The following is a 459,390-nucleotide window of genomic DNA, read 5'->3' as shown; positions in this document are numbered from 1 at the left end:
CCGAGGGAGGGCGTCGTCCAGCCGCTCGGGGTCGAGGAGAGCGGCTGTCGTCGCCGCATCCAGATCCAGCGCCCGGGCGTAGTCGCGCCACTGCGGCGTGATGACGGCGGGTGAGCGATGCCGGGCCAGACGCGTGACGGCCTCCGCCGCGATCACCGCGGCGTTGCGGGCTCCCCAGGGTGCCGAGCCGTGGCCCGGGGATCCCGTGACGCGCAGCAGTCGTCCGGCGCCGCCCTTCTCCCCGACCATCACCGTGATCCCCGGCGCCTTTCCCGCGTGCGCGCCGCCCGACTCCGTCAGCACGTAGTCGGCGTCGATGAGGTCGAGCCGATGTTCGGTCAGCCACTCGACCCCGAACCGACTGCCGTTCTCCTCGTCCGCCACGGCCGCGAAGACGAGATCGCCGCGCGGACGGAAGCCCTCGACGGCGAGGTTGCGCGTCACGACGGCGTAGGCCGCTGTCAGGTTGAGCATGTCGATGGCGCCCCGTCCCCACAGCACGCCGTCGACGATGTCGGCCGCGAACGGGTCGCGCGACCATCCCGCCGCCTCCACCGGGACGACGTCGGTGTGCCCGACGAGGGCGAGGGAAGGGGCGGCGGGGTCGGTGCCCTCGATGCGGATGACGAGTGAGGTCCTGCCCGGGTGGGGCTCGACCGTGACGCCTTCCAGGCCCGACCCCTCGAAGAAGCGCGAGAGGGTCTCCACCTGTCGGTGCTCGCCGCCGCCGTCGGGCGTGCCGTCGTTGACGGCCGCGCCGCGGATGAGATGCTGCAGCAGATCGACGGTCTGACGTCCGAGGGCGCTCATGCGGCGTCCTCGCGTCGGAGTCGGCCGCCGGGCACCGCGTCGAGCAGGCGGCGCGTGTACTCCTCGCGGGGCGCCGTGAGCACCCGCGCGGTCGGACCCTCCTCGACGACGCGGCCCCCGCTCATCACGACGACCCGGTCGGAGATCTCGCGGACGACCGACAGGTCGTGGCTGATGAAGAGGTAGGCCACCCCCGACTCGGCCTGGATGTCGGCCAGCAGCGCGAGGATCTGCGCCTGCACGGAGACGTCCAGCGCCGAGACCGCCTCGTCGAGCACGACCAGGTCGGGGCGCAGCGCGAGGGCCCGGGCGATCGCCACCCGCTGACGTTGGCCGCCGGACAGCTCGGCGGGTCGGCGGTGTGCGAACGCGGCCGGCAGCGCGACCTGATCGATCAGCGCCGCGACGCGCGCCGCACGGGTCGCCCGGTCGACGCCGTACGCCCGCAGCGGCTCGTCGACGATGTCGGCGACGCTGAAGCGCGGGTCGAGGGAGGCGTAGGGGCTCTGATGCACGAGCTGGAACCGGCGGCGCAGCGCCCGCAGCTCCTCGCGCCCGGCGTGCACCAGATCGATGCCGTCGAAGAGGATCTCCCCCGCGCTCGGGCGCTCCAGCCGCAGGGCCAGTCGCGCCGTGGTCGTCTTGCCCGACCCGGACTCGCCGACCACGGCGACGGTCTCGGCGCGACCGACGGTGAGCGACACGTCGTCGACGGCGACGAGCGATCGACGTCCGGGGAGGGCGAACTCCTTCCGCACGCGCGCGAGTTCGAGCAGCGGTGGGGCGGTCGATGCCTCCGCGGTCTGCGGCGCGCGCTCCCGCCGCGTCGCGCCGGCGGCGGGCGCGCGCAGGGCGGGCGCGCGCAAGCCGGGGGCGGCGGCGAGGAGCGCGCGGGTGTACGGATGCTGCGGCGCGGTCAGGATCTCGCGCGCGTCCCCCTCCTCGACGATGCGCCCGTGCTGCATCACGATGATGCGGTCGGCGCGGTCGGCGGCGACCCCCAGATCGTGAGTGATCAGGAGCACGGCGGTGCCGAGGTCGCGGGCGAGGAGGTCGAGGTGGTCGAGGATCTGCTTCTGCACCGTCACGTCGAGGGCGCTCGTCGGCTCGTCCGCGATGATGAGCTCGGGGTCGGCGGAGAGGGCGGCCGCGATGAGGGCGCGCTGTTTCATCCCTCCGGAGAGCTGATGGGGGAACTGCCGTGCCCGCGCCTCGGGTTCGGGGATCCCGGCGAGGCGCAGCAGCTCCACGGCGCGCGCATCGGCGCCGCGCGCGTCCGCCAGTCCGTGGATGACCAGGGGCTCGCCCACCTGGCGCCCGACGCGCTTGACGGGATTGAGGCTCGTCGTGGGGTCCTGCGGGATGAGCGCGATCCGACGGCCGCGCACGTCGCGCCAGGACCGAGGCGACAGCGCCGAGATGTCGTCGCCGGCCAGTCGGAGGGTCCCGGCATCCACCGTGGCGTTGGCGGCGAGCAGACGGATGATCGCGTGGGCCGTCGTGCTCTTGCCCGATCCCGACTCGCCGACGATCGCGACGATCTCGCCGCGACCGACGGTGAACCCGACACCGTCGACGGCGGTGCGCGAGCGCCCGTCGACCGTGTAGGACACGGACAGGTCCTCGATCTCGAGCACGGCGCTCATCGACGTCCCCCGTCGCGCTCGAGGGCGCGGGCGACGCGGTTGGCCGACAGGACGACCGCGACGATGACGAGCCCGGGAAGCGTCGTCAGCCACCACGCAACCGCGAGGTAGTCGCGACCGCCCGACACGAGCGAGCCCCACTCGGGCGCCGGCGGCGGCGCCCCGAAACCGAGGAAGGACAGCGAGGAGATCGCGAGCACCATGACGCCGAACTCGAGCGCGGCCAGCGCGACGACGGGCCCGGCCGCGTTCGGGAGCACGTGGCGGCGGAGGATCGTGTACCAGCGCACCCCCGACACGCGGGCGGCCTCGACGTACACGGCCGTGGCGATCGAGAGCACCTCGGCGCGCATCACCCGCGAGAAGGAGGCGATGCTCGCCAGGCCCACGGCGACGGCGACGTTCAGTGTGCCGAAGCCAAGGGCGGTGATGAGGGCGAGGGAGAGCAGCAGGCTGGGGATCGCGAGGAGGACGTCCATGATGCGCATGATCGCGTCGTCCACGATGCCCCGGAGGAAGCCGGCGAGCAGCCCGAACAGCGACCCGACCGTGAGCCCGACGACGACCGCGACGCTCGTGGCGGCCAGCGAGGTCGCCGAGCCGTGGACGACCCGCGAGAACAGGTCGCGCCCGAGGTTGTCCGTCCCGAACCAGTGCGCGGGGCCGGGAGGCTGCAGCCGATCGGCGGGGACGCCCTCGATCGGGTCCCACGCCGTGAACCAGGTCGGGAAGAGGGCCCACAGCGTCACCAGCACGAGGACGAGCACCGCCAGCGCGAGCGAGGGCGCCACGCGCCGCGACCGGGGCCGCGCCGCGGCGGTCGCCGCCGCGGGGATGCCCGCCGCCGGCGGGACGGTCGGGACGTCCGGCTCCGCCGCGGGGATGCCGGGGGCGGGCGAGCGGTCGGTGACCGAGATCACGGTGTCGACGGTCATGGTGCTCCTTGTCGGAGGGTCGGGCCCGGGGTCAGGCGACGGCGAAGGCGCTGCGGGCGAGGGTGATGCGGCGATCGACGAGGGGATAGATCAGGTCGACGACGAGGTTCGCGACGACGAACACGAGCGCGGCGAACACGACGACGATCTGCACCACGGGCACGTCGCGGTTGTTGACCGCCGTGACGACGAGGCGCCCGACGCCGAGGCGCGAGTACACGGTCTCGGTGACCACGGCGCCCGACAGCAGGCCTCCGATCAGCACACCGAGCATCGTGAGGCTCGGGATCGCGGCGTTGCGGAAGGCGTGTCCGAGCTGCACCCGCGCTTCCCCCGCACCCTTGGCCCGCACGACCTCGACGTAGGGCTGGGCGAGGGTCGCCCGGAGGCTGCGCGCGAGCAGCTGTGCGACGAAGGCGCCCGAGGGGATCGCGATCGTGAGCGCGGGCAGGACGAGACTGACGAACCCGGCGTCTGCGACGGACGGGAACAGGCGCAGGCGGAACGATAACGCCTGCAGCAGGAGCAGCCCGATCCAGAACACGGGGATCGAGACCCCGATCGGCGGCAGCGCGGAGAGGAGGTTACGCAGCCATGCGGGTCGCGCGAGCGACGCGGCCAGGGCGAGGCCCACCCCGAGCGCGATCGACAGGAGGAACGCGAACGAGGTGAGGGCCAGCGTCGGCGGCAGCGCCTCCGCGAGGAGGGCGGATGCGGGGCGTCCGGTCTGCGTCGAGACGCCGAAGTCACCGGCCAGCGCTCGGCCCAGCGCCGCGAGGTACTGCTCCCAGAGCGGCCGGTCGAGGCCGAGCTGGGTGCGCAGCTTCGCGACGAGCTCCGGGTCGACGGCATCCTGATCGCCTCCCCCGGCGAACAGCGTCGCCGCATCGCCCGGCAGGAGGTAGAGGATGAGGAACGAGACCGTGTAGGCCGCCCACAGCACGAGCAGCCCCTGCCCGGCTCTCCGTCCGACGTAACGCAACCACACGATCTCGCTCCTCATCGTCGTCACCTCCTCGCTGCCGCTGCGCGCCTCACGGGGTGACCCAGGCGTCGTAGAAGTCGAGGCGGCTCGACGCCTCGAACGTCAGGTCGTGCACCTTCGCGGATGCCGTGATGGTCGTCGACAGCTGGTAGATCGGGATGGAGGAGGCGTCCGTGACGAGCAGGGTCGCGGCCTCGTCCACGAGCTTCTGCCGCTGGGCGCGGTCGGTGGTCGCCGCCTGCTGGGCCAGCAGCTCGTCGATCGGCTCGACGGCCGTCCGCTTGGTCGCGTTGTTGGTCCCCTGCGAGGAGAAGACGGTCCGCAGCACGTCGGGGTCGGCGCGCGTCAGGTTCCCGTAGCTGAAGTCGTAGTCGCCGTCCGCCTGGGCCGCCTGCACGTCGGCGATGGAGGCGAACTTCAGCTGGAGGTCGACACCGATCTGCCGAAGCTGCTGCTGCACGAGCTCGAGGACCTCCTTCGGCGACTGCCAGTACGTCACGAGGAAGCTCAGCTTCTCGCCGTTCTTCTCCCGGATGCCGTCGGAACCGACGGTCCAGCCGTCCGCGTCGAGGAGCTTCTTCGCGGCATCCGGGTCGTACACGAGCTCGGCGCTCAGGTCGGTGAAGTACGGCGTGGACGAGGACAGCGGCGACACCGCGGGCTTGTCGTCGGGTCCGAGCAGCGACGACGTGATCTGCTCGCGGTCGATCCCCTTCTGGATCGCCTGCCGCACGGAGACGTCCGCGAGCTTCGGGGTCGACTGGTTCGCGTACAGGTTGTAGACCACTCCGGGGTTGGCGCGGTTGTGGGACCAGAAGTCGGCGGTCTGGAAGAGGGGCGCGTCCGTCGTCGCGATGCCCGTGGTCGCGTCGATCTGACCGGACTGCAGGCTGCCGGTACGGTTGCCCGACTCGGGGATCACGACGTAGGTGATGGTGTCCAGGTACGCGTCTCCGCTGTGCGCGGCGGTGGGCGGCGCCCAGTCGTAGCCCGCCCGGCGCTCGAGCACGGCGCCCTGGTTGGGGGTGTAGCTCTTGACCGAGAACGGTCCCGAGCCGACGTACTTCCCGAGGCAGCGGTCCGCCTGGCTGACGGACGCGGTCGCGGGCGAGAGCAGCCCGAGCGTGAAGGTCGACGTCGCCTGCAGGAACTGCGCGCTGGGCGCGGAGAAGTCGATGACGACGGTGCTCGCGTCGGGTACCTCGATGCTCTTCAGCCCGGCGAGGTAGGAGGACCCGAGGGTCGCTTTGGCGCCGAGGGCCTGGATGGCCTCGAAGTTGGTCTTGACGGATGCCGCGTCGATGGGGGCGCCGTCGGCGTAGGTGGCGCCGCCACGCAGCGTGAAGGTGAAGCTCGTCGCGTCGTCGTTGACCTTCCACGACTGCGCGATCCACGGGAGGATGTCGCCGGTCTGCGGGTCCTGGGTCGTGAGGGAGGCGACGGTCTGGCGCGCGATGGCGATCGCGTCGTTGTTGCCGACCTGCTGCGGGTCGATGCACTGGCTGTCGACGGAGATCGCGAACGTGAGGTTTCCGCCGGGCACGGCGCTGGCCGATGACGCGGTGGGATCGGCCGCCGGGGTGCCGCCGGCGCACGCGGTGAGCGCGAGGGCGAGTGCTCCGCCGGCGACGCCGATCGACGCTGCGCGTGATCTGGTGAGGGACATGTCTGGACTCCAAGCTGTGTGAGGGCGGGATGCGGTGCTCCCGCACTCCAGGTTCGTCAGGGCCCGGTCGCGACGCGAAGGGCGTCGTCATCCGGGTCAATGTGTCGACATAGAGCTCAATGAGGCGTCTTCCGGCGTCATGTTCGGCGCGTGCCACGACCCTCCCGCGGCGCCCTCAGGTGCCGCAGAACGTCCGATGCGGAGGGTGGTCCGCCGGGGCGGGCGCGGCGTAACGGCGGTACGTGGGCTCGCTGCGGACCGTGTACGGGGCGCGGACGAGGGACAGGAGGACCCGAAAGGGATCGAGGTCTCCGGCGACCGCCGCGTCGAGCGCCTCGTCCACGAGGTGGTTGCGGGGGATGTAGACGGGGTTCGCCGTCCGCAGCCGCTCGGCGACGGGCGCGAGACGGCGCCATCGGCCGAGCCAGTCGTCCAGCCCGCCGACGGCGCCGAGGAAGCGCGCGCGCACGGGACGCTCGTCGCCGTCGGCCGCCGCGGCCAGATCACGCCAGAACCCGGTGACGTCGACGCCGTGGTCGTGGAGCAGGAGGTGCGCGTCCGTGGTGAGCTCGTCGACGTCCGCGGTGGCGACCCGCACGTCCAGGCCGAGCTTGTCACGGAAGAAGGCGGTCCGGTGGGCGCGGTGGCGCTCGTCGAACGCGCCGACGATCTCCCGCGCGGCCGCCGCGCCCCGGGCGGGCTGGTCGTCCAGCAGCGGCGCCAGGGCCTCGCCGAGGCGTTCCAGGTTCCACGCCATGATCTCCGGCTGACGCGCGTAGGCGTAGCGCCCCGAGGTGTCCAGGCTGCTGTAGACCGTGTCCGGGTCGTACGCGTCGAGGAACGCGCAGGGTCCGTAGTCGATGGTCTCCGCCGACACGAGCACGTTGTCGGTGCTGAGCACGCCGTGGACGAAGCCCAGCCGCATCCAGTGCGCGGTGGTCGCGGCGGTGGCGTCGACGATGGCCGCCAGCAACGCGCGATACGGCTGTGGTGCCGACGCGGCGCCGGGATGGTGCCGGCCGATGACGTGATCGGCGACGCGGCGCAGGAGCCCCGGGTCGTCGTGACGCGCCGCGTACTCGAACGTGCCGATGCGCACGTGACTGGATGCCGTGCGGGCGAGCACCGCACCCGGACTCCCCCGGCCGTCGCGCACGCGTGTGGCGCCCGTCGACACGACGGCCAGCGCGCGGGTCGTCGGCACCCCGAGGGCGTGCATCGCCTCGCCCAGGAGGAACTCCCGCAGCATGGGCCCGAGCGTGGCGAACCCGTCGACGCGTGACATCGGCGTGGGACCGATGCCCTTCAGGTGCAGATCCCGCAGCCAGCCGTCGGCATCCCGCAGCTCGCCCAGCAGTGCCGCGCGGCCGTCTCCGAGGATCGGACGATACCGCCCCCACTGATGACCCGCGTACACCTGGGAGACCGCGCCCTCGGCCGCCGCGCCCGTGAGCAGCTGCACGCCGTCGGGCGAGGACGGCCACGCGGCGTCGAGTCCGAGCGACGCCGCGACGCCCTCGTTGAGCACCACCAGCTCCGGGGCGGGCGGAGCGACCGCACGCACCGGGACCGACAGCTCGGGCAGCTCGTCCGCCCACACCCGCTCGAGTGCGACCGCGGCACCGGATCGCTCCGTCACGGCCTGCTCCTCACGAGCGGCTCAGCTCCGGGATCCCCGCATCGGCGGCCTCCCGCGGGCCTCCGCGCGATCCGGCGAGGCGAGCGAGCAGCGCCCCGGCGACACGATCGGTCTGCCGGAACGACAGCGCGTCACTGCGCGGGCGGGTGAACGCGCCGCCCTCGGGATGCGAGGTGAACGGGCCGATCGCGAACAGGGCGTCGTAGACCGCGCCGTCGGCGCGACGCACCCGACCGTCCGCGTCGACGACGACGCGCCCGATGGTGAGCGTGCGCTCGCCGTCGGCGACCCGGAGGACGGTGCCGTGCACGGTGGCCAGCTGGCGCAGAGCGGCGCTGTCGCTGGTGGCCGCGTCGCTCGGCGGAAGCCAGGCGTCGACGAGGGTCCGCGCCCGCGTCGCACCCGGCCGAGACGGGCTGGATGCCGCGAACGACGCCCCGGAGGGGCCGCCCGCGTCGATCGCGATCTCGAGGTCGGGGCCGAGGAAGCGGACGATGCCGGCGTCGGCGAGCGCGAGCAGCTCCTCGAGACGGTGCGCGGGCGGGCCGCTCGCGACGTAGCTGAAGAAGGTGTGCCAGCGCACGGGCAGCAGGTCGGCGCGCGAGCGGGCGTTCCACCGTTCCGCGGGGATCTCGCTGAGCGCCAGGAAGGAGAGCAGGATCGCGAAGAAGAGCCCCTGCGCGGGGCTGCGCTCGGGCGCGGTGCGCAGGTGGAGGTCGCCGCGGATGTGGGCGACGACCGCATCGTGCGCGTCGTCGCCGTCGCGGAAGACCGCGCCCGCGAAAGGGCGATCGAGGGCGGCGATGTCGAGCCGGTCCAGCGGGTCGGTGACGAGCGCGGCCAGCGCCGCGTGCAGCGCGGGGTCGTCCCAGGCGTGCGTCGACAGCAGCGCCCGCGCGTGCTCCCACGTGCCCGCGACCCGGTCGGGGTACCCCGTGAACAGCTCGCGATAGTGACCGTGGAGGAGCTCGCGGGCGATCAGCGGCCAGGCGTCGCGCTCGAAGTCGAGGAGGCGCCCGTCGTCGCCGGGTGCCGCGAGGGCCGCGATCGCGGTCGGTGTGAGCACCTCGCGGCGGGGAGCCTCGCCCCGCAGCTGCGACGAGACCTTGGACCGGTAGGGGACGCCCCGTCGGGAGCCGAGATGCAGTCGGGGCTCGCGGCCGGAGGGGACGTAGCGCAGACCGTCCGCCGCGCGCTCGAACCGCCCCCCGCGCCCCTGCGTCAGCAGGACGACGAGATCGACCGCGGCGAGCCCGAGCCCCCGCACGATGACGTCGGCGGCCGCGGGGACCCCGTCGAGGTCGAGGTCTGCGGTGAACGCCGGCGGGATGTAGTCCAGGCCCGCACGTCGCGCGGCGTCCGCGAGGACCGCGGTCGGGCTGCCCGCGGCGGGGGCCGAGGCGACGTGGCCGATCGCGTAGACCACGGCATCCGCGGGCAGTGTCCCGCCCGAGGCGAGGGCGACCTCCCACTCCGCGCCGACGGCACGCACCTCGGTCACCTCGTCGACGTGCGTGCGGATGACGACGCCCTCGGGCGCCGCCGCGACCACCCGGCGCGCGAACCACTCCAGGTAGAAGCTCTGCAGCCGCCGGGTGGGGAACGCGTCGCCGGTCAGGGCCCGGGCCTCGGCGGCCACGACCTCGTCGTCGATCTCGACGTCGGCGAGGAGACCCTCCCGCCAGGACTGCGCCCACTCGATCAGCGAGGGCCCCGCGACGACCGGCCCCTCGATGGAACAGGTCTCGTCGGTGAACACCGTGACGTCCTGTGCCATCGAGTTGAGCTTCAGCAGCGGCGACTGCGCGCGCCGCCAGATGCGCCCCGCCCCGAGCGGATGGGGGTCGACGAGATCGATCCTCAGATCGGAGGCGGCGTCGGAGCGCGCGACGATCCGCTCCAGCAGCATGATCGCCCGGGGACCGCCCCCGACGATGACCAGGCGCGAGGTCATCGAACGGCGACGCTCGCGTCGAGGGGACGCACGGCCGGAAGCCCCAGCAGGTCGCGGAGGGTCGCGCCGTCCTCGTACGCCTGACGGTAGGAGCCGCGCTCCTGCAGCAGGGGCACCACCCGGTCGGCGAACTCGTCGAGACCGTGCGGGGTGAGGTGACCGACGATCGTGAAGCCGTCGGTCGCGCGCCCCTGCACGTAGCGGTCGATCTCGGCGGCGATGTGCGCCGGCGTCCCGACGAAGGTGTGCCGCGCGGTGAGGCGGATGACGACCTCGCGGATGCTGAGGTTCTCGCTCTCGCTGAGTTCGCGCAGCGAGGCGATGCGCCGCCGCACCGCGGCGTGACGGTTCGCCCACCCGTGGTCCGACTCGGCGCCCGTGTCCGGATCGATCTCGGGGAGCGGACCGTCCGGGTCGTAGCCGCTGAGGTCGCGCCCCCACACCTGTTCGACGTAGGTCAGGGCGACCTCGGGGCGCACCTGCTGGCGGGCGATCTCCCGCGAGCGCTCCTCGGCCTCCTCGGCGGTGTCGCCGATCACGAAGCTGGCGGCGGGGAGGATCTTCAGCGACTCCTCGTCGCGGCCCCCGGCGGCCAGGCGGCCCTTGACGTCGTCGTAGAAGGTCCGCGCGTCGTCGAACTCGGTGTGCAGCGAGAAGATCACCTCGGCGTGGGCGGCCCCGAAGTCGCGGCCGTCGGCGGAGTCGCCCGCCTGCACGATCACCGGCCGCCCCTGCGGGGAGCGCGGCACGTCGAAGACCGCGTCGACGTCGAACTGGGCGCCGCTGTGGCGCACTCGTGCGGGTGCGCCCGCACGCAGGTACTCCCCCGCGGCGGCATCCGCGACGACGTCCCCCTCCGCCCACGAGTCCCAGAGCTTCTTCGCGAGCTCCGCGAACTCGGCGGCGCGCGTGTAGCGATCGGCGTGGTCGAGGAAGCCGCCGCGGCGGAAGTTCGCGCCGTGGAACGCATCCGAGCTCGTCACGGCGTTCCACCCGGCTCGTCCGGCGGAGAGCCAGTCGAGGGTGGCGAGCTCCCGCGCCAGCTCGTACGGCTCGTTGAACGTGGTGTTGAGCGTGCCGACGAGCCCGACGTGATCCGTGACGGCGGCGAGCGCCGCGAGCACCGACAGGGTGTTGGGCCGGCCGACGACGTCGCGTCCGTGGATGCGACCGCGATGCTCGCGCAGGCGCAGCCCCTCCGCGAGGAAGACGTAGTCGAACAGCCCCTTCTCGGCCGTGCGACCGAAGTACTCGAAGGAGGAGAAGTCGATCTGGCTGCCCGAATGCGGGTCGTTCCACACCGTCGTGTTGTTGACGCCCGGGAAGTGGGCGGCGAGATGGATCTGACGACGGCTCATGCGAAGGCCTTCTCTCGGGTGGGGGTGGTGGTCGGTCGTGCCAGACCGAGACGGCCGCGCAGGCTGACGCGGTCGTCGCGGACGAGGCCGCCGAACGCGTCGAGCAACGGGACCACGCGCTCCGCGACGGCGACGACGTCGCGCGGCTGACGAGCGGGTCGCAGGCGCACGCCGTCGACCCCGGTCGCCGCCAGCGCGCGGATCTCGTCCACGACCTCGAGCGGGGTGCCGATGACGATGCGCGCATCGGAGGCGAACGCGGAGCCGGCGAGATCGTCCAGACGCGCGGCGGCGGCGCGCGCCGCGGCCGGGGTCTCCTCGATCAGCACGACCAGATCGGCGAACACCCGGAGGCGCTCCCGCCCGCGTCGGTGCGCGGCGACGGCCTGATCGAGCTCGGCCAGGATCCCCGTGGCCGACGCCTCGTCGTGCGGTGTGACGAAGACGACGTCGGCCTGCTCGGCGGCCAGTCGGAACGGCACCGTCTGGTGCGCGAGCACCGTGATCAGCGGACGCCCCTGCGGCGAGCGCGGCACGATCGAGGCCCCCTCGACGGAGAAGAACTCGCCCTCGAACCGCGCGGGGTGCACACGATCGGGGTCGAGGAAGAGGCCCGCGGCCGTGTCGCGGACGATGGCGTCGTCGTCCCACGAGTCCCACAGTCGTGTCAGCACCTCGGCGAACTCGCCCGCCTCGCGGAAGGCGGCCACCAGCTCGGGCGCGTCTTCGACCCGTCCGGATGCCGGCAGCCGTCCCGGCCCGTCCGGACGACGTCCGAAGTTCGCGCGCTCGGCGGGCGACGCGCCCGCGACGAGGCGGACGCCCGCGCGGCCACGGCTCGCGAAATCCAGCGTCTGGATGCCGGTGGCGACGTGGAACGGCTCGGGGTGGGCGGTCGTGACCGTCGGCACGAGCCCGATCCGCTGCGTGAGCGGAGCGACGTACGACGCGACGAGGACGGCGTCGAGGCGGCCGCGGACCCGATCCGATGCCGGGTGCTGCGCGTCCTCGAAGCGGTCGGTGAAGCTGAGGGCGTCTTCGATCGTGGCGAGCACGAGACCCGCGCGGTCGGCGCTCGCCACGAGGCGCCGCCAGTAGTGCGGGCTCTGCAGGTCGTGTGGGGCGGCGGAGGCGTCGCGCCAGGCGGCGGGATGCCACCCGGCCCGGTCGAGGGCGAGGGCGAGATGAACCGGGGCTGTCATGTCGGCCACTGTGCGTCGGCCCCGCACGATCTCTCAACCGGCGACGACACAGGACGACGCACCTCGACACGCGGCGTCATCTTCCCCGTGGGTTCGTCGTGAGACGGGTGCGGTCACCGGCCTAGGCTCGGGGCATGACCCGTCCCGATCGGCACGACGCCCCCACGACCCATCTCGACACGCGGGCGGTGCACGCCGGCAACCGGGTCGACCCGGCTTCCGGCGCGATCCGGACGCCGGTGGTGATGGCCAACTCCTACGCGCTGCCCGAGGACCCGTCCGCCCTCGACTGGTCGGGCACCGACGTGCCGCTGTACACCCGGAACTCGGGCGTCAACCAGCTCGCGCTCCAGGAGAAGCTCGCGGCACTGGAAGAGGGCGAGGATGCCGTGGCCCTGGCATCCGGCGTCGCGGCGCTGCACGCGGTCTTCTTCACGTTCCTGCGCACCGGCGACCATGTCGTCGTCGCCGACGTCACCTACGAGGCCAGCTGGCGGCTGTTCGCGCAGCTCCTCCCGGAGAAGTACGGCATCGACGCGACGTTCGTGGATGCCGCCGATCCCGCCGCCGTGGAGAACGCCATCCGCCCCGAGACGCGGCTGATCCACGTCGAGACGATCGGCAACCCCACGACGAAGGTGACCGACATCGCCGCCGTCGCGCGCATCGCGCACGCCGCGGGCGCGTTGCTGTCGGTCGACTCCACCTTCACGCCGCCGCCCCTCTACCGGCCGCTCGCCGACGGGGCCGATCTGGTCGTCCACTCGCTGACGAAGTTCATCAACGGTCACGGCGATGCGATGGGCGGTGCGGTCATCGGCCGTCGGGAGCTCATCCAGCGGATCAAGGCGGACGCGATGGTCGACGTCGGCGGCGTCATCTCGCCCTTCAACGCGTGGCTCATCCAGCGCGGGTCGGTGACGCTGCCGCTGCGTCTGCCCCGTCACCTGGAGACGGCGCAGCGGCTCGCCCGCGTGCTGGACGCCGATCCGCGCATCGCCTTCGTCGCCTATCCGGGGCTGGAGAGCCACCCGCAGCACGAGATCGCGCGACGTCAGTTCGGCGGGCGCGGGTTCGGCGCCGTCATGGCGTTCGCCGTCGACGGGGGTCCCGAGGTGCAGAACCGGTTCGTCTCCCACCTGCGCGTCATCACCTCGGCCGTCTCCCTCGGGCACGACGAATCCCTCATCGTCCACATCGGCACGGGCGGCCCACGGACCCTCGCGTACCCGGAACCGTTCCGCCGCTACGGTCATCTGCGTTTCTCGGTGGGGCTCGAGGACGCCCGCGACCTGGAGGCCGACCTCCTCGCCGCGCTCGACGACACGTTCGCATGAGGCCCTCCGACGCGCGCGTGTTGCCCGACGTGTCGGACGCGTTTGCGTGTCGCGTCGCGGACGCCGACAGTGGACGGATGACCGCATCGCCCGCCACGGCCGCCAGCGAGATCGCGCTGGACAACGCCGCCTGGTCCTCCCTCGCCGGCCCCCATGCGACGTTCGCGATCGGCGACGACCTCGCCCGCCGGTATCCGGAGGACGTCGCGCCGTTCGTGGCGGTGCGATCGTGGGACGAGCCGGGCGTCTGGGACGCGTTGCGCGGCATCCTCTCGCCGGGTGAGGCGTTCGGGCTGTCCGGCTTCGACGGCGAGCTCCCGCCCGGATGGGCGCTGCTCGGCGGCGGCGACGGGGTGCAGCTGGTCGAGACGGCGGCGCTGTCGCCGCGCCCCGACGACGAGGCGGTGCTCCTGGGCGCCGACGACGTGCCCGAGATGCTCGCGCTCGTGGAGCGCAATCAGCCCGGTCCGTTCCGCCCCCGCACCCACGAGCTCGGTCGCTACATCGGCATCCGCCGCGGCGACCGCCTGGTCGCGATGGCCGGCGAGCGCCTGCACCCGCAGGGGTGGACGGAGATCAGCGCCGTCGCCGTCGACGACGACCATCGCCGACAGGGGTTGGCGTCCCGTCTCGTGCTCGACGTCGCGTTCCACATCCAGCAGCGCGGCGACCGCGCCCTCCTGCACGCCGCGGCGTCGAACACGGGTGCCATCGCCGCGTACGAGAGGCTCGGCTTCGCGCTGCGGCGACGCACGCGGTTCAGCTCCGTGCGCGCACCCCTCTGACCGCCGCGCCGCGTGACGCCGCGTGACACGAGCCGGGCGATCCGACGCGGCGGCGCGCCTAGCGTGGAGGCGTGACCCGTCCCCTTCGTGCGCTCGGCTTCCTCACCATCGGCCTCTTCGACCGGGCCGACCCTCGACCCGGGCATGAGGCGACCCTCGCGATCATCGAGCGGGCCGAGCGACTCGGCTTCGACAGCGCCTGGCTGCGCGATCGCCACCTCCAGTACGGCATCTCGTCGCCGGTCGCCGTCCTGGCGGCCGCGTCGCAGCGCACCCGCCGCATCCGCCTCGGCACCGCCGTCATCCCGCTCGGGTTCGAGAACCCCTTCCGTCTGGCCGAGGACCTGGCGACCGTCGACGTCCTCTCCGGCGGCCGGCTGGAGCCCGGATTCTCGGTCGGTCCGCCGCGCCGCTTCGATGAGATCGCCGAGGCGCTCTACCCCGACACCGCCGCCCACGAGCGGTTCGGCTACGAGAGGCTGGCGCGCCTGCGGCGGTACCTCGCCGGCGACGCGGTGAGCGCCTTCGCCGGCGTGGAAGGCATCGAGGAGTACTCGGAGCGCATCGAACCGCACTCCGCGACGCTCGCGCAGCGCCTCTGGTACGGCGCGGGCAGTCCCGAGTCCACACGGTGGGCGGCCGAGAACGGGTTCCATCTGCTCACCAGCAGCGTGATCCAGTCGCGGGAGACCACCGACTTCGACCGCGAGCAGCACGCCCAGATCCGCCTCTTCCGCGAGCATCATCCCGACGGCGAGCGCGCCCGCGTCTCGCAGGGTCTGGTCGTCATCCCCACCGACACCGCGACGGCGGATCAGCGCGAGCGGTACCGCGCGTACGCGGCGTCGCGCGCGCACCGCGTGGGCGTGCCGCACGGCCCCAAGCGGATGCTGTTCGCGGCCGACATCGTCGGCACCTCGGAGGAGATCGCCCAGACGCTGACGCAGAGCCGGGCCTTCGCCGAGGTCGACGAGGTGGCCTTCGCACTGCCGTTCAGCTTCCGCGAGGCGGACTACGTCCAGATCCTCGAGGACATCGCCGGCGTGCTCGCCCCGCTCCTGGGCTGGGAGCCGGCGGCGGACGCCACGGTGTGATCGCCGCCGTCACCAGCCGCGGAAGGCGTCTCCGGGCGTCGGTCCGACGGCGACGGGCCGGCGCCGATCACGCGCCCACTGGCTCCACGAGCCGGCGTAGACGGCGGCGTCGATGCCCGCCGTCGCCAGCGCGAGCGCGGAGTGGGCCGAGGCGACGCCCGTCCCGCAGTACAGCACGACCTCGCCGTCCGGATCGATGCCATGCGCCCACAGGATCGACCGCACCTCGGCGGCGTCGTGCAGCGCTCCGCCGTCGCGGATGAACGTCGTGGTGGGCAGGTTGACGGCGCCGGGGATGTGGCCCGCCGCCGGATCGGCCCCCGCCGCGGTGCCGCGATAGTGCGCCGGCGCCCGCACATCGATCAGGACGCCGTCCACGGGCGCGCGCGCCGCATCGTCGATGCCGACGACGCGGGGGCCGCGCCCCGTCAGGGTGACGCCGCCGGGCTCGGCCACGTGGTCGCCCGCGCTGACCGGCAGGCCCCGGGCGACCCAGGCGCGGATCCCTCCGTCGAGAACGCGGATGTCGATGCCCCGGTTGCGCAGCAGCCACCACGCGCGCGCCGCCGCCACGGAGTCGTTGTCGTCGTACGCGACCACGAGGTCGCCGTCGTCGATCCCCCACCGGCGGGCCGCGCGCTCGATGTCCTCCGCGTGCGGAAGCGGCAGGCGTCCCTCCTCCGGGTGGCCGCGTCGGGCGAGATCGCGCTCGAGGTCGACGTACACGGCATCCGGCAGGTGAGCCGCGAGGTAGGCGGGCCGGCCCTCCGGCACGTCCAGTCGCCAGCGCACGTCGAGCAGCCTCACGGGTCTCGCGTCGGCGAGCGCCGCGCTCAGTCCGTCGACGTCGATGAGATGCGGCATCTCCCCAGGCTCTCCCCGCGAGCCGTCGAGCGGAAACGAGGTCGAAACCAATCGCAACAGGACGAAAGACGGCGTCGCATTGACGCCCGCGGTGTCACACCAGGCTGGCGATGAGCCCCTCGACGCGCGCCCTGATGTCGTCGCGGATGCCGCGCACCACCTCGACCGGCTGACCGGCCGGGTCGGTGAGCTCCCAGTCCTCGTAGCGCTTGCCCGGGAAGATGGGGCACGCGTCGCCGCAACCCATCGTGATGACGACGTCGGCCTGCCGCACGGCATCCGTCGTGAGGATCTGCGGCGTCGCGGTCGACAGGTCGATCCCCTCCTCGGCCATGACGGCGACGGCTGCCGGGTTGACGGCGTCGCCGGGTTCGCTCCCGGCGGAGAAGACGTCGATGCGATCCCCGGCGAGGGCGCGGAGGTAGCCGGCGGCCATCTGTGAACGACCGGCGTTGTGCACGCAGACGAAGAGCACGGCGGGAGCGGTGGCGGACATGGTTCCTCCGTGTCGGGCGACGGTGTGGGACGCGGGCGGTGCGACGGTGCTCGCCGCCCGCCGCCGAATGGTCCGCACCAGAGGATCCCCGATGCGTCGACGGATGTCAACACGGGCGTCGCCGGCTCGTGCGGGCGCCGTGCCCCGATCGGCCGGCGAAGATCATCCTCCCGGCGGATGCCGGTGCATCCGCCGTCCGATGTGCGGCTCCCGCGCCGTCCGTAGCGTCGAGACCATGACCACCTCGACCCTCGTCCTCGCTCCGGCCTCCCCTCCCGCGACGTCGTCGTCGCGGACCGCGCGCGTGCCGCGGAACACGCGGATCGCGCTGTCCGACCGCGGGGCGGCGACGTCCGTCGGCGCCGCCGTACTGTCGATCCTCGGCAGCATGATCGCGATCGGCGTGGCCGCGATGGGCGTGCTCGTGGTGCCCGTGGCGGCGCTCGTGGTCTTCGGCCCGGCGCTGCTGGCCCGCTTTTGAGGGCGACCGCCCCGGTGCGCGATGCGTCGACGTGGGTTCACGGCGGCGTGGGGCAGCTCCCGGTACGGTGAAGGCATGACGGAGACAGCCCCCGCCGCCTCCCCCGCTCCGGCGGCCGCCGCGGCATCCGCGCGCACGCACGCCGTCGTCCGGCTCATGCGTCATCTGCCCGCCACCCTGCTCACGGTCGTGGCGATCCTCATCGTGGGTGTGCTGTCGCAGGGCCTCTGGGAGCCCTTCGACGAGAGCGCCGGCATGGACGTGTGGGCCTACGGGCTGCCCGCCCTGCAGGCCGGTCGCTGGTGGACGCCGCTGACGGGCACCTTCTTCGTCGCCGAGCCGTGGCTCTTCGTCCCGACCATCCTCGGCTTCATCGGAATGGGCGTCCTCGAATACGCCCGCGGCACGCGCGTCGCCCTCGCCTACTTCTGGATCGGTCAGATCGTCGCCGTCCTCGCCACGGCGCTGCTCTTGGCCGCGCTCAGCGTCTTCTCCGGGTGGGAGTGGGTGCAGGAGACCGCGACCACGCTCGACGTCGGCGCCAGCGGCGGCACGTTCGCCTGCATCGCCGCGGTCATGGGCCTCCTGGCGTCGCCCTGGCGCCTGCGCGGCTGGCTCGTGCTCATCGCCATCGTGATCGTCGGCGTGCTCGTGCTCGGAACCGTGGCGGACCTCTCACACCTCCTCGCGGTCGTGGCCGTCCTCCTCTTCGACCGCACGCTGCGGCCCCGCCGTGCGACGCTGCGGGAGCAGCGGCTCATCGCGTTCATCGGCATGGTGTCGTTCGTGGGCATCGAGGTGATCCTGACGATCATCCCGACCTACGGCCCGTTCGGCAGCACCGATCCGCTCTCCAGCTCGTGGATCACGACGGTCATCGACGTCGTCGTCGTCCTCGTGATCGCGCAGGGCCTGCACCGCGCGCGTCGCTGGGCGTGGATCTGCGCACTCGTGCTGCTGTCGCTCAACATCCTCTCGGCGACGCTCCTCGCCGCCGTCGTCACCCTCGACGTCCACTTCGACCTGGGCGTGCCCATCGACGGCGAGACGGCCATCGAGATCGGGAGCGGACTCATCGCCCTCGTGCTGCTGGTCTACCTCGTGCTCGTGCGCGGCGCGTTCGCCGGCGCTCCCCGCACGGCGCTCGGGGCACGAGGGGCGGAGCCGACCGCCCGCGATGCCGCCGACCTCATCCGCACCCACGGCGGCGGGACGCTCTCGTGGATGACGACCTGGGAGGGCAACAGCTACCTCCGTACCAGCACCGGCATCGTGACCTATCAGATCCGGGCGGGCGCGGCCATCGCGCTGGCCGATCCGCTCGGTCCGGAGGAGGGGCGCGCCTCTTCGGTCGCGGAGTTCATCGCGGCGGCCGAGCAGGCGGGCCTGGCACCGTGCTTCTTCAGCGCCGGCGCATCGACGCTCGAGGCCGTGCCCCCGACGTGGCGCTCGCTCGTCGTCGCCGACGACACCATCGTCGATCTCCCGGGCCTGGCCTACACCGGAAAGCGGTGGAACTCCGTCCGCACGACGCTCAACCGGGCCGGTCGCGAGGACATGACCTTCCGCCTCACGCGCCTCCGCGACGAGTCGTGGGGTGTGCGCACGCAGCTGCAGGCGATCTCGAACCAGTGGGTCGGCGAGAAGCAGCTCCCGGAGATGCGCTTCACGCTCGGCACGCTCGCCGAGGCCGACGACCCCGAGGTGCGCATCGCCCTCGCACTGGACCCGCGCGGGGACGTGCACGGGTTCCTGTCGTGGATGCCGGTGTACGGCGAGAGCGGCATCCGGGGATGGACGCTCGATCTGATGCGTCGCCGGGAGCACGGGTTCGGCCCCGTCATGGAGTACCTGATCGGCAGCTCCGCCGCGGCGTTCCGCGACGAGGGCGCCGAGATCATGTCCCTGTCCGGCGCCCCCCTCGCGCACGAGTACCCGCCCGAGGCGCAGGGGCTGTCGGCGCTGAGCACGCGCCTGTCGGACGCGCTGGAGCCCGTCTACGGCTTCCAGTCGCTCCACCGCTTCAAGCAGAAGTTCCACCCGCGGTACGAGACGATGTACCTGCTGTTCCGCGACGAGGCCGACCTGCCGCGGATCGGCGCCGGACTGACCCGGGCCTTCCTGCCGTCCGCGACGACGCGCCAGTTCGCCAGCGCCGGTCTGGAGCTGCTGCGCGGGGAGCGCTGAGCGCGCGGCGGTCAGTCGTGGCCGACGAGTTTCAGGCCGACGACGCATCCGACCAGTCCCACGATGAGCAGCATCCGTACGAGCGAGAACTGCTCGTCGCCGGTGATCATCGCGTACGCGACGGTGAGCGCGGCGCCGATGCCGACCCACACGGCGTAGGCCGTGCCGGTGGAGATGTCGCGCATCGCCCACGCGAGTCCGCCCATGCTGGCGACGAGCGCCACGGCGAAGACGATCGTGGGAGCGGGCCGGCTGAAGCCCTCCGATTTGCCGAGGGCGGTGGCCCAGACGGCTTCGAGGATGCCGGAGACGATGAGGACGAGCCAGGACATGACGAGACCTTTCGGCCAGTCTTGTCGCTCACCGGGTACTGGGATCCCTCGTCCGGAGACCCTGTCTGGGCCCGGGTACGAGGATAGCGTCGCCGGCTGATCAGGAGCCGGGCACGAGCAGGAAGATCCCGTCGAGCAGTCCGGGGTTGTGGGCGTGCACCAGGACGGCGAAGACGACGGCGTCGAACAGCAGGTGCACCGTCACGACGTAGCCGAGTGAGCGCGTCTTGAGGAAGATCACCGCCTGCAGCAGAGCGAACGGGATCGTGAGCACGGGACCCCATGCCCGGTAGCCGAGCTCCCAGAGGAAGGAGACGAAGACGACGGCCTGCAGGAGGTTCGCGGCGACGTCGGGCAGGTGGCGGCGCAACAGCACGAACACGGTGCAGATGAAGAACAACTCGTCCCAGATGCCGACCGCGCCGACCCCGACGAACAGCCGGGCGATGAGCTCCGGCGAGTCGACCACGGGCCAATTGCGGTACACGCCGGAGCTGATGAAGTAGAACGGCAGGAGGGCCCATCCGAGCACGAGCACGGCGACGAGCCAGGCCCACTGCCAGCTCTTCCAACGCCCGCCGCCGCGCCAGGGGAACCGGATGGCCCGGTCGCGGTACACCCACCGTGAGACGGCGTACGGCACCGCGACGGCGCCGCCGAGCGCGAGGGTGAAGCGGATCATGGAGAGGTCGTCGAGCTTCGCCTCGAGCGAGATCGCGCTCACGACGAGCATGCCCAGCGCGATGAGCGAGAGGTCGCGGGCGAGCGAGGGTGCGGATGCGGCGACCCGGCCCCGTTCCCGCGCGATCGCGGCGCCCACCCCGAGGGCGAGGAGCCCCACGCCGATCAGGGGCTGCAGCAGCACGAAGAACGCGGGCGCGGCCAGGCAGACGATCAGGGCGGGGCCGACGGCCGTACCCCACCGGCGGGAGGACGCGTCCGAGGCCGCCGTCGAGATCATGCCGCGCCGGAGGGGCCGCGCGCCGCGCGACGGTAGGCGAGGTCGCGGATCTCGCGCCCCTTGGCGAGCCCCTTGCGCTCGAAGGCGGTCATGACCCGTCCGTCGAAGCGCGGTGCCCACGCCCCCTCGAACGCCGCGGCGAACTCCGACGCAGAGCCCAGCACGGCGCGCATCTGCAGGGCGTAGTCCTCCCAGTCGGTCGCCAGCCGCAGCATCCCGCCGTCGCGCAGCGCCCGCGCCGCGAGCGGCGGGAAGGCGGGGGCGACGAGCCTGCGCTTGTTGTGCTTCGCCTTGTGCCACGGGTCGGGGAAGAAGATCCAGAGCTCGTCGACGCCCGCCTCGGGCAGGAGGTGCTCGAGGACCTCGGGCGCGTTCGCCTCGACCAACCGCAGATTGCGCACACCGTCGCGGTCGGCGTCGAGCATCGTCCGAGCCAGGCCCGCGCGGAACACCTCGACCGCCAGGAAGTCGGTGTCCGGCGTCTGCGCCGCGGCGTGCACGATCGCGTGGCCCTGGCCGGAGCCGATCTCGACGATCAGCGGCGCGGTGCGCCCGTAGACCTCGGCGGGCGCGATGGTCGTCCCCGGCAGGATGCTGGTGGCCGCGGCATCCCGCTGCACCTCGATCACGTACCGCGGCGACAGCTCCGCCCACGCCCGCTCCTGCGCGTCGCTCATCCGGCCGCTGCGCCGCACGAACGAGACGGGCTTGTCGCGGTAGCGCGGGGCGGGTTCGGTCTCGTGCGGCATCCGACCAGGGTACCGGCGGACGCCGCGCCGTCAGGTGGTGACGAAGTCGATGAGCTCCTCGACGCGCCCGAGCAGGGCCGGGTCGAGGTCGCGGTAGGTGTGCACGGAGCCGAGGATGCGCTGCCACGTCCGCGCGATGTCGGCCTGGTCGTGCGCGGGCCAGCCGAGCGCCCGGCTCACGCCGACCTTCCACTCGATGCCGCGCGGCACCTCCGGCCAGGACGCGATGCCGAGCGCACGCGGCAGGACGCACTGCCACACGTCGATGTGGGGGTGCCCGACGATGCGCACGTGCGCGCCGTGGGGCCCGCGCGCGACCGCGTCGGCGATGCGCGACTCCTTCGAGCCCGGCACGAGGTGGTCGACGAGCACGCCGTAGCGCCGTCCCGGCCCGGGCGGCTCGTCGCGCAGCACGGATTCGAGGAGGTCGACGCCCTGGAGGTACTCGACGACCACGCCCTCCACGCGCAGGTCGTCGCCCCACACCTTCTCGACCAGCTCGGCGTCGTGGCGGCCCTCGACGAGGATGCGGGAGGCGCGCGCGACCCGCGCCCGCGCGGTGTCGGCGGCGAAGGAGCCCGACGCCGTGCGCCGCGGCCCGGTCGCCGCGCGTCGCGGGGGCTCGAGCACGACGGCGGCGCCGTCGATCAGGAAGCCCCCGCCGAGCGGGAACAGTCGGCGCCGTCCGCGCCGGTCCTCCAGCTCGACGTGGCCGGACTGGATGCCGGTGACGGCTCCGCAGAACCCGTCGCCGGCCACCTCCACCACCAGGTCCGCGGTGGCCTCGACGCGCGGGACGATGGCGCGACCGGCGTCGCGCCATCCCGCGGCGAGCACGTCCGCTCCGTACCGGTCGGGGCCGAATCCGTCGTCGATCATGGTTCCTCCGAAGCCGACACCCTACCGGGCCGACTCCCGCCGGGCGGGACGACGGGCCGCGTCCGCGCAGACCCGCAGCATCCCGTCGGCCCGCCTATCGTGCCATGCCGCGCGGGGCATAGGATCGAAGGGAGCGAGCGAGGGACCCGCGCCTCGCGCAGGGAGGATCACTCATGCGTGCGCGTCTGTGGCTGGCTCTGACGGCGGCAGCGGCGATCGTCCTCGGCGGTGCGGCGGCAGCGGTGGCGACGAGCCCCGTCGCCCTGAGCTCCTCGCGCGTCGTCGACCAGTCGGGGGTGCTCTCCGGGGCCCAGGTGTCGGAGGTCGACACGCGCTTGCGCGCCCTGACGGCCAGCTCGGGAGTCGACCTGTGGGTCGCCTACGTCCCGCAGTTCACCGACCCGTCCTCCCCCGAGGAGTGGGCGAACCAGACGGCTCAGAACAACGGTCTCGGCCCGCACCAGTACCTGCTCGCGATCTCCACCGACGGCCGGCAGTACTACCTGTCGGGGTATTCCGCGGGGCCGGTCACCGGCGACGAGCTCACCACGATCGAGCAGCAGCGGGTGCAGCCCGCGCTCAGCTCCGGCGACTGGGTCGGCGCCGCGACCGCCGCCGCCGACGGGCTGGCCGACGCGATCGCGGGGGGCTCGGGAGGAACCTCGGCGGGAGGTGCCGGCGGCATCGTGCCGATCCTGCTCATCGTGGTCCTGCTGGCCCTCGCCGTGCTCGTCGTGTGGATCGTCGTCCGGTCGCGGCGCCGCGGTCCGCAGGGCGCGACGCCCGGGGCGCCGCCGCCGGTCAGCCTCGAAGACCTCGCCCGCCGCGCGTCGTCGGCTCTCGTGCAGACCGACGATGCGGTCAAGACGAGCGAGCAGGAGCTCGGCTTCGCCCGCGCGCAGTTCGGCGACGACGCCGCCCGCGAGTTCGCCGCCGCACTCGCCGACGCGAAGTCGAAGCTGGACGAGGCGTTCTCGCTCAAGCAGAGGCTGGACGACGCGACGCCCGACAGCGAGTCCGACGCGCGGGCGTGGAACGCGCGCATCGTCGAGCTGTGCGACGCCGCGAACGCCCAGCTCGACGAGAAGGCCGCCGCCTTCGACGAGCTGCGCAAGCTCGAGCAGAACGCGCCCGAGGCGCTGGCCCGCCTCCAGCAGCTGCGCGCCACGGTGGGCGGCGCGCACGAGGCCGCCGCCTCGGCCCTCGCCGCCCTCCGCACGACCTACGACCCGCTCGCCCTCGCCCCGATCGCGGACAATCCCGAGCAGGCGCAGCAGCGGCTCGCGTTCGCCGACACCCAGCTGACCACCGCTCAGCAGCAGATCGGCGCCGGCAACGGCGGCGCCGCGGCCGTGAGCATCCGGGCGGCCGAGGACGCGGTCTCGCAGGCGCAGGTGCTGCAGGACGCGGTCGGTCGCCTCGGCGCCGACCTCGCGCAGGCCGAGACGGACGCCGCCGCCCTCATCGCCGACCTCGAGACCGACATCGCCGCGGCGAGCGCCCTGCCCGATCCGGACGGCCGGATCGCACCGGTCATCGCGGCGACACGCGCCCAGGTGCATGCCGCCCGCGCCCTGATCACGGGCACGGCGAAGCGACCCCTGTTCGCGCGCGACGAGCTCGATCGGGCGAACGCGCAGATCGACGCCCTGCTGGCGGGCGTCCGTGACGCACAGCAGCAGGCCGCGCGCGCCGCCCAGCAGCTCGGCGGCCTCCTGGCCCAGGCGCAGGGCGAGATCTCCGCCGCCGAGGACTTCATCGGCTCGCGCCGCGGGGCCGTGGGCGCCGAGGCGCGCACGCGACTCGCCGAGGCCGGCGCCTCCCTCGTCCAGGCGCGCCAGTTGCAGCAGTCCGACCCCGCCCAGGCCCTCGCCGCCGCGCAGCGCGCCCACGACCTCGCGACGCAGGCGCTGCGCGCCGCGCAGAACGACGTGGGCGTGTTCCAGGGTGGCATGTTCGGCGGCACGGCCCCCGCGGCGCGCGGCAACGGATCGGGCGACATGATGGGCGCGATCCTCGGCGGGATCGTCATCAACTCGCTCCTCGGCGGCGGCGGTCGCCGAGGCGGTTTCGGAGGCTCGTCCGGCAGCCGCGGCGGCAGCATCTCCCCCGGCGGCTTCGGCGGGGCCGGAAGCCGGTCCCGACGCGGAGGGGGCCGTTTCTGAGCCGGCATCCCGCCCTTCTCCCGCCCACCACCACTGACCTCGCAGTCCCCGCAGTTTCCCGCTAGGAAAGGAAAACCGATGGCAAAGCAGTCCATCTTCGGCCGCATCTCGACTCTCGTGAAGGCGAACATCAACGCGATGCTCGATTCCGCCGAAGACCCGCAGAAGATGCTCGACCAGCTGGTGCGCGACTACACCAACTCGATCGCCGACGCCGAGTCCGCCATCGCTGAGACCATCGGAAATCTGCGCCTGCTCGAGCGCGACCACGAGGAGGACGTCCGTGCCGCCGCGGAATGGGGCAACAAGGCCCTCGCCGCCAGCCGCAAGGCCGACGAGCTGCGCGCGGCCGGCAACGCCGCGGATGCCGACAAGTTCGACAACCTCGCCAAGATCGCCCTGCAGCGCCAGATCAGCGAGGAGAACGAGGCCAAGGCCGTCCAGCCGACGATCGCCTCCCAGACGGAGGTCGTGGACAAGCTCAAGGACGGCCTCAACGGCATGAAGCAGAAGCTCGAGCAGCTCAAGGCGAAGCGCAGCGAGCTGCTGGCGCGCGCGAAGACCGCCGAGGCGCAGAACAAGGTGCACGACGCCGTCAAGTCGATCGACGTGCTCGACCCCACGAGCGAGCTCGGACGCTTCGAAGACAAGGTCCGTCGCCAGGAGGCCCTCGCCGCCGGCAAGGCGGAGCTGGCGGCATCCAGCCTCGACGCCCAGTTCAACGAGCTCGAGGACGTCGGCGAGCTCACCGAAGTCGAGGCGCGGCTGGCCGCGCTCAAGAGCGGCGGCAGCCCCACGGCGGCGCTCGAGCAGTAGGAACGGCGCGCACGTTCCGGGGCCCCGCCCGACGCGGGAGCCCCGGGACGGCCCGCGGCGACGGAAGGATGACCGCATGACACGCTTCCTGGTGGTGCCGCAGTGGCAGGGCTCGCCCGCCCCGCGGGCGATGCTGCTCGTCGACGGTGCCGAGGCGATCGCGGGCGACCTCCCGCGCGCCGCGACGACGCGCGTCGAGGTCCCGGCGGAGGCCGGCGAAGAGCTCGAGACGGGCATCCGCCGTTTCAGCGCCCTGAACCGCGTCGCGGAGGCCGTCGGCGCCGCCCTGGTGACCGGCGACGAGCCCGCCCTCGTCATCGGCGGCGACTGCGGCGTGGCCCTTCCCGCGATCGCGCACGCCGCCCGGACGCACACCGACCTCGCCGTCGTGTGGTTCGACGCGCACGGCGACCTCCACACCCCGACCACCTCGCCCTCCGGCGCGTTCGCCGGGATGGCGCTCCGTGCGGTCGTGGCGACCTCCGCGCTCCCGGGCGGCGGCGCCGTCGCGGAGGATCGCACCGTGCTGGTCGGCACCCGCGAGCTCGACGAGCCGGAACGCGCGTTCCTGGACACCAGCGCGGTGCGCGTCGTCGACGCGGATGCCGCCGCCGAGGCGAACGCGCTCGTGGACGCGGTGGCGGCCACCGGCGCGCAGGCCGTGTACATCCACGTCGATCTCGACGTGCTCGACCCGGCGGTGCTCGCGGGTGTCTCCCGTCCGGTCCCCTTCGGGCTCACGCTCGCGCAGCTGACCGCCGCGATCGGCGCGGTGCGCTCGCGCTTCCCCCTCGCGGGCGCGTCCCTCTCCGGGTTCGCACCGGCCTCGCCCGCGGCGGCCGTCGACGACCTCGGGACGATCCTCCGCGTGGTCGGCGCGCTCGCGTGATCGCCACTCCGCCTCCCGGCTGGCAGGCCCGTGCCGCCCGGGCCGTGGCGCGCGGGCGGCGCCTGGACGCGCTGATCCCCGGCTTCCTCCTCGACTCGCCGGTGAGCCACGCCGGCTACTGGTGGGGCACGGCCGTGGGCTGGGTCTGGGGGACGCTGTGGTCGACGGGACGCATCGAGCGCCGGGGCGGGCTCTGGGTCTTCACCGGGATGCCCTCCTGGACGTTCGGTCGCGGCGGCGTGTGCGTGGGCGGGTGCTTCCTCACCGACTCGCCGCACATCGGCGACGCGGTGCTGCGGCACGAGGCCGTGCACGCGCGCCAGTGGCGCCGCTACGGCTTCCTCATGCCGCTGCTGTACGCCGTGGCCGGTCGGGATCCGCTGACGAACCGCTTTGAGATCCTCGCCGGGCTGGAGGAGGGCAACTACGTGCCACGCGGCTCGTCGTCGACGAAGGGCGCGCGGGTCAGCGGGAGCTGACGAGCCCGAAGCGGGCGGGCGTGTGCACCGCCGCGGCGGCGATGCCCAGACGCTCGGTGAGGTGGTCGAAGATGTCGGCGGTGCCGAGGAAGCCCCCGAGCAGGTGGATGCGCGTGCCGTCGACGCACGCGGCATCCGACGCGGGCCGAAGCCCGTCGGTGTCGTCCGCCGCGGCCTCGTCGGAGACGGCGTCGTCGCAGAGCATCTCGTCGGCCCAGGCGGTGACGGCGCGGCTCAGCGCCTGCCCCGGGGCGCATGCCCGGCCCGTGCCCGGCTCGCCGCTGCGCGCCGATCGATCGAGCCACGTGAGCACCATCCGGGCAGGAACGGTGATCGGAGCGATCCACGATGCGTCGGGAACCTCGACGAAGACGCGGCCGGTCGAGCAGATCGGCAGGGTCGCGATGAGCGCCTCCAGCTCGGCGAGCGCGTTCTCGTCGGCCGTGATGAGGTGCTGCACGCGCGCGTGACGCGACGCCTTGCAGGCGGTCGAGTCGTGCACGGCACGTGTCGCGAGGGAAGTCATGATGACCCCCATCATACGCCCTGTTAAGGGGAGCCTTACCTCATTCTTCGATGAGGTGCGTGCGCAGGGCCGCCACCTCGCCCTCCGCCAGTCCGTGGGCGCGCAGGTAGTCGGCGGCGCCGCCGTAGCGGCCGCGCACATCGGCGAGGAGATCCCGCATGACCGCGGCCGGCGAACGCGTCACGAGGTCGTCGAGATGGCGCGCGTCGGGATGCAGGGTGCGCAGATACGCCAGCACGCGCCCGTTCCGCTCCGGCGGCAGCAGCGCCTCCGTCCGGGCGTAGTCGGCGACGATCGCGTCCTCGTCGACGCCCGCCGCCGCCAGCAGCAACGCGATCGTCACGCCCGTGCGGTCCTTGCCCACCGTGCAGTGCACGAGCACGGGCTGCGCGCCCAGGACCGCGCGCGCGGCCTCCACGAGCTGCGGCGCCGAGCCGTCGACCAGCTCGCGGTACATCTGCGCGAGCGACCTGTCCTCCGCGAAGAAGGATCCGACCGATCCGACGAACAGCGGGATGCGGACCGTCTCGAGGTCGAGGCCGTCGACGCGACTCGGCTCGGTGGCGACCTCGTCGTCGGCGCGCAGATCCACGATCCGGCGCACGCCGAGATCCGCGAGCGCGCGGCATCCCTCGCCGGTCAGCCGAGCGAGGTTGCCGGAGCGGAAGAGCACCCGCGGCCTCGTCGCACCCGAGCCCGCCGGCAGCCCGCCGACGTCGCGGAAGTTGAGCGCTCCGGGCACCAGCGTCATGCGGTGCCGCTCCCCGCTGCTGCGGCCGCCGCCTCGCCCCCGCGCGGCGGGACGGGGTACGCCCCGGCGATCGTGATGCGGTTGAACGCGTTGATCGAGACGAGGAGCCAGCTGATCGCGACGTACTCCGGCTCGGAGAGGATGCCGCCCACGCGGTCGTAGACCTCGTCCGGCACGCCTTCCTCGTGGATGAAGACGTAGCACTCGGCGAGCTCGAGAGCGGCGCGTTCGCGCGCCGAGAAGACCCCCGACTCGCGCCACGTCGCCAACTGCGCGATGTCGTCGGCGGTCAGTCCCGCCGCCACGCCGCGGTCGACGTGCACCCGCACGCAGTAGGCGCAGCCGTTGAGCTGCGAGGCATGGATGAGCACGAGCTCCCGCAGCCGCGCGTCGATCCCCGCGTCGGCCGCGATGGTGCCGACCGTCTGGGAGAAGGCCTCCAGCGCGTCGTAGGCGGGACGGGCGGACCGGGACAGGTGGACGCGACGCTCGCTGCTCATGCGCCCAGCCTAGGACGCCCCCTCACCCGCGAACCGCTATCCCGCGTGCGAGCCGCCATCGCGCGCACCGCCCAGGCCCTAGCGGCTCGTCCGTGCCGTAGCGGCTCGCGGGGTGGGGTGGGAGGGAGAGGGGGAGGGAGAGGGGGGAGAATGGCGGGATGGATGAGTTCTCCTTCCTCGCGGCCCAGGCCGCGGAGCTCGGCATCGACGCCCCGCCTCCGGTCCGCCGGCTGACCCACACGCTGCCGGACGGTCGCACGGTGAGCGCGCTCCACTACGGCGATCCGACCACCGGAGCCTTCGCTCCCCCGCAGGTCACCCTCCTGCACGGCGCGGGCCTGAACGCCCACACGTGGGACACGACGGTGCTCGCCCTCGGGCTCCCGGCGCTGGCCGTGGACCTGCCCGGCCACGGCGACTCGTCGTGGCGGGCGGACGCGACGTACGCGGGCGGCGTGCTGGCCGCCGACATCGCCCCCGCGATCGCCGCCTGGGCACCGGCCGCGCAGGTGCTGGTCGGGCAGTCGCTCGGCGGCCTCACCGGCGCGGCCCTCGCCGCGGCGCACCCCGACCTCGTGCGCGAGCTGATCGTCGTCGACATCACTCCCGGCATCGACCCCAACGGCGACGCCGCCCAGATCGCGGCCTTCTTCGCGGGGCCCACCGACTGGGCGAGCCGAGAGGAGCTCGTCGAACGCGCCCTCGCCTTCGGCCTCGGCGGGTCGCGCGAGGCCGCGACGCGCGGCGTCACGCTGAACTCGCGCATCCGCGCGGACGGCCGCATCGAGTGGAAGCATCACTTCGCCCACCTCGCGAACGCGCTCGCCGGCGACCCGGATGCCGCCGCGAGCGCCGCCGCCCAGCAGGCCGCTCTGCGCGGCGCGCTGACGGCGAGCGGCTGGGACGATCTCGCGGCCGTCGCCGCGCCGATCACGCTCGTACGCGGCACCCGCGGGTTCGTGACGCCGGCGGATGCCGACGAGTTCCGGCGCCGCCTGCCCGCGGCATCCGTCGTCGACATCGTCTCGGGCCACAACGTCCAGGAGGAGCAGCCGGTCGAGCTGGCGCGACTGATCGCACAGGTCGCCCGCGGCTGAGGCGGGGCCGGCCCGACGCGCTGCATGACGCGCCGTGTCGGGGCTGCGACGATCGATGACCGCGACGGGCCCGGCAAAGCCTAGGCTGTAACGCGCACAAGAGTCCGCGGGCCGCTGCGCACAGCACCGGCGCATGCCCGCGCCCCCGAAAGGACACCTCTCACATGCTTCGCCGCACCTCCGTCGCCGCGGCCGCGCTCATCGCGGCCGGCGCCCTGCTGCTCAGCGCCTGCTCCGGCGGCGCCGCCCCCGACACCTCGGCCTCCGCGGTCACGCCCGACCCCGACGCCGTCGTGACGGTGCGTTTGGTCTCCGAGCCGAGCAACCTCGACATCCGTGAGACGGCCGGCGCCGCGCTCGACCAGATCCTCATCGACAACGTGTACCAGGGGCTCGTCTCCCGCACGCCCGACCAGCAGATCGAGCCGGCGTTGGCCAGCAGCTACGACGTCTCCGGCGACGGCCTCACCTACACGTTCACCCTCCGCGAGGGGGTGAGCTTCCACGACGGCTCGCCCCTCACGCCCGAGGACGTCGTCTGGTCGCTCCAGCAGGTGAAGGACAACGCCGCCTACCGCGACTCCGAGCGCCTCGCACGCGTGCAGACGATGGCCGCGAACGGCCAGGACATCGTCCTCACCCTCAGCGAGCCCGACTCGAGCCTGCTGTGGAACCTCACCGGCCGCGCCGGCCTCGTCCTGAAGAAGGACGACACCACCGACCGCAAGACGAAGGCCAACGGCACCGGTCCGTTCACCCTCGCGAACTGGAAGCAGGGCGATTCGATCACCTTCGACCGCAACGACGCCTACTGGGGCGACAAGGCCAAGGCGAAGGAGGTCGTCTTCGACTACATCCCCGACAACCAGGCGGCCCTCAACGGCGCTCTCGCCCACGAGCTCGACGTCGTCACCGGCTTCGACGCGAACCTCAAGGACCAGGTCGAGGCGAACGGCGACTTCGCGCTCGTGCTCGGCAAGTCCACCGACAAGGGCACGCTCGCGATGAATGCGACGAAGGCCCCGCTGTCCGACAAGCGCGTGCGCCAGGCCATCCGCCAGGCCATCGACCACGACGCCATCGTGAAGGCGCTGGGTGCGGGCCAGACCCTCTACGGCCCCATCCCCGAGCTCGACCCCGGCTACGAGGACCTCTCGTCGACGGCGCCGTTCGATCCGGATGCCGCGAAGAAGCTGCTCGCGGAGGCGGGCGTGAGCGATCTCACGCTGACCCTCACGATCCCCTCGTTCTACGGGACGACGGTGTCGCAGATCCTCGTGTCGAACCTCAACGACGTGGGCATCACGCTCAAGGTGAAGGCCGTCGAGTTCCCGACGTGGCTCAACGACGTCTACATCAACAAGAACTACGACCTCAGCTTCGTCCTGCACACCGAGGCGCGTGACTTCGAGAACTGGGCGAACCCGGACTACTACTTCACCTACGACAACGCCGAGGTGCAGAAGCTCTACCAGCAGTCGCTCAGCGCGACCGACGAGCAGACCTCCGCCGACCTGCTGAAGAAGGCCGCGAAGATCGTCGCCGACGACCAGGCCGCCGACTGGCTGTACAACGGCGCCTCGGTCGTCGCGGTCGCCACCAACGTGAGCGGCTTCCCCTCGGTCAACGTCAACGAGCGCATCGACCTCGCCGAACTGGCCAAGAGCAAGGGGTGATCCGCTACGTACTGACGCGACTGGCCCTGCTCCTGCTGGGCCTGTTCGTCGCCAGTGCGCTGATCTTCCTCACGCTGCGGGTCCTTCCCGGCGATGTGGCGCAGCTCATCGCCGGGATCGACTCGAGTCCGGAGCAGGTCGCCGCGATCCGCGAGCGCCTCGGCCTCGGCCAGCCGCTGCCCGTGCAGTACCTCGCCTGGATCGGCGGGGTGCTGCGCGGCGACCTCGGGCAGTCGCTGCTGACCGGGGCGCCGGTCGGGGCGCAGCTGGCCGAGAAGGCCCAGGTCACCATCCCGCTGGGGCTGATGGCCATGACGGTGGCGCTCGTGATCGCCCTCCCCTTCGGCGTCGTGTCGGCGATGCGCCGCGGACGCCCCGACGGCACGGCGCTGTCGGTGGGCGCCCAGGCCGTCGCGGCGGTGCCGGTCGTGTGGGCGGGCATGATGCTCGTCCTCGTCTTCGCGGTCTGGCTCGGCTGGCTGCCCGCGCAGGGGTTCCCCCGGGCAGGCTGGAGCGACCCGGCATCCGCCGTCCGCGCCCTGCTGCTGCCGGCGATCACGATCGGCGTGGTCGAGGGTGCGATGCTGATGCGCTTCGTCCGCTCGGCCACCCTGCAGGCCACGGGGCAGGACTTCGTCCGCACCGCGGCCGCGAAGGGCCTCACCCGCACCCAGGCGCTCCTGCGCCACGGCCTGCCCACGGTCGGGCTGTCCATCATCACGGTGCTCGGGCTGCAGGTCGCGGGCATCATCGTCGGAGCCGTCGTCATCGAGCAGCTGTTCAGCCTCCCCGGCATCGGACGGATGCTGGTGGAGGACGTCGGCAAGCGCGACCTCCTGAAGGTGCAGGGCGAACTGCTCGTGCTGACCGGGTTCGTCCTCGTGGTCGGGTTCGCCGTCGACCTCGCCCACCGTGTCATCGACCCCCGGCAGCGGGAGGCGGAATGAGAAGGCTCGAGTGGCTGCGGCGGCTCTGGTCGCTGTCGACGGGACGCTTCGGTCTCGTGGTGGTCCTCGCGATCGGGGTCGTGGCGCTCGTCGCGCGGTTCTGGCTGCCCTTCGATCCGCAGACCGTCGACGTCGACGGACGGTGGGCTCCCCCGGGCTGGCCGCATCTGCTCGGCACGGACGGCTCGGGCCGCGACATCCTGAGCCTGCTGATGGCCGGGGCGCGCACGACCGTCTGGGTCGCGCTGGGCGCCGGGCTCGTCGCGACGGTGATCGGCGTCGCCCTCGCGGCGCTGGGCTCGCTGACCGCCCGCTGGCTGCGGGAGACGGTGGCCGTGCTCGTGGACATCCTGATCGCCTTCCCGGTCCTGCTGATCGCCATGATGATCTCGTCGGTGTGGGGCGGCTCGCTCTGGGTGGTGATCGTGTCGGTCGGCATCGGTTTCGGCGTCAACATCGCGCGCGTCACACGCCCGGAGCTGCGGCGTGTGCTGCACAGCGACTTCGTCCTCGCCGGTCGCGCGGCCGGACTCACCCCGTTCCAGAACCTGTACCGGCACCTGCTGCCCAACGTCGCGCCCGTGTTCATCGTGCAGCTGTCGTGGGGCATGGCGGTCGCCGTCCTCGCCGAGGCCGGACTCAGCTACCTCGGCTTCGGCGCGCCGCTCACCGAGCCGAGCTGGGGCCTGCTGCTCAAGGACCTCCAGCAGTACATCTCGGTGCATCCGCTCAGCGTGGTCTGGCCGGGTCTGGCGATCACCATCACCGTCCTCGGACTCAACCTGCTCGGCGACGCCCTGCGCGAGGCGACCGACCCCACCCTGTCGCGGCGTCGCACGGCCGCGCAGACGCATACCCCGGCGGTGATCGCATGAGCCTCGTGGTGCGCGACCTCGTGATCGAGATCGACGGCCGTCGTGTCGTCGACGGCGTCTCCTTCGACGTGCCCGACGGCGCTCGCGTGGGACTGATCGGCGAGTCCGGCTCCGGCAAGTCGCTCACCGCCCTCGCGGTGCTCGGCCTCCTGCCGGACGCCGCGACGGCGTCGGGCAGCATCCGCTGGGACGACCGCGAGCTGATCGGCCTCCCCGACCGCGAGCTCGCGCGGCTGCGCGGCGACGAGATCGGCATCGTGTTCCAGGAACCGCGCACCGCCCTCAACCCCATCCGCACGGTCGGGCGTCAGATCGCCGAGTCGGTGCGCATCCACGAGGGCCTCGGACGCCGGGATGCCGCGGTGCGCGCGATCGCGGAGGCGGAGCGGGTGCGCCTGCCCGAGCCGGCGCAGATCGTGCGGCGCTATCCGCACCAGCTCTCCGGCGGTCAGCGACAGCGCGTCGCCATCGCGATGGCCCTGGCCTGCCGCCCCCGGCTGCTCATCGCGGACGAGCCCACCACGGCGCTGGACGTGACGATCCAGGCGGAGGTGCTCGACCTGCTGGCGGGTCTCGTCACCCGCGACGGGATGTCGCTCGTGTTCATCACCCACGACCTCGCGGTGCTCTCGCAGATCGCCACCCACGCGGTCGTGCTCGACGAGGGACGGGTCATCGAACACGGACCGCTCTCCCGGCTGCTCACCGCACCGGCATCCCCCGTCACTCAGGGACTCCTGCGCGACGCGACCGCCACCCTGTGGCGCCCGGGAGGAATCTCGTGAGCGACGCCTCGCCCCTGCTCAGCGGACGCGGGCTGAGCCGCCGCTTCCGCCAGCGCGGCACCCGACTGCTCGAGCCGGCGCGGTGGACGACCGCGCTCGACGACGCCGACATCGACGTCTTCGAGGGATCGGCCGTGGGCATCATCGGCGAGTCCGGCTCCGGCAAGTCGACCCTCGTGCGCATCCTGCTCGGACTCGACCGCCCCTCGACGGGCACCGTCACGGTCGCCGGTCGCCGCGTCGGCGCCGGCGCATCCGCCCGCTCGCTGCATTGGTTGCGCCGCGAGACGGGGATCGTCTTCCAGGACCCCTACGCGTCGCTCGACCCGCGCATGAGCGTCGGCCGGATCGTGGGCGAGCCCCTGTGGGCGCTCGGCATCCCGGGCGACCGGCGCGCCCGGGTGCGGGAGGTGCTGGAGGCGGTCGGGCTGGACGCGGAGATGGCCGACCGCTACCCGCACGAGTTCTCCGGCGGCCAGCGTCAGCGCGTCGCCCTCGCCCGCGCGATCGTGCACCGGCCGCGCATCCTCGTCGGCGACGAGCCGCTGTCGGCCCTCGACGTCACCGTGCGTGCGCAGATCCTCGAGCTGCTGCGCGCGCTGCGCGAGAGCGAGCGGCTCACCCTCGTGATGGTCTCGCACGACATCGGCGTGGTGCAGAACCTGTGCGACGAGGTCGTCGTCATGAAGGACGGGCGGATCGTCGAGGAGGGCCCGACGGAGAAGGTGCTCCTCGCCCCTCAGGTCGCCTACACGCGGCGTCTGCTCGCATCGATCCCGGTGATCGACCCGCCGCGCGACGCAGACGGGCGTCGGTAGCCGGGCGTAGGGTGACGCCATGCCGGCCATCGTCCCCCCGTACCTGCTGTCCCGCCTCGCCGCCGCGCAGGCTCCTCACCTCGAGGCCGCGGCGGAGGCCGCCCGGGCGACGCTCGCGATCGTGCGCACCTACCATCCGTCGCGTCCCGATCGCGCCCGGCTCGACCTCTCGGTCGACGGTGATGCGCTCGTCGTGAGCGGCGAGCCCGCCCCCGACCGTGTGATCTCCGACGCGCAGCACCGCGAGCAGCTACCCGGCGTGCGCGTGCGCGGCGAGGACGACCCGGCCTCGGGCGACCCGGCGGTCGACGAGGCGTTCGACGGGCTCGGGGCGAGCTTCGAGCTGTTCTGGGGTGCGTTCTCCCGGCGGTCGATCGACGGCGCGGGCGGCACCCTCGAGGCGACCGTGCACTACGGCGATCGCTACGACAACGCGTTCTGGAACGGCGAGCGGATGGTCTTCGGCGACGGTGACGGCGAGGTGTTCCGCGGCTTCACCGGGTCGATCAGCGTCATCGGGCACGAGCTGGGCCACGGCGTGATCGAGCACGGCGGCGGTCTCGACTACCGCGGACAGTCCGGCGCGCTCAACGAATCGGTGGCCGACGTCTTCGGCGCCCTCACCGAGCAGCACCTCCGCCGCCAGAGCGCCGCCGACGCGACGTGGCTGATCGGCGCCGGGATCTTCACGGACGCCGTCCAGGGCGTCGCCCTGCGCTCGCTGAGCGCACCGGGCACGGCGTACGACGACGACGTGATCGGCCGCGACCCGCAGCCCGCCCACATGCGCGACTACGTCGACACCGCCGAGGACAACGGCGGCGTCCACATCAACTCGGGCATCCCCAACAAGGCGTTCCACCTCGTCGCCACCGCCCTCGGCGGCTTCGCGTGGGAGCGCGCCGGACGCATCTGGTACACGACCGTCACCTCGGGCTCGCTGTCGCGCACGGCCGACTTCGCGACCTTCGCGGCGGCCACGACGGCGACCGCCGAGCGGGAGTACGGTGAGGACTCGGAGGAAGCCGAGGCCGTCCGCACCGCGTGGAACGCCGTCGGCGTGACCGCCCGTGACGAATCACCCCGATCCAGGCCCCACGTCTGACCCTGCCGAGCAGGGCGAGCCGGAGGTGTTCCTGAGCGTCACCCGCTCCGGCGGGTTCGCGGGGCTCACCCGCCGCTGGAGCGTGAGCGCTCCCCCGCACGAGTCCGCGACCTGGATCGCGCTCGTCGGGCGCTGCCCGTGGGAGGCCACGGCATCCGATCCCCCACCGGCCGACGGCGCCGATCGCTTCACCTGGACGATCGACGCCGACCTGCGCGGTCGACGTCACCGCGCCGTCATCGGCGAGGACCAGGCGCGCGGCGCGTGGCGCGAGCTGCTCGACGCCGTCCGCGCGCGCGGATCCGCGGGCTGAGCCCGACCCCGCCCGGCTCGGCCTGCCTCGCCGGGCTGTGCCCCCGTGACGAGCGTCGGACAATCCGCGCGTCGGCCGGGGAGGACGCCCGGATACCGCGGGGACCCCTCGGGGGCGGCCGAGAAGTCCGGCGTTCGTCACGGCGCCTCCGCGAGCGCGGCCGGGGTGGCGCCTCCGCGGGCGACGGGCCGGCGGGCGACGGCGGCCGGTCAGCGCTCGGATCGCGAGAACAGCGAGCGCTTCTTCTTGACGGGAGACAGCTGCTTCTGCAGGTAGATGGTGCCCAGCCAGCGACCGAACTTGAAGCCGACCCGGCCCATCCGCCCGACCTCGACGAAGCCGAGCTTCTCGTGGAGGGCGATCGACGACTCGGCACCCTTGTCGCTGATGACGGCGACCATCTGGTGGATGCCGGCGGCCTCGCTCGCCGCGATGAGCGCTTCGAGCAGCGCACGCCCCAGCCCCTTCCCGGTGGCCGCCTGCCCCAGGTAGATGGAGTTCTCGACGCTGTAGCGATACGCGGACTTGGCGGACATGGGCTGTACGAGCGCGTAGCCGAGGATCTGCCCGCTCGGCGACTGCGCGACCAGGAACGGCATGCCCAGCCGCGACAGGTGCGCGACCTTCTCGCGCCACTGCGCGAGCGTCCACTTCTTCTCGTCGAAGGTCACGACGGAGTTCGTCACGTAGTGGTTGTAGATCTCGCGGATGTCGGGGATGTCGGCATCGCGCACGGGACGGATCTCGTACGCGAACGGTCGTTCCTGCTCGGCGCGCCGCAGATGCGCCGGCAGCCGCCGTCGCGTCTTCTCGTACTCCTCCTCCAGCATGACGCTCAGCCTAGGCGCCAGTCCACGGCGGACGCACCCTGCTGCGCCAGCAGCTCGTTGACGCGCGAGAACGGCCGTGAGCCGAAGAAGCCCCGGCTGGCCGACAGCGGTGAGGGATGAGCCGATTCGACGATCGGGGTCGCCCCGAGCAGCGGCCGCAGGTTCGCGGCATCCCGCCCCCACAGCACCGCCACGAGCGGGCGTTCGCGGGCCACCAGCGTGCGGATGGCGTGCTCGGTCACCTTCTCCCACCCCCACCCGCGATGCGACGCGGGAGCTCCGGGCGCCACCGTCAGCACGCGGTTGAGCAGCATGACGCCCTGGTCACTCCAGGCGGAGAGGTCGCCGTGCGGCGCTCTCGGGATGCCGAGGTCGGCTTCGAGCTCCTGGTAGATGTTCGCGAGGCTCCGCGGCAGGGGCCGCACGTGCGCGTCGACGGCGAACGACAGTCCGATCGGGTGACCGGGCGTCGGGTACGGGTCCTGGCCCACGATGAGGACCTTCACCGCGGACAGGGGGCGCGCGAACGCGCGGAGCACCTTGTCGCCCGCGGGCAGGTAGGGGCGACCGGCGGCCGTCTCGGCGCGCAGCCGCTCGCCGAGGGCGGCGATATCCGGGGCGACCGGCGCGAGCGCGGACGCCCAGTCCGCGTCGATGAGCCCGGCACCGGCCAGCTCATCGAGCGTCATCGCCATCAGGCGCTCGCCTCCGCGCCGGCATCCTCCTCGATGACGGAGCCGGCGGCCGACCACGGGAAGTCGATCCAGCGGTCGGTCTCACGCCAGGAGTAGTCGGGCCGGGCGATGCTGCCGGGCTTCGTGTAGATGCAGACCGAGCGCACGTCGGCATCCGCGTCGCGCAGCATCTTCACGGCGAGCGCCAGCGTGCGTCCGCTGTCGGCGACGTCGTCGACGAGCAGCACGCGCTTGCCCGGCAGGTAGCCGAGGTCGAGGTCGGGCGGCAGCAGCGCCGGCGCCTCGAGCACCGTGCCGATGCCCGTGTAGAACTCCACGTTCAGCGCGCCGCAGCTCTTCACGCCGAGGCCGTACGCGATGGCGCCGCCGGGCAGCAGCCCGCCGCGTGCGATCGCCACCACGACGTCGGGCACGAACCCGTCCGCCACGATCGATCGGGACAGCGCCCGGGTCGCCTCGCCGAAACCGTCCCATGTCAACACTTCGCGCTCGCTGGTCACGGCATTCAGCCTAGGCGTCGGTGCCGCCGCCCGCCGTCACGCGTGGCTAGAGTGAACGCCGTGACCTCCCCCACTGCAGGCTCTTCGACGGCGAAGACCTCCCGCGCCCGCTCCGCCCGGCTCCCCGCCGGCTTCGGCATCACCGCCGGCCTGATCGGCTGGTTCATCCTGGTGGAGATCGTCAGCGGCATCCTGCAGGGCTACTACGTGCCGCTCTTCAGCGACATCGTCGTCTCCCTCGGCATCCACGATTCGGACGTCAACTGGTTCGAGGCGGCGCAGCTGCTGTTGTCGGCACTGGTCGTCCCGGTGCTCGCCAAGCTCGGCGACATGTACGGGCACAAGCGCATCCTGCTGATCGCCGCGATCCTCACTGCCGGGGCGACATGGTGGCTCGTGTTCGCGACCTCGTTCTGGAGTTTCCTGATCGCCTGGGCGCTGCAGGGCTTCTACGTCGTCTGGCTGCCGCTGGAGATCGCGCTCATCTTCGAGCGCGGACGCGTCCAGCAGCGGGGTGTGTCCACGACCCGCCGCGCCGCGGGCCTGCTCGTCGTCGGGCTGCAGGCCGGAGCGATCATCGGCGCCCTCGCCGCGGGGCGCATCTTCGCGGCGACCGGGCAGAACCTCACCGCCACGCTGGTCGTGCCGGCGATCGCCGTGACGGTCGTCGCCCTCGTCATCTGGGTCGGCGTCCCCGAGTCCGTCCCCGAGGGCGGACGACACCTCGACACCTGGGGGTTCGTGCTGCTCGCCTGGGCGCTCCTGCTGATCACGGGCGGGCTCGCCTGGATGCGCATGATCGGCGAGCTCGCACTCGGCTCCGGCGCCTGGTTCTGGGTCGTGGCGCTGCTGGTCGCGGGCGCGGGCGTGCTCGTCTGGTTCGTGCGCTACGAACTGCGCCAGGACGACCCCGCCGTCGACATCCGCGTGCTGCGGCGACCGGAGATGTGGCCCGTGCAGGCCACCGCGTTCCTCATCGGGATCAGCCTCCTCGGCGCCCAGGGACCGCTGTCGACGTATGCCGGCACCGATCCCTCGATCGGCTACGGCCTCGGCCTGGATGCCACGGAGCGCTCGAACATCATCGGCGTGTACCTGGTGTCGCTGATCGTGGGAGCCGTGCTGTTCGCGATCACGTCGCGGCGGGCGAGCCCGCGGGTCGTGCTGATCGGGGCCTCCCTGCTGGTGGGCGTGGGGTATCTCCTCTTCCTGCCGTTCCACCTCGAGCTGTGGCAGGTGCTGCTGAACCTCTCGATCGCCGGTCTCGGCTGCGGTGCGCTCGTCGGGGCGCTCCCGGCGGCCGCGGCCGCCGCCGCCCCGCGCGGGCAGACGGGCATCGCGACGGCGTTGACCAACACGACCAAGACCATCGGCGGCTCGTTCTCGTCGGCCGTGTTCGGTGTGGTGCTCGCCGCCGGCGCCGGCGCCGTGGCCAGCCAGACCGCGGCCTCCCTCGGCGGCTACCTCACGGTGTGGGCGATCTGCGCCGGCGGCGGCTTCCTCGCGGCCGTGCTGCTCGTGTTCGTCCCGAAGGTGGCCTTCTCCGACGCTCCCGCCTCCTGACGCGTCGCCGCGGCGGGCGCGCCGCGGGGTCAGCCGCGCGGGCGCAGGCGCCCGCGCGCGAGCAGGTGCTGCGCGGACTGGGCGACGGGCCGCATCGTCACGAGGTCGAGGTTGACGTGTCCCGGCGCGTTCAGCGCGTAGGCGATCACGTCGGCGACGTCGTCCGCGACGAGCGGATTCTCGACGCCCTCGTAGACCTTCTCGGCGGTGGCTCGGTCGCCGCCGAGCCGGTTGAGCGTGAACTCCTCGGTGTAGACCATCCCCGGCGCGATCTCCGTCACCCGGATCGGCTCGCCGTTGAGCTCGAGGCGGAGGGCGTGCACGAGCATCGCCTCGCCCGCCTTCGCCGCGTTGTAGCCGGCGCCGCCGGGATACGCCGTCTGGGCGGCTGTCGAGGTCACGTACAGGGTATCGGCGTGGCCGCCGGCGCCGATCGCCGCACGCAGCAGCGGCAGCACCGCGGCGGTCACCAGCTGGGCCGACAGCACGTTGGCCTCGAACATCCACCGCCAGTCGGCGGGATCGCCGTCCTCGACCCGATCGGTGCCGCGCGCGCCGCCCGCGACGTGGACGAGCGCGTGCAGCGGGCCGGTGGCGGCCAGGTGCTCGACGAGCGCGGCGACGTCCGCCGCGTTCGAGAGGTCCGCCGCGAACGACGCGGAGCCGACCTCGGCGTCGAGGGCGGCAAGGCGGTCGGCGCGGCGCGCGACGCCCACGACCTCCCACCCGCTCGCCCGGAGGGCCCGCACCGTGGCGGCTCCGATCCCCGAGCTCGCACCCGTCACCACGGCTCGTCTGGTCCCCTGCTGCGAAGTCATGCCCCCACGCTACGTCACGGTGCCGGATGCCGTCGGGAGCCGAATTCGTTACGTCACATTTCCCACCCGTTGTTGACAACGACGCCGATCCCTACTCTCGGTGGTGGCCGCGGCGTCCGTCCCGGCACCCCTCCACTTCCCGATACCCCGATGGAGCCCGACATGTCCGCATCCGAGAACTGGCGCTTCGAGACCACGCAGATCCACGCGGGCGCCCAGCCCGATCCGGTCACGAAGGCGCGCGCCACCCCGATCTACCAGACCACCTCCTACGTGTTCGACAACGCCGACCACGCCGCGAACCTCTTCGCTCTGGCCGAGTTCGGCAACATCTACACCCGCATCCAGAACCCCACGCAGGATGTCGTCGAGCAGCGCATCGCCGCGCTCGAGGGCGGCACCGGCGCCCTCCTCGTCGCATCGGGTCAGGCCGCGGAGACCTTCGCGGTGCTCAACATCGCCGAGGCGGGCGACCACATCGTTTCGTCGAGCTCGATCTACGGCGGCACCTACAACCTGTTCAAGTACACGCTGGGCAAGCTCGGCATCGAGGTCACGTTCGTCGAGAACCAGGACGACCCCGAGGAGTGGCGCCGCGCCGTCCGCCCGAACACGAAGCTGTTCTTCGCGGAGACGATCGGCAACCCGCAGATCAACGTCCTCGACATCCGCACCGTCGCCGACGTCGCGCACGAGGCCGGGGTGCCGCTCATCGTCGACAACACGATCGCGACCCCGTACCTCATCCGCCCGTTCGAGCACGGCGCCGACATCGTCGTGCACTCGGCCACCAAGTTCCTCGGCGGTCACGGCACCGTCATCGGCGGCGCGATCGTCGACGGCGGCACCTTCCCGTGGTCGGAGCACGCCGACCGCTTCCCGGGCCTGACCACCCCCGACCCCTCCTACCACGGCGCGGTCTACACGCAGGCGGTCGGCGACGGCCTCGCCTACGTCATCAAGGCCCGCGTGCAGCTGCTGCGCGACCTGGGTGCCGCCATCTCGCCGCAGAGCGCGTGGCTGCTCATCCAGGGCATCGAGACCCTGTCGCTGCGCATCGAGCGTCACGTGCAGAACGCGCAGGAGATCGCGGAGTGGCTGGAGAACCACGACGACATCGCGTCGGTGAACTACTCGGGCCTGCCCACCTCGCCCTGGTACGCCGCCGCGAACCGCTACGCCCCGAAGGGTGTCGGCGCGGTGCTCTCGTTCGAGCTGAAGGGGGGCGTGGAGGCCGGCCGTGAGTTCGTCAACGCGCTCGAGCTGTTCAGCCACCTCGCGAACATCGGCGACGTGCGCTCGCTCGTCATCCACCCGGCATCCACGACGCACTCGCAGCTCACGCCCGAGCAGCAGCTCACGACGGGCGTGACCCCCGGCCTCGTGCGCCTGTCGGTGGGTCTGGAGAACGTCGAGGACCTCAAGGCCGACCTCGCGCAGGCCCTCGCCGCCGCGCGCAAGGTCTCCGAGGCCGCCCGCGCCTGAGCCCACTCCCCTCCCGCGGTGCACGAGCACCGCAGGATGCCGCGAACTCCGCAGCCGATCACGCGATCGACTGCGGAGTTCGTGCGTGTGGGCCCCGCCCGGCGTAACAGTCGGTTCGCGCGCCGGGCGAGCCGGGAGAATGGAGCGTATGGACTGGCAGACCTCCGAGGACACGGTGCCGAGCGCGCCGATCACGGAGGCCGACGCGCGTCTCCTGCGCGGACGTCCCCCGGCGACGGGTGCCTGGCGCGACGGCGATCCGGCCGGCGAGCGCCGGTTCGCCGCGTTCGGCGCGTTCACGACGGAAGGCGGTCGGGAACTGCCCGGCATCCGACTCGCCTACGAGACCTGGGGCGAGCTGTCCCTCGACCGCGACAACGCCGTGCTCGTGCTGCACGCGCTGACCGGCGACAGCCATGTGCGCGGCGCGGCCGGCCCCGGACACCCCACCGCGGGCTGGTGGGACGACATCGTCGGTCCCGGCGCTGCCATCGACACCGACCGCTGGTTCGTCGTGGCGCCCAACATGCTCGGCGGATGCCAGGGCTCGACGGGCCCGTCCTCGATCGCACCCGACGGCTACGAGTGGGCGGGACGCTTCCCGTACCTCACGATCCGCGACCAGGTCGCCGCGCAGGTTCTCCTCGCCGACAGCCTGGGAATCCAGGTGTGGGCAGCGGTGATCGGCGGCTCGATGGGCGGGATGCATGCCCTGGAGTGGGGTGTCGGCCTCCCCGAGCGGGTGCGCCGACTGGCGGTCCTCTCCTCGCCGCCGACGACCACGGCCGACCAGATCGCCCTCAACGGCGTGCAGCTGGAGGCCATCCAGATGGACCCCCGCTTCGCGGACGGCGAGTACTACGACGCGCCCGACGGCGACGGCCCGCACCGCGGTCTCGCCCTGGCCCGCCGCATGGCACTGCTGAACTACCGCAGCCCCACCGAGCTGAACCAGCGCTTCCAGCGCTCGTGGCAGTCGGGAAAGAGTCCGCTCGGGCACGGCGGCCGGTTCGCCGTGGAGAGCTATCTCGACTTCCACGGCAACAAGTTCACGCGCCGCTTCGACGCGAACACCTACATCACGCTCGTCGAGGCGATGAACTCGCACGACGTCGGTCGTGATCGCGGCGGTGTCGAGGACGCCCTCGCCCGGGTCACCGCCCGCACCCTCGTGCTCGGCATCGACAGCGACCGGCTGTTCCCGATCGACGGTCAGCACCGGATCGCACGAGGCATCCGCACGACGATCGACGACGGCGCGATCGTGCTGTCGAGCGACTTCGGCCACGACGGCTTCCTCATCGAGACGCCCGCGGTGGGAGCACATCTGCGGCGACTGCTGCAGGACTGAGCTCGCGCCGACACCGCCGCCGCATGCCGGAGGGTGGGGCCCCTTCCCGACCCCACCCCTCCGGGATCAGGCGCACCCGCGGCGGAGGACCCTTACGCCGACACCCGCGGTCAACAGCAGCGCGGCCAGGAGCGCCCACGCCCACGGAACCTGCGCACCCGAGACCGCCAACTGCCCTGCGGGAAGCACCGTCACCGGCACCTGAGCGATCAGCAGCCCCGCGCCGTCCCACACGAACACCGTGTGCACGCCGACGGCCAGCGATGCGGGGATCGCGACGTCGAACGCCGTCCGGCCCGAGGCGTCCGCCCGCGCGATCCCGCCGATCCTGATCGGATCGCTGTGCAGCTCGGCCGTCACCTGCTCGTCCGGGTGCAGACCCGACACGCTCACGCGCACCGTCCCGCCGCGCTCCACGGAGGTCGCCGACGCCGACGCCACCGCAGGCGGACGCGGAGACGAGGTCCCCGGCACCGTTCCGCTCGGTCGCGGGATCGGCGTCACCGTCGCCGTCGGCGCCGGGTCGAGAGGCGTCGGGGACCCCGTCGGCGTCGGCGCGGGCGTCCCCGTCGGCGTCGCGGTCGGCGTCGGCGTCGGCGTCGGCGTCGGCGTCGCGGTCGCGTGGACGAGGGAGACGTCGTAGTCGACGAACGTGACATGGTCCTGCGCGTACGCGCGGAGCCGGACGGTCGTGGGCGCGCCGGCGTCCGCGAGGGCGACGGTCCGCGGCTGAGTGTCGTCCACCAGGATGTCGCCGACGTACACGAGCCCGCTCGGGGATGCCGGGGCGATCGTGAGGGTCGCCGTCGTCGCATCGCGGGGCACGGTGGCCGTGTAGGCGTAGGTGCCGCGTGCCAGGGCGGGGGCGAGCGTGCCCCCGTCCACAGCGAGCGCGGCGAGGTCGGCGTCGGTGTCGTACTGGGTGCTCAGGGTCGTGTACACGCCGTAGACGCCCCCGACGTAGCCACGGCCGTTGTTCTGGAACCGCACGGTCACAACGGGGATCTTCTCCCCCTGCGCATCGAGGACGTAGGCGCCCGACTGGTCGCGCAGATAGCTGTCGCGCGCTGCGATCGCATCGAGCACCGCCTGCGGGATCCGGTCGTACTGGATGTACCACGTGTCCGTGCCGTGGGCACCCGTGACGGTCTCGGTCTTCAGCTTGGTGTCGTTGAGGTAGACGTCGAAGCTGCGCCCCTGGTCTCCCCCGTAGTACCGCACGCCCAGGTAGTTGACACCCGCGGCGGGATCCACCTTCATGTCGTACTGGAACCAGGCATCCGACGCGTTCTGAGCGTCGCGGTAGGGCTGGCCCCGCCAGACGCCGACGCCCGACTTGTTGAAGGCGTAGTTCTTGCCCGCCTCGCTGTTGTTCGCGTCGAAGGAGGTGAGGGCGTCGATGGTCGTCTCGTCGGTCCGGAGCTTCTCCTTGTCGGCCTTGATCAACGCCTGCGCGGCCGCGGAATCGGGTTCGATGAGATTCATGTACAGCGCGTACCGAGCGTTGTACAGGCTGTAGTACGGCTCGAACACGAGGGCGCCGGAGGCGGCATCCGTGTTGCGCAACGCGAACCGCAGGGTCGTGCGGCCGTCCTTGTTCGGGCCGTCCGGCAGCCGGACGAGGTTGTCGACGATGTCGCGCTTGAAGGCCGCCACGTCGGAGACGAGCACGTCGTTGTTGACCGACTTGTCCGCCTGGCTCATGCGCACGAGGATGCCCGCCTGGTAGTCGGCGGTGACGTTGGTGCGATTGAGCTCGGTCGCCAGGACGAGCGGGCCGTACTGGAACGCGACCCAGTCCTTGTTCTCGGTCTGGTCGCTGACGGTCACCTTGGCGGGGATCGTGTACGCGACGACGTCCCCCGCGGCGACCGGGAGGGCGATGTACCCGTCCTCACCCTGCGCCGCGACCGCGGCGACGCCGTTGATGGTCACCGCGGGCCCGCCCGCGATCCACCCCGGCACGCGCAGCTTCAGCGTCGTGCCCGCCGCGACCGCGCCGCCATCGGCGGCGGCCACCTCGAACGAGACGGTGTCGCGCGCGGGCACGTCGGCGGTCTGCGTCAGGGTCAGGTTCAGGTCCGCGGCCGTGTACACCGAGGAGCGGAACATGTTGACGTAGACGGTCGCATCCTTGCGGAAATACACGGAGTCGCCGAGCTTCGTGAAGCTCTCGGTCGCGGTCCCCTGGTCGCACCAGAACTCGTCCTCGGGCTTGCCGAACACCTTCGCGTACCCGGCGGTCATCGGCTGGAAGTACGTGACCATGCCGGTGTCGGGGTTCTGCGAGGCCAGGATCGTGTTGATGTAAGTCAACTCGTAGTAGTCGGCGTACGCGCTGTCGGGAGTGACCCGGAACAGCGCACGGGTCAGTTTGAGCATGTTGTACTCGTTGCAGCCCTCGACGGTGGAGTTCTCGCCGTAGCCGCTGGTCACCCCGCTCGTGGCGAACTCGTAGAGCGTGCCCGGATCGTGGAAGTGCTCCGAGTAGCTGTTGCCGCCGTTGACGTAGGAGTGATCCTTCGTCACCATCGTCCAGAAGTTCTCCGCCGCCTGACGGTACATGTCGAGGTCGGCCTTCTCACCGTCGGTGAGAGTCGCGTACAGCCTCGGGTTGTCGGTGAACAGCGTGTAGCGCTTCAGCGCGCCGATGACCTTCGGGATCGTCGTGTTGGCGTGCTTGCCCGCCAGCACGTCGCGGTTCGCGGCGAGGTCGCGGAACAGCGACACCTCGTCGAAGTACTCCGCGGCCCGCTTGTGCGCCGGGTTCTCGGTGATCGCGTACAGGTTGTACAGCGCTTCGTTCATTCCGCCGTACTCGGTGTTCAGCATGGACGACGGATCGGACTGGCGCGAGGCCCAGTCACGCAGCCACGTGCCGAACCCGCTCGCGACGGTGAGCGCGTCGGTCCCGAGCGCGGACGGTGCATAGGCGTGTGCGTCGAGCAGACCCGCGAGCACCTTGTGCAGGTTGTAGAACGGCACGATGAGGCCGTCCGCTCCGCCCGGCAGGTAGCCGACCGGGAACGGGGCGACGTAGCCGGCATTGGACGGGTCCTTGGCCGCGTACGCCTCCTGCGCCGCCTTGAGACCCTCGACCGAGGTCGTCAGCTTGTCGAGCAGACGCTGCTTGGTCTCGGCATCCGTTGCCGAGGCGTACGCCTGCGAGAGCGCGGAGATGTAATGCCCGAAGAAGTGCCCCTGGAAGCGCGCGCCGTTCGCCCGCTCCCAGCCGCCGTAGGGCTGCACGCCGCCGGTCGGCAGCCCCGCGAGCTCGTTGAACGAGTACAGGAACCGCAGGGGGTCGAGCGTCAGCAGGTAGTCGACCATCTTCTGGCCGCTGTTCTGGAGGTAGGGGTCCTCGAGCTGCACTTCGCTCAAGGCGGTGTCGGTCACGTAGATCGAGGTCGCGGCCCCCTGGGCGGGCACGGTGATCGCGAAGTCGCGCGCGCGAGCCGTGCTGCCGGCGTAGGTGCCGGTGGCCGTGAGCGTGACCGTGCCGTCCGCGCCGGAGGGGCGCGAGACGGTCGCCTGCTCGCCGTCGACCGCGATCAGCGTCGGCGTCGACGAGGTCCACGTGAGGGCGGTGCCGTTGCTCGTCGTCGTCGGCAGCGTGAAGTCGACGACCGCGCTCGCGGGCATCGTGAGGCCGTCGAGTCCGCGCTGCGCCGTGGTGGCGGGATCGTACGCAGGCGCGTTCTCGCGGTAAAGGGCGACGGCGTCGACATCGTCCGCCGCGGCACGGTAGATCGCATAGTCGTCGAGGGCACCGACGAGGTAGGAGCCGCGGTACACGGTGCCGTTGTAACCGACCGTCTTGGTGACGTCGGTGGCCCCGATCACACCGGTGGCGTCACCGCCGACAGCGACGGCGACGGTCGACACCTGGCGCTCGCCGTTGCGGTAGAAGGTGACCGCCTTCGTGTCTCGGTCGTAGGCGACCACGACGTGCGTCCACGTGTCGGCGGGGAAGAACGCGCTGCGCGAGCCCGTCACCGAGACCTTGTACGGCTGGCCGCCGTTCAGCCCCGGCCCCACGGACAAGGCGAGCGGCGTGTTGTCGTTCTCGGAGCTGAGATACCAGCCGTCGGAGTTGTACACCCCTTTGTTCCACGCGAACACCTGCTCGCCGCCCATCGTGCCCGTGGGCTTCCACCAGAACGAGAAGGTCAGATCGGCGGGCTGCAGCGCCGCGGAAGTCCCCAGGGAGAGTGCCTGGCGACCGTTCATCGCGATGGCCTGCCCGGAGATGCCCGCCGTGTAGGTGACGGGCTCGCCGGTGATGCTCGAGACCGAGTGGGGCGTCGGACTCGTGTCGCCGAGGGTGCCGTCGAAGGGCAGCTGCAGCACGGCCGCACCGTCGAGGGGGGATGCGGCGGCGGCGCCGAAGGTCGGAACGGCCACGACGGCGCCGGCCGCCATGACGGCGGTGACGACGCCCAGCGACATCGCCTTGCGAATACGAGACATGGGGTCCTCTCTGCGACAGTGCAGAACTCGTGTCCTCGCGGCGCGTCATCGCTGAGGCCGCCGCGGATAATGGCAGGCCCTACAGTAACGACTCTGTTAGCCCTAACAGAAGAGGGTCGTCGAAAATTTTCGATACGGCTCAGCCGGCCGGGTGCACGGCACGGCGCGTCGCGCGCGCCTCGATCCCGAAGCTGACCAGGGCGAGCACGAGCCCGGATGCCGCGAGCAGCGCGCCCACCCAGACCGGCGCGACGAAGCCGAACCCCGCGGCGATCACGACGCCGCCGAGGAACGCCCCGCTCGCGTTACCGATGTTCAGCGCCGAGTGGTTCAGCGCCGCGGCGATCGACTGGTTGTCGCCGGCGACGTCCATGAGCCGCGTCTGGATCGACGGGCTGAGCACCGACGACACGAAGCCGACGAGGAAGATGAACACCCTGAGGGTGAGCAGCAGCCCCGCGCTCAGCGCGAGGAGCACCTGCACCACGACCAGGGCGGCGAGGCCGCCCTGCATCGTGCGCTTCAGATCGCGATCGGCGAGGTGGCCGCCGACCAGGTTGCCGATCGTCATCCCGAGGCCCATGACGATGAGGATGACGGGGACCACGGCGCTCGGCGCGCCGGCGACCTCGGTCACGATCGAGGCGACATAGCTGTAGGCCGCGAAGAAGCCGCCGAAGCCGATCGCGCCGACCCCGAGGGTCAGCCACACCTGGCCGATGCGCAGCGCGCCCAGCTCGGCGCGGAGCGTGCGGCCGGGATCCCCCGCGTGGGCGGGCACGGTCAGGGCGATCATCACGGCGGCGAGCGCGAAGATGAGTGCGACGACGAGGAAGGCGACGCGCCAGCCGAAGCTCTGCCCGAGGAAGGTCCCGAGCGGCACACCGACGACGTTCGCGACCGTGAGCCCGGTGAGCACGAACGCGACGCCCTTCGCGCGGTTGCCCGGCCCCATGACGTCGGCGGCGACGAGCGCGCCGATGCCGAAGTACGCGCCGTGCGGCAGCCCGGCCAGCACGCGGGATGCCGCGACCAGCTCGAACGTCGGGGCCACCAGGGTCAGCGCGTTGCCGACCGTCAGCGCGGCGGCGAGCGCCAGCATGACGCGGTGTCGCGGGTACTTCGCGACGGCGCCGGCGATCGTCGGCGCGCCGATGACCACCCCGAGCGCGTACAGCGTGATGAGCCAGCCGGCGTGCGCGACGGCATCCTCCGGCGAGGCCGCCCACGTGGCGGGCAGCAGGTCGGCGGCGATGTCGGGAAGCAGGCCCATGACGACGAACTCGGTCATGCCGATGCCGAACGAGCCGACGGCGAGAGAGAGGAGCGCCCACATCGCCGCACCCCTCGACGGTGTCGAGGAGATCACCCGGTCATGCTACCGGTTGCCGACAGCGTCAAGGCCGGCCTAGGACGGGTCGTCGAGCGCCGCGATGGCCGTCTCGAGCCGCTCGATCTTCCCGTCGATCTCACCGGTGCGTCCGGGCCGGATGTCGGCCTTGAGCACCAGCGAGACGCGCGAGCCGAACGGCATCACGGCATCCGTCGCCGCCTTCACGACCGCGAACACCTCGTCCCACTCCCCCTCGATCTCCGTGAACATCGAGGTCGTCCGGTGCGGCAGGCCGGACTCCCGCACCACCTTCACCGCCGCGGCGACGGCGTCGTGGACCGAGCCGTCCGCGGACGCGGTCGGCTGCGAGGATGCGCCGCTGGGGGCGACGGAGAACGCGACGAGCATGGGGACTCCTTCGATCGGGGTGAGCGGTCAGGGCAGGCTGCGCACGGTGGGCGTCTCGAGGGCGGCGGCTCGGGCAGCCCGTGCCGGCCCGGTGGGCGCCCGCACGACCGCGACGAGCCGGACCAGCATCCAGACGAACATCGCGACGAGCACGAGGTTGCGCAGGGTCAGCAGGCTCACCGGCACCACCTGCGGATACAGGATGCCGTTGTAGGTCAGCGGGTAGACGAGCTGCGTCAGCAGCGCGGCGAAGAGGGCCACGGATGCCGGGGCCGACCATCGCCGGCGATCGATGACCAGACCGACGACCAGCGAGGGCACGAGCCAGCACAGGTACTGCGGCGAGCCGACCTTGTTGAAGACGATGAAACCCAGCACCAGCGCGAGCGACAGCGTCGGGAACAGCGTCGCGTAGCGGGCGCCGCGCATGACCGCGGCCGCCCCCAGGCCCACGACGGCGAGCATCGCGATCATGAGCGCGGGCGTCATCGCCGCGATGACGGGATCGATCTCGGTGCCCGTGACCTGGAAGGTCAGCAGGTCCTGGGCGTAGTACACCGAGAAGCCGGGGATGCCGAGGAGCGCGCCCCAGAGGTAGGGCATGCTGATGGGCGCCTCGACCTGCAGGCCCCGCGTCGTCTGATCGCCGATGAACCCGAACGCGTGCGCCGCGCCCCCGAGGGCGACGACGACGAGGAGGGTCGCCGCGCTCACCAGCAGCGCCCCGCCGATCAGGGCGATCCGCCGACGCAGCACCACGACCGCGGCGGCGAGCAGAGCGGCGGGCCACACCTTCATCCACGTGGCGACCGCCAGCAGCACGGAGGCCAGCCACGGCCGCCCGAGCAGCCACAGGCAGCCCAGCACCGCCAGCGCCACGGTGAACCCGTCCAGACGGTAGAGGCCGACCGGGCCCAGCAGTGCGATGTAGCAGAGCCAGAACCAGCCCGCCGTCCGGCGTCCCGCCGATCCGGCGCGACCGATGAGCACCGCGAAGGCGACGGCATCCGCGGCGATCACCACGAGCGCCCACGCGACGGTGTAGCCGGCGATCCAGGCGAAGGCGTGGGCGAGCAGCATGGGCAGCAGGGCCAGCTGGGGGTACACCCAGGACTGGTCGATGCCGACGATGCCGTATCCCTGCAGGGCGCCGAGCGACCAGGGCTCGTACACCCGGTAGACGTCGCCCATCGGCTCGTTCGGCAGGAGGAAGCCGAGCCAGGCCACGGCGACGTGCACGATCACGAAGGCGGCCCACAGTGCGCTCCGCCTCGTCATCCCCCCATCCTAAGGAGACGCGCTCAACGGTCCGAGACCAGCTGCCCGACGACGGATGCCACGGCGTGCGCGACGTCGAGGGCGACGATCGGTCCGCCGCCGTGCCGCTCGGACGCGAGCGCGCCGGCGCGCCCGTGCAGCCAGGCGGCGGTGGCCGCGGCATCCGCGGGTCGGTCGGGGTAGGCGGACAGCAGCGCGCCCAGCACGCCGGCGAGCACGTCGCCCGTCCCGGCGGTGGCGAGCCAGCCGACGCCGGACGTGACCGAGCGCAGGGTGGGGGCGCCCGTGCCAGGAGCGGCGATCAGGGTCGTGCCGCCTTTCAGGAGGACGACCGCGCCCGTCGCCGTCGCGGTGTCGGCGGCGGCCGCCTCGCGATCGGGCTGCTCGTCGCGCCCGAGGCGGCGGCGCAGGGCGGTGTGCTCGCGATCGTGCGGAGTGAGCACCAGGCGGGCGGATGCGCCGGCCGGCGCGGACGGCACGAGATCGAGGGCGCCGGCGTCGACGACGACCGGCACCTCTCCGGCGAGGAGCGTCCGGACGGCGGAGGTCTCCGCGGCGGTCCGCGTCTGCGCGGACGTGCCAGAGCCGACGACCCACGCCTGCACCCGGCCGTCGGCGGTGACCGTCTCGGGTCGGCGGTGCAGCACGAGGTCCGCGGCGCGGCGGGGTCCGAGGTAGCGCACCATGCCCACACCCGCGCGCCACGCCGCCTCGACGCCCAGCACGGCCGCCCCCGGGTACTCCTCGGATCCGGTGCGCAGCCCCACGACGCCGCGGGAATACTTGTCGTCGTCGGCGGTTGGCACCCTGAGGAGGGCGGCGGATTCCGCCGCCGACCACGGCCGGGCAGCGCTCATGCCCGCCACTGTACCCCGGCCCCACCCCCGGTCGTCGAGCGAGGCCGCCAGGCCGAGTCGAAACGCCCACCCCACCCCCGGTCGTTGAGCGAGGCCGCCAGGCCGAGTCGAAACGCCCACCCCACGACCCCTCCGGAGAGTCACGATGAGCCTGCTGTTCACCCCCTACGATCTGGCCGGACGCACGGTGCGCAACCGCCTGTGGGTCGCGCCCATGTGCCAGTACTCGGCCACCGACGGCGTGCCGAACGACTGGCACCACGTGCACCTCGCCCAGTTCGCCTCGGGCGGTGCCGGCGTCGTGATCGCCGAGGCGACCGCCGTCGTCCCCGAGGGCCGGATCTCACCGGAGGACGTCGGCCTGTGGAACGACGAGCAGCGCGACGCCTGGGCCCCCATCGCCGCCGCGATCCGCTCCCGCGGCGCTCTGCCCGGCGTGCAGCTCGCCCACGCCGGCCGCAAGGCGTCGACGTGGTCGCCCTTCTCGGGCCGCCGCGGCACCGTCCCCCTGAGCGAGGGCGGCTGGAGCACCGTCGCGCCGTCCGCCGTCGCCTACGACGGGTTCGAGGCGCCCGAAGCGCTGGACGCCGCCGGCATCGACCGCGTCGTCGAGGCGTTCGCGGATGCCGCGGCGCGCGCCGTCGCCGCCGGCTTCGAGGTGCTCGAGATCCACGCCGCGCACGGCTACCTCCTGCACCAGTTCCTCTCGCCGCTGTCCAACCTCCGCACCGACGAGTACGGCGGCTCCCTCGAGAACCGCGCCCGCCTGCTGCTGCGCGTCGTGGACGCCGTGCACGCGGCGGCCCCCGACGCCGCGCTGCTCGTGCGGTTCTCGGCATCCGACTGGGCCGAAGGCGGGTGGGATGCCGCGCAGACGGCGATCGTGGCCGCCTGGGCGGCCGCGCGCGGCGCCCACTTCTTCGACATCTCCAGCGGCGGGCTCGTCGCCCATCAGCGCATCACCACCGGTCCCGGCTACCAGGTGCCGCTGGCCGCCGAGGTGCGCCGCGAGGGCAGCGTGGCGGTGAGCGCGGTCGGCGAGATCTCGGCGGGCGCTCAGGCCGAGGAGATCCTCGCCTCCGGCGCCGCCGACGTCATCCTCGCCGGGCGCGAGTGGCTGCGCGACCCGCACTTCGCGCTGCGCGCGCAGGTCGAGCTCGGTGAGCCCGACGCGGGCCTCTGGCCGCCGCAGTACCTGCGCGCCCGCCCCGTCGCCCGCTGATCGGGCGGCGCGCGGGCGTGTCGACGCGCTCCGCTCGCTCGACGACCGGGGGATCATCCCTCCCGGTCGTCGAGCGAGGCCCGCAGGGCCGCGTCGAAACGCCGCCTCTGCTCAGTAGCCGCGACGCGTCGCGTCGTGCACCTCGCCGACGAGCTCCTCGATGATGTCCTCGAGGAACAGCACGGCCGTCGTCTCCCCCGCCGCGTTGCGCACCTGGGCCAGGTGACGGCTCGTGCGCCGCATGAGCGCCAGCGCGTCCTCGAGGTCGGTCGTCTCGGCGACGGGCACCATGTGGTGGATGCGCTTGGGCTTGATCGGAGCGACGATCTTCTCCTCGGCCCCGGCGCCCTCGGCGGCGCGCAGCACGTCCTTCAGGTGCACGTAGCCGATCGGGGCACCCTCGGCATCCACGATCACGTACCGCGAGAACCCGTGCTTGGCGACGGCGCGCTCGATCTCGTCGGGCGTCGTCGTCTCGGGCAGCGTCACCAGCTCGGACAGCGGCACGGCGACGTCGCGCGCCTTCTTGTCGGTGAACTCCACCGCGGCCGTCACCGCGCCCGACGCATCGTCGAGCACACCCTCGATGCGCGACTGGTTCACGATCGTGGCGACCTCGTCGAGCGTGAACGTCGACGCCGCCTCATCCTTCGGCTCGACGCGGAACAGGCGCACGATGTGGTTCGCGATCCAGTTGAGCGCGACGATGATCGGGTAGAAGAGCTTCGACGTCCACACCAGCGGGGTGGCGAGCAGGAGCACGGCCCGGTCGGGCAGCGAGAACGCGAGGTTCTTCGGCACCATCTCGCCGAACACGACGTGCAGGTACGACACGAGGATCAGGGCGATCGCGAACGCGACGCCGCCGATGACGGCCTCGCTCCACCCCGTGAGTCCGAGCGGCACCTCCAGGAGGTGGTGGATCGCCGGCTCGGAGACGTTCAGGATCAGGAGCGAGCAGATCGTGATGCCGAGCTGGCTCGTGGCCAGCATCAGGGTGGCGTGCTCCATCGCGTACAACGCGGTGACCGCCGTCTTCGACCCCTTCTCGGCGAGCGGCTCGATCTGGGAGCGGCGTGCGGAGATCACGGCGAACTCGGCGCCGACGAAGAACGCGTTGAACGCCAGCAGGACGACCAGCCAGGCGATTCCGGCCCAATCGCTCATCGTCGCTCACCTCCCTCGCGTGCCGCGTCGGGCACGTCGGCACCGTCCGGCAGCGGGTGCGGCGTGAACCGGACGCGGTCGACGCGCCGGCCGTCCATCCGCTGCACCTCCAGCGTCCCGTCCTCGAGATCGATGCGGTCCCCGACGACGGGGATGCGCTCGAGGGTCGACATGAAGAATCCGCCGACGGTGTCGTACACGTCGCCCTCGGGCACGCGGATGCCGGTGCGGTCGAGCACCTCATCCGGACGCAGCTCGGCGGGGAACGTGACCGCTCCGGCCATCCGCACGACGCCGGCCCGGCTGCGGTCGTGCTCGTCGAGCACTTCGCCCACGATCTCCTCCACGAGGTCTTCGAGGGTCACGACCCCGGCGGTCCCGCCGTACTCGTCGACGACGATCGCCATCTGGTAGCCGCGGGAGCGCAGCTCCGACATGACGGCGTCCAGGTGGACGGCCTCGGGCACTCGCAGCGGCTCCTGAGCGATCGCGGCGGCCGGCACGTCGCCGCGACGCTCGCGCGGCACGCTGACGGCCTGCTTGAGGTGGACGATGCCGGTGATGTCGTCCATCGACTCGTCGTAGACGGGGAAGCGGCTGTGGCCCGTGCGCCGGGCGAGCTGGATGACGTCCTCGACGCTGTCACCGGCGGCGACGGCGTGGATGCTGGGCCGCGGGGTCATCACGTCGGCGGTGGTGAGCCGCGCGAAGGTGAGGGTGCGATCCAGCAGGGATGCCGTGTCCTCCTCGAGGAGGCCGGCGCTCGCGGAGCGGCGCACGAGGCTGGACAGCTCCTCGGCCGTGCGGGCGCCCGACAGCTCCTCCTTGGGCTCGATGCCCATGCCGCGCAGCACACCGTTCGCGCTCCCGTTGAGCACGGTGATCGCGGGGCGGAAGACGGTCGTGAAGGCGACCTGGAACGGGATGACGAGCTTGGCGGTCTGACGCGGGATGGCGAGGGCGAAGTTCTTCGGCACCAGCTCGCCGAGGATCATCGAGAACGTCGTGGCGATGACGATGGCCAGGGTGGTGGCGATGACGCGCACGAGCGTGTCGGGCACGCCCCACCCCGCGAGCACGGGACTGAGCAGGCTCGTCAGCGCGGGCTCCATCGTGTAACCGGTGAGCAGCGTCGTGAGCGTGATGCCCAGCTGCGCGCTCGACAGGTGCGTGGAGGTGATGCGCAGCGCGCTGATGGTCAGCGACAGCCGCGACTCGCCGGCGGCCTGGCGGGCCTCGAGGTCGGCGCGATCGAGGTTGACCAGCGCGAACTCGCTCGCGACGAACAGTCCCGTTCCGATGGTGAGCAGAAGCCCCACGCCCAACATGACGAATTCCATCACGCGTCACCCCCGATCATGCTCGGGGAGGGTCGGTGGGGCGATCGTCTACAACTGGGAGGGTCGTCCATGGTGCAGAAGAGTTTACGGCACCCGGCCCGCGTCTGGGCTGGATGCCGCGGGCACAATGTAAGGGTGGAGCGGATCGAGCACGCAGAAGTCATCGGCGAGCGCGGCGGCATCCGCGTCCGGGCGTTCACCGCGACCGACATCGCCACCTACCGGCGGTGGCTGCAGCCCGATCAGGAGTGGCACCGCTGGGACGGCCCCTACTTTCCGAAGCTCGACAGCACGCAGATCGACGCGGCCTGCGCCCGTCTGGCCGCAGCGGTCGACGACGGCAGCTATGCCGCGCAGTCCCCGCTGCCGCGCGCGGTGATCGCGACCGTCACGGAGCCCGCGACGATGATCGGCAGCGTCTCGTGGTACTGGGAGTCGGAGGAATCGGACTGGCGGCGCATGGGGCTCACCGTGTACGACCCGTCGATCCGCGGCCGCGGGATCGGAACGAATGCGCTGGCCGTCTGGACCGACTACCTCTTCCGCACCACGGCGGCCGTGCGACTCGACTACTCGACGTGGTCCGGCAATGAGCGCATGCTCGCCGTCGGCCGCCGCCTGGGTTTCACGGAGGAAGCCCGCTTCCGCGACGCCCGCGAGGTGCGCGGCACGCATTACGACTCGGTGGTCATGGGAGTGCTGCGGCGCGAGTGGGAAGGGCGCGGAGCCGAAGAGGTCACCAGCTGACCGGCAGGGCTCTGGTCAACTGGTGACAGCGGGCAGCTGCCGACAGATTGGCGGCCTACCCACTCATGACTACACTCACCTCCTCGAACACCGCAGTTCTCTACCTGCGCCTGTCCTCCAGCGACGACGCCTCGACCTCCATTGACCGTCAGCGGCAAGACCTTCTAGACCTCGCCGAACGCGAGGGGCTCGCCGTCGTCGCTGAGCTCGCGGACGATGGGGTCTCGGGGCGAAAGACTCGTGCGAACGCACAGGAGGCACTTCGCATGATCCGCGACGGCGAAGCGTCGCATCTCCTCGTGTGGAAGCTCGACCGCTGGAGCCGGCAGGGTATCGCCGCCCTTGGTGACCTCGTCGACACTCTCGACGCACGACCCGACGCCACCTTCATCGCTCTCCGCGACGGTCTCCGCTCGGACATGGCGGCATGGCGGATCATCGCCGCAGTGCTCGCAGAGGTCGCGCGCATCGAGGCCGAGAACACCTCCACCCGCGTCAAGTCATCGCAGGCGCACCTCCTCAAGGTCGGACGCTTCCGCGGCTTTGTCCCGCCGTTCGGCTATCGGTCAGCGCCGAACCCCGACGGGCCCGGCCGCATCCTCGTCCAAGACCCCGTCGAGGCTGCCATCGTGCGCGAGCTCACCGCTAGCCTCCTCTCCGGCGCATCGATGACAGAGCTGACCGTGCGGCTCCAGCGTGAAGGCGTGCCGACTACGAAAAGCCCTGCACGCAAGGCTCGGCAGCACCACCTCCCCACGGAGGGCTTGGATTCAGGCCTATGGCACCTCACGGTGCTTCGCGGCATCCTGCGCTCGGACACACTCCTCGGCCGGACGACGCACGAGGTGAACGGGAGACGAGTTCCCGTCACAGACGACGACGGGGTGCCGATCACTTTCTGGGAGCCGATCATCGAACCGGCGACCCTCGCGCTTCTCCGCGAGCGGTTGCCAGTCGACAGCGGAAAGCTCGCCCGCCGCACCCGCGCCGCGCGTGTCCTTTCGGGCGTCGCCTTTTGCGCGGTGTGCGACTCGAAGCTGTATGTCGTGCGCTCGGGGGCTCACGTCTTCTACCGCTGTGCAGCGAAGAAGCCCGACCTCGTCCCGCCATGTCCTTGCCCGCAACTGCGCGCCGACGCACTGGAGAAGTTCGTCGAGGAGCGCCTTCTCCGTCTCATCGGCGCGCAGCCCGAGGTGGAGGAGGTCCGCGTCGTCGAGAACCCCGAAGCGGCTGCCGACCTCGCCGACATCGACCGTGCACTCCACGATGCAACCGCGGCGCTCATGAGCGACGGTGTCGATGCTAGCGCCGTCATGGGGCGTATTGAGGCGCTCAAGGCGCGTCGCGCCGCGTTGAGGGAACAGCCGGCAGCCGTGCACACGACCCTCGTCCCCACGGGACGCACACTCGCCGACGCTTGGCACGCGGCCGACCCAGCGACCCCCGAGGGCGTCCGCGCCCGGCGCACGCTCCTTCTCCGCGAGGTGGACCACCTGACGCTTGCCCCAGGCTCCTCCCGGGCCGACCCCGTCGCCGAGCGCGTTACCGTCCTGCTATCTCGTGAGGACGAGTACGCCGCGCTGTCGGCCTTTGAGGTCGCCGGGTAGGGCGCCGGGGGAGCCCGAGCGGGCCGCAGTCCGTCGCCGAGGGACGAAAGGGCAGAAGTAACCCTCCCTTCTCTATTCCTCTTACTAGACGACTCTCTCTCATAGCCGGAATAAGGAAGGGAGGGTTACTTCCTCCCTTCCGTCCCTCAAGCGTCCCCGGCGCCCCTCCCTGGGCAACTCCCCCGCGCCTGGCGGCCTCCCCATGTGGCACTCATCGTGCCCGCCGCGCCCCGCCATCCGCGAGTCACGGCTATCGGGCAGGCTGGCGGCCTCTCTTAGTGACCCCACCTGACTAGTGGGCGCTTCTTTTTGCCTCTCACTCGTGACTCACGCGCCCGGAAGGAGCCGCATGTCCACCACCGTCCATTGCGACCAATGCGCACGGCCGTTCACTGCCACGCGTGCCGACGCGCTCACGTGCGGAGCTGCCTGCCGCCAACGCCGCCGCCGTGAGCGCTTGGCCCATCGCGCGACCGTTGCCGCAGAACTCCTCCAGCGCCAGGTAGCCCTTCACTCCCGCGCCCTCGCGGAGGGCTACGACGTCGTCGCCTCCGACCTGGCCGCGCTCCAGCGAGACGCACGGCGGGCACTGGCCGCGTGATGGGTCTCGCGCCCACCGCAACCTAAGCCCCCTCCCCCAAGCGCCACCCAGCGCTCACCCACACTGACCGGGCGACGCCCGCGATGCGGCCCTTGCGCAAGCGCGCAGGGGCTCACGAAACCGATTGGACCCCCGCATGGCCGGCAGCACAGACTTCCCTCCCGACTACATCATCGACGCTATCCCCGGTGCCCGTGAGCTGGCTTCTGCACACTTTGACGCGCGCGTCGAGCTTGCTAAGGCAGCAGAGGCACTCACGACCGCTCGCGAGGAAGCAGCCGAGCTGTCACTCAGCGGCAATCTGGTGTCACCCTCGCGCGCGCCTGGCGTCCCTCGGGCTGACTGGCAAGCCGCAGTCGACCGCTACCACGACCGCTCCGATGACGTCCGCATGGCTGAGCACGCCCTCACCGCTGCGCGCGAACGATTGCAATCGCACGTCGACGCGGGTATGGCGACGGAGGAGTTCGCGGCCCAGCACGAGAAGCTCCTCGCGGACGCTCATCGCGCCGCTAACCGCGCCCTCGCAACTCTTCGCACGCAGCTCACTCAGCGTGACAAGTTGCTCGCCGCCGTCGGCCGCCGCGCCCGCCTGCGCACGGAATGGTACGGCATCGACAACGCTCTCCACGATGTCACCGAGTACGTCACGGCGGGCTACGAAGTTCTCGACAACTTCGAGGCACGCGCGGTGCGGATGCTTGACAACACCATCATGCTCCCGGAGGACAAGGGTCGATTCGTCGCGAGGGTGCGAGCGCTCGACGTTGCTGACATCGCTACCGATGAGAAGCTCGCGACTCTCAAGCGAGAGTTCAACCTGTGACCCACGACGCGGCGCTTGCACCACGCGAACCACCTGACCCGCTGACAGCGGCGCGCACTCAGCTCGTGGCGTTGACAACCGAACTTGACACCGCGCGCCGCGAGCTCTGGATCGAGCGAGCGCGCCGCACCTTCCCAGCGCTCCGAGACGAAGCCGTCGAGCTCATCACCGCCGCCGACGAGGCAGGGGTGCTACGCCAGGCGTCGCTCCTGGTCGTTCTGTAGCCGGGAGTCATACGTCTTGCGCATGTCCGCTAGCCTCCTCAGCGCGGCCTCCGCCTCGATGAAGACCTGCGCGACCGGCTGTCCAGCCACGAGCGTCCGGTAGTGCGTGTCGCGACCGTGTGCGTCGGGCCTCGCCGTCGGGTGCAGGGGCGGAAACACCCGTGCAGGTGTGTAGGGGATCGCGGGCACCCACTCGCCGCCTTGACCCGCGAACACCTGCCCCCGGACATACTTCCCGTCGCGAGCCACCCACACCTCCGCTACCGCGTAGCCGGGCACGTACAGCTCCTCCGCGTGGGCGTGCTCAGTCTCGCCACGGAAGTAGACGAGTCCGCCGAGCGCAGCGCCATACGGGTCCGCGTCCCTGGCTGAGTAGTAATCGGGGTACCCGACTCGCACCTTCTCCGCTGTACGGAAGACGCTGGACAGCGCTCGTACAAGAGCGGCCCACACAGCGACCTCGTCGTCAGAGTCCAGCACAGCGCCTAGCTCAGCTCTCGACTGGGCGAGCTCTGTGAAATGGAAGTGGATAGCTGGCACAGCCCCAGTGTGCCCGCGCCGTGCCTCTGTCCGGGCCGCGACAGGCCGCGCGCCGCTCAACCCCCTCCCCAGGGTCTCCCCCTCCCCCGGGTCGCTCCCTCCCGGGAGCGCATAGCGTCTGCCTGCGCGCGCGGGTTCCAGGGTTTCGGCGCAGGTTCCTACCTTTCACGAAAGACCCTCCATGCAACGATGCTCCGGCCCCTGCGGGCGCCTCCTCTTAGTCGCCGACTTACCGCCGCACTCCGAGCGCGCCTTCGGCAACTGCTGGGACTGCCACCTCGACAGACAGGCAGAGCACGAGGGACTCGACACCCCGACCGTCACCGCGTCGACCCGGCGCCTCAAGAGCCGCGTCCGCGGCTTCTAGCCCGAGGAGGCGCCATGTCTGGCCCGCTCCCCAAAGAACAGCGCCAGCGCGAGCGCGACACGCGCCGCCGAGGCGCCGAGTTCGCGACCGTCGAGGACGACGCCGTCGTCCGCGGCCCCGAGCTCGACGGCGACTACTCGCCCGCCACCCTCGCCTGGTACGACGTCTGGCGGCGCTCGCCGCAGGCCGCGCTCTTCGAGTCGACCGACTGGCTCCGCCTCGCGCTCCTGGCGCCGATGGTCGAGAAGCACCTCGAAAGCCCGTCAGCCGCCGCCATGTCGGAAATCCGTATGAACGAAGAGCGACTCGGCGCGACCTACGCCGACCGCCTCCGTGCCCGCATCAAGATCGAGCGCCCCGACCCCGGCGCCAAGCTCGCGCCCGTGACTGAGCTAAAGCCGCGCGACCTCGCCGCCCGCCTCGCCGCGGCGCGAGCCGCCCAGCAGACCCCCGCCGAGGAGGACGAGGCCAGCGAGCCCGCGCCCTTCTAGGGCGAGCCCGAGGAGGGCGCCATGACCAAAGCCCGCGCCGCTCGCGCCCGCCGCAAGGCAGTTCTCACGGTTGACGACTTCCCCCTCGACGGTTCTGTCCTCACTCTCGGCTTCGACATTGCCGCGTGGATCGAGGAGTACCTCCTCCAGCCCGACGGCGACGCAGCCGGCGAGTTCTTTGTGCTCGCCCCCGAGCAGCTCAACTTCCTTCTCTGGTTCTACGCGGTCGACGAGCTTGGCCGCTTCGTCTATCGCCGCGGCGTCCTCCGTCGCGCGAAGGGCTGGGGCAAGTCGCCCTTCCTCGGCGCCATCGCACTCGCTGAGCTCGGCGGCCCCGTGCGCTTCTCTCACCTCGACGACGAGGCAGTGGGGGGATGCCGCGGCGCCCGACACCCGATGCCGTGGGTCGTCATCGCCGGCGTCTCCGAAGCGCAGACCGAAAACACGATGTCCGCGATTCGCTCTATGGCCGAAGGCCAGGAGCTCGCCGAGCTCCTGGGATTCGAGGCCAACAGCATCGGCAAGACCCGCATCTTCCTGCCCGACGGCGGCAAGATCGTCCCCGTCACGGCCAACGCCGCAACCCAGGAGGGCGCGCGCCCGACGTTCACGATCATGGACGAGACGCACCACTGGACCGAGTCCAACGGGGGTGCCAAGCTCGCGCGCGTCCTCCGGCGCAACCTCGCCAAGGTCAACGGCCGCGCCATCGAGACGACCAATGCCCACGCCCCCGGCCAGGAGTCGATCGCCGAGCGCTCCTACCTCGCCCACCTCGCGATCCGCGAGGGCCGCGCTCTGACCACCGACGGCGCCTCAATCCTCTACGACTCGCGCGAAGCTCCCCTAGACGTCGACCTCGCCGACCCCGACGACGTCCGCGAGGGCCTCCGCGCCGCCTACGGTGACGCCACGTGGGTCGACCTCGACCGCATCCTCGCCGAGGTCTACGACCCCGACACGCCTCCCGAGGAGGCGCGCCGCTTCTACCTCAACCAGATCGTCGCGGCAGCCGACTCCTGGGTCTCCCCCGCTGAGTGGCACGCGAACCGCGACGACGACATTGCCCCGCTCAGCCTGGGCGAGTGGAATGGTCGCCGCTCGACCGGTGACACGGTCGCGCTCGGCTTCGACGGCTCGCTGACCGACGACTCGACGGCGCTCGTCGCTGTGCGGATCGAGGACGGCGCGCCCTTCCTTCTCGCCATCTGGGAGAAGCCGGAGGGGCCGGCCGGCGCGGGTTGGGCTGTCCCGAAGGCCGATGTCCGCGATGCTGTCGACTTCGCGTTTACACACCTAGACGTCGTCGCGTTCTTCTCCGACGTCGCCTACTGGGAGACGGATATCGACGCCTGGCGCGACGAATACGCCGAGCGCCTCCTCGTGAAGGCCACGACTCGCCACGCTATCGGCTGGGACATGCGCGGTCACCAGATGGACACGACGCGCGCAGCCGAGGCGCTGCACCGTGCGCTGACCGACCATGAGGTGCCCTGGCGCGATCACGAGCTCCTCGCTGGAGCGTCGGCCGGACTCAATGGCGCGGAGATTCTGACCCGCCACGTCCTCAACGGGCGCCGCCGTATCAACCGCTGGGGCATCAGCTTCGGCAAGGAGAGCCGCGAGTCGCCCAAGAAGGTCGACGCTCTCGCCGCGCTCATGCTCGCCCGAATGGCGCGCACCCGTCTTCTCGCCGATGGTGCCTACGCCAAACGCCGCAAGGGCCCCGGCCGCGTCGTCGGCTTCTAACAAATCACAACCGCTGGAGACACCCATGTTGATCACGCTGGAGCCCATTTGCGGTCACCCGATGACGGCAGACATCCCACCCGACGGGCTCGACGACGCCGAGCGCGTCGCTCTGGCGCGCCAGTACGCGTCCGGCGCGCCAGCGCCCTACCCGCGCGCTTTCGCGGCTGCCTGCGCGGCCACAGCGCCGCTAGCGCAGCGAGCTGTGCGATGACCTGGGCGCGTGTGATCGGTCTCCCGCCGACGCAGCGGGCGTCGGACCTCATCACCGTGTCAGCCGAAGGCGCCATCACAATTCGTGCGGTCGGACACGACCCCGACGCGTGGCCGGACGTCGACCCGACCCGTTCCACCGCGCCCCCGTACCGCGGCGGCGCCCGCTCCTAACCAAGAGGAACCTCTCATGCCAAGTCTCACCGCTCGCGAGCGTCGCGCGTTCTTCACCGCAGTGACCGGCGCCGCCGCGCCGAAGCCGTCACTTCCCGCTCGCATCATCGGCGGCGCCATCACGGTCGGCATCGTCGCGCTCGCCGCCGCCCTCCTTGTGTGGGGTCTCGCCGCCGTCATTGTCGGCATCGCGCGCACGTTGGGCGCCCCATGAAACGCGGACGCCGCGCACGGCGGCAGTTGCGGGCGGCCAAGCCGATCCCGCTCGTCATTCGCTGGCGTGACGGCGATCTGACGCTCGACGCTCGGCGCGTCTACTCGCCAGCCGTTCGCAGCCTCGCCGACGCCGGCCGGTACGTCGACCTGGCCAAGCGCGTCGCTGACCTCGATCTCGACGAGGCAGAAGCGCGACGTTTCGGCGCGATGCTCGCGCTCGCGATGCTCGGACGTGCTCTGCCGCGCCGATGAGCGCGACCAAACTTCGACTCGACCGCGCCGGCATCATCGAGCTCCTCAAAGGCCCAGTCGGCCGCGGTGCGGTGACTGCGGCAGCCGACGCCGTCAAACGCAACGTCGGCACCCCGACCGCCTCCGGCAAGCCGGTCGACGTACGTGTCGGAGCGTTCGAGACACGCATCACAGCGGCAGCGAGCGTGACCCTCGCACACCCCGCGGGCATCGCCATGGAAGCCAAGCACGGCTACCTGGGCAAGGCCGCGACCGCTGCCGGCCTATCCGTCAGGCGCCGCTAGACCCCCACCCTCGACCTCACGCGCACAGGCCCCCGCTCCAGCCCTGGAGACGGGGGCCTTGTCGTTCCATCTGGAGCCCCTCATGACAAACGTCGGTTACGCCACCGTCTCCGTCCTTCCCACGACGAAGGGCTTCGGCCAGGCGCTTTCGGGAGACCTGAACCCGCTCGGCGCCGACGCCGGCCGGTCGCTGGGCGGTTCGATCATGGGCTCCTTGAAGTCCGTGGTCGGCCCGGCGATGCTAGCGGCCGGTGCGCTCGCTCTCGGGAACTTCGTCGGCGGCGCGATCACCTCGGCCGGCGCTCTGGAGCAGTCCATGGGCGCTATCGATGCGGTCTTCAAGGGCTCATCTGCTGGGATGCACGCCTTCGCGGCATCCGCGTCATCCGCATTCGGTTTGACCCGCAACGAGGCGAATGAGCTCGCCACTGTCCTCGGTACGCAGCTCAAGAACGGCGGCACCGCCATCGGCGACCTCGGCGGCAAGACGCAGGAGCTCATCGCGCTCGGCGGCGACATGGCGGCGATGTTTGGCGGCTCGACTGCCGACGCTGTAGGCGCGCTGTCCTCCGCCCTCAAGGGTGAGCGCGATCCCATCGAGCGCTACGGCGTCTCCCTGACGCAAGCAGCCATCGACGCGGAGGCGGCATCACTCGGCTTCGCCAAGGTCGGCGGCTCGCTCTCCACCGAGGCGAGCCAAGCCGCGACCTTGTCGCTGATCATGAAGCAGACCGCCGACGCGCACGGCGCTCTCGCGCGCGAGAGCGGCTCTCTCCAGGCACAGCAGGCCCGCTTGTCGTCGGGCTGGGAGAACCTCCAGGCCAGCATCGGCCAGGCGTTCCTACCGGCCGCGTCGTCCGCCGTCGGCCTGCTCGCCGACCTCGTCGCGGGGGCGATGCCGCTCATCGGCGACGTCGGCCCGGCATTGGCGAGCATCTTTGGCAACCCTGCCTTCTCCCAGCTCGGCGCCGCGCTCGCCGCGCTCCTTCCCAACATCTCCCCCGTCGGCATTGCCTTCCAAGCGCTTGCGCCTGTGCTGCCACTCATCGGCGAGACGCTTGGCCGCATCGCCGGGGTGCTCGCCGGGGCGCTGACCACGGCCGCCACAGCGCTCACACCCGTCATCCAAACCCTCACGGGCATCCTCTCCGGCGTTCTCGCCGCCGTGCTGCCTGTCATCGCGACGCTCTTCGAGGCCCTCGCGCCAGTCCTCACCACCGCAGCTGACCTGATCAGTGTGCTCGCCGAAGCAGTCATGCCGCTCGTCTCGACGCTGGCGGACATTCTCATGCCGGCCGTAGAGGCGCTGCTGCCCGTCGTTCAGGTCGTCTTCGGGGCCGTCGCGGACATCATCCGCGGCGCCATGAATGTCGTGCAGGGCATCATCGCCACCGTTACGGCAGTGATCAAGGGCGACTGGTCCGGCGCGTGGGACGGCATCAAGCAAATCCTCTCGGGCGCCTGGGAGATGATCGTCGGCGCAGTTCGCGGCGCAATCAATCTCGTCGTCGAGGTGTTCCGGGGGCTCCTCCCCGCCATCGGCACCGCACTCGCTGGCATCGGAACATGGCTATTTGAGACCGGCCGCGACCTCATCCAAGGGCTCATCAATGGCGTCGGGGCAATGGCAGGAGCCCTATGGGATGGCATCGTCGGCATCGTCCGCGATGCCGTGGGCGGAGTGCTCGACTTCCTCGGCATCCACTCCCCCAGCCGCCTCTTCATGGGCATCGGCCGCAACGTCGGTCTCGGCCTCATCGGCGGTATGGACCGCATGCAAGGAGCCGTCGCCGACTCCGCTCTCGGCCTCGCGGATGCCGCCACCTCGTCGCTGTCCGGCTTCACGGTCTCGCCGTCTCTTGACGTGCCTGACGTGGCGCCGGCAAACGGCCGCCGCCCTGGCGACTTCCCCGGTGACGACCCGGGTGCCCGAGGCGACTCCTACCCGATCCACTACTACGACTACTCGTCCTCCACGGAGGACAAGGCGGCCAAGCTCGCCCGCGCCCGTGCTCAGCAGAAGGCGGCGACGGCAGCGGGCGCCTGGAGGTAACTGAATGGCTGACGTCGACCTGTCCCTCATCGCCCCATCGGGGAGCGAGCTCAGCCTCGCGTCGTCCATCTGGGATGCCGGGGCCTTTCGTGTCATGGACGGCACGTCTGGCCTCGGCCTCCCGGTCCAGCTCGCCGCGCGCCTCCGCGCCGCCCTACCCGAACGCCGCCTCACCGCGACATGGCGCGGGCGCCGACTCGACTTGAGCTACGCCCACGCATTCGGCCGCGAGCGCATTCGCGCGCTCCGTGAGGGAGGCATCCAGGTCTGGGCGGCGCTCGTCGTCCGCGAGCTCGACGTCGAGGCCGACGAAGCCGAAGAGCTCGCCTGCGAACTCATCGACCAAGTCAGTCGCCGCGAACCGCCCCTCTTCGTCGACTTCGACGACGCTACGGTGCGTGTAAACGTGGCCGCCCTCCGGCACCCTCCCCGCCTCGCCGCGCTCGCCGAGGGTCGAGTCGTCGACTGGGCGCGCGCGGTCGCCTACCCCGTCCCGCGCCGCATCCCCAAGCGCGACGCCACGCGCCTCGCCGAGGCCATCGTCTTAGCAGCGGAGCGCGCCCGCCGAGACGACGACGACCTCGCCACCACCTAACTCGAAGGGCCCCTCGTGACCGCTCACCTCATCGCCGCAGGCCCCGCACAGCTCTCTGGCCTCGCCGCCCAAGCCGATACGCAGACTCTGATCACCGTCCACGACTCCGCCAACGTCGACGACCCTGGGCCGCTCATGCTTGTAGCCCATGTCCCCGCTGGGGAGTCGAGCGTCAGCATCTACTCCACGCCAACCCAGCTCACGCGGGGCGCCGTAGTCGTCTGTTCCTCGCCCGTTCGCGTCTCGGCCACGCTGACTTACGACCTCGCGTGACCCCGTACCCTCCCACCGGCCGCTTCGCCGGGCGCCTATTCTTCGCCGAACCTGGCGACCCGCCCGCCGTCGGCGACATCGTCTTCCGTCCGCAGTCTTTCGACGTGCCGGAAGGTGCGCCTTACACGGTCATCGCCTTCGTCATCCGCGAAACACTCGACTCGGACGGCCGCTACGACCGGCAGCTCGTCACCGGCACCTACGACATCGAGTTTCGCCTTCGCGGAGTCGGCGTACCCGCCCTCCGCGGAGTCCGATTGCGCGAGGGCGAGACCGTCGACCTCGCCACTCTCCGCCGCCTCACTCGCCGCTGACTCCAGGCCCCCGTCTCACTCCCGAGGCGGGGCCTTTCGTCGTTTCTACGCGGAAGCAAAATCGGCCAATCGCGTCTCTAGACTGCGCCGCCGTGATGGACTCCCCCGACTCCCCGATGCCCTGCCCCAATGACGAGACCCACATGTCGATATTCGGAGCGCGTTGCCCTGTTTGCGGGACGTGGACATGAGCCAAACTGGCTCACATGGATACCCCTCGGACCGTAGCCTACTTCCGCGCCGGCCACTCCGTGAACGGACGACCCGCCTCACTCGAAGAGTGGCGCGTCACGACCGGCGACCCGGAGGTCGCGGCCAAGATCCACGAACTCCTGGGCGGAGACGCGCCGCAGAAGTTCGAGACCAAGGGCGAAGACGACATCGAGGTCTTCACGGCATCCGCCGAGGTCGACATCGTCATCGTCAAGCCGATCCGTCAGCGCATGGTCTTCTGGTCGCGCGCCAACAAGCTCGTCTACGCGACAGACGGCGAGTGGAAGCTCGACGACTCCGGCAACCCGACGGACGAGCCGGACCCGGACGCCTCGCTGAGCTTCGCCGAGCGCAAGCAGAAGGGGCAGGACGGACTCGGCCCGGTGCCCGACACGGAGCTCTACTTCCGCCTCGCCGCCGACCCCGACCTGGGCATCTTCAAGTTCCAGACCGGCTCCTGGGGCCTCGTGCGCGACCTCGCCTACGACGGCACCGAGGACATCCTCGCTGACGCTCTCGCCGATGGCGATGGCAAGGCGTCCGCTTTCCTTAAGCTCGTCCCCACGAGCTTCGTCGCCAAGAACGGCCCGCGCGCCGGCCAGCGGATCGAGTTCTCCCACCCATCCATCACGCTCGTCCCAACCTTGTGAAGCACAAGGAGCCCTCCGCACGACGACGTGTGAAGGGCTCCTTGCTCTAGGCTCACCGACAGGCGAGTCCCGAGATAATTGGTGTATCTCGGGACTCGTCCTACGCAGCGATCAGAGCCGTGCGATGCATCGCAACCCGCCCCTCGGCGCGCTCAAGCATCCAAGCGAACTCCTCGCCTGTCACTCCGAGGAGGTCGAGGTCTCCGACCCAATCGGCCCAATCGACGATTGCATCGACGATGTGGTCGGCAATGGCCATCGCATCCACATCTCCCGTCGCGTGGGCAGCTCCCCACCTTCGCGCGGCGAGTTCGAGAGCGACCTCGTCAACCTCGCGCGAGTAGCCCGTATCCGCAAGCCTCGCCAGCCCAGCAATTGCACCTTCATGACTCTGCATAGTTGCCTCTCCGGCGCTCCGACTCTCGGAGCCGCCAAGTGGACCGTAGCGACAAGAAGGTCGAGCATGCAAATTGCCTTCTGACCACGAAAAAAGACGCGCGTGAGTCGTCTTACGCGACATACAGAGTGGAGCCGACCCTGTTATAAATTAGGTGATGACGGGCAGGGCCTTGCCCTCCTCGTAACCGGCGGCGGACTGCAGCCCGACCGTCGCACGCTCGTGGAACGCGGGCACCGTCGCAGCCCCCGCGTAGGTGAACGAGGACCGCACGCCCGACGTGATCATGTCGACGAGGTCCTCCACGGACGGCCGCAGCGGGTCGAGGTAGATCTTCGACGACGAGATGCCCTCCGCGAACAGCTCCTTGCGGGCGCGCTCGTAGGGGTCGAGGCGCCCGAAGCGGCCCTGGACCGCCTTCGTCGAGGCCATCCCCCACGACTCCTTGAAGACGCGGCCGGCCTCGTCGACCTGCAGCTGGCCCGGAGCCTCGATCGTCCCGGCGAACCACGAGCCGATCATGACGGATGCCGCGCCCGCGGCCAGGGCCAGCGCCACGTCGCGCGGGTAGCGCACGCCACCGTCCGCCCAGACGTGCGCGCCGAGCTCGGCGGCGGCCTGCGCCGTCTCGAGCACGGCGGAGAACTGCGGGCGGCCCACCGCGGTCATCATGCGGGTCGTGCACATCGCGCCCGGTCCGACGCCCACCTTGAGGATGGTCGCCCCCGCACCGACGAGATCGCGCACGCCCTCGGCCGTGACGATGTTGCCGGCCGCGATCGGGATGCCCAGGCCCAGCTCCGACACCGTGTGCAGCGCGCGCAGCATCCCCTCCTGGTGGCCGTGCGCGGTGTCGACGACGAGCACGTCGACGCCGGCCGCGACGAGCGCGCGGGCCTTGGCGGCGACGTCGCCGTTGATGCCCACGGCCGCCGCGACGATCAGTCGACCGTCCGCGTCGACGGCGGGGCGGTACAGCGTCGAGCGCAGCGCCGTGCGCTGCGAGAGCGTGCCGACGAGGTAGCCGTGGTGCAGGACGCAGACGGTCTCGGCGCCCGCGGCGACGATCAGGTCGAAGGCGTGGCGGGCGTCGGTGACGTCGTCAGCGTCGATCGAGGCCCCGCGCCCGCGGGCGAGATCGCCCAGCCGCGCGTCGGGAAGCGCCGTTCCGAGGCGCGTGGCCGGCACGACCCCGAGGATGTCGTCGACGTGGACGCGGGCGGTGTCGCCGGACACCACGACGATGCCGTGGCCCTCCGTCGCGGGAAGCAGCGCCGCGGCCTCGGCGACGGTCGCATCGGCGCCCAGCACGAGGGGCGTGTCCCACGGCACGGGCTGGTCCTTGACCCAGCGGATCGCCGCGTCGATGTCCTGCAGCGGCATGTCCTGCGGCAGCACGCCCAGCCCGCCGCGGCGGGCGAGGGCAGCGGCGAGGCGGGGACCGGTGACCGAGTTCATGTTCGACGCGACCAGTGGGATGGTCGCGGAGGTGCCGTCGCGCGGCGACAGGTCGACGTCCAGCCGGCTCGTCACGCCCGAGCGACGGGGCACGAGGAACACGTCGGAGTAGGTGAGATCGACGGTGGGCTGGGCGCCGGAGAACTGCATGGTTCCCACGGTACCGACAGAAAACCTGGGATACCCTTGATGAACGTGTGCGTGTGGGCCGCGCCATACACAGCAGCGGGCCTCGCACGATCTGAAGTTCATCGATGAAAGCAGGCGCAACCGTGTCCAGTCAGGTGACCGGCGTGGGAACTTCGAGCGACGGCGAGTTCGGGGCCAACGAATGGCTCGTCGCCGAGATGTACGACCAGTTCGCGAAGGATCGCGACTCGGTCGACCGGGCCTGGTGGCCCGTGCTGGAGGCGTACGAGAAGACCCAGACGGATGCCGGGACGCCCGCGCCCGCGACGACGGCCCCCGCCGCCGCATCCGCTCCGGCGCCGACCGCCCCGGCGGCGACCGACGCCCGCCCGATGACCGCGCCGATCCCCGTCGTCGGCGCGCAGCCGGTCGCGCGCACCACCGCGCGGCCCGCCTCGCCGCAGCCCGTGCCGGCCCAGGCGCCGAACACCGACCCGACGCCGACCCCGGCCGCCCGCGAGGACGTCGTCACGCCGCTGCGCGGCATGCCGAAGACCCTCGCCGCGAACATGGACGAGTCCCTCACCGTGCCGACCGCGACGAGCGTGCGCACCGTGCCGGCGAAGCTCATGATCGACAACCGCATCGTGATCAACAACCACATGTCGCGCACGCGCGGCGGCAAGGTCAGCTTCACGCACCTCATCGGCTGGGCGCTCATCCAGGCGCTCAAGGCCTTCCCCAGCCAGAACGTGTCCTACGCCGAGATCGACGGCAAGCCGTCGGTCGTCGCCCCCGCGCACATCAACCTCGGCATCGCGATCGACCTGCCCAAGCCCGACGGCACGCGCGCGCTCATGGTGCCCTCCATCAAGCAGGCGGAGTCGCTGACGTTCGGCGAGTACCTCTCGGCCTACGAGGACCTCGTCAAGCGCGCCCGCGGGGGCAAGCTCACCGCCGCTGACTTCCAGGGCACCACGATCTCGCTGACCAACCCCGGCGGCATCGGCACGGTCCACTCCGTGCCGCGCCTCATGAAGGGCCAGGGCTGCATCGTCGGCGCCGGCGCCCTCGAGTACCCCGCCGAGTTCCAGGGCTCGAGCGAGAAGACCCTGGTCGAGCTCGGCATCGGCAAGACGATCACCCTGACCAGCACGTACGACCACCGCGTGATCCAGGGCGCGGGCTCCGGCGAGTTCCTGAAGATCGTCCACGAGCTGCTCACCGGTCAGCGCGGTTTCTACGAGGGCGTCTTCGCGGCCCTGCGCATCCCCTACGCGCCCATCCACTGGGCCGGCGACATCAACGTCGACATCGCCGAGCGCGTCGACAAGACCGCCCGCGTGCAGGAGCTCATCAACTCCTACCGCGTCCGCGGCCACCTCATGGCCGACACGGACCCGCTCGAGTACGTGCAGCGCACGCACCCCGACCTCGAGATCGAGAACCACGGCCTCACCTTCTGGGACCTCGACCGCGAGTTCGTCACGGGAGGTTTCGGCGGCAAGCGGCTCATGAAGCTGCGCGACATCCTGGGCGTCCTCCGCGACTCGTACTGCCGCACGGTCGGCGTCGAGTACATGCACATCCAGGACCCGGCCCAGCGCAAGTGGTTCCAGGACAACGTCGAGGTCAAGTACCAGAAGCCGAGCCACGACGAGCAGCTGCGCATCCTCGACAAGCTCAACCAGGCCGAGGCCTTCGAGACCTTCCTGCAGACGAAGTACGTCGGCCAGAAGCGCTTCAGCCTCGAGGGCGGCGAGTCCCTCATCCCGCTGCTCGACCAGATCCTGCAGGGCGCCGCCGGTGCCGGCCTCGACGGCGCCGCCATCGGCATGGCGCACCGCGGCCGCCTCAACGTGCTGACGAACATCGCCGGCAAGACCTACAGCCAGATCTTCCGCGAGTTCGAGGGCTCCGTCGCGATCGGCTCCAAGAGCGGCTCGGGCGACGTGAAGTACCACCTCGGCACGCAGGGCACGTTCGTGTCGGATGCCGGCGAGGAGCTGCCCGTCTACCTCGCCGCCAACCCCTCGCACCTCGAGACGGTCGACGGGGTGCTGGAGGGCGTCGTCCGCGCCAAGCAGGACCGGATGCCGATCGGCTCCTTCTCCTGGCTGCCCATCCTCGTGCACGGCGACGCGGCCTTCGCCGGCCAGGGCGTCGTCGTCGAGACCCTGCAGATGTCGCAGCTGCGCGGCTACCGCACGGGCGGAACGGTGCACGTCGTCGTCAACAACCAGGTCGGCTTCACGACCCTCCCCCAGGACGGGCGCACCTCGGTGTACGCCACGGATGTCGCCAAGACGATCCAGGCGCCCATCTTCCACGTGAACGGCGACGACCCCGAGGCCGTCGTGCGTGTCGCCGAGCTCGCCGTGGCCTACCGCCAGGAGTTCAACCGCGACGTCGTGATCGACCTCGTCTGCTACCGCCGCCGCGGTCACAACGAGGGCGACGACCCGTCGATGACGCAGCCGCTGATGACGAACCTCATCGAGGCCAAGCGCTCCGTGCGCCGCCTCTACACGGAGTCGCTCGTCGGTCGCGGCGACATCACCGAGGAGGAGTACGAGAAGGCCAAGCAGGACTTCCAGAACCGCCTCGAGATCGCCTTCGCCGAGACGCACGCCGCCGAGACCGGCGCCACGGGCATCGTCTCGCCCTCGACGACCGGACCGGTCGACCAGGCCGTCGGCGAGCCGGAGACCACCGGCGTGTCCGTCGAGGTCGTCAACCAGATCGGCGACGCCTTCGTCAATAAGCCCGACGGCTTCACGGTGCACAACAAGCTGCAGCAGCTGCTCGACAAGCGCCTCGACATGAGCCGCAACGGGCAGATCGACTGGGGCTTCGGCGAGCTGCTCGCCTTCGGCTCGGTGCTGATGGAGGGCACGAACGTGCGCCTCGCGGGTCAGGACGCCCGCCGCGGCACGTTCGTCCAGCGTCACGCGGTGCTGCACGACCGGGCGAACGGTCAGGAGTGGCTGCCGCTGGCGAACCTGTCCGAGAGCCAGGGCCGCTTCTACGTCTACGACTCGCTGCTGAGCGAGTACGCGGCGATGGCCTTCGAGTACGGCTACTCGGTCGAGCGGCCCGACACGCTGACGCTGTGGGAGGCGCAGTTCGGCGACTTCGCCAACGGCGCCCAGTCGGTCATCGACGAGTACATCTCCGCGGCCGACCAGAAGTGGGGTCAGCAGTCGAGCGTCGTGCTGCTGCTCCCCCACGGCTACGAGGGCCAGGGGCCCGACCACTCCTCGGCGCGCATCGAGCGCTACCTGCAGATGTGCGCGCAGGACAACATGACCGTCGCGCGCCCCTCCACGCCCGCGTCGTACTTCCACCTGCTGCGCCGTCAGGCCTACGCCCGGCCGCGTCGCCCGCTGATCGTCTTCACCCCGAAGGCGATGCTGCGTCTTCGGGGAGCCACGAGCCCCGTCGACGCGTTCACCAGCGGACGCTTCGAGCCGGTGCTGGACGACGACCGGAACATCGACCCGTCGGGCGTGACGCGCGTGCTGCTGCACTCCGGGAAGATCCACTGGGATCTGAAGGCCGAGCTCGACAAGAAGCCCAACCCGCAGGTCGCGCTCGTGCGCCTCGAGCAGCTCTACCCCGCGCCGATCGACCAGCTCAACGCCGTGATCGAGCGGTACCCGAACGCGCAGCTCGTGTGGGTGCAGGACGAGCCCGAGAACCAGGGCGCGTGGCCGTTCATCGCGCTCGAGGTCGTCAAGCACCTGCACGGTCGCACGATCCGACGCGTGTCCCGCGCCGCCGCCGCCTCGACGGCGACGGGCTCGCCGAAGGTGCACGCGCGCGAGCAGGCCGCGATCCTCGAGAAGGCGCTGACCGTCTGACGCGGCGAGACGAGGGGCCCGACACACCCGACTGGACGACATGGACGTCGCGCTCCTCGTCAACCCGACCGCTCGCGCCTCCGCGCGCACGCACGCCGCGGAGGACGTCGCCGCGCTCCTGCGCGCCCACGGCATCCGCACGACGCTGATCGCGGGCGGGAGCGCCGCCGAATCGACGCGCCTGCTGCGCCTCGCCCTCGACGCGGGCGCCGACGCCGTGCTCGTCGCGGGCGGCGACGGCACCGTCAATCTCGCCGTGCAGGAGCTCGCGGGCACCGGCATCCCGCTCGGCATCGTGCCGACGGGGACCGGCAACGACGTGGCCACGGCCCTCAGGCTGCGCGAGCGCGATGCGCGCGGCGCCGCCGAGGCCGTCGTGGCGGGATCCACGCGCACGATCGATCTCGCGCGCGTGCATCGCGCCGACGGCTCGACGACGTCGTACGCGACCGTGCTGGCGAGCGGGTTCGACTCGCGGGTGAACGACCGTGCCAACCGCATGCGCTGGCCCCGCGGACACGTCCGCTACGACCTCGCGATCCTCATCGAGTTCCTGCGGCTGCGCTGCGTCGCCTTCGAGGTGGAGCTCGAGCACGACGACGGCACGATCGAGCGCCGCAGCGAGGAGCTGCTCATGGCGACGGTGGGCAACGGCCCCACCTACGGCGGCGGCATCCCCATCTGCCCGGATGCCGACCTCGCCGACGGCCTCCTCGACGTCACGCTCGTGCGCCCGCTCGGCCGCGCCCGCCTGCTGCGACTGCTGCCCCGCGTCTATCGCGGCACGCACACCGGCCTCGACGAGGTCGTCACCGCACGCGTGCGGCGGGTGCGGCTGTCCGCCCCCGCGACGACCGCCTACGCCGACGGCGACGCGGTGGGGATGCTGCCGCTGGAGGTCGACGTCCTTCCCGGTGCGCTCCGCGTCTTCGCGCCGCCGGCGCGCTGACCCCGTTTCAGGGCCGGGTCACGGACCGCTCCCGCAGGGGTGCGGTCAGTGGTGCGTGGCCTGCTCGGCGCGCAGACGCGCGAGAACCTGGTCGCGCAGCTGCTCGGGCGCCGTCTCCTTGCAGGCACGCGCGACGACCGCGGTGAGCGTCGTCGCGACCAGTGCCTCGTCGCGGCAGGAGGGGCAGGTCTCCAGATGGGCACGGATGTCCGCGTGCTCCGTCTTGCAGACTTCGTTGCGGAGGTACTCCTCCAGATCCTTGCGCGCTTTGTCGCAGCCGCAGTCGCTCATTTCCTGCTCCCTGATGAAGAAGTGGCGGGCGCCGGCACATCGATGCCGCGCTCGCGTGCGTAGTCGGCGAGGAGGTCGCGCAGCATCCGTCTGCCACGGTGCAGACGGCTCATGACCGTGCCGATGGGTGTTTTCATGATGTCCGCGATCTCCTGATACGCGAAGCCTTCGACGTCCGCGAGGTAGACCGCCAGCCGGAAGTCCTCGGGGATCGACTGCAGCGCGTCCTTGACCACCGACGCGGGCATGTGGTCGATGGCCTCCGCCTCGGCGGAGCGGCTGCTCGTGGCCGTGGTCGACTCGGCACCGCCGAGCTGCCAGTCCTCGAGGTCGTCGATCGTGCCCTGATAGGGCTCGCGCTGCTTCTTGCGATACGTGTTGATGTACGTGTTGGTGAGGATGCGGTACAGCCACGCCTTGAGGTTGGTCCCCTGCGTGAAGGAGGACCACGACGCGAACGCCTTGACGAAGGTCTCCTGGACGAGGTCCGCGGCATCCGCCGGGTTCCGCGTCATCCGCATGCCCGCCGCGTACAGCTGGTCCATGAACGGCAGGGCCTGCTCCTCGAACTGCGCGCGGACGTCGATCGCCGTCGACGCGTCCTCCGACGGCGGCTCGGGGTACTCGGACGCTGGGTTCTGGGACACCGTGTCGTCGGGCGCTGAGGCCGCCTGCTCTTCCATCAGCGCCCAGTCTACGTCGGCGATGTCCGCCCGCACGGGTGCGAGTGTCGCGGTCACGGGGCTCCTCTCCCGGTCTGGCTCGGACGGCCCGCCGCGGTGGGCGGCGGCGGTGTCCGATGGGTTCGTTAGGGTAGAACCCGATGACAGTGACCGGGTATTCCCTCCCCCAACCGGCCGCGGATCCCGTCTGGCGGGCGCCGCGTGCGGATGACGCCGTCCAGGCGACGGTATCCGTGCCCGGATCCAAGTCTCTGACGAACCGCAAGCTGGTCCTGGCCGCCCTCGCCGACGGCCCCAGCACGCTGACGTCGCCGCTGCACTCCGAGGACTCGGAGCGTATGATCGCCGCGCTGCGCGCTCTGGGGGTGGAGATCACCGAGGTGCCCGGAGCGGGCGCCTTCGGGCCCGACCTGCTCGTCACTCCCCCCGCCACGTTCCGCGGCGACGTCGAGATCGACTGCGGTCAGGCCGGCACCGTCATGCGCTTCGTCGCCCCCCTCGCGGGTCTCGCCGACGGCGACGTCACCCTGACCGCCCATGCCAGCGCGCTGCACCGCCCGATGGGCGAGATGATCAAGGCGCTGCGCGAGATCGGTGCGGACGTCGACGACGGCGGCACCTGGTCGCTGCCGTTCACCGTCCGCGGGCGCGGCCACATCCGCGGCGGAGAGGTCACGATCGACGCGAGCGGCTCCAGCCAGTTCGTCTCCGGCCTCCTGCTCGCCGCCCCCCGCTTCGACGTCGGGCTGCACCTCGTGCACTCCGGGGAGCGTCTGCCCAGCGCGCCCCACATCGAGATGACGATCGAGACGCTCGCCCGCCGCGGCATCCAGGTGGAGCACCCCACCCCCCACGAGTGGGTCGTCCCCGCGGGCACGCTGCGCGGACGGGATGCCGCGATCGAGCCCGACCTGTCCAACGCGGCGCCGTTCCTCGCGGCCGCGATGCTGACGGAGGGCTCCGTCACGATCCCCGGCTGGCCGGCGAGCTCGACGCAGCCCGGCGCACTGCTGCCCGAGATCCTCACCGTGCTAGGCGGACGCGCGTCGCGGCGAGGAGGGGCGCTGACGGTCACCGGAGGCCCCCGGATCGCCGGTGTCGACCTCGACCTCAGTGCGGCGAGCGAGCTCGCGCCGACGCTGTTCGCGCTCGCGGCGTTCGCCGACGCCCCGACCACGCTCCACGGCATCGGTCACATCCGCGGCCACGAGACGAACCGCATCGACGCCCTCATCGGCAACCTCCGCAACATCGGCGGGCGCGCCGAAGAGCTGCCCGACGGCATCCGGATCATCCCCGCGCCCCTGCACGGCGGACTGTGGCGTGCGCACCACGATCACCGCATCGCCACGGCCGGTGCGCTGATCGGTCTTCGCGTTCCCGGCATCGAGGTCGATCACATCGAGACGACCGCCAAGACGATGCCCGAGTTCCCCCAGCTCTGGGCGCGCATGCTGGGCGCCGAGACCGACGACGGAACCGGCGTGCGGCGGCCGTGAGATGAGCTGGCTGGACCTCGACGACGACGACGAACCCGAGTTCGACGAGGCCGACATCCGTGTCCGCCCGAACCCGAAGGCCAACCGGCCCCGAACGAAGCGGCGACCGGCGCACGCCGACGCGCGCATCGCGCGCGTGCTGGGCGTCGATCGGGGCCGGTACACGGTGCTCATCGACGAGGACGGACCCGAGGAGCATACGGCGCTCGCGACGCGCGCGCGCGAGCTGCGCAAGCAGCCCATCGTCACGGGAGACCGCGCCCGCGTCGTGGGCGACACCACGGGCGACGACGGGACGCTGTCGCGGATCGTGGGGATCGAGGACCGCTCGTCGCTGCTGCGCCGCAGCGCCGACGACACCGACCAGGTCGAACGCGTCGTCGTCGCCAACGCCGATCAGATGCTCATCGTGGTGGCGGCGGCCGACCCCGAGCCGCGTCCGCGCCTCGTCGACCGGTACCTCATCGCCGCGCTGGATGCCGGCATCCACCCGCTCCTGGTGGTCACCAAGACCGACCTCGCCGACCCCTCCGGCTTCCTGGCGCACTTCGAGGGGCTGGACGACCTGGAGATCTTCACGAGCGGGCGCAGCAGCATGCCGGTCGATGAGATCGGCACCCGAGTCGTGGGCCACTCGACCGTGTTCGTGGGCCACTCCGGCGTGGGCAAGTCGACCCTCGTGAACGCGCTCGTCCCGAGCGCCGACCGGGCCACCGGCCACGTGAACGAGGTCACCGGACGCGGCCGTCACACCTCGAGCTCGACCGTCTCGCTGCGGTATCTCGGCGACGGCGGCCGCGGGTGGGTGATCGACACCCCGGGGGTCCGTTCGTTCGGGCTGGGCCACGTCGACCCCGCGAACATCCTCAAGGCGTTCACCGACCTCGCCGCGATCGCGCAGGAGTGCCCGCGCGGCTGCACGCACCTGCCGGACGCACCCGACTGCGCGATCGTCGAGGCGGTCGCGGAGGGCCGTCTCGGAGAACGCGGCGCCGCCCGCCTCGATTCGCTGCAGCGGCTCCTGTCGACCTTCGCCTGATCGTAGGCTGGTGGCATGGCCCGCCTCGAACCCGGTACCCCCGCTCCCGACTTCACGCTCGTCGACCAGGACGACGCCCCGGTCAGCCTGCACGATCTGCGCGGCGCCCCCGTCGTGCTCTTCTTCTACCCGGCCGCGATGACCCCGGGGTGCACCACCGAGGCGTGCGACTTCCGCGACAGCCTCGGCCCGCTGCAGGCCGCCGGGTACACCGTCGTCGGCATCTCGCGCGACGACCCCGCGACGCTGCGTCGCTTCCGGGAGCGCGACGCCCTCACCTACCCGCTCCTGAGCGACCCCGACCACGCGGTCCACGACGCCTACGGCGCCTGGGGCGAGAAGATGAACTACGGCAAGCTCGTCGAGGGCGTCATCCGCTCGACGGTGATCCTGGATGCCGAGGGCGTCGTCACCCACGCGCTGTACAACGTCAAGGCGACCGGGCACGTCGCGCGCGTGCGGTCGCTGCTCGGCGTCGGCTGACGACGCGCCGCGACGAGGATCACCCGCGGTCCGGGGCGTCCCGACGCCCCGCCGCGGCACGCACGGCGGCGAACAGGGCGACGAGCCCCACGACCGCGGGCAGGGCCGTCCAGAGCGCCGTCTGCGGCGACGGGGTCGGACCGGTGATCGCCCCCAGCGCCACGGCGAGGATGAGCAGCTGCGCCACGATGCCTCCGGAGCGCCCCCACGACTGGCCGCGGAAGACGGCGACGGCGAAACCGACCAGCGCGACGGCGCCGATCGCCGTGAGGACGATGAGCGCGACGGAGCTGACGGCGTCATCCGTGTCGCCGGAGACGAGGGCGACGATCTCCCACCCCGCGAGAACGAAGACGGCGACCGCCTCCAGCGCCAGGACGGCGGCGGCGATACGCTCCGAACTCGTTGTCGTCATGGGCGCAGGTCCTCTCGTGCAGCCGATCCACAGCACACGCCGGGGGAAATGCCGAGTTCACCCTTGATTCATCTGAATGACCATGGGAGCATTGAACTATCCGTGTGCTCCCACAGTGGCGTGGGGCGAGCGTCTGCTCGCACACCATCAGGGTAATCGACGCCCGACGTCACACCCACCCGAACTTCTCATCCCGCATCAAGGAGCACCCCCTATGGATTGGCGCGACAAAGCCGCCTGCCTGACCGTCGACCCCGAGCTGTTCTTCCCCGTGGGGAACACCGGACCCGCTGTCGATCAGATCGAGAAAGCCAAGTCCGTGTGCGCGCGCTGCACCGTCACGGAGGTCTGCCTGCAGTACGCCCTCGAGACCGGTCAGGACTCGGGCGTCTGGGGAGGCCTCTCCGAGGACGAGCGCCGCGCCCTCAAGCGCCGCGCCGCGCGCGCCCGCCGCGCCAGCTGAGCCGCGCCTTCGCGTCTCAGCTCTGCGCGCGCCCGAGGTAGCGCATCGGGATCTCGATGGTCACCTCGGTGCCGGACCCGACGAGGGTGTGCCAGTCGATGGTTCCGCTGAGCTCACCCTGGATCAGCGTGCGCACGATCTGCGTCCCGAGCCCGCGCCCGACCTGACCCTCGGGAAGCCCGACCCCCGTGTCGCGCACCTTCACGCCGAGCTGCTCCTCGGTGCGTTCGGCGATGATCTCGACCTCTCCCTCCTGATCGACCAGGCCGTGCTCGACGGCGTTGGTCACGAGCTCGGTGAGCGCGAGGGCGAGGGGCGTCGCGTACTCGCTCGGCAGCGTGCCGAAGGTGCCGGTCTTGCGCGTGCGCGCGCGGGTGTTCGGCGACGCGGCCACCTCGGCCACGAGCTTGAGGACGCGGTCGAACACGTCGTCGAAGTCGACGTTCTGGGCGAGCCCCTCCGAGAGCGTGTCGTGCACGACCGCGATCGCCGACACGCGCCGCATGGCGTGGGTGAGTGCGTCGCGCGCCTCGTCGGAGTGCGTGCGACGCGACTGGATGCGCAGCAGTGACGCGACCGTCTGCAGGTTGTTCTTCACCCGGTGGTGGATCTCCCGGATCGTCGCATCCTTGGTGATCAGCTCCTGCTCCTGGTGGCGGATCTCGGTGACGTCGCGGCAGAGCACGATGGCCCCGATCCGGGTTCCGTGATCCTTGAGCGGGATTGTGCGCAGCGAGACCGTGACCCCGCGCGCCTCGATGTCGGCGCGCCACGGGGCGCGTCCGGCCATCACGATGGGAAGGGACTCGTCGAAGTCGCGCCCCTTCGGCAGGATGCCGGTCGCCACCTCGAGCAGCGACTCGCCCTCGAGCTCGTCGTCGAATCCCAGCCGGTTGAACGCCGAGAGGGCGTTCGGGCTCGCGAAGGTGGTCACGCCGTCGACGTCCATGCGGATCAGACCGTCGGAGGCGCGGGGAGCGCCCCGGCGGGGAGAGGTCGGCGCGGCGAGGTCGGGGAAGTCGGCGCTGGCGATCATGCCGAACAGATCGTCCGCGCAGTCGTTGAAGGTGATCTGCTGTCGCGACGGTGTGCGGGCCTCGCCCAGGTTGGTGTGCCGGGTGAGCACGCCGACGACGGTCGGCGGGTTTCCGCCGCCCCCGACCGTGCGCACGATGGGGACGGCGCGCACGCGCGTGGGCGTCTCCTCGAACCAGTCCGGGGATGCCGAGTCGACGATCTCGACGCGGGTGAAGGCGTCGCGCACCTGGGTGCGCCACTGCGGCCGGACCAGGTCGCCGACGATGTCGCGGTAGAACAGCGTCGCCGCTCCGCTCGGACGGGTGTGGGCGACGGCGATGAAGGAGTCGTCGGCCGTCGGCACCCAGATCACGATGTCGGCGAAAGCGAGGTCCGCGAGCAGCTGGCCGTCACCGGCGAGCCGGTGCAGCCACTCGATGTCCGCGCCCGTCGAGCGGCCCTGGGCATAGACGAGATCGCTGAGCGTCGACACGCACCCAGCCTAAGCGACAACGACGTGCCGACCACGCGGCGCCGGCCGTGCCTCAGGCCGCGCCGCGGACGGCCCGTCGCGTCCGCGTGCGACCGCCGCTGTCGTCGACGGCGACGTCCGCACGCGCGTTCGCGCGGGTTCGCGCGGCGGCGGGGCGGGCGGAGGGAGGGGGTTCGATCGCCTCCCCGACGAATCGCCGTACGGCGGAGCAGAGCGCCGAGCGCGGAGCGACGCGACCGACCGGTTGCGCCTGCAGCACCGCGGCATCCGCTGCCTTCGGATCCCAGGGGATGAACCAGCACTCCGCGACGCCGGTGTACCGCGCCAGCGTCCGGCGCATCTGCGTCCGGGCGTCGATGCCGAGGGTCGAGGAGCGCGTCTTGTTCACGACGACATGGATCGGCGCGGCGCCGGCCGTCGCGCGCAGGTCCGGGTAGGCCCGCACGAATCGCGCCACCCCGACCGGATCGGCCGCCACCACGGCGATCACGACGTCGGCCGCGGCCAGCGCGGCGAGCGTCGCCGCGTTTCGCCGGGGTCCGTCCAGGTCGCTGACGATCTCCTCGTCGCGCTCGAGCGGCGCCGCGAGGTCGACGACGAGATCGTCCACCCACGCCCGGCCGCGGCGGAGCGCCTCGTCGACCCTCGTGGCGGTCAGCTCGGGCCAGCGTCCGGGCCGGTTGATGCCGGTGAGCACGCAGACGTCTCCGAGCGGCAGGGAGATGCGTTCGAGTTCGGCGACCGTGAGCGCCCCGCGCTCGGCCGCGCGGCACGCGGCGGCGAACCCCGGCCCCTCGTCGGGCAGGCCCGCGAGCATCGCCAGCGACGGCGCGTGGGTGTCCGCGTCGACGAGGCCGACGCGACGCCCATCGCGGGCGAGCTCCCCCGCGACCTCGATCGCCATCGTCGTGCGCCCCGGCGCGCCGTGCGGCCCCCAGACGGCGATGACACGCCCCCGCGGCGGCACGGGCACGGTGCGGGCGCGCGGGGCCAGGATCTCGTGCACGGCATCTGCCGCGTCGACCGCGGTGACGCCGAACATCTCGGCGAGGCGCCTGTCGGCGACGCCGTCGCAGAGCGCGACGATGCGCACGCCGAATCGGTCGCACGCGGCCACCACGCCGGGGGTGAGCGTGCGGCGCCCGGCATCCACCGCCAGCACGTCCGCCCCGGCGAGGGCGCCCCGCACCTCGGCGGGCTCCACCCGGCGCACCTCGGCATCCGCCTCCCGGAGCCGGTCGGCGAGCGCCGCCGCGTCGGCACCGCCGGATGCCAGCACGACGTGGAGCGTCATGAGCGCGGCCCGCCGATCGGGACGATGGCAAGACTCGACCCGTCGGCGATCGCCGCGAGCGCGGCGGCGACGTCGGCGCGCTCGATCACGATCTCCACCGCGGCGCCGGCGGAGCCCATCATCGATCTCTCGCGATCGACCGAGGCCACCGTCGCCGCACCGACGAGGATGCGGGGCGTGTCGAACGTCCCGCGCTCGAGCGGAGACGCGGCCCACACCTCCACGGCCGAGCCGGTCACCACCGCCGCGGGCACCTCGCTCGCGGTGCGGACCACGATCGTCGTCGTCCGGGCGCGCGAGGGCTCCCCCACGGCGTCGCGCGGGACGAGCTCGCCCGCCGCCACCGTCCGCGTGACGACCGCGCCGGGCTGCAGCGTCGCCGGCGACGCGTACGAGTCCTGCACCGCGCCGAGGGCGACCTCCACGACCCGCAGATCGCCGGCGTCGACGTCCTGGCCGGGCACGAGCGTGCTCGCCGCGGCGAAGACCGGCACCGTCTGACGCGCCGCCGCCACGACGAACCACACGCCCGCGACGGAGACGACGATCAGCGCGATGCCGAGCAGGAATCTCAGGTCGGCCCAGAACGCCCGCGGACGGGGTCGGGCGGTGACGAACTCGCTCATCCGGACATGGTGTCCGAACGCTCCGCGGCCCCGCGCGGGTTATCCACAGCCCGGCGTGGGCCGGTGAGTCGCCCACGAACGGAACGCATAATGTCCTCATGCCCGAATCGCCCCTCGACGGCGCACGCCTGCTCGCCCCCGCGCAGGTGGCGGAGATGCTGCAGCTCGCCGTCGACGAGGTCATCGCGCTCGTCATCGACGGGCGGCTGCGCGGGGTCAGGGCGGGCGCGCCCCCGCGCTGGCGCGTCGACGCCGACAGCGTGGCGGAGTATCTCGACGACCAAGCCGAGGACGCCCGCCGGATGGCGCTGTGGCGGGAGTCGAACGCCGCGAGCTTCCCCGAGCTGTGGGGACGGGGAACGGTCCGAAACCCCGACTGACCGCGGCCGTCCGCGCTCAGATCAGGTCGGCGACGGCATCCAGCCGCACCGCGGCGACCGCCGCGAACGGCACGAGCCGGAAGCCGCGCACCTGGTCGGCCCGCCGCGGCGCGCCGAGGTTGTGCACGGCGAGGTCGAGGTGGTCGGCCCCGGCTCGGTCCGCCGTTCCCGACAGCGCCTGACCCGACACGAGCCGCACCGTGACCGGCACCCGGCGACGCACGAGATCGCGCAGCAGGAAGCCGAGCGACATCCGCTGACCGAGCGCGCCGCCCGGACCCGCGTCGCGCACGGTGGACAGCACCTCCTCCGCGTCGAGGACGATCATCGCCACCGCGGGCAGCGGGACGATCCACACGGTCGGGCCCTCACCGGCATCCGTGCGCAACGCCGCCCAGTCGGCGCCCACCCGTCCGACGGCCCCGACGAGCACGGTCCCCTCGACGAGGTGGACGGCGCACCGCGCAGCGTCCGCGTCGGCGAGGGCGACGAGGCGGTCGCGCAACGGCACCCGCGACAGGCGCAGTCGCTCCGCCTCGGTGTCCAGGGCCGCGCGCTCGGCCTCCCATTCGGAGTCGAGTTGGTCTTCCAGATCCTCGAAGAAGCGGTCCCAGCGCACGCCGCGACCCTAGGAGAGGGATGCCGCGACGCGCGGGATCTGTCCACAGGCGACCTGTCCACACGTTGGAGGATTCTCATCCACGCCTCGTGACCGCTGTGCTGTACTCGTCAGACGCCCGCCCGGGCCGACGCCGCCAGAGGAGGTACAGCATGGTCCCCACCTCCGCCGACGCTCCCCGGCCGGCGTCACGGCTCGGCTCGGCGCTCGAGGTCGCCGACTACTTCGCCCCGCAGCGCACCGGCACCGAGGCGCTGCCCGAACCGGAACCGCTGCTGAAGAACCTGACGATCGGCGTCCTCGAGGTGCTCGCGGGGGTCCGCGAAGTGGACCAGCTGGCCCGGTGGTTCGGCGAAGACGCCTTCCGTGCCCTGCTCACCCGCTCCAACCTGTCCGCCCGCGCCCGCAGCGCCCGCGGGGTGCCTCCGGCCCGGCCGGTGCACCGCATCCTGTCCACCCGGTACTCCTCCCCCGCCGACGGCGTGGTCGAAGGCGTCGTCGTGGTCGCAGGACCCGCCCGCACGCGCGCCGTCGCGATGCGTCTCGAGGGCTGGGACGGACGCTGGCGCGCGACCTCGCTGGGACTGCTCTGACCGCGGCGACGGCGCCGGCCGGGGCATCCCTGCCCTACCGTTACTGGCGGTAGGAGGACAGGAAGTTGCCGAGCCGCTCGATGGCCTCGGTCAGCACACGCGCCTCGGGCAGCGTCACGATGCGGAAGTGGTCGGGCGTGGGCCAGTTGAAGCCCGTCCCCTGCACCAGCAGCACGTGCTCGGCCACGAGGAAGTCGTAGACGAACTTGGCGTCGTCGTGGATCTCGTACACCTCGGGATCCAGCCGCGGGAACGCGTACAGCGCGCCGCGCGGCTTGTGGCACTGCACACCGGGAATGGCGGTCAGGGCGTCGAAGGCGGCATCCCGCTGCTCGTGCAGGCGACCGGTGGGGGCGATCAACGCGTCGATCGACTGCACCCCGGACAGCGCCGCCTGCACGGCGTGCTGGGCCGGGACGTTGGGGCACAGTCGCGTCGAGGCCAGCAGCTGGATGCCCTCGAGGAAGCCGGCGGCGTGCTTCTTCGGACCGGTGATGACCATCCAGCCCGAACGGTAGCCGGCCACGCGATACGTCTTCGACAGCCCGTTGAAAGTCAGGCAGAGCAGGTCGGGTGCCAGTGTCGCGAGCGGGATATGAACGGCATCGTCGAAGAGGATGCGGTCGTAGATCTCGTCGCTGAGCAGCAGGAGGGAGTGCTCGCGCGCGATCTCGACGATGCCCTCCAGGACCTCACGGGAGTAGACCGCTCCGGTGGGGTTGTTGGGGTTGATCACGACGATCGCCTTCGTCGCCGGTGTCACCTTGGCCCGGATGTCGTCGAGGTCGGGCTGCCAGCCGTTCTCGTTATCGCAGAGATAGTGCACCGGGGTCCCGCCGGCGAGGCTCGTCATCGCCGTCCACAGCGGATAGTCCGGCGCGGGGATCAGGACCTCGTCGCCGCTGTCGAGCAGCGCCTGCATGGTCATGGTGATCAGCTCGGACACGCCGTTTCCGAGGTAGACGTCGTCCGGGTCGAACTTCGGGAAGCCGGGCACCTGCTCGTACCGGGAGACGACGGCGCGGCGCGCCGACATGATGCCGCGGCTGTCGCTGTAGCCGTGCGCGTGCGGGATCGCCTCGATCATGTCGCGCACGATCTGGTACGGCGCCTCGAACCCGAAGACCGCGGGGTTGCCCGTGTTGAGCTTCAGGATGCGGTGCCCGTCGGCCTCGAGCCGGTCGGCCTCCACCAGGGCGGCTCCACGGATCTCGTAGAGGACGTCCTTGAGCTTGGATGACTGGTCGAGGATGCGGGGACTCATCGGATCAGGATATCGCCGCCCGGGCAGGGCCAATCGACGGCCGGTGGCCCGACCGTCCCGCGCCCGATCGACCTACTTCTTCTTGCCGGCGGCGCGACGGTCGGCACGGTTCTGCGGCGCGGGAGTGGATGCCGCGGCATCCGTGCGCTGCCCGAACGCCCCGCGCGGGGCCTCGGCGGCGGGCTGCGCCGGAGCCTGCGCAGCGGACTGCTGACGGACCTTGTTGGTCGCCGCCTGCTGCACCTGCCCGCGCTCGTTGCGCACCTCGACCTCGCCCGCGTCGTTCGCCGCGGTGTACTGGAGCTTCTGGGCCTCGACGGCGGGCGCCGCCTGCAGTCCCTTCGCCTCGACCTCGCCATCGCCCGACGCGCGCACCTCGACCTCGAGGTTGTAGAGGAAGCCGACCGACTCCTCCTTGATCTGGCCCATCATCGACTGGAACATCTGGTAGCCCTCGCGCTGATACTCGATCAGCGGGTCGCGCTGGGCCATCGCCCGCAGGCCGATGCCGTCCTTGAGGTAGTCCATCTCGTACAGGTGGTCGCGCCAACGACGGTCCAGCACCTGCAGCACGACACGGCGCTCGAGCTCGCGCATCGCGGCCTCGCCCAGCTTGTCCTCGCGCGCGGCGTAGGCGATCTTGGCATCGGAGAGGATCTCGCGCTTGAGTACCTCCGGCGTCACCCGGCCCTTGCTGCCGCTCTCGGCGACGACCTCGTCGATCGTGACGGAGACGGGGTAGAGCGTCTTCAGCTCGGTCCAGAGGGCGTCGAAGTCCCAGCTCTCGTTGTGGCCGCTGCCGGTGTGGTCGTCGATGATCGCGCCGATCGCGTCCTCGATGAAGTGGTGCACGCGGTCGGAGAGGTCGTCGCCCTCGAGCATCTGCCGGCGGTCGGCGTAGATGGCCTCGCGCTGGCGGTTGAGGACGTCGTCGTACTTCAGCACGTTCTTGCGGATCTCCGCGTTGCGCGCCTCGACCTGCGACTGCGCGCTCTTGATCGCGCGGGAGACCATGGTCGACTCGATCGCCACGTCGTCGGGGAAGTTCGTCCGGGCGAGGATCGCCTCGGCGGCTCCCGACTGGAACAGGCGCATGAGGTCGTCGGTCAGCGACAGGTAGAAGCGGCTCTCGCCGGGGTCGCCCTGTCGACCGGAACGGCCGCGCAGCTGGTTGTCGATGCGGCGCGACTCGTGCCGCTCGGTGCCGAGCACGTAGAGCCCCCCGGCCTCGACGACCTTCGCCGCCTCCTCGGCCACGACGTCGCGCATCGCGGTGTAGGTCTCGCTCCAGGCGGCGTCGTACTCGTCGGGGGTCTCGACGGGGTCCAGCCCCTTCGCCTTGACCTCCTGCACGGCGAGGAACTCGGCGTTGCCGCCGAGCATGATGTCGGTGCCGCGGCCGGCCATGTTGGTGGCCACCGTCACGGCCCCCAGGCGCCCGGCGCGGGCGACGATCTCGGCCTCGCGCGCGTGGTTCTTCGCGTTGAGGACCTCGTGCTTGATGCCCTTCTTGGCCAGCAGCCGCGAGAGGTACTCGCTCTTCTCGACGCTGACCGTGCCGACGAGCACCGGCTGCCCGGTCTCGTGGCGACGCGCGATGTCCTCCACGACCTGGGCGAACTTCGCCTGCTCGTTCTTGTAGACGAGGTCGGGCTGGTCCTTGCGGATCATCGGCTTGTTGGTCGGGATGGGCACGACGCCGAGCTTGTAGGTCGACATGAACTCGGCCGCCTCGGTCTCGGCGGTACCGGTCATGCCGGCCAGCTTCTCGTAGAGACGGAAGTAGTTCTGCAGCGTGACGGTCGCGAGCGTCTGGTTCTCGGCCTTGACCGGGACGCTCTCCTTGGCCTCGATGGCCTGGTGGATGCCCTCGTTGTAGCGGCGTCCGACGAGGATGCGACCCGTGTGCTCGTCGACGATCATGACCTCGTCGTTCATGACGACGTAGTCGGTGTCGCGCTTGAACAGCGCGAGCGCCTTGATCGAGTTGTTCAGGAACGAGATGAGCGGGGTGTTGGCCGACTCGTACAGGTTGTCGATGCCGAGGTAGTCCTCGACCTTCTCGATGCCGGGCTCGAGCACGCCGATCGTGCGCTTCTTCTCGTCGACCTCGTAGTCGACGCCGGCCTCGAGCGTCTTCGCGATCTTCGCGAACTCGACGAACCAGCGGTTCGCCTCTCCCGACGACGGTCCCGAGATGATGAGCGGCGTGCGCGCCTCGTCGATGAGGATCGAGTCGACCTCGTCGACGATCGCGAAGAAGTGGCCGCGCTGGACGAGATCCTGCTTCTGCCATGCCATGTTGTCGCGCAGGTAATCGAAGCCGAACTCGTTGTTCGTGCCGTACGTGATGTCGGCGTTGTACTGCTCGCGGCGCACCTCGGGCGTCTGGCCCGCGATGATCGTGCCGGTCGTCATGCCGAGGGCACGGTAGACGCGCCCCATCAGCTCGGACTGGTACGACGCGAGGAAGTCGTTCACGGTGATGACGTGCACGCCCTTGCCGGCGATCGCGTTGAGGTACACGGCGAAGGTCGCGGTCAGGGTCTTGCCCTCACCGGTCTTCATCTCGGCGATGTTGCCGAGATGAAGCGCCGCTCCACCCATGATCTGCACGTCGTACGGACGCTGTCCGAGCGTGCGCTTGGCCGCCTCCCGGACGGCCGCGAACGCCTCCGGCATGAGCTTGTCGAGGCTCTCGCCCGCCTCGTGCCGCGCACGCAGTTCGGCCGTCTCGCCGCGCAGTTCCTCGTCGGTGAGCTGTGCGTAGTCCTCTTCGAGGGCCCCGACCGCTTTCACGACCTGCTGAAGCCGCCGCAGGATGCGTCCTTCGCCGGCGCGGAGCAGTTTCTCGAGAGGGTTGGCCACGGAGCATCTCCATCTATCGTGTGCGGGTGACGCGCGACGCCACCGGAGCCGCGCACGGGGGCACGGCATACGGGGCCATGTTACCTGGCTGTGACTTTGCTTACCTGCGCGAGTCCTCGAAAGGGCACGCATAGGATCGTGGCATGGCGGGATTCTGGGGCGCACGCAAGCAGGAGCGGCAGCAGAAGGCCGCGGAGGACGCCGAACTCGGCCGCCGCGCCGACGCCGCCCTCGTCTCGATCGACGAGCGGCTGCGTACGACCGAGGACGAACTCGTGTTCGCCGAGATCGAACTCGGCCGCGAGGCGACCTCGGGTCTGCGCGATGCCCTGGCTGCCGTCCGCAGCCACATGGGCGAGGCCTTCCAGCTCAATCAGCTCAACCACGACCACATCCCCGACACGGCGGAGGAGCTGCGCACCCGCAACGCGCGCATCATCCAGCTGTGCGACTGGGCCGAGGATCTGCTGGACGACCGGCTGCAGGCGCTCGCCGAGCCGGTGGAGCGCGCCCGGCGGGCTCCCGAGATCATCGACGGCATCCGCGCCGACGTCGCGCGCGGCGAGCAGCGCCTGGCCCGAGCCGAGGCGACCCTCGACCGCGTGCGCGCACGCTACTCCCCCGACGCGGTGCGCCGCATCGAGAAGAACGCCGCGGAGGCCGCGCAGCTGTTCGCGTTCGCCACCCACGGGGCCGACGTGTCGACGGCGCGGCGCGAGTCGGGTCAGCGCGAACAGGCGAACCTCGCCCTGGAGACCGCGATAGAGGCCGTGCGACGCGGGACCACGCTGCTGGACGCCGTCGACGCGTTCGAGGTCGAGGCCCTGCGTGCGGAGTCGACGCTCGACGCGATCGTGGAGGACTCGCGCGACGACCTCGTCGTCGCCCGCGACCTCGCGCACGTCCCCGCCGTCGCGGCGGCGATGTCGACCCTCGAGAAGGAGCTGATGGCCCTCACCCCGGCCGGCGGCCTCCCCGATCCCTTCGGCGAGCTCACCCGGCTGCGCGAGGCGAACGCCGCGCTGGATGCCGCGGTCGCGAAGGCCCGCGCCCGGCTGGCCAATCCGGCGCCGCCCGAGACGCACGTGCGGCATGCGATCGACGACGCGGACCGCCAGCTCGGAGTGGCGCGCAGCGTCATCTCCGGCCACCGCGGATGGATCGGCGCCGATGCGCGCACCCGCCTGGCCGAGGCCGAGCGCATCCGCCTGGACCTCGCCGCGCTCGCCGCCCAGCCCATCGCCGAGGACGATCGCGAGCAGGCGCTGGCCGACGCGCGGCGCTGCGGTCAGCTCGCCGCCGAGGCCCTGCAGCTCGCTCAGCGCGACATCGACTCGTCGCGTCCCAACGACGGCGGCTGGGGCAACGGCGGCGGGTGGGGCGGCGGACGGCGCGGCGGAGGCGGCGGCGACATGGTCGGCGGCATCCTGGGCGGTCTCGTCATCGGCAGCATCCTGGACGGCATGTTCGACTGACCCCGCGCCCGCGCGCCCGCCGCAGATTCGGTCCGCGCAAACAGAATCGGATGCCGCACGTCGCGGCATCCGATTCTGTTCACTCCCTCCGATTCCGGGAGTCGGTGGCGTCGCTCAGGACGCGAGCTCCCGCGCCGGCGGCGCACTGGCCGTCAGCGAGATGACGCCGTAGTCCCAGCCCTTGCGGCGATAGACGACGCTCGGGTGATCGGTGCGCGCGTCGATGAAGAGGAAGAAGTCGTGGCCCACGAGCTCCATCCGGTCCACGGCCTCCTCGACCGTCATCCACTCGGCGTCGAAGTTCTTCGTGCGGATGACGACGGGGGTGTAGTCGTCCTCGCCCTCGTCGCCCACGGCGATCGGGATCTCGCCGGTCGCGACGGCACGCAGCGTCTCGACCGAGGCCGGCTGCAGATCGATGCCGGAGAGCGCGCCGCTGCCCTTGTCCAGCTTGGCTCCCCGCGGGTGGTTACGGGCATCCACCCTCTTGTCCTTGGCACGCCGCAACTGCTCGGCGAGCTTGTCGACGGCCATGTCCAGCGCCGTGAACTTGTCGCCGTCGGTGGCCTCCGCACGCACCAGCGGGCCCTTGCCGGTGACGGTGAGCTCGACGGTCTCCTCCTCGCGACTGCCGTTGTGATAGGCGCGGTGAGTGACCTTGACGTCGAGCCGCTGCGCCCGCGGCGCCAGCGTTCCGATGCGAACGGACTTCTCTTCGGTGACGGTGCGGAAACGATCGGAGATGCTCACGCCCACGCCGACGATGCTAGTTTCCATCCTGACCTCCTTGTTCCGGGTCCGGCCGGTCAAGGGCGGACCCTGAGTTCGCCTTGGTCCCTCCCACGCTATCGGGGTGCCGCGCCCATGTCACCTGCGAATCGCCGTCGCGATCCGTGAGCATCCGCGATGAATCCGGGCTCACCGGGCGTGTCGGGCCGTGGCGGCCACCGTCGCCGCTCCGACGACCCGCGCGCCGGCGTCGGTGAGGGCCCGCGCGGCCTCGCGCAGGGTCGCTCCCGTGGTGACGACGTCGTCGACGATCAGCACCGGAGCCCCCTCGACGCCGCGGGCGCGCATCGTCCCCGCGACGTTCTGCGCACGGGCCGCCCTTCCCAGACCGCGCTGATCCGCCACCGCGCCGACCGTCCGCAGCGCCCGCAGCGGTCGGAGTCCGCCGCGGCGCGCGATCAGCCCCGCCACCTCGTGGCCGCGACGCCGGAACGCGGCCCGGGACGAGGGGACGGGAACCACCAGGACGTCCTCGACCGGGCCCCCGGCGGCGGCCTCCGCCGCGGCCGCGAGGGCGGCCCCCAGCGGTCGTGCGAGTGCGGTGCGGCCGTCTTCCTTGAGCGCGCGCAGGACACGCGCGGGCACGCCCGAGAACTCCCGCGCCGAGAAGACGGCCAGGCCCGCGTCGAGCCGGCCGCGACGGACGCGCGGAGCGAGCTCGTCGCGGCAGGCCGGGCACAGTCCGACGTCCGGGACGTCGCAGCCGGCGCACCGGATCGGCAGCAGCAGGCTCAGCGCCTCGGCACCCGCGTCGCGCAGGACGGCGCCCAGCCCGCCCGGTGCTCGTGGGGATGCGCTCACGCCCCTCAGCCTCGCCGTCGCGTGCGCGCCGCGGGGCCCGGAGCGCACCTTCGGAGGGATGCCGCGCGCCCGCGCTCCCCGGGGAGGAGCCGGCGCGGGATCAGCGGGGCGCGCCCTGCTGGATCGCGAGCACGCGGACGTCGCCGACCAGCTGCTGCCAGTTGGCGCCGCGCTGGGCGTACACCTCGCCGTCGGCATCCCGCACGCGCGCGCTGTCCTTCTGCCCGGCGACGGTCGTGGTGTCGCCCGGAGTGCGGCTCGCTGAGGCGAAGCCGCCCACGGTGAGCGTCTCGAGGTATTGGTCCTCGCCGTCGCTCGTGAGCACCCCGAGCGTGCTGCCGTCGAGCCAGGTGAGGGCCGTCGCCGGTCCGGGCAGGGTGTCGAGCACCTTCTCGGGCGACTCGATCGAGGTCGGCACGCCGTTGCGATCGCGCTGGATCCCCGCGCCCCAGATCGCGTAGCGGTCGCCGTCGCGGACCGCCGCGACCAGGCGCGTGCCGTCGCGGGACACGCGCTGCGCGAGGATCTGCGAGGCGCCCGACCACCCGCCGGCGACCGTGACGATCGTGCCGTCGGGGGCGTAGGCCCGCACGGCGCTCGGGGCGTCGGTGGGCACCGTCCAGATGTACCCCGACGGGTCGATCGAGGGCGCGATGAGGCCGGCGCGCTGGTCCAGCCGCTGGGTGGGCGCATCGGCGTGCACCGCGAGCACGGCGCCCGACACGTCGCGGACCGCGGCCGTCGTACGATCCGCATTGACCTCGATGTCGGTCGTCGCGATGTTGAGGATCGCGTCGGACAGCCCGGCGATCGGCGTCACCGTCGAGCCCGACGCGAATCCGAAGGCCGCCTCCGTGCGGACGACCGGGTTGGAGGCGACGGCGGTCGAGCGCACGTCGACCTTCTGCGCCATCAGCGCCTGCCCTCCCGGCAGGATCATGTCGACACCGCTGATACCGGCCGTCCCGAGACTCGCCTCGAGTTGCGTCTGCATGCGGTCCAGCGCCACCTGGTCGAGGTTGCGCGCGCCGTCCTGCAGCGTCACCTGTGCGACGTTCGACTGCCGCGGCACCGAGGTCAGCTCCAGGCGGGCGCCGTCGGTGAAGGCGCTCACGACCGCACCGCGCAGCCACGGCGCCGGTGAGCCGTCGACCAGTCCCTCCGCGATGTTCGTGGCGGCGTAGTAGCGGGGGAACCAGCGCACGTCGGGGACCAGGTAGGTCCACGTGGGGTCGAAGTACATGAGCGAGTACGCGTCGAACACCGTCGCGAACCGCGTCTGGTCGAGGACGATGCCGTCCGGCGCCTGCGTGATGCGCCACTGGCCGTCCGTCTGCTGCGCCAGTTTGAACGACAGGGGAATGTCACCGTCGTCGGATGCCGGGGTCAGCTCGCCCGTGGCATCCACCGTCGCCACCGGCGCGACGGTCAGCACGAACTCCGCGGCGCCTGTCTGCTGCAGCGTCCGCTGCCCGGCCGCGTACACGGTGACACCGGCCTGCGGCTTCCACGTGCCCTTGAAGCTCGGCGCGAGGAACTGCTGGGCCGTCTCCCAGTTGTTGCTGGGACCGGTACCGGCGGCGATGAAGCCCTCGACGATCTGCTGGGGCGTCGCATCCTGCACGGGCCCCTTGGGGATGAACGCGAAGTCGGCGGAGCCGTCGTCGTCGACGATGCGCACGCCCGGGTTGACCGGGCCCGAGGTCGGCAGGCCGGCGCACGCGACGAGCGCCGTCGAGAGCAGAGCGGCGAGGAGGGCGGCGGCGGCGCGCAGGCGGATACGCATCATGGGCGACTCCCCCGGTCGAACACGGTGATCGGCTGCGTGAGCCCGAGGTCGTCCAGCGAGACCCCGTCCTCGACCGGATCGACCGGGATCGGCGAGGCCCCGTCGAGCGGCTGGCCCTGACGCGGCAGCGTGAGCACGAAGTTCGTCCCGCGGCCGAGCTCGGACCAGACCGCCAGGCTGCCGCCGTGCAGCTTGGCGTCGCCGAGCGCGATCGACAGGCCGAGGCCCGTGCCGCCGATGGTGCGCTTGCGCGACGGGTCGGCGCGCCAGAACCGATCGAACACCCGCTCCGCATCGGCCGCGCTCATCCCGAGACCGTAGTCGCGCACGCCGATCGCCACGGCCCGCTGGTTGCTGTCGACGGTCACGACGATGGGGCGTCCCTCGCCGTGCTCGATCGCGTTGCCGAGGAGGTTGCGGACGACGCGGCGTACCCGCCGCGGATCCATCTCGACCGGCGAGTACCCGCCGGGGGCGACCAGCCGCACGTCGGTGCCGTGCTGCTCCGCGAGCTGCTGCATCGACGCGATGACGTCCTCCGCGAGGTGGGCCAGGCTCGTGGGCTCGTACTCGAGCTGCACGGAGCCGGCGTCGTATCGGCTGATCTCCAGGAGGTCGGTCAGCAGCGTCTCGAAGCGCTGCACCTGCGCGTGCAACAGCTCGGCGGCGCGGGCAGTCGTCGGATCGAAGCTCTCCCGCTGGTCGTTGAGCATGTCGCTGGCCAGACGGATGGTCGTCAGCGGGGTGCGCAGCTCGTGGGAGACGTCGGAGACGAAGCGCTGCTGGACGAGCGACAGCTCCGCCAGCTCCTTGATCTGCGCCTCGATGCTGTCGGCCATCGCATTGAAGGACCGGCCCAGCGTCGCGAACTCGTCCTCGCCGCGAACCGGCAGCCGCACGGCCAGGTCGCCGGCGGCGAGCGTGGCGCTCGTCTCCGCCGCCTCGGCGATCGGCACCGTCACGGAGCGCAGGACGAACCACGAGATGGCGGCGATGAGGACGACGAGTCCCGCGCCGACCAACCAGAGCGTCACCTGCACGAACTGCAGGGTCTGCTGCTCGGGGGCGAAGTCATACGCGAAGTAGAACTCGTAGGCTCCGACCTCGGGGAACACGAGCTGCTGGCCGATCACGACGCCGGGCACCGTGCTGCCGTCGGACTCGGCGAGCCCGACCGACTGCCACCAGCGCTTCTCGGCATCCCCCTGCACGGCGCTGCGCAGACCCGGCGTGATGAGACCGACGTTGAGGCCGCCCTTCTGGAAGTCCTGGGGCGCGATCGTCGACGGGGCGTCCGAGATGCGGAAGGCGGCGATCATGTCCGTGCCGGCCTGTCGTGCGATCGAGTCGGTCACGTTGTTCCACAGGGACTGGAGCGCGGCGCCGTCCCCGTCGATCTGCGCGGCGTTGAGGGTCTGCTGCGTGGACTGCGTCGCCCGCTGCACCGACTCCTGCACCTGCTGGACGCGCGACTCGAAGAGGTCGTTCTGGATCGCGAGGGCCATCGCGACGAACGCGATCAGGATCGCGAACGCCGTGGCGCCGATCGTGATGACGAGCGTCCGGAACCGCAGCGAACGCGTCCAGGCGTAGGCCACGCGACGCGGCCAGGTGCGCCAATCGCGCCACCCGGTCATCGTCGGCACGGTCGCCGTCTGCGGCGTCATCGTGGGCCGATCAGACCACCGCGCCGGCGCGGTAGCCGACCCCGCGCACCGTCATGACGATCCGCGGGTTGTCGGGGTCGATCTCGACCTTGGCGCGCAGACGCTGCACGTGCACGTTCACGAGGCGCGTGTCCGCCTTGTAGTGGTAGCCCCACACCTGCTCGAGGAGCATCTCACGGGAGAACACCTGCTGCGGCTTGGAGGCCAGTGCCACCAGCAGCTCGAACTCGAGCGGGGTGAGCGCGATCACCTCGTTCCCCCGGCGCACCTCGTGCGCGGCCACGTCGACGACGACGTCGCCGATGCGCAGGTCGCCGCCCGCCGGCTCGGCGGCGGGGCGCAGCCGCGTGCGGATGCGTGCGACGAGCTCCTTCGGGTTGAACGGCTTGACGATGTAGTCGTCCGCGCCCGATTCGAGCCCGCGGACGACGTCGGCGGTGTCGGTGCGCGCGGTCAGCATGATGATCGGAACGCCCGACTCGGAGCGGATGCGCGTGCAGATCTCGATGCCGTCCATGCCGGGAAGCATGAGGTCGAGTAGCACGAGGTCGGGGCGCTCCTCGCGCCACACGTCGACGGCGACGGTGCCATCGGCGCAGAACAGCGGTTCGAAGCCCTCGGTGCGCAGCACGATGCCGATCATCTCGGCGAGCGCGACGTCGTCGTCGACAACGAGGATGCGGGAAGTCATATGGCCTGGTTCGTCCTTCGGGTGGGCCGGATGCCGCCGACGCGGCAGGGCGCAGGAACACAGTATCGGACGCTCCTGGGATGGCACCGAGTGCCGCGCAGACGATGACGGGTCCGGGGACGCTGTCCCGGACCCGTCATCGTCGACGTCCCGCCGCGGCGACCGCTACTGCAGAGCGGGCAGCTTGTCGTCGCTGTTGAGGGCGCGGAACAGGAGCGCGGCCAGCGCGCCGCCGACCAGCGGGGCCAGGAAGTACAGCCAGTAGGCGCCGATGTCGAAGATGCCCGTGATGGACAGCCCCAGCGCGACGGCCGGGTTGAAGCCGCCGCCGGAGATGCCTCCCACGGCCACGGCGCCGACGAAGACCGTCGAGCCGATCGCGAGACCGTAGAACGAGTTGTGGACGTTGGACTTGGTGGTCGCGACGTTGAGCACGACGTACACGAGCACGAAGGTCCAGAGCGCCTCGACGAGGAAGGCGGGGCCGATCTCGATCTTGGCGGGCTCGTCCGCGACGGGCCAGAGCGCGAAGCTGACGGCGGCCGCGAGCGCTCCGGCCGCGAGCTGGGCGACGACGTACGAGACGAATCGCGTCAGGCTGATGGCGCCGCGCAGCCAGGCGCCGAGCGAGACCGCCGGGTTCAGGTGGGCGCCGGAGATGTGGCCGGTCGCGAACACCATGATCATGAGTGCGAAGCCGATGGCGAGGGGGGTCAGGGCGCTGCCGCTGTTGACGGCGCCGATGATGGCGAACACGAAGATGAACGTGCCGATGAACTCGGCGAGGGGGTTGCGCAATGAATCCTTCATGATGAGCTCCTGTGGTCATCGCCGGTCCCTTCCGGCTCAGCACGACCATAGTGCACTCCCAGCGCTTTCCCAGGCAGCCGCGCGAGAACTCCCTCCACGCCGAACCGGGCCCCCTCCGATCGGAGAGGGCCCGGCATCCGCGCAGCGCGGTCAGCGGTGCAGGTCGAACCGGTCCAGCTCGGTGACCTTGCCCCACGCGGCGGCGAAGTCGCGCACGAATTTCTCGGTGGCGTCGTCCGAGGCGTACACCTCGGCCAGCGCGCGCAGCTCGGAGTTCGAGCTGAACAGCAGGTCGACGCGGGTGCCGACGCCGACCTTCTCGCCGCTGCCGTCCTTCGTCCCGGCGAACGCGTGGGCTCCGGGATCCAGCGGCTTCCAGGTCGTGCCGAGATCGAGCAGCGTGACGAAGTAGTCGTTCGTCAGCACGCCGACGCGGTCGGTGAACACGCCGTAGGGCGAGCCGTCCCAGTTGGCCCCGAGCACGCGCAGACCGCCGACGAGGACCGTCATCTCCGGCGCCGTGAGGGTGAGCAGGTTCGCCTTGTCGAGGAGGTGGTACTCGGCGGGCATCGCCGCCAGCGGACCCTGGTAGTTGCGGAACCCGTCGGCCGCGGGCTCCAGGTAGCCGAAGGACTCGACGTCGGTCTGCTCCTGCGACGCGTCGGTGCGCCCCGCGTGGAACGGGATCTCCACCTCCACGCCCGCGTCGGCGGCCGCCTTCTCGACCGCCGCGTTGCCCGCGATGACGATCAGATCGGCGAGGGAGACCTCGATGCCCGCCTGTGCGGCGTCGGCCGCGATGCCCCCGAGCACGCCCAGGACGCGGTGCAGCTGCGCGGGGTTGTTGACTTCCCAGTCCTTCTGCGGGGCGAGACGGATGCGGGCGCCGTTGACGCCGCCGCGCTTGTCGCTGCCGCGGAAGGAGGATGCCGCGGCCCACGTCGTGGCGACCAGCTCGGACACCGTGAGGCCGGAGGCGAGCACCCGAGCCTTGAGGTCGGCGACCTGGGCGGCCCCGAGCGGGGCGCCGGTCGGCGCCGGGACGGGGTCCTGCCACAGCAGTTCCTCGCCGGGGACCTCGGCGCCCAGGTAGCGGGCGACCGGACCCATGTCGCGATGCGTCAGCTTGAACCAGGCGCGCGCGAACGCGTCGGCGAAGGCGTCTGGGTCGTCCTTGAACCTGCGCGAGATCTTGTCGTAGGCGGGGTCCACGCGCAGCGCGAGGTCGCTGGTGAGCATGCGGGGCTCGCGCTTGCCGTCGCTGTGGGCGAGCGGCACCATGTCGGCGCCGTGGCCGCCCGTCGGCCGCCACTGGTGCGCGCCGGCCGGGCTCTTCATGAGCTCCCACTCGTACGCGTAGAGGATGTGGAAGAACTCGTTGTCCCACCGGGTCGGGTGGTAGGTCCACGTCACCTCGAGGCCCGACGTGATCGTGTCGTCGCCGCGGCCGGTGGCGTGGTTGTTCTTCCACCCGAGGCCCTGCATCTCCAGCCCCGCGGCCTCGGGGTTGTCCTCGAGGTTGGCGTCGGGGGCGGCGCCGTGCGTCTTGCCGAAGGTGTGGCCGCCGGCGATGAGGGCCACGGTCTCCTCGTCGTCCATCGCCATCCGGGCGAACGTCTCGCGGATGTCGCGGGCCGAGGCGAGCGGGTCGGGGTTGCCGTTGGGCCCCTCGGGGTTGACGTAGATGAGGCCCATCTGCACGGCCGCGAGAGGCTTCTCGAGCTCGCGGTCGCCCGAGTAGCGCTCGTCGCCGAGCCACGTGGTCTCGGGGCCCCAGTACACGTCGTCGTCCGGCTCCCACACGTCGGTGCGTCCGCCGGCGTAGCCGAAGGTGCGGAAGCCCATCGACTCCAGCGCGACGTTGCCGGCCAGGATCATGAGGTCGGCCCAGGAGATCGACTGCCCGTACTTCTTCTTGACGGGCCAGAGCAGGCGCCGGGCCTTGTCGAGGTTGACGTTGTCGGGCCAGCTGTTCAGCGGAGCGAAGCGCTGCTGCCCCGCTCCCCCGCCACCGCGGCCGTCCGTCACGCGGTAGGTGCCGGCGGAGTGCCAGGCCATGCGGATCATGAGGGGCCCGTAGTGGCCGAAGTCGGCGGGCCACCAGTCCTGGCTCGTGGTGAGGAGCTCCGCGATGTCCGCCTTGACGGCGGCGAGGTCGAGCGACTCGAAGGCCGCCGCGTAGTCGAAGTCGGCATCCAGGGGGTTACGGACGCTCGGGTTCTTCGCGAGGATCTTGAGGTTGAGCTGGTTCGGCCACCACACCCGGTTCGCCGAGCCGCTGGTGGGATGCGGCTGCGCATGGATGACCGGGCAGGTCGCCGCCTCCTCCGCGCGCGCCTCGTCGGTGTCGCTGACGGTGAGGGACTGGTCGATCTCGGTCGCGTCAGCGCCGATACCGGCGGTGGTCGGGTCGTGGTCGGTCATGGTGTTCCTTCCGTTGGGGTGGGTCCGGCGGCGGCCGCGCACGACGGGCAGAGCCCCCAGTACGTGACCTCCGCCGTGGTGAGGGTGAAGCCGTGCGCGTCGGACGGTTGCAGACAGGGCGCGGCGCCGATGGCGCAGTCCACATCGACGACCGTGCCGCAGGAGGTGCACACGAGATGGTGGTGGTTGTCGCGCACCCGCAGCTCGAACAGCATGGGGCGCCCCGCGGGCTCGATGCGGCGGACCAGCCCGGCGTCGACGAAGTCGCCCAGCGCGTTGTACACGGACTGGCGGCTCGTCCGCGGCATCCGCTGGACGATTCGCAGGAAGACGTCGTCGGCGCTCGCGTGCGGCATGTCGCGCAGGGCGTCGTAGACGGCCGTCCGTGACTCGGTGACCTTGAGTCCGGCCGCCCGCAGCGCGGCCGGGGCCGCCGCCTCGCCGTGCGGGGTGTCGATCTCGGTCATGTCTCCACCCTACCCAATTTTGACAGAGTCAAAATTACTCACGGGTGATCCATAGGCCGTCGCGGCCGCGCCCCGAACGCCGCAACGCCGCCCCCGGTGGCGGGGACGGCGTTGCGGAGACGCGGAGGGCGTGGCTCAGTAGCGGTAGTGCTCGAGCTTGTAGGGACCCTCGACGGGCACGCCGATGTAGGCGGCCTGCTCGGGGGTCAGCTCCGTGAGCTCCACGCCCAGGGCGGCCAGGTGCAGGCGCGCGACCTTCTCGTCGAGGATCTTCGGCAGCACGTACACGCCGACGGGGTACAGCTCGGGCTTCGTGTACAGCTCGATCTGGGCGAGCACCTGGTTGGTGAACGACGCGCTCATGACGAACGAGGGATGCCCGGTCGCGTTGCCGAGGTTCATCAGGCGCCCCTCGCTCATCACCAGGATGCTGCGGGGCGCGCCGTCGGCGGCCGCCGGCAGCCGGTACTCGTGCACCTGAGGCTTGATCTCGATCTTCTCGACGCCCGGCAGCGCCTCCAGACCGGCCATGTCGATCTCGTCGTCGAAGTGGCCGACGTTGCCGACGATCGCGAGGTGCTTCAGCTTCGTGAGGTGCTCGACGGTCACGACGCGGGTGTTGCCGGTGCCGGTGATGAGGATGTCGACGTCGCCGACGACGGACTCGAGCCGGGCGACCTGGAAGCCGTCCATCGCCGCCTGCAGCGCGCAGATCGGGTCGACCTCGCCGATGATGACGCGCGCGCCCTGACCCCGCAGGGCCTCGGCCGCGCCCTTGCCCACGTCGCCGTAGCCCACGACGAACGCGACCTTGCCGCCGATCAGCACGTCGGTGCCGCGGTTGAGCCCGTCGGGCAGCGAGTGACGGATGCCGTACTTGTTGTCGAACTTGCTCTTGGTGACCGAGTCGTTGACGTTGATGCCCGGGAACAGGAGCTTCCCGGCGGCGGCGAGCTCGTACAGGCGGTGCACGCCGGTCGTGGTCTCCTCAGTGACGCCGACGATCTGCGACGCCATGCGGGTGAAGCGCTGCGGGTCGCGGGCGAGACTGGCGCGCAGCGTGTCGAGCACGATGCGGTACTCGAGGGAGTCGTTCTCGGATGCCGCGGGCACCGCGCCGGCCGCCTCGAACTCGACGCCCTTGTGCACGAGGAGCGTCGCGTCGCCGCCGTCGTCCAGGATGAGGTTGGGGCCGTCGAAGCCCTCCGCCGACCAGTCGAAGATGCGGTCGGCCAGCTGCCAGTACTCCTCGAGCGTCTCGCCCTTGAACGCGAAGACGGGAACCCCGGCGGGCTCGTCCACGGTGCCCGTGGGGCCGACGGCGACCGCGGCGGCGGCCTCGTCCTGCGTGGAGAAGATGTTGCAGCTCGCCCAGCGCACCTGCGCTCCGAGCGCGACGAGCGTCTCGATGAGCACGGCGGTCTGCACGGTCATGTGCAGCGAGCCCGCGATGCGGGCGCCGGCGAGGGGCTGCGAGGGCCCGTACTCCTCGCGCAGTGCCATGAGCCCGGGCATCTCGTTCTCGGCGAGGCGGAGCTGGTGACGACCGGCCTCGGCGAGGCTCAGATCGGCGACGACGAAGTCGTGGAGGCGGGCGGGGGCGGCAGTGGTCGGCATCCGACCATTCTCGCATCCCACGCCCGGGCACGGCTGTGCGTCAGACCCGCAGCGTCTCGTGGCGCACGACGACCCAGCCCTTCGGCACGGACAGCCGATCGGTGTGGATCGCGCAGAGGTCGTGCGCGTGGGGGTCGGTCGCCGCGCCGAGGGGGCCGAGCGCCGCCATCTGGTCGCCGTAGTCGTAGGTCAGGGTCGTCACAGCCTCGCGGGCACAGCCCACCTTCGAGCACAGTCGGGTACGCATCGCCCTCACGGTACCCGTCCGCGGTGCTCCCCGAGCGGATGCCGCGCCGCCGCGGGGCGATCGGCCCGGCCGATCGGCGCACGCTGACCTAGACTCGGACCATGATGAGGCGGCGCGCGAGCAGTGCCCCGCGCGTGCGCGCCTCGCGCCACGGCCGCCACGGCCGCGAGGACCGCAGCCCCGTCGTCCGCCCGCCCCTGCCGGCGCAGGAGACCCGGGAGGAACGCTTCGACTTCATCGTGGGCACGGCGGCGGAGTTCCTGCGCAGCGCCTGGCCCGAGCTGCGCGACGTCGCCTTCGAGGTCGCGGCGATGCCTCCGGCGCCCGACGCCGACGGCATCCCGCGCTGGACGGTGTCGACGGGCGACCGGCGCATCGTGCTCTACCGGCTGCCGATCGAGCGTCTCGGGTCGCTGCACCGCGAGGACGACCTGCACCGGCGGATGGCGATCGAGAGCTGCGTCTTCCGTGCGGCCGCGGAGTACCTCGACCGCGATCCGTGGGACCTCGGCCCCGAGCGCTTCCGCTACTTCTGAGCGCGCCGCCGGCGGCGGCCCTCAGCGGGCTCAGCGGGGATACACCGTGACCGCCGACGCCGACGCCGCGCTCGGCGCCACCGGATAGCCCGCGAGAGCCGACGCCCCCGCGTAGGTCACGCCCGCGCGCACGGCGCCCGTGCCGGGATCGACGCGGTAGACCTCTCCGGGGCGGACGGGGACCGTCACCGCCCCCGACGCCGGCACCGTCACATCCGTCGCCGTGCCCGCGCCGGCCGCCGCGGTCAGCACCACGGTCGTCGCCCGCCCGTCGGAGGAGGCGAGCGTCAGCGTGGGCTCCGGCGCGCCGGACCCGCCGGCGGCGACCGCGACGAGCGCGGGAGCCGAGATCTCCTCGGCCGCGACGAACCAGCCGAAGTCGCTCCCGGCGCCGAACCCCGAGGTCGCCCACACCGCGCCGGTGACCGGGGCCGTCGCGCTCACGCGCACGGCGTAGGTGCCGGTGGCGAGGCCGCCGAGGTCGAGCTTCAGCGGCACACCCGCCGTCAACGGCACCGTCTGCGCGGTGCCCACCTGCGTCGCGCCCTGGAAGACGGTCACCGTCGCCTGAGCGTCGCTGCCCGGCGAGAGGAGCCGCAGCGCGGTGGGCACGTTGCTCTCACCCGCGCCGCCCTGGGTCGTGACGACCGGGACGCCCGGGATGACGAGATCGGTGTCCGGCACGGCGGCGGCCCCCACCTGGTCGACGCCGCCGGCGACGAGCACGCGCGTGAGGCTCGCCTGCAGCGCGGCACGGACCGGCGCCTGGGACGAGGTGATCCGCAGGACGGGATTCTCCTCGCCGATGGCCAGCGAGGCGAGCGGGATGACGCGCTGCGTGCCGGCGGGAACCACGATGCCGTTGCCCGCCACGGGCACGGCGCCGCCGTCGGCGCCGTAGACGGTGACGGTGACCCGCGCCGCGACCGCGCCGGGGTTGGAGAGCACGACGAGATCCGACGCCCCCGTCGCGGCGGAGCCCGCGACGAGCCACGACTCCATCTCCGGTCGGGCGCACGCCGCGGCGGCGAACCCGCTGAGGTCCTCGGCGGCCGCCCGGGCAGCCGAGGCGGCCGCGATGTCGGTCGGCTCCCCGCCGACCGGGGCGGCGCGAAGCGTCGTCGGGCCGGTTCCCCCCGTGACATCGGGGGTGAGCAGCGTCGAGGTCGTCGCCGCGGCGGGCGTGCCCGCGGAGGCGGCGGCGGAGGTGACGGCGGCGGGCGCGGCATCCGTGAGCTGGGAGGCGATCGACGCGTCGCGCCCCGTGGCGAGGATCGGTCCCACGCACGTCGCGACGGAGGCCGATGCGGGGGTGTGCGCCGTGACCGAGACGGCCTCGCGCGCGAGGGTCGGCAGCGGCGTCACGACGAGGGCGACGGCCGCGGCGATCGCGACCGCGGCGACGGCGCCGCCGACGGCCAGCCGCACGCCGGCGATGCCGCGCGGACCGCGGGCGTGGGAGACTCCGTCGCTCACGCTGCCCCTCCTCGTTCGAGACCGACCGTGCGCGGGCGACGCCGGTTCAGGCGGAGCGAGCGCCGCGTCGGAAGCGCCAGCAGGAGCGCGATGACGATCACTCCGATCTGGAGGACGGCGACCTCGGCACCGGCGGTGCCGCCGGTCTGCTGCCGATCGACGACCGTGCCGGTGACGCGCCACAGCTTGCCGCGGCCCGTGTCGCCGACGATCTCGAGGTCGTCGCGCTGGTCCAGCGCCGTCTCCGCCCCGATGCGCACGGCCCGTGCGACGTCGCTCTCGCCGTCACCGCCGCCGCTGAGCAGGACGAAGGCCACGCCGTGGGCGGCGAGGTCGGCCACGGCGCTCCCCGAGGGCGCGGCGAGCAGCTCGGCGGTCAGTCTCGCCGCCTCGGCGTCGCCGGCGTCGGGGCCCTGGCGCGCCGAGCGGAGCGTCGTCTGTCCGCCGAGGGCCGAGGTCTCGCCCCACACGACGTCGGTGACGACGGCGCCGTCGGATGCCGGTGTCAACACGAACGTCGCGTTGCCGAGCCCGGCGCGGCCTTCCGCCTCGACGTAGGCGGGCAGCGTGCTGCTCGGCCCGTCGGTGAGGGCGGAGGTCCCCCGGGGAAGCGCGGTGAGGGCGGGCACGGCGCTGACGGCGAGCGCGGCCATGGCCAGGACCGCCAGCGGCATCCGCACCCGGGCGGCGTCGGGGATCGCATCGACGGCGAGCGCCGCCGCGCCCAGCAGCGCCAGCCAGTACAGGCTCAACGCCGCCCCGGGCCACACGGCGATGCCCACGGACGCATCCGTGGTGACCTCGATGCCGATGACGGCCATCGCGGTCGCGAGGGCGCTGACGGCCACGACGAGCGCGACGGCGGCCGGCACGACCCGCGACAGGAGCGGTGCGGCGACGGCGAGACCCAGCAGCGGGACGACCAGCAGCAGCGCCCACGGTCCGATCCCGGCGACGAGCTGATCCCAGCCCGCGCCGTCGGTCGTGGGGAATCCGAAGGCGATCGCGATGCGGCGCGCGAGGTCGACCTGCTCGCCGCTCGCGAGGGGGACGCCGGGGTCGGCCAGGAGGGCCCACGGGTCGCCCGTGTCGAGACGATGCCAGACCATCGGCGCCCAGACGGCCACCGCGGGCACGAGGAGCCAGATGACGCGGGCGATGCCGCGGCCTCGTCCGAGGCTCGCCGTGAGCACGATCGCCACGACCCACAGCAACACGACGGCGGGGGCCAGCGAGGGCGCGCAGGCCAGGACGGCGACCGCGATGACCGACCCCATGCCGGCCGCGCTCCATGAGCGGTGCGCGACGGCGGCGGTCCACAGCAGCCACGGCAGCAGCAGGTGCGCGATCACGACGGTGGGCCGACCGGTGGCGAGCGCCCCCAGCAGGCTCGGCGCCAGCGCGTAGCCGACGGCGACGAGGGCGCGCGCGAGGGGGCGCTCCGTGACGCGGGTCGCCGCGAACCACGCCCCGAGCGCCGCCAGCGGCAGCGCCAGCACCCACACGACGACGAGGACGCGCGAGGGCGCCGCGGGCCACAGCGAGCCGAGCACGGCGATGACCGCACTGAACGGATCCGCCGGACCGCTGGTGTCCCAGCCGAGCGGACGCAGTCCCGACGCGGCATCCGCCCACAGCTGCGCGACCGTCGCCCGCAGCGGGACGAGCGCTCCCCCGCCGAGCACCGGCCACGCCAGCAGTGAGAGGAAGGCGAGCACGGAGACCAGCAGCGCGCCGAGCACGATCCAGGCCCCGCCGCCCGAGAAGAAGCGCAGTTCCCCGCGCGCGGCACCGTCCACCACGTCGTCGTCGAGGCGTTGGCGCAGTTCGGCGCGGGTGATCCGCAGCGGCGCGAGCTGCGCCCACGAGACGCTGCGCCCGGCCCGGATGCCGCGTCGCGCCCGGGCGACCGCACCCGGGCGGGCCATCACCGTGGCGGTGGCGCCCCACTCGGGGCCGATGAGCGCGGGGCGTTTGCCCAGCAGCAGCGCCACCGACCTCAGCAGGGCCAGCGGGAGGTACGACAGCCAGTGCAGCGGGACCGCGGCCGCCGGGGCGTAGGCGAGGCGGCGGTGCAGCTGTGCGGTGCGCTGGGCGTAGGCGCGGCGCACGCCCTCCGGCTCGAAGCGGTCGCCGAGCGCCGGCGGGTCGCTGCGGTCGGCGTCGGCGATGGCGACGATCGCCTGCGGTGCGAGCACGACGCGCCCGCCGCGCAGCCGGGCGCGGACGCCGAGGTCGAGGCCCTCGTCCGCGCCGGCGAGCGCGGTGTCGAGTCCGCCCAGCGCCCGCCAGGCGTCGGTGCGCACGAGGATGCCGCGGACATCGGCGCCGAGGACGTCGTCGCCCGCGTCGTGCTGACCCTGGTCGTGCTCGCCGTCGGCGAGCCCGACCGTGCGCCCCCCGTGGGTCAGGGAGACGCCGAGGGAGACGATGCGGTCGTTGTCGTCGGCGCGCACGAGCTTCGGGGCGGCGAAGGCGACCGACGGCGAGGTCTCGAGCGCGCCGAGAAGGCGCATGAGGGCGTCGGGCGCGGGGGTGGTGTCTTGGGCGAGGATCCACACCGCCTCGCCGTCGAGTCGGCGGCTGGCCAGATCGAGGGCGTCGGCGAAGGAGGTGCCGCGATCGGCTGTGATGACCCCTTCGGCGCCCGACTCCCCCGCGATCCGCTGCAGTTCACGGTCGCCGGCGTGCACGCCGCAGAGCACGATCGTGAGCCTGTCCACGGGGCGCGACTGCGCCGCGAGCGCGGACAGGACGCGTTCGAGGCGGATGTCGGTGGCCACGCGCGCATCGGGGCGCACGACCAGCAGTGCGTGAACTCGGGCGGGCATGACGTCGTCAGCCTAGGCGCGGACGGCTCGGGCCCGCGCACGTCGCCCGCGAGTCTCGGGAACTCGTCAGGCGCGGCGCTTGAGCTTGCGGCGCTCGCGCTCGCTCAGCCCGCCCCAGATACCGAAGCGCTCATCGTTCTGCAGGGCGTACTCGAGGCACTCCCCGCGCACGTCGCACGAGGTGCAGATGCGTTTGGCGTCTCGCGTCGAGCCGCCCTTCTCCGGGAAGAACGCCTCGGGATCGGTCTGGGCGCACAGGGCGTCGGCCTGCCAGGCGAGGGCGGTGTCCTCGTCGGTCGCCGCGGCCCGGCGCACGCCCGGCACGCCGAGATTGACCGGGTCGACGAACCAGTTGTCGGGGACGCCGGAGCGGTAACCCGTCATATCGTTCTCCCCACGTTTTCCCGATGCGCCGATGCGCGTGTTGGGAATAATTACACCCTTGTCATTCGCCGTGGTCAAGTCGCAGATCGTAAACCCTCAATGAGGGATTGAACCTTCATCTCGACGCATCGGCGTGTCGCGCGCGATGTCGCGGGCTCACGCCCCGGGCTGAGCGAGGAAGATCTCACCGGATCCGGCGACGGCGATGACCCCTTCGTCGGCGACGTGCACGGCGGCCCCGGGGCGGAGGGCGACCTCATGGCCGGATGCCGAGACGACGACCTCGCCCCGCGTGCACAGGGCGATCGCGGGGCCACGCAGCGTCAGGCGCGCGTCGGCGCCGGGGGCGACGCTCACGCAGGACAGGGCGAAGTCGTCGACCGGTGTGTCGTAGTCGACCACGCCGTCGCCGACGGCGCGGGGGTGCACGACGGGGGCGGGTCCGGGGGTGACGTCCAAGACGCGCATCAGTTCGGGCACGTCGACGTGCTTAGGGGTCAGACCGCCGCGCATGACGTTGTCGCTTGCGGCCATCAGCTCGACGCCGAGACCCGACTGGTAGGCGTGCAGGACGCCGGCGGGCGCGAACAGCCCCTCCCCGCGCCGCAGCGTGACGAGGTTCATGAGGAGGGCGACGATCAGACCGGGATCTCCCGGGAAATCCGCGGCGGCCGCACGCAGCACGGCGATCTCGTCGGAGAACTCGGCGCTGTCGGCACGGCCGAGGGCGGCGGTCAGGTCGGCGACGATCGCAGCATCCGCCTCGTCGAGGGCCCACGCGAGCGTGCCCCGCAGCGCGGACCGGGCGTCGACGCCGGTGTCGGCGTCGCCGAGCCGTTCGCGGATCTCGGCGACGGCGCCGCTCGCCGAAGGCGCGTCCAGGGCGTCCAGCAGCCGTCGGGTCTCGGCGAGCGGACGCAGTCCCACGAGGGCGCGGAACCGCTCGCTCAGCGCGACGATGATCTCGGGCTTGTGGTTGTCGTCGCGGTACAGACGCTCCGCTGCGTCGCGCGGGACTCCGGCGCCCTCCTCCCGCGCGAAGCCCTCCCGCGCCTGGTCCCGCGTGGGGTGCGCCTGGATCGACAGCGAGGATGCCGCGGCCAGCAGTTTCAGCAGGAACGGCAGCGGCGGGCGCCCGGCCTCGGCGAGGGCGACGTCGAGCGTGCGTCCGTCCGGCGTCCGCGACGGGCAGCCGGGGTGGTCGCCGTACCAGATCTCGGCCTCCGGAGCCCCCGTCGGCGGACGCCCCTCCAGTCCCGCGATCAGCGTCGTGGAGCCCCAGGAGTAGTCGCGCGGCTCGTTGGAGATCGGCGTCAGCATGCCCCCAGCCTAGAACCGCCGCCGCGATAGCCTGATCACACCATGGCCGTCTTCACCACGCACCCCGTCGCCGCGCCGCCGACCGCGCCGGTGCGCGCGACGACGGCCCATCTGCTGCTGCGGGGCTGGTGCATCTTCGTGATCGCCGCGGCGCTCGCGGGCACGTCGTGGCTGATGCTGCTCGGGGCGCCCGGCGCGGCGGTCGTGGCGATCGCGACCGGAGTGGTCTCCGCGGTGCTGTGGGCCCTGCTCCGCCCGCCCGTGCAGTGGCGCCGGCTCCCGTGGTTCGCGATGGGCTACGTCATCTGGGCGATCGCCTCGCTCCTGTGGAGCGCGCATCCGACCACGACGGCCGTCACCCTGCTGCTCCTGCTGATCACGACGCTGCAGGCGATGTTCGTCGGCGCCGTGCTCACCTGGCGCGAACTCGTCCGCGCGATCGCGTCGGCCCTGAAATGGGTGCTGGGGCTGTCGATCGTGTTCGAGCTCTGGGTCTCGCTCGTCTGGGGCGGCCCGATCCTGCCGCAGTTCGTGCGGCCCGACGGGCCGGTCGCCGATCCGATCGTCTACTGGTCGCGCGACAACCTCTTCGACGGGGGCCGCATCCAGGGGGTCTTCGGCAACGCCAACCCCCTCGCCTACGTCGCCCTGCTCGGCATGATCGTGTTCGCGATCCGCTTCGCCACGCGCGCCCCCCGACGCTCGCTGCTCGTCGCCTGGTTCGCCCTCGCGGCCTACCTGTTCGTGCGCGCGGGATCGGCGACCGCCTGGCTCGCCGCCGGCGCCGTCGTGGTGGTCCTGCTCACCGTGCTCGCGATGCGCACCACCCGCCGCGCCGGCGAGCGCACACGCTACTACTTCGTCTACGCCGTCGTGGCCGTCGGCGGACTGGTCGCGCTCTGGCTCGGCCGCGAACGGGTGTTCTCGGTGCTGGGCCGCTCGGCCGACCTGACCGGCCGGGAGGGCATCTGGTCGATCGTCGGGGCGAAGGCCGTCGAGCGCCCCGTCGTGGGCTGGGGCTTCGCCACGCCCTGGCTGCCCGACGACCCCGCGTTCGACGGATGGATCGTCGACCACGGTCAGACCGTGATGCAGGCCCACAACATGTGGCTCGACGTGTTCTTCCAGCTCGGCGCCGTCGGGCTCGCCCTCATCGCCCTGACCTTCTTCGCCTACGTGTGGCGGTCGTGGTTCTTCGCCGTCGACCGCCCGCGCTGGGATCTCGTCGCCGACCGCCCCTACTCCCCGGTCACCCTCCTGCCGACCCTGGTCGGCGCGGTGCTGCTGGTGCAGGGTCTGGCCGAATCGGGGCCGCTCCTCGGCTGGGGCTGGCTGTTCGTCGTCATGCTCGCCTTCAAGATCAAACAGGCGCCGCTGCTCGGCCGAGGCGCCTCGGAGCAGCGACTGGTCGGCGAACAGGGCGAGCCGGAGCGGATGCCGCGATGACGCGCGCCGGGCGCGGCGACGGGTCGCTGCTCGGCGCCGGCAGCCCCCTGCGGCGCCTGCTCGCCTCGGCGGATCTGGCGCGGGCGTACACGCTCGCCGCCGTCGCCACCCTGGTCGGTTCGCACCTGATCGCACGGCTCGCCGGCGTCGTCACCCTCCGCAGCATCATCGCCGGGCTGTGCGCCCTCGCGATCGGCATCCTCATCGCCCGTCGCGAGGAGCTGACGCCGCTGCGCCTGGTCCCCCTCACCCTGCTGCTGTGGGTCACCTGGGCGTTCGCGAGCGTCTTCTGGAGCACCGACCCGCTCGGCAGCCTCGCCCGCTGGCTCGCGATGGCGGCGATCGCGCTGATCGCGGTGACGATCGGCCACGTGCGCGACCCGCTCCAGACGGTCCGCGCGCTCGGCGACGTCCTGCGCGTCGCGCTCGGCCTGTCGCTCGGCCTCGAGATCCTGGCGGGGCTCCTGCTCGACATGCCGCTGCGTTTCCTCGGCATCCAGGGAAACATCGCCGCGCTCGGGCCGGTGCAGGGGATCTTCGGCACCCGCAACATGCTCGGCTTCGTGGCGGTCGTCGCGATGGTCACCTTCGCCGTGGAGCTGCGCACGCATTCGGTGCGCACCGGTGTCGGCGTCGGATCGCTCGCCCTCGCCGCCGCGCTCGGCATCCTCTCGGCCTCCCCCACGGTGCTCGTGCTGGCCGTCGCGGTCGGTGCGGCGACCGGGGCGCTCACGCTGGTGCGCACCGTGCCACCCGCCCGGCGCGCCGCCGTGCAGTGGTCGCTGGCGATCGTCGTCGTGGTGGCCGCGCTCGTCGGATACGCGCAGCGCACGCGCCTGCTCGATGCCCTGGGAGCGACCGACGACCTCGACATGCGCACGCGCCTGTGGTCGCTCGCGGAGTTCTTCGTGCAGCTGCGTCCCGTGCTGGGGTGGGGCTGGTTCGGGCCGTGGGACCGCTCCGGCCAGCCGTTCCTGACCATCAATCAGCTGCTGGCCGAGCACCACTCCAGCGCCCTGAACGCCTACGTCGACGCGCTGGTGCAGCTCGGCTGGGTCGGCGGGCTGCTGCTGTGCCTGCTCGGCGGCGTGGCGCTCGTGAGATCGTGGAGCGTCGCCAGCCGGCGCCGGTCGATCATGCACGCCTGGACGCCGCTGATCGTGGTGACGCTGGCGGTCACGAGCATCTTCGAGTCGGTCGCGCTCGTCGGCTTCGGGTGGATGCTCCTGTGCCTGTGCGCCGTGCGCGCGGGACAGTCGCGGTCGTGGCGCGACCGGCTGCGCGTCGGCGCCGTGCCCACGTCGGGGCTGCCCGAGGGAGGGTAGCTCACCCCGCGTGGTCGGCGTTGTACGCGTCGAGGACGTCGCCGATCGCGGCATCCATCACGAGAACGCCGTTGTCGAGGTAGAGGCCGCGCGTGCAGAACCGACGCAGGTCCCGCTCGTTGTGGCTGACGAAGAAGAGCGTCCGCCCCTCGGCGAGGAGCTCGTCGATGCGGCGGTAGCACTTCTCCCGGAACGCCTTGTCGCCGACGGCGAGCACCTCGTCCACGAGGAGCGTGGGCTCGTCCAGCTGCGACACCACCGAGAACGCCAGCCGCACCTTCATGCCGTTCGAGAGGTGTTTGTAGGGCATGTCGACGAAGTCGCCGATCTCGGCGAAGGCGATGATGTCGTCGAAGCGGCGGGAGGTCTCCGCCTTCGACATGCCGTGCAGCCCGGCCATCAGCCGCACGTTCTCCCGCACGGTGAGATCGCCCACGAACCCGCCGGTGATCTCGATGAGCGGCGCCACTCCCCCCTCGACCCGGACGGACCCCTCGTCGGGGAGCAGGACCCCGGCGACGAGCTTGAGGAGCGTGGACTTGCCCTGACCGTTGCGGCCGACGACACCGATCGCCTCGCCGCGGCGGACGTCGAAGGACACGCCCCGCAGGGCCCAGAACTCGCCCGGCCGGCTGCGCCGCGCCGAGCCCGCGAAAAGGTCCTTCAGGCTGCGGCGACCGCGGCGGTTGCGGCGGAAGCGCACCCCCAGGCCGTCGACGCGGATCGCGATGTCCTCGCCCATCACAGCTCCTTCAGCACGGCGGGCTCCAGGCGCCGGAAGACGACGACGCCGAGGGCGAGGATGCCGAGGCTGAGGACGGCCGCGACCAGCACGGCCGTGACGTCCGCCTCGCCGGGGAACAGGCCCACGCGGTACAGGGTGAAGATGCCCGACAGCGGGTTGAGCAGCGCCAGGTCGCGGAAGACCCCGGGAAGGTCGTTCACACCGTAGATGATCGGCGAGGCGTAGAACAGGGCCCGCAGGATCAGCCGGGTCGTGCGCTCCAGGTCGCCCCAGAGGACGCACAGCGGCGCGACGAGCAGACCGAGCCCGACCAGCAGGATCGCCTGCAGCGCGACGGCCACCGGGAACAGGAGCAGCCCCCAGCCCACGGTCACCCCCGAGAAGACCGCGAACAGCACGAGCACGGGCAGCGAGAAGACGAACTCGACGCCCTTGCTGAGCACGATGCGGTTGACCCAGATCGAACGCGGGATCGCGGTCGAGCGCACGAGGCGCGCGTCCTTGTTGAAGGCGCGGGTGAGGTCGCCGACCGCCGCGTTGAACCACACCCACGGCAGCAGGCCCGACAGGAGGAACACGATGTAGGGCTGGGCGCCGATGTCTCCGCGTTGGAACACCTGGGTGAACACGAACCAGTAGATCGCGCTCATCACGAGCGGATCCAGCACCGACCACAGGTAGCCGAGGGCACTCGTCGCGTAGCGCACGCGCAGATCGCGCGCCGACAGCAGCCACAGCGAGTGCAGGTAACGCCGCGGGGAGCCGGCGGCGCCGACGACGGCGGTGGTCACGCGTCCGAGTCTAGGAGGTGAGCGTGCGCACGCGGGTGGGCCTGCGCCGTCCCGCACAGGGGACGCGGGGCGCACCGGGGTAGACTCGTGAGGCCATGGCCTCCATTCCTTCGCGCCACGACGCGGCCCCGAACGACACGTTCACGCCCGCCAGCGCGACGATCGCGATCGTCACCTTCAACCGCTCCGGACTGCTGACGAGGCTGCTCGAGAGCATCACCGCGATGGACCCGAAGCCGGGTCATGTCGTCATCGTCGACAACGCGTCGAGCGACGACACCACCGCCGTCGTCGAGTCGTTCCGCGACCGCCTGGGCACCGAGCTCGTGTACCGCCGGCTCGACGAGAACACCGGCGGGTCGGGCGGGTTCAGCGAGGGGATGCGCGTCGCGTACGAGCTCGGATCGACCTGGATCTGGCTCATGGACGACGACGTCGAGGTGCTGCCCGACGGCCTGGCGAGGATGGGGGCGTGGGCGCCGCGCTTCAAGTCGATCCAGGGGCGGCGCTACGACTTCGACGGCAGCGAGTTCTACTGGCAGTACCGCGTGGCGGAGCCGCTGGCCATCCCGATCCCGTTCGCGCCCAGCCGCTTCGACGACTCCGGCTACAAGGAGATGAACTCCGGCTGCTTCGAGGGCATGTTCATCCACCGCGACATCGTCGAGCGGATCGGCCTGCCCGACCCGCGCTTCTTCATCTACTGGGACGACCAGACCTACGGTTGGCTCGCGTCGCGGGTGACGACGTCGGTCATCGTCAACGAGTTCGTGCTCCGCCGCACCCGCGAGATCAAGCAGTGGGACATGGGCATCCGGCACATGAACGCGTCGAGCAACGCGTACCGCTACTACATCATGCGCAACCGCGCCATCATCCAGCGCTACTACCGGAGCCTCGGGGTCTACAACCCGGTGCTGTTCGGCGCCGGCACCGCGCTGACGTTCGGCAAGGAGCTGGTCCGGCTCCTCTTCGTGGAGCGCACCGTCCGGGGGACCTCGAACCTGTTCCGCGGGCTGCGCGACGGCAGGAAGATCGCGCGGGATGCGGAGTGGAAGCCGATGCCGCCGCTGGTCGCGGCACCCGCGGCATCCTGAACTCCCCTTCATCGCTCGCAACGCTCGGAGACTCTCGTGGCCCACATCCTGCAGAACACCGTCCTCCCGACCGAGCGCGACCCCGATCTGCTTCCGCTCTACGTGGACCCCGAGACCTGGACCTCCATCGACGAGGAGCCCGTGCGGGTGTCCAGCCGTGCCCAGCTCGGCAACATCCTGGGCCGCACGACGGCGCGCATCGTCGCCGGGCGGCGCGTCTCCTTCGGCACCTACTTCAACGCGTTCCCCGCGTCGTACTGGCAGCACTGGACGACGGTGCGCGCCGTGACGCTCACGGTGCGCACCACCGGACCGGCCACGATCCTCGTGTACCGCTCGACCGGCAGCGGTGTGCGCCAGCGGATCGACACGCGCGAAGTGGAGGGCCAGGCCACCACGACGTTCGAGCTCACGCTCAATCAGTACAGCGACGGGGGCTGGATCTGGTTCGACGTCGCCGCGGATGAGAAGTCGGCGACGTTCGAAGGCGCCACGTGGTCGACCGAGACGGAGCCGCGTCGCCAGGGCAAGGCGAGTATCGGCATCACGACCTACAACAAGCCCGATTACTGCATCGGAACCCTGCGCGCGCTGGCGGCGAGTCCCGAGGTCCTTCCCCTGTTGGACCGCGTGTTCGTGATCGATCAAGGCGATCGGCTCGTCTCGGCGGAGCCCGGCTACGACGACGTCGCCCGCACGCTCGGCGACACGCTGCAGATCGTGACGCAGCCGAACCTCGGCGGTTCCGGAGGCTTCGCCCGGGCGATGACGGAGACCCTCCAGCGGCCGGAGAGCGACTTCGTGCAGCTGCTGGACGACGACGTCCGCATCGAGCCGGAGTCGATCCGGCGATCCATCATGTTCGCGCGGTTCGCCACGATTCCGACGATCGTCGGCGCCCACATGTTCGATCTGCTCGACCGCCCCAAACTGCACGCGTGGGCGGAGGTCGTGGACGACATGCCGTTCATGTGGCGCACCCTCAACCAGGAGCGGATGCCCCACGACTTCTCCGTCGCGAATCTCCGCCAGTCGCCGTCGCTGCACTCGCGCCTCGATGCGGACTACAACGGGTGGTGGATGTGTCTGATCCCGACCGACGTCATCCGTGAGGTCGGGCTCGCCCTCCCGGCGTTCATCAAGTGGGACGACGCCGAGTATTCACTGCGCGCGCGCGAGGCCGGTTTCCCCACGGTCTCCGTGCCGGGCGTCGCCCTCTGGCATGTGTCGTGGGTGGGCAAGGACGACTCCATCGACTGGCAGGCGTACTTCCACGCGCGCAACCGCATCGTCGCCGGGCTGCTGCACTCTCGCGCACCGCAGGGGGGCACCCTGATGAAGCACAGCCGCCGGCTGGACCTCAAGCACCTCATGATGATGCAGTACTACCCCGTGGCCCTGCGCCACCGGGCACTGCGTGACGTCCTGTCCGGTCCCGCGCACATGAGGGCCACCCTCGCGACCGCGATGCCGGAAGCCCGCGCACTGTCGTCGGGGTTCCCCGAGACCGTCGTGCACCGGGAGACGGACACGCCCCTGCGGTCGCGGCGCGGGCGGCTGGTGTTCCCGCAGCGCAAGCGCCATCAGATCGACAGCCCCACGGGCCTGCGGCTGCGATGGTTCACGGCATCCACCCTTGCGGCGCACTGGCTCCGTGCACCCCGCCCCGAGAACGTGGCGCAGCCCGAGGTCGAGTTCGGCAAGGACGACGCCCACTGGTGGCGCGTCCCGCTCTTCGACAGCGCCCTGGTCAACGCCGCGGACGGGTCGGGCAAGAACGTCTACACCCGCGATCGTGCGCAGTTCCGTCGGATGCTCATCGACAGCATCCGCCTGCACCGCACGTTGCGTCGGCGATGGGACCGACTGTCCGACGAGTACCGCCGAGCGCTGCCGGAGCTGACCGCGGAGTCGGCCTGGCGCCGGACGTTCGACCTCGACGGCGACGCGGGCCGCTGAGCCCGGGTCGCTCGCTCGGGGCGACAGGCGCCATCGCCGTCAGGCGAGGTGGTTGTTCCAGAGGGAGAGCGCGGCCCCGACCGCCATGTGCATGTCGAGGTACTGGTAAGTGCCGAGTCGCCCGCCGAAATGGACGTCGCGCTCACCCTTCGCGAGTTCGCGATAGGCGAGAAGACCGGCACGATCGTCCGGGGTGTTCACCGGGTAGTACGGCTCGTCGTCGCGCGTCGCGAAGCGGGAGAACTCTCGCATGATGACGGTCTTGTCCGTCGGGTAGCGGTCGGCACGCTCCGGGTGGAAGTGCTTGAACTCATGGATGCGCGTGTAGGGCACGTCCGCATCGGCGTAGTTCATGACGCTCGTGCCCTGGAAGTCGCCGATATCGAGCACTTCCTCCTCGAAGTCGAGCGTCCGCCACGACAGCTCGCCCTCCGCGTAGTCGAAGTACCGATCGACCGGGCCGGTGTAGACGACGGGGACCTGACCGACGGTCGACTTCTTGTTCAACGGCTGCGACTCGTCGAAGTAATCCGTCGACAGCTTCACCTCGATGTTGGGGTGGTCCGCCATCCTCTCGAGCCACGCCGTGTAGCCATCGGTCGGCAGGCCTTCCCAGGTGTCGTTGAAGTAGCGGTTGTCGTAGGTGTATCGCACGGGCAGGCGGCTGATGATCTCTGCCGGCAACTCCTTCGGATCGGTCTGCCACTGCTTGGCGGTGTAGTCCCGGATGAAGGCTTCGTAGAGCGGGCGTCCGATCAGGCCGATGCCGCGCTCCTCGAGGTTCTGGGCGGATTTCGGGTCGAACTCCCCCGCCAGCTCGTGCACGAGCGCACGCGCCTCATCGGGCGTGTAGGCCGCCTGGAAGAACTGGTTGATCGTGCCCAGATTGATCGGGAGGGGGAAGACGACGCCCTTGTGAGTGGTGTACACGCGGTGGACGTAGTCGGTGAACGTCGTGAACCGGTTCACGTACTCCCACACGGTCGCGTTCGAGGTGTGGAACAGGTGCGCGCCGTAGCGGTGCACCTCGATGCCGGTCAGCGCTTCGTCCTCGCTGTAGGCGTTGCCACCGATGTGGTGGCGGCGATCGATCACCACGACCTTGCGGCCCGCGGCCGCGGCCCGCTCGGCGATCGTGAGTCCGAAGAAGCCCGAGCCGACGATGAGAAGATCCATGACATCCAATCCCGAGCGCGATGGCGCTCACTTTCCCAGGGTACCGAGCCGACCGGTGAGGTCAGACGTACCGTCTTGCGTAACGTCGGACGTGCACCGCCCGATAGACGGCGAGCGCCGCGGCGACGATCAGGATGCCGAGGATGGCACCGTAGAGTCCGAGCCAGATCACCAGCGCCGCGATGACGGGGATGCCGACCACCGCGGACGCGATCGACGAGAGCGCCAGCTGGCGAGAGCCTCCGAGCGCGACGAGGCCCGAGAGACCGGCGATCTGAGCCACGCATTCGAAGGCGAAGGCGGCGCCGGCGATGACGGCGACCGTCCACGGCACCACGGCTTCGCCCAGACTCAGCAGCGACGACACCGGGGTCGACAGCACCGCCAGCGCCACACCCCCGAGGAGGCCGACTCCGGTTGCGACCTTCACTCCGGTCACCGCTCGGGCGCCCACGGTCGCTCGCCCGGATTCCGGCACCCACCCCTGGATGGCCTGCAGGATCGGGGCGAGGGCGAGGACTCCGTACTTCATCAGCCGATCGATCATGGCGAAGACCGGAACGGCGGCGGGCGCGAAGGCCTGAACGAGCACCGTCGGCGCAGCCGTCCACATGCTGGCCGAGATCGTGCTCGACACTCCTGCGGACTGGGAGCGCAGGATCTCGCGCCACGGAGTCGGGTGCGCGGCCCGACGCGGGCCGTCCTGGGGACGGGTGACGACGTAGACCACGGATGCCGCCACTCCGACGACGGTCAGCGCCGCCGTGCACGCGAGGTACGCGGTCAGCTCTCCGGTGATCGAGACGGCAAACAGGCCGAGCACCTGGCCCACGATGGAGGGCGTCGCGTCGAGGAGGAAGAGCGGGATCGGCCGATTCGTGCCCACGAAGTACCAGGCGGCACTCAGTCCGGCGAACGTGTAGGTTCCGGCGGCGAGCACCGCATTGGTCCACGACTGGCCCGTGAGCTGAGCGCAGAGGATCACGGTGGGCAGGAGCACCACCGCGAACAGCGTCCCGCGGACGGAGAGCGACTGCATGAACACCGCTTTGCGCTCCCCGGGTGCGATGGCCGACACCATGCTCGGGCCCGTCGCCCCCCAGCCGAAGGCGACGATCACCGACGCGAACTGGGTGATGGCCTGCATGACGGCGAGATGCCCCCACTGCTCGGCGCCGACCGTGGCGATCAGGATGGGTAGCGAGAAGACCCCGACGAGCGTCGAAGCGACGATCGAGAGGGAGAACAGAGCGCTCCGGCGCAGCAGCTCGTGGCGGAACAGGCGCCTCATGGGCGTCGCCGGCTCCCCCGGATGGCACGCAGCCGCTCCTCGCTGATGCGACCCGTCACGCCGCGCAGCCCGTCCGAGAGCCCCGCCACGGCAGCCCGCCACTGCGCGCCGCGATCCGGTGACAGCACGACGCATCCGACGACCATCTCCGCCATCTTGCGGGTGCGGAACAGCATCCAGCGCCGGCGGCGACGACCGAACACGCGGACGAGGATGGTGCTGTTGCGCACCATGTAATAAGTGCGAAACGGAGCGTGGTACAGGACGTGTCGGGGCTTCCCGGCGATCACGAGGTGACGGCCGAAGACCGTCAGGGGCACCAGCTCACCCAGTTCGTGGGCGATCTGCGCACCCGCCGCCACCACGAAGTGCAGGCCGTGCTCTTCGGCCCGGATGGAGAACTCGGAGTCGACCGCGTCGATGAACAGATCGGAGCGGTACGGTCCGACCTCGTCGAGGACCGACATCGGGATCAGCTGGCCGGCCTGGATCGGATCGAAAGCGAACCCGTCACGGAGCAGGACGCGCTGGCCGCCGACGAACTCGGGCACGACGGCCGCGACCTCCACCCCGGACGCCGCTGATGCCGCGAGGATGCGCAGTGCGCCCTCGACGTACCCGTCGGGGGCGGACGAGTCCTGATCGAGGGTGAGCACGTGGGTGGCACCGAGCTCGCGTGCGCGCTGCACCCCCTCGTTCAGAGCGTTGCCGATGCCCGAGTTCTCGGCGATCTCGACGATGTGCAACGAGGGGAGCTCGAGGCCGAGCGCCGCCGTCGAATGGGTCCCGTCATCCACCAGGACGACCGCATCGACCTGCTCCCGGAGGGCGGTCACGCGAGCAGCGAGGGCCGGCGGCGCGTGGAACACGGGGATGACGGCGATGACGAAGTGGGACACAGGACTCCTCGGCCGCTCTCACTGGAAAGGAGCGGGATTTTCATCGTAGATCAGCGTGTTCGTGGGAACCCTGCGTACAGGCCGCGGAGGCGTCGGTCGAACGCGGTCACTCCGTAGCGACTCTCCGCCCACTGCTGCGCGCGACGGGTGCGGGCCGAGCCGTCCGCTGCGAGGGCGCCCACGACGGAGGCGGCGAACTCGTCGGCGTCGTCCGTCAGCCCGGCGAACAGGTCCGCGTCGCCGATGCCCTCCGCGCCGACGGGCGTCGCCACGACGGGCACTCCCCGCACCATCGCGTCGATCGTCTTGAACTTCACGCCGGCGCCGGTGAACAGCGGGGCGATGAAGACCGACGCCTCGGCATAGGACGGCTCGAGGGACTCGAGATACCCCGTGAGCGCTGCTCGATCCGCGCGCGCGACCATGCGCTCGAGCCCCGGCCGGGCGTGCGCGCCCGCGACGACGAGCCGCGCAGACGGCACGGCACGCAGCACTGCGGGCCACACCCGTTGCAGGAACCACTCGATGCCGTTGTGATTGTCCGCGCGGTTGAGCGCCCCGGTGAACAGCACGATCGGCTCCGCCGCGTGCGGCGCGCGGGCCGGAGCGGTCCCTTCCGGCCCCAGGCCCGGGAGAACGACCTCCACGGGAGTGCCCGGTGAGAGCTCGCGGGCCAGATCGGCGTCCTTCTGACTGAAGACGATCACGACGTCCAGCTGCGCCAGCGACCGCTGCTCGCGGCCTCTGCTGCGGGCGGCTGCGACCCGGTACGCACTGCTCAGCGGAGCTCGTGCGGCCGCTGCGGCGCGCTCCCAGCGCTGCGTGATCACGTCGTGCGCGATGCCCACCAGGAATCCGTCCGGCATCCGGCGCCGTACCGGCTCGGCGAGGGCGAACATCTCCGACCACTGGAACTCGATGACGTGGGCCCGGTGCAGCCGATCCCACACCGCGGCATCCGGTCGGCGGAACTCGTTGCGCACGTTTCGCGTGACCGCGCTTCCCGCCCAGGCGGCCTCGACGTCGGCGACGGGCTTCAGCCGGCCTCCGGCGAACAGTCCACGGCCGCGCATCAGAGCCACCGATGCGACGTCCTCGACGCGTCGAGACGCGTCCGCGTTGTCCGTCGTCAGCGGAGCGGTCGCATCGATCGCCCACTCCGACGCGAGGGCGCGGTAATGGGCACCGACGTAGCGGCCTCCCGCATGGGCGATACCCGGGTACGGGATATACTTCGTCAAGCTCGCAAGACGCGGAGGCTGCGCCTCGCTCGACTCCGAAACCACGCTTCACCTCTCCCACGACGCGCTCTGACAGCGACCACTTTATGGAACAGTACGCGACGATCGTCATCAGCTACCGACGCCCCGATCTCCTGCGTTCGGTGCTGGCGAAGCTGGCGGAGCAGACGGTCCCGCCCGAGCTCGTCATCGTCGTCGACAACGCCGGCGACCTCGACGAGGACGTGCTTCGCGAGAGCCCTCTGGCCCTGCGCACGCACCTCATCCGACGACCGGACAATCCCGGCTACTCCGCGGCGGTCAACGAATCTCGCCCGTTCGTGCGTGCCGCCGACATCGCTCGGCTGCTCGTTCTCACGCACGACGCGGAGTTCTCGCCGGAGCTGGCGGCCGAACTGCTGGTCGCGGCGGCCTCGCCGGCGGTCGGCGCCGCAGGACCGTTGCTGCGCCGGGCGTCGAACCCGTCGACCGTCTTCTCGGCGGGCGGGCGGCTCACGCGCAACGGGCGGGCATGGAACACCGTGGCTCCGGCCGCGGACGCGCCCTACCCGGTGGACTGGGTGGACGGCGCGATCGTCATGTACAGGACCGATGCGCTCGATCTCATCGACTGGCTCGACGAGCGCTACTTCCTCTACTTCGAAGACGTCGACACGGCATGGCGGATGCGGCGTGCGGGACGCCAGACCGTCGTGGTGCCGTCGGCGCTCGCCGCCCAGGATCCCGGCGCGCATCCGATGTATCTCGGCATCCGCAACATGGTGCTCTTCGCACGCCGCGCCGGCATTCCCGGGTGGCGCTCGGCGCTGGGCGTGGCGCGCCGCGTCGCCGAGGAGAGCGCCTTCCGCGTGCTGCACGGCCGCCGCCCGGATGTGCTCGATGCGTGGCGCGGGTGGCGCGACGGCCGTCGCGGACGGACCGGACACCCCCCGGCGAGGTCCCGCCGTGGCTGAGTTCGACATCCTGCTGCCGTTCTACGGGCCGTCGGATCAGTTCGAAGAAGCGGTGCGCAGCGTCCTCGCCCAATCGCACGGCGACTTCCGCCTCCTGTGCGTCGACGACCACTACCCCTCCCTGGAACCGCGCGACTGGTTGTTGTCGCTGGACGACCCGCGCATCGAGTACGTGCGCAACGACCACAACCTCGGCGTCGCCGGCAACTTCTCGCGCTGTCTGGAGCTCGCGGAGGCGGAGTGGTTCGTCATGATGGGCGGCGACGACATCATGCTGCCCGGGTACCTGGAAACGATGTCACGACAGCTGCACGCTCATCCCGGTGTCGACATCATCCAGCTCGGCGTGGAGGTCATCGATGCCGGCGGCCGGCCGAGCCGACCCCTGGGCGACGTCGTGAAGGCGGTGCTGCGCCCGCGTACGCGCGGCGCATCCGTTGTCATCGAGGGAGAAGCGATGGCCAAGAGTCTCGCGCGGGCGGATTGGGCCTACTTCCCGTCCCTCCTCTGGCGCACCTCGACGGCACGGCGGATCGGGTTCGACACCACGTTCGCGATCGCTCTAGACCTCTCCCTGCTGCTGGACATCGCGCTGGACGGCGGGCGGATGCTCATCGCCGACGACCTGGTGTTCCGATATCGGCGGCACGCGGCGTCGGCGTCCGCGGCGGGGACGCACGGGGATGTGCGCTTCACCCAGGAAGCGATGCTGCTCGACGCGTATGCGCGCCGGTTCGCCGCACGGGGATGGCACGGCGCCGCGCGGACCGCACGGGCGCGACTCATCCCGCGGCTGAACGCCCTCGTGTCGGCCGCGGCGGCGCTCGCCCGCGGACGAGGTTCACAGGCACGGCGCTACCTTCGCCACGTCTTCGCGTAGCCGGCGACATCTCGCCGCCTCGCGAACGGGCAGGGAGGGGCTCGGACCCGCGATGCGGTGACGATTCAGCGGTGACGATACAATCGAGACTCGCGCACGTGTTCGCGTATCGAGCCGACGCCCGCTCCCGCGCCGCTCGGCGGCATCCGTCCTCGCCCAGGAGAACCACACATGCCCGACCACGTCCTCATCACCGGCGGCGCCGGTTTCATCGGCTCGCATCTGGCACGCTCCTTCGTGCGGGCCGGGTGCACGGTCACCGTGCTCGACTCGCTCATCGAGCAGGTGCACGGGCCGGATCCGGAGACCACCTCACCGCTGCTGCGCTCGCTGGACGGTGTCGCGGAGGTTCGCCGTGGATCGGTCACCTCGATCGAGGATCTGCGCGACGCTCTGCGCGGCGCGACGATCGTGGTCCACCTCGCCGCGGAGACCGGCACCGGACAGTCGATGTACGAGATCGACCGCTACGTCGACGCCAACGTCGGCGGGACCGCGAAACTCCTCGACCTTCTCGCCAACGAACCGCACGATGTGCGGCGCATCGTCATCGCCTCGTCCCGCTCGGTGTACGGCGAGGGCTCGTACCTGACACAGGACGGGCGCGTGGTCTATCCGCCGCACCGCGCCGAGGTCGATATGGCGGCGGGCGACTTCGAGGTGCACCTGGCCGGCGAAGGTCCTCTGCGCATGGTCCCGACGGACGAGAACGCGCGTCTGCACCCGTCGAGCGTGTACGGCATCACGAAGCAGATGCAGGAATCGTTGGTCATGACCGTCGCGCCCACGCTCGGGATCGAGCCGGTGTCGGTGCGCTATCAGAACGTGTACGGCCCCGGCCAGTCACTGACCAACCCCTACACCGGCATCCTCTCGATCTTCTCGACCCTCATCAGGCAGGGCAAGGAGATCAACGTCTTCGAGGACGGTGCGGAGAGCCGCGACTTCGTGTACATCGACGACGTCGTGGAGGCGACCTTCCTCGCCGCCACGCACGCCGACGCGGCCGGAGGCGTCTACAACGTCGGCTCCGGGGTGGCGACGACCGTGATCGACGTCGTTCATGCCCTGTTCTCCGCGTTCGGCACGGAGGTGCCGGTGCGGGTGTCCGGGAACTACCGACTCGGCGACATCCGCCACAACGTGGCCGACACGAGCGCTCTACGAGACCGGCTCGGTTTCACACCGTCCGTGCCCTTCGCCGACGGTGTCCGCCGCTTCGTCGACTGGGTTCGTGCCGAACCGACGACGGACGACGCCTACGAGCAGTCGCTCGAGGAGATGGCTCGCCGGAAGCTCCTCAAGTAGTCGAGCCGTCGAGGCCCCGACGATCACCCGGACCGGGTGATTCGTCGTCCCTCGCCGCGGCGGCCGACCCGTCGCCCCGTGTCCCGAGGTCGGCGCGTTCACGCTCGAGGAGAGCGAGGCGCGCGGCGAGGCCCTGGATCTCGGCGCGGGCGATGGCGGCTTCCTCGGCGAGCCGACGGATCTCGTCCTCGGCCTGAGACAGCTCCCACGACAGGTGGAGCGAGACACCGAGGAGAAGGACGATGCCGAGCGCGAAGATGAGGTTCGCCGGCACCTGGACTCCGAGCACGCCCGCAAGCCCCAGGAGCAGCTGGGGGAAGACGCCGAGGATGAGGACGGCGAAACCGATCACCAGCCACATCGCCGCATACTTCTCACGCAGACGACGAGCGAGCAGCATCCACACCACGATCACGAGGATGAGGACGGCGAGGACGATCCCGACGAGCACGATCATGCCGCAGCCTCCCCGACGGGACGACCTCGCGTCGGCGACGGACGGCGTGTGATCGCCAACGCGAGCGCGAACACCGACCGCAACAGGTACATGCTGGCCCCGATGGGCCCCTGGCTCGGAGTTCCATGAGCTCGGGGCCTCATGGCGACGGGCACCTGCGTGACCGTCAGCCCCGCGTGACAGGCCGCCACCAGCGAGTCGAGCGTGTCGCCGAGGTACTCCGCGGGGTAGTACTTCACGTATTGATCGATGGCGCGCGCGTTCGCGGCACGGAAACCGCTCGTGACGTCCGTGAGTCGGGTCTTCGCCACCCCGGACACGACGCGCGCGAGGACGATCATCGCCCAGCGCCGCGGGCCGCGCACCTGGTAGTCACCGACGTCGGCGAACCGCGCGCCGATGGAGATGTCCGCGTGCTCCAGTCCCTGCAGCACCCGGGCGATGTCGGCGGGATTGTGCTGCCCGTCGGCGTCGACCTGAATGGCGCGCGCGTAGCCCCGGCGCTGCGCGTAGGTGAAGCCGGTGCGCATCGCACCGCCCACCCCGAGGTTGAAGGGAAGAGTCAGCACCGTCGCTCCCGCGGCTCGCGCCTGCGCGGCCGTGTCGTCGGTCGACCCGTCATCGATGACGGCGACATCGAACGACGGGTCGCTCGCGCGGATCTCGCGCACGGTGGGGCCGACGCTTCGAGCTTCATTCCATGCCGGCACAATGACGAGCACGCGTCCCTCGGTCGAGCCCATACCCGCGATTCTATCCACGGACCTCACGGGCCCTCCTGTCCCTCGCACGCCACGATCTCGTAGAGACGCGCGTCACCTTGCTCGTCGACCAGACGCACCGCGGGCGACGTGGCGAGATCCTCGAACCCGGGGTAGCTGTGCGTTCCCGGAAGGATCTCGCGGGTACCGAAATCCAGCACGAAGCGCGTGTGCGTGCGATCGAGGGCCGCGCAGACGGCGTCGCCCGCGCGAGCCGAACGGAGACCGTCCTGGATCGTGCGGATGTCCGGGGACACCTCGGACAGTGTGTGCGGCTGCAGCACCTGACGCCCCGCGAGCGCGTAGGCGAGCGCGGTGCCGGTCCAGGGGTTTCCTGCGATCACCGCCCCCTCCGGCACCCGGTCGCCGAGCCGCTCGAGAAGCGCGTACTCGTCCGAACTGATCAGCAGGGAGTCGGGCGCGATGCGGTACACGGTGTTGACGAAGGACGAGACCGTCGCGACGGGGCCCGTGAGGACCAGGGCGATCGCGGCGACGCCCGCCACGCTTCCCACGGCGCGCACGGCGCGTCCGACGCGCACCCCCGAGGCATCGGCCGGCCGCTTGAGCATCCTCCAGACCCACTCCGTGCCGAGGGCCGCCAGCGGCACCATCGTCATCGGAACGATCGCGGCGAGACGCGGGATGTTGTTGTACCAGCTCCCTGTGAGGACGTCTCGCAGCGGTTGATAGGTGAACGATGAGACCACGACGAACAGCCCGGCCGCGACCACGTACATCGACAGCGCGACGAAAGCCTCCGGACGGCGCGACACGGCCGTGGCGACGATCCCGGCGAGCACCGCGACCGCCACGACGACGGAGGGCGACGCGTACCACATCGATGCCGTCAGCACTTGGCCGACGGCATCCGGGATCGACAGCGTCGGGGGCCATCCACGGGCGTCTGCCGGCGGTCGCAGCACCTTGAGCAGCAGGAGACCGACGCCTGCATAGGCCACGAAGCCGAGCACGACCAGGATGCGCCGACGCCCCGCGGTCCGCCGGGAGAGCCGCCACGCGAAGAGGGTGACCATGGGCAGGGTCAGCGCCAGGACGACGACGAACGCACCGGGGTGCGCCAGTGACAGCCCCGGGAGCGTGCCGAGGAAGATGAGCGACCACCAGGTCCGCGGCATCGTCGTCCGCGCACCGAAGCCGAGGGCCTGCACGGCCGCCGCGAGCGCCACCGGCACGAGAGCGAGACCCAGCTGGAAGGGGAAGAGGACGCCGTAGTCCATCAACAGGAAGGGGAAGGCGGGCACCCCCACGGCGGCGACCACCGCGGCGACAGACAGCACCCGCCCCGTCCCCAGGAGCGTGCGGGTGAGCAGGAGGGCGCCGAGCGGCCAGATGACGGCCGAGACGACCAGGGTGACGGCGTTCACTCCGATCGGGATGGCCACACCGGTCAGCGTGATCACGAGCGAGACGAGAGCGTGCCACGCCGCCGGATAGAACGGCAGCGTGCCCCCCGGGTTCGTCATCCGTCCGAGGTTGAACGACGAAGCGTTTCCCGTGTCCAGGACATATCGGACACCGTTGAGATGGAAGATGTTGTCGAAGGTCTGCGAGAAGTTGGTCGGCTCCCCGATCGCGACGCAGACCCGCCAGACGAGAAAGCCGCTGCCCAGCACGATCGCGGCCAGCACCCAGAAGTCGGGGCGCGAACCCCCCGCCTCCGTCGACGGTCGCACCCACCTCCGGCGGATCAGCGTCAGTGCAACGGCCAGAATCGCAGTGAGCAGGATGAGGGGGACGGGCGACCAGACCAACCCGACCCACGGCGCGGTGACGGAGGCGAGCGCGATCGCCGTCAGGGCGAATGCCGGAGCCGCGGCACACGCCCACAGTCCGCGCAGGCCCACCGCCCAGGAGAGCACGCCGCCGACGACGGCGAGGACGGCGAGGGCAGCGAGCACGGCAACAGCGAGCAAAAGCCAGGTCACGGGGTGAAGTCCTCGGGAGTCGTGTCCGCTCGATTCTCGCGGATCCCATCCACACTAATCGTGCGGCCTGGAAGAACACCGACGCGCGCCGCGTCCGCACGTTCTGCGGAGAGAGACGACCGCCGTCTGGCAGGATGGGAGACCATGAAGGGCATTATCCTGGCGGGCGGCTCCGGCACCCGGCTGCACCCCATCACCCTCGGGGTGTCGAAGCAGCTGGTTCCTGTGTACGACAAGCCGATGGTCTACTACCCGCTGTCGACGCTGATGCTCGCGGGCATCCGGGACATCCTCGTCGTGACCACCCCCCATGACGCGCCCTTCTTCGAGCGGCTCCTGGGCGACGGTTCCCAGTTCGGGGTGAACATCTCCTTCGCTCAGCAGCCGTCGCCCGACGGCCTCGCCCAGGCGTTCACGATCGGCGCCGACTTCATCGGCACCGACAAGGTCGCGCTCGTCCTCGGCGACAACCTCCTCTACGGCCCCGGACTGGGCACGCAGCTCAAGCGGTACACGGACGTCGACGGCGGCGCCGTCTTCGCCTACTGGGTCGCCGAGCCCTCCGCGTACGGTGTCGTCGAGTTCGACGCCGAAGGCAGAGCCGTCTCGTTGGAGGAGAAGCCCGTCGCGCCGCGCAGCAACTACGCGGTACCGGGTCTCTACTTCTACGACAACGACGTCGTGGACATCGCCCGGAACCTGCGGCCGTCGGCGCGCGGCGAGTACGAGATCACCGACATCAACAAGGCCTACCTGGAGGCGGGAAAGCTGCAGGTGGAGGTGCTGCCGCGCGGAACCGCGTGGCTGGACACGGGTACCTTCGACCAGATGACGGATGCCGCGGACTACGTGCGGACGATCGAGCGCCGCACCGGTTTGCGGATCGGGGTGCCGGAGGAGGTCGCGTGGCGGCAGGGGTTCCTGTCCGACGCGCAGTTGAACGAGCGGGCGCAGAAGCTCGTGAAATCGGGCTACGGCACCTACCTGCTCAGCATTCTGGAACGAGGACTCTGATGGCGCGCAAACTCCTGGTCACCGGTGGTGCCGGTTTCATCGGTTCGAACTTCGTCCACCACGTGATCGCGCACACCGACGATCACGTCACGGTCATGGACAAGCTCACCTACGCGGGCAACCTGGCGTCGCTGGCGGGCCTGCCGGCGGACCGCTTCTCTTTCGTGGAGGGCGACATCGCCGATGCGGCGCTGGTCGACGACCTGTTCGCCGGGGCGGATGCGGTCGTCCACTACGCCGCGGAATCGCACAACGACAACAGCCTGAACGATCCGCGTCCGTTCCTGGACACGAACATCATCGGCACGTACACGCTGCTGGAGGCCGCGCGTAAGCACGGGACGCGCGTGCATCACATCTCGACCGATGAGGTGTACGGGGACCTCGAGCTGGACGACCCGGAACGGTTCACCGAGAACACCCCCTACAACCCCTCGTCGCCGTACTCGTCGACGAAGGCGGGCTCCGACCTCCTCGTGCGCGCCTGGGTGCGCTCCTTCGGCGTGCAGGCGACCATCAGCAACTGCTCGAACAACTACGGCCCGTACCAGCACGTCGAGAAGTTCATCCCGCGCCAGATCACGAACGTGATCCGCGGCATCCGTCCGAAGCTGTACGGCAAGGGCGAGAACGTGCGCGACTGGATCCACGCCGACGACCACTCCTCGGCCGTGCTCACGATCCTCGACAAGGGTGTCATCGGCGAGACGTACCTCATCGGCGCAGACGGCGAGAAGGACAACAAGACCGTGGTCGAGCTGATCCTCGAGCTCATGGGTCAGCCCGCCGACGCCTACGACCACGTGACCGACCGTGCCGGCCACGACCTGCGCTACGCGATCGACTCCACGAAGCTGCGCACCGAGCTGGGCTGGACGCCGCAGTACCGCGACTTCGAAGCGGGGCTCGCCGCGACGATCGACTGGTACCGCACCAACGAAGCATGGTGGGCAGCCGCCAAAGACGGCGTCGAAGCGTTCTACGCCAGCAAAGGACAGTGACCCGCGGACGGCCTCGTTCTCAGGCTGGCGCACAGGCCCCACCAGGTAGACTCGCAAGGATGTTTGCTTCAGACCGGGATGCTGGTGAGCGGATGCGCCGCCTCGCGGCGATGCCGCTCGAGGAGGTCGGCGGATCCCACGGCCGCCGCTCATCCGTCGGAGCCCTGCGCAACGTGCTGTCCCGGCGTGAGATGCTCGGTCTGCTCATTCGCCGCGACCTCAAGGCCCGCTACAAGGACTCGACCCTCGGCTTCTTCTGGTCGACCGCCCGGCCCCTCATCCAGCTCGCGATCTACTTCGTCGTCATGGGGCAGTTCCTCCAGGCGGCCAAGAGCATCCCCGATTTCGCCGTGTACGTCTTCGCCGGCCTGTCGGCCATCGGACTGTTCACGGAGATCATCACCGGAGCGACGAGCTCGATCCTGAACAATGGCGGCCTGGTGAAGAAGGTCTACCTGCCGCGAGAGATCTTCCCGCTCTCGAGCGTCGGATCGGCGTTGTTCAACTTCGGCATCCAGCTGGTGATCCTCCTCGGCGCGACCCTGCTCGTGGCGAAGCCGCCGCTGCACCTCCAGTTCCTCTACTTCTTCCCCGCTCTCTTGGTCCTCGTCGTCTACGCGACCGCGTTCGGGCTGCTGTTCAGCGCGGTCAACGTGTACCTGCGCGACACGCAGTACCTCGTCGAGGTCGTGACGATGCTGCTGTTCTGGGCGAGCCCGGTCGTGTACTCGTGGGAGATGGTGCGCAACCTGATCTCGAGCCCGCTGCTCCTCGAGGTGTACACCAACAACCCGCTGACGCTCGCCGTCCTCGGATTCCAGCGCGCGTTCTGGGTCGCCGGTGAAGCGCACGTGTGGCCCGGCGAACTCATGCTGCGCCTCCTCGTCGCGCTCGGGATCGGGCTCGTCCTTCTCGTCTTCTGTCACCGCACCTTCGTTCGCCTGCAGGGCAACTTCGCCCAGGAGCTCTGAGCCGGCCATGCCTTCCTCATCCCGCGACCAGGACGACGTCACGCCTCCCGTGGTGGCATCCGTCGAGCACGTCTCGAAGCGATTCGTCATCCGCAAGGACTCCTCCATCAAGGAGCGCATCGTCACACTCGGCAGGGCGGGCAGGCGCCATCGGCAGAGCTTCTGGGCCCTCGACGACGTGACGCTCGACATCCGCGCCGGCGAGACGATCGGACTGATCGGTCACAACGGGTCCGGCAAGAGCACACTGCTGAAGATGATCGGCGGGATCATCGAACCGACATCGGGAACGGTGCGCGAACGGGGTCGCCTCGCGGCGCTGCTCGAGCTGGGCGCCGGCTTCCATCCGGATCTCACCGGCCGCGAGAACGTCTTCCTCAACGCCTCGGTGCTGGGGCTGAGCCGTGAGGAGACCGAGGCGCAGTTCGACGACATCGTCGCTTTCGCCAACATCGGCGATTTCATCGATACGCAGGTCAAGTTCTACTCATCGGGCATGTACGTGCGTCTGGCGTTCGCCGTGGCGGTGCACACCGACCCCGACATCCTGCTCGTCGACGAGGTGTTGGCCGTCGGGGATGAGGCCTTCCAGCGCAAGTGCATGGACCGCATCCGGCAGTTCCAGCACGAGGGACGCACGATCATCCTCGTCAGCCACTCGTTGGATCAGGTGGTGGATCTGTGCGGACGCTCCGTCCTGCTGGATCACGGGAAGATCGTCTACGACGGCAACCCCACCATCGCGGTCGCCAAGTTCCGAGACCTCCTCGAGGAACGGCGTCTGGAGGAACGGGCGACGGATGCGGCCAACGCGCGGACGGGTGGCGCAGCCGTCACGACGGTCGTCGCACGTGCGGGCGATCCCCGCTCCGGAGGAGCGCTGCGGCGCGGTGACGACCTGGAGATCGTGGTCACGGTCGCCGCCGACCACCTCGACGACTGGGCCTGCCGGATTCAGATCGACGACAAGATGGGCCAGAAGGTCTATGTCACCGGAACGGACTGGCTGGGAGTGGCGCAGGAGCCGCTGTCCGGGGAGCGGGAGGTGCGCTTCCTCCTGCGCGCACCCGCGTTCGGCGGTGGAAAGTACTTCGTCAACGCGGCGCTGCTGAACGACCAGGGTCAGACCCTGCACAACGTGATGCAGGCGACGTCGTTCAACGTCGAAGCCGACCCCCACGCCATTGGATTCTTGAGCATCCCCGTGGAGGCATCGGCTGCAGGTCGGTGAGGCCGATGCCCCGCCGAGGAAACGGATAGGGTAGGTCGATGTCCCTCTCGCCAGCCACCACCCGGCGCCGCATGCTGCATTTCGTCAGCCGAGTCGACGACAGCAACGCCGGTGACCGCGTGGCGAGCCCGCTCACCCACTACGCCGAGCGGTTCGCCGCCTTCCCCTTCCGACGGCATGACATCCGCTACATCGACTGGGACGCCATCCGCGACGACGACGTCGTGATCCTCGGCGGCGGCGGCATGTTCGACCACACCGAGTTCATGAACCGCGCGATCAATCGGCTCCTTCGCGTCGGTGCGCCCGTCATCGCGTGGGCGCCGGGGTTCAACACGCACTTCGGCCTGTCCCCCTCGTTCCGGACGCCGATCGACTTCGATCGATTCACGATCCTCACCGTCCGCGACTTCGAGAACGAGCACGCCATCCCCTACCTCCCGGATGTGACGTGCGTGATGCCGCAGCTGCGGACGACGCACGAGATCCGCAGGCGGTTCGGAGTCGCGCACCACAAGGACTTCCCGCTGGACTTCCCCGGCCATGACGCGATCTCCAATGAGACGAGCGTGGAGGAGATCCTCACCTTCATCGGTGAGAGCGAGATCGTCGTGTCCAACAGCTATCACATGATCTACTGGGCGACCTTGATGGGCAAGCGCTGCCTGAGCCCCGGAGGCTTCTCCACGAAGTTCGACGGGTTCGAGTACCCGCCGACGTTCATCGATCCGGGCGAGGATCTCGAGGATGCGGCGAGGAGAGCGCGCTCCTACGACGTCCTGGACGCCTGCATCGAGAAGACCGATCTCTTCCTGGAGGAGGTCCTCGCCGTCGTCCGCGCACACGTGCCCGAGGGCGTCACACCCTGGGACGCCTACGATCTGGCGACGCGGGCGGCCGAGGCCGAGCAGCGCGCACGCGATCTCCGGCTTCTGCCGGGGGACATGGTGGCCTCCAAGCTGTTGATCGACACCGGAGCCGGATTCACGGACGACCAGCGTATCGACGCCACGAACAACGTGTTCGGCGACGACCGGATGACGGTGACGTTCGATCTCTCCGCCTACACGAACATCGACAGCGTCCGCTTCCACCCCCTGGACGGATGGGTCAGCCGGATCTCGGTGCTCTCCGCGGTGTCGGACCTCGGCGACGCAGCGCTCGTTGCCGAGGGCGCGTCGTCCGCGGACGGCGTCGACACCTTCCTCACGACGAACCCGTGGTACCTGTCGTCGGCGCCGGTGGCGGGAACCCTGGAGATCTCGTTCCATCTGGAGCTGGTCCCGAAAGCGGAGACGGAGTGGAACATCCTGCAGCTGGACCGCCTGGCCCGCATCCGCACGGCAGAGCGCGACGCCGCCACCGCGGAGTTCACCGAGACGTATGAGCAGTTGATGGGCACGGCCCGCGAGCTCGACGATGCGCGATCGGAGCTGCGGGAGACCCGGTCACGACTCCAGCGCATCGAGCAGAGCCGCGCATGGCGGGCGACGAGGCCCGTCCGGGCCGTCGCGCGCCGTCTGCGCGCTCTTCGAGATCGCCGTCGGTGATCTCGCTCAGAGGGGCGTGACCTCCCCCAACCGGGGGTGCTGTCGGTCCTTGTCGGACAACTCGACGTTCGCGAGCGGAATCGGCCACGGGATGTCGGCGGTCTCATCGGCGAGGTTCACGAAGGAGTATTCGCCGAGCTTCTCGGGGCTCCAATGGTCGTTCACGAGGTAGGTGTAGACCGTGTTGGGCTCGAGCGTCTGGTAGGAGTTGCCCACCCCGCGCGGAACGAAGATCGCGGTCGACGGGTCGAGCTCCGCCGTGAAGACGGTGCCGAAGCTCTCACCGGCGCGAAGATCCACCCACGCGCCGAAGACGGATCCGAAGCCGATCGAGATGAACTTGTCCCACGGTTCGGCATGGATGCCGCGCGTCGTGCCGACGGCGTCGTTGAACGAGATGTTGTTCTGCACCGGACCGAAGTCCGGAATACCCAGCTCCATCATCTTCTCGCGCTGCCAGTTCTCCTTGAACCATCCGCGGTTGTCGCCGTGGACGGGCAGATCGACGAGGAGGAGCCCGGGTATCGGCGTGGTGCGGGCGGCGAGCGATTTGCCGTACTCGATGGTCACGAATTCTCCTTGGCGAAGGGGGAGGCGGACATGAGCGCAGATATGGCTTCTGCATCGGCCCACGTTCCGGGGGAATCATAGGGGCGGTCGGGAAAGGCTCCGTACTCGAGTGTGAGCCCCAGACCGTTGTCGGCGATGAACCTCTCCACTCGGCTCGCCAGCGACTCCGGGGCGCCGCTCGCGACGTTGAGAACCCCGGTGACACCGGGAGAGACGGCGGCGACGGCGATCTGCCGGCCGAGCTCCACCACATCGATGAAGTCGTACAGGGTCTTTCCGGTCGTGAACGGGAAGACCGTCTCCCCTCGATCTGCCGCCTCGAGCAGTTTGGCGAAGATCGAACGGTTTCGTCGATCATCACCCAGGATGTAATAGGCCCGCAGCCAGACGTACTCGGAACGCTCACCGATGGCGATGGTCGTCGAGCGTCGCAGGGCATCCTTCGCGACGCCGTACAGCGTGAGCGGATTGGTGGGGGTGTCGGCGGTCACCGGCCCCTCCCAGTAGCCGATCTCGTGCATGGTCCCGAGCGCGGCGATGCGCGGAACGCCGGCATCGGCGAGGCCCGTCAGAAACCCGTAGTGGCGTGACAGTTGCGCCATGTGGGACGGCGCGTTGTGCACGAAACCGTCCTGCCACGCGAGGTGGATGACCGCCGCGACGTCGCCGACCCCGACGGCCCGGAGCACATCCGCACCCTCTGTGAGGATGTCTGCCTCGAAGACACGTGCCCGGGGGTCGATGGCCGCGGCGGAGCCGGGTCGCACGACGGCGATCGGCTCGAAGCCGAGGTCGGCGACCGCCGTGACGACATGCCTTCCGACGTAACCAGCCGCTCCGGTGATGATGACCGATGATCCCGCCATAGTCCTAGATCGCTCCTCTCAGGGCCCCGATAATGACCAGCGCTCCCGTCACGAGGAGCAGAAGCACGAGCGGCGTCATCCTGAGCCACGAGGGGACGCGCGACGAGCTCGCCTTCGGCGGCACCGGCTTCCAGCCTCCCAGGACGGCGACGCCGCGCGGCATCCAGTGCTTCAAGTCCAACGCCGGCTTCTCGATGAGCATGTAGCTCGCGAGCGCATACAGGTGCACGATCACGATGACCACGGCGAGGTACGCCACCGTTCCCCACTTCTCGACGCCGAAGACCGCCGCAAGGAACATCACGGGCCATCCGGCGATGTAGATGCCGTACGAGAGGTCCGCCCTCCGGTCCCAGTTGGCAAGGACCTTCACCCGACTGCCGAACCAGATCAGACCGTAGGCGAAGGCGTACTGGCCGACGACGAACCATCCACCGCGCCACCAGCACAACGCGGCCAGAACGAGCATCCCGATCCCGAGCCGATCATCGAACGGGACCTTGTCGATGAAGAGCTGGACCAGTGTGCCGAAGGCGAACGGGGCGGCGAGCTGCAGAACCTGCGGGTTGCCGAGCAGCTGGAACGTCGACGCCAGGTCGCCGACATGCAGAGCCTGCAGCATGCTGAGCGCGAGAATCAGCACCGCGAAGGCCGCACCCACGATGCGCCCGGCCAGGGCGCCCACGACGCCGAGCGCCAGGACCCCCAGGTAGCAGCCGAACTCCCACATCAGGGTCCATGCGGAGCCGTTCCAGGTGTTGTACCCCTCCAGCACCGCGTGAACGCCGGAGCCCGTGCCGGCGATCGACCACTGTCCGAGGATCAAGGTGAAGTTGCGCGCCACGTAATCCCACGGGGAATCCGATGCGACGGAGAAGAAGCCGCGAACGGTCCCGCGCTCGTGCCACCACGCCAGGGGCGCGAACACGAATGCCGTGATGACGAGGACGAGGAACCAGGCCGGGAAGATGCGGACGACGCGATGCCACAGGAAGCGCACCGGGGAGGAGCTGTTCGTCATGCTGCGGGTGATGAGCATTCCCGACAGGAAGAAGAAGCCCGTGACGGCCACTCCGCCCAGCGACGTCTCCGCGCCCCACTGGGCGCCGATATCCACGCCGCCGAAGAGACCGGCGACGGGTCCCGCGTGCGAGAAGATGACCATGAAGGCCATCAGCCAGCGAAGAAAGCCGATGGAGTTGTTACGGGTGTCGAAGGCGACAGCGAGACTCGTCAATCCGCGCTCACAATCCGACGGGATAGCCGAACGTGTCGGCGCCCTCCCAGATCGCCGGGCGGAGGTTGGTCGCAACAGGGCGCTGCCCGCCGAAGTAGGCGACCACCGCGTCGACGACGTCGATCTGATCGGTGTCGATCTCCGTCGTGAAGCCGCACCACTGAGCCATGCACATCTCATCGGCCTCGGACCGCAGGGTCACGGTCACCACCCGCGGGTCGACATCGTCCCAGTCGGATGCCGCGTTGACGAGCGCATAGCCGTTGACAGCGGCAGCGTGCGCGATGATCGCCGCCACCGCCTCCGGGCGCGCGTCGTCCATGACCCCGGAGCGCATGAAGGCATCGACGCTCCAGCGGAACATCGGTGAGCGGTGCTCGACGATCGCTTGATTCGTCCAGTCGGCGATATCGGACTGCGACACCACCCCGGCCGCGAGAGTCGAGCCACGTCCGGCGTGGTAGACGTACGCCCCCTGGACGAGAAGGTGCCGATACCCGGCGCTCGTCGCCCGTGCGGACCAGTCCGACTCCTCGCCGTAGCCCCGCCCGAAGACGGGATCCATGAGTCCGACGACCTCCAGTCGCGGCACGGGCACCATCATGGCGAACGAGATGCCCGCGGGGATGTCGATCGCCTCCGTCCCGAAACGGTTGTGGAGGGCGGTTCCGATGAGATCGGCGACGTCCTGCTCCTCCGGATACAGCTCCACACCGCAGGGCAACGAGTACGGCTCGACGTTGGTCGACCATGCCGTCGCCGATGCGACGTCGTCGTGCCCGCGCAGCGCCTCCAGCAGCACGCTCACCGAGTTCTTGGAGTAGATGACGTCGGAGTTGGAGATCACGACGTAGTCGTACTGCAGCTTCTGCGCCGTCGCGAGGCCCAGGTTCACGTTCCGCGGGATGCCGAGGTTGCGCGTGGCGCGGTAGTACGTCGCGCCCTTGCGATCCGAGATCTCCGCCAGATGGTCGCTGAAGCCCGGCTCCGGGCTCGCGTCGTCGAGCACGAGCACATCGAGATCGAAGCCATCGTGCTCGATGGCCGCGATCGAGTCCATCGTCCGCTCGGCGAAATCGCGGCCGTTGTAGAAGGTGACCGCCAGGAGGACGCGCGGCCTCGTGGGCGCGCTCACCGGCCCATCATCCGCTTGGCGCGACGACCGATGACGTACAGGGTGTGGTTCTTGCGGAACACGTGCTCGATCTTGCGCCGCGGATCCAGCATGAGCTTGAGCTGGACGACTTCGGCCTCGAGCTCGGTGATCCGCTTCTCGCGCTCCAGCATGCCGCGAGTCAGCTCGATGACCCGTGCGTTCGCGACCTCGACGTCCTTGAGCGCACGCTCGAGCGAGACGGAATCGACGGCATCCGCGGACAGCACACGGTCATCGGTCATCTGGAATCCTCTCGTCAGTACCCTCGGCGAGGGGACGTGGGGCCGGGTTCTCACCGGGGAGCACGACCGGCCTCAGATGAGCCCGCCCCGGCAGGCGCTGCAGCGGACTCGGTGGCGATCAGGACGCCGCGGGTTCGATATCGCCCGCCGGCGATCTCCCCCGCCCCCAGCAGATTAGCATCCATCGCCGTGGACTCTTCGCGACGACCGACCGTCACGGCGCCACCGAGATCGTGCCGAACTGGAAGTCCTGAGCCGTGCCCCCCGAAACGTTCTTGGCCGCGCGCAACGGAAGTCCGTAACGCCCGTTCGCTCCCCCGGCGGCGATCCACCGGCTGTAGATCGGCGCCGACACGACGTTGGCACCCGTTGCCGGCGACCAGACGATGGATCCGTTGTCGAAGTCGACCCCGCACCATTTCCCGTTGCAGGTGGCGGCGGCGAGCACACGCCCGAGCGTGCCGGTGGGACCACCCGCCGCCATCCAGAGATCACGGTATTCGCCGAGGACGGCGATCACGCCGTTGGAGGGAGACCCCGAGAGCACACCGCCCTGGAACGACTGCGAACACGTCACCGCCGTGCACACCGCCGCCGCCGTCGGCGCACCCAACGCCCCGCCGCCCGCACCCTGCGCCTGCCACGGCTGCAGGAACCAGCCCGACACCGTCACCATCCCGTACGCCGGCGTCCACGCCAGGACACCGCGCTGGAAAGCCTGCGAACAGCTCTTGCCGTCACACGAGTCGTTGCCCAGCGGCAGACCCAGCGAGCCCGTGACGCCGCCCGTCGCGAGCCACACGTCACGGTACTGTCCCGTCACGGCGACGACGCCGTTCGACGGCGAACCGACCAGCAGACCGCCCTGGAACGACTGCGAACACGTCACCGCCGTGCACACCGCCGCCGCCGTCGGCGCACCCAACGCCCCGCCGCCCGCACCCTGCGCCTGCCACGGCTGCAGGAACCAGCCCGACACCGTCACCATCCCGTACGCCGGCGTCCACGCCAGGACACCGCGCTGGAAAGCCTGCGAACAGCTCTTGCCGTCACACGAGTCGTTGCCCAGCGGCAGACCCAGCGAGCCCGTGACGCCGCCCGTCGCGAGCCACACGTCACGGTACTGTCCCGTCACGGCGACGACGCCGTTCGACGGCGAACCGACCAGCAGACCGCCCTGGAACGACTGCGAACACGTCACCGCCGTGCACACCGCCGCCGCCGTCGGCGCACCCAGAACACCCTGGTCATAGCCGCGGGCCGCCCAGGCGGAGAGGAACAGCCCGGTGGTGATGATCGTGCCCCGCGCCGTGGAGACGTCGATGCGCGCCCGCTCGAACAGCTGCGAGCAGGAGGTGCCTGCGCCGCACGTTGCGGGAGCGACCGGTGCGCCCAGGGCGGCATATCCCCCCGCCGCGAGGTACGGTGTCGCGATCGCGGTCGGAATCGCCTGGGCGTTCGAACCGGACGCCACGATGAGGCCGCCGTCGAACCGCTGCGTGCACCCGCCGCCGGCGCACACCGCATCGCTCTGGGGATACCCCATCGCGCCCGCCGACATGCCGTTCGCGCTCCACGCCTGGAAGATCCCGCCCACCACCGCGGTCGCACCCCCGCCGGAGAAGAACGCCGCCCGGGCGAAGGTCTGGGCGCACTTGTCACCGGCCGAGCAGACCTCCGGGCCGCGCGCGCCGCCGAGGGCGACACCGCCCGCCGCCAGCCAGGTGTACTGGATGTGCTGTCCCACCAGCGACCCGCCGACCGAGTCCGCCGCGATCACCCCGCCGTCGAACGACTGCGCGCAGGTCGAGTCAACGGCACAGACCGGCACGCCCGTCGGCAATCCCGGCTTGCCATCGATGAACCCGAGGTTCCGCCACATCGACTCGACGACCGACGGGACACCGAACACGCCCCGCGAGGGGAACCAGAAGATCGTCCCGCCGGCGAACGACTGCTGGCAGTAGCGGTTGTCGATGCAGACGACGACGCTCCTCGGCGCGCCGAGGATTCCGGAAGCTCCGCCGAGGGACTTCCACACCGCGGCGTACTCCCCCGTGACCTGCTCTGCGGTCGGGTCGCCGAACCAGTCGGTGTACAGACGCCAGAAGTTGCGGTTGCCGTAGGACGAGCAGAAGTCACCGGTGCTGTAGAGGTTGTCGAGCGCGGCCTGATTGGGTGTGTACGGCGTGTAGACGTACAGCGCGCGCGTGGCATCGTTCTGGATGTAGACGCGCTTGGTTCCGCAGATGCCCTTCGTGTCCGGAGGGTTGGCCTGATACAGGATGTTGTTCCACCCCAGCTGGTAGCCGAACCAACTCGGGTTCTTGATGTAGATCTGCATCTGCCGAGCCGCGCCGTACAGCTGGTAGAAGAAGCCCGCATAGTCGGGGTCGCAGGCGGCCCCGTCGGGGCATCCCTGCCCGAGCGCCGCACTGTACTGCACCTCGTACGGCGACGGGTCCGTGACGAGGCTCTGCTCCTTCTGCAGCATCACGAGAATCACCTTGGGGTTGATTCCGCACGACTGGGCGACGGCCGAGATCAACTGGGCGGCGGTCATCGAGCCGCCCGGGAACGCACTGCAGTAGGCGTTCGCCGCGAGCGCCGGCGTCGACTGCGCGACATAGTCGCGCATGCACGGCATGCCGTACAACGGCCGACAGTTCGACACCTTCGAGTTCAGGAAGCTCTGGATGTCGGATGCCGAGAGCGACCCCGAATCGAAGAAGTTGCTGTCGGAGATCAGATAGCCGGCCTGGAAGCTGCTCGCGGTCGCGGCGTCCGCGGCCGGCGGTTGCAGCGGTGCGACGACTCCGACGAGTCCCGAGAACACCGCCGCAACGACGACCAGCATCGAGAGGAGACGACGGCGGAGGGTCCGCGGGGCTTCACTCACGGCTGATGGACCAGCACCGATGCGGACGAGCCGGCCGAGGTCGGCGAGGTGAAGCTCAGTACGAGCGTCCAGTCGCCGGGCTCGGCCGCGATCTTGATCAGCCCGCAGTTCACGGCTGCGGGCGTGGCGTGGGCCTCTGTCTGGGCGGTGAGGACGCGACCCGTCGCCGATGTGGCGGTCAGCGAGCACGTCCCCTCCTCGTCGGCGTCTCCCGTGACGAGGCCCGATGCGAAGACGTCCTCCCCGTCCGCTCCCGAGCTGACGATCGTGACCGTCGCCGTGGCGCCGGGCGTCGGCGACGCGATCGGAGAGGGCGTCGCCGGGGTCGCAGAGGACGTCGGCGTCGGCACGGCAACGGTCGCGCTGGTGGGAGGAACCGGAGCGGTCGTCGTCGAGCCCGGCGAGCCTGCGGAGCCGGTCGCGCATGCGACGAGGGACATCATCGCGCCGACCGACACCAGCGCGCCGAAACCGACGCGCCTCATCGCGTCGCGCCGCTCGCCGAGACCAGGCTGCACTCGTTGACCGTAGTTCACTCCCTCAGTATCAACCACAGTTGGCGAGAATGGTCGAGATCAGCCCGCGTGCCCTTCACGGACGCGACTCGCAAGCGATCCCGTTGTTGTCGCGGTCAAGCCTGGCGACATCGCCGTAGTACGGCTTGTACTTGTCGAACCATGCCTGCGCTTGCGCCTGCGTGTCAAAATCGTCGCAGTTGACCGTATCGCCGGGGTTGGCGGGCGTCCCGCCGCCGGACGAGCCGCCCGTCGACGGCGCGGAGCCCGGCAGGGGATAGCTGGCCCGCCACGCATCGGCCTCGGCTCCCGTGAGCACCCGTACGCCTCCACCGGGCTGCCACACCATGAGGCCGTGCTGGAACGGAACCTGGCACTGGCCGCTGAAGCACGACTCGGGCCCCTCGACGAGACCGAGGTGACCGTCGGGCCCACCTTCGCGATAGAGCCAATGGTCGACGTACGCCGTGGAGAGCGACACGATCCCCGTGGACGACGACGTCAGCGTGCCTCTACTGAACTGCTGATAACACGCCGCTCGTTGACACTCCATCGCACCGAGCGGAACACCGAGAGAGCCACCGCCCCCTCCTCGGGCGATCCAGTCGCCGTAGAACCAGCGCTTCGTGACGGGGAACGTCACGCCGTAGCCGCCCGGATTCCAGACGATGACACCACCCGTGAACGAAGCCTCGCAGTACCACCCGTAGCACTTCTCGGGCCCCGAGACCAGACCGATGTCGCCGTCCGGTCCGCCCCACGCAAGCCACGTGCGCACATAGGAGCTGGAGAGTTTCACGATCTGGGTGCCGTCCGAGGTGAGCACGCCACCCACGAACTCCTGCCAGCACGAGGACGACTGGCACGTGAGGCCGTTGAGCGGGATGCCGATCTCTCCGGTGACCGCACCGAGCCGCTTCCACGCCTCTTCGAACCACGGGTGCACGAGGATCACCTGAACCCCGACGCCGGGCGTCCACCGTGCGACACCGTGGGTGAACGGAGTGGCGCAGTACGTACCGAAGCAGGATTCCGGGCCCGCGACCAGCCCGAGCCCGCCGTCCGGGCCTCCGGCCGCGAGCCATGTCGAGACGTACTCGGTGGAGAGCTTGACGATCCGGGTCCCATCGGACGTGAGCACTCCGCCGGCGAACTCCTGCCAGCACGAGCTCGACTGACACTGCATCGGGTGCAGGGGTGCGCCGAGGACGCCGCCGGTTCCGCCCAATTCGGTGTACGTCGGTTCGAACCACGGGTGCACCGGGATGTCGGTCGAGGCAGCCGCTGCGCTCGACGCCGTCGAGGCGGCGATACGTGCGGGCGCGGCGTCCACGGGCGCGGCGTACGCACCGGTGCCCGCTCCTGCGGCGACGATCACCACGACCAGGGCTGCGCAGACCGCGCTGAACAGAGAAAGGCGCCCCCGCCGCCTTCGCGCCCCGACCATGGACACCAGTGGATTCGACTGCACAGTCATGTCCTTTCATCCCGCAGACGGCTCGTCTCCCGCGCCTCGACCACACGCTACCGTTCTTCTGGGATCCGCCGAGGGCGTCACCGCCGTCCACGCCCCCGATCACGTGCCGCCTTCGCCGCCCGGGTGCGATAGCGTCGCCGGGTGGACACGCTCACGCAGGAGACACGACGTCGAAACACCTCCGGTCGGCAGTGGTGTCTCTTCCTCGACCGCGACGGCGTGATCAACACCCGCATCATCGACGGCTATGTGCGCACGTGGGAGCAGTTCGCGTTCGAACCCGGGGCACTCGAGGCCCTGGCAGTCCTCGCGCAGTGGGCACCGCGCATCGTGGTCGTGACGAACCAGCAGGGCGTGGGCAAGGGGCTCATGACGGCTGCCGACCTCGACGACATCCATCGGCGGATGCGCCTCGAGATCGAAGGGGCGGGAGGGCGGGTCGACGACATCCGCGTGTGCCCCCATCTCGTGGGCGCGGACTGCGACTGCCGCAAGCCTGCTCCCGGGATGGCGCTGAGCTACCTCGCCCAGCATCCGGAGGTCGATGCGGCACTGTCGGTCATGGTGGGCGACACGGAGTCGGACATCGAGATGGGACGGCGCCTGGGAGCGCGCACCGGCGGCACGATGACCGTGCGCATCGATGCCGTGGACGATCCGCACGCCGACGTCACGTTCCCCACGTTGGCGGCATTCGCCGCCGCCGCGGGCCCGGATCACTCCGCGGAGTAGCCGAACCCGTCCTCGATGGCCTGCATCAGCGAGTGGATGACGACGAGCTCCGACTCCTGGATGCGGTCGGCCCAGCGACTGGCGCCGAGGGCGATCGTCACATCGGCCAACGCCCCGATCGGGCTCTCGGCCGTGCCCGACGAGGCCACGACCTTGCCTCCCGCCGCCTTCATCGCCTCCGCCGCGCGGAGCACGTTCGGTGACTTGCCGCTCGTGCTGAGCGCGAGCAGGACGTCGCCGGGGCGAGCGAACGCCTCGACGAACTTGGAGAACACGAACTCGTAGCCGTAGTCGTTGGCGACGCAGGTGAGGTGGGACGGGTCGGAGATCGCCATCGCGCGCAGCGGCGGCCGATTCCCACGGAACCTGCCGGTGAGTTCCTCGGCGAAGTGCTGAGCGTTGGTCATCGAACCGCCGTTGCCGCAGGCGAACAGCGTCCCTCCCCCGCGCAGTGAGGTCACCATGGTCTCCGCCGCGGCCGCGAACGACGCTCCGAAGCGCTCGTCCTCCGCGAGGGCCGACATCCGGCGTGCGTTCTCGAGCAGGTTCTCCTGAACGATGTTCATCTTGTGATTCCTCTCCCGCGCGGCTCAGCCGCGACGCACCTGTTCGCCCTGCGACAGCTTCGTCGTCGAGACACCGTCGAGGAGGGTCACGATATGGACTCTGCCGCCCCAGGCCTTGGCATCGTCTCCCCCGACGACCTGATCGGGTCGGTAGTCCGATCCTTTCACGATGACGTCCGGCTGGATGGCCCGGATCAGCTCGCGGGGAGTGTCCTGCTCGAACACGGTGACGAAATCCACGTAGCGTACGGCGTCCAGCACCGCCATGCGATCCGCCTGCGGTTGCAGCGGTCGCGACGGTCCTTTGAGTCGCGCCGTCGAGGCATCCGAGTTCACTCCCACGACGAGCACGTCGCCGAGCGAACGGGCCTCCTTGAGGAGAGCGACATGGCCGGCGTGCAGGAGGTCGAAGACTCCGTTCGCGAAGACCACCGTCCGGCCCGCGTCCTTCTCCACCCGCACCAGTCGCGCCAGCTCATCCCAGTCCTCGATCGTGCCCGGCCGGTGGGCGGGAGAGGAATCGATCAGCAGTTCGTTGAGGAGGTCGGCCGAGGTCACCACCGCGGTGCCCGGACGGGCGCAGGCGATGCCGGCGGCCAGGTTTCCGACCTGCACGGCCTTCAGGGTGGACAGGCCGCTGCCGAGGCCCACTGCGAGACCCGCGATCATGGAGTCACCGGCACCGGAGACGTCGGCGACGAGACGGGCGCGCGTGGGAAGCCGCGTGCGCGCGCCGCCCTCGACGACCTCGACGCCCAGCGCGGACAGGGAGATCGCGACGGCCGACACATCCGGGACGGCCATCGCCTCGGCGATCTGCGCGAGCACCTCCTCGGTCGGCGCGGTCGCCGACACCCCCGCCATGAGGGCCGCCTCGGCGAAGTTGGGCTTCACGACCGTCGCGCCGCTGTACTTGCGGATGTCCGCCGACTTCGGGTCGACGACGACGGGCAGGGAGCGCTCTCGGGCGAAGGCGATCACGCGCTGCACGACCGCCTCGTCGAGCATGCCCTTCGCGTAGTCGGAGAGGACGATGACGCACCGATGGTCGTGCCCCTCGACGGCATCGCGCACAGCGCTGAGCACGGCATCCGCACCGGCCGCATCCAGCGACGACGTGTCCTCGCGATCGATGCGCACGATCTGCTGCTGCCCGGCCACGACCCGCAGCTTCTCGATCGTGGGGGCATCGCCTCGGGCGACGCGGCGCGCCTGGACGCCGGCGGCCGCGAGCAGTTTCTCGAGCTCCCGGCCCGCCTCGTCTTCGGCCCACGCCGCGATGAGAGTCGCCGCGGCGCCGAGCCCCGCGATGTTCATCGCCGCGTTCGCGGCGCCTCCGGCCACCGAGCGGTCCTGGGCGACGCGGAGCACGGGGATCGGCGCTTCCGGAGAGATGCGATGCACCGCGCCCTCGACGTACCGATCGAGCATCGCGTCGCCGACGACGACCACATGCACCGCCTGGAACCCGAGGACGTCGTGAGGAGTGATGAGGGGAAGAGAAGTCATGGCGGGTTCCAGATCAGTGACGGAGACAGGACGCGGGTCAGCCCGCGGACGCCGGTGTCTCGGAAGGACGAGAGGACTCACCGATGAGCGCGAGGGCGGCGCCGGCGACATCGGCGGAGTCGACGGCGAGGATGCAGTGCGGCTCGCGGGACGAGCACTCCTCGCCGCATCCGGGTGCGGGCCGTTCCGGCTGGAGAACCGCTCGCTGACGCGACCACGGGCCGAATCGCTCCGGCGCATTGTCGCTCCAGGGCGAGCCCGTCGCGGGATGGCAGGTGACGACGACGGTGGGAACGTCGAGAGAGCTCGAGATGTGCTGCAGACCGGAGTCGTTGCCGATGAAGAGGTCGCACTGCGAGATCGCCGCGGCGCTCTCGCTCAAGGAGAGTTCGCCCGCGAGATCCACGGCCGCGATCCCGCGGTCGCGGAGAAGCCCCACGAGTTCGGCCGCACGCTCGCGGTCGGTCGGGCCTCCGAGGATGCGGACGCGGACCGGCCCGCTCTTCGCGATCTCGACGACGGCCTCGGTCAGACGTTCGACGGGCCACTGACGCTTCGCGTCCCGTGCGCCGATGCCGAGGCCGATGACCCGTCCGCTCTCACCGGGCAAGGAGGCGCGGGCTTCTGCGCGCGCCGCGTCGGCGGCGTCGAACAGGGCTCGTCCCACCGGCCGGGCGCCCGGATGGGTCCATGCCAGCCCGAGCCAGTCCGCCAGGCGGCGCAGCTGAGCGACGGTCAGCAGGGGGTCGTTTCCGCGCGGGAGCTCATCGGTGAAGAGCGCGCTCTGGTCGCCGAGCCAGTCGGGCTCGCGCTGGGGGACGGGGGTGAAGCCGACGACCGAGCGCGCACGGGCGGCGACCGCGAGGTACCGGATCGGGGTGTCGTCGAAGTCCCAGCGCGGCAGGACCGCCAGATCGTAGCCGCGGAGCCCGAACCGGCGCAGAGCCTGCCGAACCGTGAGGATCTGCCGCTTCAACGCCGAGCCCTCCGTGATCGGCGACCAGAAGATCAGACGGTCGACGCTGGGGGCGGCATGGAAAGCGGACCCCGGGCCCGGCTTGACCACGAGGTGCAGTTTCGCGGAGGGCCACTGGCGACGCATGGCGTCCAGCAGCGTCAACGTGCTGACGGTGTCGCCGATCTCGTCGCTGCGGAGGATGACGACCCGGCGCGGCTCCTGCGTCGGGTCCCAGGAGCGCCGCCGGCGCGAACCGAACAACCGGACAAACCGCCGTGGCGACAGAGGATCGCGATGCCGGATGGCATTGATCTCCCACTGGACGCGGTGAAGCAAGGAACGCGCGTTCATCCGAGCCATTCTACTGCTCACGCGGCGCCGCCCCCGCGGCGCGGTGGCGGAGGACGTCGTCGACGATACGTCCGGCCCGCGCGTCGAAGGAATGATCCCGTCGGATGCGCTCGGACGCGGCCGCGAGCCCCTCCGCATCCGGGAACAGATCGGCGGGGTCGCGTGCCAGCAGCTCGAGCAGTTCCTCGTCCGTTCGGAACACGGGCACGGCGTCACCGAACACGCGGTCGATACCGTCGACGTCCTCGCTGATCACCCGCCCGCCGGCGGCCACGACGTCGAACGGCCGCATGGCGATGAACCCTTCTTGCCGCATCGCCGGCCATTGGTCGTTGAGGACGATGGAGGCCGTCTCATAGCGCTCGCTGAGCCGGTCGTTCGGAAGGTTCTCCGCCGCGATGGCCGAGGCGGGGATGTAGGTGCGCCAATCCGGTCCGTAGACGCGCACCGGGATGCCCGCCGCCAGTGGCACGACGACGCTGGGCCGAGCGATTCCTCGCGCGGTGCCGACGAAGACGATCTCGTCGGTGCGCGCCAGGCCACGCGGGTAGAACTGATCGGCGTCGGTGCACTCCAGCAGCGGCGAGACGGTGATGTTCCACCGCTCGGAGGCCGCTGCACTCCACAGATCGGATGCCGCGTAGACGATGTCGAAGTCGTCCACCTCGGCTCGCGTGATCTGGTCGGGGTGGCTGATGATCCACTCGACGCGGGTACCCGTCGTCGGGGGAGAGATGCGGTACGGACCTCGCACCACCAGCGTCACGTCGTCGAGGGCAGACGTCCACCGGTCCCGGGCATCGAAGCTGTCCACGGCCACGAAGTGTCCGCGTCGTCTGAGGGCCTTGGCGAGTCCGTCGGCGAAGTGCGTGTCGCCCCAGACGGCGCCGAGGGGACCGGGCGGTGCGCAGATCTTGATGGCCCACCGCAAGGCCGCCGGCTCCGGGCGTCGCCACTCGAGCTCGGGCAGCGGTGCGGCGGACGGCGTGAGCGCAGGGCGCCAGGCCGTCACCCGGAAGCCCGCTGCACGGAGGATCTCTTCGGCGCGACGGCGCTCGTCGGAGAAGGACGCCGCGGCGGGTTCCTCCGTCCGGAACGCGGTGTGGCGCGCGTACGACGTGCTCCGGATGCCCGCGTCGATCTGGCAGACGAAGCCGGGAACTCGAGCACGCAGGGCGGCGCTGAGGGCAGGCACGGCCGCTCCCGCCGAGACACCGTCGAACCCGCCGATCGCGGACCAATCCTCACGAGCCATCGCGAACGTGGGACCGGCCAGAAGGGGCACTTCGATGCGCGACGTCCCGAGGAGATCGAGGTCTTCGCGGGGATGGCCGCTGAGAATCGCGTAGGGCACGGTCCCGCCGGTGCCGGCCGCGCCGAAGGCCGCGACGGTTCCGTCGGGCGCGATCTCCACGGGTGCGACCGCCCGGCCCGGCACGACGCCTTCCCGCAGTGCGCGGATCTCGGCCGTGGTGAGGTCCGATCGCGGGCCGACGATCGTGATCGTGCCCGATCCGCGTCGGGGCGCGGCGTCGGCGCTGCGGACGGCATCCCGATAGGACGCGGCGCGCGGAACGATCACTCGCCGCAACGACGGGAACAGCCGTGCGGCGACGTCGAGCCCGATCCACTGACCGGCTTCGCATCCGACCGCGACGACGACCACGTCATCCGTGTGGGCCAGGGGGGTGACCTCGAGGACGCGACGGGGGTAATCGCGATCCCGCCGCTGGAGGATCCGAACGACCAGGTCGGCTCGATCTGCGTCCCCGGCGGGTGCGCGCGTCCCCCGTCGCCACTCTTGCGCGGCCTCCATCGCCCAGGCGCGCAGCTGCATCACCGGCACGGACCGCGACCGTTCGCCGATCCGAACCTCGACGATCGCGCTCTCCCGGCGCGCCCAGACGTCGTCCAGTGGCGCAACGCCCTCGGCCCGGTGGGCGTCGGCCGGCGCGTCCCACCAGGGATGGACGGACACCGTGCGTCGATCGCTCACGAGGTAGGCGTAGAGCGCGGGGACCCGATCGGGCTCGGGCAGCGCCCGCCCGGCGACGAGCTCGTCGAACAGCGGATTCAGGCTGAGGCCGGATCTGAATCCGCGCGTGACGTAGTCCACGATCGCCCGCGCGTCACCGGCACGGCGCCATCCGCGCTGTGCGGCGTAATACTGCGCGTCCACCAGGCCGGAGCGGCGGATGACCCGCCACCACAGCAGACGGTCCGCGGCCCTGACGAGCGCGCCGGCCACCGGAGCGCCCCTGACGCGACGCCAGGCGGCGCGCAGACGCGATCGGGAAGCGGTCATCACGAGTCGCCTCGGCCGCCCAGACGTCGTCGCAGACGCCGCAGACGCGAAGCGATGGGCTGATGAGAATCGATGTCAGCACGGATCTGCTCCCGGAGGCGGTCGGCCGACGCATCGACGTGGTCCGCCAGCCGCCTCTCCATCCCCGCCAGGTACAGCGGAAGGCCCATTCCGTTGGCGGACGTCCAGGCGGCGAGCTCGCGATCGCGCACGAGGGCGTCGTCTTCGGCGTGTCGATCCTCGAGGGCGAACATGCTGTTGGACGCCACTCCGGTGGCGGAAGGGCGTTGGGTCCATATCGCGAGGGGAGCACCGGGGATGAACCCCACCGAGTGTCGAGCGAGCACCCGCAGCAGGAACTCCCAGTCCTCGACGGTGCCCAGTCGCTCGTCGTAACCGCCGACCTCGTCGTGGACCCGACGTCGGTAGAGCAACGAGATCGGGACGACGCGATTGCGATCGAGCATGTCGGTCAAGGAGACGCGGGTCATCCCTTCCCAGAACGGCACCCGCGAGGCCTCGACCCATACGCCGCCGACGTTCTGCTCGTAGGCGATCGCGGTGGCGACGGCGACGCCCACGTCCTCCGGGTGTGCGTCGAGCCAGGCGACCGTGCGCTCCAGGAAGCGCGGGTCCCACAGGTCGTCGTCGTCGTGGAGGACGACGAACTCGCTCCCGTCGGCCGCCGCGACGCCGGTGTTCGCGGCGACGCACCGCCCGCCCGGTGCGGCGGTGTCGATCAGTCGGGAATCGACGCCGGCGGAGGACACGATCTGCGCGGCCACGGCGCGGTCGCCGCCGTCATTGACGACGACGATGCCGACGTCACGGAAGGTCTGTGCCGAGATGTCAGCGAGAGACCTCGTCAAGAACTCCGGTCGGTTCTTCGTCCGCACGATCACGGTGACACGAGGAGGCATGACTTACACCCTAGAACCGCGCGCGTCCTCGCGCGTCCTCACAGGTCGGCGTGCAGCTGCCAGACCCGCTCGGCCGCGCTGAGCCAGGAGAAGGCGCGTCCGCGGTCGGCGGCGAGCACGGCCTGCCGCTCGACGACGGCCGTCGACGACAGCAGGCCCGCGAGCGCGTCCGCGAAAGCGCCGTCCTCGTCCGCCGGCACCAGCACGCCGCCGTCCCACACGATCTCGCGGTGCGTCGGCGAGTCCGCGGCGATGACGGGCACGCCGACGGCGAGCGCCTCGACGACCCGCCACGGGAAGCCCGCGAGCCGGCTCGGCGCCAGCAGCGCGACGGCGCCCCCGAGGACGGCCGCACGATCGGCATCCTCGAGCGTCCCCCGCAGGTGCACGCGGCCCTCCGCCAGACCGGATGCCGCGGCCTGCTCGGCGAGCGCGGGCTCCTCCCCCTCGGGGGCGTCGAGGACGACGACGGGCAGGTCGGCTCCCGAGGTCGCGATCGCCGTGAAGGCGTCGGAGAGACCCGCGGATGCCGCCGCGGAACCGGACATGACGAGGCACCCGTCCGGGATGTCGAGCGCGCGGCGTCGACCCACCTCGTCGGTGGGGACGGCGAAGCGCGCGGGTGCGGCGCCGGCGATGACGCGGAGGCGGTCGCCCAGGGGGGCGATCTCCGAGAGCCTCTCCGCCATCGCATGGGTGGGCACCACGACGGCGTCGGCATGCTTGACGGCGCGCTTGAGCATCGCCCGATGCCACGCGACGGCGGGACGCGACATCTCCGCGGCGCGCTCCCACGCGGCGAGGTCCCACATCGTGACGACCGTCTGATCGTTCTCGTGCACCCGATCGTGCTTCACCAGGGGCGCGAGGGAGGTGGGCGAGTGGATCATCCCTCCCCCGATGCCCGGTGCGATCCCGAGCTGCCACGAGGCGGCGAGCTCACGGCGCGGCAGCGAGGCGCGCGTGACATCGACGAGGCCGGGAACGGCGGCCTCCAGCGCGGCGGACGCGTCGGGCACCGACGGCACGATCGCGGCGACGTCGCACCCCGACGGCGCGGTCGTCACGAGGGCGCGGGCGATCTCGCGGGTGGCGATCGCGAGATCGGCGTCGGTCGCGGCGACGATCTGATCCAACACCAGGCGGAGGGTGGCGGTCATGACCTCAGCCCTCCGGCGTCGGCGTGGGCGAGGGCGGGTAGAGCGCCTGCTGGATGAGGTCGCGCACGTGCGCGTACTCGTCGGCCGTCGGCTCGTCCGTGTCGATGCCGGCGCCCTCGGGCGTCAGCTCGAGCGTCTGCACGGGCTGCTCCTTCGCCTTGACGCCGAGCTGCACCAGATACCCCAGCATCGAGTCGGGGATGTCGGTCTTCACGAGGTCCTCGCCCGCCGCGGCGACCGCCTGGAAGCGGCTGAGGACGTTCGCGGGGTTCGCCTGCGCCAGGATCGCCTGCTGCAGCTCCCGCTGACGGCGCATGCGGTCCCAGTCGCTCGTGGTGTACCGCGACCGCGCGTACCACTGCGCCGTGTCGCCGTCCATGTGCTGGGCTCCGGCCTCGATCCAGCCGATCGCCCAGTCCTCCGCCGGCTCCCCCTCGTAGGTGGGACCGCCGCCCTTGGGCAGCCGCTCCTGGACGGTGATGTCCACGCCGCCGAGTGCGTCGACGATGTCGGCGAACCCCTTCATGTCGACGAACACGTAATACGGGATCTGGATGCCGAGGATGCCCTCCGCGGCATCCTTCGTCGCCTCGATGGCGGGGGTGGAGCTCTGCGCGGCGGCGTCGGGGTAGATCTCCGCGCCTCCGTCGGGCTGGCAGATCTCGACGGCGTTCATGAGCTGGTTGATGCCCGGGCCCCAGCCGCACGTCTGCGAGGGGTGGCCCTCGAACCCGTCGGGATAGCGGTCGTGCATGGGTCCGTCGGCGAACGGCGCATAGGCGAGGTCGCGCGGGATGCCGGTGATGTGCACGGCGCCGGTCTCGGCGTTGACCGAGACCACCGAGATGCTGTCGAATCGCATCGAATCGCGCCCCAGGCCGCTGTCGGCGCCGAGGAGCAGGAAGTTGTAGTACCCGTCGGCGGGCGGCACCGGCGGGGCGTTGTTCGTGAAGATCGCCGCGATCGCCTCGCGAGCCGGAGCCAGCAGCTGCTGCGCGGCGTACACGGCGCCGCCGCTGCCGACGACGAGGCTGAGGATCGCGAGCGCCGCGACGATCGGCCGCGAGCCGCGGCGGACGTTCACCAGCCGGATCAGCCGGAGCGTGTCGATCGTGAGCACGACCCACAGCACGGCGTACGCCAGGAGCACGAGCTGGACGACGAGCAGCGCGAACCCGTTCGTGCCGATCGTGAAGAGCAGCGACGGCCAGATCAGCGCGGCGACGCCGGCGAGCACGACGACCACCCACATGAGCAGGGTCGCCGTCAGGCCCACCCGCCCGAGGCGACGGCTGCCGGCGAGGGCCTGAGCCGAGCCGGGCAGGAGGAAGTTGAGGGCCAGGAGCCACCAGGCGCGCCGCGTCATCACCTGCGGCGAGCGGGTGTCGGGACGACGCATCGGCTGCTCGCCGACGATCACGCCTCCCCCGGCACCGCCTCCCGCGCCACGGGGCGGACGCGGCGGGGCGGCGATGCTCACAGCGATTCCTTCAGACGCAGGTTCTTCTCCTCGACCTGCTCCTCGAGGGTCCGCGCGTACTGCTCGACACGGTCGGCCAGTCGCGGGTCGGACGAGCCGAGGATGCGGGCCGCGAGCAGTCCGGCGTTCTTGGCGCCGTTGATGGACACGGTCGCCACCGGGATGCCCGCGGGCATCTGCACGATGCTGAGCAGGGAGTCCAGCCCGTCGAGCGTCGCGAGCTGCACCGGCACACCGATGACGGGGAGCGAGGTGACCGACGCCAGCATGCCGGGCAGGTGCGCCGCGCCGCCGGCACCGGCGATGATCACGCGGAGGCCGCGGCCGCGGGCCTCACGGCCGTAGCGCAGGAGCTTGTCGGGCGTGCGGTGGGCCGAGACCACCTCGACCTCGTGCGGGATCGTGAACTCGCTGAGCACCTGCGAGGCGTCGCTCATGACCCGCCAGTCGGAGTCCGACCCCATGACCACGCCGACGAGAGGGGATGCCGAGGAATGCAGGGGTCTTGTCACCCGACAAGGCTATGGCGGCACCCTGGAAGAACCCCGGAACGCCACGCTCGAGAGCCGTCGGTGACGAGCGTCGGAGTCATGCCCTCATGCCCGTCTACATCACCCGCGAGCACGCCCATGCCCACCGATGGTCCGACGTTCGTCACGCAGCAACCGCCGACCCACCCCCACGATCGGACGCGGGCCGGAGGGCGGAGGGGCGCGTCAGTCGGCGAAGAAGGCCGCCGCCGCGCGGGCCTCGTACACCACGGTGTCCAGATCGTCGCCGACGGCGTTGACGTGCCCGACCTTGCGCCCGGGGCGGGGCGCCTTGCCGTAGGTGTGCACCTTGACGGCGGGATGGGCCTCGAGCACCGCCGGGAATCGACTCTCGAGCGTGTCGTGCTGCGGACCTCCGAGGATGTTCACCATGACCGCCCACGGCTGCCGCGGGGACACGTCGCCCAGCGGAAGGTCGAGGACCGCGCGCACGTGCTGCTCGAACTGTCCGGTGACGGCGCCGTCCTGGCTCCAGTGGCCGCTGTTGTGCGGGCGCATCGCGAGCTCGTTGACCAGCAGCCGCTCGTCGGTCGTCTCGAACAACTCGACGGCGAGCATGCCCGTCACGCCGAGACCCTCCGCGATCGCGGTTCCGATCTCGGCCGCGACCTCGGCCAGACGCGCGCCGCCGCGCGGGGCGGGCGCGATCACCTCGGCGCACACGCCGTCGCGCTGCACGGTCTCGACCACGGGGTAGGCGAGCAGCGCACCGGACGGTCGTCGCGCCACCTGCTGGGCGAGCTCGCGGGAGAAGTCCACGAGCTCCTCCGCCAGCAGCGCGCCGCCGTCGAACCAGTCCGCGACCTCCGCCGGGTCGCTGACGACGCGCACGCCCTTGCCGTCGTAGCCGCCCCGGGGCGTCTTGACGACGGCGCGGCCGCCGTGGGCGTCGAGGAACGCCCGCAGCGCCTCGGCATCGGCCACGGCCGCCCAATCGGGCTGCGGCATCCCGAGCTCGTCGAGGCGGGCACGCATCGCGAGCTTGTCCTGCGCGAACTGCAGCGCGTCGGGCCCGGGGTGCACGCGCACGCCGTCGTCCACGAGCGCGCGCAGCACCTCCTGGGGCACGTGCTCGTGATCGAAGGTGAGCACGTCCACGTCGCGCGCGAACGCCCGCACGGTCTCGAGGTCGCGGTAGTCGCCGGTCGCGGTCGCGGCGATCGCGGCGGCCATCCCGGGCTCCTCGGCGAGCACCCGCACCTGCACGCCCAGCTCGACGGCCGGCGCGATCATCATCCGCGCCAGCTGACCGCCGCCGACGATTCCGAGGGTGAGTGCCATGGTGCTCCCTTTCGTCCGCTCCATCTTCTCAGGTCGACGAGAGGGCGCTCCGCCACCGCGGCCGCGCCGTCCGCCGGCCGGGCCGCACGGGGCTACGGAAGCGGGGGCGGGTCCGGGATGACCGTGGTCGCGGCGTCCCACCGGGCGTCGCGATGGGCCAGGATCTGGCTCACCTCGACCTGGTCGGACAGCGCCTCGTGCAGGAGGCGGACCGCGGGGACGTTCACGAGCCGGAGGGGCTCGTCGACGCCGTTGGAGAGCACGAGCGTTCCGGCGCCCCACAGCCGCTGCAGCGGACCGCGGCGCTCCGCGATCGTGTAGCCGCGCGCGTGCAGGAGCTCACGGCGGCGCTGGCCGAAGGTCCCGGACTGCTCGACGACGCGCCGCGTCGTGACCGTGTAGGTGTGCGACAGCCACCGCAGGTACGGGAGGACGACCAGCAGGAGGACGACGGCGCCCGCCGTCGCCCACAGCATCCAGTCCTCGAACGGAGCGGGGAGATTGCCCGTGAAGTAGCCGGCGGCTCCGGCGGCGACGATGAGGACGAGCGCCGACCAGAACAGCCGGCGCGCGTGTCCGCGCACGCGCGCGATGCGGCGCTCGGGTGTCGGCGCGCCCGGCGCGGGCGTGGCGGGTCGCCCGGGGTACGCGGTCGGCGAGGTCACGCTCTCATTGTGCCGGTCACCGCGCCGAAACGGGGCGTGACCGGGCCGAGGTCCGCGATTCGCCCGCCGCCGACGCGATCAGCGCACGTGCACGACGTCACCGGCGCCCACGACGCTCTCCGGGCCGTCGTCGGTCGCGACGACGAGCCGACCGTCGGCGTCCAGCCGCGCGGCCGTGCCTTCGATGACCCCGCCGTCGGGCAGCGAGACGGTCACCCGCGTGCCGAGCGTGCCGCAGCGCGCGACGACGTCGGAGGCCACCGCGGCTCCCCCGCCGACGGCCAGGCGGGCGATGCGGTCGCGGAGCGCGTCGAGGAACGCCGCGACGAGCCGGTCCTCGTCGGCGACGGCCCGCAGGGCGGCGAACGAGGTCGCCGTGGGCACGGGCAGCTCCGCCTCGGACATCGTCGTGTTCACACCGGCGCCGACGACGACCGTGTGCGGATCCGAGGGAACGACCTCGACGAGGATGCCGCAGATCTTGCGCCCGTCGACGAGCACGTCGTTCGGCCACTTCACCGCGACGTCGTGGGCGGGCAGCTGGGCGGCGACCGCGTCGACCATGGCGGCGCCCGCGACGAGCGGGATCCAACCCCGGTCGTGCACGGCGACGGCGCCGACGCGCAGCAGCACCGACACCGCAAGAGCCGATCCGGGGGGCGTCACCCAGGTGCGGCTGAGCCGGCCGCGGCCGGCGCGCTGGTCGCGGGTGAGCAGCACCGACAGGTGCGGATGCCCGTCCGGATCGTCCTCGGCATCGCGGACGAGCTTGGCGTTGGTGGAGTCGACGGTGTCGATGACGTGAACGCGGGGCGAGACAGCGGCCGTCAGGGGATAGCCCTCGGTGGGAATCGACATAGCGTCACCCTACGCCGCACCCGCGAGGCCGGACGGCGCGTCGTTCCGCGGCATCCCACAATCGAATCGCCGTCTCGTTGTGAGCGTCCCCCAACCGACGCACGGGGGCGGTCGCTAGGGTGGGAGGCGTGCCAGAGCAGCCAGACGAAACCGTGCAGCCAGACCACTCCGCGCAGCCCGACCTGTCGACGACGGCCGGCAAGATCGCCGACCTCCGCGCCCGCTACCAGGCGGCCGTCGTGGATGCCGAGGCCACCGCGCGCGACAAGCAGCACGCGAAGGGCAAGCTCACGGCGCGCGAGCGCATCGAGATGCTCGTGGACCCCGGGACCTTCGTCGAGTTCGACGAGTACGTGCGTCACCGCACGACGGCCTTCGGCATGGACCGCTCCCGCCCGTACGGCGACTCGGTGGTGACCGGCGTCGGCACGATCCACGGCCGCACGGTCGCCGTCTACGCGCAGGACTTCACGACCTTCGGCGGGTCGCTCGGCGAGGTGGCCGGCGACAAGATCATCAAGATCATGGAGTTCGCGCTGCGCGGCGGCATGCCCATCATCGGCATCCTCGACTCCGGCGGCGCCCGCATCCAGGAGGGCGTGGTCGCCCTCGGCAAGTACGGCGAGATCTTCCGCCTGAACACGGCGGCCTCCGGCGTCATCCCGCAGATCTCGATCATCATGGGCCCGGCGGCCGGCGGCGCGGTGTACTCTCCCGCGCTCACCGACTTCGTCGTCATGGTCGACAAGACCAGCCAGATGTTCGTGACGGGTCCCGACGTGATCAAGACGGTCACCGGCGAGGACGTCGGCATGGAGGAGCTCGGCGGCGCCTACACGCACAACACCCGCTCCGGCGTGGCGCACTACCTGGCCGAGGACGAGGACGACGCGATCGACTACGTCCGCTCGATGGTCGGCTTCCTGCCCGACAACAACATGGCCGAGATCCCCGTCTACGAGAACGAGTTCGAGTGGGAGACCACCGACGCCGACCGGACGCTCAACACGGTCGTGCCCGACTCCCCCAACCAGCCGTACGACATCCACCAGGTGATCTCCCACATCGTGGATGCCGGGGACTTCCTCGAGGTGCAGCCGCTGTTCGCGCCGAACATCGTCATCGGCCTCGGCCGTGTCGAGGGCCGCACCGTCGGCATCATCGCCAACCAGCCGTCGCAGATGGCCGGCACCCTGAACATCGAGGCGGGCGAGAAGGCGAGCCGGTTCGTCCGCTTCTGCGACGCGTTCTCCATCCCGATCCTCACCCTCGTCGACGTCCCGGGCTACCTGCCCGGCACCGACCAGGAGTGGACCGGCGTCATCCGCCGCGGCGCCAAGCTGCTGTACGCGTACGCCGAGGCGACCGTCCCGCTCGTCACGGTCATCCTGCGCAAGGCCTACGGCGGCGCCTACATCGTGATGGGCTCCAAGCAACTGGGCGCCGACGTCAACCTCGCCTGGCCGACCGCCGAGATCGCCGTCATGGGCGGCCAGGGCGCCGTCAACATCCTCTACCGCGGCGAGATCCGCAAGGCGGAGGAAGCCGGCGAAGACGTCGCGGCGGTGCGTCAGCGCCTCGCGAACGAGTACACCTACAACGTCGCGTCGCCGTTCCTGGCCGCCGAGCGCGGCGAGCTCGACGGCATCATCGAGCCCGCCCAGACCCGCGTCGCGGTCGCCAAGGCACTGCGGTCGCTGCGCGGGAAGCGGGCCAGCCTGCCCGCGAAGAAGCACGGTAACATCCCGCTATGACCGCGTCCGCCACGCCGCCGAGCGCGGCCGCCGCCGGTGCGGATGCCGTGCGCATCGATGTCCGCCGCGGCGACCCCACCCCGGAGGAGCTGGCCGCCGTGCTCGCGGTGGTCACCGAGGCCTACGAGCGCGAGGCCGCCGACGCCGTCGCCGACGAGACCCCGCGGCGATCGGCCTGGGAGCTCTCGGCCCGGAACCTGCGCGCGCCCCTGCGGCGCGAGACCGGCTGGGGACGCTTCGCGGGCTGACCCGCTGTCTTTGTCCCCCAAAATACCTACAGACACAGCTTCTCGGAGCCGGAAGAATCGATATCGCTGGAACGCTTCTGCGTTCGGTCGGTTCCGCTTGATGAGCGGATCGGCCCTTCGCGAGTCGGTTTTCGGGTAACCACTCGCATGGCGAGGGGCGGGCGGCTTCGCCGCCCCTCGCCTCCTCTTTCTCTCGAGCCGCTTTCTCGGGGCGCCTTTCTCGGGCCGCTGTCTCGGGCCGCCGGCCTCACCCGCGGCGCGGGATCTCGCTCCAGAGGTCCACCTGGTCCTCACCGTCGTCGGACGGGGTCCGCCCCACGACGGTGACGGCGATCTCCTCGTGCGCGGCCGCGCGCACGTAGACGCGTTCCGAGTCGGCATCGGCCAGCACCTCCGCCAGGCGTGCACGGATCACCGCGCGCTCGGCGGGCGACAGCCCGTCCAGTCCGCCCTCGTCCAGCACCGAGACGATGGTCCCGCGCTCCCGGGCGGCGGACAGGGCGGCGCGGACGGCCTCGTCCAGCAGCGCCGACCCGCGAAGCTCGTCGCGCAGCGCCTCCTCCGCGATACGGGCCGCTCGTCGCTCGCCCTCCGTCAGGCGCCCCCGGGTCTCGATCGTCCGGGTGAGCACGGGCCCCGCCAGCGCGAGCGCGCGCTGCACCTGCGTGCGCCGCTCGCGCCGCGTCCCCTCCTGAGCCGCGAGCCATTCGGACGCCGCGCGCTGCAACGCGGTCAGTTCCGCCGTGTCGGATGCCGCGCGGTCGACGAGCCAGGTCAGCAGCTGCGCCACCCCCACCCACAGCACAGCGCCCACGACGCCGAGCGCCAGCGCGTCGACCGGCCCGATCCACAGGGCCGCCTCCGCGGCCAGCAGGAGCACGCCGACCCACGCGACCCACGGACGTCGGCGCACCATGACGATGGCCAGCAGCGCCCCGACCGCCCCCACGCTCCAGGTGCCGATGTCGGTGCGTCGCGCCTCCGTCCCCACGGCGACCCAGCTCGCGTTCGGCACGAGCACTGCCGTCGCCAGCGCCAGCACCGCGGCCCATGCCGGCAGCACCGAGCGGTGTCCGAGGTCGCCGGTGATCGGGTCTCGTCGCGACGGCTTGGATCCGGAGTTCCAGAAGACGCACACCCAGGTGGTCGCGAGGTAGAGCGCCACCGCGACCAGCTGCACCGCGACGTGCGGCGGTGGGCTCGACCACAGCACGGCGCCCGCGGCGAGGTAGGAGGTGAAGGCGATCGCGAGCACCGAGAGCGTGGCGCGCACCCGCAGGTTCATCGCGGGTACTCCCAGTCGAGGGTGACGACGGTTCCGGCGGCGGTGGTCCGGACGCGGGCCCGGCCGCCGACGGCGGCCATCCGCGCGACGATCGATCCGCGGATGCCGAGGCGGTCGTCGGGGATGGCGGCCGGATCGAAGCCCGGTCCGCGATCGACGATCTGCACTCGCACACGAGCGGCATCCGCGCGCAGCGACACCTGCAGCCCGCGCCCGTGGGCGTGGTCGATCGCGTTGCTCACCGCCTGCGTCGCCGCGAGCACGAGCGCCCGGGCCACCCGCCCCGGCAGCACCGGGGCGTCGGCGGCGACCTCCCCCGCGACCGGGGCGGCCCCGTCGAGCTCGGCGACCACGGCGCGGAGGGTCGCGGCGACCGCGGCGGCCGCGACGGGCTCGTCGGGACCCTCGCCGGAGTCCTGGTCGGTGTTGGCGAGACGGGTCAGCGCCTCGCGCGCCATCGCGGCGGCCAGCGCCTCCTCGCGCGGTGTGCCGGCGCGCTCGGCGGCGATGAGGGCGGCCAGCACGCTGTCGTGCATGAGGGCGGCGACGGCCACCCGTTCGGTCTCGGCCGCGTTGGCCGCGGCGGCCTCGGCGTAGGAGGCGACCGCGTCGCTGCGGGCGCCGTCGATCCCCACGGCCACGCTGCGCAGCAACCAGCCGAGCGTGATCACGACGGCGGCCAGGATGGCCGCGAAGACGGCGTCGCGCACGACGTCGACGGTCTGGGCGGCGTCGGCGCCCAGCTGCGTCACGCGCGCGATCGCATAGAGCAGCGGCACGAGGGCCGCCCAGACGATCTGCACGGGCAGCCGGAAGGCGAGGACGGCGGCGGAGGTCGCGACGTTCAGGAGGTACCAGATCCACGGCGCACCCGCCGCCTCCTCGGCACGGCCCTGCGTCACCAGCGGCCAGCACAGCAGCGCGACCGGGAACACGACCGCGAAGACGCCCGCCGCGGTGCGCACCCCCACTCCGGCGACGCACGCCGCGATCATCACCCCGAGCGGGATGAAGACGGCCAGCAGCAGCGGCAGATGGGCGGCCGGAGCCTCCTGACGGGAGGCGAGGGCGTTCAGGAACGACTGCGCCCCCAGCACGGCGCACCCCAGCGCCACCACGACACGGATGATCCGCTCGACCCGCGCCTGCGTGAAACGCTCGGCGCCGGCCGCGATGTCGCCGAGCGGGCGACGCACCGCCGGATCGACGGCGATCGGCGGCACACCGGCCGGTGACGACCCGTCAGTCGCCACCGGCGCCCGCTCCGGCGTGGCCGGGCATGAGGCCGTCTTCCATCGCTCGGCGCAGGAGATCGACCTTCGTGGGTGCGGGACGGCCGACCTCGACGTACTTCACGCGCACCCGGGTGATGTTCTCCTTGGCCGTGGAGTAGGCGATGCCGAGACGGTCGGCGACCGCCTTCAGCGGAAGGCCGGCGGCGTACAGGCGCAGGACGTCGCGCTCGCGCTTGGAGAGCTGGGCGTCGGCGAACGCGCGGTCGCCGTCCACCGCGCTCGCCCACTCCACGTTGTCGAGCGCCTCTCCGCGCGCCACCGTGCGGATCGCCGCGATGACGTCGTCGATGCGGGACGCCTTGCTGATGACGCCGGCGGCGCCGGCGGCGAGCGCCTCGCGCACGGCCCCGGGACGGTCGGCGACGCTGTGGATCAGCACGGGCGATCCGTCGGCGACCAGGCTGGAGACGTTCTCCGTGACGGTCGTCCCGTCACCCAGGGTCAGATCCAGCACGACGATGTCGGCGGGGGCCGCTCCGGATCGCTGCCGCCATTCCAGGTAGGCGCGCACACTGCTGCCGGAGAACACGACGTCCTTGGTCACGGCGCGTGCACACGCGGCCTCGAGCCCGAGCCGCACGGACTCGTGGTCGTCGATGAGAGCCACACGCGTCATGGGGTCAGCCTAACCATGACGCGTGGCGCCGACATCCGCCGAACGGGTGAGTTCCGCGGCGCCGTCGGCTCACTCGGCGCGTTGCAGGACCGCCACCGCTTCGACGTGATGCGAGTGCGGGAACAGGTCGCGCGCCTCGATGCGACGCGGCTCGTAGCCGTGCTCGCGGAAGCTGCCGAGGTCGCGCGCGAGGGCGACCGGATCGCAGGCGACGTACACGACGGATGCCGGGGCCAACGCCGCGATGCCGTCGACGACCGCGCGGCCCGCTCCCGCCCGCGGCGGGTCGAGGAGGATGACGCCGCGGCTCAGCCGCGCGCGCTCGGCGGCGCCGGCGTCGGCGTTCAGCCGGGCGAGGAAGCGGTCGGTCCGCGCCGTCTCGGCGCGCGCACCGACCCAGTCGGCGAGGTTCTCGCCGGCGTGCTCGGTCGCGCGCGGATCGGATTCCACCGAGGTCACCCGGGTGGCGGCGCCGCCGAGCTCGCCGAGGGTGGCGGCGAAGAGCCCGACGCCGCCGTAGAGGTCCAGATGCTGGGCGGTGTCGTCGATGCCGCCCAGCTCTCGCAGCGCCTCGGCCACGACGGCGGTCAGGGTGTGCGCCGCGAGGCGGTGCACCTGCCAGAATCCGCCCGCGTCGACGCGGAAGCGCCGTCCGGCCGCCTCCTCCCAGACCACCTCGGCGGCGGCATCCGCCCGGCCGGGGCCCGCGGAGGCAGACGCTCCGGCGCGGTTGCGGCCGCGACCCCTCCCGCGTCCGGCGCGTTCCGCTTCGGGACGCGGCACGATCCGCACCCGCCCGTCGGCGGGCTGGACGAGGTCCACCCGACCGGGCTGGGCGGTCAGCTCCCGCGCGGCGCGCGCGATCTCCGCCGTCGCCAGCGGCAGGTCGTCGACCGGCACGACGCGGTGGCTGCGCGCCGCGTAGGGTCCGACGCGTCCGTCCGCGTCGACGTGCAGGCTGACCCGGGTGCGCCAGCCGGTCGCATCCTCCGACTCCGCGGCGAGCACCTCGCCGTCCGCACCGTGCAGCGCCGCCGCGCCCGAGACGGCCACCTCGGGACCGGTCAGCCCGCCGAAGCGCTCGAGGGCGTCGCGGAGCACCTGCTGCTTCAACGCGCGCTGGCGCTCGAGGGTGATGTGGCCGAAGTCGGCACCGCCGGGGCGCAGGTCGGGGTCGACGTCCAGGTCGGCCGCCGCCCAGACGTGGGCGCGCCGATCGGGCGAGGCGTCGAGCACCTCGACCGTGGCCGCGCGCCAGAACGACGACTTCGCGGTGTCGGTGAGACGGGCGCGCACCCGTTCGCCCGGGATGGCGTCGGCGACGAACACGACGCGTCCCTCGTGGCGGGCGACGAACACACCGCCGTGCGCCACGTCGGTGATGTCGAGGTCGATGAGGTCGCCGGAGTCCATCCTCCGATGCTGTCACGTCGGCCGAGCGCGCGCCGACCGCCGGTGACGATCGTCGGATTCTTGTCCGTCCTCCGGAGATCGGCCGCGCGTCCGGCTCGCGCGCAGCGGAAACTCCGACGTTCGTCACGCGCGGGACCGGGCGGGCGCCGGCGGGGCGGGGCCGGGCCGGCGGGGGGCGGGTGCCGGCGGGGGCGGGGGCCGTGGTGGGGACCGTACCCTTGACGGCATGCGCGTCTGCCTGGCCTCCACCTCGCCCGCCCGCCTGATGCTCATGCGGCAGGCGGGGATCGAACCGATCCTGCGCGCCCCGCAGGTGGACGAGGAGGCCGTCATCGCCGCGGTCGAGGCGAGCGAGCACCGGGTGCTGCCGCCGGACGAGCACGTGCTGCTGCTGGCCCGGCGCAAGGCGGCCGACGTCGCGGCCGCGCTCGTGCGCGACGACCCCGGCTTCGACGGACTCGTCGTCGGGGGCGATTCGATGTTCGAGATCGACGGACAGGTGCTCGGCAAGCCGCTGCGGCCGGAGGTCGCGGTCGCGCGGTGGGAGCAGATGAGAGGACGCACCGGCATCCTGCACTCGGGGCACAGCGTCATCCGGGTGGCCCCGGGGATGCCGCCGCGCGAGGAGCACGCCGTCGCCGCGGCGTCGGTGGGTTTCGTCGCCGACGTCTCCGACGCCGAGATCGCCGCCTACGTCGCGACCGGCGAGCCGTTGCAGGTGGCGGGGGCGTTCACCGTCGACAGCCTCGGCGGTCCGTTCATCGACCGGGTCGAGGGCGACCCTTCCACGGTCGTGGGGATGTCGCTGTCGACCGTCCGCCGGCTCTGCGCGCGGCTCGGGGTCGTCTGGACCGATCTGTGGGCACCGCCCGAGCAGGCGCCGGAGGCGGCGGCGTCTTCGTAGGCTCTCGCACACGATTTCCCGGCGATCTTGTGCGGGTGATCCAAATGCGGGGGGTCGGACGTGGGTAGGCTGACATCCATGCCACGCTCACTGGACCTGGCGGCCGCGCGCCCGCAGATCACCAAAGTGCTCATTGCGAACCGCGGCGAGATCGCCGTCCGGGTGATCCGGGCCGCCCGCGACTCCGGCCGCGGCTCGGTCGCGGTGTACGCCGATCAGGACCGCGACGCGATGCACGCGAAACTCGCGGACGAGGCCTACGCCCTCGAGGGCGCCACGAGCGCGGACACCTACCTCTCGATCGAGAAGATCCTCTCCGTCGCCCGCCGCTCCGGCGCCGACGCGGTGCACCCCGGCTACGGCTTCCTCGCCGAGAACGCCGAGTTCGCCCGCGCCGTGATCGCCGCGGGCCTCGTCTGGATCGGCCCGTCCCCCGAGGCGATCGAGGCGCTCGGCGACAAGGTCACCGCCCGCCACGTCGCCGAGAAGGTCGGCGCACCGCTGGCGCCGGGCACGCCCGGGCCCGTGGCCGGCGCCGACGAGGTCATCGCGTTCGCCGAGCAGGTCGGCCTGCCGATCGCGATCAAGGCCGCCTACGGCGGCGGCGGACGCGGGCTGAAGGTCGCCCGCGAGCTGGACGAGGTCGCCGAGCTGTTCGAGTCGGCCACGCGCGAGGCGGTCGCCGCCTTCGGCCGCGGCGAGTGCTTCGTGGAGAAGTACCTCGACAAGCCCCGTCACGTCGAGACCCAGTGCCTCGCGGATGCCGAGGGCAACGTCGTCGTGGTCTCGACGCGCGACTGCTCGCTGCAGCGCCGTCACCAGAAGCTCGTGGAGGAGGCGCCGGCGCCGTTCCTCACCGAGGAGCAGAACCGCACGCTCTACGACTCCTCCAAGGCGATCCTGCGCGAGGTCGGCTACGTGGGCGCGGGAACGTGCGAGTTCCTCATCGGCGCCGACGGCACGATCTCGTTCCTCGAGGTCAACACCCGGCTGCAGGTGGAGCACCCCGTGTCCGAGGAGGTCACCGGCATCGATCTCGTGCGCGAGCAGTTCCGCCTCGCCGAGGGCGGCGTGCTCGACTACGACGACCCCCAGCCGACCGGCCACTCGATCGAGTTCCGCATCAACGGCGAAGACCCGGGGCGCGGCTTCCTCCCCCAGCCCGGCCGCATCCACCAGTTCAAGACCTTCGGCGGCCCCGGCATCCGTCTGGACTCCGGCGTCACCGCCGGCGACAGCGTCTCGGGCGCGTTCGACTCGCTGCTCGGCAAGCTCATCGTCACCGGCCGCGACCGCGCGGAGGCGCTCGAGCGTTCGCGCCGCGCGCTCGACGAGTTCGAGGTCGCCGGCATGCCCACCGTGCTGCCCTTCCACCGCAAGGTGGTGCGCGACCCCGCCTTCACCGCGGAGGACGGCCGCTTCGGCGTGTTCACGCGCTGGATCGAGACCGAGTTCGTCAACGACATCGCCCCGTGGGACGGCGAGGCGGAGTCCCCGGCGGAGGCCGAGCCGCGCCACACCGTCGTCGTCGAGGTGTCGGGCAAGCGTCTCGAGGTGAGCCTTCCCGACCGCATCGCGGTCGCTCCCGCGAAGATCGGTCGCCCGGTCGCCGTGCCGCCGTCGCGCCGCTCGCACGCCCCGTCGGTGTCCTCGGGCGCGTCGGGCGACGCCGTCAAGGCGCCGATGCAGGCCACGATCGTCAAGGTCGCGGTCGAGGACGGGCAGCCCGTCGTCAAGGGCGACCTCGTCGTTGTCCTCGAGGCCATGAAGATGGAGCAGCCGATCCAGGCGCACAAGGACGGCGTCGTCGGCGCCATCAACGCCGACCCGGGAACCACCGTGTCCGCCGGCCACCAGCTGCTCACGATCTCCTGACATGACCGCCCGGCGCCGCCGTCTCGCCCTGGTCGCGGCCGCGGCATCCGCCGTCGTGCTCGTCGGCTGCAGCACGGGCCCCTCCGACGCGGACCGCGCGGCATGGTCGGCCTGGTCGGAGTCGGTCATCGGCTCGGCGCCGGACACGGCCGTCGGCGGCATGCTCGCGGCGGTCGAGGGCGGGCCCGCGGCGACGCTGGACTTCGCCGAGCCGAGCCCGTTCCGCGCGGTGGAGCTGCGCTGCATCGGCGCCGACCGCGCACAGTTCGCCCTCGTCTACACGGCGGGCGGACAGACCCTCAGCACCACCCAGGACATCGTCTGCCAGCAGGGCGCCCTGCGCACGCCCATCGCGATCCCCACCGCCGTGCAGAACCTGACGGCCGTCAGCGTGTCGGCGACCTCTCCCGAGGGCACCGGCATGTGGACCGCCCAGGTGCAGCACTAGCCGTCGCGTTCACCCCGCGGCGGGCGGCGCAGGCGGATGCCGGCCCCCGGCCGGTCAGCCGAAGAAGTCGTCGTCGCGGTTGACGAGGTGCATCGCGCGCGTGGCGTCGGTGATCGAGCCGCTCAACGAGGGGAACACCGCGAACACGCGCGAGACCTGATCGACGGTCAGGCGCCGCTCGACGGCGATCGCGATGGGGTAGATCAGCTCCGACGCCCGCGGGGCGACGATCACGCCGCCGATCACGGTGCCGCTGCCCTCGCGCGCGATGATCTTGACGAAGCCGTCCTTGATCCCCATCATCTTCGCGCGCGCGTTGGCGGTCAGCGGGAGCTTGTAGACGTAGCCGTTGATCGCGCCGGTCTCCAGGTCCTTCTCCTGCCGTCCGACGGTCGCGATCTCCGGCGCCGTGAAGATGTTCGCGGTGATCCGGCGGCGCTCCAGCGGGATGACGGTGTCGCCCAGGGCGTGGAAGATCGCGGTGCGCCCCTGCATCGAGGCGACGGAGGCGAGCGGGACGAAGGTCGTGCAGTCGCCGGCGGCGTAGATGTTGGGAACCGACGTGCGCGCGACCCGGTTGACGCGGATGTGACCGGAGTCGGTCAGCTGGACGCCGGCATCCTCGAGGCCGATGCCGGCGGTGTTCGGGATCGATCCGACGGCGAGCAGGCAGTGGCTGCCTTCGACGGTGCGCCCGTCCGAGAGGGTCACGACCACGCCGTCGCCGGCGCGCTGCACACTGTCGGCGCGCGACTTCGAGAGCACCGTCATCCCGCCGCGGGTGAACACCTTCTCCAGGACGGCGGCGGCGTCGGCATCCTCGCCGGGCAGCACCTGATCGCGACTGGAGATGAGCGTGACCTTCGCCCCGAGGTTCATGTAGGCCGACGCGAACTCCGCGCCGGTGACGCCCGAGCCGACGACGATGAGGTGCTCGGGGAGCGCCTTCATGTCGTAGAGCTGGGTCCACGTGAGGATGCGCTGGCCGTCGGGCTTGGCCGTCGGAAGCTCGCGCGGCGAGGCGCCCACGGCGACGACGAGCGTGTCCGCCTCGACGCGGTCGAAGTCGGTGCCGCCGGGGCCGGTGGCGACCACGAGGGCATGATGGCCGTCGAGGCGTCCGTGGCCGGAGATGATCCGCACGCCCGCATCGACGAGCTGGGCCCGCATGTCGTCGGACTGCTGTCGGGCCAGCGACAGCAGGCGCTTGTTGACGGCGGCGAGATTGATCGCGACCTCGGGCTTGAGCGCGACGCCGCTCTCCCCCTTCGCGAAGAACTGGACCCCGAGGTCGGACGCCTCGGAGATCGCGACCGCGGCATCGGCTGTGGCGATGAGGCTCTTGGAGGGGACCACGTCGGTGATCACGGCGGCACCGCCGACACCCGCGCGCTCGACGAGGGTGACGTCCGCGCCGAGCTGCGCGGCGGCGAGCGCCGCCTCGTAGCCGCCGGGGCCGCCGCCGAGGACGGCGACGGACTGGGTGTTCACGAAGCTCGACGACATTGCTCCATTCTCTCAGGCGCCGGCATCCGGAATGTCGCCCGCCGGCGACGGGGCCGGCTGCGGCGGAGCGAGTGGCCCGGGGCGGTCCGTGTTCCTAGAGTGGGAGGATGTCCGACATGAACAGCAATCCGCTCGACGATCCCGCCGCCGACCCCTTCGAGATCGCGGCGCGCGCCGCGGGCGACATCGCCCGCCTCACGGGCGTCGAGCACCACGACATCGCCCTCACGCTCGGCAGCGGCTGGGGCAAGGCCGCCGACCTGGTGGGCGAGACGACCGCGACCGTTCCGGCCACCGAGATCACGGGATTCAGCGCACCGGCGCTGGCCGGACACGTCGGATCGATCCGCAGCATCCTCACGCCGACCGGCACGCGCGTGCTCGTCATCGGGGCCCGCACCCACTACTACGAGGGCCACGGCGTGCGTCGCGTCGTGCACAGCGTCCGCACCGCGGCGGCGACCGGCGCGAAGACGATGGTGCTCACCAACGGCGCCGGCGGCATCAAGCAGACGTGGACGCCGGGAACCCCCGTGCTCATCAGCGACCACATCAACCTCACGGCGGACTCGCCCCTGGAGGGCGCGACCTTCATCGACCTCACCGACCTGTACTCCTCGCGCCTGCGCGAGATCGCCCGCAGCGTCGACCCGACCCTCGACGAGGGCGTCTACTGCCAGTTCCGCGGACCGCACTACGAGACCCCGGCCGAGGTGCAGATGGCGAAGGCGATCGGCGGCCACATCGTCGGCATGTCGACGGCCCTGGAGGCCATCGCCGCCCGGCAGGCCGGCATGGAGGTGCTCGGCTTCTCGCTCATCACGAACCTCGCCGCCGGCATCCAGAAGACCCCGCTCAGCCACGCCGAGGTCATCGAGGCCGGCCAGGCCGCCGAGCCGGTGATCTCCGCCCTGCTCGCCCGCGTGATCGGTCGGCTGTGAACGGGGCGGATGCCGCGGGCACCGCGGTCCTCGACGCGGCCCGCGCCTGGCTCGCCCAGGATCCCGACCCCGAGACCCGCGCCGAGCTGACCGCACTGCTGGACGCCGCCGCGTCGGGGGATGCCGCGGCATCCGCCGATCTGGCCGACCGCTTCGGCGCGCGCCTGCAGTTCGGCACGGCGGGGCTGCGCGGGCGTCTGGGCGCCGGCAGCAACCGCATGAACCGCGTGCTCGTCTCGCAGGCCGCGGCCGGCTTCGCCGCGTACCTGCGGGAGAAGGCCGGCCCCGACGCGGCACCGCTCGTCGTGATCGGCTACGACGGCCGCCGCAACTCCGACGTGTTCGCGCGCGACTCCGCCGAGCTGTTCGCGGGAGCGGGGCTGCGCGCGGTGCTGCTGCCGCGGATGCTCCCCACGCCCGTGCTGGCGTTCGCCGTGCGTCACCTCGGCGCCGCCGCCGGCGTGATGGTGACGGCCTCGCACAACCCGCCGGACGACAACGGCTACAAGGTCTACCTGGGCGGCGCGGACCAGGGGTCGCAGATCGTCTCCCCCGCCGACGCCGAGATCGCGGCGCACATCGACCGCGTCGCCGCCGGCGCGGCGGTGCCCGACCTGCCGCGCGGAACGTACGAGATCGCCGAGGAGAGCGTCATCGAGGCCTACGTCGCCGCGACCGCGGCGGTCGCACCCGCGACGGCCGGCGCGGCCGGGATGACCTGGGTCTACACGGCGATGCACGGCGTCGGCTCCGAGACGCTGCACGCCATCCTCGAGCTCGCGGGATACCCGCGGCCGACGGTCGTCGAGGCGCAGATCGCTCCGGACGGCCGCTTCCCCACCGTCGCGTTCCCCAACCCGGAGGAGCCGGGTGCGATGGACCTCGCGTTCGAGACGGCACGGGCGGCGGATGCCGAGTTCGTCATCGCCAACGACCCCGACGCCGACCGTCTCGCGGTCGCCCTCCCCGACCCGTCCGCGGACGGCGGGTGGCGGGCGCTCACCGGCAACGAGATCGGGCTGCTGCTCGGCTGGCGCGCGGCCGCCCGGGCGGCCGAACGCGGGGAGACGGGGTCGCTCGCGTGCTCGCTCGTCTCCTCTCCCGGACTGCAGGCGGTCGCCGAGCACTACGGACTGGACTTCCACGCGACCCTCACCGGTTTCAAGTGGATCTCCCGCGCTCCCGGCATCCTCTTCGGGTTCGAGGAGGCCCTGGGCTACCTCGTCAACCCGGAGACGGTGCGCGACAAGGACGGTATCTCGGCGGCGATCGCGATCCTCGGCATGATCGCCGAGGCGCGCGAGCGGGGCGAGGGGCTGGGCGATCTGCTGCGGCGCTTCCAGGACACGTTCGGCTTCTTCGCCTCGGGCCAGGTCTCCCTGCGCGTCGACGACCTGTCGGTCATCGGGCGCATCATGTCCGCTCTGCGCGCCGCCCCGCCGACGCGGCTCGGGGAGGTCGCGGTCGAGCGGATCGACGATCTGCTGACGGGCGTCGACGGGTTCCCGCCCGGCGACGTGCTCCGCCTCTGGCTCGACGACGGCTCGCGACTGATCGTGCGCCCGAGCGGCACCGAGCCCAAGCTGAAGGCGTACCTCGACGTGCGCGGCACGTCGGCCGCCGACGCCCAGGCCCGCCTCGCCGCTCTGGACGCCGCCACCCGCGCCCTCATCGCCGCCCGCTCCTGACTCCCGCGAGCCGCCATTCCCCGTGCGAGCCGCCACGCCCCGGGCGGGCCGCGCCATGGCGGCTCGGCCGGGTCGTGGCGGCTCGGCGGAGGGGGGAGGGAGAAGAAGAAGAAGAAGGGGGGAGCTAGCCGTCGACGACGGCGACGAGCTCGTCCAGGAAGGGGGTGAAGGTGGTGCCGCGGCGGACGATGCGCTGCACGCTGTCGCGTTCGCTGAACACCTCGACGAGCTGCTCGAACACGGTCTGGAACGCCTCGCGGTCGCTCTCCGAGAAGGCGACCATCGCGATCACCTGCACGCGCCCCTCGCCCCACGCCATCGACGGGTCGGCGATCGCGACGGCGATCGCCGTGCGGGTCGCGGTCATCCCGATCGCGTGCGGCACGGCCAGCGCGTCGGTGAACGCGGTCGATGACAGACGCTCCCGCTCGAGGGTGCGCGTGACGTAGTCGTCGTCGATCACGCCCTGCGCGACCAGCCGGGCGCCGAGGTCGCGGATGACGCTCTCCTCGTCGGCATCCGCATCGACCCGCCCCACGAAGGCGTCGGCCGAGAAGTAGCGGCCGAGCTCGTCGCGAAGCCGGGCCAGACGCCGTCCCCGCCGCACGCGCCCCGCCGCGGCCTGCACCCGCTCGATGTCCGACTCGGTGAGGAACGGCTGGATGCGCACGATGCCGTCGCCCGCGAAGGGCGGGTCGATCGTGGTCAGGATGAGGTCGGTGTGGATCGCGTTCCAGTCGGGATCGGCCCGCGTGTCGACGCCGACGACGTCGACCGATTGGCCGAGGGAACGGTCGACGCTCGAGCGCAGCAGCTCGTGCAGCTCGTAGTACCCGGGGCACACGATCGTCGCCGTCAGCACCGTCCCGGCGTGCCGGCTGCGCTCCAGTTGCCCTCCGACGTGCATCGCGATGTAGGCGATCTCGTCGTCGAGAAGCGGGATGCCGAGGAGCCCCCGCAAGCCGTCGGCGATGAAGACCGCGACCTCGAAGATCATCGGATAGGTCGCCTTGAGCGATCGGGTGAGGGGGTTGCGCGACCATGCCTGCTCCTGGGCGCGCAGTCGCAGGTTCTGCACGTGCAGCGCGAGACGCAGCACGAAGTCCTCGTGCTCGATGTCGACGAGGAACTCCGCCGCCGCACGGTGCACCACGTCGCGGACGGCGCTCTCGACGTCGGGCTGCAGCCCGGCGCGGGTGACGGATGCCGCTTCACCCGGACCCGGCGCCACGACACGGCCGAGGACGAGCGCGGCGAGGTGGCGGCGGTCGCCCGCGCCGAGCCGCAGCCCGAGGTGGTGGCCGCACAGCGCGTCGAGCAGGTCGCCCACCTGCTCCTGTGCCGGTGTGGCCGCATCGACCGCGGCGGTCTCGAGGGCACGGTCGTGGGCCACGCGGTCGGCGGTGATCGCGACGTGCATCATGACGTCGCCGATGCCGAACTCGTTGACGAAGAAGCCGAGGTCGCGCAGCCCCGCCACGAGGTCGGCCTTGAAGGGACCGAACACCGCTTCGCCGATGGACCCCGCGCCCAGGCTGCGCCGGAGCGCGTCGAGGTCGAACGCGCCGTCGTCGGTCTCGTCGTGGGCGAGCCGGCTGAGCAGACGGCGCTGGGCCATCTCCGTGCCGCGCAGGCGCGCGCGCGAGCCGGTGCGTTCGAGGGTCAGCTCGGTGTCGCCCAGCAGAGCGCGGACGCGGGCGAGGTCGCCCTCGAGGGTCGCCGGACTCACGTGGAACCCGTCGGCCGTCTCGTATACGTCGATCCCCTCACGACCCGACAGCAGGCTCCGCACCAGCCGATGGACGCGCTCGCGCGGCGTCGCGGTGTCGACGGCGGCACGCAGCGCGAGCGGCGCCTCGGCGCCCGCACGGTAGCCGAGCGGCCCCGACTCCACGACCCCTCCGCCGGGGACGCGGGCGTTCAGGGCCGTGACGTAGCTGCGGATGCTGCGCGGCGTGACGCCCACGATGTCGGCCAGCTCTCCGGCGGTCAGCCAGTCGCCCTCCCGCGCGAGGAGCGCGATGACACGGTCCTGTCGCGCTCTGCTCACGTGTTCCAGTCAACCATGCCCACCGTCGGGTGTTTCCGCCCCCGCGGAAACAGGTGTGGTTGTCGCCTCCCAGGCCTTTCACAAGAATGGCGGAGAAGGAGGCGGATCGATGAGGATCCTCGTTGTGTGCGGCGCGGGAGCGTCGAGCACGTTCGTGGCGCAGCGTGTCCGACACGCGGCGCAGGCGGCCGGGCGCGAGCTCAGCGCCGTCGCCGGCACCGAGCAGTCGCTCCCGATCGACATCGCTGCCGCAGACGTCGTGCTCGTGGGCCCCCACCTGCAGGACAGCCTGGACCGCATCCGTCGCGAAGCGGAGACGCGTCGCGCGCGGGTCGTCCTCCTTCCCCCCGACATCTACAGCGACCTCCACGGCACGCGCACCCTCGCGCTCGTCGACGAGGTGCTGGCGACCGGCCGAGAACAGACCGCCCCGACGGAGAGGAACCCCGCATGAGCACCGTGACCCGCACGATCCGCATCGGATCGTCCAATGGATTGCACGCCCGCCCGGCCAAGCTCTTCGCCCAGGCCGTCAAGGACTCGGGCCTGTCCGTGACCATCTCGAAGGGCTCGGGCGCGCCGGTCAACGCCGCCAGCATCCTCGGCGTCATCTCGCTGGGCGCCGAGAAGGGCGACTACGTCACTCTGGCCGCGGAGGGCGACAGCGCGAACGCCGTGCTCGACACCCTGGCCGAGCTGCTCACGACCGACCACGACGAGAACTGAACCGAAAGAGAGATCTGAAGATGAGCGAACTGCGTGGAGTGGGTATCGGACTGGGCGTCGCGCAGGGCCCCGTGGCCCGCATGGCGGACCCGCTGCCGGCCCCCGCGGACGTCCCCAGCACCCTCACGCCCGACGAGGAGCTCGCCCGCGTGCGCGAGGCGGTCGCGGCGGTGGCCCGCGAGCTGGAGGACCGCGGTTCGAAGGCCGGCGGCCTCGCCCGCGACGTCCTGGAGGCGCAGGCGATGATGGCCGAGGACCCGACGCTCGACGCGGAGGTCTCCACGCGGGTGAACGCCGGCAAGACCGGCGAGTTCGCCGTCCACGAGGCGTTCGCGAGCTTCCGCGACAGCCTGGCCGCGATGGGCGGCTACCTCGGCGAGCGCGCCGCGGACCTCGACGACGTCGCACAGCGGGTCATCGCCCGCCTGCGCGGGCTGCCTGCACCGGGCGTCCCCGACCCCGGCCACCCGTTCGTGCTCGTCGCGAAGGACCTCGCTCCCGCCGACACCGCCCTGCTCGACCTCGACCAGGTGCTCGCCCTCGTCACGACCGACGGCGGCCCCACGTCGCACACCGCGATCCTGGCGCGCGAGAAGTCCATCGTCGCCGTCGTCGGCGCCGCCGCGGCGAAGGACCTGGTCGACGGCCAGACCGTCATCGTGGATGCCGCGAAGGGCGTCGTCACGACCGACCCCACCTCGGACGAGCTCGCCCAGGCCCAGCACCGCGCCGACACCCGCGCGGCCGCCGGCTCGGCGCCGCTCACCCCGGGCGCGCTGAAGGACGGCCACGCCGTGCCGCTGCTGGCCAACCTCGGCAAGCCGGGCGGGGCCGCTCAGGCCGTCGAGCTGGGCGCCGAGGGCGTCGGATTGTTCCGCACCGAGTTCCTGTTCCTCTCCGCGACCCAGGCCCCCACCGTCGAGGAGCAGACCGCGTCGTACACCGAGCTGCTGCAGGCGTTCCCCGGCAAGAAGGTCGTGGTCCGGGCGCTCGACGCGGGCGCCGACAAGCCGCTCGCGTTCCTCAACGACGCCCACGAGGACAACCCGGCGCTGGGGCTCCGGGGCCTGCGCGCCCTCCGCGCGAGCGAGGACATCCTGCGCGAGCAGCTGACGGCCCTCGCCAACGCGGATGCCGCGAGCGACGCGGACCTGTGGGTCATGGCGCCGATGGTCTCGACGGTCGAGGAGACGGAGTACTTCGTCACCCTCGCGAAGGAGTACGGCATCAAGACCGCGGGTGTCATGGTCGAGGTGCCGTCGTCGGCGATCCAGGCCGCGCGGATCCTGCAGCTCGCGGACTTCGCTTCGATCGGCACGAACGACCTCACCCAGTACACGCTGGCCGCCGACCGCCTGCTCGGCTCGGTCGCGTCGTATCAGGACCCCTGGCACCCCGCCGTCCTCCAGCTGATCAAGATGACCGCCGACGGCGGCAAGGCGAACGGCAAGCCGGTGGGCATCTGCGGCGAGGCCGCCGCTGACCCGCTGCTGGCCGTCGTGCTCGTCGGCCTCGGTGCGACCACGCTCTCCATGGCGCCCACGGCGCTCGCGGACGTGCGCGCGTCGCTCCTGCAGTACACCCGCGAGGATGCCGAGCGCATCGCCGCGGCCGCCCTCGCCGCCGATGACGCGGCATCCGCACGATCGGCGGCACAGGCCGCCGCTGAGAACTCCGCCGGCTGACGGCGGAGCACACCCGAAGGGAACACACGACAATGACAACGGCGTCTACGACCTCGACGGGGGTGAACCGCGCGCGCGTCGGCGTGCAGCGGTTTGGCACCTTCCTGTCGGGCATGATCATGCCCAACATCGCGGCATTCATCGCGTGGGGCTTCATCACGATGCTCTTCATCTCCGCGGGCTGGTTGGGCGGCTGGTTCCCCGTCGCCAACCTGCTCGGCGGTTTCGGCGACGCGGCGACCATCAACTGGCAGGGCGCGATGACCGCCCTCGCCCAGGACAAGGACGGCGCGACGTTCACGACGTTCGTCGGCCTGGTCGGCCCGATGGTCACCTATCTGCTGCCCCTGCTGATCGCCAACACCGGCGGTCGGATGGTCTACGGCGAGCGCGGCGGCGTCGTGGCCACGATCGCGACGATGGGTGTCATCGTCGGCACGAACATCCCCATGTTCCTCGGCGCGATGATCATGGGACCGCTGGCCGCCTGGATCACCAAGCAGATGGACAAGCTCTGGGACGGCAAGATCCGCCCCGGGTTCGAGATGCTGGTGAACAACTTCTCCGCCGGCATCCTGGGCATGCTCCTCGCGATCTTCGGGTTCTTCGCGTTCGGCCCGGTGATGCTGGGCGTGAGCACGTTCCTCGGCGGCATCGTCGGGTGGCTCGTCGACCTCCACCTGCTGCCCGTGCTGTCGGTGATCGTCGAGCCGGCGAAGGTGCTGTTCCTCAACAACGCCATCAACCACGGCGTCTTCACCCCGCTCGGCATCCAGCAGGCGACCGAGGCGGGCAAGTCGATCCTGTTCCTCATCGAGGCCAACCCCGGCCCCGGTGTGGGTCTGCTGCTCGCCTTCACGTTCTTCGGCGTCGGCGCGGCGAAGGCCTCGGCCCCGGGCGCGATCATCATCCAGTTCTTCGGCGGCATCCACGAGATCTACTTCCCGTACGCGCTGAGCAAGCCGATGACGATCCTCGCCCTCATCGCGGGCGGCGCGACCGGTGTCACCACCAACATGATCTTCAACGGCGGCCTCGCCTTCCCGGCGGCCCCGGGCAGCATCATCGCGGTGACGGCGGCGGCGCTGACCCCCGAGGCCGGCGGCGTCGGCAACCTCCTCGTGGTCTACCTGTCGGTGGTCCTCGCGGCGGCGGTGACCTTCCTCGTGACCGGCGTCATCCTGCGGGCCTCGCGCAAGCGCGACCTCGCGGCCGAAGCAGCCTCCAGCGCCTCCTTCGAGGCGGCCATCGCGCAGACCGAGGCGAACAAGGGCAAGAGCTCGGCGACGCTCGCGAACCTGCGTGCGGGTGCCGCGTCGAACGCGGGGCTCGAGGGCGGCACGTCGACGCTCGCCGCCGACCGCGCCGCCGACGCCGTCGCGACGGGGACGCTGGCCCCCGCCGGTCGGGTGACGAACATCGTGTTCGCCTGCGACGCCGGCATGGGCTCCTCGGCGATGGGCGCGAGCGTGCTGCGCAACAAGATCAAGAAGGCCGGCGTCGACGACGTCTCGGTCACCAACAAGGCGATCGCGAACCTCGATGGCAGCGAGGACCTCGTCATCACCCAGCAGCAGCTGACCGACCGCGCCCGCGGGCGCACACCGAACGCGACGCACGTCTCGGTGGACAACTTCATGAACTCGCCGAAGTACGACGAGGTCGTGGACCTGGTCGTGCGGCAGCACGAGAACGGGGCCTGAACGCGTCAGGCCCCCCCGCGACCGCCGCGGGGACGGCAGGCGTGATGCCCCGTCCCCGCGGCTCTCGCCCGATACATGATCGCCCCGGCATACGATGACCGGGACGACGACACGAACAGAGACGAGGACGACATGTCACGCGACGTACTGAACGCCGGCCAGGTCCGGATCCACCCCGGATCGGTCACCAAGGAGGAAGCCATGCGCGAGGCGGCCGACATCCTCGAAGCCGCCGGGGCGGTCACCGACGCCTACTTCGATGCGATGCGCCAGCGCGAGCAGACCGTGTCCACCTACATGGGCAACGAGCTGGCCATCCCCCACGGCACGAACGAGACGAAGGATGCGATCCTCGCCTCCGCGCTGTCGTTCGTCCGCTACGACGGCGGTGTGGACTGGGACGGCGAGAAGGTCAGCTTCGTGGTCGGCATCGCCGGCAAGGGCGACGAGCACCTCGACATCCTGTCGCAGATCGCCCTCATCTTCTCGGAGGACGAGGAGGTCGCCCGGCTGAAGGCCGCCGGCAGCCCCGAGGAGCTCTTCGGGCTCCTGGCATCGGTGAACGACTGATGAAGGCCGTCCACTTCGGCGCCGGCAACATCGGCCGCGGCTTCGTGGGCCTCCTCCTGCACGAGGGCGGCTACGAGCTCGTGTTCTCGGATGTCGCGGCATCCCTCGTCGACGCCATCAACGCGGCCGACGAGTACACCGTCCACGAGGTGGGCGACGGCGGCCACGACACCGTGGTGACCGGCTTCCGCGCGATCGACAGTGCGAACGACGCGCAGGCGCTCATCGACGAGATCGCGACGGCCGACGTCGTGACGACCGCGGTCGGCCCGACGATCCTCCGCTTCGTCGCCCCGCACATCCTCGCGGGACTCGCCCTGCGCGACCCCGCGTTGCCGCCGCTTCAGGTCATGGCGTGCGAGAACGCGATCGGCGCCACCGACACGCTCCGCGACGAGATCCGGGCGCAGGCCGCCGAGGCCTGGGATGCGATCTCGGGACGCGCGGTCTTCGCCAACACCGCGGTGGACCGCATCGTGCCGGCCCAGCCGGAGGGGGCGGGGATCGACGTGACCGTCGAGCCCTTCTTCGAGTGGGCGATCGAGCGCCCGCCGTTCGGCGACGACCCGCCGCACATCCCCGGGGCGCATTTCGTGGACGACCTCGCGCCGTACATCGAGCGCAAGCTGTTCACCGTGAACACCGGCCACGCCGCCACCGCGTACTTCGGCGCCCAGGCCGGCGTCGACAGGATCTCCGACGCACTGGCCGAGCCGGTCATCGCCGCGAATGTCGCCGCCGCCCTCGAGGAGACCTCGGCGCTGCTGGTGGCCGTCCACGGCTGGGATGCCGCGGACCTCGCCGACTACCGGGCGACGATCCTCCGTCGGTTCGCGAACCCGGCCCTGCCCGACACGGTCGGCCGCGTCGGACGCCAGCCGCTGCGCAAGCTGTCGCGCCACGAGCGTTTCGTCGGTCCGGCCGCCGCGGCGGCGGAACGCGGGCTGTCGACGTCGGCGCTCGTCGCGGCGATGGCCGCCGCCCTCGAGTTCGACGTCGCCGACGACGAGCAGTCCGTCGAACTGCAGCGACGGCTCCGCGAGGAGGACCCCGCGACGTTCACCGCCGGGGTGACGGGCCTCGAGCCCACGCATCCCCTCTTCGCATCGGTCGAGGACGTGGTGCGGGCGCGGCAGGCGCAGCTCTGACCTGACCCGCCGATCGCGCCGGCAGGTCCCGCCTAGACTGGACGCATGACTGCCCGGACCCGCCGCCGCCGCGTGTGGCGGTGGGTCTTCGGCATCCTGGGCGGCCTCGTGGTCGCCGCCGTCGCCGGCGTGCTGGTGTGGAGCCAGGTGGGCGTCATGGCCGCCGAGGCCGAACCGCTCGCCGCCGTGCGCGCGGATGAGCGCATCGCCATCAGCGACGACGCCGCCGGGATCGTGCTGGCCCCGGCATCCGGCGCGAGCGGCGAGGGCCTCGTGTTCATCCCCGGCGCCAAGGTCGATCCGTGGGCGTACGCCGCGATCCTGTCCAGGCTGGTCACCGACGACGATCTGACCGTCGTGATCACGAAGCCGTGGCTGAACCTGGCGTTCTTCGATCCGCGTTCCCTGTCGACATTCACCGATCTCGCCCCGGGCGTGGGCAGCTGGCTGGTCGGAGGGCATTCGCTCGGCGGCGTGCGCGCGTGCCAGCTCGCCCCCGATGCCGCCGGACTCGTGCTGTTCGGCTCGTATTGCGCGAACGACCTGTCGCAGTCGGGACTGCCCGTCGTGAGCATCAGCGGCTCCGAGGACGGCTTGTCGACGCCGCAGAAGATCGCCGACGCCCGCCCGAACCTCCCCGCCGACGCCGTGATGGTCGAGATCCCGGGCGCCGCGCACGCGTCGTTCGGCGCCTACGGCCCCCAGGCCGGCGACGGCACCCCGACGGCCACCGCGGCCGAGGTGGAGGCCGTCGTTGTCCAGCAGGTGGGCGAGCTGGCCCGCGCCCTCCGCTGACCCGCCCCTCGAGCCTCGACACCCGCCGCCCCTGCCCGGCCCGGCGCCCTCTGGCCTTCGCGGCCCGCCGCCCTCTGCCCTCGCCTGTCCTCCCCGGCCCGAACTCCTCCATCTCGCGCGGCAACGGCCGCCCGGGGCCGGCACGGCCCCGGCGACGGACCTGCTGGAGGAGTTCGGGCCCGGCAGCGCCCCCGACACCCCTAACTCCAAGCCTCCTCCCCACCAGCGAGCACCGCGGGGCTGTCCACAGATCACGCCGGGGCGCTTCTCCGCGGCGACCGCCGTGGTGCGCTGACGGGATGCCCTCGCCTCGCGACCTCGCATCCGTCCTCCTCCGCAGCCGCAGTTGGACCACCGCGCAGTTGCGTCGGCATGGCATCGGCAAACGCGATCTGCGCCGCATGGTCGACGGCGGCGCGATCCTTCGCGTGCGGCAGGGACGCTACGTCCCGGCCGACACCGATCCCGCCCTGGTCACGGCGGCCCGGCTCGGAGCCCGGCTGGGCTGCATCTCGCTGCTGTCGGCGCTCGGCGTCTTCGTGCGCGACACGGCGACCCTGCATGTGCACATCGATCGCGGAGCGAGTCGCCTGCCCCCGCGGGACGCGCGCATCGTCGCGCACTGGCGCGAAGCGGATGCCGACGGCGAGGGCGCGCTGACGGTCGATGTCGTCAGCGCGCTCGTCCAAGCCGTGCTCTGCCAGTCCCCGCGAGATGCCGTGTCCACCCTCGACTCCGCCTGGCACCACGGCCTCGTCGACGAGGGCGGCATCGCCGAGGTGTTCCGGCGCCTCCCCCACCGGCACCGGGCGCTGCGCCCTCTCGTCGACCCGCGGAGCGAGGCGGGGACGGAGACCCTCATGCGATTGCTGCTGCGGACGCTCGGTCACGACGTGCAGGTGCAGGTGGAGATCGCCGGCGTCGGCCGCGTCGACTTGCTGGTGGACGGATGGCTGATCGTCGAGTGCGACAGCCGCGGGTTCCATGCGGACTGGGCCGCGCGGCGGCGGGACCTGCGGCGTGACCTCGCGGCGGCGCGGCTCGGGTACACGACCGTGCGGCCGCTGGCGGAGGACATCCTGTTCGCGTACGACGACCTGGTGTCCGCGATGCGCGACGTGCTCCGTCACCCCCGGGCCGCGTCGGCGCGCGGCGTCCCGAACTCCTCCAGATCGCGGCGCTCACGGCGCCGACCCTCCCCCACCGCCGAATGAACCACGGGATGGAGGAGTGCGGGACGGGCGCCGGGCGCCGGGCGCCGGAGCGCAGCCGAGCCCGCCCCGCGGGGTCAGGCGTCGAAGCCCTCGCCGATGAGCTCGATGAGCTCCTCGCGCTCCTCGACCGAGAGGAACGCCCCCGCGGCGGCGTTGAGCTGGAACGCCTCGAGGTCCTCCAGGCTGTACTCGAACGTCTCCGCGAGCAGCGCCAGCTCGCGCGTCAGCGAGGTCCGGCTCATCGTGCGGTTGTCGACGTTGACCGTCACGGCGAAGCCGAGCTGGTACAGCAGGTCGAACGGGTGATCCTCCAGGCTCGTGCCCCACGCGGCGATCGCGCCGGTCTGCAGGTTGGACGACGGCGAGAGCTCGAGCGGGATCTCGCGGTCGCGCACCCACCGGGCGAGGTCGCCGAAGGTGACCAGCACCTCCTCGCCCTTCTGCTGCACGACCTCCAGGTCCTCCGCGATGCGCACGCCGTGGCCGAGGCGCAGGGCGCGGCCGTCCAGCAGCGCCGACCGGATCGAGTCGAGACCCGCAGCCTCGCCGGCGTGCACCGTCACGGGGAAGAACTCCGACGCGAGGTAGTCGAACGCGGCGCGGTGACGGGACGGGAGGAACCCGTCCTCCGCTCCCGCGATGTCGAAGCCGACGGCGCCGCGCCCGCGGAAAGCCACGGCGAGCCGGGCGATCTCCAGCGACCGGTCGGCGTGGCGCATCGCGGTGATCAGCTGGCCGACGCGGATGTCGCGACCCGAGCGGTCGACGGCGTCCTCGCCCTCCTCGATGCCTTCCTGCACGGCTTCGACGGCCTCCTCGAGGCTGAGGCCTCCGCCGAGGTGCTGCTCGGGAGCCCACCGCACCTCGCCGTAGATCACGCCGTCGGCGGCGAGGTCCTCGACGAACTCCTTCGCGACGCGCCGCAGCCCGTCGGCGCTCTGCATGACCGCCGTCGTCAGGTCGAAGGTCTTCAGGTACTCCACCAGCGAGCCGGAGTCGCTCTGGTCCTCGAACCAGTCGGCGAGCTCGTCGGCATCCGTCGACGGGACGTCGAGACCGATCTCGTCGGCGAGCTCGATGATCGTCTGGGGGCGCAGGGCGCCGTCGAGGTGGTCGTGGAGCGACACCTTCGGGAGCGACCGGATCGAGACGCCTTCGATCTTCGGGTCTGCGTGCGGGTCGATGGCCATGAGGGCTTCCTTCTGGTGGGGTGACGCGGAGGGGGCGGCGGGTCAGGCGGTGATGCGCTCGAGGACGATCGGCGCGGATGCCGGGGCGTCCGTTCCGATCTCCCAGGCGCCCTCGAGGGCGTCGAGGGCGCGCTCGAAGCGCTTCCCATCATCCGCCAGGAGGGTGAACAACGGCTGACCGGCGGTGATCGGCGCGCCGGGCTTGACGTGCAGGTCGATGCCGGCCGCGTGGACGACCGGGTCCTGGGCGCGCGCACGACCGGCGCCGAGGCGCCACGCGGCGATCCCGAAGGGCAGCGCCTCCAGACGGGTGAGCACCCCGTCGCGCGGCGCCGTGACGGTGTGGGTCTCCCGCGGGGTCGGCAGCGGCGCGTCGGGATCGCCGTCCTGGGCGCGGATCATCTCCCGCCAGGCGTCCATGGCACGGCCGTCGCGGAGCGCCGCCTCGACATCGGCGTCGGGCTGTCCGGCGAGGGCCAGCATCTCGCGGGCGAGCGCGACGGTCAGCTCGACGATGTCGGCGGGACCGCCGCCGGCGAGCACCTCGACCGACTCCCGCACCTCGTTGGCGTTGCCGATGGCGAGGCCGAGCGGCGTGTTCATGTCGGTGAGCAGCGCCGTGGTCGCAACTCCGGAGTCGGTGCCCAGGGCCACCATGGTGCGGGCGAGCTCGCGCGCCTTGTCGACGTCGCGCATGAACGCGCCGGAGCCGAACTTGACGTCCAGCACGAGCGCGTCGGTGCCCTCGGCGATCTTCTTGGACATGATGCTCGAGGCGATCAGCGGGATGGCCTCGACCGTGCCGGTGACGTCGCGCAGGGCGTACAGCCGCTTGTCCGCCGGCGCGAGGCCGGAACCGGCCGCGCAGATGACGGCGCCGACGTCGCGCAGCTGCGCGAACATCTCGTCGTTCGACAGCGCGGCGCGCCATCCCGGGATGGACTCGAGCTTGTCGAGCGTGCCGCCGGTGTGGCCGAGGCCCCGGCCGGACAGCTGGGGCACGGCGACGCCGAAGGCGGCGACGAGCGGCGCGAGCGGCAGGGTGATCTTGTCGCCGACCCCGCCGGTGGAGTGCTTGTCGACGGTGCGCTTGCCGAGTCCGGCGAAGCTCATCCGCTCCCCCGAGGCGATCATCGCGTCGGTCATGACGCGGATCTCGTCGCGGTTCATGCCGTTGAGCAGCACCGCCATCGCGAACGCGGCCATCTGCGAGTCGGCGACATACTCACGCGTGTAGGCGTCGATCATCCAGCGCAGGGCGTCTTCGGGCACCGCCCCGCCGTCGCGCTTGGTGCGGATGACGTCGGCGGCGTCGAACGGCTCCACGGCGGCATCCGTCGTCGAGCTCATCGCGACACCTCCTCGAGGTCGCGGGGGCCGAACGCGTCGGGCAGCACCTCGTCGATCGTGCGGATGCCGGAGACGGTCTCCAGCAGCATGCCGGGGAGGGCGAACTCGTTGAGGAGCTGGCGGCATCGCCCGCACGGCATGATCGTCTCGCCGTCGTTGTTGACGCACACGAACGCGACGAGCTGGCCGCCGCCGGACATGTGCAGATCGCCGACGAGCGCGCACTCCGCGCACAGGCCCACCCCGTAGGACGCGTTCTCGACGTTGCATCCCGACACGATCCGCCCGTCGCTGACGAGCGCCGCAGCGCCCACCCGGTAGCGGGAGTACGGCGCGTAGGCGCGCTGCATCGCGTCGGTGGCGACGGCGCGCAGCTCGTCCCAGTCGATGTCGGTCATGTGAGAGGTCACTCCTTGATATAGGGCTTGCCGGATGCCGCGGGCCCGCGGATCTGACCGGCGAAGCCGGCGACCGCGAGGATCGTCACGACGTAGGGCAGCATGAGCATGAACTCGCTGGGGATCGGTGTCTTCAGGATCGTCAGCAGGTTCTGCAGGTTGGTCGCGAAGCCGAACAGCAGTGCGGCGAGGGTCGCGCGGATCGGGTCCCAGCGACCGAAGATGACCGCCGCGAGGGCGATGAATCCGAGTCCGGCGGTCATGTCCTTGCCGAACTGCGGCACCGAGACGAGCGTGAAGTACGCGCCGCCGATGCCGGCGATCGCGCCGGCCAGCGACACGTTCCAGAACCGGGACGTGTTCACCTTGATGCCGACCGTGTCGGCCGCCTGCGGGTGCTCGCCCACCGCGCGCAGGCGCAGGCCCCACCGCGTGCGGTAGAGGCCCCAGGCCACGAGCGGCACCGTCACGAACATGAGGTACACGATGAAGGTCTGGTTGAACAGCACCGGGCCGAGGATCGGGATCTCGCTCAGCACCGGGATCTGGATGCGGCCGAAGCGCTCGGGGGTGTTGAGCTGCTGCTCGTTGGGAGCCAGCAGCGCGCCGTACAGGAAGCCGGTCAGACCGGTCACGAGGACGTTCAGCACGACACCGACGATGACCTGGTCGACGAGGTACTTGATCGCGAACGCCGCGAGCACGAACGAGACGAGCACGCCTCCGACCATGGCCCCGAGCAGCCCGATGAACGGGTTGTGCGTGATGCTGGAGAGCACGGCGGCCGAGAACGCGCCGAGCAGCAGCTGCCCTTCGATCGCGACGTTGACCACGCCCACGCGTTCGCCGATCACACCGCCGAGCGCACCGAAGACGAGGGGCACCGAGAGCGAGACGGCGCCGAACAGCAGGCTCGAGACGGGCACGAACCCGTCGGCGGCGGCCCACACCAGGAACGCCACGACGCCGAGGACGCCGAACGCGATCGTCAGCCACAGGGACGGACGCCGGTAGGTCCATGCCCGCCAGGCCGCACCGAGGGTCAGCACGATCAGCACGGCCCACAGCGCCCAGGCGGTCGGCGCGGTGGGGACGCCCACGTCGGGCAGGCCGAAGGACTGCGACGGGTCGCCGAGGCGGAAGGTCGAGATGCCGTCGCGCGGCGCCAGGCCGAACAGCGCCGCCAGCAGCACGACGATCACCGCGAGGACGATGGGCGCCTTGAAGTGGCGCTCCCGGACGACGGCCAGCTGGATGGTGCCGTCGCTCTGCTCGATCTGGGCTGCCGGTGTCGAGGCGCTCATGCGGCCACCGCCTTCTTCGCGGCCTTCGCTCGCGCTTTGGCCGCCTTCTCTGCGTCGGTCTTGGGAAGGAAGAACACGGCGCGCAGCAGCGGCGGCGCCGCGATGAACAGCACGATCAGCGACTGCACGACGAGCACGATGTCCACGGGGATGCCCTGGGCCTGCATCGAGAAGGATCCCGCCTTGAGTGCGCCGAAGAGGATGCCGGCGGCCAGCGTCCCCCACGCGCGGCTGCGCCCGAGGAGGGCGACGGTGATCGCGTCGAAGCCGATGCCGGCGTCGATCGTCGCGCCGAAGCCCGTGGTGACGGTGCCCTGGACCTGGTTCATGGCGGCGAGTCCGGCCAGACCGCCCGCGAAGAGCATCGCGTAGATGTAGAGGCGGTCCACGCTCATGCCCGCGGCCCGGGCGGCGCGCGGGTTCTCGCCGACGGCGCGCAGCCGCAGGCCGAGGCTCGAGCGCTCGATGAGCCACCACACGAACACGGTGGCCGCGAGCACCACGACGAAGCCCCAGTCCAGCTGCGGGAAGAGCGGGCCGAGGAGGTCGGGGAACTGCGCGGAGGCGGGCGTGGGCCTCGTCTGCGGCTGGTTGGTGCCGGGCGCCTGCAGCAGCCCGGGCGTGCGCGTCATCCAGAGCAGGAGGTAGAACGCGACGTAGTTGAGCATGATCGTGAGGATCACCTCGTGCGCCCCGGTCTTGGCCTTCAGCAGGCCCACGAGGCCGCCCCAGAGCGCACCGCCGACGATGCCGGCGAGCAGCGTGAGGGGAAGGTGCAGCCACATCGGCAGATCGAGGTTGAAGGCGAACAGGCCGGCGAAGATCGCACCGACGAGCATCTGACCGCGTGCGCCGATGTTGAACAGTCCCGCACGGAAGGCGAGAGCGACGCCGAGGCCGGCCGCGATGAGCGGCGTCGCGAACCCGAGCGAGTTGGTCAGGGGGCGGATCTGCGCCGCGAAGTCGGCACCGCGGGCGTTGAACACGGCACCGCGGAAGAGCGCCTCGTAGCCGTTGTAGACGGACTGCCAGATCGCGACGAGGGTGTCGCCGGGCCGCGCGAAGAAGTAGGAGGATGCCGCCTGCACGTCCTTGTTGGTCACGGCGATGAGGATGCCGCCGACGATCATGGCGAGCACGATGGCCAGGAAGGTCGTCACCGCGCTGCCGCGCAGCAGCTCCTTGAGGAAGACTCCCGACCGCGTCGGCGGGAACTCCTCGCCCTCGCGGGGTGCGGGCTCGCCGGTCAGCGGGCCGGTCGCGCGGGGCAGCTCGGCGTCGCCGTGCGGCGCGCCCGTGCCGTCGTTGATGGGCGTCGATCCGCTCATGCGGCCACCTCCGGGTCGTGTGCTCCGGCCATCATGAGACCGAGGGTGTCGCGGGGCGTGTCACCGGGGACGACGCCGACGATCGTGCCGCGATACATCACGGCGATGCGGTCGGCGAGCGCGCTGACCTCGTCCAGCTCGGTGGAGACGACGATGACGGGGATGCCGGAATCGCGCGTCTCGATGATGCGACGGTGGATGAACTCGATCGAGCCGACGTCGACACCGCGGGTCGGCTGGGCGACGACGAGCAGGCGGAGCTCGCGGCTCATCTCGCGGGCGATGACGACCTTCTGCTGGTTTCCGCCCGAGAGGGTGCCGGCGAGGGTGTCCGGTCCCTGCGTGCGGATGTCGTACTCCTGGATGCGGTCGCGGGCGAACGCGTCGATCGCGCCCCGGCGCAGCGTGCCGGCGGCGGCGAAGGCCGACTCCGCGGAGCGGTCCAGGATGAGGTTCTCGGCGACGGAGAACCCGCCGACGAGGCCGTCCTCCTTGCGGTCTTCGGGGACGAACCCGACGCCTTCGTCGAGGATCGCACGGACGTTCTTGCCGACGAGTTCGGTGCCGTCGAGGCTGATGGAGCCCTCGACGCGGGCGGCCAGCCCGACGATCGCCTCGACGAGCTCGGTCTGCCCGTTGCCCTGGACGCCGGCGACGGCGAGCACCTCACCGGGACGCACCTCGAGGTCGACGTCGTCGACGACGATCGCACCGGATGCCGTGAGCACGCGCAGCCCGCGCACGCTCAGCCCGCCCTCGCGCGTCTGCGGCGCCTCCTTGTGCACGGTCAGCTCGACGGCGCGCCCGACCATGAGGGAGGCGAGCTCGGCGTTCGTCGCGGTGGGCGACGCCTCGCCGACGACCTTGCCGAGGCGGATGACGGTGATGCGGTCCGCCACTTCGCGGACCTCACGCAGCTTGTGGGTGATGAAGACGATGGAGGTGCCCTCGTCGCGCAGCTGGCGCATGATCGCCATCAGCTCGTCGGTCTCCTGGGGAGTCAGCACGGCGGTCGGCTCGTCGAACACGAGCACCTTCGCGTCGCGCGAGAGCGCTTTGATGATCTCGACGCGCTGCTGCACGCCGACGGGGAGGTCGCCCACGAGGGCGTCGGGGTCGATCTCGAAGCCGAAGCGCTGCGCGACGCTGCGCACGTGCGCACGGGCGGCGTTGAGGTCGAGGCGGCCGAAGGCCTTGGTGTCCTCGTGGCCGAGCATGACGTTCTCGGCGACGGTGAAGACGGGGATGAGCATGAAGTGCTGGTGGACCATGCCGATGCCCGCGGCCATGGCGTCGCCGGGGCCGCGGAAGTGCTGCGCCTGGTCGTCGAGGAGGATCTCACCCTCGTCGGCGCGATAGAGGCCGTACAGCACGTTCATGAGCGTGGACTTCCCGGCGCCGTTCTCGCCGAGGAGCGCGTGGATCTCCCCGGATTCGACCACGAGATCGATGTGGTCGTTGGCGACGAGGCTGCCGAATCTCTTCGTGATCCCGCGGAGCTCGAGCTTCATAGATGCACCCTACCTGGGTCGGAATTTCTGGCGGAAGGCGGACGAACGGAACTCGGGGCGAGCAGCTTGCGGCTGCTCGCCCCGAGTGCGTCCGCGTCAGATCAGGAGCCGGCGGGCGAGTTCTTCGACTCGACCTTGATGGTCCCCGCGATGATGTCGTCCTGGAGCTTGGTCAGCTCGTCGGTGAGACCGGCCGGCAGCTTCGACTCGAAGTCGTGGAAGCTCGAGAGCTTCACGCCCTCGTTCTTCAGCGTGCCGACGTAGGGGGTCGGGTCGAACTCGCCCTTGGAAGCCGCGATCGTCGCGTCGTACACGGCGACGTCGATGGCCTTCATGATCGAGACGAGGGTGACCGAGGCGACGTTCGGGTCGGCGACGGCGAGGTCGCTGTCGACGCCGAGCATCAGGGTGTCCTTGCCGCTGTCGGCGATCGCCGCCGCTGCGCTCTTGTAGATGGGTCCGCCGACGGGGAGGATGACGTCGACGCCCTGGTCGAGAACGCCCTGCGCGGTCTGCTTGGCCGTGTCGTTGGCGTCGAAGGCCCCGGTGAACGAGCCCTTCTGCTCAGCGCTGTCCCAACCGACGACCTGGACGTTGGCGCTCTTGTCCTCGTTGTACTTCTTCACGCCCTGCTCGTAGCCGTCCATGAAGACCGCGACGGAGGGGATCTGCATGCCGCCGAAGGTGCCGACCTTGTTCACGCCGGCCTGCGCCGACCATGCCGCGGCGGCGTAGCCGCCCAGGTAGGCCGCCTCGGCGGTGTTGAAGACGAGGGGCTTGATGTTCGGGGCGTCCGTCTTGCCGTCGAAGTCGGTGTCGGCGTAGTCGTCGATGATCGCGAAGTCCAGCGTCGGGTTCGCCTTGGCGGCCTCGACCGTGGCGGCGGCGAGCTTGAAGCCGACCGAGATGATCAGGGTGCAGCCCTCGGAGATGGCGGTCGCCATGTTCGGCGCGTAGTCGTTGTCGTTGGTCGACTCGAACTCGACGGCCTGGATGCCGAGCTCGCCGACGGCCTTGTCCATGCCGTTCTTGGCGGACTCGTTGAACGACTTGTCGTCCCAACCGCCCGCGTCCGAGACCAGGCAGGGCTTGAAACCGTCGACGACGGTGCCGCCCGCGGCTCCCGTCCCGGTGCTCGCGGCGTCAGGGGCCGAGCCGCAGCCGGCGAGGGCGATGATGAGCCCCGCGGCAGCTGTGATGCCGGCGAGCTTCTTGGTGGTCGAGATGGTCAATGCAGCCTCCACATTGATAGACCCACGGATTTCGCGGGCGCACGGATCGAAGTTACCTACTGTGACGTGGGATTTGCACGCTGCACACCCGGGTGCGGGCGAAAGGTTACAAAGACGCAATCAAGCGGACACGCAGGCGGCATCCTGCCCGTCGCCGCGACTCAGAGGACGTCGCCGCGACCCGTCAGCTTCAACGCATCGACGACGCCCTTGACGCGCTGGGCGTGCTCGCTGGTGGTCACCAGGAGCGCGTCCGGGGTGTCGACGACGACGATGTCCTTCACGCCGATGAGGCTGATGACGCGGTTGGTGTGGCTGACGACGATGCCGCTCGCGGCATCCGAGAGGATACGGGCGTTCTCGCCGAGGATCGCCAGATCGTTCTTGCGTCCCCCGCTGTTGAGCTTCGCGAGGCTGGCGAAGTCGCCGACGTCGTCCCAGTCGAAGTGCCCCGGCACGACGGCCAGCCGCCCTTTCTCGGCCGCCGGCTCCGCCACGACGTAGTCGATCGCGATCTTGGGCAGCTTCGGCCAGATCCGGTCGACGGCGGGTCCCCGCCGCTCGCGGTCGTCCCATGCCTCGGCCAGCTCGAGCAGTCCCGCGTGCAGCTCGGGGTTGTTGGCCGCGATCTCGGCGAGCAGCACATCGGCGCGCGAGATGAACATGCCCGCGTTCCAGAGGTAGTCGCGGTCGGCGAGGTACTTCTTCGCCGTCTCGAGGTCGGGCTTCTCCACGAAGCGCTCGACGAGCGACGCGTCTCGCGCCCCGTCGACGATCAGCTCACCGCCGCGCTTGATGTAGCCGAACCCCACGGCGGGCTCCGAGGGGGCGATTCCGACGGTGCAGATGTAGCCCTCGCGCGCGACCTCGACGGCGTCGCGGACCGCGAACTCGAACACGCGCGTGCCGCGGATCACGTGGTCGGCGGCGAACGAGCCGATGATCACGTCGGGCTCTCGGCGGTGGAGGATCGCCGCGGCCAGGCCGATCGCGGCCGCCGAGTCGCGCGGCTCGGACTCGAGGAAGACGTTGTGGTCGGGGATGCCGGGAAGCTGCTCCTCCACCGCGGCGCGATGCGCGCGCCCCGTGACGACCGCGATGCGGTCGGCACCGGACAGCGGCGCAAGGCGGTCCCACGTGTCGCGCAGCAGCGAGTGGCCCGACCCGGTGAGGTCGTGCAGGAACTTGGGCGCATCCGCGCGGGAGAGGGGCCACAGGCGGCTGCCGACACCCCCCGCGGGGATCACGGCGTAGAAGTCGTCGATCGGATCGGCCATGCAGACAGGCTAGCCGTCGGCGGGTGACGCACCCGTTTCCGAAAGAAGGCGGTTTCATTCCGGTTCTCTCGATATCGAGAGAACTTAGGGTCGCCTTCCTCGCCCATGTCTCGAACGCCGACCTAGGATATGAGTGCGCCCGTGTGCGACGCCGAGGGTCCAGTGCCGTTGTGAACCCCGGGGCCGAAGTCCTGCCCCCGCCGTACCGAGGTGTCCGTTCACACCAAGGGAGGACGACCGTGTCTGCACCAGCACGCGTCACACCGTCGGTAGCACAGACCACGTCCAAGACGCCGCGCGGAACGCTCTACCGCGGCAACGAGGGCATGTGGTCCTGGGTTCTGCACCGCATCACCGGCGTCGCCATCTTCTTCTTCCTGCTCGTGCACGTGCTCGACACCGCGCTGATCCGCCTCTCCCCCGAGGCGTACGACGCGGTCATCGGCACGTACAAGAACCCGATCATGGGCTTCGGCGAGGTCGCCCTCGTCGCGGCGATCGTCTACCACGCCTTCAACGGCCTGCGCATCATCGCGGTCGACCTGTGGCCGTGGGCGACCCGTCACCAGCGTCAGCTGTGGTGGGGCGTGCTGGGCCTGTGGGTCGTGACCGTGGGCGGCTTCGCCGCACGCCACATCCCCATCGTGCTCTCGAACATCGGAGGCGGTCACTGATGTCCACCCTCACCCCGAGCGACGAGCAGGCCATCCCGGCGCCGCGCACCCCTCAGGTGCGCAAGAAGGGCGCGAACCTGGAGAAGGCCGGCTGGATCTACATGCGCGTGTCCGGCGTGCTGCTGGTCGTGCTCATCTTCGGCCACCTCTTCGTCAACCTGATGCTGGGCGAAGGCATCCACGGCATCGACTTCGCGTTCGTGGCGGGCAAGTTCGCGAGCCCGTTCTGGCAGGTCTGGGACGTGCTGATGCTGTGGCTCGCCCTCATCCACGGCGCGAACGGCATGCGCACGATCGTCAACGACTACGTCGTCGGCGCCACCACCCGCAAGGTGCTCGTCTGGGCGCTCTGGGTCGCCGCAGGGTTCCTGATCCTGCTCGGCACCCTCGTCGTGTTCACCTTCGACCCGTGCCTGGGCGTGGAGAACTCGACGACGGACTGGCTCATCCAGATGTGCGCCGCACGCTGACACCGCACAAGACGACGCAGAAGACAAGGCATCCCTGACGTGACTACCCAGCATCCCGAGGCCGTCCTGAAGGACGGCGTGTACTACCACGAGTTCGACATCGTCATCGTGGGCGCCGGCGGCGCCGGCATGCGCGCCGCGATCGAGGCCGGGCCCGGCGCCCGCACCGCCGTCATCACCAAGCTGTACCCGACCCGCTCGCACACCGGTGCGGCCCAGGGCGGCATGGCGGCGGCGCTCGCGAACGTCGAAGAGGACTCCTGGGAGTGGCACACCTTCGACACCGTCAAGGGCGGCGACTACCTCGTCGACCAGGATGCCGCGGAGATCCTCGCCCGCGAGGCCATCGACGCCGTCATCGACCTCGAGAACATGGGCCTGCCGTTCAACCGCACCCCCGAGGGCAAGATCGACCAGCGCCGCTTCGGCGGGCACACGGCCGACCACGGCAAGACCCCGGTCCGCCGCGCGTGCTACGCCGCCGACCGCACCGGACACATGATCCTGCAGACGCTGTTCCAGAACTGCGTGCGGCTCGGCATCAACTTCTTCAACGAGTACTACGCGCTCGACCTGATCACGGTGAAGGATGCCGACGGCAACACCCAGGTCGCCGGCGTCGTCGCCTACGAGCTGGCCACCGGCGACCTGCACGTCTTCCACTCCAAGGCCGTCATCTTCGCCACGGGCGGTTTCGGCAAGATCTACAAGACGACCTCCAACGCGCACACCCTCACCGGCGACGGCGTGGGCATCGTGTGGCGCAAGGGCCTGCCGCTGGAGGACATCGAGTTCTTCCAGTTCCACCCGACCGGTCTCGCGGGTCTCGGCATCCTGCTCACCGAGGGCGCCCGCGGCGAGGGCGCGATCCTGCGCAACGCCTCCGGCGAGCGGTTCATGGAGCGCTACGCGCCGACCATCAAGGACCTCGCCCCGCGTGACATCGTCGCCCGCTGCATGGTCAAGGAGGTGCTCGAAGGCCGCGGCGCCGGTCCCCACAAGGACTACGTGTACCTGGACTGCACCCACCTCGGGGCCGAGGTGCTGGAGACCAAGCTGCCCGACATCACCGAGTTCGCGCGCACCTACCTGGGCGTCGACCCCGTCACCGAGCCGGTGCCGGTCATGCCGACGGCCCACTACGCGATGGGCGGCATCCCGACCAACAACAACGGCGAGGTGCTGCAGGACAACGACACCGTCGTGCCCGGCCTCTACGCCGCCGGCGAGTGCGCGTGCGTGTCGGTGCACGGCGCCAACCGCCTGGGCACCAACTCGCTGCTCGACATCAACGTCTTCGGCAAGCGCAGCGGCCGCAACGCCGTCGAGTACGTGCAGACGGCCGACTTCGTGCCGCTGCCCGAGGACCCGGCCAAGGAGGTCCGCGAGATGCTCGAGGGCCTGCGCGCGAACGAGGGCACCGAGCGCGTCGCGGTGCTGCGCAAGAAGCTGCAGGAGGAGATGGACGCCAACGCCCAGGTCTTCCGCACCGAGGAGACCCTCACCAACGTGATGGGCACCATCCACGACCTGCGCCAGCGCTTCAAGAACGTGCACATCGACGACAAGGGCAAGCGCTTCAACACCGACCTGCTCGAGGCCGTCGAGCTCGGCTTCCTGCTCGACCTCGCCGAGATCGTCGCGTACGCCGCCCGCAACCGCCGCGAGAGCCGCGGCGGCCACATGCGCGAGGACTACCCCGACCGCAACGACGAGCAGTACATGCAGCACACGATGGCCTACCTCACGGGCGACCCGCACTCCCCCGACCCCGAGGACCACATCAAGCTCGACTGGAAGCCCGTCGTGTTCACGAAGAACGACAAGGGCGAGTTGAACTACCCCCCGATGGAGAGGAAGTACTGATGACGACCGCCATCGTCGAACAGGACGTCGTCGCCGAGACGACCGGTGAGGCTCCGATCCAGTCGTACCTCGTCACCTTCATCATCCGTCGCTTCGACCCCGAGACCGACAGCGAGCCGCGCTGGGTCGACTACGACGTCGAGATGTACCCCACCGACCGGGTGCTCGACGCGCTGCACAAGATCAAGTGGGAGGTCGACGGCTCGCTCACCTTCCGCCGCTCGTGCGCGCACGGCATCTGCGGCTCCGACGCCATGCGCATCAACGGCCGCAACCGTCTGGCCTGCAAGACGCTGATCAAGGACCTCGACATCTCGAAGCCGATCTACGTCGAGGCGATCAAGGGCCTGCCGCTGGAGAAGGACCTCGTCGTCGACATGGAGCCGTTCTTCGCGTCGTACCGCGAGGTGCAGCCGTTCCTCATCGCCAACAGCAAGCCCGAGGCCGGCAAGGAGCGCATCCAGTCGATCGTCGACCGCGAGATCTTCGACGACACCACCAAGTGCATCCTCTGCGCCGCGTGCACGTCGTCGTGTCCCGTGTTCTGGACCGACGGGCAGTACTTCGGCCCGGCCGCGATCGTCAACGCGCACCGCTTCATCTTCGACTCGCGCGACGACGCGGCCGATGTGCGCCTGGACATCCTCAACGACAAGGAAGGCGTCTGGCGCTGCCGTACGACCTTCAACTGCACCGAGGCGTGCCCCCGCGGCATCGAGGTCACCAAGGCCATAGCCGAGGTCAAGCAGGCCGTGCTGCGCGGCGGGCGCTGAGACGACCACGGATGCCGGGTCCCGCGCCCCGGCGGGGGCCACGGCATCCACGATCGCTAATCTGAACGAGTGACGGATTCGTCGGAACGCGCGGACGCCGTGTGGCGCGCGCGCTGGGAGCAGTCGCCGCTGCGCGAGCGGCTGGACGAGCCGATCGAGCGCGCGACGAAGATCACGCGCAAGACCCTCGCGTGGTTCCCGATCCGCGTGTGGCGCCACTTCCTGAGGGCGAACGGGTTCCTGCTGGCGGCGGCGATCAGCTACCAGTCGCTGTTCGCGATCTTCGCGGTGATCTACTTCGGCTTCGCGATCGTCGGCATCTGGCTCGGCGGCAGCGAGCAGGCGATCGACGGCCTCATCCAGATCGTCAACCTGTACATCCCCGGACTCATCGGCGCGCAGGACGGGCAGGGCCTGGTCAGCGAGGCGGACGTCGCGCAGATCGCCCAGGAGTCGGCGAGCGTGCTCGCCATCACCGGTGCGGTCGCCTTCGTCGCCGCCCTGTGGACGGCGATCGGGTTCGTCACCTTCACCCGCCGCGCGGTGCGCGACATCTTCGGCCTCCCGTTCGACACCCGCAGCTACGTGCTGCTGAAGGCGCGCGACTTCCTGGCCGCCGCCCTGTTCGGTCTGGCCCTCGTCGTCGGCGCGGTGCTGGCCACCATCGCGGCCGGGGCGATCGAACTGCTCTTCCGGCTGTTCGACTGGCCCGACTACTCGGGGTGGGTGTGGGGCACCGGCCGGGTCGCCTCGGCGGCGGTCGCCTTCGCGATCAACACCGCGGCGATCGCCGCCCTCATCCGCTTCCTGACCGGGACGTCGCTGCGGTGGCGGCTCATCGCCCCCGGCGCCGCGCTCGGCGGCGCCGCGATGGTCGTGCTGCAGTACGGCGCCGGCATCCTCCTGTCGTACTCCCCCTCCAACCCGCTGCTGGCCACGTTCTCCGTGTTCGTCGGCTTCCTGCTGTGGTTCCGCCTCGTGGGGATCGTGATCCTCGTCGCCGCCTCGTGGGTGGCCCTCACGGCCCAGGACGCCGACGTCCCGATCGAGCAGCTCAGCGAGGACGAGCAGCGCCGCCGCGAGCACGCCGCACTCCTCCTCGCGGCCCGCATCCGCGTGCGCGACGCGCATCTGGCGCGCGGCGAGGCGCCCTGGTGGGGCCGGTGGAGCGCCACCCGCGAGCTGCGGCGCGCCGAGGACGACCTCGCCCGCATCGAGGCGGACACACCGCCGCCGCGGCGCGGGCTGCTGCTGGACTGACCCCGACGTCGCCCGAGCCGGCCGTGTCGGAGACGCTGGTTAGGGTGGTCTGGTGCCTCGAAACCTCCGCGTCGCCTCGGTCAACGTCAACGGCATCCGTGCCGCCGCCCGCAAGGGGATGCGTCCCTGGCTCGAGTCCGCCGGCGTCGACGTGCTCACCCTGCAGGAGGTGCGCGGTGAGGCCGCACACCTGGCCGAGGCGCTGCCGGGCTGGCACGTCGTCAACGACGAGGCGCTGGCGAAGGGCCGCGCCGGGGTCGCGATCGCGGCGCGCGAGCCCATCGACGTCTGGCGCGTCGAGCTCGGAGACGAGGCCCTCGACTCACGGGGCCGCTGGGTGGAGGCCGACATCGACGTGGACGGCGAGCGCCTCACGGTCGTGAGCGCGTACGTCCACACCGGCGAGGCCGACACCGAGAAGCAAGTCGCCAAGTACGCCTTCCTCGACGCGATGGAGGCGCGGATGCCGCGGCTCGGCGCGCTCGCACTGATCACCGGCGACCTCAACGTCGGTCACCGCGAGCTCGACATCCGCAATTGGCGCGGCAACGTGAAGAAGGCGGGCTTCCTGCCGCGGGAGCGCGCGTACTTCGACCGGTTCCTCGGCCCGGCCGGTGCCGAGGTCGCCTGCATCGACGGGACCACCGGCACCGGCCTGGGCTGGGTCGACGTCGGCCGCCGCTGGGCGGGCGAGGTCGACGGACCGTACTCCTGGTGGTCGAACCGGGGGAAGGCGTTCGACACCGACACCGGATGGCGCATCGACTACCACCTCGCCAGCCCGGCGCTCGCGGAGCGGGTGGTCGACTACCGCGTGGTGCGCGCCCCCTCCTGGGACACCCGGTGGAGCGATCACGCGCCCGTCATCGCCGACTACTCGTTCTGACGACGCCGCGGCGGCGGTCGCGGGCGGGCGGGGACCCGGCATCCGTTCTCTAGACTTGGACGATGACCAGGCCCCGCCTCTACTCCGGAATGCAGCCCTCCGCCGACTCCCTTCAGCTCGGCAACTACATCGGGGCTCTCCTGCAGTGGCGTGACCTGCAGGAGGCGTACGAGGCGTTCTTCTCGGTCGTCGACCTCCACGCGCTCACCCAGCCGAACGACCCGGCGGAGCTGCGCGAGAAGACCCGCCGCACGGCGGCGCAGTACATCGCGGCCGGCATCGAGCCGTCGAAGTCGACCCTCTACGTGCAGTCGCACGTGCGGGCGCACGCCGAGCTCGCCTGGGTGCTGTCGACGATCACCGGCTTCGGCGAGGCCGGCCGCATGACGCAGTTCAAGGACAAGTCCGCCCGGTACGGCGCCGATCAGACGAATGTCGGCCTGTTCACCTATCCGGTGCTGATGGCGGCCGACATCCTGCTCTACCAGACCGACATCGTGCCGGTCGGCGACGACCAGAAGCAGCACGTCGAGCTCACCCGCGACCTCGCCGAGCGCTTCAACGGCCGGTACGGCGAGACGTTCCGGGTGCCGATGCCGGTGATCCAGAAGGACACCGCCCGCATCTACGACCTGCAGAACCCGACGTCGAAGATGAGCAAGTCCGCCGAGTCCGACGCGGGTGTGCTGTGGATGCTGGACGACCCAGCCGTGTCGGCGAAGAAGATCATGCGCGCCGTCACCGACAGCGAGGGCGCGGTGCGCTACGACAAGGAGAACAAGCCCGGCGTCTCGAACCTGCTCGTGATCTACGCGGCCCTGACCGGTCGCCAGATCCCGTCGATCGAGGACGAGTACGCGGGCCGCGGCTACGGCGACTTCAAGAAGGGTCTCGCCGAGGTGGTCGTGAACGAGTTCGGGCCGGTGCGCCGGCGCGCGCTCGAGCTGCTCGACGACCCGGCGGAGCTGGATCGCGTGCTCGCCGCCAACGCCGACCGCGCCGCGGAGGTCGCCGACGCGACCCTCGCGGACGTCTACGCCAAGGTCGGGCTGCTGCGCCGCGGCTGACCCCCTCCCCCCGACCCCGCCCCGCGAGCGGGCGTCGCGGGCTGGGTGCCGGTGTGGTCTGCACAACTCCGCCTGCGCGGTCACTGTGAGGGCTCGACCCCTTCCGGCGCCCCCGCTCAGGCGGAGTTGCGCCGGGACGCGGCCGCTGGTCGTCCACCCTGCACGAGGGCGCGCAGCGCGGTGTACACCTCGTCGGGACGGTACAGGATCTGCGCTGCCGTCAGGCGGAGGGTGAGGTAGCCGCGGGCGGCGAGCGCGAGATCCCGTTCGCGGTCCTTGACCTGCTGACGCCAGTCCGAGTGGAACTCCCTGCTGTCGCACTCTATGACGAGCCATCCGTCGACGAGGAGATCCACGAAGCCCACCCCGCGGAAGTAGACCTGCGGGACGGCGCGCGCACCCATCTTCCAGAGCATCACGCGGACCAGACTCTCGGTGCCCGCCTGCGCGCGACCGTCGAGACGCCGGCGCAGCGTGCGATACCGCCTCGGCAGGTGCGAGAACAGCGCATCGAGGTCACTGCGACGGATCAGTCCCTTGTTGAGGGCGGAGTCCAGGGTCGCGACGGCATAGCGCGGGGGCTGGCAGAGCACGGCGTGGACCAGCGCGTCGAAGACACCCACGCACACGGTGTCGGCGTCCTCCGGACGTGCCAGCGGCATCCAGTGAAGACGCAACCCACGGCGGTCGGCCCGCTGCGGCAGCGGGCGCCGACGATCGTCGGGGGCTCGCAGTCGGCTGGCTCCGCGGGTGACGTGCACATGGAGCGCGTCGTTGGCGAACACGAAGACGCCGCGCGTCGCCAGCGCGCTGAGACAGGTGAGACGTCCACCGACGCGCACCGCCTCGACGGCGGCCGCCGGAGCCGTTGCCGGGAGATAGTGATCACGGCGGGCACGGACGATCTGGCCGCGTCGCACGGCTTCCGCGATGCGGTGTCGGGTCATTCCCCTCTCCAGGAGCTCGCGTGCGGAGAGACAGACGACCTGATCCATGCCGCAATGCTGACCAGCCTCCGGCGGCTCGCGCCCGCTGCGGAAGAACTCCTGGGCATCCGGGCGACAGGGCCGCGCTGTGGAGGATGCGGCACTCATCCGCACGACTCCATCGGAACCGACGGCGGGTGACCCCTGAGCAGCCCAACGGGCGACTCCGGCGGAGTCATGCAGGGCGGGGGCCCGGGGAGGGGGCGGGATAGGCTCGCTGCATGCAACCGGTGACGCTGAGGACGCAGCGGCTCGAGCTCTCGATCCCGACGGACGGCGATGTCGACGCGATCTTCGCCGCCTGCCAGGACGAGCTGATCCAGCGGTTCACCACCGTCCCCTCGCCGTACGAGCGCTCGCACGCCGAGGGGTTCGTCCGCAAGGCCGCGGGGTGGTGGGATGCCGGGACGGAGGCGACCTGGGCCGTGCGCCATGACGGACGACTCGTCGGCATGATCGGGCTGCACCGTCTGGCCGCGGGCTCCGGCGAGCTGGGCTACTGGATGACCGCGGACGCGCGTGGACGGGGGCTCGTGGTCGAGGCCGCCCGCGCGGTGCTCGACTGGGGTTTCTCGCCCGACGGCCTCGGACTCGTCCGCATCGAGTGGCGCGCCGTGGCGGAGAACCCCGCATCGCACCGCGTCGCGCAACGTCTCGGGTTCCGGTACGAAGGGCGTCAGCGCTCGGCGCTGGTCAACGGCGCGGGGATCCGCAGCGACGGCCTCGTGGCGGGTCTGCTCGCCGGTGACGATCGGGCGCCCCAGGCCTGGCCGGCATCCCCCTGACGCCGCGTCCGGGGGCCGTGGCAGGATGAGGTCATGCCCGAGATGCCGGAGGTGCAAGGTCTCGTCGACTTCCTCGGCACCCGCGCGTCCGGGCGCACCGTCGTCAAGATCACGGTCGCGAACATCGCGGCCCTGAAGACCTACGATCCGCCGATCGACGCCCTCGTGGGAACGACGATCTCCGGCGCGACACGGCGCGGGAAGTTCGTCGATCTCGCGACGGATGCCGGCAGCCATCTCATCTTCCACCTTGCGAAAGCGGGCTGGCTGCGCTGGTACGACGCCGTGCCCGACACGGTGATCCGCCCCGGCAAGACGCCCATCGCGCTGCGCGTCCGCCTCGGCGACGGGTCGGGCTTCGACCTCACCGAAGCCGGCACCAAGAAGTCCCTCGCGGTCTACGCGGCGCGCGAGCCCGCCGACGTCCCCGGCATCGCGCGCCTGGGACCGGACCCGCTCGCCCCCGACTTCACGCGCGACACGCTCGCCTCCCTGCTGGCGGGCCGGCGCACCCAGATCAAAGGGGTGCTGCGCGACCAGTCGATCGTCGCGGGTATCGGCAACGCCTACTCGGACGAGATCCTCCACGCCGCGCGCATGTCGCCGTACGCGCTGGCGGCGAGTCTCACCGACACGGATGTGGACCGCCTCTACGACGCGATGCGCACGACATTGACGGATGCCGTGGCCACCGCATCCGGCAAGCCTCCGGCCGACCTCAAGGATGCGAAGCGACGCGGCATGGCCGTGCACGGCCGCCGCGGCGAGGCCTGCCCGGTGTGCGGTGACGAGGTGCGCAGCGTCTTCTTCGCCGACAACTCGCTCGAGTACTGCCCCACGTGCCAGACGGGTGGCAAGCTGCTGGCCGATCGGCGGCTGTCGCGACTGCTGAAGTGACGCGACGTCCGGGAACGCGAGCGCCGTAGCGGCGGGGCCGGTGCGGTCGCCGCGCGCTCAGCGCGCCGCCGCCGGCTGCCAGGCCGGATCGGCGGCGTGGACCGCGGCGAGCGCGCGATCGACCTCGGCCGCCTGCGCGGCGGCATCCCACCCCATGACCGGTGCGATCGCGTCGGCGATCTCGACGGCGACGGTCCGGTCGGCGCGGCCCCGGAAGGCGAGATCGGTGCGACGCAGGAGCACGTCCTCGAGGTGCACGACCAGTTCGGTGCGGGCGAGGTGACGCAACTCGTCGCGCGTGTAGTCCGGCGCCGTCCGCAGGGGGACGTCGTCGGCGCCCGTCGCGGCGATGACCTCCGCGGCGATCGTGCCGTAGCGATCGAGGAGGACGGCGACGCGCGCCGGGTCCACCGCGCCGGCGTGCGCCAGCACCCACTGTCGGCGGGCGCGCTCGGACGTCGGATAGCCGACGCCGCCGCCGATGGCGAGCCCCTTCGTCGTTCGTGTCCGCGGGCGGGCGAGCACCTCCAGCACCCGGTCGGTGAGGTGGGCGGCCGAGGCGCGGAAGGTGGTCCATTTGCCGCCCACGAGACTGAGGACGGTCGGCGCGTCGCTGCCGGGCATCCGCTCGGCCTCGATCCGGTAGTCGCGCGACACGAAACCGGGGGCCACGTCGCCGTGTCCGGGCAACGGGCGCACGCCGGCGAAGCGGTGCACGATCTGCGAGCGATCGACGGCGATCGTGGGGAAGACGTGGCCGATCAACTCGAAGAAGTAGTCGATCTCGTCGTCGGTGCAGACGATCGGCGCGCCCATGTCGTGCTCGAGGTCGGTCGTGCCCACGAGCACGCGTCCCTTCAACGGGTAGATGAGCACGATGCGGCCGTCGGAGTGCTCGAAGAACAGTTCGCGGCCGGCGGTCGCCTCGAGCAGTTCCTCGTTGTCCAGCACGATGTGCGAGCCCTTGGTCCCGCCCATGTCATGCGTGTCGTCGCCGAGGGCGCGGTTGGTGAGGTCGGTCCACGGTCCCGACGCGTTCACGATGACGGATGCCGAGAACACGAACTCCGCTCCGGAATCGGCGTCGCGGAGCACCACCTTGCCGTCGTCGTGTCCGACGGCGGCCGTGTAGGTCGCGACGCGCGCCCGGTCGTCCGCCGCTCCGGCGCGCAGCCCGTCGCGCAGGACGTCGACCGCGAGCCGCTCCGGGTCGTGGAGGGAGGCGTCCCAATACGTCGCGGTGTAGCGGGTGGCGGGGTTGAGCCGCGGCAGCTGCCGAAGCGAGGCGGACCGGCCGTGGAACGCGTGGCGCGGCACCGCGCCTCCCCCGAAGAGTCCGCCGCCGCGGGAGAACGAGTCGTAGATCACGAGGCCGATCTTGATGAGCACCGCTCCCCGCTCCCGGCGCTTCCCGGCGCCGTGCCGGAGGAACCGCAACGGAGCCGACAGGACTCCGGAGAAGGTCGAGCCGATCGGGATGGTCGTCTGCAGCGGCCGGACGTAGTGCGCCGCGGTCCGCAGCAGCGCGTTGCGCTCGGTGACGGCCTCGTGGACGAGGCGGAACTCGCCGTTCTCGAGGTAGCGGATGCCGCCGTGGATCATGTGGCTCGAGGCCGCCGACGCTCCCGAGACGACGTCTCCGCGCTCGACGAGAGCCACGTCGACGCCCTGCAGTGCGAGGTCGCGGAAGGTCGCGAGCCCGTTGATGCCGCCGCCGATGATGAGCACGTCGGCGAAGGGGCGCCCACGAAGACGAGCCGCCCCGCGCACATCGTCGCTCCCCTGCGTGCCGCTGGTGTCGTGAGCCATCGTCGCCTCCCCGTCGTGTGTGCCTCCAGGCTAGGCCGCGGGGCGGGGAGATCGCTGGGCGGCCGCGCGGAATCCTCCGACCGACACGGAATGAAATCCGCATCCGCGCGTTGACTAGGATCAAGTGCAAGAAACGTGCTCCGGGGTCGGTGTGAATCCGAACCGGCGGTGACAGTCCGCGAGCCCCCTCTCACCAGGGGGTTGATCCGGTGGGATTCCGGAACCGACGGTGATGTGCGAAGGCCCTGCGGGGCCGAGCGCTAGTCCGGATGGGAGGCAGCACGGACGACGATCCGTACGCGGACGCGTCGTCTGCGGTGTCGAACGCGCCCCCGGAGCCTCAGGTGGAGGACGACGGATGGCAGCGACAGACCGCGACGACACGGTGATCGACCGTGCCATGCGGCGCGCCCTGGAGATCGCACGGCGGGGCCCGCGAGGGGTCAATCCCCAGGTGGGGGCCGTCATCCTCTCTCCCGACGGACAAGTGCTCGCCGAGGGCTGGCATCGCGGGGCGGGCACGGCTCACGCCGAGGTGGACGCGCTCACCCGACTGACCGCACGCTCCGGCGCGGATGCCGCGCGCGGCACCACCGCCGTGGTCACCCTCGAGCCCTGCAATCACACGGGCCGCACGGGCCCGTGCAGCGAGGCGCTCATCGCTGCCGGCGTGGCCCGCGTGGTCTATGCCGTCGACGATCCCGGCGAGCAGTCCTCGGGGGGTGCGCAGCGGCTGCGCGCCGCGGGCGTCGAGGTGATCCGCGGCGTCGGCGGGGACGAGGGCGAAGCGCTGCTCGACTCGTGGTTGACGGTGCAGCGCCTCGGCCGACCGCACGTGACGCTCAAGTGGGCACAGTCCCTCGACGGGCGCGCGGCGGCCGCCGACGGCACGAGCCAGTGGATCACCGGTGCGCAGGCGCGGGCCGACGTGCACCGCCGCCGGAGCGTCGCCGATGCGATCCTCGTCGGCACGGGCACGCTGCTCGCCGACGACCCCGCGCTGACGGCACGCCGGCCCGACGGCACGCTCTACGACGACCAGCCGCGACCCGTGGTCGTCGGCACGCGCGCCACGCCCCTGGATGCCCGCGTCCGGCGGCATCCGCGCCCGTTCATGCAGGACGAGGGCGATGACCTCGCCGACCTGCTCGACCGGCTCCGCGAGCTGGGCGCGCACCGCGTCTTCGTCGAGGGCGGACCGACCCTGGCGTCGTCGTTCGTCCGCGAGGGGCTCGTCGACGAGCTGCTCGTCTACATCGCGCCCACGCTGATCGGCGGACCGCGGCTCGCGGTCGGCGACATCGGCGTCGCGACGATCACGGGGCAGCGCCGGCTGGCCACGGCATCCGTCGAACGGCTCGGCGACGACCTGCTCATCGTCGGGCATCTGCGCTCCGCGCACGAGGCCCACACCGCGACCACGGAGGAAGAGGACTGATGTTCACCGGAATCATCGAAGAGCGCGGCGAGATCGTCGCGGTGGAACCGTCGGGCGACGGCGTGCGGATGACCGTGCGAGCGCCGCTGTCGGTGTCCGACGCCGGCCACGGCGACTCGATCGCGGTCAGCGGCGTGTGCCTGACCGTCGTCGACCAGGGCGACGACTGGTTCACGGCCGATGTCATGCGCCAGAGCCTCGACATGGCGACGCTGGGCGCTTTCGGCCCGGGAACCCGTGTCAACCTCGAACGCGCCATGGCCGCGCACGGGCGCCTCGGCGGACACATCGTGCAGGGGCACGTCGACGGCACCGGGACGGTGCTCGAGGTGCGGCCGGGTGCCGAGTGGCGCGTCATCCGCATCTCGCTGCCCGCGGAGCTCGCCCCGCTCGTCGTCGACAAGGGGTCGATCGCGGTCGACGGCGTCTCGCTCACGGTGTCGAACGCCTCGGATGCCGCGGCCTCCGAGGCCTGGTTCGAAGTGTCGCTCATCCCCGAGACGCTCGAGGCGACGACGCTCGGCGACCGGGTGGCCGGCGACCGCGTCAACCTCGAGACCGACATCCTGGCGCGTCACGTCCAGCGCCTCCTCGCTTTCACCCCGACCTCTCCCGAGAACACGAACGAAGGGGGCTCACGATGAGCCTGTCGACCATCCCCGAAGCCCTCGATGCCCTCCGCGCGGGGCGGCCGGTCATCGTCGCCGATGACGAGAACCGCGAGAACGAGGGCGACATCATCCTGTCGGCGCAGCTCGCGACGCCCGAATGGCTGGCATGGACCATCCGCTGGTCGAGCGGGTTCATCTGCGCGCCGATGCCCGCCGAGTGGGCGGACCGTCTCGACCTGCCGCCGATGGTCGCGGTCAACGAGGACGCCCGCGGGACCGCCTACACGGTCAGCGTCGACGCCGCCGACCGTGTCTCGACCGGGATCAGCGCCACCGACCGCTCGCACACCCTCAACGTGCTCGCCGACCCGGCATCCGTGCCGTCGTCGGTGATCCGACCGGGGCACATCCTGCCGCTGCGCGCCGTCGACGGCGGCGTGCGCGAGCGGGCCGGCCACACCGAGGCCGGGGTCGAGCTCATGCGCCTCGCGGGCCTGCAGCCGGTCGCCGCGATCGGCGAGGTGGTCGCTGAGGACGGGTCGATGATGCGGCTTCCGGGTCTGCTCGAGATGGGCGCTCGCGAAGGCGTGCCCGTCATCACGATCGAGCAGCTCATCGGCTACCTCGACGAGGTCGAGCCCGCGGCCGTCGCGGCGCCCTCTCCCGCGGCGCAGAAGCGCCGGGTGAGCCTGCGCGCCGAGGCGACCGTTCCCACCTCGCACGGCACGTTCCGCTTCCTCGCCTACAAGGATCGCGTCACCGGCACCGACCACATCGCCGTCGTCTCCGGCGACCTCACCGAGGACGCCCCGCTCGTGCGCGTGCACTCGGAGTGCCTGACGGGCGAGGCCTTCGGCTCGCTCAAGTGCGAGTGCGGACCGCAGCTGGACGCGGCGCTGGATCGCATCGAGAAGGACGGCGGGGTCGTCGTCTACATGCGCGGACACGAGGGCCGGGGCATCGGTCTCATCAACAAGCTGCGCGCGTACAGCCTGCAGGAGCGGGGGCTCGACACCGTCGACGCGAACCTGGCTCTGGGACTTCCCGCCGATGCGCGCGACTACGCGGCGGCCGGCGGCATCCTCGCCGATCTGGGCGTGGACCGCATCCGCCTGCTGACGAACAACTCCGACAAGGTCAAGCAGCTGCGCGAGCTCGGACTGGATATCGTCGAGCAGGTGCCGCTGCTGGTCGGCGTCGGCGCCAACAACCACCAGTACCTGGCCACCAAGCGCGATCGCATGGGCCACATCATCAGCGCGGACGAGCTCGACGCGGCTCTCGCGCACAGCACGGAGGAGCACGCATGAGCGGCCACGGAACCCCCCAGACCGCCCCGATCGACGCCACGGGACTGCGGGTCGTCGTCATCGCGGGCCTCTGGCACGACGTCATCACCGACGGCCTCATCGCCGGCGCGGAGCGCGTGCTCTCGGCATCCGGCGCGTCGTGGAGCCTCGAACGCGTCCCCGGCTCGTTCGAGCTGCCCGTCGCGGCGAAGGCGGCGCTGGACGCCGGTGCCGACGCGGTGGTGGCGCTCGGCGTGATCATCCGTGGCGGCACGCCGCACTTCGAGTTCGTCTCGTCCGCGGCCACCGACGGGCTCACCCGCGTCGCCCTCGACACCGGCAAGCCGGTCGGGTTCGGGGTGCTCACCCTGGACGACGAGCAGCAGGGCCTCGACCGCGCGGGTCTTCCCGCGTCGAAGGAGGACAAGGGCGCCGAGGCGGCGGATGCCGCGCTGCGGACGGCCCTGCTGCTGCGGCGCCTGCGCGGCTGACGCGGTGCGCGGGGGAACGCGTTTCGACTCGCTCCGCTCGCTCAACGACCGGGGGTGCGGACCTCTCCCCCCGGTCGTTGAGCGAGGCCCGCAGGGCCGAGTCGAAACGCCCGCAGTCGCCGCGACGGCGGGCACTCCACCGCCGCACCGCCTCGATACCGCCCTCGGCGTAGGCGAGACGTTTCGCGTGACTCCACCCCTGCAGCCGCTTCTCCCAGGCGAACGCGTCCGCGACGCGCGCCATCTCCTCGCTCCAGATCAGCTCCACGGGCAGACGCCGGCGCGTGTACACGGCTCCCTCTCCCGCCGCATGCTGCGCGACGCGCCGATCGAGATCGATCGTGCTGCCCACGTAGAGCGTGCCGTCGGCGCACCGCAGCATGTAGACGAACGGCATCCCGCGACGGTACCGGGGGCCGTGCGGATGCCGGGGGCGTTGTCCACAGCCCGGGAACGCGTTTCGACTCGCTGCGCTCGCTCAACGACCGGGGGTGCACACGTTTCGACTCGCTGTGCTCGCGCGGCGGGCGGGGGGCGCGGATCCGCCCGCCATCAGTTAGGCTGAAGGCATGGAGATCCTGCGTCACGCCGTCGTCCTCGTCCACCTCACCGGTTTCGCGATCCTCTTCGGCGCCTGGGTCGTGGAGGCGGTGGGCCAGCGGCGCATCACGCGACTGATGACGTGGGGCATGGTCATCGCCGCCGTCGCGGGGCTCGCCCTCGCCGCCCCGTGGGGCATCGACCACCCGCTGAACTACACCAAGCTCGGCGTGAAGCTCATCGTGCTGCTCGCGATCGGCGCCGTCCTGGGCATCGGCACCGCGCGCCAGCGCAAGGCGGGCGCGGCGCCGGCGGCCCTGTTCTGGCTCGTCGGCATCCTCACCTTCCTCAACGCGGCCCTGGCCGTGCTCTGGCGCTGACCCGGCGTAGACTCGATGGCCGTGCGCCGGGAACCTGCCGGCGCCCCGGTGCCCCCATCGTCGCGGCGCCCGCCGCACACACCCCTGCCCCGGACGCCCACCACCGGCGCGTCCCACGAGGACCTTCGACACCCCATCGATAGGTAGCTCACTCCGCATGTCCGCAGCCACCGCGGCCCCCGCCGCACCCGCCAACTCCCGCGCCCGCGTCATCACCGCGAGCCTCGTCGGCACCACCATCGAGTTCTACGACTTCTACGTCTACGCGACCGCCGCGGTGCTCGTGTTCCCGGTGCTCTTCTTCCCGACCGGTGACGAGACCACGGCCCTGCTGTCGTCGTTCGCCGTCTTCGGCGCCGCGATGATCGCCCGCCCGATCGGCGCCGTCGTCTTCGGTCACTTCGGCGACCGCTTCGGCCGCAAGGCCACGCTCGTCGCGTCTCTGCTCACGATGGGCATCGCGACCTTCCTCATCGGATGCCTGCCCACCTATGCCGGCATCGGTTGGTGGGCGGCCTTCCTGCTGCTGATCCTGCGCCTCTTCCAGGGCTTCGCCCTCGGCGGCGAGTGGTCGGGCGCCGCCCTCGTGGCCACCGAGAACGCCCCGAAGGGCAAGCGCGCGTGGTACGGCACGTTCCCGCAGCTGGGCGCCCCCATCGGCTTCATCATCGCCAACACCCTGTTCCTCGTGATCAACTTCGCCCTCCCCCACCCCGACGGCCCCCTGCAGCGCTCGGATGCCTTCCTCTCCTGGGGCTGGCGCGTGCCGTTCCTGTTCTCGGCGGTGATGGTGATCATCGGTCTCTGGGTGCGTCTGAAGCTCGTGGAGTCGACGACGTTCACCGCGGCCGAGAAGAAGGGCGCGATCCGCCGGTTCCCGCTGGGCGAGGTCGTCCGCGGGCACGGGAAGAACCTGGTCCTCGGCACGTTCATCATGCTCGCCACCTACGTGCTCTTCTATCTGATGACGAGCTTCACCCTCGCCTACGGCACGACGGCCGCCGACGCCCCCGTCCCCGGGCTCGGCTTCGGCTACACCGACTTCGTGATCATGCAGATCATCGGTGTCGTGTTCTTCGGCGTCTTCACGCTGCTGTCGGGTCCCATCGCGGATGCCGTGGGGCGGCGGAAACTCCTCATCTGGGTGACCGCGCTGATCGGTGTGCTCGGACTCACCTTCAACGTGTTCCTCCTCCCGGCCGTCGACCCGAAGTTCACCGGCGCGCTCGTGCAGGCCTTCCTCGTGTTCGGCTTCATGCTGATGGGGGCCACCTTCGGGCCGATGGGCGCCGTGCTGCCGGAGCTCTTCCCGACCAACGTCCGCTACACCGGCTCGGCGATCGCCTACAACGTCTCGTCGATCCTCGGCGCGGCCATCGCCCCCTCGATCGCTCTCGGCCTCTGGGCCGCGGCCGGCGGCGAGCCGTGGCTGGTCGGCCTGTATCTGTCGGGTTCCGCGGTACTCACCCTCATCGCCCTGGTGCTGTCCCGTGAGACCAAGGACGTCGACTACGAGACGAACATCGGCCTGGGCGAGACCGGCTCGCTCTGAGCCTTCGGCGACGACCGGCGGATGCCGCGGCCCGGGGGGACCGCGGCATCCGTCGTCTCACGACGTGCGCGCCGCTGCGAGCTCAGTCGAGGAACAGCGCGCGCAGCCGTTTGGTCGTGAACACGAGCCCGATCGCGATCATGACGAGGTAGTAGAGCACGTGCCAGAGCATGTCGACGCTCAGGATGCCGGTCGTGAGCCCGCGGATCAGCTCCACCCCGTGCCACAGCGGCAGGGCCATGACGATCTGCTGCACCCAGCCGGGGTAGACCGTGATCGGGTAGAACGTGGCGGAGAACAGGAACATCGGCAGGAGCACGAAGTTGATCCAGTCCATCTGCTGGAACGTCTTCATGTAGCTCGTGACGGCCATGCCGAGGCTCGCGAAGCCGAAGGCGATCAGCACGACCGCGGGCAGGGCGAGCACCGCGGTCCAGGCGAGGTTGAGCCCGAGGACCTGCATGATGATCATGAACCCGGTCGCGTAGGCGAGTCCGCGCAGCAGCGCGTAGAGGATCTCGCCCAGGGCGACGTCGAGCGGTCCGAGCGACGTCGCGAGCATCCCCTCGTAGAGCTTGCCGTAGTTGAGCTTGAAGAAGACGTTCCACGTGGAGTCGTAGATGGCGCCGTTCATCGCCGACACCGCCAGCAGCGCCGGGGCGATGAAGGCGGCGTAGCTGACGCTCGCGCCCTGGGTGGTCTCGACGTCACCGATGAGCGCGCCGAGGCCGATGCCCATCGAGGCCAGGTAGAACACCGGCTCGAAGAAGCCGGAGAGCACGACCGCCCAACTCGACGACCGGGCCGCGATGAGCCCGCGTTGCACGACGGCGCCCGGGTTGCCCGCCCACAGCGCGCGGACGCCGCCGCGGCGGGCCGCGGTGGAGGGCACCTCGACGACGGCGCTCATTTCGCGAGCCTCTCGGTGAAGACGCGGCGGGCGAACAGGTAGCCGACCACCGCGAGGGCGAGCAGGTAGACGAGGTGGACCGCGACCATCACCGGGTCCACCGCCGCTCCGTAGGTGGCGACGCGACCGAGTTCGGCGCCGTGCCACAGCGGCGAGACCCACCCGATCCACTGCAACCACAGCGGCAGCGAGTCCAGCGGGTAGAACGTGCCGGAGAACAGGAACATCGGCATGAAGAGGAAGCGCTGCACGAGGGCGAACTGCCCCTTGTCGTCTTCGATCGACCCCGCGTACGCCATGAGCGGGATGCCGAAGGCGAGCCCCGCCAGCACACCGGCGAACACCGCGAGCCACCCCGTCGCGGGATGCGGCACCGCCCCGAACGGCAGCAGCCAGACGATCAGGTAGTACGCGGCCGAGGCGACGACCATGCGCGCCGTCGCCCCCGCGACCACCCCGTTCGCGATCTGCGGGCTCGACAGCGGCGACGCGTTGAAGCCGTAGAAGTAGCGCCGCCACTTGAAACCGGCCATGACCGGATACGTCAGCTCCTCGCTGGCCACCGAGATCGTCGCCGTCGCCAGCAGCGCCGGCGCGACGAACATCAGGTAGCTGACCTCCTGCCCGTGGTCGACGATCGGCACGCGGATGAGCGCGGCCAGGCCCACCGCGAGGCCGAGGAGGTACAGGATCGGCTGCCCGACGGCGCCGACGATGATCGTCCAGCCGTATGCGCGCATCGCGCGCACCATGTGCTCCGTGACGTACCAGCTGCCGCGCCGGCGGGGCTTGCGTCCCCACGCCATCGCCTCGGCACGCAGCTCGTCGAGGCTCGGATGCGTCCCGGCATCCGTCTGCGGCGCGCTCATTCGATCAGCGACCTTCCCGTGAGCCGCAGGAACACGTCCTCCAGCGACGAACGACGAACGAGCGAGGTGATCGGCTCCAGGCCCTGGGCGGTGACGCGCTCGAGGGCCGCTTCGCCGTCGTCGGCGTAGATCAGGATGCGGTCGGGGAGCACCTCGACGCGGTCGCCGATGCCGGCGAGGCTCTCGGCGACGACGGCGTTGCGATCGGAGCCGAAGCGCACCTCCAGCACCTCGCGGCTCGAGTGCGCGCGGATGAGGGATGCCGGGGTGCCCTCGGCCATGATGCGTCCCTTGTCGACGACGATGAGCCGGTCGCACAGCTGCTCGGCCTCGTCCATGTAGTGCGTGGTCAGCACGAGCGTCGTGCCGCGCTCCTTGAGACGGAACAGGCGGTCCCACAGCACGTGGCGCGCCTGCGGGTCGAGGCCCGTCGTCGGCTCGTCCAGCAGGAGGATGCGAGGGTCGTTGATGAGTCCGCGGGCGATCGTGAGGCGGCGCTTCATACCGCCGGAGAGCTGGTCGACCTTGTTCTTCGCCTTGTCCTCGAGCTGCGCGAAGGCGAGCAGCTCATCGGCCTTCTCGTGGCAGACCTTGCCGGGAAGACCGAAGTACCGCCCGTAGATGTAAAGGTTCTCGCGGGCGTTGAGCTCCCCGTCGAGGTTGTCCTGCTGCGGGACGACGCCGAGCCGCGAGCGGATCTCGGGGCCGTATCGGTCGGGGTCGAGTCCGAGGATCTGCAGCTCGCCCGCGGTGCGGGTGGAGACGGCGCCGATCATCTTCATGGTCGTCGACTTGCCGGCCCCGTTCGGGCCCAGCAGACCGAACGACTCCCCCGGCGCGACCTCGAAGCTGAGACCGTCGACGGCGACGAAGTCGGGCTTCCCCTTGACCTTGTAGGACTTCACGAGGTGACGAGCGGAGATGACAGGAGCGGGCACCGGTCCACCCTATCCGCGGCCTCCGACAGGGCACGCACCGTTCATCCGTCCCGCGATGTCGCGAGCGACGGCGGGTGGCGACACCAGGGGACGGATGGGCGTCACTCGGCATCCGGATGTGCGGGAAGCGGGAGGGTGACCCCGCGCGGCGCCGCCGAGAGAGAAGATAGAGGCACCCGAACACCGCCCGAAAGCTCCCATGTCTTCTGCCAGCACCACCCGCCCGTCCCGCAGCCGCCGCCGTCCCGCCGACGATGGGCCCCGCGCGAACCTGCGACAGCTCCTCCCCTTCGTCTTCGAGCAGAAGGGTGTGCTCGTCGTCGTGGCCGTGCTGAGCGTGCTCGCCGCGGTCGCGACGCTCGCTCAGCCGCTCGTCGTCGGCCAGGTCATCGACCGGGTGCAGAAGGAGGATCCGCTCGGGGTGCTCGTCTGGGTGCTGGTGGGCCTCGTCGTCGCGTCGTCGGTGATCAGCGGCATCCAGCACTTCCTGCTGCAGCGCACGGGCACCGCGGTCGTCTACTCGAGCCGCCGCCGCCTCATCGCCCAGCTGCTGCACCTGCCGGTGCAGGAGTACGACGCGCGTCGCACGGGAGACCTCGTCTCGCGCGTCGGCACCGACACGACGCTGCTGTACGCCGTGCTCACCCAGGGCCTCGCCGACTCGATCGGCAATGCGCTCATCTTCGTCGGCGCGATCGTCGCGATGCTCATCATCGATCCGGTGCTGCTGGCGCTCATCCTCGTCGTCGTGGGGGCGTCGGTCGCGGTCGTGGTGGCCCTCAGCGGGCGCATCCGTCGCGCGACCGCCGTGCAGCAGGAGAAGGTCGGCGAGCTGGCCTCGGGCGTCGAGCGCGCGGTCGGATCGATTCGCACGATCCGCGCTTCGGGGGCCTCGGAGCGCGAGCGCGAGAGCATCGAGCACACCGCGCGGGGCGCGTACGAGGCCGGCGTGCAGGTCGCGAAGGCGTCGGCGTTCGTCGTGCCGGTCGCCGGTGTCGCGCTGCAGCTGTCGTTGCTGGTGGTCCTGGGCGTCGGCGGGTTCCGCGTCGCCTCGGGAGCCATCACGATCGCGGGGCTGGTCACGTTCGTGATGTTCCTCTTCTTCCTCGTCCAGCCCCTGGGCTCGTTCTTCGGGGCGATCACCTCCGTCGGACAGGCCCTCGGCGCCCTGGGGCGCATCCAGGAGGTGCTGGATCTGCGCACCGAGACCGCGTGCGACGCGGAGGTCGCGGCATCCGTCGCCGTCGGCACCTCGCCGATCTCGACCGCCGCCGCGCACGAGGACCAGACGCCGCCGGCGACGATCGAGTTCCGCGACGTCCGGTTCTCCTACCCGGATGCCGTGGTCAGCGCGCGCCGCCGCTCGGAGGCGGAAGCCGCGGCCCTGCTCGCCGAGGCGCACGCCGACGCCACCGTCGAGGTGTCGGACACCCCGGGCGAAGTGCTGCGGGGCGTGTCCTTCCGCGTCCCGCGCGGCGCCCGCGTCGCCCTCGTCGGGCCGTCCGGAGCCGGCAAGTCGACCACCCTGGCCCTCATCGAACGCTTCTACGACCCCACCGGCGGGGCGATCCTGCTCGACGGCGTCGACCTCCGCGGCATCGACCGCACGCGACTGCGCGCCCAGCTCGGCTACGTCGAGCAGGATGCGCCGACCCTCGCCGGCACCATCGCCGACAACCTCCGGCTGGCGTCGCCGACGGCCTCCGACGAGGACTGCGAGCGGGTGCTGCGCGCCGTCAACCTCGGCGACGTGCTGGAGCGCTCCCCCCTCGGACTCGAGGCCCCCGTCGGCGAGGCGGGCGTCATGCTCTCCGGCGGCGAGCGCCAGCGCCTCGCGATCGCGCGGGCGCTGCTGGCCGCTCCCCCGGTGCTGCTGCTGGACGAGTCGACCTCGTCGCTGGACGGGCTGAACGAGCAGCGCATGCGCGAGGCGATCGACGCCGTCGCGACCGGCCGCACGCTCGTGGTCATCGCCCACCGTCTGTCGACCGTCGTCGACAGCGACCTGATCGTGGTGATGGACCACGGCCGCGTCGTGGGCCAGGGCACGCACTCCGAGCTCGTGGAGACCGTGCCGCTGTATCGCGACCTGGCGAAGCACCAGCTGCTGGTCTGATCCGCCGACACGACGAAGGGCCCGCCGACGCCGGCGGGCCCTTCGCGTGTCACGGTCGGCTCACTTGCCGCCGAGCGCGTCCTTCGCGTCCTTCGCCGCGTCCTTGACGTCGGCGGCCGCGTCCTTCGCGTGAGCCTTGACCTGGTCGGCCTTGCCCTCGGCGACGAGCTTGTCGTTGTCGGTGAGGTTGCCGATCGCCTCCTTGGCCTTGCCGGTCAGGTTCTCGGCGGTGTTCTTGATGTCGTCTGCGAGGCCCATGGGGGTCTCCTTTCTCTGTGGTGGTTCTGGGTGTTCTTCTCAGGGATCCCCGGCAGGCGGGGACGTTCGACGGCGTCAGGCGACGCGGCGCTCGTGGGCGAAGGCGGACCGCAGCCCGCCCGTGAGCTGGACGACCAGCGGGAGGGCGAGCCCCAGGCGCCGATCGGTGTCGGCCACGGCGGCGGACACGCGACGCTGGACGAGTGCCAGGTCGGCGCGGGGGCGCACCTGCACGCGGACGCGCACGAGACGGCCGCGACGACGACGGAGGGTGACCGCCGACACCGTCAGCACGTCGGGCACGTCGGCCAGCGAGCGCCGCAGCAGGTCGGCGACGACGCCGTCGTCGATGGCGATCCCCCCGTCGTCGACGGCCGCACGCACGTGGCGCTCGCCACGGGTGAGGACGATCACGAGAGCGATCACGACGCCCAGGGCCAGGATGCCGGCGGCGATCCCGGCCTGTGCCCGGGGAGCGAGCCCCGTGCTGCGGACGGCGTCGGCGAGCGGTGCCAGCAGCGGCATCGCCTGCCCGCCCGCCAGGACGGGCCAGGCGGCGGTGACGGCGACCGCGACGGCGACGAGTGCGAGCAGGAGCAGGATCGCGCGATTGAGGATGCGGGCCCCGAGAGTCATGAGAGTCGTCCTTCCGCGGCGACGTCGATCCGCGCCGTCAGACGCGGCGCGGCGCCGAGTTCGGTGAGCAGGTCGTCGGCCGCGCGCGACACCCGCTCACGGTCGACCGGGAACCCGGTGGACGGGGTGAGCGAGACCCGGGCGCGGCGACCGCCGAGCCGGGTGGTCACGTGGGAGGCGGCCACCGCCGCGGCGCTGCCGGCCGTGCGGGACAGCGCGCCCGCCATGACGGCGTCGTCGACGACCAGGGGCACCCGCCCGGCGGCGAGGGCCCGGCGGTGCGTGCGCCCGGGGGCGAGTGCGCCCCAGAGGCACAGGAGGCCGAACACCGCGGCGGTCGCGGCGACGATCGTCCCCGTCGTCCCGCCGCCGGTCAGCGCGGCGCCGATGGCGTCCGGGGCGACGAGCGCGGGCGGCTGCCCGAGCGCGGCGAGCACCGCCTCCACGGCGAGCAGGACCGCGACCGCGGCGGCGACCAGCAGCGCGACGGCCACCCAGACGGCGCGCGAGCGCCCCTGCAGACGCTTCGCAGCGGCCCGCTCGACGCGGTCGGGACGTTCCGCCGGGACGGCGTCCGCCGTCGTCGGTGTCGTGTTCACGAGCCGCTCCTTTCTTCGGTCACGAGATGTGTGATGCGCAGTCGGATCTCGCCGACGCGGGCACCGGTGAGCTCGGTCACGCGCTCGCCGGTGCGGGTGCGCGCCGATGCGGCGCCGGTGGCGATGGGCTCGGCGTCGCCGCGGATGCCGCTGGTGAGATCCAGGGCGAGCGCCCCGCCCGCGTCGCGCACGCTCGCGCGGGCCGCGCGGGCGGGGACCCCCAGCTCATCGGCGAGCACCGCCGCCGCGACGCGCTCGTAGGCCCGTGTGGCGATGGTGACCCGACCGGGGATCCGTGCGGCATCCATGATCAGCCCACCCGCCGTCCGCGGGCCGCGTCGATCGCCGCGCGCAGGTCGATGCGACCCGACACCGCGGCGCCGATGAGACCGCCGAGGGCGGCGAGCACCGCCACGAGCACCATGCCCCAGAACCCGAACGCCAGGACGGCGAAGGCCAGGACGGCGCCCGCGACGGCACCCCACACCGTGGGGCTCGCGCCGGTCACTGGACGCGCTCCGGGGCGGGCGCGTCGTCGTCACCCGGGATGTGGACGTCCACGACGGTCACGTTGACCTCGGTGACCTCCATGCCGGCCAGCTCCGTGATGGCGTCGGCGACGGCCGCGCGGACGTCGGAGGCCACGCGCTGCAGCTGCTCGGGGTACTCGGCGACGATCGTGATGTCGGCGGCGACCTGCTTCTCGCCGACCTCGACGTTCACGCCCTGGCCGAGGTCCTTCGCGCCGACGGCCTCGCGGATGCTGCCGATCACGCGGGCGGCGCCGCCGCCGAGGGCGTGCACGCCGGGGACGGAGGATGCCGCGATGCCGGCGATCTTCGCGATCACGGGGTCGACGATGACGGTCTTGCCGCCGCCGGCGACGGGAGCGGCGTTCGGGGTGGGGGTGGTCGTGGTGGCCATGATCTGTGTCCTTTCCGCACCCTCGGGTGAGGGCGTTCACGAGTGTGACGGGCGCCGCGGCCCGATCGTCACGGTCGATTCCCTGGCAGTTCGCTGAGTGCGGTGACGCCGGTGCCGGACGTGACCCCGACACCGTCCGCATAGACGCTGCGGGAGGCCGCGCGCAACCCCTTGGCGCGCCGCCGCGTTCGTGGCACGGTCGTCGTAGACCGGGGGGACCGTGCCGCTGCGGCACGAGGGAGCACAGGGGAAGGAGCGCGTGTGGAGACGCTGACGCTCGTCGAGGACGGCGTGCTCGCGGCGCGCGCCGCCGACGGGGACGAGCGCGCCTTCGCCGTGCTCGTGCGTCGCCACAGCGGGTACCTGATCGGCTTCGCGACGCGCCTGCTCGGCTCGCGCGCCGACGCCGACGACTGCGTGCAGGAGGCGCTCATCGTCGCCTGGCGGCGACTGCCCGAACTGCGCGAGCCCGCACGCGTGCGCTCCTGGCTGTCGACGATCGTGGCCCGCAAGGCCACCGACCGGCTGCGCTCGGCGCGCCCCTCGACGCCCATCGAGGATGCCGAGCCCGAAGCGCTGCAGCCGACGCCCGACGAGTCCGCCGTGGCATCCTCTCAATTGGACACGCTGCGGCGCGTGCTGGACGACCTGCCGGTCGAGCAGCGCACCGTGTGGCTGTTGCGCGAGGTCAGCGGGTACGGCTACGACGAGATCGCCCGCGAGCTCGGCGTCTCGGCCACGGCCGTCCGCGGCCGCCTGGCGCGCGCACGCGCGACCATCTACGACCGCATGCAGGACTGGAGGTGAACGAGATGACACGCGAGGAGATCGGAGAGTCGGGCCACACCCTCGAGGAGCTCGCCGCGTACCACGACCGTGGGCGCACCCCGGCGATCGCCGCCATCGAGGGCGATCCGCAGTGCCGCGCCGTCCTCGACTCGATGGATCGGCTCGGGGCGCTGTCGCGCGAGCTGGTCGAGCACGACGCCCGCACCGACGTGTCGGAGTCATGGTTCCAGCAGATCCTCGGCGAGGTGGCTCGCGAGTCGCGGGCCGGACGCGACCTGCCGCTGATCGACGACGAGCCCGTTCGCATCGTCGTCACCGAGGGCGCGGTGCGCGGACTCGTCCGCGACGCGGGAGACGACGTGGAGGGCGTGCTCGTGGAGCGCGTCGACGTGGACGTCGACACCGCCGCGCGGGTCGACGTGCGGATGACGATCAGCGTGCTGCACGCCGTCGTCCTGCGCGGCGACGGGCTGCCGGGCGTCGCCGACCGGGTGCGCACGCGCGTGCGGCACGCGCTGGAGGAGTACGCCGAGTGGACGGTGGGCGAGATCGACGTGGTCGTCGACTCGCTGCGGGTGCGGGAGGACGAGCGATGAGCGACCTGTCGATCCCCGCGGCGGACGGCCTGCGCCCTTCCGACCTGGCGGCGACCGTGGATGCCGCCGCGCGCGCCGTCGCCGGCGTCGCGGAGCTGTACTACGCCGCGCCCCTGCCCGCACGCCTGTGGTGGGCGACCGTCGCGCCGGACGGCGCCTACAGCGTCGTCGTGCGTCGTGCCGACGCCGTCGAGGCGACGGTGAGCATCGGCGTGACCGGGGGGCGCGTCGCCGAGGTGTCCCGCGAGGTCGCCGCACGCGTTCGCGACGCGATCGGCGACCCCGATGCCCGGGTCACGGTGCGCGTCAGCCGGATCACCCCCGGCTGAGCCCGCTCACGCCTCCCGCCGGAGGCGGTAGCGCAGGGCCGCGAGCTCGGCGTAGAGCGCGGCCGGGACGCGGCCCTCGAAGGTGCGGTAGAACTCCTCGGTGAGGTCGGTCTCCTGCAGCCACAGGTCGCGGTCGATCTCGAAGAGGGCGTCCAGATCGCGCTGCGGCACCTCGATGCCGGCGAGGTTGAGGTCGTCCGTGAGCGGCAGCCGCCCGATGGGGCTGTCCACGGCGGACACCCGGCCCTCGATGCGGCGGATGATCCAGTCGATGACGCGCGCGTTGTCGCCGAAGCCGGGCCAGAGGAAGCGGCCGTCGTCGCCCTTGCGGAACCAGTTCACCTGGAAGATGCGCGGCGCGCGGTCGAACCGCAGCTGCTGGCCGACCGCGAGCCAGTGGCCGAAGTAGTCCGCCATGTTGTAGCCGCAGAACGGCAGCATCGCGAAGGGATCGCGGCGCAGCTCGCCGACGGTCCCCTCGGCGGCGGCGGTGCGCTCGGAGGAGATGTTGGAGCCGAGGAAGACGCCGTGCGTCCAGTCGGTGGCCTCGACCACCAGCGGCACGTTGGTGGCCCGGCGTCCGCCGAAGAGGATGCCGTCCAGCGGCACGCCCTCGGGGGCCTCCCAGTCGGGAGCGATCTGCGGGCACTGACCCGCGCTCACCGTGAAGCGCGAGTTCGGGTGCGCCGCGGGCCGCCCGGATGCGGGCGTCCAGGGGTTGCCCTCCCAGTCGGTGAGCTCGTCCGGCACCTCGTCGGTGAGGCCCTCCCACCACACGTCGCCGTCGGGGCGCAGCGCGACGTTCGTGAAGATCGTGTTGCCCCAGAGCGTCTCCACGGCCGCGACGTTCGTCGACTGTCCCGTGCCGGGCGCGACCCCGAAGAAGCCCGCCTCGGGGTTGATCGCCCAGAGCCGGCCGTCCTCGCCGGGGCGCAGCCACGCGATGTCGTCGCCCAGGGTCTCCACGCGCCAGCCCGGGATGGTCGGACGCAGCATCGCGAGGTTCGTCTTGCCGCACGCCGAGGGGAAGGCCGCCGCGAGGTGGAAGCTGCGCCCCTCCGGGCTGATGACGCGGATGAGGAGCATGTGCTCGGCGAGCCAGCCCTCGTCGCGTCCGATGACGGAGGCGATGCGCAGGGCGAAGCACTTCTTGGCCAGGATCGCGTTCCCGCCGTAGCCGGAGCCGAACGACCACACCTCGAGCGTGTCGGGGAAGTGCACGATGTACTTCTCGTCGTTGCACGGCCACGGCACGTCCTGCTGGCCCGGGGCGAGCGGGGCTCCGACCGAGTGGACCGTCTTCACCCACGGCTTGCCGTCGGCGATCTGCTCCAGCACGGCGGTGCCGACGCGGGTCATGATCCCGATCGAGGTGACCGCGTAGGCGCTGTCGGTGATCTGGACGCCGATGTGCGAGAGCGGCCCGCCGACGGCTCCCATCGAGAAGGGGACGACGTACATCGTGCGCCCGCGCATCGATCCCTCGAACAGCGGCGTGATCGTCGCGCGGATCTCCTCCGGGGCGACCCAGTTGTTCGTGGGGCCGGCATCCTCCTCCCGCGCCGACGCGATGAAGGTGCGCGCCTCGGTGCGGGCGACGTCGCTCGGGTGCGAGCGGGCGAGGTACGAGCCGGGGCGCCACTCGGGGTTGAGCTTGATGAGCTTGCCCTCCTCCACCTGCTCGCGCAGCAGCGCCTCGTTCTCGGCGCGCGAGCCGTCGACCCAGTGGATGCGGGCCGGTTGCGTGAGAGCGGCGATCTCGTCGACCCAGGCGAAGAGCTCCTCGAGACCCGCGCCGGCGGCCGTGGGGCGCCGTCCGAACCGGGCGGGCGCAGCGGGTGCGCTCCCGCCCGCGGGAAGAACGGCGGTGGGGCGGGTGAACAGGTCGGCGATGGCCATGTCAGCTCCTTCGGCGTGGCAGCGGATGTCTGGTGCGTCCCTTCCACTGTGCAGGCTGAATGCGCCCGATTATCAGCCACCTCGGCGTCAAGAATCGCTTTTCTTTCGCTATGCTCAAGGAATGGCGCCCACCCCCCTCGAGCTGTCGACCCTCGGACACCGCATCCGTCACCAGCGCGTCTCGCACGGCCTGACCCTCGACGAGCTGGGCGGCCTGGTCGGTGTCGCCGGCAGCCAGCTCAGCCTGATCGAGAACGGCAAGCGCGAGCCCAAGCTCTCGCTGCTGCAGGCGATCGCCGGCGCGACCGGCACCGACGTCACCGATCTGCTCTCCCCGGAGCCGCCGAACCGCCGGGCGGCCCTCGAGCTCGAACTGGAACGCGCTCAGGCCTCGCCGGTGTTCCGGGCCCTCGGCATCCCGTCGATCCGGGTGACGAAGGCGACCACCGACGAGACGATCGAGTCGGTGCTCGGCCTGCACCGCGAACTGCAGCGTCGCGAGCGTGCCGCCATCGCGACGCCCGAGGAGGCGCGCCGCGCCAACACCGAGCTGCGCCTGCGCATGCGGGCGAAGGACAACTACCTGCCCGATGTCGAGAAGCTCGCGGAGAAGCAGCTGAAGGCGGCCGGCCACGTCACGGGGGCCCTGACCCACCGCACGGTGAGCATCATGGCCTCCCAGCTGGGCTTCGAGCTCATCTACGTCGACGACCTGCCACATTCGGCGCGCTCGGTGACCGATCTCGAGAACGGACGCATCTACCTGCCGCCCGCCTCGATCCCCGGCGGCCACGGACTGCGCTCGATGGCGCTCCAGGCGATGGCGCACCGCCTCCTGGGGCACACGCCGCCCACCGACTACGCCGACTTCCTGCAGCAGCGGCTCGAGATCAACTACTTCGCGGCCTGCTGCCTGATGCCCGAGACGGCCTCGGTCGCCTTCCTGGCCCAGGCCAAGAAGGACCGCAACCTCGCCGTCGAAGACTTCCGCGACGCGTTCGGCGTCACGCACGAGGCGGCCGGGATGCGGCTGACGAACCTTCTGACGCAGCACATCGGCATCCGCCTGCACTTCCTGCGCGTCGACGGGTCGGGGGCGATCAGCCGCGCGTACGAGAACGACGGGCTGCCGCTGCCGCTGGATGTCACGGGGTCGGTCGAGGGCCAGGTCGTCTGCCGGCGCTTCGCCGCGCGGTCCGCCTTCGCGGAGCAGAACCGCACCGTCGAGCACTACCAGTACACCGACACCCCGGCGGGGACGTTCTGGTGCTCGAGCCAGACGGGCCGCACGGCCGACGGCGAGTATTCGATCACCGTGGGCGTCCCGTTCGACGACGCCCGCTGGTTCCGCGGACGCGAGACGCAGAAGCGCGCGAGCTCCACGTGCCCCGACGAGTCGTGCTGCCGCCGGCCGGATGCCGCGCTCACCGAGCGCTGGGCGGGACGCGCCTGGCCGAGCGCGCGGGTGCACATGCAGATGTTCTCGCCGCTGCCGCGGGGAGCCTTCCCCGGCGTCGACGACGGAGAGGTGTACGCCTTCCTCGACCGGCACGCGCAGGGCTGAGGCTCGGCCGCGCGACGGGTGCGGGTTGAGCGTCGCCGCGCGGGCGGTGTACCCTCGCATCTTGTGAGGTTCGCCTAACCTCACCGGATCCTCCGTCAACGGGGGCCCGGTGGGACTGCGATGGGGCAGCGGGCACCGGCCTCTCTTCTCCTCACCCGAAGAAGCATCTGTGCTCGCCACCTTCCTCATCGGCCTCCGCGAGGGCCTCGAAGCCGCGCTGGTCGTCGGCATCCTCGTCGCCTACCTGGGCCGTATCGGCCGACGCGACGTGCTGCCGCGACTGTGGATCGGCGTCGGGCTGGCCATCGCCCTCGCCGTCGGCATCGGCGCCATCCTCACCTTCGGCGCGTACGCCCTGACCTTCACGGCGCAGGAGCTGATCGGCGGACTGCTCTCGCTGGTCGCCGTCGGGATGGTCACCTGGATGATCTTCTGGATGCAGCGCACCGCGCGCACCATGAAGGCGACGCTGGAGGGCGGCATCGACCGCGCGCTCGCCACGGGCGGGCTGTGGGGCATCGTGCTGATCGGGTTCGTGTCGGTCGCGCGCGAGGGCATCGAGACGACCCTCCTGCTGTGGTCGATGGTGCAGTCCTTCGGCGACACCCCGACGGCGCTCGCGGGCGCCCTGCTCGGACTCGCGGTCGCCGTGCTGCTGGGGTGGCTGCTCGCGCGCGGCATGGTGCGGCTCGACCTGCGCGTGTTCTTCGGCTGGACGGGGGCGTTCCTCGTCATCGTCGCCGCCGGGGTGCTCGCCTACGCCGTCCACGATCTGCAGGAGGCCGGCGCCCTTCCCGGGCCGTTCTCCGCCCTCGCCCCGGTCGACGCGGCCGGCAACGTCGCCGTCGGCCTGTCGGCCTTCCCCTTCGGCTGGGCGTTCGACGTCAGCGCGGCCATCACGCCGAGCGGCCCGCTCGCCGTCCTCCTCCAGGCGACCGTCGGCTTCATGCCGCAGATGTCCTGGCTGCAGGTCGTCGCCTGGGTGCTCTACCTCGCCGTCGTCGGCACCCTCTTCGTCCGCGGCCTGCGCCGCCGGCCCGCCCGTTCCGCGGCATCCCCCGTGATCCCGCCCGTTCCGCACCACCAAGGAGCATCATGACCCGCATGCGTACCTGGGGCGCCGTCGCCGCACTCGGCGCCGTCTCCCTCGTGCTGGCCGGCTGCGTCGCGAAGAGCGACGTCACGGCCTCCGACGCACTCACCGTCACCTCGACCGACACGTCGTGCGAGGTGTCCACGGCGACCGCGACGAGCGGGACCCTGACGTTCTCGGTGAGCAACGCGAGCTCGCAGGTGACGGAGTTCTACCTGCTCGCCGACGACGGGCTGCGCATCGTGGGAGAGGTCGAGAACATCGCGCCCGGCGCGTCGCGCACCCTGACCCTCGTCGCGCAGCCGGGGGACTACTTCACGCTCTGCAAGCCGGGGATGGTGGGCGAGGGCGTCGGCCGGGCCGGCTTCTCGGTCACGGGCGACGCCGTGACGGCGGCCGGTGACGACGGGGAGCAGAAGCAGAAGGCCGTCGGACTCTACGCGGCGTTCGTGACGGACCAGGTCGAGCAGCTCGTGCCCGCCGTCGACGCATTCGTGGCGGCCTACGTCGCCGGCGACGACGAGAAGGCGCGGTCGCTGTTCGCGAGCACGCGCGCGTTCTACGAGCGCATCGAGCCGGTGGCGGAATCGCTCGGCGACCTCGACCCGCGCATCGACTACCGCGAGGTGGATGCCGTCGCGGAGGGTCTCGAGTGGACGGGCTTCCACCGCATCGAGAAGGACCTCTGGGTGCCGGCGCAGGACGCGCTCAACTCCGACGGCGCCACGTCGGCGTGGAAGGACTGGGCTCCGTCCACCGCCGCCGAGCGCGCGACTCACGGCGACAAGCTGATCGCCGACGTCGCCGAGCTGAACGCGTACGTGCACTCCGACGCCTTCCAGACGGCACTGGACGAGCAGGGTGTCGCCGGCATCTCCAACGGGGCGATCGCCCTGCTCGACGAGGTCGCGACGGGCAAGATCAGCGGCGAGGAGGACTGGTGGAGCGGCACCGACCTCGCCGACTTCGCGGCCAACGTCGAAGGCTCGAAGATGGCGTTCTCGCTCGTCAAGGACTTCGCCGTCTCCTCCGGCGACGAGGGCACGCAGCTCGCGGGCCGGATCGAGGCCGGGTACGCCGACCTCGAGGCGGCGCTCGCGACGCACGGCTCGCTCAGCGCCGGCTTCGTGAACTACCGCGAGCTCAGCGAGAGCGACAAGCGTCAGCTCACCGATCTCATCAACGCGCTGGCGGAGCCGCTGTCCAAGCTCACGTCCGCCATCCTGCAGTGAGCGGGGAGCTCCCCGACGACGCCGCGTCGCCGCGCGCAGGCCTGAGCCGTCGGGGCCTCCTGGGCCTCGCCGCGGGCGTCGGCGCCGCCGGTCTCGCCGTCGGCGCCGGGGCGGGCGCCGCCGCCGGTGTCGCGGTCGGCCGGGCGCGCGGCGCGGCCGGCACCGCCTCGCCCTACGCGTTCTACGGCGCGCACCAGGCGGGCATCACGACGCCCGTGCAGGACCACCTGCACTTCGCCTCGTTCGACATGATGGACCGCACCACGCGCGCGGACCTCATCGAGCTGCTGCAGGACTGGTCGTACGCGGCATCCCGGATGACCCAGGGGCTCGACGTCTCGGCGAGCGGGGCCGTCGGAGGCTCCCCCGAAGCGCCGCCGGACGACACCGGCGAGGCGCTGGGGCTCGCCGCGAACGGGCTCACGATCACGTTCGGCTTCGGCCCGACGCTGTTCACCGCCGCGGACGGCACCGACCGCTACGGCATCGCCGACCGCGCGCCGGCCCTGCTGACGACGCTGCCGCCGTTCCTCGGCGAGGACCTCTCCCCCGACCACACGGGCGGCGACCTCTGCATCCAGGCGTGCGCGGACGATCCGCAGGTGGCGGTGCACGCGATCCGCAACCTCAGCCGCATCGCCTTCGGCCGCGCCCGGCTGCGCTGGTCGCAGCTGGGGTTCGGCAAGACCTCGAAGACGACCGCCGACCAGGCGACGCCGCGGAACCTCTTCGGGTTCAAGGACGGCACCGCCAACATCCTCGCCGACGACCAGGCCGCCCTCGACGCCCATGTGTGGGTCGGCGACGGCGACGGGCCCGCCTGGCTGACGGGCGGCTCCTACCTGGTGGCGCGCAAGATCGCCATGCTCATCGAGACCTGGGATCGCGTGCGGCTGAGCGAGCAGGAGCGCATCACCGGCCGGGACAAGGCCCACGGCGCTCCCCTGTCGGGAGGCGAGGAGCAGAGCGCTCCGGATTTCGCCGCGGTCGGCGCGACCGGCCGGCCGGCGATCGACGCGCGCAGCCACGTGCGGCTCGCGCACCCCGACCTCAACGGCGGCATCCGCATCCTGCGGCGCGGGTACAACTACGTCGACGGCAACACCGAGCTCGGCCGGCTCGACGCGGGCCTGTTCTTCCTCGCGTACCAGCGCTCACCCGAGCAGTTCGTCACGCTGCAGCGCGCGCTGTCGACGGACCTGCTCAACGAGTACATCCGCCACATCGGCTCCGGCCTCTGGGCCGTTCCTCCGGGAGCCGTCGCGGGCTCGTACGTGGGCGCCGGCCTCTTCGGCTAGCGTCGGGCGCCGCTCAGGCGCGCAGGAAGCGCGCGAACCGCGCGAGCGCGTCGTCGAGCGATGCCGCGTCCATCCCGTCGGCGAACGGCTCGGGCACGGGGTCGAGATGGTGGCGGCCGACGGCCGTCGAGTGACGCCAGGTGCCGACGACCTCGCCGTCGACGACGAGGACGGGGCGCACCAGGCCGTTCAGCGTGGGTCCCACGGCGGCCAGGTGGTCCGGCGGGCAGACGAGCGAGCGGTCGGCGTACGACAGGTAGTACTCGTCGAAGGGGGGAAGCGCCAGCGCGGCGCCGGGCGGCGGCGCGGACGACGGGGACGGCGGACGGTGCGTCGCGTCGAGAAGATCGTCGTCGAGCTCGACCACCCGCTCCCCCGCCCCCTCCCGCGCCGCACGCGCCAGGCCGATGGGCAGACCCGCCCACCAGCCGAAGTCGGCGAGACCGGCGGGGCCGTGCCCGGCCAGGTAGCGCACGAGGAGCTCCGCGAGCGGATCGGCCGGGGCCACGGCATCCGGGAGCCAGTCCTCGGCCGCGACGAGGTACTGCTCCCGCGTGGGCGCGCCCGCGCGCGGGACGACGGGCCCGAGCACCACGACCCCGCGGACGGCGAGCGCGGACAGCAGGTGGTTGCCGCGCGAGGCGCTGACGTCGCCGCCGGACGCGGAGACCAGGTCGGCGAACTCGGCGCGGGTCAGCCGGTTGCCGCCCGCCAGCGCGGCGCGCGCGGCCCGCTCGGCGCGGTCGATCGCGTCGGCGTCGATGCCGAGGCGGCGGTGCATCGCCGCGGACTGGCGCTGCTGGCGCTCGCGGGTGACGGACAGGATCCACGCGAGGTCTTCGGCGGCGACGATGTGGAGCGTCCCCCGCTGCGTCCAGGAACGCACGAGCGCGCCGCGCGCGAACGCGTCGTCGACGTCGGCGAGCGTCGGCGAGCCGGCCGTGCGGATGCCGAGGGCCCAGCGTCCCGCCCAGAACTCCTGCGCCTGGGTCGCCGCCAGCCGCCGCGCGGCGGCGGCGGGGTCGGGCTGCGCGGCGGGCAGGGCGTGCGCGGCCAGCCGGGCGGCGCGCAGCGGGTGCGGGTGCATGTGCTCATCCTGCCCCGCTCAGCCGACACGGTGCGCATCGACGGTCACGGAGTCTGCGCACCGCGTCAAGACCGGCCGGCGCCGACGCCGCACACTGGAGTGAGGACGATCGAGGAGACCGCCATGTCCCACCACGAACACCACGACGCCGCGGGCGGCAACCCGGACCTGATCCCGATCCGGGTCGCCGATGCGACGCCGCGCCATCCGCTCGACCCGCTCACCGCCGCCGAGATCGAGCGCGCCCGCGAGATCCTGGTCGACGCCGGACTGCTCACCGAGACGGTGCGCGTGCCGATGCTGCTGCCCGACGAGTACGACCGGGCGGAGCTGGCTGCGTGGTCGCCCGGCGACGAGATCGATCGGCGGGTCGACGTCACGCTGCTGGATGCCGCGACGGGCGCGGTCACGGAGGCGATCGTCTCGATCACCCGCGGCGCGGTCGTCTCGCAGCGCGCGCATGACCCGTCGGCGGCGCCGTACGGTCAGCCGCAGTATCTCTTCGAGGAGTACGAGCGCGCCGCGGAGATCGTCAAGGCCTCCCCCGAATGGCGTGCCGCGATGACCCGGCGCGGTCTCGCCGACCGCATGGAGCTCGCGTTCTGCGGCCCGCTCGCCCCCGGTTTCGTCGGACGGGCGAACGAGGTCGGGCGCCGCGTGATCCGCTCGCTCACGTTCCTGCGCGACAGCGAGGACGACAGCCCCTGGGCCCACCCCGTCGAAGGCCTGATCGTGCACGTCGACCTCGTGAGCGACGAGGTGATCGGCATCGAGGACGACGGCGACATCCCCGTTCCCGCCGGCAGCGGCAACTACACCCCGGATGCCGTGGGCCCCGCACGCCGGAGCCTGAAGCCGATCGAGATCGTCCAGCCGGAGGGGCCGAGCTTCCACGTGGACGGCCACCACGTGCAGTGGGAGAACTGGACGCTGCGCGTCGACTTCAACGCCCGCGAAGGTCTCGTCCTGCACGACGTGCGCTTCGACGACCGCCCCGTCCTCGCGCGGGCGAGCGTGCCGGAGATGGTGGTCCCCTACGGCGACACGACGCCGACGCGTTTCTGGATCAGCTACTTCGACGCCGGCGAGTACCTGCTCGGCAAGAACGCGAACCACCTCGAGCTCGGCTGCGACTGCCTCGGGGTCATCCGCTACTTCGACGGCTACGTCGCCGACGACCACGGCCACGCGGTGCAGATCCCGAACGTCGTGTGCATGCACGAGGAGGACTACGGCGTGCTCTGGAAGCACACCGAGCCCGGTCCCATCGGCGCGCACGTGCGCCGCTCCCGCCGGCTGGTCGTGTCGTACTTCTCGACGATCGGCAACTACGACTACGGGTTCTTCTGGTACTTCTACCTCGACGGCTCGATCCAGGTGGAGGCGAAGGCGACGGGCATCGTCTTCGTCGGCGCCGGCATCCCGGGCTCGACCAACCCGCACGCGGCCGAGATCGCCCCGGGCGTCTTCGCGCCCGTCCACCAGCACCTGTTCTCGGCGCGGCTCGACGTGGCCGTCGACGGCGTCGACAACCGTCTGGTCGAGATCGACGCGGCGCGTATCCCCATGGGAGCGGACAACCCCTTCGGCAACGCGTTCACCTGGACCGAGACGCCGCTGCGCACCGAGCGGGAGGCGCAGCGCCTCGCCGACACCTCGGTCGCGCGCGTCTGGGAGGTGCGCTCGGCATCCCGGACGAACTACGTCGGCAAACCGACCGCGTACCACCTCATCCCCCAGCCGACGGCGCTGCTGATGGCCGACCCCGCCTCCTCGGTGGCCGCGCGCGCCGCGTTCGCGACGAGACACCTGTGGGCGAGCGCCTACGACCGCGACGAGCGGTGGCCGGCCGGCCGGTACCCGAACGCCCATCAGGGCGGCGCGGGTCTTCCGGCCTACACGGCCGACGACCGCTCGATCGACGGCACCGACCTGGTGCTCTGGCACACGTTCGGCCTCACCCACATCCCGCGCCCCGAGGACTGGCCCATCATGCCGGTGGACTACGCCGGGTTCTGGTTCAAGCCGTACGGGTTCCTCGACGTCAATCCGGCGATGGACGTGCCGGAGTCGAGTCAGGCGCACGCGGTCGGCACGGCGACGACCGGAGACGGCGGCTGCGGCCGCGGCGAAGACTGCACCTGCGGTCGGTGAACGACATAACGGCCGACGTCGTCCTGCGCGGCGGGACGGTGCTCACGCTGGACGGGTGGGCACCGGGCCGGACCGGTCGCGTCGCGGATGCCGTCGCGATCCGCGGCGGGGTCGTCTGCGCGCTCGGCGCGGCCGCCCGCGAGATGATCGGTCCCGGCACGCGGGTGATGGAACTGGACGGGCGCACGGTCGTCCCCGGACTCAACGACACCCACCTCCACCTCGCCTGTTACGCGATGGGACGCCACGGCCTGCGCGACGCGTCGCCCGAGCGCATCGGATCGTGGAGCGGGCTGTCCGAGGTGCTCACGCGCGACGCGATCGGTCCGGACGGCTGGATCCGGGCGCGCGGCTGGGACAGCGCGCGCATGGGCCGTGCACCGACCCGCACGGACGTCGACGCGGCGCTGGCGGCGAACGCGCTGTCCGGCACGCCCGCGGTGCTCTTCGACGCGACCGGTCACGAACTGCTCGTCGGCTCGGCCGCACTCGAGCGGTGCGGAATCGATGCGCGCACGCCCACCCCCGACGGCGGTGCCGTCTCCCGCGCGGCCGACGGCACCCCGACGGGCGTCTTCTCCGACGCCGCCACCAGACTGGTGCTCTCCGCCCTGCCCGTCATCGGACGCGATGCCCTGACCGCGGTGCTGCGGACGGCGCTGCAGGATCTCGCACGGCTCGGCATCACGTCGGTCACCGACCCGGCGATCGGGCCGGGTCACGCGACGCTGTTCGACGGGTCGGCCTCCTACGAGGCGCTGGAGGCGCTGCGGCGGCTGTCCGCGCAGGACCGGCTCACCGTCCGCACCCAGGTGCTGCTGCTCTTCTCCGGTACGGGCGGCGAGACCGCGCGCACGGTCCGCGAGGGGATCGCCGGCGCACCGCGCCTCGCCGCGGGAGAGGAGCGTCGCCTGCGCATCGCCGGGGTGAAGGTCTTCGCCGACGGCATCCCCCGCAGCGCAACCGCCTGGCACCGGGAGCCGTACGGCGACCCGCACACCCGGGGCCGCCTGGCCGTCGCGGGCGACACGGACCAGGCCCGCCTGCGCGAGCTCGACGACATCCTGGGCGTCATCGCCGAGGCGGGACTGCAGGCCGGTGTGCACGCCACGGGAGACGCCGCGTCGGATGCCGTCGTGTCGAGCCTCGCGAACCGCCCGGCGACGAGCGCGACCCGCCCGTACCTGATCCACGGCGACTTCCTCCCGGCGGACGGGATGGACGCGCTCGCCGCCGCCGGGATCGGGTGGACGGCCAACCCCGTCATCTCCACGGCGGTGTGCTATCTCGGCCATCGGCTGTTCGGGCGGGAGCGCCAGGAGCAGCGCCAGCCGCTGGCGAGCGCCCTGCGGGCCGGCGTCGCTGTCACGCTGTCCTCGGACGCCCCCGTCGTGGATCCCGACTGGCGCCCGGCGATCATCGCCGCCGTCGAGCGCACCCAGATCGACGGGGCCCGCCGCGCGGGCGATCCGGAGGCGGTCACCGGGATGGACGCGCTGGCCATGATGACCGTGAACGCGGCGCGACTGGACGGTGCCGAGAGCTGGAAGGGGCGGCTGGCGCCCGGGTTCGCCGCGGATCTGGTGGTGCTCTCCGGCGAATGGCCCCCGGATGAGGAGATCGGCGCGCTCGCCGACCTGCGCACGGATCTGACGATGGTCGGTGGACGGGTCGTCTACGAGGGCTGAGGCACCGCCCGGTGCGGACGCAGGCCGTCCAGCAGATCGTCCAGCGCCGCGACCTGGCGCTCGGGCGTGGTGGTGTCGGGCATGAGCAGGCACATGATCTGCAGGCCGGCGTTGAAGCTCGTGATCTGGTCGATGACGACGTCGATGTCGACGTCGTCACGGATCTCCCCGTCCTCACGGGCCTCGGCGAGCGAGGCGGCCATCTGCCGTCGCCAGGCCAGCGCGTTCGCGCGGTGCGCGTCCCAGAGCTCCTCGTCCTGCACGGCGCGGTCCCAGAAGGCGACGACCACGCGCGCCTCGAGGGTGCGCTCGACGCCGAGCGGCATGATCTCGTGACACAGGGTGCGCAGGGCCGTCAGCCCGCGCTGACGGGCGAGCGCCTCCCGGGAACGCTCGTTCGTGCGGGTGTGCGCGCGGACGAAGGCCGCCGCCAGGAGGCTCTCCTTGTTCGGGAAGTACCGCTGCAGGGCCCCGTGGGCGAAGCCCGCCTCCGCCGCGATCTCCCGCATGGTGGCGCGTTCGAATCCGCCCCGCTCGATGAGACGCCACGTCGCATCGACGATGAGCTCGCGACGCTGGTCATGATCGACGATCTTCGGCACAGAAGCCCTCCGTTCTCCCCGCATCCTACGGCGCCCGCTTTTTCGTCTCCAATTGGTTACAAACCGTTACCCGAACGTAATACCACCCCGACAGAATCGGGACTAGCTTTTAGTCACCACATGGTGACGAAAGCAAGGAAGCCTCGTCCCCACCGCTGTCCGCCGTCACGACGCATCCTCGCGATGCCGACGCCCGACCCGCACCATCCGCACCCTCGAAGGAGATCCCCATGACCTTGCTCTCCCGCCGCGGCCGCACGCTCCTCGCCGCCACCACCGCCGCCGCGCTCGCGATCGCCCTGAGCGCCTGCGGCTCCTCCCCCGCCGACACCGGCGCGACCTCCGGAGGGGGCGCGTCCACCACGCTGAAGGTCGCCACGATCGGCCTGCTCGCCGACGGGGCCCTCCACCTCGGGGTCGAGAAGGGCTTCTTCGCCGAGGAGGGTCTGGAGATCGAGACCTCGGTCGTCGCGAATCCGCCGGCCGGTCTCGCCGCCGCGCAGGGCGGCCAGGTCGACCTCGCCTACGCCCCGAGCATCCCGGTGCTCAACGCCCTCAGCCAGGGCGTTCCGCTCAAGATCGTCGCCGCCGCGGACGGTTACCGCGACGGCGCCGCCGACGAAGCGGACGCCGCCAGCCTCGACGACAGCGGGCTCTACGCGAGCGCGCAGAGCGGCATCACGAGCCTCGACCAGCTGGCTGGCAAGACCATCGCCGTCCCGGCCCGCAAGGCGCAGCTGGAGGTCACGATCTCGGCGGCCCTCGAGGATGCGGGGGTCGATCCCGCGTCGATCAACTGGGTCGTGCTCGACTTCACCTCGGCCGCGGCGGCGCTCGCGGCGGGCAGTGTGGATGCCGCGGGACTCGTGACGCCGTTCACCGACCAGGCCGCGGCCGCGGGAGCGCACCTGGTGGCCTCCCCCGGCATCCAGTTCTTCCGCGAGGGCGCCGTCGGGCTGTGGACGGCGGGCGCGTCCACCGTGTCGGGCAAGGCCGACGCGATCGCGGCCTTCCAGCGCGCGATCGCCAAGGCGAACGCCTACGCGAACGAGCACCCCGAAGAAGCGGTCCAGGCCGGCATCGACGCCGTGAAGTCGTCCGTGTCCGTCGCCGACGCGACCGTGCCGTACTGGCCCACCGAGGTGCGCGAGGCCGACATCCAGCGCGTCGACGACACGCTCGTCACCCTCGGCTTCCTTCCCGCGCCGGTCTCGCTGTCGGGCGTCATCGTCCCCGCACCGTGATGAGCACCCTCGCCAAGCAGGCCGCCGTCGGCGCGGCAGGCGTGATCACCGCCGTCGGCGCGTGGCAGTACGCCGCCATCGGGCCGCTCGCCGGGTCGCCGCTGCCGCCCGCCACGGACGCGATCGCCGCGGCCGTGGGGCTGCTGGGGACGGCCGATCTCTGGTCGGCCGTCGCCAGCACCCTGGCGATGGCCCTCGGGGGGCTGGCCCTGGCCGCGGTCGTCGGCATCGCCGTCGGCATCGGCATCAGCACCTCGCCGCTCGCGCTGCACGCCACCCGCGTGCCGCTCGAGTTCCTCAAGCCGATCCCGCCGATCGTGATCCTGCCGGTGGTGGTGCTGGTGCTCGGCCCCACGGCGAGCATGGGGATCTTCCTCGTCTTCTTCGGCTGCGTCTTCGCGATCGCGATGCAGACCTCGGCGGGTGTGTTCGACACCGATCCCGTCGCCCTGGCGACGTCGCGCTCCTACGGCATGGGTCGCGGCGAGATCCTCCTGCGGGTCGTGCTGCCCAGCTCCCTGCCCTACGTGGGCACCGCGATGCGGGTCGCCGCGCCGACCGCGCTGATCGTCGCGGTGGTCGCCGGCCTCCTCGGCGGCGGTCCGGGGCTCGGCCAGAGCCTGCTGCTCGCGCAGCTCTCCGGCAGCCGGACGGCACTGTTCGCCTACGTGCTGATCCTCGGCGCACTGGGCCTCGTCGTCGCCGGGGTCAGCCAGTGGACCGAACGCCGGCTCCTGCACTGGCACCCGCAATACCGCGAGGGGGCGCGCTGATGGCGGCCTCGGTGCCCACGGGGCACATCAGCACGGCGCGCCTGCGACGCACCCGGGCCCGCCGCGTGCCGCGCGGCGTCCTGGTCGCGGTCGAAGCCGCCGTCCCGATCCTGCTCGTCGCGGCGTGGTGGGTGGCCTCGGCATCCTCCACGAACGCGTTCTTCCCGCCGCTGCAGACCATCCTCCGCCGCCTCGTGGAGATGTCCGCCGCGCCCCGGTTCTGGCTGGACGTCGGATCCTCCCTCGGCAACCTGTTCCTGTCGTTCGCGCTGGCCTCGGTGCTCGGCATCGTGCTCGGCACGGTGTTCGGGCTCGTCCGCCCGGTCTCCTGGTTCGTCGATCCGGTCCTGCACTTCTTCCGCGCGATCCCGCCCGTGGCGCTCGTGCCGATCTTCGTGTCACTGATCGGCTTCGGCAACGAGACCCGCATCGTGTCCATCACCCTGGCCGCCCTGTTCCCCACGCTGATCGCCACGATCGACGGCGTGCGCGCGGTGGACCCGGTGCTGAAGATGGTCGTGCGCGCCTACCGGATGCCGCTGCCCACGCGCGTCGCGCTGGTCACCCTGCCGGCGGCGAGCCCCCGCATCCTCTCCGGGATGCAGGTCAGCCTCGTCACCGCCTTCATCGTCATGATCGCCAGCGAGATGCTCGGCTCGTCGAGCGGGCTCGGCGCCGCGACGCTGCTGGCCCAGCAGTCGTTCGCCATCGCCGACATGTGGGCCGGCATCCTCCTGCTCGGCGTCATCGGATACGCCACCTCCGCGCTCTTCGGCCTCCTGCGCAGGGGCGTCCTGCGCTGGTACATCGCCGCTCAGCAGATGGGAAGAGAACTGTGAACACCCTCAACGCCGGCTCCCGCCGCGCCGACACCGCGCGTCTGTCCGTCCGGAGCCTCTCGAAGTCGTACCCGACCAAACGGGGCGAGGTCCTCGTCATCGACGATCTGAGCTTCGACGTCGGCGCGGGCGAGATCGCCTGCATCGTCGGCCCCTCGGGAGTCGGCAAGACGACGCTGCTGACGTGTCTGGCCGGCCTGCAGCATCCGAGCTCGGGCGCCGCCTTCGTCGACGGCGCCGAGATCGACGGCCCTCCGCGCGAGATGGCGCTCGTGTTCCAGGAGTACACCCGCTCGCTCATGCCCTGGCTGACGGTGACGCGCAACATCGCCATGCCGCTCGCGCACCTGGGCCTGTCGCGGGCCGAACGGGCCGCGCGCATCGCCGCGGCCGTGCGCGCGGTGGGCCTGTCGGGCGCCGAGGACAAGTACCCGTGGCAGCTCTCGGGCGGCATGCAGCAGCGCGTCGCCATCGCCCGCGCGGTCGCCTACCGTCCGGAGGTGCTCGTGATGGACGAGCCCTTCGCCTCGGTCGACGCCCAGACCCGGTTCGAGCTGGAGGATCTGTGCCTGCGGATCCGCGACGAGTTCGGGATGACGATCGTCGTCGTGACCCACGACATCGACGAGGCCGTCTACCTCTCCGACCGCGTCATCGTCCTGGGCAGCAAGCCCGCCACGGTCTCCCGGATCCTCGAGGTGCGCTTCCCCGAACCGCGGGACCAGATCTCCACCCGCGCCCAGCCGGCGTTCGCCGAGCTGCGCGGAGAGATCCTCGCGCTCATCCGCGGGGCGCGCTGAATGACCGCGCACGCCCGCGGGTACGAACGCTTCCGCGGCCGGGCCGCGGAGTTCACGTCGCAGTCGACCCCGTCGTGGAACGCTCCGGCGTCGGCGCGCGCCGGAGCGCCGAACGTGATCGTCATGCTCATCGACGACCTCGGCTTCAGCGATCTGGGACCGTTCGGCAGCGAGATCGACACCCCGCACATCGACCGACTGGCACGGGACGGCTGGGTGTTCACGAACTACCACACCGCCCCCATGTGCTCACCGTCGCGCGCCGCGCTGCTGACGGGGCTCAGCCCGCACCGGGCCGGCTTCGGCTACGTCGCCCACATCGATCCGGGCTATCCGGGGTTCGCGGGCGAGCTGCCGGCGGATGCCGCGACGCTCGCCGAGTCCCTCCGGGCGGGCGGCTACGCGACGTTCATGGTCGGCAAGTGGCACCTGACGGTGGAGTCGCGTCTGCACGACGGCGCGGACAAGTCGTCGTGGCCGCTCCAGCGCGGCTTCGACCGGTACTTCGGCAGCATGGACGGCTTCACGTCGCTGCACCACCCGCATCGCCTGGTGGCGGACAACTCGCCCGTCGACGTCCCCGCCTTCCCGGACGGCTACTTCCTCACCGACGACCTCACCGACCGCGCCCTCGGGATGATCGACGATCTGCGCGCCAACGACGCGACCAAGCCGTTCTTCCTCTACTTCGCCCACACGTCGGTGCACGGGCCGATCCAGGCCAAGGCGGTCGACATCCAGAAGTACCGCGGCCGCTACGAGGCCGGCTGGCAGCGCGTGCGCGAGGAGCGGTTCGCCCGCCAGCGCGCCGAGGGGATCGTCGGCGCCGACGCCGCACTGCCCGGCGACGACCTGCCGGATGCCGCGGGCATCCCCGCGTGGGAGGAGCTGACGGCCGAGGACAGGGCGCTGTTCGCGCGCCACATGGAGGTGTACGCGGCGGCGGTCGACGAGATCGATCAGAGCGTCGGACGGCTCGTGGCACGGCTGGAGGAGCTCGGCGAGCGCGAGGACACGATCATCATCGTCACGAGCGACAACGGCGGCACCGCGGAGGGCGGCCCGCACGGCACCCGCAGCTACTTCGCCCAGTTCGGCGCCGACCTCGCCCTGCCGCCCGACTGGGTGCGCGACGTGCCGCGAGATCCCGATCTGATCGGCGGCCCCCGTCTGTTCAGCCAGTACCCCGCGGGTTGGGCCCGGGTCTCGAACACGCCGTTTCGGGCGTTCAAGTCGTCGACGTACGAAGGTGGGGTCCACGCCCCGCTGATCCTGTCGTGGCCCCATGCCCCCGAGGGGGCGACCACCGGCATCCGTCGGCAGTTCGTGTTCGTGTCGGACCTGGCGCCCACCGTCCTGCAGCTGACCGGCACGCCCGCACTCGCGCACCGCCAGGGCGCGCCGACGGTCGAGATCGACGGATCGTCGTTCGCGGCGACGCTGTACGACGCCGATGCCGCCGGTCGGCAGCGCCAGTACTTCGAGTGCGTCGGTCGCCGCGCGCTGTACGACACCGGGCTCAAAGCGGTCGCGCCGACCGCACCGACGCGCGCCGAGGGCGCCGCGGGCGGCGTCTGGGAGCTGTACGACCTCGACCGCGATCCCACGGAGACGCGCGACATCGCCGGCGACCACCCGCACGTCGTCCGTCGCCTGGCGCAGCGCTGGCGCGACGAGGCCTGGCGCAACACCGTGTTCCCCCTCGACGACGACGGCACGCTCTACAGCGTGCGCCCCGCGTCGGAGGGCGCACTGTCCGAGCCCGTCGTCGTGCCCGCGTTCCGTCCGCCGCTGGAACGCTACCGGTCGGCGCGGCTGACGGTGCTGCGCTCGTTCCACGTCGAGATCGACGTCACCGTGACCGCCGCCTCGCGCGGCGTGCTCCTCGCGCACGGCGATCAGGGCGGCGGGTACACGATCTTCGTCGACGACGAGGGCCTGCACCTCGCCTACAACGCCTACGGCGCGATGCACCGGTGCCCGTCCGCGCCGCTGCGACCGGGACGCCGCCGCATCCGTCTGGACGTGACCGAACTGCCCGGACTGCGCTGCCGCCTCGCCGTGACCGTCGACGCGGAGCCGGCCGGGAGCATCGCCGAGGTGCCGCTGCTGTTCGGAATGGCGCCGTTCACGGGGATCAGCGTCGGCTACGACTACGGCAGCCCCGTCGACTGGGAGCGCTACGAGCGCTCCGGGCCCGGCCGCTGGGAGGGCGGCGGCCTGAGCGGCGCCCGCTACGTCCCGGGCCCGCGCTCGGCGCACGACACGACCGTGCTGCGCGCGATCGAGGCGGCGGTGGCCGTCATCGGGGATTGACGACGATGACGGCCACCGCCCGGCACTCAGAGCTCCGCGAGCTCCTCGAAGTTCTCGAGGTCCGCCGACAGCCCGGCGTACACCTCGGGCTTCTTCGCCTTGAGGTACGCGGCGTAGGCGACGCCGCCGACGAGCGCCAGCACGAGCAGCCACGGCATGAGCTGGACGTACAGGGCGTCCGAGCCGGCGACGAGGGTGAATTTCAGCAGCGCCATGATGCTGAAGGTGAACAGGGCGACGAAACCCAGGCCCGGCGCGATGAAGGTGCTCCACAGCCGCGGGTCGCGCTTGCGGCGGAAGTGGACGACGACCGCCAGCGCGGCGATGGCCTGCACGATCATGACCGCGAGGGTGCCGAAGCCGAGTCCGACCGGCACGAGCGTGAGCACCGGCGGCAGCGGGTTGCCGTCCGCGTCGGGCTGGACGACGACCGCGAAGACGGCGGCCACGAGGATCGCGAAGGCGAGGTTCACCAGCAGCGCGCGCTGGGGCGCCCCGTTGCGGTTGGTCTGCGCGAGCCAGGCGGGCAGCACCCGCGCCCGCCCCAGGGCGTAGAGGTAGCGCGCCGCCGAGTTGTGGAACGCGAGCTGCGCGGCGAAGAGGCTCACCACCAGCAGGACGAGCGTGATCGCGCCGACGACCGGACCCAGGTAGCGGTCGATGAGGACGAGGGTCATGTCGCCGGCGGCGAGGTGGTCGAGGGCGTCCGCCTGCGCCTGGGGGACGCCCACGGCGCTGACGATCGCCCAGCCGACGATCGCGTGCAGGACGCCGATGATCACGATCGCGGCGTAGGTGGCCCGCGGGATCGTCGTGCGCGGCTCGCGCGCCTCCTCACCGAACAGCGCCGTCGCCTCGAAGCCGATGAACGCCGTCGCGACGAGCAGCAGGCCGATCCAGATCGAGCCGCCGACGAGGATCTCGGGGCTGAAGGCCTGGGTGAAGGCGTCCAGGCTGAAACCGGTGTTGACCAGCACCGACACCGCGAAGGCGAGCAGGATCAGGGTCTCCAGGACGAGCGCGACCCCCAGCACGGCCGCGCTGACGTGGATGCCGGCGCGCGCCAGGAGGAAGACCACGACGAACAGCACGACGGCGCACAGGAACCAGTTCAGCTCGATGCCGAACAGCGCCGGCAGCACCACCGCTCCCGTGAAGAAGCCGATCGTGCCGAGCGCCCCCGCGACGAAGAAGTTGTAGCCGAGGGTCGCGATCATCCCCGTCACGAGCCCCGCCGTGCGGCCCAGACCCTTCACGGCGATGGCGTAGAAGCCGCCGGCGTTGACGAGGTCGCGGGTCATCTGGGCGTAGCCCACGGCGAACAGCAGCAGCGCGACCGCGACGATCAGGACGGCGACGGGGATGCCGCCGCCGTTGCCGAAGCCGATCGCGAGCGGCATCACGACGATCGCGACGGTGAGCGGGGCGACGGCGGCGAGCACGAGGAAGACGATCGCGGGCACGCCCAGCTGATTCGCCTTCAGCGTGCCGGTGCCGGTGCCGGTGTCGGATGCGGACATGCGGACTCCTGTCGAACGGGTGGACGTGGCCGCCGCGTCTCGGGGAACGCGGCCCGCCACGGGTTGCGAGCGAGTATGACGGACCCGCGCCCGCGCCGGGTTGCCGGGCGATGCGGGTGAGTTGACGACGCGCGCACGCCGTACGGCATCCGGCCGGCGCTCTTGCCTGGACGGGCACGTGCGTTGACTTCGGGCGCCCGATGCGTCGCCCCTCGTTGAGCCCGCCCCGTCGGCGGGCGAAAGTGGCCGCACGTTCCCGACGTCGCACGCCCGACCGGGCGGAACGGGCAGACCGATGCCCGATGCGACGCGACCTCCGAGAGGACAGCACTCATGATGAACACCGCGCTGATGAAGGGGCTCGGCCGCAGCGCCGCCCTCCTCGCGGCCACCGGCCTCGCCGTGACGATGGCCGGCTGCTCCGCCTCGTCCGACGCCGCGGGAGGCTCCACCGCCGGCGCTTCCCAGGGCGCCATCGCGTGGAGCTTCGCCTCGCAGGACGTGGCGATCTGGGCCTCGCAGCTGGAGCTGATGAAGCCGATGATCGAGGACGCCGGCTACGAGTTCCTGACCGACAACCCGTCCTTCGACGTGCAGACCCAGGTCGGCGACTGGCAGTCGTGGATCACGCGCGGCGACGTCAAGGCGATCGGCGGGTTCCCCGTGGACCCCGCGTCGATGGTGTCCGTCACGAGCGATGCGACGGCCGCCGGCATCCCCGTGGTCAGCTATGCGGTGACCTGGGACGGGGTGACGGCGACGACCGAGATCTCCAACTACGACGCGGGCTTCGCCGTCGGCAAGGCCGCGGGCGAGTGGATCGCGAAGGAGTACGGCTCGACGACCGTGTCGGTGGCCCTCCTCGCCGACACGCAGACGGGCCTCGGGATCGATCAGCTCAAGGGTCTCACCGAGGGCGTGCAGTCCACGAAGGCTTCCGTGAAGCTGTACCCCCTCGAGGCCACCACGCGCGACGTCGGCTACAGCGTCGCCCAGAGCCAGCTCACCGCCGACCCCGACACGAAGGTCTGGCTGGGCATCGGCGCCGACATGGTGCTCGGCGCCCGTCAGGCCCTGCTCGACTCCGGCGTCTCGGCGACGGATGCCGGGTACTACGTGTCGGCGACCGACGCGAACAAGGAGGTGCTCGGGCTCATCGAGAGCGGCACCGACATCTGGCGCACGTCGTTCGCGTGGAAGGCGCAGGACCTCGCCAAGGCGAACGTCGACCTGCTGCTCGCCGCCGCGAAGGGCGAGAAGCCGCAGAACATCGAGGTCGGCGTGACGCAGGTGACGGCCGACAACGTGGCCGACTTCGCCGCGAACGGCTGAGCGCGGGACGCCGGGACGGGGATCCGCTCCGTCCCGGCGTCCTCTTCCCCCTCCCCCGTCGTATCCCCCTCCGAGGAGACCCATGTCCCGCATCGCCTTCCGCGGCGTCACCGTCGACTTCGGTGCCACCCGCGCCCTCGACGACATCACGGTCGCGATGGATGCCGGCGAGATCGTGGGCCTGCTCGGCCACAACGGCGCCGGCAAGTCGACCGTCATCAACGTCGCGGCCGGCGTCGTGAAGCCGACGGCCGGCCACTACGAGCTGGACGACGAGGTGGTGGCCGCCCCCACGCCCGCCGCCGTCGCGGCCCGCGGCGTCACCGTGGTCAGCCAGGACCCCGCGCTCGTGGGCACCCTCTCGGTGCTCGACAACCTCTTCCTCGGGCAGAGCCACGTCGCCCGCGGGGACCGGCGCGAGCTCGCCCGTGCGGCGCTCGGCCGCGTCGGCCTGGCCGACCTCGACACGGCGACGCTCGTCGGCGTGCTGCCCGTGGGTCAGCGCCAGCTCGTCGACCTCGCCCGCGGCCTGGTGCGCGGCGACATGAAGGTGCTGTTCCTCGACGAGCCGACGGCCGCGCTCGGAGCCGCCGAGACCGCGACGCTGCACGCGCTCATCCGTCGCTTCGCGGCGGAGGGGACCACCGTCGTGTACGTCTCGCATCGCCTGCCCGACATCCTCGACGTGTGCACCCGGGTCGTGGTGTTCAATGCCGGGCGGCTCGTGCGCGACGAGCCCGCGGCGACCCTCGGGATCCGCGATCTGGCCGTCGCGCTCGCCCCCGACTTCCACGACCTGGAGGATTACACGCCCGCCGCGCGCGGGGCGGAGGTGCTGCGGGTCGCCGGGGCCATGGAGCTGTCGTTCCACGAGGGCGAGATCGTCGGGCTGTTCGGCATGGCCGCGGGCGGGCAGTTCGCCGTCCTCGAGAGCGTCTTCGGCTGGCGGCACGAGGCGGTGGCGGGAGAGCTGTCGTACACGCTCGACGGCAGGCGTTTCGCGCCCCGGCATCCGGCGGCGGCCATCGCCGCGGGCGTGTTCATGTCCCCCGCCGACCGCGAGTCGGACGGCCTGGTGAAGAACCTCACGGCGCGCGAGAACACCCTGCTGCCGTGGCTGCGCGGCCTGTCGCGCTTCGGCTGGATCGGCGCGCGCACCGGTGAGGCACCGTATCGGGCGGCACGCGAGTCGCTGAAGATGATCGGACCCGGCGGCGGCGCAGCGATCGGCGCGTTCTCCGGCGGCAACAAGCAGAAGCACCTGCTCGCGCGGTGGATGTTCCCCCGGACGCCGCGCGTGCTCCTACTCAACCAACCCACCCAGGGCGTCGACATCGGCGCGAAGAACGACATCGTGCGCGCGCTGCGCGCACTCGCGGCGAGCGGCGTGACCGTCGTGGTCGCGTCATCCGAGTCCGACGAGATCGCCCGCATGTGCGACCGCGCCTACACCATCTATTCCGACCGCGCCGCGGAGATCGCCCACGGCCCACACATGGAGGAGGAGCTGCTGCGCTCGTTGCTCGAGCTCGCCGCAGCGTGACGACTATGCCCCGCATCACCGCCGAGAGAATCCGTCTCCTGCTCGTGCAGAACGGGGTGCTCATCGCCCTCGTCCTGCTGATCGCGCTGTTCGCGATCCTCAATCCGCGCTTCATCTCCGTCGGCAACCTGCAGACCATCGTGCTCCAGATCGCCGAACTCGGCCTGATCGCCCTGCCGGTGGCCTTCCTCATCATGCAGGCGAACGTCGACCTCTCGGTCGGCTCCGTGGCGACCCTGTCGGCCGTCGTGGGCGGGCTGACCATGGTGGGCACCGGCAGCCCGGTGGCCGGCATCGTCGTCGGGGTGGCGGTCGGCGCGTGCGCCGGGCTCGTCAACGGCACCCTGGTCTCCGTGCTCGGGCTGAACTCCTTCGTCGTGACCCTCGGGTTCATGAGCGCGTGGAGCGGGCTCGCACTGTTCCTCACCAACGGCAAGACGGTGAGCGGCCTGCCGTCCTCGTTCACGTCCCTCGGCTCGTTCGCCCCGTTCGGGGTGCGGATCCAGATCATCCTGCTGGTGGCCGCGATCGTGGTGGCCTGGTGGGTGCTCAACCACACGACACGCGGCCGCGAGATCCTGGCCGTCGGCGGCAACCTGCGCGCGTCGCAGCTGATGGGTCTGAGGATCAACCGCATCCGCGTCAGCACCTACGTCGTGACGGGTGCCGTCGCCGGGTTCGTCGGGCTGCTGCTCGCCGCGAAGCTCGGCGCCGTCAGCCCGATCGTCGGACAGGGGATGGAGCTGGACGCACTGACGGTGGTCCTGCTCGGCGGCGTCGCGTTCGAGGGAGGATCCGGGCGCATCCGCAGTGTCCTCTACGGCCTCGCCTTCGTCGGCGTGCTCAAGAACGGGCTCGTCATCCTCGGCATCTCCCCGTACATCCAGACGATCCTCGTCGGCCTGACGCTCGTGATCGCGGTCGGCCTCGACCGGGGGATCCAGCAGGCGGTCGCGCGCTCGATCGCGTCGAGCGCGCGACGCCGCCAGCGCCGCTACCAGCAGGAGCTCAGCCAGACGAGCGCCTAGAGTGGGCACAACGCCGCCCGCCACCGCCCAGATCCGAAGGGGACACCGTGCCTCGACTCGTCGACCACGAGGCGATGCGCACCGAGATCATCCGCGCGACCTGGCGCCTCATCGCCGAGCGCGGGATCGCCGCCATGACGATGCGCGAGCTCGCGCGTGAGCTCGGGTTCGCCAACGGCAGCATCACGCACTACTTCCCCAACAAGTCGGCGATCCTCACGGCGGCGTTCGAGCTCGTGTACGAGGCCACCAACACGCGCTACCTCGCCGCGATCGCGCAGACCCACGCGACCGGCGTCGCGGCGCTGCGGCAGTTTCTCGTGCAGACCCTGCCGGTCGACGAGGAGCGACTGCTCGAGGCGCGGATCGTCATCCCCTTCCTCGAGCACGCCGCCGCCGACGACGAGATGGCGGAGCTGTTCCGGGCGATGATGACGCAGTGGCGCGCGCACTTCGACGCGCTCCTCGCCGAGGCCGCGGCGTCCGGCGAGCTGCGGCCGGGACTCGATCCCCGCGCCGCCGGCGATGCCCTGCTGGCCCTGCTCACCGGCGTCCAGGGCACCGGGATCCTCCTGCCCGACTCGCGCGAGCCGGCGCGCATGGAGGCCATGCTCGACACCGCCCTGCAGATGCTCCGCTGACGCCCCGTCCGGCACGGCGGGGGCGCGGCGGCGACACGGCGGCGCGCGTCACACCGATTTTTCACGGCGCATTGTCACAGCACGGTAACAATCCCGACATTATGGTCCTCCAAGCGTCGGATAAAAAGGATCATGGCAATCACCCGACAGCACCACCGCAACGAGGCGAGGTCATCCATGTCAGCGAGCCCGGCGGCGCCCAGCGCCACACTCCATCGTTTCGACAGCATCGATCGGTTCCGCACCGCCGTGAACGACTCCTTCGTGCCGCTGCGGGTCGAATCGGCCCGCCCCGGCCTGCGCGCCTACATCCGCGGCTGCGCGTCCGACGGCATCCACCTCACCGAGGTGGGCGCCACCGCCCACCGCGTCGAGCGCACCGACGATCTCATCGCCCGCTCGCCGCGCGCCGCCTTCAAGGTGAGCCTCATGCTCTCGGGCACCGGCATCCTCGTGCAGGACGGCCGCCACGCCGTGCTCCGCGAGGGCGACTTCGCCATCTATGACACCAGCCGCCCCTACACGCTGAGCTTCGACGACGACTTCCGCAACCTCGTCCTCATGTTCGGGCACGACGCCGTGAGCCTGCCGCCCGAGGTCATGCGTCAGATCACCGCGACCCGCATCGCGGGAGACGGCGGCATCGGCTCGGTCGTCGCTCCGTTCCTCGCCCGCCTCGGCGGCCGCATGAGCGAGTTCGCCGGGGCGACGGGTGTGCGTCTGGCCCGCTGCGGCGTCGACCTGATCACGACGGCCGTCGTGCGCGAGCTCGGTCTGGACACCACGGCATCCGACCCGCACCGCGCCCTCCTGAACCGCATCCACCTCTACATCGACGAGAACCTCGACTCCCCCGAGCTGTCTCCGGGGACCATCGCCGCGGCGCACTACATCTCCGTGCGACACCTGCACACGCTGTTCCAGGAGTCGGGCACGACGGTGTCCGCCGTCGTGCGACAGCGCCGCCTCGAACGCTGCCGGCGCGACCTGCTCGACCCGATGCTCGCGGAGCGGCCCGTCGCGGCCGTCGGCGCGCGGTGGGGGTTCCCCGACGCGGCCCACTTCAGCCGCGCGTTCAAAGCGGCCTTCGACGTCTCCCCGAACGCCTACCGCCGCACCAACTGAGCCCGCCGCCCCGGGGCCGTCACATGCCCGCGTGATCGAACGCGATCGTCGGCACATCCACGATGTGGGCGCCGCCGTCGGCGACGAGCACGGCGCCCGTGAGGAACGACGACTCGGCCGAACCGAGGAACCGCACGACCGCGGCGATCTCCGCGGGCTCCGCCGCCCGTCCCAGTGGGACGTCGCGCGTCACGACGCCGTACGCCTCCTCCCGCGAGGCGAGACCGGCGTGTGCGGCGAACTCGTCCATCTCGGCATCCGCCATCGGCGTGCGCACCCACCCGGGGCACACCGCGTTGACCCGCACACCGCGGCGCCCGTAGTCGCGCGCCATCGACCGCGTGAGACCGATCAGCGCGTGCTTGCCGACCGTGTAGCCCGCCACCGACGGACCCGCGAACAGCCCCGCGATCGAGGAGACGACCACGATCTGCCCGCGACTGTCGAGGAGCGCGGGAAGGGCGGCGCGCGCCATGACGAACGCCGTGTCGAGGTTCGCCCGCAGCGCGTCGTGCCACGCGACGTCTCCGGTGTCGAGGACCGTGGAGAAGCCGTGGCCCCCGGCGTTGGCCACGAGCACGTCGATCCGCCCGAACCGGGCCAGGGTCTCGGCGACCGCCGCTGCCGCCGCGTCCGCGTCGGCGGCGTCCGCGACGACCGCGACGGCTCCCGTGGCGGCGGCGACCGCGGCGAGCGGCTCGGGGCGACGGCCGACGACCACGACGTGCGCGCCGTCGTCGGCGTAGCGGCGTGCGATCGCGGCGCCGATGCCGGTGCCGCCGCCGGTGATGACGACGACCGGGGTGGGGGGCTGCTCGTGCTCGGTCATGACGGTGTCCTTTCGGGCGAGCCGGACGCGCCGGCGACTCAGGCGGGGAAGGCCGATCGGGCGCTGAACCCGAAGTCGGAGACGATGCCGGTGCCGGCGATGGCCCGCGCCGCCGGCGAGAGGAGGTAGACGATCGTCCCCGCGAGCTCGTCGGCGCTCTGCACGGGATACGCGACATCGGAGAAACCGGTCGCGAGGTCGAGATCGCCCCGACTCATCGGGGTGTCCACGATCGACGGGCAGACGGCGGCGACGCGGATGCCGTCCGGCTGCAGTTCCACCGCGGCGGCGCGCGCGAGCTGCAGCGCGGCCGCTTTCGAGGCGCCGTAGGGGACCATGCCGCCCGTGGCGACGAAGGCCGAGTCGCTCGCGACGATCACGACCGCCGCCTGCGCGGAGGCTGCGAGCCACGGCAGGGCGCTGCGCAGCGTGAGGAAGGTGCCCGTGACGTTGACCGCCATGACCGCGTCCCAGTCGGCGAGGGAGGTGCGCCCCAGCGGCGTGCCGACGGGGCCGGAGATCCCCGCGGCGCACACGAGCAGATCGATGCCGCCGAGCCGCGCCGCGGCGGTGTCGACGGCCGCCGCGACCGCAGCCTCGTCGCGGACGTCGGCGACGACCGACAGGCGACCGGGCACGGCGACGCGATCGATCACGGCGACGACCGCGCCCTCGGCCTCGAGGGTGCGGACCACGGCCGCACCGATCCCACCGGCCCCGCCGGAGACGACGGCGCGAAGCCCTCCGATGTGCAGATCCACGACGCCCTCCCCCGGCGATCCGTTGCCGCCACTGGCATCCTGCCGGAGCGCGCGGCGGGCGAGCGGGGCTCTGCACGCAGGACACACCGCCGCGCACTCGCCGTCAACCATCCCGCCCGCGCACGCCGCACAATCGCAGAGACGGCGCGCGACGCCCCGTCGGGCCGGGCCGACCCCTGCCCGCCGCGACCACCGAGAGGACCTCGCCCGATGAGCGAAACGATCAACCTGTCCGACACGTCGACCTGGCTCCCCCTGGACGGCCTCGCCCCCGGGTTCGACGCGGGCAAGGCCGAGCCGACCTCCGACCTCGCGGGCCGCACGTTCACGATCGTGGACGAGCGCGGCACCCGCATCCGCCACACCTTCGGCGAGGGCACCGTGTCGTGGGACTACCGGCCCGGGGACGGCGACGAGACGGCGCCGTCGGCGCAGACCGACGCGTGCGAGGTGATCCGCGTCGACGAGGACCTCTACTACGCGCAGTTCCACCACACCCACCTCCCCGAGGAGGCGGTCTCGCTCTTCCTCGACATCCGCTCGGGTCGGGCCCTGTCGGTCATCTCCCTGCTGGGGACGGCGGCGACCGGCACGACGGCCGTGCGCCACCTGTTCGCCCCGGGCTCGATCGTCGAAGTGGACACCGTCGGCGACGCCCCCGCCCCGACCAGCGAGCTGATCGGCCGCCGCGTCCTCTGGGTGTACTCCAGCGTGCACGCGTACGAGCACGTCTACCTGTCGCCGCACTGGTACACCTGGCAGTGCCTCGCCGGCCCCGAGCAGGGCCTCGCCGACACCGACGAGAACACCGTGTGGCGGCTGCGTCCCGGCATCTACGTCTTCACGTGGCGCGAGAAGGTCATCCCCTGCGGGTCGGTCACCGTCGCCGACCACCGCGATGCGAAGGCGCTGCGCGCCCACGGCGTGCTCTTCGGCACCGACGAGTCGGGCGCGGGGCAGACCCACTTCACGTTCGGCGCCCACGGACGCCTGCTGTCCAACACCGTCCACCCCGCCGAGTACGACCCTTCGCGTCCGCTGGAGCGCTGAGGTGAGCGCCGAACTCATCCTCACCGGAGCGACCGTCCGCACCGCCGACGCCGAGCGCCCCCGCGCCGAGGCCGTGGCCGTCGCGGGCGGCCGCATCCTGGCGGTCGGATCGGCCGCCGAGATCGCGGCCCATCGCGGTCCCGACACGCTCGTGCGGGACCTCGCGGGGGCGGCGCTCTACCCCGGATTCATCGACGTGCACAACCACCACGCGGTCGCCGGCATCACCGACCTGTTCGAGCTGTCGTTCGGCTCCGCGCTCGGCCTCGACGAGATCCTGGCACTCGTCCGCGAGCGCGCCCGCACCCTGCCCGCCGGGGCGTGGATCACGGGCGGCTCGTGGGCCAGCACGCTCATGGACGAGCTGTCGTCGTCGGCCACGCGCACGCGTCTCGACGAAGCGTCGGACGGGCATCCCGTCATGCTCTCCGACGACAGCCGGCACAACCGCTGGGCCAACACCCGCGCCCTGGAGCTGGCGGGCATCGACGCCGGGCACCTGCCCGACGGCGGCGTGACGGTGCTCGACCCCGGCGACGGGCATCCCACCGGGGTGCTCCTGGAGGCGGCGGGCATCCCCGTCGCGCAGGCCCACGCGCGCGACGGGGCGCTCACCGCGGCGCAGCACCGGAGCGCGTCGCGCCGTGGGATCGAGCTGCTCGCGAGCTACGGCATCACGGCCTTCCAGGACGCGGCCGTCTCGCTGGAGATCCTCGAGGCGCTGCGCTCCCTGGACGAGGCGGGCGAGCTGGATGCCTGGGTGGTGTCGAGCCTGACGATCAACGACGACATCTTCGGGTTCGATCCCGTGGGACGGGCGCTGATCGACGCCGGCGAGCGCTTCCGCACGCGGCACCATCGCCCCGACTTCGTGAAGATCTTCCTCGACGGCGTGCCGCCCGCGCGCACCGCCTGCTTCCTCCATCCGTACCTGCCCGACACCGAGCACGGCGACGGCTTCACCGGCACCACGACGATGACCGGCGACGAGCTGTACGGATGGCTGCGACTGGTCGCCGACCGCGGCCTCGGCGCGAAGGTCCACTGCACCGGCGACGGCTCGGCGCGGCTGTTCCTCGACACCGTCGCGCGGCTGCGGGCCGAGGGTTTCACCGACACCCGATTCCAGATCGCGCACGGCCAGTACCTCGCCGACGACGACATCGGCCGGATGGCGTCGCTGCGGGTCGTCGCCGACATCTCCCCGTTCATCTGGTTCCCCGGGGTCATCCCGCAGGCGCTCGCGGCGGTGCTCGGCGAGGATCGCGCCGCGCAGCTGCAGCCCAACCGCGCCCTGCTGGATGCCGGGGCGCTGGTCGCCGGCGGCTCCGATTGGCCCGTCAGCGAGTCGCCGAACCCGCTCGAGGGCATGCAGGGCCTCGTCACCCGCGCCGACCCGCTGCGCCGCGCGCCCGGCGTCCTCTGGCCGGAGCAGGCGATCACCCCCGACGAGGCGCTCGAGGCCTTCACGATCAGCGCCGCGCGGGCGATGGGGATCGACCACGAGACCGGCAGCCTCACGCCCGGCAAGTCGGCGGACTTCGTCATCCTCGACCGCGACGCCGTCGGCGGCGACCCCGACGCCATGATCGACGCCCGGGTCGTGGAGACCTGGTTCGCCGGTCGGCGCGTCTTCGCGGCCTGAGCGACGTCGGCTCCCGGGGCGCACACGACGAGAAGGGGCGGATGCCGCGGCATCCGCCCCTTCTCTTCGTGCGCGGTCAGGAGCTGCGGCCGGGGGTGCTCACGACCTGCGGCACGGCGACCGACTTCAGACCCTCGACGCCGAACTCGAGGCCGTAGCCGGAGGCCTTCACGCCGCCGAACGGGACCATCGGGTGCAGCCCGCCGTGCGAGTTGACCCAGACGGTGCCCGACTGCATGCGCGTCGCGTAGGAGGCGGCCTCGGCCGGGTCGCTCGACCACACCGACGCGCCCAGTCCCACCTCGGCCGCGTTGGCGCGGGCGAAGGCGTCGTCGATGTCGCTGTAACGGATGACGGGGAGCACGGGACCGAACTGCTCCTCGTCGACGAGCGCGATGCCGTCGGTCACATCGGCGACGATCGTCGGGCGGTAGAACAGCTCGCCGAGCTCGGGGGCCGCCTCGCCGCCGGTGACGACCCGGCCGCCGTGGGCGCGGGCGTCGTCGACGAGCTGGGCGACCAGGTCGAATTGGGCCTTGTTCTGCACCGGGCCGAGGACGTTGCGCTCGTCGAGGCCGGGGCCCATGGGTGTGCGCGCCGCGATCTCGGCGAGCGCGTCGACGACCTCGTCGTAGACGGAGTCGTGCACGTACAACCGCTTCATCGCGGCGCACGTCTGCCCCGTGTTGATGAACGCGCCCCAGAAGAGGTCGTCGGCGATCGCGCTGACGTCGGTGTCCGGCAGCACGATGCCGGCGTCGTTGCCGCCGAGCTCGAGCGTCAGGCGCGCGAAGTTGCCCGCCGAGCTCTCGATGATCTGGCGCCCGACCTCCGTCGAGCCGGTGAACATCACCTTCGCGACGTCGGGGTGGGCGGCCAGGCGCCCGCCCACCGCGCCGGGGCCCGACACGGCGATGAGCACGTCGGCGGGGAGCACCTCGTTCATCACCGAGACCAGCGCGAGCACGCTGAGCGGCGTGTTGCTGCTGGGCTTGATGACGACCGTGTTGCCCATCCGCAGCGACGGGCCGATCTGCCAGATCGAGATCATCATCGGCCAGTTCCAGGGGCTGATCGCACCGACGACACCGGCCGCCTTGTAGACCAGCTCGGCGTGCAGGTTCGCGTCGTCGACGAGCACCTGGGGCTCCAGGACGGTGGCCGCGTTCGTGCGCAGCCAGGCGGAGCACGCCCCCACCTCGAACCGCGCGTTCGGACCGTTGAGCGGCTTGCCCTGCTCGCGCGAGAGGAGCCGCGCGAGCGCTTCCGCGTTGGCGTCGATCGCGTCGGCGGCGGCGTTCAGCAGGGCGGAGCGCTCCGCGTGGCCGAGGGCGTCCCACGCGGGCTGGGCGGCCTTGGCCCGTGCGACCGCCGCGTCGAGCTCCTCCTCCGACTGGACGGGGGCGCGCCCGATGACCTCACGGGTGGCGGCGTCGAGGATCTCGCGCCCCTCCCCTTCGGGGGCCTGGACGCGCGCGAGCAGCGCGGCCTCGTCGAGCATTGTCGGTGAGTCGGACATCGATGTCTCCTTCGTGGATCCGAGCGCGGCGGTGCGGCGCGATGACTCTCATTGTCGGCGGCGGCGCCCCGCGCGGATTGTCGCCGGGTGCGCGGGGGTTGCCCGTGCGAGAGGGGATCGGCGACGCGGTCCCGGGCCGTACTCCCCGGCATCCCCGCCCCTATAATCGACACGTCCGGACGCGACGCGGCATCCGGTGCTCGAAAAAGGGGCACGCGAGACACATACGGCATCCATTCACCGTCCCGTCTCCCGGAGGACCCATGCCCACCGTGTCCGCGCACGTCGCCCAGACCCTCGCCGCCCACATCGACCACGTCTTCGGGGTGATGGGAAACGGCAACGCCCACGTCCTCGACGCGCTGGAGCGCTCCACCGACGTGCACTACACGGCGGTCCGCCACGAGGCGGGCGGCGTCGTCGCCGCCGACGCCTATCACCGCGCGAGCGGGCGGCTCGCCGCCGCGACCGCCACCTACGGCGCCGGCTTCACCAACACGCTCACGGCTCTCGCGGAGTCCGTGCAGGCGCACGTGCCGCTCGTGCTGGTCGTCGGCGACGAGCCCACCTCCGGGCCGCGGCCCTGGGGCGTCGACCAGATCGCGCTCGCGCCGGCCGTCGGCGCCCGCACGTACACGGTGGGTCGCACGGATGCCGCGGCCACCACCGTCATCGCGATCGAGCACGCCTTGACCTATCGGGTGCCGACCGTGCTCGCGATCCCCTACGACGTCGCGAAGCTCGACGCGGGACCGGTGCCCGCGGCGCCCCAGCCGGTGCTCCCCGCCCCTCTCGCGCCCTCCCCGTTCGCCCGCGCCGCCATCGCCGACCTGGGCCGGGCGCTGGCCGCCGCCGAGCGTCCCGTCCTCCTCGCCGGCCGCGGCGCATGGATCGCGGGTGCGGGCGCGGCCCTGGGCCGCCTCGCGGACGCGACCGGCGCCGTCACGGCGACCACGGCCCTCGGGCGAGGCATCTTCCCGCGCGGCGAGTTCGACCTGGGCATCACGGGCGGCTTCGGCGCCGAAGGAGCGATGGAGCTCCTCTCCACCGCGGACGTCGCCGTCGTCTTCGGCGCGGGACTCAACCAGTTCACGATGCGCTTCGGCGCGCTGTTCGCGCCCGGCACGCGCGTCGTCCAGGTCGACATCGCCCCCGCGGCGACGCATCCGCACGTCGGCGGGTACATCCGCGCCGACGCGCGGCTGGTCGCCGAGGCGCTGTGCGCGGAGCTCGACGCCCTCGGCCGGACGCCGAGCGGCTGGCGCGAGAGCATCGATCTCGCGGCCCTGCGCGGGCGCGAGGACGGCGACCGCCTCGCTCCCGACGGACGCCTCGACCCGCGCGCCGTCGCCGCGCGCATCGGCGAGCTGCTGGAGAGCGCGCCGTCGACGCGCGACCGGGTCGTCGTCACCGACGGCGGCCACTTCCTCGGGTGGCCCAACATGTACTGGCCCGTGGCATCCCCCGACCGGATGATGATGGTCGGCACGGCGTACCAGTCGATCGGGCTCGGCTTCCCCTCGGTGCCGGGCGCCGCGATGGCGAAGCCGGATGCCACCGTCGTGCTGTGCACGGGAGACGGCGGCGGGCTGATGGCGCTCGCCGACCTCGAATCCGCCGTGCGCGTCGCCGCGGGCCGCGGGCTGGCCGTCGTGTGGAACGACGCCGCCTACGGCGCCGAGGTCAACCTCTACGGCCTGCAGGGGCTGGCGCGCGGACCGATGCTCATCCCCGAGGTGGACTTCGCCGGCCTCGCTGCTGCGGTCGGAGCACGCGGCGTCGTCGTGCGCACGCTCGACGATCTGGACGTGCTCGGGGAATGGGCCGCGGCCCCGGCATCCGACCGGCCCTTCCTGCTGCTGGACTGCCGCATCTCCGGCGCGGTCATCGCCCCCTACCAGCAGGAGATCATCCGCGTGAACTCCTGACCCCGCCGCTGGGCTCCCATTCTGTCGGCGCGTGCCGTACTCCGTCTGCGCACGCACCAGCCGCGACCGCGAGCGCGGAATCCCGCGGCCGACCCGAGCCGAGCCCGGCGTCGAGACTGAAGACGGAAGGGACGGGGCGAGGACGCGGGCGGGAATGCCGGGGCCTGTCGGAACGCTGTGTCTGTGGCGCACACTGGGGTTCGACGGGAAAGCCGTCGGCGAACGCGCGCGCGGAAACGGGGTGCCATGGAAGGCCTGGAAGTCACGGTCCTGCTGGGGCTCGCGGTGCTGGCGGGGACGATCCTCGCGCCGCGGCTGCGCGTGGCGACACCGCTGGTGCTGCTCGTCATCGGGCTGCTGCTCGGCTTCGTCCCGGCGCTGCGGCAGATCGAGCTGCCGCCCGAGACCGTCCTGCTGCTGTTCCTTCCGGTCATGCTGTTCTGGGAGAGCCTGACGACATCGCTGCGCGGCGTGCGCCGGTCGCTGCGGTACATCATCCCGATGAGCACGCTGCTGGTGGTCGCCTCGGCGTTCGCCGTCGCCTGGGTCGCGACGATGTTCGGCCTGCCCTGGCCCGCCGCGATGATCCTCGGCGCGGCGGTGGCCCCGCCCGACGCGACCGCCGTCGCGGCCCTCGGACGCCTGCTGCCGCAGCGCACGTTCATGAAGCTCAAGGCCGAGAGCCTGACCAACGACGGCACGGCCCTCGTGCTCTACGCGATCGCGATCTCGGTCGCCCTCGGCGACACCGTCACCGGCTGGTCGATCACCGCGACGGTGCTGATGTCGTATCTGGGCGGCGCGGCGGCGGGCATCGCGGTGGCGGCGCTGGCCTACGTGTCGCTGCGGCGGATGCGCAACGCCCTGTCGATCAACGTCACCCTGCTGCTGGTCCCGTTCACGGCCTTCCTGCTCGCCGAGCTCGTCAACGCCTCGGGGGTGCTCGCCGTCGTCTTCGCGGGCCTCATCATCGCCTGGGCCTCCCCGCGCATCACGACGGCGGCCTCGCGCCGCACGGCGACGGCGGCGTGGCCGTTCGGGGTGTATCTGCTCAACGGGGCGCTCTTCGTGCTGATCGGGCTCGAGGTGCAGCTCGTCCTCCACGAGATCTCCCCCGGCGAGCTGTGGGGGCTCGTCCTGCTCACGATCGCCGCGTGGGCGGCGCTGCTGGTGGTCCGCTACGTCTTCCAGCTGCTGGTCTCCCCGTTCTCGCGACCGCGCACGCCCGGTCTGTCCGCCCGGACCGGCCCGGGCTCGCTCAACCGCGCCCGCATCGTCAGCACCGTCGCGGGCTTCCGCGGCGCCGTCTCGCTCGCGATCGCGCTGTCCGTCCCCCTCACGACGTCGGCCGGCGACCCCCTCACCGGGCGGGATGCCGTCGTGTTCGTGACCGCCGGGGTGATCGTGCTGAGCCTGCTCGTGCAGGGTCCGCTGCTGCCCGCGGTCGTGCGGTGGGCGCAGCTGCCGAGCGACGAGTGGGCGGCCGACGAGCTGGAGCTCGCTCAGCGCACGATCACGGGCGCCGCCATCGCGGCCCTCGACGACATCGCCGCCGAGCACGGCATCAGCGACGAGGTCCGCGAACGCGCGCGCCGCGACGGCTACGACATGCTCGAGCTGGCCAACGCCCGTGCCTTCGCCCGGGCGCAGGCCGCCTCGGATGCCGATCAGATCGCCCAGCTCGAGGGTATGGTCGCCGCCCCGTCGGCTCCCGACACGGGCGCGCAGGCGGTCGTGGATGCCGCGGCATCCCCCGCCGAGGCGGCCTCGGAGAGCGTGACGGCCCTGACGATGCTGGCCGCATCGACGGGGATCGATCTCACGCAGCGCTCGCCGCTGACCCGGTTCGAGGAGATGACCCGGCTCAAGCTCGCGCTGCTCGACCGCAAGCGGGAGGTGCTGCTGCGCCTGCGTCGCGAGGGCACGGTGGACGACCTGCTCGCCCGGCGGCTCGAGGCCCACCTCGATGCGGAGGAGCTGCGCCTGAGCGGTTTCGACGACCTCGACTGACGGACCGGGAGAGCGCCCCGGCCGTTGAGCGAGCGCAGCGAGTCGAGACGCCCCACGCCGGCCGACACCACCGACCCCACGGGGCCGGTCACGCCACGGGCAGCATCCACTCCGCGAAGAACGATGCCAGCTCGTCCGTCGCTTCCAGGGGCAGGACGGCCGCGACGTACTGGTCGGGGCGCACGACGACCAGCACACCGTCCCGCGACAGTCCGCGCGCGTCGAAGATGTCCACGTCGTTCCAGCGGTTCGGTGCTGCGGCGAACACCTTCTCCCAGTCGGTGAGGGCGAGGGCACCGGATCGGGGCCGGAAGATCGCGGGGGCCCGGGTGACGTCGATCTCCTCGAACCCCTCCTGATAGATCACCTTGGCGTCGAAGATCGCGTCGACGTCGCTCCCGTGCGGGGTGTAGCGGCGCACGGGCGAGTCCGGCGCCTCGGCCAGCCACCGCGCGAAGCCGGCGACGGCGGAGTCGGCCCGCGTGCCGGCGGCGTCGGCGAAGGCGTACAGGCGCCAGCGGCCGTCGGCCTTCGCGTGATGACCGAGGTGCACCACGTTGCCGTCCGCCGCGAGCGTCACGGGTGCGCTCTTGAACCGCTTGCCGACGGGGAAGCCCGTCGCGAGGTGCTGGTACGCGTCGCTCGCCACGACGCCCGCACCGACGGTGTAGGTCGTCATGAATCCGGACGGGAACTCGGCCGTCGCCAGGTAGTAGGTCGCGAGGTCGGTGGGGTCGGAGATCTCCTCCGGCTTCCTCGCCATCAACGACGACCACTCCTTGTCGAAGTCGATGAGCTGCTGCGCGACCGGACGCCGTTCGGCGCCGTACGTCGACAGCAGGGATGCCGGGCTCAGCCCGGTGAGCACCGAGCCGAGCTTCCAGCCGAGGTTGAACCCGTCCTGCATCGACACGTTCATGCCCTGTCCGGCCTTGGCGCTGTGGGTGTGGCAGGCATCCCCGGTGAGGAAGACCCGCGGGTCGCGGCCGCCGTCGAGCACGTCGTCGAAGCCGTCGGTGACCCGGTGGCCCACCTCGTACACGCTGTGCCAGGCCACGCTCTTCACATCGAGCGTGTACGGATGGAGGATCTCGCCTGCGCGCCGGATGATCTCCTCGATCGGCGTCTGGCGCACCCGGTGGTCGTCGTCCGCGGCGACCGCGCCGAGATCCACGTAGACGCGGCTGAGATAGCCGCCCTCGCGCGGGATGTGGAGGATGTTGCCCGCTTCGGCGTTGATCGCGCACTTGATGCGCCAGTCGGGGAAGTCGGTCTCGACCAGCACGTCCATGACGCCCCAGGCGTGCTGCGAGATGTCGCCGACGTGCACGCGCCCGATCGCCGCCCGCACGCCGCTGCGCGCCCCGTCGCATCCGACGACGTATCTGGCGCGCACGACCCGCTCGTCTCCCGCGTCCGGCCCGACCACGACCCGCAGCCCCACCTCGACGGGATACTCCCCCGTGTCGTGGACGGTGAGCCCGGTGAACTCGATGCCGTAGTCGGGGACGATCCGCCCGGGCCCGTGGGCCGCCGCCTCGGCGAAGTAGTCGAGCACGCGCGCCTGGTTGACGATGAGGTGCGGGAACTCGCTGATGTCGTACGCGTAGTCGGCGGTGCGCGAACGGCGCACGATGGTGCGCGGGTTCTCGGGGTCGGGCCCCCAGAAGTTCATCCAGCCGATGTTGTAGGCCTCGGCGATGATGCGTTCGGCGAAGCCGAACGCCTGGAACGTCTCGACGCTGCGCGGCTGGATGCCGTCGGCCTGACCGAGCGGCAGGCGTCCGCTGCGCCGCTCCACGATGCGGGTGACGACATCGGGGTACTGCGACAGCTGCGCGGCCAGCAGCATCCCTGCCGGACCCGAGCCCACGATGAGCACGTCGATCTCGTCGGGCAGCGCGGCGGGACGGTCGAGGCCCGTGCCGGCGGCGGGGAGCACCCGCGGATCCTCCGAGACGTACCCGTGGTGATGGAACTGCATCGTCGTCGCCTTTCCGGCTCACGCCTTCGACATGCCGTAGAGGGGACTCACGGCTTGCTCCGCCTCGTGGTCGGGACCGAGCGGGATGCCGCTGCGGTCGCGCAGCAGCAGGGTCGCGACGAGGCCCAGCACCGTCATGCCGGCGAGGTACCAGGTCACGCCCGTGGTCGACCCCGTCGCCTGGACGATCGCCTGGGCGATCGTGGGTGCGAACGCCCCGCCGAGGATGGCCCCGATCGCGTAGGAGATGGAGACTCCCGAGAAGCGGATGGATGCCGGGAACAGCTCGGCGTACAGCGCGGCCTGCGGGCCGTAGGTGAACCCGAGGCCGACGGTGAGGATCACCAGACCGACGGTCAGCGTCACGATCGATCCCGTGTCGACGAGCGGGAACAGGAGGAACACGCCGATCAGCTGCAGCACCCAGCCGATCAGGTAGGTGGTGCGGCGCCCGATGCGGTCGGAGATCCAGCCGGACAGGAACGTGAACAGCAGCCAGGTGATCGCCGACAGGGTGACGGCGCCCAGCACGTCGGCCGTCGCGAGGCCGATCGGCCCCTTGGGGTCGGTGGCGTAGCGCTGGATGTAGCCGCCGGTGGTCATGTAGCCGACGGCGTTGTTGCCGGCGAAGACGAGCGCGGCGACGATCACGAGGAGCGCGTGACGACGGAACAGCTGCACGATCGGCATCCGGGTCTCCTCCTTGCGTTCGGCGAGCTCGGTGAACACGGGGCTCTCCTCGACTCGGCGGCGCACGTAGGAGCCGATGACGATCAGGACGAACGACAGCAGGAACGGCACCCGCCACCCCCACTGCAGGAAGGCCTCCCCCGGCGCGATGAGCGCCATCAGGGCGAGCATGCCCGACGCGAGGAGCAGTCCGAGGGGAACGCCCATCTGCGGCGAGGCGCCGAAGACCCCGCGGCGCGTCTTGGGCGCGTGCTCGACGGCCATGAGCACCGCGCCGCCCCACTCGCCGCCGGCCGAGATGCCCTGGAGGATGCGCAGGAGGACGAGGAGGATCGGCGCGGCCATGCCGATCGCGGCATACGTGGGCAGCAACCCCACGAGCGTCGTCGCGATGCCCATCAGGACGAGCGTCACCATGAGGACGAGGCGGCGGCCGTACTTGTCGCCGAAGTGGCCGGCGAGGAAGGCTCCGAAGGGCCGGAACAGGAAGCTGATGCCCACCGTGATGAACGAGAGCACCTGGGCGAAGCCCTCGCCGGCGGGCGCGAAGAACAGCTGGCCGAAGACGAGGCCGGCCGCCGAGGCGTAGATGAAGAAGTCGTACCACTCGACCGTCGTGCCCACGATGGTGGCGAACACCACCCGGCGGCGATCGGTGTGGGCGGCGATCGTGCCGGTCGGGGTGAACCCGCCGGCCTGGCTCGGGGATGCGCTCATCAGTGTGTGACTCCCGTGTCGTGTGACGTCTCTGTCGTGCGGAGAAGCGATGCTTGCTCCGGTGCGAACGATCATATACGATTTCGGATACGACGCAAGGGCGAGGGAGCTCATGACCATCGACCACCCCACGGTGACTGACAACGACACGGCGGATGCCGTCGACACCCGTTTCGCCGCGCTGCCGAGCCGGCCGGGGAAGATCGTCGCCGTCCACCTCAGCTACGAGTCGCGGGCCGCCCAGCGCGGCCGCCGACCCGCCGCCCCCTCCTACTTCTTCAAGGCGTCCAGCTCCGTCGCCGCCTCGGGCGGTGTCGTGGAACGCCCCGCCGGCACCGAGCTGCTGGCGTTCGAGGGCGAGATCGCGCTCGTCATCGGCACCGCCGCCCGACGGGTGGGCGTGGACGACGCCTGGCGGCACGTCGGCTGGGTCACCGCGGCCAACGACCTCGGCCTCTACGACCTGCGCGCCAACGACAAGGGCTCCAACGTCCGCTCCAAGGGCGGCGACGGGTTCACGCCCATCGGGCCGACGCTGCTGCCCGCCGCCGACCTCGACCCCACCGCCCTCCGCGTGCGCACCTGGGTGGACGGCCGGCTGCGGCAGGAGGGCACCACCGACGACCTCCTCTTCCCGCTCGCGCAGCTCGTCGCCGACCTCTCGCAGCACTTCACGCTGGAGTCCGGCGACATCATCCTGACGGGCACACCGGCCGGCTCCTCCGTCGTCGTCCCCGGCGAGGTCGTCGAGGTCGAAGTCGACGTGCCGGCGACCGGCGCCAGCACCGGGCGCCTGATCACCACGGTGGTCGACGGTCCCGACATCCCGTTCGACGAGACGCTCGGATCGCTGCCGGCCGTCGACGATCTGCAGCGCGAGGAGGCCTGGGGCTCCCGGGAGGCCGCCGGCCTCGCGGGTGACGGCGTGCCGGCTCAGGGTTCCGCCGGGCCGGAGGGCCGCGTCGGAGGGCCGCTGAGCCCGGAGCTGCGCGACAAGCTCCTGCGCACCCCGGTGGCCGCACTGTCGCAGCAGCTGCGCAAGCGGGGACTCGACAACGTCACGATCGACGGCGTGCGCCCGCTGCACCCCGGGAGCAAGCTCGTCGGCACCGCGAAGACGCTGCGGTTCGTCCCGGGCCGCGAAGACCTCTTCGCCAGCCACGGCGGCGGCTACAACGCGCAGAAGCGCGCCTTCGACACCGTCGCGGACGGCGAGGTCATCGTGATCGAGGCCCGCGGCGAGGCGGGGTCGGGAACGCTCGGCGACGTCCTCGCCATCCGCGCCCACGCCCGCGGCGCCGCCGGCATCGTCACGGACGGCGGCGTGCGCGACATCGCCGCCGTGGCGGACGTGGGCATCCCGGTCTACACCGTCGGCGGGCACCCTGCCGTGCTCGGCCGCAAGCACGTGCCCTGGGACGTGGACGTCACGATCGCCTGCGGCGGCACGACCGTGCAGCCCGGCGACATCCTCGTCGGCGATGCCGACGGCGTCATCGTCATCCCTCCGGCACGGGCTCAAGAGATCGCGGACGCGGCGCTCCTCCAGGAGGAGGAGGACGCGTGGATCGCCGCCCGGGTCGCCGAAGGCCATCCCGTGGAGGGCCTGTTCCCGATGAACGCGCACTGGCGCGCCATCTACGAGGAGTCGCGATGACCACGGTCGCCACCGGCAGCAAGTCGGAGATCGCCTACGACTGGATCCGCGAGCGCATCCACCGCCACGAGTACGGGCCCGGCTACCGGCTGGTGCTCGGCGCCATCGCCGCGGAGCTGGAGATGAGCGTGGTGCCGGTGCGCGAGGCGATCCGCCGCCTCGAGGCGGAACATCTGGTCACGTTCGAGAAGAACGTCGGCGCGCGGGTGTCGGTGGTCGACGAGGAGGCCTACGTCCACACGATGCAGACGCTGAGCCTCGTCGAGGGCTACGCGACGCGCCTCGCCGCGCCGTTCGTGACGGCGGACGACCTCGCCGCGGCATCCGAGATCAACGCACGCATGCACCGGCTGCTCGACGACTTCGACGCGCACACGTACACCCAGCTCAACCAGCGCTTCCACGCCGTGCTGTTCGACCGCTGCCCCAACCCGCACATCCTCGACCTCGTCGATCGCGGCTGGTCGCGCCTGGCGGGTCTTCGCGACACCTCCTTCGCGCTCATCCCGGAGCGCCCGCGCCACTCCGTGGAGGAGCACGATCGCATCCTCGACCTCATCCGCGGCCAGGCCGACCCGGACGAGCTGGAGATGTTCACCCGCACCCACCGCCTGCGCACGCTCGACGCGTTCCTGCAGGCCCGACACGACACCCCCGGGCGTTGACCCGCCATCGATCGGAGAGACCATGACCGACACGACGACTCCGGCCCTGGACACGCGGCATGTACCCGCCGACCTGCCCGACCGCATCCGCCACTACATCGACGGACGCTTCGTGGATGCGGTCGACGGCGACACGTTCGAGGTGCTCGAGCCGGTCAGCAACGAGGTCTACGTGCGGGCCGCGGCCGGCAAGAAGGCCGACATCGACCTCGCCGTCGCCGCGGCGCGACGCGCCTTCACCGAGGGGCCCTGGCCGCGGATGCTGCCGCGCGAGCGCTCCCGCATCCTGCACCGCATCGCGGACATCGTCGAGTCGCGCGACGCCCGTCTCGCCGAGCTCGAATCCTTCGACTCGGGCCTTCCCATCACCCAGGCCCTCGGTCAGGCACGGCGGGCCGCGGAGAACTTCCGCTTCTTCGCGGACCTCATCGTCGCCCAGTCCGACGACACCTTCAAGGTGCCGGGCCGGCAGATCAACTACGTCAACCGCAAGCCGATCGGCGTGGCGGGACTGATCACGCCCTGGAACACCCCCTTCATGCTCGAGTCGTGGAAGCTCGGCCCCGCCCTGGCGACCGGCAACACCGTCGTGCTCAAGCCCGCGGAGTTCACGCCGCTGTCGGCATCCCTCTGGGCGGGGATCTTCGAGGAGGCGGGCCTGCCGCAGGGCGTCTTCAACCTCGTCAACGGCCTCGGCGAAGACGCGGGCGACGCCCTCGTGAAGCACCCCGACGTGCCCCTCATCTCCTTCACGGGCGAGAGCCGCACGGGCCAGATCATCTTCGGCAACGCGGCGCCGTTCCTGAAGGGCCTGTCGATGGAGCTCGGCGGCAAGAGCCCGGCGATCGTCTTCGCCGACGCCGACCTGGATGCCGCGATCGACGCGACCATCTTCGGCGTGTTCTCCCTCAACGGCGAGCGCTGCACGGCCGGCAGCCGCATCCTCGTCCAGCGGGGCGTCTACGACGAGTTCGTGGAGCGCTACGCGGCGCAGGCGTCGCGCGTGAAGGTCGGCTACCCGCACGACCCGGCGACCGAGGTCGGCGCGCTCGTGCACCCCGAGCACTTCGCGAAGGTGATGGGCTACGTCGAGATCGGCAAGACCGAGGGGCGCCTGGTCGCCGGAGGCGGACGGCCCGAGGGCTTCGCGTTCGGCAACTTCGTCGCCCCGACGGTGTTCGCCGACGTCGCCCCCGACGCCCGCATCTTCCAGGAGGAGATCTTCGGTCCGGTCGTCGCGATCACGCCGTTCGACACCGACGAGGAGGCCCTCGCGCTCGCCAACGACACGCGCTACGGGCTCGCCGCCTACGTCTGGACCAACGACCTCAGACGCGCGCACAACTTCGCCCAGGCGGTGGAGGCCGGCATGGTCTGGCTCAACTCGAACAACGTCCGCGACCTGCGCACCCCGTTCGGCGGGGTGAAGGCGTCGGGCCTCGGCCACGAGGGCGGCTACCGCTCCATCGACTTCTACACCGACCAGCAGGCCGTGCACATCACGCTCGGCGCGGTCCACAACCCGACATTCGGCAAGAACTGACCCACCCCTCATCACGCAAGGACGCTGACATGACCGACCGCTCGACCATGACGAACACCTCGTCCGGGTTCTTCGTCTCGCCCGAGGCGCCCATCGCCTCGGACAACCCCGTCGCCACCCCGACGTCGCCGGCCCCCGACATCCTGCGCTGCGCCTACATGGAGCTCGTCGTCACCGATCTGGCGCGCTCCCGCGAGTTCTACGTGGACGTCCTGGGGCTGACGGTCACCGAGGAGGACGAGGACACCGTCTACCTGCGCTCGCTCGAGGAGTTCATCCACCACAACCTCGTCCTGCGCCGGGGACCGATCGCCGCCGTGGCCGCGTTCAGCTACCGGGTGCGCTCCGCGGACGACCTCGACCGCGCCGTCGCCTTCTACACCGAGCTCGGCTGCGACGTGCGCCGCAACCCGGAGGGCTTCACGAAGGGCATCGGCGACGCCGTCCGGGTCGTCGACCCCCTCGGCTTCCCGTACGAGTTCTTCTACGAGACGGAGCACGTCGAGCGGCTCGCCTGGCGGTACGACCTGTACACGCCGGGAGCGCTCGTGCGCCTCGACCACTTCAACCAGGTGACGCCCGACGTCCCCCGGGCGGTGCGCCACTACCAGGACCTCGGCTTCCGCGTGACGGAGGACATCCAGGACGAGGAGGGCACGGTCTACGCCGCCTGGATGCGCCGCAAGCCCACCGTGCACGACACGGCGACGACCGGCGGCGACGGCCCGCGGATGCACCACGTCGCGTTCTCGACCCACGAGAAGCACAACATCCTCGCGATCTGCGACAAGCTCGGCGCCCTCCGCCGCAGCGACATGATCGAGCGCGGGCCGGGCCGCCACGGCGTCAGCAACGCGTTCTACCTGTACCTGCGCGACCCCGACGGCCACCGCGTCGAGATCTACACGCAGGACTACTACACCGGCGACCCGGACAACCCCGTCGTCACGTGGGACGTGCACGACAACCAGCGCCGCGACTGGTGGGGCACCCCGGTCGTGCCGTCCTGGTACACCGATGCGTCGCTCGTGCTCGACCTGGACGGCAACCCGCAGCCCGTCGTCACCCGCACCGACGCCTCGGAGATGGCCGTGACGATCGGCGCCGACGGCTTCAGTTACACCCGCGGCGACGACGAGTCGTCACTGCCGGAATGGAAGCAGGGCGAGTACAAGCTGGGCCACCAGCTCTGATCATGGATGCCGAGACCATCGCCGGCCTCGCCGAGGAGCTGGCCGAAGCCGACCGCACCCACACCGTCATCCCCCGGATCACGGCGCGACACCCCGAGGCGACGATCGAGGACTCCTACGCGATCCAGGGCGTCTGGCGCGACCGCATGATCGCGGCCGGACGCACTCTCGTGGGCCGCAAGATCGGACTCACCTCGAAGGCGATGCAGCAGGCCACCGGCATCACCGAGCCCGACTACGGCGTCATGTTCGACGACACCGTCTACCCGACGGGAGCGGCCATCCCGGTGGACCACTTCTCGAACGTGCGCATCGAGGTCGAGCTGGCCTTCGTGCTGAAGACCCCGCTCGCGGGGCCGGGCTGCACGCTCGAGGACGCGCTCGCGGCGATCGACTACGCGGTGCCCGCGCTGGAGGTGCTCAATTCGCACATCGAGCTGGAGGGCCGCACGATCGTCGACACGATCAGCGATAACGCCGCGTACGGCGCGATGGTGCTCGGCGACGTCCATCGCCGGCCCGACGAGATCGACCTGCGCTGGGTGCCCGGCGTGCTCAGCCGCAACGGCGAGATCGAGGAGACGGGTGTCGCCGCCGGCGTCCTCGGCCATCCCGCGGCGGGCGTAGCGTGGCTTGCCGACAAGTTCGCGCAGCACGGTGCCAGACTCGAGGCGGGCGAGATCATCCTCGCCGGGTCGTTCACGCGGCCCATGTGGGTCCGACGCGGCGACGAGGTGCGCTGCGACTTCGGCGAGATGGGGGTCATCGAGTGTCGTTTCGTCTGAGCCCGACCTTCCGCGACCGGCTGGCCGCGGCATCCCGCCCCCTCGCCGGAGGCTGGGTGTGCTCCGGCTCCGCGCTCGTCGCCGAGATCATGGCGGGCTCGGGCCTGGACTGGCTGCTCATCGACATGGAGCACGGGCCGAACACCCTCGCCTCCGTGCGGGAGCAGCTGCAGGCCGTCGAGGGGTCGCCCGCGACGGCGGTGGTGCGCGTGCCGATCGGCGACGTCGTGACCATCAAGCAGGTGCTCGACCTGGGCGCGCAGAACATCCTCGTGCCGATGGTGTCGTCGGCCGCCGAGGCACGCGCCGTCGTGGAGGCCACCCGCTATCCCCCGCGCGGCCGGCGGGGCGTCGGCTCCGCGCTCGCGCGTTCCGCCCGCTGGAACCGCGTCGAGGACTACCTCCCGAACGCCGACGCGTACGTCTCGGTGTTCGTGCAGGTCGAGACGGCCGAGGGCGTCGACGCGGCCGCCGAGATCGCCGCGGTCGACGGCATCGACGGGGTCTTCGTGGGGCCGAGCGACCTGGCCGCCTCGATGGGGCTGCTCGGTCAGCAGACCCATCCCGACGTCACGGCCGCCGTGATCCGCGCCTTCGAGGCGGTGCGGTCGACGGGCACACCCGTGGGCGTCAATGCGTTCGACCCGCGCGTCGCCCAGTCGTATCTGGATGCCGGGGCCGCCTTCGTCCTCGTCGGCGCCGACGTGGCGCTGCTCGCGCGGGGGTCGGAAGCGCTCGCGGCGCGGTGGGTGCCCGCGGCGGACGACACGGTACGCGGCTCGTACTGAGCCGCCCCCGCCCCACCCCCGGTCGTTGAGCGAGCGCAGCGAGTCGAAACGCCCCCACCCCACCCCGGTCGTTGAGCGAGCGCAGCGAGTCGAAACGCCCCCACCCTGCGGCGATGTCAACCCCCGCGCACCCGCCCCCGGCGCGTGCGAGGCTGGGCCCATGCAGAGGACCGTCACCGCACACATCGAGCTGAGCGTCACCGAGCCCGCCGACCTCGTGTTCGCGGTCGCCGTGTCCGCGGCGTACGCCCCGGCATCCGAGGCGCTGAGCGTCAGCGTCGACGGCGCCCCCGTGCCGGTGCGGGAGCTCGCCGACGCGCACGGCGGACGCCTGCACCGCGTGCACGCCCCGACCGGAACGCTCCGGCTCGACTACGGGGCGACGATCGACGGCACGGCCGCGCCGCTGACCGCCGACGAGACCGAGCTGCTGGTCTACGGCCGCCCCAGCCGCTACGCCGAGTCCGACGCGCTCGCGCCCACCGCGGGGGCGGAGTTCGCCGGCATCGACGACGCCGCCGCGCTGCTGCTCGCGGTGTCGTCGTGGGTGGGCACGGAGCTGTCGTACGTGAGCGGATCGAGCCTGCCCACCGACGGCGCCACCCGCACACTGCTCGCCCGCCAGGGCGTGTGCCGCGACTACAGCCACCTGTGCGTCGCCCTGCTGCGCGCCCGCGGCATCCCCGCACGGCTCGTCGCGGTCTACGCACCCGGTCTGGACCCCATGGACTTCCACGCGGTCACGGAGGCCTGGATCGACGGGGCGTGGCGCATCGTCGACGCCACCACCCTGGCGCCGCGAGACACGCTCGTGCGCATCGCGACGGGGCGGGATGCCGCCGACACGGCGTTCCTCAACGTGTTGAGCGGCCGCGCCGACCTCGTCGACGTGCGGGTCACGGCCACCGCCGACGTCCTGCCCGGCGACGACCTCGACCGTCTCGTCCGTCTGCAGTGACCCCCGAGTCAACCAGTTGACACATCACCATGTCAACTGGTTGACTCGTAGCATGGCCGACCGCATCACCGTCACCCTCCACGAGCTCGTGGGCGAGCTCGACCTGTTCGCGGACGCCTGGCTGCGCGAGCGGCACGGGGTGAGCTTCAACCTCTTCGAGGTGCTCGCCACCCTCGCCGAGCGCGCCCCCATCGACATCACGGGCCTCGCCCACTGCCTGCGGGTGACGAAGGCCGCCGTCAGCAAGCGCGTGCCCGCACTCGTCGCCGACGGCTGGATCACGGCCACGCCCGGCGACGGCCGGCGCGTCGTGCTCGCCCTCACCGCCCGTGGGGCGGAGCTGGTGCGCGTCGCGGGCGGAGAGCTCGAAGCGGCGTTCACCGAGATGCTCGCCGACCCCCGTCTCGACCCCGCGCACTCCCCCGCCGGCATCGAGCCCGCCGGCCTCAACGCCCACCTCAGCATCCTCACCGAGATCGTCATCGCGAAAGGTCGCACCACATGAACCGCCGTCTGCTCGTCATCGTCGGCACTCCCCTGCCCGACACCCTCACCCACGCCCTCGCCGGCTCCTACGTCGACGCGGCGCGCGCCGCGGGCGCCGAGGTCCGCGTCATCGACCTCGCACACGATCCCATCCCCGACCACCCGCGCTCGCGCGCCCAACTGCGCGCCCCGCGCGCCGACCGCCCCGACGACCTGCCGCTGGACGCGGACGTCGCCCGCTACCTCGACGACGTGTTCTGGGCCGACCACCTCGTGATCTTCCACCCACAGTGGTGGGGAACGACCCCCGCGGCACTGAAGGCCTTCATCGACCGCGTCTTCCTCTCCGGCGCGACCTTCCGCTATCGCGAGCGCTCGGCGCTGTCCGAGCGCCTCCTCGCGGGGAGGACCGCGCGCATCGTCATGACGATGGACTCGCCGCGCTTCTGGAACCGGCTGGTGTACCGGGGGGCCGCGGAGGCCTCCCTCACGCGCGCGACGCTCGGGTACTGCGGCGTGCGCACCGTCGGCATCTCCCGCTTCACCCCCGTCCGCTTCAGCGACGACACGGCACGGCGCGGCTGGATCGACCGTGTCGCCGACCGCGGGCGGACCGACGCCGCGTCGCGCCGGCGGGCACCGCGCGCGGCGACCGCGGGCGCTGCTGCGGCGGATGCAGAACTCGCCAACTCGTCGCAGACGTGACACGCTGACGGGATGAAGGCCTGGATCGTCCGGTTCGCGTCGCTGTACGCGTTCAACCTCGTCGTGCTGCTGCTGATCGGCCTGCTGACCCCCGCGCGCGTCGGCGTCGCCGCGATCTGGGCCTCGGTCGTGCTCTCCCTCGCCGAGATCGTCGTCAAGCCGATCGCCGAGAAGGGGTTCCGTTCGGCGGCCGCACGGTCGGCCTCCGAACGCACCCGCGCGGGCGAGGCCCTCGTCCAGGGCGCGATCGTGCTGGCGGTCGCGGCCATCGTCTGGGTCATCACCCTCCTGCTGACCCGGGTCAACGCCGGCGGAAGCTGGTTCTGGGCCTCCGTGCTGCCGCCGATCATCATCGCGATCGGCTGGCTGGTGTACGCGAAGATCGACGAGAGGATCGAGGCGCGCGCCGGCCGGTACTACGACCGCGCCGCCGAACGCCTCGGTCGCAAAGAGTGAAGACCTCGTAACAAAGCGTCGCCCGACGCCGCCCCCGCACGCGGGTCCGGCGAAGATGGAGGTCGCGGCATCCGCGCACAGCATCCCGCGTGCCGCCCATCCCATCCGGAGGTCTCCATGACGCGTCCCATCCTGCGCACCGCCCTCGCCGCCACCGCGGCGGCCCTCGCCCTCGTCCTCGCCGGCTGCGCCGGTGACACGGGCGGCACCGCTTCGGGCTCGACGGACGCGGATGCCGGCTACATCACGCCCGGCAAGCTCACCGTCGCCACGGGCGAGACGGCGTACGAGCCCTACGTGTACGACGACGACCCCGCCTCGGGCAAGGGCTTCGAAGCCGCCGTCGCCTACGCCGTGGCGGAGCAGCTCGGCTTCGCCAAGGAGGACGTCGTGTGGGTGCGCACCTCTTTCGAGTCGGCCATCGCCCCGGGGCCGAAGAACTTCGACATCAACATCCAGCAGTACACGATCACCGACGAGCGCAAGCAGGCGGTCGACTTCTCCACGCCGTACTACGAGGCCAGCCAGTCGGTCGTGGCGCTCAAGGGTGGGAAGGCGCAGGGGATCACCGACATCGCGGGCCTCAAGGCGCTCGCGATCGGCGCGATGACCGGCTCGACGAGCGCCGCCACCCTCGAGAAGGCGATCGCCCCGGCCACGGCGCCCTCGCTCTACAACTCCAACGAGGATGCGGTGGCCGCCCTCAAGGCGGGGCAGATCGACGCGATCGTCCTGGACACCCCCACGGCCTACGTCGCCGTCAACGCGCCCTACATCGAGAACTCGTTCGTCGTGGGCGAGCTGCCCGCCGCCGGCATCCCCGACCAGTGGGGACTGCTGCTGGCCAAGGACTCGCCGCTCACCGCGAAGGTGAGCGCGGCCGTCGACACGCTGCGCGAGAACGGCACCCTCGACGAGCTGAAGAAGACGTGGCTGTCGGTGCTGACCGAGGGCGTGCCCCAGCTGCAGTGACCGGCTCGGGTAACGTCGCTCTGTGACCAGTCACTCGACCACCCGCGCGCCGAGCGCGCTCGAGCTCGAGCGGCGCGCCTTCCGGCGCGGCCGCGAGCGCCGGTCGGTGCTCGTCGCGGTCGCCTCGAGCCTCGTGTTCGCCGCGATCGTCTGGGCCACCGTCATCGACACGCCCGGCTGGGCGAGCGTGCAGCGGGCGTTCTTCGATCCGCAGATCGCCCTGCAGTCGTTGCCCAAGATCTGGGACGGGTTCCTCATCAACCTGCAGGTGCTCGGCATCTCGCTGGTCACGGTGTCGGCGGTGGCGCTGGTCATCGCCGTGCTGCGCACCGTCCGCGGTCCGGTATTCTTCCCGCTGCGCGTGCTGGCCGCCGGGTACACCGACCTGTTCCGCGGGCTGCCGTTCATCATCGTGCTCTACCTCATCGGCTTCGGCGTGCCGACGATCATGAACACGCGGATCCCGGTGGTCGTGCTCGGCGTCGTCGCGGTCACGCTCACCTACTCGTCGTACGTCGCCGAGGTGCTGCGCGCCGGCATCGAGGCCGTCCACCCCTCGCAGCGCCTCGCGGCGCGGGCACTCGGGCTCGGCTACGTGCAGACCCTCCGCCGTGTCGTGCTCCCCCAGGCGGTGCGCAAGGTCACCCCGGCGCTGATGAACGACTTCATCTCCATGCAGAAGGACGTGGGCCTCATCTCCATCCTCGGGGCGATCGACGCCATCGCCGCCGCCCGGTCGGCCGCATCGCTGAGCTACAACTTCACGCCGTACGTCGTCGCCGGCATCCTGTTCATCCTGCTGGCGATCCCGACCATCCGTCTCACGGACTGGTACACGGCGCGGCTGCGCGAGCGTGAGCAGCAGGGATCGATCCTGTGACCGGGCCGGCCGACGGCCCCGGCGCGCCCGTGCTGCGCGCCGACGACCTGTGGAAGTCGTTCGGCGACCGCGACGTGCTGCGCGGCGTCTCGGTGTCGCTGTCGGCGCACGAGGTGGTCGCCCTCATCGGCGCCTCGGGGTCGGGAAAGTCCACGCTGCTGCGCTGCCTGGGCCTGCTCGAGCCCATCGACGACGGACGCATCTGGCTGGGCGCGCAGGACATCTCCGACCCGCGCGTCGACGGCAACCGCGTGCGGGCGCGACTGGGCGCCGTGTTCCAGAGCTACAACCTCTTCCCGCACCTGTCCGTGCTCGACAACGTGACCCTCGCGTCGCGCGTCGTGCACCGGATGCCGCGGGCGCAGGCCGAGGACCGCGCGCGCGACCTGCTCGCCCGCGTCGGCCTCGCCGACTTCGCGAAGGCCCACCCCGACCGCCTCTCCGGCGGCCAGCAGCAGCGCGCCGCCATCGTGCGCGCCATCGCGACCGATCCCGAGGTGCTCCTGCTCGACGAGATCACCTCGGCTCTCGATCCGGAGCTCGTCGGCGAGGTGCTCGAACTCGTGCGCGCGCTCGCCGCGGAGGGGACGACGATCCTCATGGCGACCCACGAGATGGCCTTCGCCCGCGACGTCGCCGACCGGGTGGTCTTCCTCGACGACGGCGTCATCGTGGAGGAGGGCGCCGCGGCATCCGTCTTCGCCGCCCCGCAGCACCCGCGCACCCGCGCGTTCCTCTCCCGCTTCTCCGGCTGAGCGGCGGGCGATCCCCCTCGGCCGCGTCAGGGTCGCCTCAGCGGGATGCCGCGGCGGCCCGGGCGGCGCGGATCAGCTGCGTCGAGTGGTCGAGGTGGGCGCGGACGGCCGCGCCGCCGCCCCGGCGGATCTCGTCGACGTACGCGCGGTGCTCGGCGGCCAGCGCGCCGGCACCGTAGTGCGGACGCACGTGCGTGAGCAGGAGGAGCACCTCGGACTCGAGCGCGGCGTGGGCCTGCACGATCCGCGGGCTTCCCGACGCCGCGACGACGGCCCGATGCACGGCGGCGTGGGCGCGGATCGTCGCGGGCCAGTCGGCGCGCGCCTGGGCGTCCGCGAGCTCGTCGATGGCGGCGTCGATCGGCGCGCGCACCTCCGCCGGCCACCGCGCGCCGTGGGTGGCGGAGACCATCCGCACCGCCTCGGACTCCAGGGCCGCCCGCAGCTGCTGCAGCCCGACGAGCTCGTCGTCGTCGAGCGCCGAGACCCGCGCCCCCGCGTAGGGGACGATCTGCACGAGCCGCTCCGCGCCGAGGGTCGCCAGCGCCGCCCGCACGGTGTGACGCGACACGTCGTGGGCGCGGGCGATCTCCTCTTCGCGCAGCGGCGATCCGGGGGCCGCCGCACCCGAGAGGATCTCCGCGCGCAGGGCGTCGGCCAGCCGTGTGTCGGCGGTCGGACGCGACGCCGGCTCACGCCGCCGCGGAGACACGCGACCCCCGTTCGCGCACGGGAACGGCGACGATCGCCAGGCCCACGGCGATGACGATGAGCCCGGCGATCGACGCCGGTGCCAGCTGCTCGTGGAGCACGAGGAGCCCCAGCACCGTCGCGCCGAGCGGCTCGGCGAGGGTCAGGGTCGACACCGTGGCCGGGCTGAGCCGGCGAAGGCCCGCGCCGAACAGCAGGTAGGCGACGGTGACCGTGACCACGCCGAGCCAGAGCGCCAGGGCGATCCCGGCGCTGGTCGCAAGCCACGCGGTCGCCGTCGACAGCAGCACGGGCAGGCTGAGCACGGCGGCGGAGCCGAAGACGGCGCCCATCGCGGCCGGCGCCGTCCAGCCGCGATCGAGCAGCAGCTTGCTCGCGATCGCGTACAGCGCATAGGAGGCCCCCGCCCCCACGGAGGCCGCGACCCCGACGGGCGTGATCGCGGCGACGCCCGTCGCCCCGCCCGAGAACATCCCCGAGACCAGCACGAGACCGAGCACGGCGACGGTCGTCGCGATCAGCCAGCGGATGCCGGAGCGTCGACGACGCACGAGCGCGTCGAGCACGCCTGTGACGACGGGCGCCGACCCCAGGGCCACGACCGTGCCGACGGCGACGCCGTTGAGCCCGGTGCCGGTGAAGAACGTGGGCTGGTAGGCCAGCACGCCGGCCGCGCCCACGACCACGATGACGATGCTCGGCATCCGCCTCCCCGTGCCGGACGGGGCGAGAGCGGCGGGCGGCGCGTCGGCGCGGAACCGCCGGCGCCGGGCGAGGGCGATCAGGCCGAGCAGCCCGCCGCCGATGAGCACGCGCGCCGCGCCGATCGAGACGGCGTCGGCATCCACGTCGGCGAGGGCGCGGGCGGTGCCGGTCGTCGCGAAGCAGAGCGCGGCCACGAGGACGGCGACGACCGAGAGCGAGCGGGACATGGGGCATATTGTTACACAATCCTGCGCCTGGTGACGCGAGGGGAAACCGACCAGGCGCGGCGCACGCTCACCGCCGACGCATAGGCACGCGACCTACGCTGGCCGCACGCCTCCCCTCGATGCCCTTCTCACCACTTGGCGCGCCGACCCCGTGACGATCGCGGTGCTGGTCGGCGCGGCGCTGGTCTACGCCCTCGGGATGCGCCGCGCGGCGCGGCGCGGCGTCGCCTGGCCCGCCCACCGTGCCGTGCTCTTCTTCACGCTCGGCCTGGGCTCGTACGCCGTCATCGAGCTCGGCTTCCTCGGCACGTGGTCGGCCGAGCTCCGCTGGGCATTCGTCGCACGCATCGCGCTGCTGCTGATGGCCGTGCCGGGGCTCGTCTCGCTGGGCCGGCCGCTCGATCTGCTGCGCGCCGGGCTCTCCGCCGACGGACGCCGACGCCTGGATGCGATCCTCGACGGCCGCGTGTTCCGCGTGCTCGGCAACGCGATGTTCGCGACGCTGTTCGTCGCGGTCGTGTTCTGCGTCTTCCTCACCCCGCTCGCCGGCATCCTGCGCACCTCGCCGGTGATCGGCGAGGCGATCGGCGTCGTCGCCCTCGTCATCGGGCTGCTGCTGGTGGTGCCGCTCATGGCGCTCACCGGCATCCACACCAGCACCTTCCTGGCGGTCGAGTTCCTCCTGGCCTTCGTCGAGCTCGTGATCGACTCGATCCCCGGCATCCTGCTGCGCCTCAACGACACCGTCGTCGACGGCGTCGCGGCCGCCACCGGCGCGGGCTGGTGGCCGAATCCGCTGCACGACCAGCATCTCGCCGGCGACCTCCTGTGGTTCATCGCCGAGGTCGCCGACGTGCCGATCCTCATCATCCTGCTCGTGCGCTGGGGGCGCCGCGACCGCGTCGAGGCGGCCGGCTTCGACGCGCTCACCGACGAGGAGCACGACGCGCTCGTGCAGGCGCACCTGCGCGGAGACCGCACGGCCGACGCCTGACCGTCGCGCCGGGCGTTGCGGCCGGAGCCCGCTCGCTCAGGCCGAGACGGCGCGCTCCGCGGCCTCGACGACGTTCGTCATGAGCAGCGCCACGGTCATCGGACCCACCCCGCCGGGGTTCGGCGAGAGCCAGCCCGCGACGTCCTCGACGCCCGGGGCGATGTCGCCGTAGACCTTCGCCTTGCCGGTCTCGGGGTCGCTCTCGCGGGTGACGCCGACGTCGAGCACGGCGGCACCGGGCTTCACGTCCTCCGGGCGCACGAGGTGCTTGACCCCCGCGGCGCCGACGATCACGTCGGCCTGTCGCAGGTAGGAGGGCAGGTCGCGGGTTCCCGTGTGGGTGAGCGTGACCGTCGCGTTGACCGCGCGCCGCGTGAGCAGCAGCCCGATCGAGCGGCCGATGGTGACGCCACGTCCGACGACCACGACGTGCGTGCCGGCGAGGGCGAACCCGTTGCGCTCCAGCAGCTCGATCACCGCGCGCGGCGTGCACGGCAGCGGCGAGGTGATCTCGTCGTTGACGTTGAGCACGAGCTTGCCGAGGTTGGTCGGGTGCAGGCCGTCGGCATCCTTCGCGGGGTCGATCCGCTCGAGGATGCGATCGGTGTCGAGGTGTCGCGGCAGCGGGAGCTGGACGATGTAGCCGTGGCAGGTCGGGTCGGCGTTGAGGCGGTCGATCTCGGCCTCGACCTCCTCCTGTGTGGCCTCGGCGGGCAGCTCGACCTGGATCGAGTTCATGCCGATCGCCTCGGACTCGCGGTGCTTCATCCCCACGTACAGCTGGGATGCCGGGTCGGCGCCGACGAGCACCGTCGCGATGCCGGGGGTCACGCCCAGCGCCTTCAGCTTCGCGACCCGCTCGGCCAGCTCCGCCTTGATCGCCGCGGCGGTCGCCCGCCCGTCGAGTTTCTGTGCCGTCATGTTCTCTCCTCAGAAATCGTCCCGCGAGAAACCACTCCCGCACCGAGACACACGTCGGCAGACGGTGTCTCGGTGCGAAGGTGGTGTCTCGCAGACAGGGGATGCCGGAATGGCGAGCCGTTACTGGGCGAGGCCGGGGTACAGCGGGAACGCGGCGGTCAGCGCCGCCACGCGGGTGCGCAGGGCCTCGACGTCGGCGTCCGGAAGCAGCGCGAGCGCGATGACGTCGGCGACCTCGGTGAACTCGGCGTCGCCGAAGCCGCGGGTCGCGAGCGCCGGGGTGCCGATGCGCAGACCCGACGTCACCATCGGCGGTCGCGGGTCGTTGGGCACCGCGTTGCGGTTGACGGTGATGTGGATCTCGTGCAGCAGGTCTTCGGCCTGCTTGCCGTCGATCGCGGCGTCGCGGAGGTCGACGAGTACAAGGTGCACGTCGGTGCCGCCGGAGCGCACCGAGATCCCGGCATCCTTCACGTCCTGCTGCGACAGGCGCTCGGCGAGGATCGCCGCACCGCGCACGACGCGCTCCTGGCGCTCCTTGAACTCCGGGGTCGCGGCGAGCTTGAACGCGGTCGCCTTCGCGGCGATGACGTGCATGAGCGGGCCGCCCTGCTGGCCCGGGAAGACGGCCGAGTTGATCTTCTTCGCGAGATCGGCGTCGTTGGTGAGGATGAAGCCCGAGCGGGGGCCGCCGATCGTCTTGTGCACCGTCGAGCTCACGACGTGCGCGTGCGGCACCGGCGACGGGTGCAGACCCGCGGCGACGAGACCGGCGAAGTGCGCCATGTCGACCCACAGCAGCGCGCCCACCTTGTCGGCGATGGCGCGGAAGCGGGCGAAGTCGAGCTGGCGCGGGTAGGCCGACCAGCCGGCGATGATGACCTTCGGCTGGTGCTCGACGGCGAGGCGCTCGACCTCGTCCATGTCGATCGTCGAGGTCTCGGGGTCGACGCCGTAGGCGACGATGTTGTAGAGCCGGCCGGAGAAGTTGATCTTCATGCCGTGCGTCAGGTGGCCGCCGTGGTCGAGCGAGAGGCCCAGCAGGGTGTCGCCGGGGCGCGCGATCGCGTGCAGCACGGCCGCGTTGGCGGAGGCGCCCGAGTGCGGCTGGACGTTCGCGAACTCGGCGCCGAACAGGGCCTTGGCGCGCTGGATGGCGAGCTCCTCGGCGACGTCGACCTCCTCGCAGCCGCCGTAGTAGCGACGGCCGGGGTAACCCTCGGCGTACTTGTTCGTCAGCACCGAGCCCTGCGACTGCAGCACGGAGACGGGGACGAAGTTCTCCGAGGCGATCATCTCGAGGTAGCCGCGCTGACGCTCGAGCTCACGCTCGAGGACCTGCGCGATCTCGGGGTCGACCTCGGCGAGCGGGGCGTTGAAGTAGGGATCGGTCATGACGGTCTCCTGCCATTCGTCGGGTGGATGCCGGTGTGCGCTGCGCGCACGCCGCTGTATCAAACGAAGGCCGGCCCAGGCGTGCGGTCGATTGCCGTGATCGTCGCTCCCCGATGGTGACCCACCTCAACGCCAGTCGCGACAGTGCGAGCATATCGGATGCGGCGACCCGGGCACACGGCTAAGCTGGCCCCGCCGGATTTGTTAGGGCTCCTTACAGAGCACATCGCCCCTGGTCTCGGTCCCGACACCCGCGCAGAATGGAGAGACCGTGTCGCAGCCCGCCCTCGTCCCCGCCCCCGCGCGGCTCGTCGTCGCCGACAGCGCCCCCTTCCTGCTCACGAGCGACGTCGCGATCCTCGCCGAGACGGAGGCCGCCACGCCCGCCGCCGCGCTGCGCCGGCTGATCGAGGTGCGCACCGGCATCCCGCTGACCTCCACGGCGGCCGCCGGCGTCGCGTCGGGTCGCAGCATCCGCCTGGCGCTCGGCCACGACGGGCCCGCCGAGTCGTACCGGCTGCGCAGCGGCGAGAGCGCCGTCGAGGTGGTCGGCGCCGACGCCGCGGGCCTCTTCTACGGCGTGCAGACGCTCGTGCAGGCGATCTCGGTCGGGCCCGCGGGGGCGCATGTCGCGGCGATGGAGATCGACGACGCCCCCCGTTTCGCCTATCGCGGGGTGATGCTCGACGTCGCCCGCCACTTCCTCGACGTCGAGACCGTGTGCGGATACATCGACCGGGCGGCGGGTCTGAAGTTCAACGCGCTGCACCTGCACCTGACCGACGACCAGGGCTGGCGGCTGCAGCTGGAATCCCGACCGCTGCTCACCCAGAAGGCGGCGACGACAGCGGTCGGCGGTGACGCCGGGGGCTTCTACACGCACGACGACTACCGCGCCATCGTCGCGTACGCCACCGCCCGTCACATGATCGTGGTGCCGGAGATCGACGGCCCGAGCCACACGCACGCGGTCTCGCTCGCCTACCCCGAGCTGTGCGAGGAGCCGGTGCTGAGCGCCGAACTGGAGGAGCTCGCGCAGGCGGACGGCAGCGCACTGCCCGTCAGCGGCACCCCGTACGAGGGCATCGGGGTGGGGTTCTCGTCGCTGCGCATCCGCGACGAGCGGACCTACGCCTTCCTCGCCGACGTCCTCACCGAGCTGGCGGCCCTCACGCCCGGGCCCTACCTGCACATCGGCGGCGACGAGGCGCTCGGGACGGACGCCGAGGACTACGCCCACTACATCGAGCGCACCTCGCGCCTCGTGCTCGACGCCGGCAAGACCCCCATCGCCTGGCACGAGGCGGGGGCCTCCCCCACCCTCGCCGCGGGCACGATCGGGCAGTACTGGGGTTTCGTGTCTCCCACCGACGGCATGGACGAGAAGACCCGCGGGTTCGTCCGTCGCGGCGGACAGGTGATCCTCTCCCCCGCCGACGCGATCTATCTCGACATGAAGTTCGACCCCGACTCGCCGCTCGGACTCACCTGGGCGCACGGTGTGACCACCGTCCGTCGCGCCTACGACTGGGACCCCGCCCGCGTCGTCGACGGCATCGGCGACGACGACATCCTCGGCGTCGAAGCGCCGCTGTGGGGCGAGACCGCCCGCACGGCCGACGACATGGACGCCCTCGCCTTCCCGCGCATCGCCGCCGCCGCGGAGGCGGCGTGGTCGCCCGCCCTCGGGGCGACGCCCCTGCGATCCTGGGAGTCGTTCCGCACCCGCGTCGGCGGACTCGGTCCCCTGTGGGCGGCGCTCGGCATCCGCTTCACCACCTCGCCCGAGATCGACTGGATGCCCGTCGCGGCCGCCCCGGCCCGCGATGCCGGCCGCGGCGAAGGACCGCTCAGCGAGGCGGCCGACGGGGGGACGGCATGACGACGGTGATCCGCGCCGTCCGGCTCGTCGACGGGGGCGCCGCCACCGACGACGCCTGGATCGCGTTCGCCGACGGACGCGTCCGCGACCGCGGCACGGGCGACGGGTGGCGCGCGGTCGCGGCGGACCGTGTCATCGACGGCGCGGGCGGCGTGCTCACGCCCGGTTTCATCGACATCCACGGACACGGCGGCGGCGGCGCGTCGTTCGACGACGGCGCCGAGGCGATCGCCACGGCCCGCGCGCTGCACCGCGCCCACGGCACGACCCGCGCCGTGGTGTCACTCGTCACGGCATCCCTCGACGACCTCGCCGCACGGGTCGCCGTCGTCGCCGGGCTCGCCGCGGCCGACGCGACGATCCTCGGCTCGCACCTCGAGGGGCCGTTCCTCGACGTCGGCCACAAGGGCGCCCACACCCCGGGCCTGCTGCGTCCGCCGGATGCCGCGGGCGTCGCACGCCTCATCGATGCCGGGCGCGGCACCGTGCGGCAGGTGACGCTCGCCCCCGAGCTTCCCGGCGGGCTCGCCGCCGTGTCGCAGTTCGCCGCGGCGGGTGTCGCGGTCGCCGTCGGGCACACGAACGCGACGGAGGACGAGGCGTTCGCCGCCTTCGACGCGGGCGCGACGATCCTGACGCACGCGTTCAACGCCATGCCCGGCATCCACCACCGCGAGCCCGGACCCGTCGTCGCAGCCCTGCGCGACGAGCGCGTCACGCTGGAGATCATCGCGGACGGGGTGCACGTGCATCCGGATGTCGTGGCGCTCGCGTTCACGCAGGCGCCCGGTCGCATCGCCCTCATCACCGATGCGATGGCCGCCGCCGGCGCCGCCGACGGCCACTACACGCTGGGCGGACTCGCCGTCACGGTGACCGACGGCACCGCGCGTCTCGACGTCGGCGGTGCGATCGCGGGATCGACCCTCACCCAGGACGCCGCCCTGCGCCTCGCGGTGCGCGCGGGTGTCCCGCTGGCCACCGCGGTCGGCGCGCTCACGCACGTCCCGGCGCGGGCCGTCGGCGTCGCGGACCGGTTCGGTTCGCTCGCCGTGGGCCGCGCCGCCGACGCCGTGCTGCTCGATGAGCGGTTGACGGTGCGGTCGGTGTGGGTCGACGGCATCCCCGTCTGACCCCGCCGGCGCCCCACCCGAACCGGCACCGTCGACGAAGCTCTCGACGAGAAGCGGGGCGGACGGCGCCCCCACGCCGTCCGCCCCGCTCTACCCCCTCCACCGGTACCGCGCAGGTCCTCCCCCGAGATCCCGCGCTTCCGGTCCGTGGCCACGGATCGCTCCGTTCCCCTGGCCGTTCCCGACCGCGCTGCTCCTGAATCCCCCTGGAGAGCACGTGTCGGGAAGCCCTTCACCAGTAAGAGAGCGGGACTCACGCGGTCTATTACGCGAGTTGCGAGATTTTTCTCGACCTTTTTGCGGGAGCATGCCGGCGGCGTGTTCCGGCCATCGGCCGTTGCCCAGCCGGACCTGCGAAAATGCGGGTGGGATGACGCGACCCGCGTCATAATCCGCCGCCGCGAGCGTCTCTCTCGATGAAGACGAACGACACGCCCGCCTCGACAGGACACCGCCATGGACACCCCCGATCAGCCGCGCCCCGACGTGGCCGACGTCGCCGACGCCGACCTCGTGCTGCGCACGCGTTCCGGCGACCGGCAGGCGTTCGCCGAACTGTGGCGCCGCCACTACCGTTCGGGGCTGACGGTCGCGTCGTCGATCACCTCGAGTTTCGACGCCGACGATCTGGTCCAGGAGGCGTATTCGCGCATCTATCAGGCCATCGCCAAGGGCGGCGGGCCCACGGGCTCCTTCCGCGCGTACCTGTTCACGAGCATCCGCAACACCGCGGCCGGCTGGGGCCGCGCCCGCCGTGAGACGGCGATCGACGAGCTCGAAGCACTCCCCGATCCGGATGCCGACGCGCACGCCACCGATGAGGCGCTCGATCGGAGCCTCACGCATCGCGCGTTTCGCAGCCTTCCGACCCGCTGGCAGGAGGTGCTCTGGTACACCGAGATCGAGCAGATGAAGCCGGCCGAGATCGCCCCTCTGCTGGGCATGAAGGCCACCGCCGTCGCGCAGCTCGCCTTCCGCGCGCGCGAAGGGCTCCGCGAGGCGTGGATCCAGGCCCACCTGCAGAGCGTCACCGACGGCTCCGACTGCCAGTGGACGATCGAGCGCCTCGGCGCGTACGCGCGCAACAACCTCGGCACGCGTGACCACAAGAAGCTCGAGGCGCACCTGGCGGAGTGCGCGCGCTGCACCATCGTCGCCGCCGAGGCCACCGAGGTCTCGCACCGTCTGGCCCTGGTGCTCCTGCCGCTGACGATCGGCGCCGGCGCCGCGACCGCCTACCTCGCCACCCTCCAGGGCGGCTCCGCACCGTTGGTCGCCCTCGCGGCGGGCGCCTCGGGCACCGTGCCGGGCGCGGTGACCGTGGGCCCCGGATCGGCCCCGGTGATGGGGGCGGCCGGCGCAGCCGGCGCCGGATCGGGAGCGGCCGGCGGTGGCGGTACGGGCGGAGCGGGCGGCTCGGCGGGCGCCGCGGCCGGCGGCTCGGCGGCGGCCGGGGGCGGCGGACTCGCCGCCGGAGCCGTGGTCGGGCTGGTCGCGGCCGGTGTGCTCGTCGCCGGTGCGGCCGTGGCTGCCGCGATCGTCGTGCCCCAGGTGATCGCGAACAGCGCCTCCGCTCCGGCCGACGGTTCGGGCACGACCGGCGCAGGAGCGAGCGACGGCGGGGATGCCGCAGCCGCCCCGCCCGCTGCGGCGCCCACACCGAGCACCCTGCCCTCCGCCGATCCCACGTCGACGCCGGTGCCCACGGCATCCGTGCGGCCCGACACCGTCTCGACGTCCGCGCCGACGCGCCGTGCCACGCCGACCGCGCCCGCCGCCCCGGCGGCCCCGCCGGCGACCCCGACGCCGGCCCCATCACCGACCCCGAGCGCGACGCCCACCCCGTCGCCGACCCCGAGCGCGACGCCGACCCCGACACCGACACCGACACCGACACCCACACCCACACCGACCCCCACACCGACACCGACGCCCACGCCCACGCCCACGGCAGACCCCTCGCCGCGGTTCGTCAGCGGCGAGTTCACGCCGAGCCCCGACACTCCGCTGACGGGCACTCTCGACCTGGTCGTCACGGGAACACCGGGCGAGACGGTCCGACTGGTCGTCGGGGGGATCGAGCGCGGTCGCCAGGTCTTGAACGAAGACGGCCGGACGACCTTCTCCTTCTCCGCGGTCTACCGGGAGATCCTGCACGCGCCGGCCACGATCCAGTACGTCGACGGCGAGCGACTGGGCCCGGAGTACACCGTCTTCCTCTGGGGCCCGCCTCCCGCCCCCTGAGCCGCAGCCCACCCCGGCCCCCGCGTAAACTGACAGGCATGTCCGACCTGCCGCCCGTACGCCCCGCCGCCCCCGAAGCTCCGCGCGCGGACAGCGGTGCCGGCGCTCTTCCGGCGGGCGTGCGACCGTCGCTCGACGCGCTCGACGTGCTCGCGTTCCTGACCGAGCTGTTCGCGTTCATCACGCTCGCGGTCTGGGGGTTCACGGCGTGGCCGTTCCCGTGGAACATCGTCGCCGGAATCGGCACGCCGCTGATCGCGATCCTCCTGTGGGCCCTGTTCGTCTCCCCGCGCGCGGTGTTCGCGGTGCACCCGTTCGTGCGCGCGCTGGTCGAGCTGCTCGTGTACGCGTCCGCGACCATCGTGTGGTGGACCAGCGGCAACGCCTGGATCGGCGTCGCCTACGCGGTCGTCGCCGTCACGGTCGGGCTCGTCGTCGGTCGGCGACGCCTCGCCGCCTAGACGGGAGACCGCGATGACGACCGTCCTGGACCTCCTGCGCGCCGAGCTGGCCGACCGCATCGACACGAACCCGGCCGCCCTCGACGCGGCGCGGGCCGACAAGTCCGGTCACGCCGCCGTCGGCGCACCGGTGGCCATCGTGCACGCGGCATCCGTGGCCGACGTCCAGGCGACCATGCGCATCGCGACGGCGACGCGCACCCCGGTCGTCGTGCGGGGCGCCGGCACGGGCCTCGCGGGCGGCGCGAACGCGGGTGCCGGCGAGATCGTCCTGTCGATGCGCGCGATGGACCGCATCCTCGAGGTGCGCGCCGATGACCTCCTGGCGGTCGTCGAGCCCGGCATCCTCAACGCCGATCTCAACGACGCCCTCGCCGCTCACGGGCTGTGGTGGGCTCCCGACCCGGCGAGCCGCGCCATCTCGACCGTCGGCGGCAACATCGCCACCGGCGCCGGGGGCCTGCTGTGCGCGAAGTACGGTGTCGTGCGCGACGCCGTCCTCGGCGTCGACGTCGTCCTCGCCGACGGGCGGCTGCTGCACCTCGGACACCGCAGCGTCAAGGGCGTGACCGGGCTCGACCTGACGGCCCTCGTGATCGGCTCGGAGGGCACCCTCGGCGTCGTCGTGGGGGCGACCCTGAAGCTACGCCGCCTCGTTCCCGGCCGCACGCGCACCCTCACGGCGCTGTTCCCCGACGTCCGCGCGGCAGCCGCGGCCGCCTCCGCGGTGACCGCGGCGGGCGCGCAGCCCTCGATCATGGAGCTGATGGATGCCGCGTGCCTCGCCGCCGTCCACCGGCTCCTGTCGCTGCCCGCGCCGCCCGCCGGCGCTTCGCAGCTCACGGTGCAGACCGACGGCCCGTCGGCATCCGACGAGGCCGAGGCGATCGCCGCCACCCTCGTCGCCGCCGGCGGCGAGGTCCGAACGGCCCGCGACGATGCGGACGCCGAGCTGCTGTGGACGATCCGTCGCTCGATGCATCCGGCGATGGAGGCGATGGGCACGACCCTCATCGAGGACGTCTCGGTGCCCCGCAGCGCCCTGCCGGCGATGTTCGACGAGATCGCGCGCATCGAGCGCGAGTACGACCTCGTGATCCCGACGGTCTGCCACGCGGGCGACGGCAATCTGCACCCCAACTTCATCTTCGACGGCGACGAGGTGCCGGAGGTCGTCTGGCGGGCGGCCGACGATCTGTTCCGCTCGGCGCTGCGCCTCGGCGGCACGCTCACCGGCGAGCACGGTGTCGGCGTCCTCAAGCGCCGCTGGCTGGTCGACGAGCTCGGCGACGACCAGTGGGAGCTGCAGCGCCAGATCACCCGCGTGTTCGACCCCCTCGGCATTCTGAACCCGGGCAAGGTCTTCACGCCCTGAGCCGTCCCGTTCATCCGTCCCTCGTTGTCGCCATCCGCGCGTGGACGCGACCGCAAGGGACGGATGAACGCCCTGGGCGGCGTCAGAGGCCCTGCCAGGCCGGCTTGTTCGCGAAGGCGTAGCGGTAGTAGTCGGCGTGCTCCAGGCGGGATGCCGCGGCCTCGTCGACCACGACGGTCACGTGCGGGTGCAGCTGGATGGCCGAGCCCGGCAGCGACGACGTCACGGGACCCTCCACGGCACCCGCGACGGCGGCGGCCTTGCCCTCGCCGAACGCGAGCAGAAAGAGGTGCCGGGCGGAGAGGATCGTGCCGAGCCCCTGCGTGATGCAGTGCATCGGCACGTCGTCGACCGAGTCGAAGAACCGCGCGTTGTCGCGCCGCGTCTGCTCGATGAGGGTCTTCACGCGCGTGCGCGAGGCGAACGAGGACCCCGGCTCGTTGAAGCCGATGTGGCCCGACGTGCCGATCCCGAGGATCTGCAGGTCGATGCCGCCCGCATCAGCGATCGCCCGCTCGTAGTCGTCGCCCGCGTGCGCGATGGTCGCGAGGTCGCCGTTGGGGGTGTGGATGCGGTCGGGATCGAGCCCGAGCGGCTCCACGACCTCCTTCGTGATCACGGAGCGGTAGCTCTCGGGATGCCGCGGGTCGATGCCCACGTACTCGTCGAGCGCGAACCCGCGCACCCGCGAGACGTCGACGCGCTCCAGCCGGGGACGCAGGGCCTCGTACACGGGCAGCGGGGTCGAGCCGGTCGCGAGGCCCAGCACGGCGTCGGGCCGCGCCGCGATCAGGCGCACGATCTCGTCGGCGACGAGGGCGCCCGCGTCGGCGGCGGACGGGACGATGACGACTTCAGCCATGGAAGACAGCCTCCTGCTCAGAGTCGGCGCCGACGATCGCGGCGCCCAGGGCCGCCGCCGGAGAACCGGGCGGCAGCAGGTCGACGCGCTCGCTCAGTCGCAGCGAGCGCAGGAACGGGGATGCGGCGGCGCTCTCCTCGAGCTCGGTCAGCACAGGCCTCAGCATACGGTCGCCGAGCGCGGTGACGCCTCCCCCCAGCACGACGGCGTCCACGTCGCCGGCGAGCACGATCACGCGGATCGCCGAAGCGACGCCGTAGGCGAGACCGCGGCGGAGCGCGATCGCCTCGGCATCCCCCGCGTCGGCGGCGTCGAAGACGTCGCGCACCGGCAGGGCGCCGGGACGCGCCCAGCGTTCGGCGACGGCCGCGCCGCCGCTGAACGCCTCGATGCAGCCGCGCTGACCGCAGCGGCAGAGCGGGCCGGCCGGGTCGACGGAGATGTGGCCGACCTCCCCCGCCGATCCGTGTACGCCGCGCCAGAGGCGCCCGCCGCGCACGAAGCCGGCGGCGATCCCCGTCCCGAGGTTGAGGTACGCCATAGCGCTCGATCCGGCGGCGCCGTGCAGCGCGTACGCACCGACGGCCGCCGCCTTCACGTCGTTCTCCGCGCGCACGGGGATGCCGAGGCGCGGCCCGATCGCGAGTGCGAGGTCGAGCTCGTCGATACCGAGGTTGACGGCGTGCGTGACCGTGGACCCGCCGGGGGCGACCTGCCCGGGCATGCCGACGCCGATCGAGCTGAACACCGACGCGGGACGGCCCACGGCGTCCGCCAGCTCGTCGACCATCGTGAGGATCGTCGCGACGACGGCATCCGCTCCCCACCCGGTCGGACGTCGCAGGCGCGCGAGGATGTGCTCGCCGCGGTCCCCGCCGCCGGACGCGACGACCACGGCGTCGGTCTTGGTGCCCCCGACGTCGAATCCGAGTCGCATCAGCCCTTCACCGCTCCCGACACCAGGCCGCTCGTCATCTTGCCCTGCACGATGAGGAAGAAGACGATGACCGGGATCGCCATGAGGGTCGATCCGGCCATGACGACCGCCCAGTCGGTGGCCTTCGTCGCCTGCACGAAGCTGCGCAGCCAGATCGGCAACGTCTGCGACTCGGGGCGGGTCATGATGACGAGGGCGAAGATGAACTCGTTCCACGCCTGGATGAAGGCGAAGATGCCGGTCGAGACGAGCCCCGGTGCCAGCAGCGGAAAGGTCACCCGCCAGAAGGCCTGCGTGCGGCTGCAGCCGTCGATCATCGCCGCCTCCTCGAGGTCGGCGGGGATGCCGTTGACGAAGCCGCGCAGCGTCCAGATCGTGAACGGCAGCACCATCGCGATGTACACGGCCGACAGGCCGATCACCGTGTTGAGCAGGTGCCAGCCGTCGAGCACGCGGAAGGTCGAGATGATCATCGCCTCGGCCGGGATCATCTGGATCACGAGGATCGCCACGATGAAGCTCTTGCGCGAGCGGAACCGGTAGCGCGACACGGCGATCGAGGCGAGGAATGCGAACACCAGCGCGGCGACGACGGTGAGCAGCGTCACCGCCAGCGACACCCACAGCGCCGGTACGAACCCGCCCTCCCACGCCGCCTGGAAGCTGCGCAGCGTGAACTGGTCGGGCCAGAAGTGCGGGGTCTCGCTCTTGACCGCCGACCCCGGGAGGAAGGCCGTGTTGACCATCCAGTACACCGGGAAGACCGAGCAGACGAAGACGACGACGGCGGCGAGGTTCAGGAAGACGCGCCCGGTGGCGCGCCTCGTGCGGGCGCTCATCAGTCGTCCTCCGAGGTCAGCATGGTGCGGATGTAGTAGGCGGAGATGGCGAGCAGCACGATGACGAGGATCACCGAGATCGCCCCTCCCGAGCCCAGGTCGCCGGTCGCCATCGAGACGCTGTAGATGTAGACGCCGATGGTGTTGGTGTCGGCACGGATGCCGCCGACGGTCTGCAGCGCGTAGATCTGCGCGAACACGCGGAGATCCCAGATGACCTGGAGGATCAACAGCACGACCAGGATCGAGCGGATGTACGGGACGACGATGTACCGGAAGCGCTGCCAGGCGCTCGAACCGTCGAGGGATGCCGCCTCCAGCACCTCGTCGGGCACCTGCGAGAGCCCCGCGTACGTCGAGAAGGCGACGAACGGGATCGCGCCCCACGTGATGATGATGGCCGCGACGCCGAAGAAGCTGAGCGGATCGGACAGCCAGCTGTGACCGATCCAGTTCTGCCCGGTGATCCGGGTGAGCACGTAGTTGACGAGGCCGTAGGACGTGTCGAAGATCCAGCCCCATACGATCGTGCCCGTGAGCGCGGGCATCGCCCACGCCAGCAGCAGCCCGACCGACACGACCGTGCGCATCACCCGTCCGAGCGACTTCATCATGAGCGCGATCGCGACGCCCAGGACCATCGTGGCCGCGGCGCAGACGATCATCAGGCCGAAGCTGCGGCCCAGCACGACCCAGAACTGCGCGTCGGTGAGCACCCGCACGTAGTTGTCGAACCAGACGAACTCGGCGGGCTTGCCGAAGATCTGCTCGCGCCCGTACTTCTGGAACGACATGACGATCAGCTGCAGCAGGGGCCAGCCGATGAAGACGGCGAGCATCACGAGTGCGGGCAGCAGCAGCGCGAGCGGTGTGCGGTCCCGGCGACGGCGACGGCGCGGCGCGGGCGCGGACGGGCGGTCGGTCTCGGGAGAGCGACGGGAGATCAGCGTGGTGGCCATCGCCGGGTCTCCTTTCGTGGTGGTGATGAGGGGCGTTTCGACGCGCTGCGCTCGCTCAACGACCGGGGAGGCGATGCCCCCACCGGTCGTTGAGCGCGGAGCGCAGCGACGAGTCGAAACGCCGGCGAGTCGAAGCGGACTCAGCCGTTGAGGATGGCGTCGATCTGCTCGTCCAGCGCGGTGGCGAGCGTCTTGACGTCGCCGCCGGCGGCGACCTGGACGAAGAAGTCCTGCAGCAGGCCCTTCGCCTCGACATCCGCCCACTTCGGGGAGGCGGGGGTCAGCTTGGCGTTCGCTGCGGCATCCGCGATGATCTTCGCGAGCTCCGGGGTGGCCGCCGCGACCTCGCCGCCCAGCGACTTCTTGGCGGGCACGAGACCGGCCTTGGCCAGGATCGACTGGTACTCGTCGCTGAGCATGATCTCCAGCGCGCTCTTGGCGAGCTCCGGGTTGGCCGACTTCGCCGCGATCCCGATGTTCGAGCCGCCGGCGAAGACCTTCGCCGCGCCGCCGTCCTTGCCGGGGAGCGCGTAGTAGCCGACGGTCTTGCTCAGCGCCGTCTCGGCCTTGTCCTCGTCGGCGACGATCGACCAGTACGCCCAGCTCGGCGCCGACAGCGTGGCGGCCTTCTCGGTGCGGAAGGGCACCCACGCCTCGGTCTCGTCGCCGTCCTTCGGGGCGAGGGAGGCCTTCGTCATGAGCTGCTGCACCTGCTCGATGCCCTTGACCGACGCGTCACTGGACATCTGCGCCTCCCACTTGCCGTCCTTCTGCACGGCGACCTCGCCGCCGTTCTCCCAGATGAACGGGAGGGCGTTGTACCAGTCCTTGCCGGGGAAGTAGACGCCGGAGACGCCGGGGAGCGCCTGCGCGAGCTTCTCGCCGCCCGCGACGTACTCGTCGAGGGTCGTCGGCACCTGCACACCCGCCGTGGCGTACTGGGTGGTGTTGTAGAAGACGATGCGGGCACCCGAGTAGTACGGCGCTGCGTAGAGCTTGCCGTCCCACGAGCCGGCCTCGACGAATCCGGGCAGGAGGTCGTCCCCGCCGATCTGATCCTTGATGTCGGAGATGTCCAGGAGTGCACCGCTGGAGGTGAAGGCGGCCGCCTGCGTGTTGCCCATCTCGACGATGTCGGGGGTGTCGTTGGACGACAGGCTCGTGGTCAGCTTGTCGACGAGCCCGGTCCACTGCTGCTCCTCGATGACGAGCGTCGAGCCGGGGTTGTCGGCTTCGAACGTCTTCTTGAGGTAGTCGCGGGCGTCCTGAGGCGTGTCGGTGCCGACGAGCCAGACCCGCAGCTGCGCCGCTGCAGGCGTGCCCGAGGCGTCGGTGCCGCCCGAGCTTCCGCCCGCGCAGCCGGCGAGAACGACAGCCGAAGCGCCGAGGAGCGCGAGGGCTCCGAGCTTCTTGTTCATGGTGTCTTCCTTTGTCTCTCTTGGTGGTATCGGGGCACGGTGACCCGTCCGTGGATGAGGGGTCAGGACACCCCGAGTTGTCCTGACAGGACCATGACGGCCGCACCGCGGAGGACGATGTCCTCCCCCTGCGCCGTCATCCGCACCTGCACGCCGTCGTGGAACTCGGCGAGCGTCCGGGTGCGCAGTGTCTCGACGGTCGCGGTCGCGAGGGGTCCGTCGAGAAGTTCTGGGATGCCGGAGAGCACGATCTCCGACAGGTCGAGCACGCCCACGATGGGGGCGAGTGCGATGCCGAGACGCGCACCGGCGTCGCGGAGCACGGCGTCGCGGTCCGCGTCGGGCTCCGCGAGCCGCGCCTCGAGGGCGGGCACCGACAGCCACGACTCGAGGCAGCCGATCTTGCCGCAGACGCAGCGCGGCCCGCCGTCGGTGCCGACCGTGACGTGGCCGATCTCGCCCGCGGCGAAGCGCGAGCCGCGCATGGGCTGTCCGCCGGCGAGCAGCCCCGAGCCGACACCGCGGCCGACGCGAACGAGCAGGACGTCGTCGGCGGCGCCGCCGAAGGTGTACTCGGCGAGGACGGCGGCGTTGGCGTCGTTGGCCACGAGCACGGGAAGTCCGAGCTCGGCACGCAGCACCCCTTCGAGGTCGACGTCGTGCCAGCCGAGGTTCGGCGCCGTGAGCACGACGCCGCGGTCGTCGACGATGCCGGGGCTGCCGACACCGATGCCGAGGACGGGCGCGTGCGCATCCGCGACCAGGCGTCGGGCGAGATCGATGACGACGGCGAGGATGTCGGCGGGATCGGCGGGCACGTCGACGTCGAGGCGCGCGACGATCTCGCCGTCGAGGGTGAGCACGGCGCCGAGGAAGCGGTCGGTGCCGGAGAGGTCGAGCCCGACGATGCGGTGCCCCTCGCGGTCGAGGTCGACGAGGATCGCGGGCTTGCCCGGACCGGTCACCTCGCGCAGGCCGCGTTCGGCGACGTAGCCGTCGTCGATCAGCTCGGCGACGAGATCGGAGATCGTCACCCGGGTGAGGCCGGTCTCCCGGGAAAGGTCCGCCCGACTCATGGCACCCTGGTGGAAGAGGGTCTGCAGCACGAGGGAGCGGTTGTGCGCGCGAGCGTGCTCCGGCAGGACCTTCGCCGCGTGACGCAGCGCGCGGCCTGCGCTGAACGACCGGCCCGCGAGGGCGGCCGTCTCGGGGGCGGTGCGCTGCACATCGGATCCGGACATGTTTGTTAGTAGACCTTACGAATCTCCGTTCCGCAAGCGCGGAACGCAATTCGGCAGGACCGTTTACAAAACCGTTACATTGCCCGCCGCGGGCGATCACAGGAGGAGAGACATGACCGCCATGCCGCCGCGCCACCGCGCCCCGCTCGCCGCCGTGATCCTCGCCGGCGCTCTGGCCCTCGCCGGCTGCGCGGCATCCTCCCCCGCCCCCACGCCGTCCGACGGCGACACGCAGACCGTCGCGGAGGCGTGCGACACCGTGCGCGCCGGCGTCGAGGATGCCGCGGCCCAGCTGCAGACGCTCGACCCCGGCGACCCGCGCGCCGCGGTCGACGCCCTCGGCGGGGTCGCGGAACGGCTCGGCGCCGCCGCCGGAACCGTCGGCAACCACGAGGTGGCCGCGCTGCTGCCGCCGCTGCAGACCGGGTTCGCCTCGGCATCCGACACCCTCGAGGCGATCGCGGGCGGCGATCTGTCCCGTCTCACGGCCCTGCAGACCACCACCGACGACATCCGGTCGGCACTGGCCGCGTTCACCCGGATCTGCTCCGGGGGCTGAGCACACGAGCCTCGACGAACGTCTCTGCCGAGCCGGCCGCACCATCCCGTACCATAGGAGGGCGCGGCCGCGCAGAACACGGGGGTGTTGCAAGTGACCGATCCTGGCACGGGGCGAGAGGCGGACCACACGCCCGAGCCCTCGTCGGCGACGCCGACGACCGCCGCGACGGCCGTTCTCGACGGTCCCGTGGACCCGTTCGACGGCGCGGCGCCTCCGTCCGAAGCCCCTCCCGTGCAGTGGGCCCCGGCCGAGCCGGCGCCGAAGAAGAAGCGCCTCTGGCTGTGGATCGGCGTTCCCGCCGGCGCGCTCGCCGTCGGCGTCGTGGCCGCCTCGCTCGTGCTCATCGCCCCCGGCACGGCCGTCGCCGGCGTTCCCGTGGGCTTCCTCACGGCCGGCGCCGCGACCGATGCGATCAGTCAGCGGCTCGGCGCCACCACGCTCGTGCTGGGTGAGGGCGGGCCCACCGTGACGGGCGCTCAGCTCGGTGCGACGGTCGACGCCCGCGCGCTCGCCGACGCCGCCTTCGACGAACGCCCCCTGTGGAATGTGACGCAGTGGTTCGGCGACGCCGTCGATGCCCCCCTGACCCTGGATGCCGAGAAGGCCACCGCGGCGCTGCGCGCGGCCCTCCCCGGAAGCTTCGTCGACCCCGTCCCCGCGGGCGTCGCGTTCGCCGGCACCGCCTACACCGTCACGCCCGCCGTCGACGGCACGGGTCTCGACCTCGACGCCATCAGCGCGGCGCTCCACGACGCGTTCGTCTCGGGGCAGAGCTCCGTGGTCGTCCCGACGACGACGGTCCCGGTCGCCGCACCCGCCTCGACCGAGAAGGCGCAGGCCGCCGCCGACCAGCTCAACGGCATGCTGCAGACCATCGGCTTCTACGTCGGCGACGAGCGCACCGTGCCGGTCGACGCCGCGACCGCCGCGTCGTGGCTCACCGTGACCCCCGACGCCGCGGGGAGCTTCGCGATCACCGCGGACGCCGACAAGATCCAGGCCGCCGTGTCGGGCCTCGCCGCCCTCGTCGACCGCGCGCCGGCGAACGGCACGGTGATCACCAACTCCGACGGCACCGTGCTCGACACCAGCGTGCCCGGCGCCGACGGCCGCACGCTCGGCGACACGAGCGGCGTCGCACAGGAGTTCGCGACGCAGCTCGCTTCAGGCAAGGCGGCGTTCGCCCTCCCGGTGACGGTGACCCCGGCATCCACGACGACGCTGCAGCGCCTGCTCGAGGTGAACCTCAGCGAGCAGATGCTCTACCTGAAGGAGAACGGCGCGGTCGTCGACTCGTGGCCGATCTCCAGCGGTCTGCCGGCGTCTCCCACCTACACGGGGCACTTCCGCATCAACAGCCACATCCGCTCGCAGACGATGACGAGCACCGACCCGAACAACCCGTACTGGAACTACGACGTGCCCAACGTCGAGTGGGTCATGTACTTCAACGGCGACGAGGCCTTCCACGGCGTGTACTGGCACAACAACTTCGGCACGCCGCAGAGCCACGGCTGCGTCGGCATGCCCAACTATCGCGCGAAGCAGATCTACGACTGGTCCCCGACCGGCGTGGACGTGTGGATCCACGACTGAGCCCGGGCTCGCCGCGTTTCGACTCCTCGCTGCGCTCGTCGCTCAACGACCGGGGGTGGGCCCCGGTCTCACCGGTCGTCGAGCGAGGCGCGAACATCGCGCTCTCACCGGTCGTCCAGCGAGGCGCGAATCGCCGAGCCGACCAGGGCCGCGCTCTTACCGGTCGTTGAGCGAGGCGCGGGTACCGCGCTCTCACCGGTCGTTGAGCGAGGCGCGCAGCGCCGAGTCGAAACGCCCCACGCCGGCAACGCCGAAGGCGCGGACCGCAGCCCGCGCCTTCGGTGAGGATCACAGCGCGTCGATGACCGCGTTCAGCGTCGCCGACGGACGCATGACGGCGGTGACCTTCGCCACGTCGGGGTGGTAGTAGCCGCCGATGTCGACGGGGTGCCCCTGCACACCGTTGAGCTCGGCCACGATCTCCTGCTCCGCCGCCGCGAGCTTCTCGGCCACGGGCGCGAACGCGGCCGCGAGCTCGGCATCCGCGCTCTGGTGCGCCAGCTCCTGGGCCCAGTACAGACCGAGGTAGAAGTGGCTGCCGCGGTTGTCGATGGTCCCGAGCGAGCGCCCCGGCGAGCGGTCCTCCTCGAGGAACGTGCCGGTCGCGGCATCCAGCGTGTCCGCGAGCACCTTGGCCTTCGCGTTGCCGGTGAACTCAGCGAGGTGCTCGAAGGATGCCGCGAGCGCGAAGAACTCGCCGAGCGAGTCCCACCGCAGGTAGTCCTCTTCGAGGAGCTGCTGCACGTGCTTGGGGGCCGAGCCGCCCGCGCCGGTCTCGAAGAGTCCGCCGCCGGCGAGCAGCGGGACGATCGAGAGCATCTTGGCCGACGTGCCGACCTCGAGGATCGGGAAGAGGTCGGTCAGGTAGTCGCGCAGCACGTTGCCCGTCACCGAGATCGTGTCCTCGCCCTTGCGCAGGCGCGCGAGCGTGTACCGCGTCGCCTCCTCGGGCGGGAGGATGACGATCGTGATGTCACCGGTGTCGAGCGTCGCGAGCGCCTGGTGCACCTTGCCGATGAGCTGGGCGTCGTGGGCGCGGTTGACGTCCAGCCAGAAGACGGCGGGCACGCCGGTGGCGCGGGCGCGGGAGACGGCCAGGCGCACCCAGTCCATGATCGCGATGTGCTTCGCCTGGGTCGCGCGCCAGATGTCGCCCTTCTCGACGTGGTGCTCGATGAGCACGGTGCCGGCGGAGTCGAGCACCTCGACGACGCCGTCCGCCGGGATCTCGAAGGTCTTGTCGTGGCTGCCGTACTCCTCGGCGGCCTGGGCCATGAGGCCGACGTTCGGCACGGTGCCGATGGTCGCGGGGTCGAGCGGGCCGTTCGCGATCACGTCGTCGATGACGGCCTGGTAGACGCCGGCGTACGAGGAGTCGGGGATGACGGCGATGGTGTCGTCCTCGGCGCCGTCGACGCCCCACAGCTTTCCGCCGTTGCGCACGAGGGCGGGCATCGAGGCGTCGACGATGACGTCGGACGGCACGTGCAGGTTGGTGATGCCCTTGTCGCTGTTGACGTAGCTGAGACGGGGGCCCGACGCGAGGTCCTGCGCGATGCGGGCGGAGATCGCGTCGCCGTCGGCGAGGTCGCCCAGCCCGGCGAGGATCGACCCGAGGCCGTTGTTGCCGTCGAGACCGGCGGCCGAGAGCTGCGCGCCGTAGGTGTCGAAGACGTCGGCGAAGAACGCGCGGACGACGTGGCCGAAGATGATGGGGTCGCTGACCTTCATCATCGTGGCCTTCAGGTGCACGGAGTACAGCACGTTCTCCGCCTTGGCCTGGGCGATGGTGTCGGCGAGGAAGGCGTCGAGCGCCTTGGCCGAGAGGAAGGTGGCGTCGACGACCTCGCGCGGCAGCACCTTGAGGCCGTCCTTGAGAACGGTGACGGTGCCGTCGACGGCGGTGTGGCGGATGCTGAGGACGTCGTCGTGGGCGGCGATCCAGCTCTTCTCGTTGCTCTTGAAGTCGTCGTGGCCCATGGTGGCGACGCGGGTCTTGGACCCGGCGGCGAAGGGCTTGTTGCGGTGGGGGTGCTTCTTCGCGTAGTTCTTGACCGCCAGCGGCGCGCGGCGGTCGCTGTTGCCCTCGCGCAGCACGGGGTTCACGGCCGATCCCTTGATGCGGTCGTAGCGGGCGCGGATGTCCTTCTCCTCCACCGTGGCGGCGTCGTCCGGGTAGTCGGGGATGTCGTAGCCCTGCGACTGGAGCTCGGCGATCGCGGCCTTCAGCTGCGGGATGGATGCCGAGATGTTCGGCAGCTTGATGATGTTCGCCTCGGGCAGGGTGGCGAGACCGCCGAGCTCGGCGAGCGCGTCGCCCACCTGCTGCTCGGGCGAGAGGCGCTGCGGGAAGGCGGCGAGGATGCGGCCCGCGAGGGAGATGTCGCGGGTGTCGATCTCGACGCCCGCCTGCCCCGCGAAAGCCTTCACGATCGGCAGAAAAGAGGCCGTCGCCAGCGCCGGCGCCTCGTCGGTGTGCGTGTAGATGATGGTGGACTCGGGCACGTGTGATCTCTCCGTCGTGAGCGTCGTCGTGGGCGTCGTGGTGAGCGTCGCGGGGTCACCCACCAGGCTATCGCATCACCGGAATATATCTTGACGTCAAGATATCTCCGCCCCCGCTGCCGTGTTGGCGTTTTCTCACCGTTCGGAGGGTGCCGACCATGACCGCGCGCGAGGTAGCCTGATCACATGACCGAGCTGCGCCTCGAGGAACTGTCGGCCGCCACCATCGTGGCGGTGAACACCATGTCGCTCAAGCCGGGTCAGGAGCAGTACCTCGCCCCCACGAGCTACGCCGTCGCCGGGACCGTGGCCAATCCGAGCACCGCGTGGCAGCGGGTGGTGCTCGACGGCGACGAGGTCGTCGGCTTCGTCAGCGCGAACTTCGATCCCGACGCGCTGCACGAGCACTTCCGCTCCGTGCTCTGGCGCATCAACGTCGACGCCGACGACCAGGGCCGGGGCGTCGGCCGCTTCGCGGTCGAGCAGCTTCTCGAGGAGGCCCGCGCCCGCGGAATGGACCACGTGCACGTGATCTACGAAGAGGGCCAGGGCGGCCCCGACGCCTTCTTCCGTCGCGTGGGGTTCACTCCGGTCGATGAGACCGAGTTCGGCGAGGTCGTCGCCGAGATCCGCCTGTAGGCGCCCGCGTCGTTCGCACGTCACCGTTTGTTGCCAATATCCACAAACCTCTTGCGTCGATGACGCGGAGGGCTCTATCGTGATCTCCAGCTTCGCTCGAAGCGCTTCGATACGACAGAGGAGTCGGCATGGCACGCATCGACGAGGTGGCTGCGGCCGCCGGCGTGTCCATCAGCACCGTGTCCTACGCGCTGAGCGGCAAGCGCCCCATCTCCCCTGACACGCGCCGCCGCGTCATCGACGCCGCGCACCGGCTCGGGTACGCCCCGAACGCCGGAGCCCGCATGCTGGCGGGTCGCCTCACCCACATCTTCGCCCTCACCGAGCCGCTGCGACGCGAGACCCACGCGCCGACGCACATGTCCTTCGTGCTGGCGGCGGCCGTCGCGGCGCGCCGCCACGACTACGACATCCTGCTCCTCACCGACCAGCAGGCCTCGGCCGGCATGCAGCGGGTGACGGCCTCGGGTCTCGTCGACGCGATCCTCGTGCTCGACGTCGCGCCCGACGACGAGCGGGTCGCCATCACCCGCTCGATCACCACGCCGACGGTGTTCATCGGCATCCCCGACGACCACGAGGGCCTGGACTGCGTCGACCTCGATTTCGAGGCGGCCGCACGACTCGCCGTCGACCGCGTGGCCGACGCGGGTCACCGCCGCATCGCCCTCATCGGCCAGCCGGCGAGCACCTACCGACTGTCCAACTTCCCTCCCCGCGTCCGCCGCGCCGTCGCCGAGCACGCGGCGCACCGGGCGCTCGAGCACTCGTTCGCGACGACGGGCGAGGTCGTCACGGATGCCGACGCGGTGCGCGCGGCCGTGAACGACGCGCTCGACGCCGGTGCGACCGCACTGCTGCTGCACGGCGTCGACGACATGCACGCCGCCGTGCTCGCCGCCCTCGCCGAGCGCGGGGCGGAGGTGGGCGCGGACGTCTCGATCGTCTCGATCGCGGCATCCTTCGACACCACGAAGCTGCCGACCCAGCTCGACACCATCCCGCTGATCCCCGAGGCGTCGTGCGATCTCGCCGTCGACCTCGCGCTGGCGCGGATCGACGACCCGCGCCGGCCCGCCGGCATCCACCTGCTCGCACCCGTGTACCGCGACGCGGGCTCGGTGACGACTCCCCCGCACGCGTGACCGCTTCTTCGGAAGCGCTTTCGTTCGCCGTTCATCGAAGCGCTTCGACAGACTTCACCTCCTGACCCGCAACTGAACACCGGCAACTGAACACCGCAATCACAGACCGGGCCGATGGCGGCCCACCGAAAGGAGTGCCGACGATGGCACGAATCACAGGGCGGACGCGGGCACTGACCGCCGCCGTCATCCTCACCGCCGCGGCGCTGAGCATCAGCGCCTGCTCCTCCTCCGGCGACACCGGCACAGGCAGCACCGACGGCGCCGGCCAGACCCTCAAGCTCTGGCACTACGAGGGCGCCGACAGCGCGATGGGCAAGGCCTGGGCCGAGGCCATCGACGTCTTCGAGAAGGAGACCGGCGCCAAGGTCGAGTTCGAGGAGAAGTCGTTCGAGCAGATCCAGAAGACGGCCAGCCAGGTGCTCGACACGGATGCCGCGCCCGACGTCATGGAGTTCAACAAGGGCAACGCGACCGCCGGCTTCCTCGCGTCGACGGGACTGATCAGCGACATCTCCGACGCCGTGGCGAAGTACGGGTGGGCCGACAAGCTCGCTCCCTCGCTGCAGACGACCGCGAAGTACACCGACAAGGGCGTCATGGGCGGCGACACCTGGTACGGCGTGCCCAACTACGGCGAGTTCGTCGGCGTCTACTACAACAAGGACGCCTTCGCCGCGGCGGGGCTGGAGATCCCCACCACGTACGACGAGTTCGTCAAGGTGCTCGACGCGTTCGTGGCGAAGGGCATCACCCCGCTCGCCGAGGCCGGCGCGGAGTACCCGCTCGGCCAGCTCTGGTACCAGCTGGCGCTGTCCCACGGCGACCGCGACTGGGTGAACGACTACCAGCTCTACAAGAACCCGGTCGACTGGCAGGGCGCCGAGACGACCTACGCCAGCGACACCCTCAAGGACTACGTCGCCAAGGGCTACGTCGCCAAGGACGTCTCCTCGATCAAGGCCGAGGATGCCGGGGTGTCCTTCATCAACGGCACCTCCCCCATCTTCGTGTCGGGCTCGTGGTGGTACGGACGCTTCACCGAGCAGGCCACCGGGTTCGACTGGACGATGCAGGCCTTCCCGGGCTCGAAGCTGTCGCTCGGCTCGTCGGGCAATCTGTGGGTGGTTCCGGAGAACGCGAAGAACAAGGACCTCGCCTACACGTTCATCGACATCACGATGCGACCGGAGATCCAGGCGATCATCGGCAACAACGGCGGCCTGCCCGTCGCGGCCGACCCGAAGGACATCACCGACCCGAAGAGCCAGGAGCTCATCTCGGTCTTCAACGGCGTCCTCGACCAGGACGGCCTCTCCTTCTACCCCGACTGGCCGGCTCCGGGCTTCTACGACGTGATCGTCCAGCAGCTCCAGGGCCTCGTCACCGGAACGCAGGATGCCGCGACCACCAACGCGAACCTCGGCAAGGCCTACGACGAGGGCACCGCGGACTACCGCTGACCGACCGGTGGGGGCGGCCTCGTGCCGCCCCCACCCCCGCTCCCGAACGAAAGCACCGCATGTCGCTCACAACACGCTCTCGGCGCACCCCGGTCGTCGACGACGAACCCGCCATCCCGCAGCGCGGAGGCGGACGCGGCGGGTACTGGCTGTACCTGCTGCCCGGCTTCGTCCTGTTGCTGGTCATCGTCATCGTCCCGCTGGTGTGGAACGTCTATCTCACCTTCACGAGCTGGAAGGGGGTGCGCGCACCCGAGTTCATCGGCGTCGACAACTGGATCAAGCTCGTCGGCGACGACGCGTTCTGGACCTCCTTCCTCAACTCCGTGTGGATGGTCATCGCCATGGTGATCGTGCCGACGATCGTCGGCCTGATCGTCGCCGCGCTCCTGTTCGACGTCGTCGGACGCAAGTTCGGCGGCCGGGTCGGCAGCTTCCTGCGCGCGACCTACTACCTCCCGCAGATCCTGCCGGTGGCCGTCGCCGGCATCGTGATCGGCTGGATCGTGCGGCCGGGCGCCGACGGCGCCCTCAACCAGCTGCTGGCCGCCGTCGGCATCGCCCCCGTCGACTGGCTGGGCCAGATGCCCTCCGCGCTCATCGTGCTCATGGTGGTGCTGGTGTGGGTGCAGATCGGCTATCCCGTGGTCGTGTTCATGGCGGCGCTGCAGCGGGTCGATCCCGAGTTGTACGAGGCCGCCGAGCTCGACGGCGCCAACTGGTTCCAGCGCTTCGCGTCCATCACCGTCAGCATCATCCGTCCGGAGATCTTCGTCGTCACCCTCACCTGCACGATCGCGGCGCTGAAGGTGTTCGGTCCGGTCTACGTCATCACCCGCGGCGGCCCCGCCGGCGCCACCCTCGTGCCGTCGTACTACGCCTACCAGGAGTTCTTCACCAAGCGCGACGTCGGCTACGGCGCCACCATCGCGACGGTGCTGACGATCGTCGTCGTCATCGTGTCGATCGTCTTCATCCGGGTGCAGAACTCCCTCGAACGCAAGGAAAGGGCGGGCCTGTGATGGCTGCCGGAACCGTACTCACGACCGCGATCCGTCCCCGACGCGCCCCGCGCGGACGCGGCGGCATGGTCACCAAACGCGGAGTCGACTGGCTGATGCTCGTGCTGGTCGCGGTCGGCGCCCTCCTGGTGATCGCGCCGTTCTACCTCGTGCTGGTCAACTCGTTCAAGTCGCCGACCGACTACGCGAACTCGGGTCCGCTCGCCCTGCCGCACGCCCTCGACTTCACCGGCATCACCAAGTTCTGGGAGCGGGTCAACTTCCCGCAGAAGGTCTGGAACTCCCTCTTCATCTCCGGGGTGGTCGCCGTGCTCGCGGTGCTGATCTCGATGCTCAACGCGTTCGCGATCGGCATCGGCCGCGTCCGCGGCCGCACCTGGATCGTGCTGCTGTTCCTGCTGGCGAACCTGCTCCCCCAGGAGGCCCTGCTCTACCCGCTGTACTACATGTTCAAGTCGGTCGGCCTCTACGACAACGTGTGGTCGGTGATCATCATCTTCACGGTCGTCCAGGCCGCGTTCGGCACCTACCTGCTGTCGTCGGTGTACGGCACCTTCCCCAAGGAGGTGCTGGAGGCGGCATCCCTCGACGGCGCCGGACGCTGGACGATCCTGTGGCGCGTCGTCTTCCCGATCAGCCGTCCCACGCTGTCGGTGCTGCTCATCTTCTTCTTCATCTGGACGTGGAACGAGTTCCTCATCCCGCTGACGTTCCTCGCCTCGAACGCGAACCAGACCGTGCCGGTGGCGATCAGCGTGCTCCAGGGCGACCGCCTCATGGACGTGACCACGACCAGCGCGTCGGCCCTGCTGGGCATCATCCCGACGCTCATCTTCTTCCTCATCTTCCAACGCACCCTCACCCGGGGCATCACGGCAGGAGCAGTCAAGTAATGAAGTTCACCGACGGGTTCTGGCAGCTGCGCCCCGGAGTCAGCGCGCTCTACGCGCAGGAGGCGTACGACCTGTGGCAGATCGCCGACACCCCCGACGGCCCCGGGCTGATGGTCACCGCGCCCACCGCGGTCATCGCGCGGCGCGGCGACGTGCTCAACCGGCCCGTGCTGACCACGACCCTCTCCTCGCCCGCCGAAGGGGTGATCCGCGTGCGGATCGCGCACCACACCGGCGCCGCGTGGCACGGCGGCTTCCCGATGCCGGGTGCCGGCGGGTCGGCCGACCGCGTCGAGATCACGGAGACCCAAGGTCTCGTCCGCGCCGGCATCCTCACCGCTCGCGTCGGGGCCGGCGCCCCGTGGGACCTCTCCTTCGAGGTCGACGGCCGCCGGGTCACCGGCAGCGGCCACAAATCCCAGGGCTATCTGCGGGTGGCCTCCGACGCTCAGGTCGACACCGGCATCGTCGGCAACGCCCGGGCCGGGCAGCGCACGGACACCGCCCCCGCCTACGTGCACGAACAGCTGGAGCTCGGTGTCGGCGAGCTCGTCTACGGCCTCGGCGAGCGCTTCGGCCCGCTGGTGAAGAACGGGCAGACGGTCGACATCTGGAACGCCGACGGGGGCACCTCGAGCGAGCAGGCCTACAAGAACGTGCCGTTCTACCTCACCACCCGCGGCTACGGCGTGCTCGTCAACGACCCCGGCCACGTGTCGTTCGAGGTGGGGTCGGAAGCCGTCGAGCGGGTGCAGTTCTCGGTGCCCGGCGAAGTGCTGGAGTACTTCGTGATCGCAGGGCCGACGCCCGCCGACGTGCTGCGCCGCTACACGGCCCTCACCGGCCGGCCGCCCGTGGTGCCGGCGTGGTCGTACGGCCTGTGGCTGTCGACGAGCTTCACCACCGCCTACGACGAGGCGACCATCACCTCGTTCATCGACGAGATGGCGGCCCGCGAGCTGCCGGTGTCGGTGTTCCACTTCGACTGCTTCTGGATGCGCGAGTTCAACTGGTGCGACTTCGAGTGGGATGCCCGCGTGTTCCCCGACCCCGACGGCATGCTCGCGCGGCTCCACGAGCGCGAGCTGCGCGTGTGCGTCTGGATCAACCCCTACATCGCGCAGCGCTCGCCCCTGTTTCGCGAAGCGGCGGATGCCGGCTACCTCGTGCGCCGCGCGGACGGCTCGATCTGGCAGTGGGACCTCTGGCAGGCCGGCATGGGGCTGGTCGACTTCACGAACCCCGCTGCGACCGCGTGGTATCAGGAGAAGCTGCGGGCGCTGATCGCCCAGGGCGTCGACTGCTTCAAGACGGACTTCGGCGAGCGCATCCCCACCGACGTGGTGTGGGCCGACGGCAGCGACCCGCAGCGCATGCACAACCTCTACACCGAGCTGTACAACCGGGCCGTCCACGACGTGCTGGTCGCCACCCGCGGCGAGGGCGAGGCCGTGCTGTTCGCCCGTTCCGCCACGGCGGGAGGGCAGAGCATGCCGGTGCACTGGGGCGGTGACTCGACCTCGACCTTCACCTCGATGGCCGAGACGCTGCGCGGAGGTCTCTCGCTCGCGATGAGCGGCTTCGCGTACTGGAGTCACGACATCGGCGGTTTCGAGGGCACGCCCGATGCCGCCGTGTTCAAGAGGTGGACGGCGTTCGGTCTGCTCAGCTCGCACTCGCGCTTCCACGGGTCGGACTCCTACCGCGTGCCGTGGGCCTTCGACGAGGAGGCCGTGGCGGTGACGCGCCGCTTCACCCACCTCAAGATGCGGCTCATGCCGTATCTGCATCAGCTCGGCGTCGACGCGGCGCGCACCGGCATCCCGCTGCTGCGGCCCCTGGCGCTCGAGTTCCCCGGCGACCCGGCCGTCGCCTACCTCGACCGCCAGTACATGCTGGGCCCGTCGTTGCTGGTCGCGCCCGTGATGTCGGCGGACGGGGAGGTGGAGTTCTACCTGCCCGACGGCGAGTGGACCTCGCTGCTGAGCGGCGAGCGCGTGAGCGGCGGGCGGTGGCGGCGCGAGACCCACGGGTTCGATTCCCTGCCGCTGTACGTGCGGCCGGGCGCGGTGCTGCCGTGGGGCGCGCGCGACGACCGGCCGGACTACGACTACCTCGACGGTCTTGAGCTGCGCGTGTTCGCGGGCGGCTCCGGGACGCGGGAGGTCGTCGTCACCGCCCCCGACGGTCGCCGCCAGACGTTCGAGGTCGACCTGGACGCGCCGACCCCCTGACCCGGCCGTCGGGTGTTCGGGTTCGCGTTCGCGGATTCGGACAATGGCGACAGATGCGGATGCCGTGGGCTGCAGCATCCGCATCTGTTCACGTCCTCCGCATCCGCTGCGGGCGCGTCGGCTCCTCCCCAGCCATGGCGGTCCGGCGAGTTGTGCACGACAGCGCGCGGATCGGCGTGCGGAGGCGTGCGGGCGGGCAGGCTCGGACCGTGGGGATCCGAGAGCTGGTGGAGGCGGGTGGCGGCATCGTGCATCGGCGAGCCGTGCTGGATGCCGGCATCCGCCCCACCACGCTGCGAGCGGCCATCACGGCGGGCGAGGTGCGCCGCGTGCGCCGCTTCTGGGTGGCCACGGACGCGGCCCCGGCCGCGCTCGTGCACGCGGCGGAGGTCAGTGCGCGGGTGGCCTGCGTGTCGGCGGCTCGTCACCGCGGCTGGTGGCTGCCGCCGGAGATCCCGACGGGTCCGCACCTGCACGTGCCCGCCCACGCGCAGCGCCCTCGACCCGACGAACGCTCCGGGGACGGCGTGGTCGTCCACTGGGATACGCCGCTGGTGCCGTCGCACCCGCACGTGCTCGTCGAGTCGGTTCCCGACGCGCTGGCGCACCTCGCCCGGTGTCTGCCCCACGAGGATGCGCTCGTCGTGTGGGAGTCCGCCGTACGCCGCGAACGGCTCGACCCGGACGTGCTGCGGCGCTACCGCTGGCGCACGCCCGATGCGCGGCGACTGGCGGCGGAGGTCACGGGCCTCAGCGATTCCGGCCTCGAGACGCTCTTCGTCTCGCGGATACGTGGGATCGGCCTCGACGTCCGCCAGCAGGTGCTGCTGCTCGGACACCACGTCGACGGCCTCATCGGCGAGCGACTCGTCGCGCAGCTGGACGGCTTCGCCTTCCATTCCTCGGCCGCCGATCGGGGCCGAGACCTGAGCCACGACCGCGAGCTGACGGCGCGCGGGTACACCGTGCTGCGCTTCACCTACGCCGAGGTCGTGCATCAGTGGCCCCGGGTGGAGGCCGCGATCCTCCGCGCGGTCGCGCAGGGCCTTCACCTCGCGCGCTGACACCCCGCCGCCACCGGATTCGGATCACGTCACCACATGCGGATGCCGCGAGCCCTCGCATCCGCATCTGCTGCCCATCTCCGAATCTGCGGCAGGGCGCCCAGCCCAGCCCAGCCCGCACCGGATTCGGAGCAGCGCAACAGAATCGGATGCCGCGCGCCGCAGCATCCGATTCTGTTGGCCATCGCCGAAACCGGCGGGGGTCAGACGAGCGACTGCTTCCAGGCGCTGTGCAGCTGGGCGAACTTGCCCGTGCCGGCGATCAGCTCCGCCGGGGTGTCGTCCTCGATGATGCGGCCGTGCTCCATCACGAGCACCCGGTCGGCGATCGACACGGTCGACAGCCGGTGGGCGATGATGATCGCGGTACGATCGGCCAGCAGCGTCTGCAGCGCCGACTGGATCTGACGCTCGCTCGGGATGTCGAGCGACGCCGTGGCCTCGTCCAGGATGAGCACCGCGGGATCGGCGAGGAACGCGCGGGCGAACGAGATCAGCTGACGCTGTCCGGCCGACACCCGGCCGCCGCGCTTGTTGACGTCGGTGTCGTACCCGTCGGGCAGCCGCTCGATGAACGTGTCGGCGCCCACCGCGCGGGCCGCAGCCCGGATCTCCTCGAACGTCGCGTCGGGCTTGCCGAGCGCGATGTTGTCGGCGACGGTGCCGCTGAACAGGTACGCCTCCTGCGTCACCATCACGATCGCGCGACGGAGGTCCTTCGGATGCAGCGACCGCAGGTCGACGCCGTCGAGCATGACCGCGCCGTGCGACGGGTCGTAGAACCGCGACACGAGCTTCGCGAGCGTCGACTTGCCGGCGCCCGTCGTGCCGACCAGGGCGATCGTCTGCCCGGCGGGGATGTCGAGCGAGAAGTGCGGCAGGATCGTGCGGTCGTCCGCGTAGCCGAACACGACATCGCGGAACTCCACGTGACCGGACGCCTTCCAGAGGTCGACCGGACGCACGGGGTCGGGAACGGTCGGCTCCTCCTCCAGCACGCCCGACACCTTCTCCAGCGCGGCCGTGGCCGACTGGTAGGAGTTCAGGAACATGGCGACTTCCTGCAGCGGCGAGAAGAAGTTCCGCACGTACAGGACGGCGGCCAGCAGGGTGCCCACGAGCAGGGTCCCGTCGACCACCCGCAGACCGCCCCAGAGGAGCACGCCCGCGACGGCGAAGGCCGAGACCGCCATCATCCCCGGCTCGAACGTGCCGAACAGCCGAAGCGAGCGCATGTTGACGTCGCGGTACTGTCCCGACAGGTCGCCGAACTCCTCGTCGTTGCGAGGCTCCTTGCGGAAGGCCTTCACGGCGCGGATGCCGGTCATCGTCTCGACGAACTTCACGATCACCTTGGCGCTGACCACGCGCGACTCCCGGTATGCACGCTGCGAGTTGCGGTAGAACCAGCGCATCAGCAGGTACAGCGGGATGCCCGCGACGGCGAGGATGACGCCCGACTGCCAGTCCAGCAGCAGCAGCGCGATCAGCGTGAACGCGCCGTAGAGCACGCCCGAGACGAGCTCGTTGAGCCCGCCGTCGAGCAGCTCGCGGATGGAGTCGAGGTCGCTCGTCTGGCGCGAGATGATGCGGCCCGACGTGTACGACTCGTGGAACTCCAGGCTGAGCCGCTGGGTGTGCAGGAAGATGCGGGTGCGCAGGTCGAGCATGACCGCCTGCGTCAGCCGCGCGGCCACGACCGCGTACCAGCCGATGAGCGCCGCCCCGCCGATGCCGGCGAGGAGGTAGACGGCGACGATGACGATCGTCGGCATCCAGTCGGCATCCTGCATGGCCTGCGGCAGCGCCGTGTTCAGGCCGTACGCGATCAGCGCGGGGCCCGCGACGCGCAGCGCCGTGGAGACGACGAGCACGGCCAGCGCCAGCACGAGCTGCCACCGCAGCGGGTCGACGAGCGAGCCCAGCAGGCGCAGCGAGCGCTGGCGGATCGAGCGCGACTCGGCGCGCGTGTAGTCCGAGCGGTCTTCACCGGTGGTGCCGGCGACGGACGCCGTGCCTCCCGTTGAGCTCATCGGTTCACCTCCGTCTCCCGCAAGCGGGTGTTCTGTTCCTCGGCGTCTTCCAGACTCGAGATGACGTGCCGGTAGTGCTCGCTCGTGCGCAGCAGCTCGGCGTGGGTGCCGACGGCCGTGATGCGGCCCTCCTCCAGGAGCGCGACCCGATCGGCGAGCATCACGGTCGACGGCCGGTGGGCGATGACGAGCGTCGTGGTGTCGGCCATGACCTCGCGGAGGGCGTCCTCGACGAGCGCCTCGGTGTCGACGTCGAGCGCCGACAGGGGGTCGTCGAGCACCAGGACGGCCGGGCGGGCCGCGATGGCCCGGGCGAGCGCGAGCCGCTGGCGCTGTCCACCGGACAGCGACAGCCCCTCCTCGCCGATGACCGTGTCGACCCCGTCGGGCAGGTCCTCGACGAAGCCGGCCTGCGCGACGGCGAGCGCTTCGCGCAGCACCGCCTCGGCCTCGGGGCTTCCCGCGGCCAGGTCCTCGCGGCCGAGCAGCACGTTCTCGCGCACCGTCTGCGAGAAGAGCGTCGAGTCCTCGAACGCCATCCCCACATGCGTGCGCAGCTCCGTGAGGGTGAGGTCGCGGACGTCCACGCCGTCGACCGTCACGCGTCCGCCGGTCACGTCGTACAGGCGGGCCGGCAGCGTCGTGAGCGTCGTCTTGCCCGAACCGGTGAGGCCGACGAGGGCCATGGTCTCCCCCGGCACGAGCGTCAGGTCGATGCCGTCGAGGAGGTCGCGCTCGCCGTCCCCGGCATCCTGGTAGCGGAAGTGGACGCCCTCGAACGCGAGCGCGCCGCGCGACGAGCCCAGCACGACGGGGGCCGCGGCGTCGGTGATCGTGTTCTCCTCGTCGAAGACCTCGAAGATGCGATCGCTCGCCGTGCGCGCGTCGAGCAGGAACGAGAAGAGGAAGCCGATCGACTCCATGGGCCAGCGGAGCACCGTCGCCATGGCGAAGAAGGCCACGAGCTCGGCGATCGACAGCTGGCCGAGCTGCTGCAGCACGATGCCGACGCCGAGGCACAGGGCGAACGCGATCTCCGGCAGCAGCACCAGCCAGAACCAGATCCAGCCGACGGCGCGCGCCTTGCTCAGCTCGGTCTCGCGCAGCGTCTCGGCCTGCCGGGTGAACTTCTGCAGGGCGTGCTTCCCCCGCCCGAAGGCCTTCAGCACGCGGATGCCGTGCACGCTCTCCTCGACGCTGGTCGCGAGGTCGCCGGCCTGGTCCTGGCTCTGGCGCGCGAGGGTGCCGTACGTCTTCTCGAACCGGTAGCCGGCGTACCAGAGGGGTGCGCACACGATGAGGAAGGTGACGCCGAGCGCCCAGTGCCACCGGAAGAGCAGCGCCATGCCGACGAGGATGGTCAGCAGGTTGACGACGAGCAGCACGATGCCGAAGGCCATCCAGCGGCGCAGCATGCTGATGTCCTGCATCATGCGCGACAGCAGCTGGCCCGACTGCCACCGGTCGTGGAACGCGACCGGCAGGCGCTGCAGCCGCTCGTAGAAGCTCGTGCGCAGGTCGTACTCGACCTTGGTCGACGGCGCCAGCACGAACCAGCGCCGCAGCCACACCATGACGGCCTCGAGCAGGCCGAGCACGAGGATGATCGCGGCGCCCCAGACGAGCTGGCTGCGGTCGCCGGCGCTGGAGGCACCGGCGGCGATCGGGCCCTGCACGAGCACTTCGAGCACGAGCGGGATCGACAGGGCGAGCAGGCTCGCGACGAGGGCGCTGACGGCGCCCAGGATCAGGCGCGGCAGGACGGGTTTGGCGAAGGGGTACAGCCGGGCGAGGGCGCGGACGGTGGACAGGCGCTCGACGGGCTCGAGGTGCTCGGAGGAGGAGGTCATGATCCTTGCGAAGGGGTGGAGCGGATGCCGAGGTCACGGGTCGGCGATGAGTGACGGAGGGCGCACAGCGGCGCGGCAGGACGAGACGGGGCCCTGTCGGAGAGAACGCGCGGCGGGACGATGCCGCCGAAGGAGGAGGCGCGGCGCGTTATCCCCGGCCGACTCCGGCGGCCTCGAACGCGCGCGGGGCGACGGCCGAGGGACGGAGGAAGGCGGGCTTCGTGGTGACGATGGCCGTGGACATGGCTTCCTCCAGGGAGTCGGTGAACGGGGACCGCGCGCCGCCCGTGCGGCGACAGGGGCGCGACAGCCCTCCAGCCTATGCCGACCTCTCGCCCCGCCGCAAGGGCGGTCTTCCGATCAGGCCGCGGACTCGCGGGCGAGCAGGGCCCGCTTCACATCCAGGCCCCACGCGAAACCGCCGAGGGCGCCGCCGGTGCGCAGCACGCGGTGGCACGGCACGAACAGGGCGGGAGCGTTGCGGGCGCAGATGGATGCCGCGGCGCGCACGGCGCTCGGGCGGCCCAGAGCGGCCGCGAACTCCGCATAGGTGAGCGGGCTTCCCGGGGCGATGCGGCGCAGTGCCGCCCAGCCGTCGAGCTGCAGGGCGGTGCCGGTCTGCGCGACGGCCACCTCGTCGATGGCCGCGAGGTCGCCGTCGTAATAGGCGGCGACCGCGGCCGCGGCATCCGTCCGTCCCTCTCGCACGTCGCTCGGCGGCGAGGCCAGCCGGTGCAGCACGTCCGCCGGCTCGGCGGTCCACCCGCTGGCCAGTACGCGGCCGCGGTCGTCGGCGAGCAGCGTGAACGGGCCGTCCGGCGTGTCGACCGTCTGCAGGGTGGCGCTGTGGCGGGTGGCGGTCATGGGGTGCTCCGTTCGGGGGATGTGCGGGCCGGGCCGGGCGCGGCCGTGGGAACCGACGCCCGCCACAGGTGGGCGGTCAGGTAGCTGCGCCAGGGGGCGGCCCGCGTCGCCCAGGCGTCGTAGCCGCGGGGGTCGGAGGGGATGCCGACGGCTGCGGCGCCCGCGCGGACCGCGACGTCTCCCGGCAGCGTGATGTCGGGATCGCCGAGCACGCGCATGCGCACGTAGTCGGCGGTCCACGGCCCGATGCCGGGGCGGGCGAGCAGCGCCGCACGTTGCTCGGCGCCGTCGTCACCGGTCGTGAGCTCGAGCGTGCCGTCGGCCAGCGCGGCCGCGGCCGCGGTCACCGCCCGGATGCGCGCCGCGGGGCCGCGCAGCACATCGGCGCCGTGCTCGGCGATGGCCGCCATCGTCGGGAACAGGCGGTCCATGCCGTCGTGCGCATCGACGCGTTCTCCCAATGCCGCCGTGAGCGCGGTGAGCGCCGTGCGCGCCGCCGCGACCGAGATCTGCTGGCCAATCATGGCGCGGATGAGCATCTCGTGCGGGTCTGCGGCGCCCGGCACGCGGATGCCGGGGACGGCCTCGACCAGCGGGGCGATGGCGTCATGGGCGGACAGGGCCGCATCGACAGCGAGCGGGTCGGCGTCGAGGTCGAACAGCCGACGCACGCGCGCGACGAGCACGGGCAGGTCGGCGAGGTGGGTGAGCCGGGCGCTGAGACGCACCCTCCCGGCGTCGTCGAGACGGATCGCGAACCAGACCGGACCGCCCGCCAGACGCAGTACGCGCGCGAACGAGTCGGCACCGGCCGTCTCGATGCCGTCGACGGCGCGCGCCCGCATCCAGGCGAAGAGGCCGGAGGCGTCGAGCGGGCCGCGATGCGGCAGCAGCAGATCGATCGTTCCGGCGGCGGGCACGCCGGCCGCCGCCGTGGGCCGGCGGGCGCGCAGGGCGCTCGGCGTCAGCCCGAAGACCTCCCGGACGGTGTCGTTGAACTGACGCACGCTCGCGAATCCGGCCGAGAAGGCGACGTCCGCGACGGCGAGATCCGTCGACACCAGGAGCAGGCGTGCCGTGTGGGCGCGCTGGGCGCGTGCGAGCGCGAGAGGGCCGGCGCCCAGCTCGGCCGTCAGCAGCCGGGTGAGATGGCGCGGCGAGTAGCCGAGCCGGCGCGCGAGCCCGGGCACCCCCTCCCGTTCGACGATCCCCTCCGCGATCAGCCGCATCGCGCGGCCCGCGACGTCGCCGCGCAGGTCCCATTCGGGGGAGCCGGGCGCCGCTTCGGGCAGGCACCGCTTGCACGCCCGGTATCCGGCCTCGTGCGCCGCGGCGGAGGTCGGATAGAAGGTGACGTTCGCCGCCTTCGGCGTGCGCGCCGGGCAGCTCGGACGGCAGTAGATCCCGGTCGAGCGCACCGCCGTCACGAACTGGCCATCGAAGCGCGCGTCCCGCGCGTCGATCGCGCGATAGCGTTCGTCGAACGTCATCGCGGCGGAGGCGTCGACGGGGCTCATGCGACTAGCCTGACACGCCCCCGTACCCCCGGCTCGCGGAAATCGGACACGGCAGCGACGGCCGCGCCGGCCGCCCCGCCGCCGGGCGCGCGGGATCAGGCCGGCGCGACGCCGGCACGGCCGCCGGCGGCGCGGGCCGCCTGGGCCCGCCGCAGCTCGAGGTCGGCTCCGAGCTCGGACGCGAAGACGGGATGGGCGCGGATGATCCGGGCGATGAGCTCGGCGGGCAGCACGAGCACCGTCGTGGATGCCGTGGCGACGGCGGTCACGAGAGCCGGCTCGCGCGTCACCGCGGCGGTTCCCACGAACTCCCCGTCGCGGAGGTCGCCGCAGGCGACCTCGCCGCGCCGCGTCGGAGCCGTCAGCCGCGCCGCGCCCTCGACGAGGTAGCTCACCGCGGACGGCACGACCCCCGCACGACCCAGGTACTCCCCCGGCGCGTACTGCTCCACCCGGCACGCGCTGAGCGCCGCCTCGTGCAGCTCCGCATCGAGGTGGAGGGCGCGCGCGACGTCGTCGACCACCGTGCGGAGCCGGTTCTCGGTCGCGGCCGTATCGGGTGCGACCTTGTCGAGGGCGAGTCCATGTCGCCGTGCGGCGTACCACAGGCGTCCGAGAAAGGCCGCGATGGTCTCGTCCGACTGGCTCGGCGCGGCGACCGGGATCTCCACGGTGTAGGCGCCGGCGCCGCCGTACTGCACGCCGGAGGGGACCTCCGCCAGCCTCATCGGCAGATCGTCGGCGGTACTGCGCAGCAGCGCCGCCACCTCGTGCGGCGCATCGCCCGGCGCGAACACGACGGGGACGACGACGGTGAACGGCCCGGCCGGTCGACTCAGATTGCGAAAGGACGCCCCGGCGAGCGTCGCGTTGGGGATCACCTGGAGTCCCGAGCCGGTGTCGATGTGAAGAGCACGCCAGTTGACTTCGACCACCCGGCCCGCCGCCCCGCCGGTGTCGATCCAGTCGCCGAGCTTGAACGGCTGCTCGAACAGCACCAGCAGGCCCGAGACGATGCCCCCGGCGGCGTTCTGCAGGGCGAGGCCCACGATGATGGACGTGACGCCCAGGGTCGCGATCAAGCCCTCGATGTCGGCGTTCCAGACGACCTGGAAGAGGATCGCGAGCCCGACCACGACGAGCACGAGCCGCACGATCTCCACGAAGATCGTCGGCACGCGCTCCCGCCAGGTGCCTTCGCGCGCGGACGAGAAGAGGGCGACGTTGAGACCGCTCAGCAGGAGCAGGATGAGCAGGAAGCCGAGGAGCGTGCCGACGATCCTCACCCAGATGAGGTCCTGATCCGACCGTGTCGCGAACGCGAGCAGGGCGACGAGGGCCGCCACCGGGACGACCGCGTTGCGCAGGAGCAGCAACGGCCGCACGGCCGGGTTCCGACGCCGGCGGAGCACGCCGATGATCTCGGTGAGCGCCACGAGGACCAGCGGAACGCCGACGGCGAGCGCGGCGGCCCACCACACCCACCCCTCGGCGAGCACGGGGATCATTCCGTGACCCGCCAGACCGCGCTCGTCCGCCCGGAGGCGTCCACGGCACCCACCTCGGTGAACTCCCAGAGGCCGTGCACCCGGTCGTGCACCGCGTCGCTGACGTACACACCCGGCGCATCCACGGCGCGTCGGACGCGGCTGGCGAGGTCGACGGCGTCACCCCAGAGGTCGTAGGCGAGGCTCGAACGGGCGACGAGGCCGCTCGTCACCGCGCCGGTGTCGACACCGGCGCGAAGCTCCAGACGCGATCCGGTGCGCTCGTTGAACCGTCGGACGTGCGTGTGCATCTCGAGGGCGAACTCGACGGCCCGACGCGCGTTGTCCACGCGCGGGATCGTCAGCCCGCAGCTGGCGAGGTAGCCGCCGCGAAGGGTGCGCACCGACTCCACGCCGACGCGCTCCGCCGCCTCCTCGAAGCCACGCATGAGTTCGTTGAGCGCGTGAGTCTCCTGCTGACCGTCGAGCGCGCGGGAGAAGTCGTCGACACCCATCAACTCCGCATACACGACGGCCACGTCCTCGTGCTGCTCCGCGATCGTCTGCTCGCCCTCGCGGTAGCGCGCCGCGAGACTGTCCGGCATGAGGGTGCGCAGGAGCCGCTCGTTCTCCTCGCGCTGGCGATCGATGAGATCCTGCTTGATCTGCAGGCCCGCGGCCATCTCGTTGAAATCGCTCGACAGCTCGCCCATCTCGTCGGCCCCGCCGACCGCCACCCGCACACCGTAGTCGCCACCGGCCACGCGGCGAACCGCCTCCGCGAGCCGGCGCAGCGGCGCGGTGAACGCCTGCGCAAGCAGCAGCGACAGCACACTGATGACGAGAGTCAGCCCCAGCACCGACAGCAGCAGCGTGCGGGTGAAGTCGGCGACCGGCGCGAACGCTTCGGACGTCTCCATCCGAGCCACCACGACCCAGTCGAGTCCTTCGATGTTCGCCGGCCCGTAGGCGGTGATGCTCTCCGCGCCGATGTACTGCCCCGAGATCATCGTTCCCGACTGCCCCGCCAGCGCACGGCGCACGGGCTCCTGGTCCACGCTCTGCAGGATCGTCGAGTCGCCGACCTCGACGATGCGCTCGGCATCCGCGGCGGAGGTCCCGTTCTCGATCACCCCCTGGGCGTACGTCGTCGGCGAGGCGATCAGCTCTCGCGAGTTCGACCGCATGAGGCCGTCCGTACCGGCGAGGTACACCTCGCCGGTGTCGCCCAGACCCTGGGTCGTCCACTGCTGGTACCCGGTGGTGACGTCGTTGATCCACGACACGGGGATCTGCAGGGCCATCGCCCCGGTGACACCGGACTCGTCGCCGATGGGAGAGACGACCCACATCGTCGCCGCACCCTGCGCCGGGGCCCACGACTCGATGTCCGTCGTCACGACGGTGTCGACCGAGTTGGTCGCCATCGCCTTCCGGTAGCCCTCGGCGAGTCTGCTGTCGCGGAACGGGCCCTCGTCGAGGCTCGTCCCGAGCGCGGGAGTGTTGTACGTGCTGAAGACCACGTCCGCGTCGAGGTTCATCACCAGCACATCCTGGTAGCCGACCGTCTCGACGAGATTCGCGAAGTAGCCCTGCGCGGATGCGTGCGCCGCGCTGTAGGCGCTGCCGTCGCCCGGATCCTTCAGCTCGAGGGATGCCGAGGACCCGCCGCCCTGCCGCGTGTACCAGTACTGCAGGTAGGCGCCCGCGGCACTGTCCGGGAGGAACGCGGCATCCGTGTACTGCTCGCCCGTCCGCTTCTCCAGCCCCGGGAGGAAGGAGCCGCGGTAGTAGTCCTCCACGGCCGCACGCTCCGCCGGCGTCACCGTCGCGGACGCCAGCGCCGCCCACCCCGCGTTCAGGGCGATCGACGCCTCGCGGGCACTGGAGTTGTCGGTCGCGAGCGACGCCTCTCGCTGGATCTCGCCGATCAGCGCGGAGACCTCACCGGCGCGCAGCTCGCGCGCGGCGGTCAGCTTGTCGATGATCGCGTCCTGGAGGGAGTCGCGGCCACTGATGTAGCCGATCGTGCCGACCACGCCGGCCGAGACGATGCCCACCGCCAACAGCATGATCAGCAGACGCGACTGCACGCTCAGCCGCCTGCGCGGGCGCCGTTCCCGATCTCCGACATGTCCCACGCTCGCACCCGACATGCGCATTCCCTCCCCAAGTTCCCTCACTCTAGCGGCCGGCCGCGGCGCCGCCGCGACGGCGCCGGCCACCGGCGAGACCGCGGCGTCACAAGCCGTCCGGTCGGGGCGAGAGCCACCGGGCACCGTACGCCCGAAGCGACTCCCGCCGCTGCGGGTCGATCAGGAACACATCGATCCCGCCGTCGTACGGCGCGAGCAGCCACGCGAGGTGCGGCATCGCGATCACGACATGGGCGTCGCCCGTCGCCGCGAGCTCGAGCAGCAGGTCCGCGCGGTCACGGCGCACAGCGGTGTCTGCCCAGAAGTACCCGACCGTGTCGCCCGTCGTGGGATCGGGGGGCAGCCCCCGCCGCCAGGCCCGTCGCGCCGGCAGTGCCGCCGCGCTCCACCCGGCAGCCCCGTCGGGCGCGCCCCAGTCCTCGGCGATCGCGACCAGGCTGGCGGAGGGCTCCCCGCGCAGGAGGTACGAGAGCACCTCCTGCTGTCGACGACGCACTTCCGCGCGATCGTCCTCGTCGGCCGCCGGCCGCGCGCCGTCCGGCAGGGTGTGGAACCGAAGCCAGCGATCGGGATACGCGCGTCGGAGCGCATCCCCGGCGGGCTCGGCGTCTGCCCAGAGGTCACCCCACGTCGCGGTCAAGGACGACAGCTCGCTCGCGTCGTCGGCGCCGTCGAAGCTGCCCGTCGGTCTGTCGATGATCATCGCCCCGCCCCTCCTCGCCCGCCCGCACACGCGTGCATGACGCGCACCCGACGCGCCGCGGGCCTCCATCCTGCCACCGGACGAGTCCGACGCGCCCGGCGCGTGCCGCCCCCGTCGCCCCGCGCGGGCTCACGGGGTCGTGCGCGGTCGACGCAGCACCCCGGCCGCGGCGATGCCGGCGCCGATCAGGAGCACGGCGGAGGTCATCACGGCGGTGTGGAAGCCGTCGGATGCGCTGGCACCGGTCAGGGCGACGGCGCCGAGAAGGGCGGTTCCGAACCCGCCGCCGAGATCGTACGAGATCTCCTCCAGTGCGGCGGCTCCACCGACCTCGTGCACGCCGGCGGAGGAGATGATGAGGTCGTTGGCGGCGACGGCGGAGATCTCGATGCTGAGCCCGGCCAGCGCCGTCGACACCGCGAACACGGCGAGGTCGAGGGGTTCGCCCCAGAGCGCCAGCGCTGCCAACGCCCCGCCGGCGAGGGCGAAGGTGGCGGTGAGGGCCGTGCGGTGTCCCCATCGCCGGAGGACCCGCGGCGAGAGGAACGCGCCGACGATGGTCGCCAGCGCCAGCGGCACGAGGGCGACGGCGGCGTGCAACGGCGTGAGCCCGCGTTCGAGCTGCAGGTAGCGGGCGAACTGCAGCTCCAGCCCGACGAGGGCGAACATCGCCACGGCGATGGCGGCGAGGCCCACGGAGAAAGCCGTGTTGCGAAACAGCGCGACGTCGAGCATGGGCTGCTCGCCGCGGCGTCGGAGCCGTCGCTGTCGGGCGACGAAGGTCCACCCCGACGCGACCGCGACCAGCATCCCGCCGATGAAGACCTCGACGTGATGCTCGGCCAGGCTGTTCGCGGCGACGGCCGCCGTCAGCACCGCGGCGATCGCGAGGCCCTGGCTGCCCAGGTCGGCGCTGCCCGGGCGGTCGGACCGCGACTCCGTCACCCAGACGGCGGCCGCGACGACGACGAGGCCGCCGAGCGGCACGTTGATGAGGAACACCCCACCCCACCAGCTGTGCTCGACGATGAACCCGCCGATGACAGGCCCCGCCGCGGCGGCGGCCGCCGAGGACATCGACCAGATCGCCACGGCACGCACCCGCCGCTCCCGATCCGGATAGGCGACGCGCAGCAGCGACATCGTGGGCGGAAGCACCGCGGCGGCGCCGACGGCCATGACCACGCGCGCCGCGATGAGCGCGGCGGGCGTCCACGCGAAAGCCCCGAGAGCGGAGCCGAGGATGAACACGCTCATCCCGGCCATCAGGAACAGTCGACGCCCGTACCGATCGCTGAGCACGCCGGCCGACAGCAGCAGCGGTGCGATCACGAACGGGAAGGCATCGATGATCCACAACAGCTCCGCGTCGTCCGCGTGCAGCTCGCGAGCGATGGTCGGGGCGGCGACGTGCAGCACGGTGACGTCGATCGAGATGAGCGCAAGCGCTCCGCAGACGGTCGCGAGCACGCGCCGCGCTTCGCGCGCGGACGGGCTCCGCCCCTCGCGGGCGTGCGCCCCGACGTCTTCCATGACACCCATGGTGGCCGGACGCGGCGCGAATCGCGAGAACGGATCCGATCGATTCGGAGCCGCGTCGGCGGGCGGTGCCGGCAGACGGAGGCGGCGCCGCTCAGTGGAAGAAGTGGCGCTCCCCCGTGAAGAACATCGTCACCCCGGCCGCCCGGGCCGCGTCGACCACTTCCTGGTCGCGCACCGAGCCGCCCGGCTGCACGATGGTGCGGATGCCGGCGTCGATGAGCACCTGCGGACCGTCGGCGAACGGGAAGAACGCGTCGGATGCGGCGACCGAGCCGGCCGCGCGGTCGCCGGCGCGCTCGACGGCCAGGCGGCACGAGTCGACCCGGTTGACCTGGCCCATGCCGATGCCGACCGTCGCGAGGCCCTGGGCGAGCACGATGGCGTTCGACTTCACGGCGCGGCAGGCCTTCCACGCGAAGATGAGGTTCTCCATCTCCTCGGGGCTGTCGGGACGCTCACCGGAGACGAGCTCCCAGTTCTTCGCGACCGACTCGATGTCGTCGGGGAAGCGGTCCGCGTCCTGCAGCAGCAGTCCGCCCGACAGCAGCCGGACGTCCATGGGCTCCTGGCGCCAGTCGGCCGGCAGGCGCAGCACGCGCAGGTTCTTCTTGAGCTTGAAGACCTCCAGCGCCTCGGGCTCGAAGTCGGGGGCGACGATCACCTCGGTGAAGATGTCGCGCAGGTTCTCGGCCATCTTCAGCGTGACCGTGCGGTTGGCCGCGATCACGCCGCCGAACGCCGAGACCGGGTCGCACTCGTGGGCGCGCAGATGCGCCGACGCGATGGGATCCAGCGCGTTGGGCGCCGCCACCGCGATGCCGCACGGGTTGGCGTGCTTGATGATCGCGACGGCGGGCTTGACCATGTCGAACGCGGCACGCAGCGCCGCATCGGCGTCGACGTAGTTGTTGTACGACATCTCCTTGCCCTGCAGCTGCTCCGCCTGCGCGATGCCGTGGGCACCGGCACGCGTGTAGATCGCGGCGCGCTGGTGCGAGTTCTCCCCGTAGCGCAGGGTCGCCAGGCGCTCGGCCTTGATGGTCAGGTGCTGCGGCAGCTCGCCCTCGGCCTCGAGGGTCTCCTCGGCGAACCACGTCGCCACCGCCCGGTCGTAGGCCGCCGTGTGGGCGAACGCGCGCGCGGCGAGCTCCCGCCGCTGCGCGAGCGAGGTGCCGCCGGCATCCAGCGCCTCGACGATCGCGGGATACGACTCGGGCGAGACGGCGATCGCGACGTTGGCGTAGTTCTTGGCCGAGGCGCGCACCATCGCCGGGCCGCCGATGTCGATCTGCTCGACGACGGCGTCGCCGACGGCGCCCGAGGCGACCGTCTCCACGAACGGGTAGAGGTTCACGACGACGAGCTCGAAGGGCAGGATGCCGAGGGCTCCCAGCTGCTCCTCGTGGTCTTCGAGGCGGAGGTCGGCCAGCAGCCCCGCGTGCACGCTCGGGTGGAGCGTCTTCACGCGGCCGCCGAGCGACTCCGGGAACCCGGTGACCTCCGCCACGTCCTTGACCGCGATGCCGGCGTCGCGCAGCAGCGCGGCCGACCCGCCGGTCGACACGATCTCGACGCCGGCGGCATCCAGCGCCTGGGCCAGCGGCAGCAGACCGGTCTTGTCGCTCACGGAGATGAGCGCGCGCCGCACGGGGACGAGGTCACGGGATCGGTAGAGGGCGGGATCGACGGCAGGACCGGCCATGCAGGGCTCCAGTGTTCGGTGTGGATCGGGTTCGGATCTGTCAGGACGAGGGGACCGCGGAGAGCTCGAGCTCCCCGCGGGCGATGGCGCGGACGACATCGATGAGCAGCCGCCGCTCGACCGGCTTGATGCGCTCGTGGAGTGTGTGCTCGGTGTCGTCGGGCAGGACGGCGACGCGCTCCTGCGCGAGGATCGGGCCCGTGTCCACGCCGTTGTCGACGACGATGACGCTGGCGCCGGTCTGCGCGACGCCGGCCGCGAGCGCGTCGCGCACGCCGTGTGCCCCCGGGAACTCCGGCAGGAAGGCGGGATGCGTGTTGATGAGCCGCGGCGACCACGCGTCGACGACGGCGGCCGGAAGCAGCCGCATCAGTCCGCTGAGCACCACGAGGTCGGGGTTCCAGACGCGGAGCTGACGGTCGAGCTCCTCCCCCCAGTGCTCGCGGGTCTCGAACTCGCGGAAGGGCACGAGGAAGGTGGGGATGCCGAAAGCCTCCGCGTGGGCGAAGCCGTCGGCCTGGCGGTCCGCCCCGACGACGACGACGCGCGCGGGGAAATCGGGGTCGGCGGCGGCCTCGAGGAGGGCCCGGAGATTGGAGCCGGTGCCCGAGATGAGAACGGCGACCGTCAGCACCCGGTCAGTCTACCGGCGCGACGGCGGCCTCTCGGGAGCGGGCCGGCGAGAACAGCGCGATGGCGGCGCCGACCGCGACTTCGACGCCCACCGTGAACGCGAACGGGCCGGCCGCGGGACCGACCTCGTCGAGGCGTCCGGGGCCGATCGCCCCCGAGGCGCAGGCCGCGAGCAGGGCCGCTGCGGCGGCGGCGAGGACGACCACGGCGACCAGCACCGCCAGCCGCACCGGTGCGGAGTCGGAGCCGGAGGCGGCGACCCCGTCGGCGGCGAGGCGCGCCCGCGCCGCCGCGCCGGCCACGAACCCGATGCCGACGACGAGGAGCACGAGGGCGAACAGCCACGGCGTCGAGCCCTCCGGGACCAGACCCAGCACGGGCAGGCCGGGCACCACGCCCAGTGTCGTGCCGGCCGGCGAGACCGCGGTGCCCGCACCGACGGCGAAGCCCGGACCGGCCGCGAACGCGGCGCCCCAGACGATCAGCGTGGGCAGATAGGCCAGCTGCCCCAGGGCGAGCACGCCGCCGCCGACCGCGTCGACGTGCGCCGCCTCGAACAGCGACACGACCTGACCGCCGCGCGCGATCGCCGCGACGGCGACCAGCAGCGCGCCGACGGCGACGAGTCCCGTCACCGCGATGCCGGTGCCGCGGGCGGATGCCGCGACGGCGGCGACCCACGGATGCCCCCGGCGCGGGTCGGCGCCGTCGATCCGGTCCCGCACGGCATCCACGAGTCCGTCGTCGCCGCCGCGCCACGCCTCGACGAGGGCGCCGAGCAGTGCGGGGACGGCGAAGACGAGCGTCGGCAGCAGGAGCGCCTGCCAGCCGTAGACCGCCGCGACCGGGGTGCGCGAGGTCGCCCACAGCGCGGCCGCCAGCAGCAGGGTGACCCCCGATCCCGCGGCGACGCCGACGGGCCACGACCCGGAGCGCGCCGCCCGGATGCCCGAGCGCGCCGCGAACACGGCGGTGAAGGTCGCGAGCGCGAGCGGGGCGAGGGAGACGACGAAGGTCGCCGCCTGGGCGGGGATGCCGGCCGCGACGAGGTACTCGTCTCCCAGTACGACGTGCAGCGGCACGAAGTGGCCCAGTTGCCAGATGCGCACGGCCGCCGGCCACAGCGCGCCCCAGTCCGCCGTCCCGCCGAGCCCCACGACCCAGAAGACGGTGAGGGGCGCCAAGACGACGGCGACGCCGACGGCCGCCGCGATGAGGGCATCGACGGCGGAGAGGAGGAGGACGAGCAGGCGGTTCATGCGCGTTCGACCCTACCCACCCCGACCATGTGCGTCGGGTGGACGCGCGGGATGCCGGGGCGGCGGCATCCACTACGGTTCTGGATGGAGGATCCATGCCCGCTACACCCTCGTCCGCCGCCCGCCCCACCCCCGCCGAGCCCACCGGCGCACTCGACCGCTTCTTCGAGATCACCCGACGAGGCTCCACGATCGGCGGTGAGATCCGCGGCGGACTGGTCACCTTCGTGACGATGGCGTACATCGTCATCCTGAATCCGATCATCCTGTCGGGCAAGGCCGACATCGCCGGCAACGAGCTCGCGTTCTCCGCCGTGGGGGCCGCCACGGCGCTGACCGCCGGCGTCATGACGATCCTCTTCGGCCTCATCACCCGGCTGCCGTTCGCGTTCGCGGCCGGGCTCGGCATCAACGCATTCCTCGCCTTCAGCGTCATCCACGAGGTGACGTGGCCCGAGGCGATGGCCCTCGTGATGATCAACGGCGTCATCATCGTGCTGCTGGCGGCGACGGGGCTGCGAAAGCTCATCTTCGACGCCGTCCCGGTGCAGCTGAAGCTCGCGATCACGGTCGCGATCGGCCTGTTCATCGCGTTCATCGGGTTCGTCAACTCGGGCTTCGTCACGGCGACGGGCTCGAACTCCCCGCCCGTCGGGCTCGGCATCGGCGGCTCGGTCGCGTCGGTGCCGACGCTGATGTTCGTGCTGACGCTGCTGGCCACCGGCGTGCTGGTGGCCCGCAAGGTCAAGGGCGGGATGCTGATCGGCCTCGTGGGCGGGACGGTCGTCTCGGTGATCATCGAGGCGATCTGGCACCTCGGCTCGGCGACGGATCACCCCGGCGGCTGGGGCCTGACGATCCCGGCGCTGACCGGGTCGCCGGTGAGCGTTCCCGATCTCAGCCTCCTGGGTGCGGTCGATTTCGGATTCGACGTCGGCAAGGTCGGCGTCGTGGCCCTCGTCATGCTCGTGTTCACGCTGGTGTTCTCGAACTTCTTCGACGCGATGGGCACGATGACCGGACTCGCCAAAGAGGCCGGGCTCGCCGACGAGAAGGGCGACTTCCCCCGCATCAAGTCCGCGCTGGTCGTGGAGGGCGTCGGCGCCGTCGTGGGAGGCGCGACCTCCTCATCGTCGGCCACGGTGTTCATCGAGTCGGGGTCCGGCATCGGCGAGGGCGCCCGCACGGGCCTCGCCAACGTCGTCACCGGGCTCGTGTTCCTGCTGGCGATGTTCTTCACGCCCCTCACCTCGATCGTGCCGACCGAGGTCGCCGCCGCGGCCCTCGTGATCGTCGGCGCGATGATGATGGCGCAGGTCAAGCACATCGACCTCAGCGACTTCAGCGTGCTGCTGCCGGTGTTCCTGACGGTGTCGGTCATGCCGATGACGTACTCGATCGCCAACGGCATCGGCGCGGGCTTCATCAGCTGGGTGGTCGTGCGTTCGCTCTCCGGCAAGGCACGGCAGATCAGCCCCCTGCTGTGGGTGGTCGCCGCCGGCTTCCTGATCTACTTCGCCCGCGGCCCCATCGAGCTCCTCCTGACCTGACCCCTCCCTCGCGAGCCGCTACGCCCCGGGCGAGCCGCTATCGCGCGGGCGGGCCGCCGCGTGGCGGGTCGCACGCGGGATAGCGGCTCGCGGGGATGGGGATGGAGATGGAGAAGGGGGTGGATGCTGCGGCATCCACCCCCTTCCCCTACGCGAGGCGTCAGAGCGTCTCGATGATCTCCCGCATGAGGGCGGCGGTCTCGGACGGCGTCTTGCCGACCTTGACGCCGGCGGCCTCGAGGGCCTCCTTCTTGGCCTGCGCGGTGCCCGCCGAGCCGGAGACGATCGCGCCGGCGTGGCCCATCGTCTTGCCCTCGGGAGCCGTGAAGCCCGCGACGTAGCCGACGACCGGCTTGGTGACGTTCGCCTTGATGAACTCGGCCGCGCGCTCCTCGGCGTCGCCGCCGATCTCGCCGATCATGACGATCGCCTTGGTCTCGGGGTCGGCCTCGAACGCGGCGAGCGCGTCGATGTGCGTCGTGCCGATGATGGGGTCGCCGCCGATGCCGATGGCCGTGGAGAAGCCCAGGTCGCGCAGCTCGAACATCATCTGGTAGGTCAGGGTGCCCGACTTCGACACGAGGCCGATGGGGCCCTTGCCCGTGATGTTCGCCGGCGTGATGCCCACGAGCGCCTCGCCGGGCGTGATGATGCCGGGGCAGTTCGGACCGATGATGCGGGTCTTGTTGCCCTTGCTCTTGGCGTACGCCCACGCCTCGGCGGTGTCGCCGACGGGGACGCCCTCGGTGATGACGACGAGGAGCGGGATCTCGGTGTCGATGGCCTCGACCATCGCGTCCTTCGTGAACGCCGGCGGCACGAACGCGATCGACACGTCGGCGCCGGTGGCGGCGATGGCCTCGGCGACCGACGCGAAGACGGGCAACTCGACGGTGTTGCCGTCCTTGTCGACGTGCGAGACGGTCGTGCCGGCCTTGCGCGCGTTGACACCGCCGACGACGTTGGTGCCCGCCTTCAGCATCAGCGCGGTGTGCTTGGTGCCCTCACCGCCGGTGATGCCCTGGACGATGACCTTGGAGTCCTTGTTGAGGTAGATAGACATTTCTCTGCAGTCCTGTTCTCGTCGGCGCTCAGGCGGTGGCGGTGACGTTGGCCAGCTCGGCGGCCTTGTCGGCGCCTTCGTCCATACCCGCGGCGAGGGTCACGAGCGGGTTGTTCGCAGCGGCGAGGATGGCGCGGCCCTCCTCGACCTGGTTGCCGTCGAGGCGCACGACCAGCGGCTTGGTGGCCGCGTCGCCGAGGATCTCGAGCGCCTTCACGATGCCCTCCGCCACGGCCACGCACGAGGTGATGCCGCCGAAGACGTTGACGAACACCGACTTCACCTGCGGGTCGCCCAGGATGACGTCCAGGCCCGCGGCCATGACGGTCGCCGAGGCGCCGCCGCCGATGTCGAGGAAGTTGGCGGGCTTCACGCCCCCGTGGTTCTCGCCGGCGTAGGCGACGACGTCGAGGGTCGACATGACCAGGCCCGCGCCGTTGCCGATGATGCCGACCTGGCCGTCGAGCTTGACGTAGTTGAGGCCGGAGGCCTTGGCCTTCGCCTCGAGCGGGTCGGCCGCGTCCTTGTCCTCGAGCTCCTCGTGCTCGTGGTGGCGCACCTCGGTGGCGTTGTCGTCGAGCGACACCTTGCCGTCGAGGGCGATGATGTTGCCCGCGGCATCCTGGATGAGCGGGTTCACCTCGACGAGGGTGGCACCCTCACCGGTGTACACGTCGTAGAGCTTGACGAAGACGTCGGCGACCTTCGGCGCCAGCTCGTCGTCGAAGCCGCCGGCCTTGGCGATCTCGAGCGCCTTCGCGGCGTCGATGCCGGTCAGCGGGTCGACCTCGACCTTGGCGAGGGCCTCGGGCTTCTCGACGGCGAGCTGCTCGATCTCCATACCGCCCTCGACCGAGCACAGGCTCAGGTACGAGCGGTTGGCGCGGTCCAGCAGCACCGAGAAGTAGAACTCCTTCTCGATCTGGGCGCCCGCGGCGACCATCACGCGCTTGACGACGTGGCCCTTGATGTCCAGGCCCAGGATGGCCTTGGCGGCTTCGTACGCATCGTCGGGGGTCTTCGCGACCTTGACGCCGCCGGCCTTGCCGCGGCCTCCGGTCTTGACCTGAGCCTTGACGACCACGACGCCGCCGAGCTTCTCGGCCGCCGCCTTCGCCTCCTCAGGAGTGTCGGCGATGATGCCGGGGAGCACCGGCACCTCGTACTTCTCGAACAGGTCTCGTGCCTGGTACTCGTACAGATCCACGTGCAATCCTTCGCTGGGCGTCAGTGGGTGTCGTGCCGAAGGGTTCTCGGTATCGGAACAAAAGTGCCGAAACAATCTCGATATCGAGAGATCGACCGATCCCCCAGCTTAGTCGACGCGCCGAAGCGCTCCGACCGCGCGGAGCCCGCGTCACTCCTGTCGCAGGTGCCCGCGATCGCCGTCGGCGCGGCGTCGCGACCGGCGCGGTTCGGTCGGCAGATCGGTCACGGCCGGCCCCTCGATCCGCGTGCCGTCGGGGGTGAAGCGCGAGGCGTGCAGCGGGCAGTCCCACGTGCAGTCCGCGTCGTTCCACGTCAGGACGCCGCCGAGGTGGGGACAGACCGCGCGCACCGCGCGGGTGCGGCCGTGCACCGTCGAGACACCGACGGGAACGCCGCCGCGGGAGGTGACGACGCCCTGGCCCTCGGGCGGGCGCGGCACGGGCGCGGAGCGTCGTTCGGCGTCGATCCAGCCGGATGCCGCGAGTCGCGCGACCTCGGCGTTCTCCCGTCCGCCGCGGGCGAGGTCGGCGGGCACCGTCAGCCGCGTGCCGAAGGTCCGCATCCAGGGCGAGCGCTCCCGCCACGGGACGTCCGTGATCTCCGCGGCGAGCCGCAGCGCGGCGGCCGGCGCGAGCGCGAGTCCCCATTTGCCGTAGCCGGTCGCGAACGAGACGCGACCACCCCCGCGGGGCAGATGCCCGATGAAGGGGATCAGATTGTGGGACTCGTAGTCCTGGGCCGACCACCACGTGACGGGCTCCGCGCCGGGGAAGTGCGCGCGGGTCCACGAGACCAGCTCGCCGACGGCCGCGCTCTCCGACGGCTCCCGCCCGACCGGGTGCCCCTCACCGCCCACCACCAGCCGCGCACCGGCGGGACCGTCGGAGGCGGTCACCGATCGGAGCGAGCGGGTCGGACCGTCGACCGACAGGTACAGGCCGTCGGGGACCTCGCCGGGCACCGCGAACGCGACGGCGTAGCTGCGCAGCCCGCGGGTCTTGGCGAACGTGAGGCCGCGGTCGACGATCGGCGTGCCCGTGGCCAGCACGATGTGCCCGGCCGCGATGTCGCCGGCATCCGTCAGCACCCGCGCCTGCGGGAACACACGCACCCCGGTGGCACGGATGCCGGTGTGCACCGCCCCGCCCTCCGCGAGCAGGCGCACCGTCAGCGCGCGCACGAGCGCATACGGATCGATCGCGACCTGGTCGTCGAGAGCGATGGCATCCACCAGCGGAAACGGCACCGCCTCCCCCGCGGGCGGACGTCCCCGCCGCACGGCGAGGCCGGCGTCGCTGGCCGCGGCGGCCTCGTCGGCGACGATCGCCGCGCCGGCGCGTCCCTGCGCGTAGGAGTACGCCGTGCGACGCGTGTAGGGGACGCCTTCGGCGTCGGCGAACGCGATGATCCACGCGGCGCCCTCGCGGTTCGCGTCGACGTACGCGCGTGCCAGACCGGCCGGATGATGGGCGCGCAGGCGGGACAGCACGCTCCCCTGCAGCAGCGACAGCTTGCCGGTGTTGCCCCCGCTGGCCAGGGCGCCGGGTCCGGCGGCATCCACCACCGTCACGCTGCGCCCGGCTCGGCGCAGCAGCAGGGCGGTCACGAGGCCGGTCAACCCCGCCCCGACGATCACGACGTCGGCGGCGCGGGGCGCACCCGCGGTCGTGGGGACGGGGTCGGCGTCACGACGCCACAGCGATTCCATGGTGCCCACGCAATCCTCCGCGACGCCCGCGGGCAACCCGCTTGACAGCGCACGTGCGAGCGGCGGGGGCGCGTTAGGCTCACGGGCATGACCGACGCAAGTCCCACCTCCGCTCGCAACGCCGTCGTCGCCGCTGCGCTGGACCTCTTCGTCGCGCAGGGGTTCGAGGCGACGTCGGTGGAGCAGATCGCGCAGGCCGCGGGGGTCTCCCGCTCGACGTTCTTCCGCCAGTTCGGAGGCAAGGACGACGTCGTCTTCAGCGACCACGACGTCCTCCTCGCGCACCTGCGCGCGTCGCTCGCGACCGGCACGCACGGCGCCGGCACGAACCCGTGGGCCGCCGCGTGCGCCGCCTCGGTCGAGGTGTTCCGTCACTTCGCGGCCGAGCCGGAGCTCGCGCGCCGCCGCTACGCGGTCGTCCGCCAGGTGCCGGCGCTGCGCGATCGGGAGATCGTGACCGTCTTCCAGTACGAGCGACTGTTCGACGACTACCTGCGCTCGGCCCTGCCCGGCCTCGACCCGATCGACGCGGTGGCGTTCTCGGCGGCCGTCACGGCGGTCCACAACCACGTTCTGCGCCGGCTCCTGCGCGGCACCGAAGACATCCCCGAGTCGGTCCTCACCGACGCCTACGACGAGCTCATGCACCGCTTCGGCGTGCATCCCGACGGCGAGCGGGCGCAGAGCGACGACGTGGTCGTCGCGACGTTCCCCCGCCGGATGCCGATGGCCGAGGTCGTCCGGCGCCTGCGCGACGAGCTCTGACCGCGCGCTGCCCGCCTGCGCTGCCTGCCCGCCCTGCCTGCACTGCCTGCACTGCCTGCCCGCGCGCCCGCCCGAACTGCAAGGGCTCGCGCGCGGCGCGCCGCGATCGCGGCACCCCGAGCGGCGTGTCGCGCGGCAGGCCTTGCAGTTGCGGCGGGGGCGCTTTGGCTGCGCGGGATGACGGGGCGCGGGGCGTTTCGACTCGCTGCGCTCGCTCAACGACCGGGGGGGGCGGCACAGCGGCCCGCCCGAACTGCAAGGGCTCCCGCGCGGCGCGCCGTGATCGCGGCCTCCCGAGCGGCGTGTCGCCCGGCAGGCCTTGCAGTTGCGGCGCCGGCGGCGGTGGCGCGGGGTGACGGGATGCCGCAGGCGCGGGGCGTATCGACTCGCTGCGCTCGCTCAACGACCGGGGGGCGGCTCAGCGGCCCGCCCGGACTGCAAGGGCTCCCGCGCGGCGCGCCGTGATCGCGGCATCCCGAGCGGCGTGTCGCACGGCAGACCTTGTATTTGCGGCGCGGATGCCGGGGTGGGTTCGGGCGCGGGATGCCGGGGGTGGTGGCGCGGGATGCGGGATGCGCCGGCTCGGGATGCGGCACGTGCGGGGCGTTTCGACTCGCTGCGCTCGCTCAACGACCGGGGGGCACGCGGCGGCCCGCCCGAACTGCAAGGACTCGCGCGCGGCGCGCCGTGATCGCGGCACCCCGTGCGGCGTGTCGCCCGGCGGACCTTGTAGGTGCGGCGCGGGATGCCGGCGGCGGTGGCGCGGGGTGACGGGATGCCGCACGTGCGGGGCGGTTCGACTCGCTGCGCTCGCTCAACGACCGGGGGGCACGCGGCGGCCCGCCCGAACTGCAAGGGCTCGCGGACGGCGCGCCGTGATCGCGGCATCCCGAGCGGCGTGTCGCGCCGCGAGCCTTGCAGTTGCGGCGCGGGACGCCGGCGCGGGGCCGCAGGCGCGGCGCGTTTCGACTCGCTGCGCTCGCTCAACGACCGGGGGTGCACGGCGGGCGGGCGGCGGGTCAGGCGGTCTCGCCGGAGGCGACCGTCTCGGCGAGCGCGTGCACGCGCGGCAGGTGGTGGGCGCCGTAGAAGTCGGCGGCCGTCAGCCGGGCGGCATCCGCCTCGTCCGCACCCTCGTCCGCCCCCTCGTGCGCCGCGACGGCCACGACGGCCAGCGCGTGCATCCACCCGCCGGCCAGCACGCCGAGGAGCATGAGGTACGGCACGCTGACGGCGTGGGCGTCCCGCGGCGAGGAGCCGAACGCGACCATCGCCGCGGTGGCGCGACGGGCGGCATCCACGGCCCGCTCGAGACGGTCGGCCGTGCGCGCCGCGACGTCGCCGCCGGCGGCGCGCAGGGCGTCGACCGTCCGCTCGATGTCGGCGAACAGCGCGGCCGCCGTGGCGCCCTGGTTGCGGATGACCTTGCGGCCGATGAGGTCGTTCGACTGGATCGCGGTCGTGCCCTCGTAGATCGGCATGATCCGGGCATCGCGGTAGTGCTGCGCGACGCCCGTCTCCTCGATGAAGCCCATGCCGCCGTGCACCTGGATCGCGTCGCTGGTGAGGGCCACGGCATCCTCGGTCGACCAGCCCTTCAGGATCGGCACGAAGAACTCGGCCATCGCGAGCACGTCGGCATCCTCGGTCTGCTCGGCGCGGTCGAACAGGTCGGCGACGTACACGCCGAGGGCGCGCATCGCGAACACCTGACTGCGCATCGACAGCAGCAGCCGTCGCACGTCGGGGTGCTCGGCGATGGGCGCGACCCCGTCGCGTCCCAGCACGCGCCCCTGTATGCGGTCTGCGGCATATGCGCGCGCCTGCTGCAGGGCGCGGTCCGCGATCCCCGTCGCCTGGAACCCCATGGCGATGCGTGCGGAGTTCATCATGACGAACATGCCCGCGAGCCCGCCGCCGACCTCGCCGACGAGGTAGCCGGTGGCGTCCTCGTAGGAGAGCACGCACGTCGGGCTGCCGTGGATGCCGAGCTTGTGCTCGACCGCGACGGTCGTGACGGCGTTGCGGGCACCGAGCGATCCGTCGGCGTCGACGAGGTACTTGGGGGCGACGAACAGCGACAGTCCCTTCGCGCCCTCCGGAGCGCCGGGGGTGCGCGCCAGAACGAGGTGCACGATGTTCTCGGCCACGTCGTGGTCGCCCCAGGTGATGAAGATCTTCTGCCCGCGGATCGCATACGTGCCGTCGCCGCGCGGGGTCGCCGTCGTGCGGATCGCCCCCAGGTCGGTGCCGGCGGCCGGCTCGGTGAGGTTCATCGTGCCGGTCCACTGCCCCGACACCAGCTTGGTCAGGTACGTCTCGCGGAGCTCCTCGGACGCCGCGGCATCCAGGGCGTGGATCTGCCCCGCGGTCAGCAGCCAGCAGAGCGCGAAGGCCGCGTTCGACGCGTTCCAGATCTCGCCGAGGCCCGCGCGCACCGCTCCCGGGAGCCCGTCGCCCCCCGCCGAGGCCGGCGCCTCCGCGCTGACCCATCCCGCCTCGACGAACGCGGCGTAGGCCTGGGCGAAGCCGTCGGGCAGCCGGACCTGGCCGTCGACGAGGCGTGCGCCCTCGCGGTCGCCGACCGTCTGCAGCGGGGCGAGCACGGATGCCGCGAACTCCCCGGCGCCCGCCACGATGTCGGCGCCGTCCTCCGCGGTCAGCTCCCCGCCGGTGGCGCGCGCGACGATGTCGACGCCGAACGCCTCACCGAACAGGAAGGCGTAGTCGGCGGTGGGGGCCTGGTAGTCGGCGGCCATGGGGGCTCCTCGGTTCGGGCGATACTCAGTGAGACTGCGAACCATATTATGTGAAACTGAGTGTCATCGCGAGGCCTCTGTCGTCCGCGCCCGCCGAGGGACAGGATGGGGACCATGCCCTATGAGATCCCCGCCCCGATGCTGGCGAAGGCCGCCGCGGCCGTCCCCGACCCGACCAAGACGCCCGGTGGCCTGGCGTTCGAGCCGAAATGGGACGGCTTCCGCGCCCTCATCTCCTGGGACGGCACCGAGGTCGAGATCGGCTCGCGCGGCGCGAAGCCGCTCACGCGCTACTTCCCCGAGCTCGTCGCCGCCTGCGCCGAACTGCTTCCCGAGCCGTGCCTGGTCGACGGCGAGATCGTCGTCGCCCTCACCGCATCCGACGGGTCGCGCCGCCTGTCGTGGGACGCACTGTCGCAGCGCATCCACCCGGCCGCCTCTCGCGTCGCGCTGCTGAGCGCCGAGACTCCCGCGATGTTCATCGCATTCGACCTGCTCGCGCGCGGCGACCGCGATCTGCGGGACGAGCCGTTCTCGACGCGCCGCGCGGAGCTGGAACACCTGCTGGCCGGCGTTCCCGCGCCCCTGCACCTCACCCGGACCACGGCCGATCACGACCTCGCGACGCAGTGGCTCGCCCGCTTCGAGGGTGCGGGCCTGGACGGCGTGGTGGCCAAGCCGCTCGCCGGTGCGTACGCACCCGGCAAGCGGACGATGTTCAAGATCAAGCACGCCCGCACCGCCGACGTCGTGCTCGTGGGCTACCGCATCCACAAGAGCGGCGAGGGCGTGGGCTCGCTGCTGCTGGGGCTGTACGACGAGACCGGCACCCTGCGCAACGTGGGCGGCGCGTCCGCGTTCAGCGACGCACGGCGCCGCGAGCTCGTCGACGAGCTGGCGCCGCTCGTCGTCACGGATGCCGAGGGCTCGGCGGTGACCGGAGAGACCGAGCGCTCGCGCTTCTCGGCGGCGAAGGACACCTCCTTCGTGCGGCTGCGCCCCGAACGCGTGCTCGAGGTGCGCTACGACCAGCTGGAGGGGGCGCGCTTCCGGCACACGGTGCAGTTCGATCGGTGGCGACCCGACCGCGACCCGCGATCGTGCACCTTCGCGCAGCTGGAGCAGGTGAGCGCGTACGACCTCGCCGACGTCCTCGCCTGAGGACGCGCGGACGGCGGCGCTCGGATCCGGCCCGCGCAGCACCGCACGGGCCGGATCCGGCTCTTCCGCACGTCGCCCGCATCGGCGCCGGGTCCCGGCGGCCGGACATGCGATCCGATGGTGCGGCTGGTGAGGGACGCTCTCCCCTCCTCCGTGATGCCGACGATACGCGCGCTCGCGCCCGTGCTCATCCGCCGGTGACCGTGAAAATCGCGGGCCGTTCTCCCGGCCCGTCCCCCTCGCCGCGGCACCGCGTCGATGCGAGGATCGGACCATGGTCCCCGCCCCTTCCGACGAGCCGGACGCGCCCGCGCCCGCACCGGAGCCGACGCCGACGCAGGAGCTCGCGCTCGAACCGGTGCAGTTCATCGCGCGCACCGACGCGGTGCTGCGCCTGGGCACCCTCATGCTCGGTGCGGGCGCATCGTCGGCCCGCGTGCGCGACAGCATGGTGCGCGCGGCGGCGGCGCTCGGGATCGACGACGTGCACTGCCGCGTCGGCATGACCGACATCGTGCTCACCACCGGCCGCGGCCAGCTCTTCCGCACCCGGGTCGCCGAGGTGCCGCGTCCCGCGGTCGACGCCGATCGCATGACCGCCCTCAAGCAGCTGACGGCGCGGATGACGCCCGGCACCACCCCGTCCGGTCTGCAGGACGAGCTGCGCCGGATCGAACGGATGCCGCGACGCTACGCGGAGCTCACCCGCGTGCTCGCGGCCGCCTTCGCCTGCGCCGCGTTCGCCCTGCTCAACAACGGCGGCTGGCAGGAGTTCGTCGCGGTGGGCATCGCCGCCGCCGCCGGTCAGTGGGTGCGCATGCTCATCCACCGCCTGCGCACCAATGAGTTCCTGCTGGTGTTCGCCTCGGCGATGACGGCCCTGCTCGTGTACCTGGCCGTCGCACAGGTCTTCGTGGCCGCGGGCGTGCCGGGCGGTCAGCACGACGCGGCCCTGACCAGCGCGGTGCTCTACCTCGTGCCGGGCTTCCCGCTCGTCACCGGCGCCCTGGATCTTGCCCGCCTGGACCTCAACGCCGGCATCGCCCGCGTCACGTACGCCGTACTGATCCTCCTCGCCACCGGAACGGCGGTGTGGGGCGTCGCGACGCTGTTCGATGCGACGGTGACCCAGGTGGCGACTCCCGAGTTCGCCGAGCCGCTCCTCTCGCTCGTGCGCCTCGCGGCGGGCTTCGTCGGCGTCCTCGGCTTCGCGCTGCTCTTCTCGACGCCGTGGGCGATCGCACTGGTCGCGGCGAGCCTCGGCGCCGTCGCGAACGTCGGACGGCTGGCGCTCGTCGACGCGCACGTGAACCCGGCCGTCGCGGCGGCGGCCGCAGCCCTCGCGGTGGGCCTGGGGGCCTATCTGTTCGGCGAGCGCCTGCGCGCCGCCCGGGTGACCCTCACCGTGCCGGCCGTGCTGATCATGGTGCCGGGCGCGGCCGCGTACCGCTCCATCGCGGGCGTCATCGGCGGTGACACGGTCGCGGCGATCCAGAACGCGACCACCGCGGTGTTCGTGGTGGTGGCGCTCGCCATCGGCCTCACGGTCGCCCGCGTGCTGACCGAACGGGAGTGGTCGCTGCCGGCACGGTGACGTCGTGCGCGCGCCCGCCGTCGTCTACGGTCGAGGCATGGGCCTGTTCCGCGACACCTCCCGCACCGTCCGCATCGACCAGCGCGGCGCCGATGCGGTGACCGTGCGCCCGGCCGGCAAGCCGTGGAGCCTGTGGGCCGACGCGTTCGGGGCGCTCGCGATCCGCGCCGCCCAGATCCTGGTCGTCGTCGCCCTCGCCGCGGGGGTGATCTGGGGCATCCGCCAGCTGACGGTCGTGACGATCCCCCTCGTGATCGCCCTGATCCTCGCGTCGGCCTTCGCCCCGCTCATGAGCTGGCTGCGCCGGCGCGGCGTCCCTTCCGTCGTGGCGACGCTGCTGACGCTGCTCGCGATCGTCGTCGTGCTGGCGGCCGTCGGCTGGCTGATCGTCTGGGCCGTCCGTGATCAGTGGGACGAGCTGGCCACGCAGGCCCAGGGCGGGTTCTCCGACCTCTTGGCGTGGGCGAACACGCTGCCCTTCCAGATCGACCGCGCCCAGATCGACGAGTGGATCGCGACGCTCACCGATTTCGTCACGAGCGCGCAGTTCGGCAGCGGAGCGCTGGCGGGCGTCAGCGCGGTCGCCAACTTCATCACGGGACTCGTGCTCATGGTCGTGATGCTGTTCTTCTTCCTCAAGGACGGCCCGCAGATGTGGGCGTTCCTGCTGCGTCCGTTCCGCGGCGAGTCCTACGAGCGCGCGCTGCGCGTCGGGGACAAGACGGTCACGGTGCTCGGCTCGTACGTGCGCGGCACGGCGACCGTGGCGGCGGTGGATGCCATCGGCATCCTCATCGGCCTGCTCATCCTCCAGGTGCCGCTCGCGCTGCCGCTGGCCGTGCTGGTGTTCCTGCTCGCGTTCATCCCGATCGTCGGAGCGACGCTCGCGGGCATCCTGGCGGCCCTCGTCGCGCTCGTCGCGAACGGCTGGCTCGTCGCGCTCCTGGTCGTCGGCGTGGTCGTCCTGGTCAACCAGCTGGAGGGCAACCTGCTGCAACCCGTGCTGATGGGGCGGTCGATGCACCTGCACGCGTTCGTGATCCTGGTCGCGTTGACCGCCGGCACCGTGCTCGGCGGCATCGTCGGCGCCGTCCTCGCGGTGCCGCTCACCGCGGTCGCGTGGGGCATCGTGCAGGTGTGGGACGGGCCGCACACGCCCGCGCGCTGGGCGCGTCCGCACCGCGGAGAGGCGAGGGCCGCCGAAGCGGCGCGCTGACGCCGGTCCGTCCCGCGCCGGTCCGTCCCGCGCTCAGGGGATCCAGACGACGACGCCGTTCTGGCCGCTCAGCAGCGCCGCGACACCCGCGTCGACCGCGTCGCGGCAGCGTTCGGGGGTGAAGCTGGCCGGGTCGTGATGCGCGGCCTGACCGAGGTCCTCTCCCCGGAAGCCCGCACCCGCCCAGTCCACGGCGAGCACGTTCTCCGTCGGCTCCGCCAGCTCGCCGCCGAGCACGAGGAACGGCTGATCGAGGTGGCTGGCCGTCACGATCGCGAGCGGGTCGACCAGCGCGTCGCCCGCCGACATGATCACATCGGGATGCATCCCGATCGCCTCGGAGATCGCGGGGATCGGATCGGTTCCCGCCCGCACCTCGCGAAGGTCCGCCCCGACCTCCCGCGCCCAGGTGCGCACGGCCTCGGCCATCGTGGCGGTGCCCGCCTCGTCGCCCATCGTCAGCAGCACCACGCGGTACCCCCGCGACGGGTGGGCGCCGAGCCACGATCCCGGGCTCGGCGTCATGGTCGCGGCGGGCGCGAGCGGCGTGGCGGGCAGGAACCCGGGCTGCGCCGCAGCGACGAGCGTCGGAGCGGGATGCGGCGAGCTCCAGTCCGCCGCGCATCCGACGAGGGATGCCGCGACCACGACGATCGCCAGTCCCGCGGCCACGGAGCGCGGACGCGCGGGCAGGGGACGGAGCCGAGCGGGTCGCACCCCTCCAGCATCGCCGCCGACGCGGCGGGCACCGCTACCGGCGGCACGTCGTTCGTCCAAGGTTGTCACACGGGTCAACCTCCGTTCACCGAGCACGCGCACGCTCACGCCGTGACCGTTCGCCGCCTCCCCACCGCCCTCCTCGTCGCGTTCACGGCCGTACTGGCGGTGGCCCCCGCACTCGTGTCGGCATCCGCCGCCCTGGCGCACGGCTTCAGCTCGGTCGTCTTCGCCGACCTGTCGCACGACGAGGACGGACGAACGGTCGCGACGCTGCAGCTCGAGTACGACCTGCTGGTGGTCTCGGCGGCCGACACCCAGCAGGACGACGACTTCTTCCGGGCGGGCACGGCCGCTTTCGATGCACGCGACGACGCGGCGATGGCCGCGGCGGTCAGGGATCATCGCGACACCGTCTCGCGCTACCTCGAAGAGCGCTTCACGGTCCGCGCGACCGGCGGCGACGCGGGCACGTGCACGCTCGGCGCACTCGATACCGTGACGATGACCGTGCAGGAAGGGGTGCCCTACGTGGTCCTCCCGCTCGCGGTGGACTGCCCGCCGGGAGAGGCGCACGTCGTGCGCAGCACCCTGTTCCCCGACGAGGAGGGCTACGTCACGGGCACGAAGACGATCCTGACCTACGACATCGACCTGCACGCCGGGTCGGCCGCCCTGGACGCCTCGACACCGGAGTTCTCGACCGCGCAGAGCACGTGGGAACGCTTCTGGGAGTTCTTCCGCCTGGGCGCCGAGCACCTGCTGACCGGCATCGACCACATCCTCTTCCTGCTCGCGCTCATCGCCGGCTCGCGAAAGCTCCGGGAGATCGTCCTGGCCGCGACGGTGTTCACGATCGCCCACTCGGTGACCTTCATCCTCGCCGCGACCAAGGTGGTGAGCCTGCCGAGCATCATCATCGAGCCCACCATCGCCCTGTCCATCGCGATCGTGGCCGCCTGGTATCTGTTCCGCCTGTGGCGCGAGGGTGAGGCCGCGACCGAGCTGACCCGCGACTCGGGTCCACTCGGGCTCGACCGCGCCGGCTGGCTGCGGCTCCTCGTGGTCTTCTGCTTCGGCCTGATCCACGGCCTCGGCTTCGCCTCCGCCCTCGGCATCGACGAGCCGTGGTCGTGGACGCTGCTGTGGTCGCTGCTCGTGTTCAACCTCGGCATCGAAGCCGTGCAGATCGGCCTCATCGCGCTCGTGTTCCCGGTGCTCGTGCTGCTGCGGCGACGCACTCCCCGCCTCGCGATGTGGGCCACCGGCGCCCTCGCGGTGGCCGTCACCCTCGCGGGCCTCATCTGGTTCGTGCAGCGCGTCTTCGGCTGGGACTGAGCCCGCTCTGGGCGAACCCTCAGAGTTTCGCCGCGACGTCACCGCTCCGGGGCGAGATGTTCACCGCGGTGTCATCCCCGAGGCGGATCGTCCAGATGACGCCCCTCGCGGCGCCTGCGTCCGGCCTTCGCCACGCATCCCTCACCCATGAACGGACAGACCATGCCGCACTCCGCCGAACTGCGAGCGCCGCGCCTCCCGCGCCGGTCGATCGCCTGGATCACCGCCGCCACGCTGTGCGCGACGGCCTTCGCGGGAGTCGTCGCGACTCCCGCCCTCGCCGACACCCCGACGACGCAGACCGGCGTCATCCTCGGCGTCGGCGCCGACGAGACCCAGCGCATCGTGAGCTGGTACACCTCCGCCGACACGGCCCAGGTCGTGCAGGTCGCGCCCACGGCCGCGCTCGTGGGCGGCGCCTTCCCGGCATCCGCCGTGACGTTCGCCGCGACCGGCGGCGCCAACATCGCGACCAGCGGCGGCTACAACCGCCACGCGACCATCACCGGCCTGCAGGAGAACACGCAGTACTCCTATCGCGTCGGTGCCGAGGGCGCGTGGTCGACGACCACGACCTTCCAGACGCACTCCTTCGAGGGTGACTTCGACTTCCTCTTCTACGGCGACCCGCAGATCGGCTCGTCGGGCGATGTCGCGAAGGACACCGCCGGGTGGGTCGACACGGTCAACGTCTCGCTGCAGTCGAACCCGAACGCGGAGCTGCTCGTCTCGGGCGGCGACCAGGTCGACAAGGCCAACACGGAGGCGCAGTGGGACGGCTTCCTCGCCCCCGCGCAGCTTCGCAGCTACCCGTGGGTCGCCACGATCGGCAACCACGACGTCGGCGGCAAGGCGTACGAGCAGCACTTCTACACCCCCAACACCGACCGATCGAGCCAGTACTACGTCAACGGCGACCCGACCTCCAACACGTCGGGCGGCGACTACTGGTTCATCCACAAGGACGTGCTGTTCATCGACCTGAACTCGAACAGCTACACCTCCTCGTCGGGCGGCGGCGGCGACGCGGCTCACATCCAGTACGTCACCGACGTCATCAACGCTCACGGCGCACAGGCGAAGTACACCGTGCTCGTCTACCACCACGCGATCTACTCCCCCGCCGACCACGCGCAGGATGCCGACAACAAGGTGCGCCGCGTCGACTTCCCGACCACGTTCTCCCAGCTCGGGGTCGACCTGGTGCTCCAGGGCCACGACCACAGCTACTCGCGCTCGTACGAGATCAAGAACGGCCAGAAGGCGAACGCCGACGAGAAGCCCGGTCAGAACGAGGTCTTCGAGGGCCCCGGCGGCGTCGTCTACGTGACGGCGAACTCGGCCTCCGGCTCGAAGTACTACGACCTCACCGCGCCCGTCGCCGGTGACGCCACCTCCGGCGCGGGCAACGGCGCCGACCCGCAGAACCCGTCGAACTACTGGTACAACTCGGTCGAGAACCAGGAGCACGTGCGCACCTTCGTCAAGGTGCAGGTGCAGAAGGACGCCCTCGTCGTGCAGAACGTGCGCTCCGGCACGTGCGACGCGCCGAACGCGGCCGTCGAGCTGCGCAAGGTGCTGTGGTGCGGCCCCGCGAACGGCACGCAGGCGGCGCAGCCCGTCGGCTCGGTGCAGGACGAGGTGACCATCCACCCCAACCACGGCGACGGTCAGGACATCCAGGTCGACGTGCCCGACGCCGCCCCGGGCGAGTTCGGCTGGACCATCGACGGACACAACGGTCTCGTCGACCTCGGCACCGCCACGGAGAAGAGCAACAGCTACTTCGAGGCCACCGGCCAGATCAACCCGATCACCGTCACCGACACCCGCCGCGCCGTCGCCCCCTGGTCGATCGCGGCGAAGGTCGGCGACTTCACCGACGGTGACAAGTCGTTCTCGGGCTCGTACCTCGGCTGGACCCCGAAGCTGGTGACCGCCGGCGGCGGCGCCGTCGCGGGCGCGACCGTCGGCTCCGGCTACGACGGGGGCACGGGTCTGTCCGACTCGCGTGTGCTCGGCTCGGCCGCGCAGGGCCACGAGCGCGGCACCGCGACCCTCGGCTCCGACCTGGATCTGAAGATCCCGGTCGACGTCGACAAGGGCAGCTACCGCGGCACGCTCACCCTCACGGCGATCAGCAACTGATCTCCACCCCACCCCGCGCCCCGGGGCGGATCGGCGCTCATCGCCGCCGATCCGCCTCGGGACGCACCCGTTCCCACCCGACGCCGGAGGACCCCATGTTCCGCTCCCGCCGCTCCCGCCGCTCTCTCCCCGCGGCGCTGGCCGCTCCCCTGCTGGCCGCGGCCGTCCTCGTCGGGGGCGTCGCGGTGCCCGCCGCCTCCGCTCACGCGGCCACGGATGCCGCCGCCGATTCCGCGGACGACGTCACCTGGACGGTGCGCACCGCCTCGAACGGCTTCGGCGCCGAGCGCACCTCGTACACGTACGCGGTCGATCCGGGCCAGAGCGTCAGCGACGCCCTCGTCGTGAGCAACCACGGCAGCGCGCCGCTGCAGCTGGCGGTGTACGCCGCCGACGGCTATACGGGCGCGGGCGGGCAGCTCGACCTGCTGACGCCCGCGGAGACCTCCGTCGGCATCGGCGCCTGGACACGTGCCGCCGCGACCACCGTCACGGTGGCGCCGGACGAGTCGGCGACCGTGCCGTTCGAGGTGTCGGTGCCCGCGACCGCGACCCCCGGCGACTACGTCGGCGGCATCGTCACCTCGCTCGCGTCGTCGGCCGATCAGGGCATCTCCGTCGACCGCCGCCTCGGCATCCGCATCGGGCTGCGCGTCTCGGGGGCGCTCGCCCCCGCGCTGACGATCGAGAACCCGCAGGTGAGCTGGGGAGGCACGTGGGGACTCGGCAGCGGCGCGGCCACCCTCACCTACACGCTCCACAACACCGGCAACACGACGATGGGGGCCCAGCAGGCGGCCTCGATCGCGGGCCCCTTCGGCTGGTTCCCGACGGATGCCGGCGACGTCGCGCCCGAGGTCCAGATCCTCCCCGGCGAGACCCGCGACGTGCAGATCACCGTGCCGGGCATCGCCGGCATGCTCGCCCTCGTGGCCTCCGCGACGGTCACACCGATCGTCGTGGACGCGTCCGGTTCGACGAGCGCGCTGGAGCCCGTCGCGACCCAGACGATGGGTCTCGCCGTCCCGTGGCTGCTGCTGATCCTCGTGCTGCTCGCCGCCGCGATCGCGCTCGGCGCCGTCTGGTTGCGCCGCCGCACCGCCGCGACGCGGCGCCGGCGCGAGGACGAGCGCGTCGCCCGCGCCGTCGCCGACGCCCTCGCGGAGGCCCAGGGCACGGTCGGGGCGGAGGATGCCGCGGACACCGTCGCCCACGGGCCGAGCGCGGCCGGCACCCGCGCGTCCGGCGCGGACTGACGACCCGGCGGTCGTCAGGATCGACGCGCGGCGCGGGCACGCAGCGCTGCCCCGGCGGCGAGCAGCGCCGCCCCCACCGCGGCGAACGCGAGCGCGCCGGCCACCTGGTCGCCGGTCGACGCGAGGCCCCCGGCGTCGGAGCCGCCCGATGCGTCCGCGGGCGGGGTCACGGGCGGCGCGGGGCGATCGTGGGGAGGAACGACGACCGCGATGACCATGGTCGAGCCGCCCCCGTCCGCGCTCGCGCCGTCATCGGCCGCGTACGCGACAGAGGTCGGCCCGGCGAGCAGGGCGATCGTGGCGGCTAGTGCGGCGAGACAGCGCGTCGCGGCATCCCTCGCACCCATCCCCGCCCCCTTCCGCGCCGCAGCGCTCGCGCGCCACGATAAGCGGCCCGGGTGTCGCCGCGGATGCCGGTGGGCGACGCGGCGGTGAACCCGCTCAGTCCTTCTTCGCCCGACTCGGCTGCACCCGCGGGGGCTCGCCGGGCATCTTGGGGAACTCCGGCGGGAACGGCAGCTCGCCGAGCCCCGCCTCGAGGTCGCGCTGCCACCACTGGAGCAGCGTGTCGATGCGGCCCGGGGAGCGCTGCAGCCCCTCCCAGGGGTCGCCGATCGCGGCGAGACGCTCCGGGACGGTGCGCACCGTGAACGCCGTGGGATCGACGCCGTCCGCCAGCTCGTCCCACGTGATCGGCGTCGCGACCGTCGCGGACGGGAGAGCGCGCGGACTGTAGGCGCCGGCCATCGTGCGATCGCGGTTGGCCTGGTTGAAGTCGACGAAGATGCGCGCGCCGCGCTCCTCCTTCCACCAGTCCATCGTGACGGCATCCGGCAGCCGTCGGGCGAACTCGCGCCCGGCGGCGATGACGGCGTGCCGCACGTCCAGGAACTCATGGGTCGGCTCGATCGGGCAGAACACGTGGATGCCGCGATTGCCGCTCGTCTTCAGCCACGGCTCGAGCCCGGCCTCGCGCAGCACCTCGCGCAGCGCGGGCGCGACCGCCGCGGCATCCGCGAAGTCGGTGCCCGGCTGGGGGTCGAGGTCGATCCGCAGCTCGACGGGGTTGTCGGTGTCGTTCGCGAGCGAGGCCCACGGATGGAAGACGACCGTGTTCATCTGCACGGCCCACACGATCGCCGCCGCCTCGTCGAGCACGACCTGCGGGTGGCGGCGACCGCTGTTGTACGTGCACATGACCTCGTGCACGTAGTCGGGCGCACCGCGCGGCGGGTTCTTCGAGAAGAAGCGCTCACCGTCGACCGTGTCGGGAAAGCGCTCGAGCGAGACCGGCCGGTGGCCGTTGGCGCGCAGGAACGGCTCCGCGACGGCGAGGAAATACTCGGCGAGCTCGCGCTTGGTGATGCCCGGCTCCGGCCAGATCACGCGGTTCGGGCTCGACAGCGACACCTCTCGGTCGCCGACCTCGATCGTGATGCGCTCCGATGCCATGCCTCGACCCTAGGGGGCGCCCGGCGGCGGCGACAGGGGTCTCCGCGACGGCAGCGGATTCGGATCACTCAACCGGATGCGGACGGCGCGGCGCGCGGCATCCGCATCTGTGTCGCGCCCCCGATTCCGCGAGCGCCCGGGGTGTCAGTCGTCGGCGAGGGCGATCACGCCGGCGAGGGCGGCGCGGTCCAGCTCGATCCAGGGACCGCCGGGGTCGACGACGACGCCGGTCAGACCCGGCTCGGATGCCAGTGCCCGCCCGAGCTGCACGGGCTGCACGGGAAGGGGCCGATCGCCGCGACCGAGGGCGACGACCTCCAGCGGATGCGAGAACACCTCGATGCGTCGCAGTCCCTCGGGGGTCCGCGCCTCGGCGAGCCCCATCCGCCCCTCGGCGTCCGTGCCGCCGGCGACCCAGACGGGAAGGCGCGACAGGGCGTCGGCGACGCGGGCGGGCGTGCTCTCATCGCGCGGTCCGGACAGGAGCGCCTTGATCTCGAAGGTGGGCTCGCTCTCCTCGATGGCGCGGCTGAGCAGCGGCGCGGGAAGGATCACCCGGGCACCCGGCGTGGCGTGGTCGAGGTAGATGCCGTCGTACCCGCCGGCAACGGCGTTGCGCAGCACCTCGAGCGCGGGCTGGCCGATGACCGAGGTCGACGCACCCCCCTCGGACTCGACGCTGGCCTGCAGCGCGGCACCGCCGCTGAAGGCGAGGAGGAAGCGCTTGCCCTCGAGCGATGCGATCGCGAGGTTGATCTGTTCTCCCGCGGCGAGCAGCGCCTGCACGTCACCCTGCGCGCGGAGGAACAGTTGCCCCTGCAGCGCCTGGCGCATGACGTTCATGATCTCGGTGTTCTGCGGTTCGTCCGACAGCGCCGCGAGAGCCGCCTGCAGCAGCCCGTTGTCGATCAGGCCCGGCACGATCTCTTGAGCCTCGGGCGCGGTCGCGGCGGGGCGGGTCGCCGCCGCGGGCGGGGCGGAGGCGACCGCGGGGTCGGTGCCGAACGTCGAGACGGAGATGCGCACCTCGGGCACCGCTTCGTCCGCGGCCTCGGTCGGCGCGGACGCGTCGGCGGCGGACTCGGCCGGATCGACCGCGGGCGTCGCCGCATCCTCGGTGGTGTCGGATCGGCCGCGACGCGAGAACAGTGCCATGCGTCCGAGCCTAGCCGCGGCGCCCCGACGCTGCCGCCGCGGTCGCGGAGCGCTGCGCTACAGCTTCTCGATCGGCGCGATCTTGATCAGCAGCTTCTTCTGGCCGGCCCGATCGAATCTCACGTGCGCGACGCGCTTCGCGCCCTCGCCCGTGATCTGGTCGACGCGCCCCTCACCGAAGTCCTCGTGGCGGATGCGGTCACCGGGAGCGAGCTCCATGTCGCCGTTGTCGCGCACCTTCGCCGGAATGCGGTTCGTGAACTTGGTCAGGTCGCCCGCCGGCTTCTCGCGTCGCGGCAGGGGGACGAGATCGTCGCCGTAGCGCGATCCGCCCGATCCGCCGAAACCGCCGCCCGGACGCCGCGCGTTGAGCGCGCGCGAGGGGCCGCCGCCGCGGGAGTTGATGTCTCCGGGCGACTGCCGCCAGTCGATGAGCTCGTGCGGGATCTCCTGCAGGAACCGGCTGGGCATCGCGACCGAGACCTCGCCGAACTGGGCGCGCGTCATCGCGAGCGACAGGTGCAGCCGCTTGCGGGCGCGGGTCAGGGCGACGTAGAACAGGCGCCGCTCCTCCTGCGGGCCGCCCGGCTCGCCGGCCGAGATCCGGTGCGGGATCAGATCCTCCTCGACGCCCGTGACGAACACGGCGTCGTACTCCAGCCCCTTCGCCGTGTGCATCGTCATGAGCGACACCGAGCCCGACGCGTCGGCGAGGTCGTCGGCATCCGAGACGAGCGCGACCTCCGTGAGGAAGTCGAGGATCGTCCCGTCGGGATTGTTGCGCGCGAACTCGCGCGTCACCGCGACGAGCTCGTCGAGGTTCTCGACGCGCGCCTCGTCCTGCGGATCCTTCGACATCCGCAGGGCGTCGAGGTAGCCGCTCTTGCCGAGCAGCAGGTTCAGCCCGTCGGTGACGGAGGTGGGGGGCGGCGCCTCGCCCGAGGCGGGTAAGAGGATGGCGGTCGCCTCGGCGAGCACGGCGTCGAGCTGGGCGATGGCGGCCTGGATCTTCGGCCCGACGCCGAGGGCGGACGCATTGGCCAGCGCATCGCGGAAGGTGATGCCCTCGTCGGCGGCGTAGCGGGCGATGGCCGTCTCGGTGACGTCGCCGATGCCGCGGCGAGGCTTGTTGAGGATGCGGCGGACGCTCAGCTCGTCGGCCGGGTTGGCGACCGCGATCAGATACGCGAGCGCGTCCTTGATCTCGGCACGCTCGTAGAACTTCGTGCCGCCCATGATCTTGTACGGCACCGCCGCGCGGATGAAGATCTCTTCCAGCGCACGGGACTGCGAGTTGGTGCGGTAGAAGACGGCCATCTCGCCGTAGGCGAGTCCCGCGCGATGCAGGGCCTCGACCTCGTCAGCGACGAACTGCGCCTCGTCGTGCTGGGAGTAGCCGGTGAAGCCGACGATCTTCTCCCCCGCGCCGACGTCGGTCCACAGCTTCTTGTCTTTGCGGTCGAAGTTGTTGCTGATGACGGCGTTGGCGGCGGTGAGGATGTTCTGGGTCGACCGGTAGTTCTGCTCGAGGAGCACGACCTTCGCGCCCGGATAGTCGCGTTCGAACTCGGTGATGTTGCGGATGTCAGCGCCGCGGAAGGCGTAGATCGACTGGTCGGAGTCGCCGACCACGGTCAGCGAGGCGCCGTCGGTCTCGTCGAGCAGCGCCCCGACGTCTTCGATGGGGCGGGTGAGCTCGTGGATGAGCGCGTACTGCGCGTGGTTCGTGTCCTGGTACTCGTCGACCAGGATGTGCCGGAACCGGCGCCGGTACGTGTCGGCGACGTGCGGGAAGGCGCGGAACAGATACACCGTCTGCGCGATGAGGTCGTCGAAGTCGAAGGCGTTGGCGCGCTGCAGCGAGCGCTGATAGTCGGCGAAGATCTCCGCGAACAGACGCTCGGCGGGGTCGCTCATGTTGGCCGTGCGGGCGAAGGACTCGGCATCCGCGAGCTCGTTCTTGAGCTTCGAGATGCGGCTCTGCACGGATGCCGGGGTCAGGCCGAACGCGTCGGCCTCGTACTGCTTGACCAGACGTTTGACGAGCGCCCGAGAGTCGCCCGAGTCGTAGATGGTGAAGCTCTTGGTGAAGCCGAACTGGTCGGCCTCGCGGCGGAGGATACGCACGCACGCGGAGTGGAACGTCGAGATCCACATCCCCTGCGCGGTGTCGCCGATGAGCTGCCGCACGCGCTCGCGCATCTCGCCGGCGGCCTTGTTGGTGAAGGTGATCGCGAGGATCTGACTCGGCCACGCCTCGCGGCCGCGCAGCAGCGAGGCGATGCGGCGCGTGAGCACGCTGGTCTTGCCCGATCCGGCGCCGGCGACGATGAGGAGCGCCTGTCCGCGATAGATGACCGCTTCGCGCTGCGGGGGGTTGAGCCCGGCCAGGAGGTCGTCGTCGACGCGCGCCCCCGTGCCGCGCGCGGCATCCGTGGGCATGCCGACGATGACGGGCTTGATCGGGTCGCTCATATCCCGACAAGTCTAGGTCGCGGCTCCGACACCGCAGGCGCCGCGCGTCACAGCAGGCGCCGCTGAGAGGCCCACACCGTCAGCTCGTGCCGCGACGACAGCTGCAGCTTCCGCAGCACCGCCGAGACGTGGGTCTCGACCGTCTTGATCGAGATGAACAGTGCGCTCGCGACCTCCTTGTACGCGTAGCCGCGGGCGATGAGGCGCATCACCTCCTGCTCGCGGGTCGACAGCCGGTCGAGCTCGTCATCGACGGCGGCGGTCTCGCCGGCGACGGCTCCGAACGCGTCGAGCACGAACCCCGCGAGCCGCGGCGAGAACACGGCGTCGCCGTCGGCGACGGCGCGGGCGGCACGGCTCACTTCGGCGCCCGACGACCCTTTCGTGATGTAGCCGCGCGCTCCGGCGCGGATCACGCGCACGACGTCCTCGGCCGCGTCGGAAACGCTCAACGCCAGAAAGCGGGTCGACACCCCGGCAGAGCCACGAATGACGTCCTCGCCGCCCGTCGCGTCGTCGCCGCGTCCCCCGGGCAGGTGCACATCGAGCAGCACGACGTCCGGCTGCGTCTCGGCGACGACGGCGATCGCCGTCGGCACGTCCGCCGCCTCCCCGACCACCGCGACGTCGTCGTCGAGATCGCTGCGCAGACCCGAGCGGAAGATCGAGTGGTCGTCGACGATGACCACGCGGATGCCGTCAGCCACGAGCGTTGCCCTCTGCCGTCGTCGCCCGCAGCTGTACCTCGGTGCCCTCCGGTCCCGACGTCACCGTCGCGGTGCCGCCGAGGCGCCGCATGCGTCCGATCACCGACTGGCGAACGCCGAGCCGGTCGTCCGCCACGTCGTCGAGAACGAAACCCGGCCCCCGGTCGCGGACGAAGACGTCGACGCCGTCGGCGCGCCCTTCGATGTAGACGGAGACGTCGCCGCCGGCGTGGCGCGCCGCATTCAGCATCGCTTCCCGTGCCGCCGCCGCGATCTCGCCGCTCGCGCGCTCATTCGAGATCCCTGCGGCGACCACGTCGATCCGCACCGGGTAGTCGAGCTCGAGCGCGGCGGCGTAGTCGCGAAGGTCGGTGGCGAGGTCGCTGTCGGCCGGCTGATCGCCGTCGTACAGCCAGGCCCGCAGCTCTCGCTCCTGTGCCCGGGCGAGCCGCGCGACGTCGCTCGATGCGCCGCCCCGGTTCTGGATCAGGGCGAGCGTCTGCAGGACAGAATCGTGCAGGTGAGCGGCCATCTCGGCGCGCTGCTCCTCGCGGATGCGCCGGTCGCGCTCACCCGTGAGCTCGCGCCACTTCTCGACGAGAGTCGACGACAGCACCGCGGCGAGCGCGATCAGCGGCACCACGATCAGGAGAGCATCCGCCGCCACGCCGTCGCGGAGGGCGAGGATGGTCACTCCGAACACGGCGAGGAGGATGATCACGGCCGCGGTTCGGACGATCACCGCGTGCCCCGGTCCGCGGAGAGGGTCACGGCGGTCGACCAGCGTCGCCCATGCTCCCGCGGCCGCGGCCGCCGCCGATGCGGCGCCGACGACGGCGGCGAGGTCAGAGCTCGCACGCGAGCCGACGACGGCGAGCGCAGTCAGCGGCAGCAGGATGATCGCGGCGCCGCACGTGAGAATCCAGGCGATCGGCGCCGAGCTCGTGGTCGGCGCGTCTCCGGCGGCGCGGGGCGCGAAGGCCCAGCACCAGGCGTAGAAGAGGATGCCGGCACCTCCGCACAGCGCGAGGACGACCAACAACGCGCGCACCGCGCTCACGGGAGCACCGAGGTGGTGGGCGAGGCCCTCGGCGACGCCGGCGACGACGCACTCACGAGGACGCACGAGCGGCGGCCGAGCCGGCGGCACAGGACGCGGCGCGGGCGCGGTGCGCGCGGCATCCGGGGCGGCGGCGGGCGTCATACGGCCCATCAAACCATCCGCGAGCGCGGCCGTCATCGCCGCAGCTGCAGAGATCAGGGCCGGCTCAGGGGTTCCCCCGATGGTCGGCGCGGCCGCCGCGCCGCGAAGATCGATGCATGACCACCCCACCCGTGGAGCCGCCGCAGACGACCGTGTCGACACAACCTCCTCCTCCCGACACCGACACCGGTGGCCGCGACGCCGGCGACCGCTTCTTCTCGTGGACCGGGGGACTCGGGCTGATCCGCGGCGACGGGTGGATCGGCGGGGTCGCGGCGGGAATCGCGGCGCGCCTGCGGATCGATCCGCTGATCGTCCGCGGCATCCTGGTCGTGGTCGGCCTCTTCGGGTTCCCGGTGATCTTCCTCTACGCGCTGGCCTGGGCGCTCCTGCCCGACCTCGATGGTCGGATTCTGCTGCGCGACGCCCTGCGTCGTCGGTTCGAGCCGGCTCAGATCGGGATTCTCGGTCTGCTGATCCTCGGGCTCATCCCGCTCGGACCGGGAGTCGTCTTCGTCGGCGGCATCCCGCAGTGGATGCTGAGCCCCGGGCTCGGCGGATGGTCTGCGCTGTCCGCGCTGCTGGTGACCGTCGGTCTGGTTCTCGCCGTCGCGCTCCTGTTCATCATCGTGCGCGCGGCGCGTCACTCCGCGCGCTCCGTGTCCCCGGCACCGCCGCAGCAGAGGGCTTCCGCTGCGGATGCATCGCCGGACGCGTCCGCCGTGGCCACCGGTTCGGGTCCGGTCGCCTCCGCGGACCCGCAGGGGACGGATGCCGCCGGCTTCGCGGCATCCTCCCCTGCCTTCCCGTCCCCGGGCACCGCCCCCGACTCCTCGAGCGACGCCGCCCCCGACCTCCGGTCGTCGAGCGGGGCCGGCACGGCCGAGTCGAAAGGCTCTGCACCCGGCGACGACGCCTACGCCGCGTGGCGCGAGCAGCACGCCGCGTGGAAAGTGCAGGACGACGCCTGGCGCCGGCAGCAGCAGGATGCCGATCGTGCCGTCCGCGACCAGGCGCGCCGCGAGCGGCAGGAGCGCGCCACCGCGTTCGCCGCCGAAGCCGCCGAGCGCCGTCGACTGCGGCGTCTGAACTCTCCGCGCACGCCGCTCGCGTTCGTCGGCGTCGCCGTCGGAGTCGCCGTGATCGCGGGTACCGCCACCGCCATCGCTCAGCGCGATGCCCTGGGTGCCGCACGCGGGCTGTTCGTCGCGGGCGTCGTGCTCGGCATGTCGATGGTGGTGGCCGGTGCGCTGCGCCGCCGCAGCGGCTTCCTCGCGTTCGTGACCGTCGTGACGCTGCTCGGCGCGGGCGCAGCGACGGCGGTGCCGATTGCGCAGACGCTTCATATCGGAAGCTACTGGATCGCTGTGGGCGATGCTTCGCAGCCGGGCACCTCGGCATCGGACCCGTTCGTGCAGACGTGGGGCGACCTCGTCATCGCGACACAGGACACCGGCCTCGATGGCGCCGCCTTCGTCGAGAAGAAGTCGGGGAACACCCGCGTTCTTCCCGAGCCTCCCGATGACTCTGCCCGGATCGACATAGAGATCACGACACGCGACGCCGCCGTCGACGGCGTCAGCGTGAGCAGTTCCGGTGAGTATTCCTTCTCGCGACTCGACGACATCCCGGGCGTCACGTCCGCTCGACTCCCGGACGGCCGGGTCCGCTACTCGGCTGCGTTCGGCGACCCCGGTTCCCGTACCCATCAGAGGATCGTCATCGAACAGGACGGCGGGTTCGTCACCGTCTTCCTCCCCACGCCCACCACCGGAGGTTCCCGATGACCGAGTACGACACCGTGACCGATCTGACCGCCGCATCCACCGCCGACGAAGAGAACACGACTCTCGACGCGATGCCGCAGCCTCGCATCCGCTGGGCGGGGATCGTCTGGGGCCTCGTGTTCGTGGCGGTCGCCATGGTCGGTGCCGCACTGACATGGGCACCCGGCGCGCTCGACGATCTCGCGACGATCGTGCCGCAGCTGGACGCCGCCACGCTCGTCGCCGGCACGCTCATGGCGCTCGGCGCGCTCGCCCTGATCTGCGGACTCGTAGGACTGCTCCGTCACGCGCAGGGCGCGGCGGCCCGGCGCCGCGTGTAGCCCCGCCCGGTTGCGGCGACAATGGACCCATGCGCACGATCCTCAACATCGTCTGGATCATCTTCGCCGGCTTCTGGCTGTTCGTCGGCTACGTGATCGCCGGGGTGGTGCTGTGCATCCCGATCATCACGATCCCGTGGGCGATCGCCTCGTTCCGCACCGCCGGCTACGTCATCTGGCCGTTCGGACGCACGATCGTGCCGAAGCCCACCGCGGGCGTGGGGTCCTTCCTCGGCAACGTCGTCTGGGTGATCCTCGCCGGCTGGTGGCTTGCGATCGGGCACCTCGTCAGCGGCATCGCGCTCTGCATCACCATCATCGGCATCCCGATGGCGATCGCCGACTTCAAGATGATCCCGATCTCGCTCATGCCGCTCGGCAAGGACATCGTGTCGACCCGCCAGGGCGCGTTCGACCGCACGCTGTGATGCGGCGGCCGGAAGCCCGTCACGCGCGGACACATAACGCAAACACAGGTCACACACCTAGCTGCGACGGGCGTGGCGGGTTAGCGTGATGGCGTCCCCACCTCGGGGCATCGCGGCGATCCGGGCGGACCCGGGCACCGGTTCATACCCGGTCGCGTTGCGGGTTCGACTCCCGCCGTCGCGTCGAACTGTGACGGCCCGCTTCCCCTCGGAAACATGGTGGCGAGAAAGAGGCCGGCGTCGCGCTTGGTGCGGAAGCCGCGCTTGTCGGTCTGTCGGTGATCTGGCATCCGGTAGCGGACGCGATATCGCTCGCCCGCCCCGGACTCGTGAGCCTCAACCGCTCCCAGGGCGTGAGGAACGGATCGGTGGCAATCAGCCGTCAGCGTCGCGGTAGGCATCGAGCATCCGACGCGTGAGTTGTTGCATGGCCACGGTGACCTGGGCGGGCGCCTCGATGCCTGACCGGTCCGCCACAGCGAGGTCGATGAGCGGTGAACGACCGGTCAGCTGACCGCCAAGCCAGTCAACCGCCTCCGACACGACGGGTTGCACGATCGGATGCGTCACCTCCAGATCGCGCAAGGATGCGCCGATGGACTCCGCGGAGACGTTTCGGAGCAATCGCAGCAGGTCACCGGCATCCTTGGATGTCACACGATCCTCGCGAGCACCCTCGACTCGTTCCTGAATCTTGATCGCTTTGGCGATCACGAGCGCAGCCGGCCCCGCTACGCGAACCTCTATTGCCCGGGAGTCCTGAGGCTCCAGGGCCGTGAGCGCGACAGGGGCGTTGTCGAAGAGTGCGAGCTCAAGCCCGCGGGTGCGGCGGGCGGTGAGCGGACCGTGCCCCTCGAGCGGCGCGGTGCGCCGCGAACTCAGCGGCATCGCGCCGAGCGGCACCATCAGGTCTACGACGACACCGTCGACGGAGACCCAACTTCCGGGATTGCCCGTCGTATTCGGCGCGAAGCCCGCGTCTGCAAGCGAGCGCGCAATGTCGGGATGCGTGCCGAGCAGCTCGGGGTCGAGCGCAAGATCCGCGTCCGTTGTGTAGGTCGGTCGCGGATCGCCCAGCGGAGCATGGACGTAGACCGCTTGCGCGCCGACGAGCACGATGGCGTCGAGGTGCGGGCCCAACGCTTCGAGCGCGTCCAGCAGGACCCGTCGCGCGGCGACGTACTCGGGACTGACGTTGCCTGCGGCGGGCATCAGACTGTCACTCCCCTGGGCTGGAGCGACGCGAGCTCCTCACCGACTGCAGCGAGGCGCCCGCCTGCTCCGAGCAGGTCGCCGACGATTCGCCACGGCCGCGCGATTTTCCGGGGCTCGCTGCCACCGATCGTCGAGAAGCCTTCATTCAAAGTCAGAAAGTCACATCGAGCGACCAGGACGTTTCCACGTCGATCCGGAGCGAGATCCATCGCACGCTCCACGCCAGCCGCATCGTCGGTGTAAAGCCAGATATCGGAAGCGGGCAGCGGCGCGACCCGTCCTTGTGTCTCGAATTCGATCCCCGCAGCACGAGTACCCGTCAGGGCATAGGTCAGCGCGGATCGCTGCAATCTGTCAAGCGCAATCTCCTCCCCCAAGAGTGAGAAGTATCGAGCCGGCTTGAACGTGGTCTCGAATCCGTAGTCGCGGGCCCAACGCCGCGCCAGCCCCAGCTGATCGGCGACGACGATTGGACCACCGTTGGTGTCCTCGAGCAGTCCCTCTTCACGCAGCAGTTCAACGACGCGACTGACCGTGCCCAATCCGGTTCCGGTCTCACGCGACAGTTCCCTCACCGACGCTGCACGCCGAGTACTGAGCAGCCGGACGATGACCTGCGAAGCCGCCTTACCCTTTAGCGATCGAAGTCGCTGCGGCTGGGCGTCATTGCGCGGTTCGGGGTCACGTGATGCACCGACCCGATCGATCCATACCGCCGGGTCGTCGCTCGAGATGCGCATATTTCCGGTCGCATCCCAGTACGACCACCCGGCTCGAGCGAGTTCGTCACGCACCGGGGGCGAAAGGAACGGCGCGACGATCACCGGCACGCTCCCGGACTGAACGCTCGGTAGCGCTCCGACCTCGACGCGGGATCGCGGCGGAGAGAGCTTTACTTCCACGCTGAGTACAAGCGATGCCCGGCCGAACTGCGCCCGCACCTCTGCGTCGACGACATTGCTGCCGGTTTGGCGCTCGACGATCACCGAACGCGCTCCAGCCGACTCCAGCGCGGCCCTGAATCCGTCTACGAGCGCGTCCGTTCCAGAAAGAGACACGTTCCGCATAAAGTGGAACATAGCAATATATGGAACAGTGGTCAATCTGCGAGCCGGCGATCACAGGCTTAGACCCGTGCCCCGCGGCACTTCTCGCAACCACGAGGGCGTCTCCCCGGCAGGCGATCGAGTCACTTCCCGAGCCGCCCGCGACAGATCCAGCCCGCCCGGCACGTCGCGAGTCCTCGAGCGTCGGCTTAGGACTGCCGCGACGGATCGCTTCGGATCCTCGAACCGCGGATCGCGTAGGGCTTCGCCTCACGCGAGCGTGGACCTCCCCGCGCATTCGCAGGCGCAGGGCCTACCCTCGCTTCATCCGGCATCCGCATCGCCGGCCCGAGGAGGATCTCATGCGCAGAACACCGATCCTGGCCGTGATCGCCCTGGCGGCGCTCGCCCTCACGTCGTGCGGGTCGGGGGCCACCGACCCGGCCGCGGAGTCGCCCGCCGCGTCGGCGTCGAGCCGACCTCCCCTGCAGACGGCCACGCCGGGACCCGTCGGGCCGACGGGCGCTGCCGTGGAGGTGCCGCAGAGCCGCTGGGATGCGATCGTCGCCGATCTGACCGCACGCGGGGTGAAAGGCACCCCGCAGCTCGTGTCCTCCCAGGCCGTGACGTTCAACGACGGCTCTCTCGGGTGCGCGACGCCCGGCCAGAGCTACACGCAGGCGCAGATCGACGGCCTGCGCATCATCGTGAGCGTCGACGGAACGACCTACGACTACCGGTTCGGCCAAGGCGCCGAGCCGAAGCTCTGCACCGCCTGATCCCTGGCCGGGCGCACGACGGAGGGGACGGATGCCGCGGCATCCGTCCCCTCCGTCGTGGCGGGCCTACTTCTTGAGCGGCAGCAGCAGCGCCTCATCGGCGCCGGACTGGTTGTCCATCACGACCACCATCGAGCCGAGCGGCTTCTGCGCCTCGATCTGCTTCGCGTTGAAGCTCACGTCGACACTCGCCGAGCCGCGCTGCGGGACGGTGACATACTGCCCGTTGCTGATCGCCGGAGCGGTCGGGTCGTAGGTCGCCCACCCGTCCACGGCATCCGACGCGTTGTTGGACGCGAAGGTCTCGGCCGTGTACGAGAAGGCACCGGTGATGCCGAGGTCGCTGGCGCGGACCGGCAGCAGCAGCGTGCTGCTGTCGGTGGGCGCCTGCGTGAGGAACCCGGCCGCCGCCAGCTCCTTCGTCTTCGCGTTGACGATGAACACCTCCGAGAGACCGTTCGTGTCTCCGTTGCGCACGGCGCCCGAGTCCGCCGACAGGGCGATCCAGTCGGCCTGGCCGTCGCGATCGGTGTCGATCACGATGTCGTACTCGTTGGCGGCGGCGTTGGACCACCGGTGATGCATGTTCATCGCGAAGACCATCAGGTGATCGTCTCCCTCGGCGAACGACTGCACACCGACGGCACGGATGTCATACCCCGTGTCGGGCAGCGACGCCGCGGCATCCTTCGGGTCCGACAGCCCCCAGGTGTAGACGTCGGCACCGGCCGGAAGTGCCCCGGCGAGGTTGCGCAGCGTCAGCTTCTTGGTGCCGTCGGCGACCTTCTGCTTGCCCCCGAACCACGGACCGTTCGCGGTCGCCTTCACCGTGCTGTCCGCACGGGGGACGAGCAGATACGGAACGCGCAGAGTCGAGTCGGCCGCGCTCAGCACGATGTCGCCGGAGATCTCCGAGAACGCGAACTGATCGGACGCCCCCACAGAGCTCGGCACGTCCTTCGCGGCCGCGGCGACGATGAGCAGCAGCTTCGCCGTTCCCCCCGCCGGCACCGTGATCGACCGGTTCGAGAGGATGATCCGCGCCTTCTTCGACTGCGCCGAGGGCGCCGTCGAGACGTCGTAGCGTACGGCGGTCGGGCCGTCGTTGCGCACGGTGACCGTCTTGACCCCGCCGAAGCCGAGCGGCGACTCCTGGAAGCCGAAGCTCAGCGCCGACTCGCGGGCCCAGCCGCTCTCCGTGCGGAAGGCGTCTCCCGTCGCGGTCACCGTGGTGGCGACCGCCTGCGCCGCGTCGACCATGCCCACGCCGCCGAGAGTCAGGCTCTGGCCGGCGACCTTGTCGGGGTCTGCCGTCGACACGACGGATGCCGCGATCTGCGGAGCCGTCCAGGACGGGTGCGCCTCGGCCGAGAGCGCGGCGACGCCGGCCACGTGCGGGGCGGCCATCGAGGTGCCCGACAGGATGGCGGCGCCGTTGCCCGAGCCGACCGCGGCCGACGAGATCGACACACCGGGGGCGGCGACGTCGGGGCTGATGGCGCTGTCTCCGGACCGCGGACCGGACGAGCTGAACGACGCGTAGCCGCGGAAGCCGGGGTTCGCGATCTGGGTGGCCACGAGGCTCGCCGTGGCGCCGGAGACGAAGACCGGGCCGTTCGAGGACCGCACGCCGAGGAACGGGATCGTCAGATCGAACGCCTCGCCGGTGTCGGGGTTCGCGGTGACGGCACCTTCGTACGGCGGCAGATCGTCGGTCGTGTTGACCATGACGACGGCCGCGGCACCGGCCTGCTGGCCGTAGATCGCCTTCGCGACGCGGGCGCAGGAGCCGCGGTCGACGACCGCGAGCTGCTTGCCGCCCGGCACGATGCCGGCGGCCGTGAAGGCGGCCGCGGAGCAGCCCAGCACGTTGTCGCCCGTCAGACGCACGACCGAGAGATCGCCGAGGCCGTCCAGCGAGGCCCCGTTGGCGTTGATCGCCTCGACGGGGGCGCCGTCGACCGTGACCGTCGCGCCCGGGAAGCCCTCGGCGCTGTCCACGGCGGACACCGAGATGACGCCGTCGCCCGTGCCGGGAGAGCCGGTGAGGTAGGGGTTGTGTCCGGCGTTGCCGGACGAGGCCACGACGACCACACCGGCGCCCACTGCGTTGGCCGCGGCGACGGCGTCGGGGTCGTCGCCCCGGCCGAAGGACGAGCCGAGCGACATGTTCACGACGTCCATGCCGTTGTCGACCGCCCAGTCCAGGGCGGGCACGACGACGTCGGTCGATCCCTCGCAGCCGAAGACGCGCACCGCGTAGAGGTCGACCTGCGGCGCGACGCCGGGGCCGACGCGGAAGGTGTTCGACGGGGTCGTGGTGTCGTAGGGGCCCGGATAGGTCGTGCCGTCGGCGAGGACGCCGGAGCCGCCCGTGGTGCCGGCGACGTGCGAGCCGTGGCCGTTGCAGTCGAGCGGATTGTCGTCGGGGTGCGGCACGGGCTGGTACGACGCGCTGGTCGGGTCGGCGTTGTAGTCGTCGCCGACGAGGTCGATGCCGCCCTTGACGCGCGGGGCGTCGGGGCCGTACAGCGCGGGGTCGGCCGGCTGCGCCGACGTCGCGGCGGCCGCCTGGAACGCCTCGACGGTGCCGGGCCCGCCGAAGGTGGCGTGCGTGTAGTCGATGCCCGTGTCGATGATGGCGACCTTGACGTTCTGGCCCGTGTAGCCCGTGCTCTCCCACACCTGCGGGACGCCGAGGAACGGCACCGACACCGCGTTGTCGACCGAGTAGGTGCGCACCGGGTGCACAGCGACGACGTTCGGCATCGACGCGATGGCGTCGAGCTCGGCCGCGGGCACCTTCGCCTGCAGGCCGTTGTACGCCGACTGCATCTCGGCCTGGACCGACCCGCCCTTGTCCTCGATCGCCGCGCTCACGGGCTCCTGGGCGTCCTTGAGCCGACTCTTGACGTCGCCGCGCTCACCGTCGCTCAGCTCCCGGCCCTGCTCGGCTTCGACGACCGCCACGGGGTCGCCGGTCATCTCCACGACCACCGTCACGAGGCCGTCGGCCCCGATCGCGGCCGACGTGAACGAAGTCGAGACCTTCCCGGCGGATGCCGCGGGCAGGAACCGTGACGAGGGATCGCTGCCGTCGGGAGTGGCCGCGTACGCGGCTGCGGAGGGCAGGAGCAGCGCTAGCGCGCCGGCTGCAGCCAGAATGCGTCGTCGCAAAGGGGGACCGCCTTTCGTGCAGGGGGAGGTGCCACATCGGGGTGTGACGCGGCTGTATGGAGGCTATGCACCCCCTGCATGCGGCGAAAGGAGGATGAGAGGATCCTCATCCATTGGCGCTGCCGCCGCCGTCAGGCGATGCGCGTGCCCGGGGGCAGCTTCCGCGCGGGGGTGCGCGTGCGGGCCCAGGCCCACCACAGCAGCAATGCGGCGAGCGCGATCTGCACCGCCAGTCCGACGAACCAGCTCGGCACCGTGCCGTCGATGACCTGCTGGGGCGAGCGCCGGTCGCCGTCGTCGACGTACATGCGGGGGTCGCAGTCGTCCCAGGTCTGCTCGAGGGACGGCGGCACCTGAGCCGAGCGGACGGAGAGCTTGAGCGAGCCGAACAGGTCGTCCGGGTACCCGTACTCGTTGTAGGTCGTCGGCGTCGCATCGCCGAGGATGACGAAGGGGTTGGCCGACAGCATCCACCAGACGTAGTCGAAGCGCGGCACCCGGTAGGTGCTGGTCGTCCACTCGCCGCACACGATCCGACCCGGATCGTTCCCGCAGTCGTCGCCGCCGTCGCGGCACAGGGGCAGGCCGTCGGGCCCGATCTCGTACGACCGCGTCAGCGAGGTGCCCTCGCTGGCGACGGCGGAGCCGATGAGCCCGAACCCGAGCGGTGTGCCCACGGCGAGCGCGGCGACGACGAGATAGGTCGTCGCCACGGAGAACAGCGGACGGGCCAGCACGCCCGACAGCGCGACGCCGATCGCGGCGATCACGCCGGTCTCCAGGACGAGCACGGCGAGCGACACGACGACCGTCAGCGCGTTCACCCCGCCCGCGAACGTCGAGATCACGAGGAACGGCGCTGCGACCGCGGCGAACGCGAGCCCCGTGATCCACCCCGCGAGGAACTTGCCGAGCAGGATCTCGCCGGCCGTGACCAGCGTGACCTGCACGGGCGCGAGGGTCGCGGCGTCCCGGTCGCCGTTGATGCTGTTGCCGCTGAGGGTGGGCGAGACGAGGAGCACGAGCAGCAGGGTGACGTAGACGACGACGGAGAAGACCCCCGGGCCGCTCTGACCCCACCCGCCGTAGGCGAGGAACGCGAGCGCGGTCACACCGATGAGGACGAGCGCGAAGACCCCGAGTAGCACGTACCACGAGACGGTGCGCACGCGTTGCAGCAGCTCGAGACGGGCGATCGTCCACAGCCGCGCGGCGCTCATGAGCGGTCTCCTTCGAGGTCGAGGAAGGTGTGTTCCAGCATCCCCGTCGCGGCGGCGAACTCCGCCACCGGCAGGCCCGCTCCGACGAGGGCGGCGAGGGCGGATGCCGCGTCCGCGTCGCTCGCGAACGCGACGAGGAGGTCCCGGCGGTCGATCGGCACGAGCGCGGCGTCGAGTCCCAGGGTCTGCGCCACCGGGAGCACCGCCGCCGTCGCGTCGCGGTCGGCCAGCCGGATGCGCCAGGAGCGCTGACGCGTCGCCGCCGCGGCGACGCGGTCGCCGGCGACCGTGGATCCCTCGACGAGGAACACGGCATCGTCGACCACCTCCTCCAGCTCCGAGAGGATGTGGCTGGAGAGGAGGATGGTGCGCCCGTCGGCCGCGAGACGGCGCAGCAGCACGCGCAGATCGATACGCGCCTGTGGGTCCAGACCCGACGCCGGCTCGTCCAGGAGCAGCACCTGCGGGTCGTGCACGAGCGCCCGCGCGAGCCCCAGCCGCTGCTTCTGGCCCCGCGACAGCACCCGTGCGGGGGCGTCGGCGAGCGCGGACAGCCCCACCTCGGCGAGCAGGCGGGCGGCACCCTCGCGCGCCGGGTCGGGTTCGATGCCGTACAGGCGCGCCGTCATCGTCAGCGTCTCCCGGGCCGTCAGCGACGGCCAGGCGCCGAGCGCGTCCGGCATCCACCCGAGCACCGCGCGGGCCGACGCCGGGTCGGCGACCGGGTCGATCCCGCCGATGCGGATGGTGCCGGCATCCGGCGCCAGCAGCGACGCCAGCATCAGCATCAGGGTGGTCTTGCCGGAGCCGTTGGGGCCCACGAGACCCGTCACGGCGCCGGCGCGGGCGTCGAAGGAGACGTCGCGCACCGCGTGGACGGCGCCGAACGAGCGGCGCACCCCGGTGACGACGATGCCGGAAGGGCTCATGCCCTCACCCTATGCGGTCGCTGTGGAGGCACACCGCCGCGCCGCCGGCCGCTGCGTCAGCGGAAGAACGCGACCCCGAGGTCGGCGTGATCCACGAAGACGCCGTCCACCCCGGCATGCGCGATCACCCCCCACTCCCCCGCGTAGTCGCCGAACGCGGCCTTCGACCGGCCCCGGCGGTACGCCGCCAGGAGGAAGGCGTTCTCGGGACGGCAGGTCCACGTGAACACCCGGAGCCCGCGCTCGTGCGCGTCGGCGACGACGCGGGCCGGACCCGTGGCACGGCCCAGCCGATCGGGGGCGAGGATCATGCGTTTGTCGACGCTGATCGCGTCGACCTCGCCGGCGAGGCGGTCCAGACCCGCCGGCGTCGCCTGCTCGCGGTAGGTCGGTGGCGTGCTCCCGGCGGCGGAGAGGAGGTCGTAGGCGGTGCCGCTCGCCTCGAGCAGGTACACGTACGTGCCCCGGATGCCGCGGGCGCGCAGCCGCATCAGCACGTCCTGCTCGAAGGACTCGAGGTACAGCGGCAGTTCGCCGTCGGCCCACCCCGCACGCCGGAGCTCCGCGGCGACGAGGGCGTCGAGGTCGACGCCGAGGCCGGCGAAGTACGTCGCGTGCTTGATCTCCAGCACGACGCCGATCTCTCGCCCCTGGTCACGGGACGCCGCCCGCACGAGGTCCAGCACGTCGCGGAGGCGCAGCGGCGGCTCCGCCCCGTCGAACGCGGCACTGGACGGGCGCAGCTGGGGCAGCCGCTCGCGGCAGCGCAGCGTCGCCAGCTCGTCCCACGTGAAGTCCTCCGTGAACCACCCCGTGTGCTCCACCCCGTCGATGGTCTTCGTGGTGCGCCGCGCGGCGAACTCGGGGTGCTCGGCGACGTCGGTCGTCCCGCCGATCTCGTTCTCGTGACGCACGACCAGCACCCCGTCGGCGGTGACGACGACATCCGGCTCGACCGCGTCCACGCCCAGCGCGAGGGCGAGCGCGTACGACGAACGGGTGTGCTCGGGCCGATACCCCGGGGCGCCACGATGACCGATGATCAGGGGCCGGACGGCAAGCATGCCCTCAGGCTAACGAGAGCGGCTATGACCTCTCCGAGCGCCTTCACAGCAGCGACACAGCCGGGCCCTGACGCCGCGCGACACCCGTCCGATAGCCTGGTGTCACAGCACCTCGCTGTGCACCCGTCCGGTGCACCCCTAGGGAGTGGAAAGAGACCATGGCCTCCGGCAACTTCGCATTCAACAACCCGGCGTTCCAAGAGCAGCGTCCCGGCCTCACGCCGCCGGCCGCGCCGCAGCCCGGCGCCCAGACCGCCTACGCCGCGACGTCGCACCAGGTGACGGATGCCGCGGTGAACGCCCAGCTCGAGGGCGCCTTCGCCGCGCCCGCCGCCGCGTCGCACCAGACCGGCCGGATGACCGTCGAGGACACCGTCGCGAAGACCGTCGGCCTGTTCGCGATCCTCCTCGTCACGGCCGTCGTCGGCTGGGTGTGGACCCTGGGCGGCGCGTTCTCGCCGGAGCAGCTCACCACCACCTCGCAGGTGACGATCGTGCCCTGGATCATCGGCATGCTCGGCGGGTTCGTGCTGGCGATGGTGATCTCGTTCACGTCGCGCAAGAAGGTCCGCCCCGCGCTGATCTTCGCCTACGCGGCGTTCGAGGGCCTCTTCGTCGGCGGCATCTCGGCGTACTTCGAGTTCATCTGGCCCGGCATCGTCATGCAGGCCACGCTGGCGACCCTGTCGGTCGTCGGTGTCACCCTGGCCCTCTTCGCCAGCGGCAAGGTCCGCGCGAGCGCCCGCGCCACGAAGATCTTCATGATCGCGATGATCGGCTACCTCGTCTTCGGCCTGCTGAACGTCGTGCTGATGATGTTCGGCGCGGCGGGCGAGGGCGGCGCCTTCGGTCTGTACAGCAACATCAAGATCGCCGGCATCCCCCTCGGCCTGATCATCGGTGTGCTCGTGGTCATCATGGCCGCGTACTCGCTCGTGCTCGACTTCGACCAGATCCAGCAGGGTGTGCGCAACGGCGCGCCCCGCGAGTACGGCTGGCTCGGCGGCTTCGGCATCATGGTGACGGTCGTGTGGCTGTACATCGAGATCCTGCGCCTCATCGCGATCGCACGCGGCAACAACTAGTCGCCCCGCGCCCCGCGCGCACGAAGGCCCGTCCGGCTCCCCGGGCGGGCCTTCGGCTTTCCCGGCACAGCCCGCACGCGGCACGGCATCCCTGGTCACACCATCCAGACGGAAGACGAAACACGACCCGGCCCGCACGATGACCGCGCAACGACGGATGCCGGGACCCGGGGCAGTCCCCGCGATCCCGGCATCCGGTCAGATCACTCCCACTCGATGGTCCCCGGGGGCTTCGACGTGACGTCGAGCACGACCCGGTTGACCTCGCGGACCTCGTTGGTGATGCGGTTGCTGATCTTCGACAGCACGTCGTACGGCAGGCGCGTCCAGTCGGCGGTCATCGCGTCCTCGCTCGAGACGGGACGCAGCACGATCGGGTGGCCGTACGTGCGGCCGTCGCCCTGCACGCCCACCGACCGGACGTCGGCCAGGAGCACCACCGGGCACTGCCAGATCTCGCCGTCCAGGCCCGCCTTCGTCAGCTCCTCGCGGGCGATGGCGTCGGCGTCACGCAGGATCTCGAGGCGGTCAGCGGTGACCTCACCCACGATGCGGATGCCGAGGCCCGGCCCCGGAAACGGCTGGCGGCCGACGATCGCCTCGGGAAGCCCCAGCTCGCGACCGATCGCGCGCACCTCGTCCTTGAAGAGGGTGCGCAGCGGCTCGACGAGCTCGAACTGCAGATCCTCCGGGAGCCCGCCGACGTTGTGGTGGCTCTTGATGTTCGCGGTCCCCGCACCGCCGCCGGACTCGACGACATCGGGGTACAGCGTCCCCTGCACGAGGAACCGGATCGGCTCGCCCTCGGCGGCCGCCTCGGCGACGAGGTCGGCCTGCACCTTCTCGAAGGCGCGGATGAACTCGCGGCCGATGATCTTGCGCTTCTGCTCCGGGTCGCTCACGCCGGCGAGGGCGGTGAGGAAGGTCTCGCGGGCGTCGACCGTGATCAGGCGCACGCCGGTGGATGCCACGTAGTCGTTCTCGACCTGCTCGCGCTCGCCCTTGCGCAGCAGGCCGTGGTCGACGAAGACGGCGACGAGCTGGTCGCCGACGGCCTTGTGCACGAGCGCCGTCGACACCGCGGAGTCGACGCCGCCGGACAGCGCCGACAGCACGCGGCCGCTGCCGACCTGCGCGCGGATGCGCTCGACCTGCTCGGCGATGACGTTGCCGCTGTTCCAGTCGGCGGCCAGTCCCGCCGCCTTGTGGAGGAAGTTGACGATGACGTCCTGGCCGTAGTCGGAGTGCTTGACCTCGGGGTGCCACTGGACGCCGTAGAAGCACTTCTCGGCGTTGCCGAAGGCGGCGACCGGCGTCGCCGCGGTCGAGGCGAGCACCTCGAAGCCCTCGGGGGCCGCCGCGACCTGGTCGCCGTGGCTCATCCAGACGTTCTGCTCGACGGGCTGACCGCCGAGCAGCACACCGCCGTCATTCGCGACCACGGCATCCGTCGCGCCGTACTCGCGCAGGCCGGTGTTGGCGACCTGGCCGCCCAGCTGCTGCGCCATCACCTGGAAGCCGTAGCAGATGCCGAGCGTCGGCACGCCGAGCTGCAGCACGGCCGGGTCGAGCGTCGGGGCACCGGGCTCGTACACGGAGGACGGACCGCCGGAGAGGATGATGGCCACCGGGTTCTTCGCCTCGACGTCGGCGGCGGTGACGGTGTGCGGCACCAGCTCGCTGTAGACGCCGGCCTCGCGCACCCGGCGCGCGATGAGCTGCGCGTACTGGGCTCCGAAGTCGACGACGAGGACGGGACGCTGAGCGGTCTCGGTCTGGGTGGTCACCGGCTGCCTTCCGTGGCGGGGATCGGGGCGGAGGACTCGTCGGCCTCGCGCTGCGCGAGGTAGGCCCGCACCTCGCGGGCGACGCGCGCCTCCATGAAGAACGACAGGAGCGGGACGATGCCGCCGAGCGCGAGCACGATGAACCGCACGAATCCCCAGCGCATCAGGCTCCACACGCGGAAGCACGCGAAGAGGTACACGACGTAGAACCAGCCGTGCGCGATGAGGATGCCGGTGGACAGGTTGATCGCGCCGCCGGTGAGGTCGCCGCCGCCGTCCAGCGTGACCGGGTGCAGCCAGAGCGCTCCCCCGGCGCCGCCGGCGAACAGCTCGTAGCCGAAGGCGTACTTGACGATCATCTCGGCGCACAGCGACAGGAGCATGACACCCGTGATCACCGAGGCGATCTGGTAGAACCTGAGCGCCCCGCGGATCGCCGGAAAACTGGCGAGTTTGGGCTGAGGCATGCCGTCAAGTCTAGTCGGCGACGCCCGCCGGTTCGGCCGCCGCGGATGCGGCGACGGCGGCGACGGCGCCCCGCGCATCACACGGTCTCCCGCGCTCGCGCGGCCTGCTCCTCCTCGAGCGCCTCGACCTCTTTCTCCCACGCGTCGCGGGCCAGCCGGTACCACATGTAGAACGCGAAGCCCGCGAAGATGGCCCACTCGACGGCGTAGAAGATGTTCAGCCAGTTGATGGCGGAGCCCTCGGCGGGAGCCGGCGAATCGATTGCGACGAGGCCGCCCACGAGCGGCTCGCCGGCATCGGCGACCAGGTACGGGCGGTACACCGAGAGCTCGTCCGTGTCGTGCCACCAGCTCAGCAGGGCCGCCGGCGACATCCGGGTCATCTCGGTGGGCGCGGCGCCGCGCGGCGGCGCCATGGGGCCCTCGTCGGCGATGAGCCGACCGGTGAGCGTGAGCGCGCCGCCGGGGTCGGCGTTGAGGGCGGATGCCGCGGCATCCGCGACCGCGCGGTCATCCGTCCAGCCGACGGCGACCGCGAGCGAGGTCGGGGTCGCGGCGTCGGTGCGGAACTGCCCGGTCACCCAGTAGCCCTGTCGCCCGTCGTTGAACCGGGACGAGACGACGAGGAAGTCATCGGCGACGAAGGAGCCCGAGACCTCGACGCGCTGACCGACCAGCGGCTCGGGCAGATACGCACCGGGCTCGGTGATCTCCGCGATCGGGCGCACCTGCTCGGTGGCCCCGGGAGCGGGCGGCGACGTGTCGATCGCGCGGCCGAGCTGCCACTGGCCGAGCCAGGCGAAGACGGCCGCGACGACGAGCGCGAACACGAGCATGCCGAGCCACCAGGGGCGCAGCATGACCTCGCGCAGCGTGGGCGGGAACGGCTCCGTGGTCATCGACCTGCCATGTAGGGCGCGACGACGACCTCGACGCGCTGGAACTCCTTGAGGTCGGAGTAGCCCGTGGTGGCCATCGACTTCTTGAGCGCGCCGATGAGGTTCGCGGTGCCGTCGGCGACCGGGGCCGGCCCGTACAGGATCTCCTCGAGCGGCGCCACCTGCCCGACCTCGACGCGCTTGCCGCGCGGGAGCTTCGGGTGGTGGGCCTCGGGACCCCAGTGGTGTCCGCGGCCGGGCGCGTCGGTCGCGCGTGCGAGGGCGACGCCGAGCATGACGGCATCCGCGCCCATCGCGAGGGCCTTCACGATGTCGCCCGAGGTGCCGACGCCGCCGTCGGCGATGACGTGCACGTAGCGGCCGCCCGACTCGTCGAGGTAGTCGCGGCGGGCCCCGGCCACGTCGGCGACGGCGGTCGCCATGGGGGCGTGGATGCCGAGGGTGGCGCGGGTGGTCGACGCCGCTCCGCCGCCGAAGCCCACGAGCACGCCCGCGGCTCCCGTGCGCATCAGATGCAGCGCCGCCGTGTACGTGGAGGCGCCGCCGACGATCACGGGGACGTCGAGGTCGTAGATGAACTTCTTGAGGTTCAGGGGGGCGTCGACGCTGGAGACGTGCTCGGCGGAGACGGTCGTGCCGCGGATGACGAAGAGGTCGACGCCGGCCGCGACGACCGTCTCGTACAGCTCCTGGGTGCGCTGAGGGGTCAGGGCACCGGCGACCGTGACGCCGGCATCGCGGATCTCGGCGAGGCGGTCGCGGACGAGCTCGGGCTTGATCGGCTCGGCGTACAGCTCCTGCATGCGACGGGTCGCCTCGGATGCCGGCAGCGACCCGATCTCCTCGAGCAGAGGCTCCGGGTCGTCGTACCGCGTCCACACGCCCTCGAGGTCGAGCACGCCGAGGCCGCCGAGCTGGCCGAGCATCACGGCCGTGCGCGGGCTCATGACCGAGTCCATCGGGGCGCCGAGGACGGGGATCTCGAAACCGAAGGCATCGATCGACCAGGCGGTCGAGACGTCCTCGGGGTTACGGGTGCGCCGCGAAGGCACGACCGCGATGTCGTCGAACGCATAGGCGCGGCGGGCGCGCTTGGCGCGGCCGAGCTCGATCTCCATGGTCACATCCCCAGCCTACCCGCGCTCTCCGTCCGCCCCCGCGGTATCCGCACCCGCGGCATCCCCTGCCGGATGCGGCCGCGTGAGGCGGAGGATGAGCGCGGCGAGCACGCCGTTGAGCAGGAAGGCGAGGAAGGCGTACGACCCGATCCACGGCGACAGCGCCACGGCGACGGCGGCGCACGTGACCGCGGAGATGCCGCCGGCGCTCGCCGCGCGGACGTTCTCGACGGCCTCCGGGCGCAACAGCTGCCCGCCGCGGGCGGCGGCCCACCTCCAGGACAGGTGACCGAACAGCGCCACGAGGAAGAAGTCGACGGGCAGCAGGACGCGCCCCGCGAGGAAGTCCGAGTACTGCGAGGTCAGCGCCGTCGTGAACGGGATGAGGACGACGAAGAGCAGCCGGGCGTTGTTCAGCCACAGCAGCGTCGTGTCGACGTCGGCGATGTCACGGAACTGCCGCAGGTGGATCATCCACATGCCGCTCAGCAGCGCGAAGCTCACCGCGAACGAGGACACGTTCGGCCACAGTCCCGCGAGGGCCGCCCACATGTCGGCATCCGAACCGATCTCGCCGAACGAGGCGGTCGTCAGATCGAGCACGAGCAGCGTCGCGGCGATCGCGAAGACGGCGTCGGAGTACGCCTCGACGCGGGAGGTGCCACCGGAGCCCGCGCGTCGGCGGCGCGGCCGCGTCGTCTCGCTCACGCGCTCAGGCTAGCGCGGCCGCGCGACGCGCGCCTCGTCCCAGACCGGCTCGGCGGTCTCCACGACGCGGCCGTCAGCGCCGAAGACGAGGAAGCGATCGAACGAGCGCGCGAACCACCGATCGTGGGTCACGGCCATCACGGTCCCCTCGAACCGCCGCAGCGCGTCCTCCAGCGCCTCCGCCGAGACGAGGTCGAGGTTGTCGGTGGGCTCGTCCAGCAGCAGCAGCGTCGCGCCCGACAGCTCCAGCAGCAAGACCTGGAACCGGGCCTGCTGCCCGCCCGAGAGGCTGTCGAACGTCTGCTCGGCCTGACGGACCAGTCCGTACCGGTCGAGGGCCGAGCTGGCCGCGTCGCGCGGCAGGCCGGGCCGCCGGTCGTCGCCGCGGTGCAGGATGTCGAGCAGCGACCGGCCGGAGAACTCCGGATGCCGGTGGGTCTGCGCGAACCAGCCGGGAGTGACGCGGGCGCCGAGCACCGCACGACCCGTGTGCGCCACCGGGTCGAGCTCGGCTCCCACCTCGGTGACATGGCCCTGCAGCCGGTCGGGGTCGGTTCCCCCGCGCGCCAGGAGGCGCAGGAAGTGGGACTTGCCCGACCCGTTGGAGCCGAGCACCGCGATGCGGTCGCCGAACCAGACCTCGAGGTCGAACGCCGTCATGAGGCCGGTCAGCTCGAGCCCCTCGGCGACGACGGCGCGTTTGCCCGTCCGCGCGCCGCGGAGGCGCACGTCCAGTGTCTGCGCCGGCGGGCGTTCCTCGGGCGGCCCGGCCTCCTCGAAGCGGCGCAGCCGCGTCTGCGCCGCCCGGTACCGGGAGGCGAATTCGTCGCTGGCCGCCGCCTTCGCCTTCATGTCCGCGACGAAGCGGATGAGCTTCGCGTGCTGCTCGTCCCAGCGCCGGCGCAACTCGTCGAGGCGCGCCATCCGGTCTTCGCGGGCGGCGTGATACCCGTCGAACCCGCCGCCGTGCACCCAGGCCGTGCTGCCCGCCCCGCCGGCTTCGAGGGTCACGATGCGGTCGGCGGCGCGAGCGAGCAGCTCGCGGTCGTGCGAGACGAGCAGGACGGTCTTCGCCGTCTCGCGCAGGCGCTCCTCGAGCCAGCGCTTGCCGGGGACGTCGAGGTAGTTGTCGGGCTCGTCCAGCAGGAGCACCTGGTCGGGACCGCGCAGCAGCGCCTCGAGGGCGAGCCGCTTCTGCTCACCGCCCGACAGCGTCGTCAGCGCGCGGAACCGGGCGCGCGCGAACGGCACGCCCAGGGCCGCGGTCGTGCACGTGTCCCACACGGTCTCGTACTCGTAGCCGCCCGCTTCGGCGTAGTCGGCGAGCGCGGCCGCGTAGCGCATCTGCGTGTCGAGGTCGTCGCGGTCGATGATGGCCGACTCGGCATCCTCGAGCTCGCGCGCGGCGGAGCGGACACGGGCCGGGGCGACGGAGATCAGCAGGTCGTGGATCGTCTGGCCCGCCTCGCCGTGGCCGACGAACTGGTCCATGACGCCGAGTCCTCCGTCGATGGTCACGACGCCCGACCGCGGCGCGAGCTCGCCGCGGATGATGCGCAGCAGCGTGGTCTTGCCCGCGCCGTTCTGGCCGATCAGCGCGGTGGTCCTGCCGTCGGCGACCCGGAACGTCACCTCGTCCAGCAGCGGGCGCCCGTCCGGCAGCGTGAACGAGACGGCGGCGATGTCGATGTAGCCCATGACGGGTCCTTCCGCCCTCGCCGCGTCGCGGGCGCAGAGCCGACCAGCCTAGCGCGTTGTCCTCCGGGCGACCAGCGCGAGCCTCCGAGCGACCCGCGCAAGCCACCGCGCGGCCACCGCGGCGCCCGCGGGCCGCCGACCCGCGGCGTCACGAACGCGCCGTCGACGGGCGCGGTGGCCCAGGATGGATGCCGGAACGAGAGGAGACGGCGTGGCGCAGCGCATCGTCGTGATCGGCGGCGGGGTCATGGGCCTGGCGACGGCCTGGCAGCTGACGCTGCGCGGAGAACGGCCGATCGTGCTCGACCGCTTCGCGCGGGGCCACCGCCAGGGCGCGTCGCACGGGGCGACACGCAACTTCAACAACGCGTACGGCGAGGAGCACTACCTCGACCTGCTGGCGCGCGCCCGGGAGGGATGGGACGGGCTCGGCATCGTCGAGGGCGAGCCGCTGCTGCGTCTGCACGGCCTGGTGACGCACGGCGCGGGCCTTCGCGACGCCCCCGTGCCGGTGGCCGAGATCGCCCGCCGCCTGCAGGAGCGCGGCATCCGCGCCGAACTGCTCGACGCCGCGCAGGCGCATCGCCGCTGGCCCGGGATGCGGTTCGAGGACGTCGTGCTCCACTCCCCCGAGGGCGGGGTCGTCCGCGCCGACGCGGCGTTGCGCGAATGGGAGCGGCGGATCGTCGCCGCCGGCGCCGCGGTGCGGTGGCAGACCCCGGTCCACGCGGTGCGTCCCGATGCGGACGGCGTCGACGTCGTGCTCGACGGCGAGACGCTGCGGGCGGATGTCGCGGTCGTGACCGCGGGGGCGTGGACCGATCGGCTGCTGGCGGGCGCCGACCCGGACCTCCGTCTGCCTCCCCTGCGGGTCACCGAGGAGAGCCCGGCGCACTTCGCCGCCGTCGGTCCCGGTCCCTGGCCGTCGTTCAACCACATCGGCGTCCCGGGAGAGCGTCCGGGCGGCGTCTACGGCATGCCGACACCCGGTGAGGGCGTGAAGGTGGGGTTCCACGCCGTCGGAGACGAGGTCGATCCCGACGCCCGACCGCACCGGCCGACGCTCCAGCGCGAGCTGCGGGAGTACGTGCGGGAGTGGTTCCCGGGCCTGGACGCCGACAGCGCGGCGCCGATCTCGTGCACGTACACGTCCACTCCGGATGCCGCGTTCGTGCTCGACCGCGTGGGACCGGTCGTGGTCGGGGCGGGCTTCTCCGGCCACGGCTTCAAGTTCGCGCCGGGCGTGGGCGCGACCCTCGCCGCGCTCGCTCTGGACCCGTCGGCGCGGGCCGCCGCGCCGTTCCGCCTGCCGTCCTGACGACCGGCGCCGGCCGGCCGTCCGGCGACCGCTACTTCTTGTAGTTGGGCGCCTCCACGACGATCTGCACGTCGTGGGGGTGGCTCTCCTTGAGCCCGGCCGCCGTGATGCGGACGAACTTGCCCCGGGCCTTGAGCTCCTCGATGGTGCGGGCGCCGACGTAGAACATCGACTGACGGAGGCCGCCGACGAGCTGGTAGGCCACTGCAGAGACCGGACCGCGGTACGCGACCTGACCCTCGATGCCCTCGGGGATGAGCTTGTCGTCGCTCGGGATGTCGGCCTGGAAGTAGCGGTCCTTCGAGTAGGACGTCTTCTTGCCGCGCGTCTGCATCGCACCGAGCGAGCCCATGCCGCGGTAGAGCTTGAACTGCTTCCCGCCCTGGAAGACGATCTCGCCCGGCGACTCGTCGGTGCCCGCGAGGAGCGATCCGAGCATGACGGTGTCGGCGCCCGCGACGAGAGCCTTGGCGATGTCGCCGGAGTACTGCAGGCCGCCGTCGGCGATGACGGGGATGCCGGCCTCGCGCGCGGCCTGGTAGGCCTCCCAGATCGCGGTCACCTGGGGCACGCCCACGCCCGCGACGATGCGCGTCGTGCAGATCGAGCCCGGGCCGACGCCGACCTTGACGGCATCCACGCCCGCATCGATGAGCGCCTGCGCGCCCTCGCGCGTCGCGATGTTGCCGCCGATGACGTCGATGTGGGCGAACGACTCGTCGGCCTTCAGGCGGCGGACCATGTCGATGACGCCCTGCGACTGGCCGTTGGCCGTGTCGACGACGATGACGTCGACACCCGCGTCGCGGAGGGCCTCGGCGCGCTCCCACGCGTCGCCGAAGAAGCCGATCGCCGCTCCGACGCGCAGGCGCCCCTGGTCGTCCTTCGTCGCGAGCGGGTACTTCTCGCTCTTGTCGAAGTCCTTGATCGTGATGAGGCCCGCGAGCTTGCCGTCGTCGTCGATGAGCGGGAGCTTCTCGACGCGGTGCTGCGCGAACAGCGCGATGACCTCGTTGGCGCCGATGCCGACGCGCCCGGTGACCAGGCCCTCGCTGGTCATGACGTCGCGCACCTTGGTGGTCTGGCGCTCGAAGCCCGACACGAAGCGCATGTCGCGGTTCGTGATGATGCCCAGCAGCTGCCCGTCCTCGTCCACCACGGGGAGCCCGGAGATGCGGTACTGGCCGCACAGCTTGTCGACCTCGTCGATCGTGGCGTCGGGGGTGGTCGTGATCGGGTCGGTGATCATGCCCGACTCGCTCCGCTTGACCTGGTCGACCATGGCGGCCTGCTCGGCGATGGCGAGGTTGCGGTGCAGGATGCCGAGGCCGCCCTCGCGGGCCATCGCGATCGCCATCCGCGCCTCGCTGACGGTGTCCATCGCCGCCGACAGCAGCGGCGTCGCCACGGTGATCCGGCGGGTGACGCGCGACGACGTGTCGGCCTCGGAGGGGATGACGTCGGTGTGCCCCGGCAGGAGCAGCACGTCGTCATAGGTCAGTCCGACGAAACCGAACGGGTCGTTGTGCTCCACGTGCTCTCCTGTTATCTCGCGCGCGCGAATTCGGGTGTGTACCGATTGTAAGTCGCGGGCGGCGGCGCGCATTCCGCGGCCCGTTCCCGCGGCCGGCTTCCGCTCCCCCGGAAACATGAGGCGGGTAGGCGAAACAATGGCGACACATTACGCTCGTACCGTCGTTGATCAATGTCGAGGCGACCGCACCACCTGCCATGGTGTGCCGGACTGGAGGAACCTTTGCGTCCCATGACCGCCACCGCACGAACGCCCCAGAGGTGGCTCGTGCTCATCCTCGGAGCGCTGCTCGCAGCGTCACTCCTGATCGTCGGCGGGGCTGCGAGCGCCGCGCACGCCGCCGGCGCCCCCGATACGCCCGGCGGGGATCAGGAGAAGACCGACTACTACTTCGGCGGGGTGATCACGTTCGAGGACAAACCCGTCGCCGATGTGGGGATGTCGGTGAAGGGCGGCGGCTTCGAGGCGAAGACCGTCACCGACGCCCAGGGCAAGTGGCGACTGTACGTTCCCGACAAGGACACCTACACGCTCGTCGTCGATGAGACCACGCTCCCGGAAGGCGTCATCGTCGACGCGTCGAACCTGCCCGAGGGACTCCAGCCCATCCAGGGCACGACGGGATCCTTCGAGGTCGAGTTCGGGCTCACGAAGACGAAGATCGTCAACCTGTTCCTCGGCCAGGGCGAGCGCGTCACGCAGTCGTTCGTCGACCAGCTCGCGGTGCGGCTGGTCAACGGTCTGAACTTCGGGCTGCTGCTGGCCCTCGCCGCGATGGGCGCGGCGCTCATCTTCGGCACGACCGGCCTGTCGAACTTCGCCCACGGCGAGATGGTCACGTGGGGCGCGCTGCTCGCCCTGCTGTTCAGCACGACCTGGCAGCTTCCGCTGTGGCTGGGGGTGACGGCGGCGGTTCTCGGCGGCGGCGCCCTGGGCCTGGTCCTGGATGCCGGCCTGTGGCGGCCGCTGCGCCGTCGCGGGCTCGGCGTCGTCCAGCTGATGATCGTGAGCATCGGCCTGTCGCTGGCGCTGCGCTACACGTATCAGTACTTCGTGGGCGGCGCGACGAGCCAGCTGCCGGGGTCGAGCCCGGCACCGATCGAGTTCGGCCCGATCTCGCTGTCGTACATCGACCTCATCAGCATGGGGGTGAGCGTCATCGTCATCCTCGGCGTCGCCTACTTCCTGCTGCGCACCCGCATCGGCAAGGCGACGCGCGCGATCTCCGACAACCCGCAGCTCGCCGCCGCATCCGGCATCAACGTCGACCGCGTGGTGCGCATCGTGTGGGTCCTCGCGGGAGCGCTGGCGGCCATCTCCGGCGTGCTGTGGGCGTACTTCCGACCGGGCGTGCGCTGGGACATGGGAACGCAGATGCTGCTGCTGATCTTCGCCGCCATCACGCTCGGTGGGCTCGGCACGGCATTCGGCGCACTGCTCGGTGCGCTCATCGTCGGCATCGTCGTGGAGACCTCGACGCTCTGGATCCCGTCGGATCTCAAGTACGCGGGAGCCCTCGTCGTGCTCATCATCATCCTGCTGGTCAGGCCTCAAGGTCTGCTGGGTCGCAGAGAAAGGCTCGGGTGACGGCCATGGATTGGGGCGCCATCATCGGCAACACGCTCGGCTATCTGCTGAGCCCCGTCACGATCGCGTACGCGCTGGCCGCGACCGGCCTCGCGGTGCACTTCGGCTACGCGGGCCTCCTGAACTTCGGCATGGCCGGGTTCATGGCCCTCGGCGCCTACGGCTACGCGATCTCGATCCTCACCTTCGGGCTCCCGTGGTACCTCGCGATGATCGTCGGCCTGCTGCTGGCCGCCGTCTTCGCGGTCATCCTCGGCATCCCGACCCTGCGGCTGCGCGCGGACTACCTCGCGATCGTCACGATCGCGGCCGCGGAGATCGTGCGCCTGCTGTTCACCACGCAGGTGTTCGACGAGTGGACGAACTCCGCCGACGGCCTCGGCAACTACAACGGGAGCTTCCAGTCGGCCAACCCGTTCCCGTCGCTGCCCGGCGGCGCGCGCTACGGCTGGGGGCCCTGGCAGTTCACGGCGCAGCAGCTCTGGGTCGTCGTGTTCGGTCTGGTGCTGCTCGCGGTGTCGATCTTCGTGGTCTGGGCGCTCATGCGCAGCCCGTGGGGACGCGTGCTCAAGGGCATCCGCGAAGACGAGGACGCCGTACGCTCCCTGGGCAAGAACGTCTTCGCCTACAAGATGCAGGCGCTCGTCGTCGGCGGCGTGATCGGCGCGCTCGGCGGCATCGTCTACGTGCTGCCGTCCGCGGTGATCCCGTCGAGCTACACGACGGCGCTCACCTTCTTCCTGTGGACGATCCTCCTGCTCGGCGGCGCGTCGACCATCTTCGGTCCGTCGCTCGGTGCCGTCCTGTTCTGGATGGTGATGGCCCTGCTCGGCAACCTCCTCCCCGAGATGGCGAAGGCCGGCTGGCTGCCGATGAGCGACATCCAGGCGGGCACGCTGCGCTTCATCCTCGTGGGCGTCGCCCTCATGCTCATCGTGATCTTCCGGCCGCAGGGCATCCTCGGCGACAAGAAGGAGATGACCTTTGTCAAGTGATCAGAACCCCCAGGGCGTCCCCGACGCGACCGCGCCGGTGACGACCGCGACGGGCAGCATCCGCCGCCCGAAGAAGACCGGTCTCGCCACGGGCGCCGCCGTCCCGGGGGTGGCGAAGGTCGACCCGATCATGGTGATCGATGACGTCACGCGACGCTTCGGCGGCCTCACCGCCGTCGACGTCGACCACCTCGAGATCCCGCGGCACGCCATCACGGCGCTCATCGGCCCCAACGGCGCCGGCAAGACGACCCTGTTCAACCTGCTGTGCGGCTTCGACAAGCCCAACTCGGGCACGTGGTCGTACGACGGGAAGAACCTCGCCGGCATCCCCGCCTTCAAGGTGGCCCGGATGGGGCAGGTGCGCACGTTCCAGCTGACCAAGGCCCTGTCGCTGCTGACGGTGCTCGAGAACATGAAGCTCGGCGCGCCCAAGCAGAAGGGCGAACGGTTCTGGTCCGCCTTCATCCCGGGCATCTGGCGCGGGCAGGAGACGGCGAACGAGGAGAAGGCCCGCGGCCTGCTGCAGCGCTTCAAGCTCGACACCAAGGAGAAGGACTTCGCCGCATCGCTGTCGGGCGGCCAGCGCAAGCTCCTGGAGATGGCGCGGGCGCTCATGAGCGATCCGCAGCTGGTCATGCTGGATGAGCCGATGGCGGGCGTGAACCCCGCGCTCACGCAGTCGCTGCTGGATCACATCCTGGATCTGAAGGATCTGGGCGTGACCGTGCTGTTCGTCGAACACGACATGCACATGGTGCGCCACATCGCGGATTGGGTGGTCGTCATGGCCGAGGGCCGCGTCGTCGCGGAGGGCCCGCCGGACTCGGTCATGCAGGACAAGGCCGTCATCGACGCGTACCTCGGCAGCCACCAGGACGTCGACCTCGGGGTCGTCACGGGCCGCATCCCGGGAGAGCTCGACGAGTCCGCCAAGGAGCTGCTCGAGGAGATCGAGGACGTCGAGGCCGCGAGCATCGCCGAGGCCGAGGAGGAGAAGAAGTGAGTGCATCCACGGGCCCGGGAGCCGTCGCGCAGGCCGCACCCGCGGCATCCGACGAGATCGTCGTCGAGGTCTCCGATCTCACCGCCGGCTACCTGCCGGGCATCAACATCATCAACGGCGCGAACCTCGTCGCCCGCAAGGGCGAGCTGATCGGCATCATCGGTCCCAACGGCGCCGGCAAGTCCACGCTGCTGAAGTCGATCTTCGGGCTCGTGAAGGTGCGCGGCGGCGACATCACGGTGAACGGCGAGTCGATCGTGGGCCTCAAGGCCGACAAGCTCGTCCAGCGCGGGGTGGCGTTCGTCCCGCAGACGAACAACGTCTTCCCGTCGCTGTCGATCGAGGAGAACCTGCAGATGGGGCTCTACCAGAACCCCAAGATCTACGCCGCCCGCCTCGAGTTCGTGACCGGCATCTTCGCCGAGCTCGGCAAGCGCCTCAAGCAGCGCGCCGGCTCGCTGTCCGGCGGCGAACGGCAGATGGTGGCGATGAGCCGCGCCCTCATGATGGACCCGTCGGTGCTGCTGCTCGACGAGCCGAGCGCCGGGCTGTCGCCCGTGCGTCAGGACGACGCCTTCATCCGCGTCTCCGACATCAACAAGGCGGGCGTGACGACGATCATGGTCGAGCAGAACGCGCGCCGCTGCCTGCAGATCTGCGACCGCGGCTACGTCCTCGACCAGGGCCGCGACGCGCACGAAGGCACGGGGCGCGACCTGCTGAACGACCCGCAGGTCATCGGTCTCTACCTGGGTACGCTGGGCACGGACGAGGAGCACTGAGCACCCCGTCCGGCACGACCGAAGAGGCCCCCTCCCGCCGCGAGGGGGCCTCTTCGCGTTCGGGGATGCCGTGGCATCCGCAGCGGCGCCGCGGGCGGCGGGCCGCGCCGGCACACGGCGGGCCGCGCCGCACGCGGCGGGTCGCGCCGCACGCACGGGAAAGGGCCCCGGATCGCTCCGGGGCCCTCTCTACGCGTCGAGTGTCAGCGCGTGTCGATGCGGGTGTGCATGTTGTCGGCACCGAACTGGAAGATGCCGATGGACGCCTGCGTCGGGTCGCCGTGCTCGTCGAAGGTGATCGGGCCGGAGTAGCCGTCGTAGTCGGCCACGCCGCCGCCGAGGATGATGTCGGCGCACTCGGAGAACGAGGTGCACTTCTTGCCATCGCCCGAGCCGCCGGAGACCTCCTGCAGCTTGCCCGCCATGTCGGCGCCGGTGGTCGACTTCGCCGCGAGGGCGGAGAGGGCCAGCAGCACGACCGCGTCGTAGGACTCGGCCGCGTACGAGTAGTCCTCGAGCGCGGCGTTGCCGGCGGCGGTCCACGTGGTGTTCAGACGCTCCTTGAAGTCGTCCTCGAGCACCGGTCCGGGCGTGGTGCCCTTGGCGCCTTCGAGCGACACGGAGACCTTGTCGCCCCACTGCTTGAGGTTGCCGTCGACGAGGTAGAAGTTGCTCGCCGGCAGACCCGCGTTGACCAGGAGCGGGGCGATCGTCGCGAACTGGTCGAACGTGACGAGCACGACCGCGTCCGGCTTGGCGGCCGCGATCGTCGCCACCTGGGCGTCGAAGGAGCTGTCGCCGTCGTTGTAGGACGCCTCGGCCACGACCTTGCCGCCGGTGGACTCGAAGACATCCTTGACGACACCGAACAGACCGGTGCCGTAGGCGTCGTTCTGGTAGATGATGCCGATGTTCTTGTGGCCGTCCTCGGCGATCAGGTTGCCGAGCACCTCACCCTGCAGCAGGTCGCTGGGGGCGGTGCGCCAGTACAGGCCCTTGTCGTCCCAGTTGGTGAAGTCGGGCGAGGTGTTGGCGGGCGAGAAGGTGATGATGCCGGCCGCGACGTTGGAGTCGAGGAACAGCTTCGTGACACCCGATGCCGCCGCACCGATCATGGCCGAGACGCCGGCGCTCTGCAGCTTGGGCACCGTGGTCTCGAAGGCCTTGTTGTCGGCGTCGCCGGAGTCGCCGGGGGTGAAGTCGACCGTGATGCCCTTGGCCGCCTTGTTCACCTCGTCGACGGCGAGCAGGACGCCAGCCTCCTCGGGCGGGCCGAGGAAGGCGAGGCTACCCGTCTGCGGCAGCACGCTGCCGATCTTGAGGGTCAGGTCCTCGGCCGGGCCGCTGCTTTCGCTGGGCGTAGACGAGCCGCCGCCGGCACAGCCGGCGAGCAGAACGGCGCTGACGGCGGCCACGGCGATACCGCCGAGCACCTTGCCAGCCCGCGAACGTGTGAAGACGCTCATGTTGCTCCTTGATCTGGTTGACACGGGGCGAGCTCGGGAGCCTCCCCAGTGGGTCAAACCTAACGGCCTGGTCGCGTCCGGATTGTTGCGATGCGTTAACGGTGTGAAACGGAACGGTCACGGTGCGATAACGGTCGCGGCGGGCCGCGCGGCGGGTCTCGCGGTGGGCCGCGCGGTGGACTCAGACCAGATCGACGACGTCGGCCGCGCCGCGGGCGCGCCGCCCGGCGATCAGCGAGTCGGCGCTGAGAACGATGAGCGCCACCCAGACGAGTCCGAACCCGATCCACCGCTCCAGCGGCATCGGCTCCTGGAGGATCCACGCGCCGGTGATGAACTGCAGGATCGGCGCGACGAACTGGAGCAGGCCGATGACGGTGAGCGGGGCACGGCGGGCGCCGCTGGCGAACAGCAGCAGCGGCACGGCCGTCACGACGCCGGCGAGGGTGACCAGCGCGGTGTGGCCGGCTCCCTGGGTGCCGAAGACGAGACCGGTCGTGCTCGCGACGACGACGAGCTGGATGAGCGCGATCGGGGTGAGCCACAGGGACTCGAGCGTGAGACCGCTGATCGCGTCGACGCGCGGACCGATCTGCTTCTTGACGAGCCCGTAGGCGCCGAAGCTGGCGGCGAGGGTGAGGGCGATCCAGGGGAAGGATCCGTACGCGACGATGATGACGATCACCGCGAGGCCGGCGAAACCGATGGCGACCCACTGCGCGGTGCGCAGGCGCTCCTTCAGCACGATGACACCCAGCAGGACGGTCACGATCGGGTTGATGAAGTAGCCCAGGCTGCCCTCGATGACGTGCCCGGTCAGGATGCCGATGAGGAAGACCTGCCAGTTCACGTAGATCAGCAGACCCGCCACGATGGTCCAGAACACGAGACGGCGGTCGCGCAGGATCGCGAACAGCTTGCCCCAGGTGCGCGTGACCGTCAGCAGCACCGCGCAGAACAGCAGCGAGAAGAGGATGCGCCAGACGACGATCTCCCACGGCCCGATCGGGGCGAGCGTCAGGAAATAGAGGGGCATGAAGCCCCACAGGAAGTAGGCCGCGAAGGCATAGATCCCGCCGAGCCGCTCCTCGCGTGCGGTGTCGGCGGGTGTCATGAGACAAAGCCTACGACGGTCCTGACACTCGGATGCCGCGGCATCCTGCCGTTCAGCGTGCGCGAACCGCCATGTTCTGTGCGAGCCGCCACATTTCGGACGGGACGGGCCGTGGCGGCTCGACCGGGGTGTAGCGGCTCGCGAGGGGATGCAGAAGGGCCCGGATGCCGAGGCATCCGGGCCCTTCTGTGCGAATCGTCAGCGGACGACGACCGCCAGCACGTCGCGAGCCGACAGGACGAGGAACTCGTCGCCGCCGAACTTCACCTCGGTGCCGCCGTACTTGCTGTAGATGACGCGGTCGCCGACGGCGACGTCGAGCGGGACGCGGTTGCCGTTGTCGTCGATGCGGCCGGGGCCCACGGCCACGACCTCGCCCTCCTGGGGCTTCTCCTTGGCGGTGTCGGGGATGACGAGGCCACTGGACGTGACCTGCTCAGCCTCGACCTGCTTGATGACGATGCGGTCCTCGAGCGGCTTGATGGAAACCGACACGGTCTACCTCTTTCTTGCTGGGCGTGATGCTTCAAGACTCGTTAGCACCCACAGGGGTGGAGTGCTAACAGAAGTCTAGGGCGGAGTTGGCACTCGTGCAACGCGAGTGCCAACCGTGCGACACGGAGCCCCCCTGTTACATGAATCATGTTTCACCTAACATCGGCTCTGGGCTCCCCTGAGCCGGGACCGCCGGGCAATGGTGCCCGGTCGAAGGCGGGAGCCGGATCGGAGCAGACCGATGACATCCCCCCGCATCCCCCGACGCCGCGCCGTGGCGGCGATGCTGACGGCCGCCGCACTCGCGGCCGCCGGACTGCTCGCCGGGCCGCTGGCGACACCCGCCACGGCGGCGACCGGGTCGTGGACCACCGAGTCGATCGCCGGCATGAACGTGCGCCTCTACACGCCGGCGAGCGCGCCGACGCTCGGCGCCGGTCGCGCCCTCATGGTCAGTCTGCACGGCTGCGTCCAGACGGCCTCCACCCTGCAGACGGCCGGCAACTGGGCGGCGACCGCCGAGAGGTACGGCATGGTCGTCGCCCTGCCCGACGCCCCCAACGGCGGCGTCGTGCTGGGCTGCTGGGACTACTACGACGCGAACCACTCGCGCACCTCCCCCGCCCGCCACGACGACAACCTCCTCGCCCTCGTCTCCACCCTCACCGCACGCGGCACCCTGGGCATCGACGCGGCGCAGGTGTATCTGTCGGGACTGTCGTCGGGCGGCGGCGAGACCATGGTGATGGGCTGCCTCGCCCCCGACGTGTTCGCGGGCATCGGCATCAACGCCGGGCCCACCGTCGGCACCACGTCCGGTCAGATCGGCAGCGTCGCCGTGTCGCAGACCCAGGGCCGGAACACCTGCACGACGTTCGCCGGCTCGGCATCCGGAGCCTTCGCGACGCAACTGACCTCGGTGGTCTACGGGTCGAACGACACGACGGTCGCTCCCGGCTACAACACGCTGAACGCGCAGATCATGGCGGGCATCTACGGCGCCGGGTCGACCTCGACGTTCGCGCTCACCGGTCTCGCCGGAACGAACACCGCGGGCTCGGGCACGCTCTACGCGGATGCCGCGGGTCCACGTGTCTCGCTGATCCAGAACACCGGGCTCGGACACAACTGGCCCGCGGGCGGCGGCCCGGGCGGATCGTACGTGTCGACGAACAGCATCGACTACCCGGCCTACGTCACGGGCTTCTTCTTCCAGAACAACCGACGCGTCGACCGCTCGGGCACTCCGACGCCCACGCCCACGCCCACCCCTACCTCCACTCCGACGCCCACGCCGACGCCGACCGCGCCGGCGGGCTGTGTGACCGCGTCCAACGCGGACCACAAGGCGGCGGGCCGCGCCACGAGCTACGGCACCAACCCCTACAACCCGTACTACGCGGTCGGGAGCCTCGACTACCTGGGACAGGGGGATGCGACCGTGACGAGCCTGCAGCAGGTGTCGGCGACGCGGTGGACCAAGGTGGCCGGCTGCTGAGCCGACCCGCATAGGCTGGCCGGATGGAACGCGCCGAGCTCACCGCCCTGCTGACCGCCGACGGTCTGCGGCTGGTCGATGAGCTCGGCGCGATCGATTCCGCCGACGACGTCGCCCGCACGGTCTCACGGCTGCGCGCCGCGGGGCTGTCGCCCGAGCTGGTCTCGGCCGCCGTCGGCCAGGCGCGGCTGCGTACCCGCGCCCGCGCCAAGTTCGGCGAGTTCGCCGACCGCATGCTGTTCACGAGGGCGGGGCTGGAGCAGGCGACGCGGCTGTCGATCGCCGCCCGTCACGCCGGCCGCTTCCGCGATGCGGGCGTACGGCGCGTGGCAGACCTCGGATGCGGCATCGGCGGCGACGCGCTCGCCCTGGCCGGCATCGGGCTGGAGGTGCTGGCCGTCGACGCCGACGAGACCACCGCCGCCCTCGCCGCCTACAACCTGGCACCGTTCGGCGACGCGGCGACGGTGCGCCACGCCCGCGCCGAGGAGGTGCCGCTCGACGGCATCGACGCCGTCTGGCTCGATCCCGCTCGGCGCACGGCGGGACACGCCGAGACCGCCCGGCTCGGCGCGGCCGACTGGTCGCCGTCGCTGGACTGGGTGTTCCCGCTGGCCGCGCGGATGCCCGCGGGCATCAAACTCGGGCCCGCCTTCGACCGCGCCCTCATCCCGGACGATCCCGCCGGAGTGGAGGCCCAGTGGATCAGCGTCGACGGGTCGACGATCGAGCTCGTCCTCTGGACGGGCGCGCTCGCCCGCCCGGGGGTGCGGCGGGCCGCCCTCGTCCTCCGCGCGGGCGCCGCCTCCGAACTGACGGCCGACGCGGACGCGCCCGACGCCGAAGTGCGCCCGCTCGGCAGATTCGTCCACGAGCCCGAGGGCGCCGTCATCCGTGCCCGGCTCATCGGGGAGGTCGCGCGCCGGCTCGACGCCGGCATGCTCGCCCCGGGCATCGCCTATCTCACCTCGGATGCCGAGGCCACGAGCCCCTTCGTGCAGACCTTCCGCGTCCGCGAGCAGCTGCCGACCGATGTCAAGGCGCTCGCCCGCGCACTGCGCGAGCGCGAGATCGGCACGCTCGAGATCAAGAAGCGGGGCGTCGACGTCGATCCGGCCGCACTCCGCACGAAGCTGAAGCTGCGCGGCCCCGGCACGGCCACCCTCATCCTCACCCGCGCGGGGACGTTACGGGTGGCGGTGCTCGCCGACCGGGTGTGACCCCACGGCGGCGGCGTCAGCCGAACAGAGGCCCCTGGGTGGAAGCCCACCACAGCCATCCCGCACTGTAGGCGAGCGAGAGCAGGCTCAGACAGAGCGCCCACACCGCGACGGCGCGACTCTCCCACGGCCGGCGAATCGCCACGATCGCCAGCACCGCGCCGACGAGCCCGATGAGGAAGCCCCACCCCACGAGCATCGAGACGATGAGCCCCAGCACGGCGAAGGTGAGCGCCCACGGGGCGCTGCGCGGCAGGACCTCGGGCGGCGGCGCCCAGCGCACCTCGGGCTCGGGCATCCAACTCGACTCCCCCTCCCCCGCGACCACGGGCGTCGCCAGCGGCACGGGTTGGGTGAACTCGCGCTGGAAGCCGCCCCGGTGCTCGCCGGGGAGCGCCGCGGTCGCCGCGGGCGCCACGTCGTCGGAGGGCGCCTCGACGCGCGGCTCGGGCGAAGGTGCGGGGGTACGCTCGTCGCTCATCCGGCCACCTGGATCTTGGTCACGGGCAGGGTCGAGTCCGCACCGAAGCCGAGGTGCGAGGCCGGGCGTCCGTGAGCGATGAGCTCTGCAGCCAGCGCGGCGATCATCGCTCCGTTGTCGGTGCACAGGCTGAGCGGCGGGATGCGCACCGCGACGCCGGCCTCCGCCGCGCGCGTCAGCGCGACCTCGCGCAGGCGCCGGTTCGCGATGACCCCGCCGCCGAGGAGCAGCCGCGGCACGCCGTGACGCGCGCACGCGTCGAGCGCCTTCGTGACGAGCACGTCGACGACCGCTTCGCGGAACGAGGCGGCGACGTCGGATACGTCGGGTGCCCGCCCGTCGGCCTCGGCCTGCTCGACCCATCGCGCGACGGCCGTCTTCAACCCGGAGAACGAGAAGTCGTAGCGGTGCGCCGCCATGTCCGACGCACGCGACAGCCCTCGCGGGAACCGGATCGCCGCCGGGTCTCCGGTTGCCGCGGCGCGATCGATCTCCGGGCCGCCGGGATAGGGCAGCCCGAGGATGCGCGCGATCTTGTCGAAGGCTTCCCCCGCCGCGTCGTCCAGCGTCTCGCCGAGCAGCTCGACGTCCGACACGAGGTCGCGCACGAGCAGCAGAGAGGTGTGACCGCCGCTGACGAGGAGCGCGATCGTCGGGTACTCCACGTCGTCGCCGGTCAACAGGTCGGCGGCGATGTGGCCCACGAGGTGGTTGACGGCGTACAGGGGCTTGTCCAGCCCGACGGCGAGCGCCTTCGCCGCGCCGATGCCGACCATGAGCGCGCCGGCCAGGCCCGGTCCGCTCGTGACGGCGACCGCGTCGAGGTCGGACAGGGCGATCCCCGCCTCCGCGACCGCGGCGTCGATCGCGGGCTGCAGCGCCTCCAGGTGGGCGCGGGCGGCGACCTCCGGCACGACGCCGCCGTAGCGGGCGTGCTCGTCCATGGAGCTCGCGATCGTGTTGCTCAACAGGGTGCGGCCGCGCACGATGCCGATGCCGGTCTCGTCGCAGCTCGTCTCGATGCCGAGCACGAGGGGTTCGGTGGCCGTCACGAGCACGCTCCCGCATCCGTCGAGGTGGCGCCCGCCGCCGCGGTGCGGGCGGCGGCCCACCCCACGAGGTCGAGCTTCATGACGACGGCGTCCACGTCGTCGGGCTGGTAGTAGCGGGGACGGCGGGCAATCTCGATGAAGCCCTCCGAGAGGTACAGCGCGGACGCCGTCGGGTTGTCGGCGCGCACCTCGAGGAACACCTCGCGGGCGCCGCGCTCGCGCGCCGCGTCGAGCAGGGCGCGCAGCAGCAGGCGTCCCCGGCCCCGTCCACGGGATGCCGCGGCGATCGCGATCGTCTGGATGTCGGCGTCGGCCGCGCGCGCGACGGCGCGCACCCCGCCGTAGCCGACGAGCCGGCCGCCTTCGACGTCGACGAGGTAGCGCGCGTGCGGCGACGCGAGCTCCTCGCGCATCATCGCCGCGCTCCACGCGTCGGTCGGGAACGAGGCGCGCTCCAGCTCCATGATGGCGGGAAGGTCGTCCGCCGCCGCGGGTCGCAGGCTCATCCGGCCGCCCCCGACGGACGGGCGGCGGCGCTGCGCGGGAGGGTGACGTCGGGAGCGCGCAGATACAGCGGCTCGGGACCGGCGAGGGTCCGCCCGGCGGCCACCGCGCGCGCCGCGAGCACGGCGAGCACGGCCGCGCTGACCGCGGCGACGTCGCGTCGCACGGCGCCGATGCGGGCGAGGAGGTCGTCGATGTCGGCGCGGGGGCTGAGGGCGGGGCCGTCGGTGCGGATCGGGATGCCGTCGGCATCCACCCCCTCGTACACCGAGTACGCGACCTCGCGCCGGCGGGCGTCCGTGACGACGGCGAACCGCTCCGGCTCGGCGAACGGGTCGACCAGGGCGGTGGCCAGAAGGATCTCGAGAGCGGCGGCGTCGTGGCTGGGCACGGCGACCACCGGCAGCTCCCGGGCCAGGGCGAAGGCCCGCGCCGCGGCGATGCCGACCCGCAGCCCCGTGAAGGGTCCCGGACCCATGCCCACCGCGACGTGGGTGAGCACGACCGGCTCGCTCACGCCGGTCTGACCGAGCGGACCGCGTTCGGCCTCGACGAGCGCCTGCCGCAGCAGGTCGCCGATGACCTCGGCATGGCCGAGCGGGTTCGCGCTTGCGCTCTCCGCCCGCACGGCCCCGTCGGGATCGACGATGCCGACGGCGGTGCCGAGCGAGGTGTCGATGCCGAGGATCACCGTTCCAGGGTAGTCGGGGTGCGCGCGCCGGCGGGCAGGACGGCTCAGCCGTGGCGGGTGATGCGGACGAGGCGCGGAGCGGCGTCCTCCATCGCGGCCGCATGCGGGCCGGCCGTGCCGCAGGCGTTGTCGACCCCGGTGCCGCTCCAGCCGCGGTCGATCTCGACCTCCCACCAGCGATCCGCCACGGCATCCGCGAAGGGCGCCGCCCACTCGGCGATGACCACGGCGTTCTCGAAGTCGATGTCGAGGTCGTCGAGCTCGCCGTCGGTGCCGAGACGATACGCGTCCACGTGGACGAGGGCGGGGCCGTCGCCCAGCGACGGATGGGTCCGCGCGATGACGAACGTCGGACTCTGCACGCGTCCGCGCACCCCGAGGGACTCGGCGATGCCGCGGGTGAGGGTGGTCTTGCCCGCCCCCAGCGGCCCCGTCAGCACGACGAGGTCTCCCGCGCGCAGGGCCGCGCCGAAGGAGCGTCCGAGGTCCTCCATGTCCGCGGGCGATGCGACCTCGCGCTCGCCGAGGAATCCGTCCAGTCCGCTCATGCGCTCCCCTCCCGCCGCGGCACGCGCGGGCCGATGCGCGTCACGATCTCGTAGTTGATGGTGCCCGCGGCATCCGCCCACGCCTCCACCGGCGGGGCACCGAGGGTCGGATCGCCGAACAGCACCACCTCATCGCCGACGGCGACCGGATGATCGCCGACGTCGACGACGAACTGGTCCATCGCGATCCGGCCCGCGACCGGGAACACCTCGCCGCCGATGCGCACGGCCGCCCCGCCCGAGGCGGCGCGCGGGACCCCGTCGGCGTACCCCGCCGGCACGAGCGCCAGCGTGGACTCCTGCGCGGTGCGGTGACGGTATCCGTACGAGACGCCCTGCCCGGCCGGCACCCGGCGGACGGCGGCGACGGCCGCGCGCAGCGTCATCGCGGGACGAAGGCCCAGGTCTGCCGATGTGCGCTCGGGGAACGGCGACAGCCCGTAGATCGACACGCCGAGCCGCACACAGCCGAAGCGCGACTGCGGAAGGGCGATCGCCGCGTGCGAGGCGGCGATGTGTCGCAGCTGCGGGGCGAGGCCGTGGGATGCCGCGAGCGCGAGCGCGTCGGTGAACCGCCCGATCGCGGCACGGTCGTCGTCGGCCGACGCGTTGGAGAGGTGGCTGAAGATCCCGATGACGCGCAGCCGCCCGATGCGCTCGAGCCGTGCGGCCTCCGCGAAGGCGGTGGCGTAGGCGGCCGGAGCCAGACCGTTGCGGCCGAGGCCCGTCTCGAGCTTGAGGTGCACGCCGACGGGACGGTCGCCGGATGCCGCGGCCGCGGCGGCCTGCAGCTGGTCGAGGCTCGACACGCCCAGCTCGATACCGCGGCCGGCGGCCTCGGCGAAACGGGCTCCGGGGGCGTGCAGCCACGCCAGGATCGGGGCGTCGATGCCGGCGCGTCGCAGCGCGAGCGCCTCGTCGATGTCCGAGACTCCGATGCGCCGCGCGCCGCCGTCGAGGGCCGCACGGGCCGAGCGGACCGCGCCGTGCCCGTACCCGTCGGCCTTGACGACGGCGATGACCTCGGATGCCGTCAGCTGTCGCAGATGACGCACGTTCGCGCTGATCGCGGACGTGTCGATGAGAGCTTCGCGCAGCACGCCCTCCGGAGGTCGGCTCACGCGTCCCCCTCGATGTCGCGGATGATCGGCCCGCCGCCCGCCGCGGACTCGGCGACGACGTAGGCCGCGGCCAGTCCGGCGTCATGGCTGAGCGAGAGGTGGATCATGCCGATGCCGCGGGTGGCGACCGTCGCGGCGGTGTCGCCGCTGAGCGCGAAGACGGGGCGCCCCGAGGGCTCGCTCGCGACCTCGATGTCGGTCCAGTGCACGCCGTCAGAGCCGCCGAGCGCCTTGATCAGCGCCTCCTTCGCCGCGTAGCGTGCGGCGAGCGAGTGCGGCTTCAGGCGACGCTCCGCGGGCGCGAAGAGGCGCTCGCGCAGTCGCGGCGTGCGCTCCAGCGACCGCTCGAAACGCGGGATGTCGACGAGGTCGACGCCGATTCCGATGATCACGGCATCCCCCTGTTCTGCTCGGCGGCGTGGTGGTCGACCTGTTCTGCTCGGCGGCGTTGTGGTCGACGCCGCGTCGCCCGCGCCCCGCCAGCCTACTGGCGCCGCATCCCGATCGCCGCGGCCGGCCTGCCCGCGCTCGCGCTCGCGCTCGCGAGAAACCACTCCCGCGCCGAAAAACCCGCCACGGAGTGGCTTCTCGGCACGCAAGATGCGTCTCGCGGTGCGGCGCGAGACGCGCGGCGGCGCGGGTTACTCGACCGTGACGGACTTCGCGAGGTTGCGCGGCTGGTCGACGTCCAGGCCCTTCGCCGTGGCGAGGCCCATCGCGAACACGTGCAGCGGCACGACGGCCAGCAGCGGCTCGAACAGGGGCCCGGCGAGCGGGATGCGCAGCACCTCGTCGGCGAACGGGAGCACCGCGGCATCCCCCTCTTCGGCGACGACGATCACGCGGGCGCCGCGAGCGCGGATCTCCTGGATGTTGGAGACCACCTTCTTGTGCAGCTCGGCCGACTCGCGCGGCGACGGCACGATGACGAACACGGGCTGGCCGGGCTCGATGAGCGCGATCGGGCCGTGCTTGAGCTCGCCGGCGGCGAAGCCCTCGGCGTGGATGTAGCTGATCTCCTTGAGCTTCAGCGCACCCTCGAGGGCGATCGGGTAACCGACGTGACGGCCGAGGAAGAGCACCGACTGCGTGTCGGCCATCCAGCGCGAGAACTGCTCGATGTGCGCCTGCTCCTCGTCGAGCACGCGCTGGATCTTGCCGGGGACGGCCTCCAGCTCGCGCACGTGCAGCGCCTGCTCGGCGTGCGAGATGGTGCCGCGCACGCGCGCGACGTGCAGCGCGAGCAGGTACAGCGCGGTGATCTGGGCGACGAAGGCCTTGGTGGATGCCACGGCCACCTCGGGTCCGGCGTGCGTGTAGATCACGGCATCCGACTCGCGCGGAATCGTCGCGCCCTGCGTGTTGCAGATCGACAGCGTCTTCGCGCCGTGCTCGCGCGCGTACTTGACCGCCATGAGCGTGTCCATCGTCTCGCCGGACTGGCTGATCGAGACGACGAGGGTGTCCTCGCCGATCACCGGATCGCGGTAGCGGAACTCGTGGGCGAGCTCGACGTCGACGGGGATGCGCGTCCACTGCTCGAGCGCGTACTTGCCGGTCTGGCCCGCGTACGCGGCGGTGCCGCACGCGATGACGACGATGCGACGGATGCCGGTGAACAGCTCGTCCATGCCGTCCAGCTCGGGAATGGTCACGGCGGCGTCGTGGAGGCGCCCGCGGATGGTGTTCGCGACGGCCTCGGGCTCCTCGGAGACCTCCTTGGCCATGAACGACGACCAGCCGCCCTTCTCCGCGGCGGAGGCGTCCCAGACGACCTCGAAGGGCTCCACCTCGACGGGCGCGCCGGCGAAGTCGGTCACCTCGACGCCGGCCGGGGTGATCGCCACGATCTCGTCCTGCCCGATCGCGAGGGCGTTGCGGGTGTGCTCCACGAAGGCCGCGACGTCGGATCCGAGGAAGTTCTCCCCGTCGCCGAGGCCGATGACCAGCGGCGAGTTGCGGCGGGCGCCGACGACGAGTCCCGGCTGGTCGCGGTGCATCGCGAGCAGGGTGAACGCCCCCTCCAGGCGCGCGACGACCGTGCGGAACGCGGCGACGAGGTCGCCCGAGGCCTGGTACTCGCGGCCGAGGAGGACCGCCGCGACCTCGGTGTCGGTCTCGGAGCGGAACGTGAAGCCCTCGCTGAGCAGCTCGGCCTTGAGCTCGGAGAAGTTCTCGATGATGCCGTTGTGGATGACGGCGAGCTTGTCGTCGTCTGCCAGGTGCGGATGCGCGTTCGCGTCGGTCGGGCCGCCGTGGGTCGCCCAGCGCGTGTGGCCGATGCCGGTGGTGCCGTCGGGCATGGGGTGGGCGGCGAGGTCGTCGCGCAGCACCTGGAGCTTGCCGGCGCGCTTGCGCATGTCGAGATCGCCCTGACCGTCGATCACGGCGATGCCGGCGGAGTCGTAGCCGCGGTACTCGAGGCGGGCGAGCCCGGACAGGAGGATGGCCTGGCTGTCGCGCGGGCCCACGTATCCGACGATTCCACACATGGGGTCCATGCTAGGTCCGGGTATTTGCGCGGATCCCTCACAAACGCCGTGAGATTGTGCTCAGAGTTTGCGCAGCCGCACCGACTCGACGGCGTGCGCCGCCGCCTTCTTCAGCACGAGAGTCGCCCGATGCCGCGTGGGCGCGACGTTCTCGCGGAGGTTCGGCAGGTTGATGTCGTTCCAGTAGCCGAGCGCCGTGGTCACCGCCTCCTCGTCGGAGAGCTCCGCGAACACCTTGAAGAACGAGTGGGGGTTGCTGAAGGCGCCGCGCCGCAGGGCGAGGAACCGGTCGACGTACCACTGCGCGATGTCGGCCTCGTCGGCATCCACGTAGATCGAGAAGTCGAACAGGTCGCTGACGGCGACGTCGTTCGGCGTCGGGGGCGGCGAGAGCACGTTCAGCCCCTCGACGATCACGACGTCCGGGCGGCGCACGGTGACGTGGGCGTCCGGGACGATGTCGTACCGCACGTGGGAGTAGAACGGCGCCCGCACCTCCGCCGCACCCGACTTGACCTCGGTGAGGAAGCTGACGAGGGCGCGCCGGTCGTACGACTCGGGGAAGCCCTTGCGGGCCATCAGCCCGCGCCGCTCGAGCTCGGCGTTGGAGTAGAGGAACCCGTCCGTCGTGACCAGCTCGACGCGCGGCGTGCCGGGCCAGCGGCTCATCAGCTCGCGCAGCAGCCGCGCGATGGTCGACTTGCCCACGGCCACCGAGCCGGCGACGGCGACCACGAACGGCGTCGTGGAGTCGGGCTCGCCCAGGAACGCCGCGGTCTCGGCGCCCAGCCGCTTGGTGTTCTCGGCGTAGGTGCTCAGCAGTCGGCTGAGCGGGAGGTACACCTCGCGCACCTCGGCGAGGTCCAACCGGTCGCCGATGCCGCGCAACTGCACGACCTCGGTCTCACTGAGGGGGGTGGGGATGCCGGCCGCCAGCCGGGCCCACTCGGAACGGTCGATCTCGCGGTACAGCGAGTCGATGGCAGTCGTCTCGTCTTCGGTGGACATCGGGCCTACTCTATCCATGCGGCGGCTCCGCCCCGCGAGGGATGCCGGGCCCGCGCCGGCTGTGACGGCGCGGAACCCATCTGTGGATACGCTGAACGCATGCGTCTCGGAGTCCTCGACATCGGCTCGAACACCGTCCACCTGCTCGTCGCCGATGTCCACCCCGGAGGACGCCCCCAGGCCACCACGAGCCAACGCACGGTGCTGCGCCTGATGCGCTACCTCGAGCCCGACGGATCGATCAGCGAGACGGGCGTGACGGCGCTGGTGGATGCCGTCACCCAGGCGCGCGCGGTCGCCCAGGCCGAGAACGTCGTCGAGCTGCTCGCCACCGCGACGAGCGCCGTGCGCGAGGCCGCCAACGGCGCCGACGTGATCGCCCGGATCGAGGCGGCGCTCGGACAGGAGCTGCAGGTGCTCGGCGGCGAGTCCGAGGCCCGTTTCACCTTCCTCGCCGTGCGTCGCTGGTTCGGCTGGTCGGCGGGCCAGATCCTGCTCTTCGACATCGGCGGCGGATCGCTCGAGGTGGCCTCGGGCGCCGACGAATTGCCGGACGTCGCCGCCTCCGTCCCGCTGGGAGCCGGCCGGTCGACGGTGGAGTTCCTGCCGCACGACCCGCCCGGGGAGGATGCCGTCGAGGTGCTGCGCGACCACGCGCGCGGCGTCCTGGCGCCCGTCGCCGAGCTCATGTCCGGCCAGCCGCGGCCGAATCACGTGGTCGGATCGTCCAAGGCGATCCGCTCCCTCGCCAAGCTCGCAGGCTATCCCGCCCCCGGCTGGAGCGGCAGCGAGCGGATGCTGCTGCCGCGCGGCGCGCTGGGCTCGTGGATCCCGCGGCTCGCGCGCATCCCGGCATCCGCTCGGCAGGAGCTGCCCGGCATCACCGCCGATCGCACGTTCCAGATCGTCGCGGCGGCCGTCGTGCTGCACACCGCGATGACCGCGCTGGACGTCGACGAGCTCGAGGTGAGCCCGTGGGCCCTGCGTGAGGGCGTGCTGCTGCGGTACATCGAGTCGCTGAGCTGGCAGGAACCGGCCTGACGCCGCGCATCGACCGGTCGGGAGCTTCCCCGGCCGTCCGCGCGCGGCATCCCGGGGCCGGAGGGGGAGCGACCCCTCCGTCTGGGGGATGCGGGGGGACATCGACGGAGGGGTCGCGCACCCCAGTCGTCAAACCCGTCGCACCCCGTCCCTGTCGGGTCAGGGCGCGGGGAATGGGCATGTGAGTGCACGCCCAGGGTAGAGTCGCCGCCGATCGCGGCGCCACTGCTGGGGCGACGTTTAACAGACGCTTAACGTGCGGCGCCCACGGCGTTCAGCCGCGGACGATGTCCGCGAGCTCGTCGGCGATGCGCTGGGCGTCCTCCTGCGAGGCCGCTTCGACCATCACCCGCACCATCTGCTCGGTGCCGGAGGGCCGGATCAGCACCCGTCCGCTGTCGCCGAGGGCCGCTTCGGCGACCTGCACGCCCGCCAGGACGTCCGCATCGGTCGCGCGCGAGCGCTCGACGCCGCGCACGTTGATCAGCACCTGCGGGAACACGGTCATCACCGCGGCGAGCTCGGCGAGCGACCGGCCCGTGCGGGCCATCTCGGCGCACAGGTGCAGCCCCGTCAGCACCCCGTCGCCGGTGGTCGCGTAGCGGCTCATGATGACGTGTCCGCTCTGCTCGCCGCCGAGCGAGTAGCCGCCCTCGTTCATGCGCTCGAGCACGTAGCGGTCACCGACCGCCGTCTGCTCGACGGCGATGCCCTGTGCGGCCATCGCGCGGTGCAGTCCGAGGTTGCTCATGACCGTCGCGACGAGCGTGTCGTTCTTCAACCGCCCGTCGCGCTTCATCGCCACGGCGAGGATCGCCATGATCTGGTCGCCGTCCACCAGGGTGCCGTCGGCATCCACCGCGAGGCAGCGGTCGGCGTCGCCGTCGTGGGCGATGCCGACGTCGGCGCCGGTGCGCACGACCTCCGCGGCGAGACGCTCCATGTGCGTCGAGCCGTAGCCGTCGTTGATGTTGATGCCGTCGGGGTCCGCGCCGATGACGGTGACCTTCGCCCCGGCGTTGCGGAACGTCTCGGGCGAGACCCCGGATGCCGCGCCGTGCGCGCAGTCGAGCACGACGTGAAGGCCGTCGAGGCGGTGGGGAAGGGAGGCGAGCAGGTGGATCGCGTAGCGGTCCTCGGCATCCGAGAAACGCACCACACGACCGACGTCGCCGCCGGTCGGGCGCAGCTTCTCGCCCGACATCGCCTCTTCGATGCGCCGCTCGACCTGATCGGGGAGCTTGACGCCGCCGCGCGCGAAGATCTTGATGCCGTTGTCGGGCGCCGGATTGTGGGATGCCGAGATCATGACCCCGAAATCGGCGTCGATGTCGCCGATGAGGTAGGCCGCGGCCGGCGTGGGCAGCGTTCCCGCATCGAGCACGTCGACGCCGGAGGAGGCGAGACCCGCCTCGACCGCCGCGGACAGGAACTGGCCCGACACGCGAGGATCACGCGCGATGACGGCGGTGAGCCGCTTTCCCGCGGCCTTGCGCGCCTCGGCGATACGGCCCTGGCCCAGGACGACGGCAGTCGCCTGGGCCAGGGTGAGCGCGAGGTCGGCGGTGAGGGGGCCATTGGCCAGGCCCCGCACACCGTCCGTCCCGAACAGCGCCATGAAGCTTTAGCGCTTCGAGTACTGCGGAGCCTTGCGGGCCTTCTTGAGACCGGCCTTCTTGCGCTCCTTGACGCGAGCGTCGCGCGAGAGGAAGCCGGCCTTCTTCAGGGTCGGGCGGTTGTTCTCGGCGTCGATCTCGTTGAGCGCACGGGCGATGCCCAGGCGCAGCGCGCCGGCCTGGCCCGAGGGGCCACCACCGGAGATGCGCGCGATGACGTCGTAGCCACCGGCGAGGTCGAGGACCGTGAACGGGTCGTTGATGAGCTGCTGGTGCAGCTTGTTGGGGAAGTAGTCCTCGAGGGTGCGACCGTTCACCGTGATGGTGCCGGAGCCCGGGATGAGGCGGACGCGCGCGATGGCCTGCTTGCGGCGGCCGACGGCGGCACCGGGAACCGACAGCACCGGGCGGGGCGCGGCAGCGGCCTCGACCGGGGCGCTCTCGGTGGTGTAGCTCTCCGCGTTGTCGAGGGTGTTCTCTTCGATGGAGTCAGCGATCTTCGCCATGAGTTGTCCTTATGTCTCTCGGCGCGCTTACTGGGCGACCTGGCCGAAGGTGTACGGGGTGGGCTGCTGGGCCGCGTGCGGGTGCTCGGCGCCCACGTAGACCTTCAGCTTCGACAGCTGCTGGCGGCCCAGGCTGTTCTTGGGGAGCATGCCGCGGATCGCCTTCTCGACGGCGCGGACCGGGTTCTTCTCGAGGAGCTCGGCGTACGAGGTGGCCGTGAGGCCGCCCGGGTAGCCCGAGTGGCGGTAGGCCATCTTCTTCTGGAGCTTCTGACCCGTGAGGGCGACCTTCTCGGCGTTGACGACGATGACGAAGTCACCGGTGTCGATGTGGTTCGCGAAGGTGGGCTTGTGCTTGCCGCGGAGGATGGCGGCGGCGTGCGAGGCGAGGCGTCCGAGGACGACGTCGGTCGCGTCGATGACGACCCACTCACGGGTCACTTCACCGGCCTTGGGGGTGTAGGTGCGCGTCACAGTAGTGCTGCTTTCTTGATTCGAACGGAGAGGTTCGTGAATCCCGCTCCGGGGTGGTTCGCTGCGCGGTGACGGTGCACGATGCAGGGGAACACGCCAGTGGAGGGCTCACGTTCGCGGTGCCGGCCGCAGGCAGCGCGAGCACCAAAGGGAGAGTCTACGCCATGCGGATGCCGCGGCAAAACCGGACGTGCGACGGGCGCCGTGAGAAAAAGGGCGACCGAGGGGCCGAAGGGATACTCCGGGCCCCTCGGTCGCGGCGGCCGCACGCGGGGGGTCGGCGACCGCCAACCGGTCGTGTGGGGACACTACCGGGGGCTGAGGGATCTTCAGCGGACGCCGGTGACGGCGCCGCGTTTATCGGTAACCAGCCTACCGGGCGGAGGGGCTCTGCACCGTAGCCCCGGCCGGAGAAACATCCGTCGCCGCGAGGCCCGCCGCGAACTGCTTGATCCAGGGTCGTAGCTCGGGTCCGAGGTCGTCGCGGTCCACGGCCAGCTGCAGGATCGCCTTGATGTAGTCGACCCGGTCGCCCGTGTCGTACCGGCGACCGCTGAAGACGACGCCGTAGACGCCGGGGCCCTCGGGGTCGGCCGCGAGCTCGCGGAGGGCGTCGGTGAGCTGGATCTCGCCGCCCTTGCCGGGAGCGGTGTGCGCGAGCACGCCGAAGACCTCGGGGCCGAGCACGTACCGGCCGATCACCGCGAGGTTCGACGGCGCCTCCTCGCGGGACGGCTTCTCGACCAGATCGAGCACCCGGTACGAGCCGTCGGGGTCGCGGTCGCCGACGGTGGCCACGCCGTAGAGGTGCACCTGTTCGGGGTCGACCTCCATCAGGGCGACGACCGCTCCGCCGGTGCGCTCGTGCACCGCGAGCATGGTCGGCAGCAGCGGGTCGCGCTCGTCGATCAGGTCGTCGCCGAGCATGACGACGAAGGAGCAGTCGCCGACGTACGAGGCGGCGCGGGAGACGGCGTGACCGAGGCCGCGCGGCTCGCCCTGGCGCGTGATGTGGATGTCGGCGAGCTGCGAGGAGTGGGCGACCTTGCCGAGCTTGGCCGTGTCGCCCTTCGTCGTCAGCGCCGTCTCGAGTTCGGGAACCGAGTCGAAGTGGTTGGCGATGTTGTTCTTGTTGCGGCCGACGATGATCAGCACGTCGCGGATGCCGGCGGCGACCGCCTCCTCGACGACGTACTGGATGGCCGGCTTGTCGACGACGGGGAGCATCTCCTTCGGCATCGCCTTGGTGGCGGGAAGGAACCTCGTGCCGAGACCGGCGGCGGGGATGACGGCTTTGTAACGGGGGGACATGCGATCTCCTGCGGGGCGTAGGGGGGTGTGCTCCGAGGCGTCCGGGGACGCGCGCGTATCGCGAGCATAGCGAACGACGTCACATCGTCTGTGACGGGGATGCGACGGCTCGATGACGAGCGCGGACGTGGCCGACGAGCGCGGACTCAGGCGTGCGCCGCGAGCGCCGGAGCCGGGATCATCGACTCGAGCACGACGTCGTCGCCCTCCTGATACAGGAGCGTGCGGCCCGCGAACGGGCGCATCGGCATGACGGCGCGCGGCAGCGCGCCGGAGGACGCGACACGCACGTGCAGCACGCCGTCGGCGCCTGTCGTGATCTCGATGCGCGCCGCGCGCGCACCGGAGTGCTTGACCGCGTTGACGAGCGCCTCGTTGACGACCTCGGTGACGATCGGTGCCGCCTCGGAGCGTTCGACGGCGGCGACGGCGCCGTCGTCGATGCGGGTGTCGAGCTGCATGATGGGCTCCCAGCCCGCCAGCATCCGTCGCAGCTCGCCGCCCGACTCGATCTCGGCGGCGCGCACCGGGGCGATGACCTCGTCGAGGGCGCGATCCGTCTCGGAGCGGAAGCGCGCGATCTCCCGCGCCGTCGGGGCGTTCTCGTCGACGTGCGCCGCGAAGATCACGCACCGCCCCTGCACCCGTCCGTGCAGGGTGGATGCCGCCTGGAGCAGCGGCAGCTGCGCGCGGCGCGTGCGGTCGGCGAACTCCCCCGCGGCGCGGGCGAGCTCGACGGTGGAGCGCGCCGCCTCCTCGCGTGCGCGCCGGCGCGTGTCGATGGCGAGCGCCAGGACGATCGCGGCGAGCGGCATCGCGACCAGCGGGATCAGCATGACGGCGCCCGTGTCGGGCAGCAGCAGGTGTCCGACGGCGGTCGTGGCGGCGCCGGCGAGGATCCAGACCAGCAGGAAAGCGATGCCGCGGGTGCGCGGCGCAGCCGTCGGCAGCGCGCGCAGCACGGCGCCGGCGGCGAGGTCGACGAGCACGACCGCGACGGCCGCGGCGAGCACACCCACGACGTCGGGCAGCGTGACCAGGAACGGCGCGCACATGAAGAGGTAGAGGACGCCGACCCACAGCAGCGGCGTGGGCTGCAGCCGCTCCACGCCACGGCGGCGCGCGGCCGACAGCGGCCGCGGCGTCCACAGCGCAGGCACCGGAGGGCTGGCCGCAGCCAGCTCCTCGAGGCGGTGGCTGGCGGTGCGCACCCGCTCGGAGAAGTCTCGGACGGCGTCGAAGTCGACGGTGCCGGCGAGCATCGCGTCGCGTTCGGTGCGCAGCTCGGCGACCATGCCGCGCACGACCAGTCGCGCATCCCGCTCGTCGTTCAGGACCTGCTGGCTCGCGGCATCCAGTCGACCGAGGGCGTGCGCGAGCCGGTCGACCGTGGCCCGCGTCTGGGAGTACTCGGTCGTGATGATCGCGATCAGGGAGAAGAGGCCGAACGCGACGACGAGGTTGGTGCCGGTGCGGGCGAGCCACACGCCGTTCGAGTGGCCGTGGAAGACGATGCCCACGAGCATCTCGTTCAGGACCGGACGGACGAGGGCGACGGCGACGAGGGTCGTCGTGACGAGGATGCCGCGCACACGGTGATCGCGCATGCGGCGTTCGGCTGCGGCGACGGCGAGGACGGGCAGTGCCAGCAGGGTCCATGCCATCGCGGCGGCCGCGACGCCCTGGCCGTAACCGTCCGGACGGCCGTCGACGACCGGGACGAGCAGGAGCGTCGCGATCGGCAGCGACACGATGGCGCTCCAGCGCGTGAAGAAACGACCGCTTCCCGCCGCATCCCAGTACGCTGACACGACGTTGATCGTGCGCGACCCACCGCGGGCCATCAGGTGCACCCCAACATTCCTACCCCCAAGTAGTAGTCAGTGTAGCCATTCGTCTACATGATGGGGAGAGGAAGTTCCTTATAATCCAGCGTCTATTCCGTCGCACCGGAGCGGCCCCGATTCGAGGAGCCTGACATGACGGACGACCCCGCTCCGGCACACCGCCGCACCCGGTGGGCGGCGCGCGTGAGGGATCCCCGCGCCTGGCTGTCGGTCTACGCGGTCGCCCTGGCGCTCGTCGCATTCTGGCCTGTGCCCGTCGACTCCGGCGCGCGGCCCTTTCTGCGGGCGGTGACGGCGCTGTTCCCCGCGCTGACCTCCGCGCGGATCGAGTTCGTGGCGAACATCGTCATGTTCGTCCCGCTGGGGTTCCTGCTGACCGTGATCCTGCGACGCCGGCGCTGGATGGTGCTGCCGATCGCGTTCCTCACGACAGTCGTCATCGAGACCGGCCAGGCGGTCGCGCTCGCCGCCCGCACGCCGAGCGTGCTCGACGTCGTGGCGAACACGGCGGGTGCGTGCGCGGGGATGCTGCTGGCCGCCCTCGCCGAGCGGCTCGCGCGTGCACGCACGCGACCGCCCGCGGACGCTCCCGAGCCGCCGCGGCGCGGCTAGCGACGCGGGCGGACGCCAGGCTCCGGAGGGCGCGAGGCCTCCTCGACCGCTTCCTCGAGCCACGTCTGCAGACGCCACGCGGGGACGCGGAACATCCGCGAGATGGTCGACAGCGGATAGCCCGCCTCGAGCACGGCGGCCACGGCGAACTGTCGCATCGAGTCGAAGTCGCGGTCGGCGAGCGCGCCGGTGCGCAGATCGGCGAGCGAGCGGGGACGCGCTACCGGCGCGCCGGATGCGGCGCCGGCGTCCGTCGCGATGCCCGGTGACGGTGACGGTGACGGTGACGGCCCGGATGCGGCGGCGGAGACAGAGGCGCGCGCGCTCGTGGCCGGTCGCGCCGGGTGCGGCCGCGCGGGCGGCGGCGTCCGAGGTCCTTGCGGAACGGGCTCGGCCGGCGCGTCGGGGGTGACCGCGGGCTCGGCCGATGCCGATGCCGGCGCCGGCGCCGGCGCGGCTGCGGGCTCCTCCGTCGATGTCGCCGTCTCATCGACGCCGTAGGCCGCGATCCGCTGCTGGCCGTACTGCACGATCGCCTGCTCCAGCAGGCGTCGGAGCTGCCGGTGCCGCACGCGCCGACGCCACAGCAGCGGCACGCCGACCAGGGGGATGACGAGCACCGACAGCCACATCCACGCCATGGGGTGGGCGTTGAGCCACGTGACGAAGTCGGAACGGAACTCCCACGTGCGCGTGTCGTTGCCCTGGACGGTCGGGGCGGCACCGTCCGAGGTCGCGACGGCATCCTGACCGATGCCGCCGAGGACGTTCTTCGCGACGGTGACGCGGCCCTCCCCCACGACGGCGACCGCGTTCCCGAGCCCGACGGTGATGTCGTTGTGCTCCACGTCGGCGACCGAGGCCGCGACCCGGAGCGCCGCCCCCTGCCCGTGGAGGACGTTGCCGGTGACCACGGCCGGCACGACGCCGTCGGCGATGACGACGGCGGGCTCCGCCGAGGAGGTGAGATCGCAGCCGACGATCTCGAGGCGTTTCGCGGGGCCGTTGGCCCGCACCGCGGCGGCGGTCTCGCGGGCCGTGACGCCGGTGAGGATCGTGCCGTCCGCCTCCTCGAGGAGCAGTCCGCCGCGGACGTTGTCCGCGAACGTTCCTCCCTTGACGGCGAACCCGCTGCTGCGGTCGGTGCCGTAGCCGGCGGCCGTCGGCCCCGTCGCGAGCGCCCGTCCGCTCAGGCGCAGGCCGTACTCGCCCGAATCGCGCACGGTCGCGTCGCCGATGCCGACGGTCGAGGAGCCGCCGCCCACCTGGATGCCGTCATCGCCGGACGCGTCGATGTCCACGCCCGAGAGCGCGACGCGCTGCGACTGGCCGGTGACGGCCACGCCGGAGACCTCGGCGGCGATCGACGAGAAGGAGGTCACCGTGGTGTCGACGACGCCCGAGAGGAAGAGCCCGTAGTGCGAGTCCTCGCTGGACACCCGCGCGAGGTCGGCCCGCGCCGATCCGGTGTCGCTGCCGGTGACGGCCAGCCCGCCGGTGCGTCCGCTCCAGAACCCGAGGTGGTCCACGTGCACGTCTGACATCGTCAGCACCCCGTCGCGCACGCGGAGGTAGGCGCGCCCATCGTCGGTGGCGTCGTCGGGGGCGCCGGCCTCGGCATCCCACCCCGTGATCGTGAGCGGCGCATCGGCGCCCCCGTGCAGGTCGAGCGACCCGCCCCAGGCGACGATGCTGACGAAGCCGTCCGACCCGCTGTGCAACCGCAGCGTCGCACCGGGCTGCACGAGGGAGAGGGTGGCACCGGCGCGGACGACGACGTTGCGCGTGAGGGCCCACGTGTTCTCGCCGTCGGGGGCGGCGGCGCCGGCATCCACGAGGTCGCTCAGTCCGTAGGGCGCGTCGCGGGCAGCGAGCACGACGGTGCCGAACGTCGAGAGCGCCGCCGGGTCGCCCGGCGCGACGCGGCTCAGCCCCGCGAGGCGTCCGTCCTCGCGGGCGACGGCGACGGCGGGATCGGGGGCGACGGGCGGCGCGTACGTTCCGGCGGTGACCTGCGCGGCGAGGCCGCTCATCGCCGTCGCCACGGCGGCGGCGGTTCCCGGAGGAAGCGTCGGCACGGGCGCGGCCGTCGGCGACGCCTGATCCCACGGGTACCCCTTCTGATGGATGAGGGGACCGACGAAGACGATGAGGAGGACGAAGACGGCGATCGCCGACACCACGACCACCCGCCCGAGCACGTGGCGCGTGAGCGTGGTGTCGCCGCGCTCTTCGCGGGTGAAGCCGTCGGGCGCGCTCATGACGCGGCCGTCGCCGCCGGAGGGCCGTCCAGACTCGCCTCGGACTGCCCCTCGCCGCCCTGCTGCGTGGCGGAGCGGGTGAGCCAGCCCTGCTTATTCATCGTGAACAGGGCATAGACCTTGATCGGCAGGGCGATGAGGATCGTGACGGCGGCCACGAGCGGCAGGACCACGATGTCCTCGGGGCGACGCCAGAGGTGCGAGACGCCGCGGATGCCGCGACCGATGACGACCCACACGAACGCCAGGAGGAGGGCGAGGGCGGGTTGGGCCGAGCGGATCGAGAGGATGATGTAGGCGACCGCCACTCCCATCGTGAACGGCGTCATCAGGATCTGCATCATCGTCAGCTGGGAGATGAAGGGCGTGCGGAACACCCATCCTTTCCCGATGGCCGTGAGGTAGCAGCGGTAGGAGTTCCTGCTCCACCGCACCCGCTGCTTCACGAAGGCGCGGAAGGTGGAGGGGAACATCGAGAGGGCGCGCGCATTGTCCTGGTGGGTGACGCGGAACCCCTGCGAGAGCACCAGCCAGGTCATCCGCCCGTCGTCGCCGGCGACGCACTCTCGGCCGAAGAAGACCTCGTGCTCGAGCTGCTCGACCTGTGGGACGATCACGGCCGCGCGATACGCCGCCGTGCGGCCGGACGCGCAGATCACGCCCCCGTAGCGCGCCATGGCCGGAACGTAGTCGTAGTAGCGGAGGTCGATGATCCAGTCGGCGACCCGCCGCCACACGCTCGACCGCGGGCGGTAGACGTTCTGCCGCGTGCTGACGGCGCCGACCGCGGGGTCGATGAAGGGCATCTGGATCGCGTCCAGCATCCCCTCCTCCCACGCCGTGTCGCTGTCGACGAAGATGACGAGCTCGGTGTCGACCATCCGCATCCCGTGACCGAGGGCCGATCTCTTGCCGTGGTGGTGGAACAGCACCGCCTCGACGCCGCGGAGGGCCAGGGCGTCGATCCTCGCCTTCGCCTCCAGGTCGGCGACGTCGAGCACGATGATGATCCGCGAGGGCCCCTGGCGATGCCAGGTGTGCAGGCAGCGGACGAGGACGTCGGGGTCTTCGTGGTACGACGGCACGACGACGGTGACGGTGGTGCGATAGTCGTTGACGACCGGTCGCGTCATCATCGCGAGCACCTTGCGGAGGATCCAGAACGACCAGGAGATCAACCCGAGCACGCCGAAGGGCAGCATCCAGAGCGCATGCTGAGTCAGCAGTTCCATCGATCCTCCGGGGCTTCGGGGGGTCCCCACATCGTGCACAGCATATCTACGGCGTGTTCGCACACGCACGCACGCGCGCAGGCAGCAATCAGCGGCAGGACGGCGACATCGGCGGCGGGGTCGAGGCGCCGTCGGACACGTTGTCGCACGTGACCGTGTTGCCCGCCCGCCGCGCGGCGCCGACGACGGTGACGGCGACGGCGGATGCCGAGAGGTCGAAGGTGTTCCGTGACACGGTGTTCGACGCACCGCTGCGGACCTCGACCGGAGTCGAGATGCTGTGGATCTGGATGCCGTCGCCCGCCGCGACGGTGAGGCGATTGTCCGCCACGAGCCAGCCGGTGCCCTTGAGGTCGACCACCGAGTCGACGGCGGCGGCATCCGCGATGGAGAGCGTGTTGCCGCTGATCACGCCGTCCGACGTGCCCTCCTTGACGTCGATGGCCTCGGCGGTGACGTCGAAGACGGTGGTGCCGGTCACCCGGTTGCGGTCGCTGCGGTCGGGTTCGCACGCGGTGACGGTGCACCAGTTCGATGCGGCGGTGCCGATGTAGACGCCTTCGCCGAACTCCGGCGTGGAGCGGCCGGTGTCGTGGATGACCAGTCCGTCGATCACGTTGTCGCTGCTGCCCGCGCGGAGGTGGACCGCCTCCTGGCCGGTGCCGGACACCTCCAGACCCGTGAGGGTCGTCGTGGCGACGCCGTCCAGCACGATCCCCTTCTGCCCGCCGGTCACCCGGAAACCGGTGAGCACCCAGTCGGCGACGTGGTCGAGGTGCAACGCGTAGCCGCTGTCGACCGCTCCCCCGTCGAGCACCGACGCGCTCGTGCCGCACAGCGTGATGGGCTCGTCGGCGCCGGAGGTCGTGATCGTGAACGGGCCGCGATAGGTGGCTGCGGCGAGCGCGAGCACGTCGCCGGGTCGCGCGTCGTCGAGTGCCCGCTGGAGCGCGTCGGCCGAGGGATCGACGGCCCGCGCCTGCGGTCCGCAGGCACCGATCGCCGCGCCGGCCGCGGAGCCGGGAGCGTCCGGAGCGCATCCCGCGAGCGCGGCAACGAGGACGCCGAGCGCGGCGACAGCCGCGGCGGCTCGTGTTCGCATGCGCACGAGTATGACATCCCGGGCGCGCGGGTCCGCGCCCGGCCCGGACGGGCTTCTCCGACGCTCGGGAGGCGGCGCGTGCGCCGCAGGCGAGCGGAGTGGATACGGTCGCCCCGCCGCAGCCCCCCGGCAGGGGCAGGGCGACCGTCTTCCCGGGCGATGTGTGGGGTCACATCGCTGGTGGGGATGGGGCATGCTCATCATCGACGATGCGGGACCCGTTGTGGGGCTAGATGAGAGGAATCTCACCTGCACCGGGCAGCGGCGTCACTCCCGCATGCGCGAGGTACCGGCGCGCGGCCTCGACGCGGGCGTTGCGCTCGGGGTCGGACCCGACACCGAGCAGGGCGTAGGACGTCCGCAGGTGCGCTTCGACCGAACGCGGCGAGATCGCGAGCCGCCGCGCGATGGCGGCGTTGCTCAGCCCGTCGGCGACGAGAGCGAGGACCTCGCGCTGGCGCGGGCTGAGGCGGCTCAGCGGGTTGTTGCGACGCGTCGCGCGCTCGGCGCGGATGGCGGGGTCGAGCACGCTGCGCCCCTCCGCCACGGAGCGGATGGCGTAGACGAGCGCGGATGCCGTCAGCGACAGGTTCTTGGACAGCACGCCCCATCCGGCGGTCTCCGAGCAGTGCACCTCCCGCAACTGGTCGTGCACGTCCGGCGCCGACAGCACGATGATGCCGAGCCGCGGCGAGCGCGCGCGCAGCGCATGCCCGAGCGAGATCCCGTCGCCGTCGGGCAGGCGCGGCCCGAGCAGAGCGACATCGATCGCGCGGTCGGTCGCGGCGAGCGCGTCATCCATCGAGGCGCAGGCGCGCACCGTGCGCATGTCGTGCTGCTGGTCGACGAGACCCGCGAGAAGATCGCGGAACAGGGGCTGACCCTCGACCACGAGCACCCGCAGCGGTCGCCGACCCTCCGTCACGCGGGTGGGGAGGCGTCGTCGCCACGATGCGTCGTGGTGGCGAGGTAGCGGGCGACCGAGATGTCCCGTCCGACCAGGCCGGCCGAGCGACCGGTGACCCGGCTCCACAGGCTCGGCACGACCCGAACCATCGTGATCCCCTCCAGGCGCAGCTGACGCGCGGTGGGAGGGTCGAGGTAGCGGCGGGCCGGCGCCGTCTGCCAGTGCGCGTCGACGTAGATCTCGACGATACGGGCGCCGCCTGCTCGGCTCATCGTTGGTCCTCTTTCCCCAAGGCACGACCCGCCACGGGCACACGCGCGCACCCCGATCGAGCGGGTTGCGCGGCGTCGCGAGTGCTCCGTTCCCAAGGACGGAGGGGTCACGCGGGGCCCCATGACCTCGCGCAGGATCATTGTGGCGCAGGCCGAAACACGCATCCGACCGAACGCCGCGATTTCACGAGAGTTTTACGTGAAATCACCTAGCGCTGCGGGCGGGCTCGGCGGCCGCGTCGATCCGTGAGCGCTCCCACGGACCGTCGGCGGCGGCATCCCGCGGCGCGCCCGGACGCGTGGTCGCGTCGACCACGGCGCGACCGTCAGCGCGGCGGGTCTTCCAACGGGAGCCGGAGCGTCAGCCGCGCACCCGGCGACGGGCGCGCGCCGGCTCCCGCGACCAGGGCCAGCTCGCCGCCGAGCACCTCCGCCCGGCGGCGCAACCGCGCGAGCCCGGACCACGGCGCATCGGGACGGGGCGGAGCGCCGTTGTTGCGGACGGCGACCCGGAGGTGATCGGCATCGGCCCGCGCGTCGATCGTGATCTCGTCGGCGCCACCGTGACGTAGCGCGTTGGAGAGGGCGTCCTCGATGACGCGGATGACGAGCACCCTCGCCTCGTGCGACAGCCGGTGCTCCACCATCGCGAGCACATCGGCGGCGGGCGCCCGCACGGCCACCGAGGGCGGCAGGCGCACCACGAGGGCGCGCACGGCGGGCGCCAGTCCGCGCTCGAGGTCGACCGGGTAGAGCCGAGCGCTGAGCGCCCGCAGCTCTTTCTCCCGCAGGCGTTCGAGCTGCCCCGCGATGGCGGTGAGCTCGGCCGCACCGTCCTCGTCGCGCGGCCGCACACCCGCGGCGAGGTGGCGCAGCCTCGTCTCGATCACGACGAACGTGCCCTGCACGCTGCCGTGGATGGTCTCGGCCAGTTCGTATCGGAGACGCAGCTCCTCCTCCTGCAGCTCGGCGACGAGCCCCGCCGCCCGGGCCTGCGCGACGGATTGCCCGCGCTCGGCATGGCGGATGCGGCGGGCCACGTCGACCTGCACGAGACCCAATCCGATCGCGCAAGCTGCGGCGAGGGTCGCGCTCGCGAACTCGCCCGCCCCGACCGAGGTGCCCGCGTCGTCGGCGGCGAGCAGGGAGATGACGACGCGGACCCCCGCCAGGGTGAGGGCGGCGCCGAGGGCAAGCACGAGGACGAGTCCGCAGCGCGCGAGGAGCCCATAGCGCTCGGGGCGCAGCACGTGGACGGCGGCCAGCATGGCGATCGGCGCGACGACGGCCGCCGTGGCCGGCGCGGCGACCCCGACGTCGCTGCCCCAGGTGCGCAGCAGCACCGACTGCAGGCTGGTGTACAGCGTGATGGCGACGGTGGCCGCGGCGGTCGCGACCAGCGCGATGCGATGGTCCGTCGCGGCATCCGACGAGGGATGGCGCGACTGCGACGCGCCGCTCATCCTCCGGCTGTCCAGGGCGACGCGGTGTGCTCCAGATAGCTGCGCACCGCCTCGACGCGCGGGTTGCGCTCGCGGCTGGCGGGAAGTCCGAGCACCGCGTACGCGACGTTGAGGTGCGCGTCGACCGACCGCGGTGAGATGCCGAGACGGTCGGCGATCGCGGCGTTGGTGAGCCCCTCGGCCACCAGGGCGACCACCTCGTACTGCCGGGCGCTGAGGCGCGACAGCGGGCTGTTCCGCCGCACTTCGCGCTGCGCGCGGATCGCGGGGTCGAGCACCGCGCGCCCGGCCGCGACCGCGCGGATGGCGTACACGAGCGCGGATGCCGAGAGCGAGGAGTTCTTCGAGAGGAAGCCCCAGCCCGCCGCTTCGGCGCCCGGCACCTCCAGGAGGGTGCTGATCGAGTCGGAGGCCGAGAGGATCAGCACCCCGAGACCGGGACGACGGCGGCGGAGCTCGCGGCCGAGGCTGATCCCGTCGCCGTCCGGCAGTCGGAGGTCGAGGAGGGCGACGTCGAGGCTGCGGACGTCGACGACGCGGGTGCCTTCGGCGCTGCGCGCGACCGCCGCCACGCGCAGACCCTTCTGCTCGCCCAGGAGCACCGCGAGCATCTCGCGGAACAGCGGCTGGTCCTCGACGACCATCACGTCGAGGGTCGGCAGGCGCCCGTTCACGGCCGCGGCACGGAGGCGGGACGCGGAACCAGAGTGGAGGTGCCCGAGGTGCGCGGATGCCGCGGGCACGAGAGTCGGGGGCGCGCTTGTCGCATGTGAGGTCTCCTGTCGACGTCTCCCCCGCCGCGCACCATTGTCACGCATCCGCTTCGACGCGCCGGTCGAAAAGTCGGCAGAACACGGCGTCCTCGGGCGGAGAAGCGCAGATTCGCTCGGTGATTCCACCTAGGGGCGGGCGGCGCAGAGCGAGGTCCGCGCCGACGCTCTGCTAGAACCGGGGAGGGAGGAAGTCCGTGGCGAGCACGGGATGGGACCCATGAATCTGGCGAGCAGGAGCGCGAACCAGCCGGCCTCTCCTCGGGGTCGGCGGACACGTCACGCCGCCGCGAGCGACGCGTCCGTCCTCGCGACGGTCAGCGATGCGGTCAGTGATGCCGTCGTCGTGACCGACGAGCGCGGCATCCCAGTGCGCCTCAACGCTGCGGCCCGCGAGGCCTTCGCCCGGGCGGGCCTGCCGGAGCGGATCCGCGCCGACGCGGAGTACCGCGATCTGCGGTTCTTCCATGCCGACCGCGTGACCCCGATCACCGTCGGCCCTCCCCTGCTGCACCACGTCACGCACGCCGGTTCCCGCATCCCCTATACGACGTGGGTGGGAGAGGGCGATGACCAGCGGGCGATGTCGATCACGGCCCGGCCCTACGCGGACGCGCGCGGCACCCGCCGCGGGGCGGTCATCGTCGCACGCGACATGACGGTGATGTTCGAGGCGGCCCGCATCCGCGACGACTTCCTCCGTGACGCCGCACACCGCCTGCGCGGACATCTGACGACGGTGGCCGGCTACGCCGAGCTGCTGGAGACGGATGCCCATCTGGGGGAGATCGGCGAGCGGTTGACGCGGGTGACCGGTCAGCTCGTCGACACGGTGGACGACCTCTTCCGCACGGCCCGCGAAGACATCGCCCGATCGATTCCGCCGGCCGACCTCTCCTCGGCCCTGGCCGACGTGTGCTCCGTCTTCCTGGCCGTCGCGGCGGCGCGGGGCGTCACGCTCCAGGTGATCGACGAGGGATGCGGGCGGGTGCGCTTCGAGCAGGCGGAGCTGCGTCAGGTGCTCGCCGATCTCCTCTCGCACGCGATCGGCCATTGCGCCACGGCGGGGAATGTGGTGGTGCGGGCGCACCGGGACCACCACCGCACGACCGTCTCGGTGAGCGACGACGGACTCCACACGAGCCACGATCAGCGTCGCCGCGAGCTGGCGCAGCTGACGGGCGGGCCGGCGCCGGAGGAGGCGGCCCCGGGCGCCGCCCGGCGCAACGTCGTGCGCGCCAATCAGGCGACGCTGTCGGTGCGACCCGACCACCCGGTGGGGACGATCGCGAGTCTCGTGATGATCGCGGTGTGAGGCCCTGCGGGCGGGGAGGCGGCGGGGGTTCGTGCGCCGCGCCTCACCGCGTGTGGATGAGGGCGACCCCGGCCTCCACGAGCTCACGGGCGCCGGGGTCGGTGTCGGGGATGTCGGCGATGATCGCCGTGACGGCGTCGAGGCCGAGCACGCCGTAGCGCGAGGCGGTGCCGATCTTCTCGTCGCTGCCGAGCACGTAGGTGTCGGCGGCGCGCGCGGCGAGGGTGCGCTTCATGGCGGCCTCGTCGGCGTCACCGGTCGTGAGTCCCGCGGTGGGATGGATGCCGGTCACTCCCAGGAAGAAGTGGTCGGCGCTGATGCGGTTCGCCGCTTCGACAGCGGCGGCGCCGCACGCGACCGCCGAGTGCTTGAAGAGCTGGCCACCGATGAGGAAGACGTCGACCGCGTGGTCGAGCAGTGCCGCCGCGATCGTCGGGCTGTGGGTGATGATCGTGCCCGGCTGGGTGCGCGGGAGTGCGGCGACGAGGGCGAGGCTCGTGGTGCCGCCGTCGAGGATGGCCGTCGCGCCCGGTTCGATGAGGGCTGCCGCGGCCGCCCCGACCCGCCGCTTGCTGTCGGGGGCGACGCCGGTGCGGGCGGCGTAGTCGACGACGGCCGGGGATGCCGGCAGGGCGCCGCCGTACACGCGGACGGCGAGACCCGCGGCGTCCAGGTCGCGCAGGTCGCGGCGGATGCTGTCTTCGGACAGGCCGAGCTCCGCGGCGATCTCCTTGGCGACGATGCGACCGTCGCGGCGGAGGCGATCGAGCAGCAGGTCCCTGCGGGCGGCAGCGAGCATTCACGTTCCTTCTTGTTTTTGCACGTTGTTGTCGTATTGTAGCCGACATGACCGCATCTCTCATGATCCTCATCGCCGGCCCGTACGCATCGGGCACCGACGGCGACCCCGCACGGATGGCGCAGAACCTGAAACGCCTGGAGACGGCGGCCTGGCCGCTGTTCGAGGCGGGGCACGTGCCGATGATCGGCGAGTGGGTCGCATTGCCGGTGCTGGAGAGCGCAGGCGCGTCGGGACCGACCGATCCACTCGCCGCGCAGGTCATGTATCCGACGGCGGAGCGTCTGCTGCAGCGGTGCGATGCGGTGCTGCGCCTCCCCGGCGCATCCCGGGGAGCCGACCAGGACGTCGCGATCGCCGAGGCGAGGGGCATCCCGGTGTACTACGCCCTCGAGGACGTGCCCGGGGTGGCGCCGTCAGCGGGACAGGAACGCCGCGCCTGAGGCCGTCGCGGACGTGCGCGACGGCGGCCCACTCGGGACCACGCGGCATCCAGCCCCCTCACGACCCGACGTCGACGCTCAGAACGGTGCCGCCACGACGGCGGTCGCGTTGCGGCCCGGCGGGGACGTTCTCGTGGGCGGCGCGACGGCATCGGCCACGAAGGCGACGAGCGGAGTCGGCGCATCTTCTCGGTAGACGCGCCCCGTCGGCGAGGTCCATTCGAGCACTCCCCTCCCGCGCTGTCGTACCGCCCAGGGGGTGAACTGCTTCATCGAATGATGTCGTTGACAGAGGTGCGCGAGGTTCCAGAGCGCGGTGGGTCCGCCTCGAGCCGCATCGACGGTGTGGTCGATCTCGCAGCGGATCGCCGCCCGTCGGCATCCGGGGAACCGACAGTGCTGATCGCGCGCCCGCAGGAACCTCCGCTGCGGCCAGGGCGTCCGGTACCGGTCGACCGCGACGACCGTGCCGTCGATCGGGTCGGTGAGCACGCGCGAGAGGCTGGGGGCATTGGCCGCGAGACACCGCGCCGTCTCGGCATCCACCGGGGTACGTCCGACGAGGTCGACCGGGCCCTCGTCCGCTCCGAGGAGCGCGAGGACCGGCACCACCACCTGTACCTGCGCACGAATGCCGCCCAGCTCACCGGGGCCGTCGCCGTGGGCGGTGGGGTCGAGGGCGGGCGTGGCGGTCAGGAGCAGGTCGCTGAGCACGTCGGCGCGGATCTGGTCCACCGAACGCGGGTCGTCGTCGCCCGGCTCGCGGGCATCGACGATCACGGTCGCCTGCCGGGTCAGCCGATCGAGGATGCCGTCGGCGATCACCGTCGGCACGGTGGCGACGACCTCGGACATCCCGTGCGCGCCGGGAACGACGCGAACCCGTCGGCCGGCGCTCGCGTCGCGGTGCCGGTCGGTGAAGGAACGTTCCGCCGCGCGTTCGGCGAGGATCTCGACGGCGGCGCGGACCCGGTTGGCGGTGTCGCCCTCGCAGCGCCGGATCGCTTCGGCCTCGAAGTCAGGCCGCCGATCGACGGGAACCACCGCGCCCGCGTCGACGATCACGCGGACATGGCCGCGCGTGATCCGGCCCGCTTCCCAGGCGTCGAGCGTCGCCGGAAAGCCCTCGACGAGCTCGCGCGCCTCACCGATGCGCTGCTGTACCGTGCGGTCGGTCACCCGCAGCACCCCGCCGAGCTCCGCGGCGATCGAGCGCAGCACCATGTCGTGCTCCCGCACCGATCCGCTCTGGCTGGCCACCTCACGCTCCGCGAGTCGACCGGCGCGCGCCAGCATCCGGACCTCGGCGACCTGCGCCTGCGTCAACGCTGCCGCCACCCCCTCGGCGTCGGATACGAGGCCGGCGAGCGCGGTCACGTACCCGCCGCCCGCATCGGCCTGGAAGACGCCCCCCGGCGTGAACTCCGTCATGCGTCCATCATGCCGCGACCCTCGGACATTCGTTCGAATGTCCGGACGAGCGCGCCGGTCGCGGCGCGGGCCGGCGACACGTCCGGCAGAGGCTTCGCCCAGATGGTGGCGGCCAGGATCACCGACACGGCGGCCAGCGCGCCGGCCGAGACCGTATCCCACCACTCCCGCCACCACCTCGCGGCGACGGACTCCGCCGCTCCGCGAGAGCGACGCCGTCGGGACTCCTCCGTCACGGCATGCGGCTTAGGGGCGCCCCATCCCGTAGTACGTCCAGCCCGCGGCGCGCCAGGCGGCGGCGTCGAGCCCGTTGCGCCCGTCGACGACCACGCGCCCCGCGGTGAGCGACGACGCGTGCTCCGGCGGCAGCTCGCGGCGGTACTCGTCCCACTCGGTCACGAGGACGAGAGCATCCGCATCGCGGATGGCGTCGTCGCGGTCGTCGACGTAGGTCAGCTGAGGGTGGATGCGCCGCGCGTTCTCGATCGCGGCGGGGTCGGTCACGGTCACGTTCGCACCGAGGCCGTGCAGGCGCACGGCGACGTCGAGTGCGGGCGAGTCGCGGATGTCATCGGAGTGCGGCTTGAACGCCGCGCCGAGCACCGTCACCTTCTTCTCGTAGACCGAGCCGCCGAGACCATCCACGACGAGCTGCACGGCGCGGTCGCGGCGTCGCAGGTTGATCTCGTCGACCTGTCGCAGGAACGCCACCGACTCGCCCCGGCCGAGCTCCTCGGCTCGCGCGGAGAAGGCGCGGATGTCCTTCGGCAGACACCCGCCGCCGAAGCCGATGCCGGCGCCGAGGAAGCGCCGGCCGATGCGGGCGTCGTGGCCGATGGCGTCGGCGAGCTGGGTCACGTCGGCTCCGGTCACCTCGGCGATCTCGGCCATGGCGTTGATGAAGCTGATCTTGGTCGCGAGGAAGGCGTTCGCCGACACCTTGACGAGTTCGGCGGTCGCGTAGTCGGTGACGATGAACGGCGTGCCCTTGGCGACGGAGGGGTGGTAGACCTCGCGCAGCACGGATGCCGCGACCTCTCCCTCGTCACCGGCGGGGACGCCCGCGACGAGGCGGTCGGGGTCGACGGTGTCCTGGACGGCATAGCCCTCACGGAGGAACTCCGGGTTCCAGACCAGCGTCGCCCCGGTCGCCGACACCCGCGGCGCGAGGCTCGCGGCCGTTCCGACCGGGACGGTCGACTTGCCCGCGACGATGTCGCCGGGTGCGAGGTAGGGCAGCAGACCGTCGAACGCCGCGTTCACATACGTGAGGTCGGCGGCGTAGCTGTCCTTCTGCTGCGGCGTGCCGACGCCCACGAAGTGCACCTTCGCGCCGGCCGCGTCGGCCATGTCGGTGGTGAACCTGAGGTTGCCCGCCGCGATCCCGGCGGTGAGGATCTCCTGCAGACCGGGCTCGAAGAACGGCGCCTCCCCCTTCGACAGGGCGGCGATCTTGCGCTCGTCGACGTCGATGCCGACGACCTCGTGACCGATGGATGCCATGGCGGCAGCATGCACCGCGCCGAGATAACCACAACCGATGACGGACAGCTTCATAGGAGCTCCTGTTGGGGGGACGGTGCGTGCGAGGAGAAGGAACACGCAAGACTGTTCCTACCAGAGACGCGTATCCGGCATGTAAACGAGGACGCATGACATTTCTCCCCGCCGACACATACAGACTCGTCGAGCGCTCGATGCCGATCGCCTGCGTCGACTTCGTCGTGGTGCGCGAGCGCGGCGGCATCCGAGAGCTGGGGCTGATCCTCCGCGACTCGCCCCACGGCGAGGTCTGGTGCCACCTCGGCGGGCGCATCCTGCGTGGAGAGACGATCGCCGACGCGATCCGGCGCCACAGCCGCGACACGATCGGCGTCGAGCCGCTGCTCGCCCTCAACCCCCAGCCGGACGACGTTTATCAGTGGTTCCCGCCCGACATCGCCCCGACGGACGGCACGGTGTGGGGCGACGACCCGCGCAAGCACGCCATCGGGCTGTCCTTCGTGGTCAGCGTCGACGCTCCCACCACCGCGCGGAACGAGGCCCGCGATTTCGTCTACTTCGCTCCGGACGCGCTGCCCGCGAACCTCTGGCCAGGATGCCGGGAGTTGTTCGTGCGGCTGGGTCTCGCCGGCCGGCCCGATTGATCTTTGGCGCCGTTAGGCGTAGTTTCATGCCCGGACGTAGTTGTCCCACCATTCCGGGGGGAATGGTTGTGTGAGCACTCTGGGGGGATGATGCTCGAACGTGTCAAGAAGCGCATGAACGTGCTGATCTGGGGCACCGCTTCGGCGACGTGCGCCGAATGCGGTGTGGCCGTGTCGCCGGCGAAGGCCATCTGGAGCGGACGCGAGGCGTACTGCTCCGTGGAGCACGAGTTGCGCGACCACGACGACGCCGGATGGACAGGGGCCGCCGCGCCGCTGCCGGTGACGGGCCGTGAGGTGCGAGCCGCGGTGTCTGCGACCGCCCCGGCCTACCCTCACGCCGCGTAGTCGCCGTTCCACCAGTCGGCGATCGCCGACATCGCCTCGGCCACCGCGACGTGTCGCGGATCGCGCCGGAACGCCTCGAACGCGGGCTCGTCGACGAACGTCGCGTCCTCCACGATCACGCGGCCCTTGCGCGCGTCCAGAGACAGCTCAACGCGCCAGTGCCTCACCCCGGTCAGGACGGAGAGCGAACGCAGCTCATCCAGAGCGGCGGCCACCCGCTGGTCGCTCACGTCGTCGTGCACGCGGAAGAGCACGATGTGACGGAACACGCCGCTACTCGCGGATGCTGTCGACGTGATCGCGGTACCAGGCGACCGTGCGCTCCATGCCCTCTTCGAGCGTGATCTTGGCCGTCCAGCCCGCCTCGGCGAGCTTGGAGACGTCGAGCAGCTTCTGCGGAGTGCCGTCGGGCTTCGACGTGTCCCACGCGGTCTCACCCGTGAAGCCCGTGACCCCGGCGATCGTCTCGGCGATCTCGCGGATGGTCACGTCACTGCCGGTCCCGACGTTGACCTGATCCGGGCCGTCGTAGTGCTCCAAGAGATGGAGACAGGCATCGGCCATGTCGTCGGCGTGCAGGAACTCGCGCCGCGGCGTCCCGGTTCCCCAGTTGGTGACCGACGGCGCTCCGGACTTCGCCGCATCGTCATAGCGGCGGATGAGCGCCGGCAGCACGTGCGAGCCCTTCGGCGAGAAGTTGTCGTTCGGCCCGTAGAGGTTCGTCGGCATCGCGCTGATCCACGGCAGGCCGTACTGGCGCCGCACGGCCTGCGTCTGCAGGATGCCGGCGATCTTGGCGATCGCGTAGGCGTCGTTCGTGGGCTCCAGGTGCCCGGTGAGCAGAGAGTCCTCACGGATCGGCTGCTCGGCGAACTTCGGGTAGATGCACGACGACCCGAGGAACAGCACGCGCTCGACATCATTCGCGAGCGCCGCGTCGAGCACGTTGACCTGGATGCGCATGTTGTCGCTGAGGAAATCGACCGGATAGGTCGAGTTCGCGAGGATGCCGCCGACTTTCGCGGCCGCCAGCACGACGTACTTCGGCTTGACCTCGCCCATGTAGGCGAACACCGCGTCGCGGTCTTTGAGGTCGAGCTCGGCCGACGGCTTGCCCACGATGTGCTCGAACCCCGAGGCCTCGAGCTTCCGCACGATCGCCGATCCGACCAGACCACGGTGACCCGCGACGTAGAAGGTCGCGTCACGGTCGAGCTCACCCGGCGTGTACTCCACGCCGTCAACGGCCGTCACCACGTCAACTCACTCCCCGGTCGTTGAGCGAGCGCGCTCCCCGGTCGTTGAGCGAGCGCAGCGAGTCGAAACGCCTCCCGCTCACAGGGTCCCCCACGACGCGAGCTTGACGGTGTCGATCCAGTCGGCACCCTTCTCCAGAGCTTCCACGTCGGCGTCAACCATGAGCTTGGCCAATTCCTTCCCGTCGATCGTCGGCACCCAGCCCAGCTTGTCGGCCGCCTTGGCCGGGTCGCCGATGAGTGCATCGACCTCGGTGGGACGCAGGTAGCGCTCGTCGAACTTGACGAACTCCTGCCAGTCCAGGCCGACGTGGCCGAACGCCGTCTCGAGGAAATCCTTGATCGTGTAGCCGACACCGGTCGCCAGCACGAAGTCCTCCGGCTCGTCGGCCTGCAGCATCCGCCACATCCCCTCGACGTACTCGGCGGCGTAGCCCCAGTCACGGATCGACTCGAGGTTCCCGAGGTAGATGTCCTTCTGCGTGCCGGCCTTGATGCGGGCGACGGCGCGCGTGATCTTGCGGGTGACGAAGGTCTCGCCGCGTCGCGGCGACTCGTGGTTGAAGAGGATGCCGTTGACGGCGAACAGGTCGTAGGCCTCGCGGTAGTTCTTGGTGATCCAGTAGCTGTAGAGCTTGGCGACACCGTAGGGCGATCGCGGGTAGAACGGCGTGTTCTCGTTCTGCGGCGGCGGCGTCGCGCCGTAGAGCTCGGACGTCGAGGCCTGATAGAACTTGGTGTCGATCCCGGACAGCCGCACCGCTTCGAGGAGTCGGACCGTCCCGGTTCCCGTCGTGTCGGCCGTGTGCTCCGGCTCGTCGAACGAGACCCGCACGTGCGACTGGGCGGCGAGGTTGTAGACCTCGTCGGGGTTGATCTCACTGAGCAGCGTGACCATCCGCGCGCCGTCCGAGAGGTCGCCGTAGTGCAGGAAGAGCTTCGCGTCGGGGTCGTGCGGGTCGACGTAGAGGTGGTCGATGCGGTGAGTGTTGAAAGTGGAGGCGCGGCGGATCAGACCGTGCACCTCGTACCCTTTCGCGAGCAGGAGTTCGGCCAGGTAGGAACCGTCCTGGCCCGTGATGCCGGTGATGAGTGCGCGCTTGGTCAAGGGACTCTGCCTATCTGGATCGTGGGGGGAAGGGGGTCACGCAGGATGCTTCTCAGCGTCGGCGGCGATCAGATCCGCGAGCAGACTATCGAACCGATCGATCGCGAATGTTTCATTCAGCACTGTCTCTCTGTAACGTTTGCCGTTCGCTCCGAAGCGCGCCGCGGCATCCTTGTCCGCCGCGAGTGCACGGACGCCGGCGAGCAGTGCGACGGGATCGCCCGCCTCGACCACGACTCCCGCGTCGGCGCTGCGCACCTCCTGAGCGGTGATGCCGGTGGCATCCGTGGCGGCGAGCACGGGTCGCCCGGCGGCGAAATATGACGTGAGCTTGCTGGGCACCGCCATCTCCGCGACTCCCGGAAGCTCGTTCACCAACAGGATGTCGGCCGCTTGCAGCACGTCGGTGAAATCACGGTCGTCGAGCGGGGGAAGGAACTGGGCCGTCGTCGGCTCGGCCTCGGCTCGACGCTGCAGCTCGTCGCGCTGGGAGCCGTTGCCGACGAGCACGAAACGGACCCGTTCGCCGCGCTGGGACGCCAACCGGCCCGCGTCCACCACATGGTGGAGCCCCTGCTTGACGCCCATGTTGCCCGTGTGGACGACGATGACCTCGTCGTCGTCCCACCCGCGCGCGGCACGCACGGCGGCGACGTCGACCGGAGGCAGGGGCGGCAGGTGGGTCCAGTTGCGGACGACGACGATCCGGTCGCGCGGCACGCCGAAGTCATCGTGAACACGGTCGGCGAAACGATCGTGGATCACGACGACCGCGGATGCCGAGCGCAGGAGCCACCCCTCGATACCGCGGATCACGCGAGCCGCGGCGCCGCCTCCTTGGCCGGTCTCGGATATCCCGATCCCGTAGAGATCCTGCACCCAGACCACGAACGGGGTCTTGCGGTGCGTCAGCCGGGCGCGCAGCCTCACGAGAGCCGACGAGATGAGCGCCGGAGAGACGGCGACGATCGACGTCGGCCGCCCCCATCGAGCCAGGAGTTGACGGACACCGAACGTCGCCTCCGACAGCGCGCGAGGCAGGGGCGACGGCTGGGGCGGCACGTAATGACGCAGCCGTGTGACGACCACTCCATCGATCTGTTCGCTCCGTGACCACTGCCCGTAACCTGGGGTGATCTTCCAGTCTGGATAATGAGGGTGCGCCGTGATGGCACGGACCTCGTGCCCGTGCCGCGCCAGCCCCCCCAGCCATGGCACCTGTGTAGGGAGAAATCCCAGTAGTCTCCGGGGGGTAGTTCAGCCCGAAGATGAGCGTTCGCGAGGGTTGCTGCACGGCACCGACCCTACAGCGACGGTCGTTACGAGACAGTTACGAGAAAGGGACGCCGTGAGCGACATCCCGGTGATCGATCTCTCGAAGGCCCCCGGCGAGCGCGCCGCCTGGGATCAGCCCGTGTGGAAGGTGTATCTCTGGGCCGTGTTCGAGCTGGTCTTCGTCACGAACGCCTGGCAGATCAGTTCGGGGCTCCGCGTCCGCGTGCTGCGTCTGTTCGGCGCGGAGATCGGTCACGGTGTCGTGTTCCGGCCGCGCACACGCGTCAAGTTCCCCTGGAAGCTCCACATCGGCGATCGCACCTGGATCGGCGAGGGCGTCTGGTTCCACAACCAGGACCACATCCACATCGGACACGACGCCGTCATCTCGCAAGAGACGTTCCTGACCACCGGCAGCCACCGGCACCGCCGAGACATGGCCTTGATAACCCGCCCGATCACCATCGGCGACGGCGCCTGGGTCACCAGCCGCTGCGTCATCCTCGGAGGCTCCCAGATCGGACGGTCGGCGCTGATCCGTCCGCTGAGCCTGGTGGACGGCGCAGAGATCCCGCCCGCAGAGGTCTGGGGTGGGAACCCCCTCAGCTTCGTCACCCGCCGATTCACGGAAGTTGCCGCCCCATGACCCGTATCTCGAAGATCTCCGTCGTCGTCCTCACCAAGAACGAAGAAGCCGGACTCGGCAACACGCTCGACCGGCTCACCGCCTTCGATGATCTGATCGTCGTCGACTCCCACAGCGACGATCGGACGGTGGAGATCGCCACGGCCCACGGCGCGCGGGTGGTGGAGTTCGACTGGAACGGTCGATACCCGAAGAAGAAGCAATGGGCGCTGGAGAACGCGGGAGCCGTCAACCACTGGGTGCTGCTGCTCGACGCGGATGAGTTCCCCTCGCCCGCGCTCGTGCGAGAGCTCGGCGAGCTCGAGTCGTCTCTCGATGTGAGCGGGCACGCGGCGTACGACATCAACCTGCTCTACCGTTTCGGGGGCCGTTACCTGCGTCACGGGCACGTCGTCACGAAGCGCTCCCTGCTCGACGTGCGCCACGCGCGCTTCCCCGAGGTCAACGACCTCGAGGCTCCCGGCATCCGAGAAGTGGAAGGCCACTACCAGCCGGAGTCGGACGGCACCGTCGGCAAGCTCAAGGGGCGCATCGTCCACGATGACCGCGATCCGGTGAGCAGCTGGTTCGCCCGCCACAACCGCTACTCGGACTGGGAGGCCCACCTGCGGACCGCCCCCGCCGCGCGACGCGAGATCGCCAGCAAGCGGACGACGAAGGGGCGCATCTTCGATGCGGTCCCGTTCAAGCCGGCCCTGTTCTTCGCCTATGCCTACGTCGCCAAGGCGGGGTTCCTCGATGGCCGCGCCGGGTTCGACTACGCGATGGCGCTGTCGATGTACTACTGGCAGATCGGGGTCAAGCACCGGGAGCTCCTGCGCGGGGATGCCGATGCCCGTTGACCCGTTGCGCGTCCTGCATGTGACTCCCTCCTACGCGCGACGCGACGGCGGACCCTCCGAAGTGCTGCGCGGGCTCCTGCCGGAGTTGAAGCGCCAAGGCGTCACGGTGCGACTGGTGACGACGGACAAGGGCGTGGAGCCGTCCGACCAGGATCTGCAGGAGCAGTTCCCGATGGATGTGGTTCGCGCCCGACGCCCTTTCTCCTGGACCTTCGCCCCCTCGATGGTGGGGCCGCTCTGGCGCGCGCTGGCGGGGGCGGACGTGGTGCACATCCACAGCATCCATACGTTCCCGACGACCGTCGCGATGATCCTGAGCCGACTGCGGCGCGTGCCGTACGTCATCGAGCCGCACGGCGCGCTCGATTTCTACCATCTGAACCAGGGCGGCACGAAGAAGAGGCTGTACACGCGCATCCTGGACGGCTGGGGGGTGCGCGGCCTCGGCGGCGCCGTGTACAGCTCCCGGCGCGAGGCCCTCGAGGGAACGGCCACACTGACGGCAGAGTCCATTCAGATGCCGCTGGGCGTCGACGAGACGCTCTTCGACCTGCCGCGCGAACAGAGCGGTGGAGCGACCGTGCTCTACTTGGGCAGGCTCGCGAAGAAGAAGCGCGTGGACCTCGCGATCCGCGCACTGGCGGAGGCCGCCCTGCGGGAACGAGGAGTCGAGCTGATCGTCGCCGGTCCGCTCGGTGACGATCTGCCCTACGATCCGGTCGCCGTCGCACGCGACGCCGGCGTGTCCGATCGGGTGCGGTTCGTGGGATCCGTGGGAGCGGCCGAACGGCGCAGCCTGCTCGCGCGTTCCGACGTCTTCGTCATCCCGAGCGAAGACGAGAGTTTCGGCGTCGCGCTTGCGGAGGCCATGGCCGCCGGGTGCGCTGCCGTCGCGTCCGCCGAGACCGGCTTCGCACCGGAGGCCGCCGAAGCGGACGCCCTCGTACTGGCATCGCTCACCCCCGCGGGCGTCGCCGCAGCGATCGCCCGTGCGCTCGCAGAGCGCGACGAGCTCGGTCGACGGGGGCGCGAGTACGCCTCCGCGCATTTCCGGTGGTCAGAGGCCGCATCTGCCATCGCGGCATCCTACGAACGTCTGGCGAAGAGATCATGAGTGCATCCGTCGTCGTCACCCAGCCGTATGTGCCGCGATACCGTGTTCCGCTGTTCGACGCACTCGCCGCAGAACTCGCTCAACGCGACATGGACCTCACCGTCTACTCGGGTCAGCCCGACGGCGAGCAGGCCGGACGCAACGATCAGGCGACCGGCGCATGGCACCGGGATCTGACGGTGCGGCGAGTCCGCGTCGGACCCCGGCAGCTGGAGTACCGCGATCTTCCCCACGAGGTGCGCACGGCCGACCTGGTCGTGTCGGAGCTGAGCGGTCTCAACCTCGAAGGATGGCGGCTCGGGATGCGCCGTCGACCGCTCGTTCTGTGGGGGCACGGGAAGTCGTACACCTCACCCGGCGGGTGGCTGTCCGATCGCGTCGAGTGGGCCCTCGCCCGGCGCGCCTCGCACATCATGACGTACGCCCCGAGTGGCGCACGCTTCCTGATCGAGGAGGCCGGACTCGACCCGTCCCGGGTCACCTCGATCGGAAACAGCACCGATACCGCCGCGCTGCGCTCCTTCTACATCGACGCGAGGGATGCCGCGCCCGACACCGACCGGCGTCCCGCACGGCCTCCCGCAGCTCTGTTCATCGGCGGAATCGACTCGACGAAGCGCATCGACTTCGTCCTCGGGGCATTCGAGCACGCCACGGCCGCCGACCCCGGCTTCCGCCTCCACGTCGTCGGAAACGGTCCGCTCGCCCCTCTCGTCGACGACCTCGCCGCCCGCGACGCGCGCGTGCGGCGATACGGCGATCTGCGAGGCCGCAGTCTGGCCGAGCTCGCCGTCGTCGCCGACGCCATCTGGATGCCGGGGCGAGTGGGACTCGTCGCGGTCGACGCCCTCGCGATGGGCCTGCCGGTGCACACCACCGACTTCGAGTTCCACGCACCCGAGGTCGAGTTCCTGCAGGACGGTGAGCTGCTCCGGCTTCCCGACGACCCGGCCGCGTTCGCTCGAGCCTCGTTGGCGGCACTCGACGGCCCGGCGCCCGAGCTGCGCGACGACATCCCGACCGTTCAATCGGTGGCGCGCAACATGGCCGCCGTGTTCGACCGGGTCCTCCGAGGATGAACCGCCTTCAGGTCGCCATCGTCGCCGACGGCGACCCTCGTTCGGTGCGCACGAACTCGGGGGTGGCAGCCGGGCTCGTGGCTGCTCTGGACAGGCGCGATGACGTCGAGGTGGTGGCGACGATCGACTCCACTCCGAGCAGAGCGACGGCGTTGCTGCTGTCCGCCACCTCCGTGCGGCTGCCCCTGTCGTCGTGGCGCAACCAGAAGCGCAAAGGCAGGGCGGCGACCGCTGCGCGTTCCCGTGTGCGCGACCGCGCCCTCGCGCAGCTCGAGAGCACACCCGACGTCGTCGTGCACGTGCGCAACACGTATCTCCCCGCGGAGCTTCCCTACGTGGTCTTCATCGACGGTACGGCGTCGCTCAGTCAGAGATTCTGGCCGGCCTGGTCGCTCCCGGAGCGCGATTACCGCGCACGCATCGGTCTGGAGACATCGTTCTTCTCGTCCGCCCTCCTCGTGGCCACCGCCGGCCGCTACGTGGTGGACGAGATCGTCGACTACTACGGGCAGGACCCGCAACGCGTCACCGCCATCGGCGGCGGCACGAATCTCGAGCTGGTGACCCGGGGCAGCGACACCGACGGTGCGGAGGTGCGGTTCCTCTTCGTCGGGCGGGAGTTCGAGCGCAAAGGCGGCCCCGAGCTGCTGAGAGCCTTCGCTCGGGTGCACGCGGAGCGTCCGCAGACCCGGCTCACCGTCGTGGGCGCGCCCGGAGCGGACCCCGGGCAGCCCGGAGTCGAGTGGCTGGGTTTCGTCGGCGACCGGCAACGGATGCGGGATCTGTACCTGGAGTCCGACGTGTTCTGCCTGCTGTCGCACCACGAGCCCTACGGCCTCGCCGTGCAGGAAGCGCTCGCGAGCGGGCTCGCGTGCCTCGTCTCCGACCGCGGAGCGCTCGCTGAGATCGCGGGCGATGCCGCACTGGTGGTCGACCCGCGTTCCGACGCGGAGATCGTCGACGCCCTCATCCGCCTCGCAGACGATGCAGCACTGCGTGCGTCGCTGTCGGCACGCGCGCACGCTCGACTCGCCGGACTCACCTGGGACGACGTCGCGTCTCGCCTGATGGCCGCTCTGCGCGGGCGGCTGCGCCACTGACGCGGGCCGCGCGCCCGCGATACGGGCGCGCTCGTTCAGCCAGAGGCGGGGGTGTCGTCGCTCAGGTAGGGTTCGATCATCTCGCCGAGCTCGGGCGCGAGGCTGCGCGAGAACGTCGCCGTCATATGGTGCGCATCGCGGTAGACGAGATCGTTGCCGATGATGGCGGGGCAGTCGCTGGCGTTGCACATCAGGGGCGTGACGTCGACGTATCCGTCTCCGAGGCCCGCCTCGCTCTCCCGGATGTCCTCGTGCAGCGCCGTGTCCTTCGGGAACGCGCACGACTGCGCCGCCGTGAGCTCGCCCGCCAGACAGATCGAGGGAGCCGCGCTGCCGGCCGGGGTGTCCGCCAGGACGACCACGTCCAGATCGGTGGGGATGCGCTCGATGGTTCCCTCGATCGCCTGTCCCCAGCTGACGTCCTGACCGTTCTCGTGTCCACGCTGACTTTGCTCGAAGGCGTAGTTGCCGAGAAGCACCACCGCCGGACTCATCGCCGCGATGTGCGCGATCGAGCCGTCGCGCCACGAGTCGCATCCGGGATAGTCCGGCCGCGGAATATCGGCCGACGGACACGAGCTCTTCGTGTTCACCTGCAGCCGGATCCGCCCCTCGTCGGCGAGCTCGGACAGCGCCGGATACCACTGCGCCGCGTGGGAGTCACCGAAGAGCGCGACCAACGGCGCCGCAGGGTTGGTCCCCACGAGACAGCCCGTGACGTCGTTGCCGGTGTAGCTCTGATGGCAGCCGTTCGCGTAGATCTCCGGATTGTCCGCCTCGGCGCCGCGCAGCGACGGCTCCAGATTGTCGGGGACGTACCCCGTTCCGCTCGGCGCGGTCGTCAGCGCGACCTCCGCCGCGGGACGATCGGTGTGCAACGGGACACCGCGGGTGAGGGAATCGGCGGCGACGCAGCCGGCCAGGATCACCGCCGACCCCGCGAGCGCCGCCACCAGGCTTCGCCGTGGTCGCGCGGACGCCAGGAACCGTCCCGTCCGTCCCGGTTCCTCGACGAACCGCCAGCAGAGCCAAGCGATGGGCACGGCCGCCGCGCCGAGCAGGAGCGTCGCCCAGGTCGGCAGAGGATGGTTGTAGCCGACGGCCTCTTGCGGGATGACGAGCAGCGGCCAATGCACGAGATACAGCGAGTAGGAGATCTTGCCGAGGAACTGTGCCGGCCGGATCGAGAGGGCGGCCACGGGCGCCCAGCCCGTCGATCCCCCCGAACCGGAAAGGATGACGAGCGCCGTGCCGAGAACGGGGACGGCCGCGTACCAGCTCGGGAACGGGGTCGCCGCGGTGTAGGCGAACGCGGCGACGCCGATCAGGGCCAGCCCGACCCAGCCGAGCAGACCGACCCACCGCGCCGCGAGCCATCGGGGCGAGGACGTGACCAGCAGCGCGAGCAACCCGCCGACGCCGAGCTCCCACGCTCGCGTCGGAAGGAGGAAGAACGCGGCGGGCTGGGAGGTGCCGGTGACGACGATCGACGCGATGAACGACACCGTGACGACCACGGACACGGCCGCGACGAGACCCCGGAACGACCGGCGAGTCCAGCGGAAGACGAGGACGAGCACGAGCGGCCACAGCAGATAGAACTGCTCCTCGATGCCGAGCGACCAGTAGTGCTGGAACAGCGAGGGGACGGTCTCGGCGAGATAGTCCGTCCCTTGATACCAGAAGAGCACATTGGGCACGTAGAAAGCGGTCGCCGCTGCCGCGGTCAGTGTGGGACTCCACTGCAGCGGCGGCATCCAGATGAACATGGCGACGACCGACAGCACGAGCACGGTGAGCGAAGCCGGAAGGATGCGACGGGCACGGCGCGCGTAGAACGTCGCGAACCGCAGGTGCCCCGAGGCCGAGATCTCCGACCAGATGTGCGACGTGATGAGGAAGCCGCTGATGACGAAGAACACGTCCACGCCGACGTAGCCACCGCTGAGGACGCTGACTCCGCTGTGGTAGACGACGACCAGCAGGACGGCGACGGCCCGGAGGCCCTGGATGTCTCCTCGGAACGCTTTTGCCACGCAGCGACCCTATTCGACCGTTGTGAACGCCATGTGACACGGGCCGCGATCGTCGATGCTCTCGGGGTCGATGTCGATCATCGCTTCACCGGGTTGTGACTGCGATCACCCTTCGACCACGGGTTGGTCCTGATCCCTTCCCGGCCCCGGAGCAGAATGACGAGGGCGGCGATCAACGCCGGCCAGTAGGTGATCCGCTCCATCCACACGGGGTTGAGGACACCGAACGCCAGGAATGCCAACAGCGACAGCAGGCCCATCTGTGCGATGGGCAGCGCGCGGCCGGCAAGGAGGACGGGAACGGGGCGCAGGAGAAACGCGTAGTAGCCGATCGCGAGGATGATCCCGCCGCCCGAGAGCACCATGATCGGCACGGCCACGCCGTGCATCACGTCGTATCCTCCCCCGAAGACGGGACTGTCGTAGAACCAGCGCATCGCCGCTTCGTTGATCAGGATGCGGCCCGCGTCACTGTCCTCGGCCCCCTGCCCGAGCCGCGTGTCGGCGAGCAAGGCGGGGATGGTGAACGCGAGAGCGACCCCGACGAGGATCGTGAGCGGCACGAGGACCACCCTCAGCCGGGTCGATCGCAACCAGAGCACCACTGCGATCGCGAGCACCGGCAGGCCGACGATCAAACCGGCCCGCGAACCGGTGAGGACCAGTCCCCACACGACCACGATCATGGCGAGGATCCATCCGAGCGACCTGATCCACGAGCGCGCGACGCCGGCCAGGTACATGATCGGAGCGATTCCCATCACCAGCGAGAAGGCGAGCGCATTCGGATGCGAGGTGAGTCCGCTCAACCGCGAGCCGCTCTTCTGGACGAAGACCTCGGACGGATGCAGGATCCCGAAGGAGGTGAGGATCGCGACTGCCGCCGAGATCGCGATGCCGAGTGACCACAGGCGGAGGACGCGCTGCAGTTCGCGGCTGCCGCCGTCGGCCGCAAGCGAGGTCAGCAGTACGGCCACCGCGGCCGTCGAGAGGAAGATGCGCAGCTGCATCGTCGAGTCGGGCGAGCCGGCCGAGCCCACCACGATCGCCCAACAGGTGATGATCAGGCTGGCGACGAGAGGCAGCAGCATCCAGCCGCTCACGAAGATGCTGCGCGTCTTGTTGAACCGGGCCGCGATCAGCACGCCGAGCGCGAGGATCAGAAGATAGTCGACGATGTTGTTGCCGCCGACCGCCACCGTGGTCCACGACGCGGTGAGCGCGGCCAGGTACATCGTGCCGTTCAGCAGGCGGTTGACCAGTGGAGCCTTCGTTTCGCGGGGCGCCACGCTGCGTCGGTGATTCACAGTCGTCACGATCTCACCTTAGGTTCCCGACCTCGAACCCGTCCCGCCCGCGCGCGAGGCGGGGGGACAGAACTCACGGCCTCGTCTCGGGTGATCATGCATCCGCCCCGCGGCGCCGTCGGATGGCGAGCTTGCCGAAGTCGACCAGGTTTCCCAAGTCGGCCCGGATGCGCTTGTTGAGCCAGGATGCCAGTGCGCACCAGGCTGCCGCGACCGCGAGCCCGACAACCAGACGGAGCGCGTCGCCGTGCAGGGGAAGGTACGTGGCCGCGGCCGCGGCGAGCACCGCGGCGGGTCCCGAGAAGACGAGCAGGACGCGCGTGGCATCCGCGAACATGGGGCGGACGTTCACCTCCGCCACGCGTCCCACCCACATCAAGGAGACGGCCCAGTAGATCGCGAATCCCACCGAGTGCCCGATCGCGACGCCCATCGCCCCCCACGGCAGCCCCAGCAGCATGAAACCCGTGAGCAGCGGCTGTGCGATGAGGAAGTAGCGCAGCTGCGCCGTCGCCAGTCCCCGGGACATGTAGATCCAGTAACAGATCTGCACGAGCGATCGGAAGATGCCGCCGACCGCGAGCACGGCGACCAGGGGGATCGCCGCCTCCCAGTTGTTCCCGAGCAGCAGAGGGATGATCTGAGGAGCGAGTGCTGCCAGAAGTCCGAGCGCGAGCGTCGTGACGTACAGAGCGACCAGCTGCGCGCGTCTGAGGTAGGCGAGGTAGCGCTCCTCCTCGTCCTGGATCCGGGACAGCACAGGGATGGCCACGCTGCTGAGAGGCGTGTTGATCTGGTTGAGCGGAGTGATCATCAGCTGGTAGGCCCGGTCGTAGTTACCCAGAGCCACAGGGCCCCACACCCGCCCGATGGCGATGCTGTCGACGTTGCGCGTCGCGTAAGAGACGAGCTGAGTGGCCGCGAGACTGAGGCCGAACCGCACGAGGTTCGACATGTCCACCCGACGGGGCCATGACGGGAACCACTTGGCGGCGGCCACCACACCGATGAGGCTCGCGAGCGCGACGACGAGCTGCTGCGTCACGAGCGCTTCGAGCTGATATCCGGCGAGGGCGGTGGCGACGGCGGCGGCGAATCCGACGATGTAGGGAGTGAGGTCGCAGATCGCGAGGGTGAGGAAGCGCAGCCCGCGATTGATGACGACGCGGAACTGGGTGGAGGCGCCGCTGATGATGAACGTGAAGGCAAGCCAGTGCACCACCGGTACCAGTTCGGGCTGACCGTAGAAGGCGGCGATGGGCCACGCCGCGAACCAGCCGACCACCGTGAGCCCGGCGCCGACACCGAAGTTGATCCAGAACAGGTTCGACTGCTGTGCGTGAGAGAGGTCTTTGGCCTGCAGCGCGGCCGTCGACAGACCGAAGTCGCGGAAGATCGACGCCACACCCATGATGGCTGCGACCATCGCGAGCAGACCGTAGTACTCCGGATCGATGAGGCGCGCGAGCACCACGATCGAGAGCATGTTGAAGAGGAACTTCAGGCCCTGGAAACCGAGGACGATCGCTCCACCCTTGGCCGCGCGGGATGACAGTGACACTTAGTTGCTCACGATCCGTCGGTTCGGCGCGAGTGTGCGCCGAAGGAGGGTTGCGGTGACGTCGAGACGCCGACGGGCCTCCGTCGTCGCCTGAAGCACGCCGGACCTGCTGAGCAGTCTCGACAGCTTCTCCCGATCGGCTTGCGGGTTCTCGGCGTCCGGCGCGAAGCACACTTCCGCCCAGCCGACGGGCTCGAGCGTCCTCCGGATCTTGTCCAGCGTCGTCGCGACGTAGCCGAGCGGCTGAGCCCCTTCGGTGGCGCCGATGATCAAGACGTGCAGCCGGTCGGAGATCACGCCGCGACAGCGGCGATAGATGTCGCGGACCTGTGCCTCGCGCGCCCGATGGTCGGCGTCGTCCTCCCAGAGATCGGCGGCACAGCCGAGGGCCTCGGCGAGCTGCTGGGTCCGCTCGTTGTCTCGTCGGACCTGGCTGACGGCGACGAGGCGAAGGCCCTCGCCATCGGCGAGCTCGCGCAGCACGCGGTGCCAGGACTCGCCCGCCGGCTCGCGGTCGCCGCGCATGCTCACGGCGAGCAGGTCCCGCGCGCCGGTGGCGTCGGTCCTGCGTCCCAGCGCGAACGCCCAGTCCGGCTCGACCGTGCCCTTGCCCGCGGCGGCCGCCGACGCGGGATCCCGCCACGTCACCAAAGAGGTGAGGAGGAGCACCACTCGCAGGTTGAAGCCCTTCGCCGCATAGGGTCGACGCAGTCCGACACCCGATTGGACCACCCGACCACCGCCGAGGCGGACGGCGGCGAGGAGCGCGACGGTGCCCCACGAGACGTACCGCCCCGACGCACCGGACTCACCCGCATTGAAGAGGTAGGCGGCGCGGCGACGCACGGCGTGCTGGATGAGCGCGCGCCGCCACGCTGCCCGATCGGAGTAGAGCCTGTCCTCTTCGCGGAGGTCGAGCGCCGAGAGGAAGTCGTCCGAGCAGTCCCCTACATACAGGTGGAACTCGCTCTCCTCGCTTCGAACCGCGTTCAGCAGCCCGCGCCGAAGCACGGAGTCGCCGAGGTTGTCCTGCTGCCCGTAGACGGTCGAGAACACGGCGACTGGCTGCGGTCTGCGCGCCGCGGTCATCGTGCCGCACCGAATCGTCGTGCGATGCGCGCCGGCTGGACGTTCGTCAGTTGGAGGAGCGCATAGTAGGCGCGCTGGACGGGAGACGGCGCCGACAGGCGGTGCATCCCGAGCATCCGGTAGCGGAAGCTGCGCCGCTGCGCCGGCGTCATGGACTGTCGGTGCTTCTCGTAGAACACGCGCATCCCTCGTGCGCGACGCTCGTTCGGACGTGTCAGTTGGTCTCCCGAATGGATGCGCATGACCACGCTGACCTCGGGACTGATCAGCGGCGCGAATCCTGCCTGGAGCATGCGCACGAAGAAGTCGGTGTCGTTCATGACCGGCAGTGCGACGTCGTAGCCGCCGAGCTCGTCGAACGCCCGGCGCGAGATGACGAGGTTGCTCCCGGTGACCACGCTGCCCGCGGTGTAGGCATGGTCGACCGAGACGAGATCGCGATCGAGCGTGGGTTGGGCGGTGACCTCCCCCCGCTCGTTCTCGGTGCGTCGCGACGACACGACCGCGGCAGCACCCGCGGGATCTCCCCGGAGCACAGCGGCCGACTGCGCCAGGTGGTCGGGCAGCCACAGGTCGTCGTCGTCGAGGAAGGCGATGTAGGGGTCGGCCGCCGCGGCGGCACCCACGTTGCGCGACTGGGCCGCACCGCGCGGGAGACGATCCGATGCGACGGCACGGACGTCGATGTCGGGGTAGTCGGACGCGAACTGCTCGACGAGGGCGCGCGAGTTCGGGTCGCCGTCGTCGATGACGACCACGACGGCTCCGAGCAGCTGATCGGCGTCGGTCTGTGTGAGGACCGATCGCAGGGCGTCCCCCAGCAGATGCGGGCGTCCGTGCGTGGGGATCACACAGGTGAACCGGAGAGGGGTGTCGGTCATCTCGAGGCTCCTGGGGCTATCGACGTGGCAGTGGGCGGCAGAGGCGGCGGATGCATGCCGGGACCCCACGATGTTCCGCCGGGTTCGTTCGAGGCGTGGGGGAACGGTATCAGCCCGATGTGACGGGGAGAGGACGTTCGTGAAACGGCTTGTGGCGTGCGTCGACCCGGCTCCGACGCCCGCGACGTCAGAGGTCGGCACACGAGGTCGCCCAGGCCTTCACGAACGCGGCCGTCTGGTACATGTACTCCTGACCCCAGCGCCAGAGCGGCTTCGGCTCGTCGACGCCGATGACGGTCACCTCGCTCGCCGTGTAGCACTTGGCGAGGATGAACCGCGTGCGCTCCACGTGCGACATCGATGTGAGGATGATCGCCTTCTTGACATCGTGATCGAGCGCGTAGCGCTGCAGCATCGAGACCTCTCCCTTCGTCGTCGCCGGAGAGGGCGTCTCGCAGACCGTGTTCCGCCCCTCGCAGTAGGAGATGTCGGAGAGCGTGCCGCCGGGCCGCGGGAAGGCGGAGATCAGCAGGTTCTTCGCGACCCCGTCCTTCTTCAGCTCGGCGGCGCGCTCGAGCCGCGGACCCGTGGCCGGGCCGAGAATGAGCACGACGTCGGCGGAACTCGCCGTCCCCTGGGCGGGAAACACGTAGACGGGCAAGCCGGCGACGGCGAACACGAGCGGAAGGCCCAGGATCGCGGCGATCGCGACCTTCCATCGGGTCCGGAGTCTCATGAGCGAAATCTCTCAACACGGTAGGGCGGAGCAAGGATAGAAGGCGCGTCGCGGTCGGTCGGGACCGGTCAGTGCGCCGTCTCGCCCGGTGCGAGTGCGGCTCGGGCAGTCTTCGCCAGGATCACGAAGTCGCCCAGCAGCGTCCAGTTCTCGACGTACGACAGGTCCAGACGGACCGTGTCCTCCCAGGAGAGGCTGGAGCGACCGCTCACCTGCCACAGTCCCGTGATCCCCGGCTTGACGAGGAACCGGCGGTGCACGTGAGTGGCGTATTGCTCCACCTCGCTGGGCAGCGGCGGCCGGGGCCCCACCAGTGACATCGAGCCACCGATCACGTTGAACAGTTGCGGCAACTCGTCGAGGCTGTACTTTCGCATGATCCGACCGATGGGGGTGACCCGCGGGTCGTTCTTCATCTTGAACATGACTTCGTTGCCGGAGTCGACGCCTTGCTCCTGACGCTCGTTCCACAGCTGCTCCAGCAGCTCCTCGGCGTTGGTGACCATCGAGCGGAACTTGAGCATGGTGAACTCACGGCCGCCGCGTCCGATGCGTGTCTGGCGGAACAGGACCGGTCCCTCCGACGACAGACGGATGCTCATGGCCAAGAAGGCCAGCACCGGGCTCAGCACGATCACTCCGAGCGTGCTGGCGACGAGGTCGACGGTCCGCTTGAGGAACAGCTGCCCCTTGCTGAAGCGCGGTGTCTCGACGTGGATCAGCGGAAGTCCCGCGACGGGACGTGTGTGCAGTCGCGGACCGGCGATGTCCACGATGCTCGGGGCGAGGACGAGGTGCTGCTTCCCGGCCTGAAGGTTCCACGAGATCTGCTTGACCTTGTCCGGCGGCAGTTCATCGGTGCTCGTCACGGCCACCGTGTCCGCGCGCGTGAGTTCCATCGCGCGTTCGACGGCGTTCACGCTGCCCATCACCGGGATCGAGGTCCCCGGCACGACATCGGCGATCTTGCCGGACGGGGTGCAGGCTCCGACGACGTGGTAGCCGGCGCTGGGTGTGCGCAGCAACTCCCGAGCGATCTGTGCGACGGACGCCTCCGAGCCCACGAGCAGCACCCGCGCCGAGAAGTCCCCGTTGCGCCGCTTCATGATGAGCCACTGGCGCCACAGCCACCGCATCCAGAGGAGGACGACGACGCCGATGGGAAGGCTCAGGACGAGGAAGCCGCGCGCGACATCGACCTTGGCCAGGAACGCGATGATGGCGATCACGCCGAAGAGCCGCACGCTCGCATCGACGACTCGAAGGTACTCGTTCGATCCCGAGCCGAGGACGCGGATGCTGCGCGAATCGCTCCACGAGAGGGCGCCCATCCACACGACGATGAGGAGCACCGAGAATCCCCAGTAGGAGACATCCGTGATGCGGGAGTCGTCGCGGATCGCCAGCTGCGCGTTGCCGAAGCCGAACCACGCGATCTGGGTACCGAAGACGACCCAGGTGAGGACGAGGAAGTCGCTGACGACGAGTCGGCGCTGGAAGCGACGACGCCAGTCGTTGAAAGGTGGGGCAGCGGGACGCATGGTGCTGGTGGCCTGAGCCGACGCACCGGTCGGGACAGAGGTGATGAGACCGCTGTCCGTGCGGGGTGCTGTCGAGTCGTGAGGCGACTCCGTCGTCGCATCGACCTGAATACCGGTCGACACTTCGGCGCCCTCCTTCTGTTCCTCTGGTCCTGGGCCCCCCGGCTCTCGGGAGATTATCAGCCGAATGTGTCAGGCGTGTGACGCCTGCCAGCTCGGTTACTCCCGGTGACACCTGAGCGTAGGGGCCAAGGGAGGCCGGCTCATCATCCTTTTGGTGAAAACTTGGTGACTCAGGTGACTCAGATGAGAGCGGTACCGACGACGACGAGGGCGAGGTACGTCACGTTGTAGACCACGTGGGTGAGCACCGCAGCCCAGATACGGCCCGTCAGGAGCACGACGAGCGCGCACGTGGCACCGACGGCGAAGAGTTGGATGCCGTCGCTCAGCGTCAAGACGCCGGCGGTCGCATGCAGCAGCACGAAACCGCCCGCCGACACCAGCAGCGCCGTCATTCCGGCGGCGACACCACCCACGCCGCGTCGCAGCAGCTGGTAGACCGCCACGAGCACGACCGTCCGGAAGAAGAACTCCTCCACCACGGGCGCGATCACCCCCGCGGGGAGGGCGTCGGTGAGCCACCATCCGGACGGCAGTGATCCGTCGAGGCTCACGGCGGAGGGGAAGGACGCGGCATCCGCGCCGCTCACCCATCCCTGCATCATGCGCAGTGCGATCCCCAGCCCGAGGCCCCACAGCAGATCGGTCGGCCGGAAGCGCAGGAGCCCGGCAGGCCGGCCGCGCAGGAAGGCGAAGGCGATCGCAGCACCGAGTCCCGCCCACAGCACGACGGTCGACGCGAGCGGTGCCCACGGCGCCGCGATGCGACTGACCGCCCCTCCGCCGACCACCCCGATCCCGACGCCGATCAGCGCCGCCGACAGCACCGTCAGGTCCCACCGCCGCACGGCACGGCCGCCCTCGCGCCAGTCGGTGCGCTTGCGGCGCCGGCGCGGCCGATGGGCGGCATCCGGGGTCGACGCGGGCGTGGCCCGTTCCGCTTCGCTGCGCTCGCTCGACGGCCGGGACGCGTCGGCGGGAGCGGGATGTTCCGGCGCGCCGGACTCCCCCCTCGGCCGGGGGTAAGGCGAAGCGGGGTCGCTAAGCTGATCGGGCACGTGGCCAAACTACCGGTCGCGCAGCGAGCCACACACTCCCCCCGCTCCTCCCGACACCGGAAGTCACCGTGCTCGAGATCCTCACCGTGTGCACCGGCAACATCTGCCGCTCCCCTCTGGCCGCGCAGCTGCTGGCGCTCCGCCTCGCCGACCTGGACGTGTCCGTCACCAGCGCGGGCACACGCGCACGCGAGGGGATGCCGATGACACCGGAGGCCGCCGATCTCGCCGCCGCCCGCGGCGTCGGCCCCGCGCTCACCGCGGCGCACGGCGCCCGCTACCTCACGCCGGCTCACGTGCACGGCGCCGATCTCGTGCTGGCGATGGCGCGCGACCACCGCCGCGAGATCGTCGAACTCGATCCGTCGCGCACGCGCAGCGCCTTCACCGCACGGGAGTTCGCGCGGCTCGCGGGCGACGTCACCGACGAGGAGCTGCGGACGGCCGCGGCCGGCGCGGGCGATGCGGCCGGTCCGCGGGAGCGGTTCGCGGCGGCGCTCGCCCTGATCGCCGGCCGTCGCGGGATCACTCTGCCCCCGGCATCCCCCGATGAGGACGACGTCGTCGACCCGTACGGGCGCTCCGCGGCGACGTACGAACGCTCCGCGGCGGAGCTCGAGCCCGGACTCGCCGCCGTCGAGCGCGTGGTGCGGATCGCGCTGACCGGTCGTTGAGCGAGCGCAGCAAGTCGAACCACCCCACCCCCACCCATCCGGTCGTTGAGCGAGCGCAGCAAGTCGAAACACCCACCCACCCCCGGTCGTTGAGCGAGCGCAGCGAGTCGAACCACCCACCCCCATCCGGTCGTTGAGCGAGCGCAGCGAGTCGAAACGCCCACCCCACCCATCCGGTCGTTGAGCGAGCGCAGCGAGTCGAAACGCCTGTGGATAACTCACTCCAGTGTCGTATCTATGTTCTAATGTCGAAGGCATGGAGAACCGACTCGATGGCATCGCCGCAGCGCTCGACGCGCTGACGGCCGCCGGTGGTGGCCGGGCTCCGGAGGCGCTCTCACCGGGCGAGCTCATCGAGGTGAACCGCATCTTCGGTCAGCTCATGCGACAGGTGGATGCCGCGTTCGCTCCCGTCGCCGCGGAGATCGCCCGGCAGTCGCGACCGCAGCTGGGCGGCGACTCCCTCGCGAAGCGGCAAGGCTTCCGGTCTCCGGTCGCGCTGATCCAGGCGACCACCGGCACGAGCGTCGGCGAGGCGATCAGGCTGGTGCAGGTCGGCGAGGCCACGCCGTCGCGGGCGACGTTCGGCGGCGACGAGCGGCCGGCGGCGCATCCGCATGTGGCGGCGGCGGTCGCGGCGGGCACGCTGGGTATGACGGCGGCATCCGCGATCATCGGGCTGCTCGATCGGCTGGCACTGCGGGTCGACCCAGACCGTCGAGACGCGGCCGAGCAGGACTTGTGCGAACGGGCACCGGGGCTCCGCGCCGACGAGCTGTCGCGGCTGCTCGCGCGGGCCGAGGCGCAACTCGATCCCGACGGCATCGCCGCCGCACACGAGGAGCACCGGTCGCAGCGTGCCTTGCGCGTCCAGGAGCGCGACGGGATGCTGCATCTGACCGGTGTGTTCGACGTGGCCAGCGGTGCGCCCATCAAGACCGCGCTCGATGCGATGGTGACGCGGGTTCTCCAGCAGAACGAGCATCGCGATGACGCGGCGCGAGACGAGCGCACGTTGCCACAGATGCGCGCCGACGCTCTCCACGAGCTGTGCGCGCACGCTCTCGGATGCGATCGGGTGCCGACTGCGGCGACGACGACCGTCGTGGTGCGGATGACCCTCGACGAGCTCGAGTCGGGGCGAGGATTGGCGAGCATCGACGGGTTCGATGCCGCGCTGCCCGCGGCCGAGGTGCGGCGGCTGGCGGCGGATCTGCAGGTCATTCCGTGCGTGCTCGGCGGCGACAGCGAGATCCTCGATTGGGGACGCGCGCGGCGACTGTTCTCCTCGGCGCAGAAGCTGGCTCTCGCCGAACGGGACGGCGGCTGCGCCTTCTGCGGGGCGCCCCCGCCGTGGACGCACGGTCATCACCTCTCCTGGTGGGATCGAGATACCGGACCGACCGACATCGACAACGGCGTGCTGCTGTGCACCGGATGCCACCATCGCGTGCACGACGACGGTTGGGAGATCCGCATCGACGGCCGCGGCACGGCGGCCGGCGTCTGGTTCGTGCCGCCGCCCTGGATCGATGCGGACCGCACGCCACGGCTCGGCGGGAACGCGCGGTATGCACTGCGGGGGTGAGTCCGGGTGCGAACGACCCACCCGCGCGGCATCGTGCTGTTGCCACCTGGACACCGGCACGAAACATGGCCTATGGCAGACTGAGTCCGATCGTCCGGCCTCCACCCCCTCTTGGCCGGCAGCGCATCTTCGAGAGGCACCATGGAGCTCAGCGACTACATCCGCATCCTCCGCAAGAACTGGCTCGTGGTCGTTGTCCTGACCCTCCTCGGGCTCGGGGCTGCCGCGGGGTACTCTCTCACGCGCACGCCGATCTACGACTCGGCGAGCACCGTGTTCGTGTCGACGCAGGCCGGGAGCACGGTGGCCGAGCTGCAGCAGGGCTCTTCGTTCGCCCAGGCGCGCATCAACACGTATGTCGGCCTGACGACCACTCCCGTCGTCCTGAACCCCGTGATCGCGGACCTGGGGCTCGCGACGACCGCCGAGAGCTTGGCGCGGGACGTCAAGGCGACCGCCGCCCTCAACTCGACGCTGATCACGATCACCGTCTCCAAGCCCGATCCGGTCGAGGCGGCGCGCATCGCCAACGCCGTCGCCGCCAGCCTCGCGTCCGCGGTGCCGCAACTGGAGCCGGAGGGAAGCAACGGCGCCAGCGCGATCCGTCTGAGCCGCGTCAGCGACGCCCAGCCGGCGCTGAAGCCGTCGAGCCCCAACGTCCCGCTGAATCTCGCCCTCGGCACGCTCGTCGGTCTCGCGCTCGGCATCGGTGTCGCCGTCCTGCGCACGACGCTCGACAACCGCGTGCGCACGCCGCGCGACGCCGAGCAGATCACCGGCGCCCCCGGCATCGGCGCGATCGCGTACGACGCGAAGGCGAAGGAACGCCCGCTCATCGTGCACGCCGACCCCCTCAGCCCGCGAGCCGAGTCGTTCCGGGCACTGCGCACCAACCTGCAGTTCCTCGACATGGGCGGTCGGTCGAGTTTCGTAATCACCAGCTCCATCCCGAGCGAGGGCAAGTCGACCACGACGATCAACCTCGCCATCGCCCTGGCCGACGCCGGAAAGCGCGTCGCTCTGCTCGACACCGACCTCCGCAAGCCCAAGGTCGCCGAGTACCTCGGCCTGGAGGGCGGAGCGGGCCTCACCGACGTTCTCATCGGACGCGCGAAGGTCAGCGAGGTCATGCTCCCGTGGGGTGGCCGCAGCCTCTATGTGCTCCCCGCCGGCAAAGTGCCGCCGAACCCGAGCGAGCTGCTCGGCTCGCACCAGATGAGCATGCTCCTCGACATGCTCGAGCAGGACTTCGACGTCGTCCTGTGCGACGCGCCGCCCCTGCTCCCCGTGACGGATGCCGCGATCCTCGCGCGCGCCACGAGCGGCGCGCTGCTGATCGTCTCCGCCGGCAAGACCACCCGCCACCAGCTCACCGGGGCGACCGAAGCGCTCAACACGGTGGGCGCCAAGCTCGCCGGGTTCGTCATGTCGATGGTGCCCACACGCGGTCCCGACTCCTATTACTCCGCCTACGGGTACGGATACGGCTACGGATACGGATACCGCGAGGCCCCCGCGAAGAGCGACAAGGCCGGCCGCAAGGCGGAGAAGCGCCGCGGACGGTCGACGCCGCTGGCCACCGTCCCCGCAGCGCCGACGCTGTACGAGCTCGGGTTCGACTCCCGCCGCGAGGCGCGCGAGGCCGACAGGGAGAGCTGACACGTGCCCCGCCAGCGCCGCTTCACCGCGACGCGGGGCGGTGTCACCGTCATCGCGATCGGGCTCACCGTGCTCGCTGTCGCGGTCGCCGCCCTGAGCATCGCCGCGCTCCGTCAGGGGCGTGGTCCCGCCGAGCCCGAGACGACCGCCGGCCCGGCGCCGACCTTCACCTACGTCCAGCGGACACCGACGGCCTCCGCCGTCCCCACCCCCACCCCGACGGCATCCGCCGACACGGCCCCGGGCCCCGACGAGCGGTTCCTGTCCGTCGGCGCGGAGGCCATGTGGCGCGGCACCGCCGGCGCGTGCGGAGGAGCGGCACCACTGATCGAGCGCTCCGGCGACGAGGGCACCACCTGGCAGAACGTCACGCCCACCGCGAAAGGCATCGCACAGCTGCAGAGCCTCACCTCCTTCGGCGGCCGCAACGCGACGGCCGTCGCCGATCTGGGCGCCGCGTGCGCCAAGACCACCCTGCGCACCTACACCGATGGTCAGTTCTGGGAGCCCTACCCCGACATCTTCGCCGTCGACACCTACGCCCTCCCCGGCGAGCGCGCGGTCGTCGTCGACGGCGCGCTGATCGCCGCGCCGTGCGCCACCCCGTGGGGTCTGCGTTCGACGGGCGGGGCGGCCGCGCTCGTGTGCGACGGCACCGCCTATCGGCTCGACGGCCAGGCCTGGACCGCCCTCTCGGGCGACGCGCGCGCCGTCGCCGTGACCGCCGGCGGCGTCTACGTCGCCCAGACGGATGCCGCCTGCACCACCACCGCCACCACGACCACGACCACGACCACCGCCGGCATCCGCGTCACCGGCCATCCCACCGGCTCGTCGGCGATCGACCTCGGCTGTGTCGAGATGGACGCGGCGGAGGCGGCCGGCCCGGTCGCCCTCGACGCGACGGCGACGGGCTCGGGCACCAGCCTCGCCCTCTGGGCCGGAACGCGCATCATCGCCGTCGCGAACTGAAGGCTCCCGGCCGAGCCGGGCTCAGGACGCGAGAAGGTCGGCGACGCGGCGGCGCAGCTCGCGCGGCGCGAACGGCTTCACGACGTAGTCGTCGGCGCCGGCCCCGCGGGCCGCGTCGATGTCGCTCTGCGCCGACTTCGCCGTCAGCATGATGATGCGCGTCTCGTCGAAGGCGTGATCCTGGCGCAGCGTGCGGCACACCTCGATGCCCATCATCCCCGGCATCATCCAGTCGAGCACGATCAGGTCGGGACGCTGCGCGGATGCCGCCGCGAGGCCGCGCTGGCCGTCGCCCGCGACATCGACCGAATGGCCGGCGATCGTCAGCACGGTGCGCACGAGTTCGGCGACGTCGGCGTCATCGTCGACCACGAGCACATGCGCCATGGGTGTGGCCTCCACCGAGTCTGCCCCTCGTGTACCTAGTTTCCACCCCGATTGCCATTAGCGTACTCGTATGAGAGCCCCCGGGGTGGAACACTCCGTCGCACACCGACCCGCGGCTCTCCGTCGTCGCCCCCCGCAGCGCCGCGCGCAGCAATGGCGCGCGGTCGCGTTCTGGGTGGGCGGCAGCGCGCTCATCTTCGGCCTCTCCTTCCTGGCCGTCGCCTTCGCACTCCCGGGGATGGTCGTGGCATTGTGGTGGCCCGCTGCGGGGGTCTCGGCCGTGCTGGTGCTGCGCGCCCGGGCGGCGCACCGGCCGTCGGCGGTCGCGATCGTGCTCGTGGTCACCACTCTCGGCAACCTCTTCGCCGGTCGGCCGGTGGGAGTCAGCGCCCTGTACGGCGCGGCGAACGCGGTCGAGGTGGCACTGCTGGCCTGGCTGCTCCTGCGCGGCCGGGAGGACGCACGTCTGCGCACCACGAACGACGCCGTGCGCTTCGTCGCCTGGGCGGCCGTGGCGGCGTTGGTGTTCGCGCTCACGATCGCGCTGATCAACGCGGTGCTCGGAAGCGCCGACGCGCTGCCCGCCGCGCTCGCGACGGGCGCGTCGCACTTCTCCGCCGTGCTGCTGATCGTGCCGCTCGCGCTCTTCGATCCGCAACCCCAGTCGCCGCCGGCCGCCAGCGAGCTGGTCGGCCAGTTCATCCTCATGGTCGTCGTGCTCGCGGCGGGACTCGGCCCCCTGACACGGCTTCCCCTCGCGTTCCTCGTCTTCGTTCCGCTCGCGTGGGCGACACTGCGTTTCCCGCCGCTGCTCGCACACCTGCAGGCGCTCGCCATCGCGGTCGTCACGGTCGTGTACAGCAGGGTGAGCGTCGGCGTGTTCGCCACCTCGACCATCGACACGACCGAGCTGTCGATCACGGTGACGATCTTCCTCTCGGCGATCGCGATCTTCGCGGTGTCGACCACCACCGAGCGCAACGAGTCCCTCGTCAACGCGCGCACGGCCGTGGATGCCGCCGAGACGGCCGCCGAAGCGGCGCGGGCGACCGCCGCGACGCTGCAGGTGCGCTACGACCTGGAACGCCAGCGTCAAGACTTCCTCTCCACCACCAGCCACGAGCTGCGCACGCCCGTCACGATCATCGCGGGCTACACCGAGCTTCTCGGCGAGATCGATCTGCCGAGTGAGGCGAGGCCGTGGGTGGACGCGATCCACCGCAACACCGGACGCCTCGCCGGTATGCTCGACGACCTCCTCTCCTTCAGCCGCACGCAGGCCGAGCGTCCACGGCCCACCGACATCGCCGCCACCGATCTGGTGACCACCGTCGTGAGCCGGCACGTCGAGGTCGCCTCCGCGCGAGATCTCGCCGTCACGGTGGGGGCGATCGGCGATCTCGGCGTCATCGCCGATCGCGACGACGCCATCCGCGCCCTCGGCAACCTGGTCTCCAACGCCGTGAAGTTCACGCCGGACGGCGGTCGCGTCCACATCGAGGCGACCGACGTCGCCGGCGACGTCATGATCACCGTCAGCGACACCGGTCCCGGCATCGGTCCCGACGCGCTGGGCCAGGTCTTCGATCCCTTCTACCGCGGAGAGCAGGCCGAGGTGCGCGCCATGCCCGGCACGGGACTGGGACTGCCGATCGCGCGTATGCTCGCGCGGCGCAACGGGGGCGAGGTCATGCTCGTGTCCCTTCCCGGTCACGGCACGAAGGCCACGCTGCTCCTTCCTCGCGTCGGTGGCGCGGACGACCTGGATGAGAGCGCGGAGGACGCTCAATAGACTGCCGTGTGAGGAACCGATGACCACCCCCCGCGTCGAGAGTCGATGGGCCGACAGCCAGCTGATCGGCACCGTCGTCAGGTCCGTGTGGCAGTGGCAGCTGGTGGTCGCCTTCAGCACGGTCGCGGTCGCCGTGGGCATCGCGCTGCTCGATCCGCACCTCTTCGGCGACATCGCCTTCCTCGCCGGCCTCACCGCCATCGCGGGCGCCACGATCGCCGCGATCGTGATCCCCTGGGCGCGCCACCGCGACGCCGTGGTCGCGCTGCCCCTGTTCGACGCCGCCGCCATCGGGTTGCTCGCGATGTCCGACGAAGCGCTCGGCTACCTCTGGGTCATCCCCATCGCGTGGGTCGCGACCTACTACTCGATGGCGGCCGTCACCGCCGCGCTGGTGGTCGTGCTGGCCCTCCAGCTGTGCCGCTGGGCCGTTCCGGGCAGCGCCGCCGCCTCGCCGCTCGAGATCGTCATCGTCCTGCTCGCGCTGGGCTTCCTCGGCGTCGCGATGAACCAGGGCGCGCGACGAACCCGGGCGTTCCGCCTCCTCATCCGCCGCCAGTCCCGGCAGCTCGACCGCTCGATCGCGCGGATGACCGTCCACGAGGACCGCGCCAACGGACTGTTCGACACGATCAGCACCGCGCTCGCCCGTGTCGACGACCGCGGTCAGCTCGATCTCGCGAACGCCGCGTACCGGCACCTCTACGCCTACGACAACGACGACTACCGGCATCCCCCGCGCGCCGTCGAGTACGACGGCTATCGCGGCACGGCGCTGCCGCGCGAATCGACCTCCATCGCGCGCGCCGGACGCGGCGAGCGCACCGAGAACGAGCTGCTGTGGCTTTACGACGCGAGCGGCAACTGGCGCGCGCTGTCGCTGTCGATCCGGGGTCGCACCGTGATGCAGGAGTCGGCGCCCGACGCGGAGGTCTCGATCATCCAGCTCGACGACGTGACCGCGCACGAGTTCGAGCGTCGACAGCAGCGCGCGGCGACCAGCGCCGTCTCCCACGAGCTGCGCAACCCCCTGACGGTGATCCTCGGGCACGCCGACCTGCTGCTCGACAGCGACGAGCTCACGCCCGCGCAGCGAGAGCACGCCGCGCTCATCGAGGGCGCGGCCGAGCGGATGATCACGCTCACGGCATCCTTGCTCGACACCCACCGCACGACCGATCACGCCGACGGATTCGATCTGCGCGGGCTCTCGATCGCCACGGTCGACGCCTTCGCGCCGGCCGCCGCCTCCGCCGACATCGATCTCACCCGCGACGGCGACGAGCCGCTCCCGGTCGCGGGGGACGGCTTCCGGATGCGTCAGGTGGTCGACAACGTCATCAGCAACGCCATCAAGTACACGCCGCGCGCCGGGACGGTCCGTGTGTGGACGACCCGCGAGGGAGACGAAGCCGTGCTGCGCGTCGCGGACTCCGGCATCGGCATCGCGCCGTCCGATCTGGATAGTGTGTTCGTACCGTACTTCCGCGCCCGCAGCGCCACCGCGAGCGGCATCGCCGGCACCGGCCTCGGGATGTCGATCGCGCGCACGATCGTGGAGGAGAACGGTGGCACCATCGCCCTGGACAGCGCGCTGGGATCGGGAACGACCGTCACGGTCCGCCTCCCTCTGACGCACGGACGAGACGACGAGAGCGGGGACCAGGCGTGACCGAGATCGAACCGCTGCTCATCACCCTGTCGACGGTCTGCACGGCCATCATGATCGGCCTGGGCTTCCTGCCGCATCCCTCCCGTGAGTCCGCGATCTGGTCGAGCGCCTTCGTCGCCGCGATGGTCGCGACCTATTTCGATGCGGCGTCCGAGACCCTCGGCGGCGCCTGGCCGCGCGCCCTCGCGGAGGCCCTCAACGTCGCGGCGCTCGGCCTGGTCTGGGTCGGCATCCGGGTGCGCATCGGACGACGCCACGTGCTGCTCGTGCCGACGCTGCTCGTGTCGGCGCTGGTGGGGGTCGCGCTCGCGGTGAGCGCCGACACCGACGCGCAGCCGCTCGTCCTCGCCGTCGGGCTCGTGCTGGTCGCCGCCGTGTCGGCCGCCATCGCCATCGAGTTGTTCGCGGTGCGCTCCGCACAACGCGCGGCGACCATCCCGCTCACCATCGCCGCGGGGCTCATCAGCGTCTTCGCCCTCATCTGGTTCGTGTCGGGCCTCGTCCGTCATGCGGAGGACAGCATCGGCACGCTCCTCATGGCGCAGCAGTATGCCCCCGCCGTCGCGGTGGTCACGCTGGTCACCGCCCTGGTGTCGCTGCTCCTGCTCGTACGCACCGAGGCGCCCGTCGCCGACGAGGACGCGCCCACCGGGTTCCGCGCCGTCGCCGTCGATCGCCTCGTCCGCGCCGAGCGCTTCGACGACGCGTGGTGGTCGCTGCTCGACGTGCGCCTCGACGATCCCCTCGCACTGCGCGAAGCCTCCAGCGCGCTCGCCTACACCCGCGTACTCGACCGCTTCGCCGCGGACGTGTCGGCCGTCTTCCCCGCCGAAGCCGACCTCGACCGCGTCGAGCCGAACCGCATGCTCGTGCTCCTGCCGCGGCACGAGGCCGCGGTGCGGCCGATGCTGCGTTCGCTGCTGGAGCGTGTGTCGACGGTGTCGAGCGACCAGTCCATCGATGTGCGACTGTCGGCCAGCATCGGATGGGCGAGCGTCTCGCTCATCGGCTACGACCTCGACGACCTCATCGCCGCCGCCGCGGCCGCGGCCGACGAGGCCCAGCTGTCCGGCGGCGACCGCTGGGAGCGCGCGAGCATCGTCGCCTAGGCCGTCCCCCTTAGGATCAGTGGCGTGAGCCCACTCCCCCGTCCGGCGCGCACCGCGGGCCGCGCCTTCGCCTGGATTCTGGCCGGCGCCCTGGTGCTCGGCCTCTTCGCCGCCGTGTGGATCGGTGTGCGCGGCGCGATGGCCTACCAGCACCTCACCCGCATCCAGACCGGAGCCGACGACAGCACGGCGGCCCTCGCGGACGACCCGGCGGCGGCCGCCCCGACCCTCGCGCGGCTTGCGACGGATGCGGCGGCCGCGCACGAGCTCACGTCCGACCCGATCTGGGCCCTCGCCGCGCACACACCGTGGATCGGCCCGCAACTCGCGGCGTTCGGCACGGTCGCGGCCGCCTCCGACGAGCTGCTCCGCGAGAGCCTCCTGCCGCTCGCCACCGCCGCGCAGGGCATATCGGTCGACGCGCTGCGCCCTGTCGGCGGGCGCATCGACACGAGCGTGCTCACCGGTATCGCCGCACCGGCGCAGGATGCCGCGACGAAAGCGACCTCGGCGGCGGAGGCGGTTCAGGAGATCGATCGCACGCCTCTGGTCGGCGTGGTCGGCACGGCCGTCGACCGCGCCGACGACCTGTTCACGCGGGTCGCGACCGCCGTGGACACCGTGTCGCGCACCGCGCAGCTGCTGCCCGACATGCTCGGCCAGAACGGTCCCCGCAACTATCTCGTGCTCGTGCAGAACAACGCCGAGTGGCGCTCACTGGGCGGGATCGCCGGCGCGGCCATCGTGGTGCACACCGAAGGCGGCGCACTGTCCCTGTCGGGCACGCTCTCCTCGCGCGACTATTCGAGAGGCTATGACGAGCCGGTCGCTCCGCTCTCGGAGGAGGTGGTCGGCATCTTCGACACCAAGCCCGCCCGCTACTTCCAGAACCTCACCCAGATCCCCGACTTCTCCGTGGACGGCCCGATCGCGCGCGAGATGTATCGGCTGAAGACGGGCAGCGACGTCGACGGCGTGCTCGCGGTCGACCCGGTCGTCCTGTCGTACCTGCTGAAGACCACCGGCCCCGTCTCGCTGCCCACCGGCGACACCCTGACCGCCGAGAACGCCGTCCCTCTGCTCCTGAACGAGGTGTACCTGCGCTACACGAACCCGGCTGACCAAGACGCCTTCTTCGCCGGCGCCGCCGGCGCGGTCTTCCAGGCGCTCGCGGACGGGCGCGGCTCGGCATCCGGGCTCATCGGAGCCCTCACGCGGGCGGGCGAGGAACACCGCCTCCTCGCCTGGAGCGCCGATGCCGACGAGCAGAAGCTCATCGACGGCACCGTCGTCGCCGGTCAGCTTCCCGTCACCGACGCCCGCACCGCGCGTTTCGGCGTCTACCTCAACGACGGCACCGGCTCCAAGATGAGTTACTACGTCACCCCCGAGGTGTCCCTCGGGTGGGAGTCGTGCCGGCCCGCCGGCCAGATCGCGCACCGCCAGCTCACGCTCCGGGTGGATCTCACGAGCACGGCGCCCGCGGACGCCGCCCAGTCGCTGCCGCGCTACATCACGGGCGGCGGGGCGGCCGGCACACCGCCGGGGGTGACGAAGGTCGTCGGCAACATCTATCTGCCGGAGGGGTTCGATCTCGAGTCGGCGAAGGCGACGAACGGCGCGGGTTTCGCCGGCGGCATGCACGAGGGCCGACGCGTGCTGACCTTCACGATCGACCTCGATCCGGGAGCATCGGCGGGCGTCTCCGTCATCGTCCGCGCGACGACGCCCGTCGCCGAGGCCCAAGCGTTCGTGACCCCGACGGCGGATGCCGGGCGCAGCCCCGTCGTCGTGGCGACGTGCGGGGTCGGTTAGACTCCCTGCAACCGCGACAACCGCCGAGCTCCACCGAGGCCGCACCGCAGATCGCAGGGAGAAGCTCCATGACCCGCTCGCACCGCTCCATCGACCGCCGCCCCGTCGCAGGAGTCGCGGGCGCGAGCCTGCTGGGCGCCCTGCTGGCGCTGTCCCCGGTCGCCGCCCAGGCGTCGACGATCTACCCGCCGGTCGACTCCTGCACGGTCTCCCCGGCGAGCGTCTCCGCCGGCGGCACGCTCTCGTTCTCGTGCCAGTCGGGCACCTTCAGCGCGAACGAGCCCGTGACGATCACCGTCACCGGCGAGAACGGTCGCGACGTCGCGTTCGGCATCGTGCGCTTCGCGATCAGCACGGGCAGCGTCACGCGCACCTCCGACGCCACCGGCGCCCTGCCCGCCGTGGGCATCACCCTCCCTCAGAACGCGAGCGGGGTCTACAACATCGCGGCGATCTCCCGCAGTTCCGCGGGCGGCACGGCGAGCACCTCCATCACGGGGGCGGACGGGCTGCCGAGCACAGGCGGCGACAGCGGCCAGCTGGTCGGCGTCTGGGTGGGCGGCGGCGCGCTCGTCCTCGCGGGCGCCACCGTGCTGATCGCCCTCGCCGCGCGGCGGCGACGCGACCGCGACGATCGCTGACGGACCAGCACCCGCTACAGTTCAGGAGTGTCCTCCTCCCCCCGCAGGCGCATCTCCCGCCGCGCGATCGTCATCACCGCGATCTCAGCGGGAGCCGTCCTCGTGCTCGGCGCGATCGCCGTCGTCGGGGTCTTCATCACCCAGGGGGTGCACGCCGTGCTCGCACAGCCGCCCGCCGTCGGCACGACCGTCATCGCGCCCGAGCAGTCGAAGGCGCGCGTCGCGCTGGACCACATCGACATGGCGGCCGACGCCACCGCCGCCACGCAGTATCTCGCCGCCCAACCGACGGCCTACTGGCTGACGCCCGAGCAGGATCCGATCGGCACGGTCGGCGGGACGGTGCTCAGCCTCATCGCGCAGGGCCGAGACCAGGGCCGTGCGACCGCGATGGTCGTCTACGGGCTGCCCGACCGTGACTGCGGCAACCACTCCGCCGGCGGCCTGTCGCCCGAGGACTACCCGCGCTGGGTGCGCGAGATCGGCAAGGCGCTGAAGACGGCGCCCGACGAACAGAAGATCGTCGTGCTCGAGCCCGACAGCATCGCCCTGACGAGTGAGTGCGGCGACATCCCGACGCGGGCGAAGTACCTCTCCGACGCCGTCGACGCACTGAGCTCGACCGGCACCTGGATCTACATCGACGGCGGCCACAGCGCCTGGCACAGCGCCGACGAGATGGCCGATCTCATCGGGCAGATGGGCATCATCGACCGGGTCCGCGGCGTCGCGACCAACGTGTCGAACTATCAGTCGACCTACGACGAGTTCGCCTACGCCCACGCCCTGTCCGCACGACTCGGCGGCACGCATGCGGTGATCGACACCTCCCGCAACGGCCTCGCGACCGCGGGGGCCACCTGGTGCAACCCTTCCGGGCAGCGGGTCGGCGACCCCGGCGGCACCTTCGGCGACGACGTCGTCGACACCAACCTGTGGATCAAACCCCCGGGCGAGAGCGACGGCACCTGCAACGGTGGCCCGGACGCCGGGCGGTGGTGGCCCCAGGCAGCGGAGGAGCTCACGCGCGACGTCCGCTGAGCGGGCCGCGGTCCGGCGGCGCTTCGCCGTGGCTAGACTGTGGCTCACCACCCTGCTCCACACCCCCCTAATGGAGAACCTCGGGCCCATGACCGATCCCTCGTTGCCGATGAAGACCGCCGTGATCATCGAAGATGATCCCGACATCCGCCACCTCATCGTCGAGGTGCTGGAAGCGGCGGGCTTCTCGACCGTCTCGGTCGGCAACGGCATCGACGGCGTGCGCGCCGTGCTCTCCTACCAGCCGCTCGTCACAACGCTGGACGTCAACATGCCCGGCATCGACGGATTCGAGGCGGCGCGACGCATCCGGGCGCAGAGCGACACCTTCATCATCATGATCACGGGCCTGGAAGAGGAGGCCGACGTCGTCGTGGGGCTCGGGTCGGGGGCCGACGACTACATCGTCAAGCCCTTCCGCCCGCGCGAGCTGCGCGCCCGCATCGACTCCCTGTTGCGCCGACCGCGTGCGACGATGACGAACGCCCCGCAGCAGGCGGCGCCGCGCCAGGAGGTCGCGGGCCCCTCCTTCCCCGGCGCGCGTCCCGGTCAGCGCGTGCCCGACTACGGGATGCCGTCGGCTCCCGCCGCCGGCTACGGCTATCCCGGCCAGGCGGCGCCCGCGGGATGGCCCGGGGTCGCGTCGCCGACCGGCGCTCCCGACGCCCAGCCGGGGCCATGGCCCACCGTCGAGCCGGTCGCCGACCCGCCCTACAGCTTCGACGAGGTCCGCCACACGGGGGCTCCCGCGGCGGCGAGCCAGCCCGCGGCATCCGCGCCGGCGGCGCCGCCCGCGCCGGCGCAGCCGATCGTCGTCCCCTCCACCGTGGGGCCGCAGGTGCCTGGCACCGAGCTCGCCGCGCCGGGCGGCCCCGGCGCGGTCGTCGCGTTCACGGGACCCGGCTGGGTCGCGCACCGCGATCTCGCCGTCAACCCGGAACAGCGCGTCGCGGCGATCAACGGTCAGGAGCTCGTCCTGACGCGGACGGAGTTCGACCTGCTGGCGACCCTGATGGAGTCCAAGCGTCGGGTGCGCAGCAAGGCGGATCTGACTCTCGTGCTGCGCGGCGAGTCGTACGTGACGAGCTACTTCGTCGGCGAAGCCGACAAGCGCGCCATCGAAGCCCACATGACGAACCTCCGCCGCAAGCTCGGCGACAACCCGGCGAACCCGCGTTACATCGAGACCGTCCGCGGCGTCGGCTACCGGCTCACCTCGGAGCACGCCGCCTGATCCGGCCCGGCGCGGCGCCGGTCGTCAGACCTTGAAGCCCTGGTGCCGGCGGAACAGCTTGAACGACATGAGCACGGTCTGGATGACCGTGACGACACCGACGATCGGCCAGCCCACCCACAGGATGGCGGACTGCGCCACCGGGTCGAGCATGTTCCAGATGACCGCGACGGCGATCGCGACGATCGCGAGCATGATGAACGGCACCCAGTGCCCGATGCTGCCGCCGCCGCGTTCCGCACGCGCCTGCATCGCCCAGTTGTCGACCTTCTTGCGCGAGAGGAACCGCGTCCACGAGCGCAGGAAGTGGCTGATGCGGATCCACATGAACACCTCGGCCGGGACGATGAGCCCGGCGAACATGAGGTCTCGCGAATCGCATGCCTCCATCGTGCGCGCGACGCGCAGGTTCAGCATGGTCGCGATCACGGGCGGGATGAGCCACCACGGCGAGAAGACGAAGGCGTTGATCGACAGCGAGGCGATCAGCAGGGTCAGGAAGGCGACGCGCACGAACAGGTTGGTGAGCATCGAGAAGTTCTCGAACCACCGCAGGCGCAGGTTCGGGTGGAACGGCTGCCCCTTCGTGTCGCCGCGCTGACCGGGCCACATGAGCTCGATCGCGCCGTACGTCCACTTCACCTGCTGGGCGTCGTAGCCCTTCAGCGTCGTCATGCCGCCGACATCCGCGCGGGCGAACGGGCTGATCTTGGTGAGGTAGCCGGCGCTCTTGATCTGCAGCGACAGGAGCGAGTCCTCGACCTCGCTGTCCTTGACCCAGGGCGAGTTCTGGTGGTTCGCCTTCATCACGTCGCGAAGCGCCGTCGTCGAGAAGATCGAGAACTGCCCGCCCAGCACGGCCATGTTGCGCCCGCGCAGGAGGTTCTGGAGGTTGAAGGCGGCGAACTGCGTGCGCTGGCCGGCGATCAGAAACTTGGCGACCAGCCCCTGGATGGGCTTGTCGTCGATCGAGTAGATCGCCGAGATACCGCCGATACGCGAGTCCGAGACCGCCTCGCTCTCGAGGAACTCGACCGCGCGACGGTCCGCGATCGTGTCGCCGTCGACACCGAGGAGGTAGTCGTAGCCCTCGACGAGCGCATAGCCGTAGTTGAGCGCCCCGACCTTCTTGTCGGGGTTCTTGCCGATATCGTGCACGAACACCTCGGTGAACTGCTCTCCGAGCTCGGTCGAGATCTCGTGCGGTCCGCTGAACTCCGACGCGATCTTGACGGTGGCGTCGGAGGTGTTGTTGACGACGACGTGGATGACGTCGGGAACGCGACTCTGTCCGAGGAGGGAACGGATCACGTCCGCGATCGACTCCTCCTCGTTGTACGCGGGCACGACGCACCCGATCGTCGAGCGGTGGACCGTCGTGTGCTCGAGGACCGAGGCGAAGTCGTCGAGGTCGGGGATCGCGAGATCGGCCGGATGCGCCGACGCGTCCGGCGCCGGGAACGCGAACGGGTTCGCCGGGGGCGCCGGCGGCGTGGCGAACGGCGCAGCGGTGAACTGCGGTTCGGCTGCCTGCCGTCCGGTGTCAAAGGGCGTGCTCACGATAGATACCTCGTGTCTGCTGTGCTGAACAGACTATTGAGTGGAAGCGGTCGGAGAGAAGATGGCGACCGGCAGAACCTGATAGACGGTCTGCTGCGCGAAGCTCGAGTCGGTGTTGGCGGTGCCTTCCACCCACACCTGGAGCGCGAACTGCAGCGTGATCCCGTAGGTGTCCGCGGGAAGCTGATGGATCGTGGTGGTGGGCACGAGCAGCCCACCCTGGTAGCTGTTGAGCAGCAGACCGCGGTCGGAGCGCAGCGTGTCGGTCGGCACGAGCGTGCGCGGGTCGGCCGAGAACTGGAACGGCGACATCATCTGCTGCTGTCCGATCGTGGACTGCGACACCTGCGAGGTGATGCTGATCATCGACAGGTAGACCCGGCGCTTCTGCGTGAGGACGGCCTTCTCGTCGACGCGGTGGTCGTACACGTTGACGGCGAACCCGAAGGTCTTGTCGTTGTCGGGCGCCCACTCCTGCGTGCGCTTGGGGTCGGCCGCCCACACGTCGAGGCGCACCTCGAGGCCGTCGGCGACGTCGGTGGACAGCGACACCGACCCGTCGTAGGTGAAGGCGGAGTCGAACGGCATCGAGACCGCGGCCGACGCCGACGGGCGCGGTTCGGGCGTGGCGACGACGTTCTGCTGGAAACCGTTGAAGGCGCTCGCGATCTGAGTGCAACCGGTCAGCGAGGTCAGCACGACGAGTCCGGCCGCGACGGTGCCGACGGCGCGGAGCCGGGCGGGGCGGAGGGGGGCGGGAGGCATGATCGACACGTTATCTTCTGGGCGCTCCCCCGCCCGCGGAACTGGGGAAACCTCGACGCGGTCTTTACCCGATCTTGAGGAAGGGGCGGTCAGCCGCCGGTCTGGGCCGCGATGGCGATCGTGAGCGTGTCGCTGGCGGTCTGCTTGGCGAACTCCGTCGACGTGGGCGTGGTCTGCACGAGGAAGTCGTAGTCGAACTGGATCGTCACGTAGGTCGCCTCGACGGGGACCGCGCCGACGTTGAAAGTGTTCGAGTAGCTGTAGGGCGAGAGCACGAGATAGCCGGGCGACACGGTCGACTGGTCGACCTGCGCGTCCAGCGGCGCGAAGGTCTCCGTCGCGTTCGCGGGGATCGCCGTCATCGACGCACGCTGGAGGTAGACCTTCTGCCCGTCGTTCGGGGTGATCGTCGTGACCATCGAGAGGCTGATCGGCTTCACGGCCGTGGCGGTCCAGCGGTCCATGCGCAGCGTCGACCAGTAGTTCACGGTGGCCGAGACCGCCCCCGCGGTCAGGGTGCGCTGCGTCGAACCTCCGGACAGGTCGTTCGAGACGGGCGGCGCGACGGGCGCGGCCGAGGTCGCCGGCGGGGCGGCGGGTGTGGTTCCCGTGGCCCACGGCGCGGGTCCGCAGCCCGACATCGGCAGCGCGACCGCGACGATCCCGAGAGCGGCGAGGCGGAGCATGCGATGACGCGCCGACACTGCTGTGCGGGCGGCGCCCCTCCCGGCTCGTCCCATCCGTCAGGTCCCCTTCACGTCGCGAAACATTTACATATCGGAAACCGCGAGAGTTTGCAATCCGACAGACCCCTAGGCAATACTCGGGAGAGCATCAGCTACACCATACCGCTTCATTCTCATCCCCCCCATCTGCAACAAGACCGGATATACGGAACGAGCGGATCATCAGGTACCCCCAGACCGGATTCGAAAGCAGGCTCTCATGAAGCATCGATTCACCAAGGCGGTGGCCTCGGCCGCCGTCGCCGCAGCGCTCGTCTTCGCGGCGCCCGCCATGGCTCAGGCCTACACGCCGGGCGGCACCGTCGACGTCGTCTCGGACGCACCCTTCACGGTGTCGGGAGACACCTACACGTTCTCGGGATTCGAGGCGGGCGCCACCGTCACGTTCACCCTGACCGGCGAGAACGCGGCCGCGGGCTCCCTCGCGATCGCCAAGTTCGCCGTGTCGTCGACCTCCACGACGAAGACGGCCAGCTCGTCGGGCGTCGCGACGGTCACCGTCACGCTCCCCGCCGAGTCGACCGGCAGCTACACCCTGTCGGCCACGGGCACCCTCGCCGCCTCGAGCGCGGGCGGGAGCGGCACGCTGCCGTCCACCGGTGGCGACAGCGAGTCGCTGCTCGGCATCTGGGTCGGTGGCGGGGCACTCGTCCTCGCCGGCGCGACGATCGCCGTGGCCGCCACGGTCCGCCGCGGCCGCCAGGAGACCAGCGCCTGACACGCACCACGCAACGAGAGAGCCTCCCCGGTCACGGCCGGGGAGGCTCTCTCGTTGTCGGGACGCCCGTGGCGCGGCATCCGCAGCGCGCTCAGCGCACGACGGCGGTGACGCTCGTGAGCCGCGACAGCACCTCCTGGCTGATCGAGCCGAGCAGGAAGCGCGCGAGCGCACCGCGCCCGTGCGTGCCCACGACGGCGAGGCGCGCGGTCATCGCGCGCGATCCGATGACCCGCGAGGGATACCCGCGCTCGACCACCCGCTCCACGACGAGGTCGGGGAAGTCGACGGCGAGACCGGCGAGGGCGACCGCCTGCATCTCCTCGGTCGCGGCCTGCATGTTGGCGAGGTACATCTCGGGGTACACCGCGAGTCCGTTGCGCGGGGCCTCCAGCGGCGTCCACACACTCACCGCCGTCAGCGACTCGCCCAGCCGGTCGGCCTCGCGGGCCGCGAAGCGCAGCGCGTGCTCCGAGACGGGCGAGCCGTCGATGCCGACCACGACGCCCGAGCGCCCCACCAGCTCCACGTCGGGGACGACGACGACCGGGCACGCAGCACCGGCGGCGATGCGGATGCCGTGGGCTCCCCGCGCCGGACCCGCGCCCGGCCCGCGGTAATCGCTGCCGATCACGAGAAGCGCCGCCTCCGCGCTGGCGTCGATCAGCCGCGAGACGGGGTCGCCGGCCTCCGCGCGGCAGACCACCGGGATCCCGGCATCCCGCACCGGCTCGGCGAGGCGCTCCAGCAACGTCTCCGTCGCCGCGACGGCCTGCTCGAGCACCGCCGCTTCACCGACGGTGCCGAGCACGCCGCCGACCACCGAGAGGAGCTCGATCCGCTGACTTCCCGGAGGCGCCGCCTGCGCCCGCTGCACTGCCCAGCGCACCGCGCGAACGGCGACGGGCGCACCCGTCACGGCTACAACGATCGAGTCGACCATGATCTCATCCCTCCGTCGGGATCGGCGTAGCAGAACCCTACGCCGGACGGCACGAGACCCGCGCGGGCGCGCGCCGTGACTAACCCTCAGGACGACGCGGTCGGCAACGCGGTCGGCTCGGCCGTGATGAGGATCGGCAGGTGGTCGCTGCGCCCCTGCGGCAGCGTCGTGATCGTGTCGATGTGGAAGCCGACGCTCGTCGCGAAGTCGTAGTGTCCGCGGAAGAACTTGTACCGCGTGTAGGTGCGCGCATCGCTCAGGGTCAGCTCGTATCCCGACTCGCGGACGTGCTGGCCCAGGTTCTCCTTGAACACGGGGTAGTTGTAGTCGCCGACCATGAGGATCGGCAGGTCGGGCCCCAGGCCCGTGAGCTCCTCGAGCGCCGCCTGGATCTGCTTGCGCCGCAGCGAGTTCAGCGCGGTCAGGGGTGCGGCGTGGAAGCTCGCGACGATCAGCTCGCGACCGAGATCGATGTCGTGCAGGCGCACCGCCAGCATCCGCTCCTCCGCAGGCTTGAGCACGCGGTCGTGGAGCGACTTCTTCAGCGCGAGCGAGCGCACCTCCCGGGCGGCGAAGCTGTTGCGGCGGTAGTAGAGGGCCAACCCCAGACGGTTGCGCGCCGTCGCCTCGGCGAGGTGGAGATCGCCGATCTCCACCGGAAGGTCGCCCGAGACCGCTTCCTGCAGGCACAGGATGTCGGCGCCCGTCGTCTCCACGAGCGCGTCGAGCTCGCCGATCGCCTTGTGCTTGTTGAGGTTGTACGAGATGACCTTCATCCCCCGCCTTCCGTCGCCATCAGCCTAGGCGCGCCTCTTAAGAATCCGCTCCGTCTTGACAACGCGCGCAGGCCGTCAGTCGGCGTCGAGGCGGCGGTGGGCGCGCGTCTGCTCGGCACGGGCCGCGAGCTGATCGTCGGCGGGGTAGCCCACCTCCGTCAGGGTGAGGCCGCGGGCCGCCAGCGCCTTCACCTCGCTCGTGCGCACGCCCTCGTCGCGGATCGCGGCGACGTCGGCGACCTCCAGGCGTCCCTCGCCGACGGCGGCGCACGCGCCGACGAGAGCGCGCACCATGCTGTGGCAGAAGGCGTCGGCCCGCACCCGCGCGATCAGGATGCCGCGGTCATCGCGGTGCCATCCGAAGTCGAGCAGCGTGCGGATCGTCGTGGCGCCCTCGCGCCACTTGCAGTAGGCCGCGAAGTCGTGGAGGCCGATGAGGGAGCGGGCCGCGGCATCCATGGCCGCCACGTCGAGAGCGGCCTTGACGGTCGTCGTCCGCACCCTCTCCAGGGGGTCGTACCCGGATTCCCGGTCGGCGATGCGGTACTCGTAGCGACGCCACACGGCGGAGAAGCGCGCGTCGAAGCCGTCGGCAGCGTGCGCGGTGCGCCGCAGCGCGACGTCGGGGTACGGCCCCAGCACGCCGTTCACGCGGGCGGCGAGCGCCTCGGCCGTCGCCGCCCGGCTCTTCGCGAGGCGCTCCTGCTGGGCCGGCGTGAGGTCCAGATGCGCCACCTGCCCGGAGGCGTGGACGCCGGCATCCGTCCGCCCCGCGACGACCAGTTGGGGGTCGCCGCCGAGCACGCGCGCGATCGCGGCCTCGAGGGTGCCCTGCACGGTGCGCAGGCCCGGCTGACGCGCCCAGCCGCGGAAGGCCGTGCCGTCATAGGCGAGGTCGAGGCGCAGCCGTATGGGGGCCGTGTCGTCGTCGGTCACCGATCGATCCGCTCAGCCGAGAACCGCGTCGACCTCGGCGCGGACGGGCGGATTGGCTCCGGCACGCGAGACCGTGATGCCGGCGGTGACGGCGGCGCGACGCAGCGCCGCCCGGAACACGGCGGCGTCCTCGAACAGGGCGGGGTCGTCGAGGGCGCTCGAGACGAGGCTCGCCATGTAGGCGTCCCCCGCGCCGATCGTGTCGGCGACCGTGACCGGGAGCGCGTCGACCGCGGCGACGCCGCCGGGCCCGAGTCCGATGGCGCCGGATCCCCCGCGGGTCATGACGACGATGCGCGGGCCGTGCGCCGCGATCTGGTGCAGGACGGCCTCGGCGTCCAGGCCCGGGTAGAGCCATTCGGCGTCTTCGTCGCTGAGCTTGACGAGGTCCGCGGATGCCGCGGCCTGCGCGAACCGCGCGCGTGCCACCTCGTGACCGCCCACGAGGGCGGGACGGATGTTCGGGTCGAGCGTCACGAGCGCCGTCCCGTTGTCGGCGGCGCGGCGCAGCACCTCCAGCACGGCGCTTCCCCCGGGCTCCAGGAACAGCGCGATCGAGCCCGTGTGCACGATGCGGACGTCGTCGGCGGCGAGCGCCGGCACGGCCCAGTCGATGGCGAACTCGTACTCCGCGGAACCGTCGGCGCGCAACCGGGCGCGCGCCGTGGAGGTCGCGGCATCCGTCCACGACGCCTCGTCGACGACCGCTCCCGATGCGGTGATCTGGGCGGCGATCCGCTCGCCGCGCGCATCCCGTCCGAGACGGGTGAGCAGGCGCACGCGGTGCCCCTGACGGGCCACGCCCACCGCGACGTTGGCGGGGCTGCCGCCCACCAGCTCACGGTCGCCGTCCGTCGTCTCCACGATGTCGATCAGGGCCTCGCCGATCACCAGCACATCCGCTTCCATGCCCCCAGTCTGGCAGGACGTCCGCGACCCGCGCGTCACCGGACGGCCGTGCCTCCGCGACGCGTGCCTGGCGTGTCGCCGCGCGCCGGAACGTACACTGGAGAACCTGCGCGAGCCCGCCCCGTCCGGCCCCGCCGCGCCCGCGCTCTCCCCTCCGGAAACAGCCCTCCCCGCCATGACCACACCTTCCGCCCCGCGCTACGCGGGCCTCGACGGCCTGCGTGCCCTCGCCGTGCTGCTCGTGGTCGTCTACCACCTGTTCCCCGCCGGGATGCTGCGCAGCGGGTTCATCGGCGTCGACGTGTTCTTCGTGATCTCCGGCTTCCTGATCACCTCGCTGCTGCTGCGCGAACGGGGATCCACCGGCCGTATCGCGCTGCGCGCTTTCTGGACGCGGCGCGCGCGGCGCCTGCTGCCGGCGCTGGCCGTCGTGGTGGCCACGAGCGCCAGCATCGCGGGCCTCGTCGGCGGCGACGTGCTGCTCGGACTGGGCCGCCAGGTGATCGGCGCGGTCACGTTCTCGTACAACTGGACGTCGATCTCCGCCGGCGCCTCCTACTTCGGCGCCACACAGCCGGAGCTGCTGCGCAACCTCTGGTCGCTGGCGGTCGAGGAGCAGTTCTACGTGCTGTGGCCGCTGCTGCTGCCGCTGTTCCTGCTGCTGCCGCGCCGGTGGATGCGGACGGCTGTCGCCGCGCTGCTGGCTGCGGCCTCCGTCGCCTGGGCCGCGCAGGCCGTCGGCGCCGGCCCGGGGCTCGCGGGCCTGACCCGCGCCTACTACGGCACCGACACCCACGCCTTCGGGCTGCTCATCGGCGTCGCCCTCGCGTTCGCCCTGGCGGGGCGCACGGCCTGGAGCGCCGCGGCTCGCCCGTCGATCGGCGGCGTCGGCCCCGCGTGGACCGCCGTGGTGGGCGCGGTCAGCGTCGGGGGGATCGTGGTCATCGGCATGATCGCCGACGGCGCGACGGCCTACCCGATCGTGCCGTTGGCGGCGAGCGCCCTGACGGCGGTCGCGATCGCCGCAGCCACGCTCTCCGGCTCGTGGTTCGGTCCCGCGCTCGACGTCGCGCCGCTGCGGTGGATCGGCGAGCGCTCCTACGGCATCTATCTGTGGCATTGGCCGGTCGTCGTGCTCCTCACCGTCGCGGTGACGGGCACGTTCGTCGAGGAGACCGTGCCCGTCCCCGTGGGGGTCGCGGCCGCCGTGACGACCCTCGTGCTGTCGGCGGCCTCGTACCGGCTGCTCGAACAGCCGATCCGCCGGCTCGGCTTCCGCGGCGCCGCGTCCGCGTTCGGCCGTCGGCTGCGCTCGACGCCCGCGCGGCGCTTCGGCGCCGTCGCGTCGCTCGGCGTGACCGCGCTGGTGGTCGCGGGCACCGCCGCGGCCGTGGCCGCCGTGCCCGCCGTCAGCTCGGGCCAAGCCGTCGTCGAAGCCGGGCAGCGCGCGCTGGATGCGGCATCCGCGTCGCCGACCCCTCCGCCGTCGCCGCCGCCGTCCGGCGATCCCGGCGCGACCACGCCCCGCCCCACGCCGACGGTGGGCCCCGACGGCGAGCCCTTGCCCCCGCCCCCGGTGTCGGTGCCCGGCGATCGCGTCACGGCGGTCGGTGACTCGGTCATGCTGGCGTCCGCCGGCGGACTGCTCGAGGAGCTTCCCGGCATCCAGATCGACGCCGAGGTGTCGCGATCGATGTGGGTCGGCAGCGAGATCGTCGACCGGCTCGCCGCGCAGGGCGCGCTGCGCGACTACGTCGTCGTCGGCCTCGGCACCAACGGGCCCGTCGACGGCGAGGCGCTCCAGGACATCTACGACAAGGTCGGACGGGACCGCACGCTCGTGCTCGTCAACGCCTTCGCCCCGCGCGACTGGATCGACGGCGTCAACCGCGACCTCGCGGCGTTCGCGGCCACCCACCCGGGGGTGATCGTCGCCGACTGGTCACAGGCCATCGCGCCGCGCACCGATCTGCTGGCGGGCGACGACATCCACCCGGGCGAGGCGGGCGGGCGCGTCTACGCCGACACCGTCACGACCGCGGTGGATGCCGTGGCCAACCAGCGCGCGCAGGTGCGCTACCAGGTGCAGCTGATCCGCTGGGCCACCACGCGCGCGCTCGCCCCCACCGCGACGCCCTGACCGACGCCCGCGCCGCGGCGGACGGCCCGGACCAGCTGCGGGTCGGGTCAGACGTGGGCGACGAGCGCGACCGCGCGCTCGTCCGCGACGAAACCGAGCCCCTCGTAGAGGGTGTTGGCCCCGGTCGGGCTCGCCGTGTCGACGTCGAGGACGGCCTTCTCCAGGCCGGCGGCGGCGATGGCGCGGAGCGCGTCTGCGACGACGACCGGCGCGAGCCCCTGCCGGCGATGGGCGCGGACGACGCCGATCAGGTCGATGTACGCGTGCGAGGCGCCGAGCATCTCCCAGTCGTCCTCGTTGACCGACGCGAGGCAGAAGGCGGCGATGGCCCCCGCGTCGTCGACGACGAGGCGCGAGAGGTCGGGGCGGAAGAACTCGCCGCCGACGAACTTCGCCCACGACTCCGGCGGGCTCGGCAGGCTTCCCCAGTGGTCGCGGAACGCATCGTTGCGGGCGCGACGCGCGTCGTCGTCGCGGTCGTGGGTGTAGGCCACGACGCGCAGTCCGCGGGCCGCGGCATCCGCCGACAGCACCACGTCGGGAAGCGGACGGGCCAGGTCGCGCAGCATCGTGGCGAACCACCGCTCGGCGGCGAAGCCGCGTGCCTCCGCGAGCCGCCGCTGGCCCAGGTTGCTCTCCTCCGCGTAGACCTTGACATCGGCGGTCCACTCCCCCGCTTCCACCGGCGCGAGCGACGGGGCGACCTCGGCGAGCTGCTCGAGCGCGCGGGCGTACTGCCACGCGAACACGGCCGTCCCGATGCCTCGGCGCCACCGTTCGGGCAGCACGGCGCCGGACAGCGACACGGTCAAGGCCCCATCGCGCGCCGGATGCAGGAACGCGCTGCCGTAGGCGATCACCGTGCCCGCGGCATCCACCGCCAGCACCGTGTCGCGGGTGTGGTCGATGTGCGGCAGGTCGAAGGTGTCCGCGACCTCCTGGCGGGGCGTCGTCCACGTCGGGTGGTCGATGCGCTCGGCCGCGACCATGACGGCGTGAAGCGCGTCGATGTCGTCCGCCGTGGCGGTCCGCCAGGCGGCGACCTCGGGATGCCGCGGCGGCAGCGGACCGGCGTCGACACCGGCCTCGCGCTGCAACCGGTGGATGCGCTCGATCAGGGACGTCTCGCTCACCACACCACCGTAGCGGGGCGCAGGACGGTTCGCGGGCCGGCGCTGCGCCGCGCTCCCGCCCCACGCAGCGAGGCCCGCACCCCCGTTCCGGGGTGCGGGCCTCGCGACAGCGTTCGCCTTACTTGGTGGCGTCCTCGGCGGCGGCCTCCGCGGCCGCGCCCTCCTCGGGCGACTCGGCGCCGGCGGCGGCGGCGTCGTCCGTGGCGACCTCGTCAGCAGCGTCCTGAGCCTCGTCGGCCTCGGCGACGGCCTCGGTCGCGGCCTCCTCGGCGGCGTCCTCGTCCTTCGCCGGGGCGGCGACGGGAGCCGCGGCGGCCGACTTCTTGGCCGACTTCGGCTTCGGGTTGACGGGCTCGAGCACGAGCTCGATCACGGCCATGGGGGCGTTGTCGCCCTTGCGGTTGCCGATCTTCGTGATGCGGGTGTAGCCGCCCTCGCGCTCGGCGACGAGCGGAGCGATCTCGGCGAACAGCACGTGCACCGCATCCTTGTTGCCGATGACCGACAGCACGCGACGGCGAGCGTGCAGGTCGCCGCGCTTGGCGAAGGTGACGAGACGCTCGGCGAGCGGACGCAGGCGCTTGGCCTTGGTCTCGGTCGTCGTGATCGACTTGTGCGTGAACAGGGCGGCGGCCAGGTTGGCCAGCAGCAGACGCTCGTGGGCGGGGCCGCCTCCGAGGCGGGGACCCTTGGTGGGCTTGGGCATATCAGTTACTCCAGAGGAAAAGTGTCAGCGAACCGGTCGGGGCCGGAGCGCGCAGAAGGTCTTGCCGGTGCGAGCGCGGAGGCTCAGAGGGCCTCGTCGTCGTAGCCGCCGTAGAAGTGCGCGCCGTCGAACCCGGGGACCGAGTCCTTCAGCGACAGGCCGAGCGAGACGAGCTTGTCGCGCACCTCGTCGACCGACTTCTGACCGAAGTTGCGGATGTTCATCAGCTGCGTCTCGGAGAGGGCGACCAGCTCGGACACCGTGTTGATGCCCTCGCGCTTGAGGCAGTTGTACGAACGCACCGACAGATCGAGGTCCTCGATCGGCATCGACAGCTCGTTGGTGAGCACCTCGGCGACCGGCGCGGGGCCGATCTCGATGCCCTCGGCCTCGACGTTCAGCTCGCGGGCGAGACCGAACAGCTCGGTGAGCGTGCGACCGGCCGACGCGACGGCGTCGCGCGGCGAGATCGACGGCTTGGCCTCGACGTCCAGGACGAGCTTGTCGAAGTCGGTGCGCTCACCGGCACGCGTGGCGTCGACGCGGTACGACACCTTCAGCACGGGCGAGTAGATCGAGTCGATCGGGATCTGACCGGCCTCGGCGTACTCGTTGCGGTTCTGCGTGGCCGACACGTAGCCGCGGCCGCGCTCGATCGTGAGCTCGAGCTCGAACTTCGCCGAGTCGTTGAGCGTCGCGATGACCAGCTCGGGGTTGTGCACCTCGACACCCGCCGGAGCGGAGATGTCGGCGGCGGTGACCTCGCCGGCGCCGGTCTTGCGCAGGTACGCCGTGATCGGCTCGTCGCGCTCGGACGAGACGACGAGCTGCTTGATGTTGAGGATGATCTCGGTGACATCCTCCTTCACACCCGGGATGGTGCTGAACTCGTGCAGCACGCCGTCGATGCGGATGCTGGTGACAGCCGCACCGGGGATCGAGGACAGCAGGCTGCGGCGCAGCGCGTTGCCGATCGTGTAGCCGAAGCCGGGCTCCAGCGGCTCGATGACGAAGCGGCTGCGGAACTCGCCGATCTTCTCCTCGGTCAGAGTGGGACGCTGTGCAATGAGCACTATGTGTTCCTTTCCGTCACGTGCCCGCTATATGACACGTGCGATTGCAAGAGGTGTTGAGTTTTCAAAGACGACGGATGCCGGGTGCCGCCCGCGATGCGGGGGCACCCGGCCCGGAAGTCAGACGCGGCGACGCTTCGGCGGACGGCAGCCGTTGTGCGCCTGCGGGGTGACGTCGGAGATCGACCCCACCTCGAGGCCGGCGGCCTGCAGCGAGCGGATCGCGGTCTCGCGGCCCGAACCCGGGCCCTTCACGAAGACGTCCACCTTCTTGACGCCGTGCTCGGCGGCCTGGCGGGCGGCCGACTCGGCAGCCATGCCGGCGGCGTACGGGGTCGACTTGCGCGAGCCCTTGAAGCCCACCCCACCCGAGGACGCCCAGCTGATGACGGCGCCCGAGGGGTCGGTGATCGAGACGATCGTGTTGTTGAACGTCGACTTGATGTGGGCCTGGCCCAGCGCGATGTTCTTCTTTTCCTTGCGGCGCGGCTTGCGCGCAGCGGTCTTGGCCTGTGCCATGTGTCTGTTCTCCTAAACCTGTACCGGGGGCCGCGCTTACTTGCGGCCGGCCTTCTTCTTGCCGGCGACGGTGCGCTTCGGGCCCTTGCGGGTACGCGCGTTGGTCTTGGTGCGCTGACCGCGCACCGGAAGGCCGCGGCGGTGGCGCAGACCCTCGTACGAGCCGATCTCGACCTTGCGGCGGATGTCGGCGGCGACCTCGCGGCGCAGGTCACCCTCCACCTTGTAGTTGCCTTCGATGTAGTCGCGCAGGGCGACCAGCTGGTCGTCGGTGAGGTCCTTGACGCGGATCGACTCGTCGATCTCGGTGGCCTTGAGGATCTCGACCGAACGCGTACGGCCGATGCCGTAGATGTAGGTGAGGGCGATCACCACGCGCTTGTCGCGCGGGATGTCGACGCCGGCAAGACGTGCCATGCGGGTTCTCCTAGGAGTAGTGGAGGTGTGGAACAGGATCGGTGCCCGGGCCTCCGCCCGAGGTGTCCCCTCCGAAGAGGTTCTGACCCTGCAATGTGCTGACCGTTGCCGGTCGGTGTGCGAGCGTCGCGCCGCCCCCGACCATCCGGTCGTTGAGCGAGCGCAGCGAGTCGAAACGCGCCGTTCTCCGACCATCCGGTCGTTGAGCGAGCGCAGCGAGTCGAAACGCGCCGTTCGCGGTATGGAGTTGTGTCTTCGTACTGAGGTGTCGACTCGGCCCTGCGGGCCTCGCTCACCCTTGAGTCGCGACCGACTCAGCCCTGGCGCTGCTTGTGACGCGGGTTCGACTTGCAGATGACCATGACGCGACCGTGGCGACGGATGACCTTGCAGTGGTCGCAGATGGGCTTGACGGAGGGGTTGACCTTCATGATGTTTCCTGTTCGCTGTCTTCGAGTCGCGCGGATGCCGCAGCATCCGCCCGCTCGTTACTTCTCGACCGGTCTAGCGGTAGCGATAGACGATGCGACCGCGCGTGAGGTCGTAGGGCGAGAGCTCCACGACGACGCGGTCTTCGGGGATGATGCGGATGTAGTTCTGCCGCATCTTGCCGGAGATCGTGGCGAGAACCTTGTGTCCGTTCGTGAGCTCAACGCGGAACATCGCGTTGGGCAGCGCCTCGGACACGACGCCCTCGATTTCGATGACACCGTCTTTCTTAGCCATAGCCTCGCTGACGCTTGAGCAGACCGGTCGGTCTGCGGTGAGTGGGATGTGGTGCGGCGACACGCCAATGAAGGCGCAAGGCACCAAAGATTCAGTGTACGTGATAGGGGGCCGGACGGCAAACTGCCGTCCGGCCCCCTCCCCGTCATCGCGGCGCTTACTGGAACAGCGTCGCGAACTGGCCCTTGGCGGGGATGGTCTGGTTGGCGATGACGGTGCCGTTGACGGCCAGCGTCGGCGTGCCGATGCCGCTGGAGCCGGGCTGCACGGGCGTCTTCTCGGTCATGGCCGCCACGAACTTCGTGTACGTGCCGTCGGAGACGCAGGAGTCGATGCCCGTCACCCCGACGCTGGAGGCGACATCGAGGATCTGCTGGTCGGTGAGACCCGTGGAGTTCTCCTCCGGCTGCGCCTTGAAGAGGGCCTGCATGAAGGTCACGGCCTTGTCGGGGTCGGCCTCGGCGACGCAGTACATCGCGTTCGCGGCTCGGGTGGAGTACTTCGTCCCCTGCGAGTAGCGGTCGAGGATCGAGATGGGGTGGATGTTGAGCGTGATCGTGCCGTTGTTGGCGAGATCGAGGATCTCGTCGCCGTAGGTCTGCTCGAACTGGTTGCAGATGGGGCACATGAAGTCGATGTAGGTGTCGAGCGTCTGCGAGCCCGAGCCGACCACGACGGCGCCGGTCTCCTGGTTGATGCCCGATCCGGAGGGAGCCGTGCCCGGGTCGGTCGCCGCGCGGTTCATCCACACGACCAGTGCGACCACGAGGGCGACGATGACGACCACCGCCACGCTCACCCAGATCGCGAACCAGTTCTTCCTGCCTGCCGCTGCCTGCGCCATAGCCCGATGCCTCTCCTCGCCGCGGCCCACGCCGCCGTCGTTCTATCTTCCCCCACTCCCCCCTATGCGTTCCCCGTGAACTCCGTTATCCTCGCGAGCCGCCATCCCCTGCCCGACCCGGCCACCCGCGGACCGCACACCGCGTGCCGGTTCGCGCGCGGCGTGGCGGTTCGCGGAAGGGCGCGGGGTCAGCGGGGCGGATACACCGAGAACGCCGCCAGACGCCGGCCGAGGGCGGCGGCCGAGGTGGTGTGCGCCTTGCCCCACCGCGCGAACCGCCGGTTCGTCGTCCCCCGGATCCAGTCCTCCCGCATCTTCTCGTCGAGAACCGCCTGGGCGATGTCGACGCCGTCGCCGCGCAGCCGCGGATCGAGGTACTTGCCCTCTCCGTCGTACTCTCCCCAGGCTGCGGCATCGTCGAGCCCGAAGTCCGCGTAATACGTGCCGCCCCTCGGAGCGGGGATCGGTACCTGCAGCCGCGGCGCGGCGAATCCGAGCTCCCGCAGATACAGACGACTGACACTCTCCCCGGGCGACGCCGCGCGGCCGTCCGCGAGGTCGAGCATCCGCCGCGCCCGGCGCACGCCGCGGCCGCCCCGCGGCACGCGCGACGCGATGCGCGCCCGAAGGGATGCCGCGGCATCCTCGTCGTAGCGCCCCGTCGCCGGATCGTGGGCTTCGATCCGCAGGGCCGCATCGGCGAGGGCGAGTCCGGACTCCTCGGACACGCCGCGCAGCGTGTCCGCCACGGTGCGGGGCAGCGATGTGCAGCGCAGTGCGTCGCGTTCGACGATGTCGTCGTCGGGCACGGCGACCTCATGCCGCGCTACGAGCGGATTCGACGCCCGCACGTGCCCGCTCGCCGACCGACCGCTGAGGTGGACGCGCTCGGGCTCGAGCCGGAAGAGCGGCAGTCCCCACAGGACGGAGGCCGCCGTGTGCGAGTACACGAGGGACGAGCCGCCGCGCCGGCGCTCCTCGGCCGCGACGACGCGCATCAGCTGACGGCCTTCCGCGTAGGCGCTCCGCCAGTGCGCGGCATCCGCGTACCACCCCTGGTCGACGCGGATCAGCGTGCCCGCCCGTACCCGGGAGGTGATGTCCCGCGTGGTCAGTCCCGCCGCCTCCAGATCCGCGCGCGATCGGAGCGCGGTTCGAGCGTGTTCCGTGAGCATGCCGCCCACCCTGCCGCGCGCCGCCTCTCCCCCGACGCACGCACCCCCACCCCGTGCACAATCCCCCTTCTCCTCCCGCCTGTGGAGGACACCCCGCCCCTCCGCCGAGCCGCTACTGGGCGGCCGAGCCGACGCGGTTCGTGCGGTCCGGCGCGTGGCGGCTCGACCGCGGCGTAGCGGCTCGCGGGTGCGGGTGGGGGGAGTTAGGGGATGGGGGTGGGGGTCACGTTGAAGGGGGCGAGGGATGCGGCGCCGCCGTCGGCGGCGGTCAGCACCCAGATGCCGCCCTCGTGCACGGCGACGCTGTGCTCCCAGTGACAGCCGTCGCTGCCGTCGACGGTTGTGACGGTCCAGTCGTCGTCCTCGACGTACGTCTGGTCCGAGCCGCCCGTGACCATGGGCTCGATCGCGAGGCACAGGCCCGGCCGCACGGCGGGACCGAGGTCGTCGACCCGGTAGTTGAAGACGGTCGGGCCCTCGTGCATCCGGCGCCCGATGCCGTGACCGACGTAGTCGCGCAGGATGCCGTAGCCCTCGCCGGAGCGCTCGATGTAGCCCTGCACGGCGTCGCCGATCTCGCCGACCCGCGCCGCCGACGCGAGCGCCGCGACGCCCGCCCAGAGCGAGCCCTCCGTGACCGCCGACAGGCGCTCGCGCGCGGCCCGCACACCCGGGTCGCCCCCGGGCACCACGACCGTGATCGCCGAGTCGCCGTTCCAGCCCTTGAACTGCGCGCCGGCGTCGATCGAGACGATGTCACCCGGCTCCAGCACGCGCCCGCCGGGGATGCCGTGGACGACCTGGTCGTTGACGGAGATGCAGGTCGTGTGCCGGTACCCGCGCACCAGCTGGAAGTTCGACTCGGCGCCGCGGGCGACGATGACATCGGATGCCGCGGCATCCAGCTCTGCCGTCGTCACACCGGGGGCGACCAGCGCACGGACCGCGTCGAGCGCGGCCGCGGTGATGAGTCCCGGCTCGACCATCGAGCGCAGCTGCGCAGGGGTCTTGTACAGGGAGCGGCGCAGCCCCATCAGAGCGCGGCGGCCGTGATGCCGCGCGCCGTCAGCGCGGCGGTGATGCGTGCGTAGACCTCGTCCAACGTGCCGACGCCGTCGATCTGGTCGACGATGCCGCGCTGGCGGTACACGTCGAGGATCGGGGCCGTCTCGGACTCGTAGATCGCGAGGCGCTTGGCGATCGACTCCTCGTTGTCGTCCGCGCGGCCCTGCTCGGTCGCGCGCAGGGACAGACGCTGGATCGACTCCTCGCGCGGCACGACCAGCTCGATGACCGCGGTCAGCGGCTCGTCGCGCGCGTCGAGGAACGCGTCGAGGTCGCCGACCTGACCGAGGTTGCGCGGGTAGCCGTCGAGCAGGAAGCCCGCCGCGGCATCCGGCTGCGCCAGCCGGTCGCGGACGATCTCGCCCGTCAGCTCGTCGGGTACCAGATCGCCGGCGTCGATGATGGCCTTGACCTTCAGACCCAGCTCGGTGCCGTCCTTCACGTTGGCGCGGAAGACGTCGCCCGTCGAGACGGCGGGGATGCCGAGGGCCTCGGCCACCCGCACGCCCTGCGTGCCCTTGCCGGAGCCCTGCGGGCCGATGATGAGCAGTCGCGCAGCAGTCATCGCAGCAGCCCTTCGTAGTGGCGCTGCTGCAGCTGCGCGTCGATCTGCTTGACCGTCTCCAGACCCACACCGACGATGATGAGGATCGACGCGCCGCCGAACGGGAAGTTCTGGTTGGCGCTGACGGTGGCAAGCGCCACGAGCGGCAGCAACGCGATGAGACCGAGGTAGATCGAGCCCGGCAGCGTGATGCGCGTCAGGACGTAGTCGAGATACTCCGCCGTGGGGCGACCGGCCCGGATGCCGGGGATGAAGCCGCCGTACTTCTTCATGTTGTCGGCGACCTCGACGGGGTTGAAGGTGATCGCGACGTAGAAGTAGGTGAAGCCGACGATGAGCAGGAAGTACAGCAGCATGTAGAGCGGGTGATCGCCCTTGGTGAGGTACTGCTGGATCCAGGTCACCCAGCCCGGGATGTTGCCGTTCGCGTCGGGCGTCTGGTTGAACTGGGCGATCAGCGCGGGGATGTACAGCAGCGACGAGGCGAAGATGACCGGGACGACGCCCGCCATGTTCACCTTGATCGGGATGTACGTGTTCGTCCCACCGAGCGTGCGCCGGCCGACCATCCGCTTCGCGTACTGCACCGGGATGCGCCGCTGCGACTGCTCGACGAACACCACGAGGGCCACGACGACGATGCCGACCGCGAGCACCAGGAGGAAGACCTCGAAGCCGCGCGAGGTGGCGATGGCCCACATCGCGGCCGGGAACTGCGCCGCGATCGAGGTGAAGATGAGGATCGACATGCCGTTGCCGACGCCGCGCTCGGTGACGAGCTCGGCGAACCACATGATGAGGCCGGTGCCGGCGGTCAGCGTGATGATCATCAGCAGCTGCGCCCACCACACGTCGTTGGTCAGCAGGGCGTTGCACTCCGCGATGCCCGTCGTGCCGAACAGCTGACCGGAGCGGGCCACCGTGACCAGCGTGGTCGACTGCAGCAGCGCGAGCGCGATCGTGAGGTAGCGGGTGTACTGCGTGAGGCGGGCCTGACCGGACTGCCCCTCCTTGTACAGCGCCTCGAAGTGGGGGATGACGACGCGCAGCAGCTGCACGATGATCGTCGCCGTGATGTAGGGCATGACCCCCAGGGCGAAGATCGACAGCTGCAGGAGGGCGCCGCCGGAGAAGAGGTTGACCAGGGAGAGCAGGCCCTCACTGGCCGATCCGGTCTGCTGCAGGCAGGACTGGACGTTCGGGAAGCTCACGAAGGGCGCCGGAATGTGCGCACCGAGGCGGTAGATGGCGATGATCGCGAGAGTGAAGCCGATCTTCCGCCGGAGGTCCGGGGTGCGGAAGACCCGCGCGATGGCGCTGACGGCGCTGAACAAAAGGATTTCCTCCAGTGAGCTGACCGGTGTCTCGAGACGCGTCCGAGGACACCGCTTCCAGAGTACGGCAACAGGGGCCGGAGGCTCGCCTCCGGCCCCTGCCGTGGAATTACTTGACCGAACCGCCCGCGGCGACGATCTTCTGCTCGGCCGAACCCGAGACCTTGTCGACCGCGACGGTGAGCTTGACCGAGATGTCTCCGGTGCCGAGCACCTTGACCTTCTCGTTCTTGCGCACGGCGCCCTTCGCGACCAGGTCGCTCACGGTGACGTCGCCACCGGCCGGGTACAGCTCGGCGAGCTTGTCGAGGTTGACCACCTGGTACTCGACGCGGAACGGGTTCTTGAACCCGCGCAGCTTCGGCGTACGCATGTGCAGCGGCATCTGGCCGCCCTCGAAGCCGATCTTGACCTGGTAGCGGGCCTTGGTGCCCTTGGTGCCACGGCCCGCGGTCTTACCCTTCGAGCCCTCACCACGACCGACACGGGTCTTCGCGGTGTTGGAGCCCGGGACGGGACGCAGGTGGTGCACCTTCAGCACGCCGGGACGCGACGCCTCGGCATCCGCCTTCTTGGCGGGAGCCTTCTTCGCGGCCGGCTTGGCCGCAGCCTTGGCGGGAGCCTTCTCGGCGGTCTTCTTGGCAGCCGGCTTGGCGGCGGCCTTCTTCTCGACGACCTCTTCGGTCGCCTTCTCAGCCTTGTCGGCCATCAGTCGATCTCCTCAACCTTGACGAGGTGGGCGACGGTCTTGACGTAACCGCGCGTCTGCGCGTCGTCGGGACGGACGACCGAGTCGCCGATCCGCTTCAGGCCGAGCGAACGCAGCGTGTCACGCTGGTTCTGCTTCTCGCTCACCTTGGACTTGATCTGGGTCACCTTGAGACGCGCGGCCATCAGGCACCTCCCTTTGCAGCGGCCGCGGCGTCAGCCTCGGCACGGATCAGACGGGCGGGAGCCACCTGGTCGAAGTCGAGACCACGACGGGCGGCGACCGCGCGGGGCTCCTCGAGCTGCTTCAGCGCCTCGACGGTCGCGTGCACGATGTTGATCGTGTTCGACGAGCCGAGGGACTTGGAGAGCACGTCGTGGATGCCGGCGCACTCGAGCACGGCGCGAACCGGACCACCGGCGATGACACCGGTACCGGCGGCAGCCGGACGCAGGAGCACGACACCGGCAGCGGCCTCGCCCTGCACCGGGTGCGGGATCGACGAGCCGGTGCGGGGCACGCGGAAGAAGTTGCGCTTGGCCTCTTCGACACCCTTGGAGATGGCGAGGGGGACCTCACGCGCCTTGCCGTAGCCGACGCCGACGAGACCGTTGCCGTCACCCACGACGACGAGCGCCGTGAAGCTGAAGCGACGACCGCCCTTGACGACCTTCGACACGCGGTTGATCGTCACGACGCGCTCGAGGAACTGGCTCTTCTCGGCGTCGCGCGAACCGCGGTCGCGGTTGGGGTTGCGCTCGCGTCCGCCGCGGCGGGGCTCGCGGGCCTCGCGCTCGACGGGAGCGGTGGCCGCAGCCTGCTCGGTCACTTCGTTCTCCACATTCTGAGTAGTTGCATCGCTCACAGGTTCAGACCTCCCTCGCGGGCGCCCTCGGCGATCGCTGCGACACGGCCCGCGTAGCGGTTGCCACCGCGGTCGAACACGACGTCCGAGAAGCCGGCCGCCTTCGCACGCTCGGCGACGAGCTCGCCGACCTTGCGCGCCTTCGCGGTCTTGTCACCGTCGAACGTGCGCAGGTCCGACTCGAGGGTCGACGCCGACGCGACGGTCACGCCCTTGCTGTCGTCCACGAGCTGGACGAAGACGTGGCGGGCCGAACGGGTGACGACCAGGCGCGGACGGGCCTCGGTGCCCACGACCTTCTTGCGAAGGCGCAGGTGACGACGCGAACGCGCGTCGCTCTTCGACTTGACAGCCATGATTACTTACCAGCCTTTCCGGCCTTGCGGCGAACGACCTCGCCCGCGTAGCGCACACCCTTGCCCTTGTACGGCTCGGGCTTGCGGATCTTGCGGATGTTCGCGGCGGCCTCACCCACGGCCTGCTTGGAGATACCGCTGACGGTGAGCTTGTTGTTGCCCTCGACGGTCAGCGTGATGCCGGCCGGCGCCTCGACGAGCACCGGGTGCGAGAAGCCGAGCGCGAACTCGACCGCCGTGCCCTTCTGTGCGACGCGGTAACCGGTGCCGACGACCTCGAGGCCCTTGGTGTAGCCCTCGGTCACGCCGATGATGTTGTTGTTGATCAGGGTGCGGGTCAGCCCGTGCAGCGAACGCGACTCGCGCTCGTCGTCGGGGCGGGAGACCAGAACCTGGTTCTCCTCGACCTTGACCTCGATGGGCTTGGCGACGGAGAGCGCGAGCTCGCCCTTCGGGCCCTTGACGGTGACGTCCTGGCCGTCCACCGAAACGGTGACGCCGGCGGGGATGTCGATGGGAAGACGTCCGATACGCGACATGTCAGATCACCACACGTAGGCGAGGACTTCCCCACCCACGCCCTTCTGCTCTGCCTGACGGTCGGTGAGAAGACCGGAGGAGGTGGACAGGATCGCGACGCCGAGGCCGCCGAGGACCTTGGGGATCTCGGTCGAGCGTGCGTACACGCGCAGACCGGGCTTCGAGACGCGCTTGATGCCGGCGATCGACCGCTCGCGGTTCGGGCCGTACTTGAGCGTCAGGGTGAGGGTCTGGCCGACACGGGCGTCGGAGACCTCCCAGCCGGAGATGTAGCCCTCCTGCTGGAGGATCTCGGCGATGTGGGTCTTGAGCTTGGAGCTCGGCAGCGACACGGAGTCGTGGTGCGCCGAGTTCGCGTTGCGCAGACGGGTCAGCATGTCAGCGACCGGGTCTGTCATCGTCATTTCTTGGTGTCCTTTGTTCAGCGGTTTCGGATGCCGTTACACGACAGCCGACCTTCTTGATGGTCCGACCGGAACGGTCGGGGGTGGGTCAGGCCTGGTTCTCGTCCGTCTTGAACGGGAAGCCCAGCTGGCGCAGCAGCGACCGGCCCTCGGCATCCGTCTTCGCCGTGGTGACGATCGTGATGTCGAAGCCGCGGACGCGGTCGATCTTGTCCTGGTTGATCTCGTGGAAGACCGACTGCTCCTGCAGACCGAACGTGTAGTTGCCGTGTCCGTCGAACTGCTTCGGGGACAGACCGCGGAAGTCGCGGATGCGCGGCAGCGCCAGGTTCACGAGACGGTCCAGGAACTCCCACGCGCGGTCACCGCGGAGGGTGACGTGCGCGCCGATGGCCTGGCCCTCGCGCAGCTTGAACTGGGCGATGGACTTGCGGGCCTTCGTGACGACCGGCTTCTGGCCGGTGATCTTGGTGAGGTCGTCGACGGCGCCATCGATCACCTTGGAGTCACGAGCAGCCTCGCCGACACCGGTGTTCACGACGACCTTGACGATCCCGGGGATCTGCATGACGTTGGCGTAGCCGAACTCGTCCTGCAGAGCCTTCTTGATCTCGCCCTGGTACTTCTGCTTCAGGCGGGGCTGGATCTTGCCAGCCGCCGCGGCAGTGGTGGTGCTCATGTTCAGAGGTCCTTGCCGCTCTTCTTCGCGTAGCGCACACGGACGGTGCGCTTCACGCCGTCCTTCGTCTGCTCCTCGACACGGTGACCGACCTTGGTCGGCTTCTTGGTCGAGGGGTCGACGAGGGCGACGTTGGAGATGTGGATCGGGGCTTCCATCGTCTCGATGCCGCCCGTCTTGGTGCCGCGCTGGGACTGGCCCACACGGTTGTGCTTCGTGACGTAGTTGACGCCCTCGACGATGACACGGTTCTGCTCGACGATGACGTCGAGAACCTTGCCCTGCTTGCCGCGGTCGCCGCCCTTGTCCTGCTTCTTGCCAGTGATGACCTGAACCAGGTCACCCTTCTTGATCTTGGCCATGAGGGTCAGATCACCTCCGGTGCGAGCGAGACGATCTTCATGAACTTCTTGTCGCGAAGCTCACGACCGACCGGTCCGAAGATGCGGGTGCCGCGGGGCTCCCCGTCGTTCTTCAGGATGACGGCGGCGTTCTCGTCGAACTTGATGTACGAACCGTCGGCACGACGGGTCTGCTTGACGGTGCGGACGACGACGGCCTTGACCACGTCGCCCTTCTTGACGTTGCCGCCGGGGATCGCGTCCTTGACGGTCGCGACGATGATGTCGCCGAGACCGGCGTAGCGGCGGTTGGAGCCGCCGAGCACGCGGATCGTGAGCAGCTCCTTGGCGCCGGTGTTGTCGGCGACCTTGAGGCGGGACTCAGTCTGGATCATTTCTTACTTCGCCTTCTCGAGGATCTCGACCAGGCGCCACCGCTTGGTGGCGCTCAGCGGCCGGGTCTCGTTGATGAGCACGAGGTCGCCGATGCCGGCGCTGTTCTGCTCGTCGTGGGCCTTGACCTTCGACGTGCGGCGGATGACCTTGCCGTAGAGCGGGTGCTTCACGCGGTCCTCGACCTCGACGACGATCGTCTTGTCCATCTTGTCGCTCACGACGTAGCCACGACGCGACTTGCGGTAGCCACGGGCGTCGGCGTCGCGCACGTCGTGCGCAGCCGACTCGTGACCGGCGACGGGCGCCTCGACGACGGCCTCGGCGGCCGGCGCCTTCTTGGCGGCCTTCTTCTCGGTGGTCTCAGCCATCACTCGGCCTCTTCCTTCGTGGCCTCGGCAGCGTCATCCGCCTTCTTGGCCTTGGTCTTCTTCGCCTTGGTCGCGACCTCGACGGGCGCGGGCGTGGCACGGATGCCCAGCTCGCGCTCGCGGATCACGGTGTAGAGCCGCGCGATGTCGCGCTTGACGGCGCGGATGCGGCCGTGGCTCTCGAGCTGGCCCGTGGCCGACTGGAAGCGCAGGTTGAACAGCTCTTCCTTGGCCTTGCGCAGCTCCTCGACGAGGCGCTGGTCCTCGAACGTGTCCAGCTCGCTGGGAGCGAGCGTCTTGGTTCCGACGGCCATTACGCGTCGCCCTCCTCGCGCTTGATGATGCGTGCCTTCAGGGGCAGCTTGTGGATTGCACGGGTGAGGGCCTCACGAGCGAGCTGCTCGTTGACGCCCGCGACCTCGAAGAGGACGCGACCCGGCTTGACGTTGGCGACCCACCACTCCGGCGAACCCTTACCGGAACCCATGCGGGTTTCGGCCGGCTTCTTGGTGAGCGGACGGTCGGGGTAGATGTTGATCCACACCTTGCCACCGCGCTTGATGTGACGGGTCATCGCGATACGAGCGGACTCGATCTGACGGTTCGTCACGTACGCGGGGGTGAGGGCCTGGATGCCGAACTCGCCGAAGGAGACCTTCGTGCCGCCGGTGGCCTGGCCCGCGCGGCCCGGGTGGTGCTGCTTGCGGTACTTGACCTTACGGGGAATAAGCATTATGCCGATGCTCCTTCTGCGACGGGCGCCTCGTTGCGGGGCGCGCGACGACGGTCGCCACCACGGTCGTCACGACCGCGGGGGGCCTTCGGCGCGTTCGCCTGCTCGCGCGCGAGCTCCTTGTTGGTGAGGTCGCCCTTGTAGATCCAGACCTTCACGCCGATGCGGCCGAAGGTGGTCTTGGCCTCGTAGAAGCCGTAGTCGATGTTCGCGCGCAGCGTGTGCAGCGGCACACGACCCTCGCGGTAGAACTCCGAGCGGCTCATCTCCGCGCCGCCGAGGCGGCCGGAGACCTGGATGCGGATGCCCTTGGCACCGGCGCGCTGCGCACCCTGCAGGCCCTTGCGCATCGCGCGGCGGAACGCCACGCGGGCGGAGAGCTGCTCGGCGATGCCCTGGGCGACCAGCTGGGCGTCGGCCTCGGGGTTCTTGACCTCGAGGATGTTCAGCTGGATCTGCTTGCCGGTGAGCTTCTCGAGGTCGGCGCGGATGCGCTCGGCCTCGGCGCCGCGGCGACCGATCACGATGCCCGGGCGGGCGGTGTGGATGTCGACGCGGACGCGGTCACGCGTGCGCTCGATCTCGATGCCGCTCACGCCGGCGCGGTCCAGCTGCGTCTGCAGGAGCTTGCGGATCTTGATGTCCTCGGCCACGTAGTCGGCGTAACGCTGTCCCGGCTTCGTGGAGTCGGAGAACCAACGCGACACGTGGTCCGTGGTGATGCCGAGGCGGAAGCCGTAGGGGTTGACCTTCTGTCCCATTACTTGCTCGCCTTCTTGCTGGTCTCGGCAACCTCGGGGGTCGCGAGCTGGATGGTGATGTGGCTCGTGCGCTTCTTGATCTGGAAGGCGCGACCCTGGGCGCGGGGGCGGAAGCGCTTGAGCGTCGACCCCTCGTCCACGTACGCGTTGGCCACGTACAGGTCCTGCTCGTCCAGGAACTCGCTGTCCTTGTCGGCCTTCACCCGGGCGTTGGCGATCGCCGACTCCACGAGCTTGTAGATCGGCTCACTGGCAGCCTGCGGGGCGAACTTCAGGATGGCCAGGGCCTCCTGAGCCTGCTTGCCCTTGATCAGCGCGACGACACGACGAGCCTTCTGAGGGGTCACGCGGATGTGCTTGACGCGTGCGATGGATTCCACCATTTCTCTCCTCCTCTAGTCCTCTCTGGAACGCCACCGCGT

Annotated in this window: 419 protein-coding genes, 1 tRNA gene, 2 pseudogenes and 3 riboswitches (2 of these 425 only partly in view); of the genes and pseudogenes, 183 read left to right on the top strand and 239 right to left on the bottom strand. The window is 71.3% G+C overall.

All coding sequences use genetic code 11. The features are described from left to right. From L0965_RS10610 to L0965_RS10570, 9 genes are all read right to left on the bottom strand, one after another. Positions 1-810 carry the 5' portion of a M20/M25/M40 family metallo-hydrolase gene (locus L0965_RS10610; RefSeq protein ID WP_101306643.1) on the bottom strand. Its footprint begins 567 nt before the window's first position, so only the first 810 of its 1,377 coding nucleotides appear in the window; the start codon lies at positions 808-810; the stop codon falls past the left edge of the window. Next, entirely contained in the window at positions 807-2,456 is a 1,650-nt protein-coding gene (locus L0965_RS10605) for an ABC transporter ATP-binding protein (protein ID WP_101306644.1), read from the bottom strand. The genes L0965_RS10610 and L0965_RS10605 overlap by 4 nt, the downstream gene beginning before the upstream one ends. After that, positions 2,453-3,391: an ABC transporter permease gene (locus tag L0965_RS10600; RefSeq protein ID WP_157831627.1), complete on the bottom strand. Its 939-nt coding sequence runs from the start codon at positions 3,389-3,391 to the stop codon at positions 2,453-2,455. The genes L0965_RS10605 and L0965_RS10600 overlap by 4 nt, the downstream gene beginning before the upstream one ends. Before the next feature lie 31 nt (positions 3,392-3,422). Continuing rightward, positions 3,423-4,394, bottom strand: coding sequence for an ABC transporter permease (locus tag L0965_RS10595; protein ID WP_101306645.1), 972 nt, complete (start codon positions 4,392-4,394; stop codon positions 3,423-3,425). Positions 4,395-4,425: 31 nt separating this feature from the next. Then, complete coding sequence (locus L0965_RS10590; RefSeq protein WP_101306646.1) at positions 4,426-6,042, bottom strand: ABC transporter substrate-binding protein; 1,617 nt, start codon at positions 6,040-6,042, stop codon at positions 4,426-4,428. A 175-nt stretch (positions 6,043-6,217) separates the two neighbouring features. Next, the gene (locus tag L0965_RS10585; RefSeq protein WP_101306647.1) at positions 6,218-7,681 is read right to left on the bottom strand and encodes a YdiU family protein; all 1,464 of its coding nucleotides are present in this window, start codon (positions 7,679-7,681) and stop codon (positions 6,218-6,220) included. Between the two features lie 10 nt (positions 7,682-7,691). Further along, a complete protein-coding gene (locus L0965_RS10580) occupies positions 7,692-9,635 on the bottom strand; it encodes an FAD/NAD(P)-binding domain-containing protein (protein WP_101306648.1) in 1,944 nt (647 codons plus the stop codon). After that, positions 9,632-10,993 (bottom strand): NtaA/DmoA family FMN-dependent monooxygenase, encoded by a 1,362-nt coding sequence (locus L0965_RS10575; protein ID WP_101306649.1) that lies wholly within the window; start codon positions 10,991-10,993, stop codon positions 9,632-9,634. The genes L0965_RS10580 and L0965_RS10575 overlap by 4 nt, the downstream gene beginning before the upstream one ends. Continuing rightward, complete coding sequence (locus L0965_RS10570; protein WP_101307259.1) at positions 10,990-12,195, bottom strand: LLM class flavin-dependent oxidoreductase; 1,206 nt, start codon at positions 12,193-12,195, stop codon at positions 10,990-10,992. The genes L0965_RS10575 and L0965_RS10570 overlap by 4 nt, the downstream gene beginning before the upstream one ends. 134 nt (positions 12,196-12,329) lie before the next feature. Between L0965_RS10570 and L0965_RS10565 the strand changes: the two genes are divergently transcribed. The 3 genes from L0965_RS10565 to L0965_RS10555 all read left to right on the top strand — a co-directional run bounded on the left by L0965_RS10565 (position 12,330) and on the right by L0965_RS10555 (position 15,411). Beyond that, complete coding sequence (locus L0965_RS10565) at positions 12,330-13,532, top strand: PLP-dependent aspartate aminotransferase family protein (RefSeq protein ID WP_101306650.1); 1,203 nt, start codon at positions 12,330-12,332, stop codon at positions 13,530-13,532. Positions 13,533-13,609: 77 nt separating this feature from the next. After that, positions 13,610-14,317 carry a GNAT family N-acetyltransferase gene (locus L0965_RS10560; RefSeq protein WP_061782538.1) on the top strand — a complete coding sequence of 236 codons (708 nt, stop codon included), beginning with the start codon at positions 13,610-13,612 and terminating at the stop codon, positions 14,315-14,317. Positions 14,318-14,388: 71 nt separating this feature from the next. Beyond that, entirely contained in the window at positions 14,389-15,411 is a 1,023-nt protein-coding gene (locus L0965_RS10555) for an LLM class flavin-dependent oxidoreductase (RefSeq protein ID WP_060960870.1), read from the top strand. Between the two features lie 9 nt (positions 15,412-15,420). Here L0965_RS10555 and L0965_RS10550 read toward each other — a convergent pair whose 3' ends face one another. Further along, on the bottom strand, positions 15,421-16,275 hold the full coding sequence (locus L0965_RS10550) for a sulfurtransferase (RefSeq protein WP_101306651.1): 855 nt from the start codon (positions 16,273-16,275) through the stop codon (positions 15,421-15,423). 94 nt (positions 16,276-16,369) lie between these two features. After that, positions 16,370-16,771, bottom strand: coding sequence for an arsenate reductase ArsC (locus L0965_RS10545; protein ID WP_060960872.1), 402 nt, complete (start codon positions 16,769-16,771; stop codon positions 16,370-16,372). 235 nt (positions 16,772-17,006) lie between these two features. Between L0965_RS10545 and L0965_RS10540 the strand changes: the two genes are divergently transcribed. Then, complete coding sequence (locus L0965_RS10540) at positions 17,007-17,252, top strand: hypothetical protein (protein ID WP_101306652.1); 246 nt, start codon at positions 17,007-17,009, stop codon at positions 17,250-17,252. A gap of 75 nt (positions 17,253-17,327) precedes the next feature. Then, on the top strand, positions 17,328-19,439 hold the full coding sequence (locus L0965_RS10535) for a bifunctional lysylphosphatidylglycerol flippase/synthetase MprF (RefSeq protein ID WP_101306653.1): 2,112 nt from the start codon (positions 17,328-17,330) through the stop codon (positions 19,437-19,439). A gap of 11 nt (positions 19,440-19,450) precedes the next feature. On the opposite strand, the gene L0965_RS10530 is transcribed toward L0965_RS10535, so the two are convergent. The 4 genes from L0965_RS10530 to L0965_RS10515 form a co-directional block, all read right to left on the bottom strand. Beyond that, positions 19,451-19,771 (bottom strand): multidrug efflux SMR transporter, encoded by a 321-nt coding sequence (locus tag L0965_RS10530; RefSeq protein ID WP_101306654.1) that lies wholly within the window; start codon positions 19,769-19,771, stop codon positions 19,451-19,453. Between the two features lie 10 nt (positions 19,772-19,781). Further along, positions 19,782-19,848, bottom strand: a riboswitch (guanidine-III (ykkC-III) riboswitch). Between the two features lie 23 nt (positions 19,849-19,871). Beyond that, positions 19,872-20,732, bottom strand: a complete 861-nt coding sequence (locus L0965_RS10525; protein WP_198553629.1) for a CPBP family intramembrane glutamic endopeptidase — start codon at positions 20,730-20,732, stop codon at positions 19,872-19,874. Then, positions 20,729-21,481 carry a tRNA (guanosine(46)-N7)-methyltransferase TrmB gene (trmB, locus tag L0965_RS10520; RefSeq protein WP_101306655.1) on the bottom strand — a complete coding sequence of 251 codons (753 nt, stop codon included), beginning with the start codon at positions 21,479-21,481 and terminating at the stop codon, positions 20,729-20,731. The genes L0965_RS10525 and trmB overlap by 4 nt, the downstream gene beginning before the upstream one ends. 30 nt (positions 21,482-21,511) lie before the next feature. Continuing rightward, complete coding sequence (locus tag L0965_RS10515; protein ID WP_101306656.1) at positions 21,512-22,360, bottom strand: DUF3097 family protein; 849 nt, start codon at positions 22,358-22,360, stop codon at positions 21,512-21,514. 173 nt (positions 22,361-22,533) lie between these two features. Between L0965_RS10515 and L0965_RS10510 the strand changes: the two genes are divergently transcribed. The 4 genes from L0965_RS10510 to L0965_RS10495 all read left to right on the top strand — a co-directional run bounded on the left by L0965_RS10510 (position 22,534) and on the right by L0965_RS10495 (position 26,709). Further along, positions 22,534-24,525 carry a TPM domain-containing protein gene (locus L0965_RS10510; RefSeq protein ID WP_101306657.1) on the top strand — a complete coding sequence of 664 codons (1,992 nt, stop codon included), beginning with the start codon at positions 22,534-22,536 and terminating at the stop codon, positions 24,523-24,525. Between the two features lie 78 nt (positions 24,526-24,603). Beyond that, positions 24,604-25,341 (top strand): PspA/IM30 family protein, encoded by a 738-nt coding sequence (locus tag L0965_RS10505; RefSeq protein WP_060960880.1) that lies wholly within the window; start codon positions 24,604-24,606, stop codon positions 25,339-25,341. 76 nt (positions 25,342-25,417) lie between these two features. Continuing rightward, a complete protein-coding gene (locus L0965_RS10500; protein WP_101306658.1) occupies positions 25,418-26,230 on the top strand; it encodes an arginase family protein in 813 nt (270 codons plus the stop codon). Further along, positions 26,227-26,709, top strand: coding sequence for a Fe-S oxidoreductase (locus L0965_RS10495; protein ID WP_101306659.1), 483 nt, complete (start codon positions 26,227-26,229; stop codon positions 26,707-26,709). The genes L0965_RS10500 and L0965_RS10495 overlap by 4 nt, the downstream gene beginning before the upstream one ends. Here the strand turns inward: L0965_RS10495 and L0965_RS10490 are convergent. From L0965_RS10490 to L0965_RS10480, 3 genes are read right to left on the bottom strand one after another with little or no spacing between them, the layout of a single operon-like run. Beyond that, a complete protein-coding gene (locus tag L0965_RS10490) occupies positions 26,696-27,235 on the bottom strand; it encodes an SIP domain-containing protein (RefSeq protein WP_101307261.1) in 540 nt (179 codons plus the stop codon). The genes L0965_RS10495 and L0965_RS10490 overlap by 14 nt on opposite strands. 40 nt (positions 27,236-27,275) lie before the next feature. Continuing rightward, positions 27,276-27,986: a tyrosine-protein phosphatase gene (locus L0965_RS10485; protein ID WP_101306660.1), complete on the bottom strand. Its 711-nt coding sequence runs from the start codon at positions 27,984-27,986 to the stop codon at positions 27,276-27,278. Next, entirely contained in the window at positions 27,983-28,486 is a 504-nt protein-coding gene (locus tag L0965_RS10480; protein ID WP_060960883.1) for a carboxymuconolactone decarboxylase family protein, read from the bottom strand. Before L0965_RS10480 ends, L0965_RS10485 begins: the two co-directional genes overlap by 4 nt. Positions 28,487-28,644: 158 nt before the next feature. Between L0965_RS10480 and L0965_RS10475 the strand changes: the two genes are divergently transcribed. The 8 genes from L0965_RS10475 (at position 28,645) to L0965_RS10440 (ending at position 36,102) form a co-directional block, all read left to right on the top strand. Further along, positions 28,645-29,583 carry an alpha/beta fold hydrolase gene (locus L0965_RS10475; protein WP_101306661.1) on the top strand — a complete coding sequence of 313 codons (939 nt, stop codon included), beginning with the start codon at positions 28,645-28,647 and terminating at the stop codon, positions 29,581-29,583. A 164-nt stretch (positions 29,584-29,747) separates the two neighbouring features. Continuing rightward, positions 29,748-31,259: an ABC transporter substrate-binding protein gene (locus tag L0965_RS10470; protein WP_101306662.1), complete on the top strand. Its 1,512-nt coding sequence runs from the start codon at positions 29,748-29,750 to the stop codon at positions 31,257-31,259. Next, entirely contained in the window at positions 31,256-32,206 is a 951-nt protein-coding gene (locus tag L0965_RS10465) for an ABC transporter permease (RefSeq protein ID WP_101306663.1), read from the top strand. The genes L0965_RS10470 and L0965_RS10465 overlap by 4 nt, the downstream gene beginning before the upstream one ends. Beyond that, positions 32,203-33,081, top strand: a complete 879-nt coding sequence (locus L0965_RS10460; RefSeq protein ID WP_101306664.1) for an ABC transporter permease — start codon at positions 32,203-32,205, stop codon at positions 33,079-33,081. The genes L0965_RS10465 and L0965_RS10460 overlap by 4 nt, the downstream gene beginning before the upstream one ends. Then, positions 33,078-33,866 (top strand): ABC transporter ATP-binding protein, encoded by a 789-nt coding sequence (locus tag L0965_RS10455; protein ID WP_060960888.1) that lies wholly within the window; start codon positions 33,078-33,080, stop codon positions 33,864-33,866. The genes L0965_RS10460 and L0965_RS10455 overlap by 4 nt, the downstream gene beginning before the upstream one ends. Continuing rightward, a complete protein-coding gene (locus L0965_RS10450; RefSeq protein WP_101306665.1) occupies positions 33,863-34,684 on the top strand; it encodes an ABC transporter ATP-binding protein in 822 nt (273 codons plus the stop codon). The genes L0965_RS10455 and L0965_RS10450 overlap by 4 nt, the downstream gene beginning before the upstream one ends. Positions 34,685-34,703: 19 nt before the next feature. Next, positions 34,704-35,789: a M4 family metallopeptidase gene (locus L0965_RS10445; RefSeq protein ID WP_101306666.1), complete on the top strand. Its 1,086-nt coding sequence runs from the start codon at positions 34,704-34,706 to the stop codon at positions 35,787-35,789. A 25-nt stretch (positions 35,790-35,814) separates the two neighbouring features. Continuing rightward, on the top strand, positions 35,815-36,102 hold the full coding sequence (locus L0965_RS10440) for a protealysin inhibitor emfourin (protein ID WP_231735195.1): 288 nt from the start codon (positions 35,815-35,817) through the stop codon (positions 36,100-36,102). Between the two features lie 209 nt (positions 36,103-36,311). On the opposite strand, the gene L0965_RS10435 is transcribed toward L0965_RS10440, so the two are convergent. The 3 genes from L0965_RS10435 to L0965_RS10425 are packed head-to-tail and all read right to left on the bottom strand — an operon-like array spanning position 36,312 to position 38,127. Next, positions 36,312-36,932, bottom strand: a complete 621-nt coding sequence (locus L0965_RS10435) for a GNAT family N-acetyltransferase (protein ID WP_060960891.1) — start codon at positions 36,930-36,932, stop codon at positions 36,312-36,314. 5 nt (positions 36,933-36,937) lie between these two features. Beyond that, a complete protein-coding gene (locus tag L0965_RS10430) occupies positions 36,938-37,627 on the bottom strand; it encodes a uracil-DNA glycosylase (protein WP_060960892.1) in 690 nt (229 codons plus the stop codon). Beyond that, the gene (locus L0965_RS10425) at positions 37,627-38,127 is read right to left on the bottom strand and encodes a phosphoribosyltransferase (protein WP_060960893.1); all 501 of its coding nucleotides are present in this window, start codon (positions 38,125-38,127) and stop codon (positions 37,627-37,629) included. Before L0965_RS10425 ends, L0965_RS10430 begins: the two co-directional genes overlap by 1 nt. Before the next feature lie 60 nt (positions 38,128-38,187). Here L0965_RS10425 and L0965_RS10420 point away from each other — a divergent pair, with 60 nt between their 5' ends. Continuing rightward, positions 38,188-39,690 (top strand): MFS transporter, encoded by a 1,503-nt coding sequence (locus tag L0965_RS10420; protein ID WP_232783918.1) that lies wholly within the window; start codon positions 38,188-38,190, stop codon positions 39,688-39,690. A gap of 29 nt (positions 39,691-39,719) precedes the next feature. Here the strand turns inward: L0965_RS10420 and L0965_RS10415 are convergent, their stop codons facing one another. Next, positions 39,720-40,508: an SDR family oxidoreductase gene (locus L0965_RS10415; RefSeq protein WP_101306667.1), complete on the bottom strand. Its 789-nt coding sequence runs from the start codon at positions 40,506-40,508 to the stop codon at positions 39,720-39,722. A 162-nt stretch (positions 40,509-40,670) separates the two neighbouring features. On the opposite strand from L0965_RS10415, the gene L0965_RS10410 reads away from it, so the two are divergent. Beyond that, positions 40,671-41,993 (top strand): bifunctional o-acetylhomoserine/o-acetylserine sulfhydrylase, encoded by a 1,323-nt coding sequence (locus L0965_RS10410; protein WP_060961029.1) that lies wholly within the window; start codon positions 40,671-40,673, stop codon positions 41,991-41,993. A 148-nt stretch (positions 41,994-42,141) separates the two neighbouring features. Beyond that, complete coding sequence (locus tag L0965_RS10405; RefSeq protein WP_101306668.1) at positions 42,142-43,344, top strand: homoserine O-acetyltransferase; 1,203 nt, start codon at positions 42,142-42,144, stop codon at positions 43,342-43,344. Positions 43,345-43,410: 66 nt separating this feature from the next. Here the strand turns inward: L0965_RS10405 and L0965_RS10400 are convergent, their stop codons facing one another. The 5 genes from L0965_RS10400 to L0965_RS10380 all read right to left on the bottom strand — a co-directional run bounded on the left by L0965_RS10400 (position 43,411) and on the right by L0965_RS10380 (position 51,690). Then, the gene (locus tag L0965_RS10400; RefSeq protein WP_101306669.1) at positions 43,411-47,814 is read right to left on the bottom strand and encodes a beta-L-arabinofuranosidase domain-containing protein; all 4,404 of its coding nucleotides are present in this window, start codon (positions 47,812-47,814) and stop codon (positions 43,411-43,413) included. Positions 47,815-47,953: 139 nt separating this feature from the next. Beyond that, the gene (locus L0965_RS10395; protein WP_198553715.1) at positions 47,954-49,150 is read right to left on the bottom strand and encodes an MFS transporter; all 1,197 of its coding nucleotides are present in this window, start codon (positions 49,148-49,150) and stop codon (positions 47,954-47,956) included. A gap of 72 nt (positions 49,151-49,222) precedes the next feature. Then, positions 49,223-49,555 (bottom strand): thiamine-binding protein, encoded by a 333-nt coding sequence (locus tag L0965_RS10390; RefSeq protein ID WP_060960896.1) that lies wholly within the window; start codon positions 49,553-49,555, stop codon positions 49,223-49,225. 27 nt (positions 49,556-49,582) lie between these two features. Beyond that, on the bottom strand, positions 49,583-50,833 hold the full coding sequence (locus L0965_RS10385; protein ID WP_101306671.1) for a glycosyltransferase 87 family protein: 1,251 nt from the start codon (positions 50,831-50,833) through the stop codon (positions 49,583-49,585). Positions 50,834-50,856: 23 nt separating this feature from the next. Continuing rightward, the gene (locus L0965_RS10380) at positions 50,857-51,690 is read right to left on the bottom strand and encodes an NAD(P)H-hydrate dehydratase (protein ID WP_198553631.1); all 834 of its coding nucleotides are present in this window, start codon (positions 51,688-51,690) and stop codon (positions 50,857-50,859) included. A gap of 145 nt (positions 51,691-51,835) precedes the next feature. Here L0965_RS10380 and L0965_RS10375 point away from each other — a divergent pair, with 145 nt between their 5' ends. Continuing rightward, positions 51,836-52,912, top strand: a complete 1,077-nt coding sequence (locus tag L0965_RS10375) for an NADH:flavin oxidoreductase/NADH oxidase (RefSeq protein WP_101306673.1) — start codon at positions 51,836-51,838, stop codon at positions 52,910-52,912. Positions 52,913-53,023: 111 nt separating this feature from the next. On the opposite strand, the gene L0965_RS10370 is transcribed toward L0965_RS10375, so the two are convergent. Together L0965_RS10370 and L0965_RS10365 are read right to left on the bottom strand one after the other, a co-directional pair. Beyond that, positions 53,024-54,079 carry a hemolysin family protein gene (locus L0965_RS10370; protein WP_060960900.1) on the bottom strand — a complete coding sequence of 352 codons (1,056 nt, stop codon included), beginning with the start codon at positions 54,077-54,079 and terminating at the stop codon, positions 53,024-53,026. After that, on the bottom strand, positions 54,076-55,419 hold the full coding sequence (locus L0965_RS10365; protein ID WP_060960901.1) for a hemolysin family protein: 1,344 nt from the start codon (positions 55,417-55,419) through the stop codon (positions 54,076-54,078). The genes L0965_RS10370 and L0965_RS10365 overlap by 4 nt, the downstream gene beginning before the upstream one ends. 135 nt (positions 55,420-55,554) lie before the next feature. On the opposite strand from L0965_RS10365, the gene L0965_RS10360 reads away from it, so the two are divergent. From L0965_RS10360 to L0965_RS10350, 3 genes are all read left to right on the top strand, one after another. Continuing rightward, entirely contained in the window at positions 55,555-56,166 is a 612-nt protein-coding gene (locus L0965_RS10360; RefSeq protein WP_232783919.1) for a GNAT family N-acetyltransferase, read from the top strand. A 65-nt stretch (positions 56,167-56,231) separates the two neighbouring features. Next, complete coding sequence (locus tag L0965_RS10355; protein ID WP_101306675.1) at positions 56,232-57,773, top strand: recombinase family protein; 1,542 nt, start codon at positions 56,232-56,234, stop codon at positions 57,771-57,773. A gap of 737 nt (positions 57,774-58,510) precedes the next feature. Further along, positions 58,511-59,200, top strand: a complete 690-nt coding sequence (locus L0965_RS10350) for a hypothetical protein (RefSeq protein WP_101306677.1) — start codon at positions 58,511-58,513, stop codon at positions 59,198-59,200. A gap of 191 nt (positions 59,201-59,391) precedes the next feature. Here the strand turns inward: L0965_RS10350 and L0965_RS10345 are convergent, their stop codons facing one another. Further along, on the bottom strand, positions 59,392-59,964 hold the full coding sequence (locus L0965_RS10345) for a hypothetical protein (RefSeq protein ID WP_157831628.1): 573 nt from the start codon (positions 59,962-59,964) through the stop codon (positions 59,392-59,394). Positions 59,965-60,345: 381 nt separating this feature from the next. Between L0965_RS10345 and L0965_RS10340 the strand changes: the two genes are divergently transcribed. The 9 genes from L0965_RS10340 to L0965_RS10300 all read left to right on the top strand — a co-directional run bounded on the left by L0965_RS10340 (position 60,346) and on the right by L0965_RS10300 (position 67,808). Then, positions 60,346-60,822 carry a hypothetical protein gene (locus L0965_RS10340; protein WP_101306680.1) on the top strand — a complete coding sequence of 159 codons (477 nt, stop codon included), beginning with the start codon at positions 60,346-60,348 and terminating at the stop codon, positions 60,820-60,822. A gap of 21 nt (positions 60,823-60,843) precedes the next feature. Further along, positions 60,844-62,571 (top strand): hypothetical protein, encoded by a 1,728-nt coding sequence (locus L0965_RS10335; protein ID WP_198553632.1) that lies wholly within the window; start codon positions 60,844-60,846, stop codon positions 62,569-62,571. 403 nt (positions 62,572-62,974) lie between these two features. Continuing rightward, positions 62,975-63,172 (top strand): hypothetical protein, encoded by a 198-nt coding sequence (locus L0965_RS10330; RefSeq protein ID WP_101306682.1) that lies wholly within the window; start codon positions 62,975-62,977, stop codon positions 63,170-63,172. Continuing rightward, complete coding sequence (locus L0965_RS10325; protein ID WP_157831630.1) at positions 63,169-63,426, top strand: hypothetical protein; 258 nt, start codon at positions 63,169-63,171, stop codon at positions 63,424-63,426. The genes L0965_RS10330 and L0965_RS10325 overlap by 4 nt, the downstream gene beginning before the upstream one ends. Beyond that, the gene (locus L0965_RS10320) at positions 63,423-63,710 is read left to right on the top strand and encodes a hypothetical protein (protein WP_101306684.1); all 288 of its coding nucleotides are present in this window, start codon (positions 63,423-63,425) and stop codon (positions 63,708-63,710) included. Before L0965_RS10325 ends, L0965_RS10320 begins: the two co-directional genes overlap by 4 nt. Positions 63,711-63,792: 82 nt before the next feature. After that, complete coding sequence (locus tag L0965_RS10315; RefSeq protein ID WP_234057984.1) at positions 63,793-65,763, top strand: hypothetical protein; 1,971 nt, start codon at positions 63,793-63,795, stop codon at positions 65,761-65,763. 4 nt (positions 65,764-65,767) lie between these two features. Continuing rightward, a complete protein-coding gene (locus L0965_RS10310; RefSeq protein WP_101306686.1) occupies positions 65,768-66,358 on the top strand; it encodes a hypothetical protein in 591 nt (196 codons plus the stop codon). Positions 66,359-66,627: 269 nt separating this feature from the next. Continuing rightward, positions 66,628-66,945 carry a hypothetical protein gene (locus L0965_RS10305; RefSeq protein WP_101306688.1) on the top strand — a complete coding sequence of 106 codons (318 nt, stop codon included), beginning with the start codon at positions 66,628-66,630 and terminating at the stop codon, positions 66,943-66,945. 206 nt (positions 66,946-67,151) lie between these two features. Further along, positions 67,152-67,808: a hypothetical protein gene (locus L0965_RS10300; RefSeq protein ID WP_101306689.1), complete on the top strand. Its 657-nt coding sequence runs from the start codon at positions 67,152-67,154 to the stop codon at positions 67,806-67,808. A gap of 100 nt (positions 67,809-67,908) precedes the next feature. On the opposite strand, the gene L0965_RS10295 is transcribed toward L0965_RS10300, so the two are convergent. After that, complete coding sequence (locus L0965_RS10295; RefSeq protein WP_157831632.1) at positions 67,909-68,067, bottom strand: hypothetical protein; 159 nt, start codon at positions 68,065-68,067, stop codon at positions 67,909-67,911. A gap of 288 nt (positions 68,068-68,355) precedes the next feature. Continuing rightward, positions 68,356-69,813 carry a GuaB1 family IMP dehydrogenase-related protein gene (locus L0965_RS10290; RefSeq protein ID WP_101306691.1) on the bottom strand — a complete coding sequence of 486 codons (1,458 nt, stop codon included), beginning with the start codon at positions 69,811-69,813 and terminating at the stop codon, positions 68,356-68,358. A 122-nt stretch (positions 69,814-69,935) separates the two neighbouring features. Here L0965_RS10290 and L0965_RS10285 point away from each other — a divergent pair, with 122 nt between their 5' ends. Both L0965_RS10285 and L0965_RS10280 read left to right on the top strand, forming a co-directional pair. Beyond that, complete coding sequence (locus tag L0965_RS10285) at positions 69,936-73,655, top strand: multifunctional oxoglutarate decarboxylase/oxoglutarate dehydrogenase thiamine pyrophosphate-binding subunit/dihydrolipoyllysine-residue succinyltransferase subunit (protein WP_082808049.1); 3,720 nt, start codon at positions 69,936-69,938, stop codon at positions 73,653-73,655. Between the two features lie 40 nt (positions 73,656-73,695). After that, positions 73,696-74,604 (top strand): diacylglycerol kinase, encoded by a 909-nt coding sequence (locus tag L0965_RS10280; RefSeq protein ID WP_101306692.1) that lies wholly within the window; start codon positions 73,696-73,698, stop codon positions 74,602-74,604. Positions 74,605-74,649: 45 nt separating this feature from the next. Here L0965_RS10280 and L0965_RS10275 read toward each other — a convergent pair whose 3' ends face one another. Both L0965_RS10275 and L0965_RS10270 read right to left on the bottom strand, forming a co-directional pair. Then, positions 74,650-74,895, bottom strand: coding sequence for a zf-HC2 domain-containing protein (locus L0965_RS10275; RefSeq protein WP_060960904.1), 246 nt, complete (start codon positions 74,893-74,895; stop codon positions 74,650-74,652). Next, positions 74,892-75,635 (bottom strand): sigma-70 family RNA polymerase sigma factor, encoded by a 744-nt coding sequence (locus tag L0965_RS10270; RefSeq protein ID WP_082734285.1) that lies wholly within the window; start codon positions 75,633-75,635, stop codon positions 74,892-74,894. The genes L0965_RS10275 and L0965_RS10270 overlap by 4 nt, the downstream gene beginning before the upstream one ends. Before the next feature lie 83 nt (positions 75,636-75,718). Between L0965_RS10270 and aroA the strand changes: the two genes are divergently transcribed. From aroA to bcp, 3 genes are read left to right on the top strand one after another with little or no spacing between them, the layout of a single operon-like run. Continuing rightward, positions 75,719-77,077, top strand: a complete 1,359-nt coding sequence (aroA, locus tag L0965_RS10265; RefSeq protein WP_061782073.1) for a 3-phosphoshikimate 1-carboxyvinyltransferase — start codon at positions 75,719-75,721, stop codon at positions 77,075-77,077. A 1-nt stretch (position 77,078) separates the two neighbouring features. Further along, entirely contained in the window at positions 77,079-78,116 is a 1,038-nt protein-coding gene (gene rsgA, locus L0965_RS10260; RefSeq protein ID WP_234057983.1) for a ribosome small subunit-dependent GTPase A, read from the top strand. A 15-nt stretch (positions 78,117-78,131) separates the two neighbouring features. Continuing rightward, complete coding sequence (gene bcp / locus L0965_RS10255; RefSeq protein WP_060960907.1) at positions 78,132-78,599, top strand: thioredoxin-dependent thiol peroxidase; 468 nt, start codon at positions 78,132-78,134, stop codon at positions 78,597-78,599. A 19-nt stretch (positions 78,600-78,618) separates the two neighbouring features. Here bcp and L0965_RS10250 read toward each other — a convergent pair whose 3' ends face one another. Further along, entirely contained in the window at positions 78,619-79,014 is a 396-nt protein-coding gene (locus tag L0965_RS10250; RefSeq protein WP_060960908.1) for a hypothetical protein, read from the bottom strand. 214 nt (positions 79,015-79,228) lie between these two features. Between L0965_RS10250 and L0965_RS10245 the strand changes: the two genes are divergently transcribed. Then, complete coding sequence (locus tag L0965_RS10245; RefSeq protein WP_005048317.1) at positions 79,229-79,477, top strand: WhiB family transcriptional regulator; 249 nt, start codon at positions 79,229-79,231, stop codon at positions 79,475-79,477. 16 nt (positions 79,478-79,493) lie between these two features. Here the strand turns inward: L0965_RS10245 and L0965_RS10240 are convergent, their stop codons facing one another. Genes L0965_RS10240 through L0965_RS10230 form a run of 3 tightly spaced genes read right to left on the bottom strand, consistent with a single transcriptional unit; the run spans position 79,494 to position 82,907 of the window. Continuing rightward, positions 79,494-80,987, bottom strand: coding sequence for a sensor histidine kinase (locus L0965_RS10240; protein WP_060960909.1), 1,494 nt, complete (start codon positions 80,985-80,987; stop codon positions 79,494-79,496). A 52-nt stretch (positions 80,988-81,039) separates the two neighbouring features. Beyond that, a complete protein-coding gene (locus tag L0965_RS10235; protein ID WP_101306693.1) occupies positions 81,040-82,281 on the bottom strand; it encodes a P-loop NTPase in 1,242 nt (413 codons plus the stop codon). Further along, a complete protein-coding gene (locus L0965_RS10230) occupies positions 82,278-82,907 on the bottom strand; it encodes a hypothetical protein (RefSeq protein WP_060960910.1) in 630 nt (209 codons plus the stop codon). The genes L0965_RS10235 and L0965_RS10230 overlap by 4 nt, the downstream gene beginning before the upstream one ends. A gap of 98 nt (positions 82,908-83,005) precedes the next feature. Between L0965_RS10230 and L0965_RS10225 the strand changes: the two genes are divergently transcribed. Further along, positions 83,006-83,287, top strand: a complete 282-nt coding sequence (locus L0965_RS10225) for a helix-turn-helix domain-containing protein (protein ID WP_060960911.1) — start codon at positions 83,006-83,008, stop codon at positions 83,285-83,287. Between the two features lie 16 nt (positions 83,288-83,303). On the opposite strand, the gene L0965_RS10220 is transcribed toward L0965_RS10225, so the two are convergent. Then, positions 83,304-83,906: a hypothetical protein gene (locus L0965_RS10220; protein WP_101306694.1), complete on the bottom strand. Its 603-nt coding sequence runs from the start codon at positions 83,904-83,906 to the stop codon at positions 83,304-83,306. Between the two features lie 152 nt (positions 83,907-84,058). Between L0965_RS10220 and L0965_RS10215 the strand changes: the two genes are divergently transcribed. Then, positions 84,059-84,499, top strand: a complete 441-nt coding sequence (locus L0965_RS10215) for an Rv3235 family protein (protein ID WP_101306695.1) — start codon at positions 84,059-84,061, stop codon at positions 84,497-84,499. 40 nt (positions 84,500-84,539) lie between these two features. On the opposite strand, the gene L0965_RS10210 is transcribed toward L0965_RS10215, so the two are convergent. Continuing rightward, positions 84,540-85,763, bottom strand: a complete 1,224-nt coding sequence (locus L0965_RS10210) for a pyridoxal phosphate-dependent aminotransferase (protein ID WP_060960914.1) — start codon at positions 85,761-85,763, stop codon at positions 84,540-84,542. Between the two features lie 72 nt (positions 85,764-85,835). Beyond that, positions 85,836-88,631 carry a preprotein translocase subunit SecA gene (secA, locus tag L0965_RS10205; RefSeq protein WP_101306696.1) on the bottom strand — a complete coding sequence of 932 codons (2,796 nt, stop codon included), beginning with the start codon at positions 88,629-88,631 and terminating at the stop codon, positions 85,836-85,838. Positions 88,632-88,774: 143 nt separating this feature from the next. Here secA and L0965_RS10200 point away from each other — a divergent pair, with 143 nt between their 5' ends. Continuing rightward, on the top strand, positions 88,775-90,106 hold the full coding sequence (locus tag L0965_RS10200; RefSeq protein ID WP_101306697.1) for a hypothetical protein: 1,332 nt from the start codon (positions 88,775-88,777) through the stop codon (positions 90,104-90,106). A 114-nt stretch (positions 90,107-90,220) separates the two neighbouring features. On the opposite strand, the gene hpf is transcribed toward L0965_RS10200, so the two are convergent. The 10 genes from hpf to L0965_RS10150 form a co-directional block, all read right to left on the bottom strand. Continuing rightward, a complete protein-coding gene (gene hpf / locus L0965_RS10195; RefSeq protein WP_060960917.1) occupies positions 90,221-90,883 on the bottom strand; it encodes a ribosome hibernation-promoting factor, HPF/YfiA family in 663 nt (220 codons plus the stop codon). A 141-nt stretch (positions 90,884-91,024) separates the two neighbouring features. Beyond that, positions 91,025-91,696 carry a ComF family protein gene (locus L0965_RS10190; protein WP_232783920.1) on the bottom strand — a complete coding sequence of 224 codons (672 nt, stop codon included), beginning with the start codon at positions 91,694-91,696 and terminating at the stop codon, positions 91,025-91,027. A 100-nt stretch (positions 91,697-91,796) separates the two neighbouring features. After that, the gene (locus tag L0965_RS10185; protein WP_101306699.1) at positions 91,797-93,485 is read right to left on the bottom strand and encodes an LpqB family beta-propeller domain-containing protein; all 1,689 of its coding nucleotides are present in this window, start codon (positions 93,483-93,485) and stop codon (positions 91,797-91,799) included. Next, a complete protein-coding gene (gene mtrB / locus L0965_RS10180) occupies positions 93,482-95,152 on the bottom strand; it encodes an MtrAB system histidine kinase MtrB (RefSeq protein WP_101306700.1) in 1,671 nt (556 codons plus the stop codon). The genes L0965_RS10185 and mtrB overlap by 4 nt, the downstream gene beginning before the upstream one ends. A 10-nt stretch (positions 95,153-95,162) precedes the next feature. Next, the gene (mtrA, locus tag L0965_RS10175; RefSeq protein ID WP_061782068.1) at positions 95,163-95,843 is read right to left on the bottom strand and encodes an MtrAB system response regulator MtrA; all 681 of its coding nucleotides are present in this window, start codon (positions 95,841-95,843) and stop codon (positions 95,163-95,165) included. 165 nt (positions 95,844-96,008) lie between these two features. Then, positions 96,009-96,653 (bottom strand): MIP/aquaporin family protein, encoded by a 645-nt coding sequence (locus L0965_RS10170; RefSeq protein ID WP_060960922.1) that lies wholly within the window; start codon positions 96,651-96,653, stop codon positions 96,009-96,011. A gap of 150 nt (positions 96,654-96,803) precedes the next feature. Next, positions 96,804-99,077: a catalase/peroxidase HPI gene (katG, locus tag L0965_RS10165; RefSeq protein ID WP_101306701.1), complete on the bottom strand. Its 2,274-nt coding sequence runs from the start codon at positions 99,075-99,077 to the stop codon at positions 96,804-96,806. Then, positions 99,074-99,544: a Fur family transcriptional regulator gene (locus L0965_RS10160; protein ID WP_101306702.1), complete on the bottom strand. Its 471-nt coding sequence runs from the start codon at positions 99,542-99,544 to the stop codon at positions 99,074-99,076. The genes katG and L0965_RS10160 overlap by 4 nt, the downstream gene beginning before the upstream one ends. Before the next feature lie 135 nt (positions 99,545-99,679). Then, the gene (ahcY, locus tag L0965_RS10155) at positions 99,680-101,161 is read right to left on the bottom strand and encodes an adenosylhomocysteinase (RefSeq protein ID WP_060960925.1); all 1,482 of its coding nucleotides are present in this window, start codon (positions 101,159-101,161) and stop codon (positions 99,680-99,682) included. 40 nt (positions 101,162-101,201) lie between these two features. Beyond that, entirely contained in the window at positions 101,202-101,408 is a 207-nt protein-coding gene (locus L0965_RS10150) for a DUF3499 family protein (RefSeq protein WP_005048283.1), read from the bottom strand. A 101-nt stretch (positions 101,409-101,509) separates the two neighbouring features. On the opposite strand from L0965_RS10150, the gene L0965_RS10145 reads away from it, so the two are divergent. After that, positions 101,510-101,944, top strand: a complete 435-nt coding sequence (locus L0965_RS10145) for a metallopeptidase family protein (protein ID WP_191008927.1) — start codon at positions 101,510-101,512, stop codon at positions 101,942-101,944. A gap of 30 nt (positions 101,945-101,974) precedes the next feature. Here L0965_RS10145 and L0965_RS10140 read toward each other — a convergent pair whose 3' ends face one another. The 4 genes from L0965_RS10140 to manA all read right to left on the bottom strand — a co-directional run bounded on the left by L0965_RS10140 (position 101,975) and on the right by manA (position 107,955). After that, the gene (locus L0965_RS10140; protein ID WP_232783921.1) at positions 101,975-103,420 is read right to left on the bottom strand and encodes a DUF5719 family protein; all 1,446 of its coding nucleotides are present in this window, start codon (positions 103,418-103,420) and stop codon (positions 101,975-101,977) included. Continuing rightward, entirely contained in the window at positions 103,417-106,251 is a 2,835-nt protein-coding gene (locus L0965_RS10135; RefSeq protein WP_101306704.1) for a glycosyltransferase, read from the bottom strand. Before L0965_RS10135 ends, L0965_RS10140 begins: the two co-directional genes overlap by 4 nt. A gap of 66 nt (positions 106,252-106,317) precedes the next feature. Next, positions 106,318-106,635, bottom strand: a complete 318-nt coding sequence (locus L0965_RS10130; RefSeq protein WP_101306705.1) for a WhiB family transcriptional regulator — start codon at positions 106,633-106,635, stop codon at positions 106,318-106,320. Between the two features lie 156 nt (positions 106,636-106,791). Continuing rightward, complete coding sequence (manA, locus tag L0965_RS10125) at positions 106,792-107,955, bottom strand: mannose-6-phosphate isomerase, class I (protein WP_101306706.1); 1,164 nt, start codon at positions 107,953-107,955, stop codon at positions 106,792-106,794. Between the two features lie 42 nt (positions 107,956-107,997). On the opposite strand from manA, the gene L0965_RS10120 reads away from it, so the two are divergent. Both L0965_RS10120 and L0965_RS10115 read left to right on the top strand, forming a co-directional pair. After that, positions 107,998-109,401, top strand: coding sequence for an O-antigen ligase (locus L0965_RS10120; protein WP_101306707.1), 1,404 nt, complete (start codon positions 107,998-108,000; stop codon positions 109,399-109,401). Continuing rightward, positions 109,398-110,726 carry an O-antigen ligase family protein gene (locus L0965_RS10115; RefSeq protein WP_101306708.1) on the top strand — a complete coding sequence of 443 codons (1,329 nt, stop codon included), beginning with the start codon at positions 109,398-109,400 and terminating at the stop codon, positions 110,724-110,726. The genes L0965_RS10120 and L0965_RS10115 overlap by 4 nt, the downstream gene beginning before the upstream one ends. Before the next feature lies 1 nt (position 110,727). Here L0965_RS10115 and L0965_RS10110 read toward each other — a convergent pair whose 3' ends face one another. Together L0965_RS10110 and L0965_RS10105 are read right to left on the bottom strand one after the other, a co-directional pair. Continuing rightward, on the bottom strand, positions 110,728-111,468 hold the full coding sequence (locus L0965_RS10110) for an ABC transporter ATP-binding protein (RefSeq protein WP_060960931.1): 741 nt from the start codon (positions 111,466-111,468) through the stop codon (positions 110,728-110,730). Continuing rightward, a complete protein-coding gene (locus tag L0965_RS10105) occupies positions 111,468-112,262 on the bottom strand; it encodes an ABC transporter permease (protein WP_101306709.1) in 795 nt (264 codons plus the stop codon). The genes L0965_RS10110 and L0965_RS10105 overlap by 1 nt, the downstream gene beginning before the upstream one ends. A gap of 95 nt (positions 112,263-112,357) precedes the next feature. Between L0965_RS10105 and L0965_RS10100 the strand changes: the two genes are divergently transcribed. Both L0965_RS10100 and L0965_RS10095 read left to right on the top strand, forming a co-directional pair. Further along, the gene (locus L0965_RS10100) at positions 112,358-113,359 is read left to right on the top strand and encodes a glycosyltransferase family 2 protein (RefSeq protein WP_101306710.1); all 1,002 of its coding nucleotides are present in this window, start codon (positions 112,358-112,360) and stop codon (positions 113,357-113,359) included. 36 nt (positions 113,360-113,395) lie between these two features. Beyond that, positions 113,396-115,318: a glycosyltransferase gene (locus L0965_RS10095; protein ID WP_060960934.1), complete on the top strand. Its 1,923-nt coding sequence runs from the start codon at positions 113,396-113,398 to the stop codon at positions 115,316-115,318. 39 nt (positions 115,319-115,357) lie between these two features. Here L0965_RS10095 and glf read toward each other — a convergent pair whose 3' ends face one another. From glf to L0965_RS10075, 4 genes are all read right to left on the bottom strand, one after another. Next, a complete protein-coding gene (glf, locus tag L0965_RS10090; protein WP_101306711.1) occupies positions 115,358-116,494 on the bottom strand; it encodes a UDP-galactopyranose mutase in 1,137 nt (378 codons plus the stop codon). Positions 116,495-116,555: 61 nt separating this feature from the next. Beyond that, positions 116,556-117,785, bottom strand: a complete 1,230-nt coding sequence (locus tag L0965_RS10085) for a lipopolysaccharide biosynthesis protein (protein ID WP_101306712.1) — start codon at positions 117,783-117,785, stop codon at positions 116,556-116,558. Further along, positions 117,782-118,684, bottom strand: a complete 903-nt coding sequence (locus tag L0965_RS10080; RefSeq protein ID WP_060960937.1) for a glycosyltransferase — start codon at positions 118,682-118,684, stop codon at positions 117,782-117,784. Before L0965_RS10080 ends, L0965_RS10085 begins: the two co-directional genes overlap by 4 nt. 50 nt (positions 118,685-118,734) lie before the next feature. Further along, positions 118,735-119,925 carry a glycosyltransferase family 4 protein gene (locus tag L0965_RS10075; protein WP_157831633.1) on the bottom strand — a complete coding sequence of 397 codons (1,191 nt, stop codon included), beginning with the start codon at positions 119,923-119,925 and terminating at the stop codon, positions 118,735-118,737. Positions 119,926-120,011: 86 nt separating this feature from the next. Between L0965_RS10075 and L0965_RS10070 the strand changes: the two genes are divergently transcribed. The 3 genes from L0965_RS10070 to L0965_RS10060 all read left to right on the top strand — a co-directional run bounded on the left by L0965_RS10070 (position 120,012) and on the right by L0965_RS10060 (position 123,066). After that, positions 120,012-120,878 (top strand): glycosyltransferase family 2 protein, encoded by an 867-nt coding sequence (locus tag L0965_RS10070; RefSeq protein ID WP_060960939.1) that lies wholly within the window; start codon positions 120,012-120,014, stop codon positions 120,876-120,878. Beyond that, positions 120,871-121,758, top strand: coding sequence for a glycosyltransferase family A protein (locus L0965_RS10065; protein ID WP_198553633.1), 888 nt, complete (start codon positions 120,871-120,873; stop codon positions 121,756-121,758). The genes L0965_RS10070 and L0965_RS10065 overlap by 8 nt, the downstream gene beginning before the upstream one ends. Positions 121,759-121,929: 171 nt before the next feature. After that, positions 121,930-123,066 carry an NAD(P)-dependent oxidoreductase gene (locus L0965_RS10060; protein WP_101306716.1) on the top strand — a complete coding sequence of 379 codons (1,137 nt, stop codon included), beginning with the start codon at positions 121,930-121,932 and terminating at the stop codon, positions 123,064-123,066. On the opposite strand, the gene L0965_RS10055 is transcribed toward L0965_RS10060, so the two are convergent. From L0965_RS10055 to L0965_RS10045, 3 genes are read right to left on the bottom strand one after another with little or no spacing between them, the layout of a single operon-like run. Further along, positions 123,059-123,523, bottom strand: coding sequence for a DUF2304 domain-containing protein (locus tag L0965_RS10055; RefSeq protein WP_060960941.1), 465 nt, complete (start codon positions 123,521-123,523; stop codon positions 123,059-123,061). The genes L0965_RS10060 and L0965_RS10055 overlap by 8 nt on opposite strands. After that, positions 123,520-124,266 carry a glycosyltransferase family 2 protein gene (locus L0965_RS10050; protein ID WP_101306717.1) on the bottom strand — a complete coding sequence of 249 codons (747 nt, stop codon included), beginning with the start codon at positions 124,264-124,266 and terminating at the stop codon, positions 123,520-123,522. The genes L0965_RS10055 and L0965_RS10050 overlap by 4 nt, the downstream gene beginning before the upstream one ends. Before the next feature lie 23 nt (positions 124,267-124,289). Continuing rightward, positions 124,290-126,233 carry a DUF6541 family protein gene (locus L0965_RS10045; RefSeq protein ID WP_157831634.1) on the bottom strand — a complete coding sequence of 648 codons (1,944 nt, stop codon included), beginning with the start codon at positions 126,231-126,233 and terminating at the stop codon, positions 124,290-124,292. 144 nt (positions 126,234-126,377) lie between these two features. On the opposite strand from L0965_RS10045, the gene rfbA reads away from it, so the two are divergent. The 5 genes from rfbA to L0965_RS10020 are packed head-to-tail and all read left to right on the top strand — an operon-like array spanning position 126,378 to position 132,000. Next, the gene (rfbA, locus tag L0965_RS10040) at positions 126,378-127,247 is read left to right on the top strand and encodes a glucose-1-phosphate thymidylyltransferase RfbA (protein WP_060960944.1); all 870 of its coding nucleotides are present in this window, start codon (positions 126,378-126,380) and stop codon (positions 127,245-127,247) included. After that, positions 127,247-128,248, top strand: a complete 1,002-nt coding sequence (gene rfbB / locus L0965_RS10035) for a dTDP-glucose 4,6-dehydratase (RefSeq protein WP_101306719.1) — start codon at positions 127,247-127,249, stop codon at positions 128,246-128,248. The genes rfbA and rfbB overlap by 1 nt, the downstream gene beginning before the upstream one ends. Before the next feature lie 59 nt (positions 128,249-128,307). Continuing rightward, positions 128,308-129,219: an ABC transporter permease gene (locus tag L0965_RS10030; protein ID WP_082734293.1), complete on the top strand. Its 912-nt coding sequence runs from the start codon at positions 128,308-128,310 to the stop codon at positions 129,217-129,219. A 7-nt stretch (positions 129,220-129,226) separates the two neighbouring features. Continuing rightward, entirely contained in the window at positions 129,227-130,450 is a 1,224-nt protein-coding gene (locus tag L0965_RS10025; protein ID WP_060960947.1) for an ABC transporter ATP-binding protein, read from the top strand. A gap of 38 nt (positions 130,451-130,488) precedes the next feature. Beyond that, positions 130,489-132,000: a polysaccharide pyruvyl transferase family protein gene (locus L0965_RS10020; protein ID WP_157831635.1), complete on the top strand. Its 1,512-nt coding sequence runs from the start codon at positions 130,489-130,491 to the stop codon at positions 131,998-132,000. 9 nt (positions 132,001-132,009) lie between these two features. Here L0965_RS10020 and L0965_RS10015 read toward each other — a convergent pair. The 8 genes and pseudogenes from L0965_RS10015 to L0965_RS09980 form a co-directional block, all read right to left on the bottom strand. Further along, positions 132,010-132,570, bottom strand: a pseudogene (locus tag L0965_RS10015) (dTDP-4-dehydrorhamnose 3,5-epimerase family protein); the annotation flags it as partial. Continuing rightward, positions 132,567-133,436, bottom strand: a complete 870-nt coding sequence (locus L0965_RS10010; protein WP_234057982.1) for an NAD(P)-dependent oxidoreductase — start codon at positions 133,434-133,436, stop codon at positions 132,567-132,569. The pseudogene L0965_RS10015 and the gene L0965_RS10010, both read right to left, overlap by 4 nt. Positions 133,437-133,440: 4 nt before the next feature. After that, positions 133,441-134,673, bottom strand: a complete 1,233-nt coding sequence (locus L0965_RS10005; protein WP_232783922.1) for an acyltransferase — start codon at positions 134,671-134,673, stop codon at positions 133,441-133,443. A 7-nt stretch (positions 134,674-134,680) separates the two neighbouring features. Continuing rightward, positions 134,681-135,808, bottom strand: a complete 1,128-nt coding sequence (locus L0965_RS10000; protein WP_060960952.1) for a glycosyltransferase family 2 protein — start codon at positions 135,806-135,808, stop codon at positions 134,681-134,683. Then, on the bottom strand, positions 135,805-136,071 hold the full coding sequence (locus L0965_RS09995; protein ID WP_060960953.1) for a hypothetical protein: 267 nt from the start codon (positions 136,069-136,071) through the stop codon (positions 135,805-135,807). The genes L0965_RS10000 and L0965_RS09995 overlap by 4 nt, the downstream gene beginning before the upstream one ends. A gap of 214 nt (positions 136,072-136,285) precedes the next feature. Next, on the bottom strand, positions 136,286-138,928 hold the full coding sequence (locus L0965_RS09990) for an LGFP repeat-containing protein (RefSeq protein WP_101306724.1): 2,643 nt from the start codon (positions 138,926-138,928) through the stop codon (positions 136,286-136,288). A 38-nt stretch (positions 138,929-138,966) separates the two neighbouring features. Then, positions 138,967-139,488: a hypothetical protein gene (locus L0965_RS09985; RefSeq protein WP_060960955.1), complete on the bottom strand. Its 522-nt coding sequence runs from the start codon at positions 139,486-139,488 to the stop codon at positions 138,967-138,969. A gap of 73 nt (positions 139,489-139,561) precedes the next feature. Then, complete coding sequence (locus L0965_RS09980) at positions 139,562-140,866, bottom strand: excalibur calcium-binding domain-containing protein (RefSeq protein WP_232783923.1); 1,305 nt, start codon at positions 140,864-140,866, stop codon at positions 139,562-139,564. A gap of 237 nt (positions 140,867-141,103) precedes the next feature. Here L0965_RS09980 and L0965_RS09975 point away from each other — a divergent pair, with 237 nt between their 5' ends. Beyond that, entirely contained in the window at positions 141,104-141,694 is a 591-nt protein-coding gene (locus L0965_RS09975) for an HAD-IIIA family hydrolase (protein WP_101306725.1), read from the top strand. Here the strand turns inward: L0965_RS09975 and L0965_RS09970 are convergent. The 11 genes from L0965_RS09970 to L0965_RS09920 all read right to left on the bottom strand — a co-directional run bounded on the left by L0965_RS09970 (position 141,679) and on the right by L0965_RS09920 (position 154,298). Continuing rightward, positions 141,679-142,260, bottom strand: coding sequence for an SIS domain-containing protein (locus tag L0965_RS09970; protein WP_060960958.1), 582 nt, complete (start codon positions 142,258-142,260; stop codon positions 141,679-141,681). The two genes, L0965_RS09975 and L0965_RS09970, sit on opposite strands and share 16 nt — an antisense overlap. A gap of 24 nt (positions 142,261-142,284) precedes the next feature. Beyond that, the gene (locus L0965_RS09965) at positions 142,285-143,769 is read right to left on the bottom strand and encodes a PfkB family carbohydrate kinase (RefSeq protein ID WP_198553634.1); all 1,485 of its coding nucleotides are present in this window, start codon (positions 143,767-143,769) and stop codon (positions 142,285-142,287) included. 37 nt (positions 143,770-143,806) lie between these two features. Continuing rightward, a complete protein-coding gene (locus L0965_RS09960) occupies positions 143,807-144,988 on the bottom strand; it encodes a glycosyltransferase family 9 protein (protein WP_060960960.1) in 1,182 nt (393 codons plus the stop codon). 100 nt (positions 144,989-145,088) lie between these two features. Continuing rightward, a complete protein-coding gene (locus L0965_RS09955; protein ID WP_157831636.1) occupies positions 145,089-147,383 on the bottom strand; it encodes a glycosyltransferase in 2,295 nt (764 codons plus the stop codon). Continuing rightward, the gene (locus tag L0965_RS09950; RefSeq protein WP_061782060.1) at positions 147,383-148,303 is read right to left on the bottom strand and encodes a glycosyltransferase family A protein; all 921 of its coding nucleotides are present in this window, start codon (positions 148,301-148,303) and stop codon (positions 147,383-147,385) included. Before L0965_RS09950 ends, L0965_RS09955 begins: the two co-directional genes overlap by 1 nt. A 38-nt stretch (positions 148,304-148,341) precedes the next feature. Then, entirely contained in the window at positions 148,342-149,463 is a 1,122-nt protein-coding gene (locus tag L0965_RS09945) for a glycosyltransferase (RefSeq protein WP_101306727.1), read from the bottom strand. A gap of 4 nt (positions 149,464-149,467) precedes the next feature. Beyond that, on the bottom strand, positions 149,468-150,943 hold the full coding sequence (locus L0965_RS09940) for an LCP family protein (RefSeq protein WP_101306728.1): 1,476 nt from the start codon (positions 150,941-150,943) through the stop codon (positions 149,468-149,470). Continuing rightward, on the bottom strand, positions 150,940-151,407 hold the full coding sequence (gene purE, locus L0965_RS09935; RefSeq protein WP_101306729.1) for a 5-(carboxyamino)imidazole ribonucleotide mutase: 468 nt from the start codon (positions 151,405-151,407) through the stop codon (positions 150,940-150,942). Before purE ends, L0965_RS09940 begins: the two co-directional genes overlap by 4 nt. Positions 151,408-151,659: 252 nt before the next feature. After that, positions 151,660-152,799, bottom strand: coding sequence for a 5-(carboxyamino)imidazole ribonucleotide synthase (locus L0965_RS09930; protein ID WP_101306730.1), 1,140 nt, complete (start codon positions 152,797-152,799; stop codon positions 151,660-151,662). 68 nt (positions 152,800-152,867) lie between these two features. Beyond that, the gene (locus L0965_RS09925) at positions 152,868-153,440 is read right to left on the bottom strand and encodes a PH domain-containing protein (RefSeq protein ID WP_061782057.1); all 573 of its coding nucleotides are present in this window, start codon (positions 153,438-153,440) and stop codon (positions 152,868-152,870) included. Between the two features lie 78 nt (positions 153,441-153,518). Further along, positions 153,519-154,298 (bottom strand): biotin--[acetyl-CoA-carboxylase] ligase, encoded by a 780-nt coding sequence (locus L0965_RS09920; protein WP_101306731.1) that lies wholly within the window; start codon positions 154,296-154,298, stop codon positions 153,519-153,521. A gap of 152 nt (positions 154,299-154,450) precedes the next feature. Between L0965_RS09920 and L0965_RS09915 the strand changes: the two genes are divergently transcribed. Together L0965_RS09915 and L0965_RS09910 are read left to right on the top strand one after the other, a co-directional pair. Next, positions 154,451-156,052, top strand: a complete 1,602-nt coding sequence (locus L0965_RS09915; protein ID WP_060960968.1) for an acyl-CoA carboxylase subunit beta — start codon at positions 154,451-154,453, stop codon at positions 156,050-156,052. Then, complete coding sequence (locus L0965_RS09910) at positions 156,049-156,300, top strand: acyl-CoA carboxylase subunit epsilon (protein ID WP_101306732.1); 252 nt, start codon at positions 156,049-156,051, stop codon at positions 156,298-156,300. Before L0965_RS09915 ends, L0965_RS09910 begins: the two co-directional genes overlap by 4 nt. Positions 156,301-156,547: 247 nt before the next feature. Here L0965_RS09910 and L0965_RS09905 read toward each other — a convergent pair whose 3' ends face one another. From L0965_RS09905 to L0965_RS09890, 4 genes are all read right to left on the bottom strand, one after another. After that, a complete protein-coding gene (locus L0965_RS09905; protein WP_101306733.1) occupies positions 156,548-157,585 on the bottom strand; it encodes a hypothetical protein in 1,038 nt (345 codons plus the stop codon). Continuing rightward, the gene (locus tag L0965_RS16770; protein WP_232783925.1) at positions 157,582-158,838 is read right to left on the bottom strand and encodes a sensor histidine kinase; all 1,257 of its coding nucleotides are present in this window, start codon (positions 158,836-158,838) and stop codon (positions 157,582-157,584) included. Before L0965_RS16770 ends, L0965_RS09905 begins: the two co-directional genes overlap by 4 nt. Continuing rightward, on the bottom strand, positions 158,828-159,496 hold the full coding sequence (locus L0965_RS09895; protein ID WP_060960971.1) for a response regulator transcription factor: 669 nt from the start codon (positions 159,494-159,496) through the stop codon (positions 158,828-158,830). The genes L0965_RS16770 and L0965_RS09895 overlap by 11 nt, the downstream gene beginning before the upstream one ends. Before the next feature lie 69 nt (positions 159,497-159,565). Further along, entirely contained in the window at positions 159,566-160,909 is a 1,344-nt protein-coding gene (locus tag L0965_RS09890) for a class I SAM-dependent RNA methyltransferase (protein WP_061782054.1), read from the bottom strand. 226 nt (positions 160,910-161,135) lie between these two features. On the opposite strand from L0965_RS09890, the gene L0965_RS09885 reads away from it, so the two are divergent. The 3 genes from L0965_RS09885 to L0965_RS09875 all read left to right on the top strand — a co-directional run bounded on the left by L0965_RS09885 (position 161,136) and on the right by L0965_RS09875 (position 164,136). Further along, positions 161,136-161,813, top strand: a complete 678-nt coding sequence (locus L0965_RS09885) for a nucleoside triphosphate pyrophosphatase (protein ID WP_101306735.1) — start codon at positions 161,136-161,138, stop codon at positions 161,811-161,813. Between the two features lie 78 nt (positions 161,814-161,891). Further along, positions 161,892-163,688, top strand: a complete 1,797-nt coding sequence (locus L0965_RS09880) for a biotin carboxylase N-terminal domain-containing protein (protein ID WP_101306736.1) — start codon at positions 161,892-161,894, stop codon at positions 163,686-163,688. A gap of 1 nt (position 163,689) precedes the next feature. After that, positions 163,690-164,136 carry a hypothetical protein gene (locus tag L0965_RS09875; protein ID WP_101306737.1) on the top strand — a complete coding sequence of 149 codons (447 nt, stop codon included), beginning with the start codon at positions 163,690-163,692 and terminating at the stop codon, positions 164,134-164,136. Between the two features lie 54 nt (positions 164,137-164,190). Here the strand turns inward: L0965_RS09875 and L0965_RS09870 are convergent, their stop codons facing one another. Beyond that, positions 164,191-165,642, bottom strand: coding sequence for an NAD(P)H-quinone dehydrogenase (locus tag L0965_RS09870; RefSeq protein ID WP_061782051.1), 1,452 nt, complete (start codon positions 165,640-165,642; stop codon positions 164,191-164,193). A 107-nt stretch (positions 165,643-165,749) separates the two neighbouring features. Here L0965_RS09870 and L0965_RS09865 point away from each other — a divergent pair, with 107 nt between their 5' ends. Both L0965_RS09865 and L0965_RS09860 read left to right on the top strand, forming a co-directional pair. After that, positions 165,750-166,583, top strand: a complete 834-nt coding sequence (locus tag L0965_RS09865; protein ID WP_060960976.1) for a purine-nucleoside phosphorylase — start codon at positions 165,750-165,752, stop codon at positions 166,581-166,583. Further along, on the top strand, positions 166,580-168,271 hold the full coding sequence (locus L0965_RS09860) for a phospho-sugar mutase (protein ID WP_101306738.1): 1,692 nt from the start codon (positions 166,580-166,582) through the stop codon (positions 168,269-168,271). The genes L0965_RS09865 and L0965_RS09860 overlap by 4 nt, the downstream gene beginning before the upstream one ends. Before the next feature lie 124 nt (positions 168,272-168,395). Here the strand turns inward: L0965_RS09860 and L0965_RS09855 are convergent, their stop codons facing one another. Continuing rightward, positions 168,396-170,321 carry a transcription antiterminator gene (locus tag L0965_RS09855; RefSeq protein ID WP_101306739.1) on the bottom strand — a complete coding sequence of 642 codons (1,926 nt, stop codon included), beginning with the start codon at positions 170,319-170,321 and terminating at the stop codon, positions 168,396-168,398. 109 nt (positions 170,322-170,430) lie between these two features. On the opposite strand from L0965_RS09855, the gene L0965_RS09850 reads away from it, so the two are divergent. The 8 genes from L0965_RS09850 to L0965_RS09815 all read left to right on the top strand — a co-directional run bounded on the left by L0965_RS09850 (position 170,431) and on the right by L0965_RS09815 (position 178,162). Continuing rightward, positions 170,431-170,775 carry a PTS sugar transporter subunit IIB gene (locus tag L0965_RS09850; protein ID WP_060960978.1) on the top strand — a complete coding sequence of 115 codons (345 nt, stop codon included), beginning with the start codon at positions 170,431-170,433 and terminating at the stop codon, positions 170,773-170,775. Beyond that, entirely contained in the window at positions 170,772-171,047 is a 276-nt protein-coding gene (locus tag L0965_RS09845) for an HPr family phosphocarrier protein (protein WP_060960979.1), read from the top strand. The genes L0965_RS09850 and L0965_RS09845 overlap by 4 nt, the downstream gene beginning before the upstream one ends. A 20-nt stretch (positions 171,048-171,067) precedes the next feature. After that, positions 171,068-172,732 (top strand): phosphoenolpyruvate--protein phosphotransferase, encoded by a 1,665-nt coding sequence (ptsP, locus tag L0965_RS09840; RefSeq protein ID WP_082808043.1) that lies wholly within the window; start codon positions 171,068-171,070, stop codon positions 172,730-172,732. 32 nt (positions 172,733-172,764) lie between these two features. Then, on the top strand, positions 172,765-174,435 hold the full coding sequence (locus tag L0965_RS09835) for a PTS mannitol transporter subunit IICB (protein ID WP_234057981.1): 1,671 nt from the start codon (positions 172,765-172,767) through the stop codon (positions 174,433-174,435). 132 nt (positions 174,436-174,567) lie between these two features. After that, positions 174,568-175,005 carry a PTS sugar transporter subunit IIA gene (locus tag L0965_RS09830; protein WP_060961040.1) on the top strand — a complete coding sequence of 146 codons (438 nt, stop codon included), beginning with the start codon at positions 174,568-174,570 and terminating at the stop codon, positions 175,003-175,005. After that, complete coding sequence (locus tag L0965_RS09825) at positions 175,005-176,153, top strand: mannitol-1-phosphate 5-dehydrogenase (RefSeq protein WP_101306741.1); 1,149 nt, start codon at positions 175,005-175,007, stop codon at positions 176,151-176,153. Before L0965_RS09830 ends, L0965_RS09825 begins: the two co-directional genes overlap by 1 nt. A gap of 45 nt (positions 176,154-176,198) precedes the next feature. Beyond that, positions 176,199-176,948, top strand: coding sequence for an alpha/beta hydrolase (locus tag L0965_RS09820; protein WP_101306742.1), 750 nt, complete (start codon positions 176,199-176,201; stop codon positions 176,946-176,948). 299 nt (positions 176,949-177,247) lie between these two features. After that, positions 177,248-178,162, top strand: coding sequence for a type IV toxin-antitoxin system AbiEi family antitoxin domain-containing protein (locus L0965_RS09815; protein ID WP_198553635.1), 915 nt, complete (start codon positions 177,248-177,250; stop codon positions 178,160-178,162). Between the two features lie 74 nt (positions 178,163-178,236). On the opposite strand, the gene L0965_RS09810 is transcribed toward L0965_RS09815, so the two are convergent. From L0965_RS09810 to L0965_RS09775, 8 genes are all read right to left on the bottom strand, one after another. Then, a complete protein-coding gene (locus L0965_RS09810; protein WP_060960983.1) occupies positions 178,237-179,352 on the bottom strand; it encodes an adenosine deaminase in 1,116 nt (371 codons plus the stop codon). A gap of 42 nt (positions 179,353-179,394) precedes the next feature. Then, positions 179,395-180,702 carry a thymidine phosphorylase gene (locus L0965_RS09805; RefSeq protein WP_101306743.1) on the bottom strand — a complete coding sequence of 436 codons (1,308 nt, stop codon included), beginning with the start codon at positions 180,700-180,702 and terminating at the stop codon, positions 179,395-179,397. Next, a complete protein-coding gene (locus tag L0965_RS09800) occupies positions 180,699-181,100 on the bottom strand; it encodes a cytidine deaminase (protein ID WP_060960985.1) in 402 nt (133 codons plus the stop codon). The genes L0965_RS09805 and L0965_RS09800 overlap by 4 nt, the downstream gene beginning before the upstream one ends. A gap of 8 nt (positions 181,101-181,108) precedes the next feature. Beyond that, complete coding sequence (locus L0965_RS09795; protein ID WP_060960986.1) at positions 181,109-182,404, bottom strand: ABC transporter permease; 1,296 nt, start codon at positions 182,402-182,404, stop codon at positions 181,109-181,111. After that, the gene (locus tag L0965_RS09790) at positions 182,401-183,732 is read right to left on the bottom strand and encodes an ABC transporter permease (protein WP_101306744.1); all 1,332 of its coding nucleotides are present in this window, start codon (positions 183,730-183,732) and stop codon (positions 182,401-182,403) included. The genes L0965_RS09795 and L0965_RS09790 overlap by 4 nt, the downstream gene beginning before the upstream one ends. Beyond that, a complete protein-coding gene (locus L0965_RS09785; protein WP_060960988.1) occupies positions 183,729-185,243 on the bottom strand; it encodes an ABC transporter ATP-binding protein in 1,515 nt (504 codons plus the stop codon). The genes L0965_RS09790 and L0965_RS09785 overlap by 4 nt, the downstream gene beginning before the upstream one ends. 101 nt (positions 185,244-185,344) lie before the next feature. Then, on the bottom strand, positions 185,345-186,475 hold the full coding sequence (locus L0965_RS09780) for a BMP family protein (RefSeq protein WP_101306745.1): 1,131 nt from the start codon (positions 186,473-186,475) through the stop codon (positions 185,345-185,347). Positions 186,476-186,636: 161 nt separating this feature from the next. Continuing rightward, the gene (locus tag L0965_RS09775) at positions 186,637-187,752 is read right to left on the bottom strand and encodes a mannose-1-phosphate guanylyltransferase (RefSeq protein ID WP_060960990.1); all 1,116 of its coding nucleotides are present in this window, start codon (positions 187,750-187,752) and stop codon (positions 186,637-186,639) included. A 239-nt stretch (positions 187,753-187,991) separates the two neighbouring features. Between L0965_RS09775 and sdhC the strand changes: the two genes are divergently transcribed. The 7 genes from sdhC to trpS all read left to right on the top strand — a co-directional run bounded on the left by sdhC (position 187,992) and on the right by trpS (position 194,748). Beyond that, on the top strand, positions 187,992-188,426 hold the full coding sequence (gene sdhC, locus L0965_RS09770; protein WP_005048122.1) for a succinate dehydrogenase, cytochrome b556 subunit: 435 nt from the start codon (positions 187,992-187,994) through the stop codon (positions 188,424-188,426). Beyond that, the gene (locus L0965_RS09765; RefSeq protein WP_060960991.1) at positions 188,426-188,896 is read left to right on the top strand and encodes a succinate dehydrogenase hydrophobic membrane anchor subunit; all 471 of its coding nucleotides are present in this window, start codon (positions 188,426-188,428) and stop codon (positions 188,894-188,896) included. Before sdhC ends, L0965_RS09765 begins: the two co-directional genes overlap by 1 nt. Positions 188,897-188,935: 39 nt before the next feature. After that, positions 188,936-190,762 carry a succinate dehydrogenase flavoprotein subunit gene (gene sdhA / locus L0965_RS09760; protein WP_101306746.1) on the top strand — a complete coding sequence of 609 codons (1,827 nt, stop codon included), beginning with the start codon at positions 188,936-188,938 and terminating at the stop codon, positions 190,760-190,762. Further along, positions 190,762-191,535 carry a succinate dehydrogenase iron-sulfur subunit gene (locus tag L0965_RS09755; protein WP_060960993.1) on the top strand — a complete coding sequence of 258 codons (774 nt, stop codon included), beginning with the start codon at positions 190,762-190,764 and terminating at the stop codon, positions 191,533-191,535. Before sdhA ends, L0965_RS09755 begins: the two co-directional genes overlap by 1 nt. A 69-nt stretch (positions 191,536-191,604) precedes the next feature. Further along, the gene (locus L0965_RS09750) at positions 191,605-192,795 is read left to right on the top strand and encodes a YihY/virulence factor BrkB family protein (protein WP_060960994.1); all 1,191 of its coding nucleotides are present in this window, start codon (positions 191,605-191,607) and stop codon (positions 192,793-192,795) included. 52 nt (positions 192,796-192,847) lie between these two features. Continuing rightward, positions 192,848-193,681, top strand: coding sequence for an exodeoxyribonuclease III (locus L0965_RS09745; protein WP_101306747.1), 834 nt, complete (start codon positions 192,848-192,850; stop codon positions 193,679-193,681). A gap of 62 nt (positions 193,682-193,743) precedes the next feature. Next, a complete protein-coding gene (gene trpS / locus L0965_RS09740) occupies positions 193,744-194,748 on the top strand; it encodes a tryptophan--tRNA ligase (RefSeq protein WP_082734301.1) in 1,005 nt (334 codons plus the stop codon). Positions 194,749-194,864: 116 nt separating this feature from the next. Here trpS and L0965_RS09735 read toward each other — a convergent pair whose 3' ends face one another. Then, complete coding sequence (locus tag L0965_RS09735; protein WP_101306748.1) at positions 194,865-195,695, bottom strand: endonuclease domain-containing protein; 831 nt, start codon at positions 195,693-195,695, stop codon at positions 194,865-194,867. A gap of 260 nt (positions 195,696-195,955) precedes the next feature. On the opposite strand from L0965_RS09735, the gene L0965_RS09730 reads away from it, so the two are divergent. Together L0965_RS09730 and L0965_RS09725 are read left to right on the top strand one after the other, a co-directional pair. After that, positions 195,956-196,519: a GNAT family N-acetyltransferase gene (locus L0965_RS09730; protein WP_101306749.1), complete on the top strand. Its 564-nt coding sequence runs from the start codon at positions 195,956-195,958 to the stop codon at positions 196,517-196,519. Between the two features lie 33 nt (positions 196,520-196,552). Continuing rightward, complete coding sequence (locus L0965_RS09725; protein WP_101306750.1) at positions 196,553-197,416, top strand: Fpg/Nei family DNA glycosylase; 864 nt, start codon at positions 196,553-196,555, stop codon at positions 197,414-197,416. A 57-nt stretch (positions 197,417-197,473) separates the two neighbouring features. On the opposite strand, the gene L0965_RS09720 is transcribed toward L0965_RS09725, so the two are convergent. Further along, complete coding sequence (locus tag L0965_RS09720; protein WP_101306751.1) at positions 197,474-199,225, bottom strand: glycerol-3-phosphate dehydrogenase/oxidase; 1,752 nt, start codon at positions 199,223-199,225, stop codon at positions 197,474-197,476. A gap of 131 nt (positions 199,226-199,356) precedes the next feature. Further along, a riboswitch (FMN riboswitch) is annotated at positions 199,357-199,512 on the top strand. 71 nt (positions 199,513-199,583) lie between these two features. Here L0965_RS09720 and ribD point away from each other — a divergent pair. The 4 genes from ribD to ribH are packed head-to-tail and all read left to right on the top strand — an operon-like array spanning position 199,584 to position 203,054. Further along, complete coding sequence (gene ribD, locus L0965_RS09715; protein ID WP_061782047.1) at positions 199,584-200,663, top strand: bifunctional diaminohydroxyphosphoribosylaminopyrimidine deaminase/5-amino-6-(5-phosphoribosylamino)uracil reductase RibD; 1,080 nt, start codon at positions 199,584-199,586, stop codon at positions 200,661-200,663. Then, positions 200,663-201,307 (top strand): riboflavin synthase, encoded by a 645-nt coding sequence (locus tag L0965_RS09710; RefSeq protein WP_101306752.1) that lies wholly within the window; start codon positions 200,663-200,665, stop codon positions 201,305-201,307. The genes ribD and L0965_RS09710 overlap by 1 nt, the downstream gene beginning before the upstream one ends. Then, positions 201,304-202,584: a GTP cyclohydrolase II gene (gene ribA / locus L0965_RS09705; protein ID WP_205283361.1), complete on the top strand. Its 1,281-nt coding sequence runs from the start codon at positions 201,304-201,306 to the stop codon at positions 202,582-202,584. Before L0965_RS09710 ends, ribA begins: the two co-directional genes overlap by 4 nt. Then, positions 202,581-203,054 (top strand): 6,7-dimethyl-8-ribityllumazine synthase, encoded by a 474-nt coding sequence (ribH, locus tag L0965_RS09700; RefSeq protein ID WP_101306754.1) that lies wholly within the window; start codon positions 202,581-202,583, stop codon positions 203,052-203,054. The genes ribA and ribH overlap by 4 nt, the downstream gene beginning before the upstream one ends. Before the next feature lie 193 nt (positions 203,055-203,247). Here the strand turns inward: ribH and L0965_RS09695 are convergent. After that, a pseudogene (locus tag L0965_RS09695) lies at positions 203,248-203,436 on the bottom strand (GIY-YIG nuclease family protein); the annotation flags it as partial. A 187-nt stretch (positions 203,437-203,623) separates the two neighbouring features. Between L0965_RS09695 and L0965_RS09690 the strand changes: the two are divergent. Both L0965_RS09690 and L0965_RS09685 read left to right on the top strand, forming a co-directional pair. Then, complete coding sequence (locus tag L0965_RS09690; protein WP_060961005.1) at positions 203,624-203,974, top strand: hypothetical protein; 351 nt, start codon at positions 203,624-203,626, stop codon at positions 203,972-203,974. A gap of 157 nt (positions 203,975-204,131) precedes the next feature. Then, positions 204,132-205,526 carry an MFS transporter gene (locus L0965_RS09685; protein WP_101306755.1) on the top strand — a complete coding sequence of 465 codons (1,395 nt, stop codon included), beginning with the start codon at positions 204,132-204,134 and terminating at the stop codon, positions 205,524-205,526. An 82-nt stretch (positions 205,527-205,608) separates the two neighbouring features. On the opposite strand, the gene L0965_RS09680 is transcribed toward L0965_RS09685, so the two are convergent. Genes L0965_RS09680 through L0965_RS09670 form a run of 3 tightly spaced genes read right to left on the bottom strand, consistent with a single transcriptional unit; the run spans position 205,609 to position 208,243 of the window. Further along, positions 205,609-206,436, bottom strand: coding sequence for an ABC transporter permease (locus L0965_RS09680; protein WP_060961007.1), 828 nt, complete (start codon positions 206,434-206,436; stop codon positions 205,609-205,611). Further along, positions 206,433-207,305 (bottom strand): ABC transporter permease, encoded by an 873-nt coding sequence (locus L0965_RS09675; protein ID WP_060961008.1) that lies wholly within the window; start codon positions 207,303-207,305, stop codon positions 206,433-206,435. Before L0965_RS09675 ends, L0965_RS09680 begins: the two co-directional genes overlap by 4 nt. Continuing rightward, positions 207,302-208,243: an ABC transporter ATP-binding protein gene (locus tag L0965_RS09670; RefSeq protein WP_060961009.1), complete on the bottom strand. Its 942-nt coding sequence runs from the start codon at positions 208,241-208,243 to the stop codon at positions 207,302-207,304. The genes L0965_RS09675 and L0965_RS09670 overlap by 4 nt, the downstream gene beginning before the upstream one ends. A gap of 199 nt (positions 208,244-208,442) precedes the next feature. Between L0965_RS09670 and L0965_RS09665 the strand changes: the two genes are divergently transcribed. Next, on the top strand, positions 208,443-210,359 hold the full coding sequence (locus tag L0965_RS09665; RefSeq protein ID WP_101306756.1) for an ABC transporter ATP-binding protein: 1,917 nt from the start codon (positions 208,443-208,445) through the stop codon (positions 210,357-210,359). A 60-nt stretch (positions 210,360-210,419) separates the two neighbouring features. On the opposite strand, the gene L0965_RS09660 is transcribed toward L0965_RS09665, so the two are convergent. From L0965_RS09660 to L0965_RS09635, 6 genes are all read right to left on the bottom strand, one after another. After that, entirely contained in the window at positions 210,420-210,617 is a 198-nt protein-coding gene (locus tag L0965_RS09660) for a CsbD family protein (protein WP_036314858.1), read from the bottom strand. 75 nt (positions 210,618-210,692) lie between these two features. Then, entirely contained in the window at positions 210,693-211,253 is a 561-nt protein-coding gene (locus tag L0965_RS09655; RefSeq protein ID WP_101306757.1) for a hypothetical protein, read from the bottom strand. Continuing rightward, positions 211,250-211,852, bottom strand: a complete 603-nt coding sequence (locus tag L0965_RS09650) for a DUF6286 domain-containing protein (RefSeq protein WP_061782044.1) — start codon at positions 211,850-211,852, stop codon at positions 211,250-211,252. The genes L0965_RS09655 and L0965_RS09650 overlap by 4 nt, the downstream gene beginning before the upstream one ends. Further along, complete coding sequence (locus tag L0965_RS09645; RefSeq protein WP_061782043.1) at positions 211,849-212,160, bottom strand: hypothetical protein; 312 nt, start codon at positions 212,158-212,160, stop codon at positions 211,849-211,851. The genes L0965_RS09650 and L0965_RS09645 overlap by 4 nt, the downstream gene beginning before the upstream one ends. A 2-nt stretch (positions 212,161-212,162) precedes the next feature. Next, positions 212,163-212,360, bottom strand: a complete 198-nt coding sequence (locus L0965_RS09640; protein WP_060961015.1) for a DUF2273 domain-containing protein — start codon at positions 212,358-212,360, stop codon at positions 212,163-212,165. Beyond that, positions 212,357-212,776, bottom strand: coding sequence for an Asp23/Gls24 family envelope stress response protein (locus L0965_RS09635; protein WP_060961016.1), 420 nt, complete (start codon positions 212,774-212,776; stop codon positions 212,357-212,359). Before L0965_RS09635 ends, L0965_RS09640 begins: the two co-directional genes overlap by 4 nt. 261 nt (positions 212,777-213,037) lie before the next feature. Between L0965_RS09635 and L0965_RS09630 the strand changes: the two genes are divergently transcribed. From L0965_RS09630 to L0965_RS09620, 3 genes are read left to right on the top strand one after another with little or no spacing between them, the layout of a single operon-like run. Next, positions 213,038-213,583 (top strand): RNA polymerase sigma factor, encoded by a 546-nt coding sequence (locus L0965_RS09630; protein ID WP_060961017.1) that lies wholly within the window; start codon positions 213,038-213,040, stop codon positions 213,581-213,583. Between the two features lie 5 nt (positions 213,584-213,588). After that, a complete protein-coding gene (locus L0965_RS09625) occupies positions 213,589-214,161 on the top strand; it encodes a hypothetical protein (RefSeq protein ID WP_061782042.1) in 573 nt (190 codons plus the stop codon). Beyond that, a complete protein-coding gene (locus L0965_RS09620) occupies positions 214,158-214,490 on the top strand; it encodes a hypothetical protein (RefSeq protein WP_101306759.1) in 333 nt (110 codons plus the stop codon). The genes L0965_RS09625 and L0965_RS09620 overlap by 4 nt, the downstream gene beginning before the upstream one ends. Before the next feature lie 6 nt (positions 214,491-214,496). Here the strand turns inward: L0965_RS09620 and L0965_RS09615 are convergent, their stop codons facing one another. Further along, complete coding sequence (locus L0965_RS09615; protein ID WP_060961020.1) at positions 214,497-216,389, bottom strand: phosphoenolpyruvate carboxykinase (GTP); 1,893 nt, start codon at positions 216,387-216,389, stop codon at positions 214,497-214,499. Between the two features lie 121 nt (positions 216,390-216,510). Between L0965_RS09615 and L0965_RS09610 the strand changes: the two genes are divergently transcribed. From L0965_RS09610 to efeB, 4 genes are all read left to right on the top strand, one after another. Next, the gene (locus L0965_RS09610; protein WP_060961021.1) at positions 216,511-217,953 is read left to right on the top strand and encodes an XRE family transcriptional regulator; all 1,443 of its coding nucleotides are present in this window, start codon (positions 216,511-216,513) and stop codon (positions 217,951-217,953) included. A 169-nt stretch (positions 217,954-218,122) separates the two neighbouring features. After that, positions 218,123-219,052, top strand: a complete 930-nt coding sequence (efeU, locus tag L0965_RS09605) for an iron uptake transporter permease EfeU (protein ID WP_101306760.1) — start codon at positions 218,123-218,125, stop codon at positions 219,050-219,052. Further along, the gene (gene efeO, locus L0965_RS09600) at positions 219,049-220,278 is read left to right on the top strand and encodes an iron uptake system protein EfeO (RefSeq protein ID WP_101306761.1); all 1,230 of its coding nucleotides are present in this window, start codon (positions 219,049-219,051) and stop codon (positions 220,276-220,278) included. Before efeU ends, efeO begins: the two co-directional genes overlap by 4 nt. Beyond that, positions 220,275-221,576 (top strand): iron uptake transporter deferrochelatase/peroxidase subunit, encoded by a 1,302-nt coding sequence (gene efeB, locus L0965_RS09595; protein WP_101306762.1) that lies wholly within the window; start codon positions 220,275-220,277, stop codon positions 221,574-221,576. Before efeO ends, efeB begins: the two co-directional genes overlap by 4 nt. 13 nt (positions 221,577-221,589) lie before the next feature. Here efeB and L0965_RS09590 read toward each other — a convergent pair whose 3' ends face one another. Next, positions 221,590-222,663 (bottom strand): winged helix DNA-binding domain-containing protein, encoded by a 1,074-nt coding sequence (locus L0965_RS09590; protein WP_101306763.1) that lies wholly within the window; start codon positions 222,661-222,663, stop codon positions 221,590-221,592. A gap of 123 nt (positions 222,664-222,786) precedes the next feature. Between L0965_RS09590 and L0965_RS09585 the strand changes: the two genes are divergently transcribed. Both L0965_RS09585 and L0965_RS09580 read left to right on the top strand, forming a co-directional pair. Continuing rightward, positions 222,787-224,817, top strand: coding sequence for a primary-amine oxidase (locus L0965_RS09585; protein WP_082734233.1), 2,031 nt, complete (start codon positions 222,787-222,789; stop codon positions 224,815-224,817). Then, positions 224,814-226,505 (top strand): amidohydrolase, encoded by a 1,692-nt coding sequence (locus L0965_RS09580; RefSeq protein ID WP_101306764.1) that lies wholly within the window; start codon positions 224,814-224,816, stop codon positions 226,503-226,505. Before L0965_RS09585 ends, L0965_RS09580 begins: the two co-directional genes overlap by 4 nt. Here the strand turns inward: L0965_RS09580 and L0965_RS09575 are convergent. Next, the gene (locus L0965_RS09575) at positions 226,493-227,107 is read right to left on the bottom strand and encodes a TetR/AcrR family transcriptional regulator (RefSeq protein ID WP_060960435.1); all 615 of its coding nucleotides are present in this window, start codon (positions 227,105-227,107) and stop codon (positions 226,493-226,495) included. The genes L0965_RS09580 and L0965_RS09575 overlap by 13 nt on opposite strands. 230 nt (positions 227,108-227,337) lie before the next feature. Between L0965_RS09575 and L0965_RS09570 the strand changes: the two genes are divergently transcribed. From L0965_RS09570 to L0965_RS09550, 5 genes are read left to right on the top strand one after another with little or no spacing between them, the layout of a single operon-like run. Beyond that, on the top strand, positions 227,338-228,351 hold the full coding sequence (locus L0965_RS09570) for an ABC transporter substrate-binding protein (protein ID WP_101306765.1): 1,014 nt from the start codon (positions 227,338-227,340) through the stop codon (positions 228,349-228,351). Beyond that, positions 228,351-229,124: an ABC transporter permease gene (locus L0965_RS09565; RefSeq protein ID WP_101306766.1), complete on the top strand. Its 774-nt coding sequence runs from the start codon at positions 228,351-228,353 to the stop codon at positions 229,122-229,124. Before L0965_RS09570 ends, L0965_RS09565 begins: the two co-directional genes overlap by 1 nt. Then, positions 229,124-229,963, top strand: a complete 840-nt coding sequence (locus tag L0965_RS09560) for an ABC transporter permease (protein WP_101306767.1) — start codon at positions 229,124-229,126, stop codon at positions 229,961-229,963. Before L0965_RS09565 ends, L0965_RS09560 begins: the two co-directional genes overlap by 1 nt. Continuing rightward, positions 229,960-230,763, top strand: a complete 804-nt coding sequence (locus L0965_RS09555; RefSeq protein WP_060960433.1) for an ABC transporter ATP-binding protein — start codon at positions 229,960-229,962, stop codon at positions 230,761-230,763. Before L0965_RS09560 ends, L0965_RS09555 begins: the two co-directional genes overlap by 4 nt. Further along, the gene (locus L0965_RS09550; protein WP_101306768.1) at positions 230,764-233,079 is read left to right on the top strand and encodes an arylsulfatase; all 2,316 of its coding nucleotides are present in this window, start codon (positions 230,764-230,766) and stop codon (positions 233,077-233,079) included. It begins immediately after the preceding gene. Between the two features lie 26 nt (positions 233,080-233,105). Here the strand turns inward: L0965_RS09550 and L0965_RS09545 are convergent, their stop codons facing one another. Further along, positions 233,106-234,599 (bottom strand): APC family permease, encoded by a 1,494-nt coding sequence (locus L0965_RS09545; RefSeq protein WP_101306769.1) that lies wholly within the window; start codon positions 234,597-234,599, stop codon positions 233,106-233,108. Positions 234,600-234,932: 333 nt separating this feature from the next. Here L0965_RS09545 and L0965_RS09540 point away from each other — a divergent pair, with 333 nt between their 5' ends. The 5 genes from L0965_RS09540 to L0965_RS09520 all read left to right on the top strand — a co-directional run bounded on the left by L0965_RS09540 (position 234,933) and on the right by L0965_RS09520 (position 240,268). After that, the gene (locus L0965_RS09540) at positions 234,933-235,931 is read left to right on the top strand and encodes a sugar ABC transporter substrate-binding protein (protein WP_101306770.1); all 999 of its coding nucleotides are present in this window, start codon (positions 234,933-234,935) and stop codon (positions 235,929-235,931) included. A gap of 82 nt (positions 235,932-236,013) precedes the next feature. Beyond that, a complete protein-coding gene (locus L0965_RS09535) occupies positions 236,014-237,474 on the top strand; it encodes an ATP-binding cassette domain-containing protein (protein ID WP_101306771.1) in 1,461 nt (486 codons plus the stop codon). A 5-nt stretch (positions 237,475-237,479) separates the two neighbouring features. Beyond that, positions 237,480-238,502: an ABC transporter permease gene (locus tag L0965_RS09530; RefSeq protein ID WP_082734231.1), complete on the top strand. Its 1,023-nt coding sequence runs from the start codon at positions 237,480-237,482 to the stop codon at positions 238,500-238,502. 47 nt (positions 238,503-238,549) lie between these two features. After that, positions 238,550-239,143 (top strand): TetR/AcrR family transcriptional regulator, encoded by a 594-nt coding sequence (locus L0965_RS09525; RefSeq protein WP_061782036.1) that lies wholly within the window; start codon positions 238,550-238,552, stop codon positions 239,141-239,143. Positions 239,144-239,275: 132 nt separating this feature from the next. Then, positions 239,276-240,268, top strand: a complete 993-nt coding sequence (locus L0965_RS09520) for a helix-turn-helix domain-containing protein (RefSeq protein WP_232783926.1) — start codon at positions 239,276-239,278, stop codon at positions 240,266-240,268. 19 nt (positions 240,269-240,287) lie between these two features. On the opposite strand, the gene L0965_RS09515 is transcribed toward L0965_RS09520, so the two are convergent. Both L0965_RS09515 and L0965_RS09510 read right to left on the bottom strand, forming a co-directional pair. Next, positions 240,288-241,097, bottom strand: a complete 810-nt coding sequence (locus tag L0965_RS09515; RefSeq protein WP_061782035.1) for an SDR family NAD(P)-dependent oxidoreductase — start codon at positions 241,095-241,097, stop codon at positions 240,288-240,290. Positions 241,098-241,135: 38 nt separating this feature from the next. After that, the gene (locus L0965_RS09510; RefSeq protein WP_232783927.1) at positions 241,136-241,858 is read right to left on the bottom strand and encodes an SDR family NAD(P)-dependent oxidoreductase; all 723 of its coding nucleotides are present in this window, start codon (positions 241,856-241,858) and stop codon (positions 241,136-241,138) included. 210 nt (positions 241,859-242,068) lie between these two features. Here L0965_RS09510 and L0965_RS09505 point away from each other — a divergent pair, with 210 nt between their 5' ends. Both L0965_RS09505 and L0965_RS09500 read left to right on the top strand, forming a co-directional pair. Next, positions 242,069-242,908, top strand: a complete 840-nt coding sequence (locus L0965_RS09505; RefSeq protein WP_101306774.1) for a molybdenum cofactor biosynthesis F family protein — start codon at positions 242,069-242,071, stop codon at positions 242,906-242,908. 1 nt (position 242,909) lies between these two features. Further along, positions 242,910-244,553, top strand: a complete 1,644-nt coding sequence (locus L0965_RS09500; protein ID WP_101306775.1) for an amidohydrolase — start codon at positions 242,910-242,912, stop codon at positions 244,551-244,553. Positions 244,554-244,629: 76 nt separating this feature from the next. Here L0965_RS09500 and L0965_RS09495 read toward each other — a convergent pair whose 3' ends face one another. Then, entirely contained in the window at positions 244,630-246,072 is a 1,443-nt protein-coding gene (locus L0965_RS09495) for an aldehyde dehydrogenase family protein (protein ID WP_232783928.1), read from the bottom strand. Between the two features lie 263 nt (positions 246,073-246,335). Between L0965_RS09495 and L0965_RS09490 the strand changes: the two genes are divergently transcribed. Next, entirely contained in the window at positions 246,336-248,000 is a 1,665-nt protein-coding gene (locus L0965_RS09490; protein ID WP_101306777.1) for a thiamine pyrophosphate-binding protein, read from the top strand. A 246-nt stretch (positions 248,001-248,246) separates the two neighbouring features. Then, on the top strand, positions 248,247-250,010 hold the full coding sequence (locus L0965_RS09485; protein WP_101306778.1) for a Na+/H+ antiporter: 1,764 nt from the start codon (positions 248,247-248,249) through the stop codon (positions 250,008-250,010). Between the two features lie 88 nt (positions 250,011-250,098). Here L0965_RS09485 and L0965_RS09480 read toward each other — a convergent pair whose 3' ends face one another. Continuing rightward, positions 250,099-251,994 carry an FAD-dependent monooxygenase gene (locus L0965_RS09480; RefSeq protein ID WP_101306779.1) on the bottom strand — a complete coding sequence of 632 codons (1,896 nt, stop codon included), beginning with the start codon at positions 251,992-251,994 and terminating at the stop codon, positions 250,099-250,101. Positions 251,995-252,012: 18 nt separating this feature from the next. After that, positions 252,013-253,401, bottom strand: a complete 1,389-nt coding sequence (locus L0965_RS09475) for an MFS transporter (RefSeq protein ID WP_060960420.1) — start codon at positions 253,399-253,401, stop codon at positions 252,013-252,015. A 112-nt stretch (positions 253,402-253,513) separates the two neighbouring features. Between L0965_RS09475 and L0965_RS09470 the strand changes: the two genes are divergently transcribed. The 13 genes from L0965_RS09470 to L0965_RS09410 all read left to right on the top strand — a co-directional run bounded on the left by L0965_RS09470 (position 253,514) and on the right by L0965_RS09410 (position 265,244). After that, entirely contained in the window at positions 253,514-255,058 is a 1,545-nt protein-coding gene (locus L0965_RS09470) for a fumarylacetoacetate hydrolase family protein (RefSeq protein ID WP_101306780.1), read from the top strand. Further along, positions 255,055-255,723, top strand: coding sequence for a GntR family transcriptional regulator (locus tag L0965_RS09465; protein ID WP_060960418.1), 669 nt, complete (start codon positions 255,055-255,057; stop codon positions 255,721-255,723). Before L0965_RS09470 ends, L0965_RS09465 begins: the two co-directional genes overlap by 4 nt. A gap of 22 nt (positions 255,724-255,745) precedes the next feature. Next, on the top strand, positions 255,746-257,266 hold the full coding sequence (hpaE, locus tag L0965_RS09460) for a 5-carboxymethyl-2-hydroxymuconate semialdehyde dehydrogenase (protein WP_060960417.1): 1,521 nt from the start codon (positions 255,746-255,748) through the stop codon (positions 257,264-257,266). 29 nt (positions 257,267-257,295) lie between these two features. Then, positions 257,296-258,459: a 3,4-dihydroxyphenylacetate 2,3-dioxygenase gene (gene hpaD, locus L0965_RS09455; RefSeq protein WP_101306781.1), complete on the top strand. Its 1,164-nt coding sequence runs from the start codon at positions 257,296-257,298 to the stop codon at positions 258,457-258,459. 2 nt (positions 258,460-258,461) lie between these two features. Then, complete coding sequence (locus L0965_RS09450) at positions 258,462-259,244, top strand: fumarylacetoacetate hydrolase family protein (protein WP_267956662.1); 783 nt, start codon at positions 258,462-258,464, stop codon at positions 259,242-259,244. Beyond that, a complete protein-coding gene (locus L0965_RS09445) occupies positions 259,229-260,032 on the top strand; it encodes an HpcH/HpaI aldolase/citrate lyase family protein (RefSeq protein ID WP_061782589.1) in 804 nt (267 codons plus the stop codon). The genes L0965_RS09450 and L0965_RS09445 overlap by 16 nt, the downstream gene beginning before the upstream one ends. A 160-nt stretch (positions 260,033-260,192) precedes the next feature. After that, on the top strand, positions 260,193-260,990 hold the full coding sequence (locus L0965_RS09440) for a transglutaminase family protein (RefSeq protein ID WP_061781833.1): 798 nt from the start codon (positions 260,193-260,195) through the stop codon (positions 260,988-260,990). A gap of 52 nt (positions 260,991-261,042) precedes the next feature. Beyond that, the gene (locus tag L0965_RS09435; RefSeq protein WP_061781834.1) at positions 261,043-261,495 is read left to right on the top strand and encodes a MarR family winged helix-turn-helix transcriptional regulator; all 453 of its coding nucleotides are present in this window, start codon (positions 261,043-261,045) and stop codon (positions 261,493-261,495) included. After that, positions 261,492-262,181 carry an NAD(P)H-dependent oxidoreductase gene (locus L0965_RS09430; protein WP_101306782.1) on the top strand — a complete coding sequence of 230 codons (690 nt, stop codon included), beginning with the start codon at positions 261,492-261,494 and terminating at the stop codon, positions 262,179-262,181. The genes L0965_RS09435 and L0965_RS09430 overlap by 4 nt, the downstream gene beginning before the upstream one ends. Positions 262,182-262,193: 12 nt before the next feature. Continuing rightward, complete coding sequence (locus tag L0965_RS09425; protein WP_101306783.1) at positions 262,194-262,637, top strand: hypothetical protein; 444 nt, start codon at positions 262,194-262,196, stop codon at positions 262,635-262,637. A 117-nt stretch (positions 262,638-262,754) separates the two neighbouring features. Then, on the top strand, positions 262,755-263,609 hold the full coding sequence (locus tag L0965_RS09420; protein WP_101306784.1) for a transporter substrate-binding domain-containing protein: 855 nt from the start codon (positions 262,755-262,757) through the stop codon (positions 263,607-263,609). 22 nt (positions 263,610-263,631) lie between these two features. Further along, entirely contained in the window at positions 263,632-264,489 is an 858-nt protein-coding gene (locus L0965_RS09415) for an amino acid ABC transporter permease (protein ID WP_101306785.1), read from the top strand. Beyond that, the gene (locus L0965_RS09410; RefSeq protein ID WP_101306786.1) at positions 264,486-265,244 is read left to right on the top strand and encodes an amino acid ABC transporter ATP-binding protein; all 759 of its coding nucleotides are present in this window, start codon (positions 264,486-264,488) and stop codon (positions 265,242-265,244) included. Before L0965_RS09415 ends, L0965_RS09410 begins: the two co-directional genes overlap by 4 nt. Before the next feature lie 37 nt (positions 265,245-265,281). On the opposite strand, the gene L0965_RS09405 is transcribed toward L0965_RS09410, so the two are convergent. Together L0965_RS09405 and L0965_RS09400 are read right to left on the bottom strand one after the other, a co-directional pair. Then, complete coding sequence (locus L0965_RS09405; RefSeq protein WP_234057980.1) at positions 265,282-265,956, bottom strand: GntR family transcriptional regulator; 675 nt, start codon at positions 265,954-265,956, stop codon at positions 265,282-265,284. Continuing rightward, positions 265,937-266,887 (bottom strand): EamA family transporter, encoded by a 951-nt coding sequence (locus tag L0965_RS09400; RefSeq protein ID WP_101306787.1) that lies wholly within the window; start codon positions 266,885-266,887, stop codon positions 265,937-265,939. Before L0965_RS09400 ends, L0965_RS09405 begins: the two co-directional genes overlap by 20 nt. 151 nt (positions 266,888-267,038) lie before the next feature. Here L0965_RS09400 and L0965_RS09395 point away from each other — a divergent pair, with 151 nt between their 5' ends. Continuing rightward, a complete protein-coding gene (locus L0965_RS09395; RefSeq protein ID WP_231735159.1) occupies positions 267,039-267,881 on the top strand; it encodes a cytochrome c oxidase assembly protein in 843 nt (280 codons plus the stop codon). Between the two features lie 36 nt (positions 267,882-267,917). Here the strand turns inward: L0965_RS09395 and L0965_RS09390 are convergent, their stop codons facing one another. Beyond that, positions 267,918-268,802, bottom strand: coding sequence for a bifunctional methylenetetrahydrofolate dehydrogenase/methenyltetrahydrofolate cyclohydrolase (locus tag L0965_RS09390; RefSeq protein WP_060960407.1), 885 nt, complete (start codon positions 268,800-268,802; stop codon positions 267,918-267,920). 120 nt (positions 268,803-268,922) lie between these two features. After that, positions 268,923-270,197, bottom strand: a complete 1,275-nt coding sequence (gene glyA, locus L0965_RS09385) for a serine hydroxymethyltransferase (RefSeq protein ID WP_061781839.1) — start codon at positions 270,195-270,197, stop codon at positions 268,923-268,925. Between the two features lie 66 nt (positions 270,198-270,263). Continuing rightward, positions 270,264-270,347: riboswitch (ZMP/ZTP riboswitch) on the bottom strand. Between the two features lie 121 nt (positions 270,348-270,468). On the opposite strand from glyA, the gene L0965_RS09380 reads away from it, so the two are divergent. The 5 genes from L0965_RS09380 (at position 270,469) to L0965_RS09360 (ending at position 277,292) form a co-directional block, all read left to right on the top strand. Then, a complete protein-coding gene (locus L0965_RS09380) occupies positions 270,469-272,079 on the top strand; it encodes a family 20 glycosylhydrolase (protein WP_101306788.1) in 1,611 nt (536 codons plus the stop codon). Further along, on the top strand, positions 272,076-273,212 hold the full coding sequence (gene nagA / locus L0965_RS09375) for an N-acetylglucosamine-6-phosphate deacetylase (protein WP_101306789.1): 1,137 nt from the start codon (positions 272,076-272,078) through the stop codon (positions 273,210-273,212). The genes L0965_RS09380 and nagA overlap by 4 nt, the downstream gene beginning before the upstream one ends. A 456-nt stretch (positions 273,213-273,668) precedes the next feature. Continuing rightward, positions 273,669-275,456 (top strand): sigma-70 family RNA polymerase sigma factor, encoded by a 1,788-nt coding sequence (locus tag L0965_RS09370; protein WP_101306790.1) that lies wholly within the window; start codon positions 273,669-273,671, stop codon positions 275,454-275,456. A 38-nt stretch (positions 275,457-275,494) separates the two neighbouring features. Continuing rightward, positions 275,495-275,917 carry a YrdB family protein gene (locus tag L0965_RS09365; RefSeq protein WP_101306791.1) on the top strand — a complete coding sequence of 141 codons (423 nt, stop codon included), beginning with the start codon at positions 275,495-275,497 and terminating at the stop codon, positions 275,915-275,917. A gap of 13 nt (positions 275,918-275,930) precedes the next feature. Further along, positions 275,931-277,292 carry an FAD-binding oxidoreductase gene (locus L0965_RS09360; RefSeq protein WP_101306792.1) on the top strand — a complete coding sequence of 454 codons (1,362 nt, stop codon included), beginning with the start codon at positions 275,931-275,933 and terminating at the stop codon, positions 277,290-277,292. 82 nt (positions 277,293-277,374) lie between these two features. On the opposite strand, the gene L0965_RS09355 is transcribed toward L0965_RS09360, so the two are convergent. The 6 genes from L0965_RS09355 to L0965_RS09330 form a co-directional block, all read right to left on the bottom strand. After that, entirely contained in the window at positions 277,375-278,154 is a 780-nt protein-coding gene (locus L0965_RS09355; protein ID WP_101306793.1) for a glucosamine-6-phosphate deaminase, read from the bottom strand. Next, entirely contained in the window at positions 278,147-279,091 is a 945-nt protein-coding gene (locus tag L0965_RS09350) for an ROK family protein (protein ID WP_101306794.1), read from the bottom strand. Before L0965_RS09350 ends, L0965_RS09355 begins: the two co-directional genes overlap by 8 nt. Continuing rightward, positions 279,091-279,930 (bottom strand): carbohydrate ABC transporter permease, encoded by an 840-nt coding sequence (locus L0965_RS09345; protein WP_060960741.1) that lies wholly within the window; start codon positions 279,928-279,930, stop codon positions 279,091-279,093. Before L0965_RS09345 ends, L0965_RS09350 begins: the two co-directional genes overlap by 1 nt. Further along, on the bottom strand, positions 279,930-280,889 hold the full coding sequence (locus L0965_RS09340; protein WP_060960740.1) for a carbohydrate ABC transporter permease: 960 nt from the start codon (positions 280,887-280,889) through the stop codon (positions 279,930-279,932). Before L0965_RS09340 ends, L0965_RS09345 begins: the two co-directional genes overlap by 1 nt. A 140-nt stretch (positions 280,890-281,029) precedes the next feature. Then, on the bottom strand, positions 281,030-282,307 hold the full coding sequence (locus L0965_RS09335; RefSeq protein WP_060960739.1) for an extracellular solute-binding protein: 1,278 nt from the start codon (positions 282,305-282,307) through the stop codon (positions 281,030-281,032). 62 nt (positions 282,308-282,369) lie between these two features. Beyond that, positions 282,370-283,548, bottom strand: a complete 1,179-nt coding sequence (locus L0965_RS09330; RefSeq protein WP_061781844.1) for an ROK family transcriptional regulator — start codon at positions 283,546-283,548, stop codon at positions 282,370-282,372. Between the two features lie 112 nt (positions 283,549-283,660). Between L0965_RS09330 and L0965_RS09325 the strand changes: the two genes are divergently transcribed. Beyond that, entirely contained in the window at positions 283,661-284,107 is a 447-nt protein-coding gene (locus tag L0965_RS09325) for a hypothetical protein (protein ID WP_232783929.1), read from the top strand. Between the two features lie 93 nt (positions 284,108-284,200). Beyond that, positions 284,201-285,706, top strand: coding sequence for a L,D-transpeptidase family protein (locus tag L0965_RS16765; RefSeq protein ID WP_101306795.1), 1,506 nt, complete (start codon positions 284,201-284,203; stop codon positions 285,704-285,706). A gap of 288 nt (positions 285,707-285,994) precedes the next feature. Here L0965_RS16765 and L0965_RS09315 read toward each other — a convergent pair whose 3' ends face one another. Further along, positions 285,995-288,211 carry an NADP-dependent isocitrate dehydrogenase gene (locus L0965_RS09315; protein ID WP_101307267.1) on the bottom strand — a complete coding sequence of 739 codons (2,217 nt, stop codon included), beginning with the start codon at positions 288,209-288,211 and terminating at the stop codon, positions 285,995-285,997. A 186-nt stretch (positions 288,212-288,397) separates the two neighbouring features. Between L0965_RS09315 and L0965_RS09310 the strand changes: the two genes are divergently transcribed. The 7 genes from L0965_RS09310 (at position 288,398) to L0965_RS09280 (ending at position 296,671) form a co-directional block, all read left to right on the top strand. Continuing rightward, positions 288,398-288,850 carry a GNAT family N-acetyltransferase gene (locus tag L0965_RS09310; protein ID WP_060960738.1) on the top strand — a complete coding sequence of 151 codons (453 nt, stop codon included), beginning with the start codon at positions 288,398-288,400 and terminating at the stop codon, positions 288,848-288,850. A gap of 128 nt (positions 288,851-288,978) precedes the next feature. Continuing rightward, a complete protein-coding gene (locus tag L0965_RS09305) occupies positions 288,979-289,995 on the top strand; it encodes a LacI family DNA-binding transcriptional regulator (RefSeq protein ID WP_101306796.1) in 1,017 nt (338 codons plus the stop codon). Between the two features lie 143 nt (positions 289,996-290,138). After that, positions 290,139-291,458: an ABC transporter substrate-binding protein gene (locus L0965_RS09300; protein WP_101306797.1), complete on the top strand. Its 1,320-nt coding sequence runs from the start codon at positions 290,139-290,141 to the stop codon at positions 291,456-291,458. Between the two features lie 59 nt (positions 291,459-291,517). Continuing rightward, positions 291,518-292,480 carry a carbohydrate ABC transporter permease gene (locus L0965_RS09295; protein ID WP_060960735.1) on the top strand — a complete coding sequence of 321 codons (963 nt, stop codon included), beginning with the start codon at positions 291,518-291,520 and terminating at the stop codon, positions 292,478-292,480. Further along, positions 292,480-293,373: a carbohydrate ABC transporter permease gene (locus L0965_RS09290; RefSeq protein WP_082734265.1), complete on the top strand. Its 894-nt coding sequence runs from the start codon at positions 292,480-292,482 to the stop codon at positions 293,371-293,373. The genes L0965_RS09295 and L0965_RS09290 overlap by 1 nt, the downstream gene beginning before the upstream one ends. Next, positions 293,373-295,607, top strand: a complete 2,235-nt coding sequence (gene yicI / locus L0965_RS09285) for an alpha-xylosidase (protein ID WP_101306798.1) — start codon at positions 293,373-293,375, stop codon at positions 295,605-295,607. Before L0965_RS09290 ends, yicI begins: the two co-directional genes overlap by 1 nt. A gap of 209 nt (positions 295,608-295,816) precedes the next feature. Beyond that, positions 295,817-296,671 (top strand): endonuclease domain-containing protein, encoded by an 855-nt coding sequence (locus L0965_RS09280; protein WP_223849531.1) that lies wholly within the window; start codon positions 295,817-295,819, stop codon positions 296,669-296,671. Between the two features lie 203 nt (positions 296,672-296,874). On the opposite strand, the gene L0965_RS09275 is transcribed toward L0965_RS09280, so the two are convergent. The 11 genes from L0965_RS09275 to L0965_RS09225 form a co-directional block, all read right to left on the bottom strand. Then, the gene (locus L0965_RS09275; RefSeq protein ID WP_101306800.1) at positions 296,875-298,704 is read right to left on the bottom strand and encodes an ABC transporter ATP-binding protein; all 1,830 of its coding nucleotides are present in this window, start codon (positions 298,702-298,704) and stop codon (positions 296,875-296,877) included. Continuing rightward, complete coding sequence (locus L0965_RS09270) at positions 298,701-300,554, bottom strand: ABC transporter ATP-binding protein (RefSeq protein ID WP_101306801.1); 1,854 nt, start codon at positions 300,552-300,554, stop codon at positions 298,701-298,703. Before L0965_RS09270 ends, L0965_RS09275 begins: the two co-directional genes overlap by 4 nt. 360 nt (positions 300,555-300,914) lie before the next feature. After that, positions 300,915-301,418 (bottom strand): methylated-DNA--[protein]-cysteine S-methyltransferase, encoded by a 504-nt coding sequence (locus L0965_RS09265; RefSeq protein WP_061781848.1) that lies wholly within the window; start codon positions 301,416-301,418, stop codon positions 300,915-300,917. Continuing rightward, positions 301,415-302,935, bottom strand: coding sequence for a DNA-3-methyladenine glycosylase 2 family protein (locus tag L0965_RS09260; protein ID WP_101306802.1), 1,521 nt, complete (start codon positions 302,933-302,935; stop codon positions 301,415-301,417). Before L0965_RS09260 ends, L0965_RS09265 begins: the two co-directional genes overlap by 4 nt. Before the next feature lie 95 nt (positions 302,936-303,030). Next, on the bottom strand, positions 303,031-304,443 hold the full coding sequence (locus tag L0965_RS09255) for a mechanosensitive ion channel domain-containing protein (protein WP_101306803.1): 1,413 nt from the start codon (positions 304,441-304,443) through the stop codon (positions 303,031-303,033). After that, the gene (locus tag L0965_RS16760) at positions 304,440-306,515 is read right to left on the bottom strand and encodes an adenylate/guanylate cyclase domain-containing protein (protein ID WP_198553636.1); all 2,076 of its coding nucleotides are present in this window, start codon (positions 306,513-306,515) and stop codon (positions 304,440-304,442) included. The genes L0965_RS09255 and L0965_RS16760 overlap by 4 nt, the downstream gene beginning before the upstream one ends. 148 nt (positions 306,516-306,663) lie before the next feature. Then, the gene (locus L0965_RS09245; protein WP_101306805.1) at positions 306,664-307,281 is read right to left on the bottom strand and encodes a hypothetical protein; all 618 of its coding nucleotides are present in this window, start codon (positions 307,279-307,281) and stop codon (positions 306,664-306,666) included. Positions 307,282-307,410: 129 nt separating this feature from the next. Then, positions 307,411-308,814 (bottom strand): MFS transporter, encoded by a 1,404-nt coding sequence (locus tag L0965_RS09240; RefSeq protein ID WP_157831638.1) that lies wholly within the window; start codon positions 308,812-308,814, stop codon positions 307,411-307,413. 100 nt (positions 308,815-308,914) lie between these two features. Further along, complete coding sequence (gene purH / locus L0965_RS09235) at positions 308,915-310,525, bottom strand: bifunctional phosphoribosylaminoimidazolecarboxamide formyltransferase/IMP cyclohydrolase (RefSeq protein ID WP_061781852.1); 1,611 nt, start codon at positions 310,523-310,525, stop codon at positions 308,915-308,917. Between the two features lie 40 nt (positions 310,526-310,565). Next, positions 310,566-311,159 carry a phosphoribosylglycinamide formyltransferase gene (gene purN, locus L0965_RS09230; protein WP_061781853.1) on the bottom strand — a complete coding sequence of 198 codons (594 nt, stop codon included), beginning with the start codon at positions 311,157-311,159 and terminating at the stop codon, positions 310,566-310,568. 4 nt (positions 311,160-311,163) lie between these two features. Then, positions 311,164-312,417 (bottom strand): DUF6350 family protein, encoded by a 1,254-nt coding sequence (locus L0965_RS09225; RefSeq protein ID WP_101306807.1) that lies wholly within the window; start codon positions 312,415-312,417, stop codon positions 311,164-311,166. A 95-nt stretch (positions 312,418-312,512) separates the two neighbouring features. On the opposite strand from L0965_RS09225, the gene L0965_RS09220 reads away from it, so the two are divergent. Beyond that, on the top strand, positions 312,513-313,967 hold the full coding sequence (locus L0965_RS09220) for an NCS2 family permease (protein WP_060960725.1): 1,455 nt from the start codon (positions 312,513-312,515) through the stop codon (positions 313,965-313,967). A gap of 160 nt (positions 313,968-314,127) precedes the next feature. Here the strand turns inward: L0965_RS09220 and sucD are convergent, their stop codons facing one another. From sucD to L0965_RS09205, 3 genes are all read right to left on the bottom strand, one after another. Continuing rightward, the gene (gene sucD / locus L0965_RS09215) at positions 314,128-315,030 is read right to left on the bottom strand and encodes a succinate--CoA ligase subunit alpha (RefSeq protein ID WP_060960724.1); all 903 of its coding nucleotides are present in this window, start codon (positions 315,028-315,030) and stop codon (positions 314,128-314,130) included. 28 nt (positions 315,031-315,058) lie between these two features. Then, on the bottom strand, positions 315,059-316,237 hold the full coding sequence (sucC, locus tag L0965_RS09210; RefSeq protein WP_101306808.1) for an ADP-forming succinate--CoA ligase subunit beta: 1,179 nt from the start codon (positions 316,235-316,237) through the stop codon (positions 315,059-315,061). 150 nt (positions 316,238-316,387) lie between these two features. Then, complete coding sequence (locus L0965_RS09205) at positions 316,388-317,947, bottom strand: FAD-dependent oxidoreductase (protein WP_101306809.1); 1,560 nt, start codon at positions 317,945-317,947, stop codon at positions 316,388-316,390. Between the two features lie 87 nt (positions 317,948-318,034). Here L0965_RS09205 and L0965_RS09200 point away from each other — a divergent pair, with 87 nt between their 5' ends. Next, complete coding sequence (locus L0965_RS09200) at positions 318,035-318,712, top strand: TetR/AcrR family transcriptional regulator (protein ID WP_061781856.1); 678 nt, start codon at positions 318,035-318,037, stop codon at positions 318,710-318,712. 1,019 nt (positions 318,713-319,731) lie between these two features. Here L0965_RS09200 and L0965_RS09195 read toward each other — a convergent pair. Beyond that, positions 319,732-321,471: an acyl-CoA dehydrogenase gene (locus L0965_RS09195; protein ID WP_101306810.1), complete on the bottom strand. Its 1,740-nt coding sequence runs from the start codon at positions 321,469-321,471 to the stop codon at positions 319,732-319,734. Between the two features lie 114 nt (positions 321,472-321,585). Here L0965_RS09195 and L0965_RS09190 point away from each other — a divergent pair, with 114 nt between their 5' ends. The 3 genes from L0965_RS09190 (at position 321,586) to L0965_RS09180 (ending at position 325,442) form a co-directional block, all read left to right on the top strand. After that, a complete protein-coding gene (locus L0965_RS09190; RefSeq protein WP_101306811.1) occupies positions 321,586-322,632 on the top strand; it encodes an ATP-dependent DNA ligase in 1,047 nt (348 codons plus the stop codon). Between the two features lie 274 nt (positions 322,633-322,906). Further along, positions 322,907-324,226 (top strand): threonine/serine exporter ThrE family protein, encoded by a 1,320-nt coding sequence (locus tag L0965_RS09185; protein WP_101306812.1) that lies wholly within the window; start codon positions 322,907-322,909, stop codon positions 324,224-324,226. A 37-nt stretch (positions 324,227-324,263) separates the two neighbouring features. Further along, positions 324,264-325,442: an AI-2E family transporter gene (locus tag L0965_RS09180; protein WP_101306813.1), complete on the top strand. Its 1,179-nt coding sequence runs from the start codon at positions 324,264-324,266 to the stop codon at positions 325,440-325,442. 33 nt (positions 325,443-325,475) lie between these two features. On the opposite strand, the gene L0965_RS09175 is transcribed toward L0965_RS09180, so the two are convergent. Beyond that, positions 325,476-326,159: a hypothetical protein gene (locus tag L0965_RS09175; RefSeq protein WP_232783930.1), complete on the bottom strand. Its 684-nt coding sequence runs from the start codon at positions 326,157-326,159 to the stop codon at positions 325,476-325,478. Between the two features lie 111 nt (positions 326,160-326,270). Between L0965_RS09175 and L0965_RS09170 the strand changes: the two genes are divergently transcribed. The 3 genes from L0965_RS09170 to L0965_RS09160 all read left to right on the top strand — a co-directional run bounded on the left by L0965_RS09170 (position 326,271) and on the right by L0965_RS09160 (position 330,901). Further along, entirely contained in the window at positions 326,271-327,497 is a 1,227-nt protein-coding gene (locus L0965_RS09170) for a HupE/UreJ family protein (RefSeq protein ID WP_101306814.1), read from the top strand. Between the two features lie 147 nt (positions 327,498-327,644). After that, positions 327,645-329,645: a metallophosphoesterase family protein gene (locus tag L0965_RS09165; protein ID WP_223848730.1), complete on the top strand. Its 2,001-nt coding sequence runs from the start codon at positions 327,645-327,647 to the stop codon at positions 329,643-329,645. Positions 329,646-329,740: 95 nt separating this feature from the next. Further along, the gene (locus L0965_RS09160; RefSeq protein WP_101306815.1) at positions 329,741-330,901 is read left to right on the top strand and encodes a WxL protein peptidoglycan domain-containing protein; all 1,161 of its coding nucleotides are present in this window, start codon (positions 329,741-329,743) and stop codon (positions 330,899-330,901) included. Positions 330,902-330,915: 14 nt separating this feature from the next. Here the strand turns inward: L0965_RS09160 and L0965_RS09155 are convergent, their stop codons facing one another. The 6 genes from L0965_RS09155 to L0965_RS09130 form a co-directional block, all read right to left on the bottom strand. Then, entirely contained in the window at positions 330,916-331,248 is a 333-nt protein-coding gene (locus L0965_RS09155; RefSeq protein ID WP_101306816.1) for a hypothetical protein, read from the bottom strand. 94 nt (positions 331,249-331,342) lie between these two features. Continuing rightward, positions 331,343-332,353, bottom strand: coding sequence for a non-homologous end-joining DNA ligase (gene ligD, locus L0965_RS09150; RefSeq protein ID WP_101306817.1), 1,011 nt, complete (start codon positions 332,351-332,353; stop codon positions 331,343-331,345). A 144-nt stretch (positions 332,354-332,497) separates the two neighbouring features. Continuing rightward, a complete protein-coding gene (locus L0965_RS09145) occupies positions 332,498-333,508 on the bottom strand; it encodes an SseB family protein (RefSeq protein WP_101306818.1) in 1,011 nt (336 codons plus the stop codon). 57 nt (positions 333,509-333,565) lie between these two features. After that, a complete protein-coding gene (locus L0965_RS09140; RefSeq protein WP_101306819.1) occupies positions 333,566-335,983 on the bottom strand; it encodes an ATP-dependent helicase in 2,418 nt (805 codons plus the stop codon). 47 nt (positions 335,984-336,030) lie between these two features. Continuing rightward, positions 336,031-336,690, bottom strand: a complete 660-nt coding sequence (locus tag L0965_RS09135; RefSeq protein WP_101306820.1) for a response regulator transcription factor — start codon at positions 336,688-336,690, stop codon at positions 336,031-336,033. Then, positions 336,683-337,903, bottom strand: a complete 1,221-nt coding sequence (locus L0965_RS09130; RefSeq protein WP_232783931.1) for an ATP-binding protein — start codon at positions 337,901-337,903, stop codon at positions 336,683-336,685. The genes L0965_RS09135 and L0965_RS09130 overlap by 8 nt, the downstream gene beginning before the upstream one ends. 107 nt (positions 337,904-338,010) lie before the next feature. On the opposite strand from L0965_RS09130, the gene L0965_RS09125 reads away from it, so the two are divergent. From L0965_RS09125 to L0965_RS09110, 4 genes are all read left to right on the top strand, one after another. Beyond that, positions 338,011-339,681, top strand: coding sequence for a PspC domain-containing protein (locus L0965_RS09125; protein WP_101306822.1), 1,671 nt, complete (start codon positions 338,011-338,013; stop codon positions 339,679-339,681). Further along, positions 339,678-340,001 carry a hypothetical protein gene (locus L0965_RS09120; RefSeq protein WP_101306823.1) on the top strand — a complete coding sequence of 108 codons (324 nt, stop codon included), beginning with the start codon at positions 339,678-339,680 and terminating at the stop codon, positions 339,999-340,001. The genes L0965_RS09125 and L0965_RS09120 overlap by 4 nt, the downstream gene beginning before the upstream one ends. A gap of 29 nt (positions 340,002-340,030) precedes the next feature. Then, positions 340,031-340,429, top strand: coding sequence for a YccF domain-containing protein (locus L0965_RS09115; protein WP_060960343.1), 399 nt, complete (start codon positions 340,031-340,033; stop codon positions 340,427-340,429). A gap of 111 nt (positions 340,430-340,540) precedes the next feature. Continuing rightward, positions 340,541-340,613: transfer RNA gene (locus L0965_RS09110), tRNA-Met, on the top strand. Positions 340,614-340,804: 191 nt separating this feature from the next. On the opposite strand, the gene L0965_RS09105 is transcribed toward L0965_RS09110, so the two are convergent. Together L0965_RS09105 and L0965_RS09100 are read right to left on the bottom strand one after the other, a co-directional pair. Then, the gene (locus L0965_RS09105; RefSeq protein ID WP_101306824.1) at positions 340,805-341,641 is read right to left on the bottom strand and encodes a GSU2403 family nucleotidyltransferase fold protein; all 837 of its coding nucleotides are present in this window, start codon (positions 341,639-341,641) and stop codon (positions 340,805-340,807) included. Then, positions 341,641-342,630: a hypothetical protein gene (locus L0965_RS09100; RefSeq protein ID WP_157831639.1), complete on the bottom strand. Its 990-nt coding sequence runs from the start codon at positions 342,628-342,630 to the stop codon at positions 341,641-341,643. The genes L0965_RS09105 and L0965_RS09100 overlap by 1 nt, the downstream gene beginning before the upstream one ends. Before the next feature lie 422 nt (positions 342,631-343,052). Between L0965_RS09100 and L0965_RS09095 the strand changes: the two genes are divergently transcribed. Further along, positions 343,053-343,469 carry a hypothetical protein gene (locus L0965_RS09095; RefSeq protein WP_101306826.1) on the top strand — a complete coding sequence of 139 codons (417 nt, stop codon included), beginning with the start codon at positions 343,053-343,055 and terminating at the stop codon, positions 343,467-343,469. Between the two features lie 66 nt (positions 343,470-343,535). Here the strand turns inward: L0965_RS09095 and L0965_RS09090 are convergent, their stop codons facing one another. The 4 genes from L0965_RS09090 to L0965_RS09075 form a co-directional block, all read right to left on the bottom strand. Then, positions 343,536-346,646 carry a S8 family serine peptidase gene (locus L0965_RS09090; protein ID WP_101306827.1) on the bottom strand — a complete coding sequence of 1,037 codons (3,111 nt, stop codon included), beginning with the start codon at positions 346,644-346,646 and terminating at the stop codon, positions 343,536-343,538. 131 nt (positions 346,647-346,777) lie between these two features. Next, positions 346,778-347,866, bottom strand: a complete 1,089-nt coding sequence (locus tag L0965_RS09085) for an ABC transporter permease (protein ID WP_101306828.1) — start codon at positions 347,864-347,866, stop codon at positions 346,778-346,780. Then, complete coding sequence (locus tag L0965_RS09080; protein ID WP_101306829.1) at positions 347,863-348,795, bottom strand: ABC transporter ATP-binding protein; 933 nt, start codon at positions 348,793-348,795, stop codon at positions 347,863-347,865. Before L0965_RS09080 ends, L0965_RS09085 begins: the two co-directional genes overlap by 4 nt. 56 nt (positions 348,796-348,851) lie before the next feature. Next, a complete protein-coding gene (locus L0965_RS09075) occupies positions 348,852-349,859 on the bottom strand; it encodes a glycerophosphodiester phosphodiesterase family protein (RefSeq protein WP_101306830.1) in 1,008 nt (335 codons plus the stop codon). 158 nt (positions 349,860-350,017) lie between these two features. Here L0965_RS09075 and L0965_RS09070 point away from each other — a divergent pair, with 158 nt between their 5' ends. After that, on the top strand, positions 350,018-350,944 hold the full coding sequence (locus L0965_RS09070) for a Bax inhibitor-1/YccA family protein (protein WP_060960337.1): 927 nt from the start codon (positions 350,018-350,020) through the stop codon (positions 350,942-350,944). A 203-nt stretch (positions 350,945-351,147) separates the two neighbouring features. Here the strand turns inward: L0965_RS09070 and guaA are convergent, their stop codons facing one another. From guaA to L0965_RS09040, 6 genes are all read right to left on the bottom strand, one after another. Then, positions 351,148-352,731: a glutamine-hydrolyzing GMP synthase gene (gene guaA, locus L0965_RS09065; protein ID WP_060960336.1), complete on the bottom strand. Its 1,584-nt coding sequence runs from the start codon at positions 352,729-352,731 to the stop codon at positions 351,148-351,150. After that, positions 352,728-353,198 carry a DUF3817 domain-containing protein gene (locus L0965_RS09060; protein ID WP_060960335.1) on the bottom strand — a complete coding sequence of 157 codons (471 nt, stop codon included), beginning with the start codon at positions 353,196-353,198 and terminating at the stop codon, positions 352,728-352,730. The genes guaA and L0965_RS09060 overlap by 4 nt, the downstream gene beginning before the upstream one ends. Positions 353,199-353,275: 77 nt before the next feature. Beyond that, positions 353,276-354,097, bottom strand: a complete 822-nt coding sequence (locus L0965_RS09055; protein WP_060960334.1) for an SURF1 family protein — start codon at positions 354,095-354,097, stop codon at positions 353,276-353,278. Next, positions 354,094-355,215: a GuaB3 family IMP dehydrogenase-related protein gene (locus L0965_RS09050; protein WP_060960333.1), complete on the bottom strand. Its 1,122-nt coding sequence runs from the start codon at positions 355,213-355,215 to the stop codon at positions 354,094-354,096. The genes L0965_RS09055 and L0965_RS09050 overlap by 4 nt, the downstream gene beginning before the upstream one ends. A 15-nt stretch (positions 355,216-355,230) precedes the next feature. Then, the gene (locus L0965_RS09045; protein WP_101306831.1) at positions 355,231-355,923 is read right to left on the bottom strand and encodes a TMEM175 family protein; all 693 of its coding nucleotides are present in this window, start codon (positions 355,921-355,923) and stop codon (positions 355,231-355,233) included. A gap of 9 nt (positions 355,924-355,932) precedes the next feature. Further along, complete coding sequence (locus tag L0965_RS09040; RefSeq protein WP_101306832.1) at positions 355,933-357,621, bottom strand: ABC-F family ATP-binding cassette domain-containing protein; 1,689 nt, start codon at positions 357,619-357,621, stop codon at positions 355,933-355,935. A 211-nt stretch (positions 357,622-357,832) separates the two neighbouring features. On the opposite strand from L0965_RS09040, the gene L0965_RS09035 reads away from it, so the two are divergent. Then, the gene (locus L0965_RS09035) at positions 357,833-358,939 is read left to right on the top strand and encodes an FAD-dependent oxidoreductase (protein WP_101306833.1); all 1,107 of its coding nucleotides are present in this window, start codon (positions 357,833-357,835) and stop codon (positions 358,937-358,939) included. A gap of 31 nt (positions 358,940-358,970) precedes the next feature. Here the strand turns inward: L0965_RS09035 and guaB are convergent, their stop codons facing one another. Continuing rightward, positions 358,971-360,473 (bottom strand): IMP dehydrogenase, encoded by a 1,503-nt coding sequence (guaB, locus tag L0965_RS09030; RefSeq protein ID WP_101306834.1) that lies wholly within the window; start codon positions 360,471-360,473, stop codon positions 358,971-358,973. A gap of 231 nt (positions 360,474-360,704) precedes the next feature. On the opposite strand from guaB, the gene L0965_RS09025 reads away from it, so the two are divergent. The 4 genes from L0965_RS09025 to L0965_RS09010 all read left to right on the top strand — a co-directional run bounded on the left by L0965_RS09025 (position 360,705) and on the right by L0965_RS09010 (position 364,843). After that, on the top strand, positions 360,705-362,060 hold the full coding sequence (locus tag L0965_RS09025) for a branched-chain amino acid ABC transporter permease (RefSeq protein WP_060960329.1): 1,356 nt from the start codon (positions 360,705-360,707) through the stop codon (positions 362,058-362,060). Positions 362,061-362,065: 5 nt separating this feature from the next. Then, positions 362,066-363,055 (top strand): branched-chain amino acid ABC transporter permease, encoded by a 990-nt coding sequence (locus L0965_RS09020; RefSeq protein WP_060960328.1) that lies wholly within the window; start codon positions 362,066-362,068, stop codon positions 363,053-363,055. 130 nt (positions 363,056-363,185) lie between these two features. After that, the gene (locus L0965_RS09015) at positions 363,186-364,061 is read left to right on the top strand and encodes an ABC transporter ATP-binding protein (protein ID WP_197425781.1); all 876 of its coding nucleotides are present in this window, start codon (positions 363,186-363,188) and stop codon (positions 364,059-364,061) included. 56 nt (positions 364,062-364,117) lie between these two features. Continuing rightward, a complete protein-coding gene (locus L0965_RS09010) occupies positions 364,118-364,843 on the top strand; it encodes an ABC transporter ATP-binding protein (RefSeq protein WP_101307269.1) in 726 nt (241 codons plus the stop codon). Between the two features lie 203 nt (positions 364,844-365,046). Here L0965_RS09010 and L0965_RS09005 read toward each other — a convergent pair whose 3' ends face one another. The 3 genes from L0965_RS09005 to groES form a co-directional block, all read right to left on the bottom strand. After that, on the bottom strand, positions 365,047-366,309 hold the full coding sequence (locus L0965_RS09005) for an ABC transporter substrate-binding protein (RefSeq protein ID WP_060960326.1): 1,263 nt from the start codon (positions 366,307-366,309) through the stop codon (positions 365,047-365,049). 181 nt (positions 366,310-366,490) lie between these two features. Continuing rightward, positions 366,491-367,423: an EamA family transporter RarD gene (gene rarD / locus L0965_RS09000; RefSeq protein WP_101306835.1), complete on the bottom strand. Its 933-nt coding sequence runs from the start codon at positions 367,421-367,423 to the stop codon at positions 366,491-366,493. Between the two features lie 198 nt (positions 367,424-367,621). Beyond that, positions 367,622-367,918, bottom strand: coding sequence for a co-chaperone GroES (groES, locus tag L0965_RS08995; protein ID WP_005050391.1), 297 nt, complete (start codon positions 367,916-367,918; stop codon positions 367,622-367,624). 241 nt (positions 367,919-368,159) lie between these two features. On the opposite strand from groES, the gene L0965_RS08990 reads away from it, so the two are divergent. Next, complete coding sequence (locus L0965_RS08990; RefSeq protein ID WP_198553637.1) at positions 368,160-369,416, top strand: PHB depolymerase family esterase; 1,257 nt, start codon at positions 368,160-368,162, stop codon at positions 369,414-369,416. A 23-nt stretch (positions 369,417-369,439) separates the two neighbouring features. Beyond that, entirely contained in the window at positions 369,440-370,636 is a 1,197-nt protein-coding gene (locus tag L0965_RS08985; protein ID WP_101306837.1) for a methyltransferase domain-containing protein, read from the top strand. 16 nt (positions 370,637-370,652) lie between these two features. Here the strand turns inward: L0965_RS08985 and L0965_RS08980 are convergent, their stop codons facing one another. The 9 genes from L0965_RS08980 to coaA form a co-directional block, all read right to left on the bottom strand. After that, positions 370,653-371,117 (bottom strand): hypothetical protein, encoded by a 465-nt coding sequence (locus tag L0965_RS08980; RefSeq protein ID WP_101306838.1) that lies wholly within the window; start codon positions 371,115-371,117, stop codon positions 370,653-370,655. After that, positions 371,114-372,169: a tRNA (adenosine(37)-N6)-threonylcarbamoyltransferase complex transferase subunit TsaD gene (gene tsaD, locus L0965_RS08975; protein ID WP_101307270.1), complete on the bottom strand. Its 1,056-nt coding sequence runs from the start codon at positions 372,167-372,169 to the stop codon at positions 371,114-371,116. Before tsaD ends, L0965_RS08980 begins: the two co-directional genes overlap by 4 nt. Next, positions 372,166-372,675 (bottom strand): ribosomal protein S18-alanine N-acetyltransferase, encoded by a 510-nt coding sequence (gene rimI, locus L0965_RS08970; protein ID WP_101306839.1) that lies wholly within the window; start codon positions 372,673-372,675, stop codon positions 372,166-372,168. Before rimI ends, tsaD begins: the two co-directional genes overlap by 4 nt. Further along, positions 372,672-373,364: a tRNA (adenosine(37)-N6)-threonylcarbamoyltransferase complex dimerization subunit type 1 TsaB gene (gene tsaB / locus L0965_RS08965; protein ID WP_101306840.1), complete on the bottom strand. Its 693-nt coding sequence runs from the start codon at positions 373,362-373,364 to the stop codon at positions 372,672-372,674. Before tsaB ends, rimI begins: the two co-directional genes overlap by 4 nt. Positions 373,365-373,408: 44 nt before the next feature. Beyond that, the gene (tsaE, locus tag L0965_RS08960) at positions 373,409-373,912 is read right to left on the bottom strand and encodes a tRNA (adenosine(37)-N6)-threonylcarbamoyltransferase complex ATPase subunit type 1 TsaE (RefSeq protein WP_101306841.1); all 504 of its coding nucleotides are present in this window, start codon (positions 373,910-373,912) and stop codon (positions 373,409-373,411) included. Further along, the gene (gene alr, locus L0965_RS08955; protein ID WP_101306842.1) at positions 373,909-375,033 is read right to left on the bottom strand and encodes an alanine racemase; all 1,125 of its coding nucleotides are present in this window, start codon (positions 375,031-375,033) and stop codon (positions 373,909-373,911) included. Before alr ends, tsaE begins: the two co-directional genes overlap by 4 nt. Then, complete coding sequence (locus tag L0965_RS08950; protein ID WP_101306843.1) at positions 375,030-375,425, bottom strand: holo-ACP synthase; 396 nt, start codon at positions 375,423-375,425, stop codon at positions 375,030-375,032. The genes alr and L0965_RS08950 overlap by 4 nt, the downstream gene beginning before the upstream one ends. 249 nt (positions 375,426-375,674) lie before the next feature. Then, complete coding sequence (gene glmS, locus L0965_RS08945; RefSeq protein WP_101307271.1) at positions 375,675-377,525, bottom strand: glutamine--fructose-6-phosphate transaminase (isomerizing); 1,851 nt, start codon at positions 377,523-377,525, stop codon at positions 375,675-375,677. A gap of 60 nt (positions 377,526-377,585) precedes the next feature. Beyond that, positions 377,586-378,533, bottom strand: a complete 948-nt coding sequence (gene coaA, locus L0965_RS08940; protein ID WP_060960316.1) for a type I pantothenate kinase — start codon at positions 378,531-378,533, stop codon at positions 377,586-377,588. Positions 378,534-378,632: 99 nt separating this feature from the next. Between coaA and L0965_RS08935 the strand changes: the two genes are divergently transcribed. Beyond that, a complete protein-coding gene (locus tag L0965_RS08935; protein WP_060960315.1) occupies positions 378,633-379,574 on the top strand; it encodes a Ppx/GppA phosphatase family protein in 942 nt (313 codons plus the stop codon). Between the two features lie 274 nt (positions 379,575-379,848). Here L0965_RS08935 and glmM read toward each other — a convergent pair whose 3' ends face one another. The 5 genes from glmM to L0965_RS08910 form a co-directional block, all read right to left on the bottom strand. After that, the gene (glmM, locus tag L0965_RS08930) at positions 379,849-381,192 is read right to left on the bottom strand and encodes a phosphoglucosamine mutase (RefSeq protein WP_060960314.1); all 1,344 of its coding nucleotides are present in this window, start codon (positions 381,190-381,192) and stop codon (positions 379,849-379,851) included. A gap of 6 nt (positions 381,193-381,198) precedes the next feature. Continuing rightward, complete coding sequence (rpsI, locus tag L0965_RS08925) at positions 381,199-381,696, bottom strand: 30S ribosomal protein S9 (RefSeq protein ID WP_005050408.1); 498 nt, start codon at positions 381,694-381,696, stop codon at positions 381,199-381,201. Between the two features lie 27 nt (positions 381,697-381,723). After that, positions 381,724-382,170, bottom strand: a complete 447-nt coding sequence (gene rplM, locus L0965_RS08920; RefSeq protein ID WP_060960312.1) for a 50S ribosomal protein L13 — start codon at positions 382,168-382,170, stop codon at positions 381,724-381,726. A 372-nt stretch (positions 382,171-382,542) separates the two neighbouring features. Continuing rightward, positions 382,543-383,481 carry a UTP--glucose-1-phosphate uridylyltransferase gene (locus tag L0965_RS08915; RefSeq protein WP_060960311.1) on the bottom strand — a complete coding sequence of 313 codons (939 nt, stop codon included), beginning with the start codon at positions 383,479-383,481 and terminating at the stop codon, positions 382,543-382,545. Between the two features lie 146 nt (positions 383,482-383,627). After that, a complete protein-coding gene (locus L0965_RS08910; protein WP_234057979.1) occupies positions 383,628-385,292 on the bottom strand; it encodes an ATPase in 1,665 nt (554 codons plus the stop codon). 168 nt (positions 385,293-385,460) lie between these two features. Between L0965_RS08910 and L0965_RS08905 the strand changes: the two genes are divergently transcribed. After that, complete coding sequence (locus tag L0965_RS08905) at positions 385,461-385,940, top strand: VanZ family protein (RefSeq protein ID WP_101306845.1); 480 nt, start codon at positions 385,461-385,463, stop codon at positions 385,938-385,940. Here the strand turns inward: L0965_RS08905 and L0965_RS08900 are convergent. The 7 genes from L0965_RS08900 to L0965_RS08870 all read right to left on the bottom strand — a co-directional run bounded on the left by L0965_RS08900 (position 385,937) and on the right by L0965_RS08870 (position 393,851). Further along, positions 385,937-388,201, bottom strand: coding sequence for a right-handed parallel beta-helix repeat-containing protein (locus L0965_RS08900; RefSeq protein WP_101306846.1), 2,265 nt, complete (start codon positions 388,199-388,201; stop codon positions 385,937-385,939). The genes L0965_RS08905 and L0965_RS08900 overlap by 4 nt on opposite strands. Next, positions 388,198-389,433 carry a glycosyltransferase gene (locus L0965_RS08895; protein WP_101306847.1) on the bottom strand — a complete coding sequence of 412 codons (1,236 nt, stop codon included), beginning with the start codon at positions 389,431-389,433 and terminating at the stop codon, positions 388,198-388,200. Before L0965_RS08895 ends, L0965_RS08900 begins: the two co-directional genes overlap by 4 nt. Before the next feature lie 88 nt (positions 389,434-389,521). Beyond that, on the bottom strand, positions 389,522-390,535 hold the full coding sequence (locus L0965_RS08890; RefSeq protein ID WP_157831640.1) for a right-handed parallel beta-helix repeat-containing protein: 1,014 nt from the start codon (positions 390,533-390,535) through the stop codon (positions 389,522-389,524). 229 nt (positions 390,536-390,764) lie between these two features. Beyond that, complete coding sequence (locus tag L0965_RS08885) at positions 390,765-391,460, bottom strand: response regulator transcription factor (RefSeq protein ID WP_060960303.1); 696 nt, start codon at positions 391,458-391,460, stop codon at positions 390,765-390,767. Beyond that, entirely contained in the window at positions 391,457-391,714 is a 258-nt protein-coding gene (locus L0965_RS08880) for a hypothetical protein (protein ID WP_060960302.1), read from the bottom strand. The genes L0965_RS08885 and L0965_RS08880 overlap by 4 nt, the downstream gene beginning before the upstream one ends. A gap of 326 nt (positions 391,715-392,040) precedes the next feature. Further along, positions 392,041-393,177, bottom strand: a complete 1,137-nt coding sequence (locus L0965_RS08875; RefSeq protein ID WP_101306849.1) for a sensor histidine kinase — start codon at positions 393,175-393,177, stop codon at positions 392,041-392,043. Further along, the gene (locus L0965_RS08870; RefSeq protein ID WP_231735150.1) at positions 393,174-393,851 is read right to left on the bottom strand and encodes a response regulator transcription factor; all 678 of its coding nucleotides are present in this window, start codon (positions 393,849-393,851) and stop codon (positions 393,174-393,176) included. The genes L0965_RS08875 and L0965_RS08870 overlap by 4 nt, the downstream gene beginning before the upstream one ends. Positions 393,852-394,293: 442 nt before the next feature. Here L0965_RS08870 and L0965_RS08865 point away from each other — a divergent pair, with 442 nt between their 5' ends. Continuing rightward, complete coding sequence (locus L0965_RS08865; RefSeq protein ID WP_234057978.1) at positions 394,294-395,262, top strand: HAMP domain-containing sensor histidine kinase; 969 nt, start codon at positions 394,294-394,296, stop codon at positions 395,260-395,262. 43 nt (positions 395,263-395,305) lie between these two features. On the opposite strand, the gene L0965_RS08860 is transcribed toward L0965_RS08865, so the two are convergent. Beyond that, on the bottom strand, positions 395,306-396,061 hold the full coding sequence (locus tag L0965_RS08860) for a DeoR/GlpR family DNA-binding transcription regulator (RefSeq protein WP_101306850.1): 756 nt from the start codon (positions 396,059-396,061) through the stop codon (positions 395,306-395,308). Positions 396,062-396,108: 47 nt separating this feature from the next. Here L0965_RS08860 and L0965_RS08855 point away from each other — a divergent pair, with 47 nt between their 5' ends. Then, positions 396,109-396,504, top strand: coding sequence for a DUF4406 domain-containing protein (locus L0965_RS08855; RefSeq protein ID WP_232783933.1), 396 nt, complete (start codon positions 396,109-396,111; stop codon positions 396,502-396,504). Between the two features lie 78 nt (positions 396,505-396,582). Here the strand turns inward: L0965_RS08855 and L0965_RS08850 are convergent, their stop codons facing one another. Genes L0965_RS08850 through L0965_RS08840 form a run of 3 tightly spaced genes read right to left on the bottom strand, consistent with a single transcriptional unit; the run spans position 396,583 to position 399,492 of the window. Beyond that, complete coding sequence (locus L0965_RS08850; RefSeq protein ID WP_101306851.1) at positions 396,583-397,935, bottom strand: HNH endonuclease signature motif containing protein; 1,353 nt, start codon at positions 397,933-397,935, stop codon at positions 396,583-396,585. Continuing rightward, entirely contained in the window at positions 397,932-398,171 is a 240-nt protein-coding gene (locus L0965_RS08845; protein WP_101306852.1) for a hypothetical protein, read from the bottom strand. Before L0965_RS08845 ends, L0965_RS08850 begins: the two co-directional genes overlap by 4 nt. Before the next feature lie 10 nt (positions 398,172-398,181). Next, positions 398,182-399,492 (bottom strand): UDP-glucose/GDP-mannose dehydrogenase family protein, encoded by a 1,311-nt coding sequence (locus L0965_RS08840; RefSeq protein ID WP_101306853.1) that lies wholly within the window; start codon positions 399,490-399,492, stop codon positions 398,182-398,184. A 95-nt stretch (positions 399,493-399,587) separates the two neighbouring features. On the opposite strand from L0965_RS08840, the gene L0965_RS08835 reads away from it, so the two are divergent. Both L0965_RS08835 and L0965_RS08830 read left to right on the top strand, forming a co-directional pair. Next, positions 399,588-400,082, top strand: coding sequence for a DUF4916 domain-containing protein (locus L0965_RS08835; protein ID WP_101306854.1), 495 nt, complete (start codon positions 399,588-399,590; stop codon positions 400,080-400,082). 87 nt (positions 400,083-400,169) lie between these two features. Then, positions 400,170-400,430 (top strand): hypothetical protein, encoded by a 261-nt coding sequence (locus tag L0965_RS08830; RefSeq protein WP_101306855.1) that lies wholly within the window; start codon positions 400,170-400,172, stop codon positions 400,428-400,430. On the opposite strand, the gene L0965_RS08825 is transcribed toward L0965_RS08830, so the two are convergent. From L0965_RS08825 to L0965_RS08810, 4 genes are all read right to left on the bottom strand, one after another. After that, the gene (locus tag L0965_RS08825) at positions 400,418-400,699 is read right to left on the bottom strand and encodes a Dabb family protein (protein WP_101306856.1); all 282 of its coding nucleotides are present in this window, start codon (positions 400,697-400,699) and stop codon (positions 400,418-400,420) included. The genes L0965_RS08830 and L0965_RS08825 overlap by 13 nt on opposite strands. 4 nt (positions 400,700-400,703) lie before the next feature. Beyond that, positions 400,704-401,684 (bottom strand): GDP-L-fucose synthase, encoded by a 981-nt coding sequence (locus L0965_RS08820; RefSeq protein ID WP_101307273.1) that lies wholly within the window; start codon positions 401,682-401,684, stop codon positions 400,704-400,706. A gap of 81 nt (positions 401,685-401,765) precedes the next feature. Next, a complete protein-coding gene (gene gmd, locus L0965_RS08815) occupies positions 401,766-402,794 on the bottom strand; it encodes a GDP-mannose 4,6-dehydratase (RefSeq protein WP_101306857.1) in 1,029 nt (342 codons plus the stop codon). A 36-nt stretch (positions 402,795-402,830) separates the two neighbouring features. Further along, complete coding sequence (locus L0965_RS08810; RefSeq protein WP_234057977.1) at positions 402,831-404,012, bottom strand: glycosyltransferase; 1,182 nt, start codon at positions 404,010-404,012, stop codon at positions 402,831-402,833. Positions 404,013-404,142: 130 nt separating this feature from the next. On the opposite strand from L0965_RS08810, the gene L0965_RS08805 reads away from it, so the two are divergent. From L0965_RS08805 to L0965_RS08785, 5 genes are read left to right on the top strand one after another with little or no spacing between them, the layout of a single operon-like run. Further along, complete coding sequence (locus tag L0965_RS08805; RefSeq protein WP_101306859.1) at positions 404,143-404,715, top strand: acetyltransferase; 573 nt, start codon at positions 404,143-404,145, stop codon at positions 404,713-404,715. Beyond that, positions 404,712-405,557, top strand: a complete 846-nt coding sequence (locus L0965_RS08800; protein WP_101306860.1) for a glycosyltransferase family 2 protein — start codon at positions 404,712-404,714, stop codon at positions 405,555-405,557. Before L0965_RS08805 ends, L0965_RS08800 begins: the two co-directional genes overlap by 4 nt. Beyond that, positions 405,547-406,671: a glycosyltransferase gene (locus tag L0965_RS08795; protein ID WP_198553638.1), complete on the top strand. Its 1,125-nt coding sequence runs from the start codon at positions 405,547-405,549 to the stop codon at positions 406,669-406,671. The genes L0965_RS08800 and L0965_RS08795 overlap by 11 nt, the downstream gene beginning before the upstream one ends. After that, complete coding sequence (locus L0965_RS08790; protein WP_101306862.1) at positions 406,668-407,750, top strand: glycosyltransferase; 1,083 nt, start codon at positions 406,668-406,670, stop codon at positions 407,748-407,750. Before L0965_RS08795 ends, L0965_RS08790 begins: the two co-directional genes overlap by 4 nt. Beyond that, on the top strand, positions 407,747-408,850 hold the full coding sequence (locus L0965_RS08785) for a glycosyltransferase family 4 protein (RefSeq protein ID WP_101306863.1): 1,104 nt from the start codon (positions 407,747-407,749) through the stop codon (positions 408,848-408,850). The genes L0965_RS08790 and L0965_RS08785 overlap by 4 nt, the downstream gene beginning before the upstream one ends. A 35-nt stretch (positions 408,851-408,885) precedes the next feature. On the opposite strand, the gene L0965_RS16755 is transcribed toward L0965_RS08785, so the two are convergent. From L0965_RS16755 to L0965_RS16745, 8 genes are all read right to left on the bottom strand, one after another. After that, positions 408,886-410,886: an acyltransferase family protein gene (locus tag L0965_RS16755; protein WP_101306864.1), complete on the bottom strand. Its 2,001-nt coding sequence runs from the start codon at positions 410,884-410,886 to the stop codon at positions 408,886-408,888. Between the two features lie 77 nt (positions 410,887-410,963). Beyond that, positions 410,964-412,202, bottom strand: coding sequence for an O-antigen ligase (locus tag L0965_RS16750; RefSeq protein WP_157831641.1), 1,239 nt, complete (start codon positions 412,200-412,202; stop codon positions 410,964-410,966). 85 nt (positions 412,203-412,287) lie between these two features. Then, positions 412,288-413,754 carry a lipopolysaccharide biosynthesis protein gene (locus tag L0965_RS08770; RefSeq protein ID WP_101306866.1) on the bottom strand — a complete coding sequence of 489 codons (1,467 nt, stop codon included), beginning with the start codon at positions 413,752-413,754 and terminating at the stop codon, positions 412,288-412,290. Continuing rightward, positions 413,755-414,810, bottom strand: coding sequence for a polysaccharide pyruvyl transferase family protein (locus L0965_RS08765; protein WP_157831642.1), 1,056 nt, complete (start codon positions 414,808-414,810; stop codon positions 413,755-413,757). It abuts the gene before it with no gap. 29 nt (positions 414,811-414,839) lie between these two features. Continuing rightward, entirely contained in the window at positions 414,840-415,724 is an 885-nt protein-coding gene (locus L0965_RS08760; RefSeq protein WP_101306868.1) for a glycosyltransferase family 2 protein, read from the bottom strand. 187 nt (positions 415,725-415,911) lie between these two features. Beyond that, on the bottom strand, positions 415,912-416,460 hold the full coding sequence (locus L0965_RS08755) for a hypothetical protein (RefSeq protein WP_101306869.1): 549 nt from the start codon (positions 416,458-416,460) through the stop codon (positions 415,912-415,914). A gap of 68 nt (positions 416,461-416,528) precedes the next feature. Beyond that, on the bottom strand, positions 416,529-418,001 hold the full coding sequence (locus L0965_RS08750) for a sugar transferase (protein WP_101307274.1): 1,473 nt from the start codon (positions 417,999-418,001) through the stop codon (positions 416,529-416,531). A 302-nt stretch (positions 418,002-418,303) separates the two neighbouring features. Beyond that, on the bottom strand, positions 418,304-419,182 hold the full coding sequence (locus L0965_RS16745; RefSeq protein WP_157831643.1) for a CPBP family intramembrane glutamic endopeptidase: 879 nt from the start codon (positions 419,180-419,182) through the stop codon (positions 418,304-418,306). Between the two features lie 68 nt (positions 419,183-419,250). Between L0965_RS16745 and L0965_RS08740 the strand changes: the two genes are divergently transcribed. The 4 genes from L0965_RS08740 to L0965_RS08725 all read left to right on the top strand — a co-directional run bounded on the left by L0965_RS08740 (position 419,251) and on the right by L0965_RS08725 (position 424,075). Then, on the top strand, positions 419,251-419,856 hold the full coding sequence (locus tag L0965_RS08740) for a low molecular weight phosphatase family protein (protein ID WP_101306871.1): 606 nt from the start codon (positions 419,251-419,253) through the stop codon (positions 419,854-419,856). 256 nt (positions 419,857-420,112) lie between these two features. Further along, positions 420,113-421,444, top strand: a complete 1,332-nt coding sequence (locus L0965_RS08735; protein ID WP_101306872.1) for an HNH endonuclease signature motif containing protein — start codon at positions 420,113-420,115, stop codon at positions 421,442-421,444. Positions 421,445-421,585: 141 nt separating this feature from the next. Then, entirely contained in the window at positions 421,586-423,103 is a 1,518-nt protein-coding gene (locus tag L0965_RS08730; RefSeq protein ID WP_101306873.1) for a polysaccharide biosynthesis tyrosine autokinase, read from the top strand. 3 nt (positions 423,104-423,106) lie between these two features. Then, positions 423,107-424,075 (top strand): hypothetical protein, encoded by a 969-nt coding sequence (locus L0965_RS08725; RefSeq protein WP_234057976.1) that lies wholly within the window; start codon positions 423,107-423,109, stop codon positions 424,073-424,075. Between the two features lie 21 nt (positions 424,076-424,096). Here the strand turns inward: L0965_RS08725 and L0965_RS08720 are convergent, their stop codons facing one another. Further along, a complete protein-coding gene (locus L0965_RS08720; RefSeq protein ID WP_101306875.1) occupies positions 424,097-424,462 on the bottom strand; it encodes a response regulator transcription factor in 366 nt (121 codons plus the stop codon). A 70-nt stretch (positions 424,463-424,532) separates the two neighbouring features. On the opposite strand from L0965_RS08720, the gene L0965_RS08715 reads away from it, so the two are divergent. From L0965_RS08715 to L0965_RS08685, 7 genes are all read left to right on the top strand, one after another. Continuing rightward, on the top strand, positions 424,533-426,254 hold the full coding sequence (locus L0965_RS08715) for a HAMP domain-containing sensor histidine kinase (protein WP_101306876.1): 1,722 nt from the start codon (positions 424,533-424,535) through the stop codon (positions 426,252-426,254). A 19-nt stretch (positions 426,255-426,273) separates the two neighbouring features. Further along, positions 426,274-427,926, top strand: coding sequence for a cell wall metabolism sensor histidine kinase WalK (locus L0965_RS08710; RefSeq protein WP_101306877.1), 1,653 nt, complete (start codon positions 426,274-426,276; stop codon positions 427,924-427,926). Beyond that, positions 427,923-429,035: a hypothetical protein gene (locus tag L0965_RS08705; RefSeq protein ID WP_101306878.1), complete on the top strand. Its 1,113-nt coding sequence runs from the start codon at positions 427,923-427,925 to the stop codon at positions 429,033-429,035. The genes L0965_RS08710 and L0965_RS08705 overlap by 4 nt, the downstream gene beginning before the upstream one ends. Before the next feature lie 24 nt (positions 429,036-429,059). After that, the gene (locus L0965_RS08700; protein ID WP_101306879.1) at positions 429,060-430,850 is read left to right on the top strand and encodes a DUF4012 domain-containing protein; all 1,791 of its coding nucleotides are present in this window, start codon (positions 429,060-429,062) and stop codon (positions 430,848-430,850) included. A gap of 68 nt (positions 430,851-430,918) precedes the next feature. Further along, on the top strand, positions 430,919-431,491 hold the full coding sequence (locus L0965_RS08695) for a cell wall protein (protein WP_198553639.1): 573 nt from the start codon (positions 430,919-430,921) through the stop codon (positions 431,489-431,491). Between the two features lie 27 nt (positions 431,492-431,518). After that, the gene (locus tag L0965_RS08690) at positions 431,519-432,532 is read left to right on the top strand and encodes a glycoside hydrolase family 6 protein (protein ID WP_101306880.1); all 1,014 of its coding nucleotides are present in this window, start codon (positions 431,519-431,521) and stop codon (positions 432,530-432,532) included. 88 nt (positions 432,533-432,620) lie between these two features. Next, complete coding sequence (locus L0965_RS08685; RefSeq protein WP_101306881.1) at positions 432,621-433,766, top strand: response regulator transcription factor; 1,146 nt, start codon at positions 432,621-432,623, stop codon at positions 433,764-433,766. 24 nt (positions 433,767-433,790) lie between these two features. Here the strand turns inward: L0965_RS08685 and L0965_RS08680 are convergent, their stop codons facing one another. The 3 genes from L0965_RS08680 to L0965_RS08670 all read right to left on the bottom strand — a co-directional run bounded on the left by L0965_RS08680 (position 433,791) and on the right by L0965_RS08670 (position 436,777). Further along, complete coding sequence (locus L0965_RS08680) at positions 433,791-435,326, bottom strand: glycosyltransferase family 2 protein (RefSeq protein WP_060960276.1); 1,536 nt, start codon at positions 435,324-435,326, stop codon at positions 433,791-433,793. Positions 435,327-435,359: 33 nt separating this feature from the next. Further along, complete coding sequence (locus L0965_RS08675) at positions 435,360-436,091, bottom strand: fructose 1,6-bisphosphatase (RefSeq protein ID WP_234057975.1); 732 nt, start codon at positions 436,089-436,091, stop codon at positions 435,360-435,362. Positions 436,092-436,180: 89 nt separating this feature from the next. After that, positions 436,181-436,777 (bottom strand): hypothetical protein, encoded by a 597-nt coding sequence (locus tag L0965_RS08670; protein ID WP_232783936.1) that lies wholly within the window; start codon positions 436,775-436,777, stop codon positions 436,181-436,183. A gap of 259 nt (positions 436,778-437,036) precedes the next feature. On the opposite strand from L0965_RS08670, the gene L0965_RS08665 reads away from it, so the two are divergent. Beyond that, positions 437,037-437,555 carry an LPXTG cell wall anchor domain-containing protein gene (locus L0965_RS08665; RefSeq protein ID WP_101306883.1) on the top strand — a complete coding sequence of 173 codons (519 nt, stop codon included), beginning with the start codon at positions 437,037-437,039 and terminating at the stop codon, positions 437,553-437,555. A gap of 91 nt (positions 437,556-437,646) precedes the next feature. On the opposite strand, the gene L0965_RS08660 is transcribed toward L0965_RS08665, so the two are convergent. The 4 genes from L0965_RS08660 to L0965_RS08645 form a co-directional block, all read right to left on the bottom strand. Continuing rightward, the gene (locus L0965_RS08660; protein WP_061781880.1) at positions 437,647-438,498 is read right to left on the bottom strand and encodes a universal stress protein; all 852 of its coding nucleotides are present in this window, start codon (positions 438,496-438,498) and stop codon (positions 437,647-437,649) included. Between the two features lie 86 nt (positions 438,499-438,584). Then, positions 438,585-439,274, bottom strand: coding sequence for an endonuclease/exonuclease/phosphatase family protein (locus L0965_RS08655; RefSeq protein WP_101306884.1), 690 nt, complete (start codon positions 439,272-439,274; stop codon positions 438,585-438,587). Positions 439,275-439,349: 75 nt separating this feature from the next. Then, positions 439,350-440,186: a tRNA pseudouridine(38-40) synthase TruA gene (gene truA / locus L0965_RS08650; RefSeq protein WP_101307277.1), complete on the bottom strand. Its 837-nt coding sequence runs from the start codon at positions 440,184-440,186 to the stop codon at positions 439,350-439,352. Positions 440,187-440,222: 36 nt separating this feature from the next. Further along, the gene (locus L0965_RS08645) at positions 440,223-441,119 is read right to left on the bottom strand and encodes a carbohydrate kinase (RefSeq protein ID WP_101306885.1); all 897 of its coding nucleotides are present in this window, start codon (positions 441,117-441,119) and stop codon (positions 440,223-440,225) included. A gap of 175 nt (positions 441,120-441,294) precedes the next feature. On the opposite strand from L0965_RS08645, the gene L0965_RS08640 reads away from it, so the two are divergent. Continuing rightward, entirely contained in the window at positions 441,295-443,259 is a 1,965-nt protein-coding gene (locus L0965_RS08640) for an acyltransferase family protein (RefSeq protein WP_101306886.1), read from the top strand. A 47-nt stretch (positions 443,260-443,306) separates the two neighbouring features. On the opposite strand, the gene L0965_RS08635 is transcribed toward L0965_RS08640, so the two are convergent. The 27 genes from L0965_RS08635 to rpsS all read right to left on the bottom strand — a co-directional run. Continuing rightward, positions 443,307-444,392 carry a GNAT family N-acetyltransferase gene (locus L0965_RS08635; RefSeq protein WP_232783937.1) on the bottom strand — a complete coding sequence of 362 codons (1,086 nt, stop codon included), beginning with the start codon at positions 444,390-444,392 and terminating at the stop codon, positions 443,307-443,309. A gap of 118 nt (positions 444,393-444,510) precedes the next feature. Further along, a complete protein-coding gene (rplQ, locus tag L0965_RS08630) occupies positions 444,511-445,098 on the bottom strand; it encodes a 50S ribosomal protein L17 (RefSeq protein WP_060960268.1) in 588 nt (195 codons plus the stop codon). 83 nt (positions 445,099-445,181) lie between these two features. Continuing rightward, complete coding sequence (locus L0965_RS08625) at positions 445,182-446,171, bottom strand: DNA-directed RNA polymerase subunit alpha (RefSeq protein WP_005050489.1); 990 nt, start codon at positions 446,169-446,171, stop codon at positions 445,182-445,184. Positions 446,172-446,291: 120 nt separating this feature from the next. Further along, a complete protein-coding gene (rpsK, locus tag L0965_RS08620; protein WP_005050490.1) occupies positions 446,292-446,690 on the bottom strand; it encodes a 30S ribosomal protein S11 in 399 nt (132 codons plus the stop codon). A 36-nt stretch (positions 446,691-446,726) separates the two neighbouring features. Further along, positions 446,727-447,107, bottom strand: coding sequence for a 30S ribosomal protein S13 (rpsM, locus tag L0965_RS08615; protein ID WP_060960267.1), 381 nt, complete (start codon positions 447,105-447,107; stop codon positions 446,727-446,729). 314 nt (positions 447,108-447,421) lie between these two features. After that, positions 447,422-447,538: a 50S ribosomal protein L36 gene (gene rpmJ / locus L0965_RS08610; RefSeq protein WP_005050492.1), complete on the bottom strand. Its 117-nt coding sequence runs from the start codon at positions 447,536-447,538 to the stop codon at positions 447,422-447,424. Positions 447,539-447,611: 73 nt separating this feature from the next. Continuing rightward, the gene (infA, locus tag L0965_RS08605; protein ID WP_005050493.1) at positions 447,612-447,833 is read right to left on the bottom strand and encodes a translation initiation factor IF-1; all 222 of its coding nucleotides are present in this window, start codon (positions 447,831-447,833) and stop codon (positions 447,612-447,614) included. Between the two features lie 157 nt (positions 447,834-447,990). Then, the gene (locus tag L0965_RS08600; protein ID WP_060960266.1) at positions 447,991-448,677 is read right to left on the bottom strand and encodes a thioredoxin domain-containing protein; all 687 of its coding nucleotides are present in this window, start codon (positions 448,675-448,677) and stop codon (positions 447,991-447,993) included. Between the two features lie 188 nt (positions 448,678-448,865). Beyond that, positions 448,866-449,852, bottom strand: a complete 987-nt coding sequence (locus L0965_RS08595; RefSeq protein ID WP_157831644.1) for a hypothetical protein — start codon at positions 449,850-449,852, stop codon at positions 448,866-448,868. A 203-nt stretch (positions 449,853-450,055) separates the two neighbouring features. Then, positions 450,056-450,886: a type I methionyl aminopeptidase gene (gene map, locus L0965_RS08590; protein ID WP_060960264.1), complete on the bottom strand. Its 831-nt coding sequence runs from the start codon at positions 450,884-450,886 to the stop codon at positions 450,056-450,058. Continuing rightward, positions 450,886-451,482: an adenylate kinase gene (locus tag L0965_RS08585; protein ID WP_101306889.1), complete on the bottom strand. Its 597-nt coding sequence runs from the start codon at positions 451,480-451,482 to the stop codon at positions 450,886-450,888. Before L0965_RS08585 ends, map begins: the two co-directional genes overlap by 1 nt. Then, the gene (secY, locus tag L0965_RS08580; RefSeq protein WP_060960262.1) at positions 451,479-452,816 is read right to left on the bottom strand and encodes a preprotein translocase subunit SecY; all 1,338 of its coding nucleotides are present in this window, start codon (positions 452,814-452,816) and stop codon (positions 451,479-451,481) included. The genes L0965_RS08585 and secY overlap by 4 nt, the downstream gene beginning before the upstream one ends. Before the next feature lie 109 nt (positions 452,817-452,925). Next, a complete protein-coding gene (rplO, locus tag L0965_RS08575) occupies positions 452,926-453,525 on the bottom strand; it encodes a 50S ribosomal protein L15 (protein WP_101306890.1) in 600 nt (199 codons plus the stop codon). Beyond that, positions 453,525-453,710 (bottom strand): 50S ribosomal protein L30, encoded by a 186-nt coding sequence (gene rpmD, locus L0965_RS08570; protein ID WP_060960260.1) that lies wholly within the window; start codon positions 453,708-453,710, stop codon positions 453,525-453,527. Before rpmD ends, rplO begins: the two co-directional genes overlap by 1 nt. Further along, a complete protein-coding gene (rpsE, locus tag L0965_RS08565) occupies positions 453,710-454,354 on the bottom strand; it encodes a 30S ribosomal protein S5 (RefSeq protein WP_223848740.1) in 645 nt (214 codons plus the stop codon). The genes rpmD and rpsE overlap by 1 nt, the downstream gene beginning before the upstream one ends. Before the next feature lie 32 nt (positions 454,355-454,386). Further along, positions 454,387-454,746 (bottom strand): 50S ribosomal protein L18, encoded by a 360-nt coding sequence (gene rplR / locus L0965_RS08560; protein WP_005050501.1) that lies wholly within the window; start codon positions 454,744-454,746, stop codon positions 454,387-454,389. A gap of 2 nt (positions 454,747-454,748) precedes the next feature. After that, on the bottom strand, positions 454,749-455,285 hold the full coding sequence (rplF, locus tag L0965_RS08555; protein WP_101306891.1) for a 50S ribosomal protein L6: 537 nt from the start codon (positions 455,283-455,285) through the stop codon (positions 454,749-454,751). 6 nt (positions 455,286-455,291) lie between these two features. Continuing rightward, positions 455,292-455,690 (bottom strand): 30S ribosomal protein S8, encoded by a 399-nt coding sequence (gene rpsH / locus L0965_RS08550; protein ID WP_005050503.1) that lies wholly within the window; start codon positions 455,688-455,690, stop codon positions 455,292-455,294. 88 nt (positions 455,691-455,778) lie between these two features. Beyond that, positions 455,779-456,369: a 50S ribosomal protein L5 gene (gene rplE, locus L0965_RS08545; RefSeq protein WP_060960257.1), complete on the bottom strand. Its 591-nt coding sequence runs from the start codon at positions 456,367-456,369 to the stop codon at positions 455,779-455,781. A gap of 2 nt (positions 456,370-456,371) precedes the next feature. Continuing rightward, positions 456,372-456,731: a 50S ribosomal protein L24 gene (rplX, locus tag L0965_RS08540; protein WP_060960256.1), complete on the bottom strand. Its 360-nt coding sequence runs from the start codon at positions 456,729-456,731 to the stop codon at positions 456,372-456,374. 5 nt (positions 456,732-456,736) lie between these two features. Further along, positions 456,737-457,105, bottom strand: a complete 369-nt coding sequence (gene rplN / locus L0965_RS08535; protein ID WP_018171454.1) for a 50S ribosomal protein L14 — start codon at positions 457,103-457,105, stop codon at positions 456,737-456,739. A 3-nt stretch (positions 457,106-457,108) separates the two neighbouring features. Next, a complete protein-coding gene (gene rpsQ / locus L0965_RS08530) occupies positions 457,109-457,474 on the bottom strand; it encodes a 30S ribosomal protein S17 (RefSeq protein ID WP_060960255.1) in 366 nt (121 codons plus the stop codon). Then, positions 457,474-457,788 carry a 50S ribosomal protein L29 gene (gene rpmC, locus L0965_RS08525; RefSeq protein ID WP_060960254.1) on the bottom strand — a complete coding sequence of 105 codons (315 nt, stop codon included), beginning with the start codon at positions 457,786-457,788 and terminating at the stop codon, positions 457,474-457,476. Before rpmC ends, rpsQ begins: the two co-directional genes overlap by 1 nt. Further along, the gene (gene rplP, locus L0965_RS08520; protein ID WP_016463572.1) at positions 457,788-458,207 is read right to left on the bottom strand and encodes a 50S ribosomal protein L16; all 420 of its coding nucleotides are present in this window, start codon (positions 458,205-458,207) and stop codon (positions 457,788-457,790) included. The genes rpmC and rplP overlap by 1 nt, the downstream gene beginning before the upstream one ends. After that, the gene (gene rpsC, locus L0965_RS08515; RefSeq protein WP_005050510.1) at positions 458,207-458,968 is read right to left on the bottom strand and encodes a 30S ribosomal protein S3; all 762 of its coding nucleotides are present in this window, start codon (positions 458,966-458,968) and stop codon (positions 458,207-458,209) included. The genes rplP and rpsC overlap by 1 nt, the downstream gene beginning before the upstream one ends. Beyond that, on the bottom strand, positions 458,968-459,351 hold the full coding sequence (rplV, locus tag L0965_RS08510; RefSeq protein ID WP_005050511.1) for a 50S ribosomal protein L22: 384 nt from the start codon (positions 459,349-459,351) through the stop codon (positions 458,968-458,970). Before rplV ends, rpsC begins: the two co-directional genes overlap by 1 nt. 38 nt (positions 459,352-459,389) lie before the next feature. Continuing rightward, position 459,390: a 1-nt sliver of a 30S ribosomal protein S19 gene (gene rpsS, locus L0965_RS08505; protein WP_005050512.1), read on the bottom strand. 281 nt of this gene lie beyond the right edge of the window; just 1 of its 282 coding nucleotides falls inside the window; its start codon lies off the right edge, out of view; only part of the stop codon is in view: it crosses the right edge, with 1 base visible at position 459,390.

The organism is Microbacterium sp. NFH-22A-Y (assembly GCF_021401375.1).
Lineage (GTDB): Bacteria > Actinomycetota > Actinomycetes > Actinomycetales > Microbacteriaceae > Microbacterium > Microbacterium hominis.
Note: the sequence above shows the minus strand (reverse complement) of the source record. Positions and strands in the feature narration are given on the sequence as shown.

Bases quoted from the DNA above. Each gene is read 5' to 3' on its own strand.
- L0965_RS09350 (WP_101306794.1), bottom strand. From the start codon at position 279,091: ATGCGACTCGGATTCGACGTCGGGGGCACCAAGACCGACGCCGTGGTC.
- L0965_RS09690 (WP_060961005.1), top strand. From the start codon at position 203,624: ATGGAGATCCTGCGTCACGCCGTCGTCCTCGTCCACCTCACCGGTTTC.
- L0965_RS09145 (WP_101306818.1), bottom strand. From the start codon at position 333,508: ATGGCACTGTTCTCGCGTCGCGGCCGATCCGACACCACCGAGGATGCG.
- L0965_RS08795 (WP_198553638.1), top strand. From the start codon at position 405,547: ATGCCCGTTGACCCGTTGCGCGTCCTGCATGTGACTCCCTCCTACGCG.
- L0965_RS09665 (WP_101306756.1), top strand. From the start codon at position 208,443: ATGTCTTCTGCCAGCACCACCCGCCCGTCCCGCAGCCGCCGCCGTCCC.
- L0965_RS08900 (WP_101306846.1), bottom strand. From the start codon at position 388,201: ATGAGCGCGCCCGACGGCTTCACCCGCGAAGAGCGCGGCGACACCACG.
- L0965_RS08665 (WP_101306883.1), top strand. From the start codon at position 437,037: ATGAAGCATCGATTCACCAAGGCGGTGGCCTCGGCCGCCGTCGCCGCA.
- L0965_RS09990 (WP_101306724.1), bottom strand. From the start codon at position 138,928: ATGCTGGTCGTCGTTGCGGCGGTGTTCTCGGGACTCGTCGGAGTCGTC.
- L0965_RS09930 (WP_101306730.1), bottom strand. From the start codon at position 152,799: ATGGAGCGGACGAAAGGGAGCACCATGGCACTCACCCTCGGAATCGTC.
- L0965_RS10550 (WP_101306651.1), bottom strand. From the start codon at position 16,275: ATGCCGCATCTCATCGACGTCGACGGACTGAGCGCGGCGCTCGCCGAC.
- map (WP_060960264.1), bottom strand. From the start codon at position 450,886: ATGGGGCTGCGCCGCTCCCTGTACAAGACCCCTGCGCAGCTGCGCTCG.
- rpsQ (WP_060960255.1), bottom strand. From the start codon at position 457,474: ATGGCTGAGACCACCGAGAAGAAGGCCGCCAAGAAGGCGCCGGCCGCC.
- ahcY (WP_060960925.1), bottom strand. From the start codon at position 101,161: ATGCCGACCACTGCCGCCCCCGCCCGCCTCCACGACTTCGTCGTCGCC.
- L0965_RS08655 (WP_101306884.1), bottom strand. From the start codon at position 439,274: ATGAAGGTCATCTCGTACAACCTCAACAAGCACAAGGCGATCGGCGAG.
- L0965_RS09720 (WP_101306751.1), bottom strand. From the start codon at position 199,225: ATGGCTCACGACACCAGCGGCACGCAGGGGAGCGACGATGTGCGCGGG.
- nagA (WP_101306789.1), top strand. From the start codon at position 272,076: ATGACGACGGTGATCCGCGCCGTCCGGCTCGTCGACGGGGGCGCCGCC.
- purH (WP_061781852.1), bottom strand. From the start codon at position 310,525: ATGGCCGGTCCTGCCGTCGATCCCGCCCTCTACCGATCCCGTGACCTC.
- L0965_RS09585 (WP_082734233.1), top strand. From the start codon at position 222,787: ATGTCCCACCACGAACACCACGACGCCGCGGGCGGCAACCCGGACCTG.
- L0965_RS10200 (WP_101306697.1), top strand. From the start codon at position 88,775: ATGGCGGGATTCTGGGGCGCACGCAAGCAGGAGCGGCAGCAGAAGGCC.
- L0965_RS08835 (WP_101306854.1), top strand. From the start codon at position 399,588: ATGACATTTCTCCCCGCCGACACATACAGACTCGTCGAGCGCTCGATG.
- L0965_RS09850 (WP_060960978.1), top strand. From the start codon at position 170,431: ATGAGGATCCTCGTTGTGTGCGGCGCGGGAGCGTCGAGCACGTTCGTG.
- ptsP (WP_082808043.1), top strand. From the start codon at position 171,068: ATGAGCGAACTGCGTGGAGTGGGTATCGGACTGGGCGTCGCGCAGGGC.
- L0965_RS08755 (WP_101306869.1), bottom strand. From the start codon at position 416,460: ATGAGACTCCGGACCCGATGGAAGGTCGCGATCGCCGCGATCCTGGGC.
- rpsM (WP_060960267.1), bottom strand. From the start codon at position 447,107: ATGGCACGTCTTGCCGGCGTCGACATCCCGCGCGACAAGCGCGTGGTG.
- manA (WP_101306706.1), bottom strand. From the start codon at position 107,955: ATGCTGACGCCGATCTCCAACGAGCCGCGCGACTACTCCTGGGGCTCC.
- L0965_RS10010 (WP_234057982.1), bottom strand. From the start codon at position 133,436: ATGGCGGGATCATCGGTCATCATCACCGGAGCGGCTGGTTACGTCGGA.
- L0965_RS09610 (WP_060961021.1), top strand. From the start codon at position 216,511: ATGGCGCCCACCCCCCTCGAGCTGTCGACCCTCGGACACCGCATCCGT.
- L0965_RS09515 (WP_061782035.1), bottom strand. From the start codon at position 241,097: ATGACCGAGCACGAGCAGCCCCCCACCCCGGTCGTCGTCATCACCGGC.
- L0965_RS09485 (WP_101306778.1), top strand. From the start codon at position 248,247: ATGGAAGGCCTGGAAGTCACGGTCCTGCTGGGGCTCGCGGTGCTGGCG.
- L0965_RS10235 (WP_101306693.1), bottom strand. From the start codon at position 82,281: ATGACGCTCCACGTCGTGCTGGCATCCGGCGGTGCCGACGCGGCGGCG.
- L0965_RS09240 (WP_157831638.1), bottom strand. From the start codon at position 308,814: ATGGAAGACGTCGGGGCGCACGCCCGCGAGGGGCGGAGCCCGTCCGCG.
- L0965_RS10400 (WP_101306669.1), bottom strand. From the start codon at position 47,814: ATGTCTCGTATTCGCAAGGCGATGTCGCTGGGCGTCGTCACCGCCGTC.
- L0965_RS10050 (WP_101306717.1), bottom strand. From the start codon at position 124,266: ATGGGCTCGACCGAGGGACGCGTGCTCGTCATTGTGCCGGCATGGAAT.
- L0965_RS08790 (WP_101306862.1), top strand. From the start codon at position 406,668: ATGAGTGCATCCGTCGTCGTCACCCAGCCGTATGTGCCGCGATACCGT.
- L0965_RS08585 (WP_101306889.1), bottom strand. From the start codon at position 451,482: ATGACTGCTGCGCGACTGCTCATCATCGGCCCGCAGGGCTCCGGCAAG.
- L0965_RS10515 (WP_101306656.1), bottom strand. From the start codon at position 22,360: ATGATCGACGACGGATTCGGCCCCGACCGGTACGGAGCGGACGTGCTC.
- L0965_RS08880 (WP_060960302.1), bottom strand. From the start codon at position 391,714: ATGAGCCGAGCAGGCGGCGCCCGTATCGTCGAGATCTACGTCGACGCG.
- L0965_RS10475 (WP_101306661.1), top strand. From the start codon at position 28,645: ATGGATGAGTTCTCCTTCCTCGCGGCCCAGGCCGCGGAGCTCGGCATC.
- L0965_RS10130 (WP_101306705.1), bottom strand. From the start codon at position 106,635: ATGACGGGTTACCGCTCCGGCGTCCCCGACAACTGGTTCGTCGACCCG.
- L0965_RS10250 (WP_060960908.1), bottom strand. From the start codon at position 79,014: ATGACGACAACGAGTTCGGAGCGTATCGCCGCCGCCGTCCTGGCGCTG.
- rpsC (WP_005050510.1), bottom strand. From the start codon at position 458,968: ATGGGACAGAAGGTCAACCCCTACGGCTTCCGCCTCGGCATCACCACG.
- L0965_RS09205 (WP_101306809.1), bottom strand. From the start codon at position 317,947: ATGGAATCGCTGTGGCGTCGTGACGCCGACCCCGTCCCCACGACCGCG.
- L0965_RS10510 (WP_101306657.1), top strand. From the start codon at position 22,534: ATGCGTGCGCGTCTGTGGCTGGCTCTGACGGCGGCAGCGGCGATCGTC.
- ribD (WP_061782047.1), top strand. From the start codon at position 199,584: ATGGCAGCGACAGACCGCGACGACACGGTGATCGACCGTGCCATGCGG.
- L0965_RS09800 (WP_060960985.1), bottom strand. From the start codon at position 181,100: ATGACCGACATCGACTGGGACGAGCTGCGCGCCGTCGCCACCGACGCG.
- trpS (WP_082734301.1), top strand. From the start codon at position 193,744: ATGACCAGGCCCCGCCTCTACTCCGGAATGCAGCCCTCCGCCGACTCC.
- L0965_RS10540 (WP_101306652.1), top strand. From the start codon at position 17,007: ATGACCACCTCGACCCTCGTCCTCGCTCCGGCCTCCCCTCCCGCGACG.
- L0965_RS08980 (WP_101306838.1), bottom strand. From the start codon at position 371,117: ATGAGCGACGAGCGTACCCCCGCACCTTCGCCCGAGCCGCGCGTCGAG.
- L0965_RS10435 (WP_060960891.1), bottom strand. From the start codon at position 36,932: ATGCTGGAGGAGGAGTACGAGAAGACGCGACGGCGGCTGCCGGCGCAT.
- L0965_RS09890 (WP_061782054.1), bottom strand. From the start codon at position 160,909: ATGGACTCCGGCGACCTCATCGACCTCGACATCACCGACGTGGCGCAC.
- L0965_RS09845 (WP_060960979.1), top strand. From the start codon at position 170,772: ATGAGCACCGTGACCCGCACGATCCGCATCGGATCGTCCAATGGATTG.
- L0965_RS09560 (WP_101306767.1), top strand. From the start codon at position 229,124: ATGGCGGCCTCGGTGCCCACGGGGCACATCAGCACGGCGCGCCTGCGA.
- L0965_RS09815 (WP_198553635.1), top strand. From the start codon at position 177,248: ATGCCCTCGCCTCGCGACCTCGCATCCGTCCTCCTCCGCAGCCGCAGT.
- L0965_RS10070 (WP_060960939.1), top strand. From the start codon at position 120,012: ATGGAACAGTACGCGACGATCGTCATCAGCTACCGACGCCCCGATCTC.
- L0965_RS09270 (WP_101306801.1), bottom strand. From the start codon at position 300,554: ATGACCTCCTCCTCCGAGCACCTCGAGCCCGTCGAGCGCCTGTCCACC.
- L0965_RS09025 (WP_060960329.1), top strand. From the start codon at position 360,705: ATGACCGCCACCGCACGAACGCCCCAGAGGTGGCTCGTGCTCATCCTC.
- L0965_RS09440 (WP_061781833.1), top strand. From the start codon at position 260,193: ATGCAGAGGACCGTCACCGCACACATCGAGCTGAGCGTCACCGAGCCC.
- L0965_RS09965 (WP_198553634.1), bottom strand. From the start codon at position 143,769: ATGACTTCTCTTCCCCTCATCACTCCTCACGACGTCCTCGGGTTCCAG.
- L0965_RS09330 (WP_061781844.1), bottom strand. From the start codon at position 283,548: ATGTCCGGATCCGATGTGCAGCGCACCGCCCCCGAGACGGCCGCCCTC.
- L0965_RS08675 (WP_234057975.1), bottom strand. From the start codon at position 436,091: ATGCCTCCCGCCCCCCTCCGCCCCGCCCGGCTCCGCGCCGTCGGCACC.
- L0965_RS09080 (WP_101306829.1), bottom strand. From the start codon at position 348,795: ATGAGCCCTTCCGGCATCGTCGTCACCGGGGTGCGCCGCTCGTTCGGC.
- L0965_RS09140 (WP_101306819.1), bottom strand. From the start codon at position 335,983: ATGAGCGACCCGATCAAGCCCGTCATCGTCGGCATGCCCACGGATGCC.
- L0965_RS09125 (WP_101306822.1), top strand. From the start codon at position 338,011: ATGACCACCCCACCCGTGGAGCCGCCGCAGACGACCGTGTCGACACAA.
- L0965_RS09590 (WP_101306763.1), bottom strand. From the start codon at position 222,663: ATGCACCCGCACCCGCTGCGCGCCGCCCGGCTGGCCGCGCACGCCCTG.
- rpmC (WP_060960254.1), bottom strand. From the start codon at position 457,788: ATGGCCGTCGGAACCAAGACGCTCGCTCCCAGCGAGCTGGACACGTTC.
- rplE (WP_060960257.1), bottom strand. From the start codon at position 456,369: ATGAGCACCACCACTGCCGCGGCGGCTGGCAAGATCCAGCCCCGCCTG.
- L0965_RS08640 (WP_101306886.1), top strand. From the start codon at position 441,295: ATGACCACACCTTCCGCCCCGCGCTACGCGGGCCTCGACGGCCTGCGT.
- L0965_RS09480 (WP_101306779.1), bottom strand. From the start codon at position 251,994: ATGCAGTTCCATCACCACGGGTACGTCTCGGAGGATCCGCGGGTGCTC.
- L0965_RS10525 (WP_198553629.1), bottom strand. From the start codon at position 20,732: ATGATCTCGACGGCGGCCTCGGACGCGTCCTCCCGCCGGTGGGGTACG.
- L0965_RS09775 (WP_060960990.1), bottom strand. From the start codon at position 187,752: ATGGCCGATCCGATCGACGACTTCTACGCCGTGATCCCCGCGGGGGGT.
- L0965_RS08875 (WP_101306849.1), bottom strand. From the start codon at position 393,177: ATGAGCGGCGCGTCGCAGTCGCGCCATCCCTCGTCGGATGCCGCGACG.
- L0965_RS10490 (WP_101307261.1), bottom strand. From the start codon at position 27,235: ATGACTTCCCTCGCGACACGTGCCGTGCACGACTCGACCGCCTGCAAG.
- L0965_RS10565 (WP_101306650.1), top strand. From the start codon at position 12,330: ATGACCCGTCCCGATCGGCACGACGCCCCCACGACCCATCTCGACACG.
- glmM (WP_060960314.1), bottom strand. From the start codon at position 381,192: ATGGCGCTGTTCGGGACGGACGGTGTGCGGGGCCTGGCCAATGGCCCC.
- L0965_RS09300 (WP_101306797.1), top strand. From the start codon at position 290,139: ATGGCACGAATCACAGGGCGGACGCGGGCACTGACCGCCGCCGTCATC.
- L0965_RS10320 (WP_101306684.1), top strand. From the start codon at position 63,423: ATGAGCGCGACCAAACTTCGACTCGACCGCGCCGGCATCATCGAGCTC.
- L0965_RS09565 (WP_101306766.1), top strand. From the start codon at position 228,351: ATGAGCACCCTCGCCAAGCAGGCCGCCGTCGGCGCGGCAGGCGTGATC.
- L0965_RS09540 (WP_101306770.1), top strand. From the start codon at position 234,933: ATGATGAACACCGCGCTGATGAAGGGGCTCGGCCGCAGCGCCGCCCTC.
- L0965_RS09885 (WP_101306735.1), top strand. From the start codon at position 161,136: ATGCGCGTCTGCCTGGCCTCCACCTCGCCCGCCCGCCTGATGCTCATG.
- L0965_RS09920 (WP_101306731.1), bottom strand. From the start codon at position 154,298: ATGTCGATTCCCACCGAGGGCTATCCCCTGACGGCCGCTGTCTCGCCC.
- katG (WP_101306701.1), bottom strand. From the start codon at position 99,077: ATGACCGACCACGACCCGACCACCGCCGGTATCGGCGCTGACGCGACC.
- L0965_RS08895 (WP_101306847.1), bottom strand. From the start codon at position 389,433: ATGGAACTGCTGACTCAGCATGCGCTCTGGATGCTGCCCTTCGGCGTG.
- L0965_RS10535 (WP_101306653.1), top strand. From the start codon at position 17,328: ATGACGGAGACAGCCCCCGCCGCCTCCCCCGCTCCGGCGGCCGCCGCG.
- L0965_RS09075 (WP_101306830.1), bottom strand. From the start codon at position 349,859: ATGCTTGCCGTCCGGCCCCTGATCATCGGTCATCGTGGCGCCCCGGGG.
- L0965_RS09950 (WP_061782060.1), bottom strand. From the start codon at position 148,303: ATGCCTCCTCGTGTCACCGTGATCGTGCGGACGAAGAACCGACCGGAG.
- L0965_RS09430 (WP_101306782.1), top strand. From the start codon at position 261,492: ATGAACCGCCGTCTGCTCGTCATCGTCGGCACTCCCCTGCCCGACACC.
- L0965_RS09255 (WP_101306803.1), bottom strand. From the start codon at position 304,443: ATGATCCCCGTGCTCGCCGAGGGGTGGGTGTGGTGGGCCGCCGCGCTC.
- L0965_RS10350 (WP_101306677.1), top strand. From the start codon at position 58,511: ATGGCCGGCAGCACAGACTTCCCTCCCGACTACATCATCGACGCTATC.
- L0965_RS09805 (WP_101306743.1), bottom strand. From the start codon at position 180,702: ATGAGCTCGACGACGGATGCCGCCGTGGAGCCGTTCGACGCCGCCGAC.
- L0965_RS09755 (WP_060960993.1), top strand. From the start codon at position 190,762: ATGACGACCGCCATCGTCGAACAGGACGTCGTCGCCGAGACGACCGGT.
- L0965_RS09660 (WP_036314858.1), bottom strand. From the start codon at position 210,617: ATGGGCCTCGCAGACGACATCAAGAACACCGCCGAGAACCTGACCGGC.
- L0965_RS09450 (WP_267956662.1), top strand. From the start codon at position 258,462: ATGGATGCCGAGACCATCGCCGGCCTCGCCGAGGAGCTGGCCGAAGCC.
- L0965_RS09735 (WP_101306748.1), bottom strand. From the start codon at position 195,695: ATGACCCGACACCGCATCGCGGAAGCCGTGCGACGCGGCCAGATCGTC.
- ligD (WP_101306817.1), bottom strand. From the start codon at position 332,353: ATGGCATCGGAGCGCATCACGATCGAGGTCGGCGACCGAGAGGTGTCG.
- L0965_RS10545 (WP_060960872.1), bottom strand. From the start codon at position 16,771: ATGTCCGCCACCGCTCCCGCCGTGCTCTTCGTCTGCGTGCACAACGCC.
- L0965_RS10245 (WP_005048317.1), top strand. From the start codon at position 79,229: ATGGATTGGCGCGACAAAGCCGCCTGCCTGACCGTCGACCCCGAGCTG.
- L0965_RS10390 (WP_060960896.1), bottom strand. From the start codon at position 49,555: ATGCTCGTCGCGTTCTCCGTCGCCCCCAGCGGCGCATCCTCGCAGCCG.
- L0965_RS09305 (WP_101306796.1), top strand. From the start codon at position 288,979: ATGGCACGCATCGACGAGGTGGCTGCGGCCGCCGGCGTGTCCATCAGC.
- L0965_RS09130 (WP_232783931.1), bottom strand. From the start codon at position 337,903: ATGGGCCGTATGACGCCCGCCGCCGCCCCGGATGCCGCGCGCACCGCG.
- L0965_RS09955 (WP_157831636.1), bottom strand. From the start codon at position 147,383: ATGACCGCTTCCCGATCGCGTCTGCGCGCCGCCTGGCGTCGCGTCAGG.
- L0965_RS08855 (WP_232783933.1), top strand. From the start codon at position 396,109: ATGACCGCATCTCTCATGATCCTCATCGCCGGCCCGTACGCATCGGGC.
- L0965_RS08830 (WP_101306855.1), top strand. From the start codon at position 400,170: ATGATGCTCGAACGTGTCAAGAAGCGCATGAACGTGCTGATCTGGGGC.
- L0965_RS10310 (WP_101306686.1), top strand. From the start codon at position 65,768: ATGGCTGACGTCGACCTGTCCCTCATCGCCCCATCGGGGAGCGAGCTC.
- L0965_RS08715 (WP_101306876.1), top strand. From the start codon at position 424,533: ATGAGAGCCCCCGGGGTGGAACACTCCGTCGCACACCGACCCGCGGCT.
- L0965_RS08985 (WP_101306837.1), top strand. From the start codon at position 369,440: ATGGAACGCGCCGAGCTCACCGCCCTGCTGACCGCCGACGGTCTGCGG.
- L0965_RS09910 (WP_101306732.1), top strand. From the start codon at position 156,049: ATGACCGCGTCCGCCACGCCGCCGAGCGCGGCCGCCGCCGGTGCGGAT.
- L0965_RS08670 (WP_232783936.1), bottom strand. From the start codon at position 436,777: ATGCTCCGCCTCGCCGCTCTCGGGATCGTCGCGGTCGCGCTGCCGATG.
- infA (WP_005050493.1), bottom strand. From the start codon at position 447,833: ATGGCTAAGAAAGACGGTGTCATCGAAATCGAGGGCGTCGTGTCCGAG.
- L0965_RS08840 (WP_101306853.1), bottom strand. From the start codon at position 399,492: ATGAAGCTGTCCGTCATCGGTTGTGGTTATCTCGGCGCGGTGCATGCT.
- L0965_RS09795 (WP_060960986.1), bottom strand. From the start codon at position 182,404: ATGAGCGCCTCGACACCGGCAGCCCAGATCGAGCAGAGCGACGGCACC.
- L0965_RS09005 (WP_060960326.1), bottom strand. From the start codon at position 366,309: ATGAGCGTCTTCACACGTTCGCGGGCTGGCAAGGTGCTCGGCGGTATC.
- L0965_RS09115 (WP_060960343.1), top strand. From the start codon at position 340,031: ATGCGCACGATCCTCAACATCGTCTGGATCATCTTCGCCGGCTTCTGG.
- L0965_RS09120 (WP_101306823.1), top strand. From the start codon at position 339,678: ATGACCGAGTACGACACCGTGACCGATCTGACCGCCGCATCCACCGCC.
- L0965_RS09260 (WP_101306802.1), bottom strand. From the start codon at position 302,935: ATGAGCCCCGTCGACGCCTCCGCCGCGATGACGTTCGACGAACGCTAT.
- L0965_RS09310 (WP_060960738.1), top strand. From the start codon at position 288,398: ATGACCGAGCTGCGCCTCGAGGAACTGTCGGCCGCCACCATCGTGGCG.
- L0965_RS09970 (WP_060960958.1), bottom strand. From the start codon at position 142,260: ATGAACATCGTTCAGGAGAACCTGCTCGAGAACGCACGCCGGATGTCG.
- L0965_RS08850 (WP_101306851.1), bottom strand. From the start codon at position 397,935: ATGACGGAGTTCACGCCGGGGGGCGTCTTCCAGGCCGATGCGGGCGGC.
- L0965_RS10020 (WP_157831635.1), top strand. From the start codon at position 130,489: ATGTCCCTCTCGCCAGCCACCACCCGGCGCCGCATGCTGCATTTCGTC.
- L0965_RS09160 (WP_101306815.1), top strand. From the start codon at position 329,741: ATGTTCCGCTCCCGCCGCTCCCGCCGCTCTCTCCCCGCGGCGCTGGCC.
- L0965_RS08935 (WP_060960315.1), top strand. From the start codon at position 378,633: ATGCGTCTCGGAGTCCTCGACATCGGCTCGAACACCGTCCACCTGCTC.
- L0965_RS10030 (WP_082734293.1), top strand. From the start codon at position 128,308: ATGTTTGCTTCAGACCGGGATGCTGGTGAGCGGATGCGCCGCCTCGCG.
- L0965_RS09895 (WP_060960971.1), bottom strand. From the start codon at position 159,496: ATGACGCGTGTGGCTCTCATCGACGACCACGAGTCCGTGCGGCTCGGG.
- L0965_RS09435 (WP_061781834.1), top strand. From the start codon at position 261,043: ATGGCCGACCGCATCACCGTCACCCTCCACGAGCTCGTGGGCGAGCTC.
- L0965_RS09390 (WP_060960407.1), bottom strand. From the start codon at position 268,802: ATGACGGCACAGAAACTCGACGGGCGGGCGACCGCCGCGGCGATCAAG.
- L0965_RS09070 (WP_060960337.1), top strand. From the start codon at position 350,018: ATGGCCTCCGGCAACTTCGCATTCAACAACCCGGCGTTCCAAGAGCAG.
- L0965_RS09880 (WP_101306736.1), top strand. From the start codon at position 161,892: ATGCCACGCTCACTGGACCTGGCGGCCGCGCGCCCGCAGATCACCAAA.
- L0965_RS09195 (WP_101306810.1), bottom strand. From the start codon at position 321,471: ATGGCCGCCGACTACCAGGCCCCCACCGCCGACTACGCCTTCCTGTTC.
- L0965_RS10415 (WP_101306667.1), bottom strand. From the start codon at position 40,508: ATGACTTCGCAGCAGGGGACCAGACGAGCCGTGGTGACGGGTGCGAGC.
- L0965_RS09420 (WP_101306784.1), top strand. From the start codon at position 262,755: ATGACGCGTCCCATCCTGCGCACCGCCCTCGCCGCCACCGCGGCGGCC.
- trmB (WP_101306655.1), bottom strand. From the start codon at position 21,481: ATGCCGCACGAGACCGAACCCGCCCCGCGCTACCGCGACAAGCCCGTC.
- L0965_RS09040 (WP_101306832.1), bottom strand. From the start codon at position 357,621: ATGGGCTACATCGACATCGCCGCCGTCTCGTTCACGCTGCCGGACGGG.
- glmS (WP_101307271.1), bottom strand. From the start codon at position 377,525: ATGTGTGGAATCGTCGGATACGTGGGCCCGCGCGACAGCCAGGCCATC.
- L0965_RS10060 (WP_101306716.1), top strand. From the start codon at position 121,930: ATGCCCGACCACGTCCTCATCACCGGCGGCGCCGGTTTCATCGGCTCG.
- L0965_RS10355 (WP_101306675.1), top strand. From the start codon at position 56,232: ATGACTACACTCACCTCCTCGAACACCGCAGTTCTCTACCTGCGCCTG.
- L0965_RS10340 (WP_101306680.1), top strand. From the start codon at position 60,346: ATGTCTGGCCCGCTCCCCAAAGAACAGCGCCAGCGCGAGCGCGACACG.
- L0965_RS09105 (WP_101306824.1), bottom strand. From the start codon at position 341,641: ATGCCCGCCGCAGGCAACGTCAGTCCCGAGTACGTCGCCGCGCGACGG.
- L0965_RS10295 (WP_157831632.1), bottom strand. From the start codon at position 68,067: ATGGCCATTGCCGACCACATCGTCGATGCAATCGTCGATTGGGCCGAT.
- L0965_RS10215 (WP_101306695.1), top strand. From the start codon at position 84,059: ATGGTCCCCACCTCCGCCGACGCTCCCCGGCCGGCGTCACGGCTCGGC.
- mtrB (WP_101306700.1), bottom strand. From the start codon at position 95,152: ATGACGCCGCAGACGGCGACCGTGCCGACGATGACCGGGTGGCGCGAT.
- L0965_RS09335 (WP_060960739.1), bottom strand. From the start codon at position 282,307: ATGAACAAGAAGCTCGGAGCCCTCGCGCTCCTCGGCGCTTCGGCTGTC.
- L0965_RS09470 (WP_101306780.1), top strand. From the start codon at position 253,514: ATGACCATCGACCACCCCACGGTGACTGACAACGACACGGCGGATGCC.
- L0965_RS09165 (WP_223848730.1), top strand. From the start codon at position 327,645: ATGAACGGACAGACCATGCCGCACTCCGCCGAACTGCGAGCGCCGCGC.
- L0965_RS09730 (WP_101306749.1), top strand. From the start codon at position 195,956: ATGCAACCGGTGACGCTGAGGACGCAGCGGCTCGAGCTCTCGATCCCG.
- L0965_RS09095 (WP_101306826.1), top strand. From the start codon at position 343,053: ATGCGCAGAACACCGATCCTGGCCGTGATCGCCCTGGCGGCGCTCGCC.
- L0965_RS09995 (WP_060960953.1), bottom strand. From the start codon at position 136,071: ATGACCGATGACCGTGTGCTGTCCGCGGATGCCGTCGATTCCGTCTCG.
- L0965_RS09625 (WP_061782042.1), top strand. From the start codon at position 213,589: ATGACACGCGAGGAGATCGGAGAGTCGGGCCACACCCTCGAGGAGCTC.
- L0965_RS10500 (WP_101306658.1), top strand. From the start codon at position 25,418: ATGACACGCTTCCTGGTGGTGCCGCAGTGGCAGGGCTCGCCCGCCCCG.
- L0965_RS10395 (WP_198553715.1), bottom strand. From the start codon at position 49,150: ATGTGGGCGCTCCTCTCTCTCGCCGTCGGCTCGTTCGGCATCGGCATG.
- L0965_RS10370 (WP_060960900.1), bottom strand. From the start codon at position 54,079: ATGAGCGATTGGGCCGGAATCGCCTGGCTGGTCGTCCTGCTGGCGTTC.
- L0965_RS09490 (WP_101306777.1), top strand. From the start codon at position 246,336: ATGCCCACCGTGTCCGCGCACGTCGCCCAGACCCTCGCCGCCCACATC.
- L0965_RS08660 (WP_061781880.1), bottom strand. From the start codon at position 438,498: ATGGTCGACTCGATCGTTGTAGCCGTGACGGGTGCGCCCGTCGCCGTT.
- L0965_RS10225 (WP_060960911.1), top strand. From the start codon at position 83,006: ATGCCCGAATCGCCCCTCGACGGCGCACGCCTGCTCGCCCCCGCGCAG.
- L0965_RS09295 (WP_060960735.1), top strand. From the start codon at position 291,518: ATGTCGCTCACAACACGCTCTCGGCGCACCCCGGTCGTCGACGACGAA.
- L0965_RS09495 (WP_232783928.1), bottom strand. From the start codon at position 246,072: ATGTCCGACTCACCGACAATGCTCGACGAGGCCGCGCTGCTCGCGCGC.
- L0965_RS09870 (WP_061782051.1), bottom strand. From the start codon at position 165,642: ATGTCGTCGAGCTTCGTGAACACCCAGTCCGTCGCCGTCCTCGGCGGC.
- L0965_RS09360 (WP_101306792.1), top strand. From the start codon at position 275,931: ATGACGACCGTCCTGGACCTCCTGCGCGCCGAGCTGGCCGACCGCATC.
- L0965_RS10135 (WP_101306704.1), bottom strand. From the start codon at position 106,251: ATGCCCGCCCGAGTTCACGCACTGCTGGTCGTGCGCCCCGATGCGCGC.
- L0965_RS10430 (WP_060960892.1), bottom strand. From the start codon at position 37,627: ATGGCGATGACGCTCGATGAGCTGGCCGGTGCCGGGCTCATCGACGCG.
- L0965_RS09400 (WP_101306787.1), bottom strand. From the start codon at position 266,887: ATGTCCCGCTCGCTCTCGGTCGTCGCCGTCCTCGTGGCCGCGCTCTGC.
- L0965_RS10575 (WP_101306649.1), bottom strand. From the start codon at position 10,993: ATGAGCCGTCGTCAGATCCATCTCGCCGCCCACTTCCCGGGCGTCAAC.
- L0965_RS09645 (WP_061782043.1), bottom strand. From the start codon at position 212,160: ATGGATGCCGCACGGATCCCCGGTCGGGTCACCATCGCCACACGGGCC.
- L0965_RS09820 (WP_101306742.1), top strand. From the start codon at position 176,199: ATGACTGCCCGGACCCGCCGCCGCCGCGTGTGGCGGTGGGTCTTCGGC.
- L0965_RS10410 (WP_060961029.1), top strand. From the start codon at position 40,671: ATGTCCGCATCCGAGAACTGGCGCTTCGAGACCACGCAGATCCACGCG.
- efeO (WP_101306761.1), top strand. From the start codon at position 219,049: ATGACCCGCATGCGTACCTGGGGCGCCGTCGCCGCACTCGGCGCCGTC.
- L0965_RS09465 (WP_060960418.1), top strand. From the start codon at position 255,055: ATGACCACGGTCGCCACCGGCAGCAAGTCGGAGATCGCCTACGACTGG.
- hpaE (WP_060960417.1), top strand. From the start codon at position 255,746: ATGACCGACACGACGACTCCGGCCCTGGACACGCGGCATGTACCCGCC.
- L0965_RS10325 (WP_157831630.1), top strand. From the start codon at position 63,169: ATGAAACGCGGACGCCGCGCACGGCGGCAGTTGCGGGCGGCCAAGCCG.
- L0965_RS08750 (WP_101307274.1), bottom strand. From the start codon at position 418,001: ATGCGTCCCGCTGCCCCACCTTTCAACGACTGGCGTCGTCGCTTCCAG.
- rplX (WP_060960256.1), bottom strand. From the start codon at position 456,731: ATGGCCAAGATCAAGAAGGGTGACCTGGTTCAGGTCATCACTGGCAAG.
- L0965_RS10275 (WP_060960904.1), bottom strand. From the start codon at position 74,895: ATGAGCGACTGCGGCTGCGACAAAGCGCGCAAGGATCTGGAGGAGTAC.
- rimI (WP_101306839.1), bottom strand. From the start codon at position 372,675: ATGAGCCTGCGACCCGCGGCGGCGGACGACCTTCCCGCCATCATGGAG.
- L0965_RS09835 (WP_234057981.1), top strand. From the start codon at position 172,765: ATGACAACGGCGTCTACGACCTCGACGGGGGTGAACCGCGCGCGCGTC.
- L0965_RS10375 (WP_101306673.1), top strand. From the start codon at position 51,836: ATGAGCCTGCTGTTCACCCCCTACGATCTGGCCGGACGCACGGTGCGC.
- rpsH (WP_005050503.1), bottom strand. From the start codon at position 455,690: ATGACGATGACAGACCCGGTCGCTGACATGCTGACCCGTCTGCGCAAC.
- rpmJ (WP_005050492.1), bottom strand. From the start codon at position 447,538: ATGAAGGTCAACCCCTCCGTCAAGCCCATCTGCGACCACTGCAAGGTC.
- L0965_RS09710 (WP_101306752.1), top strand. From the start codon at position 200,663: ATGTTCACCGGAATCATCGAAGAGCGCGGCGAGATCGTCGCGGTGGAA.
- tsaE (WP_101306841.1), bottom strand. From the start codon at position 373,912: ATGAGCGGACTGGACGGATTCCTCGGCGAGCGCGAGGTCGCATCGCCC.
- rpsK (WP_005050490.1), bottom strand. From the start codon at position 446,690: ATGGCACAGGCCAAGACCGCTGCGCGCAAGCCGCGCCGCAAGGAAAAG.
- L0965_RS09085 (WP_101306828.1), bottom strand. From the start codon at position 347,866: ATGAGCGCCGCGCGGCTGTGGACGATCGCCCGTCTCGAGCTGCTGCAA.
- bcp (WP_060960907.1), top strand. From the start codon at position 78,132: ATGGCCCGCCTCGAACCCGGTACCCCCGCTCCCGACTTCACGCTCGTC.
- L0965_RS10485 (WP_101306660.1), bottom strand. From the start codon at position 27,986: ATGACGCTGGTGCCCGGAGCGCTCAACTTCCGCGACGTCGGCGGGCTG.
- L0965_RS09685 (WP_101306755.1), top strand. From the start codon at position 204,132: ATGTCCGCAGCCACCGCGGCCCCCGCCGCACCCGCCAACTCCCGCGCC.
- L0965_RS08800 (WP_101306860.1), top strand. From the start codon at position 404,712: ATGACCCGTATCTCGAAGATCTCCGTCGTCGTCCTCACCAAGAACGAA.
- L0965_RS10505 (WP_060960880.1), top strand. From the start codon at position 24,604: ATGGCAAAGCAGTCCATCTTCGGCCGCATCTCGACTCTCGTGAAGGCG.
- rplP (WP_016463572.1), bottom strand. From the start codon at position 458,207: ATGCTTATTCCCCGTAAGGTCAAGTACCGCAAGCAGCACCACCCGGGC.
- L0965_RS10115 (WP_101306708.1), top strand. From the start codon at position 109,398: ATGACGCGCGCCGGGCGCGGCGACGGGTCGCTGCTCGGCGCCGGCAGC.
- L0965_RS10600 (WP_157831627.1), bottom strand. From the start codon at position 3,391: ATGACCGTCGACACCGTGATCTCGGTCACCGACCGCTCGCCCGCCCCC.
- sucD (WP_060960724.1), bottom strand. From the start codon at position 315,030: ATGTCTATCTACCTCAACAAGGACTCCAAGGTCATCGTCCAGGGCATC.
- L0965_RS09265 (WP_061781848.1), bottom strand. From the start codon at position 301,418: ATGACCGCCACCCGCCACAGCGCCACCCTGCAGACGGTCGACACGCCG.
- L0965_RS10170 (WP_060960922.1), bottom strand. From the start codon at position 96,653: ATGAAGGATTCATTGCGCAACCCCCTCGCCGAGTTCATCGGCACGTTC.
- L0965_RS09635 (WP_060961016.1), bottom strand. From the start codon at position 212,776: ATGGCCACCACGACCACCCCCACCCCGAACGCCGCTCCCGTCGCCGGC.
- L0965_RS09535 (WP_101306771.1), top strand. From the start codon at position 236,014: ATGTCCCGCATCGCCTTCCGCGGCGTCACCGTCGACTTCGGTGCCACC.
- L0965_RS08890 (WP_157831640.1), bottom strand. From the start codon at position 390,535: ATGCGAACACGAGCCGCCGCGGCTGTCGCCGCGCTCGGCGTCCTCGTT.
- L0965_RS09355 (WP_101306793.1), bottom strand. From the start codon at position 278,154: ATGGCTGAAGTCGTCATCGTCCCGTCCGCCGCCGACGCGGGCGCCCTC.
- L0965_RS09810 (WP_060960983.1), bottom strand. From the start codon at position 179,352: ATGGCCATCGACCCGCACGCAGACCCGAAGATCGAAGGCGTCTCGATC.
- L0965_RS09345 (WP_060960741.1), bottom strand. From the start codon at position 279,930: ATGAGCGCCCGCACGAGGCGCGCCACCGGGCGCGTCTTCCTGAACCTC.
- L0965_RS08735 (WP_101306872.1), top strand. From the start codon at position 420,113: ATGGAGAACCGACTCGATGGCATCGCCGCAGCGCTCGACGCGCTGACG.
- hpf (WP_060960917.1), bottom strand. From the start codon at position 90,883: ATGGAAACTAGCATCGTCGGCGTGGGCGTGAGCATCTCCGATCGTTTC.
- L0965_RS10280 (WP_101306692.1), top strand. From the start codon at position 73,696: ATGGACGTCGCGCTCCTCGTCAACCCGACCGCTCGCGCCTCCGCGCGC.
- L0965_RS10530 (WP_101306654.1), bottom strand. From the start codon at position 19,771: ATGTCCTGGCTCGTCCTCATCGTCTCCGGCATCCTCGAAGCCGTCTGG.
- L0965_RS10335 (WP_198553632.1), top strand. From the start codon at position 60,844: ATGACCAAAGCCCGCGCCGCTCGCGCCCGCCGCAAGGCAGTTCTCACG.
- L0965_RS10230 (WP_060960910.1), bottom strand. From the start codon at position 82,907: ATGAGCGAGTTCGTCACCGCCCGACCCCGTCCGCGGGCGTTCTGGGCC.
- L0965_RS10560 (WP_061782538.1), top strand. From the start codon at position 13,610: ATGACCGCATCGCCCGCCACGGCCGCCAGCGAGATCGCGCTGGACAAC.
- L0965_RS08685 (WP_101306881.1), top strand. From the start codon at position 432,621: ATGACCGATCCCTCGTTGCCGATGAAGACCGCCGTGATCATCGAAGAT.
- L0965_RS10470 (WP_101306662.1), top strand. From the start codon at position 29,748: ATGCTTCGCCGCACCTCCGTCGCCGCGGCCGCGCTCATCGCGGCCGGC.
- L0965_RS09615 (WP_060961020.1), bottom strand. From the start codon at position 216,389: ATGGCCATCGCCGACCTGTTCACCCGCCCCACCGCCGTTCTTCCCGCG.
- L0965_RS10365 (WP_060960901.1), bottom strand. From the start codon at position 55,419: ATGGAATTCGTCATGTTGGGCGTGGGGCTTCTGCTCACCATCGGAACG.
- L0965_RS10185 (WP_101306699.1), bottom strand. From the start codon at position 93,485: ATGATGCGTATCCGCCTGCGCGCCGCCGCCGCCCTCCTCGCCGCTCTG.
- L0965_RS09725 (WP_101306750.1), top strand. From the start codon at position 196,553: ATGCCCGAGATGCCGGAGGTGCAAGGTCTCGTCGACTTCCTCGGCACC.
- ribA (WP_205283361.1), top strand. From the start codon at position 201,304: ATGAGCCTGTCGACCATCCCCGAAGCCCTCGATGCCCTCCGCGCGGGG.
- L0965_RS08695 (WP_198553639.1), top strand. From the start codon at position 430,919: ATGACCCGCTCGCACCGCTCCATCGACCGCCGCCCCGTCGCAGGAGTC.
- L0965_RS10455 (WP_060960888.1), top strand. From the start codon at position 33,078: ATGAGCCTCGTGGTGCGCGACCTCGTGATCGAGATCGACGGCCGTCGT.
- L0965_RS10025 (WP_060960947.1), top strand. From the start codon at position 129,227: ATGCCTTCCTCATCCCGCGACCAGGACGACGTCACGCCTCCCGTGGTG.
- L0965_RS09620 (WP_101306759.1), top strand. From the start codon at position 214,158: ATGAGCGACCTGTCGATCCCCGCGGCGGACGGCCTGCGCCCTTCCGAC.
- L0965_RS09790 (WP_101306744.1), bottom strand. From the start codon at position 183,732: ATGAGCGGATCGACGCCCATCAACGACGGCACGGGCGCGCCGCACGGC.
- L0965_RS09020 (WP_060960328.1), top strand. From the start codon at position 362,066: ATGGATTGGGGCGCCATCATCGGCAACACGCTCGGCTATCTGCTGAGC.
- glf (WP_101306711.1), bottom strand. From the start codon at position 116,494: ATGGATCTTCTCATCGTCGGCTCGGGCTTCTTCGGACTCACGATCGCC.
- L0965_RS10570 (WP_101307259.1), bottom strand. From the start codon at position 12,195: ATGACAGCCCCGGTTCATCTCGCCCTCGCCCTCGACCGGGCCGGGTGG.
- L0965_RS09055 (WP_060960334.1), bottom strand. From the start codon at position 354,097: ATGACCACGGAGCCGTTCCCGCCCACGCTGCGCGAGGTCATGCTGCGC.
- L0965_RS08645 (WP_101306885.1), bottom strand. From the start codon at position 441,119: ATGGAAGCGGATGTGCTGGTGATCGGCGAGGCCCTGATCGACATCGTG.
- aroA (WP_061782073.1), top strand. From the start codon at position 75,719: ATGACAGTGACCGGGTATTCCCTCCCCCAACCGGCCGCGGATCCCGTC.
- rarD (WP_101306835.1), bottom strand. From the start codon at position 367,423: ATGACACCCGCCGACACCGCACGCGAGGAGCGGCTCGGCGGGATCTAT.
- rplN (WP_018171454.1), bottom strand. From the start codon at position 457,105: ATGATCCAGACTGAGTCCCGCCTCAAGGTCGCCGACAACACCGGCGCC.
- L0965_RS09365 (WP_101306791.1), top strand. From the start codon at position 275,495: ATGTCCGACCTGCCGCCCGTACGCCCCGCCGCCCCCGAAGCTCCGCGC.
- L0965_RS09050 (WP_060960333.1), bottom strand. From the start codon at position 355,215: ATGGAGATCGAGCTCGGCCGCGCCAAGCGCGCCCGCCGCGCCTATGCG.
- L0965_RS08785 (WP_101306863.1), top strand. From the start codon at position 407,747: ATGAACCGCCTTCAGGTCGCCATCGTCGCCGACGGCGACCCTCGTTCG.
- L0965_RS09830 (WP_060961040.1), top strand. From the start codon at position 174,568: ATGTCACGCGACGTACTGAACGCCGGCCAGGTCCGGATCCACCCCGGA.
- L0965_RS09505 (WP_101306774.1), top strand. From the start codon at position 242,069: ATGAGCGAAACGATCAACCTGTCCGACACGTCGACCTGGCTCCCCCTG.
- L0965_RS09200 (WP_061781856.1), top strand. From the start codon at position 318,035: ATGACCGACGCAAGTCCCACCTCCGCTCGCAACGCCGTCGTCGCCGCT.
- L0965_RS10385 (WP_101306671.1), bottom strand. From the start codon at position 50,833: ATGACGAGGCGGAGCGCACTGTGGGCCGCCTTCGTGATCGTGCACGTC.
- L0965_RS08710 (WP_101306877.1), top strand. From the start codon at position 426,274: ATGACCACCCCCCGCGTCGAGAGTCGATGGGCCGACAGCCAGCTGATC.
- L0965_RS09680 (WP_060961007.1), bottom strand. From the start codon at position 206,436: ATGAGCGCCGTCGTCGAGGTGCCCTCCACCGCGGCCCGCCGCGGCGGC.
- coaA (WP_060960316.1), bottom strand. From the start codon at position 378,533: ATGTCCACCGAAGACGAGACGACTGCCATCGACTCGCTGTACCGCGAG.
- L0965_RS10290 (WP_101306691.1), bottom strand. From the start codon at position 69,813: ATGCAGTTCTCCGGCGCCCAGCCCACCGTCGATCTCACCTACTCCGAC.
- rplF (WP_101306891.1), bottom strand. From the start codon at position 455,285: ATGTCGCGTATCGGACGTCTTCCCATCGACATCCCCGCCGGCGTCACC.
- L0965_RS10315 (WP_234057984.1), top strand. From the start codon at position 63,793: ATGACAAACGTCGGTTACGCCACCGTCTCCGTCCTTCCCACGACGAAG.
- L0965_RS08915 (WP_060960311.1), bottom strand. From the start codon at position 383,481: ATGTCCCCCCGTTACAAAGCCGTCATCCCCGCCGCCGGTCTCGGCACG.
- hpaD (WP_101306781.1), top strand. From the start codon at position 257,296: ATGACCGACCGCTCGACCATGACGAACACCTCGTCCGGGTTCTTCGTC.
- L0965_RS10445 (WP_101306666.1), top strand. From the start codon at position 34,704: ATGCCGGCCATCGTCCCCCCGTACCTGCTGTCCCGCCTCGCCGCCGCG.
- L0965_RS09245 (WP_101306805.1), bottom strand. From the start codon at position 307,281: ATGATCATCGACAGACCGACGGGCAGCTTCGACGGCGCCGACGACGCG.
- L0965_RS09275 (WP_101306800.1), bottom strand. From the start codon at position 298,704: ATGAGCTCAACGGGAGGCACGGCGTCCGTCGCCGGCACCACCGGTGAA.
- L0965_RS10330 (WP_101306682.1), top strand. From the start codon at position 62,975: ATGCCAAGTCTCACCGCTCGCGAGCGTCGCGCGTTCTTCACCGCAGTG.
- L0965_RS09015 (WP_197425781.1), top strand. From the start codon at position 363,186: ATGGTGATCGATGACGTCACGCGACGCTTCGGCGGCCTCACCGCCGTC.
- L0965_RS09290 (WP_082734265.1), top strand. From the start codon at position 292,480: ATGGCTGCCGGAACCGTACTCACGACCGCGATCCGTCCCCGACGCGCC.
- L0965_RS10160 (WP_101306702.1), bottom strand. From the start codon at position 99,544: ATGACCGAGATCGACACCCCGCACGGCGAGGCGGCGGCCCCGGCCGCG.
- L0965_RS09875 (WP_101306737.1), top strand. From the start codon at position 163,690: ATGACCGCCCGGCGCCGCCGTCTCGCCCTGGTCGCGGCCGCGGCATCC.
- L0965_RS09155 (WP_101306816.1), bottom strand. From the start codon at position 331,248: ATGGGTGCGAGGGATGCCGCGACGCGCTGTCTCGCCGCACTAGCCGCC.
- L0965_RS10145 (WP_191008927.1), top strand. From the start codon at position 101,510: ATGATGAGGCGGCGCGCGAGCAGTGCCCCGCGCGTGCGCGCCTCGCGC.
- L0965_RS08600 (WP_060960266.1), bottom strand. From the start codon at position 448,677: ATGGCGCAGGCAGCGGCAGGCAGGAAGAACTGGTTCGCGATCTGGGTG.
- L0965_RS08760 (WP_101306868.1), bottom strand. From the start codon at position 415,724: ATGACCGACACCCCTCTCCGGTTCACCTGTGTGATCCCCACGCACGGA.
- L0965_RS09325 (WP_232783929.1), top strand. From the start codon at position 283,661: ATGACCGCCATGCCGCCGCGCCACCGCGCCCCGCTCGCCGCCGTGATC.
- L0965_RS09425 (WP_101306783.1), top strand. From the start codon at position 262,194: ATGAAGGCCTGGATCGTCCGGTTCGCGTCGCTGTACGCGTTCAACCTC.
- L0965_RS09340 (WP_060960740.1), bottom strand. From the start codon at position 280,889: ATGGCCACCACGCTGATCTCCCGTCGCTCTCCCGAGACCGACCGCCCG.
- L0965_RS09765 (WP_060960991.1), top strand. From the start codon at position 188,426: ATGTCCACCCTCACCCCGAGCGACGAGCAGGCCATCCCGGCGCCGCGC.
- L0965_RS09370 (WP_101306790.1), top strand. From the start codon at position 273,669: ATGGACACCCCCGATCAGCCGCGCCCCGACGTGGCCGACGTCGCCGAC.
- L0965_RS09675 (WP_060961008.1), bottom strand. From the start codon at position 207,305: ATGAGCGCGCCGCAGACGGATGCCGGGACGCATCCGAGCCTCGACGAG.
- L0965_RS10460 (WP_101306664.1), top strand. From the start codon at position 32,203: ATGAGAAGGCTCGAGTGGCTGCGGCGGCTCTGGTCGCTGTCGACGGGA.
- L0965_RS09785 (WP_060960988.1), bottom strand. From the start codon at position 185,243: ATGAAGCTCGAGCTCCGCGGGATCACGAAGAGATTCGGCAGCCTCGTC.
- rpmD (WP_060960260.1), bottom strand. From the start codon at position 453,710: ATGGCCGCGCGTCTCAAGGTGACCCAGATCAAGTCCAAGGTGAGCGAG.
- L0965_RS09475 (WP_060960420.1), bottom strand. From the start codon at position 253,401: ATGAGCGCATCCCCGAGCCAGGCCGGCGGGTTCACCCCGACCGGCACG.
- L0965_RS08730 (WP_101306873.1), top strand. From the start codon at position 421,586: ATGGAGCTCAGCGACTACATCCGCATCCTCCGCAAGAACTGGCTCGTG.
- L0965_RS08905 (WP_101306845.1), top strand. From the start codon at position 385,461: ATGACGGACGACCCCGCTCCGGCACACCGCCGCACCCGGTGGGCGGCG.
- L0965_RS08860 (WP_101306850.1), bottom strand. From the start codon at position 396,061: ATGCTCGCTGCCGCCCGCAGGGACCTGCTGCTCGATCGCCTCCGCCGC.
- mtrA (WP_061782068.1), bottom strand. From the start codon at position 95,843: ATGACTTCCCGCATCCTCGTTGTCGACGACGACGTCGCGCTCGCCGAG.
- L0965_RS09550 (WP_101306768.1), top strand. From the start codon at position 230,764: ATGACCGCGCACGCCCGCGGGTACGAACGCTTCCGCGGCCGGGCCGCG.
- L0965_RS08990 (WP_198553637.1), top strand. From the start codon at position 368,160: ATGACATCCCCCCGCATCCCCCGACGCCGCGCCGTGGCGGCGATGCTG.
- rplQ (WP_060960268.1), bottom strand. From the start codon at position 445,098: ATGCCCAAGCCCACCAAGGGTCCCCGCCTCGGAGGCGGCCCCGCCCAC.
- L0965_RS09060 (WP_060960335.1), bottom strand. From the start codon at position 353,198: ATGCCTCAGCCCAAACTCGCCAGTTTTCCGGCGATCCGCGGGGCGCTC.
- L0965_RS10085 (WP_101306712.1), bottom strand. From the start codon at position 117,785: ATGAGGCGCCTGTTCCGCCACGAGCTGCTGCGCCGGAGCGCTCTGTTC.
- L0965_RS09180 (WP_101306813.1), top strand. From the start codon at position 324,264: ATGGGCCTGTTCCGCGACACCTCCCGCACCGTCCGCATCGACCAGCGC.
- L0965_RS10300 (WP_101306689.1), top strand. From the start codon at position 67,152: ATGGATACCCCTCGGACCGTAGCCTACTTCCGCGCCGGCCACTCCGTG.
- rfbB (WP_101306719.1), top strand. From the start codon at position 127,247: ATGGCGCGCAAACTCCTGGTCACCGGTGGTGCCGGTTTCATCGGTTCG.
- glyA (WP_061781839.1), bottom strand. From the start codon at position 270,197: ATGACCGATCCCTACTTCAACGCCCCGCTCGCCGAGGTCGACCCCGAG.
- L0965_RS10150 (WP_005048283.1), bottom strand. From the start codon at position 101,408: ATGCGTACCCGACTGTGCTCGAAGGTGGGCTGTGCCCGCGAGGCTGTG.
- L0965_RS08720 (WP_101306875.1), bottom strand. From the start codon at position 424,462: ATGGCGCATGTGCTCGTGGTCGACGATGACGCCGACGTCGCCGAACTC.
- rplR (WP_005050501.1), bottom strand. From the start codon at position 454,746: ATGGCTGTCAAGTCGAAGAGCGACGCGCGTTCGCGTCGTCACCTGCGC.
- L0965_RS10480 (WP_060960883.1), bottom strand. From the start codon at position 28,486: ATGAGCAGCGAGCGTCGCGTCCACCTGTCCCGGTCCGCCCGTCCCGCC.
- L0965_RS10100 (WP_101306710.1), top strand. From the start codon at position 112,358: ATGGCCTCCATTCCTTCGCGCCACGACGCGGCCCCGAACGACACGTTC.
- L0965_RS09545 (WP_101306769.1), bottom strand. From the start codon at position 234,599: ATGTCCGCATCCGACACCGGCACCGGCACCGGCACGCTGAAGGCGAAT.
- ribH (WP_101306754.1), top strand. From the start codon at position 202,581: ATGAGCGGCCACGGAACCCCCCAGACCGCCCCGATCGACGCCACGGGA.
- L0965_RS10110 (WP_060960931.1), bottom strand. From the start codon at position 111,468: ATGGGCGAGGACATCGCGATCCGCGTCGACGGCCTGGGGGTGCGCTTC.
- rplO (WP_101306890.1), bottom strand. From the start codon at position 453,525: ATGGCCGACAAGGCTGAGAAGGCGACCGAAGAGGTCGTCGAGAAGAAG.
- L0965_RS09190 (WP_101306811.1), top strand. From the start codon at position 321,586: ATGCCCTATGAGATCCCCGCCCCGATGCTGGCGAAGGCCGCCGCGGCC.
- rplV (WP_005050511.1), bottom strand. From the start codon at position 459,351: ATGGTGGAATCCATCGCACGCGTCAAGCACATCCGCGTGACCCCTCAG.
- purE (WP_101306729.1), bottom strand. From the start codon at position 151,407: ATGGGGTCGGACTCCGACTGGCGGGTCATGAGCGACGCCTCGCAGGTG.
- L0965_RS09905 (WP_101306733.1), bottom strand. From the start codon at position 157,585: ATGAACCTGCGGGTGCGCGCCACGCTCTCGGTGCTCGCGATCGCCTTC.
- rpsI (WP_005050408.1), bottom strand. From the start codon at position 381,696: ATGGCGAAGATCGCTGACTCCATCGAAGAGAACACCCTCGACAACGCG.
- L0965_RS10120 (WP_101306707.1), top strand. From the start codon at position 107,998: ATGGCCGTCTTCACCACGCACCCCGTCGCCGCGCCGCCGACCGCGCCG.
- L0965_RS10405 (WP_101306668.1), top strand. From the start codon at position 42,142: ATGGACTGGCAGACCTCCGAGGACACGGTGCCGAGCGCGCCGATCACG.
- L0965_RS10055 (WP_060960941.1), bottom strand. From the start codon at position 123,523: ATGATCGTGCTCGTCGGGATCGTCCTCGCCGTCCTCATCCTCGTGATC.
- L0965_RS09520 (WP_232783926.1), top strand. From the start codon at position 239,276: ATGGCAATCACCCGACAGCACCACCGCAACGAGGCGAGGTCATCCATG.
- yicI (WP_101306798.1), top strand. From the start codon at position 293,373: ATGAAGTTCACCGACGGGTTCTGGCAGCTGCGCCCCGGAGTCAGCGCG.
- rsgA (WP_234057983.1), top strand. From the start codon at position 77,079: ATGAGCTGGCTGGACCTCGACGACGACGACGAACCCGAGTTCGACGAG.
- L0965_RS09225 (WP_101306807.1), bottom strand. From the start codon at position 312,417: ATGAACCGCCTGCTCGTCCTCCTCCTCTCCGCCGTCGATGCCCTCATC.
- L0965_RS10605 (WP_101306644.1), bottom strand. From the start codon at position 2,456: ATGAGCGCCGTGCTCGAGATCGAGGACCTGTCCGTGTCCTACACGGTC.
- L0965_RS09945 (WP_101306727.1), bottom strand. From the start codon at position 149,463: ATGACCGCCACCCTCCGCCTGGTGTTGGATCAGATCGTCGCCGCGACC.
- L0965_RS09530 (WP_082734231.1), top strand. From the start codon at position 237,480: ATGCCCCGCATCACCGCCGAGAGAATCCGTCTCCTGCTCGTGCAGAAC.
- L0965_RS10590 (WP_101306646.1), bottom strand. From the start codon at position 6,042: ATGTCCCTCACCAGATCACGCGCAGCGTCGATCGGCGTCGCCGGCGGA.
- L0965_RS09825 (WP_101306741.1), top strand. From the start codon at position 175,005: ATGAAGGCCGTCCACTTCGGCGCCGGCAACATCGGCCGCGGCTTCGTG.
- L0965_RS10580 (WP_101306648.1), bottom strand. From the start codon at position 9,635: ATGACCTCGCGCCTGGTCATCGTCGGGGGCGGTCCCCGGGCGATCATG.
- L0965_RS09865 (WP_060960976.1), top strand. From the start codon at position 165,750: ATGTCCGACATGAACAGCAATCCGCTCGACGATCCCGCCGCCGACCCC.
- L0965_RS09655 (WP_101306757.1), bottom strand. From the start codon at position 211,253: ATGACTCTCGGGGCCCGCATCCTCAATCGCGCGATCCTGCTCCTGCTC.
- L0965_RS10380 (WP_198553631.1), bottom strand. From the start codon at position 51,690: ATGAGCGCTGCCCGGCCGTGGTCGGCGGCGGAATCCGCCGCCCTCCTC.
- L0965_RS10210 (WP_060960914.1), bottom strand. From the start codon at position 85,763: ATGAGTCCCCGCATCCTCGACCAGTCATCCAAGCTCAAGGACGTCCTC.
- L0965_RS09185 (WP_101306812.1), top strand. From the start codon at position 322,907: ATGGTCCCCGCCCCTTCCGACGAGCCGGACGCGCCCGCGCCCGCACCG.
- rfbA (WP_060960944.1), top strand. From the start codon at position 126,378: ATGAAGGGCATTATCCTGGCGGGCGGCTCCGGCACCCGGCTGCACCCC.
- L0965_RS09220 (WP_060960725.1), top strand. From the start codon at position 312,513: ATGCCCGCTACACCCTCGTCCGCCGCCCGCCCCACCCCCGCCGAGCCC.
- L0965_RS08595 (WP_157831644.1), bottom strand. From the start codon at position 449,852: ATGCTCACGGAACACGCTCGAACCGCGCTCCGATCGCGCGCGGATCTG.
- L0965_RS10595 (WP_101306645.1), bottom strand. From the start codon at position 4,394: ATGAGGAGCGAGATCGTGTGGTTGCGTTACGTCGGACGGAGAGCCGGG.
- L0965_RS09570 (WP_101306765.1), top strand. From the start codon at position 227,338: ATGACCTTGCTCTCCCGCCGCGGCCGCACGCTCCTCGCCGCCACCACC.